Annotated in this window: 350 protein-coding genes and 1 riboswitch (2 of these 351 only partly in view); of the genes, 231 read left to right on the top strand and 119 right to left on the bottom strand. The window is 45.7% G+C overall.

The features are described 5' to 3' along the window. On the bottom strand, positions 1-1,541 hold the 5' portion of the coding sequence (locus IEY13_RS21135) for an ABC transporter ATP-binding protein (protein ID WP_188955956.1). 262 nt of this gene lie to the left of the window's left edge; 1,541 of the gene's 1,803 nt are visible here — the first part of the coding sequence; the start codon lies at positions 1,539-1,541; the stop codon falls past the left edge of the window. A gap of 53 nt (positions 1,542-1,594) precedes the next feature. Here IEY13_RS21135 and rbfA point away from each other — a divergent pair, with 53 nt between their 5' ends. The 3 genes from rbfA (at position 1,595) to IEY13_RS21120 (ending at position 3,818) form a co-directional block, all read left to right on the top strand. Continuing rightward, complete coding sequence (gene rbfA / locus IEY13_RS21130) at positions 1,595-1,993, top strand: 30S ribosome-binding factor RbfA (protein WP_188955954.1); 399 nt, start codon at positions 1,595-1,597, stop codon at positions 1,991-1,993. A 19-nt stretch (positions 1,994-2,012) separates the two neighbouring features. Further along, a complete protein-coding gene (locus tag IEY13_RS21125) occupies positions 2,013-3,230 on the top strand; it encodes an FtsX-like permease family protein (RefSeq protein WP_188955952.1) in 1,218 nt (405 codons plus the stop codon). Positions 3,231-3,431: 201 nt separating this feature from the next. After that, entirely contained in the window at positions 3,432-3,818 is a 387-nt protein-coding gene (locus IEY13_RS21120; RefSeq protein ID WP_188955950.1) for a DUF7674 family protein, read from the top strand. A gap of 134 nt (positions 3,819-3,952) precedes the next feature. Here the strand turns inward: IEY13_RS21120 and IEY13_RS21115 are convergent, their stop codons facing one another. Further along, a complete protein-coding gene (locus tag IEY13_RS21115) occupies positions 3,953-5,014 on the bottom strand; it encodes a hypothetical protein (protein WP_188955948.1) in 1,062 nt (353 codons plus the stop codon). Positions 5,015-5,189: 175 nt separating this feature from the next. Beyond that, positions 5,190-6,032 (bottom strand): transketolase, encoded by an 843-nt coding sequence (locus IEY13_RS21110; protein WP_188955946.1) that lies wholly within the window; start codon positions 6,030-6,032, stop codon positions 5,190-5,192. Positions 6,033-6,154: 122 nt separating this feature from the next. On the opposite strand from IEY13_RS21110, the gene frr reads away from it, so the two are divergent. From frr to IEY13_RS21090, 4 genes are all read left to right on the top strand, one after another. Further along, entirely contained in the window at positions 6,155-6,718 is a 564-nt protein-coding gene (gene frr / locus IEY13_RS21105; protein ID WP_188955944.1) for a ribosome recycling factor, read from the top strand. Between the two features lie 80 nt (positions 6,719-6,798). Next, entirely contained in the window at positions 6,799-7,545 is a 747-nt protein-coding gene (locus tag IEY13_RS21100; protein ID WP_188955942.1) for a PPK2 family polyphosphate kinase, read from the top strand. A gap of 39 nt (positions 7,546-7,584) precedes the next feature. Continuing rightward, positions 7,585-8,013, top strand: a complete 429-nt coding sequence (gene mscL, locus IEY13_RS21095) for a large conductance mechanosensitive channel protein MscL (protein WP_188955940.1) — start codon at positions 7,585-7,587, stop codon at positions 8,011-8,013. Between the two features lie 159 nt (positions 8,014-8,172). Next, positions 8,173-9,006, top strand: a complete 834-nt coding sequence (locus IEY13_RS21090) for a segregation and condensation protein A (protein WP_188955938.1) — start codon at positions 8,173-8,175, stop codon at positions 9,004-9,006. A 405-nt stretch (positions 9,007-9,411) separates the two neighbouring features. Here the strand turns inward: IEY13_RS21090 and dxs are convergent, their stop codons facing one another. Beyond that, positions 9,412-11,376, bottom strand: a complete 1,965-nt coding sequence (gene dxs / locus IEY13_RS21085; protein WP_188955936.1) for a 1-deoxy-D-xylulose-5-phosphate synthase — start codon at positions 11,374-11,376, stop codon at positions 9,412-9,414. 123 nt (positions 11,377-11,499) lie between these two features. Here dxs and IEY13_RS21080 point away from each other — a divergent pair, with 123 nt between their 5' ends. Genes IEY13_RS21080 through IEY13_RS21070 form a run of 3 tightly spaced genes read left to right on the top strand, consistent with a single transcriptional unit; the run spans position 11,500 to position 14,629 of the window. Continuing rightward, positions 11,500-12,558, top strand: a complete 1,059-nt coding sequence (locus IEY13_RS21080; RefSeq protein ID WP_188955934.1) for a sensor histidine kinase — start codon at positions 11,500-11,502, stop codon at positions 12,556-12,558. A gap of 27 nt (positions 12,559-12,585) precedes the next feature. Continuing rightward, positions 12,586-13,320 (top strand): LytR/AlgR family response regulator transcription factor, encoded by a 735-nt coding sequence (locus tag IEY13_RS21075; RefSeq protein ID WP_188955933.1) that lies wholly within the window; start codon positions 12,586-12,588, stop codon positions 13,318-13,320. Positions 13,321-13,342: 22 nt separating this feature from the next. Next, the gene (locus tag IEY13_RS21070; RefSeq protein WP_188955930.1) at positions 13,343-14,629 is read left to right on the top strand and encodes a M20/M25/M40 family metallo-hydrolase; all 1,287 of its coding nucleotides are present in this window, start codon (positions 13,343-13,345) and stop codon (positions 14,627-14,629) included. A 333-nt stretch (positions 14,630-14,962) separates the two neighbouring features. Here the strand turns inward: IEY13_RS21070 and IEY13_RS21065 are convergent, their stop codons facing one another. Further along, positions 14,963-15,727 carry a phosphoglycerol geranylgeranyltransferase gene (locus IEY13_RS21065; RefSeq protein WP_188955928.1) on the bottom strand — a complete coding sequence of 255 codons (765 nt, stop codon included), beginning with the start codon at positions 15,725-15,727 and terminating at the stop codon, positions 14,963-14,965. A gap of 332 nt (positions 15,728-16,059) precedes the next feature. On the opposite strand from IEY13_RS21065, the gene IEY13_RS21060 reads away from it, so the two are divergent. Beyond that, a complete protein-coding gene (locus IEY13_RS21060; protein WP_188955926.1) occupies positions 16,060-19,413 on the top strand; it encodes a vitamin B12-dependent ribonucleotide reductase in 3,354 nt (1,117 codons plus the stop codon). A gap of 97 nt (positions 19,414-19,510) precedes the next feature. Next, complete coding sequence (locus tag IEY13_RS21055; protein WP_188955924.1) at positions 19,511-19,993, top strand: YcxB family protein; 483 nt, start codon at positions 19,511-19,513, stop codon at positions 19,991-19,993. A gap of 20 nt (positions 19,994-20,013) precedes the next feature. Here IEY13_RS21055 and IEY13_RS21050 read toward each other — a convergent pair whose 3' ends face one another. Continuing rightward, positions 20,014-20,442, bottom strand: a complete 429-nt coding sequence (locus IEY13_RS21050; RefSeq protein ID WP_188955922.1) for a GNAT family N-acetyltransferase — start codon at positions 20,440-20,442, stop codon at positions 20,014-20,016. A gap of 96 nt (positions 20,443-20,538) precedes the next feature. Between IEY13_RS21050 and IEY13_RS21045 the strand changes: the two genes are divergently transcribed. The 10 genes from IEY13_RS21045 to IEY13_RS21000 all read left to right on the top strand — a co-directional run bounded on the left by IEY13_RS21045 (position 20,539) and on the right by IEY13_RS21000 (position 31,820). Next, the gene (locus IEY13_RS21045) at positions 20,539-21,765 is read left to right on the top strand and encodes a sterol desaturase family protein (protein WP_188955920.1); all 1,227 of its coding nucleotides are present in this window, start codon (positions 20,539-20,541) and stop codon (positions 21,763-21,765) included. 175 nt (positions 21,766-21,940) lie between these two features. Continuing rightward, positions 21,941-22,177 carry an acyl carrier protein gene (locus IEY13_RS21040; protein ID WP_026751146.1) on the top strand — a complete coding sequence of 79 codons (237 nt, stop codon included), beginning with the start codon at positions 21,941-21,943 and terminating at the stop codon, positions 22,175-22,177. A gap of 100 nt (positions 22,178-22,277) precedes the next feature. Further along, the gene (gene fabF / locus IEY13_RS21035; RefSeq protein ID WP_188955918.1) at positions 22,278-23,531 is read left to right on the top strand and encodes a beta-ketoacyl-ACP synthase II; all 1,254 of its coding nucleotides are present in this window, start codon (positions 22,278-22,280) and stop codon (positions 23,529-23,531) included. A 4-nt stretch (positions 23,532-23,535) separates the two neighbouring features. Continuing rightward, a complete protein-coding gene (rnc, locus tag IEY13_RS21030; RefSeq protein ID WP_188955916.1) occupies positions 23,536-24,243 on the top strand; it encodes a ribonuclease III in 708 nt (235 codons plus the stop codon). Positions 24,244-24,382: 139 nt separating this feature from the next. After that, positions 24,383-25,600, top strand: a complete 1,218-nt coding sequence (locus IEY13_RS21025; RefSeq protein ID WP_188955914.1) for an IscS subfamily cysteine desulfurase — start codon at positions 24,383-24,385, stop codon at positions 25,598-25,600. Positions 25,601-25,670: 70 nt separating this feature from the next. Continuing rightward, positions 25,671-26,021 carry a HesB/IscA family protein gene (locus IEY13_RS21020; RefSeq protein ID WP_188955912.1) on the top strand — a complete coding sequence of 117 codons (351 nt, stop codon included), beginning with the start codon at positions 25,671-25,673 and terminating at the stop codon, positions 26,019-26,021. A gap of 115 nt (positions 26,022-26,136) precedes the next feature. After that, positions 26,137-26,859 carry a gliding motility-associated ABC transporter permease subunit GldF gene (gene gldF, locus IEY13_RS21015; RefSeq protein WP_188955910.1) on the top strand — a complete coding sequence of 241 codons (723 nt, stop codon included), beginning with the start codon at positions 26,137-26,139 and terminating at the stop codon, positions 26,857-26,859. 2 nt (positions 26,860-26,861) lie between these two features. Beyond that, a complete protein-coding gene (gene gldG, locus IEY13_RS21010) occupies positions 26,862-28,631 on the top strand; it encodes a gliding motility-associated ABC transporter substrate-binding protein GldG (RefSeq protein WP_188955908.1) in 1,770 nt (589 codons plus the stop codon). A 14-nt stretch (positions 28,632-28,645) separates the two neighbouring features. Then, on the top strand, positions 28,646-31,111 hold the full coding sequence (locus IEY13_RS21005; protein ID WP_188955907.1) for a bifunctional UDP-N-acetylmuramoyl-tripeptide:D-alanyl-D-alanine ligase/alanine racemase: 2,466 nt from the start codon (positions 28,646-28,648) through the stop codon (positions 31,109-31,111). Positions 31,112-31,133: 22 nt separating this feature from the next. After that, complete coding sequence (locus tag IEY13_RS21000) at positions 31,134-31,820, top strand: lipoprotein signal peptidase (RefSeq protein WP_188955905.1); 687 nt, start codon at positions 31,134-31,136, stop codon at positions 31,818-31,820. 18 nt (positions 31,821-31,838) lie between these two features. Here IEY13_RS21000 and IEY13_RS20995 read toward each other — a convergent pair whose 3' ends face one another. The 3 genes from IEY13_RS20995 to IEY13_RS20985 form a co-directional block, all read right to left on the bottom strand. Then, on the bottom strand, positions 31,839-32,735 hold the full coding sequence (locus IEY13_RS20995; RefSeq protein ID WP_188955904.1) for a hypothetical protein: 897 nt from the start codon (positions 32,733-32,735) through the stop codon (positions 31,839-31,841). 225 nt (positions 32,736-32,960) lie between these two features. Further along, a complete protein-coding gene (gene fumC, locus IEY13_RS20990; RefSeq protein ID WP_188955902.1) occupies positions 32,961-34,358 on the bottom strand; it encodes a class II fumarate hydratase in 1,398 nt (465 codons plus the stop codon). A gap of 40 nt (positions 34,359-34,398) precedes the next feature. Beyond that, entirely contained in the window at positions 34,399-35,994 is a 1,596-nt protein-coding gene (locus IEY13_RS20985) for a hypothetical protein (protein WP_188955900.1), read from the bottom strand. Positions 35,995-36,055: 61 nt separating this feature from the next. Here IEY13_RS20985 and IEY13_RS20980 point away from each other — a divergent pair, with 61 nt between their 5' ends. After that, entirely contained in the window at positions 36,056-36,853 is a 798-nt protein-coding gene (locus IEY13_RS20980; protein ID WP_188955898.1) for a hypothetical protein, read from the top strand. Positions 36,854-37,039: 186 nt separating this feature from the next. Here the strand turns inward: IEY13_RS20980 and IEY13_RS20975 are convergent, their stop codons facing one another. The 3 genes from IEY13_RS20975 to gltX all read right to left on the bottom strand — a co-directional run bounded on the left by IEY13_RS20975 (position 37,040) and on the right by gltX (position 39,957). After that, positions 37,040-37,810, bottom strand: a complete 771-nt coding sequence (locus IEY13_RS20975; protein ID WP_188955896.1) for an enoyl-CoA hydratase/isomerase family protein — start codon at positions 37,808-37,810, stop codon at positions 37,040-37,042. Positions 37,811-37,990: 180 nt separating this feature from the next. After that, the gene (locus IEY13_RS20970; protein ID WP_188955893.1) at positions 37,991-38,347 is read right to left on the bottom strand and encodes a cupin domain-containing protein; all 357 of its coding nucleotides are present in this window, start codon (positions 38,345-38,347) and stop codon (positions 37,991-37,993) included. Between the two features lie 77 nt (positions 38,348-38,424). Beyond that, positions 38,425-39,957, bottom strand: a complete 1,533-nt coding sequence (gene gltX, locus IEY13_RS20965; RefSeq protein ID WP_188955891.1) for a glutamate--tRNA ligase — start codon at positions 39,955-39,957, stop codon at positions 38,425-38,427. A gap of 43 nt (positions 39,958-40,000) precedes the next feature. On the opposite strand from gltX, the gene IEY13_RS20960 reads away from it, so the two are divergent. The 3 genes from IEY13_RS20960 (at position 40,001) to IEY13_RS20950 (ending at position 42,553) form a co-directional block, all read left to right on the top strand. Further along, a complete protein-coding gene (locus tag IEY13_RS20960) occupies positions 40,001-40,630 on the top strand; it encodes a polysaccharide deacetylase family protein (RefSeq protein WP_188955889.1) in 630 nt (209 codons plus the stop codon). Positions 40,631-40,669: 39 nt separating this feature from the next. Further along, entirely contained in the window at positions 40,670-41,848 is a 1,179-nt protein-coding gene (dinB, locus tag IEY13_RS20955; protein WP_188955887.1) for a DNA polymerase IV, read from the top strand. Between the two features lie 69 nt (positions 41,849-41,917). Beyond that, complete coding sequence (locus IEY13_RS20950; RefSeq protein ID WP_188955884.1) at positions 41,918-42,553, top strand: peroxiredoxin; 636 nt, start codon at positions 41,918-41,920, stop codon at positions 42,551-42,553. A 508-nt stretch (positions 42,554-43,061) separates the two neighbouring features. Here the strand turns inward: IEY13_RS20950 and IEY13_RS20945 are convergent. The 8 genes from IEY13_RS20945 to rlmN form a co-directional block, all read right to left on the bottom strand. Beyond that, positions 43,062-43,787 (bottom strand): RluA family pseudouridine synthase, encoded by a 726-nt coding sequence (locus IEY13_RS20945; protein ID WP_188955882.1) that lies wholly within the window; start codon positions 43,785-43,787, stop codon positions 43,062-43,064. After that, complete coding sequence (locus tag IEY13_RS20940; RefSeq protein WP_229687944.1) at positions 43,787-45,364, bottom strand: pseudouridine synthase; 1,578 nt, start codon at positions 45,362-45,364, stop codon at positions 43,787-43,789. The genes IEY13_RS20945 and IEY13_RS20940 overlap by 1 nt, the downstream gene beginning before the upstream one ends. Before the next feature lie 152 nt (positions 45,365-45,516). Then, on the bottom strand, positions 45,517-46,173 hold the full coding sequence (locus IEY13_RS20935; RefSeq protein ID WP_188955880.1) for a hypothetical protein: 657 nt from the start codon (positions 46,171-46,173) through the stop codon (positions 45,517-45,519). Between the two features lie 79 nt (positions 46,174-46,252). After that, positions 46,253-47,695 carry a TolC family protein gene (locus tag IEY13_RS20930; RefSeq protein WP_229687943.1) on the bottom strand — a complete coding sequence of 481 codons (1,443 nt, stop codon included), beginning with the start codon at positions 47,693-47,695 and terminating at the stop codon, positions 46,253-46,255. A 19-nt stretch (positions 47,696-47,714) separates the two neighbouring features. Then, entirely contained in the window at positions 47,715-50,843 is a 3,129-nt protein-coding gene (locus IEY13_RS20925; RefSeq protein WP_188955878.1) for an efflux RND transporter permease subunit, read from the bottom strand. Between the two features lie 65 nt (positions 50,844-50,908). Next, positions 50,909-52,039 carry an efflux RND transporter periplasmic adaptor subunit gene (locus tag IEY13_RS20920; RefSeq protein ID WP_188955876.1) on the bottom strand — a complete coding sequence of 377 codons (1,131 nt, stop codon included), beginning with the start codon at positions 52,037-52,039 and terminating at the stop codon, positions 50,909-50,911. A gap of 69 nt (positions 52,040-52,108) precedes the next feature. Further along, complete coding sequence (locus IEY13_RS20915; RefSeq protein WP_188955874.1) at positions 52,109-52,495, bottom strand: hypothetical protein; 387 nt, start codon at positions 52,493-52,495, stop codon at positions 52,109-52,111. A gap of 267 nt (positions 52,496-52,762) precedes the next feature. Continuing rightward, positions 52,763-53,824: a dual-specificity RNA methyltransferase RlmN gene (gene rlmN, locus IEY13_RS20910; protein ID WP_188955872.1), complete on the bottom strand. Its 1,062-nt coding sequence runs from the start codon at positions 53,822-53,824 to the stop codon at positions 52,763-52,765. Between the two features lie 123 nt (positions 53,825-53,947). On the opposite strand from rlmN, the gene IEY13_RS20905 reads away from it, so the two are divergent. Further along, on the top strand, positions 53,948-55,144 hold the full coding sequence (locus tag IEY13_RS20905; RefSeq protein WP_188955870.1) for an acetyl-CoA C-acyltransferase: 1,197 nt from the start codon (positions 53,948-53,950) through the stop codon (positions 55,142-55,144). A gap of 2 nt (positions 55,145-55,146) precedes the next feature. On the opposite strand, the gene IEY13_RS20900 is transcribed toward IEY13_RS20905, so the two are convergent. The 3 genes from IEY13_RS20900 to IEY13_RS20890 form a co-directional block, all read right to left on the bottom strand. Further along, positions 55,147-55,650: a hypothetical protein gene (locus IEY13_RS20900; protein WP_188955868.1), complete on the bottom strand. Its 504-nt coding sequence runs from the start codon at positions 55,648-55,650 to the stop codon at positions 55,147-55,149. Positions 55,651-55,870: 220 nt separating this feature from the next. After that, positions 55,871-57,259 carry a histidine--tRNA ligase gene (hisS, locus tag IEY13_RS20895; protein ID WP_188955865.1) on the bottom strand — a complete coding sequence of 463 codons (1,389 nt, stop codon included), beginning with the start codon at positions 57,257-57,259 and terminating at the stop codon, positions 55,871-55,873. Positions 57,260-57,282: 23 nt separating this feature from the next. Then, complete coding sequence (locus tag IEY13_RS20890; RefSeq protein WP_229687942.1) at positions 57,283-57,744, bottom strand: low molecular weight protein-tyrosine-phosphatase; 462 nt, start codon at positions 57,742-57,744, stop codon at positions 57,283-57,285. A gap of 290 nt (positions 57,745-58,034) precedes the next feature. Here IEY13_RS20890 and IEY13_RS20885 point away from each other — a divergent pair, with 290 nt between their 5' ends. The 19 genes from IEY13_RS20885 to IEY13_RS20795 all read left to right on the top strand — a co-directional run bounded on the left by IEY13_RS20885 (position 58,035) and on the right by IEY13_RS20795 (position 76,544). Further along, positions 58,035-58,271 (top strand): hypothetical protein, encoded by a 237-nt coding sequence (locus IEY13_RS20885; protein ID WP_188955863.1) that lies wholly within the window; start codon positions 58,035-58,037, stop codon positions 58,269-58,271. 1 nt (position 58,272) lies between these two features. Next, positions 58,273-59,229, top strand: a complete 957-nt coding sequence (locus IEY13_RS20880; RefSeq protein WP_188955861.1) for a PstS family phosphate ABC transporter substrate-binding protein — start codon at positions 58,273-58,275, stop codon at positions 59,227-59,229. 57 nt (positions 59,230-59,286) lie between these two features. Then, entirely contained in the window at positions 59,287-61,047 is a 1,761-nt protein-coding gene (locus IEY13_RS20875; protein WP_188955859.1) for a tetratricopeptide repeat protein, read from the top strand. An 86-nt stretch (positions 61,048-61,133) separates the two neighbouring features. Continuing rightward, positions 61,134-61,541: an NADH-quinone oxidoreductase subunit A gene (locus IEY13_RS20870; protein ID WP_188955857.1), complete on the top strand. Its 408-nt coding sequence runs from the start codon at positions 61,134-61,136 to the stop codon at positions 61,539-61,541. 213 nt (positions 61,542-61,754) lie between these two features. Beyond that, positions 61,755-62,345 carry an NADH-quinone oxidoreductase subunit B gene (locus IEY13_RS20865; protein WP_188955855.1) on the top strand — a complete coding sequence of 197 codons (591 nt, stop codon included), beginning with the start codon at positions 61,755-61,757 and terminating at the stop codon, positions 62,343-62,345. Between the two features lie 83 nt (positions 62,346-62,428). Continuing rightward, positions 62,429-62,947: an NADH-quinone oxidoreductase subunit C gene (locus IEY13_RS20860; RefSeq protein ID WP_188955854.1), complete on the top strand. Its 519-nt coding sequence runs from the start codon at positions 62,429-62,431 to the stop codon at positions 62,945-62,947. 23 nt (positions 62,948-62,970) lie between these two features. Then, the gene (locus IEY13_RS20855) at positions 62,971-64,200 is read left to right on the top strand and encodes an NADH-quinone oxidoreductase subunit D (protein WP_188955852.1); all 1,230 of its coding nucleotides are present in this window, start codon (positions 62,971-62,973) and stop codon (positions 64,198-64,200) included. 108 nt (positions 64,201-64,308) lie between these two features. Continuing rightward, positions 64,309-64,809: an NADH-quinone oxidoreductase subunit NuoE family protein gene (locus IEY13_RS20850; RefSeq protein WP_188955850.1), complete on the top strand. Its 501-nt coding sequence runs from the start codon at positions 64,309-64,311 to the stop codon at positions 64,807-64,809. 155 nt (positions 64,810-64,964) lie between these two features. Continuing rightward, the gene (nuoF, locus tag IEY13_RS20845; RefSeq protein WP_188955848.1) at positions 64,965-66,317 is read left to right on the top strand and encodes an NADH-quinone oxidoreductase subunit NuoF; all 1,353 of its coding nucleotides are present in this window, start codon (positions 64,965-64,967) and stop codon (positions 66,315-66,317) included. A gap of 38 nt (positions 66,318-66,355) precedes the next feature. Next, complete coding sequence (locus IEY13_RS20840; protein WP_188955846.1) at positions 66,356-66,742, top strand: four helix bundle protein; 387 nt, start codon at positions 66,356-66,358, stop codon at positions 66,740-66,742. 60 nt (positions 66,743-66,802) lie between these two features. Further along, entirely contained in the window at positions 66,803-67,900 is a 1,098-nt protein-coding gene (locus tag IEY13_RS20835) for an NADH-quinone oxidoreductase subunit G (RefSeq protein ID WP_188955844.1), read from the top strand. 10 nt (positions 67,901-67,910) lie between these two features. After that, positions 67,911-68,960, top strand: coding sequence for an NADH-quinone oxidoreductase subunit NuoH (gene nuoH / locus IEY13_RS20830; RefSeq protein ID WP_188955842.1), 1,050 nt, complete (start codon positions 67,911-67,913; stop codon positions 68,958-68,960). A gap of 28 nt (positions 68,961-68,988) precedes the next feature. Next, the gene (nuoI, locus tag IEY13_RS20825) at positions 68,989-69,531 is read left to right on the top strand and encodes an NADH-quinone oxidoreductase subunit NuoI (protein WP_188955840.1); all 543 of its coding nucleotides are present in this window, start codon (positions 68,989-68,991) and stop codon (positions 69,529-69,531) included. Between the two features lie 9 nt (positions 69,532-69,540). Further along, entirely contained in the window at positions 69,541-70,044 is a 504-nt protein-coding gene (locus IEY13_RS20820; protein ID WP_188955838.1) for an NADH-quinone oxidoreductase subunit J family protein, read from the top strand. A 9-nt stretch (positions 70,045-70,053) separates the two neighbouring features. Beyond that, positions 70,054-70,389 carry an NADH-quinone oxidoreductase subunit NuoK gene (nuoK, locus tag IEY13_RS20815; RefSeq protein WP_188955837.1) on the top strand — a complete coding sequence of 112 codons (336 nt, stop codon included), beginning with the start codon at positions 70,054-70,056 and terminating at the stop codon, positions 70,387-70,389. Between the two features lie 3 nt (positions 70,390-70,392). After that, positions 70,393-72,318, top strand: coding sequence for an NADH-quinone oxidoreductase subunit L (nuoL, locus tag IEY13_RS20810; protein WP_188955835.1), 1,926 nt, complete (start codon positions 70,393-70,395; stop codon positions 72,316-72,318). Then, positions 72,319-73,755 (top strand): complex I subunit 4 family protein, encoded by a 1,437-nt coding sequence (locus IEY13_RS20805; protein WP_188955833.1) that lies wholly within the window; start codon positions 72,319-72,321, stop codon positions 73,753-73,755. A gap of 27 nt (positions 73,756-73,782) precedes the next feature. Continuing rightward, positions 73,783-75,174: an NADH-quinone oxidoreductase subunit N gene (locus IEY13_RS20800; protein ID WP_188955831.1), complete on the top strand. Its 1,392-nt coding sequence runs from the start codon at positions 73,783-73,785 to the stop codon at positions 75,172-75,174. Between the two features lie 101 nt (positions 75,175-75,275). Continuing rightward, positions 75,276-76,544, top strand: coding sequence for an ABC transporter permease (locus IEY13_RS20795; protein WP_188955829.1), 1,269 nt, complete (start codon positions 75,276-75,278; stop codon positions 76,542-76,544). Here the strand turns inward: IEY13_RS20795 and IEY13_RS20790 are convergent. Beyond that, positions 76,522-78,738 (bottom strand): alpha-N-acetylglucosaminidase, encoded by a 2,217-nt coding sequence (locus tag IEY13_RS20790; protein ID WP_188955827.1) that lies wholly within the window; start codon positions 78,736-78,738, stop codon positions 76,522-76,524. The two genes, IEY13_RS20795 and IEY13_RS20790, sit on opposite strands and share 23 nt — an antisense overlap. 141 nt (positions 78,739-78,879) lie before the next feature. Between IEY13_RS20790 and IEY13_RS20785 the strand changes: the two genes are divergently transcribed. Then, the gene (locus IEY13_RS20785) at positions 78,880-80,046 is read left to right on the top strand and encodes an acyltransferase family protein (protein WP_229687941.1); all 1,167 of its coding nucleotides are present in this window, start codon (positions 78,880-78,882) and stop codon (positions 80,044-80,046) included. Here the strand turns inward: IEY13_RS20785 and IEY13_RS20780 are convergent, their stop codons facing one another. Continuing rightward, positions 80,047-81,054, bottom strand: a complete 1,008-nt coding sequence (locus IEY13_RS20780) for a LacI family DNA-binding transcriptional regulator (protein ID WP_188955825.1) — start codon at positions 81,052-81,054, stop codon at positions 80,047-80,049. It abuts the gene before it with no gap. 157 nt (positions 81,055-81,211) lie between these two features. On the opposite strand from IEY13_RS20780, the gene IEY13_RS20775 reads away from it, so the two are divergent. The 7 genes from IEY13_RS20775 to IEY13_RS20745 all read left to right on the top strand — a co-directional run bounded on the left by IEY13_RS20775 (position 81,212) and on the right by IEY13_RS20745 (position 90,374). After that, positions 81,212-82,096 (top strand): inositol oxygenase family protein, encoded by an 885-nt coding sequence (locus tag IEY13_RS20775; protein ID WP_188955823.1) that lies wholly within the window; start codon positions 81,212-81,214, stop codon positions 82,094-82,096. A 67-nt stretch (positions 82,097-82,163) separates the two neighbouring features. Then, positions 82,164-85,196, top strand: a complete 3,033-nt coding sequence (locus tag IEY13_RS20770) for a SusC/RagA family TonB-linked outer membrane protein (RefSeq protein WP_188955821.1) — start codon at positions 82,164-82,166, stop codon at positions 85,194-85,196. A gap of 129 nt (positions 85,197-85,325) precedes the next feature. Continuing rightward, positions 85,326-86,849 carry a RagB/SusD family nutrient uptake outer membrane protein gene (locus tag IEY13_RS20765; RefSeq protein WP_229687940.1) on the top strand — a complete coding sequence of 508 codons (1,524 nt, stop codon included), beginning with the start codon at positions 85,326-85,328 and terminating at the stop codon, positions 86,847-86,849. Between the two features lie 445 nt (positions 86,850-87,294). Beyond that, the gene (locus IEY13_RS20760) at positions 87,295-88,158 is read left to right on the top strand and encodes a MotA/TolQ/ExbB proton channel family protein (RefSeq protein ID WP_188955818.1); all 864 of its coding nucleotides are present in this window, start codon (positions 87,295-87,297) and stop codon (positions 88,156-88,158) included. A 69-nt stretch (positions 88,159-88,227) separates the two neighbouring features. Then, positions 88,228-88,887 carry an ExbD/TolR family protein gene (locus IEY13_RS20755; protein WP_188955816.1) on the top strand — a complete coding sequence of 220 codons (660 nt, stop codon included), beginning with the start codon at positions 88,228-88,230 and terminating at the stop codon, positions 88,885-88,887. A 39-nt stretch (positions 88,888-88,926) separates the two neighbouring features. Further along, entirely contained in the window at positions 88,927-89,481 is a 555-nt protein-coding gene (locus tag IEY13_RS20750; protein ID WP_188955814.1) for an ExbD/TolR family protein, read from the top strand. A gap of 50 nt (positions 89,482-89,531) precedes the next feature. Beyond that, on the top strand, positions 89,532-90,374 hold the full coding sequence (locus IEY13_RS20745; protein WP_188955812.1) for an energy transducer TonB: 843 nt from the start codon (positions 89,532-89,534) through the stop codon (positions 90,372-90,374). An 83-nt stretch (positions 90,375-90,457) separates the two neighbouring features. Here the strand turns inward: IEY13_RS20745 and IEY13_RS20740 are convergent, their stop codons facing one another. Then, on the bottom strand, positions 90,458-91,480 hold the full coding sequence (locus IEY13_RS20740) for a hypothetical protein (protein WP_188955810.1): 1,023 nt from the start codon (positions 91,478-91,480) through the stop codon (positions 90,458-90,460). Positions 91,481-91,712: 232 nt separating this feature from the next. Between IEY13_RS20740 and IEY13_RS20735 the strand changes: the two genes are divergently transcribed. From IEY13_RS20735 to IEY13_RS20715, 5 genes are all read left to right on the top strand, one after another. Beyond that, a complete protein-coding gene (locus tag IEY13_RS20735) occupies positions 91,713-92,555 on the top strand; it encodes an energy transducer TonB (RefSeq protein WP_188955808.1) in 843 nt (280 codons plus the stop codon). Between the two features lie 134 nt (positions 92,556-92,689). Beyond that, complete coding sequence (locus IEY13_RS20730) at positions 92,690-93,559, top strand: energy transducer TonB (RefSeq protein ID WP_188955806.1); 870 nt, start codon at positions 92,690-92,692, stop codon at positions 93,557-93,559. 168 nt (positions 93,560-93,727) lie between these two features. Next, positions 93,728-95,101, top strand: a complete 1,374-nt coding sequence (mnmE, locus tag IEY13_RS20725) for a tRNA uridine-5-carboxymethylaminomethyl(34) synthesis GTPase MnmE (RefSeq protein ID WP_188955804.1) — start codon at positions 93,728-93,730, stop codon at positions 95,099-95,101. A gap of 176 nt (positions 95,102-95,277) precedes the next feature. Beyond that, positions 95,278-96,066, top strand: coding sequence for a CPBP family intramembrane glutamic endopeptidase (locus IEY13_RS20720; protein ID WP_188955802.1), 789 nt, complete (start codon positions 95,278-95,280; stop codon positions 96,064-96,066). Positions 96,067-96,085: 19 nt separating this feature from the next. Further along, positions 96,086-97,285, top strand: coding sequence for an FAD-dependent monooxygenase (locus IEY13_RS20715; protein ID WP_188955800.1), 1,200 nt, complete (start codon positions 96,086-96,088; stop codon positions 97,283-97,285). Between the two features lie 15 nt (positions 97,286-97,300). Here IEY13_RS20715 and IEY13_RS20710 read toward each other — a convergent pair whose 3' ends face one another. The 11 genes from IEY13_RS20710 to IEY13_RS20660 form a co-directional block, all read right to left on the bottom strand. Continuing rightward, positions 97,301-98,077, bottom strand: a complete 777-nt coding sequence (locus IEY13_RS20710) for a 3-keto-disaccharide hydrolase (RefSeq protein WP_188955798.1) — start codon at positions 98,075-98,077, stop codon at positions 97,301-97,303. 18 nt (positions 98,078-98,095) lie between these two features. Then, on the bottom strand, positions 98,096-98,875 hold the full coding sequence (locus IEY13_RS20705; protein ID WP_229687939.1) for a sugar phosphate isomerase/epimerase family protein: 780 nt from the start codon (positions 98,873-98,875) through the stop codon (positions 98,096-98,098). A gap of 122 nt (positions 98,876-98,997) precedes the next feature. Continuing rightward, complete coding sequence (locus IEY13_RS20700) at positions 98,998-99,882, bottom strand: hydroxypyruvate isomerase family protein (RefSeq protein ID WP_188955794.1); 885 nt, start codon at positions 99,880-99,882, stop codon at positions 98,998-99,000. A 47-nt stretch (positions 99,883-99,929) separates the two neighbouring features. Further along, positions 99,930-101,153, bottom strand: coding sequence for a nucleoside permease (locus IEY13_RS20695; protein ID WP_188955792.1), 1,224 nt, complete (start codon positions 101,151-101,153; stop codon positions 99,930-99,932). Between the two features lie 7 nt (positions 101,154-101,160). Beyond that, positions 101,161-101,607: a c-type cytochrome gene (locus IEY13_RS20690; RefSeq protein ID WP_229687938.1), complete on the bottom strand. Its 447-nt coding sequence runs from the start codon at positions 101,605-101,607 to the stop codon at positions 101,161-101,163. 18 nt (positions 101,608-101,625) lie between these two features. After that, a complete protein-coding gene (locus IEY13_RS20685; RefSeq protein WP_188955790.1) occupies positions 101,626-102,678 on the bottom strand; it encodes a sugar phosphate isomerase/epimerase family protein in 1,053 nt (350 codons plus the stop codon). Positions 102,679-102,681: 3 nt separating this feature from the next. Then, positions 102,682-103,836 carry a Gfo/Idh/MocA family protein gene (locus tag IEY13_RS20680; protein ID WP_229687937.1) on the bottom strand — a complete coding sequence of 385 codons (1,155 nt, stop codon included), beginning with the start codon at positions 103,834-103,836 and terminating at the stop codon, positions 102,682-102,684. Positions 103,837-103,847: 11 nt separating this feature from the next. Next, positions 103,848-104,420 carry a gluconate 2-dehydrogenase subunit 3 family protein gene (locus IEY13_RS20675; RefSeq protein WP_188955788.1) on the bottom strand — a complete coding sequence of 191 codons (573 nt, stop codon included), beginning with the start codon at positions 104,418-104,420 and terminating at the stop codon, positions 103,848-103,850. Between the two features lie 5 nt (positions 104,421-104,425). Further along, positions 104,426-106,105, bottom strand: a complete 1,680-nt coding sequence (locus IEY13_RS20670; RefSeq protein ID WP_188955786.1) for a GMC oxidoreductase — start codon at positions 106,103-106,105, stop codon at positions 104,426-104,428. A gap of 209 nt (positions 106,106-106,314) precedes the next feature. Continuing rightward, the gene (locus IEY13_RS20665; RefSeq protein ID WP_188955784.1) at positions 106,315-107,058 is read right to left on the bottom strand and encodes an NUDIX hydrolase; all 744 of its coding nucleotides are present in this window, start codon (positions 107,056-107,058) and stop codon (positions 106,315-106,317) included. A gap of 140 nt (positions 107,059-107,198) precedes the next feature. Next, positions 107,199-109,193, bottom strand: a complete 1,995-nt coding sequence (locus IEY13_RS20660) for a carbohydrate-binding protein (protein WP_188955782.1) — start codon at positions 109,191-109,193, stop codon at positions 107,199-107,201. Positions 109,194-109,531: 338 nt separating this feature from the next. Between IEY13_RS20660 and IEY13_RS20655 the strand changes: the two genes are divergently transcribed. After that, complete coding sequence (locus IEY13_RS20655) at positions 109,532-112,522, top strand: DUF4982 domain-containing protein (protein WP_188955780.1); 2,991 nt, start codon at positions 109,532-109,534, stop codon at positions 112,520-112,522. Positions 112,523-112,616: 94 nt separating this feature from the next. Here IEY13_RS20655 and IEY13_RS20650 read toward each other — a convergent pair whose 3' ends face one another. Next, positions 112,617-113,762 (bottom strand): PepSY-associated TM helix domain-containing protein, encoded by a 1,146-nt coding sequence (locus IEY13_RS20650; RefSeq protein ID WP_188955778.1) that lies wholly within the window; start codon positions 113,760-113,762, stop codon positions 112,617-112,619. 6 nt (positions 113,763-113,768) lie between these two features. Beyond that, entirely contained in the window at positions 113,769-116,084 is a 2,316-nt protein-coding gene (locus tag IEY13_RS20645; RefSeq protein WP_188955776.1) for a TonB-dependent receptor, read from the bottom strand. A gap of 209 nt (positions 116,085-116,293) precedes the next feature. On the opposite strand from IEY13_RS20645, the gene IEY13_RS20640 reads away from it, so the two are divergent. The 5 genes from IEY13_RS20640 to IEY13_RS20620 all read left to right on the top strand — a co-directional run bounded on the left by IEY13_RS20640 (position 116,294) and on the right by IEY13_RS20620 (position 122,031). After that, positions 116,294-117,136, top strand: coding sequence for a response regulator transcription factor (locus IEY13_RS20640; RefSeq protein ID WP_188955774.1), 843 nt, complete (start codon positions 116,294-116,296; stop codon positions 117,134-117,136). 6 nt (positions 117,137-117,142) lie between these two features. Continuing rightward, positions 117,143-120,646, top strand: a complete 3,504-nt coding sequence (locus IEY13_RS20635) for a ligand-binding sensor domain-containing protein (protein WP_188955771.1) — start codon at positions 117,143-117,145, stop codon at positions 120,644-120,646. A gap of 62 nt (positions 120,647-120,708) precedes the next feature. Beyond that, a complete protein-coding gene (locus tag IEY13_RS20630; RefSeq protein ID WP_188955769.1) occupies positions 120,709-121,152 on the top strand; it encodes a RagB/SusD family nutrient uptake outer membrane protein in 444 nt (147 codons plus the stop codon). An 84-nt stretch (positions 121,153-121,236) separates the two neighbouring features. Beyond that, positions 121,237-121,509 carry a hypothetical protein gene (locus tag IEY13_RS20625; protein WP_188955767.1) on the top strand — a complete coding sequence of 91 codons (273 nt, stop codon included), beginning with the start codon at positions 121,237-121,239 and terminating at the stop codon, positions 121,507-121,509. Between the two features lie 162 nt (positions 121,510-121,671). Beyond that, on the top strand, positions 121,672-122,031 hold the full coding sequence (locus IEY13_RS20620; RefSeq protein ID WP_188955765.1) for a helix-turn-helix domain-containing protein: 360 nt from the start codon (positions 121,672-121,674) through the stop codon (positions 122,029-122,031). Here the strand turns inward: IEY13_RS20620 and IEY13_RS20615 are convergent. The 3 genes from IEY13_RS20615 to IEY13_RS20605 form a co-directional block, all read right to left on the bottom strand. After that, entirely contained in the window at positions 122,021-124,669 is a 2,649-nt protein-coding gene (locus IEY13_RS20615) for a tetratricopeptide repeat-containing sensor histidine kinase (protein ID WP_188955763.1), read from the bottom strand. The two genes, IEY13_RS20620 and IEY13_RS20615, sit on opposite strands and share 11 nt — an antisense overlap. A gap of 106 nt (positions 124,670-124,775) precedes the next feature. Further along, entirely contained in the window at positions 124,776-129,293 is a 4,518-nt protein-coding gene (locus IEY13_RS20610) for a TonB-dependent receptor plug domain-containing protein (RefSeq protein ID WP_188955761.1), read from the bottom strand. 5 nt (positions 129,294-129,298) lie between these two features. Next, positions 129,299-131,833, bottom strand: coding sequence for a TonB-dependent receptor (locus IEY13_RS20605; protein WP_188955759.1), 2,535 nt, complete (start codon positions 131,831-131,833; stop codon positions 129,299-129,301). Between the two features lie 192 nt (positions 131,834-132,025). Here IEY13_RS20605 and IEY13_RS20600 point away from each other — a divergent pair, with 192 nt between their 5' ends. Genes IEY13_RS20600 through IEY13_RS20590 form a run of 3 tightly spaced genes read left to right on the top strand, consistent with a single transcriptional unit; the run spans position 132,026 to position 135,074 of the window. After that, positions 132,026-132,832 carry a rhamnogalacturonan acetylesterase gene (locus IEY13_RS20600; RefSeq protein ID WP_188955757.1) on the top strand — a complete coding sequence of 269 codons (807 nt, stop codon included), beginning with the start codon at positions 132,026-132,028 and terminating at the stop codon, positions 132,830-132,832. A 10-nt stretch (positions 132,833-132,842) separates the two neighbouring features. After that, positions 132,843-134,366 carry a glycoside hydrolase family 28 protein gene (locus IEY13_RS20595; protein ID WP_188955755.1) on the top strand — a complete coding sequence of 508 codons (1,524 nt, stop codon included), beginning with the start codon at positions 132,843-132,845 and terminating at the stop codon, positions 134,364-134,366. Between the two features lie 6 nt (positions 134,367-134,372). Next, the gene (locus tag IEY13_RS20590) at positions 134,373-135,074 is read left to right on the top strand and encodes an SGNH/GDSL hydrolase family protein (RefSeq protein ID WP_188955753.1); all 702 of its coding nucleotides are present in this window, start codon (positions 134,373-134,375) and stop codon (positions 135,072-135,074) included. A gap of 9 nt (positions 135,075-135,083) precedes the next feature. Here IEY13_RS20590 and IEY13_RS20585 read toward each other — a convergent pair whose 3' ends face one another. After that, on the bottom strand, positions 135,084-135,674 hold the full coding sequence (locus tag IEY13_RS20585) for an RNA polymerase sigma factor (protein ID WP_188955751.1): 591 nt from the start codon (positions 135,672-135,674) through the stop codon (positions 135,084-135,086). A gap of 172 nt (positions 135,675-135,846) precedes the next feature. Here IEY13_RS20585 and IEY13_RS20580 point away from each other — a divergent pair, with 172 nt between their 5' ends. From IEY13_RS20580 to IEY13_RS20520, 13 genes are all read left to right on the top strand, one after another. Continuing rightward, the gene (locus IEY13_RS20580; RefSeq protein ID WP_188955749.1) at positions 135,847-137,052 is read left to right on the top strand and encodes a FecR family protein; all 1,206 of its coding nucleotides are present in this window, start codon (positions 135,847-135,849) and stop codon (positions 137,050-137,052) included. Positions 137,053-137,183: 131 nt separating this feature from the next. Further along, complete coding sequence (locus IEY13_RS20575; protein ID WP_188955747.1) at positions 137,184-140,648, top strand: SusC/RagA family TonB-linked outer membrane protein; 3,465 nt, start codon at positions 137,184-137,186, stop codon at positions 140,646-140,648. Positions 140,649-140,658: 10 nt separating this feature from the next. After that, a complete protein-coding gene (locus IEY13_RS20570; RefSeq protein ID WP_188955745.1) occupies positions 140,659-142,173 on the top strand; it encodes a RagB/SusD family nutrient uptake outer membrane protein in 1,515 nt (504 codons plus the stop codon). A gap of 48 nt (positions 142,174-142,221) precedes the next feature. After that, the gene (locus IEY13_RS20565; protein ID WP_188955743.1) at positions 142,222-144,213 is read left to right on the top strand and encodes a retaining alpha-galactosidase; all 1,992 of its coding nucleotides are present in this window, start codon (positions 142,222-142,224) and stop codon (positions 144,211-144,213) included. Between the two features lie 16 nt (positions 144,214-144,229). Further along, the gene (locus IEY13_RS20560) at positions 144,230-146,647 is read left to right on the top strand and encodes a family 78 glycoside hydrolase catalytic domain (protein ID WP_188955741.1); all 2,418 of its coding nucleotides are present in this window, start codon (positions 144,230-144,232) and stop codon (positions 146,645-146,647) included. 121 nt (positions 146,648-146,768) lie between these two features. Continuing rightward, complete coding sequence (locus tag IEY13_RS20555; RefSeq protein ID WP_188955739.1) at positions 146,769-147,830, top strand: DUF6807 domain-containing protein; 1,062 nt, start codon at positions 146,769-146,771, stop codon at positions 147,828-147,830. 332 nt (positions 147,831-148,162) lie between these two features. Then, on the top strand, positions 148,163-151,258 hold the full coding sequence (locus IEY13_RS20550) for a SusC/RagA family TonB-linked outer membrane protein (RefSeq protein WP_188955737.1): 3,096 nt from the start codon (positions 148,163-148,165) through the stop codon (positions 151,256-151,258). A 36-nt stretch (positions 151,259-151,294) separates the two neighbouring features. Next, positions 151,295-152,770 carry a RagB/SusD family nutrient uptake outer membrane protein gene (locus IEY13_RS20545; RefSeq protein WP_188955735.1) on the top strand — a complete coding sequence of 492 codons (1,476 nt, stop codon included), beginning with the start codon at positions 151,295-151,297 and terminating at the stop codon, positions 152,768-152,770. A gap of 5 nt (positions 152,771-152,775) precedes the next feature. After that, positions 152,776-154,422, top strand: coding sequence for an arylsulfatase (locus tag IEY13_RS20540; protein ID WP_188955734.1), 1,647 nt, complete (start codon positions 152,776-152,778; stop codon positions 154,420-154,422). 27 nt (positions 154,423-154,449) lie between these two features. Continuing rightward, complete coding sequence (locus IEY13_RS20535) at positions 154,450-156,090, top strand: arylsulfatase (RefSeq protein ID WP_188955732.1); 1,641 nt, start codon at positions 154,450-154,452, stop codon at positions 156,088-156,090. Positions 156,091-156,106: 16 nt separating this feature from the next. Then, positions 156,107-157,291 carry a formylglycine-generating enzyme family protein gene (locus tag IEY13_RS20530; RefSeq protein ID WP_229687936.1) on the top strand — a complete coding sequence of 395 codons (1,185 nt, stop codon included), beginning with the start codon at positions 156,107-156,109 and terminating at the stop codon, positions 157,289-157,291. Positions 157,292-157,400: 109 nt separating this feature from the next. Further along, positions 157,401-158,165: an alpha/beta hydrolase gene (locus IEY13_RS20525; RefSeq protein ID WP_188955730.1), complete on the top strand. Its 765-nt coding sequence runs from the start codon at positions 157,401-157,403 to the stop codon at positions 158,163-158,165. A gap of 140 nt (positions 158,166-158,305) precedes the next feature. Beyond that, entirely contained in the window at positions 158,306-158,689 is a 384-nt protein-coding gene (locus IEY13_RS20520) for a VOC family protein (RefSeq protein WP_188955728.1), read from the top strand. Between the two features lie 69 nt (positions 158,690-158,758). On the opposite strand, the gene IEY13_RS20515 is transcribed toward IEY13_RS20520, so the two are convergent. Next, positions 158,759-159,748: a hypothetical protein gene (locus IEY13_RS20515; RefSeq protein WP_188955726.1), complete on the bottom strand. Its 990-nt coding sequence runs from the start codon at positions 159,746-159,748 to the stop codon at positions 158,759-158,761. A gap of 166 nt (positions 159,749-159,914) precedes the next feature. On the opposite strand from IEY13_RS20515, the gene IEY13_RS20510 reads away from it, so the two are divergent. The 3 genes from IEY13_RS20510 (at position 159,915) to IEY13_RS20500 (ending at position 163,437) form a co-directional block, all read left to right on the top strand. Beyond that, entirely contained in the window at positions 159,915-161,222 is a 1,308-nt protein-coding gene (locus IEY13_RS20510) for a glycosyl hydrolase (protein WP_188955724.1), read from the top strand. A 124-nt stretch (positions 161,223-161,346) separates the two neighbouring features. Then, positions 161,347-162,693, top strand: coding sequence for an O-antigen ligase family protein (locus IEY13_RS20505; RefSeq protein WP_188955722.1), 1,347 nt, complete (start codon positions 161,347-161,349; stop codon positions 162,691-162,693). A gap of 87 nt (positions 162,694-162,780) precedes the next feature. Beyond that, positions 162,781-163,437 carry a DUF1349 domain-containing protein gene (locus IEY13_RS20500; protein ID WP_188955720.1) on the top strand — a complete coding sequence of 219 codons (657 nt, stop codon included), beginning with the start codon at positions 162,781-162,783 and terminating at the stop codon, positions 163,435-163,437. Positions 163,438-163,487: 50 nt separating this feature from the next. Here the strand turns inward: IEY13_RS20500 and IEY13_RS20495 are convergent, their stop codons facing one another. After that, positions 163,488-164,312: an NmrA family NAD(P)-binding protein gene (locus tag IEY13_RS20495; RefSeq protein WP_188955718.1), complete on the bottom strand. Its 825-nt coding sequence runs from the start codon at positions 164,310-164,312 to the stop codon at positions 163,488-163,490. Between the two features lie 88 nt (positions 164,313-164,400). Next, positions 164,401-165,204: a helix-turn-helix domain-containing protein gene (locus IEY13_RS20490; RefSeq protein ID WP_188955716.1), complete on the bottom strand. Its 804-nt coding sequence runs from the start codon at positions 165,202-165,204 to the stop codon at positions 164,401-164,403. A gap of 336 nt (positions 165,205-165,540) precedes the next feature. Here IEY13_RS20490 and IEY13_RS20485 point away from each other — a divergent pair, with 336 nt between their 5' ends. Together IEY13_RS20485 and IEY13_RS20480 are read left to right on the top strand one after the other, a co-directional pair. Further along, complete coding sequence (locus tag IEY13_RS20485; RefSeq protein WP_188955714.1) at positions 165,541-166,104, top strand: Crp/Fnr family transcriptional regulator; 564 nt, start codon at positions 165,541-165,543, stop codon at positions 166,102-166,104. 66 nt (positions 166,105-166,170) lie between these two features. Further along, positions 166,171-166,497, top strand: a complete 327-nt coding sequence (locus IEY13_RS20480; protein ID WP_188955712.1) for a DMT family transporter — start codon at positions 166,171-166,173, stop codon at positions 166,495-166,497. A 10-nt stretch (positions 166,498-166,507) separates the two neighbouring features. On the opposite strand, the gene IEY13_RS20475 is transcribed toward IEY13_RS20480, so the two are convergent. After that, positions 166,508-166,897, bottom strand: a complete 390-nt coding sequence (locus tag IEY13_RS20475) for a winged helix-turn-helix transcriptional regulator (protein ID WP_188955710.1) — start codon at positions 166,895-166,897, stop codon at positions 166,508-166,510. Between the two features lie 89 nt (positions 166,898-166,986). Here IEY13_RS20475 and IEY13_RS20470 point away from each other — a divergent pair, with 89 nt between their 5' ends. The 15 genes from IEY13_RS20470 to IEY13_RS20400 all read left to right on the top strand — a co-directional run bounded on the left by IEY13_RS20470 (position 166,987) and on the right by IEY13_RS20400 (position 188,682). Further along, positions 166,987-167,727 (top strand): 3-oxoacyl-ACP reductase family protein, encoded by a 741-nt coding sequence (locus IEY13_RS20470; RefSeq protein WP_188955708.1) that lies wholly within the window; start codon positions 166,987-166,989, stop codon positions 167,725-167,727. 151 nt (positions 167,728-167,878) lie between these two features. Further along, on the top strand, positions 167,879-168,859 hold the full coding sequence (locus IEY13_RS20465) for a glycerophosphodiester phosphodiesterase family protein (protein WP_229687935.1): 981 nt from the start codon (positions 167,879-167,881) through the stop codon (positions 168,857-168,859). Between the two features lie 173 nt (positions 168,860-169,032). Further along, positions 169,033-169,602, top strand: a complete 570-nt coding sequence (locus tag IEY13_RS20460; protein WP_308421181.1) for an RNA polymerase sigma factor — start codon at positions 169,033-169,035, stop codon at positions 169,600-169,602. Between the two features lie 69 nt (positions 169,603-169,671). Then, positions 169,672-170,742, top strand: coding sequence for a FecR family protein (locus IEY13_RS20455; protein WP_188955704.1), 1,071 nt, complete (start codon positions 169,672-169,674; stop codon positions 170,740-170,742). A gap of 78 nt (positions 170,743-170,820) precedes the next feature. Beyond that, positions 170,821-174,093, top strand: a complete 3,273-nt coding sequence (locus IEY13_RS20450; RefSeq protein WP_188955702.1) for a SusC/RagA family TonB-linked outer membrane protein — start codon at positions 170,821-170,823, stop codon at positions 174,091-174,093. A gap of 24 nt (positions 174,094-174,117) precedes the next feature. Continuing rightward, the gene (locus tag IEY13_RS20445) at positions 174,118-175,890 is read left to right on the top strand and encodes a RagB/SusD family nutrient uptake outer membrane protein (protein ID WP_188955700.1); all 1,773 of its coding nucleotides are present in this window, start codon (positions 174,118-174,120) and stop codon (positions 175,888-175,890) included. 1 nt (position 175,891) lies between these two features. Continuing rightward, positions 175,892-177,193: an alkaline phosphatase family protein gene (locus IEY13_RS20440; protein ID WP_188955698.1), complete on the top strand. Its 1,302-nt coding sequence runs from the start codon at positions 175,892-175,894 to the stop codon at positions 177,191-177,193. Positions 177,194-177,427: 234 nt separating this feature from the next. Further along, complete coding sequence (locus IEY13_RS20435; RefSeq protein WP_188955695.1) at positions 177,428-178,012, top strand: RNA polymerase sigma-70 factor; 585 nt, start codon at positions 177,428-177,430, stop codon at positions 178,010-178,012. An 81-nt stretch (positions 178,013-178,093) separates the two neighbouring features. Continuing rightward, positions 178,094-179,200 (top strand): FecR family protein, encoded by a 1,107-nt coding sequence (locus tag IEY13_RS20430; RefSeq protein WP_188955693.1) that lies wholly within the window; start codon positions 178,094-178,096, stop codon positions 179,198-179,200. Positions 179,201-179,467: 267 nt separating this feature from the next. Further along, positions 179,468-182,800 (top strand): TonB-dependent receptor, encoded by a 3,333-nt coding sequence (locus IEY13_RS20425; RefSeq protein WP_188955691.1) that lies wholly within the window; start codon positions 179,468-179,470, stop codon positions 182,798-182,800. A 24-nt stretch (positions 182,801-182,824) separates the two neighbouring features. After that, positions 182,825-184,354 carry a RagB/SusD family nutrient uptake outer membrane protein gene (locus tag IEY13_RS20420; RefSeq protein ID WP_188955689.1) on the top strand — a complete coding sequence of 510 codons (1,530 nt, stop codon included), beginning with the start codon at positions 182,825-182,827 and terminating at the stop codon, positions 184,352-184,354. Positions 184,355-184,433: 79 nt separating this feature from the next. Further along, entirely contained in the window at positions 184,434-186,599 is a 2,166-nt protein-coding gene (locus IEY13_RS20415) for a glycoside hydrolase family 3 C-terminal domain-containing protein (protein ID WP_188955687.1), read from the top strand. A gap of 303 nt (positions 186,600-186,902) precedes the next feature. After that, positions 186,903-187,295, top strand: coding sequence for a Rid family hydrolase (locus IEY13_RS20410; RefSeq protein ID WP_188955685.1), 393 nt, complete (start codon positions 186,903-186,905; stop codon positions 187,293-187,295). Positions 187,296-187,364: 69 nt separating this feature from the next. Beyond that, a complete protein-coding gene (locus IEY13_RS20405) occupies positions 187,365-187,844 on the top strand; it encodes a hypothetical protein (protein ID WP_188955683.1) in 480 nt (159 codons plus the stop codon). Between the two features lie 205 nt (positions 187,845-188,049). Continuing rightward, complete coding sequence (locus tag IEY13_RS20400; RefSeq protein ID WP_188955681.1) at positions 188,050-188,682, top strand: hypothetical protein; 633 nt, start codon at positions 188,050-188,052, stop codon at positions 188,680-188,682. 144 nt (positions 188,683-188,826) lie between these two features. Here IEY13_RS20400 and IEY13_RS20395 read toward each other — a convergent pair whose 3' ends face one another. Then, positions 188,827-189,858 carry a LacI family DNA-binding transcriptional regulator gene (locus tag IEY13_RS20395; protein ID WP_188955679.1) on the bottom strand — a complete coding sequence of 344 codons (1,032 nt, stop codon included), beginning with the start codon at positions 189,856-189,858 and terminating at the stop codon, positions 188,827-188,829. Positions 189,859-190,231: 373 nt separating this feature from the next. Here IEY13_RS20395 and IEY13_RS20390 point away from each other — a divergent pair, with 373 nt between their 5' ends. The 5 genes from IEY13_RS20390 (at position 190,232) to treY (ending at position 201,520) form a co-directional block, all read left to right on the top strand. Continuing rightward, positions 190,232-193,405 carry a SusC/RagA family TonB-linked outer membrane protein gene (locus IEY13_RS20390; RefSeq protein WP_188955677.1) on the top strand — a complete coding sequence of 1,058 codons (3,174 nt, stop codon included), beginning with the start codon at positions 190,232-190,234 and terminating at the stop codon, positions 193,403-193,405. A 19-nt stretch (positions 193,406-193,424) separates the two neighbouring features. After that, complete coding sequence (locus IEY13_RS20385; protein WP_188955675.1) at positions 193,425-195,236, top strand: RagB/SusD family nutrient uptake outer membrane protein; 1,812 nt, start codon at positions 193,425-193,427, stop codon at positions 195,234-195,236. Positions 195,237-195,256: 20 nt separating this feature from the next. Then, positions 195,257-196,879 carry an endo-1,4-beta-xylanase gene (locus tag IEY13_RS20380; RefSeq protein WP_188955672.1) on the top strand — a complete coding sequence of 541 codons (1,623 nt, stop codon included), beginning with the start codon at positions 195,257-195,259 and terminating at the stop codon, positions 196,877-196,879. Positions 196,880-197,051: 172 nt separating this feature from the next. After that, positions 197,052-198,860, top strand: a complete 1,809-nt coding sequence (gene treZ / locus IEY13_RS20375; RefSeq protein WP_188955670.1) for a malto-oligosyltrehalose trehalohydrolase — start codon at positions 197,052-197,054, stop codon at positions 198,858-198,860. 2 nt (positions 198,861-198,862) lie between these two features. Then, positions 198,863-201,520, top strand: coding sequence for a malto-oligosyltrehalose synthase (treY, locus tag IEY13_RS20370; RefSeq protein ID WP_188955668.1), 2,658 nt, complete (start codon positions 198,863-198,865; stop codon positions 201,518-201,520). Here the strand turns inward: treY and IEY13_RS20365 are convergent. After that, positions 201,417-203,000, bottom strand: a complete 1,584-nt coding sequence (locus tag IEY13_RS20365; protein WP_188955666.1) for a PQQ-dependent sugar dehydrogenase — start codon at positions 202,998-203,000, stop codon at positions 201,417-201,419. The two genes, treY and IEY13_RS20365, sit on opposite strands and share 104 nt — an antisense overlap. A gap of 80 nt (positions 203,001-203,080) precedes the next feature. On the opposite strand from IEY13_RS20365, the gene IEY13_RS20360 reads away from it, so the two are divergent. Next, positions 203,081-203,533, top strand: coding sequence for a PepSY-like domain-containing protein (locus tag IEY13_RS20360; protein ID WP_188955664.1), 453 nt, complete (start codon positions 203,081-203,083; stop codon positions 203,531-203,533). An 83-nt stretch (positions 203,534-203,616) separates the two neighbouring features. Here the strand turns inward: IEY13_RS20360 and creD are convergent, their stop codons facing one another. From creD to IEY13_RS20345, 3 genes are all read right to left on the bottom strand, one after another. After that, positions 203,617-204,918, bottom strand: a complete 1,302-nt coding sequence (gene creD / locus IEY13_RS20355) for a cell envelope integrity protein CreD (RefSeq protein ID WP_188955663.1) — start codon at positions 204,916-204,918, stop codon at positions 203,617-203,619. 71 nt (positions 204,919-204,989) lie between these two features. Then, positions 204,990-205,289 (bottom strand): winged helix-turn-helix domain-containing protein, encoded by a 300-nt coding sequence (locus IEY13_RS20350; protein ID WP_188955661.1) that lies wholly within the window; start codon positions 205,287-205,289, stop codon positions 204,990-204,992. Then, positions 205,286-205,978 (bottom strand): hypothetical protein, encoded by a 693-nt coding sequence (locus IEY13_RS20345; RefSeq protein ID WP_188955659.1) that lies wholly within the window; start codon positions 205,976-205,978, stop codon positions 205,286-205,288. The genes IEY13_RS20350 and IEY13_RS20345 overlap by 4 nt, the downstream gene beginning before the upstream one ends. A 118-nt stretch (positions 205,979-206,096) precedes the next feature. On the opposite strand from IEY13_RS20345, the gene IEY13_RS20340 reads away from it, so the two are divergent. The 3 genes from IEY13_RS20340 to IEY13_RS20330 all read left to right on the top strand — a co-directional run bounded on the left by IEY13_RS20340 (position 206,097) and on the right by IEY13_RS20330 (position 209,142). Next, positions 206,097-206,483, top strand: coding sequence for a GtrA family protein (locus IEY13_RS20340; protein ID WP_229687934.1), 387 nt, complete (start codon positions 206,097-206,099; stop codon positions 206,481-206,483). A 115-nt stretch (positions 206,484-206,598) separates the two neighbouring features. Continuing rightward, positions 206,599-208,089, top strand: a complete 1,491-nt coding sequence (locus tag IEY13_RS20335) for an ArnT family glycosyltransferase (RefSeq protein ID WP_188955657.1) — start codon at positions 206,599-206,601, stop codon at positions 208,087-208,089. 12 nt (positions 208,090-208,101) lie between these two features. Next, positions 208,102-209,142, top strand: coding sequence for a LacI family DNA-binding transcriptional regulator (locus IEY13_RS20330; RefSeq protein ID WP_229687933.1), 1,041 nt, complete (start codon positions 208,102-208,104; stop codon positions 209,140-209,142). On the opposite strand, the gene IEY13_RS20325 is transcribed toward IEY13_RS20330, so the two are convergent. Continuing rightward, positions 209,139-210,431 (bottom strand): rhamnogalacturonan acetylesterase, encoded by a 1,293-nt coding sequence (locus IEY13_RS20325; protein WP_188955654.1) that lies wholly within the window; start codon positions 210,429-210,431, stop codon positions 209,139-209,141. The two genes, IEY13_RS20330 and IEY13_RS20325, sit on opposite strands and share 4 nt — an antisense overlap. Positions 210,432-210,891: 460 nt before the next feature. Continuing rightward, positions 210,892-211,923, bottom strand: coding sequence for a GntR family transcriptional regulator (locus tag IEY13_RS20320; RefSeq protein WP_188955653.1), 1,032 nt, complete (start codon positions 211,921-211,923; stop codon positions 210,892-210,894). Between the two features lie 184 nt (positions 211,924-212,107). On the opposite strand from IEY13_RS20320, the gene rhaT reads away from it, so the two are divergent. The 24 genes from rhaT (at position 212,108) to IEY13_RS20200 (ending at position 253,087) form a co-directional block, all read left to right on the top strand. Continuing rightward, positions 212,108-213,214, top strand: coding sequence for an L-rhamnose/proton symporter RhaT (rhaT, locus tag IEY13_RS20315; protein WP_188955651.1), 1,107 nt, complete (start codon positions 212,108-212,110; stop codon positions 213,212-213,214). Positions 213,215-213,269: 55 nt separating this feature from the next. Then, positions 213,270-215,393, top strand: coding sequence for a bifunctional aldolase/short-chain dehydrogenase (locus IEY13_RS20310; RefSeq protein ID WP_188955649.1), 2,124 nt, complete (start codon positions 213,270-213,272; stop codon positions 215,391-215,393). A 121-nt stretch (positions 215,394-215,514) separates the two neighbouring features. Next, positions 215,515-215,826 carry an L-rhamnose mutarotase gene (gene rhaM, locus IEY13_RS20305; protein ID WP_188955646.1) on the top strand — a complete coding sequence of 104 codons (312 nt, stop codon included), beginning with the start codon at positions 215,515-215,517 and terminating at the stop codon, positions 215,824-215,826. Positions 215,827-215,839: 13 nt separating this feature from the next. Then, positions 215,840-217,117: a sugar isomerase gene (locus IEY13_RS20300; protein ID WP_188955644.1), complete on the top strand. Its 1,278-nt coding sequence runs from the start codon at positions 215,840-215,842 to the stop codon at positions 217,115-217,117. A 78-nt stretch (positions 217,118-217,195) separates the two neighbouring features. Beyond that, positions 217,196-218,572: an FGGY-family carbohydrate kinase gene (locus IEY13_RS20295; RefSeq protein ID WP_188955642.1), complete on the top strand. Its 1,377-nt coding sequence runs from the start codon at positions 217,196-217,198 to the stop codon at positions 218,570-218,572. Further along, the gene (locus IEY13_RS20290; protein WP_188955640.1) at positions 218,569-219,321 is read left to right on the top strand and encodes a (Fe-S)-binding protein; all 753 of its coding nucleotides are present in this window, start codon (positions 218,569-218,571) and stop codon (positions 219,319-219,321) included. The genes IEY13_RS20295 and IEY13_RS20290 overlap by 4 nt, the downstream gene beginning before the upstream one ends. After that, positions 219,305-220,681 carry a lactate utilization protein B gene (locus tag IEY13_RS20285; RefSeq protein WP_188955638.1) on the top strand — a complete coding sequence of 459 codons (1,377 nt, stop codon included), beginning with the start codon at positions 219,305-219,307 and terminating at the stop codon, positions 220,679-220,681. The genes IEY13_RS20290 and IEY13_RS20285 overlap by 17 nt, the downstream gene beginning before the upstream one ends. Further along, a complete protein-coding gene (locus tag IEY13_RS20280; RefSeq protein ID WP_188955636.1) occupies positions 220,681-221,274 on the top strand; it encodes a LutC/YkgG family protein in 594 nt (197 codons plus the stop codon). Before IEY13_RS20285 ends, IEY13_RS20280 begins: the two co-directional genes overlap by 1 nt. An 11-nt stretch (positions 221,275-221,285) precedes the next feature. Beyond that, positions 221,286-222,344: a glycoside hydrolase family protein gene (locus tag IEY13_RS20275; RefSeq protein WP_188955634.1), complete on the top strand. Its 1,059-nt coding sequence runs from the start codon at positions 221,286-221,288 to the stop codon at positions 222,342-222,344. A 202-nt stretch (positions 222,345-222,546) separates the two neighbouring features. Continuing rightward, positions 222,547-225,750: a SusC/RagA family TonB-linked outer membrane protein gene (locus IEY13_RS20270; protein WP_188955632.1), complete on the top strand. Its 3,204-nt coding sequence runs from the start codon at positions 222,547-222,549 to the stop codon at positions 225,748-225,750. A 29-nt stretch (positions 225,751-225,779) separates the two neighbouring features. Then, positions 225,780-227,714, top strand: coding sequence for a RagB/SusD family nutrient uptake outer membrane protein (locus IEY13_RS20265; protein WP_188955630.1), 1,935 nt, complete (start codon positions 225,780-225,782; stop codon positions 227,712-227,714). A 147-nt stretch (positions 227,715-227,861) separates the two neighbouring features. Continuing rightward, positions 227,862-229,106 (top strand): oligogalacturonate lyase family protein, encoded by a 1,245-nt coding sequence (locus IEY13_RS20260; RefSeq protein WP_229687932.1) that lies wholly within the window; start codon positions 227,862-227,864, stop codon positions 229,104-229,106. Positions 229,107-229,117: 11 nt separating this feature from the next. Further along, positions 229,118-231,973 carry a glycoside hydrolase family 2 protein gene (locus IEY13_RS20255; RefSeq protein WP_188955628.1) on the top strand — a complete coding sequence of 952 codons (2,856 nt, stop codon included), beginning with the start codon at positions 229,118-229,120 and terminating at the stop codon, positions 231,971-231,973. A gap of 36 nt (positions 231,974-232,009) precedes the next feature. Further along, positions 232,010-232,948 (top strand): glycoside hydrolase family 43 protein, encoded by a 939-nt coding sequence (locus tag IEY13_RS20250; protein WP_188955626.1) that lies wholly within the window; start codon positions 232,010-232,012, stop codon positions 232,946-232,948. A 13-nt stretch (positions 232,949-232,961) separates the two neighbouring features. Beyond that, entirely contained in the window at positions 232,962-234,485 is a 1,524-nt protein-coding gene (locus IEY13_RS20245) for a sialate O-acetylesterase (protein WP_188955624.1), read from the top strand. Positions 234,486-234,498: 13 nt separating this feature from the next. Beyond that, a complete protein-coding gene (locus IEY13_RS20240; RefSeq protein ID WP_188955622.1) occupies positions 234,499-235,893 on the top strand; it encodes a glycoside hydrolase family 28 protein in 1,395 nt (464 codons plus the stop codon). 167 nt (positions 235,894-236,060) lie between these two features. Next, the gene (locus IEY13_RS30375) at positions 236,061-238,667 is read left to right on the top strand and encodes a rhamnogalacturonan lyase family protein (protein ID WP_188955620.1); all 2,607 of its coding nucleotides are present in this window, start codon (positions 236,061-236,063) and stop codon (positions 238,665-238,667) included. 90 nt (positions 238,668-238,757) lie between these two features. After that, positions 238,758-240,617, top strand: a complete 1,860-nt coding sequence (locus IEY13_RS20230; protein WP_188955618.1) for a rhamnogalacturonan lyase — start codon at positions 238,758-238,760, stop codon at positions 240,615-240,617. Between the two features lie 13 nt (positions 240,618-240,630). Further along, positions 240,631-241,428, top strand: a complete 798-nt coding sequence (locus tag IEY13_RS20225; RefSeq protein ID WP_188955616.1) for a rhamnogalacturonan acetylesterase — start codon at positions 240,631-240,633, stop codon at positions 241,426-241,428. Positions 241,429-241,442: 14 nt separating this feature from the next. After that, complete coding sequence (locus IEY13_RS20220; protein ID WP_188955614.1) at positions 241,443-245,039, top strand: DUF4450 domain-containing protein; 3,597 nt, start codon at positions 241,443-241,445, stop codon at positions 245,037-245,039. A 9-nt stretch (positions 245,040-245,048) separates the two neighbouring features. Beyond that, a complete protein-coding gene (locus tag IEY13_RS20215; protein WP_188955612.1) occupies positions 245,049-247,187 on the top strand; it encodes a hypothetical protein in 2,139 nt (712 codons plus the stop codon). A gap of 270 nt (positions 247,188-247,457) precedes the next feature. Continuing rightward, complete coding sequence (locus tag IEY13_RS20210; RefSeq protein ID WP_188955610.1) at positions 247,458-248,603, top strand: glycoside hydrolase family 88/105 protein; 1,146 nt, start codon at positions 247,458-247,460, stop codon at positions 248,601-248,603. Between the two features lie 13 nt (positions 248,604-248,616). Continuing rightward, positions 248,617-251,589 carry a glycoside hydrolase family 2 protein gene (locus tag IEY13_RS20205; protein WP_188955608.1) on the top strand — a complete coding sequence of 991 codons (2,973 nt, stop codon included), beginning with the start codon at positions 248,617-248,619 and terminating at the stop codon, positions 251,587-251,589. A gap of 70 nt (positions 251,590-251,659) precedes the next feature. Next, positions 251,660-253,087: an arylsulfatase gene (locus tag IEY13_RS20200; protein WP_188955606.1), complete on the top strand. Its 1,428-nt coding sequence runs from the start codon at positions 251,660-251,662 to the stop codon at positions 253,085-253,087. A gap of 86 nt (positions 253,088-253,173) precedes the next feature. On the opposite strand, the gene IEY13_RS20195 is transcribed toward IEY13_RS20200, so the two are convergent. Genes IEY13_RS20195 through IEY13_RS20185 form a run of 3 tightly spaced genes read right to left on the bottom strand, consistent with a single transcriptional unit; the run spans position 253,174 to position 255,225 of the window. Continuing rightward, the gene (locus IEY13_RS20195; protein WP_229687931.1) at positions 253,174-254,274 is read right to left on the bottom strand and encodes a bifunctional methionine sulfoxide reductase B/A protein; all 1,101 of its coding nucleotides are present in this window, start codon (positions 254,272-254,274) and stop codon (positions 253,174-253,176) included. Positions 254,275-254,328: 54 nt separating this feature from the next. Then, positions 254,329-254,610, bottom strand: a complete 282-nt coding sequence (locus IEY13_RS20190; RefSeq protein WP_188955604.1) for a hypothetical protein — start codon at positions 254,608-254,610, stop codon at positions 254,329-254,331. Positions 254,611-254,616: 6 nt separating this feature from the next. Beyond that, positions 254,617-255,225 (bottom strand): sigma-70 family RNA polymerase sigma factor, encoded by a 609-nt coding sequence (locus tag IEY13_RS20185; RefSeq protein WP_188955602.1) that lies wholly within the window; start codon positions 255,223-255,225, stop codon positions 254,617-254,619. 139 nt (positions 255,226-255,364) lie between these two features. Here IEY13_RS20185 and IEY13_RS20180 point away from each other — a divergent pair, with 139 nt between their 5' ends. Further along, the gene (locus tag IEY13_RS20180; RefSeq protein WP_188955600.1) at positions 255,365-256,114 is read left to right on the top strand and encodes a superoxide dismutase; all 750 of its coding nucleotides are present in this window, start codon (positions 255,365-255,367) and stop codon (positions 256,112-256,114) included. Here IEY13_RS20180 and IEY13_RS20175 read toward each other — a convergent pair. Beyond that, positions 256,095-256,793 carry a DUF6250 domain-containing protein gene (locus IEY13_RS20175; RefSeq protein WP_188955598.1) on the bottom strand — a complete coding sequence of 233 codons (699 nt, stop codon included), beginning with the start codon at positions 256,791-256,793 and terminating at the stop codon, positions 256,095-256,097. The genes IEY13_RS20180 and IEY13_RS20175 overlap by 20 nt on opposite strands. 71 nt (positions 256,794-256,864) lie before the next feature. Continuing rightward, a complete protein-coding gene (locus tag IEY13_RS20170; protein WP_188955596.1) occupies positions 256,865-258,568 on the bottom strand; it encodes a polysaccharide lyase family protein in 1,704 nt (567 codons plus the stop codon). Positions 258,569-258,685: 117 nt separating this feature from the next. On the opposite strand from IEY13_RS20170, the gene IEY13_RS20165 reads away from it, so the two are divergent. The 4 genes from IEY13_RS20165 (at position 258,686) to IEY13_RS20150 (ending at position 266,461) form a co-directional block, all read left to right on the top strand. Next, positions 258,686-261,130 (top strand): glycoside hydrolase family 31 protein, encoded by a 2,445-nt coding sequence (locus IEY13_RS20165; RefSeq protein WP_188955594.1) that lies wholly within the window; start codon positions 258,686-258,688, stop codon positions 261,128-261,130. Between the two features lie 224 nt (positions 261,131-261,354). Next, positions 261,355-264,465, top strand: a complete 3,111-nt coding sequence (locus IEY13_RS20160) for a SusC/RagA family TonB-linked outer membrane protein (protein WP_188955592.1) — start codon at positions 261,355-261,357, stop codon at positions 264,463-264,465. A gap of 25 nt (positions 264,466-264,490) precedes the next feature. Then, on the top strand, positions 264,491-265,990 hold the full coding sequence (locus tag IEY13_RS20155; RefSeq protein WP_188955590.1) for a hypothetical protein: 1,500 nt from the start codon (positions 264,491-264,493) through the stop codon (positions 265,988-265,990). A gap of 123 nt (positions 265,991-266,113) precedes the next feature. After that, positions 266,114-266,461 (top strand): cupin domain-containing protein, encoded by a 348-nt coding sequence (locus IEY13_RS20150; protein WP_188955588.1) that lies wholly within the window; start codon positions 266,114-266,116, stop codon positions 266,459-266,461. 98 nt (positions 266,462-266,559) lie between these two features. Here the strand turns inward: IEY13_RS20150 and IEY13_RS20145 are convergent, their stop codons facing one another. After that, on the bottom strand, positions 266,560-268,938 hold the full coding sequence (locus IEY13_RS20145; protein WP_188955586.1) for a 3-hydroxyacyl-CoA dehydrogenase/enoyl-CoA hydratase family protein: 2,379 nt from the start codon (positions 268,936-268,938) through the stop codon (positions 266,560-266,562). 445 nt (positions 268,939-269,383) lie between these two features. Here IEY13_RS20145 and IEY13_RS20140 point away from each other — a divergent pair, with 445 nt between their 5' ends. Together IEY13_RS20140 and IEY13_RS20135 are read left to right on the top strand one after the other, a co-directional pair. Further along, a complete protein-coding gene (locus IEY13_RS20140; RefSeq protein ID WP_188955584.1) occupies positions 269,384-270,109 on the top strand; it encodes a helix-turn-helix domain-containing protein in 726 nt (241 codons plus the stop codon). 67 nt (positions 270,110-270,176) lie between these two features. Beyond that, positions 270,177-270,542, top strand: a complete 366-nt coding sequence (locus IEY13_RS20135) for a VOC family protein (RefSeq protein WP_188955582.1) — start codon at positions 270,177-270,179, stop codon at positions 270,540-270,542. A gap of 151 nt (positions 270,543-270,693) precedes the next feature. Here the strand turns inward: IEY13_RS20135 and IEY13_RS20130 are convergent, their stop codons facing one another. From IEY13_RS20130 to IEY13_RS20095, 8 genes are all read right to left on the bottom strand, one after another. After that, a complete protein-coding gene (locus IEY13_RS20130; RefSeq protein WP_188955580.1) occupies positions 270,694-271,338 on the bottom strand; it encodes an outer membrane beta-barrel protein in 645 nt (214 codons plus the stop codon). A 62-nt stretch (positions 271,339-271,400) separates the two neighbouring features. Then, positions 271,401-272,036, bottom strand: a complete 636-nt coding sequence (locus IEY13_RS20125; protein ID WP_188955578.1) for an outer membrane beta-barrel protein — start codon at positions 272,034-272,036, stop codon at positions 271,401-271,403. A 233-nt stretch (positions 272,037-272,269) separates the two neighbouring features. Continuing rightward, entirely contained in the window at positions 272,270-273,154 is an 885-nt protein-coding gene (locus tag IEY13_RS20120; RefSeq protein ID WP_188955576.1) for a PorP/SprF family type IX secretion system membrane protein, read from the bottom strand. Between the two features lie 23 nt (positions 273,155-273,177). Beyond that, complete coding sequence (locus tag IEY13_RS20115; RefSeq protein WP_188955574.1) at positions 273,178-278,034, bottom strand: Ig-like domain-containing protein; 4,857 nt, start codon at positions 278,032-278,034, stop codon at positions 273,178-273,180. A 301-nt stretch (positions 278,035-278,335) separates the two neighbouring features. After that, positions 278,336-279,178, bottom strand: a complete 843-nt coding sequence (locus tag IEY13_RS20110; RefSeq protein WP_188955572.1) for an SDR family oxidoreductase — start codon at positions 279,176-279,178, stop codon at positions 278,336-278,338. 199 nt (positions 279,179-279,377) lie between these two features. Next, positions 279,378-279,929 (bottom strand): hypothetical protein, encoded by a 552-nt coding sequence (locus IEY13_RS20105; protein ID WP_188955570.1) that lies wholly within the window; start codon positions 279,927-279,929, stop codon positions 279,378-279,380. A 4-nt stretch (positions 279,930-279,933) separates the two neighbouring features. After that, entirely contained in the window at positions 279,934-280,404 is a 471-nt protein-coding gene (locus IEY13_RS20100) for an RNA polymerase sigma factor (RefSeq protein WP_188955568.1), read from the bottom strand. Positions 280,405-280,457: 53 nt separating this feature from the next. Next, entirely contained in the window at positions 280,458-280,598 is a 141-nt protein-coding gene (locus IEY13_RS20095; RefSeq protein WP_188955566.1) for a hypothetical protein, read from the bottom strand. Positions 280,599-280,761: 163 nt separating this feature from the next. Between IEY13_RS20095 and IEY13_RS20090 the strand changes: the two genes are divergently transcribed. From IEY13_RS20090 to IEY13_RS20045, 10 genes are all read left to right on the top strand, one after another. Beyond that, positions 280,762-281,280: a BON domain-containing protein gene (locus IEY13_RS20090; protein ID WP_188955564.1), complete on the top strand. Its 519-nt coding sequence runs from the start codon at positions 280,762-280,764 to the stop codon at positions 281,278-281,280. 23 nt (positions 281,281-281,303) lie between these two features. Then, positions 281,304-281,726, top strand: a complete 423-nt coding sequence (locus tag IEY13_RS20085) for an SH3 domain-containing protein (protein ID WP_188955562.1) — start codon at positions 281,304-281,306, stop codon at positions 281,724-281,726. A 298-nt stretch (positions 281,727-282,024) separates the two neighbouring features. Continuing rightward, positions 282,025-282,351, top strand: a complete 327-nt coding sequence (locus IEY13_RS20080) for a hypothetical protein (RefSeq protein ID WP_188955560.1) — start codon at positions 282,025-282,027, stop codon at positions 282,349-282,351. Then, entirely contained in the window at positions 282,348-282,689 is a 342-nt protein-coding gene (locus IEY13_RS20075) for a hypothetical protein (RefSeq protein ID WP_188955558.1), read from the top strand. The genes IEY13_RS20080 and IEY13_RS20075 overlap by 4 nt, the downstream gene beginning before the upstream one ends. Positions 282,690-282,712: 23 nt before the next feature. Continuing rightward, positions 282,713-283,618, top strand: a complete 906-nt coding sequence (locus tag IEY13_RS20070; RefSeq protein ID WP_188955556.1) for a helix-turn-helix domain-containing protein — start codon at positions 282,713-282,715, stop codon at positions 283,616-283,618. An 80-nt stretch (positions 283,619-283,698) separates the two neighbouring features. Beyond that, entirely contained in the window at positions 283,699-284,607 is a 909-nt protein-coding gene (locus IEY13_RS20065) for an oxidoreductase (RefSeq protein ID WP_188955554.1), read from the top strand. A 139-nt stretch (positions 284,608-284,746) separates the two neighbouring features. Continuing rightward, entirely contained in the window at positions 284,747-285,742 is a 996-nt protein-coding gene (locus IEY13_RS20060; RefSeq protein ID WP_188955552.1) for a phosphotransferase enzyme family protein, read from the top strand. A gap of 115 nt (positions 285,743-285,857) precedes the next feature. Beyond that, positions 285,858-286,844, top strand: coding sequence for a hypothetical protein (locus IEY13_RS20055; protein ID WP_188955550.1), 987 nt, complete (start codon positions 285,858-285,860; stop codon positions 286,842-286,844). Positions 286,845-286,949: 105 nt separating this feature from the next. After that, positions 286,950-289,109, top strand: coding sequence for a methionine--tRNA ligase (metG, locus tag IEY13_RS20050; RefSeq protein WP_188955548.1), 2,160 nt, complete (start codon positions 286,950-286,952; stop codon positions 289,107-289,109). 1,002 nt (positions 289,110-290,111) lie between these two features. Then, positions 290,112-292,364: a right-handed parallel beta-helix repeat-containing protein gene (locus tag IEY13_RS20045; RefSeq protein ID WP_188955546.1), complete on the top strand. Its 2,253-nt coding sequence runs from the start codon at positions 290,112-290,114 to the stop codon at positions 292,362-292,364. A gap of 49 nt (positions 292,365-292,413) precedes the next feature. Here the strand turns inward: IEY13_RS20045 and IEY13_RS20040 are convergent, their stop codons facing one another. The 3 genes from IEY13_RS20040 to IEY13_RS20030 all read right to left on the bottom strand — a co-directional run bounded on the left by IEY13_RS20040 (position 292,414) and on the right by IEY13_RS20030 (position 295,925). Next, positions 292,414-293,274, bottom strand: a complete 861-nt coding sequence (locus IEY13_RS20040; RefSeq protein ID WP_188955544.1) for a hypothetical protein — start codon at positions 293,272-293,274, stop codon at positions 292,414-292,416. A gap of 123 nt (positions 293,275-293,397) precedes the next feature. Next, on the bottom strand, positions 293,398-294,168 hold the full coding sequence (locus IEY13_RS20035) for a LytR/AlgR family response regulator transcription factor (RefSeq protein ID WP_188955542.1): 771 nt from the start codon (positions 294,166-294,168) through the stop codon (positions 293,398-293,400). Continuing rightward, complete coding sequence (locus tag IEY13_RS20030) at positions 294,168-295,925, bottom strand: tetratricopeptide repeat protein (protein ID WP_188955540.1); 1,758 nt, start codon at positions 295,923-295,925, stop codon at positions 294,168-294,170. Before IEY13_RS20030 ends, IEY13_RS20035 begins: the two co-directional genes overlap by 1 nt. Before the next feature lie 132 nt (positions 295,926-296,057). Here IEY13_RS20030 and IEY13_RS20025 point away from each other — a divergent pair, with 132 nt between their 5' ends. The 5 genes from IEY13_RS20025 to IEY13_RS20005 all read left to right on the top strand — a co-directional run bounded on the left by IEY13_RS20025 (position 296,058) and on the right by IEY13_RS20005 (position 301,962). Next, positions 296,058-297,089, top strand: a complete 1,032-nt coding sequence (locus IEY13_RS20025; protein ID WP_188955538.1) for a S66 peptidase family protein — start codon at positions 296,058-296,060, stop codon at positions 297,087-297,089. Between the two features lie 28 nt (positions 297,090-297,117). Continuing rightward, entirely contained in the window at positions 297,118-299,355 is a 2,238-nt protein-coding gene (locus tag IEY13_RS20020; RefSeq protein ID WP_188955536.1) for a helix-turn-helix domain-containing protein, read from the top strand. A 42-nt stretch (positions 299,356-299,397) separates the two neighbouring features. After that, positions 299,398-300,306 carry a S66 peptidase family protein gene (locus IEY13_RS20015; RefSeq protein WP_188955534.1) on the top strand — a complete coding sequence of 303 codons (909 nt, stop codon included), beginning with the start codon at positions 299,398-299,400 and terminating at the stop codon, positions 300,304-300,306. Between the two features lie 53 nt (positions 300,307-300,359). Beyond that, the gene (locus tag IEY13_RS20010) at positions 300,360-300,776 is read left to right on the top strand and encodes a hypothetical protein (RefSeq protein WP_188955532.1); all 417 of its coding nucleotides are present in this window, start codon (positions 300,360-300,362) and stop codon (positions 300,774-300,776) included. A 235-nt stretch (positions 300,777-301,011) separates the two neighbouring features. Next, positions 301,012-301,962: a hydrogen peroxide-inducible genes activator gene (locus IEY13_RS20005; protein ID WP_188955530.1), complete on the top strand. Its 951-nt coding sequence runs from the start codon at positions 301,012-301,014 to the stop codon at positions 301,960-301,962. 18 nt (positions 301,963-301,980) lie between these two features. On the opposite strand, the gene IEY13_RS20000 is transcribed toward IEY13_RS20005, so the two are convergent. After that, a complete protein-coding gene (locus IEY13_RS20000; protein WP_188955528.1) occupies positions 301,981-303,972 on the bottom strand; it encodes a KUP/HAK/KT family potassium transporter in 1,992 nt (663 codons plus the stop codon). A gap of 97 nt (positions 303,973-304,069) precedes the next feature. Between IEY13_RS20000 and IEY13_RS19995 the strand changes: the two genes are divergently transcribed. The 4 genes from IEY13_RS19995 (at position 304,070) to IEY13_RS19980 (ending at position 309,210) form a co-directional block, all read left to right on the top strand. Further along, positions 304,070-305,605, top strand: a complete 1,536-nt coding sequence (locus IEY13_RS19995; protein WP_188955526.1) for a hypothetical protein — start codon at positions 304,070-304,072, stop codon at positions 305,603-305,605. Positions 305,606-305,618: 13 nt separating this feature from the next. Then, entirely contained in the window at positions 305,619-306,590 is a 972-nt protein-coding gene (locus IEY13_RS19990) for a hypothetical protein (protein WP_188955524.1), read from the top strand. 148 nt (positions 306,591-306,738) lie between these two features. Then, complete coding sequence (locus IEY13_RS19985) at positions 306,739-307,194, top strand: protein-disulfide reductase DsbD domain-containing protein (protein ID WP_188955521.1); 456 nt, start codon at positions 306,739-306,741, stop codon at positions 307,192-307,194. Between the two features lie 27 nt (positions 307,195-307,221). Further along, positions 307,222-309,210, top strand: coding sequence for a protein-disulfide reductase DsbD family protein (locus IEY13_RS19980; protein WP_188955519.1), 1,989 nt, complete (start codon positions 307,222-307,224; stop codon positions 309,208-309,210). A gap of 37 nt (positions 309,211-309,247) precedes the next feature. On the opposite strand, the gene IEY13_RS19975 is transcribed toward IEY13_RS19980, so the two are convergent. The 3 genes from IEY13_RS19975 to IEY13_RS19965 all read right to left on the bottom strand — a co-directional run bounded on the left by IEY13_RS19975 (position 309,248) and on the right by IEY13_RS19965 (position 313,620). Next, the gene (locus IEY13_RS19975; protein ID WP_188955517.1) at positions 309,248-309,598 is read right to left on the bottom strand and encodes a hypothetical protein; all 351 of its coding nucleotides are present in this window, start codon (positions 309,596-309,598) and stop codon (positions 309,248-309,250) included. Between the two features lie 3 nt (positions 309,599-309,601). After that, entirely contained in the window at positions 309,602-312,043 is a 2,442-nt protein-coding gene (locus IEY13_RS19970; protein WP_188955515.1) for a PAS domain-containing sensor histidine kinase, read from the bottom strand. 182 nt (positions 312,044-312,225) lie between these two features. Continuing rightward, positions 312,226-313,620, bottom strand: coding sequence for a sigma-54-dependent transcriptional regulator (locus tag IEY13_RS19965; protein WP_188955513.1), 1,395 nt, complete (start codon positions 313,618-313,620; stop codon positions 312,226-312,228). Positions 313,621-313,738: 118 nt separating this feature from the next. Here IEY13_RS19965 and gatC point away from each other — a divergent pair, with 118 nt between their 5' ends. Genes gatC through IEY13_RS19950 form a run of 3 tightly spaced genes read left to right on the top strand, consistent with a single transcriptional unit; the run spans position 313,739 to position 315,367 of the window. Then, positions 313,739-314,029: an Asp-tRNA(Asn)/Glu-tRNA(Gln) amidotransferase subunit GatC gene (gatC, locus tag IEY13_RS19960; RefSeq protein WP_188955511.1), complete on the top strand. Its 291-nt coding sequence runs from the start codon at positions 313,739-313,741 to the stop codon at positions 314,027-314,029. A 27-nt stretch (positions 314,030-314,056) separates the two neighbouring features. Continuing rightward, positions 314,057-314,773, top strand: coding sequence for an ABC transporter ATP-binding protein (locus tag IEY13_RS19955; protein WP_308421175.1), 717 nt, complete (start codon positions 314,057-314,059; stop codon positions 314,771-314,773). Positions 314,774-314,800: 27 nt separating this feature from the next. After that, positions 314,801-315,367, top strand: a complete 567-nt coding sequence (locus tag IEY13_RS19950) for a cob(I)yrinic acid a,c-diamide adenosyltransferase (protein WP_188955509.1) — start codon at positions 314,801-314,803, stop codon at positions 315,365-315,367. On the opposite strand, the gene IEY13_RS19945 is transcribed toward IEY13_RS19950, so the two are convergent. After that, entirely contained in the window at positions 315,364-316,017 is a 654-nt protein-coding gene (locus IEY13_RS19945) for an ABC transporter ATP-binding protein (protein ID WP_188955507.1), read from the bottom strand. The genes IEY13_RS19950 and IEY13_RS19945 overlap by 4 nt on opposite strands. Positions 316,018-316,213: 196 nt before the next feature. Between IEY13_RS19945 and IEY13_RS19940 the strand changes: the two genes are divergently transcribed. Then, complete coding sequence (locus IEY13_RS19940) at positions 316,214-316,435, top strand: DUF2795 domain-containing protein (RefSeq protein ID WP_076374923.1); 222 nt, start codon at positions 316,214-316,216, stop codon at positions 316,433-316,435. Between the two features lie 164 nt (positions 316,436-316,599). Here IEY13_RS19940 and IEY13_RS19935 read toward each other — a convergent pair whose 3' ends face one another. The 4 genes from IEY13_RS19935 to IEY13_RS19920 form a co-directional block, all read right to left on the bottom strand. Continuing rightward, positions 316,600-316,824 carry a hypothetical protein gene (locus IEY13_RS19935; RefSeq protein WP_188955505.1) on the bottom strand — a complete coding sequence of 75 codons (225 nt, stop codon included), beginning with the start codon at positions 316,822-316,824 and terminating at the stop codon, positions 316,600-316,602. A 460-nt stretch (positions 316,825-317,284) separates the two neighbouring features. Next, complete coding sequence (locus tag IEY13_RS19930) at positions 317,285-318,544, bottom strand: homoserine dehydrogenase (RefSeq protein ID WP_188955504.1); 1,260 nt, start codon at positions 318,542-318,544, stop codon at positions 317,285-317,287. 2 nt (positions 318,545-318,546) lie between these two features. Then, on the bottom strand, positions 318,547-319,626 hold the full coding sequence (locus IEY13_RS19925) for a homoserine O-acetyltransferase family protein (RefSeq protein ID WP_188955502.1): 1,080 nt from the start codon (positions 319,624-319,626) through the stop codon (positions 318,547-318,549). 111 nt (positions 319,627-319,737) lie between these two features. Next, positions 319,738-320,925, bottom strand: coding sequence for a trans-sulfuration enzyme family protein (locus IEY13_RS19920; protein ID WP_188955500.1), 1,188 nt, complete (start codon positions 320,923-320,925; stop codon positions 319,738-319,740). A 204-nt stretch (positions 320,926-321,129) separates the two neighbouring features. Next, a riboswitch (SAM riboswitch) is annotated at positions 321,130-321,241 on the bottom strand. Between the two features lie 307 nt (positions 321,242-321,548). Here IEY13_RS19920 and IEY13_RS19915 point away from each other — a divergent pair. From IEY13_RS19915 to IEY13_RS19825, 19 genes are all read left to right on the top strand, one after another. After that, complete coding sequence (locus IEY13_RS19915; protein ID WP_188955498.1) at positions 321,549-322,268, top strand: phosphoadenylyl-sulfate reductase; 720 nt, start codon at positions 321,549-321,551, stop codon at positions 322,266-322,268. A gap of 130 nt (positions 322,269-322,398) precedes the next feature. After that, a complete protein-coding gene (cysD, locus tag IEY13_RS19910; RefSeq protein WP_188955496.1) occupies positions 322,399-323,301 on the top strand; it encodes a sulfate adenylyltransferase subunit CysD in 903 nt (300 codons plus the stop codon). Between the two features lie 27 nt (positions 323,302-323,328). Further along, the gene (locus IEY13_RS19905; protein WP_188955494.1) at positions 323,329-324,570 is read left to right on the top strand and encodes a sulfate adenylyltransferase subunit 1; all 1,242 of its coding nucleotides are present in this window, start codon (positions 323,329-323,331) and stop codon (positions 324,568-324,570) included. A gap of 13 nt (positions 324,571-324,583) precedes the next feature. Next, the gene (locus tag IEY13_RS19900; RefSeq protein WP_188955487.1) at positions 324,584-325,420 is read left to right on the top strand and encodes a serine O-acetyltransferase; all 837 of its coding nucleotides are present in this window, start codon (positions 324,584-324,586) and stop codon (positions 325,418-325,420) included. Continuing rightward, the gene (gene cysK / locus IEY13_RS19895; protein WP_188955485.1) at positions 325,417-326,328 is read left to right on the top strand and encodes a cysteine synthase A; all 912 of its coding nucleotides are present in this window, start codon (positions 325,417-325,419) and stop codon (positions 326,326-326,328) included. Before IEY13_RS19900 ends, cysK begins: the two co-directional genes overlap by 4 nt. A gap of 78 nt (positions 326,329-326,406) precedes the next feature. Next, positions 326,407-327,258, top strand: coding sequence for a uroporphyrinogen-III C-methyltransferase (gene cobA / locus IEY13_RS19890; RefSeq protein ID WP_188955483.1), 852 nt, complete (start codon positions 326,407-326,409; stop codon positions 327,256-327,258). Next, positions 327,242-328,942: a diflavin oxidoreductase gene (locus tag IEY13_RS19885; RefSeq protein ID WP_188955481.1), complete on the top strand. Its 1,701-nt coding sequence runs from the start codon at positions 327,242-327,244 to the stop codon at positions 328,940-328,942. The genes cobA and IEY13_RS19885 overlap by 17 nt, the downstream gene beginning before the upstream one ends. 27 nt (positions 328,943-328,969) lie before the next feature. Beyond that, the gene (locus tag IEY13_RS19880) at positions 328,970-330,643 is read left to right on the top strand and encodes an NADPH-dependent assimilatory sulfite reductase hemoprotein subunit (protein WP_188955479.1); all 1,674 of its coding nucleotides are present in this window, start codon (positions 328,970-328,972) and stop codon (positions 330,641-330,643) included. Further along, positions 330,643-332,157, top strand: a complete 1,515-nt coding sequence (locus tag IEY13_RS19875; RefSeq protein ID WP_188955477.1) for a TSUP family transporter — start codon at positions 330,643-330,645, stop codon at positions 332,155-332,157. The genes IEY13_RS19880 and IEY13_RS19875 overlap by 1 nt, the downstream gene beginning before the upstream one ends. A gap of 98 nt (positions 332,158-332,255) precedes the next feature. Next, on the top strand, positions 332,256-335,219 hold the full coding sequence (locus tag IEY13_RS19870) for a TonB-dependent receptor (protein WP_188955475.1): 2,964 nt from the start codon (positions 332,256-332,258) through the stop codon (positions 335,217-335,219). Positions 335,220-335,336: 117 nt separating this feature from the next. Beyond that, positions 335,337-338,006: a glycoside hydrolase family 3 N-terminal domain-containing protein gene (locus tag IEY13_RS19865; RefSeq protein ID WP_188955473.1), complete on the top strand. Its 2,670-nt coding sequence runs from the start codon at positions 335,337-335,339 to the stop codon at positions 338,004-338,006. Between the two features lie 8 nt (positions 338,007-338,014). After that, the gene (locus IEY13_RS19860; protein ID WP_188955471.1) at positions 338,015-339,457 is read left to right on the top strand and encodes an alpha-L-fucosidase; all 1,443 of its coding nucleotides are present in this window, start codon (positions 338,015-338,017) and stop codon (positions 339,455-339,457) included. 11 nt (positions 339,458-339,468) lie between these two features. Beyond that, positions 339,469-342,111 (top strand): glycoside hydrolase family 2 protein, encoded by a 2,643-nt coding sequence (locus IEY13_RS19855; RefSeq protein ID WP_229687930.1) that lies wholly within the window; start codon positions 339,469-339,471, stop codon positions 342,109-342,111. Continuing rightward, positions 342,101-344,344 carry a GH92 family glycosyl hydrolase gene (locus tag IEY13_RS19850; RefSeq protein WP_188955469.1) on the top strand — a complete coding sequence of 748 codons (2,244 nt, stop codon included), beginning with the start codon at positions 342,101-342,103 and terminating at the stop codon, positions 344,342-344,344. The genes IEY13_RS19855 and IEY13_RS19850 overlap by 11 nt, the downstream gene beginning before the upstream one ends. A gap of 26 nt (positions 344,345-344,370) precedes the next feature. Further along, entirely contained in the window at positions 344,371-346,014 is a 1,644-nt protein-coding gene (locus IEY13_RS19845; RefSeq protein WP_188955467.1) for a beta-N-acetylhexosaminidase, read from the top strand. Beyond that, entirely contained in the window at positions 346,004-346,732 is a 729-nt protein-coding gene (locus tag IEY13_RS19840) for a copper homeostasis protein CutC (RefSeq protein ID WP_188955465.1), read from the top strand. Before IEY13_RS19845 ends, IEY13_RS19840 begins: the two co-directional genes overlap by 11 nt. A gap of 64 nt (positions 346,733-346,796) precedes the next feature. Next, complete coding sequence (locus IEY13_RS19835; protein WP_188955463.1) at positions 346,797-348,215, top strand: glycoside hydrolase family 125 protein; 1,419 nt, start codon at positions 346,797-346,799, stop codon at positions 348,213-348,215. Between the two features lie 83 nt (positions 348,216-348,298). Further along, positions 348,299-348,736 carry an OsmC family protein gene (locus IEY13_RS19830; protein WP_188955461.1) on the top strand — a complete coding sequence of 146 codons (438 nt, stop codon included), beginning with the start codon at positions 348,299-348,301 and terminating at the stop codon, positions 348,734-348,736. A 45-nt stretch (positions 348,737-348,781) separates the two neighbouring features. Continuing rightward, entirely contained in the window at positions 348,782-349,951 is a 1,170-nt protein-coding gene (locus IEY13_RS19825) for a trans-sulfuration enzyme family protein (protein ID WP_188955459.1), read from the top strand. Positions 349,952-350,101: 150 nt separating this feature from the next. Here the strand turns inward: IEY13_RS19825 and IEY13_RS19820 are convergent, their stop codons facing one another. Beyond that, a complete protein-coding gene (locus IEY13_RS19820; RefSeq protein WP_188955457.1) occupies positions 350,102-350,767 on the bottom strand; it encodes a YiaD family glycine zipper/OmpA-like lipoprotein in 666 nt (221 codons plus the stop codon). A 162-nt stretch (positions 350,768-350,929) separates the two neighbouring features. On the opposite strand from IEY13_RS19820, the gene uvrA reads away from it, so the two are divergent. Continuing rightward, complete coding sequence (gene uvrA / locus IEY13_RS19815; RefSeq protein WP_188955455.1) at positions 350,930-353,800, top strand: excinuclease ABC subunit UvrA; 2,871 nt, start codon at positions 350,930-350,932, stop codon at positions 353,798-353,800. A gap of 51 nt (positions 353,801-353,851) precedes the next feature. On the opposite strand, the gene IEY13_RS19810 is transcribed toward uvrA, so the two are convergent. The 9 genes from IEY13_RS19810 to IEY13_RS19770 all read right to left on the bottom strand — a co-directional run bounded on the left by IEY13_RS19810 (position 353,852) and on the right by IEY13_RS19770 (position 363,108). Continuing rightward, positions 353,852-354,298: a GNAT family N-acetyltransferase gene (locus IEY13_RS19810; protein WP_188955453.1), complete on the bottom strand. Its 447-nt coding sequence runs from the start codon at positions 354,296-354,298 to the stop codon at positions 353,852-353,854. After that, positions 354,298-355,164, bottom strand: coding sequence for an alpha/beta hydrolase (locus tag IEY13_RS19805; RefSeq protein ID WP_188955451.1), 867 nt, complete (start codon positions 355,162-355,164; stop codon positions 354,298-354,300). The genes IEY13_RS19810 and IEY13_RS19805 overlap by 1 nt, the downstream gene beginning before the upstream one ends. A 28-nt stretch (positions 355,165-355,192) precedes the next feature. Continuing rightward, positions 355,193-356,461 (bottom strand): replication-associated recombination protein A, encoded by a 1,269-nt coding sequence (locus IEY13_RS19800; RefSeq protein ID WP_188955450.1) that lies wholly within the window; start codon positions 356,459-356,461, stop codon positions 355,193-355,195. 87 nt (positions 356,462-356,548) lie between these two features. Beyond that, positions 356,549-357,037, bottom strand: coding sequence for a hypothetical protein (locus IEY13_RS19795; RefSeq protein WP_188955448.1), 489 nt, complete (start codon positions 357,035-357,037; stop codon positions 356,549-356,551). A gap of 43 nt (positions 357,038-357,080) precedes the next feature. Continuing rightward, entirely contained in the window at positions 357,081-358,013 is a 933-nt protein-coding gene (locus IEY13_RS19790) for a transglutaminase family protein (protein WP_188955446.1), read from the bottom strand. A 12-nt stretch (positions 358,014-358,025) separates the two neighbouring features. After that, the gene (locus IEY13_RS19785) at positions 358,026-358,967 is read right to left on the bottom strand and encodes an alpha-E domain-containing protein (RefSeq protein ID WP_188955444.1); all 942 of its coding nucleotides are present in this window, start codon (positions 358,965-358,967) and stop codon (positions 358,026-358,028) included. Positions 358,968-359,009: 42 nt separating this feature from the next. Then, complete coding sequence (locus IEY13_RS19780) at positions 359,010-360,455, bottom strand: circularly permuted type 2 ATP-grasp protein (protein ID WP_188955442.1); 1,446 nt, start codon at positions 360,453-360,455, stop codon at positions 359,010-359,012. Between the two features lie 190 nt (positions 360,456-360,645). After that, the gene (aspS, locus tag IEY13_RS19775; protein ID WP_188955440.1) at positions 360,646-362,475 is read right to left on the bottom strand and encodes an aspartate--tRNA ligase; all 1,830 of its coding nucleotides are present in this window, start codon (positions 362,473-362,475) and stop codon (positions 360,646-360,648) included. A 63-nt stretch (positions 362,476-362,538) separates the two neighbouring features. Further along, the gene (locus IEY13_RS19770; RefSeq protein ID WP_188955438.1) at positions 362,539-363,108 is read right to left on the bottom strand and encodes a 5' nucleotidase, NT5C type; all 570 of its coding nucleotides are present in this window, start codon (positions 363,106-363,108) and stop codon (positions 362,539-362,541) included. An 83-nt stretch (positions 363,109-363,191) separates the two neighbouring features. Between IEY13_RS19770 and IEY13_RS19765 the strand changes: the two genes are divergently transcribed. The 4 genes from IEY13_RS19765 to IEY13_RS19750 all read left to right on the top strand — a co-directional run bounded on the left by IEY13_RS19765 (position 363,192) and on the right by IEY13_RS19750 (position 366,868). Further along, positions 363,192-363,941 carry a DeoR/GlpR family DNA-binding transcription regulator gene (locus IEY13_RS19765; protein ID WP_188955436.1) on the top strand — a complete coding sequence of 250 codons (750 nt, stop codon included), beginning with the start codon at positions 363,192-363,194 and terminating at the stop codon, positions 363,939-363,941. 30 nt (positions 363,942-363,971) lie between these two features. Beyond that, positions 363,972-365,123, top strand: a complete 1,152-nt coding sequence (locus IEY13_RS19760; RefSeq protein WP_188955434.1) for an MFS transporter — start codon at positions 363,972-363,974, stop codon at positions 365,121-365,123. Positions 365,124-365,174: 51 nt separating this feature from the next. Beyond that, positions 365,175-366,308 carry an MFS transporter gene (locus tag IEY13_RS19755; protein ID WP_229687929.1) on the top strand — a complete coding sequence of 378 codons (1,134 nt, stop codon included), beginning with the start codon at positions 365,175-365,177 and terminating at the stop codon, positions 366,306-366,308. A 110-nt stretch (positions 366,309-366,418) separates the two neighbouring features. Continuing rightward, positions 366,419-366,868, top strand: coding sequence for a hypothetical protein (locus tag IEY13_RS19750; RefSeq protein ID WP_188955430.1), 450 nt, complete (start codon positions 366,419-366,421; stop codon positions 366,866-366,868). A 30-nt stretch (positions 366,869-366,898) separates the two neighbouring features. On the opposite strand, the gene IEY13_RS19745 is transcribed toward IEY13_RS19750, so the two are convergent. From IEY13_RS19745 to guaB, 6 genes are all read right to left on the bottom strand, one after another. After that, positions 366,899-367,306 (bottom strand): hypothetical protein, encoded by a 408-nt coding sequence (locus IEY13_RS19745; RefSeq protein WP_229687928.1) that lies wholly within the window; start codon positions 367,304-367,306, stop codon positions 366,899-366,901. A gap of 29 nt (positions 367,307-367,335) precedes the next feature. Further along, on the bottom strand, positions 367,336-368,400 hold the full coding sequence (locus tag IEY13_RS19740; protein ID WP_188955428.1) for an NAD(P)/FAD-dependent oxidoreductase: 1,065 nt from the start codon (positions 368,398-368,400) through the stop codon (positions 367,336-367,338). 72 nt (positions 368,401-368,472) lie between these two features. Beyond that, positions 368,473-374,676 (bottom strand): alpha-2-macroglobulin family protein, encoded by a 6,204-nt coding sequence (locus IEY13_RS19735; RefSeq protein ID WP_188955426.1) that lies wholly within the window; start codon positions 374,674-374,676, stop codon positions 368,473-368,475. Positions 374,677-374,934: 258 nt separating this feature from the next. Beyond that, on the bottom strand, positions 374,935-375,807 hold the full coding sequence (gene sucD, locus IEY13_RS19730) for a succinate--CoA ligase subunit alpha (protein ID WP_188955424.1): 873 nt from the start codon (positions 375,805-375,807) through the stop codon (positions 374,935-374,937). 65 nt (positions 375,808-375,872) lie between these two features. After that, positions 375,873-376,670, bottom strand: a complete 798-nt coding sequence (locus IEY13_RS19725; RefSeq protein ID WP_188955422.1) for an ABC transporter ATP-binding protein — start codon at positions 376,668-376,670, stop codon at positions 375,873-375,875. A 121-nt stretch (positions 376,671-376,791) separates the two neighbouring features. Beyond that, positions 376,792-378,291, bottom strand: a complete 1,500-nt coding sequence (guaB, locus tag IEY13_RS19720; RefSeq protein WP_188955420.1) for an IMP dehydrogenase — start codon at positions 378,289-378,291, stop codon at positions 376,792-376,794. 159 nt (positions 378,292-378,450) lie between these two features. Here guaB and IEY13_RS19715 point away from each other — a divergent pair, with 159 nt between their 5' ends. Together IEY13_RS19715 and IEY13_RS19710 are read left to right on the top strand one after the other, a co-directional pair. Continuing rightward, entirely contained in the window at positions 378,451-378,999 is a 549-nt protein-coding gene (locus IEY13_RS19715; protein WP_188955418.1) for a DUF6934 family protein, read from the top strand. A gap of 9 nt (positions 379,000-379,008) precedes the next feature. Beyond that, positions 379,009-379,167 (top strand): hypothetical protein, encoded by a 159-nt coding sequence (locus IEY13_RS19710; protein ID WP_188955416.1) that lies wholly within the window; start codon positions 379,009-379,011, stop codon positions 379,165-379,167. Positions 379,168-379,264: 97 nt separating this feature from the next. Here IEY13_RS19710 and IEY13_RS19705 read toward each other — a convergent pair whose 3' ends face one another. The 3 genes from IEY13_RS19705 to IEY13_RS19695 all read right to left on the bottom strand — a co-directional run bounded on the left by IEY13_RS19705 (position 379,265) and on the right by IEY13_RS19695 (position 380,785). Beyond that, on the bottom strand, positions 379,265-379,939 hold the full coding sequence (locus tag IEY13_RS19705; RefSeq protein WP_188955414.1) for a hypothetical protein: 675 nt from the start codon (positions 379,937-379,939) through the stop codon (positions 379,265-379,267). Between the two features lie 71 nt (positions 379,940-380,010). Continuing rightward, positions 380,011-380,322 carry a hypothetical protein gene (locus IEY13_RS19700; RefSeq protein WP_188955412.1) on the bottom strand — a complete coding sequence of 104 codons (312 nt, stop codon included), beginning with the start codon at positions 380,320-380,322 and terminating at the stop codon, positions 380,011-380,013. Next, on the bottom strand, positions 380,285-380,785 hold the full coding sequence (locus tag IEY13_RS19695; RefSeq protein ID WP_188955410.1) for a hypothetical protein: 501 nt from the start codon (positions 380,783-380,785) through the stop codon (positions 380,285-380,287). Before IEY13_RS19695 ends, IEY13_RS19700 begins: the two co-directional genes overlap by 38 nt. A gap of 199 nt (positions 380,786-380,984) precedes the next feature. Between IEY13_RS19695 and IEY13_RS19690 the strand changes: the two genes are divergently transcribed. From IEY13_RS19690 to IEY13_RS19680, 3 genes are all read left to right on the top strand, one after another. After that, on the top strand, positions 380,985-381,338 hold the full coding sequence (locus IEY13_RS19690; RefSeq protein ID WP_188955408.1) for a GNAT family N-acetyltransferase: 354 nt from the start codon (positions 380,985-380,987) through the stop codon (positions 381,336-381,338). A 48-nt stretch (positions 381,339-381,386) separates the two neighbouring features. Continuing rightward, positions 381,387-382,211, top strand: coding sequence for a glycine-rich domain-containing protein (locus tag IEY13_RS19685; RefSeq protein WP_188955406.1), 825 nt, complete (start codon positions 381,387-381,389; stop codon positions 382,209-382,211). A 1,182-nt stretch (positions 382,212-383,393) separates the two neighbouring features. After that, entirely contained in the window at positions 383,394-384,179 is a 786-nt protein-coding gene (locus IEY13_RS19680) for a M90 family metallopeptidase (RefSeq protein WP_188955403.1), read from the top strand. On the opposite strand, the gene IEY13_RS19675 is transcribed toward IEY13_RS19680, so the two are convergent. The 9 genes from IEY13_RS19675 to folD all read right to left on the bottom strand — a co-directional run bounded on the left by IEY13_RS19675 (position 384,176) and on the right by folD (position 394,458). Further along, complete coding sequence (locus IEY13_RS19675; RefSeq protein WP_188955401.1) at positions 384,176-385,132, bottom strand: alpha/beta hydrolase; 957 nt, start codon at positions 385,130-385,132, stop codon at positions 384,176-384,178. The genes IEY13_RS19680 and IEY13_RS19675 overlap by 4 nt on opposite strands. Beyond that, positions 385,129-387,057, bottom strand: a complete 1,929-nt coding sequence (locus IEY13_RS19670; protein ID WP_188955400.1) for a protein kinase domain-containing protein — start codon at positions 387,055-387,057, stop codon at positions 385,129-385,131. Before IEY13_RS19670 ends, IEY13_RS19675 begins: the two co-directional genes overlap by 4 nt. Positions 387,058-387,063: 6 nt before the next feature. Next, the gene (locus IEY13_RS19665) at positions 387,064-387,834 is read right to left on the bottom strand and encodes a PP2C family serine/threonine-protein phosphatase (protein ID WP_188955398.1); all 771 of its coding nucleotides are present in this window, start codon (positions 387,832-387,834) and stop codon (positions 387,064-387,066) included. Further along, positions 387,831-388,508 (bottom strand): vWA domain-containing protein, encoded by a 678-nt coding sequence (locus tag IEY13_RS19660; protein ID WP_229687927.1) that lies wholly within the window; start codon positions 388,506-388,508, stop codon positions 387,831-387,833. Before IEY13_RS19660 ends, IEY13_RS19665 begins: the two co-directional genes overlap by 4 nt. A gap of 60 nt (positions 388,509-388,568) precedes the next feature. Further along, positions 388,569-389,735, bottom strand: a complete 1,167-nt coding sequence (gene pelA, locus IEY13_RS19655) for a pectate lyase (protein ID WP_188955396.1) — start codon at positions 389,733-389,735, stop codon at positions 388,569-388,571. Between the two features lie 76 nt (positions 389,736-389,811). Continuing rightward, entirely contained in the window at positions 389,812-390,930 is a 1,119-nt protein-coding gene (gene dprA, locus IEY13_RS19650; protein ID WP_188955394.1) for a DNA-processing protein DprA, read from the bottom strand. 21 nt (positions 390,931-390,951) lie between these two features. After that, complete coding sequence (locus tag IEY13_RS19645; protein WP_188955393.1) at positions 390,952-392,862, bottom strand: OmpA family protein; 1,911 nt, start codon at positions 392,860-392,862, stop codon at positions 390,952-390,954. A 37-nt stretch (positions 392,863-392,899) separates the two neighbouring features. Beyond that, entirely contained in the window at positions 392,900-393,553 is a 654-nt protein-coding gene (locus IEY13_RS19640; protein WP_229687926.1) for a 7-carboxy-7-deazaguanine synthase QueE, read from the bottom strand. Positions 393,554-393,579: 26 nt separating this feature from the next. Next, positions 393,580-394,458, bottom strand: coding sequence for a bifunctional methylenetetrahydrofolate dehydrogenase/methenyltetrahydrofolate cyclohydrolase FolD (gene folD, locus IEY13_RS19635; protein ID WP_188955391.1), 879 nt, complete (start codon positions 394,456-394,458; stop codon positions 393,580-393,582). Between the two features lie 451 nt (positions 394,459-394,909). On the opposite strand from folD, the gene IEY13_RS19630 reads away from it, so the two are divergent. The 11 genes from IEY13_RS19630 to IEY13_RS19580 all read left to right on the top strand — a co-directional run bounded on the left by IEY13_RS19630 (position 394,910) and on the right by IEY13_RS19580 (position 412,706). Next, positions 394,910-397,951, top strand: coding sequence for a SusC/RagA family TonB-linked outer membrane protein (locus tag IEY13_RS19630; protein ID WP_229687925.1), 3,042 nt, complete (start codon positions 394,910-394,912; stop codon positions 397,949-397,951). A 20-nt stretch (positions 397,952-397,971) separates the two neighbouring features. After that, positions 397,972-399,405, top strand: coding sequence for a RagB/SusD family nutrient uptake outer membrane protein (locus IEY13_RS19625; protein ID WP_229687924.1), 1,434 nt, complete (start codon positions 397,972-397,974; stop codon positions 399,403-399,405). 188 nt (positions 399,406-399,593) lie between these two features. After that, positions 399,594-399,920: a DUF6686 family protein gene (locus IEY13_RS19620; protein ID WP_188955387.1), complete on the top strand. Its 327-nt coding sequence runs from the start codon at positions 399,594-399,596 to the stop codon at positions 399,918-399,920. Between the two features lie 29 nt (positions 399,921-399,949). Further along, positions 399,950-400,954, top strand: coding sequence for an NAD(P)/FAD-dependent oxidoreductase (locus IEY13_RS19615; RefSeq protein WP_188955384.1), 1,005 nt, complete (start codon positions 399,950-399,952; stop codon positions 400,952-400,954). 18 nt (positions 400,955-400,972) lie between these two features. Then, a complete protein-coding gene (locus IEY13_RS19610) occupies positions 400,973-401,299 on the top strand; it encodes a 2Fe-2S iron-sulfur cluster-binding protein (protein WP_229687923.1) in 327 nt (108 codons plus the stop codon). A gap of 326 nt (positions 401,300-401,625) precedes the next feature. Next, positions 401,626-404,679: a SusC/RagA family TonB-linked outer membrane protein gene (locus IEY13_RS19605; protein WP_188955382.1), complete on the top strand. Its 3,054-nt coding sequence runs from the start codon at positions 401,626-401,628 to the stop codon at positions 404,677-404,679. A gap of 39 nt (positions 404,680-404,718) precedes the next feature. Beyond that, the gene (locus IEY13_RS19600) at positions 404,719-406,101 is read left to right on the top strand and encodes a RagB/SusD family nutrient uptake outer membrane protein (protein WP_188955380.1); all 1,383 of its coding nucleotides are present in this window, start codon (positions 404,719-404,721) and stop codon (positions 406,099-406,101) included. Between the two features lie 26 nt (positions 406,102-406,127). Further along, on the top strand, positions 406,128-406,994 hold the full coding sequence (locus IEY13_RS19595; RefSeq protein ID WP_188955378.1) for a hypothetical protein: 867 nt from the start codon (positions 406,128-406,130) through the stop codon (positions 406,992-406,994). Positions 406,995-407,527: 533 nt separating this feature from the next. Beyond that, positions 407,528-410,644 carry a SusC/RagA family TonB-linked outer membrane protein gene (locus tag IEY13_RS19590; RefSeq protein ID WP_188955376.1) on the top strand — a complete coding sequence of 1,039 codons (3,117 nt, stop codon included), beginning with the start codon at positions 407,528-407,530 and terminating at the stop codon, positions 410,642-410,644. A 17-nt stretch (positions 410,645-410,661) separates the two neighbouring features. Beyond that, positions 410,662-412,293 carry a RagB/SusD family nutrient uptake outer membrane protein gene (locus IEY13_RS19585; RefSeq protein ID WP_188955375.1) on the top strand — a complete coding sequence of 544 codons (1,632 nt, stop codon included), beginning with the start codon at positions 410,662-410,664 and terminating at the stop codon, positions 412,291-412,293. 104 nt (positions 412,294-412,397) lie between these two features. Continuing rightward, the gene (locus IEY13_RS19580; RefSeq protein WP_188955373.1) at positions 412,398-412,706 is read left to right on the top strand and encodes a DUF3467 domain-containing protein; all 309 of its coding nucleotides are present in this window, start codon (positions 412,398-412,400) and stop codon (positions 412,704-412,706) included. Positions 412,707-412,716: 10 nt separating this feature from the next. Here the strand turns inward: IEY13_RS19580 and radC are convergent, their stop codons facing one another. Then, positions 412,717-413,406 (bottom strand): RadC family protein, encoded by a 690-nt coding sequence (radC, locus tag IEY13_RS19575; RefSeq protein WP_188955371.1) that lies wholly within the window; start codon positions 413,404-413,406, stop codon positions 412,717-412,719. A 70-nt stretch (positions 413,407-413,476) separates the two neighbouring features. Here radC and IEY13_RS19570 point away from each other — a divergent pair, with 70 nt between their 5' ends. Both IEY13_RS19570 and IEY13_RS19565 read left to right on the top strand, forming a co-directional pair. Beyond that, a complete protein-coding gene (locus IEY13_RS19570; protein WP_188955369.1) occupies positions 413,477-414,424 on the top strand; it encodes a ribose-phosphate pyrophosphokinase in 948 nt (315 codons plus the stop codon). Positions 414,425-414,454: 30 nt separating this feature from the next. Continuing rightward, entirely contained in the window at positions 414,455-415,045 is a 591-nt protein-coding gene (locus tag IEY13_RS19565) for a 50S ribosomal protein L25 (protein WP_188955367.1), read from the top strand. 50 nt (positions 415,046-415,095) lie between these two features. Here IEY13_RS19565 and IEY13_RS19560 read toward each other — a convergent pair whose 3' ends face one another. After that, positions 415,096-416,328 carry a sensor histidine kinase gene (locus IEY13_RS19560; RefSeq protein ID WP_188955366.1) on the bottom strand — a complete coding sequence of 411 codons (1,233 nt, stop codon included), beginning with the start codon at positions 416,326-416,328 and terminating at the stop codon, positions 415,096-415,098. Positions 416,329-416,506: 178 nt separating this feature from the next. Here IEY13_RS19560 and pth point away from each other — a divergent pair, with 178 nt between their 5' ends. From pth to IEY13_RS19540, 4 genes are all read left to right on the top strand, one after another. Continuing rightward, positions 416,507-417,082, top strand: coding sequence for an aminoacyl-tRNA hydrolase (pth, locus tag IEY13_RS19555; protein ID WP_188955364.1), 576 nt, complete (start codon positions 416,507-416,509; stop codon positions 417,080-417,082). Between the two features lie 120 nt (positions 417,083-417,202). Continuing rightward, positions 417,203-417,814 (top strand): fumarylacetoacetate hydrolase family protein, encoded by a 612-nt coding sequence (locus IEY13_RS19550; RefSeq protein WP_188955362.1) that lies wholly within the window; start codon positions 417,203-417,205, stop codon positions 417,812-417,814. A gap of 18 nt (positions 417,815-417,832) precedes the next feature. Next, entirely contained in the window at positions 417,833-419,902 is a 2,070-nt protein-coding gene (locus IEY13_RS19545) for an alpha-ketoacid dehydrogenase subunit alpha/beta (RefSeq protein ID WP_188955360.1), read from the top strand. A 58-nt stretch (positions 419,903-419,960) separates the two neighbouring features. After that, the gene (locus tag IEY13_RS19540) at positions 419,961-420,458 is read left to right on the top strand and encodes a ferritin (RefSeq protein WP_188955358.1); all 498 of its coding nucleotides are present in this window, start codon (positions 419,961-419,963) and stop codon (positions 420,456-420,458) included. Positions 420,459-420,546: 88 nt separating this feature from the next. On the opposite strand, the gene IEY13_RS19535 is transcribed toward IEY13_RS19540, so the two are convergent. Further along, positions 420,547-422,940, bottom strand: a complete 2,394-nt coding sequence (locus IEY13_RS19535; RefSeq protein WP_188955356.1) for an alpha-ketoacid dehydrogenase subunit alpha/beta — start codon at positions 422,938-422,940, stop codon at positions 420,547-420,549. Between the two features lie 52 nt (positions 422,941-422,992). Between IEY13_RS19535 and IEY13_RS19530 the strand changes: the two genes are divergently transcribed. The 3 genes from IEY13_RS19530 to IEY13_RS19520 all read left to right on the top strand — a co-directional run bounded on the left by IEY13_RS19530 (position 422,993) and on the right by IEY13_RS19520 (position 425,199). After that, entirely contained in the window at positions 422,993-423,475 is a 483-nt protein-coding gene (locus tag IEY13_RS19530; RefSeq protein ID WP_188955355.1) for a DUF1573 domain-containing protein, read from the top strand. A gap of 6 nt (positions 423,476-423,481) precedes the next feature. After that, the gene (locus IEY13_RS19525; protein WP_188955353.1) at positions 423,482-423,865 is read left to right on the top strand and encodes a DUF1573 domain-containing protein; all 384 of its coding nucleotides are present in this window, start codon (positions 423,482-423,484) and stop codon (positions 423,863-423,865) included. A 131-nt stretch (positions 423,866-423,996) separates the two neighbouring features. Beyond that, complete coding sequence (locus IEY13_RS19520; RefSeq protein WP_188955351.1) at positions 423,997-425,199, top strand: pyridoxal phosphate-dependent aminotransferase; 1,203 nt, start codon at positions 423,997-423,999, stop codon at positions 425,197-425,199. A gap of 372 nt (positions 425,200-425,571) precedes the next feature. On the opposite strand, the gene IEY13_RS19515 is transcribed toward IEY13_RS19520, so the two are convergent. Further along, positions 425,572-428,136, bottom strand: coding sequence for a zinc-dependent metalloprotease (locus IEY13_RS19515; protein ID WP_188955348.1), 2,565 nt, complete (start codon positions 428,134-428,136; stop codon positions 425,572-425,574). A gap of 158 nt (positions 428,137-428,294) precedes the next feature. Here IEY13_RS19515 and IEY13_RS19510 point away from each other — a divergent pair, with 158 nt between their 5' ends. The 9 genes from IEY13_RS19510 to IEY13_RS19470 all read left to right on the top strand — a co-directional run bounded on the left by IEY13_RS19510 (position 428,295) and on the right by IEY13_RS19470 (position 438,473). After that, on the top strand, positions 428,295-428,891 hold the full coding sequence (locus IEY13_RS19510) for a TetR/AcrR family transcriptional regulator (RefSeq protein ID WP_188955346.1): 597 nt from the start codon (positions 428,295-428,297) through the stop codon (positions 428,889-428,891). A 491-nt stretch (positions 428,892-429,382) separates the two neighbouring features. Further along, positions 429,383-430,606, top strand: coding sequence for a serine palmitoyltransferase (gene spt, locus IEY13_RS19505; RefSeq protein WP_188955344.1), 1,224 nt, complete (start codon positions 429,383-429,385; stop codon positions 430,604-430,606). Between the two features lie 273 nt (positions 430,607-430,879). After that, entirely contained in the window at positions 430,880-432,208 is a 1,329-nt protein-coding gene (locus IEY13_RS19500; RefSeq protein ID WP_188955342.1) for an inositol-3-phosphate synthase, read from the top strand. Continuing rightward, entirely contained in the window at positions 432,208-432,666 is a 459-nt protein-coding gene (locus tag IEY13_RS19495; protein WP_188955340.1) for a phosphatidylglycerophosphatase A family protein, read from the top strand. Before IEY13_RS19500 ends, IEY13_RS19495 begins: the two co-directional genes overlap by 1 nt. A 4-nt stretch (positions 432,667-432,670) precedes the next feature. Beyond that, positions 432,671-433,036, top strand: coding sequence for a GtrA family protein (locus IEY13_RS30465; RefSeq protein WP_188955337.1), 366 nt, complete (start codon positions 432,671-432,673; stop codon positions 433,034-433,036). 10 nt (positions 433,037-433,046) lie between these two features. Then, the gene (locus IEY13_RS19485; RefSeq protein WP_188955335.1) at positions 433,047-435,590 is read left to right on the top strand and encodes a DUF5686 family protein; all 2,544 of its coding nucleotides are present in this window, start codon (positions 433,047-433,049) and stop codon (positions 435,588-435,590) included. A 21-nt stretch (positions 435,591-435,611) separates the two neighbouring features. After that, positions 435,612-436,895: a DUF4833 domain-containing protein gene (locus IEY13_RS19480; RefSeq protein WP_188955333.1), complete on the top strand. Its 1,284-nt coding sequence runs from the start codon at positions 435,612-435,614 to the stop codon at positions 436,893-436,895. A gap of 7 nt (positions 436,896-436,902) precedes the next feature. Continuing rightward, positions 436,903-437,532 (top strand): sterol desaturase family protein, encoded by a 630-nt coding sequence (locus IEY13_RS19475; protein ID WP_188955331.1) that lies wholly within the window; start codon positions 436,903-436,905, stop codon positions 437,530-437,532. A 5-nt stretch (positions 437,533-437,537) separates the two neighbouring features. Continuing rightward, positions 437,538-438,473, top strand: a complete 936-nt coding sequence (locus IEY13_RS19470; protein WP_229687920.1) for a phosphatase PAP2 family protein — start codon at positions 437,538-437,540, stop codon at positions 438,471-438,473. A 14-nt stretch (positions 438,474-438,487) separates the two neighbouring features. On the opposite strand, the gene IEY13_RS19465 is transcribed toward IEY13_RS19470, so the two are convergent. Continuing rightward, complete coding sequence (locus IEY13_RS19465; protein ID WP_188955329.1) at positions 438,488-439,123, bottom strand: TetR/AcrR family transcriptional regulator; 636 nt, start codon at positions 439,121-439,123, stop codon at positions 438,488-438,490. 568 nt (positions 439,124-439,691) lie between these two features. Between IEY13_RS19465 and IEY13_RS19460 the strand changes: the two genes are divergently transcribed. Beyond that, positions 439,692-441,206 (top strand): S41 family peptidase, encoded by a 1,515-nt coding sequence (locus IEY13_RS19460; protein WP_188955327.1) that lies wholly within the window; start codon positions 439,692-439,694, stop codon positions 441,204-441,206. Between the two features lie 156 nt (positions 441,207-441,362). After that, the gene (locus IEY13_RS19455; RefSeq protein WP_188955325.1) at positions 441,363-442,391 is read left to right on the top strand and encodes a hemin-degrading factor; all 1,029 of its coding nucleotides are present in this window, start codon (positions 441,363-441,365) and stop codon (positions 442,389-442,391) included. An 82-nt stretch (positions 442,392-442,473) separates the two neighbouring features. On the opposite strand, the gene IEY13_RS19450 is transcribed toward IEY13_RS19455, so the two are convergent. The 3 genes from IEY13_RS19450 to IEY13_RS19440 form a co-directional block, all read right to left on the bottom strand. Continuing rightward, the gene (locus IEY13_RS19450) at positions 442,474-442,641 is read right to left on the bottom strand and encodes a hypothetical protein (protein ID WP_188955323.1); all 168 of its coding nucleotides are present in this window, start codon (positions 442,639-442,641) and stop codon (positions 442,474-442,476) included. A gap of 169 nt (positions 442,642-442,810) precedes the next feature. Next, a complete protein-coding gene (locus IEY13_RS19445; RefSeq protein WP_188955321.1) occupies positions 442,811-443,452 on the bottom strand; it encodes a response regulator in 642 nt (213 codons plus the stop codon). Next, on the bottom strand, positions 443,452-445,476 hold the full coding sequence (locus IEY13_RS19440) for an ATP-binding protein (RefSeq protein WP_188955319.1): 2,025 nt from the start codon (positions 445,474-445,476) through the stop codon (positions 443,452-443,454). The genes IEY13_RS19445 and IEY13_RS19440 overlap by 1 nt, the downstream gene beginning before the upstream one ends. 417 nt (positions 445,477-445,893) lie before the next feature. Here IEY13_RS19440 and IEY13_RS19435 point away from each other — a divergent pair, with 417 nt between their 5' ends. Both IEY13_RS19435 and IEY13_RS19430 read left to right on the top strand, forming a co-directional pair. Beyond that, a complete protein-coding gene (locus IEY13_RS19435; protein WP_188955317.1) occupies positions 445,894-446,913 on the top strand; it encodes a PorP/SprF family type IX secretion system membrane protein in 1,020 nt (339 codons plus the stop codon). 99 nt (positions 446,914-447,012) lie between these two features. Next, positions 447,013-448,140: an FAD-dependent monooxygenase gene (locus tag IEY13_RS19430; RefSeq protein WP_188955315.1), complete on the top strand. Its 1,128-nt coding sequence runs from the start codon at positions 447,013-447,015 to the stop codon at positions 448,138-448,140. 3 nt (positions 448,141-448,143) lie between these two features. On the opposite strand, the gene IEY13_RS19425 is transcribed toward IEY13_RS19430, so the two are convergent. Next, positions 448,144-448,572 (bottom strand): c-type cytochrome, encoded by a 429-nt coding sequence (locus tag IEY13_RS19425; RefSeq protein ID WP_188955313.1) that lies wholly within the window; start codon positions 448,570-448,572, stop codon positions 448,144-448,146. Positions 448,573-448,766: 194 nt separating this feature from the next. On the opposite strand from IEY13_RS19425, the gene IEY13_RS19420 reads away from it, so the two are divergent. Then, a complete protein-coding gene (locus IEY13_RS19420; protein ID WP_188955311.1) occupies positions 448,767-450,731 on the top strand; it encodes an alpha-L-arabinofuranosidase family protein in 1,965 nt (654 codons plus the stop codon). Between the two features lie 54 nt (positions 450,732-450,785). On the opposite strand, the gene IEY13_RS19415 is transcribed toward IEY13_RS19420, so the two are convergent. Both IEY13_RS19415 and IEY13_RS19410 read right to left on the bottom strand, forming a co-directional pair. Further along, positions 450,786-452,789, bottom strand: a complete 2,004-nt coding sequence (locus IEY13_RS19415) for an ATP-binding protein (protein ID WP_188955309.1) — start codon at positions 452,787-452,789, stop codon at positions 450,786-450,788. Positions 452,790-453,013: 224 nt separating this feature from the next. After that, positions 453,014-454,573, bottom strand: a complete 1,560-nt coding sequence (locus IEY13_RS19410; RefSeq protein WP_188955307.1) for a hypothetical protein — start codon at positions 454,571-454,573, stop codon at positions 453,014-453,016. A gap of 399 nt (positions 454,574-454,972) precedes the next feature. Here IEY13_RS19410 and IEY13_RS19405 point away from each other — a divergent pair, with 399 nt between their 5' ends. The 4 genes from IEY13_RS19405 to IEY13_RS19390 all read left to right on the top strand — a co-directional run. After that, positions 454,973-455,533, top strand: a complete 561-nt coding sequence (locus tag IEY13_RS19405) for a helix-turn-helix domain-containing protein (protein WP_188955305.1) — start codon at positions 454,973-454,975, stop codon at positions 455,531-455,533. A gap of 84 nt (positions 455,534-455,617) precedes the next feature. Beyond that, a complete protein-coding gene (locus IEY13_RS19400) occupies positions 455,618-457,825 on the top strand; it encodes a heavy metal translocating P-type ATPase (protein ID WP_188955303.1) in 2,208 nt (735 codons plus the stop codon). Positions 457,826-457,842: 17 nt separating this feature from the next. After that, the gene (locus IEY13_RS19395) at positions 457,843-458,058 is read left to right on the top strand and encodes a heavy-metal-associated domain-containing protein (RefSeq protein ID WP_188955301.1); all 216 of its coding nucleotides are present in this window, start codon (positions 457,843-457,845) and stop codon (positions 458,056-458,058) included. Positions 458,059-458,295: 237 nt separating this feature from the next. Beyond that, positions 458,296-461,373: the 5' portion of a PKD domain-containing protein gene (locus IEY13_RS19390; protein ID WP_188955299.1), read on the top strand. The gene runs 1,368 nt beyond the window's last position; only the first 3,078 of its 4,446 coding nucleotides appear in the window; it begins with the start codon at positions 458,296-458,298; its stop codon lies off the right edge, out of view.

The raw sequence follows: 461,373 nt of genomic DNA, 5'->3' as shown, positions 1-461,373 counted from the left end.
AATACGGCTCTGGCAATGGTTACCCGCTGACGTTCGCCACCGCTGAGTTTGCTGCCCCTGTCGCCTATATTGGTATCAAAACCTTCTTCTTTACTTGCCACAAAATTAAAAGCATTAGCTACTTTGGCTGCCTGCTCAATTTCTGCACGTGGTGCTTCCGGAAGGCCCAGAGCAATGTTGTGGGCAATAGTATCGTTAAACAGAATAGGTTCCTGCGTTACAATACTGATTTGTGAACGTAACTGATGCAGCGAGTAATCGCGGATGTTTACGCCATCTACCAGTATTTCTCCTGATGTGGCATCGTGAAAACGAGGAATGAGATCGGCCAGGGTGCTTTTACCGGCACCGCTGCTGCCTACCAGCGCTACTGTTTTGCCTTTGGGGATAGATAAGTTGATATTCTTTAAAATGGTATGTTCGCCATAAGAGAAAGAAACGTTTCTGAATTCGATGCCCTGTGTAAACTCCAGCTGGCGGATGCCGCTGTCTTCCACGGTAACCGGTGCTTTCAGTAATTCTTCTACCCGGTCAATAGCCGCTGCCCCGCGCTGTACGTTAAAGAAAGCGGTAGACAGGTTTTTGGCGGGGTTAATAATTATGGCAAACAGGGCAATATACGCCATCAGGTCACCCGCAGGCAGTGTACCATATTTAATGGCCAGCATACCGCCAAAGTACAGGATAATGCTTAACACCAGTACGCCCATCAGCTCTGTAAGCGGAGAAGCCAGATCGCGGCGGGCATTCATTTTATTACGCAGGGTAAACAATTCGTGGTTTACCTGCTCAAAGCGGTTTTGCAATACTTTTTCAGCCAGGAAAGCTTTGATTACGCGGATGCCGCCCAGTGTTTCATCCATAATAGACAAGGCTGTGCCCAGCTTTTCGGATGACTCATGTGATTGGCGCTTTAACGTACGACTGATACGGCCTATTACAAAAGCAGTGGCTGGCAGCAGTACCAATAAAAACAGCGACAACATCGGGCTCAGGTAAACCATATAAGCCAGATTGGTAAGAATGGTCAGTGGATCTTTAATTAAACCTTCCAGTGTACTTACAATAGAGCCTTCAATTTCGCCTACATCATTGGTCATGCGGGAAATGATATCGCCCTTTTTCTTTTCTGTAAAATAACCCACGGGTAATACCAGTATTTTTTCGTACAGGTCGTTTCTGAAACGGGTGGTTACTGCGCTGCGTATAGGAGCGGAGATATAGTTGGAAAGGTAAATGAACAGGTTTTTAAGCAGGGTGGTAACTACAATGAATACACAGATAACAGCCAGCGCAGCAATTTTTCCGTCTTTCAGAATGAGATCGTTCAGGAAGTCAGACAGAAAGCCGCCGATGGCATTTGTTTTGATGGTTTCAGCAGAAACAGGAGAAGCGCCACCAAAAATGAGCGACATAAAGGGCGAGAGCATTGCCAGTGAGAACACGCCGAACAAAGTACCGAGTAACGTACAAATAACATAGGTAACCAGCTTGCCTTTATAGGCTCCTATGTATTTAAAGATTCTTTCAAATCGTTTCATATCTTCAATAAACGGCAAAGTAACTACTTTTACAGCCAATTAAACGTTAGATTATGGAGGAAGGCAAACGTCAGCGGCAGGTGGCCGGTGTTTTACAGGAGGAAATGAATGATATTTTCAGAAGGCTGGGTTTTAATATGATGAATGGTGGAATGGTATCCATTTCATCGGTAAAAGTGACGCCCGACCTGCTGGAAGCCCGTATTTATATCAGCTTTTTTCAGGTGAAGGATATTGAGGCGGCCATGAAGAAGATTGATGACCGCAGCTGGGAAATTAAAAAAGAATTGAGCGACCGTGTGAAGCATCAGTTACGCCGTATGCCGGTATTACACTTTTATCTGGATGATACGCTGGAGCATGTATTTAAAATGGAAGATCTGTTTCAGAAACTGAACGAGGAAGATGCACAGCGGAAAGGAGAAGCCGGTGCAAATGAGGAAAAAGCATAATTGATAAAGCAACCCGCACTTGGAACTATTATTTGCCTGGCGCTATTTCAAATCAAAAAAAAGTACCAATGCTATTAATATTATAGCATGGATTAGTGTGCTGGCCATTGCTGTAGGCACTACTGCCCTGATTGTGGTGCTGAGTGTGTTTAATGGCTTTGAAGGGCTGGTGCGAGACTTGTATACCGATTTTTATTCTGATATAAAGATAGCCCCTGCCAAAGGAAAGTTTTTTGTGCTGGACAAAGCCACGCAACAAACTATTCAGCAAACACAGGGTATTAGTCAGCTGAGCTACGTGGTGGAAGAAAAAGCCATGCTGCTCAATGGCGACTACCAAACCATTGTGAGCCTGAAAGGCGTGGATGAGAACTATGCACGTACCAACCGGTTAACCGCACATATTAAACGGGGTATTTACGATCTGGGAACTACCGACCAGCCTTTGCTGCTGGCCGGAACGGGCATTGAAAACGCAGTAGTAGCTGATCCTGAAAACAGAGGCTTGCCGCTTACCTTGTATTTGCCGGACCGCGGTGCGAAAAGCTTTTCTGCCGATGGTGGTATGCGATCGTTTAACGTAGATATCAGCGGGGCTTTTATGGTGCAGCAGGAGTTTGATAATAAGTATGCGTTTACCAATCTGCCCTTTCTGCAATACATGCTGGATCTGAAGCCGAATGAATACACTTCAATAGAGATGGCAGTAGCCAACCCGGATCAGTTGCAAAAAGTAAAGAAGAGTTTGCAGCGTGCTCTGGGAGATAAGTTTACGGTGCGTACCCGGCTGGAGCAGAATCAAAGCCTGTTTACGGTAATGCAGGTGGAGAAATGGGTGATTTATGGTATTTTATCACTGATACTGCTGGTGGCTGCTTTTAACATGATTGGTGCATTAACCATGCTGGTAATGGAAAAGCAGAAAGACATTGGATTGCTGAAAGCACTGGGCGCTAATGACAATCTGATTCAGCGCATCTTTTTATCGGAAGGCTTAGTGTTGTCTGCCATAGGCGGTGGCATAGGTATGCTGCTGGCTTATATCATCTGCTTTTTGCAGTTGCATTTTAAGCTGGTAAAGCTGGAAGGGAATACTTTTATAATAGACTATTATCCGGTGGCCATGAGTGGCTGGGATTTTTTACTGGTTACCTGCACGGTGTTGCTGGTAACAATTACCGCTTCCTGGCTACCCGCCCGTAAAGCGGCACTACAACTACAGAGCCTGAAAAGCTAACTGTTGAATAAACGGATTTCATTTTGAAAAAAGCCTCTCGTTTTGAGAGGCTTTTTTGTAGGGTTTATGAATGTGCTTTTGATGCGTTTGTTGTGAAATGCCTGTAGGGAAAGGCTTTGAGCGTATGCTGCTGTTGCTGGCGGCTGGCAGGCATACGCTTTGGCTATCAGAAGCATCAATGAATAACTTAAACCTGACACTATGAACCAGTATGAAGTACCAGCATTAATAGCCTATAAGCTACCAGAGGTAAGAGATGCCATTATTAACCGGATAACCTGGGGAAGCGCAGACAATGCTTTGTTGGTGCTGGCTGAATATACCCAGCGGATGTGTATGCTGCATGACCTGCCGGCTATACAAAAATGTATGAAGGTGGCTGATAAGATTTATACCCGCGGAAATGTTGCTGTAAAAACAGCTGTTGCCAACACTTTTGTAAAATCATTTAATGAATTCAGGGATACCTGTAATAAAGTGGAGTGGCGCTTTTTACAGGCCCGCATGCCAGTGCACTTATATTCTTTATACATACAGGAACTCGTGAACCATAAATCAACCCTAAACCTGTCCGTTGCTGATCGCTGACTTTGCATTTTGCGAATTACAGGTATGGAAGCCTGATTTTGTATCCTGTAATAAAAGGCCCCGGTTTTCCGGGGCTTTTGTATAAATGTAGCGAATACCTACAAGTGTTGAACAAAGAAAAGAATGGCTTGAATCTATTTCCGTTTTTCCTCCAGCTGCTTTATCCGTTTCTCTTGCTGTATAATATAGAGGGTAAGTTCTTCTATCTTTTTCAGTAGAAGAGCCTGATTATCTCCTATATCAGCCCCTTCTTTAGCCACAACGGCGGCAGTAGGTACATCTGGCAGATGTTTGTTTTGTTGTATATATTGTTCTACCTCGTGTAATGGTTGCAGGCGATAAGAGGAGTCGAATACATAATCTGCCCAGCCTACATTGGTAACCTTAAGTTTTTGAGCGGTAATGATACCATTTACTGCCAGTTTACTTTGCGGAGCCAAAGTGCCAATACCCACATTGCCGGCATCGTCTATTGTTAGTGAAGTTGCATTAGCGCCACCATATGTTTTTGTTATAAACCGGTATCCCACATGGTTAGGGCTCATTACAAAAGGGGTTATAAGCAGATTGTAAGTAGCAGGTTCCGGGGCGTAGGCTACTACCATATTGGTAGCACTGACGGTTCCGTTTACATCGAGCTTATAAGCCGGCGCTGCCTGTGCAATACCCACATTGCCTCCATCACGCTGTAATATGATATTGTTGCCGGCTACAGAACCATTAAAAGATTGGAGCAGGGCATAATTAAGCGAAGTGCCTGCTGTGCCTGCAATTCTCAAATTCGATGCTGCATCATTTCCAAAAGTAGCCGCATAGTTGTTGGTGTTTGTAAACACATGAAGTTTCGCAACGGGCCCGGCAGTTCCAATACCAACAAAGCCGGCAGTTCTATTAAGAATGAGATGGTTACCAAGATCATTGATATAAAGTGGCAAGCTGCCGTGTGCCTGAATCCAGCTGTAACCGACATCGTTTCCCATGCGAAGGTTAGCACCCGAGGTGGCGCCAATAACCACCGTATTGCCTGTTGGCGGCGTTGCTGCATCTACAATATGAAGTTTTCCGGCAGGAGTGTTAGTGCCTATGCCCACTGCGCCTGTAGTGGGAAAAGTATTTTGGGCAACAGCTATTCCCGTAATACCTGATGTAACTGCAGTTAAAAGACAACTGCGGAGTGTAAAGCTTTTTTTCTTCATCACAAGGGTTTAAGAATTTAGAATGCCCCAAGGTACTCAAATCCCTACTAAACATACCCGTAGTGTTGCTGCTGCAAAGCCTGCAGGCAGTAAAAAACAAGAGCCGTTGGAAGAAAAATGAAGAAGGGCGACCTGTTAAGCCGCCCTTCCTTATCACAAGTAAACTTAGTTGCAATTAATAATCGCCCAGTGTTTCTGGTAACTGTGCCAGTGCTTTGGCCAGCTGCTCGTCGTTAGGAGCAATGCCGTGCCATTCGTGGCTGCCTTCCATAAAGTCTACACCTTTACCCATAGAAGTCTTCATCAGCAAACAAACAGGTTTGCCATTTCCGGTAAGTGCTTTGGCTTCGTCCAGACCGCGTAACAGGTCGGCCATATTGTTGCCTTCCACATCCAGTACTATCCAGCCGAATGCTTCAAATTTAGCGTGCAGGTTACCCAGGCTCATTACTTTTTCAGTAGGGCCATCGATCTGCTGGCCGTTGTAGTCAACAGTAGCAATCAGATTGTCTACTCTTTTAGAACCGGCAAACATAATCGCTTCCCAGTTCTGGCCTTCGTCCAGTTCACCATCGCCATGCAGGGAATATACCAGATGAGAATCGCCGTTGATTTTTTTAGCCAGTGCCGCGCCGATGGCAACGCTCATACCCTGACCCAGAGAGCCGCTGGCTACGCGTACACCTGGCAGGTGCTCGTGCGTAGTGGGGTGACCTTGTAAACGGGAATTGAGTTTACGGAAAGTAGCCAGTTCTTTCACATCGAAATAGCCGGAACGGGCTAAAACAGAATAGAATACAGGTGAAATATGTCCGTTTGATAAAAAGAAAATATCTTCATTAGTACCATCCATGTTAAACTTAGGATCGTGCTCCATTACCTTGAAGTACAGGGCAGTTAAAAAGTCGGTACAACCCAGAGAACCGCCGGGGTGGCCGCTCTGTACAGCATGAACCATTCGTACAATATCCCTTCTAACCTGGGAAGCAATTTTTTCCAGCTCTTGAACGTTAGCCATGATAAAATCAAATTTTGACAAACCTACCTAAAAAAGCCCATTTCACCTGCACTGATCTGCGAATTTTGGGCTGCTTTTTTAGCGGGATTTATTAGCTTTGCCGCCATTAAAATGAATGATATATGTCAGAAGAACTGGATCTGATATTGGACGATGCAGAATCGACCATGCAAAAGGCAATCAATCACCTTGAAGCGGAACTATCTAAGATCAGGGCGGGTAAGGCCAGTCCAGCTATGCTTGATGGCATCACTATCGAATATTACGGATCGCCTACGCCCATCAGTCAGGTTGCTAACGTTACAGTACTGGACGCGCGTACTATCAGCATTCAGCCTTGGGAAAAGAATCAGCTGGCTCCCATTGAAAGAGCGATTATGATGGCGAACATCGGCATCACTCCACAGAATGATGGTATTCAGATAAGGCTGTTTTTGCCTCCGTTAACAGAAGAAAGAAGACGTGAACTGGTTAAAAGAGCCAGTGGTGAAGGGGAAGCTTCTAAAGTGGCTATCCGCAATATCCGCCGCGATGCCATTGAAGGGATTAAGAAATTACAGAAAGATGGTTTGAGCGAAGACACTGCCAAAGATGCAGAGAAAACCATTCAGGACCTTACTGACCGCCACATTGTGCTGGTAGATAAACATCTGGCACAGAAGGAAAAGGATATGATGGCAATATAACCGCCAACACAACAATTTATAAATATCCCGGTTATGTTTATAACCGGGATATTTATTTTTAGCCCGTTAAACCTTTGTATATGGCCCGAATTAAACTGGAAGAAATTAGCACCCGCGCACCGGAGCACCTGAAAAAAGAAATAGTAAAAGAAGAAACCGCCACCATTGTAGCCAAACTGAATGAGTTGCAAAATCTGCTGTATGCAGAGGGTAAGCATTCCATACTGGTTATTTTACAAGGTATGGATGCCAGCGGTAAGGACGGCCTTATACGCAATGTATTTGGCAAAATGAACCCGCAGGGCGTAACCGTACATTCTTTTAAAGTGCCTACGGCAGAAGAGCTGGGGCATGATTTTTTGTGGCGTGTGCACAAGCAGGCGCCGGCCAGAGGTATGATTCAGCTGTTTAACCGCTCGCACTATGAAGACATTCTGATAACAAGGGTGCACAACCTTTGCGATAAAGACACGGCAGTGAAAAGAATGCGTGCGATTAATGATTTTGAATGGCTGCTGACGGAGCATAATGATACTGTTATATTGAAGTTTTACCTGCATATATCGGAGAAAGAGCAGGCAGAGCGATTACAGGAGCGACTGGATAACCCTGCCAAGCAATGGAAATACAATGAAGGCGATTTAAAGGAAGCGAAGTTTTGGCCGGAATACCGGAAGATGTATGAAGATTGCTTTGAAGAGTGCAATAAGGTGCCCTGGACCATTGTACCGGCCGATCAGAACTGGTACAAGGAGTTTATTGTGGCCCAAAAGCTGTACGAAGTGCTTTCCGGGCTGAAGATGCGTTATCCGGGATTGAAGAAGTAGTTTTATAATCCGTATTTATAACCTAAAAAATGTAACCGTATGAGTTTTGGAAAAGAGTTTAAGCAGTTTGCCATGAAAGGCAACGTGGTTGACCTGGCAGTGGGTGTTATTATTGGTGCTGCCTTTGGTAAAATTGTGGACAGCGTGGTGAACGACCTTATTATGCCCATTGTAGCTGCTATTATTGGAAAGCCCGATTTTAGTAAGCTGTATGTGGTATTGAGAGGGGCAGTTCCTGATGGCACAAGCCTGGAAGATGCCCGTAAAATACCGGACACCTCCATATTCGCTTACGGAAACTTTTTAACAGTGCTGATTAACTTTATTCTGCTGGCCTTTATCATTTTTCTGATGGTAAAAGCAATCAACAGCCTGAAAGCAAAAGAAGAAGCCAAGCCAGCAGCGCCTCCGGCACCTACCGCTACTGAAAAACTGCTGATGGAAATAAGGGATGAACTGAAGAAATAGGAGTTATTCACAAAGTTATCCAGATGTTATCCATATGTGAGTTTCGTGTGACTTACTTGAATTGGATCAGGTTAGCTGCTCACATACATTTGCATTGATACACCTTGGTTAATTGACTGATTAACCGCTCGTTGTTAATCAAAGTAAAAGGAGGGAACAGTGCAAACAGCAGTAAATTACCAGATTAAGCTACCACAGTTTGAAGGTCCGTTTGACCTGCTGCTGTTCTTTATTGAGCGTGACGAGCTGGATATCTATAACATTCCTATTACCGGTATTATAAAGGATTTTCTGGCCTATATTCATGATCAGGAGAAATTGAACATTGAACTGAGCAGTGAGTTTATCCTGTTTGTATCTACACTGATGCGTATTAAGGCCAAGATGCTGTTACCACGTAAAGAGATAGATGCACAGGGTAATGAGATTGATCCGCGCCAGGAACTGGTGGACAAAATTCTCGAATACAAGCGCTTTAAGCAGGCAGCTGCGGAAATGGTGGAACTGGAAGCGATGCGTATGCTGATGGTGAAACGTGGCAACCTTCAGAAAGAGATAGCCTCTATAGGTGAAGAAGCTTCAGAAGGTACGGAAATACAAACCGTAACCCTGTATAAGCTTATGAAGACCTACGAGAAGGTGATGATGCGTTCGCAGGCTAAAGCTAACAAGCCGGTACACACTGTAGTAAAGTATAACTATACTATGGACAATTCCCGCTCGCACATGCTGGGCCTGGTAAAAAAAGAGAAGACCGTTAATTTTGATAAAATTTTCGAAATCTGTGAAGATAAGGTGCATGCTCTATTCCTGTTTTTATCAGTACTGGAACTGGTGCAGTTGAACTATATGCAGATTATGGTGGGTGAAGGCAAAAACAACTTTATTCTGGAATGGAACAACGAACGCCCTGAAGACCTGGGTGGTTTGTTTGCGGGCCCTTCCGGTTCTGGCCCCGTATCGGCATTGAACCACGGCCCCAGCCTGAATTAATTCCGCTTACTATCCTTACAAATACAAAAGCCCGCTTTGCACATGCTTAGCGGGCTTTTTGCGTGTATATGGCTTTATAACAAGCGGAAGGTATTTTAAAGTGATTCGAAGGCAATGGTTCAACAATGGTGTGTACACAAAAGTGAAAAGACTGTACACAGCACCAGCTGATGTGTACACACCAATGAAAAATAAGTAGACAAAAATCGCATTACGTTAACTAAAAATCGTTTGTGCAGAGCGGGTATTTGCCGGAAGGTGATTTTGTAAGGAAGATAGTTGTATTGGGATGATGTTTACATGTATAACTATAACATCAGGCCTGTCTGGAAAAAAGAGTTGCCACCTTTTAAATAAAGATGGCAACCCTTTTAACTAATGAAAACTGACTATTATTTACAGAAGTTAACCTGCAATGGTTAATTCTCCTGATTCATTTACCTGTGTAGCAGAGGGAGTAAAACCAGCGGATTTAACGGCGCTTCTTACTGCTTCTGCTATGGCCTGAGCATCGTATTCACATTCGCGGTACAGCTCTTTTAGTGTGCCATGTTCTACAATGCGGTCAGGTATGCCCAGCATGGTTACGGTGCTCTGGTAGCGGTTACGCGCCATAAACTCCAGTACCGCGCTGCCAAAGCCGCCTACGATAGTACCATCTTCTACAGTAATAACGTGCTTGTATTTGGTAAATACCTCGTGCAGCAGTTCTTCATCAATCGGCTTTACAAAACGCATATCGTAATGTGCCGGATCAATGCCTTCGGTACGCAGTTCGCGTATTGCGGTAGTAGCAAAATTGCCGGGGTGGCCAAAGCTGAGAATAGCCACATCCTTACCATCTTTCAGTTTACGTCCTTTACCTATGGTAATAGCTTCGAAAGGTGTGCGCCATTCAGGCATAACCCCTTCGCCACGTGGATAGCGGATTACTACCGGGTGGCCGGTGCTTTCCAACTGGGCGGTATACATCAGGTTACGCAGCTCCTGCTCGTTCATAGGGGCGCTGATAACCATATTAGGAATACAACGGAAATAAGCTATGTCATAAGCCCCGTGGTGGGTAGGCCCATCTTCGCCTACCAGGCCGGCACGGTCAAGACACAATACAACCGGCAGTTTTTGTATAGCAATATCATGCACTACCTGGTCGTAGGCGCGTTGCATAAAAGAGGAATAGATGTTACAGAACACGCGCATGCCCTGTGTGGCAAGGCCGGCACTTACGGTTGCAGCATGTTGCTCGCATATGCCTACATCAAAAGCACGGCTGGGCATTTTCTCCATCATAAATTTGAGAGAACTGCCACTGGGCATAGCAGGTGTTACACCCATTACCTTATCGTTCATTTCCGCCAGCTCAATCATAGTATGCCCGAATACATCCTGGTATTTGGGTGGCTGGGGAGCAGTAAATGCTTTCTTGTAAATTTCGCCGGTAACCTTATCAAATAATCCCGGTGCATGCCATTTGGTCTGGTCCTTTTCTGCCAGTGCATAGCCTTTCCCTTTTACGGTAACTATGTGCAGAATTTTTGGGCCGGGTATCTGACGCAGATCTTTCAGCGTATCTACCAGCTTGGTAATGTTATGCCCGTCAATAGGCCCGAAATAGCGCAGGTTTAACGCTTCAAACAGGTTGCTGCTGCGGTTAACCATGCCTTTTACGCCCGCTTCCAGTTTGCTGGCCATATCGCGGCTGAAGGTTTTGCCAATAGGCAGTTTACCTAAAATATTCCATACATCATCCCGGAACTTGTTGTACGTATGGGAAGTACTGATGTCTGTAAGATATTCTTTCAATGCACCCACGTTGGGGTCAATACTCATGCAGTTATCGTTCAGAATAATCAGCATGTCCGCATCGGACACACCCGCATGGTTCATGGCTTCGAAGGCCATACCGGCCGTCATAGAACCATCGCCTATTACAGCTACCGATTTACGGTCTTCGCCTTTATACTTGGCGGCAATAGCCATACCCAGTGCAGCGGAAATAGAAGTGGATGAGTGTCCCACGCCAAACGTATCGTACTCGCTCTCAGTACGTTTGGGAAAGCCGCTTAAGCCGTTGTATTTACGGTTTGTAGGGAAAGCATCCCGGCGGCCGGTTAATATTTTATGACCGTATGCCTGGTGACCCACGTCCCATACCAGTTGATCATACGGTGTATTGTATGCATAATGTAAAGCCACACTCAGTTCTACCACTCCAAGGCTGGCAGCAAAATGCCCCCCGTATACGCTTACTACGTCGATAATATACTGACGTAATTCATCGCATACCTGGTGTAACTGTTCTCTGTTAAGCTTTTTTAGGTCAGCTGGACTATCAATGTTTTGCAGCAATGGTCCGGGTGTAATATTCATGAACGCCGATTTATTTTGTAAAAGTAATGTTTTTCAGGAGGTTCTGTACCAACCGCCCTTTGTTTGGGCCTCTGGTCATATTTTAGGGATTTCCGGCCTCTGATTTTTTTAATTTTAACCCTCATGAGGAATAACATATCACCCTATTGGTTGTGTCAGGTGGCGGGATGGAGTGCTTACTGCATCGTGTACAGTTTTTTTTACTTCACTATACGGGTAAAACCCCAGCCTCTTTTTTTTGAAATGCTGCTGTGCGATGCACTTACCGGACTGGTTGTCACGCACTTAATGCGTACCCTGATTAAAGCACTGGGGTTGTTACGCCTGAATTTATCGCGCCAGATTGTGTATCTGATATTTACGGCCCTTGTTTTTGCCTTTGTATATGCTTTTGTAAGTATTACGCTGGAGGAATGGCTGCGGGCAGAGCCGGAAACGGTTAAAGGCTATACCACGGCCAATAAGGTACTGCGGGCTACGTATGGTACTTTCCTGTTTTTGCTGATATGGAACCTCATCTATTTTACGTATCATTACATAGTTAAAAACAGGACAGAGAAGCTGGACAAAATGCGGCTGGAAAGTCTGGTGAAAGAACTGCAGTTAAAAACGATTAAGGCGCATATCAATCCCCATTTTATATTCAATGCCCTGAACAGCATCCGCGCTTTGGTGGATGAAAATCCTGCCAGGGCCCGTACCGCTATTACAGAGTTGAGTAACCTGCTGCGCAGTAGTATGCAGGCAGAGAAACAAGAGACTACACCGCTGGAGCGGGAGTTGAATATTGTAAAGGATTATCTGGCGCTGGAGCATATACGTTTTGAAGACCGGCTGCGGGTGGAGTATGATATTGATGAGGATACGCTGGACCAGCCTGTGCCGCCTATGATGCTGCAGACGCTGGTAGAAAATGCCATTAAGCATGGTGTAAGCAAGCAGGTAAATGGCGGGTTGATACGGATTATTTCAGACTTCCGGGCCGACCATCATGAGCTGATTGTGCAAAATACCGGTAAGCTCAATGGCAGCGGTGGCGCAGGTAATGGTGATGGGTTTGGGCTTGCGAGTACCAACAACCGGCTGCGGTTGCTTTTTGGCTCAAAAGCCTCTTTTGAAATTAAGGATATTGACGAAAACACTGTGGAAGCCAAGATTATATTCCCGGTGCATATGTTATAAACACTGAATGTACGCAAACAATAAGGTATGTCTATTAAAGCGATTATTGTAGACGATGAACGTCTTGCACGAAATGAACTGAGAAAACTGTTACAGGAGCACGCTGCCGTAGAAATTATTGATGAAGCTTCCAATGCAGATGAAGGAATTGAGAAGATTGAAGCGCAGAACCCGGATCTTATTTTTCTGGATATACAGATGCCTGGTAAAACAGGTTTTGATATGCTGGCCGACCTGGAAAAAGCGCCCCGTGTTATTTTTACTACCGCTTACGACGAGTATGCGTTGAAAGCTTTTGAAGTGAATGCGCTGGATTACCTGCTAAAGCCGGTAGAGCCCAAGCGGCTGGCAGATGCCATTTGTAAACTGCAGGACGAACTGTATAAAGAAAAATCAGAGGAGGGCAGTATTGTAAACAGAGGCCCGCTTACCGACGAAGACCAGGTGTTTGTAAAAGATGGCGAGCGTTGCTGGTTTGTAAAACTGGGTGAGATTCGTTTATTTGAAAGTGTAGGCAACTATGCTAAGGTGTTTTTTGGCACCAACAAACCTTTAATATTAAAATCGCTTAACGCACTGGAAGAAAGGTTGGATGAGCGTACTTTTTTCCGTGCCAACCGCAAGCACATTATTAACCTGCGCTGGATTGAGCGTATTGAGCCTTATTTTAACGGCGGGCTGTTGCTGGAGCTGAAAGGAGGAGAGAAGATTGAGGTAAGCCGCAGGCAAACGGTGAAGTTTAAAGAAATGATGAGTTTATAACCACAGCAACAATATAAGAACCATGAAGCAACTGATGATTGTACTGGCATTTATTGCCGGTTCTCTGTTTTCGTTTTCGCAGAAAATTGATGCCGTTATCAACAGCCAGGAAGCACTGCGTATAGAAAATATTCTGGCTGCCGATGCCATGCAGGGACGTAAAACAGGAACGCCCGGCAATGAAAGGGCTGCACTGTTTATTGCAGACGAGTTTAAAAGAGCAGGCCTGGAGCCACTGGAGGGTACCAGCGGCTTTTTACAAAAGTTTGTACTGGTAGAAACCAAAGTAAGAAGCAGCAATATTGTACTGGGTGGCAAAAAGCTGGAAGCGGACCGTTTTATAGCTATCACGCCTAAAAGAATGTTGCAGGTAGATGAAAAAACAGGCTATACCATTGAATACATTAAGGGGGGTGAGAACTTTTTTGATAAAGCCATGGCTTACCTGCAGGCTGGTAAAAACCAGGTTGTATTTGTAGACAACAGCTTTGCTAAAATGTTCAAACGACTTAACTACTTTAAAAAGCAGTTGTTTGCTAATGCACCGGATGTATTATTTGTACTGGCTGATGAAGCACCTGCCGCTTACCTGCTGGAAGTAGTGCAGGAAATTGATGAGCAACAGGCTCAGAATGTGGTAGGAATACTGCCCGGAAAAAGTAAAAAGGATGAGTATGTAATTTTCTCTGGTCACTACGATCATTTGGGTATCGCAGACAAACCAGAAAAGGGCGATTCTATTTACAACGGCGCCAATGATGATGCTGCCGGAACTACAGCGGTAATTATGCTGGCTAAATATTTTAAGGAGTTAAAAACAAATGAGCGTACCATTGTTTTTGCAGCTTTTACGGCTGAAGAAATTGGTGGTTTTGGCTCTCAGTATTTCTCCCGTCAGTTTAATCCGGCTAAAGTAATGGCTATGTTCAATATTGAAATGATAGGAACAGAGTCTAAGTGGGGTAAAAATTCCGCTTATATTACCGGCTATGAAAAAACAGATATGGGTAAAATACTGGAGAAAAACCTGAAAGGTTCGGGCTTTACTTTCCATCCGGACCCTTATACGGATCAGCAACTGTTTTACCGTTCTGACAACGCTACACTGGCCCGTTTAGGTGTACCGGCGCATACTATCTCTACTTCTAAAATGGATTCAGAGGCGAACTATCATCAGCTAAGTGATGAGGTAAGCACACTGGACATTAAAAATATGACGGAGATTATAAAGGCAATAGCTATCAGTTCAACCAGTATTATCAAAGGAGCAGATACGCCTTCGCGTGTAAATACGGCTGAATTAAAATAGCATTACAGAAAGCTGTAACAGAAATGGGAACATAACCGTACTTTTGTAGTGAAATCCAAATATCTGCAACCAGACTACCCATACAAACATTTCAGCGATAAACGTAACAATTACGTACTGCTGATGATGGTGCTGGCCACGGATGCTGCCATTTTCTGATTATAATAACTATCCTTATTTTATTAAATAAAAAAACTGCCTGCATTGTGTAAAACACGTGCAGGCAGGTAGTATAAAATAATGCTAAACTGGTTTAGTTTTCTCATGAATATACCCGGAATTGTTTCTACTCTTCCGGTTTTTTTATGCAGAAAACAGCCTTAAACTTATATATCAGCTAACAGAGCCGGCGGTAGACAACTGGTGTACAGCATCGCTCATTTCTTTAATAAGGGAAGTATCTTTTTCAATAGCATTGCCCACCACAATTACATCTGCGCCTGCCTTACAGTTGAGATATGCTTTTTCCGGGGTTACAATACCGCCACCTATAATAAGCGGAGATTCAATGTAGCGGGATACATTTTCAATCATAGCTTCGGAGATGGGGCGTTTAGCACCACTTCCTGCATCCATATAAATCAGCTTCATGCCCAGCATTTCGCCGGCCATAGCTGTACACATGGCTATTTCACTTTTATCGGAAGGTATGGGAGTGGCATTGGAAATATAGGATACAGTGGTGGGAGCGCCGCCATCAATAACCATATAACCTGTGGACATAATTTCCAGCCCACTCTTTTTTACAAAAGGAGCGCTGATTACATGCTGGCCAATCAGCAATTCCGGATTGCGGCCTGATATTAAAGAGAGGTACAATAAGGCATCTGCATATTTGCTAACCTGCGAGGGCGAGCCTGGAAACAGGATAACGGGGATATCACAGTTTTGCTTAATCTGCTGGATGCATTCATCCAGGTTATTATTAATAACAAGACTGCCGCCAAGGAAGAAATAGTCAACACCTGCATTAACGGAAAGGTTAACCAGCTTATCCAGTTTTGGTGTATCCACTTTGTCGGGATCAATCAGCACCGTGAATGATTTCCGGCCCAGTTTTTTTCTTTCTGCGAATTGATCGTACAGCGTATGCTTCATGCCATTTGGTATAGGTGCTCCCTGCAAAAAAAGGAAAAATCTCTGAAACTCAACCAACTAATTATTTAGCAGCTGTAATACAGACAAGCCTCCTTTTCCGCACAAAAGCACTGTTTTCGTGTTTAATATACGGTAAAAACCAGCGGGGGGAATGCAAAAATAAGTCAAATGTGGTGCCGTTTTACACAATAAACGACGGGCGGGCTTATTCACATGCTGTTAATATCTGTAGCCGTGGAAAACCGGTGGAGAAAGTTAAATTCGTATTCCCCGCCCCGGACTCTGGAAAAACAGCAAACTAATCCGATTTCTAACCTTACAAAGTGGAGACTATGGCAAAACAGCAGGCGCAGAAAGGCCTTTCTTTCACCAGGCGCTTTACCCGCAACGGCGTTAGTCCGTTTGATTTATTCGATTATGATTACCGTACCAGTGTTATCCGTAACCCCAGTGGTGAAATAGTGTTTGAAATGACCAATGTGGAGGTGCCGAAGCAGTGGAGCCAGATTGCTACGGATATACTGGCGCAGAAATATTTTAGAAAGGCGGGGGTGCCGCAGCCGGATGGCACCATGGGGCGGGAAACCAGCGTAAAGCAAGTGGCACACCGTATGGCCAACTGCTGGAAGGTATGGGGCGAGCGCTATGGGTATTTTGCTACTGCTGCCGATGCACAGGTGTTTTACGACGAACTGGTATATAGTATATTAAACCAGGCCTGTGTGCCCAATAGTCCGCAGTGGTTTAACACCGGACTGCATGAAAGCTACGGTATTACCGGAAAGCCACAGGGCCATTACTATGTAGACCCTGCCGATGGCGAACTAAAAAAGTCTTCCAATGCATATGAGCGGCCTCAACCGCATGCCTGCTTTATATTATCTGTTAACGATGATCTGGTTAACGAAGGCGGTATTATGGATTTGTGGGTGCGGGAGGCGCGCATATTTAAATATGGTTCCGGGGTGGGTACCAACTACTCGGCCATTCGCGGATCGGGTGAAAAATTGAGCGGTGGTGGCACATCCTCGGGGCTGATGTCGTTTTTAAAAATAGGCGACCGGGCTGCGGGGGCTATTAAAAGTGGTGGTACTACCCGCCGGGCGGCTAAAATGGTTTGTCTGGATCTGGACCACCCCGAAATACTGGAATTTATTAACTGGAAAGTAGAGGAAGAGAAAAAAGTGGCGGCCCTGGTAGCTGCTGGTTATGATAATAGTTATGAAGGGGAGGCTTACCTTACCGTAGCCGGCCAGAATTCAAATAATTCTATCCGTATTCCCAATTCGTTTTTTCAGGTGCTGGAAGAGGATGGTGACTGGGAATTGAAAGCGCGTATGGATGGGCGGGTAATGAAAAAGGTGCCGGCCCGCGAAGTATGGAACCAGATTTCCTATGCCGCGTGGCGTTGTGCCGACCCCGGTACGCAATATGATACCACTATTAATGAATGGCACACCTGCCCGCAGGGAGGACGTATTAACGCTTCTAACCCCTGTTCGGAATATATGTTTCTGGACAATACGGCTTGTAATCTGGCATCGGCCAATCTGATTAAGTTTTTTGATACGGAGAAAAGCCTGTTTGATGTAGAGGGCTTTGAATACACCTGCCGGTTGTGGACAGTGGTATTGGAAATATCGGTACTGATGGCGCAGTTTCCTTCCAGGGAAGTGGCACAGTTATCTTACGACTACCGTACCCTGGGGTTGGGTTTTGCCAACCTGGGCACGGTGCTTATGGTAAGCGGTATACCTTACGACAGCGAAGCTGCGCGAGGTATAGCAGGTGCTGTTTCGGCTATTATGACGGGTGTAGCCTACAAAACCTCCGCTGAAATGGCGGGCATACTGGGCGCCTTTGCTAAGTATGAAGAGAATAAAACCGATATGCTGCGTGTAATGCGCAACCACCGGGCGGCTGCTTATGATGCGGTGGATGCCTATGAAGGTTTGAGTGTAAAGCCGGTGGGTATACAAGCAACGCATTGCCCTGACTACCTATTGAAAGCAGCTACCCGTGCCTGGGATGATGCCGTGCGTTTGGGAGAGCAATACGGTTACCGTAATGCGCAAACTACTGTAATAGCACCTACGGGCACTATTGGACTGGTAATGGATTGTGATACCACTGGTGTAGAGCCGGATTTTGCTCTGGTGAAGTTTAAGAAGCTATCGGGTGGCGGATACTTTAAAATTATAAATCAGTCTGTACCTGTTGCACTGAAACATTTAGGCTACAGCGACCGGGAAACGGATGCGATTGTAAAATACGCCGTTGGCGCTGCCAGCTTTGAAGGCGCGCCATTTATTAACCCGCAAACGCTGAGTGAGAAGGGGCTGATTGCAGAAGAGATAAAGAAACTGAATGAGGCTGCTAAAGCCGCGTTCGAAATAGGATTTATTTTTAACCGCTTTACATTGGGTGAAGCATGCCTGGAAAGACTGGGCTTTACTGCCAGCCAGTATAACGACTGGAATTTTGACTTGCTGGATGCGTTGGGCTTTACAGAAGAGCAGATTGATGCTGCCAATGATTATGTATGCGGTACTATGACGGTAGAAGGTGCTCCGTATCTGAAACCCGAGCATCTGGCGGTGTTTGATTGCGCCAATAAGTGTGGTAAAAAAGGAGAGCGGTATATTCATGCGCATGGCCATATACGGATGATGGCTGCCTGCCAGCCGTTTTTAAGTGGTGCTATTTCTAAAACCATTAACCTGCCCCATGAAGCATCGGTAGAAGAGATAGCCGATTGTTATATGCTAAGCTGGAAGCTGGGTTTAAAAGCCAACGCATTGTACCGTGATGGTTCTAAGCTGTCGCAACCATTAAGCAACAAGAGCGATAAAAAGAAAAAAGATGCTGTGGAAGAGACGGCGCAGGAAGCGCCACAGCCTGCCGCTGAAATAGCGCAGATTGTGGATCTGGGCAAATTAACCATAGAGGAATTACTGGAAGAAGTGCAGAAAAGAGTACAGGAATCGCCCGATACCCGCTTAAAACGCGAGTTGGCCAGTATAGTAGAGAGAAGAACGCTGCCTGTTAAACGCAGAGGCTTTACACAAAAAGCCAAAGTAGGGGGGCAGGCTATTTTTCTGCATACCGGAGAATACAATGATGGCACACTGGGGGAAATTTTTATAGACCTGGCAAAAGAAGGCTCTACGCTGCGTAGCCTGATGAACTGTTTTGCTATTGCTATTTCGGTGGGGCTACAGTATGGAGTGCCGCTGGAGGAGTTTGTAGAGAAGTTTGTGTTTACCCGTTTTGAACCATCGGGCATGGTAGACCATCCGAATATTAAAACCACTACCTCGCTGGTTGACTTTGTATTCCGTGCGCTGGCGTATGAATACCTGGGCCGTACCGATCTGGTACATGTGCTGGACAGGCCAGAGGTGATGAATATACCACATGACGATATACCGGAGGAAGCGGAGAAACCTGAACTGAGTAGCATAAGGGTGGTAGCGCCAGCTGGCTCACCCAATGTTACTCCTGCCGCCACGCCCCATAAAATGCAGAAAGCGGTAAAAGCAGGGGGGGGACTGGATGCGGTAAATGCGGCGGCAAAGAGTATGCAGAGCGATGCACCGGCATGTAATACCTGTGGGCATATTACCGTGCGCAGTGGTACTTGTTACAAGTGCCTGAATTGTGGGAATAGCATGGGATGCAGTTAAATACTAACGAATTATGCATATAACCTGTAGAGGTTGCTGTAAAAGGCAACCTCTTTTTTATAAAATAGAGTTACTTTTACGGCCTTGACCGGAGAATATGCAATTCAATTTCAGCTACGATAAAAAGAAAGTGATACAGGGGTTACGTTACCATTTTATGTCGCGTCCGGAAATACGGATTATGGTGATATTGGTAAATGTGTTTGCTATTATTGCCGCCGTGCTGTTTTACAGTAAAAAGATACGCCCGGAACCGTTTTTACTGGGCAGCTGTATCTGGCTTTTTATGATGCTTTCGTTCTGGTATATACTGCCTACCACTATTTATAAGCGCAATGCTACTTTTAAAGACCGGTTTACTATCTTTTTTCTGGAAGATAAGGTAAGACTGGAAAGTACGCAGGGGTATGTGGACTGGAACTGGCAGAACTTCTCAGGCTTTTTCGAAAGTCCACATTTCTTTCATCTGTATTTTTCTACCAAGCTGTTTTTTCTGGTTCCCAAAGACAATATGGGTACGGAGTTTACGCACGAACTGCGGGGTATGTTAAACAAGCGTATTACTGCCATGAAAAAGTAGTAATACGCCTGATAAAGTACTTACAAAGCTTTTTCCATAATAAAATGGGGGATGGTTACTTCCACAAATTCCTCCCCCGAAATATGGTAGCCCAACTTTTCATAAAAACCTGCTGCTGTTTTGCGGGCGTGCATGGAAAGTGTTTTAAACCCTCTGTCGCGCGCTATGTTCTCTGCAAATTGCATGAGTACCCTACCCAGGCCTTTGCCCTGCAGGCCTGATAATACTGCCATTTGTCTTAAGCGAACCACTTTGTTGCCACTGTCTGTAAGCATGCAGCAACCTTCCATTTTGTCATCATCGAAACAGCCGATCAGGATATCATTCTTCTCCTTTTCCAATTCTTCCGGTGAAAATTCCAGGCCAAGGGGTTTACGCAGAATCATGTAGCGCAGATTAATCATTTGCTGGTACTCTTTCGTGCCGTGATCGATTATTCTGATAGCCATAGTAATTATGCTGTTAAATTTTCAAGTTAAGCATCATTTTCGGGATTCTGCTTTATAATTTTTACTCTACATTTACGGTAGACTAAAGCAATCAATATGGGAATGAATCTTATCGGGCTTGCTGTTCCGTTTTTTCTTTTTTTTATAGGGCTGGAGTATTGGCACTGCCGCCGGACGGGTAAAAACTATTTTCAGTTTGCAGAAAGCATTGCAAATCTGAACGTAGGTATAGCAGAAAGACTGACAGATGTGTTTACTACCGGGTTATTTTTTTACCTGTTTAAATACATTCATGATCATTATGCGCTTTTTTCTATCCGGCCACACTGGTATACCTGGATTTTGCTGTTTTTACTTACCGATCTGGTTTGGTACTGGTACCACCGGCTGGCGCATGAAATAAATGTATTCTGGGCGGTGCATGTGGTACACCACCAGAGTGAGGATTTTAATTTTACGGTGGCTGCCCGTATTACCATTTTTCAGGCGGTGGTGCGCAGTTTGTTCTGGGCGGTATTGCCTTTTATAGGGTTTCCGCCGGAAATGATTACCCTGTTTTTACTTATTCATGGTCTGTATCCTTTTTTCACCCATACCCAAACCATTGGAAAGCTGGGTTGGATAGAATATATATTTGTAACCCCCTCTCACCACCGCGTACACCATTCCTCTAATGAGGAGTATCTGGATAAAAATTACGGGGATGTATTAATTATATGGGATAAACTGTTTGGCACTTTTGTAAAAGAAGGCGATGCGCCTATCAGCTACGGGCTTACCAAACCGCTGGGCCATCACAGCTTTTTATGGCAGCATTTTCATTTTATACTGGAAATAGGGTATGCTTTTATAAAGGCACGCACCTTAAAGCAACGCTGGAAAGTGATTTTTGGCAGGCCGGACGACCTGGACCCAGCCAACCGGGATAAACTGGAAAAGCTGCTGCTAACCCAATCGCCCCCCAGCCTGAAGAATAATAAAGCGCAGCGCAGGTATATTATTATACAAACCAGTGTAACCCTGGTGCTGTTATTTGCCATTTGTTTACTGGAAAAATACCTGCCTGCCTCGCAACTGGTAGTATTATCTGCCTTTATTATTATCTCCTTAATAAATACAGGTGCTATTCTGGAACAGAAAAAATGGGTGTTTTACCTGGAATATGCCCGGCTGATGATTGTACTGGCAGGCATAGGTTGCCTGGTGCCCGAAACTACCACACTATTTATATTACTGTTACTGGCTACCATACCGGCCTGTTTTTTCAGAACGATGCAGTTTCATTATCACCGGTATTTGTTTGATATTGGTGATGAGCAGTGAAAATAAGTGTACCAGTACCCTTGTTTAAAGGACTTACGGGATAAGTAGATATGGAAAAAAATGCACAGATTGCAACAGAAAGCAGGCATTTATAAACAGCAAAAACAAAAGTGGCTTAAAAGCTTGCTTATTTGTCAAAAATTATATTTTTGCGCCTGTAACAAAACTTTTCAAAATGTCAGACATTGCAACAAGAGTTAAGAAGATCATTGTTGACAAATTAGGAGTAGATGAAGCGGAAGTAACCAACGAGGCTTCTTTCACCAACGATCTGGGTGCCGATTCATTAGACACCGTAGAGCTGATTATGGAGTTCGAAAAAGAATTCAACATCTCTATCCCTGACGAGCAAGCCGAAACTATTACCACTGTTGGTCAGGCAGTGGCATATCTGGAAGAGCATGCCAAGTAACGGTACAGCCGTTCTTTGCGATATTATTTGATCCGCCTGACGGAGGCAATTTTTGCGGCCGGAGGCGGATTTATCACTTTCAAACCTGGGCATAAACCTTATGCAATTAAAAAGAGTAGTAGTAACCGGTCTTGGAGCTTTAACACCTATTGGTAATAATCTGGAAGAGTATTGGAATGGATTGATCAATGGTAAATCCGGCGCCGATTATATCAAAGCATTTGATTGCAGCAAGTTTAAAACAAGATTTGCCTGCGAACTGAAGGACTTTGAGCCTACTAGTTTCCTGGATAAGAAGGAAGCGCGCAAGATTGATCGTTTTGCGCAAACAGCCCTTGTTGTAAGTGATGAAGCAGTAAAGAACGCTGGTATTGATAAGGATACCATGAACGCTGACCGTATTGGAGTAATTTTCTCCAGCGGTATCGGTGGCCTTATTACGTTTCAAAATGAAGTGATGGACTTTGCCAAAGGAGACGGAACTCCGCGGTACAACCCTTTCTTTATTCCTAAAATGATTCTGGATATTGCAGCTGGACAGATTTCCATGAGACATGGATTCCGTGGTCCTAACTACGCTGTGGTATCTGCCTGTGCATCTTCTACCCATGCATTAATGGATGCTTTTAACCTGATTCGCTTAGGAAAAGCCGATATTATTCTGGCCGGTGGCAGTGAAAGTGTGGTGAGCGAAGCAGGGGTGGGCGGTTTTAACGCAATGAAAGCTTTAAGCGAGCGTAATGATGATCCTCAAACTGCTTCACGCCCCTTTGACAAAGACCGCGACGGTTTTGTAATGGGTGAAGGCGCTGGTATTGTGGTGCTGGAAGAACTGGAGCATGCGCTTGCCCGTGGCGCTCATATTTATTGTGAGATGGCTGGTGCAGGTGCTACTGCAGATGCGCACCATATTACGGCTCCGCATCCGGAAGGATTAGGTGCCAAAAATGTAATGCTGGCAACGCTGGATGATGCAGGCATGAAGGCTTCTGATATTGACTACATTAACGTACACGGTACATCCACCCCGCTGGGCGATCTGGCGGAGGTAAAAGCCATTCAGAGTGTATTTGGTGAGCATGCTTACAAAATGAACATCAGTTCTACCAAATCCATGACCGGACACCTGCTGGGTGCAGCCGGGGTTATTGAGGCTATTGCCTGTGTAATGAGTGTGGTACATGATATTGTTCCACCTACTATTAACCACTTCACAGACGATCCTGATCTGGATCCCAACCTGAATCTTACTTTCTGGAAAGCGCAGAAACGTACTGTTAATGCTGCTTTAAGCAACACTTTTGGATTTGGCGGGCACAATGCTTCGCTGATAGTGAAAAAATATGTAGCTTGAGTCTGTGCAATTTATTAACAGATTTTTTAGAAAGAAGGACAAGCAATCGTTCGAAGGACAGCTAACGAATGTACTGGGTGTTAAGCCGGGAAACATAGATTTATACCGTACAGCACTCAGTCACCGGTCTGTTAAAGAAGGGCCGGAAGAAAACAACGAACGGCTTGAATACCTGGGTGATGCTGTTTTAAGCACCATTATAGCAGATTATTTGTTTAAGCGTTACCCTTACCGGGGAGAAGGCTTTTTAACCGAGATGCGTAGCAAAATGGTTAACCGGCAGCAGCTGAATGATATTGCGCTGAAAATGGGGCTTAAAAAGCTTACTATTTACAACAAGTTTGATGGCTCTCTTAAATCCAGCCAGATATTTGGCAACACGCTGGAAGCAGTAGTGGGTGCTGTTTATCTGGACAAGGGATATAAACGCACGCACACATGGGTACTGCAGCGTATTGTGTTGCCGCACCTGTTTGTGGATGATCTGGAGCAGATTGATATTAACCTGAAGAACAAACTGATTGGCTGGGCCAGTAAGAACGGCAAAATACTGGAGTTTGATACCACCGATGAAAAGATGGAAAACGGCAGAAGGGTATTTACCATTGCTGCCGTGCTGGATGGCGAAGTGCTTTCTCAGGGCAAAGGCTTTAATAAAAAAGACGCCAGCCAGATAGCCGCACAGCTGGCCATTGAAAAGCTGGGTTTATAATAGCTTTCCCCTCTGTTTTCTGCCTGTTGAGCTATTTTTCTAATATGACACGTAGATTTTAACAATTCCGGGTGCTAACTTTAATACACCTGTTGCTGTATTTTTGTACATGTAAGCAGGAGATAAATTGAAGTGCGCTATGGTTAAACTACCTATTTATCTGGATAACAATGCGACCACCCCGGTGGACCCGCGTGTGTTAGAAGCGATGATGCCTTATTTCACGGAGCATTTTGGTAATGCGGCCAGTCGCCATCACCCGTTTGGATGGGAAGCGGAGGAAGGGGTAGAGTATGCCCGTACCCAGGTGGCCAAACTAATTGGCGCCGACCCCAAAGAAATTATTTTTACTTCCGGAGCTACAGAAGCAGATAACCTGGCTATTAAAGGGGTATTTGAAATGTATGCCAGCAAAGGCAACCACATTATTACCGTAAACACGGAGCATAAAGCGGTACTGGATACCTGTAAGCATATAGAAAAGCTGGGCGGCGAGGTTACTTATTTAACAGTAAACCACGAAGGCCTGATTGATTTGAGGGAGCTGGAAGCAGCTATTAAGCCTGAAACCATATTGATAGCCATCATGTACGCCAACAATGAAGTAGGCGTATTGCAACCTGTAAAAGAGATAAGTGCCATTGCCCACAGGCACGGGGTGCTGTTTTTTACAGATGCTACACAGGCGGCAGGCCGGGTACCGGTGGATGTGACGAAGGATGGAATGGATATTATGGCTTTCAGCGCCCATAAAATGTATGGCCCTAAAGGCGTAGGTGCGTTGTATGTACGCCGTAAAAATCCACGTGTAAAAATAACGGCGCAGATGGATGGCGGTGGTCATGAAAGAGGCATGCGCAGTGGTACCTTAAACGTACCCGGCATAGTAGGCATGGGGCAGGCCTGCGAAATATGCAGGTTGGATATGACAGAGGAGCTGAAACGTGTGAAGGCCCTGCGTGATAAACTGGAGAATGGTTTGCTGGAAATAGAAGAAACGTATTTTAACGGCTATAAGGAAGAGCGCCTGCCTGGCGTAAGCAATATTGCCTTCCGGTATGTAGAAGGGGATGCATTGATGATGGGTATTACCAAGTCTATTGCAGTATCTTCCGGGTCGGCCTGTACCTCTGCTTCTATAGAGCCGAGTTACGTGCTGAAGGCTTTAGGCCTGGGCGATGATCTGGCACATAGTTCGTTACGTTTTGGGGTAGGGCGTTTTACTACGGGGGAGGAGATTGATTATGCGATTGAACATATCCGGGAAACGGTAGCAAAGCTGCGGGAAGCAAGCCCGGTTTGGGAGATGTTTAAAGAGGGTGCGGAGATGAATTCCGTTGAATGGGCGCACCATTAATAATTATTATTATGACGGAGGCACAGGGTTTACATACGGTGCTAATGTCAGTTTATATAAATCAAATAGTATGACAGCAACTGAGAATGGTTTGTTTATAAGCGATAAAGCTAAAGTAAGGGTGGATAATCTGATGGCCGAAAAGGGGATTACCGATAACCCTGACTACTTTCTGCGTGTAGCAGTAGTGGGTGGCGGTTGCTCCGGGTTAAGCTATAAACTTGACTTTGATAATGTGCTGCAGCCTACTGACCAGCAGTTTATGGATAAGGGCATACGGGTTGTAACTGATTTGAAAAGCTATTTATACCTGGTAAATACCGAACTGGACTTTTCAGAAGGATTAAACGGTAAAGGCTTTTTCTTTAACAACCCCAATGCTACGCGCAGCTGCGCCTGTGGAGAAAGCTTTGCAGTATAAACTTTTAGCGTAATTATCTGAGGGGTGAGCCGGTAGGTTTCACCCCTTTTTTTCATTATAAATTTCCGGCTCCTTTCCGGTAATAACTCAACTAACCCTTAGCTTTGGAACACTTATGTGGATGATTTGCAAAAAAGAGTGGCAGCAATTTTTCAACAGCCTTACCGGCTATATTGCTATCGCCATCTTCCTGTTATTAAACGGGTTATTCCTGTTCGTTTTTCCGGATACCAGTCTGCTCGATTATGGCTACGCCTCTCTCAGCGGCTTTTTCTCTTACTGCCCCTGGATACTGTTGTTTCTGGTACCTACCATTACCATGCGTAGTATTGCGGATGAATACAAGGGCGGTACTTTTGAATTATTGAAAACCTGGCCGCTTTCTGCTTCTCAGATAGTGTGGGGTAAGTTTTTAGGTGCGGTAATTATTATGCTGGTGGCTTTACTGCCTACTGTTATATATGCCGTATCTATGCAGCAGCTGAGTGCTATAGGAGGTATTGACAAAGGCAGCACAGCCGGGAGTTACATAGGTTTGTTTTTACTGGGTGCGGTATTTTCTGCCATAGGCATTTGTACCAGCAGCTTTACCAATAATACTGTTGTAGCATTTGTTACCGGCGCGTTTCTTTGCTTTTTGCTGTATACCGGTTTTGAAGCGGTAAGCAAACTGCCGGTTTTTAAAAATGGCGCTGACTACTACATAGAAATGCTGGGTATTAACTTCCATTACAACAGCATCAGCAGAGGCGTTGTAGATACCCGGGATATTGTATACTTCGCAAGTGTTATTGTTCTGTTTCTCCTTATTACCCAAAGAAATATTATTAAGAGATAGTCATGCGCAACCTGATACGTCACAAACTGGGATGGGTGTTTATAGCGGCGGCGTTTATTGCGGTGATCAGCCTGTCTGCATGGATACATTACCGGATTGATCTTACTGCCGAAAAGCGTTTCAGCTTAAGCGGCTCTACCAAAACGCTGTTACAGCAACTGGATACACCGGTTACCGTAAAAGTATTTTTAACCGGCGACCTGCCTGCAGACTATCGTAAACTGAGCAGTGCGGTAAAAGACCTGCTGACAGAGTTTCGCGACCAGAGCGGCAACTATGTAAGGGTGAGCTTTGAACAACCAGGTGCAGATATGCCCGATACCGCCCGCTATCAGCTATATGATAGTCTGGCGCGGCTGGGTGTGGTGTTTGAAAGAAGTGAAACGGTTGCAGAAGGCGATGCAAAAGCTACCACACAGGTAATAATGCCTGCTGCGTTGGTATATTATAAAAACCGCAGACCGTATGCAATTGACTTACGCAGCAGCCGTAAGGTGTTTAAGACCTTTAATGTGGTAAATGATGTGCCGCAGGAAGATAAAGAAGCTACCCGCAACGCAGCCGAAGCGCTACTGGAATATAAGTTTGCAGATGCCATAGATAAGCTTACGCGAAAGTATATACCAACAGTAGCCTATGTAACTGGTAATGGTGAGCCGGAAAGTTATACCGTAAGCGATTTGGGCGAAAGCTTACGCAATGAATATCGCCTGGCGGTGCTGGATTTGAAGAAGATGTATCCCCGCGCAGATGAAGTGGATGCATTGGTGATTGTAAAACCTACCATTCCGTTTACAGAGGAAGACAAGCTGAAGCTGGACCAATACGTAATGCACGGCGGAAAGATTATCTGGTTTGTAGACAAGCTGTATGCTGAGATGGATAGCCTTATGCGTAACCAGGCCGGCTTTGTGGCCTATGACCGTGATCTGAAGCTGGATGATCTGTTGTTTAAATATGGGGTGCGTATTAATGATAACCTGCTACAGGATTTAAACTGCTCTAAAATACCATTGGTAATTGGTTATAACCCCGATAATAGTCCGCGTATACAGCGCCTTCCCTGGCCTTATTATCCGTTTTTATCTGCCGGAAATGATAACCCCATCTCACATAATCTGGATAGGGTATTGCCTATATTCCCCTCTGGTATAGATACGGTGCAGGCACCTGGTATACGTAAAACCATTCTGCTGGCTTCTGATACCAACAGCCGTGTACTGAGCGCTCCGGCAATGATAAGCCTGAAGAACGTGATGGAGGAAATGCAGGCAGGAATAGATCCCCGGCAGTTTTCGCGGAGCCACGTACCGGTGGCAGTACTGCTGGAAGGTAAATTCCGTTCGCTGTTTGCTAACAGGCTATTACAACATGTAAAAGACTCTGTAGAGCAGTCAGGTGGCCAGCCTTTTGCCGCTGAAAACGCAACACCTACCAAACAGATTGTAGTATCGGATGCTGATATTGTTACCAATGCGGTAAGTAATACAACAGGCCCTATGGCTATGGGTATGCTGCCGCTGGAGAACTACCGGTTTGCAAACAGAGAGTTCTTTTTGAATTGTGTGGATTATCTGGTAAGCAATAACGGCATTTTTGAAAGCCGTAATAAAGATGTTACCCTGCGCCTGCTGGATAAAACAAAGGTGGCTGAACAACGCACATTGTGGCAGGTGGTAAACATTGGCGTGCCGGTAGCGGCAGTGCTGTTGTTTGGGGGAATACTGCAGTGGCGGAGGAAAAGAAAGTATGCTGCCACCGTTCAACAATAACAGAACGAGAGGTTATGGAATACACTATTGAGCAGATTGCGGCGTTATGTGAAGGCCGGTTGGTGAAAGGAAGCACACCGGTTAGCCAGGTGCAGTATCTGGTTACTGACAGCAGACGTATTTCCTTTCCCAATACTTCGTTGTTTATTGCTTTGCGCACGCCCTTGCGGGATGCGCATGTGTATATAGAGGAAGTGTACCAGCGCGGTGTACGCCTTTTTCTGGTACAGCACCTTCCGGAGAATAATACTTATACAGATGCTGATTTTATAGTAGTACCGGATACGCTGGTTGCTTTTCAATTGCTGGCAGCCCGCCACCGGGAACAGTTTACTTATCCGGTAATTGGTATTACCGGCAGTAATGGAAAAACCATTGTAAAAGAGTGGTTGTACCAGCTACTGCAACATGATTACTCCATTGTCCGCAGCCCACGTAGCTATAACTCTCAGATAGGAGTGCCTTTAAGTATATGGCAAATGAACAGCCGTAATACACTGGGAATATTTGAAGCAGGTATATCGCAGCTTGGAGAGATGCCCGCTTTGCAGAAAATGATACGGCCTACCATAGGCCTGCTTACCAATATAGGTGAGGCGCATAGTGAAGGATTTACCAGCCTGGAAGAGAAACTACAGCAGAAATTATTATTGTTTTCCGGTGCAGACATGCTGTTTTGTAATATGGACGATGCACGCATTGAGCAGGCAGTAATGGATACCGGTGTTTCTTTATTCACTATAGGGCATGCAGCCGGTAACACTTTACAGATACTTTCCAGTATGCATGTGGCAGGTGCAACGCGTATAGCGGCGGTGTATCGTGAGGTGGAGCGAAGTATTGAAATTCCTTTTACCGATAGTGCCGCTGTGCAGAATGCCATTGCCTGCTGGGCGGTGATGCTGTATATGGGCGTAACTGATGTGGATATAGCCACGCGTATGAAAGTGTTACAGCCGGTAGATATGCGGTTGCAAATGGTGCAGGCTTTAAATGGCAGTGCGGTTATTAACGACAGTTATAGTTTTGATATTACTTCTTTTTCCATAGCTATAGAGTTTTTGCAGCAACAGCAGCAATATCATCAGAAAACGGTGATACTGTCTGACCTGCCTGCTTTTACGCCCGATGAAACATACAGTGTGGCGGCACATATACTGGCGCAGAAACAAGTGCACCGTATTATTACTATCGGCAGCAAGTGGCAGAGTTTATCGCGCCTGTTAACGGTTTTGCCGGCAAAGGTGGAGCAGTACGCAACTACCGATGCATTTCTGCAACAAACCACCGTACATCATTTCCGTAATGAAGTAATTCTATTGAAGGGCGCGCGGGTATTTGCATTTGAGCGCATTGCGGCCATGCTATCGCAACAGGTGCATCGCACGGTAATGGAAATTAACCTTTCTGCGCTGGCGCATAATCTGCGGCAATACCAGCAGCGTTTGCAACCGGGTACCCGGTTAATGGCTATGGTAAAAGCTTTCGGGTATGGAGCAGGTAGTGCTGAGGTGGCCAATGTAATGCAGTTTCATAAGGTAGATTACCTGGCGGTGGCCTATGCCGATGAAGGGGTGGATTTGAGAAAAGCAGGTATTGGGTTGCCGATACTGGTATTGAATGTAGATGAAGCGGCATTTGATGCCATTGTAGAATATAATCTGGAGCCGGAGTTGTTCTCCTTTCCCATACTACAGGCGTTTCTGCGCTTTCTGCAACACCAGGGTTTGCAACAGTATCCGGTGCATATTAAACTGGATACCGGCATGCACCGGCTGGGCTTTGAAGAGTCGGATATGCCTGCACTGGCAGCATTGCTGCAACAACAGCAGTTGCTGATGATAAAGTCAGTATTCAGTCACCTCGCTTCCAGCGAAGACCCGAACGACGATAGTTTTACGCATTTGCAGGCCCGGCGTTTTGAACGTTGCTGCGATGTGCTGAAAGATGCTTTACGGTATCCCTTTATCCGGCATTTATCTAACTCTGCTGCTATTTTCCGCCTGCCGGAGTTGCAGTACGATATGGTACGATTGGGAATAGGTTTATATGGGGTAGACAGTGCCAACGAGCACCAGTTAAGCCTGCAAACCGTAGGCACCCTTACCACTACTATTGCGCAACTGCGCCATGTAAAAGCGGGTGAAACGGTGAGCTACAACCGCCGTGGTAAAATAACCCGCGACTCGCGGATTGCCACTTTACGTATAGGTTATGCGGATGGCTACAGCCGCAAGCTGGGCTATGGCCGTGGTAAAGTATGGATAAAAGGCCAGCTGGTACCGGTAGTAGGCACGGTGTGTATGGATATGATGATGGTAGATGTAACAGACGTGCCAGACGTAACAGAGAACGACACGGTGGAAATATTTGGCCCGCACCTGCCGGTGCAGCAGGTGGCCGCCTGGAGTGAAACCATTGCCTACGAAATACTTACAGGAATAGGACAACGTATAAAACGTGTGTATTTTGAAGAGTGAACGAAACCATTATCTTTGAAAAATGAAAGGGAAACAATTAGCGCTGTTTATTATTTTGATTTTGGTTGCTGACCAGGCTCTGAAGCTTTATATTAAAACCAATTACTATATTGGAGAGGAGCATAACGTGCTTGGCGGCTGGTTCAGACTGCATTTTGTGGAGAATGAGGGCATGGCCTGGGGCTGGAAGTTTGGTGGTGGTCTGGGTAAAATCATCTTAACCCTTTTCCGTTTAGTGGCAGTAATTGTGGGTACGTTTTACCTGAGAAATATCATTCGCAAAGAGTACCACAAAGGTTTTATCATATGCGCTGGCCTGATTTACGCGGGTGCGCTGGGTAATCTGATTGACAGTATGTTCTACGGACTCATTTTTGAGAACAGCGATCCGTATGTACAAAATGTAGCTAAGATGTTTCCTGCCGGTGGTGGATATGCCAGCTTTTTACACGGTAAAGTAGTGGATATGTTGTACTTCCCTATTATCCGTAACGTAAACTACCCTACCTGGTTCCCTTTCTGGGGTGGTGAGCCGTTTGAGTTTTTCCGTCCGGTATTTAACCTGGCCGATGCGGCTATTTCTGCGGGGGTAATTGCTATCTTAATATGGCAGCAGAAGTTTTTCCCGCAGGCTAAACCTGATTCCACTAAAAAGGGCCCCGAAGAGGCCCCTGAAAATATTAAACGTTCTTCTGAGCCGGTGTTGTAAACACCGGCTTTTTTTTGCTTATTGTTCTGCTTTTACTTTAAATCTTCCACTGGTGATAGTGCTGGTTCCGTTGGCGGTGGTAAGCGCACTGCCCGAGAAAGTAGCGTCTACTACCTTTGTGGTGCTGTTGTAGTTATTAACCGTTATCTGTACTACCTGTGTAGGACTTGTATTCGGGCTGGCCTCATAGATATTGGTAAAGCCGGTTGGACTGCTGGCATCTGCTTTGGCAAAGTTAAACAGTGCAGAGGTGCTGGTGGAATACGTAGTAGCCGGAATTGCATTTGGATACGGCACCTGAATTACTATGTAAATACTGGTATCGGAATGGTTAGGAATGTAACCACGGAAACTGAAATAGTGTGTAGGTACGGTAGTAGTAGAATCATCGAAAAAGAAAGCAGAGCTGATGGTACCTGCATAACCACGGCTGGCATCGTTAAACTCCCATGCACTGTCTGAAGTGTTAGGGTTAGTAGCATTCTCGCCATCGTTTTCTGTAACACTGATTACAAAACTACATACGGTACTATCGAAGTTTACCACAAAGTCCGTTGGGATACTTAAGATAGGTGTACCAATAGCTTTCAGTTTTACGGTTTTGGTACCGATAACAGAGAAATAACCTGAGTCGGAAAAGCGGAAACCGTTCTGCTCATCAGTATAAATACGGTAGAAGCCTGGCTTGGTAACGTTTACGTTTAACAACACATAGTTGCTATCGGTTAATACCTTGGCGGTATCGTAAATACCATGAATTTCGGGAGGGAGACACATATCTGAGCTGTCTTTAATCAGCTCTCCTGTGGCAGGGGTGCCACCGCTACCGGTTTCCACACTGTACTCCTTGGAACACGATTGAATAACTACGAAAAAGGCCAGTGTAATAAGGCTTAGCAGTAATGACTTTCGCATAAGTTTATTGTATTTGCAATTTTACACATATCATTCCATTGTAAAAAGAGAGTTATTATAGCAAGAACGTTGCCTGATTATTTAAATTGTATAAAACGGTGTTGAAACGGCTGCTTTTTTAGGTGTACGAACTTCAATGCTGGCAAGGGTTTGAATGCAAAAAAGCCGCTTATATAGCGGCTTTTTTTATGTGTAGTAGTCCATTGATTTCAGTGGCTAACCCCCTTAAATATCCCCTACCATTTTGGCGGGTACCACCCACTCATCAAACTCAGCAGCGGTTAGGTAGCCCAGCTTAATGGCCATTTCTTTCAGCGTTGTACCTTCTTTGTGAGCGGTCTGCGCAATTTCAGCTGCTTTGTAGTAGCCGATTTTGGTGTTGAGTGCAGTTACCAGCATCAGACTGTTATCAACGTGCTTTTTAATGTTCTCATGCAGTGGCTCAATACCTACGGCGCATTTGTCATTAAAGCTTACACAACCTTCACCAATCAGGCGGGCGCTGTGCAGGAAGTTGGCAATCATTACCGGCTTAAATACGTTCAGTTCAAAGTGACCGTTAGCGCCGCCGATGTTAATGGTAACATCGTTACCCAGTACCTGGGCTGCAATCATGGTAAGGGCCTCACACTGGGTGGGGTTTACCTTGCCGGGCATAATAGAAGAACCGGGCTCGTTGTCCGGGATGAATATTTCGCCGATACCGGAGCGTGGGCCTGAGCTGAGCATACGGATATCGTTGGCAATCTTCATTAAGCTAACGGCAACAGTTTTTAAAGCACCGTGTGCTTCTACAATAGCATCGTGGGCAGCCAGGGCTTCAAACTTGTTTTCTGCAGTAACGAAAGGCAGGCCGGTTAATTCGGCTATTTTCCTTGCTACTACTTCGCTGTAACCTTTAGGGGTGTTAATGCCGGTACCTACGGCTGTACCACCCAGCGCCAGTTCTGTCAGGTGCTCCAGGGTGTTTTTGATGGCTTTTAAACCGTGGTTTAACTGCGATACATAACCGCTGAATTCCTGACCCAGGGTAAGTGGGGTAGCATCCATAAAGTGTGTACGGCCAATTTTAACCACCTGCATAAACTCCTTGCTTTTGGCAGCCAGGGTATCGCGCAGTTTTTCAATACCAGGTATAGTGGTTTCCAGCAGCATTTTGTAAGCAGCAATGTGCATAGCTGTAGGAAACGTATCGTTAGAAGACTGAGACTTGTTTACATCATCATTCGGGTGTAACGCTTTGTCTTTATCAGTTAAGGAGCCACCAGTCATAACATGCGCACGGTAAGCTACTACTTCGTTCACGTTCATGTTACTCTGGGTGCCGCTACCTGTTTGCCATACTACCAGCGGAAACTGATCGTCCAGTTTACCGGCCAGAATTTCGTCACAGGCTTTACCAATCAGGTCGCTCTTTTCCTGGGGTAATGCACCCAGTTCCAGGTTGGCCAGCGCGGCAGCTTTTTTCAGATAAGCAAATGCAGCGATGATTTCCTTCGGCATTTTGTTGATGTCCTGCGCTATCTTGAAGTTTTCAATGCTGCGCTGTGTTTGTGCGCCCCAATAAACATGAGCGGGAACCTTAACTTCGCCCATCGTGTCTTTTTCTATACGATAGTCCATACTGCTATTTATTTAATGCCGCAAAGGTAGGGCAATAGGGTTATTTCAGTTCAAGAATACCTACCATGTCTTTGCCGGATGAAAACAAGCCTGCGCTTTTCTGGGCATACAGTCCGATACGGTTTTTGTCCAGCGGTGCACATTCTCTTACAGCGGTGGTAACGTTCATATCGCGATTGGTATACAGTACCTTACGGGCAAGGTTACCGGTTTCGTCAATAGTAGCCATTACAAACACACTTTTGGTGAATTTAGTCAGCTGGTCGGGCTTCTTTTCCAGCGCTCTTTCTACGTTATCCTCGTCATCGTTGTAAAACAACAGCATTTTGTTTTCGTAAGGCAGGGCTTTAAAGCTGCTGTAGCTTTTGATATCTCTGGATATCTGCATTTTAGGAATGCGGCAAATAGCGTGTGTGCCATTCTTTTTAACGGAGATGTTAATGATGTCGCCATAACGGTATTCCCACCATGGTGGTGTGTTAGAGCTTACCCCGTTTACGTAGCTGTAGCTACCTGGGTGGTAAATTTCAGCAGTATATTCCAGCAGGTAATCCATACTGCCATCGGGCCTGTCTTCTACATAGGCCAGTTTGAAGTAATTGGAAAGCCCGGGGTCGAGATCCTTATCAGTGCCCTGCTTATCAGTTTTAATCAGATGCATCAGTGCTTCGGGAAAAGCATTTACGTTGCGGGTGGTTACTTTACCCGCCTTATCTATACCGGCTACAAAGTAACCGGTAATGTAACCGTTGTGTTTTTCTTTATACAAACCAAACAGCTGCAGGTTGCCGCCGTTATCGCCGGTAAGCTGGGCGGTATGTACAAACTTGTTACCCGGGTTTAAAAGCATTTCCAAAGGGGCTCCTTTGCTTTTATCGTAAATGAGCAGTTTGGTTTCGTAGGAGGGGACTTTAGCGCCGTCTTTTACCACTGCTTCGCGGGATACTTCCTGATCGTAATGTTTAATAATTACACCTACGCGGCCGTCGTTGGTGACCAGACGGTCCAGTACGGTAATGTATTTGTCGGCATAAGGCAATGTAACGGTATTGTCCCACAGGGGCGTCATATTGTAATCGTACACGCCTATGTAATAGCGTTCATTTTCTTTTTTAGAAGCAGGAGCCAGACCAAACATTAATATGTGTGAAGAATCTTTAGACAATTCATACCCTACGGAAGATTGTGAGCTTTTGTTGATAGCATCAAAGGCACCCAGCGACCGTACGCCACCAACAGGACTAAGGGTGGTAATGTCCAGCGACTGACTGTAAAATGTAGTGGTTTTGGTGCTGCCATCATACTGGTTGGTGAAAAGATATAATTTACCTTTTACACTAAGGAGGTTGTTGAAGCTGATGTTTTTATCGTCTACCTCAAAGCTTCTTACATTGCTTTCTGCCAGGTTATCGGTATAGCGGGCCAGTACGGGTGTTATTTTTCTTCTGGCACCAAAGAAAGCAGAGCCTTTGTATTCAAAGCACAGCTTAATCATATCGGTGCCTGCACCGTTAACAAAAGAGCCAAAGGATAATTCTTTTTTACTTTCCTCGCCCCAGTTAATTTTTACCTGTTGGGCAAGGGTAGGGGTAAACGCAGGCAGCAGGCCGGCCAGCGGCAAAAAGATTTTTTTCATGAAAAGTTTCGGGTTTGTGCGAAGTAACTACTTTTGCGCCACTTAAACCTTAAAAAACGACATGAATACAAAGCTGCTGCTATGCACCTTCGCGTGCGTGGTATCTCATTTTCTGGCGCATGCCCAAAGCCGCCGCACGGCAAAAGATAGTTCTACAGTTATTATTTTCAATCAATATTCTACGGCCAGTACCCGTTTGCAAAACAAACGCAGATCAAGCGAAAACAACATTATTAAAATAGCACCGCTTGGGTTTATTACCGGTACTTTTCCACTGGCGTATGAAAGAAAGCTTACAGATTTTATGGGTATTCAGATAGGTGGTGGACTTACTTATAAAAACTATGTGCGCGGATTGGTTAAGAAAGAAGGGGAATCGGAAGAGGTGCGTATGGAATACCCATGGGGGAGTGGCAGCTTTTCCGACATAGGTGGCAGCCTGTTTAATTATAATGCCCGCAAAGCAAAAATGGGTTATATGTTTACTTTTCAGCCCCGCTTTTATTATAATAGCGATGCTTTAGACGGCTATTTTATGGGACTGTCTCTGGACCATTACCGCTACAACTTTGAGTCGCAAGGTGTTGTTGCTACCAGCGGCGGCGGTTACGAACGTAAGGGTGGTATGAAGAGTGAGCATGAAAATATTACTGATTACATGGTACATCTGGGGCAGCAGATAGTGAATGAGCGGCTGACGCTGGAATACTCAACCGGTATAGGTATTCGTAAAGTAAAAGGCGTTAAATATGCTGCTGCGTATAATTACGCTGGTACTGAAATTATGGAAGGCTACGCTACTTATTCAGAGTCTATCCTGAACCTCGGTATCAGTTTTAAACTGGGTTATCATTTCTAAGCCCCCTGGAATCCTTCATAAACGGGCCTGTGCCCCAAAAGAAAGCGGCTGTACCAAAGTACAGCCGTCTTTTTTATACCAATTGTGCTGGTTGATAATATTTCTTGTATCTGCCTGGTAGCAGACGCCTGTTTCTACTGCTGCAACTTGTATTTTTTGCGCACATCGGTTTGGGGTATGCAGCAATTATTTGCCTGTAAACGCCGGCTTTCTTTTCTCCAGAAAAGCCTGCGCACCTTCTTTTTTATCTTCCGTAGCAAAGCAATCGCCAAAGCGCTGTATTTCAAAATCGTAGCCTTGCTGGTTGTGATCGAAATTGTTGATGCACTCAATTACTTTGGTAATAGCCAGTGGTGCTTTGGAATTGATGAGTTGCAGTATGCTTTTTACTTTATCCTGTAACTGCTCCTGCGGTACTACGGCATTTACCAGCCCGTACTGCATCGCTTCTTCGGCGGTAAAGGTTTCGCCGGTCATAATCAGTTGCATGGCCCTGCCTTTGCCCACGGCCTGTACCAGACGCTGGGTGCCGCCGTAGCCGGGAATAAGGCCCAGGTTTACTTCGGGCTGACCAAATTTTGCATTGTCGCTGGCTATGATGAAGTGGCAGGCCATAGCCAACTCGCACCCGCCGCCGAGGGCAAAACCGTTTACGGCTGCTACAATGGGTTTGGGGGAGTTTTCTATTTTATCAAATACCAGTTGCTGACCGCGCCTCGCCAGTTCAGTGCCTTGTGTGGCATCCAGGCTCAGGAACTCGCTGATGTCCGCCCCTGCAACAAAGGCTTTGTTACCGGCACCCGTAATAAAGGCGCTTTTGATCTCGGGGTTGGTATATACTTCTTCTACTGCAGAAGATAAGCCGTCAATCACTTCCCGGTTAAGGGCGTTGAGTTTATCGGGGCGGTTTACTGTAATGGTAAAGATGCCGTTTTCCAGATTGGTTAATACTGACATATGTTGCTGTTATCGTTTGAGTAATATGGATAATCAGAACAAATGGTGTTCCATTGTCCAGTTTTTTATACGCACACCGCAGCGGTAGTATGCTAACGCGTGTACGTATTCAAACCTACACAAAAAAGAGGGAACGCCCGCAGTAAACTGGATGGAAAAATACCAGTTGCCAGAGGGCGCTTACTGCTCTGTAAAGTTGATAGCGTTGTCTTCATTAAACACTACGTACATGCGCTTCCACGGATCATCACCCAGCATCTGCCATTTGTGGCCGGGTCCGGTAGTGTCCATAGCTATCAGAATTTCGCCAGGGCTTAGTATGAATTTTTTACCGGAGGTCATTTCAAACTCCAGTGTGCCGGCCAGGGTAACCACATATTGTGTGGTAGGGGCAGGGTGCCAGTCGTAAAAAGAATGGGGAACGGTTTCTTTAAATAGTACGGATACGGCAGAAGTCATCACGTCGTTGGTAACAAATCCTTCCTTAAAATCAGATAACCCGTCTTCACCTGTGTATAACAGATATGCTTTAATCATAGTAATGGTAAACTTAAACTTCAGCTACTAAGGTACCTTAAAACGGGCAACGCTATCCCGTTAGCGGGGCAGGCTTTTTAGGCCTGCACCAGCTGTAAGGTATGTTTTATGCGTTGTATGGTGGCTTCTTTGCCAATAATGGCGGCTATGTCAAATACGCCGGGGCCAAACTTACCGCCTACCAGCATAATACGCAGGGGCAGCATCAGATCGCCGGGTTTCAGTTGATGTGCAGCAGCCATTTCCTTGAACTCTTTTTCCAGCTCATCATGGTTCCACTGTTGCAGCAGTTCGTACTGGCGTATCAGTTCTGCAAAAAACTGTTGCTTCTGATCGTTCCACTTGGGCTTTATGGCGGCCACATCTACCGTAGCAGGTGTGCGGAAGAAGAAGTCGGCCTGTGGTATAAAGTCGCTCAGCAGGGCGCAACGGTCTTTTACCAGTTCCAGTACACGGGTAAACTGTGCTTCATCCGCAATGGTGATGCCCGCTTTTTCAAACAGTGCTTTTACTTCCGGCTGCCAGCTGGCTGCGGGTAAGCGTTTAATCCATTCCTGGTTAAACCACTTAGCCTTCTCAAAATCGAAGATGGCGCCGCTGTGGTTTACACGCGAAAGATCAAAGCGCTCAATCAGTTCCTCCATGGTAAACACTTCCTGGTCGGTACCATCGTTCCAGCCTAACAGGGCCAGTACGTTTACAAACGCCTGTGGCAGAAAGCCACGCTCGCGGAAGCCCTCGGTAAAGTCGTTGGTACGTGGGTCGGTCCAGTTCATAGCAAATATGGGGAAGCCATATTTGTTGCCGTGGCGTTTGCTCAGCTTGGCACCATCGGGACCTAATATCAGCGGCAGGTGTGCCCATTGCGGCATATTTTCCAGACCAAACAGGTATTGCCACAGCAGCACATGTACAGGGGCGCTGGACAACCATTCTTCGCCACGGAAAGCGTGCGATATTTTCATCAGATAGTCATCCACCACCACCGCCAGGTGATACGTAGGCATGCCATCTGCTTTCAGTAATACTTTATCATCTACCAGCGAGGTGTTGAAACTTACATCGCCGCGGATCATATCGTTAAACGTAACGGTTTCGCCTTCCGGCATTTTAATACGCACCACATAAGGTACGCCTTCGCCGATAAGCCTGTTTACTTCTTCTGCAGACAGCGACAGCGAGTTGCGCATTTTATCGCGCAGGCCATGGCCGTATTGCGGAGAAGGATTTTCGGCTGTTTTGTATTGCCCGCGCATTTTCTCCAACTCTTCCGGGGTATCGAAAGCATAGTAAGCCTGACCGGCAGCAATCAGCTTTTCGGCATATTCCCGGTACATGGGTTTACGCTCGCTCTGGCGGTAAGGGCCGTATGCGCCACCTTTGTGCGGACCTTCATCAGCTTCCAGTCCACACCAGCGTAAAGTTTCTGTTATATATTCCTCGGCACCGGCCACAAAGCGTGTCTGGTCGGTATCCTCAATTCTCAGTATAAATTCCCCACCTTGTTTTTTGGCAAACAGGTAGTTGAACAAAACCGTTCTAACGCCCCCCAGATGCAGACCGCCGGTTGGCGAGGGGGCAAAACGTACTCTTACTTTTTTGCTGCTCATAGGCCGCAAAGATAATATTATAGGGTTGAGTATATTTGTTATTATGTACATGATCACATCACCCTGGTGGCTACGTAAACTCTATGCCCCATCGTTAACCTGGCAAATGCCCGCCGAAACCGGCGAAAAAGTGTTGTATCTTACATTTGATGACGGGCCGCATGAAACAGCCACGCCTTTTGTGCTGGATCAGCTGAAAGCTTACGGTGCTGAGGGTACGTTTTTTTGTATTGGTAAAAACGTACAGCAATACCGGGATATTTATACGCGGATTCTGGATGAAGGCCACTCGATAGGCAACCACACGCAGAATCATATCAATGGCTGGAAGACTGCGGATAAGCCGTATATAGACAATATTAGGCAGGCGGCGCAGTATATAGACTCGCAACTGTTTCGCCCACCTTATGGCCGCATCAGCCGCTTTCAGGCCAACTTTCTGCAAAAGATTGCCAACCCCGCTTACCGCATTATTATGTGGAGCGTGCTAAGTGGTGATTTTGACGTGAAACTGGCACCGGAGAAATGCCTGGAGAACGTGGTAGTAAATGCGAAGCCGGGCAGTATTATTGTTTTTCACGATAGTACCAAAGCCTGGGACCGTATGAGTTATACGCTGCCCCGGGTACTGGAACATTTTTCTAAACAGGGATATACTTTTAAAAAGCTGTAGCACGTATTTACTATTGAGGAGTGTGATGTTGATTTGACTATGGTGCAACGATATATAGCCCATTTTGATCTGGATTCCTTTTTTGTGAGCGTAGAGGTATTGCGCGACCCCTCTCTGAAAGGAAAAGCAGTAATAGTAGGCGGCTCACCCGAGCGTGGGGTAGTAGCAGCCTGCAGTTATGCAGCACGCAAGTTTGGTGTACACAGCGCCATGCCTATGAAAAGAGCTTTGCAGTTATGTCCGCATGCTATTCTGCTGAAAGGTACGCGTGGCGAGTATAGCCGCTATTCCCGCATCGTTACTGAAATTATTGCAGCTAAAGCGCCTTTGTTTGAAAAGGCTTCTATTGATGAGTTTTACATTGATCTTACCGGAATGGATAAATACTTTAATCCCTACCAGTGGACGATTGATCTGCGGCAGGAGATTATTGATAAAACAGAACTTCCTATATCTTTTGGCCTGGCTGCTAATAAGATGGTAGCCAAGATAGCTACGGATGAAGCCAAACCCAATGGCTACCTGTACGTGCATCCCGGTATGGAGCAGGCTTTTCTGGCCCCACTGGCGGTGAACAAAATACCTGGTGTAGGCAAACAAACCTTTACCACATTACAGGCCATGAGTATTTATAAAATAGGTGATATATTAAAGTTTACACCGGAAACACTGGAGCGTAAACTGGGGAAGTATGGTAGTGAGCTGCACCAGAAAGCCCAGGGTATCCATCACGGCGTGGTTACTGCCGAACATGAAGCTAAGAGTATATCTACCGAGAATACTTTTCATGAGAATGTTTTGGATGAAGAGTACCTGCACATGCAGCTGGTGCGTATGACGGAACGTGTGGCGTATGAGCTGCGACAGGATGAGAAGATGGCTGGCTGTGTGGCAGTAAAGATCCGCTATCCTGATTTTACTACTACTTCCAAACAGATGACTATCAGTTACACATTTAGTGATGACGAGTTGCTACAGGCCGCTACCGATCTGTTTCAGAAACTATATAAAAAAGGAACACCTGTTCGTTTGCTGGGCGTACGGTTAACAGATTTTGTGAGCGATGGGGTACAAGGCAATCTGTTTGTAGATGCAGACAAGAAGGCTAACCTGTATAAAGCCATAGATGATGTAAAGAATAAGTTTGGCAAGCAGGCGTTGAACAAAGCCCGTACTGTGCCGTTGCCTAAGAAAGATGTTCCCCCGGAAGAGGAATAAAAATTTTTTCCGAATAACCTACCTGTTTTGTAGGGAATACTCTTATCTTCGGACCCTAAAATTCAAACTATGAGTTTACGTTTAGGCGATGCTGCACCCAATTTCAAAGCACAAACCACAATAGGAGAAATCGATTTTTACGAATATTTAGGCGATAGCTGGGGTATTTTATTCTCCCATCCGGCTGACTATACACCCGTGTGTACCACCGAGTTAGGTAAAACTGCGTTGTTACAGGGCGAGTTTGCCAAACGTAATGTAAAAGTGCTGGCATTGAGTGTTGATCCGCTGGATAAACACCACGGCTGGGTAAATGATATTAACGAAACACAGAACGTTTCAGTAGGTTTTCCTATTATTGCAGACGATAACAGGGAAGTAGCTACTTTATACGATATGATACACCCGAATGCATCAGCCACCGCCACCGTGCGTTCGCTGTTTGTAATAGGGCCTGATAAAAAGATAAAGTTAACACTGACTTACCCTGCCTCTACAGGCAGAAACTTCCAGGAAGTGCTGCGTGTAGTGGAATCACTGCAGTTAACCGCTGATTACAGTGTGGCAACTCCGGCCGATTGGAAGAACGGTGAAGACGTAATTGTGGTACCTGCAGTAAGCACCGAAGACGCCATAAAGAAATTCCCTAAAGGAGTGAAAGTGGTGAAGCCTTACCTGCGTTATACGCCACAGCCAAACCAATAAGGAAGATCTCTATAAGCATAATGGTTTATTTCTTTGTACTCGTTCCGGTCCCGTTGTCTAGCGGGACTTTTTTATTGCCCTTCTCTGGCGTTTGGTAGCCATATCTGCCCGCGTAGCCGGTTTTGGGTCACGACGGTCTCAGGAACTGAAAAGCCTGTTTCATACATGTCTCCTGCACTTCCTATGGAGTATCTATGCTGTTGGCATGCTCCATCTATTCAGTATCCATGCACTATCTATGTACCAGCTATAGAGGTAAGTACGGTGTGAGTTCGGCGTTCCTTCGTGGTAGGTTCGGTGGTAAAGCGTTCAAATATGGTTTGCGCCGTGAGATGGGGAGGTCGTTTGTTCGGTGTTCCTTCGGTGTTAGTTCGGTGATAAAGCGTTCAAATTTGCTTTGTTATATGAGGCGGGAGGGAAGTTTGTTCGGTACTCCTTCGGTGTGCGTTCGGTGGTAAAGCGTTCAACTGCCTGTTTCTTTTGAGAAACAGGCAGTTGTGCTGCTGTTTTATCTTTTGTGCTTCTCCAGCTGGGTAAGCGTGGCCCGGAGGTCTTTGGGCAGGGGGGCTTCCAGTTCAAAGGTTTCGCCGTTCAGTTCAAATTTCAGCAGGGAGGAGTGGAGGGCCAGTCTTCCCAGAATCGGACGTTCGGCGTCTTCTTTTTTGGAGAGGTTGTAGTTGTTTTTGAGGTCGGAAATGAATACGCCTTTGCCGTTGCCGTAGAGGGCGTCGCATACAATGGCGTGGCCCAGGTGCTGCATGTGCACGCGAATCTGGTGGGTGCGGCCGGTGTGTATACGAAAGCGCATCCAGGAATACATACGAAACTGCTGTACCACCTCATAATCGGTTAAGGAATGCTTTCCTTTGGCGTGGGTGATCATTTTAGCGTTACCGGCAGGGTGCTCCATAATAGGGGCGTCTACGCTGCCGGTTTCGGGGTATACTACGCCGTATACCAGACCGTAGTAATATTTCTCTACATCCCGGCCCTCAAAAAGGGCTGAGAGCTGTTTGTGACTTTCCTCGTTTTTGGCAAATACAATTATGCCGCTGGTGTCTTTATCCAAACGGTGTACGGTGAATATGCTGCCGTATTTAGCCAGCAGCATATCTTTTAACGATGGTTCAGACTGTTTGCGGTCAGGCACGCTTAACAGGCCCGAAGGTTTGTTGATGGCGATGAATGCATCATTTTCCAGAATGATGTTATCGGCAGTGAGAATTGACTTCATTACTTAGCGGCGTCCTTTTTTTCTTTTTTCTTCACGAAAGACTGGTTCATGTACTTGAGCAGGCGTACTTCTTTTTCTGAAAGCAGGCGCCATTTGCCACGGTCTACGTTCTTTTTGGTAAGGTTGGCAAACAGTACACGGTCCAGGTTTTTAACGTCGTAACCCAGGTGCTCAAATATGCGGCGCACAATACGGTTGCGTCCGCTATGTATTTCAATGCCTACTATAGATTTGTCTTTGCTGTCGGCATACCCTACGGTATCTGCCTGTATAAAGCCGTCTTCCAGTTCAATACCGGATACAATAGCGTCCAGGTCTTTTTTCAGTACGGGTTTATCCAGCTTTACTTCGTATATCTTTTTGATTTCGAAGGAGGGGTGGGTCAGTTTCTGCGCCAGCTCGCCATCGTTGGTAAGGAGCAATACACCGGTAGTGTTGCGGTCCAGACGGCCTACGGGGAAAATGCGTTCCTGTGTAGCACCTTTTACCAGGTCCAGCACGGTTTTACGGCCTTGCGGGTCTTTGGCGGTGGTTAGGAAATCCTTGGGCTTGTTTAACAGCACATATACCAGGTTCTTTTGCAGAAACAGCTGTTTGCCCTTAATGGTCACTTTATCTGATGCGGTTACTTTAAAACCGGGTTCCAGTATTTTACTGCCGTTTACCACTACATGCCCTTCTTTTACCAGGTCGGCCGCTTCGCGGCGTCCGCAAATACCGCTATGGGCAATGTATTTGTTCAGTGGCATAGGGGCGTTCTCGTCGTATGCAGCCTTTACGTCTGCGGCGGGCGCTGTTCTGGCGGCTGTGGCTTTACTTACAGGGCGTGGTTCTTCATCCCAGGAAGGGGCTGCCTGAAACCTTCTTTCGCGGCTGGCGGGCTTTTCGTTTCTGTCTGCGTTAGCGCCGGAAATGGGGATTCTTTTACGTTTGCTACCCTCATTGTCTGAGGAGGCTTCTTTAGGGCCGCGGCTTTCGTTGCCTGTGGAGTCGTCTCTGCGGCTGCGGGCATTGCCAGCTTTTTCGTCCTTGCGGTCGAAGTAGCTATCGGCACGCTCTTCTCTGCCTTTGTAGCCTTCTGCTTTGTCGCTTTTGCGGTCGTAGGCGTTATCTGATTTGCCTTCTCTGGCTTTGTAGCCACCAGCTTTATCATCCTTGCGTGCGTATGGTTTGTCGGCCTTGTCTGCTTTGCCTTTATAACCACCTTCGGCTTTATCACCTTTGCGATCGTAGGCACCACCTGCTTTGTCGTCTTTACGCTTGTAACCGCTGTTCTCTGCAGAACGGCTGGCGCCGCGTTTGCCGGCTTTAAAGTCATCGGCATCTGCTTTAGGCTTACGGCCGCGGCTGTCTGGTGACTGGCTTTTAGATCTGAAGGACTGATTTTCGGAATCATCGGCCGGTTTACGGCGGTTGGAAGAGGTTACCGTGCGGTATTTGTCTTCATTCTGACGGTTCATTTCCTCGCCTCTGGCTTTTAATTCAGCCTTTATTTGCCTCTTATCCTGGCGGATAGATTCTTTCTTTTTGGCTCCGGAATTCTTGTTAATGAACTTGTCAAAGGGCTTTTTACTCATGCTCTTAATGTTTAACTGTTATTACAACAGGTTGTACAAAGGTAGTAAATACCGGCGCAATGGGCGATTAAAGTGTGAAGGCTGCTTTTTAAGGTGCATAAAAAAGGCCGGCAGAACGCCGGCCCCGGAACGGAATCTTGTTGATTTGGTTATTATTTCACGTCCCTTTTTTGATGTTGGGTATGCAATTTATCAAGTTGTTCCTGTGTTAGAACACTTTTAAAATTATCTTTTTGTTTTTGCACAAGGGCGCGTACCTGCTGTTTTTTAGTGGATGGATCGAGCGATTGGTTTTCATGAATGGCCTTCATCTGTGCTTTCAGGTCGCTGCGCTGCTGTTGCAGTTTGGCAACCTGATCGTCGGTCAGATTCAGGTTCGATTTCATTTTAGCCATACGCGCTTCTCCCTGCGCCTTGCGGTGCTCCATGCGTTTGGTCTTCTGCTGTGCCAGCTGCTGCTTTTGCTCAGCGGTTAATAACTGGTCCATCTGCTGTTTGCGGCTGGCGTGCAGGGCAGACAGCTGCTTTTTATACTCGCCCAGTGTAAGGTTGTCCTGTGCTTTTAAGGCAGTGGCCTGTTTCTGGTAGTTGTCTGCAATACTGCGGGCCTGCTTACGCTGGTCTTCTGTCAGATTCAGGTGTGCCAGTGCTGCGCCGTGGTGACCTTTAAAATGATGGCGACCATGCTTTTTACCATGTTTGTGCTGCACTTTGGCAGTTGCCTCTTTGGTGGTTTCTGAAGGCGTTTGTGCGTGTACAGCGGCTACGGCTAACAGGCAGGCGGTGGCTACAATTATTAACTTTTTCATACTGTGTTCGTTTTTCTAATAGACTACGAACATTTTCGCATGTTTAATCCCTCACCCCTGGAATATTGTTAAAGCCCGGTTATTGCCAGCCGCCCCCCAGCGACCGGTACAGGTCGATAGTGTAGCTGAACTGGTTTTTACGTGCCTCGTTCAGTTCCAGCTGCGCATCCAGTACGCCTTTCTGGGCGGTGATTACTTCCAGATAAGAAGCATAACCAGCCAGGTACAGTTCGCGGGAAGAGGATACGGCCGTTTCCAGTGCGGCCACCTGTTTCTGCTTCAGATCAACCAGTTCGCGGTTATTATCCAGTTGCTCAATAGCGCTGCCCACCTCTTTAAAGCCGTTGAGGATGGTTTTGTTATAGTTGTAATACGCTTCCCGGTTCTGTGCTACAGCGGTAAGATGTGCTGCCTGTATCTGCTTCTGGTTAAACAGCGGCGCGGTAAGGCTACCCAGTGCACCCCATGCCAGTGAACCGCCGTTGAACAGCAGGGCTGTTTTAAAGGCGTTAAAACCTAAGTATGGTGTAATCTGGAACGAAGGCATAAAGGCAGCGCGCGCAGCAGCTACATCTGCTTTGGCAGCTACCAGTTGCAGTTCTGCTTCCTGCACATCGGGGCGTTGCAGTAACAGGCCGGACGGAATACCGGTAGCCAGCTGCTGCGGCAGCGATTGTTGTGCAAAAGTGGTATCGCGCTGTACCTTTTGCGGGTAGCGGCCCAGCAGGTAGTTTACCTGATACTCGGCATTAATAATTTCCTGCTTTACTTTTTTACTGAACGAGCGGGTGTTGTACAGCTGTGCTTCCATCTGCTGTACAGCCAGTTCTGTAGCGCGGCCACCTTCTTTCTGCACTTTTACTATTTCCAGTGCTGTCTCCTGCAGGCGGCTGTTGTTTTCAATAATCCTGAGCCCGTTATCCAGTGCCAGCAGGTTGTAGTAATGACTGGCTATCTGTGCTACCAGCAGGGTAGCGGCCAGCTGGCGCGATTTTTCTGTAGCGGCCAGGCGTACCAGTGCTGCTTTTTTACGGTTCTTCAGTTTGCCCCACACATCTACTTCCCAGCTGCTACGCAGGCCTACAAAGAAGTCGCCCGTAGGGTCGGGTATCCGCTGGTCTTTAGAAATGTTGGGGGAGAGGTTGGTGTCATAGTTACCTACGCCGTTAAGCGTATAATCGCCATAGTGGTCTACCCCGGCAGAAATAATAGCATTTACCGAAGGCAGGTTGGCGTTTTTAGCACCCAGTGCCACGGCCCTTGCCGCTTCAATACGCTGGATGGCAATGAGCAGATCGGGGTTGCCCACCAGTGCAGAATCAATCAACGTTTGCAGATGTACATCTGTAAAAAACTGTTTCCACCGCAGTCTGCTTATAATAGTGCTGTCGGTAGTGGTTTGCCTGGCAAAAGTGTCGGGCAGGTTTACTTTATCGGGTATACCCGTGGGTGGTGCCGTTTTGCACGACAACCAGCCCAGTGGCATACATAATAAAATGTATAAACTATATTTTAATTTCATGATTTGCTGTTATAGTGAATTAATGCGCCTTTTCTACTTCTGGTTTTGGTTTGGGGTTACGGGCAAACAACACGTACAGGCCGGGAACAATTACCAACCCGAATATGGTACCCAGTAACATACCACCCGCAGCCGCGGTACCAATAGAACGGTTACCCATGGCGCCTGCGCCGCTGGCAATACACAGTGGTATTAAACCGGCTATAAAGGCAAAGGAGGTCATGAGGATAGGACGTAACCTGGATACTGCGCCTTCCAGCGCTGCCTGTAATACAGAAATGCCTTCCTTATTTCGCTGAATAGCAAACTCCACAATCAGGATGGCGTTTTTACCCAACAGGCCAATCAGCATTACAAGTGCCACCTGTGCATAGATGTTGTTTTCCAGCCCGGCCAGTTTCAGTAACAGAAACGCTCCGAACACACCCGTAGGCAGCGAAAGAATTACTGCCAGTGGCAGCATAAAGCTTTCGTACTGGGCGGCCAGTAACAGGTATACGAATAACAGACATAACAGGAATACATAGGCTGCCTGGTTGCCAGACAGTATTTGTTCCCGCGTCATGCCCGACCATTCGTAGTCGTATCCTTTGGGCAGTTTTTCTTTGGCTACCTTTTCAATAGCTGCAATGGCATCACCACTACTAAAACCGGCAGCGGCATCACCGTTTACCAGTGCCGAGGTGTACATGTTATAGCGCGTCAGCTGCTCTGGTCCGTATACACGTTCCAGTTGTGCAAACGTGGCATACGATACCATTTCCCCTTTGTTATTCTTTACATACAGATTCAGAATGTCTTCCGGCCTTGCGCGGTAGTTGGGATAAGCCTGCACCATTACCTTATACATCTGCCCAAAGCGGATGAAGTTGGTGGCGTAATAACTACCCAGTAAGGTTTGCAGGTTTTCCATAGCGGCATCGGCAGTAACGCCTTTCTTGGCCGCCATTTCCTGATCTATATGAATCATGTACTGCGGAAAGCTGGCATCAAAGCTGGTGAAGGCATTGCTGATGGCCTTTTCCTGTTTCAGTGCAGCAATAAAATCCTGTGTGGTTTTTGCTGTTCTTTCCAGATCGCTGCTTTTGCCTTTATCCAGTACGCGCAATTCAAAACCACTGGCGTTACCAAAGCCCGGTACCGTTGGCGGCGGGAAGAATTCGATGGTAGCGTCTTTAATGTGACTGGTTTTGCGCTGTAGCTCTGCTATTACTTCTTTTACAGATTGTTCGCGGGCATCCCAACCTTTCAGGTTAATCATTGCCATACCGTAGGAGGCACCGGCTATCTCGTTTACCAGACTGTAACCAGCCAGCGTACTGATGTTTTCAGCGGCTCCTACTTTTTTTGTAGCCAGGGTAATTTCATCCAGCACCTTTTCTGTACGCGATACAGAAGCGCCAGGCGGGGTGGTTACGTTCACGTAAATCATGCCCTGATCTTCCGTAGGTATAAAGCCCGAAGGCAGAATGCTGCTGATACCCCAGGTGCCTGCCACAAAGAACAGGAGCAGCGCTACGGTTACCCATTTTTTACCGGCAATTTTAGCTACGCGTTTGCGGTAGCTGGTTTCTGTTTTATCGTACACCTTATTAAAGCCGCCAAAGAAGCGTTGTAACAGGCTTTTTTTCTGAGAAGGTGCCTGATGCTTTAACAACAGCGCGCACAGCGCGGGTGTAAGCGTTAAGGCGTTGATACCTGAGATAACAATGGCTACGGCCAGTGTTAACGAGAACTGGCGATAGAATACACCCACAGGGCCCGACAGGAAGGCTACCGGTACGAATACAGCACTCATTACCAGGGTAATGGCAATGATGGCACCTGTTATTTCCTTCATGGCGCTGATGGTGGCTTCCAGCGGCGGCAAATGCTCCTCACTCATTTTCACGTGTACGGCCTCCACTACTACAATGGCGTTATCTACCACAATACCAATGGCCAGTACCAGTGCAAATAAGGTTAAGAGGTTTATAGAGAAGCCCATGGCCTGCATAAAGGCCAGTGTACCTACCAGGGCTACGGGTACGGCCAGTGCGGGTATAAGGGTAGAACGGAAATCCTGCAGGAAGATGAACACCACCACAAACACCAGTATCAGTGCTTCTACCAGCGTACGCATTACTTCATGAATACTGGCATCGAGAAAGCGGGATACATCGTAGGCATAGTTGAAATCCATACCGGGCGGAAAGCTGGTTTCTTTCAGCTCTTTCATCTTATCCTTAATGGCCAGAATTACATCGCTGGCGTTAGAGCCTGGGCGCTGTTTAATCATAATGGAGGCAGAGGGGCCGCCATCTGTTTTAGACACCATGCCGTAGCTGAGGGTGCCAAACTCTACATCTGCAATTTCTTTCAGGCGCAGTATGGTACCGTTGCCTTCGGCGCGTATTACAATGTTTTCGTACTGGCCGGGTTCAAAAAACTTACCGGTGTATTTTAACACGTATTCCTGTGCATATACTTCTTTGCCGGAGCCTTCGCCGGTTTTACCGGGGGCAGCTTCTACGTTCTGCTTGCGGAGGGCAGCAATTACCTCTTCGGTAGATACGTTGTAAGAAAGCATACGATCGGGGCGCAGCCACACGCGCATGGAGTATTCCCGTGCGCCCATGATTTCTGCAAAACCAACGCCATCAATACGCTTCAGTTCCTGCAGTACGTTAATATCAGCAAAGTTGTAAATGAACTCTTCATCCATGCTCTGGTCATGGCTGATTACGTTAAGGTATAACAGCATACTGTTTACCTCTTTTTCGGTGGTTACACCTGCTTTAATTACTTCTTCCGGTAATTCGTCCAGTACCGTAGTTACACGGTTCTGCACGTTTACCGCGGCAAGATCGGGATCGGTACCTACCTGAAAAAACACCTGTATAAGTGTGGTGCCGTTATTGCCGGATACGGATTGCATATACGTCATACCCGGTACGCCGTTAATAGCTCTTTCCAGCGGTGTGGCCACGGCTTTGGTACATACCTCTGCGTTGGCGCCGGTGTATTTGGCGGTTACGGTTACGGAAGGGGGTACGATATCCGGAAACTGGGTTACAGGCAGTGTGAATATTGCCAGGGCTCCCAGTAAACAAATAATGAGCGAGATGACCAGTGACAGCACCGGTCGTCTGATAAATGTTTCAACCATTCTATATGGAATTATAGTGGGATGCCTTTGGGAAAGGCATCACCATGATACATGGATAATCGGTTTTATTTACGGGCAATGAGGCTATCAGAACCTGGTGTAACAGGCTGAATAACCGCTCCATCGCGTATGGTTTGAATACCTTCGAGTACAATGCTTTCGCCACTGTCGAGGCCACTCTCCACTATGTAGCAGTCTGACAAACGCATGCGGGGCACAAAGTTTTTCATGCGCACTTTGTTCTGCTTGTCTACTACGTACACGTAATTTTTATCCTGTATTTCAAACACCGCTTTGTGAGGCACCAGCAGGGCCTTGTGTACGGGGGTGGTAATTTGTATTTTACCGCTGGAGCCGTGTTTAAGCATACGGCCGGGGTTAGGGAAAGTTGCCCGGAAAGCAATGGAGCCGGTAGCCTCATCAAACTCTCCCTCTACGGTTTCAATTTTACCCGGTTGGGGGTACACGGTATTGTTGGCCAGTATCAGGTTTACACGGCTGCCTACAAATGTGCTTTTGTCTTTACTGTCCTGTATCATTTGCAGGTACTCGTTTTCAGACACGTTAAAATACGCGTGTACCTGATCCAGATCGGATACGGTGGTAAGCAGCGAACCCTGATCCAGCAGGCTTCCGGTACGCAACGGAATACGGTCTATAACACCTGTGAAGGGTGCGTATACGGCCGTGTAAGACAAACGCTGTTCTGCTTCAGACTCCGTTGCTTTAGCCTCGCTAACGCGGGCTTCTGCGGCTTTTACACGGGCTTTGGCCAGTTCCAGCTCCGACTTGCTGATGATGTTTTTATTTACCAGCAGTTGTACGCGGTTCATTTCCAGCGTGGCAGACAATGCTTCGGCCTGTGTGTTACTCAGGGCTGCTTTGGCTTTATCCAGTGCAATGGCCAGTTCACGATCGTTTAGTTTAAACAGCAGCTGACCCTGCTGCACGTGCTGTCCTTCATCTATATAAATTTTTTCCAGAAAGCCGGGCACTTTGGCGCGTATTTCTACGTTTCTTCTGGCTTCAATAGCCGTTACATAGTGGCTGTTTACGGTAGTGTCTTTCTGCACTATCTGTATTACAGGAACATTCTGTATATCCTTACTGTTATTGTCTTCTGATCCGTTGGCTTTGCAGGCACACAGGTATACACCCATTATGGCCGGCAGGCACAAAAAAGTAATCCTTTGCATCATTTACGTTTAAAGAATGAACAAACAGGCAAATTGGCAATCGTTATGTCATATGTAAATGATGCCGGCTCAGAAAGGGGTTAGCCGGAAGAGGAAGGTGTAATACGTAGGCAGGGGCGTATGGCCTATTTCCACCGCACCGGCGTGTTGAATATCTTTTACACAGAAGGCTGGTATATACAGGTATTGTTTATTGATGCGGGTATCAATAAAGGTGTTCTGTACACTCTTCTGTAAGTTAAAATAGCTGTAGTGGTAATTGAAGTTTTTGGCTGGCTGTCCGTTGTCGGCATGGGCATCATCATCAATACCTGCCAGCATATCCAGTATATGGCCTAATAAAAAGCCATCGGTAGAATAGCCGGAAAGTGCAGTTGCATCGGGCTCCAGCGACAGGTGGTCGATGCCCCAGATAGATTTATGGGTAAAGTGGTTGCCGGGCAATGCAAAGCTCATCAGCCCAAATGAAAGGGCTAACAGAAAGCATACGCATTTATGTATCAGTTTTACCGGCATACCGTTATCTATCACTTATAAAGTCATGTCAATTATTCCATAACGGCAGCAATGCAATATGGTTGTTTATGAAGCGGCGAATTGATTTCGCAACGAAGGGTAAGCAAATATATTGTATTTCCGGGCAAATAGCAAGCAGGCCGGGGTAATACCGGCCGGTGTAGTTGTAACAGCGGTGAATGGGGACGCTTGTTTACGAATTCATTATCAGTTGCTTACGGCTGCATCTGCCTTGTTGGCCAGTTGTCCGCACGCTGCATCAATATCTTTACCACGGCTTCTTCTTAACCGTGCGTTAACGCCCCGGCTTTCCAGGTGGTTCATGAATTTTTGTACGGTATCTTCATCCGGCTTAAAAAACTGGAAGGCATCAATAGGATTGTATTCTATGAGGTTTACCAGATCGGCCGGTATCTGACGGAATACGCGTACCAGTTCTTCCGCATCTTCAATACTGTCGTTAAAGTTCTGGAACAGAATATATTCCAGCGTTATTTCGCTGCCGGTTTGTTTATAAAAGTAGTTGAGTGCTTCTACCAACGCTTTAATGTTATTGCTTTCGTTGATAGGCATAATCTCGTTCCGCTTTTTATCGTTGGCGGCGTGGAGTGATAAAGCGAGTTTAAAGCGCACTTTATCATCGCCCAGCTTTTTAATCATTTTAGCCACGCCTGCGGTAGATACCGTAATACGGCGGGGGCTCATACCCAGGCCATCTTCTGCCGAAATACGTTCAATGGCTTTGAGTACGTTGGCGTAGTTGAGCAGGGGTTCGCCCATGCCCATGAATACAATATTAGAAAGCTTTTTACCAAAGCTTTGTTCGCTCTGTTGGTTAATGAGTACTACCTGGTCGTAGATTTCATCGTAGTTGAGGTTGCGTTTACGGTCCATATACCCCGTAGCGCAAAACTTACAACTCAGGCTGCAGCCTACCTGGCTGGATACACAGGCGGTTTTACGTTCATCAGTAGGGATAAGTACACCTTCTACCAGGTGACCGTCTACGGTTTTAAAGCGGCTTTTAATAGTGCCGTCGTTACTGAACTGTGTAGCATCTGTATTCAACGCAGGCAGCGTGAAGTGTTCGGCCAGTGTGGCGCGCAGTTGTTTACTGAGGTTGGTCATGTCTTCAAAGCTGTGTGCATGCTTTTGCCAGATCCATTCATAGACCTGTTTTGCCCTGAATTTTTTATCCCCCATCTCAATAAAGTACGCTTCCAGCTCTGGTAAACTCATCTGCCGGATGTTCTTTTGCTGCATAGTCATAACTGCAAAGATACACGGGAAAGCAGAAACCTGTGGCGTTTCAGTACCTTTTAACGCCCTGTTGCGGAACTAAAACTTACATTTATTAGTTTAGTGCTAAGATTCATCTATAAAACTTGCTTCATGAACGCTTGCTATGTTATTGATGCTGTGCGCACTCCTATAGGCCGTTACGGCGGGAAGTTAAGTACAGAAAGGCCGGATGATCTGCTGGCGCATGTGATAAAAGCACTGGTGCAGCGGAATAATACCATTGATATTAATACTATTGAAGATGTAATTGCCGGCGCTGCCAACCAGGCCGGGGAGGATAACCGTAATGTGGCCCGTATGGCAGCGTTGCTGGCAGGGCTGCCGGTTACGGTGGGTGGTAATACCGTAAACCGGTTGTGTGCCAGTGGTTTACAGAGTATTATGGATGCGGCGCGGGCTGTTATGTGCAGCGAAGGTTTATTATATATAGCAGGCGGGGTGGAGAGCATGACGCGTGCGCCTTTTGTAATGGCCAAAAGTGATAGTGCCTGGGGGCGTAAGCCGGAAATGTATGATACTACGCTGGGCTGGCGTTTTACCAATACGGCATTATCAGCCGCTTATCACCCCTATACCATGGGGGAAACCGCCGAGAACGTGGCAAAGCAGTGGCAGGTGAGCCGTGAGGCGCAGGACAGGTTTGCTTTACGCTCGCAGGAAAAATATGCCACTGCGCTGGCTGCGGGTAAATGGGCGGATGAAATAGTGCCGGTAGCACTGCGTGATGGTAAAGGAGGGATAAGTGTGTTTGATAAAGATGAACACCCGCGGCAGACCACGCTGGAAAAGTTGGGCAGTTTACAGCCCGCTTTTGCGAAGGATGGCAGCGTAACAGCGGGTAATTCCAGCGGGATTAATGATGGAGCGGCTGCGTTATTGCTGGCCAGTGAGGAAGCGGTAACACGTTTTGAGTTGAAACCGATGGCGCGGATAGTGAGTATGGCAGTTGCTGGGGTAGACCCGGCTGTAATGGGTATTGGGCCGGTGCCGGCTACTATAAAGGCGTTGCAGCGTGCGGGGCTTACGGTAGACGATTTATCGCTGGTTGAATTAAATGAGGCTTTTGCCTCACAAGGGATCGCCTGTATACAGGAACTGGGACTGGATGAAAGTAAAGTGAATATAAACGGCGGTGCTATAGCGCTTGGTCATCCGTTGGGCTGCAGCGGCAGCCGTATATCGGCTACCCTGCTGCACGAGTTACAACGTACCGGTGGCAGATACGGCCTGGCCACTATGTGTATTGGAGTGGGACAGGGCGCTGCCGTTATTTACGAACGTGTATAATGTTATTGGTAGTAAGTTTCGTCCAGATAATAAAAGCCGTCACTTTTTTTCCAGTACCAGAATTTGTTCTGATACTTATAATACTGGCCCTTACCTGATTTGGCTGACATAGCATCCGGTACATACAAAGCCTGCGGAAGCACGGTTTTGTGGCGGGCCAGCATATTGCTGCGTTGTGCAGGTGTTACCGGCTGGTGGTTGGGTAACGCTTTATTGGCTGCCAGCACGTAAGCGGGAACGTTTTTGCTGCTATAGGTTAACCTGCCGCCTCTGTCCAGTATTATCAATACTCTTTCATTAGTAACAGGTACTGGTGTTGCAGAGTCTGGAATACCAGGAGTAACCGGCGCATTGTTGTTGTTATTATTGTTTTTATCGCCATACACAATCTGCGCATTTACATTTTTATTGCCGGTGCTGCTGGTGGAAGGCGTGGTTTTACGGCTACAAGCTGTAATGGTAAGGGCGCTGACACAAAGGATACTGCACAAAAATCTCGTTTTCATCCGAACTGTTATTTAAAGGAAAAACAAGAGGTTCCTAATACTGTGCCAGAATAGGGAATGCTCCGGCGAAAAACATGGAAGAAGATTGTTTTTAGATGTTGTGTCAACTACAGTGTATGGGATTGAAGCTAAAGGCCAACTTATTTCAGGGCGGGGCAGATGTGTTTAATAAAGAGGCGGATACCTGTTAACAGATACCCGCCTCTTATGAATGTATATCTTACTGTATTTGCGAAGCAATATCTGCCTGCGCTACTGTGTTTTGTTCCCCGGTACTCTGGTTTTTTATTTTGCAGGTTCCATTCTGTAGTTCTTCACTTCCCAGAATAGCTACATACTGAATGCCTTTTTTCTCGGCGTATTTGAATTGTTTGTCAAACTTCGCCTGCTCGTGAAACAGTTCGGCGCTGATGCCTCTTGCGCGGAGTTCCTGTGCCAGCTGGAAGGCTTTGGCGCATTCTGCTTCGCCCAGATTAAAGAACAGTACTTTGGTGCTGGCTTCCACTTCCTGCGGAAACAGGTTTAATTCTTCCATTACATCATAAATACGATCCACCCCAAAGCTAATACCTACGCCTGGCAAATTGGGAACACCGAAGAGACCGGTAAGGTCATCGTAGCGACCGCCGCCACCAATGCTGCCCATGTTGGCGCCTTTGGCTTTTACTTCGAAGATGATGCCGGTGTAATAGTTAAGGCCACGGGCCAGGGTAAAGTCTATTACTACTTCTGCCAGTGGAGCGTCTTCAGGCTGGTAGTTTAATACGAAATTGATTTCTTCCAGGCCCTGCGCAGCGGTGGCGTTGTTGCTTGCCAGTGCGCGCAGTTGCTCTATTTTTTCGGTATTGCTGCCTGCTATTAACAGGTAGCGCTCTATAATATTGATCTGATTTTCGTCCAGGCCTCTCTGTGCCAGTTCTGCTTTTACCTTTTCCAGTCCTATCTTGTCCAGCTTATCAATAGCCACAGTAATATCTACCATTTTATCGCTGCCACCGCAGAGTTCTGCCAGTGCAGCCAGTATTTTACGGCTGTTGATGCGGATTTCTACCGGAACACCCAGTTTGGTGAAGGTAGTAGCATAAATACCGGTAAGTTCAGCTTCGTTGAGTAGTGAGCGGCTGCCTACCACGTCTGCATCGCACTGGTAAAATTCGCGGTAACGGCCGCGTTGAGGGCGGTCTGCGCGCCAAACCGGCTGAATCTGGTAGCGTTTAAAAGGAAAAGTGAGCTGCCCATGATTCATGGCTACGTAACGGGCAAAGGGAATAGTTAAATCATACCGCAGTGCACGCTCGGTAATGTCGGATATGTTTTTGCCGCTCAGTAGTTTTTCAAAGCTTTCACGTGAGCGCGCGGCTTTTTCCAATGCCTTTTCAGGCGTTGCGCCTTCTGCCAGTCCATTGTTTAATATTTTGAAAATCAGCTTATCACCTTCTTCGCCATATTTACCCATCAACGTTTCCATGTTTTCCATGGCAGGGGTTTCCAGCGGCTGAAAACCGTATACTTCAAAAACAGACCGGATGGTGTTAAATATATAGTTACGCTTTCTTACAACAGAAGCGCTAAAATCTCTGGTGCCTTGTGGCAACGTTGGTTTACTCATTATATTATTATAGTACTGGTATTCTAATTGCTTTTGTATTGCGCTATTATATTAGCGCAGGCTTTGCTTACCATATCAAATACCTCATGGTATCCCTGTTCTGTACCGTACCATGGGTCGGGAACGCCTCTGTTTTCGCCGGGGTAAAGGGCATTCAGCAGCAGATCGGTTTTCTCCGGGTTCCAGAGGGGGCCGCTGATTCTTTTTACCTCGTTGTAATTATTGGCGTCCATTACATATATACGGTCAAACAGGTTCATATCATCTTTTACAAACTGCCTGGCGCACTGGTTGCTGATGTTAATGCCATTCAACCTTGCCACTTTTTGTGAGAGCCGGTGCGGCGGCTCGCCAATATGGTATCCTCCGGTACCGGCACTATCTATATGCCAGTCCAGTTTCAACTGTTCCGCTTTATACTGTAATATTCCTTCTGCAAGGGGGCTGCGGCATATGTTGCCGAGACACACCATTAACACCTTCATAATACACTGTTAAACAAAATGCAAAGGTAGCTTTCCGCAGCACATAAGTTATACTAAACAGGGCGTTGTTACGTAAATGATTACAAAACGCACCGGGAAAGACGGAAAACTACCAGTCGTTAATTTTCTGTTAATGGGCTAAATGGTTTTATGGAAAAATGCAGACAAAGCGTCTATTATGTTAAGAAATTGCTCTGAAAAGCGGTATTAAGCAGTTTAAAATGCTGTTTAATATTGTTTAAATTGATTTTTCACTAAATTGCTCACTTCCCGGTAACCGTTATAATTGCATGGAGAACGAATTAAGACACAGGCAGGAAAAGAAAGGGTATGCTTCCATGAGGGTAGTATACGATATAACTATGTCTATATTAATATTAGGCATGGGAGCATTGATGTTGCTGGGTACTACTTTAAAAATAACGCAGATTTCATCGCTTGACCCGTTGATGCGTTACATGTTTGCCGGTATTTGCTTTTTATATGGTGGTTTCAGATTATACAGAGGTATAAGGAGGGATTACTAGTATGAAAGCAAGTAAGATTACGGCCCGGTTGTTTGCCGGGTGTACGCTGGCAGTAATGCTATTGTTACAACAGGCTTGCGGAGACAAGGCCGGTTCCACTAAAGAATCTTCCAAATATGATTCTCCCCGCCAGGGAACTATACATATAAGTGTGGATGAGAGTTTTAAACCGGTTATTGATGAACAGATAAAAGTGTATGAATCTTCGTTTCCGGATGCGCATATCATTGCGGAATACAAACCGGAGGCGGAATGTTTCCGGGATCTGCAGAAGGATAGCACCCGTATGATTATTGTAGCACGGGGACTTACCAGTCAGGAGATTGCTTACTATAAACAACAGCTGGGTTATAAGCCATTGTTTGATTTACTGGCTTTTGACGCGGTGGATGTAATTATACATCCTGATGCGAAGGATAGTGTGTTTACGCTGAAGCAACTGCACAGCATTTTAGCCGGAGAACAGCCGGATAAAATAGTAGCAGTGGACGGAAAAAATGCTACGAGTACGGTAAGATACCTGATGGATAGTGTTATGCGTGGTACGGCTTTTGGTAAGAATGTTACCGCAGCGGCAGATAGTAAAGGTGTACTGGATTATGTGGCCCAGACTAAAAATGCGATAGGATTTGTCGGCTCCAGCTGGGTGGGAAATCAGCAGGATCCTGCGCAACGGGCTTATAATAATAAAATTAAATTGGCGTTGGTTGAATGCCGGAACTGTGAAAAGGATATATTCGCAAAACCTTCACAAGCTACCGTGTCATACGACCAATACCCCCTGGTACGACCTTTGTTTTATATCCTGAAAGAAAATTCATCTGGCTTAGGAATGGGTTTCATGAATTTTATGAGTTTGGAAAGAGGTCAGTTAATATTCAGAAGATCTTTACTGGTACCCGCAAAAATGTATTTCGGGATACGTAAGGGAGACTTATCCGGAGAGAAAAGCAAATAAATCAAAACATAAAGAGCGCAATTTTACCGATTTAAACAACTGTATAAACCGAAGATCATGAAGAAGACAGTTTTAACCTTGCTGGCGATCTCTTTAACCACTGCTATGGTCATGGCGCAGTCGGTTGAAGACGGCATCAAGTTCCTGTACTATCAGAAGACAAAGAGTGCAAAGGATGCTCTGCAAAAGATTGTAAATGATAAGCCTAAAGATGCTTATGCTATTTACTGGCTGGGACAGGCATTGCTGGAAAATGAAGAGATAGCTGCTGCTAAAGCGGTATATCAGAAAGCGTTAACTGATGGTGTTAATGAACCCTGGATATGGGTAGGCATGGCCCACGTGGAAACACTGGAAGGTGCTGACATTAACACGGTAAAGCAGAAGTTTGAGCAGGCTATTACTGCCACTACTGCTACCAAGGGTAAAAATAAGGGAAATCCTGACCCGAACATTCTGGCTGCTATTGGCCGTGCCTGTGCAGATGGAAGCAGCAAACATGGTGATCCCCAGTATGGTATTGACAAGCTGAAGCAAGCTGTTGAACTGGATAAAACCGCTACAGAGCCTTATATTTCTCTGGGTATCTGTTACCTGAAATTGGGTGGCGACAGAGGTGGTGAAGCAGTAGAAGCTTTCAGAGAAGCTACTGTACGCAACCCTCAGTATGCGGCTGGTTTTTACCGCATCGGCTACATTTATCAGAGCCAGAACAATACTGAAGCTATGAACGAGTGGTTTGGTAAAGCTATTGCTGCTGACGCCACTTACGCTCCTGTTTACTTTGCTTACTTTAACTATTACAAAGACAAGGATGTAAACGCAGCAAAAGAGTTTTTGGATAAGTATGTACAATACGCTGACAAAGACTGTAAAACTGATTACTTCGTAGCTGACTACCTGTTCCGTGCCGGTAAATATCAGGAGTCTCTGGATAAAGGTAAAGCTATGGAAGCTGGTGAGTGTAAAGACTTCCCATTACTGTACGCGCTGTATGCTTACAACTACGACAGGCTGGGCGATTCAGTAACTGCAAAAGCTTCTATTGAGAAATTCCTGTCGCTGGCTACCGGTACGCAGGCTGAACCAGAGCATTATGTGCTGGCTGGTAAAATTGCCGCTAAATTCCCAGGTAGCGAAGATCAGGCGGTAACTTATATAGAGAAAGCAATTGAACTGGATACCAACAAAGCAAACAAAGTAACTTATGCTAATACAGCAGCTACTTTACTGGCAGGTGCCAAAAAGTATCAGAAGCAACTGCAGTGGAGCATTAAAGCTATTTCTTTAAAAGGTGAAGCTCCTTCTGAAAGTGAGTACTACCGTTTAAGTCAGGCTGCTTCTAACGCTATTGCTGCTGCTATTACCGATACTGTAGCCCTGGCTTCTTTGTTCCCTACTGCTGATTCTATTACCAATGCTTATATCACAGCGTATCCTGACAAACCACAGGGTTACTCTTTCCGTACGCTGATTGCTAAAAAAGCAGATTACGATTCTACCAAAGGTTTAGCTGTTGCGCCTCTTGAGCAATACAACACTTACCTGAGCAAAGATGTAACTGCTAATAAAAAGTCTATCTTCAGTAACGATTACTATCTGATGATATACTACGCACAGTATGCTAAGGATATTCCAAAGGCAGATGGTTATAAGAAGGCTATTGCTATAGCAGATCATATGATTGCTATGTTCCCTGATACCGCTTCTGAAGAATATATCTTTGCAAACGGTACCAAAAAGCAATTACAAGGTGCTTTGGATAAATTTGAAAAAGCCAGCGCTGGTGGTAAAGCCAACGGTGCCAGCAGCAAATAATACAACAGTTCTGTTGAAATAAATAAAAAACTCCGCCTGATATCAGACGGAGTTTTTTATTTTTGTTACACAAGAAATTATTCGCCATGCCATTACTGAATGTGTTACTTACTGCGGCACCCGCAGCGGCCAGTTCTGCTTCTAATTATTTTCCTATTGGTTTACAGTTGCTGTTTGCCATAGGCTTTGTGGCCACAATGATGGTGGGTACGCATTTGCTGGGCCCCAAGCGCAGAACGGGTGATAAGCTGGAAAACTTTGCCAGCGGTATTGAAAGCCATGGCGATGCCCGCCAGCCTATGGCCATCAAATACTTTCTGGTAGCCATTCTGTTTGTGTTGTTTGATGTGGAAGTAATATTCTTCTACCCTTATGCTGTTAATTTCAGAGGGCTTGGCTGGAGCGGTTTCTGGTCGGTGCTGATGTTTGTAGGCTTTTTTGCAGTGGGCTTCTTTTACATTATTAAGAAGGGCGCCCTGCAGTGGGAAGATTAACATTTACAATAGATGTAATATTGACAATACTGAAAAGAGCAGGGGAAATCCTGCTTTTTTTATGCGGGTAAGGGCTTGTTACATTTTTTTCAAAATGTTTTGAAAGTTGTTTAACGTTTTGGCTTAATTTGCCGCACGATAGTTAAATTTGCTTGCCTTTTGTGATGATGATGATTGCAAACTTGGTGATTGTTAAGTGATAAATGATAGATTATGCCCCGTCCGGTACGTTTCAATGTTCACCCCAGGGAAGCTGATATTCACAACAATATCGCTATTGCCGAAATGCCGGCCGGCCTGCAGGGTGAGGGTTATTTTGCCACCAGCCTTGAGCGCGTGGTTGGCTTAGCAAGAAAGAATTCTATCTGGCCTCTTCCTTTTGCCACCTCCTGTTGTGGTATCGAATTCATGGCTACCATGGGTTCACATTACGATTTATCCCGCTTTGGTTCTGAGAGAATGGGCTTTACGCCCCGTCAGTGTGATCTGATAATGGTGATGGGTACCATAGCCAAGAAAATGGCTCCTATTCTGAGGCAGGTATACCTGCAGATGGCCGAGCCCCGTTGGGTGCTGGCTGTTGGCGCGTGTGCTTCTTCAGGCGGTATATTCGATACTTATTCTGTTTTACAGGGCATTGACCAGGTAATACCGGTTGATGTGTATGTGCCTGGTTGTCCTCCACGCCCGGAAGCTATTTTAGATGGTGTACTGCGTATACAGGAACTGGTGCATAATGAGAGTTTACGCCGCCGGCATAGCGAGCATTATAAAGCTTTGCTGAACAGCTACGGAATAGAATAAAGTCAAAATTATAAAGTTAGAAGTCAAAAACAGAGTCACGGTATTTTGGGTTTTGAATTTTGACTTTTGAATTCAACTTGTATATGGAATTAACCAACGACTATATCAGGCAAAGGCTGGAAGAGAAATTCGGAGTGGATGTATCTGGTTTTGAACAACCCTACGGCCTGCTTACTTTTGAAACTCCTAAAGAGAACAATCTGAAGGTAATGCAGTTTCTGTTTGATGATGCTGAGCTGCGTTTTCAGTTTCTGACTGATTTAACTGCGGTGCATTATCCCGATCAACCCGGCCGCGAACTGGCGGTGGTGTATCACCTGCACAATCTGGTGGATAATGTACGTATCCGATTCAAAGTATTTACTGCTATAGAACAGCCCGATGTATTTACGGCCACCAGTTTATATGCAAGTGCTAACTGGATGGAGCGTGAAACCTACGATTTCTTTGGTGTCAACTTCGTAGGGCATCCCAACCTCAAACGTATTCTTAACGTGGATGAAATGGATTATTTCCCCATGCGTAAGGAGTTTCCGCTGGAAGATCAAACCAGGATTGACAAAGACGATGAGATGTTTGGACGTGGCGGCCATATTTTTTAATGGTGATTAGTTATAGATAGATTATGCAAGAGCATCAACATAATATCAAGCTTCCGGATGGTTCTATTGAAAGGCAGACGACTACCTTAAACCTGGGACCTACGCACCCGGCTACGCACGGGGTGTTTCAGAACATACTTGAAATGGATGGTGAAAGAATAGTATCTGCGGAATCAACCGTAGGTTACATTCACCGTGCTTTTGAGAAGCTGGCGGAAAGAAGACCTTTATACCAGATTACTCCTTTAACAGACCGGTTAAACTATTGCTCAAGCCCTATTAACAATATGGGCTGGCATATGACCTGCGAAAAGTTACTGGGTGTGCAAACGCCCAAGCGGGTAGATTACCTGCGGGTAATTATTATGGAGCTGGCGCGGGTAGCAGACCACGTTATCTGTAACTCGGTAATAGGTGTGGATACGGGTGCACTGTCTGTGTTCCTGTACGTGATGCAGTACCGCGAATTGATTTACGAAATTTATGAGGAGATCTGCGGATCGCGCCTTACTACCAATATTGGCCGTATAGGTGGTTTTGAAAGAAATTTCAACGCCACTACCTGGGAAAAGCTGGAGCGTTTCTTAAAAGAATTTCCGAAGGCGCTGAAAGAGTTTGAGAACCTGCTGATGCGTAACCGGATTTTTATGGACCGTACTATCGGCGCCGGCCCTATCAGTGCTGAGCGTGCGTTAAATTATGGCTTTACCGGTCCTAACCTGCGTGCTTCGGGTGTTGACTACGATGTACGTATACATACACCTTACAGCAGCTATCAGGATTTCAATTTCAATATTCCTGTAGGTACTACCGGTGATGTGTATGACCGCTGGCTGGTGCGTAACCAGGAAATGTGGGAATCGCTGGAGATTATTAAACAGGCTTACCAGAAAATACAGGAGTTTAAGGGTGAAGAGGCAGAGGTATACCATGCCAATGTGCCCGAATACTATCTGCCTAAGAAGGAAGATGTATATACCAAAATGGAAGCGCTGATATGGCACTTCAAAATCATTATGGGTGAAACGGCTATTCCTGCCGGTGAGGTATATCATTCTGTAGAAGGTGGTAATGGTGAGTTAGGTTTTTATATGATCAGCGATGGTGGCCGCTCGCCTTACCGTTTACACTTCAGAAGACCGTGCTTTATTTATTATCAGGCATATGCTGAACTGGTGAAGGGCGCTATGCTTGCCGATGCGGTAGCTGTAATGAGTAGCCTTAACCTGATTGCAGGTGAAATGGATGCTTAGAAAGTGAAAATTAAAAAGTAAAAAGGCAAAAATAAAACCTTGCGCTTTTGAACAGCACTGGACATCCGCTTCGATCATTTTGAATTTAGACTTTTGAATTTTGAATTTATGATAAGGTTTTCAGACGATAAGATGGCTAAAGTGCAGGAGATTATTGCACGTTATCCGGAAGGAAAGCAGAAGAGTGCGTTGTTGCCTTTGCTGCACCTGGCACAGGAAACTTTTGGCGGCTGGCTGGATGTGCCTGTGATGGATTACGTAGCAGAGTTGCTGCAAATTGATCCTATTGAGGTGTATGAAGTAGCTACGTTCTACAGCATGTACAACCTGAAGCCTGTTGGTAAGTATATGTTTGAGGTATGCCATACCGGTCCGTGTATGATAAGTGGTGCCGACAATATTGTTGCCTACATTACCGAGAAGCTGGGTATTAAGCCTGGTGAAACCACGGCAGATGGTTTGTTTACCCTGAAAACTGCGGAGTGCCTGGGCGCCTGCGGTTATGCACCTATGATGCAGCTGGGCAAACATTACCGCGAGCACCTGACGAAAGAAAAGGTGGATGCTATTATAGATGAGTGCAGGAGAAATGCAGCGGCGAATAATTAGAGCGTAAAAATTCAAAAGTAAATAGTAAAAAGCGAGCCTGATACTTTTGAATAGTTCTGGTAACCGCTACGATCATTTTTGAATTTAGACTTTTGCATTTTGATTTTTGACTTCGGACTTTTGATTTTTGAATTCAGACTTTTGACTTTGATTATATGGGCGTAAAACTATTACTCGAAAAAGCACATGTTGAAGGCATCCGCACGTACGAAGTGTATCGCCGGGAAGGTGGTTACCGTGCTGTGGAGAAGGCTTTAAAAACCATGGGTCCGGATGCTGTGGTGGAAGAGGTGAAGAAAAGCGGCTTACGTGGCCGTGGCGGCGCCGGTTTCCCTGCTGGTATGAAATGGAGCTTTATTGCCAAGCCGGAAGGTGTTCCGCGCCACCTGGTGTGTAATGCGGATGAGAGTGAGCCGGGTACGTTTAAAGACCGTTACCTGATGGAGTTTTTGCCGCACCTGCTTATTGAAGGGCTTATTGTCAGCTCCTTTGCCCTGGGCAGCAACGCTACTTACATTTATATCCGTGGCGAATATGCCTGGATACCCGATATACTGGAACAGGCCATTGCGGAAGCGAAAGCCAACGGCTGGCTGGGTAAAAACATTTTAGGAACCGGTTTTGATCTGGAGATTTATGTACAGCGTGGTGCTGGTGCTTATATCTGTGGTGAAGAAACGGCACTGATTGAAAGTCTGGAGGGCAAGCGTGGTAATCCACGTATCAAGCCTCCTTTCCCGGCTATTAAAGGTGTATGGGAACGCCCTACGGTGGTTAACAACGTAGAAACGCTGGCGGCAGTAGTACCTATTATTAACATGGGTGGAGATGAGTACGCTAAAATAGGCGTAGGTAAATCTACCGGTACCAAGCTGATCAGTGCCTGCGGTAATATTAACAAGCCGGGTGTGTATGAAATTGATATGACCATTTCGGTAGAAGAATTTATTTATTCCGATGAATACTGCGGTGGTATTGCCAATGGCAAGCGCCTGAAAGCGTGTATTCCGGGTGGCTCTTCTGTACCTATATTGCCTGCTAACCTGCTGCTGAAAACAGCGAAGGGCGAAACCCGTTACATGAACTACGAAAGCTTAAGCGATGGTGGTTTTGCTACGGGTAGTATGATGGGATCGGGTGGTTTTATTGTGCTGGACGAAGACCAGAGTGTGGTACGTAATACCTATACCCTGGCGCGCTTTTACCGCCACGAAAGCTGCGGACAGTGCAGCCCCTGCCGCGAAGGCACCGGCTGGATGGAGAAGCTGCTGAAACGTTTGCTGGAAGGCAAGGGCAAAATAACTGATATTGATCTTTTGTGGGATATACAACGTAAGATAGAAGGCAATACCATTTGCCCGCTCGGCGATGCCGCTGCGTGGCCGATTGCTGCCGCTATCCGCCATTTCCGGGATGAATTTGAATGGTATGTAACCAACCCGGAAGAAAGCCAGCGTCGTAACTACGGACTGGCGCATTATGCAGACCCACGCGAGGTGGTGGCGTAAGGTTAAACTTAAAATTCAAAAGTCAAAATTCAAAAAAGATGGAGGATGATGTTTTGAATTTTGTAGTGGAAGAGGGGAGTAAGCCTTATAATATCAGGCACCGGTGCTTTTATTTTGCGAAGAAAGTGGTGCTTTTTGTGAAGGGGTGTACGTATGAAAAGGTTTATAGTTCTTTGTTTGATCAGTTAATCAGAAGTGGTACTTCTATAGGTGCTAATGTAGTAGAAGGTAGGTCTGGTAGTTCTAAAAAAGACTGGAAGAACTTCTATACCATAGCATTGAAGTCGGCTAATGAAACGAAATACTGGTTATGTCTCATTCGTGATACTATGGATGTGCCTAAGCCGGCAATAAGCGAATTGATTACTGAAGCAGATGAACTGAGCAATATCATAGCCAGCATTATTATTCAGTCAAATGAATAATATGGTTATTAAAAAGGGCTTTTTTGAATTTTTATTTTTGACTTTTTACTTAGATAAAACATGTCAGATCAACCACAATTGTTTAAAGTAACCATAGACAACATCACTATTGAAGTGGCACCGGGAACAAGTATTCTGGAGGCTGCGCGTAAAATAGGAGGTGATGTGGCGCCGCCCGCCATGTGCTTTTACAGCAAACTGAAGGGCAGTGGTGGTAAGTGCCGTACCTGCCTGGTGGAGGTTAGCAAAGGATCGGAGAAAGATCCGCGTCCGATGCCTAAGCTGGTAGCCAGCTGCCGTACTACTGTGATGGATGGCATGGAAGTGAAAAATATTACCAGTGAGCGTGTGGTAGATGCGCGTGCGGGCGTGGTGGAGTTTCTGCTGCTGAACCATCCGCTGGATTGTCCGGTGTGTGACCAGGCAGGCGAATGTCACCTGCAGGATCTGAGCTACGACCATGGTAAAGCGGGCACCCGTTACGAGTTTCAGCGCCGTACGTTTAAAAAGCACGATCTGGGTGAATATATTCAGCTGCATATGACGCGCTGTATTCTGTGTTACCGTTGTGTGTTTACTGCGGAGCAGTTGACAGATAAACGTTCGCACGGTGTACTGGACAGAGGCGACCATGCAGAAATTGCTACTTATATAGAGAAGAGCCTGGACAACGATTTTATTGGTAACGTAATTGATGTGTGCCCGGTGGGTGCGTTGACTGATAAAACTTTCCGTTTTAAAAACCGCGTATGGTTTTTAAAGCCGGTAGATGCGCATTGCAGCTGCAGCAAGTGTAGCGGCAAGGTAACGCTGTGGTATCGTGGGGATGAAGTGTTCCGCGTAACTGCCCGTAAAGACCAGTGGGGTGAGGTGGAAGACTGGATTTGTAACGAGTGCCGTTTTGAGAAAAAGAAAACGAGCGACTGGACTATTGAAGGGCCACGTGTAATTGATCGTGCTTCTGTTATTTCTCAGGGGCATTATGTGGGTGTGCAAAAGCCGAAGGAAACATTTGAAGCAGTGCTGGATGGCCGCAAGCCGCGGTTGTTTATGGATATACATAGCGTAAGCGGTGTAAACAGACCGGATATTAATCTGAGTTTGATTGAAGGGCCTGCGCATTCAGATGATTTTGACCGTGTAACCAAAAAAGATTAACCAGATTCCGATGAATTTACTTGCTTTTGACTGGGCTTTACTGATAGAAAAACTGGTATTGATAGCCATTATCATCACCATTTCACTGGTAGTAGCCATGTATGCTACTTACGGCGAGCGTAAGGTGGCAGCCTGGATGCAGGACCGGGTAGGACCTAACAGGGCCGGTCCGTTTGGTATTCTTCAGCCGCTGGCTGATGGTATGAAGCTGTTCTTTAAAGAAGAGATCATTCCCAACAGTTCTAACAAATTCCTGTTTATACTGGGGCCTTGCCTGGCTATGCTTACGGCCATGATGACCAGCGCTATAATACCCTGGGGTAGTGAGTTGCGTATTGGCGACCGCGTTATTTCCTTACAGATTGCGGATATTAATATTGGTATTCTGTATGTGTTTGGTGTGGTGAGTATGGGCGTGTATGGTATTATGATTGGCGGCTGGGCCAGTAACAACAAGTTTTCGCTTATGGCTGCCCTGCGTGGTGCCAGCCAGGTAATCAGTTACGAGCTGGCAATGGGTATATCGTTGATTGCGCTGCTGATGCTTACCGGGTCGCTGAGTTTAAAAACCATTACCGAGCAGCAGATGGCACCGGGCCATTACTGGAATGTATTGTACCAGCCACTGGGCTTTCTTATCTTTTTTGTGTGTGCGCTGGCGGAATGTAACCGTGCGCCTTTTGACCTTTCTGAAGCGGAGAGTGAGTTGAACATGGGCTACCATCAGGAATATTCTTCTATGAAACTGGGTTTCTTCCTGTTCTCTGAATATATCAACATGTTTATCAGCAGTGTTATTATGGCTACTTTATTCTTTGGCGGATATGATATTCCGTTTATAGATGAGAGTAAGTATAACCCTAACCTGATGGCATGGCTGGGTGTAGGAGCGCTGATGGTAAAAGCCCTGATTTTCATATTTGTGTTTATGTGGATCCGCTGGACTTTACCCCGCTTCCGTTACGACCAGTTGATGAATCTGGGTTGGAAAGCACTGATTCCACTGGCATTGATTAATATGGTAATTACCGCCGTAGTGATTTTAAAGTATTTTAATTAGAGCGTATTTTTTATTGCAAACGTTTTTTATGCAAGCACTAACGCAAAAATCGAAGCCTGTATCCCGCGAGCCGATGAGCTTGATGGAGAAGATATATTTACCTGCTGTGCTGAAGGGCATGAGCATTACTTTCAGCCACATGTTTAAAAAGAAGCCTACCGTGCGTTATCCGGAAGAAACCCGGCCTTTCAGCCCGGTGTTCAGAGGCCTGCATGTGCTGAACCGTGATGAGGAAGGACGCGAAAATTGTACAGCCTGCGGGTTATGTGCAGTGGCTTGCCCGGCAGAAGCTATTACCATGGAAGCGGCGGAAAGAAAAGAAGGAGAGGAGCATTTGTACCGTGAGGAGAAGTATGCGGCCCGTTACGAGATTAACATGCTGCGTTGCATTTTCTGCGGACTGTGCGAGGAGGCCTGCCCCAAAGATGCGATTTACCTGAGTGAAACGTTTGCGCCTGCAAGCTTTGCACGGAAGGAGCTGGTTTACGCTAAAAACGATTTATTGATACCAAACCCCAAAACTGAGCCGGAAGCGTTTGCCAAGGCAAAGGGACTGAAACCAATTAAATAGTTGCATTAAATGGGTATACTTCAATTTCTGTTCTGGTTATTAAGTGCGGTTGCATTAACAGGCGCTATTATGGTGCTGGCCAGTAAAAACCCGGTACACAGCGTGTTGTGGCTGATAGTTGTGTTCTTTGCTATTTCCGGCCACTATGTGTTACTGAATGCGCAGTTTCTGGCTGTTGTAAACCTGATTGTATATGCGGGTGCCATTATGGTACTGTTCCTTTTCGTAATCATGCTGATGAACCTGAATACGGTAATTGAAACACGGAAAAACCTGTGGATGAAGGCGGCCGGTATTATTTCGGGGGGCATTCTGTTTCTGATTATGATATCGGTGGTACGTTCTTCTGCTGATATGGTAAGCCGTACCGCTCAACTGAAAGAAGGAAGCATTGGTTTAATTGAAACGCTGGGTAAGGTACTGTTTACACAGTATGTAGTGCCTTTTGAAATAAGCAGTGTATTGTTTTTAAGCGCCATGGTGGGTGCTGTAGTAATAGGTAAAAAAGATTAATTCATACATATGCCAATACAATATTATATCGCTTTGGCCTCCTGCCTGTTCTGCATTGGAATTGTAGGAGTGCTGGTTCGTCGTAATGCCATTATCATTTTCATGTGTATTGAGTTAATGCTGAATGCTGTTAACCTGTTACTGGTGGCTTTTTCGAAAATGTATCACGGCGGCGCGGCCCTTAGCAATGCAACAACTACTGCAGGTGTTGATGGGCAGCTGTTTGTATTTTTTATAATGGTGGTGGCAGCAGCGGAGGTCAGTGTGGGGCTTGCTGTTATAGTAATGATGTACCGAAACGTACATTCGGTAGATGTGAACTTTTTGAACCGGTTAAAAAATTAGAGAGTGAGCAACTTAGTATTTTTAGTACCATTATTTCCGCTGCTGGGTTTTTTAATCAACGGTCTTTTCAGAAAGTCGCTGAGTAAACCCATGATAGGTGTAATAGGATGCGGCGCATTGCTGGCGTCTTTTGTGGTATCGGCCATTTTATTCGGAAATGTAGCAGCGGCTAACCGGTTACACCCGGGGCAGCCTATACCTGCCACTGTACTGTTTGACTTTATTAATGTAAGCAGCTTTAAAATTCAGTTTGCGTTTCTGGCCGATCAGCTGTCCTGCCTGTTTCTGCTGATCATTACCGGCATTGGTTTTCTGATTCATCTGTATTCTACTTCTTATATGCATGAAGAGCCTACAGAACATTACGGAAGGTATTTTGCCTATCTGAACCTGTTCGTGTTCTCCATGTTACTGCTGGTACTGGGCGCCAACTACCTGGTAATGTTTATTGGCTGGGAAGGTGTGGGCCTTTGTTCTTACCTGCTGATTGGTTTCTGGTTTAAGAACGACAATTACAACTACGCCGCTAAAAAGGCGTTTGTGATGAACCGTATTGGCGATCTGGGTTTTCTGCTGGCTATGTTCTGGCTGCTGGCCAAACTGGGTACGGTAGATTATAACCAGGTGTTTGCCAAAACGGCTTTGTTAAGTAAAACAGATATTACCGCTATTACGCTGCTGTTTTTTGTAGGTGCGGCAGGTAAAAGTGCACAGATACCTTTGTACACCTGGTTACCAGATGCCATGGCGGGTCCAACCCCCGTATCTGCGCTGATACATGCGGCAACCATGGTTACTGCAGGTATTTATATGATTGCGCGCAGCAACGTGTTATACTCACTGGCAGAATGCACCCAGCATGTAATAGCCATTATTGGTTTGGCTACTGCACTGTTTGCTGCTACTATTGCCATTAAGCAAAACGATATTAAAAAGGTGCTGGCTTATTCTACAGTTAGTCAGCTGGGGTATATGTTCCTGGGCCTGGGCGTAGGTGCTTATACCGGTGCAGTGTTTCATGTAATGACGCACGCCTTCTTCAAAGCATTACTGTTTCTGGGGGCTGGTTCTGTTATTCACGCTATGCACCACGAGCAGGATATCCGCAACATGGGTGGCCTGAAAAAGTACCTGCCTAAAACGCATCTTACTTTTTTACTGGGTTGTCTGGCTATTGCCGGTATTCCTCCTTTCAGCGGTTTCTTTTCCAAAGATGAAATTCTGGCAGCTGCCTATGCGCACAGTCCCATTTACTGGGGTATTGGTGTAGCAACTGCAGCGCTCACTGCTTTTTATATGTTCCGTTTGTATGCCACTACTTTCCTCGGAAATTTCCGTGGCACGCACGATCAGCAACATCACCTGCACGAATCACCTGCGGCTATGACCATTCCTTTAATGGTACTGGCACTGCTTAGTGTAAGTGGTGGTTTTGCAGGTGTACCAGAAGTACTGGGCGGCGATCATCAGCTGCATGGCTGGTTATCGGGTGTTATTACTTCTGAAAAAACACATCACCTGGAGCATAGTACTGAATACCTGCTGATGGGCGTATCGGTGGCACTGGCTGTACTGGCTAGTGTATTTGCCATAAGCCGTTACAGCAAAAAGCCCGAACTGCAGGAAGCTACGGGTTTAGGCAAGGTGCTGCAGAACAAATGGTATATTGATGAGTTGTACGATGCGGTTATTGTAAAGCCATTACTGAAACTGGCCGATGTGCTGAAGAACGTGGTTGAAAAGAGTGGCATTGATGGTATTGTGAATGGGGTGGGCAAGTTTGTACATTACTCCTCACGCCAGCTGCGTTTGTTACAAAGCGGTCTGGTAGGCAGCTATATACTGGTGATAGTACTGTCTATAGTAGTGCTGTTTTTAGTGTTCTGGAACCAATCTATTATTTTACAATTTGTGCAGAAAATATTTTAGATGATACCTGTATTACTTATACTGATACCCGCCGTTACAGGTTTGCTCAGCTTTTTTATTCCGGGCGCTAAGGGTGCCAAAGTATGGGCATTAATTTCGGCTATAGCTACCCTGGTGGTGGCGCTGTACGGAGTATGTACGCATAAAGCAGCAGTGGCTGGTGTAGATGCTTCGTGGCTGCCTGCTATGGGGGCACGTTTTACCCTTAGTATGGATGGCATGGCCAGAATGCTGTGTGCGTTAACAGCTGTATCGTTTCCGCTGGTGTTTGGCGCTACTTATAAAAATGAGTACGACAAGCCGGGCAGTTATTATGCACTGATGCTGTTGTTGCAGGCCGGTTTAATGGGCGTGTTTCTGGCGTCTGACGCGTTGTTGTTTTACTTCTTCTGGGAACTGGCGCTTATACCTGCTTATTTCCTTTGCTCGCAGTGGGGAGGGGAAAAGCGTATTGCCGTAACCTTTAAGTTCTTTGTTTATACGTTTGTGGGTTCGCTGCTGATGTTGCTGGGTATTATTTACCTGCATGGCAAAACAGCCGATCAGTCTTTTGCCTTACAGGCTTTTTACAGTGTAAAACTGAGCCTGACAGAGCAGATATGGCTGTTCTGGGCCTTCTTTATAGCTTTTGCTATTAAGATGCCGGTGTTTCCTTTCCACACCTGGCAGCCGGATGCTTACGAGCAATCTCCTACCGGTGTTACTATGATACTGAGTGGTGTAATGGTTAAAATGGGTTTATACGCCGTTATCCGCTGGTTGTTACCGGTGTTTCCCGAAGCGGTGGCTAAGTTTGACCACCTGGTTATTCTGCTGTGTGTAATTGGTATTTTATATTCCTCTTTAATAGCTATCCGTCAGGATGATATCAAGCGCCTGATTGCCTATTCTTCCATCGGCCACATTGGTTTAATGGCTGCGGCCATTTTTGCCAACCAGCAGATTGGTATGCAGGGGGTAATGGTGCAGATGTTTAACCACGGTATTAACGTAATAGGTTTGTGGATAGTGGCTGATGCCATTGAGCAGCAGCTGGGTACCCGCAAATTCAGTCAGCTGGGTGGCCTGGCGCAAAAGGCTCCGGGGCTGGCGATACTGCTGGTGGTAATGGCTTTTGCCAATATTGCACTGCCTTTAACCAATGCTTTTGTGGGTGAGTTTATGATGTTTAACGGCTTATTCCGTTATAATGTGTGGATGGCGGCTGTTGCAGGTATCAGCATTATACTGGCGGCAGTATATACACTGGGCATGGTGCAGAAAGTATTTTATGGTAATACGGTAGCGGCTACCGAACATGCAACCGACAGCAGCTTTAATGTAAAGCTGGTGCTGGCTATACTGGCAGTGGGTATTATTATACTGGGTGTGTATCCCCAGCCGGTAATACAGCTGACCAATGATACCGTACAGGCGGTAATCACCAAAATTCATTAGACTTAAAAGCTTATTGCACAGAATAATATGAACGCGATTATCCTTTCGGCCATCTGGGGTGTAGTATTGATGTTCTGCAGTGTTCTTATTAAGAATAAGGGCGTTTACCGGCATATTGCTGCACTGGGGTTGCTGGTAATACTGGCAGGCAATATTCATGAAACCTATCATGGTTCGTTTTTTAATATCGATACGCATGAAATGCTTCGTTTCTCCCGTTTCGGTTTATTCTTCAATACTATTCTGCTGGCTGCTACGCTGCTGTACGTGTTGTTAAGTGGCCGTGATGTGGAAAAGGCAGGCGGTTATGTAGCGGAGTACTTTACATTAATCTTTTTTGTGCTGTGCGGTGCCAGTATCCTCACCTCATTCAATACCCTGCTGATGCTGTTTATCGGTATTGAAATTCTTTCTATTCCGTTATACATTTTAACCGGTAGCGATAAAAGAAACCTGAGAAGCAATGAGGCGGCACTGAAATACTTTCTGATGGGTGCTTTCTCCACCGGCATACTGCTGATGGGTATTGCGCTTGTGTATGGTGGTACCGGCTCTTTTATGCTGGAAGTACCCCGTAGCGCTATCATGGGTGGTTACAAAGGCGTATCGTTTCTGGAAGTAACCGGTTTACTGTTTCTGCTGGTGGCTATGAGCTTTAAAGTATCGGCGGCTCCTTTCCATTTCTGGACGCCGGATGTATATGATGGTGCGCCTTCTGTGTTTACTTCTTTTATGGCTACTATAGTAAAAGCGGCTGCTTTTGCTGCCTTTCTGAAATTGTTTGAAGCGCGTGTGGGCGACACGTCTGCTGCGGTTGACTGGAAATTATTACTCTCTATTATCATAGTATCTACCCTGCTGATTGGTAACGTTACGGCGGTGTTTCAGCAGAGTGTTAAGCGTATGCTGGCCTATTCCAGTATAGCGCAGGCGGGCTTTATGCTGTTTGCGGTATTCAGCCTTAACGATGTGGCTAAAGAAGGTTTGCTACTGTATGCTACCGCGTATAGCCTGGCTACCATTGGCGTATTTGCCGTGCTGATTAAAATGAAGGATGTTACGTTTGAAGGCTTTAACGGCCTGGCGCGTAAAAATCCGGTGCTGGCAGCTACCACTACTATTTGCCTGTTGTCGCTGGCGGGTATTCCGTTAACGGCGGGTTTCTTTGCCAAGTTTTCTATGCTGAGTGCGGTTATTAAAACCGGTACATATACCTGGCTGGTAGTAGTGGCGGTGTTATTTGCAGCGGTAAGTGCTTATTATTATTTCCGTGTAATACAAGCCATGTATTTTAAAGAGGGCGATGCGCAGACTGAGGAGGTTACCGGTGGTTTTAAAGTGCTGCTGATAGCAGTAGCTGCCCTGGTAATTCTGTTTGGTGTACAACCGCAGGCGCTGCTGAACTGGTTTTACTTTTAACCATTCAACACTTTTATCAGGCCATCCATCTGATTTTTTATCCCGGAAAGCCGGTGTGCTGTATCTTTATTACAGGAGAAAACTAATATCCTGTACAGCGTATGACGCTTTTAGATTCCTTTACACTGGCTTTCCAAACCGTTCGCAGCAACAAGCTCAGATCAGGCATTACCATAGCTATTATTGCTTTTGGTATTATGGCGCTGATAGGTATTATTACAGCTATTGATGCCATGAACGGCAGTTTGCGTAGCAGTTTCTCCACTATGGGCGCAAACGGTTTTACCATCGCTTTTAAAGAACGTATCCGTTTTGGCAATAACAACCAGAGTGTTAAGTCAAAAAAAGGCGGTCGCCGGCAAAAGAAATCCAATCTGGACAAGCCCATCAGTATGACTGATGCGGAGTTGTTTAAAGCCAATTATCATTATCCTTCCACCGTAAGTATTTCCCTCAGTGGCCGTGGCGGTAACGAAATTCATTATGGTGATAAGAAAACAAACCCGAACGTACGTATTAACGGCGGGGATGAGAATTACCTGAAAGTGAATGGGTTTGAAATAGGATCGGGACGCAATTTCAGTGCTGCTGATGTTAGTTCCGGCCAGAACATCTGTTTGCTGGGCATAGATGTGGCTAATAAATTATTCAACAACATACCGGAGCGCGCGGTAGATAAAATGGTGCGTGTGGGTAACCGGCCGTACCGGGTTATAGGGGTACTGAAAAGCAAGGGTACCAGTGCCATGATGCGTGCAGATAATATTGTAATTACTACCTACAATAACGTGCGCCATATTTCCAACAACGCTTCTTCTTATGTAATTGGTGTATTACTCAACGATATTCAACATGTAAACGGTGGGGTGAACGAGGCCATGGCCACTTTCAGGGCCATACGTAAACTGCACCCTACCGAGGATGATAATTTTGTAATTGAGAAAAGCGATAAACTGGCAGAACAGTTCATCAGCCTGCTGAGTGTAATACAGGCAGCTGCCGGTGGCATCGGGCTAATTACCCTTATAGGCGCTGCTATTGGGTTAATGAATATTATGCTGGTGGCGGTAAGTGAGCGTACCCGTGAAGTGGGGCTGATTAAAGCTATAGGCGGCAAACGCAAAAACATTCGTTTACAATTCCTTTTCGAGTCTACCATCATCAGCCTGATGGGGGCTATCTGCGGTATTATACTGGGTGTACTTATCGGCAATGTGGTAGCCCTTTTTCTGGGCACCGGCTTTGTGGTACCCTGGGGCTGGGTGGCTACCGGTATTGCCATCTGTACTGCGGTAGGCCTTTTAGCCGGTTTGTGGCCGGCTATCAAGGCATCCCGTTTAAATCCTATCAACGCGCTGCGGTACGAATAGCAGGCAGCTGTTTTCTGTACTTATTGTATAATTCTTTTACAACTTCAATAGTATTGCCCGTGGTGGTTACCGGGTAGTTTTTCTGTGTGTTTACCCATTTCCATTCCCATTGGGCAATGGTACTATCAAAACGCTTCACGTCGGTTTTGCGGTTGTGGGCCATGTCCACTTTTACAGTATCAAAAAACTGCTGCCATCTGGCTTTGTAAAAGTCGTTCAGCAAACCACTCCACTGGCGGCAGGAATATTCGTGTAAAGGACTTGCCGCATCACCCCATAAAGTAATCAGGTTACGGGCATTGCGTTCGTACAAAGCTTTCTCTGCTGCGGTGTTGCCGCATTTGCGGGCATCTGCAATCCAGGGGCCGAGCAAAAAGTCTTTACGCGTTGCCAGCAGGCGGTCTATATCTGCAATCAGGGTCAGAAAGTCCTGGCTGGTTTTGGCAAAGCCTGGCACATCCTGCTTTTCATAGGCCTCAATAAACCGCAGTTGCAGGGTACGTGCGTGGTTGGCCAGTACCTGGCGTGTAACATCCGTAATATCATACAGAAAACCTTCTTTGGTTTTGCAGGCAGGAATGGCTTTGAGAAAGTAATCCCATGCCGGCACCAGATCTGCCGGGGCATAGTTTAAAGGCGTTCTTGTCCATGTATTGGCAGAGTCGAAAGTAGGGCGGCCGGTTATAATAGACTCGGCTCCATCCCTGATGCGCTGACCGTTGTATACCGTTGCACGCAGAATGTTCCAGGCCTGTACAGCATTGGCATCCGCTACGCCATAACGGTTACGGATATAGGTAGGAAGCCAGGTAGCCAGATCAATAGGGGCATCGCGCCAGGTGTGGTGCGTCATCAACTCATACATCACCGGGTTTTGCTCAATGCCTTCCATGGTTAAACCAATGCCTTTCATTTTACCGGCGTTGGCGCTGTGCAGGGCTTCAGCCGGGCCTTGTGCTACCCCATCCATACGGCCAAACATGCTGATGTTGCCACCAAAGTTGTGCAGCATATTCCATATCCAGGGCTTGCCGTAGAAGGCTTCTGTACGTTTCCAGATGGGTTCTATTTCCGCAGCCAGGTCCAGCAGCAGCATGTGTTTATCCGGTACGGCATTCAGCAGTGCTTTAATCTGCGGGGCTTTCCAGAACTTGCGGTCGCTGTAAAACAACCAGCCCTGCATAACCCATATGGCATTGCTATCTGCATTGCGCATGCCTTCAAACACTTTGGCGCTAAGGTCTGCCAGAAAGGTGGTATCGTCAGATGGCGGTTCGTTCTCGTTAAACGTATCGGCCGAATACAGATGGTCGGTACCGAATATGCGTTCCTGCGCCAGCAGAAACTTCTTGCCTATTTCTGCAAACATGGGGTCGGCAGCATCCAGTATATAGGTATCTGCAAAGCCGTTGCCCCAGTTGGTTTGTTTCAGTTTTGCTTTGGGAAAACGTTGCTTAAAAGCAGGTGGCACATGGCCGGTAAAAGCAGGTAATACCGGCTTCATACCCAGTTCGCGCTGGCGTTTCAGAATTTTTTGCTGTAATTCTTTATGGCTTTGTATCCAGCTCATGGGCAGCGGGCCGCCCCATGCATCCAGGTTACCCATCCAAAACCAACCAAAGTAAGTGGGGCCGCAGAAAAAGGCATCCATATCGGCGTCGGTAAAGCCCATTTCCTTGTACACCTCGTACCAGGTGTATTCCTCACCGGTAATGGCCAGTGGCATATTAATACCGTGCAGCGCCATCCAGTCAATTTCTTTTTCCCAGCGTTCCCAGTCCCACCAGCTCATGCTGTAGCTAAAGGTGCAATAGTTCAGGTTGTACCGGTATTCGTACGGCGTGGTTTTGCGTATTTTGCCAGTCACCTGTGGCAGGGTGCGTGGCAGGCTCAGGTTGGTGCCGTTCCAGGTAATCTGGCAATGGCAATATTCCTGCAGATAGTGGTATAGGGCCGAGGCAATGGCTACACCATTGCCACCCCGTAATACTATTTTTTTACCACGGCTTTCTATTTCAAAAGCATTGCTGTCTGCAACAGGCAGCTGTTCAATAATAAACTGGCTGGCGTGTTGCGGCACTACGCGCTGTAATAAACCTTTGCTACTGTTAACAGCATTGGATTGTGCGTGCACAAAAGAATGGAAACACGAAAGCAGTAACAGGCAAAGCGATAATCGTTTAATAGCTAACATAAACAGGGGTTTTGTAACCAAATGATGCTTGGATAAAGCTACCGATGAAACGGGAGTGCGCGGTTGTGATAAATACATTTTTTACGAAATCGTTTTCTTTCAGTCTGAACCGGTAAATTTAAAGCTCTTAGAGAAAACTGCATGAACGAAGTTGCCATGAATACTACTGCTGCGCCTAAGCTGCCGCGCCTGCAATCGCTGGATGCATTGCGGGGCTTTGATATGTTCTGGATTATGAGTGGGGAGGGGCTGGTGCATGCATTGGCCAAAGCCAGCGGCTGGGGGCCGGCTGTGTGGATGTCGAACCAGCTGCATCATACCGACTGGAACGGTATTACTTTTTACGATATGATATTTCCGCTGTTCCTGTTTATTGCGGGGGTATCTATGCCCTACTCATTTGGCAAACAGCTGGCGGTGCATCAGGTACTGGAAGCCTGGCAACTGCCGGGTACGGTAAAATGGAAGGTGTATCGTTCTATTATACGCCGTACGTTGATACTGCTGTTGCTGGGCATGGTGGTGAATGGTCTGCTTCGTTTTGAAGGGTGGGAGCAAACCCGTTTTGCCAGTGTGCTGGGGCGTATAGGGCTGGCCTGGTGTCTGGCTGCATTTATTTATCTCAACAATGGTATTAAAGGGCAGTTGCTCTGGTTTGCCGGATTGCTGCTTGGGTACTGGGCAGTGATGATGTGGGTGCCGGTGCCAGGTTATGGTGCGGGTGTGCTGACGATGGAGGGTAGCCTGGAATCGTATATCGACCGGTTGCTGTTACCAGGAAAACTGCATGATGGGGTACATGATCCGGAAGGAATATTGTCTACCCTGCCTGCGGTATCCTCGGCGTTGCTGGGCGTATTTGCCGGGCAATTACTGCAATGGCAAAACCGTTACACTCCGGCACGCAAAGGTGTTTTACTGGTGGCGGCAGGCATAGTACTGATATTGCTGGGCAGCTGGTGGAACCTGGCTTTTCCTATTAACAAACGACTTTGGACAAGTTCCTTTGTGTTGTATGTTGGTGGATTTAGTCTGTTGTTTCTGGCCGTGTTTTATCTGACTATAGATGTGGCAGGCTACCGCAAATGGGCCACGCCGCTGGTATGGATAGGCACCAATTCTATTACCATTTATATGGCTGCAGAGGGGCTTATTAATTTTGGCCACACTTCGCGCTACCTCTTTGGGGGCGTTATACAATATGCACCTGCCAACTGGCAGCCGGTATGGTATGCAGCAGGCATTGTAGTGGTACAGCTGGCTTTTCTCTATTTCCTTTACCGCAACAAATGGTTTCTGAAAATATAGCTACACGGTACTCTGGCGTACAATTAAGGTAGAAGGTATTACCTGTGTGTCTTTACCCAGTATGCTGTGCTTTTTCTGCAGGCATTTCAGCAGCAGGTTGGCGGCTGCTTTGCCCATATCAAAGGCGGGTTGTGTAACGGTGGTAAGTGCGGGGTTGAGCAGGGGGGCTGTTTCCAGGTTAGAAAAGCTGAGCACTTTTACATCCTGTGGTATACGCAGCTGCAATTCCTGGCAAGCCAGGTATACGGGGTTGGTGAGTTTTTCCACCGAGGCTATTATACCATCGGGCCTTTGTTTGCCGGAAAGTAAAGCTTTAATCATCCGGTAATTCTCCTCTGCGTTGTTGGTACAGTTGATAACGGCAGTTTCTGCTTCAGGCATGTTTTTATCCTTTAAGGCTTGCTGATAGCCTTGTATGCGGCTGTTGCTGATAAGCAAATCGCGTGAAATGCAGAGGAAACTCAGGTTACGGCAACCTTTTTCCAGCAGATGCAGCGTAGCATTGTAGCTGCTTTCGTAGTCGTTGGTAGTAAACTTGGCGGTGCTTACATCTTCCCGTATCCTATCAAAAAACACTACGGGTATACCCCGGTCTATTACTTCCTGTATATGAGTGCTGCCGGCGGTTTCGCGCGAGACAGAAATAAGAATACCATCTACCCGGCCGTTCTGGAAGTCTTTCAGCATAGCTTCTTCTTTCAAAAAACTTTCGTGGGTAAGGTAAATCAATACGTGGTAGCCTTTTTCAGAAGCGGCCTCTTCAATGCCATTAATAGCGAGTGAGAAAAAGCTGTCTGCTATTTCGGGCAGCACAACTGCAATGGTTTTGCTTTTGCGGCCACGGAGGCTGCTGGCGTACGGGTTGGGCTTGTAATTCAGCTCCTGCGCCTTTTGTATAACCCTTTGTTTGGTTTCGGCACTTATTTCATGGCTATCGGTTAAAGCCTTGGAAATGGTAGAAACCGACAGGTTCAATTCTTGCGCCAGCCGCTTGATTGTTATAGACATAAGGGACACTTCTGTACTGCAAACTAACTGCAAATTAAGCAGTAATGCGAAAACGATTTCGTAAATAAACCCAATAGCCCTACTTTCGCAGCTGTTAAAAAAGTGTCAAATTAGTTCTGCGATTGGCTTCTTATATCATCATAAAAAAGCTTGCTATATGTCAGAATTAAGCAATAACTCTTCCGTTAATGCTCCTTTGGGTAGCCTGGACGAATGGGAAGATGACCTTTTACAACGTTATCCCGACCCTACGACCATTGCAGGTGAGAAAAAAGTAGACGAGTACCGAAATTACGAAGAGCCCACCCGCGACACGGTTCGTGAATTTTACCGCCTTAACCATCAGTTTCAATGCTATGACTTTGTACAGGAAAAAAGAAACAATTTCCTGCGCTTTGATAAAGCAAAGATGTCTATATGGGAGGCATTTGACTTTTTAAACCAGTTGGTTGACGATTCCGACCCCGACACCGATCTGGATCAGTTTCAGCACCTGTTACAAACAGCGGAGGCTATCCGTAACGATGGTCACCCCGATTGGATGGTGATGGTAGGGCTGATGCACGATATGGGTAAAGTACTGTGTTTGTTTGGCGAACCCCAGTGGGCGGTAGTGGGCGACACTTTTCCGGTAGGATGTGCTTTTTCTGATAAGATTGTGTACCCGGAGTTTTTCAGCGCCAACCCCGATTTTAACGACAGCCGGTACAACAGCAAATACGGTGTGTACACACATGGCTGCGGTTTGAGAAATGTACATATGTCGTGGGGACATGATGAGTACGTGTATCAGATGATGAAAGATCATTTACCTGAACCCGCTTTATATATGTTACGGTATCACTCCTTCTATTCTCAGCACCGCGAAGGCGCGTATGAGCATCTGATGGATGATCATGACCGTGAAATGTTTAACTGGGTAAAACTGTTTAATCCGTACGACCTGTATTCGAAAAATCCGGTAGCGCCGGACTGGAATGCTATTAAGCCTTATTACGAGGCGCTGATTAAAAAGTATTTGCCGGAATCTATAAGTTTTTAGAATTAGTTATTCTTTTATTGCTGCCTGTTTTTGACACCTTTTTAAGGTAAACCATAAATAAACTGTTATGAGATCGATTAGCCCGAGGGCATTCAGAACGAGACTGTATGTATTGTTGATGGTGTTTTTATTACCCCTTACAATGCTTGCACAAACAAAGAAAGAGCTAAAGGGGGTTGTTACAGACAGCAAGGGGCAGCCTGCTGGTTCTGTTAGTGTTAATGTAAAGGGCACCAATGCTAATGTGGTAACGGGTGCAGATGGTTCTTTTACTATTCGTGTAGCTGAAGGTGATATACTTGTTTTTAATGCTGTAAACTTTATTGCATTTGAACAAACGGTGGGCAAAGGTGCAACTATGGCTGTTACTCTGAAGGAAAAGGTGGGCGATTTGAACGATGTGGTGGTAGTAGGATATGGTAAGGCAAGTCGTAAAACGCTTACCAGTTCTATCAGCAGCGTAAAGGGTGGTGATCTTAACCGTGGCCCTATAAGTGATGTGGGACAGATGTTACAGGGTAAGGTGCCTGGTTTGAATATTAGCAAAAGCGGCGATCCCAATGCTTCTGCTGCTATTGTATTGCGTGGTGCTTCTACATTAAGAACCGGTGCACAGTCCCCGCTTTTTGTAATTGATGGCGTACCTGGTGCAGATATGTCTATCCTGGCACCTGATGACATTGAAAGTATTGATGTACTTAAAGATGCTGCCGCCGCAGCAATTTACGGTAACAGAGCTGCCAATGGCGTTATTATGGTTACTACCAAAAGGGGTAAAAAGGGCGCATTGCAGTTAAACTATAATGGATATATAGCACAGGAGAAAGTATCCAATCAGCTTAAAATGATGAACGCTGAGCAATACAAATCTTTCTTAGCTAAAAATAATCTTGTACTGGCTCCGGAGAATGACAAAGGTGGCAATACCAACTGGCAGGATGAAGTGCAGCGTTCTTCCGCTATCTCACACAACCATAACGTGTCGTTTGGCAGTGGTTCTGAAAACACTACTTACAATGCCAGTGTTAACTATTTTGACCAGCAGGGTATTTTAAAGCTCAATGGTTTAAAGCGTATGATTGCCCGTCTTTCTATTGATCAGAAAGCTATTAATGATAAACTGAAACTCGGCTTATCTGTTACTAACTCTGTAAGTCAGGCTACTTATGTACCTTATAAGGGTAACATATTGGCGCAAATGCTTACTTATCTGCCTACGGCACCGGTAAAAAATGCAGATGGCAGCTGGTATGAGAACTTCAATATGAGTTCTTATTACAATCCTGTTGCTATGATGAGCAATGCGGAGGAGGGTAGTAAGTACAGCAACCTGTTAGGAACCTTTACTGCGCAGTTGAAATTGCCCCTGGGCCTTACCTACGATGTGAATGTATCTTACCAACGTTTTCAGAATGTATATTCTGCTTACTATAATCGTTATTTTACCAATAACTACGCAAACGTATACAGCGTGCCAGACCCGCCAGCCGATCCTTCACTGGTCACTATTGGCGGTACTAATGGTAAAGCGGAGCGTAGCACAACAACTAATACCAATAAGATACTGGAAACCTATCTTACGTGGGACCGTAAGTTTGGCCTGCATTCCATTAATGCGGTAGTGGGTTATAGCTATCAGGATACGGAGAATGGAGATGGCTTTTCTGCCAGCAGTACCAATTTTCCTACTGATGCGGTAAGCTATTATAACTTAAGCCTTGGTAATCCTTATGCGGTGGGCAGCTTCAGAATTAATTTAGGGGGTGCTACCTACGAGCATGTAAAGCTTATTTCAGACTTTGCAAGGATTAACTACAGCTTTAACAATAAGTATTCCCTGCAGGGATCTATACGTCGTGATGGTTCTAACGTGTTTGGCGACAACAATAAATGGGGATATTTCCCATCTGTAGGTTTATCCTGGAGGTTAGATCAGGAGCAATTTCTGAAGAATGTAACTTTCCTGAGCGACTTAAAGCTGAGAGCGAGTTATGGTGTAGCAGGTAACTCTGCTGGTTTCAGCCCACTTACCACCAAGCTTATTTACGGTACCAGAAGTCAGTTTTATAATAATGGTGTATGGGATAACGCGCTTGGTGCCATCCAGAACGAAAACCCTGATTTGCGTTGGGAAAAAACAGCTACTACTAACATCGGTATCGATTTCGGCCTGTTAAAGGGTAGAGTAACCGGCTCTTTGGAATGGTATAATAAAAAGACTACTGACCTCATTTATACCTTTCCTGTAAGTACTTCTTTATATCCATCGGGTTCATTAACCGCTAACGTAGGTTCAATGACTAACAAGGGGTTTGAGTTTACCCTGAATGTAACGCCAGTGGTAAAACGCGATTTCAGCTGGACTTCCAGTATAAATCTGGCGCATAACCAAAACAAGCTTAACAGCCTTTCTGACTCCCGCTTCCAGGCAGATTCTATACAATTGGTGCAGCCGGATGGTGGCGGACAAACTGGTTCTAAAATTCAGATGATACTGGTTGGTCAGCCTATTGGTCAGTTCTTTGTGTACAAATACGCCGGACAAAACGCCAATGGCGTTTCTACCTTTTACAATGCAAAAGGTGAGCAGGTGTCTGATTTAAGCAAATTAAACCCGAGAAGAGACTATTACCTTGCCGGTAATGCACAACCCAAGGTTATTCTTGGCTGGAATAACACTTTCCGTTACAAGAATCTGGACCTGAATATATTTATGCGTTCTGTGTTAGGTAACAAAATTATGAACGTTACCCGTGCCGATTTATCATGGGTTACCATGGCGCAGTTCAGAAATTTGCCGGTTGCACTGGCTGATGAGTCTACTAAAGATGTGAATGCGCAGATTTATTCAGACCGGTATGTTGAAAGCGGCAGCTATGTTCGTTTGGATAACGCTACGCTGGGATACAATTTTAAAAATGTGAGCAAAGACATCAAAAACATCCGCGCCTATATTTCTGGTAATAATCTTTTCGTAATTACCGGTTACAAAGGCATTGATCCCGAAATTAATCAGGGTGGTATTGCACCCGGGGTTGATGCCAGAAACTTCTATCCAAAAACAAGAACTATTCTGGTGGGTGTGAATGTGTCGTTTTAAGCAGAGGCTTTGCCGGTTTTTAAATTATTGAAATTGAAAATATTGAATATGAAAGCTCTTTTTATTAGCGCAGTGTCAGCCGTGACATTGTTTACCGCTTCACTTTTGAGCGGTTGTCATAAACTGGATATGGAGGTGAAAACGCAACTTACAAGTGACGTATTTCCCTCTACGCCACAACATTTTGCACAGGTAGCAGGCCAGGTGTACAGTCAGTTCCGTCAGGTTTTTTCAAGAGAGTATTTCTTTCTTCAGTCAGAAAGTACTGATGAAATGATTATGCCTGCCCGCGGTGGTAACTGGTACGATGGTGGTTATCATGAGCAGCTGCACTATCATACCTGGAACAGGAATCACTCGCATAACTCCTGGGTATGGTATAACCTCAGTACAACTATCAGTCTCGCCAACCAGAGCTTATTCCTGATTAATAAGGCTCCTGAATCGGCAGCAAAAAATACAGGTCTGGCAGAGGTGCGTACTATGCGGGCTATTACTTATTATATGATGATGGATTTATGGGGTAATATTCCCCTTGTAACGCAGTTTGGCGATACTACTTCACCCGTTACCACAAAAAGGGCCGAAGTGTTCAATTTTATTGAGAATGAAGTGAAGCTGGCTTTACCGTATCTGAACAAAGCTGTGGGGCAGGAAACTTACGGCCGTCCTAATAAGTATACGGCTTTTGCATTACTGGCAAGAATGTATCTGAATGCTCAGGTTTATAATGGTACCAACCGTTATAATGATGTGGTAGCCATGTGCGACAGTATTATAACTGCTCCATCTGCGCCTTATGCACTGGAAACTGACTACCGTAAAATGTTCAATATCAACAACGGACCTGCCATAAAGGAGTTTATTTTTGCGGTTCCTTACGATAATGGTGTTACCGATGGTACCCAGTTTCATGCAAGATATACCATACCCAGGTCTATGAGGGCCAGATTCAGCCTGCCTTATGTACCCAGCGGCCCAATGAGTACCCTGCCGGAATACTATGCTTACTTTAATGATGCAAATGATGTGCGTAACGGCCAGTGGCTTACCGGACTTCAATATTATTACGATGGTCGCCCGGTTACCGTAGCTACCACTAAAAAGGGGTATGATCAAACCTACACAGGTAGCGATGGAGGAAGCGCCTATACTTACCATGTTAATATTACCCGCGATGTTATTTTAAGAGATGCCACGAGGCCTTTTGACGTAGGTAACGATGAAATTGCATGGCACATGGGATACCGGAACAATAAGTTTTACCCTGACAGCACTTCTACTACCCGTAACCAGGGTAATGATATTCCCATGTTCCGTTATGCAGATGTGCTGCTGATGAAGGCAGAAGCTATATTACGTGGCGCTAATGCTACTAATGGTCAAACTGCTTTATCCCTGGTAAATGCATTACGGGCTGTCAGAACTACATCTGCGCCATGGACAACTGTATCGTTAGAAAATATTTATGCGGAGCGCTGCCGTGAATTTGCGTGGGAATCTATACACCGTACCGATATGATCCGTTTTGGCAAGTTTGAAGGCTCCTGGGGCTTTAAAACGGATGGTGACGTCCGCAAGCGTATATTCCCTATACCTAACGATGTAATGATACTTAATACAAAGCTGGATCAGAATCCTGGCTACTTCTAGATAAAAAAACTTTGGCACAAAGGAATTGTACGGGGTGTAACTGCCTGAGGTACAATTCCTTTTTTTATTTTGCCGTTCTTTGCTATGATGGGGTAGACAAAAAGCGCATATCAGAGGTTTCACCTGGTTTCGAAATCCGAAATTATCCTGTTAAAGCGGGGATATATATATTAACATAATCCTGGCAAAAAAGAAGTGTGTTAAGCATTTAACTATTATAAATTACAGGTTAGCCCCTTAAAAAGGTGGGTTTAACCTAAAATAATTTAGCAAAGTGGCCGCAAACGGCTTGCAGCAATAATTTGCGGCGGCGGCTGAAATCTTTTAAATTAGCGTACCCGTAAATTAAATTATTGGAAATACGTGTTTTTGAAAACGATTTTTCGTTAGAATTGCGAACTCAAATTTTAAGTATTAGATTTAAAAACTAAAAATCAATTGCATCATGGCTGAAACTAAACCGACTGCAACTGCAGCAGCAACAAAGAGTGTTAGTTCTGGACAACCGAAGAAGAGTAGTAATGCCATTTCATGGATTGCACCGTTTGCTTGTATCCTGTTAGGATATTGTATCTGGCGTTTTGTTTTAGGTAACCCTGCCAACTTTACAAGAGCAGGTGAAGGCGCTTTCTGGCCTGCACACGAAGGTCCTAAAACCAACCTGGCCCGTATGTACGAAGGTGGTATCATCGTACCTATCCTGATCGGTTTCTTATTAACGGTAATCACTTTCGTAATTGAAAGATTACTGACTGTTTCCAAAGCAAAAGGCACTGGTAACATTTCTGAGTTCATCCGTAAAGTACAATTTCACTTAGCGAATAAAGATGTGGACAAGGCGCTGGCGGAGTGTGACAAACAAAAAGGTTCTGTAGGTAACGTAATGAAGGCTGGTCTTCGTAAGTACAAAGAAATGATTGGCAACGCTGAGCTGGAAACAGAGCAGAAAGTGCTGAACATTCAAAAAGAAATCGAAGAAGCAACTGCACTGGAACTGCCAATGCTGGAAAAGAACCTGGTGTTCCTGTCTACCATTGCATCAGTAGCAACCCTGTTTGGTCTGTTAGGTACCGTATTAGGTATGATCCGTTCATTTGCTGCCTTAGGTGACAGCGGTGGTGGTGAAGCTGCTCAGAAACTGTCTCAAGGTATCTCTGAGGCCCTGTATAACACCGCATTAGGTATCGGTACTTCCGCTATCGCGATCGTGTTCTACAACATGTTCACTACAAGAATTGATGCTATCACTTACGGTATTGATGAGTCTGGTTTTACCCTGACCCAAAGCTTTGCCGCCAACTACAAATAGTCTGTGTAAAAACAGGTATTTGTTTTATGGAAATGAGTGATTAGTGCATCTTAAATAAAAAATCTACTTATGGCAAGGCCTAAAATACCGAGAAAGAGTACGACGATAGACATGACCGCGATGTGTGATGTGGCTTTCCTGTTGTTGTCTTTCTTTATCCTGACAACAAAATTTAAGCCGTCTGAAGCAGTTACGGTTACTACGCCCAGCTCGGTAGCATCTAAGGTAGCACCTGAGAAAGACGTGATCCTGATTTCTATTACCAAAGACGGAAAGGCTTTCATTTCTATGGATGATGAAAGCAAAAGGGAACAGATTTTAAACACTCTGAATGTTACCAACAAAATGAACTGGAGTGATGCTGATATGCAAAGCATTGCTAAACTGGAATTTTTTGGTACCCCGCTGGCACAGTTAAAGCAACAAACTGCTATTCCTAAAGATCAGCAGAATGACAAGTCTTTGCCAGGTATTCCGGTTCTGGATACACTGAATAATCAGATGTTTGACTGGATGCGTGCCGCAGCCTCTGTTTACGCAGGAACCACCATGAACCTGTTGGTGAAAGGTGATAACGACTCGCAATTCCCCGCATTCAAAAATGTAATGACAGCGTTTAAAAAGAACGAACTGTTTAAATTTCAAATGGTTACAAATCCTGAAAGCGTACCAGAAGGTACTTCTTTATGGAATTCTAACCTGAGAGGTGGTCCGAAAACAGAAGAATAACAGTAAACAGTATTTGTAAACAATAAAATTGATTGTGCTATGGCAGAAATGGATACCTCGTCGGGCGGCGGGCACAAGAAAGGCCCTGGGGTCAAGAAAAGCAAAAAACTCTCTACGAGGGTTGACTTAACCCCGATGGTGGATTTAGGTTTTCTGTTGATCACATTCTTCATTTTTACGACTACAATGAGTTCTCCTACGGCTATGAAATTATTCATGCCAAAGGATGCTGATAATCCGGAAGATCAGAACAAGGCAAAAGAATCAGGTGCATTAACCATCATGTTAGGTAAAGACAACAACGTCTTCTACTATGAGGGTATACTGGATCCTGCTGGAGCCAACTTCAAATCTTCTAACTTCAAGGAAATCCGTGATGTAATCATCAACAAGAAGAAGACCACGAATCCTGAAGATTTTGTAGTAGTAATTAAGCCGAATGAAGAGTCTAAGTATAAGAATGTGATTGATATACTGGACGAAATGGCCATAAACGAAGTAAAGCGTTATGCAATGGTTGACATTGCAGAGAGCGAAAACCAACTGGTAAAAGTATCAGAAGGTGGCGCTCCTGCTGCTCCGGCTGCTAACTAGGTTTATGGAAATTTCAGCTTAATGAATCTTATTAAAAACATTGTGATACAATGGAAGCAAACAAAATTTTAAACGCAGACGTCCTTGACATCCTGTTTGAAGGCAGGAACAAGGATTACGGAGCCTACGATCTTCGCCGGTCGTACCGTAAGCGGCTGGTAACGGCCCTGATTGCCATGGCTATCATCTGTTTGCTCATCTTCGCAGTAACCATGCTGAAAGGCTCTGAAAAAGAGGAAGTTCAGCAGGTGATGGTGCAGGATGTGCAGCTGGAAGACGTGAAGCAGCAGGAAGAAGAGAAGAAGCCTGAGCCGCCTCCGCCGCCACCGCCACCAAAAGTGGAACCACCCAAAGTGGAAATCACCAAATTCACTCCTCCCAAAATTGTGAAGGATGAAGAGGTGAAACAAGAAGATAAAGTACAGGAAGTAGCTAAACTGGAAGATACCCAGATTGGTAAATTCAACCAGGAAGGTGTTAAAAGTCCTGATATCGTTGCTCCTCCTGTAGAAGAGCATGGTACCGGTACTGTTGCCGCACCTAAAGCTGCATCAGAAGATTACGACAAGGAATTTAAAACCGTACAGATTCAGGCTAAATTCCCAGGTGGAGATGCAGAATGGAGAAAGTATCTGGAAAGAAACCTGAACCGTGATCTGCCTGTAGAAAACGGAGCGCCTCCCGGAAACTATACTGTAGTAGTATCGTTTCTGGTGGACAAAGACGGTAGCATTTCTGAAGTAAAAGCTGAAAACAGCCCTGGCTATGGCACTGCTGAAGAAGCAGTTCGCGTAATCAGAAAGGGACCAAAATGGCAACCCGCTGTTCAGAACGGCAGAAACGTAATCTACCGTCAAAAACAAAGCATTACCTTCCAGGTTGCTGAAGAATAGAAGATAACTTCTTTCTATATCAACAATGCCTTACCGGTTTCCGGTAGGGCATTGTTGTTTTGCTATGCTTTATAACAATGGGGTTAACCAAATGTAACCATACAGATATCGCTTTGATGGCCCATCAATTCCTGCACATCTGTATAAATAGCCATGTATTCCCTCTTTTCCGGTTTATTCTCTATGCGTAATGGCGTTTTATCTATAAAAGGCGATTTGCTGCATTTTCCAACCAATGTCCATTTTCCTTTATCCTGCGGCAGGCGGCAGTAAATAGCAACTGATAATACGTGGTGTTTTTTAAAAGAAACTTCTACATGGTGGGGAAATACGGCTGTTTTAATAGCAGGCCGCATATCGTTTAAATCCAGGGTTTGGTTAGTGCAGGTAATTCCTATCCCCAAAATTCCTTCTTCTTTAAACTGCGGCGTGGCTTTAGCCATATTGATATAAGTGCGGGCCGCTGCAGTAAATTCTTTTTTAATCATTTCTTTTTCCGACACCAGGGCTGCCAGTTTCATCTTCGCGCGCTCCACTTCGTCAATAATGTCTATGGCCTTCTGTGACAGTTGCAGGTGGCTTTGCTGTTCCGCCAACTGAACGTGCGGCAGGGTGAGGGCCACGAGACGCGGAAAATCTATTTTCCACAGTTCGGTCCATGTTCTGAACTGTGTGTCTGCCTTTGGCATGAAGTCTTTGTATTTTTTCATATGTAGTACTGATTCTGTGAATAATTGTGCTGATGTATTGCGCATCACTTCTGATTTTCCGGTAAGCCTTCCTGACGCAGCCGCGAAACTTCGCCATTGGGTCAGGAAGCTTCGCGGTCCAATCAGGAAGTTTCGCGGTTCAGTCAGGAAGTTTCCTGACCCAACCCGGAAGCTTCGCGGTTTAACTGCGAACCTTCCCGCCCGCATCAGGAAACTTCCTGGCCAGACCGCGAAGCTTCGCGGATGAATCAGGAAGCTTCGCGACTGAGTCAGGAAGGTTCCTGACCGGATCAGGAAGCTTCCCGGCTGAACCGCGAAACTTCCTGACTCAGTCAGGAAGTCCCCGGAAAGCTTCGAAAGAACTATATAAATGCAGAAAAGCGCTGACAAAAGCATAAAAGGCACCACTCACTTCTGCTGTAGCGCGTATTATGAATCAAACAAGACTGTTTTACAATGCGAATTCTGCTCTGGTAGGAATATTGGGTACTACATAAGCGGAGAAAAGTGCTTTATGCGTACTTATTAAAGATAAATAGGAAGGAAATTCTGAACAATTATTTTTCAATACTGCCTGTGGACATGTGGAAAGTGAATACTTCTGAATCTTATTGGAAACCTTTTACCCATGGATACTCATTCCATTTTAACTGCCGATATGCTCGACATTTTGTTCGAGGGTAAGAATAAAGCGTATGGAGCTTATGCGCTCCGCAGATCTTACCGCAAGCGTTTGGTAATAGCTCTTATATTCATGGCTATTACTGTTATCTTAATCTCTGCTGTTTCGCTACTGGCTAATACAGGGAAAAAAGTAGCAGCACCGATGGTGGTGATGGATGTGCAGCTGGAACAGGTGCAACCACAGAAAGAGCCTGCGCCGGAACCTCCGCCACCTCCGCCTCCACAGCATGCTGCACCACCTAAAGTGGAAATGATACAGTTTACTCCTCCCCGTATTATAATAGATGAAGAAGTACAACCGGAGGAACAGATTCAGGATATCACTAAGCTGGAGGATGCCCATATTGGTACCTATAACCAGGAAGGTGTAAAAGATGCTGGTATTATTGCGCCGCCCACAGAAGAACGGGGCACCGGCGCGGTAGCTGCGCCTAAAGCGGCTGTAGAAGATTATGATGTAGAGTTTAAAGGTGTACAGATACAGGCTAAGTTTCCGGGCGGTGATGCTGCGTGGAGAAGGTATCTGGAAAGAAATCTGGAAAAAACACTACCGGTTGAAAACGGTGCGCCTTTGGGAATATATACTGTAGTGGTATCGTTTCTGGTGGATAAAGATGGTAGCATTTCTGAAGTAAAAGCCGAAAACAACCCGGGCTATGGTACTGGCGAAGAAGCTGTTCGTGTAATAAGAAAGGGACCGAAATGGCAACCCGCTATTCAGAACGGCAGAAACGTAATTTTCCGTCAAAGGCAAAGCATTAGCTTCCAGGTTGCTGAAGAACAGTAGTAGTAGATGTTTTAAAAATCACCTTACCAGAAACGGTAAGGTGATTTTATGTTATAGAATATATTATTAAATAAAATTTAGCAATCGGTATGGAAAATGAAATCGGCTGAATCTCATTAGTAAATACTGAAACTATGCAAGCCAACAACATCATGAATGCCGATATGCTTGACATTCTGTTCGAGCACAAGAACAAAGCTTATGGAGCTTATAACCTGCGCAGAACTTATGATAAACGTTTGTATGCCGCTCTGGGTGCTACTTTTGCGGTGGGGCTGTTGTTTACTATAAGTACTTTGTTTGCCGGCGAGGGGAATAAGAAAACTGTTATGGAAGTATCTGATTACGTTCTTCTGAATCCATTGGAAGAGGTTAAGAAAAAAGAACAGCCCATACCAGAAGTGGCTGCACCTGCACCACCTGCCGCAGCGCCTCAGGTTATACAGCAGATTCGTGTAACCAATGTAACGCCACCACGGATTGTGCGTGATGATCAGGTTACTGCAGACAATACAGTGCCTCCTGTTGAAGACCTGGATAAAACCATCATTGGAAATGTAACCCTTGCGGGAAGCGATGATCCAGGTAGTATAGCGCCGCCTGTAAACCCTACTGGTACCGGTGGAACTGGTGGAGGACGTATTGGTGGTGGCGGCAATGAGGTTGTAGATGGCGGTGGGTTTGTTACTGTACAGGTAGAGGCCCGTTTTCCGGGTGGAGCAGAAGCCTGGAAAAAATATCTGGAGAGAAATCTGAACCGCGATCTGCCTATTGAAAATGGGGCATCTATTGGTAGATATACAGTAATTGTATCATTTGTGGTGGACAAAGAAGGCAATTTATCTGACGTGAAAGCAGAGAATAATCCCGGTTGGGGAACTGCTGATGAAGCGGTACGTGTTATTAAGAGAGGCCCTAAATGGCAGCCAGCTATTCAGAATGGCCGTAATGTAACTTACCGCCAGCGCCAGAGTATCACTTTTGAAGTTAATAATGAAGGTTAGTAGTGGGGGCACTAGATATACAATAAAACAACCCTAAACCCATCCTGATCTTCAATCCCGCTTTTCCAGGCGGGATTTTTTATGTTGTTTATCCGGTGTTATCCTCCTGTTTGTTTATGCGGATGATTAGGGGTAAGCGTGTAATTTTGCAGCATAAACTTACAGGGCATGTTAGGAAAACTGGCAGGATGGGATGATACAATAGCAGCAATTGCCACACCGCAAGGCGTAGGCGCTATTGGTGTAATACGGATAAGTGGCGCACAGGCAATAAGCGTGGTAGATGGCATGTTCCCCTCCAAATCGCTGGAAGCCCAGGCTTCTCATACCCTGCATGTGGGGTTACTGAAAGAAGATGCGCTTGTACTGGATGAGGTAGTGGTGGCTCTGTTCAAAGCCCCCCGCTCTTTTACCGGCGAAAACGTGGTAGAAATATCCTGCCACGGTTCACACTATATCCAGAGTCAGGTAATGGAAAGCTTGTCGCGCCGGGGGGTACGTATGGCAAAACCCGGGGAGTTTACCCAGCGTGCTTTTTTAAACGGTAAAATGGATTTAACACAGGCAGAAGCCGTGGCCGATATTATAGCCAGTAATACAGAAGCCAGCAAAAAAACTGCCTTACAAAATATACGTGGCGGCTTTTCCAGCGTGCTGAAAGAGTTGCGGGAAGAGCTGATTAAGTTTTCCGCGTTGATTGAACTGGAGCTGGATTTTTCGCAGGAAGATGTGGAGTTTGCAGATCGTACTGCTTTGTTCGATTTGTTGAACAGGGTTTCTGTACAGGTATCTAAACTGCTGCAGTCGTTCCGGTTGGGCAATGTTATTAAGAACGGGGTGCAGGTGGCTATTATTGGTAAGCCCAATGCGGGCAAGTCTACCTTACTGAACGCCCTGTTAAATGAAGAACGCGCCATTGTAAGTGATATAGCCGGTACTACGCGCGATACTATTGAAGAAGTACTGAATATAAACGGTGTGCTGTTTCGCTTAATTGATACCGCAGGCATACGTGAGCATACCAGCGATATTATTGAAAGCATTGGTGTGGAACGTAGCCTGGCAAAAATGCGGGAAGCGGATGTGGTGATTTATTTATTTGATATAACTACTACCACACCGGAAGAGCTTTCTATAGAACAAGCAAAGCTGGCTGCTGCCAATATTCAGTATGTAATGGTGGGTAATAAAGCCGACCAGGTAAAGGAAAGGAACGAGAATGCTGCTGAACATGTGTTGTATATATCTGCTAAGGAGAATAGCGGGGTGGATGAGCTGAAACACCGATTGTTTAATCTTACTGTTTCTGATGAATGGAATTCAGATAATACAATCGTTACGAATGCGAGGCATATTGATGCGTTACAGAAGGTAGAGAAATCATTGTACGATATCCGGAATGGATTACAGGAAGGGTTGCCGGGCGATTTGGTGGCGATTGATATAAGAAGTTGTTTGCATTATCTTGGAGAGATTACAGGGGAAGTGTCTAATGAGGATCAGTTGGATTTTATATTTAGTAAGTTTTGCATAGGAAAATGATTAAGTATAAATAATATGTAGCCCTCCAATATGGGTAATCCAATTAGTTTTTGTGATCCGCGCCGTTTACGCTTCTTGCAGTACAACAGGTTCGTTAAATACAGTAAGTGACATATAGATAACACTTTTATTTTTAAATTGAGCACTACAGGCTAATATACTAACTTGGTTGCTACATGAAAAAAGTGTTATCTGATTATAGCGAATGGTTACGGTTAGGGGTTGCGATTGTTTTGATGCCAGTTGCTTTGATCAGCAGCGGATTTATCAATTTACCTTATGTACCCATGGGCCTGTTGCTGCTAATGCTGGTCAATTGGGGTATGTTCCGGTCTGAAAAGATGGACTTTTCTGCAGTGGGTTTTGATCTGAAACGTCGTCATATGGCGCTTATCCCCCTGGGGCTGGTTATGGGGCTGCTGGCTTACTTTTTATGCTATGGTTTGGGAGCACTTATCCGCGGTAATGAGTTGCGACTAAATCCGGATGTGAACTGGAATGAATTTTTCAAAAAATTTTGGATAGTGCTGCCCACGACAGCTGTGCAGGACTTCCTCGTAGCCGGTTATTGCTACCATAAGCTGATTCGGCTCACAAATGTGCAAATAGCGACAATAGTGGCAGGGCTTTGCTTTGTTTCGATGCATGATGTTTGGGGCGGCAACATCATCAATAACCTATTTTATGCTTCCGGGCTTTTTGCGGGCTATCTCATGTTCTCCACAGCATTGTTGCGTTCTGGCAGTATCTGGTTGGTTATTGGTTTGCACTGGGGGAACAACTTTACCAATTCCTTTGTTATTACTTTTAAACCTACGGCAACGTCCTGGTTGTACCTGCACGGGGCCATGCAAGTGTTCTCTACCTGGCAGGCAATAGGGTTGCTGCTAGCCTTTTGGCTGAACGCTGTCTGTGTTATCGTTCTTATCCGGATGATCTGGCGAAAGAGGCGTCTGAACGTTTGATCAGACTATTATTATAGGTATGAAAAAAGCAAAAAAAATATTGGTATCAGGAGGAAGCATCGCTGGATTAACCCTTGCTTATTGGTTAAACCGATACGGATTTGAAGTTACCGTAATTGAAAAAAGTGATGGCCTGAGGTTAGGCGGTCAAAACATTGACGTTAAAGGACCAGCCTGGGCCATTATTCAAAAAATGGAACTTGGGCAAGAGATAGAATCAGCCACCACTACTGAAGTGGGTATTCGCTTCGTTAACACAAAAAATGCTGTTGTAGCAGAGTTCCCAAAAGACAACGCCATCAGCATGACCCAGGAGATAGAGATTTTACGTGGAGATATGGTTAATATCCTGTATCATAAGATTAAAGATTCGATAACCGTTTATTTCGGTGATCAGATTAACAGTATTCATGAATTGGAAGATAGCGTTGAGGTTACCTATAATAAGCGGGGTAAGGAAACATTTGACCTGGTGCTGATTGCAGAGGGCATCGGCTCAACTACCAGGCAACAGGTTTTTGGCAGGGAAATAAAATTCGATTATCTGGGTTTATATAGCGCCTATTTAACCATTGAAAAAGCACCGACAGATAGCCGTTGGGCAAGATGGTGCAATGCAATAGGCGCAATTGTTTTTCTTGTTCGGCCGGACAATCATGGTACAACCCGTTTGTGCATATTTTTCCGTTCACCGGAGTTGGGTTATGAAAAATTGCCGATTGCGGAACAAAAGAAGCTTTTAATTCAAAAAATACAAGACGTTGGCTGGGAGGCTCCACGCTTTGTGAAAGAACTGGAACAAACAACCGATTTGTACTTTGAAAGAGTGAGTCAGGTTAAGGCACCGCACTGGCATAAGGGAAGGATCGCGATGGTGGGCGACGCAGCTTACTGCCCAACACCAATTACCGGTAAGGGAACAGATTTGGCAGTCACAGGCGCTTATATACTTGCTGGTGAGCTTGGACAACATAAAGATTATAATCATGCTTTCGGCGCTTACGAAAATATTATGCGCCCGTATGTGAACAAAACGCAGAAACGGCCACCGGGCGTTCCGAGGTTGGTTTATCCGGAATCCCGATTTGGGGTAGCTGTTATTAATGCCATTTTTTCATTGGCTGGAAGCAGATTTGCAAAATTCATTACAAACCTGTTTAGTAAGAAAAAGGCCCAGCCCAAAGAGGAAATTCAACTGCCGGAATATCAAGATGCATAATAGATACATGATCTTCTACAACTCTCTTACCCAGATATTCCTAAAACTAATAGGTTCACTTTTATCGCCATGCGCCTGCAGTTTTATGGGTGCTGCGCCATGTGCAGTGGTATAAGCTGGCTTACCAATATATTGCGTAGGCCCTTCCAGTATCTGATTGTTTTGCACCAGCACGCCATTGAATATAACGGTAACACGTGCGGGCGTTTGCAAGCTGCCATCCTGTTTAAATACAGGTGCAGTCCAGATTACATCATAGCTTTGCCATTCACCCGGTGGGCGGGATGGGTTGGCCAGTGGGGGATGCTGCTTGTAAATGCTGCCGGCCATGCCGTTTACATAGGTATTATTGTTATAGGAGTCCAGTATCTGTAATTCGTAACCGGGATCGCCCTTGCCCAGTGATGCAAGGAATAAGCCGCTGTTGCCACGCGCCTGGCCTTCGCCGGTTATGCCCACCGGTATCCGCCATTCTATATGCAGCTGGTAATTACTAAACAGGCGTTTGGTTTCAATATTCCCGGTTGTTTTGTTTACGGTTATCACACTGTCTTTTACCGTCCATTCCGCAGGTTTGTTTCGGTCGGCATTAGATACCCATTCTGCCAGGTTTTTACCATCAAACAGTACTATGGCATCTGAAGGGGCGGCGGTAGGCACAAGGGCACCCGTACTCACTTTTGGGGGTACGGGTTGCCATACTTCCGTATCTTCCGGCTTACTGTTTTGCTGGGCTTTGGTGCAACTAAGGCTACCTGCCAGTAAAACGCCTGCTAAAAAACATCTTTTCATAGCTATTGATTATACTGGTTAAGCCAGTAATACGTTTTTGAGATAGTGACAGCTTTCTGTAATACTTACAAACGGATCTATGGTAAAGCCTTCCTGCTCTATAATGTAATGTTTAATTCCCGCCAGTTTTGCTTCTTTAAAAATACGCTTAAAGTCAATTTTACCTTTGCCTACTTCGGTGGTTTGCTTGTCGTCTTTTTTATCCATGTCTTTTACATGCACCAATGGAAAGCGGCCGGGATGTTTTTTGAACAAAGCAACGGGGTCTTGTGCTACGCGTGCAGCCCAATAAATATCTAATTCAAAATCAACCAGCGATGCGTCGGTTTCTTTCAGCAGCACATCATAAAGTGTTACGCCTTCTACAGGTATAAATTCAAAGTCGTGATTGTGATATACCATTTTCAATCCCGCTTTTTTTATTCTTTCAGCAGCCTTATTTACTTTTTCAGCAATGGCGTGTATGTCTGCTGCTTTTTGGCGAAACTTTGCATTTACATAAGGAAGTGTAATGTATCGGTGCCCCAGCATATTGGCGGTATCTATGGCAGCATCTACCTCTTCCATAGAGCCACTGCTTAAAAGCGCATCCATGTTATAGTGGCCACTGGGTGTTTTTAAGCCATTGTCTTTTAAAATCCGGCTGAATTCATTTACACTAAAGCCAAAGAAACCTTTTGCTTTACTAAAGCCATATACCTCTACTTCGCTGTAGCCGGCTTTAGCCACTTTGGCTATAGTGCCTTTAACATCTCCCGGTAGTTGTTCGCGTAAAGTATATAGTTGTAAACCTGCCACAGCTTTTGTTTTTGCATGAGCTAATTGAGGGGCTAATATAAGCCCTGTTCCTAACAAACCCGCTTGTGATAAAAAGCTTCTTCTCGTTATCATGGTAACAATTGTTAAGTTGATAAATAGTATTATACATCGCAAATGCGTACGCACTTAGCAAGCGAATCCAGCTTGTTCTTTTCTGCCGGAATAAACTCCTGTGCTACGTATCCTTTAAATCCCGTTGCTACAATAGCTTTCATAATGGCCGGATAGTACAGTTCCTGCGATTCATCTATTTCATGGCGGCCGGGCACACCGCCGGTGTGGTAATGCGCAATATACTGGTGGTATTGGTGTATGTTGGTAATTACATCGCCTTCGTCAATCTGCATGTGATAAATGTCGTACAGCAGCTTAAAGTTTTCTGAGCCCAGTTTCTGGCACAGTTCTGCACCCCACCAGGTACGGTCGCATTGATAATCTTTATGGTTCAGCTTGCTGTTTAGTAATTCCATTACCAGTACCACTTTGTGCTTTTCGGCAAGGGGCATCAACGCCTTCAAGCCGGTTACGCAGTTTTGCCAGCCTTCCTCATCACTCAGATTACGTTTGTTGCCACTAAAACAAATAAGGTTGGTATACCCTGCTTTAGCTACCAGTGGTATCATTTCTGAGTATTGCTTTAATAAGATGGCGTGGTTTTTCTTTTCATTAAAGCCATCCACCAGGTTAATTTCAGCGCCATTGCACATGGTAGATTCCAAACCATATTTTTTAAGCATATCCCAATCCTTAGGCCCTACCAGATCAATGCCTTTGAGGCCAATATCCTTTGCTGCTTTGCAAAAGTCTTCCAGGGGTATATCGTTGTAACACCAGCGGCAGGCGGAATGATTAATATTTCCTTTTAGCGGCACGTGCGCATTTTCGTGGGGGCTATTGTTTTTGCCGAAGCTTAATAAGCCGCCCGTTGATAAAACGGCTGTACCGCCTAGCAGGTTTTTAATAGCTGTTCTCCGGTTCCATTTCATATAATAACAATTACGATAATTTAAAGATTCTGTTGCAGCTGCGGCAACTAACCGGTGTTACCAGGCCGTTGCAGAGGCGCCGTTGGCTTGTCTCTGAACAGTAACAGAAAGATAAGCAATACTACCGCAGCAATGCCTGCAGGAATTAACCAGATAGGCGTCCATAGGTGCAGATCGCCTGTTTTATAGCTATCTACAATAGGGCCCGATATAGAAAAACCAATCAGCATACCCACACCATATGTAGCCAGTGTAATAAAGCCCTGGGCGGCGCTTTTAAATTGGGGGCCGGCCAGGTTATCGGTATAAATCTGCCCGGTTACAAAAAAGAAGTCGTAACAAATGCCGTGCAGTGCAATGCCTGCAATCAGCATCCAGTAACTGGCACCCGCATCGCCGTAGGCAAAGCATACATAACGCAGCACCCAGGCCAGCATTCCTACCGCCAGCATTTTCTTTACGCCTAAACGGGTAAAGAATACGGGCATCAGTGCCATAAACAATACTTCTGATACCTGGCCAAATGCCTGTTTACCTGCTGCCCCCTGCATACCCACCTCATTTAAAAAGGGGTTGGTAAAATTATAATAGAAAGCCAGCGGTATGCAAATGGCAACAGAGGCAAGAAAGAATACCAGGTACGATTTGTTTTTCAGCAGCCTGATGGCATCCAGCCCTATTATATCGCTGAATGAAGTTTTGCTACCCTTTTTAACAGGTGGGGTTGCCGGCAGTGTAAAACTGAATGCTGCTAATACCAGCGATGCAATGGCGGCGGTTTTGAAGGTAAGGTCAAGCGTGCCTTCTTTTTCCCAACCCAGCCAGCCAATAGAAAAGCCTGCTACAATCCAGCCCAACGTGCCTAATACCCGGATGGGGGGGAACTCTTTACTGGGGTTGGTCATTTGCCGGAAAGAAATAGCGTTTACCAATGCCAGTGTAGGCATATATACAATCATATAGGCCAGCACAAAAGGGTATAGTGTACTAAAGCTGGTGGCTCCGGGCATACACCACAACAAGGCAGCACCTATCAGGTGTAATACACCCAGAATTTTTTGTGCAGAGAAAAAGCGGTCTGCTATTAAACCTACAATAAATGGGGCTGCAATAGCGCCGATAGCCTGGCTGGTGTAGGCTACGCTTACCGCTGTGGCATCGGTTTTCAGGTTGTTGAACAGGTAGGTACCCAGTGTTACAAACCATGCGCCCCAGATAAAAAACTCCAGGAACATCATGGCAGATAGTTTGGCTTTAATAGAAAATGTCATGGCAGCATTATTTAATAGAAAGTATATACTTCACCATTTCTCTGGCGTCTTCTTTCGAAATATTGGGATGCGGTGTCATGGGTACCTGGCCAAAATTGCCGGAACCACCCTCAATAATCTTTGCTGCCAGCATATCAATATCTGTCTGTTTATATTTTTTGGATATTTCTTCATACGAAGGCCCCACCAGTTTGTCTCTTACTTTGTGGCAGGTGAGGCAATCAGACTTTGCCATCAGTTCAACTGCTTTGGGAGGATTGTTGCCTGTTACGTTCTGGTTCTCTGTTCCAAGGCTGCCGGCAGTGTCCTGCGCTGCATTGGTATTGTGCGAAACAGCAGATTTGTCGGCTGCTGATGCACTGTCTGCCGATGGCTCCTGCTGCGATGATCCGCCGCAGGCTGTCATTGCAACACCGGCCGCCAGTATCCATGCTGTTATTCCTGTTATCTTCATATGCTGATATTGAATAAATTAAATGCCTAATAGTTTGCGGTGTAACGATGCATCTATATCTGCCGCAGCAAAGTTGTCGAATGGGCGATCGGTTACGTGTATAATATGATTTTGTATAAAAGCAGCACCTTCGCGGGCGCCGTCTTCCGGGTGTTTTAAGGCACATTCCCATTCTAATACCGCCCAGCCGGAAAAATTGTATTGTGCCAGTTTGCTGAATACCGATTTGAAATTTATCTGCCCATCACCCAGTGAGCGGAAGCGGCCTGCACGGTCTATCCAGTTCTGATAGCCCCCATAAACGCCCTGGCGTCCGGTGGGGTTAAACTCCGCATCTTTTACATGCATCATTTTAATTCTGCTGTGGTAAATGTCTATAAACTCCAGATAGTCCAGGCATTGTAGTACAAAATGGGAGGGGTCGTATAACAGGTTGGCGCGCGGGTGATGGTGTACTTTGTTCAGAAACATGTCAAAGCTGGTGCCATCGTGTAAATCTTCGCCTGCATGCAGTTCATAACAAAGGTCTATGCCACATTCATCATAGTAGTCTAAAATGGGCGTCCACCGTTTGCCCAGCTCTTCAAAAGCACGCTCTATTAATCCGGGGGGGCGTTGTGGCCAGGGGTATACGTAAGGCCATGCCAATGCACCACTAAAGGTAACACTGGCGCTTAAGCCCATGTTTTGCGAGGCTTTGGCAGCATAGCGTAACTGCTCAACGGCCCATTGTTGCCGGGCGGCAGGGTTACCCTGGTAAGCTGCCGGTGCAAAGGCATCAAACAAATCGTTGTAAGCAGGGTGTACGGCCACCAGCTGGCCTTGCAGGTGGGTAGATAGTTCGGTAATTTCCAAACCTGCTTCCTGTACCATGCCTTTTATTTCTTCTGCATAGGTTTTGCTTTCCGCAGCCTTTTGCAGATCTATAAAACGCAGATCGTTGGTAGGTAGCTGCAATCCTTTAAAACCCAGGCTGGCCGCCCAGGCAGCAAGGGATGGCAGGTTATTATAAGGCGCTTCATCACCTATAAACTGGGCAATAAATAACGCCGGGCCTTTAATTGTAACCATAGCTTAATGAATTATAAATGGAGTCCATTTTTGTTCGCTTTTTCCCGAAGCAATTACCTGTTCTATAAAGGCCATACCACGTATACCTTCCTCTATGCCAGGGTAATCCAATGCTTCTGCCGTTGCAGGTTGCTGTAGCAGGGTTGCCTGTACCGTAAGTGCAAAGTTGTGATACAGGTTGGCAAATGCTTCCAGATACCCTTCGGGGTGGCCGGCCGGTGTGCGGGTGTTGTGGCTGGCAAAGCTGCCGGTGTAACTGCCGCCCGTGCGCCAGGTTTCTGCCGGTTTATCTGCCCGGCGTACTATCAGCGAATTGGCATCGTTCTGTTGCCATTCTATACCGCCTTTTTCTCCGTATACACTAATCTGTATATTGTTTTCTGCACCGGTAGCTATCTGGGTAGCCACCAGCACGCCGCTGGCGCCACCGGTAAACTTCAGCAGTACTGCTCCATCATCATCCAGCTGGCGGCCAGGTACCACCGTGTGAATATCGGCACAGAGGTGCGATAATGTACAGCCCGATACATATTCTGCCAGGTTAAATGCGTGTGTGCCTATATCGCCCATAGCCCCGGCTATTCCGCTTTTGGCAGGGTTGGTACGCCAGGAGGCCTGTTTATTACCGGTGCCTTCTTCCAGGTTGCTCAGCCAGCCCTGTACATATTGCACATATACCTTACGTACGTTGCCTATAGTGCCTGCTGCTATCAGCTGGCGTGCCTGTTTTACCATCGGGTAACCGGTATAGGTATGGGTAAGGCAAAGCAGTTTGCCGCTCTGCTGCATTACCGCTTTCAGTTCCATAGCTTCCTGTAGCGAGAAGGTTGCCGGTTTATCCAGTATTACATGAAAGCCGTTTTCCAAAGCCAGTCTGGCGGGTTCAAAATGCAGATGGTTGGGTGTTACAATACTTATTACCTGCACCCGTTTATGTTCCGGTAGCTGGCTTTCGGCTGTTATTAATTCTTTGTAGCTGCCATAACTGCGTTCGGCAGTTAAGCCTAAGGAAAGGCCTGTGGCTTGCGATCTGGCAGCATCGCTGCTAAAGGCACCACACACCAGTTCATAGTCATCATCTATACGCGCAGCAATACGGTGTACAGCACCTATAAATGCACCCGGCCCGCCTCCAATCATTCCTAGTCTTAATTTCATAGTATCTTTTTTTAAACCAGTGCCCAGGCTTTATCGCCTTTTTTGTACGGATAGTCACCCACATATTTACCGGGTACCGGCAGGTAACGTAACGCCTGGGTACATCCTGTTTCTGAGGTAAAGAAACCCAGTAGCGTAAGCTGTTTTATCATGGTAAAGTAATGGTTAGGATTCTCCTTCTTCTTCTTGCTGTTGTATTCCTGCGCTTCCTTATCCAGTTGTATAAACAGGGCGGTACGCTGCTCACTGCCGGCCTGCATAAATCCTTTATTATATTTTTCCTTACAGCTTTTATCCAGTTGTATTAAGCCTTCTTTAAAGGCTTTCTGGTCTTTTTCATTATAGCAGTCTCTTACCATCACTGCCATAAAACTGCCCACATTGGCCGCTTTGGCACCGGGGGTGCTGGTTTGTGGCAATATGGTTTCTCCGGCTTCGTTCAAAAAGGCCAGGGTATCTTTCTCAAACAGGTTTTCTGTGTTAACACCACTGTTGCTTTTACAGCCCGATAAAAAGAATTCAGCGCCTATAACAGCACCGCCCATTAACAGGGCTACTCTGCTTAATGCTTCTCTTCTGTTCATAACGGTTAGAGATTAGATTTTTTAAGTTCTGATACCGCAAAATCGGCCGCCCTTGCAGTAATGGCCATATAGGTAAGGGAAGGATTCTGGCAGGCAGCGGAGGTCATAGCTGCGCCATCTGTTACAAACACATTAGGTGCATCCCATACCTGATTCCATTTGTTCAGCACAGAAGTTTTGCGGTCTTTACCCATACGGGCGGTACCCATTTCGTGAATGCTTCTGCCCAGTACTGCTTCGTTGTTATACGGATGCACGTCTTTCACACCCGCAGCGGTTAACATCTCTGCTGCGTCATTCATCATATCAATACGCATCTTCAGTTCATTCTCTTTTACCTCTGCGTCCATCACCGGAACGGGCAAGCCCCATTTATCTTTCTTATCCTTATCCAGGTAAACACGGTTTTCATGATAGGGGAGTACTTCTCCAAAGCCTCCTATTCCCATAGTCCAGCGTCCTGGTTCGGATAAGGCATCTTTAAAATCGCCACCAATACTCAGTTCAGGAATGGCACGGCTCCAGCGTTCGCGGCTGGCACTTCCCTGATAGCCAAAGCCACGCACATAGTCGCGCTTGTCACCATTCAGGTTACGGAAACGGGGTATGTAGATGCCGTTGGCCCTTCTGCCGTAAGTATATTTATCTTCATATCCTTCTACCCAGCCAGAGGCACCTGCACCCAACTGGTGATCCATCAGGTTATGCCCCAGCTCGCCACTGCTGCTGCCCAGGCCACCAGGCCATATATCTGTGGCAGAGCGCATGAGTATGGTAGCTGTATTAATAGTAGAGGCATTCAGAAATATAATTTTTGCGTAGTACTCGTAAGTTTTGTTGGTTTCAGCATCCAGTATTTCTACGCCTGTCGCTTTTTTCGTGTCTTTATCATACAAAACCCGTGTTACAATGCTCCATGGCCGCACGGTAAGGTTACCGGTTTTGGTAGCTGCAGGAAGGGTAGATGATTGCGTGCTGAAGTAGGCGCCAAACGGGCATCCCAGCCAGCATTTGTTTCTGTACTGGCAGTTAACCCGACCCTCGTGTGGTACGGTAATATTGGCCGCCCGTCCCATAATCATCTGGCGGGTTCCTTTATAATGTGCTTTAATACGGGCAGCAATATCTTTTTCTACCACATTCATTTCCATAGCAGGCATAAACTCGCCATCCGGCAATATTTCTATACCATCTCTGTTGCCGGATATGCCTGCAAATTTTTCTACGTAGCTATACCAGGGTGCCAGGTCGGCATAACGTATAGGCCAGTCTATACCAATGCCCTCCTTTGCGTTGGCTTCAAAATCTATATCGTGTAACCGGTACGATTGCCTGCCCCACATTAACGAACGCCCACCCACCTGGTAGCCTCTGAACCAATCAAAGCGCTTCGTCTCTATATAAGGGCTATCCTTGTCATTTGCCCAATAGTCCAGGTTGGTTTCATTTAAGGGGTAGTCGCGTTTCAGAACGGGATAATCTTCAATCATCTTTTGTGTACGTTCACCTCTGTGTTCAAACTCCCAGGGGGCTTTGTTGGCGTTCACATAGTCTTTAATGTGTTCAATGTTTCGCCCACGCTCTAACAGCAGTGTTTTTAGCCCTTTTTCAGTTAGTTCCTTTGCGGCCCAGCCACCAGAAATGCCGGAGCCTACAACAATTGCATCGTAGTTGTTATTAGCCATGCATTATATTTTGTAATGACAATAATCTATCAGCAGCCATTGCGGGCTGCATACATCCATTCAGGAAAACAGAGGGAAGTGACTAATGAAATCAGGCTATGGACAAGGCAATCGTAGTATGTGTCATAGGATGAGAATCAGCGTCACTGTCTCAAATTGAGACAAATCTACTGATTGGTGTTTCAAATGCAAATTTTTTATTGTTAAAATCAAAAATTTTGCTGCAAGCCATATTTCAAAGCTTCATCGTATTTGTCGATATCAAAACTATAAACGATAGGAGAGCGGCTGCTGGCATTTTCAGATTCCTGTTGTTTTATTAATATGCCGTAGCTGTGCATTTTACGCTGAAAGTTGCCGCGATGCAGTGCTTTGCCTAATATAACTTCATACACCTGTTGCAGTTGCGGCATGGTAAATTCTTTGGGCAGCAGGTTAAAGCCAATAGGGCGGTTGTTTAAATTCAGCCGTAGTGTTTCTAATGCAGTGGAATATATTTCATGATGATCCATCATTAGTTCCGGCAGTTCCTCCACATTGCACCATTCACATTGTTCTGATATTTTATCTACCCTGGGCTTAATTTCTTCATAGTTTACCAGGGCGTAAAAGCCGATGGAAATAAAGCGCTGCCTTTGCCAGAAGTGTTTGGGTAAATGACTGAAATCGTTTTCTGAGCGGCCTATGCTGCTGAATACCTTAAACTGTTCCAGAAAAATCTGCGGAGCGCCGGTACGTGCCTTTAAAATGCGGCTGGCGGCCTCATGAATATCCTCGTTCTTCTTCATATAGCCACCCGGCAAGCCCCATTTATCAAGACCTTTCATTTTCAACAGCAACACTTTAAGGGAAGATTCATGAAAGCCGAATACAACACAATCTATTGAAATATGCGGAACACAGATTTCGTAAGCCCGTTTACTGCCTTGCTCAAATAGATCTACAATGCTCATGGTACAAAATAAGTGAAAAAATAAGTCTGGCCTTATAGAAATGCATCTGGAGTAAGCGGAATGGCCATATAACTAAAAAGGGCAGGAGCGATTTTTTTCACTCCTGCCTTTTTTATTATTCAATAATATAGTACCGGCAGCTATCTCTTCAGGAATTTACTGGTAATAATTTCACTGCCATTAATTAATTTAACAAGGTAAAGGCCCGGTGAAAGCGCAGCCACATTTACGGTAGTCTGGTGGCCGGGTAGTTTACAATTCAATACCTGCCTTCCGGTGTTGTCATAGATATAAATATCTGCATTTTCCTCACGTTTCTTACTTACAGAAACATTCAATACATCGGAAGTTGGATTGGGATACACCTGAATATTGCTTCCGGCAGTGCTCTTTGCCAAAGGTTGGTTAACGGATAGTGCGGTGCTTCCTCCTGTAAATACAAAATGGTTTAAGTTAAACAGGTAGCCGGTACCGCCGGAGAATGACAGGTATAAATCGTGTACACCCGTTGCTCCGCTAACGCTGCCTGTTAGTGTTTGCCAGTTTTGCCAGCCGCCTGTATTGGTTACATTAATGGCTCCTATCTGAGGGCCGCCTGCGGCATCCAGCCTGAATTTTATGGTTCCGCCGGTGGCATTGCTGGCAGCACGTACGGAAACACCGGTAGCGCCAGTTCCAAAATCTACTCCGCTAAAACGTATCCAGTCGCCATTGTCAATAAAGGCAACGTTCAGGCCACCTTCACTACAGGTTTCCGTTTGTACGCCCGACATGGCAGTGTAATGCTCGGCTTGTACGGTGGTATAGGGATTGATGTTTCCGCTACCACTGCCGCCGCCACTACTTACCAGGCCGTTGATATAAATTTCAAGCATAGTATAACCACCAGCTCCAATGTTGTTTCTGTCGGCAGCATTATTGGGGTTTAACCCGTTGGCTGTTTCCCATGCATTGGGTATGCCATCCTGATCAGAATCGGCGGCAACAGTACCATTGGCCACGGTACCAACGTTACCGGGAATGCCGTTGTCATCTTCTGTATTGATAATCTGACCGGCAGTTCCATAAGATGTCAGCTGATTAATCAACAGATTATCAACTGCGTCTCTGGTTTTAGAGGCGCCCACATTGGCAATAATATGCGTGAGGGCAGCCTGCGCAGATAGTAAGTTGGATACACCCGGATAATTGTAGGGCGTAGACCTTACTGTTGCGGTTTTATAATTCGTAAGAAGAGTACCATCCAGCACGCCGTCCTTATCTGAATCTACCCAGTTGTCAGATGCATACACATTGAAGGAAGGGGTGGTATTGGTAATATGAGAGTTGCTGCCGCTGGAAGGGCCATAGATGAAATAATTTCCTATCAGGTTGCACTCTGAAAGGCCTTCTGTATCTCCCATAATATAACCATGCTCTGCCCAGTTGTAAAGTACAGAGTTAATGAATTCATGGGTGCCTCTGGCTTTGGGATTGCGGGTTTTGTTGTCAATGTATAAGCTCCTGATCATAGACCATTTGCCGCTTTGCAATAATCCGCCTGTGGAGTGGTTAGTATTATTAATACCCTGGCTTACAATACAATCCTGAAAAGTAAGGTTGTCTATACCTGAGCCATTCACATCCAGGGTGCCATCCCTGCCCCAGGATATGGAAACGTGGTCAAAAATAAAGTTCTGACCCGATGCAATGCTTAAGGCATCTTTTCCCGATGTTCCATTTTTCCCCATCCGGATGCGGATGTACCGGATAATATTATTACCAGCATTACAGGCTACGCCATCTCCGTAAATGGTAATACCACCACCTGGCGCAGTCTGGCCGGCAATAGTAACACCGCCGGAAACTACAATACGGGAGGCTACATTAATAACTCCACCAACATCAAATACCACCGTTCTGTTCGATTGGCTTACGGCATCGCGGAGTGAGCCTGTGCCGGCATCATTCAGGTTGGTTACATGGTAAACGGAGCCGCCCCGGCCACCAGATGCATACCGGCCGAAGCCCTCGGCCGTGGGAAATGCTAATTGCTGCGCCATGGCCAGCGATGCGTTGAAAAGAAAAATGCCGGCCATGCACAGGCGGGAAATACGGAAATGATTGTTTGTGAAATGAAGTAGAGGTTTTTTCATATGCAAGTTTTTGTTACAGAAACCTGATTAAGGCTTTAATCGTTATAGATCAAACTTACTGTATTGCCGTTGGCCGGAATGCCGTTTTTTGACCAATCTGGTTTAAAAAATGGTTCTTTTTCCAGGCATATTTTTTTCTGTTACCACCCCCACATGTTCCCGTTTGGGGCGTCTACTGATATATGTTATGGATTACCAATTGCTTGCAGATTAAATCATTGTTGAATTACCACTATAATTTTTAAACGAATCATCCTTTTTTCTATCTCAACTGTATGACTCAACTTATCATTTTTAAAGGCAAAAGAAAAAAAGGGGCATTACAGCTTCTTGTTGCCATGCTTGTACTAACATCTTTATATGCACAGGAACCTCAGCAGCGCGTTAAGTATAATTTTAATGCGGACTGGAAAGTATATACAGGTGATAGCATAGACGCTGCTGTACCTGATTATAATGATGGCGGGTGGAAGCGCGTAACGCTGCCCTATGCGTGGAATGAAGATGAAGCGTTTAAAAAAGATATAGTTAATCTGTCAACGGCTATTGTATGGTACCGCAAAAAGTTTATCCTGCCTGCTGCTGCCAAAGGGCAAAAGGTGTTTCTGGAGTTTGAAGGCATACGCCAGGGTGGTGATTTTTTTGTTAACGGAAAGCATGTAGGGTTGCACGAAAACGGCGTAATGGCCTTTGGGTTTGATGTAACAGATTATATAAAACCCGGTGATGAAAACGTAGTAGCGGCAAGAATTGACAATAACTGGGATTACCGCGAAAAAGCAACGAATCAAAAGTATCAGTGGGAAGATCGCAATTTTAATGTGAATTACGGAGGTATTACCAAAAACGTTTACCTGCACGTTGCACCTAAGTTATATCAAACGCTTCCTTTATATGCAAACCTCAATACAACGGGTGTTTATATTTATGGAAGTGATTATAATATTAAAAATAAATCTGCCACCATACATGCGGCGTCGGAGGTGAAAAATGAAACAACAACGCCACAGCATTTTACCTACGAAGTTGCGGTGCGCGATGTAAATGGAAAGTTGATAAAAAGCTTCAGCGGCGATAAAGTGTCTCTGGCGCCAGGAGAAAAAACAATAGTAAGTGCAGCAGCAGCTGTAAACAATCTGAATTTCTGGAGCTGGGGGTATGGTTACCTGTACGATGTAACTACTTTGCTGAAGGTAAATGGTAAAACGGTGGATGCTGTTACTACCAAAACGGGTTTCCGGAAAACAGCTTTTAAAGATGGTATGATTTATTTGAACGATAGGGTTATTATGGTACATGGATATGCGCAACGCACCACCAATGAATGGCCGGGTGCAGGCGCTTCGGTACCAGCCTGGATGAGTGACTACAGCAATAAGCTGATGGTGGAAAGTGGTGGTAACCTGGTGCGCTGGATGCATGTAACACCGTGGAAACAGGATATTGAGAGTTGCGACCGGGTGGGGCTTTTGCAGGCCATGCCCGCCGGTGATGCGGAAAAAGATGTGGAAGGCATTCGTTGGCAGCAGCGTAAAGCATTAATGCGCGATGCTATTATTTATAACAGAAATAACCCGAGTATTATTTTTTATGAATCGGGCAATGAATCTATCAGCGAAGCACATATGCGTGAAATGAAAGCTATACGCGATTTGTACGATGCGCATGGTGGAAGGGCTATAGGCAGCCGCGAAATGCTGGATAGCAAGGTGGCTGAATATGGTGGAGAAATGTTGTATACCAATAAAAGTGCGCATATTCCCATGTGGGCTATGGAGTATTCGCGGGATGAGGGATCGAGAAAATATTGGGATGATTTTACCCCTCCGTATCATAAAGATGGAACCGGGCCGGACAGTATATGGTCGGTAACGTTTAATAAAATGGTAAAATCACCGGATGCCAAACCGTACAACCGCAATATGGAATCGCATGCAGTAGAAAATGTAAAACGCTGGTATGAGTTCTGGCGCGAGCGTCCGGGAACGGGCAAGCGGGTAAGCAGCGGTGGGGTAAATATCATATGGTCGGAAACCAATACCCATCATCGTGGTGAGGAAAACTACCGCCGCAGTGGCGAGGTGGATGCACTGCGTATTAAAAAGCAAAACTACTATGCCCATAAGGTAATGTGGGATGGATGGGTAAATCCTAAGCAGCACAGCCTTCATATTGTAGGGCATTGGAACTATGTGCCTGATGTTAAAAAAGACATTTATGTAATAGCTACAGCAGATAAGGTGGAATTGAAAGTAAACGGTGAGTCATTGGGTTTTGGTGTGAAAAGTGATGGCTTTCTGTTTACGTTTAAAGATGTGCAGTGGCAGGCAGGAAGTATTACAGCTACCGGCTTTAACAACAATGGAAAACAGGTTTGTACAGGCACCATCACCACCGTGGGGCAGCCTGTGGCGCTTCGTTTAACACAAATACAGCGGCCGGTTCCTTTTATTGCCAATGGCCATGACATGGCACTGGTGGAAGTGGAAGTAGTAGATGCCAGCGGCAACCGTTGCCCTACGGCGTTGAACATGATACAATACACCTTAACAGGGCCGGGCGAATGGAGAGGTGGTATGGCAATGGGACCAGGCAATTATGTAATGACAGATAAGTTTCCGGTAGAAGGTGGTGTAAACCGTTTTCTGGTTCGCGCTACCACCACACCCGGTACTATAACAGTAAAAGCTACAGCGGTGGGATTACGGGATGCATCTGTTACTTTAACAACCACTGCATTTGCGGTTGAAAACGGACTTACCACGGTACTGCCGGCAGCAGGCCTTACATACCGGCTGGACAGAGGGCCTACGCCTTCCACACCTTCTTATGCAATATTGCGTACCCCGGTTGCCGTTGCCAGTGCTACAGCCGGTGCGCATGCAGACAGTGCCTTTGCCAGTTTTGATGATAATGAACTGTCTGATTGGGTAAACGATGGCAAGTTATCCACCGCATGGATTGAGTATACGCTGGAAAGAGAAGCAGTAGTAAGTGAGGTAACCTTAAAGCTGAACAACTTCCGCTCCAGAATGTATCCGCTTTCTATTACTGTTGATGGCAGGGAAGTATTTAAAGGAAATACAAAACCAACGCTGGGGTATTACACCATCCGGTGCACACCACAACGTGGCCGTAAAGTGAGAATTCAGTTAGATGGTACTGCTACCAGTACGGGTGGCAACAGCGGTGTGGAGGTAAACGGGAAAAAGCTGGATGATGGCGTAGCCCGTGATGATGCCAATGCAAAAGGAACGTTGAGTATTATTGAAGCAGAGATATACGAAAGTAGACAGGGAGAAAAGGAAACGATTGTAGTGGAAGAATAATAGATGTAGCTTATTTGCTGGTATTTGTAGTTTAGTAAGGTGGTAAGTGTTTGCCACCTTACTAAGCTTTAAAGGGCGTCATAAAAAGAGATGCTTACATGCTGGCCTGGAGTGGCTTCAGCGTTTTCTTACGCCTTCCTATCCAGATATACAAACCCGTTACCGGAAGGCCTGCGCATATAAAGCTTACTATAAACATGATAATCCTTCCCGGCATATTGGCAATGGAGCCGGCATGAATATCATAATTCATACTTCTTAATTGCTCGCCGCGCGTTTTCTGATGGAAATAGCTTGCTGACAGATTTTTGCCGCTATGCTGGTTGTAATAAAAGCTTGTCCACTTATATTGTGCATGCATCCACTGGCTATAGCCATAAATCGCAGAACTGTCATCCTGCGGAATGCTGATGTCGTATAAGTCGCCAGGTGCTTTTGCCTGCATATCTGAGAGAATGGCGTTGAATACATTAGTTTGCCTGCCTGTTGCAGGGGTTGATTGAAAGGGTTTTTCTATAGGGCTGGCTTTTCCTCCATTGGCTATCCACTGCATACCGTTGTCAAACCACGCAAAAGCCCATACCATACCGGTTAGCGCAATAATTAACGCAAATAGCAGTGCATAAAAGCCGCTGATATTATGCAGATCGTAGTTTTTCCTTTTCCATTTTGTGGTTTCCTTCCAGCGAAAAGCAAACCGTTGTTTAGCGGCAGCTTTATTCTTTGGCCACCAGAGCACCAACCCGGATATCAGCAGTACAATAAAGATGATGGTGGCATAGCCAATAATGTACTTGCCGGTTTGCTCCAGTAACAGGTTGTAATGTAACATCAGCACTATCCTGAAAAATTCCAGCTTTGTGTTTTCAATGTACTGTATCCTGCCTGTGTAAGGGTTAATATAAACCGTTTGATAGGTTTTGATGCTGTTAAAGTAGTTCCAACCGGTGGTGCCCTTATAACTGATTACTGCTGCCGTGCGGGAAGGATCGTTATAAGAGAGAAGGCTGGAAGGTGGTGCATGATGGCCAAGGGTGCCGCGGGCAATATGTATTAAGGTGTCGGCAGGCAAACGCACTGTACCTGTTTCCTTAACAAAATACCGCTGTTTATAAAACAGCGGTTGCAGTTCTTCTTCAAATGCCAGTAAGCAGCCTGTAATACCTAGTATTACTACCACCAGCCCGGAGCTAAGTCCGAGCCAGAGGTGTATTTTGCCAATAATTTTTTTAGTTTTCAAACCCAATTAAAATTTAATGGTCAGGTTTGCTACAAAATTGCGCGTAGGGTTAGGTGCACCCCAGAAGCCCCAGCTTTTTTTATCTCCGATGTTATTTAGTTTCAGGCCCAGTCTTAATTTACCCGTTTCATAAAATGCACTTGCGTTTACAATATGATAAGAGGGCAGCAGGTAGTTGTTTTCATCATCAAAATAAGCCTTTCCTACATAGTTGCCACCAGCGCCCAAACCAAAGTTTTTCAGGAAGCCTGATTTAAAATGGTAGTTGAACCAGTAGTTGGCTATATGTTGTGGTGCGTTGGATACAATATTGCCTTCCATTCCTTTAGCGTCAATAATGCGGTTATCGTTATAGCCATAACCCAGTATAGCGGTAAGACCTTCTGTGGGGGTGGCAGTAAAATCCCATTCAATGCCTTTGCTTCTCTGTTTGCCATCCTGGAAGGCAAAGAAGTTGCCATCGTAACGTACAGCGTTATCAATATCAATGTAGTAGTAGCTAAGCGTGGTGCTTATTTTTTTATGCATCAACTCAGCTTTTATGCCTCCCTCGTATTGTTTGGCATAAACAGGTTTAACCGTAAAGCGGGAGCCATCTGGTTGTGTAACCGGAGGCATGTTCTGGTAGCCATTCATATAGTTGCCAAACAGCGATACACGGTCTTTCAGTAGCTGGTACACCAGGCCCAGTTTGGGAGAGAGTGAGCTTTGGGTATATTGGGTTGCCCATATGCCGGTTGACTTATCTTCAATATACTCATATCTGAGACCAAGCATTACATAAAAACGGTCGCTAAGGTTAACTACGTCTGATACATAAGCGCCATAAGTAATGGTATTAGATAAACCCCAGTTCATGAGTTTACCGGGTGTAAGCGCACTGTCAACCAGTAAACGGTCCACCTTAGCGTTGTTGTTGCGGATGTCGAATGCTCTTATTACACCCGTACTGCCGCTGGAACCTCTGCCTTTGTATTGCGCAATATTGGCACCGGCAAGGAAGGTGTGTTTAACAGAACCTGTTTGAAAGGTGCCGTTGAAGTTTTGCTGCAGGTTGGTGTATACGTTGCTGATAGGCCCGTATTTGGAAACATCTATGGTAACACTGTCTTTTGATATCCAGATAGGGTAATCCTGATAGCTGCGTTCAACAGATTCGTTTACGTAAGATACATTGGTGCTGGAGGTCCAGGTATTGCTTAACTTATATTTTGCCTCCGCAAAAAATTTAGATGCGCTGGTTTTAGCGTCCAGATCGTTATCCAGTAAAGATTTTTTATAGTCAAGTGGTATATCTGCATAGGAGCGGATGCCCGATGCGGGTGTTAAACGCACATAACTGGGGCGGATAGAGTTTACGTTGTAAAATTCCGCATCTACCAGCAGGGTTAAGCGGTCGGTGGCTTTGTATAATAAGCTGGGCGCCAGTAACGAGCTGTTATAAAAACCGCGTTCGTTATAACTGTCCTGCTTTTGTAAGGCTGTGTTTACGCGCAGTAAAAGGCTGTTGTCTTTTTTTAAAGGCGTATTAATGTCGGCACTGATGCGGCCCAGTGAAAAGCTGCCCATAGACAGGTCAACACTGCCCTGAAAGGTTTCAAATGGCTTTTTGGTTACCAGGTTTACCACGCCGCCAAAAGAGGAAATACCTGCGCCAAACAGCGTTCCCGATGGCCCTTTAATAAATTCAATCCGCTCAATATTGGCCACATCGGCACTGGAACGTCCGGCAGTAGATTGCAGACCGTTACGTGCATTTACATCGGTTGAAAAGCCGCGCGATAATGCTGCTATACCACCACTGGGGTATAATATGGGTGTTACGCCAGGTGCATTGCTAAACGCATCAGTAAGCGTAATAGTGTTTTGCTGTTTCATCAACTCTTGCCCTACCACATTATAAGCCTGTGGGTTTTGCAGGTTGGTGATAGGCATACGCGCAATCTGCTCTGAGTTTTTACCGGTGATTTTGTTTTTGCCCGAGCTGATAACCACATCCTGTAGCTGCTGGTGGCTTTCTGCCAGCATAAAGTCTGCAACGGTGGCATTACCGGCTGTTACCGTTACATTTTTACGCTGGGTAAGCAGGCCGGTAAAGCTGGCGGTAATGGTATAAGCGCCGGGGGCTATATTATTTAACGTGTAGTTGCCGGCATAATTTACAACAGTGCCTTTGCCGGTTTCTGTAATGCGGATGTTAACAAGTTCTGCCGGTTTTCCATCGGCAGTGGTAGCTTTTCCTTTTATGCTTCCGGTTTGTGCCAGGGCAGCAAGAAAGGGAAACAAAAGGAAGGAGAGAAGGATTACTTTTCGTGTGTTCATAAATGGCTTTTTTGCGAACCGCAAAATTGAGCGGACGGAGAGGGGAGCATTTATGTAATTGGGAATAAAATATTCCCGATACGGAATTTGTGCGCATGGGCTTTCGCTTGCAATCGTTTGCGTAACCATTTGCATATTTCTCTGCTAATCAGGGTAAATTTATAGACCAACTGGTTTTATTTATATCTACGATTGTTTTATTAACGAATATGAAAATGTTTGCCGGAAATGTGTTGCCTGTTATTACCGCCCCGGTAATGTGTGATGGTTCGCCCAGCAATTTACCCCTGTTATTACTGGTAGAGGACAATGTTGATTTAAGAACTTTTATAAAAAGCCAGCTTACCGAATGGTATCGCGTAGAGGCGGCTGCGGATGGGGAAGAGGGATGGGAAAAAGCCCGGATATTATTACCCGATGTAGTGGTGAGTGATGTGGTAATGCCCCGGATGACTGGTATTGAGTTGCTGCAACATCTTAAGTCTTATATGGCCACCAGCCATATACCCGTGATACTGCTAACAGAAAAAAGTGCTGTAGAGAATCAGATTGAAGCGCTGGACTATGGGGCAGATTTTTATATTACCAAACCGTTCCGGCAGGACTATCTGGCAGCTGCTATCAGAAACCTGGTAGCCCGGCGCAGAAAGTTATTTGCAGCGCTGGTTGAAGGGGGGAAGGTGACTACCCAAACGCCGGAAGTGCAACTGATTACTTCGCAGGATGACAGATTTCTGAGAAAGATGGTAGCGGTAGTAGAAGAGAAAATGGCGGATGTGAATTTTAATGTAGATGCAGTGGCCCTGGCCATGAACATGTCGCGCACTACCTTTTACCGCAAATTTAAAAGTTTAACCAATCTGGCACCGGTGGAATTTGTACGGGATATGCGCCTGAAGCGCGCCAAAGAGTACCTGGATGCAGGTGCCGGCAATGTTGCTGAAGTGGCCTATCTGGTAGGGTTTAGCACGCCTAAATATTTTACGGCCTGCTTTAAGGCGCACTTTACTATTACCCCTACTGATTATCTGGAACAGAGAAGAGGCTTATAAATGCCTATGAAGTGTTTTGTTGCTACGTTAGTTTTACTGCTATGGTTTACCGCTATGGGCTTTTGCCAGCCCGGATGTACGGTACTGCATTATACTACCGATGATGGCCTTTCAGACAACCGCATTATGTGCATTACCAAAGATGCGGAAGGATTTATGTGGCTGGGTACCTGGGCCGGACTGAACCGGTTTGACGGACGAAGGTTTGTAAGCTACAAAACCACGCCCCATGCAAAAACAGCTTTAAAAAATAACCGGATTGACAAGATTGTGGATGATGCAAAGGGGCACCTGTGGCTGAAATCCAATGATGGTTTTATATATCTGTTTAATAAAAAAACAGAATCCTTTCTTGCGCTGGAAGACTTTTTGCCTGCTATGAAGGATGGCCGGCGGCGGGAGTTTCATCATGTAATGAACGGGCGGAATGGAGATGCCTGGCTGCTGACTAAGAACCACGGCGTTTTTCGTGTGGTGGCCAATGGAACAGGGGGAATATGCTGGCAGCAATTTTCTGCTGATGTAAACAGCAGGGGCAACATACCTTCTAATGAGATTCTTTTTTTTGAGAAAGACAGGCTAGGGCGTTACTGGCTGGGAACAGACAAAGGGCTGGTGTTGCTTATGCCACAGCAAAACGGTTTATACAGGCCGGTACCTGCACCTGCTGTACCGGTACCGGGGTTGCTTACGCATATTGCCATACGCGGCAATATGCTGTGGCTTACCAATAACCGGGGGTATCTGCTTACTTATTCCTATACCAGCCAGCGTTTAACTGCCTGTAAAGTAAATGATACCGGGTTAAAAGGTTTGTATATACAACAGCAGGAGCAAGCTGTTTATGGCATTACACCCGGTAATGTGCTGAAGAAATTTAATTGGGTAACGGGTGTTACAGCATCTTTTCAAATGCCGGGCAGTAATCAGTGGCATGCAATTTCAGGCGATAGCCGTGGCAATATCTGGATTGAGCCGGAAGATAACGGAATTATACAGTTTGATCCGGTGAAGAAAACCTTCCGTACTTTTTTGCTCAGGCCCAGTGATAAAGGCGCTGGTTTGTTCAGAGGATTTGAAACACTGGAAGATTCCAAAGGCAGGTTTTGGGCGCTTATGAAGGGGAGTGGATTGGGGTTTTACGATACGGTTGCCCGGGCCATTACTTACTTTCATAATAACCCCGCCGATGAGGCGCGTTTGTTTCCTAACAGTGTGCGGGTTGTTTTTTATGATGAAGATGGAGTAATGTGGCTGGCCACTGCCGAAGATGGGGTGTACCGGCTTATTCTTCATGAAAACGATTTTGAGCAGTACCAGCTGGAAGACTCACCGGAGAGAACGCTGAATGAGGTGAAAGGGCTTTGTGCCGACCATCTGAACCGCGTATGGGTGGCAACCCGTGCAGGTAATATATATGTGATAAAAGATGGAAAGAAGGTGGCGGTAGCGTTGCGGAATATGCCTGAAGGTGGGATGGGGCAGGTACATCGTATTTATGAAGATTGTTTGCATAATATCTGGCTGGGTACCAGAAATAATGGATTGTTTAAGGCTATGCCATTAAATATAGCCGGTGCCAGTTACCGCCTGCAGCATTTTATACCTGGTGTTGGTGATAGCGCTATCAGTTCTGCAAAGGTGTATGCTATAGTGGAAGATAAACAGCATCGTATTTGGGTGGGTACGCTGGAAAATGGTATAAACCTGATACGGGAAAATAAGGGAGGCGTTGCATTTATTCACCGGGGCAATGGGCTTACCAATTATCCACATGATGGTTTTGGAAAAGTGCGGCATATGGCACTGGATACTGCCGGACAACTGTGGATAGGAACTACGGATGGGCTGCTGGTAAGGAACGGGCAGCAGGATAGCGCTGCTTTTAACAGATATGTGGAGGTGCCGGGTGATGAAAGCAGCCTCAGCAACAACGATGTTCAGTATATATACAAAGATGACCACCATCAGATGTGGCTGGCAACATCTGGCGGAGGTATTAATAAGGCGATAAACAATAAGCAGCAAAATCGACTAACCTTTCGCAGCTACGCAATAAAGGACGGGCTGCAAACAGATTTTGTGGTTAGCTGTGTGGCAGACCATGATAATAATCTATGGCTGGGCACCCCCCATGGTCTGTCAAAATTTGATGGTATCCGATTCCGAAATTATAACTCTTACGATGGTATAACTGCCAAAAGCTTTTCGGAGGCGGCGGCCATTCGTTTAAGCAATGGAAAACTGATATTGGGTTCGGTAAACGGCTATCTGCAATTTTTGCCGCAGCGGGTTGAAGATCATAAAGTGACTGCAAGGCTGGCCTTTACCAATCTGCAGATAAACAATACAGATATTCAGGTGGGGGATAGTACGGGTATTCTGCCACAGTGTGTGAATGCTGTTAAAGAAATAAAACTTACCCATAAGGATAACATTATTACTATCGATTACAGTATACTGGATTACCGTTTTACGGATGAAGGGCTTTGGGCCTGCAGGCTCAAAGGCTTTGATGATGAATGGTACACCAATAACACCCATTCACGTACCACCTATACCAACCTGCCGCCGGGCAGATATGTGTTTGAGATAAAAAATCTGAGCCCGGAAAGATATACCAACACAGTTGTAAAGCAGCTGCAGTTTCGCATATTACCACCTCCGTGGAAAACCTGGTGGGCCTACCTGTTGTATCTGATATTGATAGCTGCTGTTATTATATTGGTAACACGCACGGCCCGAACCATGTTGCAACTGCGGCAGCGTATAGCAGTAGAGCGTGGAATTACCACCTTAAAGCAGCGTTTTTTTACCAACATATCGCACGAATTAAAAACCCCGCTCAGCTTAATACAGGGGCCTGCAGAGGCTATTGCTAAAAATGAGCACTTATCGCCGGATGGGCGTAGTCATATAGAAGTGTTGATTAAAAACTCCCGGAGAATGTATCGCTTCATTCATCAATTGATGGAGCTGGGCAGGGTAGATAACAACAAAACTACTTTATGGATAAGTGAGGTGGATACCGTACAGCTGGCTAAACAGGTGGTGGAGTATTTTGCAGATGCACTTGCCGAAAAGAAGGTGCAGGTGTTTTTTCAGGTACATACCAGTAATACACAGGCCTGGCTGGATGCGGAAAAAATGGAAACGGTACTATACAATCTTATGTCGAATGCGGTTAAGTACAGTTCCGCTGGTAGTGCCATTTCTATTTACTTCAAAGACGCTGATGCGCCATTTGACATGGCTATTGAAGTGTGTGACGAAGGGCCGGGGGTAGCGGAAAATGACCTGGAGAATATATTTCAGTTGTACTACGAAGTGCCCCGGCAGCAACAACAGTTTACAAAGGGAACCGGTATAGGGCTGTCGTTGTCAAAGGCTTTGGTAGAACTGCATCATGGCGTTGTGTATGCCAGAAATAATCATGTAAAAGGGCTTACAGTAACGCTTTTGTTAAAAAGAGATAACACGCATTTTACAGAGGATGTGGTAGTGTTATAAAATGAAAAACCAGTCTGTATAAACGGACTATTGTACAGGGTAGCCAGGATTACGGGCTGGCATTGGCCAACTCTAAAGAAGAGATGCGCGGGTTAATTATGAATGAGCGTATGGTGGAGCTGGCTTTTGAAGGTAAAAGAAATGAAGACCTCCGTAGAACAAGAAGGATGCACAAGCTTACAGGTACTATTGAGCAGATGGTGCAGTGGCAGTTTCTGGATGCACCGGCAACTAAACTCAGAGATTCGCTGGAAAAGCCGTTTGGTGTGAATACTCTGGGGCTTGCCCCCACCCTGTGTATCAGAGATACGTTGAACTGGAGCAATACTACCTCCCTTAAGAAATTCTTCCGTCTGCCACATACCTACTCGGCACCAGTGAATAACGGAAACTTTGCTTTTCCACAGAACTATTATTTTATGCCCATCAACAGCATTTTCCTCAATTCATCTCCCCTGCTGGATCAGACAGCCGGTTGGGAGGGAGGCACCTTTGATCCAATGTAGTTACCCCTGACATGCAAATCCTTATCAGCCGATGCGCTACCGTTTGCACCTTACGATATCAGCAGGTGGGCTAAAAGAGAAACTTTGTTTTCGGCGCCGGTTGCCACCAATGCTACTAATTTTTACACGGCTACCAATACCGGTTCTAAAATAGAGGATGCTGCGAAACTGCAAAACATTAATCAAAAGGCCATTGCAAAGCGCATAGAGGCAGCTAACATGATTTATTTTAAAACGCCGGAGGGTAAGTATGGCATTATATATATTGTTGGGGAACAAACGGACTCTGACGAACAGGTGTATTTGTCTATCATTATTAAAAGGCAACCCTGGCTGCGTTTAGTAAGCTGTTTTTAGTGGGAACGACCAAAAATTAGTACTATATGCACTAAAATTGAACCTGATTGCCACAGGTATCTGCTAGGTTTGGGCCGGGTTTAAAGTTGTTGAAAACTAACGAAGTGCTATATGTCTCAATCCCCCAAATGTTACTCAAAGTTTGTAGTAAACGCTGTCTGGATGTTGAAACAACAGATAGATGCCTGCCCGTTAAAAAGGAACAGAATACCTGATCTGCTAAACGAAACCTCGGTAGGAACCAATATGATCCGTGCCGCTTTCCGGGAAATAGTGGGTGTAACCATTGTGCAATACCAGATGCGCAAGCGATTAGAAAAAGCAGCAGCTTATTTAGCGGAAGGCGAACATTCGGTGCAGCAGGTGGCAGTTATTTGTGGCTACCGGAACAAACTGGCCAATTTTAGTAACGACTTCAGAAAAATTCATGGTGTGCCGCCGCGGGAATGGGTACGCAAAAATGAACCTGTAATGAGTGATGTGTACGTGCAGTTACAGCAGGAGCCGTGCCTTATGCTGTAAAACCGGGTAAAAGCGGAAAGGTGATAAGAATGAAAGTGCCTGCTACATTACTGATGGTAAAGGTTCCTTTCAGCTGCGCGGTTAACCCCTGTATCATTTCCATGCCCTGCGAATTGGCGGCGTGTATATCGAAATCAGCCGGAAGGCCTTTTCCGTTATCGCTGATAGAAAGCGCTATAGCAGTGCTGTTTTGCCGCAGAGAAACCAGAATCTTTCCCCCGTGGGCGGTAAAAGCATGTTTGATGGCATTGGTAACAGCCTCATTTAATATCAGCCCCAGAGGCACTGCCTGCTCAGAATCAACGTAAATGTCATCCACCTGCTGTATAAATTGAATTTTTTGGGTTCTGGTATCAAAAGCATCCATCAGATTGTCTAACAGATCGGTCACATACTCAGGCAGGTGAATGCTGGATAAATTATCGCCGGTATACAGTTTCTGGTGAATGAGTGATATGGATTTTATTCTGTTTTCACTAGCCAGAATAGCTTCCATAGCATCTGCACTTTTCAGGTAAAGAGATTGTGAACTCAACAAACTCATTACTATCTGAAGATTGTTTTTTACGCGATGATGCACTTCTTTCAGCAGCCACTCCTTATCGGTAAGCAGTTGTTCTTTTTGCACCAGCAGACTTTGTAGTGCCTGGTTTTGAGTATCTATCTCCTTCCGTTGAGCGTGTAGCAACGCATTGCTCTTTTTCTTGCTGCGATAGGCTTTGTATGTAAAGGAGGCTAACAGCAGCAAAGCAATGGCGCCGGAGACTACAATATTTCTGATGGTAGCTTCTCTTTGCAGCGCCGCCCGTTGTATTATTTTCTGGTTTTCTAACAGCGTGATGTCTTTTTTTCTTTGTTCGCTTTCATATTGCACATTCAGCTCGTTAATCTGCCTGGTTCTTTGAATACTGTTGATGGAATCATATATTTTTCTATGCAGGTTAAGGCTGTTAATGGCCGCAACGTAGTTGCCCAATGCTGAGTCTGATTTGAACAGCAGGTAATGGATGTCCTGTTCCAGGCCAGCATCAAGAAAACGATGACTCTGCAATGCTTTTTTCAGATACATATTGCCCTCTTTGTAGCGCCCCCTTTTTGTATAAAAACTTCCTATAGTATAGAAGGCAGCGTTAGCGGTAAGTCTGCTAACGCCAAAGTTGCGGAAGTTTTCTATTTCCTGGTGAACAAGGGGGTGCAGCCTTAGCATTTCAATATAATATTGCTCTGCCTTGTCATACTGTTTTAATGCCTCGTAAAACTGACCGAAAGTGCAGGCCAGTTGTTGCTTGTCTTTTACCAGCTCCGGCGGGTGTTTTTTAACGTATGCGGATAAATACTTTAATGCGCCGTTGGCATCTCCACTGCTCATCATGGCCCATGCAATACTTCTGGTATAGCGGAAACGTACTGATTTCCGTTCCGGAGATAAATAAGCAAGTGCCTGCTGGTAATGCTTCTCGCTGTTGGTGTAATCTTTCAATCTTTCATATATTAACCCCAGCGTTTCATGGCCCAGCGTTTTTTTTGCATCATCAATATCAGGATTGTTGAGCGCTTTGAAAGTATAGAGTAGCGCCTGGTTGTATTGTCCGGTAGCTTCGTAAAGCATACCCAGTTGAATGTAAGTGTAGGGTGATATTTTTTCCCCGATAGCTTCAAACACCTGCATCACCTGCTGGTATTGTTTTTCTGCTATATCGTAATAGCTGTACACCCTGTTAACAAAGGCAAGGTCTCTCAGGCTTAGGGCGAAGTTTTTTTTATCATTCGCTTTTGCATAGCCTTCAGTGGCCCTATAAAGTGCGTGGCGTATGTCCTGAACCGTACTGTCGTTTTCAGGCAGGTACTGGCCCAGCTGCCACCAATACCAGGCCTCTGTAGCATAGTCTGCGGCCTCATGGTATCTGGCAGTGGCTTCGCGGAAGGCGTTCTTTCCGTTGATAATGTCATTTTGGTTGAAATAATATTTCCCGAGTAAAACCGGGCATTCCTTCCACCACCGGTCAGACCTGATTTTTTCGCTGATAGCTTTTGCTTCCAGTATCAAAGGAAGTGCCTGGGGAGATGGCTTGTCGGTGATATCAAAATCATACACATAGTATTCGGCAATAGCCATTAGCAGTTTAACACGTAATTCGCCGTAGGTTGGCTGAGCGATTTTCCGGGCCAATACAATATCTTTTCTGTCCAGGCTTATCTTCAGCTTCATAAAAACGGCTTCGTTGCTGCCTTCGGGGTAGTTGCTTTTAATGCTCAGGTGATGTGCAAACTCTGCCCAACGCATGCAGCTGTCCAGTTTGTTTGCGTTGGCAAATCGTTCTGCCCAATAGACATGGCATGCTTTAATGGCCAGTTTTATGCGGTCGGTGTCGTGTATAGGCTGGGTTATTTTATGAAGCAGTTCGGATGCGTTGGTTTCTTTTTCTTTTTTTACAGCTAATTGTGCAGGAGTGTTTTGTGAATGCAGACTGTTTGTAGCCAGTAGCAGCAAGGCTAAAAGGATTGTTGGAGTATAGATAGTCATGTCTGTAGCTGCTTTTGCAGAGGCGATATAAAAGTACGCAAAATATGTTTTGGGGCTGTTGTAGTCGCTGATTCCCGGACTGTCAATTGTCAGTTTGTGAAAGTATTGGTACACAATGGAGCTGACCTGTTGCTAAAGAATGCTCATCTAACCCCCGATGCAGCCCCTTATTTCCAAAGGAAACAGGGGCTTTTAATTGCTCGGGTAAGGGCTATAGGGTTTAGGGTAGAATGGTACATCTTAATCCTTCATTCCAGTATTGAAATTCAGGTGTATAATAGAGATAAGTATTGCCGGCTCTTCCTGTATAGTTACCTGGTATCTCTGCTTTTAAATCCAGACTTATTTTCTTTGTTTCGTAATCTGCAAAACCCATCCAGTACAGCACCAGATAGTTGTCAAATATTTCATAATACGCCACCTGTTTCCGTTCTGTCAGTTCTTTTAACTGCCAGGGTTGTAGAGTAAGGCCGGCAGGTATGCCTACTTTAGCTATGGTCATAGGCTGGTAAATATCCTTTGTGTTGGTTACACTTATGTCCAGACGTACGGTTTCTCCTACACGGGCACGGCGCGATTGGAGTTGTGTTTTCATGCGTATTTCTGCCGAAGGGCTGTTAGGCGGCTGCAGAGAGAAATAGTTTACTTTAAGGTTATAAGGCAGTGCATCCTGTTCTTTACTGTATTGCACAAACAGCTGGTTGTCGCCATTCTTCACCAGCGAGTCCAGTGCAGTGTCTGGCTGAATAGTGTGGTTGTTTAGCTGAAAGGTTACTGTTGATTGCGTGGCTGATTTGTTCAATTCCATAGTATATGCCATAATGGCTTTCAGTGCCAGTACCGTTGCCTGCGTAGAGCCGTAGCCAAAGTAATTTTTACCGGCCAGTAATATTTCCATCTGTTGCGACATAGCGGTAAGGTTGGGTTGGGGAGCCCTGGCCAGTGCCAGTGCATATAAGGCAGCAGCTTCTACTCTGGAAGATGTGCCTCTGGAATACACAAAGCTGGAATGAGGCTTAACCCAGGTGTCCGGAAGCACGTTCATCAGTTTGTTATAAGTGGCAGTATCCTTCATGCTGCTTGCCGCCAGCGCCATCATGGCTGTCTGGTAGGTATCGTTACTTGCCAGTGCAGTGGCTGCGGCGGCCTGGTATTCCGGTTGTATTTCGTTGCCTATACCTGCCTGTGTAAGGGCGTATACTATGTACAGGCTGGAAACATCTTCCGGTACGGAGTGGAACTGATTGTGTTTAATGGTAAACCCGCCTTTGCGGTTTCTGCGGCCCATTAAAAAGGCTTTGGTACGGGCCAGCATTTTTTTATCTACTTCCACGTACTCCTGCATATCGGTAAATTCCATTAAGCCGTAAGCAGTTAAGGTTTCTGAAGCGGGCGTATTGCCAAACCATTCAAAGCCATTTTCACGCGTTTCGTAGCTGATGAGCTTTTCGTAGCCCTGGCGGAGATATTTTAATGCGCGGGCTTCCAGTCCGGGGCTTGCCTTGCCTGTTGCTTTCAGGTATTTTAGTATATACAGGTTGGGGTAAGTGGCAGAGGAAGTTTGTTCAAAGCAGCCATGCGGTTCTGCCAGCATAGATTCCAGCCCATCCAGCAACTGGCTTTCCAGATTCTGAAACAGAAACAGACGTGCGTGCAGTGAGCCTGGTGCAGGTGTGTTGATGCGGAATGTTTTTTGAACATTGCTTTTGCCGGAAATAACGGTGCTTACCGGATAGCCTTTTTCCAGTGCTGTAACCGGAAGTTCCAGGGTAGAGGTATCTCTGTAGTTGTTTACAGTAATATCAATACGGCTTTTGATAGCACGGGTGGCAGTAAGCGGAATTAATATCTGTGTAGAACTGTCTGGTAACAGGTATACACGTTTATCAAACCAGCCGGTTTGTAAAGCTGCCGGAAGTATTATCTGAACCGTGGCCAGAAAAGTATCTTTCCGGTTGTTTTTTATGTTCAATGGAATATAAGCAGTATCGCCCGTGCTTAGGTAAGGCGGTATTTTAGCGTCTATGCTTACCGGCGGTTTGGCTGTGTAAGTTGCTTCTGCACGCCCGGCGCGGCCGTTGCTGCCTATGCCTTCAGCTATTGCCCTGAAGGTGGTAGTGGCATCTGAGTTGTAAAAGGTAACCACAGCTTCGCCACAGCTGTCTGTTTGTACTATCGGGTTCCAGTAAATGGTTTCGCGAAAATCAGTTTTCAGTTGGGTTTGGGTAGAGCTATAGTAGGGGACGTAAAACTGACGTGTTTCGTCAAAAGATTGCTGCGGCGAAACAGAGGCTGTGGTGTAATTGTATTGTTTGCGGCTTAGCCGTATGTGATTACGGTGGTAGCCAAAACCATTTAATGTGGTAACCAGCACTACGCCGTTCATGGCTCTGTAGCCATATATTGCCGTAGCTGCCGCTTCTTTTATAACTGTTACATTGGTAATAGAAGCGATATTGAAATTTTGCAGCGGCTTTTCCAGCGGAACGCCATCTACTACCCATAATGGCTCATTATTACCTGTTACAGAAGCCATTCCGCGAATGGTAAGCTGGGGCGATGGGTTTACTGTAGTATTATTCTGAACAACTATGCCGGATACTCTCCCTGACAGCGATGTGGAGAGTGGGCTGGAAATATCAAACTCTCTTGCTGAAATGCTGGTTACGCTGCCCAATACATGCCTGTTAGTGTTAACGCCATAACCTACTACTACCACATCATGTAAAGCATTGCTGTTTGTGGGCAAAGCTTCTATCTGCGGTGGCTGTTTGTCCGATGCTATAACAGGGCGGGGGCTGGTTTTATTTTCCTGGTTATCGGCGCGCACAGGCAACTCGTTTTTAAGTCTGCTCTCCAGTAAGCGGGTGTATCCTGAACTATTGGCAAAATGCTGTTGCTCTAACATTATTTTAATGGGTTCTTTTTTATTCCTGCTTTTGGCTATCAGATACAGGTTGCTGCGGGAATAAGGTAAGCCGGTAAAAAAGAAGATACCATTGTTGCCTGTTTGCTGTTCAGTTATCTTGCTCCGGTAACTATTGTATTCCTGATTAACCAGATATACCGTGGCGGCAACCGGCCTGCCACAGGTATCGGTAATGGTGCCGCTGACTACATGCCCATACTCCGGCAACCACATAGTGCTGCCGTGCGCCATAACAGAATCAAAATAATCAAAATACCGGTAACCATGGGTGAGCATCACAAAGTCTAAAGCCGGTATGCTTTTAGGCTCATCTTTCTTAAAGTAAAAAGCAGGCTCTTCTATTTTTCCTTTTAACTCGCTGCTCATCATTAACCAGGAGATAATATGGTCTTGCTTGTCATCGGCCAGTGACCACAGTTTATCATCCACCACCGATAAAGAAAAATCAGAGGCGATGGGCGTATTGTTTTCATCCAGCGTGGTTACATACAGCGTTACTTTTTCTCTGGGACTGTATTCCTGTTTGTTGGTAGTAATATAAACGTTAAGCAGTTTGTTTGGATGCAGAAAAGCTATACGTTCTGCAAAGGGCAGGCCCTGTAAGGTGCTGATGGTAAAACGTGTAATGCCAGGCTGAAAAATACTGGCTGGTATGTTAACCCATTGTTCGCCTGGTTGCAGGTTACACGTGCGGGTAAAAACAGTTTTGTTTTTGCTGCCTGCAGAAAGCATAACCTGTTGGGGGGCAGAAGCGGTAAGCTGTATACGTACAACACTATCCTGCACGGTCAGGTGCATCATTACGCCTTCTCTGCGGGCCTGTGGTAAGGCAAAGTGCTGATGTATACCTGAAGGCTCTGTTAATTCCACATGGTATTGTTCATCTGCACCGGCAGTAAAAGAAAAAGCGCCCATACCATCGTGATAGCTTTCCAGCTGTGTGCATGTATTGCCTTTGCTGTCTTTTACCACACCTTTTACATCGGTGGGTTTTCCATACTCATTAACCGCAATAAAGGCAATGCGTGCAGGGTAGCCGCTGATGAAAGTGCCGCCTTCGGGTAGCAGCTGCAAGTCTATCTTATGCAGTGATATAGGAATGCTGCGGGAGATGGATTCTGTATAGGAATCGTATACCACTGTAATGTTTAACAATCCGTCTGTGGTATGTAAGGTGTCTGGCAGGGTAAACTGTAGTTGTGCTTTGCCCGAGGTATCTGTAACAAATTTGCCGGTGGTTATTGTGTTTCCTGTAACAGTAACGGCATACTTTGCCGGAAACTGTTTAATGGGCTGGTTATTCAGATTACGGATGGCATAGCTGCCAGTAACGGTATCTCCGGGTCCATATCCTTTTTTAGGAAAATCCAGCTTCATCAGTACCCTGGGCGAGATTACTTTTTGCAGGGTAATTTCTTTGGTAAACCAGGTATGGTCTTTCTCATTTTTCATCCACTGGGTATAGGCCCGTATCCGGTAAATGCCGCCGGGCATTTCTGATGAAAAAAAGTAAGAGCCCGCAGCGTTGCCTTTGTCTGCCTGCAAGCGCAGGGTTTTGAGTATGTTGCCAGAGGGGCTGATGATATCAGCATATACTATGTTGCTTACAACAGAGGGCAGTTGTGTGGCAGCTTCTACCAGGTAAATTTTAAAATAGAGCTCATTGCCGGGTGCATAAATAACGTGATCGGTTTGTATGTATATTTTTTCTTTATAGGCATTGTATTGCGCCAGCTGGGCATGGGCAATAACCGCATTCAGGCAGGGCAGTACCAATAACAGGAGGTAAATGATATAGGGCTTTTTCATGCAAATCAGAATTGAAAGGTGAGGTTGCAACCGTAGGTACGGTAAGCGGGAAGACTAAAAAAGTCCAGTCCGGTGGTATTGGAATGTTCAAACAGGGTTTGAGAGGGATCGCCGGTTTTATAGGGCGACCATAGTAATATGTTACGTATAAACACAGATAGTATAAACGGCGCCCTGATGCGTGTGCCGGTTTTAAATAGCTGTGGCTGAAAGGCCAGTTTAATATTATTGATGCGCAGGTAGCCGGCCGGTTGTATGTAATCAGAGGTTACCCCGCTGTGGCCGTAACGCACCCATCTGTTGTTGGCAAAGGGCATAGCCGTATTGTAAAATGCAACGCGGGTGGTGTTTTTGGTGCCGTTTTGTAAAACCCCGTCAAACAGGTAGCCGGTAGTATTGCGAAGCCGGGCGGTAGCGGCCGATCTGCCATAGTAGTCAAGTACAGCCTGTGTACCATTCCATATATCACCCCCTTTTTTCCATTCCACGTCTGTACTAAGGGTTAGCGGCTTCCAGGTTAGCAGCAGCGATGTTTTTAGTACAAAATCGGGATTCGGGTTGCCCAGTATTTTCATGGCAGGGCTGGCTACAGGAAAACCATCATTGCCTATAACAACGCGGTTGGCGGCATCCCGCTGGTAGTCGTTACCCACAATTACCCCAAATGGTTGCCCTTCTGCCAGTGCGGTATGTACATTGCTAAAACCACCCAGTGGCGAAAGGTTGTACGGTGCCTGTACGCGGGTAACTATATTGCGGTAGCTGAAAAAGCTAACGGTGCCGGAGAAGCGTACCTCTTTTTGGGTAAACGGGTTATAACTAAGCGATAGGTCAAACCCGTGTTTACGTACATCCGCTATGTTTTGCAGCTGAAAGGCACCGTTGCTGAATACGGGATACACATCGTTACGGGTGTACCTTATATAATAACCGGCTGTAAAAACCAGCTGTTTGCGGCTGAGGGTTAACCCCGTATTCCACTCTGTATTTTCAATAGCGGCTACATTATTAAAGCTGCTTATTTCCAGCACCGGCCGGTAGGCAAGTGCCTGCTGTGTGGTGTATTGCAACAGGTTATAGCCCGCTATAGACTGGTTAAGCGGCACTTCGCTGTTAAAGCGCACATAGCTTGTGTTAAGGCTTGCCTGTACAGGGCTTGCGTTAAGCGTAAGGGTGTATTGTAAAGATGGCAGCCAGTATGCGTTTTTGCTTACTGTGCCAGATGTATAGGCTCTGTTGCCTGCTACCAGCTTCATTTTTACCGCGTAGGTATTCCATTCTGTGGTAAGGTGAAACATCAGTTCGTTTGCGGGCCTTGTATTGCGGTAAAACAGGCTGTCGGGCATAAACTGAATACTGGTGCGTTCGTGTGTATACAAATGCTTTAACTGTATTTGCTGCCGCCATTTGTAAGATGAGTAGTTGATGGGTATCTGAACAAGGGTTTGGTGGGTAAAGTTCTGTGTGCTTTTGTTACGGTGTGTAAACATACCATCGGGCCATAAAACGCTGCCGGCTTTATAGGTAGCATTGTCTTGCTGGCTGGTAGTAAGTAGGGAGGGGGCCAGTTCTACCTGCCAGTTGTTAAGGAAGTACCTGGCTGTAAAACCTGCTGTTTGTTGCTGGTAGTTATAACCGTTATCATTGTCTTCCAGCAGGTACTCCGGATTGTTGGCCAGGTTGCTGTAGCTGCGTTGTCCGCTGCCCAGGCGGGTGCCCTGTGCATTACTGAACGATACGGGTGTTAACAATGCCTGCTGATAAATCTGGTTGAGAAAGCCATTCCAGTTACTGTTGGTATGGCGGCTTTTTGAATAGTGATAGTTGCCCGAGAGCGTAAAATGGCTCAGATAGCGCTGGATATTGATACTTGCAGAGGAAGTGGAAGCATTGTTGCTTTTAATAAGCGTTTGCTCCCTGCCTTGTGCCAGAGACAAGCCGAATGCCCATTTTTTGCTTTCATTCACTATTTCCCCCTTAATATTCAACTGCTGCAAAAAGCCGGAAGCTGTTCTGAGCAATGCATTGTTGTAGGCTGTTGCCGGGTGTCCGTTACCGTTACCCTTCGCTACCAGTTTTCCATTGTTATCGTAAGGGTAAGGGCTGCCGTCAAACTCCAGTGTTTGTATATCCGGCCCATAGCTGAATACTTCATTCGTTTCCGGACCCTGCCAGGCGGGTAAGCCGTTAAGCGACCGGCCCTGTACATAACCGGACTGTAATTCCGGAATACGGTTACGCAGTTTCCATTCTACCCCGGCGGAGTAGGTGCCCGAAAAGTTGAGCACGGGGCTGCTGGCATAGTTAATGGAAAGGAAGGAATCTTTTCCGGCCGTTAGAGATTTTATCTGGGAGTAATACCTGAAATAGGGCTTCAGGCGGAACACCTTGTTACGCTGGTTACTGATAGAATCCAGTGCTGTAACTGATACCGGTACTCTTTTCACCTTTTCCTCATACAGGGCCGAACGGATGGGCTTAACGTACTGCGACCGTGGTAACAGCGGCAGGCATAGCAATAGTAGAAGCAATATTTTCAAAACTCAGGCTTTGGTATGGTAGCAGGATGCGGTGCCGGAAGTAATTACATAATATTTCTAAAAAAAATATCAGGTGCGTTTCCTCTACGGAAAGCGCTGAAGTGTTTTTTAGCTGCTTATAGAGAAAACAACGATAATTCTGTTTTAATAATAATGCACCGATGTGTGCCGGTACAGAAATTTGATAGGATAATGCTTAAAAAACCAGTAAGCAATGTATTGCTGTTAACCTGTTGTTGTTTGTTGGGGTTTGTAAAACAGAAGCCCACCGTTTATCTGATAGGTGATTCTACGGTAGCCACCGGATCCGCATCCGGAAATATTCAGGGCTGGGGTGGTGTGTTATATGAATACCTGGATACGGTACAGGTAGCTGTTCAAAACAGAGCCATTGCCGGCACCAGCAGCCGTACTTATTATACACAAGGGGTGCACGATGCAAAAATGAAGGCGAATGGTATGTGGCAGGGGGTATTGGCTACGTTGCAGAAAGGTGATTATGTAATTATGCAGTTTGGGCATAACGATGAAAGCCCGGTAGTAGATTCTACCCGTTGCAGGGGGAGCATTAAGGGCATTGGAGAAGATACGGTTGAGGTGTTTAACCCGTTTTTGCACCTGCAGGAAACAGTACACTCCTTTGGCTGGTATCTGGAACAGTTTATTATAGATGCCAAACACAAAGGTGCTATCCCTATTATATGCTCCGCTATTCCTAAAAACAGATGGGTGGGCGATAAAATAAAGCGTAACAGTAACGATTACGGCAAATGGGCGGCAACGGTAGCAAAGCGCCATCAGGTGTTGTTTATTGATTTGAATGCACTGGCGGCAGATACTTATGATGCTGCCGGGAAAGCAAAAACAACGGACACCTGGTTTGTGGCAGATAATGTGCATACCACTGAGGCGGGTGCACGTAACCATGCCCGCCTGGTAGCAACAGCAATAAAGCAATGGTGCGGATGTGCGCTGTCGGAATATATTATCAACCAGTAAAAGAAACGAAATGATTGCTTCAAAAAAATGGAGTTTAAGAAAGGGTATTGTTTGTGGGGTGGCTTTTTTAGTATCCTCATGGGCAGTAGCACAGGATTATGTAATTACAGATTTTGGTGCTAAAGGCGATTCCAACACAGTAAATACCAACAGTATTCAACAGGCTATAGATAAGGCGGCCCTGAAAGGTGGAACCGTAGTAGTGCCAGCAGGTGTATTTATTACCGGCACCATCAGCCTTAAAAGTAATGTTACGCTTCAGCTGAATAAAAACGCCGTATTAAAAGGCGTTGCTAAAGCAGATGCCTATCCGGCAAAAACAATCAGTTATCCTTTTTTAAGCGTTTCGCCGCAGTGGAGTTATTCATTGGTGTATGCGGGTGATGTGGAGAATATTGCTATTAAGGGGGAAGGCACTATTGACGGAAGCGGAGGGGATACGGTATTCTACTGGCGGGAGCATATGACCAACGTAAATGTAAAACGGCCTTTTGTACTGCTGATAGTAGGCTGTAAAAACGTGAACATTGAAGGGGTTACGTTAAAGAACAGCCCTATGTGGATGCAGCGGTATATAGCCTGCGACTTTCTGCGTATTAAGGGTATTACCGTGTTTAATCATGTAAATGCCAATAACGACGGATTGGATATTGATGATTGTCATAACGTAATTGTTTCTGATTGCGTTATTGACGCGGATGATGACGCTTTGTGTTTTAAATCGGAAGGCAGAAGAGGCGTGCGTAACGCGGTGGTAACCAATTGCATCTTAAGTTCTCATGCCAGTGCTTTTAAAATGGGCACCGGTTCGGCGGGTGGTTTTCAATCGGTACAGTTTTCAAACAGCGTTATCCGCCCTTCACTGGCTACCAATATGATGCATGTGTTTAAACAGAAAGGAGGCTTAACAGGCATTGACCTGGCCAGTACAGATGGTGGGTTGCTGAAAGATGTAAATATTCAGAACATTAGCATAGACAGCCTGGAGAACCCGATTTTTATTAAGCTTGGCAATCGCCTGAGAACAAGCGCTAAGGATAATATTGGGGTAGTAGAAGGAGTACATTTCAGCCAGATTGCCATTAAAAACGCCGGCCCTATTGCCAGTGCCATTACCGGCTTTCCTGGCAATTATGTAAAAGATATTAGCTTCCGCGATATATTTATGGAGCATGCAGGTAGTGGTGCCGCTAAAGATACATCGCTTGCGGTGCCTGAAAATTCAAACGGCTACCCCGGCTGCAGAATGTTTCAGCGAAAGCTGCCGGCTACCGGCTTTTATGTACGTCATGTAAAAAACATACAGTTCAATAATATACACGTAAAGCTAACAGGTAATGATGTAAGACCGGCTATTGTGTGCGATGATGTGGAAGCGCTGGAGGTGTCCGGATTAAAATACAGTGCTGTAAGCGGGCAGGCGCCGGAGATGCTGCTGATAGCCCGCTCTAAAGATGTAGTAGTAGAATGCCGGGAAAGGGATGCCAGCCGTATAAAGCAGATAAATAACACGGATGTTACCATTAAATATTAAGCGTATATGCTGAAAAGAAACTTATACCTGATAACGGCTATGGCCTGTATGCTATGCTTCTGTTCGTGGTATATGAAGCGGCAATTTACTTTGTTTATACTGGGGGATAGTATTTCGTTACAATACGGCAGTTACCTGGAAAAACAGCTGGGTGCCGCTGTGCAGGTACAAAGAAAGGGATCGCAGGAGGCAGCCATGCGCAATCTGGATGTGCCTGCAGATGCCAATGGGGGCGATTCCAGAATGGTGCTGAGCTACCTGCGTACCCGCGAAAAGGATGAGGCGTTTAAACCGGATTTGCTGTTGCTGAATTGTGGCCTGCATGATATAAAGCGAAACCCCACTAACGGAAAAATTGCTGTGGATACCGCAGAATACCGGAGCAACCTGAATGCCATTTATGCATTGCTGGCTGGTAAAAAAATACCTGTTATATGGGTACGTACTACAGAAGTAATAGATTCTGTACATGCTGCCAAAAGCAAGGCTTTTAGCAGGTTTAGCAGAGATGTGAATGTGTACAATGCCATTGCAGATGATGTATGTGGTAAGTATCAGATTCCGGCAATTGATCTGTATAGTTTTACACTAACGCAGGGAGATGATCGTTTTGCAGATCATGTGCATTATATACCACGGGTAGTGCAGCGGCAGGCTGGCTATATTGCTGAATATTTAAAGCAATGGAGAAAGGAGCATAAAAAGTAAGGTACTTTATCAGAACTCTCTGAATAGCAGGAAAACGGTTATCAGGTCGATAGAAGCGGCTGGTAACCGTTTTTTCAATAAGGAGATACCGCGCAGTTTCTGGTTATAAACAGTGCTTACGGTAATGTTCAATTGCTCTGCCACATGTTGTGGTTTCATATCTTCCTCATACAGCATTTTTATTACTTTGGCGCACTGCTCTGGCAGGCGGTCTATTTCGCCACGTATTTCATTCAGTACTTCGGCATAAATCATTTCACGGATATGGGGCTGGTCCATCTCTTCCACAGCCACCTGTTTCATTTTCTTCGCCTTTCTGTTTTCTTTATCCAGGTAATTCATGCAGGCGTTGCGTGCGCTGATGTATATAAATGCTTTTAGCGATTTGAATTCAGTAAAGGATTCTCTTTTTTTCCACACCGTAAAAAATACATCCTGGCATATTTCTTCTGCTGCAAAATTGTTTTGTATAAGGCGGCTGGCAAAAAAGCAAAGCGGGGAGTAGAGGGTAGTGAATAATTGATTGAACGCCTGTTCGTCTCCGTTTCTAAACCTGAGTATCAGGTTTTCCGCTTCGTGTTCAAGGGGTGATATAAGCATATTGGACAAGATAATCGTTGGGTGCAAATTAATACAATTCATCAATTCACCTTCCTGTGCTGTCCGGTAAAATCGCACAGAAAAAATATTTTCAAAAAAAGAAGTTCCCTTTAGAGGAACAGGGCATTTGTTCTGTTTTAATAGTATTGCGTTTGCCTACAACTGAAAAAGCATGCCTAACGGGGACCTCGGAAAATATGAACTGATCACCGGACTGATCAGAAAGAAACTGAACAACAGCTTATTGGCAGAAGAGGAAATTCTTTTGAACCAGTGGTTAATGGAAGACCCTGATAATCAGGCTATGCTAAATCGTTTACAGGATGAACAGCAGCGGAGGGAGGATGTGGAACTGATGCGCTCTTTTGATACACAGCTTGCCCTGGAAAAGCTTACAGAGCGGTTTGGGCAGGATGATGCGCACCGGAAGAGGCGAAGCCGCTTTGCTTATATTTCTGCGGCAGCTGCGGCGGTGGTGCTGGTACTGACTGCAACCGTATTTTTTGAAACGGGAAAAAAGCAGCAACAAAAGGCGCAACCATTAGCCGTAGCGGTAAAACAGCAACCGGCGGCAGATAGTGGCCAGGTATTACTTACGCTTTCAGGCGGTGCTACCATAGATATTGAAAAGGCAGGTGCCGGGGTAGTAGGGCAGCAGCAGGGGGCACTGGTAACCAAAGCGGCAAATGGTGTGCTGCAATATGATGCAGGAAAGCAGCCAGCCACAGATGCAGCAGCTGCGGTAGCTTATAATACACTTTCGGTACCCCGAGGCAAGCGTTACCAGATAGTATTACCCGATGGTAGTAAGGTATGGCTGAATGCGCACACTACTTTACAATATCCCGTTGCCTTTAATGGAAAGGAGCGTGTGATTGAACTGAACGGGGAAGCTTATTTTGAAGTAGCCCCACGTGCAGGCCAGCCTTTTAAAGTAATAACCGGCAATCAGGTAGTTGAAGTATTAGGTACCCATTTTAACGTGGAAGCCTATGCAGGTGACAGCCGGATAGTTACTACCCTGGCTGAAGGACGTGTAAGGGTACGCAAAGGCAATGCGGTGGCTGATATGAAACCAGGACAAATGGCGGTAAATGATATTGCCACCACCGGCTTACATACGCAACAGGCAGACCTGAGTGCCATTCTGGCCTGGAAAGAAGGCATTTTTTATTTTAAAGACGAGCGCATAGAAGATATTATGAAAAAGGTGGCCAGAGCCTATAATGTAACGGTTGAATTTAAAACCAGTAACAGAGATAAGCGATTCTGGGCCACTTTCCCAATGGATAAAGGATTGGCAGGACTGCTTAAAAGCCTGGAACAAACCAACATGATTCATTTTAAGCTACAGCCGGGAAAAGTAATAGTGCTATAATTCTCAACCCATATTCATCATCCGGCTTTTCATGCTGTCTGCTACAGCATGAGCGGTATTCCCTTGCCGTGAGGGAATAACTGTCGGGGCCATCAAGCAAACAAAAGTTCAAATTTTCAAACTAACGCCTCATGGTTACAAAACGATTCACTTGTCATGGTGCTTTTTGCCGCGTGCTGGCTTTATCACTTGCCTGCTGGCTGCTGAGTGTGGCAGCTACTGCGCAAACTGTGACTATTAAAGCCAGACAGAAATCATTAAAGGAGTTTATTGTATCCCTGCACGAGAATACGGGGTACCATTTTATTTACAATTCAGATTTACTAAACGATGCACCAAAGGTAGATGTGGCTTATACCAATGCCCCGCTGGAAACGGTACTGGCAGAAAACTTCACTGCCAACGGATTTAATTATGTAGTTAACAAAGCGGATAAGACCGTAATCTTAAATAAGAAAACAGTATCTGCGGCAGCACCCGCTGCCCAGCCGGTGAAAGGCGTGGTATTGGATGATAAAGGCAACCCTGTTACCGGCGCTACGGTAATGGTAAAGGGTACCAACGTAGCCACCACCACCAATAATATAGGTGCGTTTACCATTAACGCACCGGACAATAGTAAAACCCTGGTAGTAATTTATGTGGGATATGAAACACAGGAAGTGCCGGTTACCGGTAGCAAGGTGCTGAACATTGTATTGAAAACAAACAGTACCAGCCTGGATAGTGTAATTGTGATTGGTTATGGATCGCAAAAGAAATCGAATGTTTCTTATGCTATTGCTTCTCTCAACTCTGAAGCTATAACCGACAGGGCTATAAGCCGTGTAGACCAGGCATTGGTGGGGCAGATTGCGGGGGTAAACGTAAAACAAACAACCGGTTTGCCGGGTAAAGCATTCAGCATACAGGTAAGGGGCTCAGGCTCCATCTCTGCCAATACTGAGCCTTTATATGTATTGGATGGTTTTCCGCTGGGGCAGTCTGTGCAGGATGGTACGGGTGGATTTTCCGGAGGTAATGCACTGGACAATATTAACCCCGATGATATTGAATCAATAGAAGTGTTGAAAGATGCTGCTGCGGCTGCTATCTACGGCTCCAGAGGTTCTAATGGTGTGGTACTGATTACCACTAAAAAGGGAAAGGTAGGCAAGGCCCGGATACAGGTGTCTGGCTCAGCAGGTTATAATGAGGCTAACCGGAAAGTGGATATGCTGAACGGTGAGGAATGGGCAGACCGGGCAACAGAGATGATTAATGCCGCCTATGTATCTGCTTACGGTTCGCGCGGTGCCACTGCGCAGGACGACCGGGATAAGCGTATTTCTATCATTGGTGCCAACAACATTTCTTATATACCCGATCCGCGCTGGGCGCAACCGGGGCATCCGGGGTTGCGGTATGTAGACTGGCAGGATGAAATTTTTCGTAAGGGACTGCAACAAAACTATCAGGTATCGGCAAGTGGGGGCAGCAGTAATGTGAACTACTTTTTTTCTGTAAACAATATCAGACAGGAAGGTATAGTAATAGGTACCAGCAATAATCTGTATTCGGCACGTGCCAATGTAGAAGCCAACTTTAATCAGAAACTGAAATTAGGTATCAATCTTTCACCCAGCTATTCGTTGTTAAGAGACCCGGGTGTGGAGGGTAAGGATGTAATTTTTCATCAGGCGCTGAATATGACGCCCATAGTGGAAGATTCTGCCGGGTTGTATACGAACACCTACGGCAATAACCCCTACAACTGGGCGGTACAGTTTAACAGCCCGGTGCAGAAAGCATTGAACCAGGTTGGTGAAACCAAACGTTTCAGAACAGTAGCTTCTGTATATGGTATTTACACCATTATCAAAGGGCTGAACTTTAAAACGTCTGTAAACGTAGATTTTTCAAACAGCAATTATACACGCTACGTTCCCTATACCGTTTCTAACCTGCTGAATGTGCGCAATTCGCAAACTACTGTTAATACTTCCGGTGGTTACCAGACCAACAATTATCAGGCTTTTGTAAATGAGAATACGTTGAATTATACCCGCAACCTTACTGGTGGGCATAACCTGAATGTATTGCTGGGCCAATCGTATAATAATTTCACTTCCGACAACTCTGCCATGAACTCGGTGGGTGGTTATACAAACGCTTATGTAAAAACACTGAACTATGCGGCGGGTATTCAGGGCCGTACATCTGCCAGCCAAAACATATTGTTGTCTTACTTCAGCCGGGTACAATATGCTTTCAGGAGCAAATATCTGTTTAGCGGAAGCATACGTACAGATGGTTCATCCCGTTTTGGGGAGAATACAAGGTGGGGTGTGTTTCCGGCAGCTTCTGTAGCCTGGAAAATGAGCGAAGAACCGTTTATCAGAAGCATTGACAAAATAAGCGATCTGAAGCTGCGGATAAGTTATGGTGTTACGGGTAACAATAACATTGGCGATTTCAGTGCTACTGCTACCACCGCTTCGTACGGATATGTTTTCGGCTCTACCCAGGCACCGGCTATTGGCCAGGCGCCTAACAGATTACCCAACCCTAATCTTAAATGGGAAAAATCGGCTACTACCGATATAGGTTTGGATGTTGGCTTGTTTAAGGGCCGTATTACCGCTTCGTTTGATTATTACAACAGACTTACCAGAAACATGCTGATGAATGTGGCAGTACCGGAAGTAACCGGCTTTCAGATTGCATTGGATAACGTAGGCCAGGTACGTAACAAAGGGTGGGAGATACAGTTGAGTACTAAAAATATTGTAATCAAACAGCTGCAGTGGACTACCAATGTGCAGCTGGCACACAATTCTAATAAGGTGGTGGCGTTAGGTAGCGGGCAAACGCAAATACTGGTACCATCCCTTTATACTACAGTGGCCAACACAGTATTGAAAGTGGGAGAATCTATTAACAGTATTTATGTAATTAAAAGAATAGGTACACTTACACAGGATGATATTAATGCCAAGGTGGCACGATACGGGGCGCAAACTGTAGGCGACGCCAGATATGAAGATTATGACCGGAATGGTATTATAGATGCCGGTGACCGCCAGGTGGTAGGACATCCTAACCCGGATTATACCTGGGGCGTTACCAATACGCTTAATTATAAAGGCTTTGATTTACGTGTACTGGTACAGGGGCAGGTAGGTGGTTCTATTTACTCTATACTGGGGCGCGCGGTATCTCAAACAGGTTTTGGTTACATCTACAACCAACTGGGTGATTACAGAGATCGCTGGCGCTCGCCTGAAAACCCGGGCAGTGGCGTAAGGGATAAAGCCTATTCCACTTTCGGCAGTATTGTAAATACAGACTGGCTGTATTCGTCAGACTACCTGCGCGTAAGAGCTATTACACTGGGGTACGACCTGAAAACCCTGTTGAAGAAAGCCGGTGTGGGCAGCGCACGCATGTTTGTATCGCTGGAAAACTTTTTTGGGAAAGATAAATACTACGGTGGGGCCAATCCTGAATCGGCCAATACAGACCTGAGCGGTAACGGCAACTATCCACAGTCTGGCGACTATGGTGGACTGCCGCTTGCCAAATCTTTGATTGTAGGTGTAAATCTTTCATTTTAATTGAATTGCCATGAATAAAATAATTGCTATAACAGGTTGTATGCTGGTGGTGCTTTTTTCTTCCTGCAAAAGAAGTCTGGATGTTGTTCCACCTTCCTCAGGTACCACAAAGATTTTTTACTTAAACCAGGAAGATTTTTTGCAGGGCGTAGCGGCTGTATACAATGGTCTCCGTGCTTATCCTGACCGTTTGATGAACCTTTCTGAAACGCGGTCTGATAATCTATACGCTGCTTCTGTACTGGGTACACAGCCTTATGATGCCATTAACTCATTCCGCAGAAACGCAGTAAGTAATGTGTATGTAGAAGCTGCCTGGAATGATGATTACAATGCCATTTTCCGCGCCAACTATTTTCTGGAGCAACTGGAATTAAAGGGAAATATAATATCGTCCGAAGTATTGCGTAACAGGCTGGGAGCAGAGGTGAGATTTTTACGTGCCTTTTATTACTTTGATCTGGTACGTTATTTTGGCAAGGTGCCATTGGTGGTAAAAACGGTGTTGCCTGGAGAAGCGGTAACTATTCCGCGTACACCGGTAGCAGAGGTGTATGCGCAGATTATTGAAGATCTGAAATATGCTATGGAAGTATTACCGGCTTCTTATACCGGAGCAGATGTAGGCAGGGCTACCAGATACGCGGCAGGCAGTCTGCTGGCCATGGTATACATGGCGCGTTCAGGCGCTACTTATTCTATAGAAGGCCCGGGCCTGGCATCTAATGAGTGGACGGAGGCGTTGAGGCTGATTAATGAAGTGATTAACAGTAAGGTATATACTTTTAATACCAACTATGCCAGCATTTTTTCTTATGCCAATCAAAACCCGAATGTAAATAAGGAGGCGGTGTTTGATGTAATGCATGTGTCTGGTTTGAATCCTGTACTGGGTGCCTCGTTTGTATCGCTAACTGTACCCGATTCTTACTTTACTACTGTATTGCAAAAGCCTGCACAGTTGGGTGGAGCAGGAAGACCAACCTCTTTTGATTTATACAGAACATATGACACCGCTGTGGATGTAAGGGCCAAAACTAACTTCTTACTGTACTATACTGCTTTAGGTATACCCGGTAACAGACCTTACCTGAGAAAGTATATGGATAGTACCAAAGTACCGGTGAACATAAGAGACTGGGGTATCAACTTTATGGCCATCCGTTATACCGATGTGCTGATGCTGAAAGCAGAGTGCATACTGCAGGGGGCTGCCGGTGGTACACAGGAAGAGGTAGATTCTATTGTAAACCTGGTACGCACCCGTGCTAAAATTGCCCCTGTTTCAGGAGTAACACTGGAGCAGTTGTATCAGGAGCGGAGGCGCGAGCTGGTGGGTGAGGGCAGCCGTTGGTTTGATTTACAGCGAAGCGGCACCCTTGTTACTACCATGAACAACTGGATTAAAACGGATGACGATTTAAAACAGATAGAGCCTGTGGTAAAAGAGTTTGTGTTATATCCGGTACCGCAATCGCAACTGGATGTAAGGCCGGGGCTGTACACACAAAACCAGGGTTATTAAGTTTTTCATTTTATTACAGTAATCATGTTTTACCTGATACAATCTATAATGTGTTTTCAACGCGGGTTGGTTTGCCTGTTGGCTGTGCTGGTGTGCCTGGTTGTTAATGTACATGCCCAACGGGTTAAGCAATACCAGTTAACCTCACCAGACGGCAAAACATCCGCAGTTTTTTATGTGGGCCAGTCGCTGCAATGGTCTGTAACCTTTCATGGTCAGCAGCTGATAAAACAAGGTGAAATAAGCATGCTGTTGCAAACCGGGGAGCGTTTGGGCAAACAGCCGGTGGTGGTAAGTGCCAGGGAAGAGCGCATCAATCAGCATATCCCTTCACCCTTTTATAAGAAGGCGCAGGTGGCAGATGATTGCAGGCAACTGATACTAACCCTGAAAGGCAATTATGGTATTATATGCAGGGCTTACAATGAGGGTGTTGCTTACCGGTTTTTTACAAAGCGGAAAGATTCGCTGGTGGTTATGTCTGAAACAGCCGCATTTGATTTTGCGGCCGATTTTCAAACCTATACGCCATTTGTTATATCCTCCCGCAGCAACCAGTACGAACATTCTTACGAAACGCCTTATAGCCATATTCCTTTGTCTGCCGTTTCTACTGATTCGCTGATTTACCTGCCTATGATGATTGCTTTGCGGGATGGGGCAAAAGCCGTAATTACCGAAGCCGACGTAGAAGAATATCCTGGTATGTACCTGCGTAAGCAACAAGCGGGAACTGCACTTACAACGGAGTTTCCACCTTATCCATTATCGGAAAAACAAGGCGGGTATAATATGACGCAGGCCCGCATTGTTAGCCAGGCAGATTATATTGCCCGAACAGCAGGCACACGTTCTTTTCCCTGGCGGGTAATTGTATGCAGCAGGGAGGACAAAGAATTGCTGAACAGCGATATGGTATTTAAACTGGCGGCGCCTTCCAGAATCAGTGATATATCCTGGATAAAACCTGGTAAAGTAGCCTGGGACTGGTGGAACGACTGGAATATTTCTCAGGTAAATTTTCGCGCGGGTATTAATACAGAAACTTATAAGTACTATATAGACTTTGCAGCCGCCCACCACCTGGAGTATATTATGCTGGATGAAGGATGGGCGGAGAAAGGGGATATTATGAAAATAGTACCTCAGATAAATTTGCAGGCTATTATAGATTACGGTAAGCAGAAAAATGTAGGCGTATGGCTTTGGGGTGGCATGTATCCCACCAATGCCGTGATGGATGAAGCATTTGCCAGATATGCCGGAATGGGCATAAAGGGTTTTAAAATAGATTTTATAAACCGTGATGACCAGAAGATGATGAGGTTTTATTACCGCGCTGCCCAAAAAGCGGCGCAACATCATCTGTTGCTGGATTTTCATGGCGCCTGCAAACCCACAGGTCTTATGCGTACCTATCCCAATGTGTTGAATTATGAAGGCGTATATGGTTTGGAAATGGCTAAGTTTCCTACCAAAGTAGATTTTCCTCAACATGCCGTTTCTATACCTTTTATCCGTATGGTGGCTGGTGCTATGGATTATACACCGGGGGCCATGCGTAACAGCACCCGTAAGGATTTTTATTCCTCCATATCCACACCTATGAGCCAGGGTACACGCTGCCATCAGATGGCGATGTATGTGGTATTTGAAGCGCCATTGAATATGCTGTCTGATAACCCTGCCAGCTATGAGAAAGAGCGGGATTGCACAGCGTTTATTGCTGGCGTACCTACCGTATTTGATGAAACGGTAGCAGTGGCAGGTAAAGCAGGGGCTTATGCAGCTATTGCCAGAAGAAAAGGGGATACCTGGTATGTTGGCGCACTGGGTAGTTGGGAGCCGCAGGATATGACCATCTCTCTTTCTTTTCTGCAGCCAGGTAACTACCGGGCGCGGGTGTTTAGTGATGGTGTGAACGCAGATCGTATGGCTGCGGATTATAAGAAAGAAGAAACGATGGTTACGCCCGCAACGCAGTACCAGATACATCTGGCACCTGGTGGTGGTTGGGTGGCCACATTTACCCAACAGTAATATTAAGTACTGTATTATGAAAGCAGGAATATTGGATGTGAGTAATGCCAGAGGCTTATGCAGGTTGCCATTTTTTCTGTTGGCCTGTTTTTGCAGCCTTACCATGCTGTGTGCCGGTCAGCAACCGCTGGTGCATGCTGATTTATTAAGCAAGCCCTGGGGAGCGCAGTGGATTACCTGCCCTGGGGTAGCCCAGCGTGGCTATGGGGTGTATCATTTCAGAAAAAAGATACAGCTACAGCGCAAACCGGAAAAATTTGTAATACACCTTACGGCCGATAACCGCTACCGGCTGTTTGTAAATGGTACTCCGGTATGCTTTGGTCCGGCGCAGGGCGATTTGTATAACTGGTACTTTGATAGTTTTGATATCGCTCCTTTTTTAAAGGAGGGTGAAAACGTAATAGCTGCATTGGTATGGAACATGGGGGAGTATGCCGCCGTGGCGCAGGTATCTAACCAAACAGGCTTTGTATTGCAGGGTAGTGGTGCTGCGGAGCGGCTGGTGAATACCGATACCAGCTGGCAGGTATTCGCTGACAGTGCTTACCGGCCCTGCTCGCTCAATAACGGCTCGCTGCTTAAAACCTACTTTGCATTGGGGCCGGGTGATCATTTTATAGCAGCAAACTATCCCTGGGGTTGGGAAAAGTCTTTGTTTGATGCACGGGCATGGCCGCATGCCGTAAAAGTGGGTTCCGCTGCCGTACCCGTTGGCTACGGCACGGATAATCGCTGGACGTTATTGCCGCGTACCATTCCTTTTATGGAGCAAACGTTTCAACGGCTCCATAAAACCAGGCGAACCGATGGTGTACAAGCCGATGAGCACTTTCTGAATGGTAAAGCGCCGGTACTTATTCCGGCGGGAAAAAAAGCAAGTTTATTATTGGATCAGTCTTTTAATACTATGGCTTACCCTGAACTGGTGGTAAGCAGGGGCAGAGGAGCTTCTGTTAAGATAAGCTATGCCGAAGCGCTTTTTAACAATGGACGCAAGGGAAACCGCAATGAGATAGAAGGGAAAGAACTGATAGGCAATTATGACCTGTTTGAGCCGGATGGGCAGGAGAAACGCATTTTTCGCCCGCTGGTACAGCGTGCATTCCGTTATATACAACTGGATATTGTAACCGGCCAGGAACCGCTGGTATTGGAAGATATATATGGTATGTATACGGGCTATCCTTTTCAGGAAAAAGCTTCTTTTACAAGCAGTGACACCACGTTAAAAGAAATATGGAAGGTGGGCTGGCGTACTGCCCGGCTTTGTGCAGGCGATACCTACTATGATTGCCCTTACTATGAGCAGCTGCAATATATTGGAGATACGCGTATACAGGCACTGATATCGTTGTATATGAGCGGAGATCACCGGTTGATGAAAAAGGCAATCAACGATTTTTATAATTCACGCGTACCGGAAGGGCTTACGCAGGGGCGTTACCCCAGTAACCGCCTGCAGGTAATACCTCCTTTTTCGCTGTACTGGGTATCTATGTTGTACGACTTTATGATGCACCGCAGTGATGATGTTTTTCTGAGGCAATATCTGGATGCTGCTGCGGGTGTGCTAAGCTGGTATGAAAAACATATAGATACCGGCAAAGCTATGCTGGGGCCTATGCAATGGTGGAACTTTACAGACTGGACTTCAACCTATATACCCATGGGTGTACCGCCTGGTGCAACGGATGGCAATGCTGCAGTGCTTACACTGCACTATGCTTACACACTGGCACAGGCGGCCACCTTGTTTCAACATTTTGGCAGAACGGAAGAAGCGCGCCGTTACCAGTTTATGGCAGGCAGGCTTAACAAGGGTACTTATGAACATTGTTTTGATGCACGCCGCGGTTTACTGGGTGATACGCCGGATAAAAACGCTTTCAGCCAGCATACCAATATTATGGCTGTGCTATCCGGGGCTGTTGATGCCCGGCAGCAGGTAAATGTACTAAACCGTTTACTACACGATAGTGCATTGGCGCAGGCCAGCTTTTATTACCGGTTTTATCTGGTGCAGGCATTGAAAAAAGCAGGTATGGCAGAGCGGTATTATGAGCAGTTAACGCCATGGCGGCAAATGCTGAAAGAAGGGCTGACTACTTTTGCTGAAACGCCAGACCCCAGCCGATCTGACTGCCACGCGTGGAGCGCCAGCCCTAATTATGATTTTCTGGCAACGCTTTGTGGTATTACGCCACTAACGGCAGGCTTTAAAACAGTACAGGTAAAGCCTGCCATGGGGCAATTGACTTTTGTATCAGGGAGTATGCCGTTGCCGGCAGGGAACATTCAGGTAATGATAAATAAGGAGGCGAAGAATAGCGCTGCCGCAGTAATAGCATTACCTGCTGGTTTAACTGGTGTTTTTATCTGGAAGGGTAAAACGTATCCGTTAAAGGAAGGGAAAAATGAGTATCGGTTTTAGGTGGGTGTGCAACTATTTGGTTTGCTATCGCTATCTTTCCATCCGCTGCTCCTTTTGTGGTGTTTATCATTCAAAAGAAGCAACGGTTTGTAATCATCGCTTGCTGGTAAAACCACCTCATATGAAACAGATTATCAATATCCTGCTGTATGTAAAACCGTTTTTTTGTATTGCTGCAGGTGTTTTATCCGGCTATGCCGGTTGGGCGCAAACAATGGATCGGGTACAGGTAATAAAAAACGATACTGCCCATAAAGTAGATATTCTTATCAATAACCAACTCTTTACCAGCCTCTGTTACCAGGATAGTCTGGAAAAGCCTGTTCTATATCCTGTGTATGCTGCCAATGGTACCCTGGTAACACGGGGTTATCCTCCACTTCCGGGTGAGCCGGTAGATCATCCACATCACACGGGTATCTGGTTCAATTATGAAAGTGTAAATGGACTTGACTTCTGGAATAATTCCACCGCTATACCTGAAGAGAAGAAAAGCCGTTACGGTTGGATTAAGACAGATAAGATAAAGCAGGTGCGTAGTGGTAAAGAAGGAATAGTGGATTACCATAGCAACTGGACTAATCAGGGAAATCAGGTGCTGCTGGAAGAGAATACCCGGTTGGTATTTTCCGGAAACAATCACCAGCGTATTATAGACCGGGTTACTACCCTTACAGCAAATACAGCGGTGTTTATGAAAGATGTGAAAGATGGTTTGCTGGGCATGCGGGTAACCCGTGCATTGCAGATGTATCCACATCCAAAAAGTAAAGTGGCTGCTAACGATACCGCTTTTACAGAGAATGGTAACTATCTTTCCGCAGCAGGTAAGCAGGGCGATGCTGTATGGAGCAGCCGGGCTGCATGGTGCCTCTTATACGGGAAGGTGGGGGCCGATTCTGTCAGTATTGCTATTATAGATCATTCAAAGAATATTAACTACCCCGCTTTCTGGCATGCCCGTGGTTACGGGTTGTTTGCCGTTAACCCCTTAGGCGAGGCTGTGTTCACCAATGGAAGGAGTGCGCTAAACCTCCGTTTACAAAAAGGGGAATCTCTTACTTTCCGCTATCGCATAGTAATAGCCAATGGCAATCAAACACTTTTGCCGGAGCAGATTAACCAACTGGCCGGTGCATTTGAAGCAAATGCACTGTTGCAGCAGCCTGAAGCAAAAAAGTAAATGAAGTTGCACTGGCAGAATGTATTCCGGGCCACCGGTAATTTTATTTATTTAGTCTACTAAAATTGTGGGTTTATTTATTCAAGCCCTATATTTGCACTTCAAAATGTTAATTATGGCAACCAGACTAACTGCATATCCATTCCAGTTGTTTTGCATGTCGCATTACATCTCTTCTTTTCGTTGTTGTTGCTGATGCAACATTATCAGCCATTTACTTAGCATAAAAAAGGGGAAGTATTAATACTTCCCCAGGATTATCAATAACAAAACAGGATCTCAATTGGCGTTGGCGCCTGTTTTCATTATTCATTTATAACCCCAACAAAGGTATGCAAAATCTTGCGAAAGCCTCAAGGGCAATTCATGCCCTGGCTTTTCGAAACCGTTATGTATTACGGTCTTCGGTTATTGCCACACTATTCTTTTTGCCGCAGCTTTTACAGGCACAAAGCAAACCGCTTATTAACTCAACACTCAGGGGCAGGGTAACAGATGCCCGTACCAAAGAACCGCTTGCGGGTGCTTCTATTAAAATTGAGGGTGTAACCAACCAAACGCAGACTGATGCAGAGGGCAGGTTTACGCTTATTACCGGGCAATCTTTTCCCTACAATCTCCTCATTAGCTCAATAGGTTATCAGGATGTAAAAGTAACCGCTAACGGATCGCCGCTTACGGTGGAATTAACAGAAGCAGCAAACGATTTGAATGGTGTAGTAGTGGTAGGTTACGGTACCCGCAAACGGGGCGATGTAACCGGGGCTATTGCATCCGTGTCGCAGGCTGCATTAAAGCAGCCGGTAAGCTCGCTGGATCAGGCGCTGAAAGGGGCGGCCACCGGTGTTCAGGTTACACAAACCTCCGGGCAGCCGGGCGGTGGTGTAAGCATCAGAATAAGAGGGGGCGCCTCCATCCAGGGCGGTAATGAGCCGTTGTATGTAGTAGATGGTTTTCCGTTGTACAACAGTGCTGCTTCCACAGGTGCATTAAGTGGTACGCCCACTAATCCGCTGGCCAGTATTAACCCGGCGGATATAGAATCGGTAGACATTTTAAAAGATGCTTCTGCTACAGCCATTTATGGTTCCAGAGGTGCTAATGGTGTGGTAATTATCACCACTAAAAAAGGAAAGGCAGACAGGAATAATATCAACTTTGAAACCTCATACGGAATGCAAACTGTACGTAAAAAGATTGATGTGCTGGGGGCTAAAGACTTTGCCATATTGAGAAACGAAGTGTTATACAGTACCACACCTGCTGCGGGAAAGTATCAGTATTTATCGCAGCAGCAGATAGACCAGCTGGGTGAGGGTACTAACTGGCAAAATGCTGCTTTTCGCAAAGCACCTTTGCAAAGCCATCAGCTTTCGGTAAGTGGTGGCTCTGCCAAAGTACAGTATCTGTTATCGGGTAACTATTATAAGCAGGAAGGGATTATTAAGAATACTGATTTTTCCCGCTTAAGCTTACGGGCGAATGTAGATGCGCGGCCGGGTGATCATTTAAAAACCGGCGTGAGCTTAGCTATATCTGGTTCCAAAGCCAATATTGCACCTTCAGGTATAATAGGCTCCTTGTTAATTATGCCGCCAACGGCCACTATTTATGAGCCTGATGGCAGCTATACTTTACGGAATCCTTTTGAAAACATCTTTGCCAACCCCATTGCTACGTTGAATGAAACCAGCAATAAATCGAATATAAACCGGTTACTGGGTACTGCTTATGCAGAATATACCATTGCACGCAACCTGGCTGTAAAGGTACTTGCAGGTGCAGATGTAAGCAATCAGAAAGATAAGTACTATGTACCCTCTGCTATTTATGAGGGTGCCGGGCCTAAAGGAACCGCTTCTTTGGGTTCTTCTAACTACAATTCGTGGTTAAATGAAAACACTATTACGTATAACAAAAGCTTTGGTAAGCATGCTATAGATGCGCTTGCCGGGTTTACACAACAGGAGGCTACCAATGAATCATTTATAGCAGGCGCACAGAATTTTGTTTCTGACGATCTTACGTATAACAACCTGGGCAGCGGTGCTACATTGGTAAGGCCTGCTTCGGATACCTATAGCTGGGTATTACATTCTTATCTGGGCAGGGTTAATTATAGCTATAATAACCTGTATTACCTTACCGCCAGTATCCGTCGTGATGGTTCTTCCCGTTTTGGTAAAAACAATAAATGGGGCAATTTTCCATCGCTGGCTGCTTCCTGGAAAATCAGTAATGAAGATTTTTTTAAGCCGCTGCTGAAGCATGTTACTGATTTGAAAATAAGATCCAGCTTTGGTACCACGGGCAATCTGGAAATAGGGCAGTATCAATCTTTATCAACTTTATACAGCCTCAACTATATTTTTGGCGGTTCTATACTTACAGGCTTTGCACCTAACAGGGTACCCAACGATAATCTCGGCTGGGAAACTACTTATCAGTACGATGCAGGTATTGATGTTGGGCTGTTCAGCAACCGCTTACTGGTATCGCTGGATGCGTATTATAAAAAAACAAACGACCTGTTGCTGAATGTTGAAATTCCGTGGACTACGGGTTATGCCAGCTCGCTGCAAAACTTTGGTTCTGTAGAAAACAAAGGCCTGGAGCTGGGCATTAAAACAAAAAACATTGTACGCAAAAACTTCAGCTGGGAAACCGATCTGAATATATCCTTTAACCGCAATAAGGTATTAACCATTGGTAATGGAGCTTCTTCTTATATCAGCGGTAACTATGTTATTCAGGTAGGGCAGCCGTTGGGTACTTTCTACGGAACGATTACCGATGGTATATTACAAACCGGTGAAGAAACTGCCAAAGGGAAGTTTACCGGCAGTGCTACCCCCAAACCGGGCGATCGCCTTTATAAAGATGTGAGTGGAGATGGTGCTTTTACCACTGCGGCAGACAGGGCTATAATTGGCAATGCGCAGCCTGATTTTATTTACGGTATTATCAACAACCTTTCCTGGAAAGGGTTTGATTTGTCTGTATTGCTGCAGGGTGTATACGGTAATCAGATTATCAACAGCAACCGGCAAACACTGGAAATGTTTACCGGCCAGCAGAATGCCTCCGTAACTGCGCTGGACAGATGGACAGAAACCAACCCCAGCACTACTATTCCACGGGCCAAGCTGGATCCGGCACCTATCTTTTCTGATCGTTTTGTGGAAGATGGCTCCTTTTTGCGGGTGAAAAATATCAATCTTTCTTACGCTTTACCTAAAACATTGCTTACGAAGGCTAACCTCACGGCTGTGAGTGTGTTTGTATCTGCACAAAACCTGTTAACGTTTACTAAGTATACAGGTTTTGATCCTGAAGTTACTTCGGGCAGCAACGTATCGCCGGGAACAGATTCAGGCATTTATCCCGTAGCCAAAACATTCAATGCCGGGCTGCGCGTAAGCTTCTAAAAATTGATTACAGGTAGTTTATTCAAACTGATTAGTATGAGAATTCAAACAATAGTATCGCTTGTGCTGGCGGCATTTGCAGCAGGGGCATGTTCTAAGCTGGAAGAAAAGCCGGAATCGTTTCTGGTAACAGAACAGTTTTATCAAAATCAAAACCAGGCAGAAGCTGCGGTTACAGCTAACTACAGAAAGCTGTACGAAAGCGGTCAGTCGTTATACAATAGTTTATTTCAGATAGGTGTGGAAATGGCTACGGATGATTATGAAGCTGGCCCGCGTGCCCGCAATGCGCATGTGCGGGCTATATCCGGCTTAACGCACGATGCTTCTAACGACCGTATGGAGCAGCTGTGGAAACAGAGCTATGATGGTATTAATACGGCTAATATTGCCATTGACCGTATAGCTTTAATTGATGCCGCTAAAATAGATGCCGCTGTAAGAACGCGACTGATAAATGAAGCGAAGTTTTTGCGGGCGTTGCACTACTTTAATCTGGTGCGTTGGTTTGGGCCGGTACCGTTGGTACTGCATGAAACCACTTCGTTAAGCGCAGAAAACCTGTATGTAGCAAAGGCAACGGAAGAGGCGGTGTATCAGCAAATTATTACCGATCTTACAGATGCGGAGAAGCTGCCCAAACGTGCAACGTACGCATCGGCCGATCTGGGCCGTGCCACTTCCGGTGCCGCCAAAAGCCTGCTGGCCAAAGTATATCTTACCCAAAAAGACTGGAAAAATGCAGTGCTGAAAAGCAAGGACGTAATTGATAACGAGGGGTACGCTTTGTTTGAGAATTTTGCGGATGTATTTGCGGTGGCCACCAAAAATGGGAAAGAGCATATATTTTCCGCACAGTTTAAAGGCAATTCCGGATATCAGGGTAACAGTCTGGCCAGCCGGTCTGCACCTGCGGATGTGCCGGGTATTAATGGCGATTATGCTGATGCGCTGCATGCAGCGGGCAAATTGTACGAAAGCTTTAGCGCCAGCGATACCCGCCGCACTGTTACGTTTGTAACAGAAATTGTAAGCCCTGTTGATGGCAGGTTATATAAGCTTGCGGCTCCGCAGTTTCATAAATATTACGATGAATCTGTGGTAGGCAATCAGGGGCAATCGTCTAAAAACCTGCCCATTATCCGTTATGCCGAGGTATTGCTGATTTATGCGGAAGCGCTGAATGAGGATAATAACGGCCCCACAGATGAAGCCTACCGTGCCATAGATGAAGTGCGGCAACGGGCGCATATTACTAAGTTAAAAGATATTGCTCCGGCACTGAGCCGGAATGCCTTTCGCGATTCGGTATTTCAGGAAAGAAGAAAGGAGCTGGTATTTGAATATCAGCGCTGGTTTGATCTGGCACGTCGCGGCGCAGACTATTATGTAGCTACGCTAAAGGCTGCTGGTAAAACTATGGCAGCGCCTAAGCATATTCATTTTCCTACACCCCAGCGCGAGATAAATCTGAATCTTAAATTAAAACAACATCCAGACTGGTTAAACTAATTACTATGGTGCGGTTACAAACATTCAAATATGTATTGCTGGCAGCGGCTATGGGCATAGCCCTTCCGCTGCCGGCCCAGAAAAGCCAGAAGCCTAATATTATTCTGGTATTGGTAGATGATCTGGGTTTTTCTGATATTGGCCCTTATGGTGGCCTGGATATTCAAACGCCCAACCTGGATAAGCTGGCAGGCGAAGGGCTTCGTTTAAAAGAGTTTTACAATAATTCTATCTGTGCACCCACAAGGGCATCATTACTTACCGGACAATACCAGCATAAGGCCGGCGTAGGGTATTTTAACGTAAACCTGGGCCTGCCGGCTTACCAGGGTTTTTTAAACAAAGAATCTTTAACACTGGCTGAGGTGTTGAAAACTGCGGGCTACTCCACTATACTTTCCGGTAAATGGCATGTAGGGGATGATAAAGACCAATGGCCTGCACAGCGTGGCTTTGATAAGTCGTTTGGTTTTATTGGCGGTGCCAGTAATTACTATGAAATCAATGATAGGAATAAGCCGGATGTGCAGCTGTACCGCAACAATGAACCTTTTTATCTGGAGAAAGGAAAATACCTGACAGATGAAATAACCAGCCAGGCGCTGGGTTTTCTGGATGAGCAGAACCGGGAGCAAAAACCTTTCTTCCTGTACCTGGCATTTAATGCACCACACTGGCCGTTGCAGGCTGTGCCGGAGGATATAGCAAAGTATAAAGGCAAATACAGCATAGGCTGGGATTCTCTCAGAGTGCAGCGTTATAAGAATGCGGTTGCCAAAGGCGTAATTGATAAAAGCCAGCAGATTGCTGTGCACGATAAAGACCTGCAATCCTTCGGCAAGCTTACCTGGGATGAGCAGCAATACTGGCAGCGCCGGCAGGAGGTGTATGCGGCTATGATTGACCATGTAGATCAGAGTTTGGGTAAGTTGCTTGGCAAACTGAAAGAATTAAAGAAAGATGATAATACGCTTATTGTATTTATTTCTGATAACGGGGCACAGGGTGGTAACAGCCTTCGTTTATATACATCCAGAAATACAGGACCTGTAGGCAGTGCAGGTTCTTACGAGGTGCAGAACAGTAACTGGTCGCAAACGGGTAACTCTCCACTGCGCAACTATAAGGGTACACCTTACGAGGGCGGCATCAGTGCACCGTTTATTGCCTGGTATCCCAAACAGATTAAAGCCGGCGCTATTGCCACAGGTACTGCGCATTTAATTGATCTGGCACCTACTTTTTACCAGCTGGCCGGTGCAGGTTATCCCGCTACGTTTAATGGTGTTACCACCAATAAGCTGCCTGGTAAAAGCCTGGTGCCGTTGCTAACCGGCCAAACGGATAATGTAAACCGGGCAGAACCGCTGTTCTGGGAAAGAGGTGGCAACAGGGCTGTGCGGGAAGGGAAGTGGAAGCTGGTATCCACTGCTGAAAACACAGATAAGTATGAGTTATATGATATAGAAACAGACCGGGCGGAGAATACAGACCTGGCTGCAAAATATCCTGAAGTGGTTAAGCAATTGAAAGAGAAGTATCAGAAATGGGCGCAGGAGAATGATGTGGTTGACTACAGCAGGTTAAGAACACAGCCTCAGCAGGGCAGGGGGAATGCGGCGGCACCGGCAGGAGGAGGAAGACGTCTTTAATTCATCACTTATCAAAATGATTCCGGAATGAAATACTTGTTACTGGCTGCACTGGCAGCATTATCTATAGAAGGCATGGCGCAGCAGGGGCCGAAAAATAAAAATAAACGGCCCAATATTATTCTTATTCTGGCAGATGATCTGGGTTATTCAGATCTGGGCGCTTATGGTTCTGAAATAGCCACGCCCAACTTAGATCGCCTGGCCAGCGATGGTTTGCGCCTGCAACAGTTTTATAATAACTCTATCTGCGCACCCACAAGGGCCTCTTTACTTACCGGCCAATACCAGCATAAAGCGGGGGTAGGTTATTTTTCTAACAATCTGGGGTTGCCTGCTTACCAGGGCTACATTAACCAGCAATCGCTTACCCTGGCAGAGGTGTTAAAGGCGGGTGGGTATACTACTATTACTTCGGGCAAATGGCATGTATCTGGCAAAGATGTAAGTCTGCCCTGGCAGCGGGGCTTCGATTATGTATATCCACGCGATGAGGCTTCGGCAGCATCGGGTGCGCCGGGCGAGAGAAAAGTGCTTACCGATAGCCTGGGGTATCCTTTGCCAGAATATTTTCAAACCAATGTAATTACTAAAAACGCCATTAGTTTTCTGGATGAGGCCTCAAAAAAGGATAAACCCTTCTTTCTGTATCTGGCTTATACCGCGCCGCACTGGCCGTTAATTGCCCTGCCGGAAGATATTGCTAAATACAAAGGAAAGTATGATAAGGGCTGGGATGTGTTAAGGCAGGAGCGTTTTGAAAAACAAAAACAACTGGGTATTGTCAGTGGCAACGCAGGTTTGTCTGTTAAAGATGAGGATATTTATGATTGGGCAAGACTCTCTTACGATCAGCGCCAGCTGTGGACTAAAAAAATGGAAGTGTTTGCTGCTATGGTAGACCGGTTAGATCAGGGTGTGGGTGAGATACTGGCTAAGCTGAAAGCGATTGGCGCAGATGAAAATACTTTGGTCATTTTTGTGTCGGACAATGGTGCTCCGGCTGAAGATCTGGTGCGTTGGCATCATGGCGCTTCACGTAACAGTGGCCCGGTGGGTACTACAGGTTCTAACGAATCGCAGAGCAAAAACTGGTCTTATTTATCCAATACCCCTTTTCTGGGTTTTAAAGATGATATGCATGAGGGTGGTATCAATTCTCCTTTTATTGCCTGGTTTCCGGGTAAGATAAAGGGCGGCGCTATCCGTAAGGGTACCGGGCATATTATTGATCTGGCTCCTACGTTTTATGAACTGGCAGGCACAAAATATCCGGCTACCTATAATGGCACCAGTGCATACGCTTTGCCTGGTAAAAGTTTATTGCCCGTACTATATGGGCAGGATAATGAAGTGCAACGTGCCAAACCGCTGTTCTGGGAGCGGGCAGGTAACAGGGCCGTTCGCGAAGGTAACTGGAAGCTGGTATCTGCCTGGCCCTCTTACTCGTGGGAGCTGTACAACCTGGAAAACGATCCTGGTGAAACTAAAAACGTAGCCCGCGAACATCATGATATTGTAAGCCGGCTGTCTGTACAATATTTTGCCTGGGCTAAAGAGAATGGTGTGGTAGATTTTGCTACATTAGAAGATAAAGAGCCGCAGAGTATGAAAGATTTCAGAAAAAGCAAGCAGCAGGAAAAGCAGGCGGGCGGTTTTCTTTTTTAAACAGTAAAGTGGGGAGATGGATATGTACCGGATAAAAAGGAGTTGTATTGCTTTTGTATTATTCACTGCGCCGGTTGTATTAATACTGGCCTCCCGCGGGCCGCATTATGTGCCGGGTAAAGAAGGTGACGTTGCAGATTCGCCGGTAGAAAGGCATGCAGCTGCCTGTTGTATGCCGGTGGCTTCGTCACATTTTTCCACAACTGCATTGCAGGATTGCCCGGCTGCCGGTTTGCCGGCGCGTTCTGTGGATACTGCATCTGATAATCACGCCGGTATGGTATGGATAGCCGGTGGCAGCTATAATATGGGTGGCGATAACAACCAGGCAGCAGATGATGAATATCCGAAACATAAAGTTACTGTAGGTGGCTTCTGGATGGATATAACCGAAGTAACCAACGCTCAGTTTGCGCAGTTTGTAAAAGCTACCGGCTATGTAACTACTGCTGAAAAAAAGCCGGACTGGAACGAGTTAAAGAAGCAATTGCCGGCCGGTACGCCCGAACCGGATGCTTCGGTGCTGATACCTGCCTCATTAATATTTACAGCCCCCGCAGAGGCAGTACCGCTGAACGATTACAGCCAGTGGTGGCAGTGGAAGGCTGGGGCAGACTGGCGGCACCCCCACGGCCCCGGCAGCAGTATAGCAGGAAAGGAAAACTACCCGGTGGTGCATATTTCCTGGTACGATGCACAGGCTTATTGCAAATGGGCGGGTAAGCGTTTACCTACCGAAGCGGAGTGGGAATGGGCAGCCCGGGGCAGCCTTACCAATAATATTTACCCCTGGGGTAACGAGCCGGTAGATGAGGGGCAGCCGAAAGCCAATTCGTGGCAGGGGCACTTCCCGGATAATAATACCGTAAAGGATAGTTTCTATTACGCAGCGCCTGTTCAGTCATACAAACCCAATGGTTATGGTTTGTATGATATGGCGGGCAATGTGTGGGAATGGTGTGCGGATTACTATGATAGCCGTTATTACCAAACGGTAAATAATCCAGACGGCATTAACAATCCGCAAGGGCCATCCAAAGCATACGACCCAAATGAGCCGCTGGCTTTTAAACGTGTAATAAGGGGTGGCTCTTTTCTTTGTAACGATGGATATTGTTCCGGCTACCGGGTATCGCGCCGCATGAAAACCAGCGAAGACAGCGGTATGGAACATCTGGGTTTCCGGTGTGTAAAGCAATAAACTGATAAAAGTGACATCTAATACATTGTTTTAGCAATTGACGTGGGGCAAAGCGCACGCTAGCTTTGTGTTCACATATCAAAACCGATAACAAACTAAAACAAGCTAAATGAAAACTTTTAACCGGTTAAGCAGAATAGGTGCGCTTTTGTTATTGCCTGCTTTTCTTCTCATGCAATTTGCAGGTGTTGCACAAATTAAGAATGTGGTATTGGTACACGGCTCTTATGCCGATGGTTCCGGATGGCAGGGTGTTTATAATATCCTTACTAAAAAGGGATACAATGTTACCATAGTGCAAAACCCTTTAACTTCTTTTGCAGATGATGTGGCTTCTGTAAAGCGTGTGCTGGATAAGCTGGAAGGTCCGGTAGTACTGGTAGGGCATTCCTACGGTGGTGTAATTATTACCGAAGCAGGTAACTCGCCCAAGGTGGCTTCGCTGGTGTATGTGGCTGCTTTTCAGCCCGATGCGGGAGAGAATGTGCTGGATTTGAATGGCTGGGCGCCTCCGGCTCCTGAAAATGGTATTATTCCGCCCGATTCAACCGGTTTTTCTTATTACGACAAGGCTAAGTATCACGCAGGCTTTTGTGCGGACTTATCTAAAGAGCAGGCTGCGTTTATGTATGCTTCGCAGGGGGCTATGAATGTAAGCGGTTTTGTAACCCGCGTTACTAACCCTGCCTGGAAAACCAAACCCAGCTGGGCCATTGTAGCTACAGAAGATAAAAGCATTAATCCTGAAATTGAGCGTAAAATGTATGCACGCTCTAAAGCAGCAGTAACAGAAATCAAAGGCAGCCACGTTGTATTTATTTCACAGCCCAAAGCAGTGTCTGCGGTTATTGAAGCAGCTGCCGGTGCAAAATAGCCTGCAGGGGCTGATATAACTTATTTGCAGAAAAAGGCGTTTTATGAATATTCATAAAACGCCTTTTTCTGTTTAAACAATGGTAAATAACTGGCAGCAGGTTTGCAGCACAAACAGATACCATAAAAAAGGAGGCTATCATGTTTACAAGCAGTAAGGCTTTTTGCAGTTTTTCTACCAGTAATATTACAGAGGCACGGCATTTTTATGGGCATTTACTAAAGCTGGACGTTGCTGATGGAATGGAAGGCATTATTACGCTGGAATTGTTTGGCGGTAACCGGGTAATCATATACCCTAAAGAGCATCATGTGCCTGCTACGCATACAGTATTAAATTTTCCGGTGGCTAATGTGGAACAGGCTGTGGAGGAATTAACAAAACTGGGTATTCATATGGAAATTTATAACGAGCCGGGCTTTGTTACCGATGAGAAGGGCATTTTTCATGGAGGCGGCCCTAAGATTGCCTGGTTTAAAGATCCGGCAGGCAATATCTTGTCTGTGCTGGAAGAAGAGGCGTAATATCTTCATGTACGTAACAGATAACAGCGCCTGAGCGGTATTGCCGCTTCAGGCGCTGTTTATGAATAACTACCTCATAATGCTTGCAACCTCCTGCATCAGGCGCTCAATTTTACGTGAATTGCGGAAGGAGGATATCAGTAACCCCTTTGCATTTTTATCGCCTGGTTTATGAAAGTACATTACTACATCAGTGCCTGTGTAAATGCCGTTATGCGTTTTGCGTACACTCTGAAAATTCACATAGTGCTCAAAAGGATGCTCCTGATTGTTTAGCCGGATGGGGCTTTTTCTTGCCACCATGCGGGTGCGTGTATTGAAGGAAATGGTGGTGAAGGCAGCAGCAATGAAAATAAGGCCCATGGCAATGGGAAAAATGCACACCGCCAATTTGCCAAAGGTGGTTACATTGGTAAGCCATGCAGCCGGGGTACACTCATGAATGCCCACCAGCAGCAGCGGTACACCCAGCACCAGGCCACCCACTTTACTGGTTTTGAGTGTGTATACGCCATCTGCCTCTGTAAAATAAGTATAGTCGCTTATGTACACTTCTTTCTCTGCCGGCAGTGGTGCTACCGCATCCAGAAACTGGTGAATCAGTGGAACTACTTCGTTGTTGAAGGCAACGGCATTGCGGTCTGTGTCTTTACTGTAGCCGCAGGAAATAACAGTACCTTTCCCAAATTTGTCTGTTCGGGTAAAAATGCGGTAGTTGAAGCCACCAGCTGCCTGTGTAACGGTGTTTACGCCATGAAGCTGGTTGAACGGAATGGTTTTAACCGGAATAAAGCCAAACAGCATTTTTTGCATTTTGCCCGATGTGCGGTCGAACAGAATGTAGGTAAAGCCGCCCAGGATAAACGCTACCAGAATCAGTAACAGAAACAGGGCAAACGGCGCGCTGCCAATAGGGCTTTGTTGCCCTATACCGTTGAATGCGAAAAAGATGGCAATAAAAATGGCAGCAAGAACGCCGCCTAGAATAAAGAATAGTCCAAAAGGGCGGATAACAATCCGCTGTGGCTCAATGGTCCACCGGGTTTTTGTGATTAGCATAGATACGAATTACTTTAAATATCAGATAAAGATATAGGTATTGTTTAAAAATGCCAATACCCCTGCACTGCGGCTTTTAAGCATTTCTTTATTTCCGTGCTTAAAATCAATCTTCTTTTAATAGGCATAATGCTTTGAAACGCTGTCTGGTATTGAACTTTGTAGCATGATGTCCGCCCGTTTTATTCTCTTTCTTCTTCCTGTTATCTGTATGGTATCCTGTAGCAAAGAGGCGCATCCCGAAGCGGATCGCTTACCGGAAGCTGCCGTTACCCGAATTAAAAAGGCGGCACCGCTGGTGGTGGCCGATGGATTTATATGGGGTATTAACGGCCACCCGCTTACGCAGGAGGCTTACAAAAACAACATAGAGCTACAGTTGAATCTGGTGCAGAAAATGGGGATGAGCTATTACCGGGTAGATGTACCTACCGATACCAATGGTGTGGTAATACAGCAGGCGGTAATGGACGAACTATTACATAAGTCAGCAGCCAGAAATATTTCTCTGTTACCCATGCTATACCTTACGGGATGGCAAAAGAGCAGTAACGAGGCAGACGCCTTCCGGCGTGGCCGCAAAATAGGTTTTTCTTTTGCCTCTGTTTACAGCAGTCATTTCCATTACTACGAAATGGGTAATGAGGAAGAACGAAAAATACTGAAAGGGGGGCATGGAGATAAAACTACCGATTACGATTTACAGCAGTTTAAGTTGCTGGCGGCCTTTTTTAAAGGCATGTATGAAGGCATTAAAGCGGTAGATCCTGCCGCGCAGACCATTATAGATAATTCCGGCTGGTTGCACTATGGCTATTTTCAGTTGCTGCGCGATTACAATGTGCCTTATGATATACTGGGGCTGCACTGGTATTCAGACATGGGTGATTTAGATAACGCCAAAGGCCATGGGGATATTTTATCTATCGTATCTTCTTTTCAAAAACCGGTATGGATAACCGAAATTAATCGTAGACATGGAAGCTGGAATAGCGATGGTACTTCTGCGGAGGAAGATCAGCGTGCATGGATGGATCGCTATATGCTTCAGTTACACCAGCGTAAGCAGGTAAAAGCCTTTTTTGTATACGAACTGCTGGATGAGCCCGCCTTTGCCGATAAAAGCAAACCAGCCTATAACCCCTCTGAAAGTGTTTACGGTGTAGTAAACTGGGTTAGCCGTTACACCACTTATACCTTTAAACCGTTATTTGCTGCCATGCAGTATCGTATTGAAGAAACCCAATATGGCAACGAAGACTTTCTGAGGGCCGTATACCGGAAGTTATATGCCACAGAGGCAGGTGTTCAATGGCTGCATTACTGGCTGCAGCGCCTTGCCTCTGGTGTAACTGCGGAACAGGTGGTAGCTGTCTTGTTAAAAGATGCCGGGCAATCAGCCACATTGGCAGCTGATTTACTGAGTGAAACCTTTTGGAAAGAAGCAATTATTTATGGCTTCACGCACCGGTAAGGCAGCAGCGTTGCACAGCGTTTTGTAAAAATTCTCTTAAAAGCAATCTGCGGCCTAACATTTTGTAAACAGGCGTCGTATTAAATGTGTGTGAAGTTCTGTTTACCCATTTAACATAGTTGGTATGTCTGTTTCCGTAAAAGCCTACTCCATTCCTTCGGGAAAGGACCGGATATTCTTTGTTCTTACCTCCGTTTTTCTGATAACCTTGTTTATACCCCATATACAGGCTATTAATAGCATAAGCATAGGAGCTTTGTTTGTGTATAGTTTTTTCATGAATACTTTACGTGAGAAATGGGCGTTATTAAAAGAGCGCAAGGCGGTACAGTTGATGCTGTTTTTTTTTCTGCTACATATAGTAAGCGCCTGTATTTCTACCAATATAAAAGAAGGGTGGGATCTGGTAATGTTGCGGTTGCCGCTGTTACTTTTCCCGGCCGCTTTGGGTTTGGTAATGATAGGTGAGCAAATGAAGCGCCGGCTGGTGTTGGTTTTTGCTATAGTGGTTACCCTGGCGGCGGTGGTTTGTATGTCGCTTTCTATACGGCAATACCTTATATCGCACGAGTCGTATTTTTTATACAGTAACGATTTAAGTAAATGGGTAGATAAACAGTCCACCTATATGGCTTCGCTTGTAAACGTGGCTATCTTCTGCTTTATCTATTTATTGAAAGAGGTTCGGTTTACGTTAGTAAAGCGTGTGTTGATTTTTGCAGCCATGGCAGTACTGGCTGCGTTTACGTTTCTGTTGGCCAGCAGAATGGCGTTGGTGGCTTTTGCGGTTTGTGCTTTCTTGTATCTCGGCTACGTAATTATAAAAAACAGAAGTTTTGTAATGGCGCTGGGTGTAAGTGCTGTGCTGGTAGCTGCTTTTTTTCTGCTATCCTCTTTTTTTCCAAAAACGCTGAGTCGTTTTACGGAACTGAAGCATACCAACTACGAGTTTTCACGTATAGCACCGGAAAGCAATTATAACTATGAATTTGATGAAAGCCAGTGGAATGGTGCTAACATACGCATGGCTATATGGCACTGCGGCTGGCAGCTGGCAGGCGAAAACTGGCTTACCGGTACAGGCCTGGGCGATAAAAAGGCCGATCTGGTAAAAGTGTACGAACGCAATAACTTTATTTTTGGATACACCGGCAAGCGTAACCTGCATAATACCTATCTGGATGTGCTGGTGGCTTTTGGGGTGTTTGGGTTGGCTTTGTTTCTGCTGGCTTATATAGTACTGCCTTTATGGGGCAGTATACGCAGTAAAGATCTGCTGGGCTTTTTTATTATTATAGAACTGATCTGGCAGTTACTGCCCGAATCTTATTTCGACCGTAGCGTCGGATGTATGGAGGTGGCTTTTTTAATAGCCCTTACAGAAGGCTGGCGTACTACTAAAGCACGTTCTGCTGCTATTGTGGTTCCCATCACAATAGCGGAACAGCGAGAAGCTGTTGTTTCTTTATAACAGCACAGGGAAGCAGGTTGACAGATATCTGGTTTCGGGCTTTACTGTATATTAGCGAAAAATAGCCCGAAACAAAACATCAGTATCATGAAAAAGATTCTTGTCGGAATTTTCAGCCTTCTTCTGATTCAAAAAACACAGGCCCAGAGCCTGGAAAAACTGCAATGGTTTAATGAACCCGAAAAGTGGAGTATTAAAAACAATGCGCTAAGTATGTTTGTAACTCCCCAGAGCGATTACTGGCGTATTTCACATTATGGTTTTACGGTAGATGATGCTCCGTTTTACTATGGTACTTACGGAGGTGAATTTGAAGCCAAAGTGAAAATAACCGGTGAGTATAAAGCCCGCTTTGACCAGATGGGGTTAATGATACGTATTGACCAGGAGAACTACATTAAGGCGGGTATTGAGTTTGTAGATGGGAAGTATAATCTTAGCACCGTAGTTACACATAAAACCAGCGACTGGAGTGTAATTACACTGGATAAAACGCCTGCCTTTGTATGGATTAAAGCTGTAAGAAGACTGGATGCTGTGGAAGTGTTCTATTCTTTTGATGATAAAGAGTATATCATGATGCGCAATGCACACCTGCAGGATAATACACCCGCTATGGTAGGTTTAATGGCTGCATGCCCGGATGGTAACGGCTTCAACGCTACGTTTGAACAGTTTTCTGTTAAACACCTTCCCGATCAGCGCCGTTTAGACTGGTTAAAAAAGAATGCTTCAACAAACTAATGTACAACAGTAACAGGCTGTATCAACTTGATGCAGCCTGTTTTTTATCATTATGCCGGAACTGAAAATGCCTGCTGAACAAATTCAGAAAAGTCTTTCGCTTTACGGCCCAATGCTCTTTCCACATCATGGGTAACCGAGGCGTTTCTGCCATCCATTACCTGTGTAAACAAATAGCCGAGTAACGATATATACTCCTGTGGCACTCCATACGATTCCAGTTGTGCGGTGTATGCTTCTATACTGATCTGCTGGTAATGAATAGGATTTCCGCTGGCGGCAGCAATTTCCTGTACCGCTTCTTCAAACGTAAGCAGGCGGGGGCCTGTTACTTCATATATCTGTTGGGAGTGTTTATCATCTGTAAGTGCTGCTATTGCCACGGCTGCTATATCGTCTGCATCTATAAAAGGCTCTCCTACTGCCTGTACGGGAAGGGCTACAAACCCTGCCTGCACGGGTTCCAGTAAATGGCTTTCTGTAAAGTTTTGCATAAACCAGCTGGCTCTTACAATGGTCCAGTCTGCACCGCTCTGTATCACCATTTCTTCGCAGCGTTGTGCTTCCGGTTCGCCTCTGCCCGAAAGTAGTACCAGTTTTTCAACGCCGGCGGCCACGGCTACCTGTGCAAAAGCGGCTATGGCTTCATCAGCACCTGGTACCGACAGGTCGGGTTGAAAGGTGATGTACACAGCCGGGGTATTTTGTACAACGGCAGGCCAGGTGTTTGGGTCGTTCCATTCAAACGGAATGTCTGCTTTACGTGAGCCCATGCGTACCGGGTAACCCAGTTGTTGTAATCCGGCTGCTACGCGGCTTCCTGTTTTGCCGGTACTGCCCAGTACCAGGATATCTTTTGCAGATTGTGTTTTCATACTATTCTGTTTTTATAACACAAAACTCTGCACGAAAGGCGGCGGGAAATAGAATGAAACCGACAATCTGAAAGCGGCTGTCGATTGATTAATACAGAGAAGGACAGCCGGGAAGCTGGCGGTAAAAATCCAGTGGCGTAGTGTGGGTAAACTTTTTAAACTGACGGATGAAATGCGATTGGTCGGCATAGCCGCTTTCGTAAGCAATATCTGAAAGGCGGGAGAACCGGCCGGCGCGCAATTGTTTTAAGGCTGCCTGAAACTGTGCAATGCCGCTGTACAGGCGCGGTGAAATGCCCACATGCTGCTCAAACCTTCTTTCAAAAGTGCGCTCTGTTACATTCAACTCCCGTTGCAGGTCTTTTAGCGATGCCTGGCCGTTCAGCTGCATAATACGGCTGGTTGCATAGTGCATGCCTTTGTCTGGCGGTGTATTGTTTTTTTCAATCAGCTTTTCCAGATAGTAAAACAATAGCTCTGCCTGTTGTTGCGGGGAAGTGATGTTCCAAAGCTGTTCATTTAAATGAATTCTGGGTACAGAAGGCAGCAGACTAAGGTCTATACATTCGTCTGTTAATTCTTTTGCCGGCGACCGGAATATGGAAGGCATTACGTGCGAATGGAAAAGCAAACCCAGTAAGCGGGAAGGCTGCGTGGTACTAAGGGTAAGCGGTGCTACGGTTTGCCCAAACAGAAAGGTGGGGGCCAGTTTGCGGGTATGGGTGCCTCCGGCAGTCATACCCGCATCTCCTGCTGAGTGCTGGAAAATGATACCGGTGGCTCCATCTGCAAACACAGGTATTACATGGGCCGATGCACTTTCTACATACCATACCTGTGCCACATAGGGCTTTAGCTTTTCCGGTATAGAAATGTGTGTGGGCGCTTGCATAATCTGTCAGGTCTCTGCTTAAAGTTAAAGAAAACTTTAAGCAGACAACAGCGGATAGGTGTCAGATATATGAACGGCAAAAAATGGGTTTATTGTATCCATCTGGCCTTGCAGACTGTTTAACAAAGTGTGTTGCTACAGTTTAAACACCCGGGAGCCATGGGTTTCTGTTAACAGCAACGATTTGCCGTTTGGGTGCGGGTGTATGAACTGAATGTTAACAAACAGGGCGTACTGTAAGCGTAAGCGGCAGAATACCGGCGTTTGAAATGAGTATATTTGATCATACTCCTGTGCATGCACTTATGCAGCGGGTATGCTTTTAACTGACCTTACATGCTGATAGAAGAAATTATAAACGGAATACTTCCGCTGCCACCTTTAGCCCGGCAGCGGCTGGAAGCCTGTGTAACGGAAGTGGCTTACGCCAAAGGGCATATTCTGCTGCAGGCCAATAAGGTAGAGCGGGCCATGTATTTTATTAAAAAGGGCATTGTGCGCGCTTACTCAGAATACGGGGATAACGAAATTACCTTCTGGTTTGGCAAAGAGGGCGATCCGGTGCTGAGCATGAAAAGTTATGTGGCGAAAGACAGGGGGTATGAGGATATTGAATTGCTGGAAGATTGTGCGCTGTATGAAATTCAGACCTCCCAGCTGGAGCAGCTGTTTGGTGAGGATATTCATATTGCCAACTGGGGCAGGCGGCTGGCCGAAAAGGAACTGATGAAAACGGAGGAGCGCTTTATATCCCGCCAGTGCAGAACTGCCACCGAACGATACAAAGAGTTGATACAGGAAAGTCCGCATTTGCTACAGCGCGTGCAACTGGGGCATATAGCCTCTTACCTGGGCATTACACAGGTAAGCCTGAGCAGAATACGGGCCGAAATACGATAATTTTTATCATTTGTAAAATTTTACCCCGCCTGGCTTTGCGAAATTTGCACCCTAAACAAACAGAATATGAGTTGGGTGTATTTAATTATAGCCGGTTTATTTGAAGTGGCTTTTGCCTCCTGCCTGGGCAAGGCCCAGGCTGCCACCGGCAGTGCGGTGTATATGTGGTATACAGGCTTTGTGGTGGCATTAACTGCCAGTATGCTGTTGCTGATGAAAGCCGTACAGCAGCTGCCTATAGGAACGGCGTATGCAGTGTGGACGGGCATTGGTGCCGTTGGTACGGCGTTGGTAGGTATTCTTGTGTTTAAAGAACCGGTACACTTCTGGCGTGTGTTTTTTATTATCACCCTTATCGGTTCGGTGGTAGGCTTAAAAGCAGTTTCGCATTAGTGCGAAGCTGCTACTGCACTACGCAGGCCCCCTCTGCCATTTCTTTTCCGGTATACTTCCGTTTATGCCAGGCACCCCAGCGCGAAATGCATTGCAGCATAGGCTGCAGCTCCAGTCCATCTTCTGTTAAAGAATACTCTACCCGCGGGGGAACTTCCGCATATACTTCTCTTTTTATCAGCCCATCTTTTTCCAGCTCTTTCAACTGTTGCGACAGCATACGTTCCGATACCAGCGGCATCAGCTTGCGCAGCTCGCTAAACCGTTGTTTTCCATTCAGTAATATGTGCAGTATAGTGGGCTTCCAGCGGCCTCCCAGAATAGTGAGGGCATAAGCAGTAGCACACACATCGCTTAATGTGTTTTCGTTCAAACTATTGGTAGAGGTTTCCTTTCGCATAGCTTACTTTTTTGTAAGCACCTTACAATCAGGTGCCGGTATACGGGAGCAAAGATGGTAAATTAATTTGCACGCATAAATAATAAAAGATGTCAACAGTAAACAAAAGGGTAGCCCTGGTAACAGGTGGAAGCCGCGGAATTGGAGCGGCTATAGTAAGAAGACTGGCAGCAGATGGAATGGCAGTGGCGTTTACTTATGTAAAAAGTGCAGAAAAAGCGCAGCAGCTGGTGAGTGAGCTGGAGCAGAAAGGTAGCCAGGTGCTGGCTATACAGGCCGATGTAGCCAGTGCGGCAGATATGGTGGCAGCCACAGAAAAAGCGGCCGCGCATTTTGGTACTATTCACGTACTGGTAAACAATGCGGGTGTAGCAGTATCCAAACCTTATGCCGACTATACGCAGGAAGATTATAACTACATCATGACTGTAAACGTGCAGGCTCCGTTTTTTACCACGCAGGCCGTATTGAAGCAAATGCCTGACGGAGGCCGGATTATAAATATAGGTAGCTGCCTGGCAGACAGGGTGCCAGGTGCAGGAATAACCCTATATGCCATGAGTAAATCTGCGCTTACAGCGTATACAAAGGGATTGGCGCGTGATCTGGGGCCAAGGAATATTACCGTGAATCTGGTGCAGCCCGGTTCTACAGATACAGATATGAATCCTGCTGATGGTCCGGCCGCAGATTTTCAACGGAATCAGATGGCTATTCCCCGCTATGGTAAAGGAGCGGATATTGCTTCTCTGGTGGCATGGGTAGCCAGCGAAGAATCTGGTTTTGTAAACGGTGCCGCTTTAACCATTGATGGTGGTGGTAATGCTTAATAACTGAATAAACTATCACCGAAGGATAAGAACCGGTAAGTTTTGTAACGAAGGTTGCTTAACACTTTGATAATATCATTATCTGTCTGGATTTACTCAATTTGTGCTGTCAGATCAATCAGGTCTGTACGGTAGGAATAAATCAAAACCGATGATATATACTAGCACGCAATTAGTAAAAATGTTGTTGCCTGTAACACTTGTTACTTACATTGGCAATGTGGCTATGGCAGCACCCCTTGGTGGCGACACTTTATCCAGCCGCCACAACAATAGAATTCACCTGATGAAAGAACCGGCTATTGATGTACAGGCGCATCGTGGAGGCACCGGACTGATGCCGGAGAATACGGTAGCTTCTATGTTAAACGCAGTAAAGCTGGGTGTGAAAACGCTGGAGCTGGATTGCAGTATTACGGCCGACAAAAAAGTAGTGGTTTCGCACGACCCGTATATGAGTGCCGATATTATGCTGAAACCAGATGGCTCGCCCATTAGCAAGGAAGAGGAAAAGGGGCTTGCCATTTATAAAATGCCTTACGATAGCGTACGCAGCTATCAGGCAGGTGTTAAACCGCACCCGGTTCATCAGCAGCAGGCGCATGTAAAAACGTATAAGCCTTTGCTGTCAGAACTGATAGATAGTGTGGAGGCGTACGTAAAAGCCAACCACCTGAAGCCGGTATGTTATAATATGGAAACCAAGTGTATGCCGCAGTACGACAACGTATTTCATCCGGCGCCAGACGAGTTTGTAAAGCTGGTGATGGAAGTGTTGAAGGAAAAGGGGATACAAAACAGGGTGATTATTCAGTCGTTTGATGTGCGCACGCTGCAGATTTTACATAAACACTATCCGGCTATGCAAACCTCCCTGCTGGTGTATGGGCAGGATAGTTTTGAAACCCAGATTAACAAACTGGGCTTTTACCCTACTACTTACAGCCCTTATTTTTCGCTGGTAACGCCAGAGCTGGTTAAAGCGGCACATACCAATCATGTAACCGTGTTGCCCTGGACAGTGAATAAAGAAGAAGATATGAAACAGATGGCTACCTATGGTGTAGATGGTATTATTTCCGATTACCCCGATAAGCTTATTGGGTTGTTTGGCAATTATCAGCGTCCATAAGTTTTCACTGATAATTATGTAACGGCCATCTCTGTTCCCCCTGGAGATGGCCGTTTTTATTTCCTTTACAATTTGTTAATCCTGGCAAAATAAATACCCGTTGTAGTTTTGGCCTTTGAATGATTATTTGCCATTGAATTGCTAATACGTACCCTGCTGTATCCGTAATTCAAATGCAATGCACAATGGAGATTATTGAGGCTGTTAAGAATGGTGATTCAAACGCATTTTCCATGGTCTTTGATCAGTTGCACGGAAAAGTGTTTGGCTTTTTCATGAAACGGACACAGAATAACCGCGAACTATCTAAAGAGTTATCGCAGCTTACCTATATTAAACTATGGCAATCGCGCCACACGCTTTCTCTTTCTCATTCCATAGACAAGCAGCTGTTTGTAATGGCTAAATATACCCTTATTGATTATATACGGGGTGAGGCGCGGGCGGCCAAACCGAAGGAGGCAATGCTGCAGAAAGCAGAAGCCATGGCTGAAATGAGCAGTTCTTTGTTTGAAGGAAAAGACTATGTTATGGCCAGCCTGAAACAACTGCCTCCAACACGTAAAAAAATATTACAGCTGAAAATGCTGAATGGGTACTCCAACAAAGAAATAGCCGCTCTGCTTTCTATATCGGTGAAAACTGTGGAAGACCATATTACCAAGGCTTTGAACGAACTGCGTACTACCACCACACTCTCTGTTCCCTTTCTTCTTTTTCTGGTGCTGGAACAGGCGTTATAGCGCACTATGTTAACAAATTGTTTCCAACAGGGGTAAACGTACGCAACCGGCGTACTCTTTATGTACTACATGACAAAGCAGCGGATGGACATATCGGAGGAGTTATTGGAAAGGTTTTTTAAGCGTACCTGCACAGCTGAAGAAGCCACAGCAGTATCAGATTATCTGTATGAATATCCGCACGTGCTGGATGCCTGGTTTGAACAGGAGTGGGAGGAGGCGCCGCAACCGCTTACTGCGGAAGAGTATGTAAGTATGTTACAGGGTATACGCGGCAGCACAGTAGTGCGCGCCGTACGCATGCGCTGGCTGCGCACAGCGGGCATTGCCGCGGCGGCAGCAGTACTTATGGTGGTGTGCGGTAAAGTATGGCAGCAACAGCAGGCTCAACAGCATGCAGCATTATCAGCCGCTGCTGCACAAAAGCCAAAAAAGTGGGAGTTGCGAACCAACACTTACGGCCGTGTAATGCAGTTGCGTTTGCAGGAAGATGCAGTGGCACAGTTACAGCCCGGAGCGGTAATACGTTTTCAGCGGCAGGCAGATGAGAGTGTACGTGAAGTGCACATGTGTGGTAATATACGCTACAAGGTAGCGGGCAACAGGTTGCGTGCTTTTACAGTATATGCGGGTAACGTGGCTACTACAGTGCTGGGTACTGAGTTTAATGTAAAGGAAGACAGTATGAGTATTACGGTAACGCTGTATGAAGGAAAGGTAATGGTAAAGCCGGTAACGCCAACAGGAGAGTGGCAACAACCGGTATACCTGAAGCCGGGCCAGTCGCTGGTGTTTAACAAAAGCAGCAGCATAGCAAAGCTGTTAAAAACGCCGGCAGATAAAGTAAATCACAGGCAACAACTGATGGAAGAAGATACCATTGATCTTTCGCCCGTAAACATTACCGGAAGTGGTTATAGCTTCCGCAACCAGCCTTTAAAAGATGTGTTTGCAACGCTGGAACAGTTGTATAGTGTACAGATTGATTATAAAGGAGCAGATTTGAAAAACGTGTATTTTATAGGAAGTTTTGAAAAAACAGATTCAATAGAAACGATACTGAATAATATAGTCCTTTTGAAAGAGCTGCAGATTCAACATAAGGGCAATACTTATATCATCACCGGAAAATCCCGTTAAAAGACAAGAACAGAAGTGTAAAAACGCTGTAAAAGCAGCGGGCGGACTTCTATTGCCTGAACTATATACTACATACATATGATGCACAGAAGACTACTGAAACGCCAGCTGATGCTGTGGCTGGCGGTTTTTTTATCGCTGCCGGCAATACTGTTTGCCCAGCAGAGCAGCAGCGTATCCGGCGTGGTACGCAACGAAAAGGGCGATCCTTTGCCGGGCGCTACTATTTCTTTAAAAAATACAAAAACACAATTTGTTGCCGGTGCTGTAAGCGACAGTATGGGCGTGTTTAACTTTAAAAAACTACCGGCAGGCGGGCCTTATTCCTTCAGCGTATCTGCTATTGGTTACGAGCAGCAGTCGCTGGGTGGTTATCAGTTAAAACCCGATGCTACTGTGCTGCTTACTTTAAAGCTTAACACCCAGGCCGGTAACCTTACCGATGTGGTGGTGGTGGGGTATGGTACCCAAAAGCGCGAAAACCTTACCGGTGCAGTGGCGCAGGTAAAAGGCGATGTGCTGGATAACCGTACCTTATCTAACGCCAGCCAGGGTTTGCAGGGCGTAATTCCTAACCTGAACCTGGTAATGGGTGATGGTAAGCCTATTCAGAGCCCGGTGTTTAACGTACGGGGTAACACTTCTATTGGCCAGGGTGGTAATGCGCTGGTGCTGATTGATGGGGTACAGGGCGATCCCAGTTTGTTAAACCCCAACGATATTGCTTCGGTAACCGTGCTGAAAGATGCCTCTTCTGCTGCCATCTATGGTGCAAGAGCTGCCTATGGTGTGGTGCTTATTACCACTAAAACACCCGGAAAAGATAAAGTTTCCATTACCTATTCTGCCAACTATGCCAGCAAACAGCCTACCGTAGTGCCGGATATTGTTTCAAACGGATACACGTATGCCAAATATTTCAGTGAGGCCTGGAGTGGCTGGAACGATTATTCGCAAACCGCACAAAATATCAACAAAACACAAACGTTTTCTGCCGCTTATCTGGAAGAGTATAAACGCCGCGATGCAGATCCCTCCCTGCCTAAAACAGAAATTGGTGCCAACGGCAACTATGTATACTATGGCAATACCAACTGGTTTGATCTGTTGTATAAAAAGAAACTGGGCGCGGTAGATCAGAATTTGTCTGTATCTGGCAGCAGCGGCAAAACCAGCTTTTATGTAACCGGCCGCTATTACAATCAGAATGGTTTGTTCCGTTATAACAGCGATGACTATCATATGTATAACCTCATGGCTAAAGGAACTATTCAGGTAGCTCCCTGGTTACAGATATATAATACCACACAGTTCACCAGCCGTTTTTACCACAACCCGCTGAACGTGGGTGAGGGTGGCAGCATCTGGGCTAACATGGGCGCAGAAGGGCACCCTTCTTCCATGCTGTTTAACCCCGATGGCACCCTTACTTTTTCAGCTGCTTATACGGTAGGTGATTTTGTATATGGCAAAAACGGCGTTAACCTTACCGATCAGGTAATTAAAAACACGGCTGGTTTTGTAGCCAAAGTGTTTAAGAATAACCTGCGTGTAAAAGGTGATCTTACTTTTCAGAACACCAGCGCTAACCAAACGCAGATACGTGTACCCGTGCCGTACAGCGTTACACCAGGTGTAATTGCTTATGTGGGTACCAGCTATAATGATATTACGGTTTCGAGAGATCAGACCAATTACCTGGCCACCAACATTTATGCGGAGTATGAAAACAACTTTGGCCACGATCATTATTTTAAAGCGTTGGCGGGTTATAACTACGAGCAGAGTGTTTACAATGGTTACAAAACCACCCGCAACGGTTTAATCTACAGCGGCGCTACCGATCTTAACCTGGCGTTGGGGCAAAGCTTTTCTACAGCCGGTGGGTACGAGAAGTGGGCTATACTGGGTGGTTTTTACCGCTTAAACTATGCGTTTAAAGATCGTTACCTGCTGGAGGTGAATGGCCGCTATGATGGTTCTTCCAAGTTCCCTTCCAATCAGCGCTATGGCTTTTTCCCCTCTGCTTCTGCAGGATGGCGGGTATCGAAAGAAAACTTCTGGCATGTATCGCCCCGTATAGTATCTGATGTTAAAATAAGAGGTTCTTATGGTTCGCTGGGTAACGGTAATATAGCCGCCTATGCTTATCAGGATAAATTCAGCATTGCCCAGTCGGGCCGTGTATTAAATGGAGTACTGCCACAGACTACTTCTGTGCCGGGTGTACTGCCCGATGGGCTTACCTGGGAAACAGCCACCACTGCCGATCTGGGTTTAGACCTTGTATTCCTGAGCAGCCGCCTTACGTTTACCGGTGATATTTATCAACGTAAAACCAAAGATATGTTTACCGTAGGGCAAACACTGCCGGCTGTATTTGGTGCTACCGTACCCAAGGGTAACTATGCAGATATGACCACCAAAGGCTGGGAGGTTTCTATTGCCTGGAAAGATGAGTTTACTGTTGCAGGTAAACCCTTCCATTATAACGTTGGTGCATGGGTGAGCGATTATACGGCTACGGTTGATAAGTTTAACAACGCTACCGGATCATTAAGTTCTGACTATTATTACGCGGGCCAGAAGCTGGGTGAAATATGGGGTTATGTGAATGATGGGTACTGGACCAGTAAAGATGATCTTACCAAAGCCAAAGCGTTTCAGCCGCTGTTTAAACCTTCTAACGGCGGTAACTGGCTGCCGGGCGATCTGAAGTTTAAAGATCTGGATGGCAACGGTGTAGTTAACAATGGCGACAATACGATTTACAAGCCGGGTGACAGAACCATTATAGGTAACTCCACTCCACGTTATTCCTATGGTGTTACCCTGGGTGGTGAATACAGTGGCTTTTTTGTAAATCTGTTTTTTCAGGGTGTGGGCAGGCAGGATTGGTGGCCCGGTTCAGAAGCTGCTATTTTCTGGGGCCAGTATAACAGACCTTACCAGTACCTGTTTCATTCACAGATTGATAATATCTGGTCGGAAAGTAACCCTAATGCTTACTTTCCGCGTTACAGGGGATATGTGGCGCAGAACGGTTCGGGCGAATTATGGAATGCCCAGTCTAAGTACATTCAGAATGTACGCTATCTGCGGCTGAAGAATGCACAGATTGGTTATAACCTGCCGCACAGCCTTATTTCCAAAGCGCACCTGAATGCCGCACGTATTTATGTATCTGGTGAAAATCTTTTCTCTGTATCACCGCTGTATAAACATACCAAAGCAATGGATGTGGAAGGTATTGGTAAATCAGATGCTATTCTTACCACTTCCAACAGCGGTAACGGTAATAACTATCCTATTCTGAAAAGTGTATCCATTGGTATGTCTGTTACCTTTTAATTGATTCAACAGTAAAAACAGTTTATGCGCATTACTATAAAACAGCCGGCTTTACTGGTAGCCCTTGCAGGGTTGCTGTTTACTGCCTGTACTAAAAACCTGGAGCAGACGCCTGTAAGCACTGCCGATAAAAATGCCGTGTTTGGCAGTGAGGATGGTTTAAAGTTGTATACCAATTCCTTTTACAACATGCTGCCCGATATTAATACCCCATTCCGGACAGACTGTAATTTGTCTGATTATGGTGCGGTTACCTCTGTGCCGGATTATCTGTACCCCGGCTCCTTTTCTTCCCGCCAGAGTACGGGCTGGACATGGACAGACCTGCGTAATATCAACTACTTTATTGTAAACTGTAACAACCCCGCTGTTTCGCAGGCGGTTAGAGAAAATTACATAGGACTGGCCCGTTTTTTTCGTGCCTACTTCTACTTTGAAAAAGTAAAGCGCTTTGGTAATGTACCCTGGTACAACACCCCGTTGGCCGTAAACGACAGCGCTTTGTATAAAGGCCGCGACCCGCGTACGCTTATCATGGATTCTGTAGTGGCCGATCTGGATTATGCAGCATCGCACCTTACGGTAACAGACGATCAAACCCGCAGCCTGATTACCAAATGGGTGGTGCTGGGTTATAAATCGCGCATCTGTTTGTTTGAAGGCACTTTCCGTAAGTACCAGACTAAGTGGGAACTGCAGTCTACCGCTACTAAATTTTTACAGGCAGCGGCAGATGCGGCAAAGCAGGTAATGGAAAGCGGCAGGTTCTCGCTCAATACCTCAGCCGGTAATATGAGTTACAGAAACCTGTTTATAAGCACTGCACCTGTTGCGGCAGAAATAATGCTGGCAAACGTTACCAGCACTTCACTGGCTAAATACAACGATGCTAACTGGTATTTTACCAGCGCCACTTACGGCCCGCGTTTCAGCTTTACCCGTACGTTTATTAATACTTATCTGAAACTGGATGGAACGCCGTTTACCAGCGAGGCCGGATATAAAACAAAGGTATTTGTGGATGAAGTGAAGGGCCGTGACCTGCGTTTGCAGCAAACCATCAGAACCGGCGATTACAAGCGTATTAACAGCGGTACTGCCGTTGCTGCGCCGCCAGTGTTTTCTTATACTTATACCGGCTACCAGCCTATTAAATGGTGTTTGGACGATATGTATTACGATGCGGGTGCTTTAAACATTAACTCCGTGGCGCTGATGCGTTATGCCGAAATGCTGCTGAACTATGCAGAAGCGCAGGCAGAGCTGGGGGTAATTACTGCCAGTGACTGGACGACAACCATAGGCGCGCTGCGCAGCCGGGCTGGTATTACGGGTGGTTTGAACGCGTTACCTACGGTAGTGGATACCTACCTGAAAGAGAATTATTATACGGATATTACCAACCCGGTAATTATGGAAATAAGAAGGGAGCGGGGTATTGAGCTTACGCTGGAAGGTTTTCGTTTTGCTGACCTGATACGCTGGAAGCATGGCGAACTGCTGAAGCAAACCTGGAATGGTATGTATATACCTGCCCTGGATACGCCGATGGATTTGAATGGAGATGGCAAAATGGATGTGTATTTTTACACTACTGCGCCTGCCAACCAGGATAAAACCATTACTTACATCAACGTTTCGGCCGATCCGCAACGTTTAACCAACGGCACTTCCGGTGAACTGTTGTGGTTGAATAACGGTGTGCGTGAGTGGGCTGATTATAAATATATTTATCCGATTCCGTACGCTGATCTGCAACTGAATCCGAAACTTGGACAAAACCCCGACTGGAATTAATATGAAGCATTTACTCATTGCCGCATGTACATGGTTATGTGTACCTGCGGTATTTGCCCAGCAAAAGATAAAGCATGTGGTATTAATTACCATAGATGGCTTTCGACCCGATTTTTATCTGGAGCCAGGTTGGAATACTCCCCATTTACGCGCTATGATGCAGGAGGGTACACATGCAAAAGGGGTAAACAGTGTGTTCCCTTCCATGACCTATCCTTCGCATACAGCAATTGTAACCGGTGTGCAACCTGCTACGCATGGTATTTACTATAACGATTTGTATGATGAAACCGGTAAGGGAAAAGGGAATTACTGGAAAGACTCTTCTATTCAGGTGCCTACCTTATGGAGTGTGTTGCACAACAGAGGCATGAAAGTAGCTTCTCTGTACTGGCCGGTATCTGCCGGTGCGCCGGTGGATTATAATATACCGGATATTGGTGGCAGGGGAGAGGCCGTACGGGATGCGTATACCAAACCAGCCGGTTTTATTGAAACGGTTAAGAAGGATGTGTTTAACGGAGATAAAGTAAGCGCTGGTAAAGACCAGAACACGGCACGCATTGCTGCCTGGATTATTGAGAAAGATGCACCTGCTTATATGAACATGCACCTGTTTTCGGTAGACCATGCTGAGCATGTGCAGGGCCGCAATGGCGAAATGGTAAAGGAAGCTATTGCAGATGCAGACGAAGCCGTTGCTATTGTACGGGAAGCACTGGTGAAGAAAGGTATATGGGATAGCTCTATGCTGATTGTAACCGGCGACCATGGTTTTGTAGATGTACATACCACGGTAAACCCCAATGCCTGGCTGAAACAGGCGGGGCTGCTGAACGACCGGGAACATGGCGACTGGAAAGCGCAGTTTTATTATTCCGGCGGTTCTGCCTGGCTATATCTGAAACAGCCGGGTGACCATAAAACGTTGAACGCTGTAAAAAAGATATTGGCAAACCTGCCAGATAGCAGTAAGCGTTATATAAGAATGATTGACAGAAAGCAGCTGGATAAAGCAAAAGCTAACCCTGAAGTGGTGCTGGCACTTACTGCAGAACAGAACGCTGCTTTTGGTGGTAAACCGGAAGAGGCTGCTGTTAAACCAGGTAAAGGCGGCACCCATGGTTACTTTCCTGATTTCAGAGAAATACGTACGGGCTTTCTGGTAGTAGCCCCCGGCGTAAAAGCCGGAGGTGTTATACAAGAAATGAATCTGCGTGATATTGCCCCTATTGTAGCCAGGGCGCTTCAGATTTCTTTCCCTACAGCGGAAGGGAAAGTGCCGGATGGTTTATTTGAGTAGTATAAAGAAAAACAGTTTCTTCATGGCCGCAGATTTTTCTGTGGCCATTGTTTTTTATGCAGTTACCAGTTTTAAAACCATCAGGAAACTTTTTATTAGTGTCAGTGGAACACCTGTTTAAAAACGGTTTTGCAACAATCTTTATTAGTGCATATCTGAAAAAATATTTCGCTATTCTCTTTTTCTTTTTAATTTGGTAGTGCCATTAAACGATTATTGCCATTTCTTCACGTCATGCACATGCTATCCGAAAAACTGACAAGGGCTGCCGTTAACGTAGCTGAAAACGACGATCAGTCTGCGTTTCAGGAGTTGTTCCGGCATTTCTTTCCAGGCTTACTGTCCTTTGCAGAATCTTATATGAAGAACAGAATGCTGGCAGAGGAAGTGGTGGAAGACGTGTTTGTAAAACTGTGGGAGAACCGTAAAATGTTGCCCGCCATTAAGAATCTTAATTATTATTTGTACGTGGCTGCCAAACACGGGGCAATTAATTGCCTGGAAAAGAACAGGCGTAAAGGTTTTAGTTTTTCCATTGATGACCTGGAAGAAGAAGCGCTGCATTTTAACCGTACACCGGAAGATCTGATGATTTCTGAACAGGTTTTGCGCGAAATTGAGCATATGATTAACTCCCTGCCGCCCAAATGTCGCCTTATTTTTCGCCTGGTAAAAGAAGAAGGCCTGCGTTATAAAGAGGTAGCGGAGTTACTGAATATTACAGCCAAAACAGTTGAAAATCAGATGACTATTGCGTTGCAAAAACTCGCTGTCCAGTCTGCCCACCTGCTGCCCATTACCCGTTTACGCCGCCAGTAAAAAATAATTTCAAAAAATATTCACATTCTTTTGGGGGAAGCGCTTAAAAAAACTGCCTTATGTTATAGCAGGTAGTTTTATATGACGCAAAACCATTTAGCAGCGCTTATTGCCAAAAAAAAAGCCGGAGAAATATCCCCTTCGGAACTGATAGAGCTGAATGCTTTGTTGAAGGCAGATGCTGATGCGCAGCAAACACTGGACAAGGTAGATGCTATATGGAACATACCGCTGGAAAATGCATATGTACAGGAAGAATATGTAACAGAACGTTGGAATGCATTAAGCAACCGGCTTTTTGAAACAGCGGTGCCGGAAGTGTTACCTCGCAAACGTTCTGGTATAGTACGTAAGCTGGTACTGTATACCGCTGCTGCCGCCTGTTTAACAGCAGTAGTAACAGGCAGCATATGGTTATGGAATTATTATCATTGCCCGGCTGCACCCAAGCAGAATATTGTTTCTACCAAAAACGGATCAAAGTCTAAAATAGAATTGCCTGATGGAACGCAGGTATGGCTGAATAGCGGCAGCCAGCTGATATATAACGATGCTTACGGCAAAGAACTGCGCGAGATACATTTATCAGGGGAAGCTTTTTTTGATGTAGCCAAAGATGCGGAACATCCGTTTATCATCCACGCCAACGAACTGGACATAAAAGTGCTGGGTACTGCTTTTAATGTAAGAGCTTATCCTGACGATAAACGCACAGAAGCCGCGCTGATAAGGGGGTTGATAGAAGTGTCTTTTAAAGGCAGGCCTTCTGACAGGTTGTACCTGAAGCCCAACGAAAAAATTTCTGTAATGAACGGCGAAATGCTGAAAACAGAAATACAGGAAAAGCCAGAGATTGCCGTTACACAGGCGCCGTTACGCAGCCAGGAAGAACCACTGATTTCTTTTTCTAAAGTAACCGGCCAGTCGCCTGCTGACAGTACTATACCCGAAACTGCCTGGATAAAAAACAAACTGATATTCCGGAACAAAAGCTTTGAAGAGCTGGCGAAGGATATGGAGCGTTGGTATAATGTAAGCTTTAACTGTAAAGACAGTGCTTTATTGCAAAAGCATTTTACCGGTTCTTTTTATCATGAAACAGTAAGTGAAGCGCTTGAAATATTGAAGCTATCCTATCCCTTTCATTACACTCTGGACAAGAATAAAAACACTATTGTGATTGAATAAGCTTTTCTGATACGCCATATTGATTATTCTATAAAACCACAAACGATTGCTATGAGTACCTCTACGTAGTTATAACACTATGCAAACAGAAACGGGAAATGCGTCAACATTCCCCGTTTTGAAAACAGTTTATAAAGGCCACGCTCTTTTTGGAAGGAGGGATGTGACCTCTATTGTCTAAACCGTAATCAAAACTAAATTATGAAAAAAAATGAACTGGAATGTGCTTTTTCCAGGAAAAGCATGTTGTGGAAAATAACTGTGCTTATGAAGTTGACTGTATTACTAACACTGGTTTTTTGTTTAAATGCGTCTGCTAAACTCCACTCCCAGAACACCGTAAGCCTTAAGGTAAAAAAAATGCCGCTGAATAAGGTGTTACTGGAAATAGAACAAAAAACAGATTATCGCTTTTTATTTAACAACGAATCGTTACCTGCCGATAGGGTAATTGATCTGGATATTAAAGACGAGCAGATAAGCAAAGTACTGGATAAGATACTGGCTAACACATCGCTGTCGTATAAAATTATAGACGAGCATGTAATTGTAATTATGTCTGCCGAATCCAGAAAAGATAAGGTGAAGGGCCGTATACTGGATAGCAAGGGACAACCTGTACAGGGTGTTTCTGTGGTAGAGAAGGGTACGGCAAATGGTGCTGTTACCAATGCGGAGGGCTGGGTAAGCCTGAACGTGAATGATGCAGCTACGGCGGTGCTTGAGGTGAAGGCCCTGAACTACCAGATGATAGAATATGCCTTACAGGGAAAAGCTGAATTTGCTGTAACCCTGAAAGATGCGGTAGCTGGCCTGGATGAGATTGTGGTAATTGGTTATGGTTCTCAGCGCAGAAGCAGTGTAACAGCAGCAGTATCTTCTGTAAAATCAGATGTAATTGCCACCACTTCTGCCGGCCGTATAGATCAGGCTTTGCAGGGCAGAACGCCGGGTGTGGCAGTGGTGCCTGCTTCCGGCTCACCAGGTAGTGCTATTAAAATTAATATCCGTGGCGTAGGTACCAATGGCTCCGGCGATCCGCTGTATATTATTGATGGGGTAAGGGCTGGTGGTATTGAATATCTTGACCCCTCTGAAATTGCCAGCGTAGATGTGCTGAAAGATGCCTCTGCCGCTATTTATGGTATGGATGGTGCCAATGGCGTAATTATCATTACTACCAAAACCGGTAAAAAGAATTCTTCTGAAGTTACTTATAACATGCAGTATGCCCGCCAGTCGGTAGGTAAAAGAATGGAGATGATGAATGCGAAGCAATATCAGGAGTACCTGACTGCTGCCGGTACATCAGGCGCCCCTACAGCGGCGGCGGCCGCTGCCGCAGGCGAAGGTACCCGCTGGATGGATGAAGTGTTTAAGAATGCACCGCTGATGCGACATACACTGGGTTTTAGCGGTGGTTCAGATAAAAGTACTTACCTGATTGATGGTACCTATTTTACGCAGAATGGTATTATAGGGGGCGACAAAGCACGCTTTGACCGTTACACGGTAAGGGTAAATACAGAAAACAAGGTAAAGCCCTGGCTTACCATTGGTGAACGACTTTCTTACGCCAACTTTAAAAGAAACGGTATTGCGGAAGATGATGAGTTTGGCTCTGTGTTAAGCAGTGCTATTGTGCTTGATCCGCTTACACCTGTTGTGTATCCTGGTGCTCCTAATCAGCGCGGTCTGGATGCACTGGCCGCAGGCAATACCTTGATAAAAGATCCTTCCGGCCGTTATTATGGTCTTTCTGATTATATTTTCGGTGAATACGGTAACCCTTTGGCGATGCTGCAGAATACACATAGTAGTGTTACCCAGAATAAGGTAGTGGGTAATGTTTATGTAAATATTGAGCCTGTGAAAGACCTGGTGTTTACCTCCCGCTATGGTATTGATGCCGCTTTTCAGAAGCAGCACAGCTGGACGCCTACTTTCTGGTTTTCTACCGAAAAGTTGAATACACTGGCCGGTGGTGCCGATAAGCAGGATAACTGGTTTACCTGGCAGTGGGAAAACTTTGCTACCTATACCCGTAAGTTTGGCAACCACAACGTAAGCCTGCTGGGTGGTACAAGTATGCGCAAGGTAACCTGGAATTATGTAGGCGGTTCTTACTCCGGCCTGTTCCGCGAAACAGATGGCTTTTCTTATGGTGATAATGCGCCGGATGTACAGGACAGAATCGGAAGCAGTGCTACCATTACTACCCAGGCTTCTTTTTATGGCAGGGTAAGTTATGATTACAGGGGCAGGTATCTGTTACAGGCACTGGTAAGAAGAGATGCTTCTTCTGACTTTGCAGCCGGCCATAAATGGGCCACCTTCCCGTTCTTTTCTGCGGGTTGGGTAATATCTAACGAAAGTTTTTATGGAGGTATAGCTGATGTGGTTAGTTACGCCAAGCTGCGTGCCAGCTGGGGCCGTAATGGCAGCAGTTTAAACGTAGGTCCTGGAAAATGGCAGAATTCTATTTCCACATCGCCTCCCGGCTACGCCAATGCTTTGGGTACTTATTTGATTGGTGCAGCACCTACCAACCTGCCAAACCCGGATCTTACCTGGGAAATAAGTCAGCAGGCTGACTTTGGACTGGACCTGGCTTTTCTGGACAATAAGCTGAACGTTACAGTAGATTACTATAACAAGAAAACCAAGAACCTGATTACACCTGGTGGCGGCATTACCCCGTTGTTTGCCGGTAATACGCTGAACCTGGTAAACAGTGGAGATGTGCTGAACAGAGGCTGGGAGTTTGATGTAAGCTACAAAGGCGGCCGCAACAATGGCTTCCGCTACGAAGTAGGTGGTAACCTGTCTACCATTCATAATGAAGTATTATCTATTAACCGTTTTGTAAACCAGATTAATGGTGCCGGTGTAGGTACGGGCTGGACTGCTTCTATATTTAAGCCTGGTTATCCGATATGGTTCTTTAATGGTTATAAAACAGACGGTACATTCCAGAATCAGGCACAGATTAATGATTACCTGAATAAAACCGGTATTACAGGTTATACGCCCAAACCCGGAGAGCCGATTGTGCTGGATTATAACGGCGATAAGCAGATAAGCCCTGCAGACCAGACTTATATGGGCAGCCCGCTTCCAAAATTTGTATATGGTTTTCGTGTAAACCTGGCGTATAAAGGCTTTGATGTAATTGCCTTTTTACAGGGCCAGCATGGCAATGATATTCTGATGGGCTTTAACCGTACAGACCGCCCTACTGCCAACAAGCCGGTATTTTTTTACGACAGGCGCTGGACAGGAGAGGGCAGCACCAATACCTGGTTTGCACCTAACACCAGCAGTGTATACGTGTACAACAGCGACAAAATGGTTTTCAAAGGTTCCTATGCCCGCGTGCGTCAGTTGCAGCTGGGCTATACCCTGCCAAAGTCGCTGGCAGACCGTGCTTCTATTCACAATGTGCGCATTTATGTTTCACTGGATGACTTTTTCACCTTTACCAATTATCCGGGTCTGGACCCCGAAGCAGGCAGTAATGATAACAACAGCCTGGGTATTGACAGAGGTGTATATCCTATTCCCAGAAAAGCAATGGTGGGCCTTACATTAAGCTTTTAATTGAAATTTTTTAAACAAAGAGAAATGAAAAACTTAATTATAAAGAAAGCGATGGTAGCTGCCGGATTTTCTGCGTTGGTTGCCGCAGCTGGTTGCAACAAATTTCTGGAACAGCCGGTGAACGGCATATTACCTGAAGATGAGTTTTACAAAACTGATGCAGATGCCATACAGGCCACTACCGGTGTGTATGATATGATGCAGACGGATTACAATACCGTATGGGGTAGCCTGTATATGGTAAAGCTGATGCTGAGTGATGAAAGTAATGCTGCCGGTTCGGGGCCTGGCGATCAGCCCGGCTATCAGGATCTGGATAAATTCAGGCACGACAGCCAGAATGAAAAGGTGTACTGGACCTGGCGTATGTGTTATTACACCATTTACCGGGCTAACAAAGTAATTGCCAAGGTTACACCGGATAACGACCTGCGGAAAAGGTTGATTGCGGAAGCCAAAACATTACGTGCTTATAATTATCTGGATCTGGTTTCTCTGTGGGGAGATGTGCCGCTGGTATTAACCGATATAGCACCGGCTGAGTATACCAAAGTAACCCGTTCAGCAAAAGACCTTGTGTACGCACAGATTGTAAAAGATTTACAGGAAGCAATACCCGTATTACCTGTAAAAAGCGGATATGCTGCCGGCGACCGTTTCCGTGCTTCCAAAGGCATGGCACAGGCGGTGTTGGGTAAAGCTTATCTGTACCAGAAAAAATGGACAGAAGCGGCTGCACAGTTTGAACTGGTGATAAACTCTAAGGAGTATGATCTGGCACCCTCTGTTGCCAGTGTATTTTCCAAAGCGGGCGAGTTTGGAATAGAATCTCTTTTTGAGCTATCGTACGATGGGGCACAGGCGTATGACTGGGGTAACTTTCCCTGGGGTGCCCGTCCGGAAAGTAATATTCATATTCAGCTGATGGGGCCACGTGCCGATTATTATACCAAAGCGCCCGGCGATTCCCTGCTTTCTGGCTGGGGTTTTAATCTGCCTAAGAAAAAACTATATGATGCCTATAAAGCTGCCAACGATTCTTTCAGAAGAGTAGCCAGCGTTATGTCTACCACAGAACTGAAAGCAGCGGGGGGTAACTGGACTGCGCCGGATGCGTATGATTATGAAGGCTATTTTCAGCGCAAATACGGCTCCTTTTCCAATCAGGCCAATTCTTCCGGTAGCGCTATTCCCGAATTAAATTACGGCACCAACTGGCGGCTGATCCGTTATGCCGATGTGCTGCTGATGGCGGCAGAAGCGCAATACCGCGCCGGGGCTGAAGGCACCAGCCAAACTTATCTGAATAGAGTGAGAAACCGGTCTGGCCTGGGTTCTATTACACCTTCGGGTCCGGCACTGTTCAGCGCCATCGTTACAGAACGTCAACTGGAACTGGCTTTTGAGGGCTTCCGCTTTATTGATCTGGTACGGTGGGATCTGGCCGATCAGGAACTGAAAGCGCTGGGCTTTAGAAAAGGTAAACACGAGTTGTTGCCTATTCCCGATCAGGATGTAAAAACTGCTGGTTTAAAACAGAATGATCTTTATTAATTTTATGCAGAGGTATGGTGTGTTTGTGAATGCGGAACGCCATACCTCATTTTTTTGCCATATTACTAAACACAGATCCATGTTCTACAGAACCATCCGGTTATTGCCTGCACTGGTTGCCTCGCTGGTAGTTACTGCCGCCGGTGCGCAAACCTCTGGCGAGGCTGCTATCAACGCAAAAGTTGCTAATACATTAAAGAAGCTGACCCTTGAAGAAAAGGTAGCCATGATTCACGCCAATTCAGGTTTTACTTCGCCGGGTGTATCCCGCCTGGGTATACGTGAACTGGTAATGTCTGACGGGCCACACGGCGTGCGCCGTGAGCAGGGCCGTTACTGGGGCGATGCCACTCCCTCGGCCGATTCCGGAACCTATTTGCCAGTGGGTGTTTGCCTGGCTGCTACCTGGAACCCGCAACTGGGTTATGACTTTGGTAGTGTGCTGGGCAGTGAAGCGGCTTATAGGGGTAAAGACGTTATTCTGGGCCCGGGTATTAACATCATCCGTTCACCTTTAAACGGCCGCAATTTTGAATACCAGAGCGAGGATCCTTATCTGGTATCCAGGCTTGTGGTAGGATATATAAAAGGGGTACAGGATCAGGGGGTATCTGCCTGCGTAAAACACTATGCGGCCAACAGCATAGAAACACGCAGAAACTTTGTAAATGTGCTGATGAGCGAGCGTGCGCTGCGCGAAATATACCTGCCCGGTTTTAAAGCCGCTGTTCAGGAAGGAGGCGTAAACACATTGATGGGGGCTTATAATAAATTCCGCGGCCAGTATTGCACGCATAACGATTATCTGATAAACCAGGTGCTGAAAAAAGAATGGGGTTTTAAAGGGCTGGTGATGAGCGACTGGGGTGCGGTACATAATACGGTGGAAGCATTGTATTATGGTTGTGACCTGGAAATGGGTACTGATTTAAGCATGCTGCCTAAACCGGATTATACAAAGTTCTTTTTAGGCGATACCGTAGTGGCCCTGGTAAAAAGTGGCAGGGTGGCTGAAACGGTAATTGATGAAAAAGTGCGCCGCATTTTATATGTGATGTACAAAACCAATGTAGTTGACGGACAGCGTAAAAAAGGCGCGTATAACACTAAAGCACATCAGCAGACTGCGGAAAAAATTGCAGAAGAAGGTATTGTATTATTGAAGAACGACAACAAAACATTACCACTTACCAATGCCGTAAAATCTGTAGCAGTAATTGGTTATAATGCCGACCGTAAACAAAGTATGGGCGGTGGCAGCTCGCAGGTAAGGGCATTTTATGAAATAACACCTTTACAGGGCCTGAAAAATGTGGCAGGGAACCAGCTGAATATTACTTACAGCAAAGGATACAATATATACCGTGGCGCCCAGGCAGATGCAGCCCTGATACAGGAGGCCGCAGAAGCTGCACGCAAAGCGGATGTGGCTATTGTGGTAGGTGGGTGGACCCATGGGTATGATTACAATGTGTGGGCAGATAATGCTTATGATGCGGAAGATGTAGATAAGCCCGATATGAAAATGCCTTTTGGACAGGATGAACTGATTAAGGCAGTACTGGAGGCCAACCCAAAAACCGTGGTGGTATTAATGGGTGGTGGTGCCATTGATGTATCGCAGTGGGCTGCTGGTACACCCGCTATAGTACAAGCCTGGTATCCGGGTACAGAAGGCGGCACTGCGCTGGCAAAAATTCTGTTAGGGCAGGTAAACCCTTCTGGTAAACTGCCTATGACCTTTCCTAAAAAGCTGGAAGATGGCCCTGCTGAAAAACTGGGTATGTATGCAAAGGATAGCATTAATATGTATTATACTGATGATATTTACGTAGGCTACCGCTATTTTGATACGAAGCAGGTAGAGCCACAGTTTGCCTTTGGCCATGGTTTATCTTACACCAGTTTTGCCTTTGGTAACCTTACCGTTACCAAAAGCGGTAAAGGTGCTACCGTAAGCTTCACGGTTAAAAACACCGGTAAAGTAGCCGGGGCAGAAGTTGCACAGCTTTATGTGCGCCAGGAAGTATCTGCATTACCCCGCCCGTATAAAGAGTTGAAAGGCTTTCAGAAAATAGCCTTACAGCCAGGTGAGGAAAAGAAGGTAACTATTGCATTGAAAGAAGATGCTTTCAGCTATTATGATGATAACAAAAACGCATGGGTGTTAGAACCAGGTGTGTTTGATATTATGGTTGGCAGTTCTTCCAGAACCACACAGCTGGCTGGTAAAATAAACTTGTAAAACAGGGTTTGGTTTTGTTTCGGATAGGGGTTGTATCGTAAGTATGATACAGCCCCTTTTTATTCGGATACCTTATTCTGTAAAAGTGAAACTCTTTAATCAGAATTACGAAATGTCGTATCGCGAAGCGGTTTTGTTTTTTTGTAAATTATTTATAATCAGTGTTTTAATTGCCTGGCGTTAAAGTTGATTTCTTTAATGTATGATTTTGATCGGGGAGATCACTAATCTGATTTATTAACCAGTTAAATGCGGTGGGATACCGCATTTGAAATTTGCCAAACAAAATAACATTTATTAAAAATGTCACAGCAAAACAAGAAAGGAGAAGGTTTCGGAATGCCCTGGGAGGATATTTATGGATATGCGCAAGCAATAAAGAAAGGAAATACTGTGTGGATTTCCGGTCAGCTTGGTCACAACGAAAAAGGAGAATTGCCGGAGGGAATGGATGCCCAGATGAAGCAGACTTACGCGAATATTAAAGAATTACTATCGCGATTTGGGATGACAATGGATAACGTTGTGGAAGAGGTTATTTATACAATGGATATGAGCACTGCATTTGAAGCAAGAAAAAACTTTAAAACAGAATATTATACTGACCCTAAATTGGTAGCTAGTACTATGGTAGGGGTAACCGGGCTTGCCTTACCAGGACAATTGGTGGAAATTAAAATTATTGCCACTGAATAATATAAGTGCAGTCGTTTATGCGCAATGCAGCATCGCTAATTCCTGTACTTTTATACAAATGTTTTTCTTATGTGGGAACAAATAACACAGCTGATACAACAGGTAAGTCAGCAGTCTGTGGTGGATAACCCGGCCGTACCAAACGAACACAATGAGGGCGTTATTGGCGAAGCTAAAAACGTAATTTCCCAAACCCTGGGCAACCTGGCTGCAGATGGCCGTAGCGATGAAGCGGCAGAAGTGCTGCAAACGCCCGGACACCCCGCTGCACAGCAGATGGAAAGTAATTTTGCTACGAACATTATGCAGAAGTTTGGTATTAATCCTGCCGCCGCTGGTGGGATTGCTGCTACTTTGATACCGTCTATTTTAAGCATGCTGCGTGGTCAGGCTGGCCAGGCGGGTGGCTTTAATATTCAGCAGCTGATACAGCAGCTGGGTAATGGCAATGTTGCTGCTACGCTTAGCGGCATTGGTGTTAAAATGGGTTTGGATAAAGATGGTGACGGGGATGTTGACCTGAGCGATCTTACCAGAATGTTCAGATAATATCCATAGATAAAACAAAGAGGCAGTCTCATGAATGGGGCTGTCTCTTTGTTTTTTACACCCTAAGCATTCATGAGCCTTTGCGATGCGGCAGTGCAAAAGCCGTATCATATAGCGTTCAGATAAGAATTTGTATTTTAGTGCCCTTAAATCAGAATCGGGCCTGGAGTACCTAACCCTCCATGCCGCTAACACTAACTCAGATATGAAAAGACGTAAGTTGATTTCTCCGTTAGCTCTGTTGTCAGGGCTTTTTTTCGTTGTGTTTATGGTTTCCTGTGGTAAAGAGGGCTCCGATGGGCCTGCAGGTGCAAACGGCGCTAATGGTGCCACGGGAGCAACTGGTGCCACAGGCCCCACAGGGCCAACCGGCCCAACAGGCCCCACTGGTCCCAAAGGCGATCCGGGGTCTGCGAATGTTATCTATTCCACATGGCTGGATGTGCCTTTTAAGCCCGATACCAATCATCTTGCAGGTGGTGGTATTGATACCGTGGGCTATTTTGCTGTAATTGATGCACCGAAGCTTACGCTGTCGTTGCTGAGTACCGCAGATGTAAAAGTATATTTCAACAGTAACGAGCCTGCTGATCCTGTTATTCATTCCCTGCCGTATTATGATGTTTATTCAAACGTTAATATCCGGGTATTGGCCTACGAGAAGAGTATTGAATTATATTCTAATGCGGATATGAGTTCCTATACAGCAATAAATGGCAAAAAGTATTACCAGTTTCGCTACATGATTGTGCCTGGCAGTGCTCCTGCAAGGTCGGCCTCTCCGGTAAACTGGTCTGATTATACGGAAGTAAAAGCGTATCTCGGATTAAATGACTAAAACAAAAGAGGCTGTTTCGGTGGAAGCAGCCTCTTTCTTTATCAGGTATGTTGCAAGGAAGTACCTGGTAAAATAGTATCGCAATCGGTTGAAATTGTACCTGTTTTTGCAATCGGTTGTAACTCGCAGCAACCAAAACAAGCGCTATTCTTTCCTTTTAAGTGAAGAAGCACGAACCACCAGTTCTGTCCGCAATACAATGGTGTTGGTATTGTGAATGTTGGTATGCCCCAGCAGGTGGTTGATAAGATGGGTGGCCGTGGTTTCGCCAATAGCATAGCCGGGATAGTCGATAGAAGTGAGATTGGGTTCGATAATCTGGCAAACACGATCGTTGTTAAAACCCGCTACAGCAATATCTTCCGGAATGCGTATACCTGCTTTTTTTAACTCCAGCATACAATATACCAGGCAGTTGTCGTTGGCACTGAAAATACCATCGGGTAGTTGTGGCATCTGCAGTATCTGCTGTGCGGTTTCTACACCTGCTTCCTCGCTCAGGTTACTGGTTATAACCAGGTGAGGATCGAAGGGAACGCCGTGGTCTTTCAGTGCCTGGCTATAGCCTTCCAGCCTGTCGTGGTATACATTGCGCAGGGTATTGCCAGCCAGATGCACAATTCTTTTACAACCCTGCTTAATCAGGTGGCGGGTAACATCATACCCGGCTGCAAAATTGTCTATTACCACGCCGGTAAACTGCTCGCTGTTGTATACCCGGTCAAAAAACATTACCGGGATGTTGCGGGTAGAAAAGGGCAGCAGGTGCGCAATGTTTTCGGTATTAAAAGCCAGCGAAACTATCAGTCCGTCTACCCGCCTGTTAAACATAGTATGCGCATTTTCAATTTCCTTTTTCGAGTCTTCCAACGACTGACTGATAATCAGGTTATAGCCGTTTTTATTAGCCACATGTTCCATACCTGCCAGCGCAGATGACATAAAGTAGCTGTTAAGCCGTGGTACAATTACACCAATGGTATTGGTGCGTTTGCTGCGCAGGCTGCCGGCGAAGGTGTTGGGCGTATAACCTAGTTCCTTTGCCTTTTCGGCTATCTTTTTCCTTGTGTTTTTATTAATGGTAGGGTGCCCCTTTAAACCACGGCTCACGGTAGTAGCTGATATGTTCAGCTCCCGCGCTATATCATATATCGTAATCTCTTTCGGCTGGCTCATCAGGAGTATTTCCGCTAATGTAGGATAAATGGAGATTTTTTAAAAATAATTGCAATCGGTTGCAATTTTCGGGAATTGTTCTATATTCGTTCTGTCATTAGCCAGAAGACGAACGATTGTGCAGCGATTAGCTGATTAATAAGCCATTTTAAACCGCCATATGAAGAAGTATAAACAATGCTTATTGTTTTTTTCTGCATGTAGTGAAGCTGTGTTGCTGCGTATGCACAAAACAGTACAACTGATTGTTTCCGGATTTTCCGATACAGATATATATACAGGTGGGCGTACTCCGCTAATCCCGATGCTGCTTATTCATTCATCATAATAAGGCTTGTTCTTCCAAACCAATAACGATTAAAACTGATTGTCAATGAGAATTGTAAACAACGCGCGCGTCGCAGGAATGCGAACCTTTTCCAGGTGTGTGTGGCTGGCCGCTGCAGCCATGTTGCCGCTGTTACTGCTGGGTACCGCCTTACAGGCGCAGCAGAAAAAGGTAACCGGTATGGTTACCAACGAAAAAAATGAACCGCTGGCAGGTGTGCCGGTGCAGATAAAAGGCTCAAAAACCGGCGTAAACACCAATAACGCCGGTAACTTTTCCATCAATGCACATGATACTGATATACTGGTAGTAACCTATGTGGGCTACCTCACGGCCGAAGTGCCGGTAGGCACACAATCTACTATAACCATAAAACTAACGGCAGGCGCTAATAGTCTGGACCAGGTAATAGTAGTGGGGTATGGTACCCAGCGTAAAAGAGATGTAACAGGTTCTGTAGTATCTGTAAACGAAACCGCATTGCGTGAAGTGCCGGTAGCCAACCTGCAGGGAGCCTTACAGGGCCGTGCTGCGGGGTTGGAAGTACAGCGCGTAGGCACCAAACCCGGCGCAGGTGCGGTAATACGTATACGTGGTGAGCGCTCTATACAGGGCTCTAACGATCCGCTGCTGGTACTGGATGGTATTCCGTTTGAAGGTGGAAACCTCAATGATATTAACCCGGATGATGTGGCTTCGGTAGAAATACTGAAGGATGCTTCTTCCACTGCCATCTATGGTTCCCGTGGTTCTAACGGGGTAATACTGGTATCTACCAAACGCGGTAAAACCGGTGAGGCCAGAGTTTCTTATAATGGTTACTATGGCATTACTTCAGTTAGAACAAAATACAGATTGTTTAATGCACAGGAGTATCGTGCTATGCGGGATATTTCTACTTATACGGCTGCTTATATGCCGGAAGAACTGGAGTCTATTGCCAAAGGCAGAGAAACAGACTGGCAGAAGCTGATGTATGATAATGGCCATACCACCGATCATAACCTGTCAGTATCGGGTGGCGCTAACGGTAGCACATGGTCGCTGGGTGGTGGTTATTATAAAGAAACGACTGTGTTACCCGGGCAGGATTTTAAACGCTATTCATTACGCGCCACTATTGATGCCAAGGTAGGCAGCCGTATAAAAATAGGTTTAAACACACTGAACAGCATACACATTACCAATGGCTCGCAGTTTAACGATCCTATGTTTCCCATACTATCGCTGAGCCCGCTAATGCCTGCTTACGACAGTACCGGTAAAATTATTACTTCTCCTACAGGTAATATTGATGACCGGCTTACACAATACAGCCCGCTGCTGCTGAAAACGAATAATAACAATTGGATAGACCGCGTACGCAGAATACGCACGTTTAATTCGCTATACGCAGAATATCAGATTGCTACCGGAATTAAATATCGTTTGAATGTAGGCCTGGATTACCGCCAGCAGGAGAATGCACAGTTTAAGAGTGCTGATAAATCATTCGCTCCCAGTTATTTCCGGCCAAGGCAGGGTAACACAGCCAGTGTAAACAATACGGAAGGATGGGGGTATACAGTGGAGAACGTGATAACGGTAGAAAAAACAATCGCGAAAAAGCACCGTATTAACTTTACCGGCTTATATAGTATTCAGGAAGATAAAACCCACAATACATATGTAAGTAAGGATTCTATTGATGAAGACTTTGTGCAGTTTTATAACCTGGGGCAGGCCAACGCCTCTAACAACGTAAAGCCTATTGTAAGCGGCGGTGAAACTTCTTTTGCACTGATCTCTTACATGGGGCGTTTAAACTATGCTTTTGATAACCGTTACCTGCTTACCCTTACAGGACGTATAGATGGCTCTTCCCGCCTGGCGCCCGGTCATAAATTTCATAGCTATCCCGCCGTTTCTGCCGGCTGGAATATCAGCAACGAATCTTTTATGAGGCGGTTGTCCGTGGTTAGCAATCTTAAGCTGCGTGCAGGTTATGGACAAACCTCTAACCAGTCTGTAAACCCTTATGCTTCCCTCGGTTCTATATCTCCGTATAACCTTATCGGTTCACAGGGAAGCCCCGGAAGTGCTATCAGATATAACTTTGGCCCTACTGTAGTATCTGGCTACAATGTGCTTTCTCTGCCCAACCCGCAGCTGGATTGGGAGTATACCAAAACTGCCAACATTGGTGTTGACTTTGGTGTGCTGAATAACCGCATTACGGGTACGGTGGACTGGTATACTGCCCACACATATAAAATTTTGTTTGGTCTTATATTGCCTCCTACATCTGGTGTGGTAACTTCTTTTCTTTCCAACATAGGAGAAATGCGGAATACCGGTCTGGAAATTTCCTTGTCCAGCACCAATATCGCCAGCCGTTCTGGTTTTACATGGACTACCGATGTAAACCTGTTTTACAACCGCAACAAGCTGTTGAAGCTGAGCAACGGCTTTTCTCAGGATATTGCCACCCAGCTGTTTCCGGGCCAGCCGCTGACGGCTATTTACGATTACACGAAACTGGGCGTATGGCAGATAAGCGAAGCGGCAGAAGCGGCTAAATATGGTAACCAGCCTGGCGATATAAAGCTGGCCGACATAAGTGGCCCTGGCGGTAAGCCAGATGGAAAGCTGGATGTAAATACCGACCGCAGTGTTATAGGCAGTTCGCAGGCTACCTGGCAAGGTGGTATGACCAACCGTTTTGCTTTTAAAGGTTTTGATATGTCTTTTGTATTGTATGCCCGGTTTGGTGGTATGCTGGTTAGCCAGCTGCATCAGATGTATTCTTCTTACCTCACCAACCTGAATGGTGTTAGAAGTGGTTTGAAGGTAGATTACTGGACGCCGGATAACCCTACCAATTTTTTTCCCACACCTGCCGGTTTAAACAGAACACGTACAATTAGTACGGATTGGACTACGCTGGGGTATTATGATGCCAGCTTTATTAAAGTAAGAAGCATTAACCTGGGCTACACCTTTAATTCAGCGCATCTGAAAAAAATAGGTGCCCAATCGCTACGGGTATACTTTGCTGCGCAAAACCCGTTTGTATTGTATTCGCCTTATATGCGTGCAGGTGGTGTTGATCCGGAAGCTACCGGCACCGGTTCGCAGGGGGTACAAAGCCCGGGTAACCTTAGTTCACGTGCATTAACCATTGCACCTTCCACACCACCCACCAAAACTTTTCTGGCAGGTATTAATCTGACTTTTTAATTACTAAAGCAGCGCTGATATGAAACTGATATATAAAATACAGGCTTCACTAATGGTAGCAGGCGTTTTACTGGCAGGCGGCTGCCAGAAGAAGCTGGAAGAAAAGCCTCATACTGTTTTTACTATCGAATATTTAAGATCGCCCGGCGGCTTTCAGTCGGCAGTATATGCCTTATACTCTGGTATGCGTTTCGACTACGGACCTATAGGGGCGGTACTGATTGCTAACAGTGGTACGGATGAATGGACGTATGGCGATCAGGTTACCGGTGGTTCGGAGCTGGAGCTGGGTACTTACCCGCTTACTTCGCCCAACGGACATATTCTTACGCCATGGAACCGCAACTTTTCTAACATCAACCTGGCTAATGCTATTCTGAAACTGGCACCAGAAATAGCGCTGGACGACGCTACCAAAACAAAACTGCTGGCCGAAACCCGTTATTTAAGAGGGCTGTATTATTTTCTGCTGGTGCAGCAGTTTGGGGCTATACCTTTAGATCTGGGAAGCGGGGAACTACAGTTTAATCAAAGCCCTTATCAGGGTTTTAACCGCCTGCCACAGGCAGAGTTGTTTGTAAAGAACTATAAAGCCATTATAGAGGATTTTACTTTTGCTACAGAAAACTTACCAGACAAAAGACCAAACAATGCTTTCTATTTGTCTAAGGCGGCAGCTTTTCACATGCTGGCCAAAGCCTATCTTTTCCGTGCGTATTCTACAGCTAAGCAAACAGACGACTTTAAAAATGCATGGAATACAGCAAAGAAGCTACTGGACAACCAGGGGCAATATGGTGTAAGCCTGTTGGCAGACTATGCAGATGTACATAAAGAAGGAAATGACTACAATGCAGAAATTTTATACTCTGTAGAGAGATTGCCCGGCTCTCCCATTGACAATGAAGTAGCCAGCCCTGGTACCGATTTTGCCAACAAGGCCAATATTTCCAACAATCTTTTTAACTGTAATTATCAGAACAACGTAGCCATTCCGGCCGGTTCGGGAAAGTATCCGGTTGACAGGGTAATACAATACGGTCGTCCGTTAAGGCAGCTTTGCCCTAACCCTTATGTGTACAACGTAGCATTTGCCGATAAGATTAATGATAGCCGTTACGATAATACATTCCGTACCGTATGGCTGGCTACCAATACCAATGTAACCGGCATTGCCGTGGGCGATACGGCTTATGTGCTGGCACCTACAGATGCCTGGGCCGATTCGGTAAATGCACTGGGCACTAAAAAATACCGCACCATTGCACCGCGCGAATTTTATCTGCCTTCCCGCCCGGCTATTCAGATGTTCCCGAACCTGAAGAAGTATGATGATAACAAGCGTGGTACTGCCAATGATGTTTCTGGAAGACCTTTTGTGGTAAGCAAATTATCGGAAGTGTATCTGCTGGCAGCAGAAGCGGCTATTGGTGACGGTCGGCCGGCCGATGCCTTGCCGCTGATATTAACCTTGCGCAAAAGAGCAGCTTATCGTACTAACATTTCTGCACCGGTACTGGCTGCACGTGAAAACCTGATGACGAAAAGGAATGCGGGTACTGTAGCCAGCCCTGTATGGGTTGATTTGACTGATACGGATATGACGCTGGAGTTTATACTGGATGAGAGAACCCGTGAGTTGTGTGGCGAAAGCGTGCGCTGGGCAGATCTGGCCTGCCGGAATAAACTTTATGATCGTGTACGCACTTATAATGCTGCGGCAGCTGCCAAAGTACGTGTGCTGGATGTGTTGAGGCCTATTCCGCAAACCACACTGGATGCTATGAACGACCCCGAAAAAGCGAAATATCAGAATCCGGGTTACAACTAATCACCACAAAATGAGCTGCAATGAAATATAATACAATTAAAAATACAATAGCAGGAGTTGCCTTGCTGATGGTTTCAGCCTCCTGCACCAAAATGAAAGATGCTGGCATTTTGAATACCGGCAACTATTCAGACAGCAGCGCTGCGCTGAAAGAGGCTACAGATATTACCATGGGAGCTGCCATTGATTATACCCCTATGACTACTGATGCTAAATATGCAGCAGTGGTAAAGCGCGATTATGATGGCGTAACCTTTGGATACCATATGAAGCATGGAGCTGTTGTGCAGGCAAACGGCACTTTGGACTTTACCCGTCCGGATGCTTTGCTGGCTGCTTGTTCGGGCCTTGCAGTGTTTGGTCATACGCTGGGCTGGCACAGTAATCAGAATGCTGATTATCTGAAATCCTATTCCGGCTTACAGAAGCCTGCGGTGGCTGAGTTGCTGGGCGCCCCCGGTTTTGAATCGGGTTTAACAGGATGGAGCGTATTTAATACCGGCAACCCTTCCGGTACCGCCACTGTAACCGCTACTACAGTAGCCAATGAAGTGCATGGTGGTACCGGCGCTATGAAGGTGGTAAACCCAACCGCTTATACCGGTAACCAATGGCGTGTGCAGGTATCCAGTGCTTCTTTTGCTACTGTATCCGGCAAAGACTATGTAATTACCTACTGGGTAAAAGCAGCCAATGCAGGTGGCTCTATCCGCTTATCGCTGGGTACTGCCCCCGCTACAGGCAGTTCTCAATACCAGGGCGATCAAACGATTGGCACTTCCTGGCAGCAGATTTCTTTTAGTTTCCGGGCTAACTCATCCACCAACACTTTCCTGTTTGATATGGGGCAGGTGGCCAATACGTATTATATAGATGATGCCAGTGTAAAAGAAGTTGTACCTACTACTAACCTTACACAGGTAGCGCTTAAACTGGATACCGCACTGAATAAGTTTATTACCGGAATGGTAACGCATTACAAAGGCACGGTAAAAGCATGGGATGTGGTGAACGAAGTGTTAAGCCCTTCAGGCGCCTACCGTAATGCGGTTAACAGTACAGATGCCGACCCCAATGCAAAAGACCTTTTTATATGGGAAGAATATATGGGACGCGATTTTGTGCTGAAAGCGTTTAACTACGCAAAAGCTGCAGACCCTTCTGCTTTATTGTTTATTAACGAATACGGCATAGAATCCAGTACACCAAAACTGGACTCCTTAATTGCGCTGGTTACTGAAATGAAAGGCAAAGGCGCTAAGATTGACGGCATTGGCACGCAGCTACACATTGCCTGGAATACCTCCTATGCAGGTATTGATGCCATGATGCAGAAGCTGGCGGCTACCGGATTGCTGATACGCATTTCTGAACTGGATGTAAAAATAAACCCATCTGCCAAGCCCGGTTTTATCCTTACCCCTACAGAAGCCAGCTATCAGGCGGCCATGTACAAATACGTAATAGATTCTTATAAAAAATACATTCCCAAAGCGCAGCAGCATGGCATTACCATCTGGGGCGTTACGGACAATACCAGCTGGTTGTATAACAACGGACGCGATTATCCATTGCTGTACAATGCAGATTACTCTAAAAAGCCAGCTTATGGGGCGGTGCTGCAAGGCCTGCGTACCCAATAGCTTTCCCCTTTTTACTGAATAATCATTAGAGAAGGACGGAGTTTTCCGTCCTTCTTGTTTTCTGGGGTGAATCTTCCTCACCGTTCCGTTCGTCTCTACAGCCTGCCCATGCCATTACATCATAAATAACGTTGCATGTTCTTTGTACGCATAATGCCTATTCGTACCATATATGGAGCATTATACTATTTATCACCCCCGGCCGGGTGTTTTTTTACGTAACGATGGTTTGGCCGATATTACGGTATGGGCGCCTGAGGCAGCAGCAGTGGCATTGGTAACAGCGGGCGAACAGCCACTGACTATACCATTGGAGAAAGGGGAGTGGGGCTACTGGCGGGCTACTACCCACCAACTGGCTGCGGGCGACCGTTACCGTTTTCTGCTCAATAATAAAGAAGCCTTTCCCGATCCGGCTTCTGTTGCGCAACCGGAGGGCGTTCATGGCCCTTCTGAGGTGGCAGACCGGCAGTTTGCCTGGACAGATGATAACTGGAAAGGATTACCCCTGGAAGACTTGATTATTTACGAACTGCATACCGGTGCTTTCTCTGCAGCGCACACTTTTGAGGGTATTATTGAGCAACTGCCTTATTTACAGCAGCTGGGTATTACCGCCATTGAACTGATGCCGGTAAACCAGTTTCCGGGTAACCGTAACTGGGGGTATGATGGCGTATATGTATATGCCGTACACGGCTTTTACGGTGGCCTGGCAGGCTTAAAGCGACTGGTAAATGCAGCACATGCCGCAGGTATTGCGGTAATATTAGATGTGGTGTACAACCACCTGGGCCCCGATGGTAATTATCTGGAGCAATATGGCCCCTACTTTACTGGTAAGTATAAAACACCCTGGGGCAAGGCGCTGAACTTTGATGACGCCTGGTGTGATGGGGTACGTAATTACTTTTTACAGAATGTATTGTTCTGGCTGGATGAGTGCCGGATAGACGGGCTGCGTTTGGATGCGGTACACGCCATCTGGGATTTCGGCGCCCACCATATTATACAGCAGATAAGTGAGGCCGTTAAGGAACTGGAAGAAGCTACCGGCAGAACCAAAATACTGATAGCAGAAATAGATCTCAACAATCCCCGTTATATACAAGACATTGCAGAGGGGGGCTACGGATTGCAGGGGCAGTGGAGCGATGAGTTTCATCATGCCTTACACAGTGTATTAACCGGTGAAGTAAATGGGTATTATGAGGATTTTGGCAGGCTGCAGCATTTGGAGAAGGCTTTCCGCGATACATACGTATATGATGGCAATTACTCCCCGCACCGCAAAAGAACCTTCGGTTTGCCGGTAACAGGGCTTCCGTATTCAAAATTTGTAGTGTTTTCTCAAAACCACGATCAGATTGGAAACCGGTTGCTGGGCGACCGGCTTTCTGCATCTCTTTCAGAGCAACAACTGAAACTGGCAGCTGCCGCTGTGTTGTTATCGCCACACTTACCATTATTGTTTATGGGCGAGGAATACGGTGAAAAAAATCCTTTCCTCTTTTTTGTACATCATGAAAATGATGATCTGATTGAGGTAGTGCGCAGGAGCAGGCGGGAGGAGTTTGCCTACTTTCAATTTGAAGGCGACTTTCCCGATCCGCAATCGGAGACGGTGTTTGAATCCTGCATACTTACCCATTCCTGTGGAAGAGATGAGGCGGCAGCTGATATGTTCCGCTGGTACCAGCAGCTGATTCAGCTGCGTAAAACACGGCCCGCCATGCGTTGCTTTGAAAGAGATAGTGTACAGGTATGGCCCGTGAACGAAGAAGAAAAGCTGTTACTGGTTGAGCGTACCGGAAACGGAGATGCACTGGTAATAGTATTTAATTTCAGTAACGAAATACGGCCTTTGCCGGATATATGCCATAGCCTGGATTATGTTGTTACTACTTCTGTCAAAGAAGATTACAGCACCCATCATATTTCACCATTTGCAGTATCAGTGTTTGAAAAGAAAAATAGCTAACTATGTTTTATCCCATATCTACCTACCGGTTACAACTCAACAGCAGCTTTACGTTTGCTGATGTAAAAGCGTTGATACCTTATCTGCATCAGGCAGGCATAACCACTATTTATGCATCGCCTATTACCGCTGCGGTGGCAGGCAGCACGCATGGGTATGATGTTACTGATCCGCACCGGATTAACCCGGAGATTGGTACGCAGGAAGATCTGCGTGAAATAGCTGCCCTGTTGAAAGCGTATGGTATGAGCTGGTTGCAGGATATTGTACCCAACCACATGGCTTTTAGTGCAGACAATTTACGGTTAACTGATGTGCTGGAAAGGGGCGAGTACTCGCCTTTCTACCGCTATTTTGATATCAACTGGCAACACCATACCACCCAGTTGCGTGGTAAAGTATTGGTGCCGGTGCTGGGTGCCACAGTTGAGGAGTGTGTGCAGCGCAAAGAGCTGAAGCTGGGCTGGACAAAGCAGGGGCCTGTGTTGCATTACTTTGATAGTACGTATCCATTGTCGATGGATTCGCTGGAGCTTTTGCTGGGTGATGCAGCTGGTAAAGGTCTGCCCGGCGCTATTTACCGAACCGGTACCCTGGCGCAGTGGCAGGAGGCTAAGCGGGCCTGGATACAAGCAGTGGATACAGATGCACAGCAATTGCAACTGGTTAATAGCCAGCTGGAAGCAGCTAACAATGATGAGGGATTGCTAACGGAAATTATTAATAAACAATGGTATACCCCTTCCTGCTGGCAACAGGCAGATACAGGTATGAACTATCGCCGCTTTTTTGCGGTGAATGCGCTCATCAGCCTGCGCATGGAAGATCAGGAAGTGTTTGATGATTATCACCAACTGATAGCAGATTTATATAAGGAAGGTCTGATACAGGGGGTGCGTATTGACCATATAGATGGTTTGTTTGATCCGCTGGAATATGTAACCCGCCTGCGCGCACTGCTTGGACCGGATTGTTACATTATAGTAGAAAAGATTCTGGAGTATAACGAGCAACTGCCGGAGGATTGGCCCATACAGGGCAGCAGCGGGTATGAGTTTCTGGCTTTTACCAACCAGGTGCTTACCAACCGGGAAGGCGCTGAAAAAATACATCAGTTCTATACATCTTTTACGGGAACAGATCAGCCTTACCGGCAGTTGGTATACCGTAACAAATATTCCTTTCTGGAAAAGTACCTGCATGGTGAATGGGATACGCTGGCGCATGAGCTGATAGAGTGGCAATTGCTGCCGCCTTCCTTTAATACCGAAAAGTTGCGCAGGGCGCTGGGGGTATGGATGGCGGCTTTTCCGGTGTACCGTATTTATCCGCAAAGCTTTCCTTTACGGGAAGATGAGTTGGAAAGGATACAGCAATCGCTGGAGTTTGCGGTGCAGCAAGACCCTGCCTGCTGGGAGGAACTGGCAGAAATACGCACCCTGTTTGCACCCGGAGCCAGTGAGGAGCAGAATGAGCGACGCATGCATTTTATACGACGTCTGATGCAGTTTACCGGCCCGCTGGCAGCCAAAGGTGTGGAAGACACTACGTTTTACGTATACAACCCACTTATTTCCCATAACGAAGTTGGCGATTCGCCTGAGCAGCTGGGTATTACCATAGATACGTTTCATGAAAAAATGCAGCAACGGAGAAAGTTCAGCAACTACTCCTTAAACGCCACCTCTACACACGATACCAAGCGGGGCGAAGATGCGCGGCTGAGGATTAATGTATTAAGCGAACTGCCGGATGAATGGATACAGAAAGTGCAGGAGTGGGAGGAAGTAAATAAGCCACTGCTTACTGTAGCAGATGACAGGAAGATGCCTTCTGCCAACGATAGGTATTTTATCTATCAGTCGCTCATAGGCAGCTATCCTTCTGATGGGCTGGCAGGAGAGGAGTTTAGACAACGCTCGGAACAGTTTATAATAAAAGCACTGCGTGAAGCAAAAACTTACACCACTTATACGGAACCTGATGAGGAGTATGAGAAAGCCTGCGTACGGTTTATGCTGGGGCTTCTGACGCATGAACCCTTTTTGAGAACCTTTGTGCCTTTTGCGCAAAAAGTAGCAGGCGTAGCTGCTTTGTATTCGCTGGTGCAGGTAATTATAAAAGCTACGGCACCGGGTATACCGGATATTTATCAGGGCTGTGAGTTGTGGGATACCAGTTATGTTGATCCCGATAACCGCCGTGCTATCAACTACGAATGGAGAAACAATCTGTTGCAGCAGATAAACCATCGTATTGCCAATGACCGGGGAACTATTTTTCAATGGCTGGCAGAGCACCGGTATACAGGTATGGAAAAGTTGTTTGTAACCACACAGATATTGCACTTTCGCCGGCAGCATGCAACCTTGTTTAACGAGGGTGATTACTACCCGCTGGCAGTAGCCGGTAGTAATAGTACTGCCATTGCTTATGTCCGCCATTACAAAACGGAGTGGGCGGTAGTAGTGCTGCCGGTAGCTATTGCCAACGGAACACCTGCCGGTATACAGGTACAGCTAACCGATGAGGCTCCGGTGGAATGGCAGGATATTTTTACGGGACTTCGTTATAGGAATAATAACGGTGTGCTGGAATTAACGGGCTGGCAGAGCCGCTTACCGGTACTGGTGCTGGCACCGGTGGTGCAGCAGGTTTAGATTTGCCAATATAGGTAAACTCCAGAATTACACCGCGGTTTTCGTATTCAATGCCTTTATCGCCCGAAGGGCCGGAAGAGCGGGTAGCACTGTCGGTGGCCAGGTATATTTTCCAGCCATCGGCAGATACGGCCACATCGCGGTAGCGCACCTGATCTCTGAAATACATAACAGTATCGCTGATAATACTATCGCCCGTATTGTTCAGCTGTAACCTTACCAGGCGCCCACCTTTCAGGGTGGCTATTAAAAGGCTGTTGTGCCAGCCGGGTATGGCGTTGGAAGTATATAAAGTCATGCCCGCAGGTGCTTCTGAAAGCCACTCTTTGTTTTCGTTGTTGCCCGTAATAATCTTAGGCAGCAGAGCAGATAACATGCGGCCGGCGGCCGGATATAACGAGTTCATTGGGTTGCGGTAGTCCGGGCCTATAGCCCTGGCGTTTTCCTGCTCGCTATGTATAAACGGATAGCTGGTGTGCCACTTGCCAGGCAGTGTGCTGTCTGCCGTAGCGCCTGCTGCCAGCTGATTGTAGTTGCCATCGTTATAGCCTATTACCAGCGGGTGGCCGTAGTTCTTGCCGCGTTCAATCATATTAATTTCATCGTCTGAAAAGGGGCCGTGTTCTACTTCATATAATTTGCCTGTTGCCGGGTGATGTACCAGCCCCTGCGGATTGCGGTGGCCCACGCTCCATACAGCATTACGATGCTGCTGGCTGGGATTGAAAGGATTGTCTGCCGGTATCCAGGCATTTGGCCCGGCAGCACTGCTGTCTGGCAAAGTGTGAAAACGGAGAATTTTACCTTCGTAACTCATTTCATCCTGTGCATGGTTTTCACGGCCTGCATTGTCGTACTGGCCTGCTCCCATATCTCCCACACTGTAAAACAGAAAGTATTGCTGATTAACAGGAGCGATGATGAGTCTGCCGCCATTGTGGTCGTTACTGCCCGGTATGCTTTCGCATATGGTTACAGGGTTGGTAAGGGTATGTGCAATAGAATCGTACTGGTACCGTTCAATGCGGGTACGGAAAATACAGCCCTTTCTACCCGGCAGGCACCCGGTGCCGGATTGGTCTGCACCTTCAAAATAATACAGGTAGGCTACATATACATAGGGCATTCCTTTTTGTAACAAGGGGTGTACAGCCATGCCCATTAAACCGCTCTGTGGCCAGGGTTTACCACCATCCAGTGAGTCGGCAATAACATCATAACGCTGAAAGTTTTTGCGGTTGGAAAGATTTAACAATATCTGTTTTTCGCCGGTGCGTGGATGAATACGGCTTACCCGGTAGCCCCGTGCTTCAGTAATCCACAGGTGTTTATCGGGGCCATAAGTTATTTCCCACGGATCGCTCAGGTTGCGGGCAACGGTTTTTACCGCAAATTTTTCGCCCAGCGGCCCGGTTACCGTATCTGTCTGGGCGTTTGTAAACAAGGGTAAACAAAGCCATACCAGCCATTTCAGTTTCATACCTTCCGGCGAGCAATAAACCTGCCATATTGGAGTTGCATGATGTTTGCTTTATTGCAGATATCTAAAATGTAATGACTATGAAAAAATGGATAGGTTTTGTGCTGGCTGTGTTGCTGACAGGTGTGGCAATGACTACACAGGCTCAGATAAGAAAAATGCCATCGGCGGTAACCAATGGTTTTAAAGAGAAGTTTCCGGAAGCCACTGATGTTTCCTGGAAAGACAAACTCAGCAGCTGGCAGGCCAGTTTTACACTGAAAGGCATAGAAACCGAAGCCTGGTTTACCAGCAAAGGCGAATGGAAAGAAACCAATCAGCCACTGGAGTTCAGCAATTTGCCGGAAGATGTAAAAACGGGTTTAAGCAAAAGCAGGTACAGTGAGTGGACGCCAGGTGAAGTAACCGTTATCTGGAAAAAAGACAAGCCACTGGAGTACCGTATTTACGTAGAGAAGAGCTCGCTGGTACAGAAAAAATATCTGCACTTTAATGAGAAAGGCGTGTTGCAGAAGGAGATACAGTCTATTTAACGGTACTGACAGAAACGAATGAATATCAAAAAGGGCACCTCCCCCCGGAGTGCCCTTTTGTCATTCTGCACGGGTGCTTGCTATTATATGGTGGGTTCAGGGTGTGCAGAAGAATGGTCTTTTGCAGGCGCATCCAGTTTGTACCAGTTAATACGCTGGCTTAAGAACATAATAACCGCCAGTATCATAAATAGCCCTATACTTCCTACCAGCAAGGCGGTATCTTCCAGCCGTATAATGCAGAACAGGTAGCTGTATAACACGGCCAGCGTAGCGGTAAATATGCCCGCTGTTTTCCAGGTTTTAAAATGGCCCTTTACATACAGGGTTATCAACAGAATGGTAGCAACGGCCGATAATACATACGCCAGATCAAAATCGATAAACTCACTGGCGGATAATAACAGGGTATAAAAAACAATCAATGCTAACCCCACCAGCACATATTGAATGGGGTGTACCGGTTTCTTTTGCAGCAGTTCCAGTATAAAAAATAAAGCGAAAGTGAGGCTGATTACCAGCAGCGAATACTTAATGGTACGCATGGTTTTGGCGTACTGATCTGCGGGTTTTACAATGCTTACCCCAAACAGAATATGCTTCAGCTCAGGTGTTTCGTGTACAATGCTGGCAGTGAAAGGCAGGTTGGCCTGGTTAAATTTCCAGGTGGCAGAGAAGCCTTTGTCTGTTACGCTACGGCTTACCGGTAAGGTATTGCCATCAAAGGAAGGGCTGGGCCAGGCAGAAGCCATGGTAAAACTGCTGTTGGCGCTTAAGGGGGCAAAATGCAGCTGGCCGCTGCCTTTAAAATGTGCCGTCATGTTAAAAGGAAAAGCTGAATCAAAACTGGCAGTTGTTAACGGAAAAGCTACAGAAAGGCCGGGCAGTTGCAGCTTATTGTCGGGCAGGCCAGGCTGAAAATCGTAGTTTTTGCCGTTTACCGTAATGGCCATTTTTTCTTCAATGCCTTTACGGTCGCTCAGACCTATACAAAGGCTGGCTTTGGAAAGGTCCAGCAGCTCCAGTGGAATTTGTGTGGGTTTTTGCAACAGAAAGTTACCGTTTACCGTAAGCTGTGTGCGGTAAAACATGATTTTATAAATAGAACGGCTGCGTTCTTCCGTCTGTAGCTCGCTATGTACATTCAGTTGCTGTGGCAGCAGCAGTACGTGTCCGGTGTGCTGGTCTTTGCCGGTGTAGGGCACGCTGATGTAGGGGCCGGCAAATACCTGCGGAGTGGCCCATTTCTGCCCGGCTTCCTGGGTGGCCTGCTGCTGAATGTTTTCTCTTTCCTTTACCAGATTGGTGAGCAGGCAGGATGGAACCATTAGAGCCGCTATTAACAGGGTGGTGATGAGTGCTTTTTGTAAGATTTTAGAGGACATGACTGTTATATTTATGTTGATTTGTGTGTATTGAAAGGGCTTTGTTTTGCAAAGTATTGGAGCAAAAAAAATTACTCGATAGACCTGATCATTTTTTCAAGCGCATCCAGATGCAGCTTGAAAGCCTTTTCTCCTACTTTGGTAGCGGAGTAGGTGGTATTGGTTTTACGGCCCACAAAGCTTTTCTGAACCTTCAGGCAATTGTTTTCTTCCAGGTTTTTTAAATGACTGGCCAGGTTACCATCCGTAATGTGCAGCAACTCCTTTAGTTCATTAAAACTTACCTCATCGTTCACCATCAGGGCACTCATGATGCCTAAACGGATGCGACTGTCAAAAATTTTATTCAGATTTTCAATCGGATTCTTCATGCCTCACTTGTTTTGGTATTCCTGTCGTACTTATACCACATTATGCCGCCGTATAAAATATGCAATATGCCAAATCCCGCCGCCCAAAAATACAAACCGTAACCGGTAAACTGCAAATTGATAATGCCCAGTGCCAGTTGACCGTAACCCAGATACTTAATTTCACTGAGAGTAAACTTGCTGCCGTTAAGTAACGCCAGACCGTAAAAAATAAGACAGCCGGGAGCTACCAACCCAAAAGTGCCAAAGTGCAGCAGTTTTAAAATGTACAATCCACCTGCAATCAACGGCACACTTACGTGAATCATGAGGCGCTGAGCGGTTTTGCCCCAGATAGGCACCCCTTCGCGGCGGCTTTTAATCCATGTAAATACAAAGGCGCTGATGAACGCGGCAATAAAAGTAGCCGCCGCAATCCAGAAAAGTGTAGTATTCAACAGCAGTTGAATGCTGAAATCCATACCGGCATCATATGCCAGCGAGCTGTTTCCTCCTCTTTCATAGGAGTAGGAACCCATCATATAATCTTTATAGCCATACACATAGTCATACGAAACCCATGCGCCAATCAGCGCACAAACGCCGGCAGCAATGCCGCTAAGCCCGCTAAGGCTGATGAAGCGGCTGCTTTTTTCCATCATACTACGAATGTCCTGTAAGGCCGAAAGATGCTGGTGGGGATTGTTCATAAAAGCACTTTGTTTGTCAAAGGAACAGAAAAAATCAATTACAAGGCATTTTACGCATGGAAAAATTTTGATTTTTGTTTCTGTTACCTTTGTTGCCTGACCAAAAAAAGCTAAATACATGATACCGAGTATGCTGTTGCGATTGATAAAATTTGGACTTGTTGGCGCAACCGGCGTTTGTATCGACTTTGGAATAACATGGCTGTTGAAGGAAAAACTACGGATTAATAAGTTTGTTGCTAACACATGTGGCTTTACTGTAGCGGTGGGTAATGGATATGTTCTGAACAGGTACTGGACGTTTCAAAAACACAATGACGCCACTTTTCAGGCCGATCTGGTGCGTTTTCTGTGTTTTTCGCTGGTAGGGCTTATTCTGAATAATCTGTTGGTGTGGTATTTTAACGAAAAGGTGCAGTTTAAGTTTTATATTTCGAAAGGATTAGCGGTAGTTTGCGTGTTTTTCTGGAATTTTTTCAGCAATTTCTTTTTCAATTTTAAATAAAAGCTACCCGGGTATTCCGTACCCCTACAGGTAGGGGATGATTGATCGCATGTATAAAAAACAACTATTCTATCTTGTTTTGATTGCTTCCATAGTCAGGCTCATTGCTGCCGCAATGCTTGAACTGGGAAATGATGAGGTATATTATTACACCTATGCCCTGCATTTACAATCTAATTACTTCGATCATCCTCCGGGCGTAGCCTGGCTAATCCGCTTTTTCAGCCTCAACCTTACGTTTACCCACGAAGCGTTTATTCGCTTGGGTTCGGTAGTGTTTGCGGCCATAGGCACTTTACTCAGTTTTCATATTGGCAGTTTTGTACGTAATGCGCGTACCGGCTGGTATGCTGCCCTGCTTTACAATACCAGCATATACAGCTGTGTAATAGCCGGCACTTTTATATTGCCGGATAGTCCGCAGGTGGTATGCTGGCTGGCTGGTTTGTATTATTCCGTTATTCTGGTGCAGCGTACGGCTGAAGGCAAAAGTATATCGCCCTGGACTTGGGTAATGATAGGCGTATTGAACGGGCTTTGCATTATGTGTAAGGTGCATGGTGTGTTTTTATGGGGCGGCCTGGGTTTATATATATTATTGTACCAGCGTAAACTGCTGTCTTCTCCCTGGCTGTATGTATCTGCGCTCATTACCGCTGCTATCATCAGCCCCATCCTTATCTGGAATATTCAAAACCAGTTTGTTACCTGGAATTATCACAGCAACCGGGTAGAGGTAAACACTTTTTCGCTGGATACCGACAGCTTTCTGCAAACCATTTTCGGACAGTTATTTTATAATAACCCACTGAATGTAATAGCCATAACCATTGCGGTAATTTATGCCGGGCGGCGTGTGCTGGTGCAAAAGGCCACCCAACGGATATTGCTGCTGTGCGGGCTGCCGATTATTATTATGACCACTGGTGTATCGCTATTCCGCAGTGTGTTGCCGCACTGGAGTGGTCCGGGCTTTTTAAGCCTGCATTTTCTGGCCGCTGCTTATTTTGATTATACAGCTGCAGGCAGTAGTAAAAGGGCTGGTAAAACCCACTGGCTGCTTAAAACGGCAACGGTGCTGATTACAGTAGTAATGGTGGGCGGCATTGGATTAATACGCCTGTATCCCGGTACTATAGGCAGCAAAGACAAGGAAAGCTACGGGGAAACAGATTTTACCCTGGACCTGTACGGCTGGCGGCAGTTTGGAGCCGTGTATGCCAACTGGTACCGGCAACGTGAGCAGGAAGGGGTATTGCAGGCAGGTACTAAAATTGTTTGCAATAAATGGTTTCCCGCTGCCCATGAAGAATATTATCTTGCAAGAAAAACCAACAGCCCCGTAATAGGGCTGGGTGATATAAACGATTTGCACCATTATGCCTGGCTTAACCGGTTGAGACCATCGTTACAGAAAGGAGAAAACGCATTGTGTATTGTGCCCAGTAACTATCCGGATAACCCGGCAACCACTTATGGAAAATGGTTTGCATCGGCAGAGTTATTACAAACCTTTGCACAAACCAGAGGAGGAAAACCCTGCCGTTATTTTAAAGTATATCTGCTGAAAGGATATAAAGAGGCGGTTGCTTCTCCTGTACACTAAATATTGGATGCCTTGAAACGTAAAATTTCCATCAAAGAGCTGGCCCGTATAACGGGTACCTCTGCTACTACCGTATCTTTTGTAATGAACGGTAAGGCAGAAGAAATGCGTATCAGCAAGTCGGTGGCCGACAAAATTCTTAAAGCCAGCAAACAGCATGGATACTCTCCCAACCCGCTGGCTGTAAGTTTAAGAACAGGTCATTCCAATATTATTATGGTACTGGTGGAAAGCGTAAGTGGTAACTTTTTTGCCACCCTGGCCAAAGTGGTAGAGGCAGAGGCTGAGCAGTACGGCTATAAAGTAATGTATGGCAGCACCGATAACAACCTGCCTAAAACCCGGGATATGATGAAGCTGCTGCGCCAGATGAACATTGAAGGGTATATAGTTACACCGGTAGCAGGTATGCAGGAAGATATTCAGTTACTACAGGCACAGGGCAAGAGTGTGGTAATGGTAGACAGCTATCTGGATAAGGTAGAGGCACCTCATGTGCTGGTAGATAATTTTGAGGGCGTTGTAAAGGGAATGGCACACCTGGCCGAAGCAGGCTATAGTAATATAGGTTTTGTAACCTCCGATCTGGCACTGGTGCAAATGGCCGAACGGGAAAAAGCATACAAAAAAGGCTTACAAAGCCATAAACTGCCTTTTGATAAAAAAAACGTACTGAAAATACCTTATGGTATCAGCAGAGAAGAACTGGTGCATACCATTGCCAGTTATCTGGAAACACATAAAGGGCTGGATGCACTTTTCTTTGCTACCAACTATCTGGGCATTGCGGGGCTGGAAGCCATAGGTAAGCAGAAGATAAAAGTGCCGAAAGAGGTGGCTATGATTTGTTTTGATGATCATGAAGCTTTTCATACCTACCCCGGAGGTATTACGGTAATCGAGCAGCCTATTGAAGAAATTGCCAGAACATCCGTAGAATTATTGATGCAGCAGCTGGGTAAAAAATCAGCTGCTGCATCGGGTAATACCGGTAATCAGAAATTACCGCCCAGGTTAATTGTGCGTGGCTCTACTAAAAAGCCCGTCCGTTAATTACCGTCTGGCTTAATGGCGTTACTTCTGGGGCTGGCTGGTAAATACCAGGTATCTGCACTGTCCGGTTTGGCTGGGTTAAATGCCGGGGTATCGTTTAACAGGTATTTGCTGATGCCCAGTTTGTTTTGCTTTATCCCTTCTACAATACACTTTGCTAATTCATATGCGCCATAGGCATTAAAGTGCGTGTTATCTTCCAGCACTTTATCCTGGCCGGGCCAGGTATTGGCAGGGTAGTGTACAAAGGCTTTTTTAGAAGGCTCCACACCCAATGCATCATACAATGCGGTAGTCATAACATTCAGATCAATCAGCGCAACCTTTTCTTCCATCGCCACTCTGCGTGCAGCTTCCGGAAAATCTCCCAGGGTGTTGATAGTTTTGCGGGTACTGCTATCAAACCTGCGGCGGCTGGTAGAAGTAACCACCACCGGAATACCTCCCTTTGCTTTGGTTTCGCGGATAAACAGTTTTAACCTTTCTGTATAGGATTTAAAAGCGCCATCGTTAACACCTTTATCTTTCTGATCGTTATGGCCAAATTCAATAAACAGGTAATCGCCCTTCTTCATTACACTTAATACTTTCTCCAGGCGTTTGCTGCCCAGGAAGCTACCCAGCGTAAGGCCAGACTCAGCATGGTTGGCAATGGCTACGCCGGGTTTAAAAAAGCGCGGAATCATTTGTCCCCACGATGCCCATGGCTCTTCATCCTGATCTACCACGGTAGAGTTGCCTGCCAGAAACACAGTTACGGCCGTTGGGTTAGGGGTAATGGTAATGGCACGTACGGCTGGTGCAGGGCCGTTAAACTCAAAAGTAAGTTTGCGGTCCCAGTCCAGCTTGGTAAGCTCGCGTGTTTTTAAACTTACGCGTGTGCCTCCGGCAATTTCCGGGCGCCTTACATTCAGCGTAAAGCTTTTGGCGGTAAAACCATTGGGGCGGGTAACTACGTTCTCCAGCAGCAGGCGTCTGCTTTCTGCTTTTACAGTGGTAAAAGCGCTGTCGGTAGTGCTGCCCAGTGTAAGGGTTACATTATAATTGCCCTCAGGCACGGTTACCGAAAAATAGAATGGCTTGCGCGGTGCCGGAGTGGTACCCAGGTCATAGCCATACCCCTTTTCTTCAGAATAGATATCGGTGTCTGCTACCTTCCGGTAACCCGCAGCAGGTTTGCCGGGGCCAAAGCTGAACCGGTAGTTGTTTTCTGTTTGTTGCTGTGCGTATAGCGACAGGCCTATGAGCCATACGGCTGAGGTTAAGGACAATCGTTTCAGTTGTGTCATAAATAAGGTTGATTGAGCCAAAGGTAATGTGAGGCAGTAAAGTTAACCGGCACAACAGCATGTTCGTCCTGCACTGTCCTGTAACTGAGTGGTTTAAATATGCTTTTGTGGCTGGTAGCTGATAACCTGCCTGTGGGTACCGGAAACCTTTGTTGTAGGTGCAGGCTACTTTCTCTAAAGAATAACCCGGATATAAACCAGAGATAAGGCAGACATAACCCAGTTACTTATTAGACTGGGTTATCACTGGGTCATTACTGGGTTATCACTGGGTTATCCTCCTTTTTGCATACAGGTTGTAAGCTATAAAGCCACAGTTTGCCATAAGGCATAAAGCAGGAAGCTACGGAGGATATAAGGGCAACCAAAGAGAATGCGCAGCCGGAACAGGCCGCATTATTGGGCTGAAACCGGAGACGATTAAAGCAGGCTTACCGGCACACAAAGGCGACCGGTAACATTAAAGGGAAGCTCTTCTTTTCAGGTAAAAAGGTAATGCCAGGTGTTGGGATGATTGTTCCAGTATCAGCTGGGCAGCTTTTTCGCCCATCAGCTGAAAATCGGTGGAAATAGTGGTAATACCGTTCAGGATGATCTTTTTGAGCGGGGTTTCGTTGTAGGAAATTACACCAACGTGTTTTCCTACTTTCAGTTTGGCAGCGAGTATCTTTTCAATCAGTATTACCAAATCGTTTTCCATCAGGTTAATATATACCTCGCCTTCACGGATGGGCTCTTTGCTGATGTCGTGTACTACTTTATAGTTAAAGGCGTACTGGTGGCAGAACCGGAAAAAGCCTTCCAGTATCTCGTGCGGGAAATAGGTGTATTCCGGGAAAATGATCTTGAGGGTATGGTACTTGCCCAGCAGGTCGTTGGCCTGTTCCAGGGCATGGTAAATATCCTCCTCAAAGTCTTCATACACGGCACCGTAGTTGCCCTCCACACCTGATACCAGCTTATCCATCAGAATCAGCTTGTCGCAGGGAATGGTATTGATAATTTCGTGCGCATTTTCGCCCCCTTCCAGAAAGTGGGGAATGATTACATAGTGTGTATAGTCGTTTTTGCTGTTGGTGAGAAACTTCTTAAACAGCGAAAAATCGTTATTATATATATAGAAGTCAATAGCAGCCAGTTCGCCCAGGCTGGCTACAAAAGCATCGTACACAATCTTCTTGTGCGCACTTAACTTATTGAATAACAGGAATATTTTGAGATTCTGGTTTAGTTCTGTACTTTTTACAAAGTATCCCTTGCCGGGAACAGAACCCAGTATGCCTATCTTTTTAAGGTGCTTGTATCCCTTTTCTGCAGTATCGCGGGATATTTCAAATTCAAAGCTCAGTTCGTTAATAGACGGTAATATATCACTGCTTTGTAAAACCCCTTCGCTAATGGCCTTAATAATACAGTTTGCCAGCTGCAGATACTTGGGAGTGGCAGAATAATAATCTATGTACAGATGTTGAAATATAGCAGGTTTCTTCATGGGGGATGCAAGCTACCTTGTTAAAAACTTGATGGCCAAACTTACAGTAAAATCTTAAGTAAGAAAAGCCAAAAATGCGAAGTGGTAAAATGTAGCGAAAGCATGACAGTGCATGACAGCAATCCTATTCCTTGCTTCTATCTTTAGCCCTCTGATTTTTGCCATAGAAAAATAAAGAATCAACATGAATGTTATTTTAGGTGTTATTTTTCACTTTATAGGTGGTTTTGCCTCCGGAAGTTTTTACATACCCTTTAAAAAAGTTAAACAGTGGTCGTGGGAAAGTTACTGGATTGTAGGTGGACTTTTTTCATGGCTGATTGTGCCACCGATTGCTGCTTATTTAACCATACCTGGTTTTGCTGAAATTATTAAACAAACCAGTGCTTCTACCCTGGGTTGGACTTATCTGATGGGTGTTTTATGGGGCATTGGCGGTTTAACCTATGGCCTGGGTGTACGTTACCTGGGGGTATCGCTGGGTAGCTGTATTATCTTAGGGTTATGTTCTGTATTTGGCTCCCTTATTCCCTCTGTTTATTACGATTTATTTCCCACTACCGGTAAGGATACAATTTCCCTCATGTTTTCTGAAAGCTGGGGCCGTACCGTACTGCTGGGTATTTTAGTATGTACCATAGGCATCATCATCTGCGGTAAAGCAGGTATGCTGAAAGATAAAGACCTGGCTGGCGGTGACGCAGGGGCTGGTAATAAAGAATTTGATATTAAGAAGGGCCTGGTGGTAGCCATTGTTTCCGGTGTATTGAGCGCGTGTTTCAACTTTGGTATTGAAGCGGGTAAGCCTATGGCGGAAAAAGCGGTGGAACTGGGTAACAACCCGCTGTTTCAGAACAACGTTATTTATGTAGTGCTGTTATGGGGTGGTTTAACTACCAATTTTATCTGGTGTATGATACTGAACGCCCGTAACAAAACGTTTGGTGATTATACCGATAAGAAGGCGCCGCTGGCATCTAACTATATTTTCTCTGCTATGGCAGGTATTACCTGGTTTCTGCAGTTCTTCTTCTACGGAATGGCAGAAAGCAAACTGGGTAACGGTGCCAGCTCCTGGATATTACACATGGCGTTTATTATTCTGATTGCCAACGTGTGGGGCCTGATATTAAAAGAGTGGAAAGGAGTAAGCCGCAAAACCTACGCAACTGTTATTGCCGGTATCCTGGTGATTATGCTGTCGATACTGCTGGTAGGCCGTGGTAATGCCATTAAAAAAGACGCAGAAGAAAAGAAAGCAGGTGTGGAGCAGGTTGCTTTACCCGAATAGTAGTAACCCTTATTAAATCATAAACAAGATTCATTCAAACAATAATAATATAGATATGTCAACAGCTGCATCAACTCAATACAAGCATGTGAGTTATCTGTGGGACGAAAAAAAAGCCGCTGAACTGGCCGGCGACGAAGTTGCCCTTTTAGTGTATCGTTCTAACCTGTTAGGTGCTGATTTGCGTTTAACCAACTACGGTGGTGGTAACACTTCCTGCAAGGCGATAGCAAAAGATCCTTTAACCGGTAAGGAAACAGAAGTAATGTGGGTAAAGGGTTCTGGTGGCGACCTGGCTTCTATGAAGCGCAATGGTTTGGCTGCTTTGTATGTTGACCGTTTACGCAGTCTGACAAATGTGTACAGAGGCATTGAGTTTGAAGATGAAATGGTAGAACTGTTTAACCATTGCATTTTTGATCTGGCTTCCAAAGCACCTTCTATTGATACGCCTTTACATGGTTTTTTGCCTTTCAAACATATTGATCACCTGCACCCTGATGCAGCTATTGCTATTGCGGCAGCAAAAGACGGTAAGAAAATTACCCAGGAGCTGTTCAACGGTACTATCGGCTGGGTAGAATGGCAACGTCCTGGTTTTGACCTGGGCCTGAAACTGAAGCAGTGCCTGGATGAGAATCCTGGTATCCGCGGCATTATGCTGGGCTCACACGGTTTATTTACCTGGGGTGACACCGCTTATGAGAGCTATGTGAACACGCTGGAAGTAATTGAGCGTTGTGCACAATACATACAAGACAACATACACAAGCAACCAGCAGTTTTTGGCGGGGCGAGGTTACAGTCCTTGTCTAAGGACGCCCGCATGCAACAAGCGGCGAACCTTGCTCCCATACTGCGCGGTTTTTGTTCAAGCTATACCAAAATGATCGGTCATTTTACCGATGACGATCGTGTATTGGAGTTTATCAACTCTAACGACCTGGACAGACTGGCTCCTATGGGTACCAGCTGCCCCGACCACTTCCTGCGTACTAAAATCAGCCCGCTGGTGTTAAACCTGAAAGCTGACCAGGACCTGAGCGATGTAAAAGCAATTAAAGAACAACTGGCTCCTGCTTTTGAAGCATACAGAGCTATGTACACAGAGTACTACAACAGCTGCAAGCATCCGAATAGCCCTGCTATCCGCGATACCAATCCGGTTGTTATTCTGTACCCGGGTGTAGGTATGTTCACTTTCTCTAAAGACAAGCAAACGGCACGTGTAGCGGCTGAATTTTATATCAACGCTATTAACGTAATGAAAGGCGCAGAAGCTATTTCTGAGTACACTTCATTACCACGCCAGGAAGCTTTCAATATTGAATACTGGTTACTGGAAGAAGCCAAACTGCAGCGTATGCCTAAGCCTAAAGCTTTAAGCGGCCGTATTGCACTGGTTACCGGTAGCGCTGGTGGTATTGGTAAGGCTATTGCCAAAAGATTTGCCAACGAAGGTGCTGTTGTGGTAGTAAACGATAACGACGCATCCCGCCTGGAATCTGCTAAAGATGAGTTTCAGAAAGAATACGGTAAGGATGTATTTGCTACCGCTATCCTGGACGTAACAAAGGCAGATGATATCAACGGTGCGTTGAAGGTAGCGGCACTGGCATTTGGTGGTGTGGATATCATCGTTAACTGCGCTGGTTTATCTATCTCCAAGCCATTGGAAGAGCATACTGAAAAAGACTGGGATCTGTTATATGATGTATTAGTGAAAGGTCAGTTTCTGGTTACCCAGGCTGGTGTGGAAGTAATGCGCAAGCAGGATATTGGTGGTGATGTACTGAACATTGTAAGTAAGAACGCTTTAATGAGCGGACCTAACAATGCAGGTTACGGTAGCGCCAAAGCTGCACAATTACACCTGAGCCGCCTGAATGCTGCTGAACTGGGTAAAGACCATATTCGTGTGAACGTGGTTAACCCTGACGCGGTAATCAGCGACAGCAAAATATGGGCAGGTGCATGGGCAGAAGGCCGTGCTAAAGCTTATGGTGTAACCGTAGCAGAATTACCAGCTTACTACGCAAAACGTACGTTACTGAACGAGATTATTTTACCTGGCGATATTGCTGATGCATGTTTCGCTTTTGTAGGCGGCCTGCTGAACAAATCAACCGGTAACGTACTGAACGTTGACGGCGGTGTAGCTACAGCATTTGTAAGATAAAAAATCAGAAGTCAAAATTTAAAAGTAAAAAATAAGAACTCAAAGGCACAACGCTTTACTTAAGTGAGCGGCCGTTCTTTTTGAATTTTTACTTTTGAGTTTTGACTTTTTACTTTCGTATATGAAGATTGCATTTACCATGAAACTGTTTCCCGGAAAGGAAGCGGAGTACAAAAAGCGGCACGACGAAATCTGGCCTGAGTTGGCTACCTTGCTAACAGAAACAGGTATCAGCGATTACTCCATTTTTCTGGATGAAAAAACGCTGACTTTGTTTGGGGTATATGAAGTGGCGGATGCAGAAGCATTACAGAATTTACCCGACCAACCCATTATGCGGAAATGGTGGCATTACATGGGCGATATTATGGAAACCAATCCTGATGAATCGCCGGTAAGCATACCGTTAAAGCAAGTATTCTATTTACCTTAAAAATGATTGCGTTATGCAACTGGAAAAGTATAAAATAGACGAGTTTAATAACAGTGTAGAGAGTGCCCACAAACGCAAGTTTGACTATGTAGCGGCTGATGTGAACAAACTGGATGATGTACTGAATAAGCTGGCTGCTTTTCAGGTAGCTATTCCCAGCTGGGCTTTAGGTACAGGCGGCACCCGTTTTGGACGTTTCCCCAGCCGTGGTGGTGAACCACGCAACCTGGAAGAAAAAATTGAAGACGTAGGTCTGCTGCACGCGTTAAACCGCTCCAGTGGTTCTATTTCTCTGCATATTCCCTGGGATATTCCCTCCAATGCCAAAGCTATTAAAGCACTGGCTGCACAGCACGGGCTGAAGTTTGATGCCATGAACAGCAACACCTTCCAGGACCAGGCTGATCAGAAACTGAGTTACAAGTTCGGTTCTATGCAGCACGTGGATAAGGCGGTGCGCAAGCAGGCGGTAGATCATAACATTGAAGTAATTAAATACGGTGCGGAGCTGGGTTCTGAATCGCTGACTGTTTGGTTGGCGGATGGTTCCTGCTTTCCCGGCCAGCTGAATTTCAGGCAAGCCTTCCAGAATACCCTGGAAAGCCTGCAGGAAGTATATGCGGCTTTACCGGATAGCTGGAAACTGTTTGTGGAGTACAAAGCGTTTGAACCTAATTTCTACTCTACAACAGTAGGCGATTGGGGCCAATCTTACCTGTATGCCAGCAAACTGGGTCCTAAAGCCTATACGCTGGTAGATCTGGGACACCATTTACCTAACGCCAACATTGAGCAGATTGTATCGCTGTTGCTGATGGAAGGTAAACTGGCCGGTTTCCATTTCAACGATTCTAAATATGGTGATGATGACCTGACCGTAGGCAGCATTAACCCATACCAGCTGTTCCTGATTTTTAAAGAACTGGTAGAAGGTATGGATGCCCGTGGTATGAACCACGCATCTGACCTGGGCTGGATGATTGATGCTTCTCACAACGTAAAAGATCCGCTGGAAGACCTGCTGCAATCTGTTGAAGCTATTATGGTAGCTTATGCACAGGCTTTACTGGTAGATGAAAAAGCGCTGAAAGAAGCACAGGCTACCAACGATGTGGTACGTGCACAGGAAATTCTGCAGCAGGCTTACCGTACAGATGTACGTCCGTTGGTGGCAGAAGCCCGTTTACGTGCGGGTGGTGTACTGGATCCTGTTGCGTTCTACCGCCAGCAGGATGTAAGAGGCAACCTGATTAAAGAAAGAGGTGCTAAAACCGTAGCAACCGGATTATAAAATTTCGCGGACAGACGACAGATGGCAGCTGACAGGTTTTGTTACACATCTGTCGCTGTCAGCTGTCAACTGTTCCATATGAGCGTTCCTGTAGTAGCCATTTTTGATATTGGTAAAACCAATAAAAAGCTCTTCCTGTTTGATGAGCATTACCACATCGTATACGAGAAATCTGCCCGGTTTGAAGAAACTACAGATGAAGATGGGGATGCCTGTGAAAATGTAACCGCACTTACCGCCTGGGTAAGAAGTCTGCTGGACGAGGTATTTACCCAAACACAATTTGCTGTAAAAGCGCTCAACTTTACTACTTACGGTGCCAGTTTTGTGCACATAGATGATAAAGGAGAAGTGATTGCGCCTTTATATAATTATCTGAAGCCTTATCCACCTGCTTTAAGCAAGGCGTTTTATGAGCAGTATGGTGGTGAACTGGCCGTTTCTAACGCTACAGCCTCGCCTGTGCTGGGTAACCTTAACTCCGGCATGCAACTGTACCGTTTAAAAAAGGACAAGCCGGAGTTGTATAACCAGATTGCCTGGTCGTTACACCTGCCGCAGTATATCAGTTACCTGATAACAGGGCGTTTATTCTCCGATATTACCAGCATAGGCTGCCATACACAGTTATGGGATTTTCAGAAGAATACCTACCACCAGTGGGTTACTGCTGAGGGAATTGATAAGAAACTGGCGCCGCTGCTGCCTTCGGATAATGCGGTACCGGTAACTATTAAAGAGCATGCCGTAGTGGCAGGTGGGGGATTGCACGACAGTTCTTCGGCCTTAATCCCTTACCTCATCTGTTTCAACGAGCCATTTGTATTAATCTCTACCGGTACCTGGTGTATCAGTCTTAATCCGTTTAACAGCAATCCGCTGACAAGGGAAGAGCTGGAGCAGGACTGTTTGTGTTATATGGAGTTTCATGGCAGACCGGTAAAAGCTTCCCGTTTGTTTGCAGGTAATGAGCATGAGCAGCAGACCAAACTGCTGGCGGCACACTTTCATACAGCAGCTGACTACTTTAAAAAAGTAGAATACAACCCGGATATTATTGCCGCACTTCCTGCGGCACCGGAAGCAGCTGGGAAAGAGGGGTTACAACAATCGGTGTTTGGACTGCGAAATCTGGCGGACTTTACCACTTACGAAGAGGCTTATCATTGCCTGATAGCGGATATTATGCAGCAGCAGAAAATATCCACTCAACTGGTTATTCAGGATACTGGTGTGAAACGTATTTTTGTTGACGGCGGGTTCAGTAAAAATCCCATTTACATGAATCTGCTGGCAGCGGCATTTCCGGGAATGGAGGTTTTTGCCGCCTCGGTTGCACAGGCTACCTCGGTAGGGGCAGCACTGGCCATCCATAAACACTGGAACCATAAGCCGTTGCCTGGAGACTTGATTGAGATGAAGTATTATACGGTAACACAGAATATGGAAATATGAAAGTAGGGTTGTTTATACCTTGTTATGTAGATCAGTTTTACCCGCAGGTAGCTATTGCCAGCCTGCAGTTGCTGGAAAAGCTGGGCTGTGAGGTGGAGTTTCCTATGAAGCAAACCTGCTGCGGCCAGCCGATGGCCAACTCAGGCTATGAGCATCTTACAGCAGGATGTAATGATAACTTTGTGGACAATTTCGCCGGTTTTGACTATATCGTATGTCCTTCCGGTAGCTGTACCCTGCATGTAAAAGATCATTTGCACTCTCATAAGAACGAACAGGCGGCGGTAACCATCCGCAAGCGGATATACGAACTTTCGGAGTTTCTGACTGATGTTTTGCAGGTAAAAGGGCTACAGGCACGTTTTCCGCATAAAGTAGGCTTTCACCAGAGTTGCCACGGGCAGCGCGGTTTGCATATGTCGCAGATGAGCGAGCTGGTGGCCGAACCTTTTTCCAAACCCGAGCAACTGCTGAACCAGGTAGAAGGAATTGAACTGGTGGCGCTTACGCGTAAAGATGAATGTTGCGGATTTGGCGGTACTTTTTGCGTGGCAGAAGAGGCGGTGAGCGCTAAAATGGGAAAAGACCGGGTGGCCGACCATCTGAAGCAGGAAGTAGAATACATTGCGGGTGCTGATATGAGCTGCCTGATGCATATGGAAGGGATATTACGCAGACAGAAAAGTCCGGTGAAAGTGATTCATATTGCTGAAATATTAAACAGTACGTTGCATGAACCAACCGCATAAAGAACACGCTGAGCTGGCTGAGAAGTTTAATGCGGACGAGGATCGCGTAAACTGGCATGATGAAACATTGTGGTGGATACGCCAGAAGCGGGATAAAATAGTATGGCAGCTTCCTGAATGGGAGCAACTGCGCGAAACCGCTTCGCAGATCAAGCACAATGTACTTTCTCATTTATCAGAATATTTACTGGAGTTTGAAGCCAATGCGCAAAAGAATGGTGTTACTGTACACTGGGCTGCCAATGGCGAAGAACACAATAAGATAGTATACAAGCTGCTGAAAGAACAGGGCGTTACACAAATGGTAAAAAGTAAGTCGATGCTTACGGAAGAATGCCATTTGAACGAGTTTCTGGAAAAGCAGGGTATTGAAGTGGTGGATACAGACCTGGGCGAGCGTATTGTACAGCTGGCTAAGGAACCGCCCAGCCATATAGTACTGCCCTGTATACACTGGAAAAAAGAAGAGATAGGTGAACTGTTTCATAAATTTCTGGGTACACCGGAAGGCAATGCCGATCCACAGTTTTTAACACATGCGGCCAGACTGGCCCTGCGCCAGGATTTTCTTACCCGTAAAGTAGCCCTTACCGGGGTAAACTTTGCGGTAGCAGAAACGGGTGAGTTTGTGGTATGTACCAATGAGGGCAATGCCGATATGGGCGCGCATTTATCTAATGTGCATATTGCCAGTATGGGCATTGAAAAGCTGATACCCAAGCGCAAACACCTGGGTGTGTTTCTGCGCCTGCTTACCCGCAGTGCTACAGGGCAGCCGATTACTACTTACAGCAGCCATTTTTCCAAACCACGCCCCGGCCAGCAGATGCATATTATTCTGGTAGATAACGGCCGTAGCGTGCACCTGGGCAAAGAGGAGTTTCGCAATTCATTAAAGTGTATCCGTTGCGGTGCCTGTATGAATACCTGCCCCGTATACCGGCGCAGTGGCGGGCATAGCTATCACAATGCAGTAGCGGGGCCTATCGGGTCTATACTGGCTCCTAATTTTGATATGCGTAAAAATGCTGATCTGCCTTTTGCTTCTACCTTATGCGGATCATGCTCCAACGTATGTCCGGTAAAAATTGATATACACGATCAGTTATACAAATGGCGTCAGGTGCTGGCTAAAGAAGGGCATACCCCCAAAGCCAAAACCGCAGCTATGAAGGTGATGGCCGTTACCCTGTCTAAGCCGGGTATATTTACCGTTGCCGGTAAAATGGGGCGTATAGTAATGCGTAATGTTCCGGGGCTGGTAAACAATAAACTGAACCCATGGTTTAAACAGCGGGAAATGCCGGAAGCACCCAAAGAATCATTCAGAGAGTGGTATCAGAAAAACAGGAAGAAATAATGAGTTCACGGGAAGATATATTAAAAACACTGCGGCAGAACCAGCCGCCTGCGGTAGCACTGCCCGATACGCAGCCTTTTGCAGGTATGAAGCCGGTAAATGCCGATCAGTTTATACAAACTTTCAAAACCATTGGCGGTGCTTTGTATGAAGCAAGGGATTATGCCCATGTGGAAGAAATACTACGTGCAGATTTTGCCGCCTTTCCACTAAAGCGTACTACGCTGCCACAATTATCGGGCATTGCAGATACCAGTTGGTTTACGGTAGACCCGCATACACTGCACGATACAGAAGTAATGATAGCCGAAGCATTGTTTGGTGTATGCGAAAACGGCGCAGTGTGGATTACCGAGCAGCAGATGGTGCAGCGGGCAGCTATGTTTATTCCCGAGCATCTGGTAATGCTGGTAAGTAAAGCAAGCCTGGTAGCTACCATGCATGATGCCTATGTACGCATTGCTGAATTGCATAACGGGCCTTATGGCTTTGGTGCTTTTATTGCCGGCCCCTCTAAAACTGCCGATATTGAACAATCGCTGGTACTGGGTGCCCACGGCCCCCGCACTATGACGATGATGCTGTTACCTTAAAACGCTGGTATATGAACCGGAAAGATTTTCTCCAATATAGTTCACTGTTAGCAGCGGGGCTGTTGTTGGGAGAAAGTGTAACCGGTGCCGGCAGAGAAAAGGCAACTGCCTTTAGCAAACGCCTGCAGCCGGTGGGCCGCAGGCTGGAACTGGAAGGATATTATGTATGGTGCAACAGTCCCTTCTACGGCCCCGATGGCAAGGTGCATGTATTCTTTTCGCGCTGGAAAGCAGAAAAGAAGATGGGAGGCTGGATTAAAGGCTCTGAAATTGCACATGCAGTAGCTGAACATCCCGAAGCGCCTTTTACTGTGTTGGGTACCATACTGGAGCCGCGTGGTGAAGGATACTGGGATGCTACTACCTGCCACAATCCTTTTATTACACAGTTTAACAATAGGTACTACCTGTATTTTATGGGCAACAGCAATGGTAAAACCAATACCAAACGTATAGGTGTAGCCGTTGCTGATTCTTTATACGGCCCATGGAAGCGACCAGATGCTCCCTTATTGCTACCTGGAGAAACCGGTGCGTGGGATGACCATTGCACCACCAACCCCGCCGTTATTGCGCGGGAGGGTAAATACTGGCTCTACTATAAATCGTGGAATACCCACGACTATGAAACAGCAGCAGGGCCTGTAAGAGGTAACCGTAAATACGGGCTGGCTTTTGCAAATAACCCGGAAGGGCCGTTTACTAAATATGAACACAACCCTGTAATAGACTTTAGCCATATGCCTGGCAATGCACAACTGGAAGATGCTTTTGTATGGCAGCAACAGCAGAAGTTGCATATGTTATGCAGGGATATGGGTATTTATGATCATGAATACGGCTTGTTGATGGATAGCCGTGATGGTTTACACTGGAATAAACCTGGTATTGCTTACTACAACGCAGATAAATACATTCAGCAACCACCTGCACCTTCGCATCTTAAAAAATATGGCCGTTTTGAACGCCCGCAGCTGTTGCTGAAAGAGGGTAAGCCTGCTTATTTATTCACCGCGTCTCAGGGAGGTCAATACATGACTTCCTCTTCCTTTCTTTTTAAAGTAGTGTAATTAGTATGTACACAATGTTATTATGTACCCCTGTTTTATAGGGTGCGTGAGTGTTAGTTCACCACAGTATTGTTGTTTTTACACTTAAACTGATGTTTTTGATCTTTCAGCAGGATGGGGCAGGATACCTGTTGGGGATATGTTAAATACTTTCGCCGCCATGTACCAGAAGTACATATACCTAATATAACTATAAGCCTATATGAAAGTAAAACTACTTGTCATGCAGGGAGTGCTATGCTTAACCCTAATGCTATGCCCCCGATTTAACGAAAAGCTGTTTGCCCAGAGCGATTCGGCCAGTGTAAAGAAAACTGTTTCAGGAAAAATTACCGATGCAGATGGTAAGCCTGTTAGCGGCGCTACCGTGCAGGTGAAAGGCACTACCAATATGGTGGCTGCAAGCGCTACAGGTGAATTTTCTTTAAAAAGTGTATCAGCTGATGCGGTATTAATTGTATCGGTTGTAGGCTTTGAAACACAGGAAGTTTCTGTTGGCGGACAATCTACCATTACCATTGCTTTAAAAACGAAGCCCAACGCCCTGGAAGATGTTGTGGTAGTAGGTTATGGTACCCGCAAGAAAAGCGATGTTACCGGTGCCGTAACACAAGTAAAGGCTGAGCAGATTGCAGCAGTACCTTCACAAAACCTTGCACAGGCTTTACAGGGCCGTGCAGCCGGTGTGGATATTGCAGCTGGCAACTTCAGACCAGGTGAGGCACCAGCCATTAAAATCAGAGGTAACCGCTCTCTGCTGGCAACCAATGATCCGTTGTATGTGATTGATGGTATACCCAGTAATGCGAATATTGCAGATTTCAGCCCTTTAGACATTGAATCTGTAGATGTATTGAAAGATGCTTCTGCTACTGCTATTTATGGTTCCAGAGCTGCCAACGGTGTAATTCTGATTACCACCAAGCGTGGTAAGGCAGGACGTTTTTCTGTAAACTACGATACGTATGTAAGCATTGACAATATCCAACGCAAGCTGGACCTGATGGATGGTGGTGAGTTTGCGGAGTTGAGAAGAGAGGCTTACCGTACTACAGGAACTTATCGCCGCACCAACAGTGATCCTACCTTATGGTATGCTGATCCGCGCGCGGATCAGGCTTTGTTTAACGGAGACAATAACATGTGGCGCTCTGTTGCGCAAGGCTACGAGTGGGTTGATTTTGCCAACCTTGTTCCTAAAATGCGTGCCACCACTGCTGCTGAACAGGCGGCATGGGGTGTAGCAGAAGTTCCGGTATACGATGCTTCTAAGGTAAGAACCTTCGATTGGCAGGATGCTGCTCTGCGTACCGGAATCTCCCAAAGTCATCAGATTCGTGTAGCTGGTGGTACTGAAAAACTGCGTGGATCTTTTTCCGGTAACTACCTGGATCAGGAAGGTATTCAGAAAGGGCAGGATTTCAAACGCTACAGTGCTGCTGCTACTTTAGACTTCAAACCCAATTCTGTAATAAGCTTTGGTGCTTCTATGAACATCAGCCAGTCTATTCAGAATTACGGACCTAATATTTACGGCCGTGCTATTGGTGGTTTACCCATTGCGCAGCCTTATGATACTGCCGGTAACTTTGTTTTCATGCCGGGCAATGATGTAAATATTCTGAACCCGCTGCGCGATGACAATCTGGTATTTGATGAGCGCCGCAGCTTCCGTTTCTTCGGTAGTTTTTATGGCGAAATTCAGTTTATGAAAGGACTGAAGTACCGGATGAATTTTGGACCAGACTTCAGACAATTCCGTCGTGGAAGGTTCCAGGCAAGTGCTTCTACCGAAAGACAGAACGGAACCAACATTGCTTATAACGATCAGGAAACAAGGCTGTCTTATACATTGGAAAACCTCGTGTTTTTTGATAAAAAACTGGGCTCCAATCACGATCTCGGTGTAACCTTATTGCAGAGTGTGCAGAATTTCAGAAATGAAGGGATGTCTATCTCTGCATCAAATCTGCCTTACGATCAGCAAAAGTGGTATGCGCTCAGCTCCACCTATAATGGAACACCTGATGGTTATGGCTCCAGCTATTCCGCTAATAAGCTGGTATCGTACATGGCGCGTATTAACTACACGTTCATGAGCAAATACCTGTTAACCTTATCAGGTCGTTATGACGGTGCAACTGTACTGGCTCCTGGCAACAAAGGAGATTTCTTCCCTTCTTTTGCATTAGCCTGGAAGGCGAATGAAGAAGAGTTTTTAAACAAGGTTACCTGGCTGAATGAACTGAAATTCAGAGTGGGATATGGTACTGTAGGTAACTCTGCTATAGGCCCTTATCAGACTGGTGGTACACTTGACAGAACTATTTATTTATGGGATAATACCCCTGCGTATGGTTATGCGCCCAGCTTAACTACTGGTATTCCTTCACCCAATCTTTCCTGGGAGAAGAGCAGTACTGTTAACGTAGGTATCGATTTCGGTATTTTCAAACGTAGAATTACCGGTACCGTAGAATTCTATAATACCAGTACAAAAGACCTGCTGATGAGACGTAGCTTGCCTGGTGCAACAGGTTATACCAGCACCTTGCAGAATATAGGTCAGACACGTAACCGTGGTGTGGAAGTATCAATTTCAAGCACCAATATAGATAACCGTAGCAATGGCTTCAGATGGACTACGGATGTAACCTTTATGAAAAACAGTGAGAAGCTGGTGAGCCTTATTAATGGTAAAACAGATGATATAGGTAACAACTGGTTTATCAATAGACCACAATCTGTTTTTTATGATTTTGTATACGAAGGCATATGGCAGAACAATGAAAAGGATAACGCATTAATGGCAAGATACAATGCTAAAGGTGCATCGTTTAAGCCAGGAGATATCCGCATTGCTGATTTGAATGGTGATAGCTTATTTGATGGAAGCAATGACCGCAGAGTAATTGGTTCTCCCAGTGTGCCTAAGTGGAGTGGAAGTGTAACCAATACCTTCTCTTACAAAAACTTTGACCTGAGCATTTATGTATACGGCAGAGTGGGTACCACTGCTGCATATGGCTCTCCGTTGCTGGAAGGACGTTATCAGGAAGGCAAGAAGTTCAACTATTGGACTCCTACTAACCCTTCTAACGAAGCTCCACGTCCGAACAGAGGAGCTGCGCAGCCGTTATATGCTTCTTCTATGCAATACCAAAGCGGCACTTTTTTCCGTGTAAGAAGCATTTCGCTGAACTACAACTTTAAAAAAGAGCTGATTTCAAAAATTAAGGCAAACAACCTGAGTGCTTATGTAAATCTGGTAAACCCATTCCTGTTTACAAAGTATGATGGCTTAGATCCTGAAGTTACCCAGCAGGGCGCTACTTCCGGTGAGCGCAGCCAGGCATGGGGCGCCAGCACCAAAAGTGTAGTAGTAGGTATAAGAGTTGGGTTTTAGTGATTGTTTGATCTGAAAAAATGAAAAAAATGAAAAAAGCATTTCTCATATTAGCAGCCGCCAGTCTGCTCGGCTCTTGTAAAAAGAGTTACCTGGATGAAGAACTGGTAGCAACCTTAACCAATGATTATTATAAAACCGCACAGGGTGTAGATGATCTGGTAAAAGCTTCTTACGAAAGAGTACGGTTTAAGTTTGAATACGAATGGGCTTACGCATTGTTTCAGGTAGGTACCGATGAGTTTACAGAGGGTGATGTAACTGACTTTAACTATTATAATCGTTATGCCAGTGGCATTTCTCCTGTACCTCCTGTAAGTGGCGATGCCTTTCTGACTACCTTATGGTCTGATAATTACACAGGTATTAACCGTTGTAATGCGGCTATAGAAAACCTGGGTGTGGTACCTTACGGAGCCAGCATTACCAACGAAACGGTGAAAACCCAACGCAGGGCGGAAGTAAGATTTTTACGCGCATATTATTATTTTATGCTGGTGCAGCAGTTTGGGGCGGTGCCGTTGTTAACAACTCCAACGGTAGGCGTTCAACTGGAGTTTCCACGTACGGCTGTGCCACAGGTGTACAATCAGATCATATCAGATCTTCGTTTTGCTTCTGATAGCTTACCTGCTACTCAGGGAAATCAGGGTAGGGCTACCCGTGCAGCTGCCGATCACTTTCTGGCCAAGGTATACCTGACCAGAGGTAGTGCAAAAGTGCAGGAGCGTGGACAGAAAGCAACTGATATAGACAGTGCTGCTTTTTATGCAGAAAGAGCAATTAACAACGCAGGTGGCTTTGTACTGGCTTCTAACTATAAAGATTTATGGGATGGAGTGTATACTCCAGCAATAGCTACAAGCTTGCCTATTGCCGGCGACCTTAGCAGAAGTGAAGCTGCGCAACGCAATAAAGAAATTTTATTTGCAGCTCAGTTTAACTCCAGCCTTTTATACTCAGGAAGATTTGGTAACCAGACGCACCTGTATTTTGCTATGCGTTATGATAATGAAGTAGGAACACCGCGTGATTTATTCAGTGGCAGACCTTTCAGAAGAGCGCAACCTACCGACTATACGCTGAGTTTGTTTGACAGGAAAAATGATAGCCGTTTTTATAAGAGCTTTACTATGCATTATCTGCGTACAGGCTCTTCCAGTATTCCTAAGTGGACAGCTGATAATGCTCCTTCTCCGGCTTTGGTAGGACAGGACAAATTTGCCTTAGGCGACACTGCGGTATTAGTGGTGGTAAATGATGAAAATACAACCATTACCCGTCAGGACGTAGAAAAATCACGCTATGCTTTTTATCCCCGTTTTTACAAAGACGGTACTAATACGGTAAGAGGGTTTAAAGCTGGTGTATGGCCTACCCTGGTGAAACATCTGGATCCGTTCCGTACAGGTATTGCTACTCAACAGGGAACTAAAGACGGTATTGTAGCCCGCCTGGGAGAAACTTATCTGATTGCAGCAGAAGCTTATGGCAGATTGGGGCAATATTCCAAAGCGTTGGAATTTATTAATAGGCTAAGAGAGCGTGCTGCGTATAAGTCAGGTGAGGAAAAACCACAGGCGTTCTGGCAGTTTGAAGGTGGTACAAAAGGAGATGTGGCAGCTACTTACGGTAATCTGATTGTTACTGAAGCAAAATTTGAAACCAACGATCCTGTAGAAATGTATCCTGCTTCTGCTTCTACTAAAGCTGAACGCTTTATTCATTTTATTCTGAATGAGAGAAGCCGTGAATTAGCAGGCGAGTTGTACAGATGGGAAGATCTGGCCCGTACAGAAACCCTGATAGAAAGAGTGCAGCAGTTTAATACACTGGCTAAACCTAACATTCAGGCAAAACATTTGTTACGTCCTATTCCTCAGATTCAGATAGACCTTACGTATAAAGATGGTCGTCCTATGACCGGGGATGAGAAGAAAGCGTATCAGAATACGGGTTATTAGTCTTAAATACCGAAATATTCATAGTAAGCCCCGTTTTCTGACCGGAAACGGGGCTTTTTTCAGGACGGGACGGGATAGTTGTTGAAAGGGGGAACTTACCTTTAAATCCGCTTGCAGCATGTATAACCAATTACACATCTCCGCCATATGATGAAGAAATTTATTATTCCCATTATTGTATTTTTTGGTGTGCAGTTGCCCGGAATTTTACAGGCACAGTTGCGCAAACCCATCCCGGACAAACCGGTGGTACCGGAACTGGTAACAGGCAGTGTAACACCTATGCCGCTGGAATGGATAGATAAAGACACCCGTCATAAAGTAATCAGACTTACCCGCAATGAGGGGCAGAATGCCAGCTTCTATTTCCACAACAATCCGTTTGTGGGTGATGATATGATATATTACAGTACGGGTACAGATGGAAGGCAGTTGTGGAAGGTGAATCTGAAATCGCTGAAAACAGAACAACTGACCAGCCATGCCGGTATACTGAAAGGGGAGATAGTGGGTGTTAAACGGAAGGAAGTTTTTTATCAGGTAAAGGATAGTGTGTTTGCTGTAAATACAGCTACTAAAAAGGAACGACTGGTGTTTGTGTTTCCGGATGATTTTAAAGGAGACATTACTACCCTGAATGCAGATGAAACGCTGCTTGGGGGCGCATATAGCTCTCCCAAAGAAAAAGATATATTCAAGGCCAACCCGGAGAAATCCAGTTATTTCAATCTCATTTACGAAGCAAAACTGCCGCGTACGCTGTTTACCATAAATATTGCTACAGGAGAGTTGAAGAAGATTTTTACAGACAGTGCCTGGCTGAACCACGTACAGTTTTCACCAACCGATCCATCTTTACTGCTGTTTTGCCATGAAGGCCCCTGGCATAAGGTAGACCGTATCTGGACCATTAATGTGCATACAGGTAAAGATATACGGCTGATGCATAAGCGTAGCATGGATATGGAAATTGCAGGGCATGAATGGTTTGGTGCTGATGGGCGTACCATATGGTTTGATCTGCAACAGCCACGGGGTGCTACCTTTTTTGTGGCAGGGGCAGATATAGCTACCGGAAAAGAGAAGAAGTATCAGTTCGACCGTAATGAATGGTCGGTACATTATACCAGTAACCAGGATGAGACGTTGTTTGCAGGCGACGGTGGCGATCCCGGTGCGGTGGCCAAAGCACCTGACGGAAAGTGGATATATTTGTTTCGCCCGCAGGAAGCCAGGTTTGTACCGGAGCGATTGGTAAATATGAAACAGCATCACTATAAGCTGGAGCCTAACGTACATTTTTCACCGGATAATAAGTGGATTATATTCCGGGCCAATTTTGAAGGGCAGGAGCAGGTGTATGCCGTATCAGTCAATAAACAGGATTTATAAATATATAGTGTATGAAATTTTCCCGGCTTGTATTACCGGTTATGCTGCTGTTTGCTTCACAGGCAATAGCGCAGCAGACTACCGTTAAAGAGTTTCAGTATTTATCAGGTAAGGGTAGTGATAACACCGTTGCCTGGGATTTTTATTGTACCGGCGGCCGCAACAGCGGTTACTGGACAAAAATTCAGGTTCCTTCCTGCTGGGAGCAGCAGGGCTTTGGTAGTTATAACTACGGAAGAGACTATAAAACAAACGGTAAAAATGCCCGCTTTCATGATGAAAAGGGCATGTACAAACACAGCTTTACCGTACCTGCTTCCTGGAAGAATAAGGACGTGTTTATTGTGTTTGAAGGTTCTATGACGGATACAGAAGTAAAGATTAACGGTAAACAGGCCGGAGATACCCACCAGGGTTCTTTCTATCGTTTTAAATACAATATTACAGACAAGATTAAGTTTGGCGCTGCTAACCAGCTGGAAGCTACCGTAAGTAAAATGTCGGCGGATATGTCTGTAAACAACGCAGAGCGCCTGGCAGATTACTGGGTGTTTGGTGGTATTTACCGTCCGGTATATCTGGAAGCAGTACCTAAAGCGCATATTGATTACACGGCCATTGATGCCAAAGCAGATGGTAGTTTTGCCATGCAGGTGTTTGTAAAGGGGCTGCAACAGAACGCTATGGTATCAGCTGATATTATAGACAGTAAAGGTAAAAAAGTAGCTTCTGTAGGTAGCTCTGTAAAAAAAGGCGATTCATTGGTGGAACTGTCTGCCAAAATAGCCAACGTGCTGCAGTGGACCAGCGAAACACCTAACCTGTATAAAGTAAATGTAACCCTGTCTGGTACCGGTAAAGACGCTTACCGTGTTACAGAAAAATTTGGTTTCCGCACTATTGAAATAAGAAGAGGCATGGGCGTATACCTGAATGGTGTACAGATTAAAATGAAAGGAACCAACAGGCATTGCTTCTGGCCCGAAACAGCGCGTACGTTGAACGATAGCATTCAGATGATGGATGCAAAGCTGCTGAAGGAAATGAACATGAACGCAGTACGTTGCTCACATTACCCTCCCGATAAGCGTTTTCTGGAACTTTGCGATTCTATGGGTTTATATGTACTGGATGAGCTGGCCGGCTGGCAGAAATGGTACAGTACCAAAGCTGGTAAGCCACTGGTAAAGGAAATGGTGATAAGGGATCTGAACCACCCTTCCATTATCTTCTGGGATAACGGTAACGAAGGTGGTACCAATAAAGAACTGGATCAGGAATTTACCCGCTGGGATTTCTCCAAACGTCCGGTAATTCACCCGCACCACAGACCAGGTAATGAGTTTAACGGTATTGACTGTAACCACTACGAAGACTATTACAGCACTAAAAAGATACTGAACGACAGCCTTATTTACATGCCTACCGAATTTTTGCATGCGCAGGATGATGGTGGTGCAGGGGCTGCTATGAACGATTTCTGGGAACTGCATTGGCATGCACAACGTTCTGCCGGTGGCTTTATATGGGCTATGGTGGATGAAGGTATAGTAAGAACAGATTTTAATAATGTTATTGATGCCAACGGCTTAAACGCCAATGATGGTATTATGGGGCCACATCGTGAAAAAGAAGGTAGCTTCTATGCGCTGCGTGAGATATTCTCACCGGTAAAAATTTCTCTGAAGGAACTGCCTGCTTCTTTTAACGGTGGTATTGAAGTAGAAAACCGTTTTCACTTTACCAATATTAATCAGTGCAGCTTCCAGTGGGCTTTGGTAAATTATTACAAACCACAGGACGATTTTACCGGTTACCATATTCTGCAGAAAGGCAATGCTGCTGCACCATCCATTGCGCCGGGTGCTACCGGCAACCTGCAATTAACGCTGCCGGCAGACTACCGCAAGTATGATGCACTGGTACTGGTGGCGCTGGACCCCTTTGGTAAAGAAGTGTATAAGTGGACCTGGAAAGTAAAATCCAATGCCGATCTGTTAGAGGGTATACTGGTTACTAATAACAACAGCGCTTCTGTATCTGAAACAGATAGTACTTATATACTTACCGGTGGAGAAATATCAGTAATTCTGAATAAGAAAACCGGTTTGTTACAGGGTACAAAAAATGTAACCAATGATAACCTGTCTTTTGCAAAAGGCCCTGTATTGGTGCAGGGTACCGCTGCGGTAACTGGCGTTAAACAATACAAGGAAGCGGATGGTGAGGTAGTAGAGTTTACTTACAGTGGTGATATGAAAACTGCCCGTTGGAAAATGGCTGGCAGTGGCTGGGTAAGTCTGGAATATGAATATGCCTTAAACGGCAGCTATCCTTTTGCAGGCGTAACTTTCAGCTATCCTGAAAACTTTATATTAAGTGCTAAGTGGCTGGGCAAAGGTCCATACCGTGTTTGGAAAAACCGTTTACAGGGTACACCGGTAAACGTGTGGGCTAATCTGTATAACAATACACATACCGGCTATTCGCCTTTAGTTTACCCTGAGTTTAAAGGTTACTATGGCGATATTACCTGGATGGAGTTCAGCACCGTAGAAGGTAAGTTTTATGTAGCCAGTAAAGATACCGGCCTGTATGTGCGCCTGTTTGATTTTTATGCGCTGAGCGGCGCCAACCCGCATCCGGCATTACCGGCAGGTGATATCTCTTTCCTGGATTGTATTCCGCCTATTGGTACCAAACTGGCTTTGAATATCAGTGCCAACACAAAACAGCTGGGGCCACAGAGCGAGTTAACACCTGTTAACGGACCTGTAAAACGTACGCTGTATTTTTACTTTGGGCTTCCTAAAACGTCTGACAGTAAAGAGCAGTACAGCCGTCCTGCTGTTGATAATGTGTTTTAACATAGCAGTGTGCTGAACAATTAAACAACCACGCGAATGAAAAAATGGATTGCGTTTATGATATTACTGGCCTGCCTGTGTAACCACGGGCAGGCACAAACAGATACCGGAAAGGTGTATCTGTTTTGTTATTTTAAGGGTAGCAGTGCCGATGGTTTGCATATGGCCTATAGTAAAGATGCACTGGAGTGGAAGGCGTTAAACAACGACAGTTCTTTACTGCGCCCCGAAGTTGGCGTAGATAAACTGATGCGCGACCCCTGTATACTGAAAGGGCCGGACGGTAAGTTTCATATGGTGTGGACGGTAAGCTGGAAAGAAAAAGGAATAGGCTATGCCAGCTCTGATGATCTGGTACACTGGAGTAAGCAGCAGTATATTCCGGTAATGGAGCATGAAGCCGGAGCACAGAATGCATGGGCGCCTGAACTGGCCTATGATGCGAAGAAAAAACAATACATTATTTTCTGGGCTACTACTATTCCGGGGCGTTTTCCCGCTACAGACAGCATGGGAGATCATAACCACCGCATGTATTATGTAACTACCAAAGACTTTATAACCTATTCAAAAGCTGCTGTGCTGTACGATAAGGGCTTTAATGTAATAGATGCCACTATTATGCCCTATGGCAAAAAATATGTGATGTTTTTAAAGGATGAAACAAAGAATCCGCCACAGAAAAACCTGCGTGTAGCTACCAGTAAAAAGCTAACCAGTGGCTGGAGTGCGCCTTCTGCACCCATTACGGGTAAATATTGGGCAGAAGGACCTACTGCTTTATGGGTAAATAACAGCTGGATTGTGTATTTTGATAAATACCGGGATCATAAATATGGTGCTGTAACATCAACCGATCTGCAAAACTGGACGGATATCTCTGATAAAGTGGTATTTCCGAAAGGGATTCGCCATGGTACTGCCTTCGCGGTAACCCAGGCAGAATTTGATCGCCTGGTGAGTTTATTGAAGTAAAAGAAAAGCAGAAATGAAAAGAATTCTACTGATTGCATTGCTGATAACTACTGCCTTTGGTGCAGAGGCCAATGTAAAGCTGCCCGCTATTATCAGCAACAACATGGTGTTGCAGCAGCAGACAAAAGCCGCCTTATGGGGCTGGGCAGCGCCGGGTGAAAAAATTAGTATTGTTACCAGCTGGAATGGCCGCACCACGCGGGTAACCGCAGGTACAGATGGTAAGTGGCTTACGTATGTGAAAACCGGAAAAGCCGGTGGCCCCTATACCATTCGTTTTAAAGGAAATGATGAGCTGCGTGTAGAAAACGTAATGCTGGGTGAGGTGTGGATAGCAGCCGGCCAGTCGAACATGGAGTTCTTTATGACCAAAACAAAGAATGCATCCTATACCGGCGTATTGAATTATGAAGCGGAAATAAAAGCCGCTGACTACTTTGGTATACGTATGATTGATGTAGCCAACAAAGTGGCAGATGCACCACAAAGTGATTTTAAAGGCGACTGGAAAGTATGTACGCCCGCTACTGCAGATACTTTTTCTGCTGTAGCTTATTACTTTGCCAAAGAGGTGCATACGCAAACAGGGTTGCCCATAGGTATTATCAATGCCACCTGGGGTGGTACGCCTGCCGAATCCTGGACGCGTAAAGACATACTGGAAAAGGATAAAGACTTTAAAGTAATACTGGACAGATACGAGCAGCAATGCAGGGAGTATCCGGAAGCCGGCAAAGCTTATAAAGAGGAACTGGCGAAATGGAAAAGTGACAGTTCTAAAAGCAAGGGCGCTGCACCAAGGGAGCCTATGAGCCCCAACAGCAGTAAATCGCCTTATAAGTTGTACAACGGCATGGTGGCGCCACTGGTGCCTTACACTTTAAAAGGGGTTATCTGGTACCAGGGGGAGAATAATGCAGATCGTGCGTATCAGTATCGTCGTCTGTTTCCGGCTATGATACAGAACTGGCGTGATGATTTCCGTAATGGTTCCCTGCCTTTTTATTTTGTACAGATATCTCCGCACCGCAGCCAGAACCCGGAGATACGCGAAGCACAGTTACTAACATTACGTCATGTATCGCATACAGGCATGGCAGTTACCACAGATAATGGAGATTCACTGGATATTCACCCACGTAACAAAAAGCTGGTGGGTGAGCGTTTGAGCCTGTGGGCGCTGCATCACAATTATGGCAAACAGGTGGCTTATTCCGGCCCGCTGTACAAATCTATGAAAGTGGCCGGCAACAAAATAAGAATACAGTTTGACCATGTAGAAGGTGGCCTGGTAGCCAAAGGCAATGCTGCATTACAGGAGTTTACCATAGCAGGCAGTGATGAGCAATTTGTACCTGCCAAAGCCGTAATAGAAGGTAATGAAGTAGTAGTATGGAGTGAGGCTGTTGATAAGCCTGTAGCAGTACGTTTTGCCTGGAGAAACATACCAGCACCTAATTTGTATAATAAAGCTTTATTACCAGCTTCCCCTTTCAGAACAGACCATTGGAAGGGTGCAACAGAAGGTAAAAACTAACGCATCTGCCAATATGAAAAGAATAATAGTATTAGCTATAGCTGTTTGCAGTGTATGCTGCAACAGCTATGCCCAGCAACAATTAAGCTGGGCAGCTAAAACCGGTGCCCGTAAATTCCCAGGCGGTAAAAAGGTATTTTCAGTAAACGACTATGGCGCAAAGGGAGATGGTGAAAGCCTGAATACCAAAGCCATACAGGCCGCTATTGATGCCTGTGCTGCCAAAGGCGGTGGCATTGTTACCCTGGCGCCTGGCAGTTATGTTACCGGTGCTGTTTTTCTGAAATCAAATGTGCAGTTGCGCATAGAGAAAGGCGTAACGCTGCTGGGTAGCCAGCGGTTTGAAGATTATCCGGAAATAGCTACGCGCATTGCAGGCATAGAAACTACCTGGCCTGCTGCCTTGCTGAATGTGATTGGCCAGAAAAACGCCGCCATTACAGGGGAAGGTACTATAAACGCCAGAGGCAAATTCTGCTGGGATATGTATTGGGCCATGCGCAAAGAATATGAGAAAAAAGGGCTGCGCTGGGCGGTGGATTATGATGCTAAAAGAGTACGTACCCTGCTGGTGCAGGAATCTTCTGATGTAACGCTCAAAGGCCTTACTATTAAAAATGCGGGCTTCTGGACGGTGCAGCTGTTGTATTCAGATCATGTTACTGCAGATGGTCTGGTAATCAGGAATAACGAAGATGGCCATGGCCCCAGTACGGATGGTATTGATATAGATTCTTCTACCTGGGTATTAATAGAACATTGTGATATTGATTGTAACGATGATGATTTTTGCTTAAAGGCGGGCCGCGACTGGGATGGGCTGCGGGTTAACCGGCCTACGGAGTATGTGGTAATCAGAAACTGTCTGGCGCGCAAGGGGGCTGGTCTGGTAACGCTGGGCAGCGAAACTTCTGGCGGTATCAGGCATGTACTGGCTACCGATATGGTGGCAAAGGGTACCAAAAACGGCTTTCTCATTAAATCGGCCCTTACGCGTGGCGGAACCATCAGTGATATTTATATTCAGAATATTGTGATGGACAGTGTAACCAACGCCTTCAACTTTGTTACCAACTGGAACCCCGCTTACAGTTATTCAACACTGCCGGAGGGCTACCATTACGATTCTATACCGGCTGTATGGAAAACCTTATTGCAAAAAGTAGAACCTGAAAGGGGAATGCCGCATTTTCAGAATGTATATGTAAAAAATGTCGTAGCAACCAATGTAAAACAGGTTATGCTGGCCGCAGGTTTGAAAGAAGCACCGCTGAAGAACTTTCAGTTTGAGAAAGTGCATATAGAGGCGGAGGCTGCCGGTAGTATTAAGCTTACCCAGGGCTGGCAGGTAAAAGATTTTTCTGTAAAAACGAAAGACGGCACTGCCGTAAATATACCATGGGAATAGGCTATGCCTGTTCCCCATGTTCCCTTCAGTACAGAGCAGGATAGCTATTCTGCTGCTTACCTTTATTTTTAAAGAGGTTTAAAAACGATTGCCTGAACTGAAAAGTGGAGTCTCTTACCTAATGGACTGTACAAATGACAAGCTTTTGTCACTAAAACACAAGCCATATGAAAGTAAACATTTACTTCAACAACACGGGTAACTCCCTGAGAAGTGGATTATTCACCACTGCTATTTTTGTATTAACACTACTGAGCCTGCATTCTGCTTACGCTCAGAAACAAATGGAAAAACTGGGGCGTGGCGTAGTAGCTATGCGTACCGGCACCGGAACGGTATATGTAGGCTGGCGATTGTTAGGTACCGATCCTTCCGGTATTGCCTTTAACGTGTACCGTGGCTCTGCCAAAATCAACAACACACCCATTACCGCTTCTACCAATGTAATTGACAATGTTACCACCAACAGCACTTACACGGTGCGTCCGGTAATCAACGGCGTAGAGCAGGCTGCTTCCACTGCGGCTTCTGTAAATGCGGGTACCTTTATAAGTATACCCTTACAGATACCTGCAGGTGGCACTACGCCCGATGGTGTGGCTTATACTTACAATGCCAACGATGCCAGTGTGGCCGACCTGGATGGCGATGGGGAATATGAAATTGTATTAAAGTGGGATCCCTCCAACGCCAAAGACAATTCACAATCCGGCTATACCGGTAATGTATATCTGGATGCCTATAAACTGAATGGTACGCGTTTATGGCGTATTAATCTGGGCAGAAACATACGTGCAGGTGCACACTATACACAGTTTATGGTGTACGATCTGGATGGAGATGGTAAAGCAGAAGTATCCTGCAAAACCGCTGATGCTACTGTTGACGGTGTAGGTACGGTAATTGGCAGTGCCAGTGCCGACTACCGTAATTCCGGCGGTTATATACTAACCGGTCCGGAATACCTGACTATTTTCAACGGCCTTACCGGTGCAGCTATGGCTACCACCAATTACCTGCCTGCCAGAGGTACAGTATCTTCCTGGGGAGATAATTACGGCAACCGGGTAGATCGTTTTGTAGATTGTATTGCATATCTGGATGGGCAGCGGCCCAGCCTGGTAACCGGCAGGGGGTATTATACCCGGCTGGTGCGTGTAGCGTGGGACTGGCGAAACGGACAATTAACACAACGCTGGATATTTGACAGTAACGCTTCTGGCAACGGTGCTTACGCCGGGCAGGGTAACCACCAGCTTACGGTAGGTGATGTAGATGGCGATGGTAAAGATGAAGTGGTAAACGGCTCCAGTGCTATTAATGATAATGGTGCAGGAAAGTACGCCAATGGTCTTGGCCATGGTGATGCGTTGCATATGACAGATATGGACCCCGACAGGCCCGGCCAGGAAGTATGGCAGTGCCATGAAAGCCCATCTGCCTATGGTAACTATGGGCTGGAGTTCAGAGATGCCAATACGGGTATCCCTATATGGGGTGTACCTGCTACCGGTGATGTTGGCCGTGCGTTGGCAGCAGATATTGACCCGCGTTACAAAGGCTACGAATGCTGGGGTTCAGCAGGTAATCTTTACGATTGCAAGGGCAATCAGATAGGTACTACCCGGCCATCTATGAACCATGTTGTATGGTGGGATGCTGATTTGCAGCGTGAATTGCTGGATGGTAACAAACTGGATAAGTGGAATTATACTACCGGCTCATTAAACCGTATACTTACGCTGTACAATGCTGATAACGGTGAGGCTGCTTCCAATAACAGTACCAAGGCTAACCCCGCTGTAACTGCGGATATACTGGGCGACTGGCGCGAAGAGATTATCATGCGTAAATCTGATAACAGTCAGCTGAATATTTATACTACCACCATACCAGCCACTAACAGAATTTATACGTTAATGCACGATCCGCAATATCGTGTAGCCGTGGCGTGGCAGAACACCGCTTACAACCAGCCGCCACACCCTGGCTTTTATCTGGGCGAAGGAATGGCTGCTCCGCCCACGCCCAATATTTATACGCCGGGCGCTAACAATACAGAATTGGTGTCTGGTGCGGTATATAACATTACTGCCAGGCACAGTGGGCTTAAACTGGATGTATTATCTGCCTCTACTGCCAACAATGCAGCAGTAATACAGGCTACTCCGGCTTCCACCGCTGCCAGTCAGCAATGGGTGGTAGCCGCTACCAGCGGTGGCTATTATACATTGAAAGCTGTACACAGTAATAAAAACGTAGATATTACCGGTGCTTCTACCGCAAACGGTATTGGTGTTATTCAATACAATCCCTCTACTGCCAACAATCAGCAGTTTGCTATTGTGCCTGTAGGTGGTGGGTATTATCAGTTACGCCCCAGACACAGTGGTAAGTGTATTGAAATACCGGGTGCATCTACAGCTTCAGGAACCGCTGCGCAGCAGAACGATTGTAGCGGAGCTACCCACCAGCAGTTTGTATTTACACCTGTAAGCAGCAGCAGCCTTGCAATTGCGGCACTTTCTGTAAAGCCGTCGGCAGCATCAGATGCTGTGGCCATTGCAGTTACACCTAATCCGTCGCACGCTGCCTTTCTTATCCGTTGCAAAGGCGCATTTACCTATCATATTTATGATATGGCCGGAAAAGCACATGAGCGGGGCAGTGGTACCGATGAGGTTCAGGCGGGTGGAAAGTTGCGTGCAGGTTCTTATGTAATTAAAGTAACAGGTACTAAAAATAAACAGTCAATAAAAGTTGTTAAGCTATAAACGAAAGCAATAAAATAGCGTCAAAGAAGTCAATGGGTTTGCAGTGCTGTTACTGCATAGCCCATTGACTTTATTTTTTATTATATATCTATGCAACAGACCCGGAAAAAGACAATTGTATTTACAGCAGCCTTGCTGGCTTTTACACTGGCAGGGGCGCAACGGCAAATAGAATACCTGAGCAGAGGCCTGCATGCTACCAGTACCGGCAAGCAGGTGCTGGTGAGCTGGCGTTTACTGGCAACAGATGATGCGCATACCACTTTTCGGTTGTACCGCACCGGAAAAGATGGTAAGCAACAGTTGCTTACAGCAAAGCCGCCGGAGAGTAGTACCTGCTATGTAGACACTACCGCAGACCTTTCGGTGTTGAATAGTTATACGGTAAAAGCATTGCTGAATGGAAAGGAGCAGCCTGGCGGAGCTACTTATCAGCTGGCGGCAAATGCACTGCCTTACCAATCCCTGCCTTTGCGCGTAATTCCGGGTTATGCACCTAATGATGTGTCAGTGGGCGATCTGGATGGAGATGGGGAATATGATATAGTAGTACACCAGACAGGAAGTGCAAGAGATAACTCACAGGCGGGTATTACTGATCCTCCTATATTTCAGGCTTATAAAATGGACGGTACTTTTTTGTGGCAGATTAACCTGGGTAAGAACATACGGGAAGGGGCACACTATACACAGTTTATGGTGTACGATTTAGATGGTGATGGTAAAGCTGAGGTTGCTATGAAAACCGCAGATGGTACCGTGGATGCCCTGGGAAGAATAATAGGTGATGCTTCTAAAGACTACCGGAACAAAGACGGGCGTGTACTGGACGGGCCGGAATATTTTACCATATTCAACGGACTTACCGGCGCTGCCATGGCTACCACAGATTATATACCCGAACGGGGAGACATAGGTGCCTGGGGCGGCCGTGGTGGTAACGGAAAAAATGATAAGAACGGCAACCGGGTAGACAGGTTTGTAGCCTGCATAGCTTATCTGGATGGTGTGCGGCCAAGTGTGGTGATGTGCCGTGGATATTACGGCAGAACCGTGCTGGCAGCCTGGGACTGGCGGGATGGTAAGCTAACCAGCCGCTGGGTATTTGATACCAAAGATGGCAGTAACCCATACTCAGGCATGGGCAACCATAACCTGTTTGTAGCAGATGTAGATAAGGATGGTAAAGATGAAATTATATATGGCTCTATGTGTGTGGATGATAATGGCAAAGGATTGTATACCACCGGCCTGCGCCACGGAGATGCAGTGCATGTAAGCGATCTGGACCCTTCACGCCCCGGGCAGGAAGTATATGGCATTCATGAAATTGAAGAGGGAACCACAGGGCCGGGTACAGCTGTGTTTGATGCAGCTACCGGCAAAATACTCTGGACGGGCGACAAAGACAATGATGTGGGCAGGGGCATGGCTGCTGACATAGATCCACGTTATCCCGGTTGTGAATGCTGGGGTGGAGGAGAAGGTTTGAAAACCTGCAAAGGAGAGCCTGTTGGAAAGGCCCCACGCTCTGTAAACTTCCGCATCTGGTGGGATGGCGATTTACTGGCTGAATTGCTGGATGGTACCCGTATTGAGAAATGGATATACGACAGTGCGCAAACCCGCAGCCTGCTGGATGCACGACAGTACGGTTGTGTATCTAACAACGGTACCAAAGCAAACCCCGCCCTGAGTGCAGATTTGTTTGGCGACTGGCGCGAAGAGGTGATATACAGTACGGCTGATAATAAAGAACTGCGTATCTTTTCCACGCCTTATACCACAACGCACCGGTTGGTAACATTGATGCAGGATGCACAATACCGGTTAAGCGTGGCCTGGCAGAATGTAGGCTATAATCAGCCACCTTATACCAGCTATTTTCTGGGTGAAGGCATGCCGCAGCCACCTAAGGAAAAGATAGCAATTGTTAAACAGAATCCATAACATATACAACAACATGAATACAAAAGCTTTTAAAACCCTGCTTTCTGCGGTGCTGATAGTGCTGTTATCTTCTTTTACAGTACTGCTGCTGGAAGATACAAGACCCACTGTATATATTATAGGCGACTCTACCGTTAAAAATGGTGATGGTAAAGGCAAGGGGCAACTCTGGGGCTGGGGCAGTATATTCAGTAATTTCTTTGATACATCCCGCATACGTGTGCGTAACCATGCTATTGGTGGCCGCAGCAGCCGAACCTTTTTAACAGAAGGCCGCTGGGAAGCAATACTGAAAGAATTAAAACCCGGCGATTATGTGCTGATGCAGTTTGGCCATAACGATGGTGGCGCGCTGGATGATACTGCCCGTGCACGTGGTACTATTAAAGGCACCGGTGAAGAAACAAAAGATATTTACAATCCTATCCGCAAAGTGCAGGAAACCGTACATACCTATGGCTGGTATATGCGTAAGTATGCTAATGAAGCCAAAGAAAAAGGGGCTACAGCTATTATCTGCTCTCCGGTACCCCGCAATATATTTAAAGATGGTAAGGTAGAACGCGCAGACGAAAACTACGGTAAGTGGGCCGCGGAAACAGCCACTGCTACCGGCGCTTATTTTCTGCCGCTGAATACGTTGGTGGCAGACGAATATGAAGCTCTGGGGCCGGATAAAGTAAAAGCCTTCTTTCCCGGCGATCATACGCATACCAATGAAGCGGGTGCTGCACTGAATGCGCGTGCTGTGGTAAAAGGGTTACAACAATTACAGGGCTGTGCTTTAACAGGCTATCTGGCTGCGCAGTAAAACCGGATGTGAGAATGAAAAGGATGCTTGCTATAATAAGAAATGCGGGAATACTGCTGTTGCTGGGCCTGCCTTATGCCCACGCACAAAAGGCGCCCGTAAGCGACTGGCATTACCGGCCGCAGGGTAGTGATTTTGTAAAAGTAAACGGCAAGCAGCGCTTTAACCGTGCGCTGTATGGCGGTAATACTGCCTTTAGGGTAGAAGCGGGCGACCTGCCTGAATTTGCTTTGTATTTACCCGGTGTTGGCGGCTGTTTGCGGCTGGGCCTGATACAGGGCAACCAAAGCAAATGGCTGATAGAGGCGCAGCAGATAAAAACCATTTACCGGCCGGGCAGCATGCTGTATGAGATAAGCGATAACCTGCTGGGTAAAGGAGTGCTGTGTATGGCTGTAATACCTGTAGCAGATAAAGAAGGTATGCTGTTGCAGATTAAAGCAGAACAAGTGCCTGCCGGTGTTACCCTTTGCTGGGCCTGGGGCGGTGCTACCGGTAAAAAGCTTTCACGCGATGGCGATATAGGGGCTGACCCTGAATCTTCGTTCTATCTACAGCCGGATTACTGTAAAGGTAATCAGGTAAAGGTTGCCGGTAACAAAGGTGTTATACGCTTTGGTAAAGAGCAAACGCTGGAGGCGCTGTTTCCGCAGCGTTCGGTATTGTCGGTAGCGGATGCTACACAGCAGCATACTCCTGCTAGTTTTGTACAATCTGAAGGTGCCGCTACACCCGCATTGGCAGGAAAGATTCCACTAACAAATACCACAGATTATTTTTTAATAGGCAAGCCCGAAGCGGCTGTGAATGATGATGCCGCATTACCGGCAGCTTTTACCAGAGCAGAGGCAGCACGGAAGCTACTGGCAGATCGCATACAGGTAAGCACACCGGATAAATATATTAATACACTGGGCGGTGCTTTAGGCATGGCAGCAGATGGTATATGGGACTCGCCCACGTACATGCACGGCGCTGTAGCCTGGCGTATGCGGTTAAATGCCTGGCGCGGGCCTTATGTGGCTGATCCGCTGGGCTGGCACGACAGGGCCAGAACGCATTTCAGCAGCTATGCCTTATCGCAGTTAACAGAGCCACAGGCAGGGCCTGTGGTAGCAGATACCGCACTGCATTTAGCACGCCAGCTGGAAATGCTGGGTACTTCTATGTTCAGCAGTGGTTATATCTGCCGCAACCCCAATGGCGATTTCAGGCCGCACCATTATGATATGAATCTGGTATACATAGATCAGTTGCTGCGGCATTTCAGCTGGACGGGTGATACAACGTATGTAAGGCAGATGTGGCCCACACTGCAAAGGCATCTGGCCTGGGAAAAGCGGAACTACGATAGGGATAATGATGGTTTGTATGATGCCTATTGCTGTATATGGGCCAGCGATGCGCTCCAGTACAGCGGCGGTGCTGTAACACATTCCACTGCGTATAACTACTTTGCCAACAGGCAGGCAGCTTTTCTGGCTGCCCTGATAGGCAAAGATGCCGCACCTTATCAGCAGGAAGCCGATAAAATTCATCAGGCTATCCAATCAAAACTATGGATGCGTGATAAGGGATCGTATGCGGAATATAAAGATGCCTTAGGCAATCAGTTGCTGCATCCGGCAGCTGGCCTGTGGACTATTTATCATGCCATCGACTCCCGCGTACCTGATGCTTTTCAGGCTTACCAGAGCCTGCGTTATATTGATACACAGATACCGCATATACCGGTGAATGTACAAGGCAAAACATCTCCTGATTTTTACCTGCTTTCTACTACCAACTGGCAGCCTTACAGCTGGTCGCTGAACAATGTGGCGCTGGCAGAGAACCTGCATACAGCATTGGCCTACTGGCAGGGCAACCGGCCGCAGGCAGCTTTTGAACTCTGGAAAAGTGCGCTGATAGAATCGATGTATATGAGCGCCAGCCCCGGTGGTTTTTCGCAGCTATCGCGCTATGATGCTGCCAGAGGAGAGTTGTATCGTGATTTTGCTGACCCTATAGGTATGGCTGCACGCTCACTGGTAGAAGGGCTGTTTGGAATAGTGCCGGATGCATTGCGGGATACCTTAACTATACATCCGGGCTTACCTGCTGAATGGAAACAGGCAGCGTTAACGGTACCTGATATAAAATTCAGTTTTAAAAGAACAGGTGCGGTGGATGATTATGCCATCAGTTCTTTCTTCCGCAAGGCATTGCATTTGAAAATGGCAGTAAACGCACCTGCCACACAAATAGCAGCAATAACAGTAAATGGCAAACCCATACAGTGGAAACAGATAACACAGGTAGGCAAACCAGCTATTGAATTGGCTGCACCTGCCTCCCGTAGCTGGCATGTGGTAATACGCTGGAAGGGAGCTGCTCCTGAAATTCCGCAATACGATACTATAGCGGTACCGGGGCAAACATGGACCTGTAATACCCGCAATGCCCGGATACTACAGGTATTTGATCCGCAGCAGGTATTGGGTACACAGCAGCTGCAACCACATCGTTTAACAGCACCATTGAATGCTTCGCAGGGCGCACGTACCTTTTTCATGCTGTTACAACAGGGCGGTGTACAATGGTGGCAGCCGGTAAATATCCGGTTACAAAACGCCGTGAATATGATTGCTGCCAAAGCACAGCCGGAAAATGCGTTGTCATTCTCTTTAAACCATGTAGCTGCTGCGCCATTACAGGGTACATTGGGGGTAAATACAGGTGGTACTGCTTATACCCGGCAACTGACTATTCCGGCAGGTAATAATGGTATAACCGTTGAGGTGCCTGCTGCGTACGTTGTTACCGGAACCAACCGCATACAATGGAAAGGTAGTGATGGCAGCGTACTGGATACAACGTTGATTAACTGGAATGTAAAAGCCGGTAAACAAAGCAATGCAGTAAAGCTGGAGCATTTGTTTAACGATAAGCTTACACATATTTTCACCAACAGCTATCTGTCGCCCCGGCCACAGTCACCCACGTTGCAGTTACCCATACAAGGCATAGGCGACTGGTGTTATCCACTTACACAAGCGGATATTGATGATAGCGGTTTAAGAAAAGCAGCAGCGGGTAGTAATACCTTTACCCTGCCGCAGGGTATTGTATTTGCAACGCCGGCAGATAGCACATTGCCTAACATTCTGTATACCTCCCGTTGGGATAACTATCCGCATTCCGCAACAGTGCCGCTTACAGGCAAAGCTGCACATGCCTACCTGTTGATGGCAGGTTCTACCAATGCCATGCAAAGCCAGCTGGTGAATGGTGTGGTAACTGTTTTTTATAAAGATGGTACCCATGAAGTGTTACCACTGAAGAACCCCGATACCTGGTGCCCTATAGAGCAGGATTACCAGGATGACGAAGCGGCTTTTAACCTGAGCCTGCCACGCCCGCCGCGTGTGTATCTGAAAACAGGAACGGTAGGTACAACGCTTCCAAAGTATGCAGGTATAAAGGGCTACAGTAACCGCGCTATTGAAGGTGGTGCTGCTACGGTGCTGGATATGCCACTGGATAACAGAAAAGAACTGGACCATTTACAGCTGGAAACTATTGCAAATGATGTGGTGATTGGCCTGATGGCCGTATCGCTGATGCCATAAACGAATAATATGAAATACAGTAAAATACTGGCAGGTTGTATGCTGTTGCTTACACAGGCCACCGCTCAGAAGATTGACAGAAAAGCGCTGGTGCAGCGGCACAATGTACACAACACCGCATTTGACTCGCTGGGCTCGTTAACAGTAGGAAACGGGGAGTTTGCTTTTACGGTAGATGCTACCGGCCTGCAATCCTTTCCTGCCCTATACGCCAACGGGGTTTGTTTGGGTACACAATCGGAGTGGGGCTGGCACAGCTTTCCCAATACTAATAATTACAACATTACAGAAGCATTGAAAACCTATACCCTTAACGGCCGGGAGGTTACCTATGCGGTACAGGGCTCAAAGGAAGGCCGTGCTAAGGAAGCGGTAGAATACTTTCGCCAGAATGTACATCGCCTGCAATTAGGTAATCTGGGGCTGGTGATATTGCTGGCTAACGGTCAGCCTGCGCAGCCAAAGGATATAAAAAATATTGACCAGACACTGGATATGTGGACAGGTGAAATACGTTCTGCCTTTACCGTGGAAGGTGTGGCGGTAAAAGTGTTTACCGTGGTACATCCTGAAAAAGATGAAGTAGCGGTACGTATAGAATCGCCACTGTTGAAGCAGGGCAGAATAAAAGCTTCTTTACGTTTCTCTTTTCCTACCGCTGCTTTTCTGGACGGTGGTACTTTTTATAAAGAGGAGGGACATACTTCCGAAATCAGTTCACAGGCTGATAATTCAGCTGTTATCAGGCATCAGCTGGATACTACTTCTTATCATGCAGCCTTCAGCTGGAGCAATGGACCGGCAAAGCTAAGCAAAAGCGGTGCATATTACTTTGAGTTAACACCGGGCAAAGCAGCAACTACGTTTTCATTCACCTGCACCTTTGCACCTGCTTACCGTAAAACAGAATTGTCTAAAGGATATGCAGATGCACAAAAGAAAAGCGCCGCCAGCTGGGCCAGCTACTGGAACAAAGGCGCTGCGGTAGACTTCTCTGGCAGTGCCGATAAAAGAGCGGCTGAACTGGAACGCAGGGTAGTGTTATCACAATACCTGCTGCGTGCGCAGGAGGCTGGCAATGAACCTCCGCAGGAAACCGGTCTTACCTTCAACAGCTGGTATGGCAAGCCACACCTGGAAATGCCGTGGTGGCATGCTGCCCAGTACGGATTGTGGAACAGAACAGCGCTGCTGGAGAAAATGATGAACTGGTACAGCAAACCTGCGGTACTGGCCAATGCAAAAGCGCTGGCACAGCGTCAGGGCTATGAAGGCATCCGCTGGCAGAAAATGACTGACCCCGATGGTAATGAAAGCCCTTCTTCTGTAGGTGCCTTCCTCATCTGGCAGCAACCCCATTACATTTATTTTGCCGAGTTAATTTACCGCGATAAGCCGGGCAAAGCAGCGCTGGATAAATACCGCGATCTGGTATTGCAGACGGCAGATTTTATGGTGTCTTTTGCCCGGTATGATTCCGCTACCCATCGTTATGTATTGGGCAAGGGCATTATTCCGGCACAGGAGACCTTTAAAGCGGAGGAAACCTATAACCCCTCTTTTGAATTAACCTACTGGTACTGGGCGCTAAACGTAGCGCAGCAATGGCGCACGCGCAGCGGCATGCAGCCGGATGCCAGATATGATGCAGTGCTGAAGCAGTTATCGGCACTACCGCAGCAGGATGGTATTTATTATCCTACTGAAAGCGCTAAAGATTCTTATACCAACCCCAAATACAGAACAGACCACCCGATTGTACTGGGTAATATGGGCATGCTGGCACCGGTGAAGGATATAGACACTGCTGTTATGCGCCGCACGTTTGACTGGGTATGGAACAACTGGAACTGGCCGGAAACCTGGGGCTGGGATTTTCCGCTCACGGCTATGTCAGCCGTTCGCCTGGGTTTACCAGAAAAAGCAGTAGAAGCACTGCTGATGCCTATTACTACCAATACCTATTTATCTAACGGACACAACTATCAGGATGGTCGTTTGCGTATTTATATGCCGGGCAACGGTGGTTTGCTGGCAGCGGTGGCTATGATGTGTGCGGGATACGATGGTAGCACCGTAAAAGAACCAGGTATTCCTAAAAACGGGCAGTGGAAAGTACGATGGGAAGGATTGCAGAAAATGCCATAACCGCCTGTGCATCAGGATGCCACAGGATACCGGTTAGGAATATATGTTATAAACTGCCGCCTTAATTAGCAAAAGGCGGCAACTAAAATGCTTGCTGGTAGTAAAAATACCCGCCTTTACCGGGGAATACCCGCTGTTAAGGGGAAAGAATGTAAGTTTTATTACAGCAACTTTGACGCGCAGGCCGAAAATATATTGACAAGGCGGGTGGTTTTACAGAATGCGTCAAACAACAAAACCCGGGCCCGCCATCAATAAATAAAGGAAAGTATGAAAAAGCAAAGAAATGTATTGTTTGCCGTAGCGCTATCCCTTGCTGCTGCTACGGGTAGTGTGAGTTGTGTGGCCCAGCGTGTGCCTGCAAAAAAAGACGTGTTACAGGTAATGGAACTTACCAACGGCTATTTTATGAAAAAATGGCCGGATGTAGGACAGGTAATTGTAACCAATGCCACCCGCCCCAGTAATATCTGGACCCGTGCTGTATACTACGAAGGTTTAATGGCCCTGTACGCACTGGATAAGAAGAAAGAGTTTTACGATTACGCTTATAACTGGGGGGCTTTTCATAAATGGGGTTTGCGTGGTGGTATTCCTACCCGTAATGCCGATAACCAGGCTTGCGGTCAAACTTATATCGACCTGTACCTGATGGATAAAAAGCCGGAGCAGATACATGATATCAAAGCATCTATCGACAGCATGATGGCTACCAAAAAGGTGGACGACTGGCATTGGATTGATGCCATTCAGATGGCGATGCCTGTGTTTGCACGTCTGGCTACTATTTATAAAGATACCAGTTACTATAGCCGTATGATGGAGATGTACCACTTCTCTAAATACAGGCATGGTGGCAATGGCCTGTATAACACTGCTGATTCTTTATGGTGGAGAGATAAAGATTTTGTACCTCCTTATAAAGAGCCGAACGGAGAAGATTGTTACTGGAGCCGTGGTAATGGCTGGGTAGTAGCGGCGCAGGTAAGAACCATGGAGTGGTTGCCGAAAGACAGCCCGCATTACACAGAGCTGCTGAACGATTTTAAAGCCATGTGTAAAGCATTGCTGCCTATACAGCGTGCAGATGGTTACTGGAATGTGAGCCTGCACGACCCGAATAACTTTGGTGGTAAAGAGTTAAGTGGTACTGCGCTGTTTGTATATGGCATGGCGTGGGGCATTAACAACGGCTACCTGGATAAGAAAACTTATCAGCCTGTATTACTGAAAGCATGGAATGCAATGGTGAAGGAGTGTGTGCATGAGAATGGTTTTCTGGGTTATGTACAAGGCACCGGTAAAGAGCCGAAGGATGGCCAGCCGGTAAGCTACACCAATGTACCTGATTTTGAAGATTATGGCCTGGGCTGTTTTCTGCTGGCAGGTAGCGAGGTGTATAAACTGAAAAAATAAAGACGCAGGTCTGATGCAAATACGATTGATCTTTTCTGTGCTTTGCTTTGCCGTATTACAGGCAACAGCAGGCGACATTAAACTGCCCGAAACAGTACGGGCGAAGTACAACTTCAACCCCGGCTGGGTAATGCAGACCGGAGACCCGGCCAATGCCTTTGAAGCAGGTTTTAACGATAAAGGCTGGAAAGCAGTTACGCTGCCGCATGCTTTTAACGAAGACGATGCTTTCAGAAAACCGATAGAACAGCTTACTACCGGTGTGGTTTGGTACCGCAAACACTTTGTAATACCCGCCGCCCGCAAGGGGCAGAAGGTGTTTCTGGAGTTTGAAGGCATTCGCCAGGCAGGTGAGTTTTACCTGAACGGGCAGTGGATTGGTCGTCATGAAAATGGCATTACTGCGTTTGGCTTTGATATTACAGACAGTGTAAAATACGGCCAGGAGAATGTGCTGGCCGTACGGATAGACAACTCCTGGGATTACAGGGAGAAGGCTACCAACAGCACTTTCCAGTGGAGTGATAAAAACTTCTATGCCAACTACGGTGGCATTAATAAAAACGTATTCCTGCATTTTGCACCGCGGGTATACCAGACGCTGCCATTGTATTCCAATCTTAAAACAAAAGGCGTGTACATATACGCCAGCGATATAGATGTAAAAGGCCGTTCCGCTACTATCAACGTACAATCAGAGATCAGAAATGAATCGGATAAGCCGGTGAACGTTACCTATATTGTTACCATTACTGATAAAGATGGTGGTATTGTGCGCACATTTAAAAGTGCGGATAATGCATTATCACCCGGTGATACCCGTGTAGCCAGTGCTTCCGGTAAAGCAGGTAGCCTGCATTTCTGGAGCAGGGGTTATGGTTATCTGTACAACGTGTACACCGTGGTTATGATTAACGGCAAAACCGTTGACATAGTAAAAACAGTAACGGGCTTCCGCAAAACGGCTTTCAGAAACGGCGTACTGCAACTGAACGACCGCCCTATACAAATTAAAGGGTATGCTCAACGCTCTACCAATGAGTGGCCTGCGGCAGGTTCTGCCGTACCCGCGTGGATGAGCGATTTCAGCAACGGGCTGATGGTAGAAAGCGGTGCCAACCTGGTACGCTGGATGCACGTTACCCCCTGGAAGCAGGATATTGAAAGCTGCGACCGTGTAGGCCTGATGCAGGCTATGCCAGCCGGTGATTCTGAAAAAGATGTGGACGGCCGTCGTTGGGAGCAGCGAATGGAGGTAATGCGCGATGCTATTATTTACAACCGCAATAATCCCAGTATTGTATTCTACGAATGTGGTAACAAAGGCATCAGCGAAGCACACATGGTGCAGATGAAGCAGATACGCGATGAGTATGACGCACATGGCGGCAGAGCCATTGGTAGCCGTGAAATGCTGAGTAAGAACAGTGCAGCTGAGTATGGCGGCGAAATGCTGTACATTAACAAAAGCGGTGGCAAACCGTTATGGTCTATGGAGTATTCGCGTGATGAAGGTTTGCGTAAATACTGGGATGAATACTCACCACCCTTTCATAAAGAAGGAGACGGTCCTTTGTATAAAGGACAGCCTGCTAAGGAGTACAACCACAACCAGGATGCACATGCTATTGAAGATGTGGTACGCTGGTACGATTACTGGAAAGAAAGACCCGGCACCGGCAACCGTGTAAACGGTGGTGGTGTAAACATCATCTTCTCCGAATCTAACACCCACTACCGTGGTGCAGAAAACTACCGCAGAAGTGGTGAAGTAGACGCTATGCGTATACCTAAAGATGGTTTTTATGCACACCAGGCCATGTGGGATGGCTGGGTGGATGACCTGAAGCCACACCTGCATATTCTGGGCCACTGGAACTATAGCGATACGGTTACTAAAGACATGTATGTAGTGTCTAATGCTGACAGGGTAGAGCTGTTTGTAAACGGCCGTTCTTACGGCTATGGCAAACAAACCAACCGTTTCCTGTACACCTTTAAGCGGGTGAAGTGGGAGGCAGGCGCTGTTAAAGCAGTAGGTTATACCAACGGCCGCAAGTCGTGCGAAGAAGAACATGAAACTGCCGGTGCCCCCGCAGCTATAAAATTGACGCCTTACCATGCCCCCAAAGGCTGGCTGGCCAATGGTGCCGATATGGCTATGGTACAGGTAGAGGTGGTAGATGAAAAAGGCAACCGTTGCCCCACTGCATTAAATACCATTCACTTTACACTGGAAGGCCCGGCCGAATGGCGCGGTGGCATAGCACAGGGAGAAGATAACTATGTGCTGAAACAGGATTTGCCCGTAGAGTGTGGTGTAAACCGCGTACTGCTGCGTTCTGCTGTAAATGCCGGTACTGTTACAGTAAAAGCTACCTCCGGCAATTTGCAGGCAGGGGAGTTGCAGTTAACCACACTGCCTTTTGAAGTAAAAGAGGGGCTGGCTTTACAAATGCCTGCTGACGGTTTAACCGGGCAACTGAAGTATGACGGCACACCTGATGAGGACGCGTATACCGCAAACAGATTTCCGTTGAAGATTGCGCGTGGCTATGCCAGTTCTAACCAGGATAGTGTGGCTTACAGCTTTGATGATGATGAAACTACTGACTGGTACAGCAATCCCGGCCCGGATACATCCTGGGTAGCTTACGAAACAGAATACTTCAGCACCTTCAACGCGGTTACTTTAAAGCTGAATAACTTCCGCACCCGATCGTACCCCATTAGAATTCTGGTGGATAAGAAAGAGGTGTTTATAGGTAATACCCCCAGAGGTTTGGGATATGTAACATTGGAGTTTGCACCTGCACGGGGTAAGATGGTGAAGATTCAGTTGTTATCTGCCGCTGATGTAAAAGGCGACAGCAGTACTGAAATGAATGGCAAACAACTGGGCGATGGTATTGAGCGCAGAGACGATAAAGCACGCTTAAGCATTATAGAAGCAGAATTATACGGCCCTCTGAACCAGGAGCCATAAAGCTTTTCAAAAGTATTATGGCCGGGTGGGAGAGAGTATTTAAATTAGTCCTCTGAACTGGTATAGTATTATGAAGCGTAAATTATTGAGTGGCCTGCTGCTGGGTGTGTTAATTGCCGGCCAGCTGCAGGCACAAAAGAAGAGCGGGGATAAACCCAATATCATTTTTATTCTGGCCGACGATCTGGGCTATGGTGATGTAGGTTGCTATGGCCAGCAAAAGATTCAGACACCGCATATTGATGCTCTTGCCAAAGGGGGCATGCAGTTTACCGATGTATATGCAGGCACTTCTGTTTGTGCGCCATCACGCGCCAGCCTGCTAACTGGTATGCATACAGGCCATACACCTGTACGCGGTAATAAGGGTATGAAGCCGGAAGGCCAGTTTCCGCTACCCGATTCATCCATAACCATTGCTGCGGTTTTACAAAAGTGTGGTTACCAAACCGGCACCTTTGGTAAATGGGGCCTCGGCTTTCCCGGCTCTACCGGCGAACCCACACAAAAAGGTGTAGAAACCTTTTACGGATATAACTGTCAAACCCTGGCACACAACTATTATCCCGATCATTTATGGAGTAACACTACCCGTGTAGAGTTACCCGGCAACCGTACGTCAGACTCTGTGTATTCGGGCGATCTGATTCATCAACATGCTTTACAGTTTCTGGCTACACAAACCAGGGAGAAACCTTTCTTCCTGTTCCTGCCTTATACCTTACCGCATGCTGCACTCTATGGCCCGCACGATAGCATTTATCAATATTACGTAAAGCAATTTGGCGAGCCTGATGCAAAGCCTTCAGGCAAAACCCAGCACGATGACTACCGTTTTGAGCCACAACCGCACGCAGCTTTTGCCGCCATGGTAACCCGCCTGGATGCTTATGTAGGTGATATTGTGGCGCAGGTGAAAAAGCAGGGATTGGAAAAGAACACGCTGATTATATTTACCAGTGATAATGGCCCGCATAAAGAAGGTGGTGCCGATCCGGTATTCTTCAACAGCAGTGGACCCTTCAAAGGCATTAAGAGAGATTTATACGAAGGCGGTATACGTGAGCCGTTTATAGCCAGCTGGCCGGGTGTAATAAAAGCCGGTTCACGCAATGCTACACCCGCTGCTTTCTGGGATATGTTCCCCACGTTTACAGAACTGGCAGGCGCACCCACAGGTAACAGAACAGATGGCGTTTCTATAGTGCCTTTGTTTAAAGGAAAGTCTTTACCGGCACCACATGAATACTTCTATTGGGAGTTTCATGAGTCTGGCGGCAGACAAGCCGTACGTTATGGTAAATGGAAAGGTGTAAAGCTGAACGTAAATGCCAATGATGATGCACCGATAGAGTTATACGATCTGGAAAAGGATAAAGCCGAAACACAGAACATAGCTGCGGCACATCCGGATATAGTAGCTAAAATAAAAGCGTTTATACAACAGTCGCATGTGCCGGATGCCAACTGGCCTTTACTGGCTTCTGAGAAAAAGTAGCAGGCGATTTATAAAAAGATGGCCGGCTCCAAAAGGATGCCGGCCATTGCTATTGGGGGTATTCATCTATCCGTTGGTCCGTGCTATTAATGTGTCTTCTTCAACCTGTTTTTAAACAGCTTTTCAAACTTCTCCACTTTAGGGCGTACCACCATGCGGCAGTAACCTTGCTCAGGATTCTGCTGGTAGTAATTCTGGTGGTAATCTTCTGCCTTGTAAAACTTGTCAAAGGCAGTTACCTCTGTAACTACAGGCGAATCCCATATATGCTCCTTATTCAGAGCGGCGATAATTTCTTTTGCCTTTTGCTCCTGTTCCGCATTGCGGTAGTAAATAACAGAACGGTATTGTGTACCCACATCTGCACCCTGCCTGTTTAAAGTGGTGGGGTCGTGTACGGTAAAGAATACTTTCAGAATCTCGTCCAGAGAAGTCTTGCTTTTATCGTACGTCAACTGCACTACTTCTGCATGCCCGGTAGTACCGGTACAAACCGCCTTGTAAGTAGGATTAGGTACTTCGCCGCCAGCGTAGCCGGATTCTACTTTAATAATACCATCCAGTTGCTCATACACCGCTTCTACACACCAGAAACAACCACCACCCAGGGTAACTGTGTCAATATTGTTGGCAGGTGCTGCTGTAGCCGCGGGTGTTTCCTCACCTGCTTTTACAAACTCCAGCGATACAGAGTTTACGCAATAACGCTGACCGGTTTCTGTTGGGCCATCATCAAAGATGTGACCGAGGTGACCACCACATTTACCGCAAAGTATTTCAGTGCGGCGCATGCCGTGTGTGTTGTCTTCGTGCTGGGTAATTTTACCACCGGCTATCTCTCTGTCAAAGCTGGGCCAGCCGCAGTGAGAATCAAATTTCATATCATCTGTAAACAGTTCGTTACCGCAGGCGGCGCATTTATAAACACCTTTTTCCTTGTTCATCAGCAGTTTGCCGGTAAACGGTCTTTCTGTTCCTTTCTGGCGCAGAATATAATATTGTTCCGGCGTCAGTTGTTCTTTCCATTCCTGCTCAGTCTTGTTAATCATGGTGTTATTATCTGTTTTCATATTATTCGTTCGTTGTTTTGAATGGGCGGCAGATTGACTGCACCCTGTTATTGCCTGTGCTGCCAGCAGTACTACTGCCAGCGTTCTTAAGTACCATCTTGTGTGTCGTTGTATCATCGGAGTAGGTTTTATTTCCTTAACACCTATATAGACGCAACTGTATATAAAACCTTACAAATGCTTCGCTATTTCTTCCTGCATACGGGCCTGCGTTTCAGGGGCCAGGGTAAAGGGGGCGGGGTGATCGTGCATTTTTTCGTGGCAGGATTGTCCCATTTTCTGTAACCGGCGCGACTGCTTTACAAAACGGCGGCAGATGCCACAGATGAACAGATGAAAAAACAGCTTTGTTTTTTCGCGGGAAGTAAGCTTGCCTTCTTCCTTTTTTACCGCGAGAAAAGTGGCATCCTCGCAGCTGTGTATCATCCTGTGCAGAAACGATAGTAAGCGCATGTGTTATCAGCTTGATTGTAAAAACCAGTTCTTTTCCAGGCAATTACGCATCAGCAGCTTTGCGCGGTGAATAATAACCCAGTAGTTAGACGTGGAAATGTTAAATTCCTTACAAATTGTATCTGCCTCCTCATTATCCAGAAAGCGGGCCGTGAAAACCGGTACCAGCTTTTTAGGCATTTTCTGAATGCAGTACTGTAAAACAGCATAAAATTCATTCCGGTTCAGCGCTTCATCGGCGCTTCCATGCCATTCCTGCGGCAGGGTTTCCGGCAACCAGTGGCCGTTACCGGTATCAAAAAACGCTTCGGAAAAACCATGCTGCGTATCATCTATATATTCCGTAACATGCTTCAGCACATCCTTTTTGCGGTAATAATCAACAATTTTGTTTTTGAGTATGGCGGCCAGCCAGGTTTTAACCGAGCTGTTCTGCTTAAAAGTATCTCTGGCTTTAATGGCGGAGATAAATGTCTCCTGTACCAGGTCTTCCGCTGTTTCCTTATTGCCTACCTTTAACAGCGCTATCGAAAACAGATAGTCGCCATACAGGTTTACCCATTGTGCGGGGTCGGAAGACGAGGTGCTCATATGCGGGTAACGGTCTTCAGGCACTGGTTTTGCTTTTTCTGATGTGAATAATCCAAAAATAGAGAAAAAAAGACCGTCTTACCGAAGATGGGGCCAGGAATGGCTAATTTTGAATAGGTTAGATGTAAGAATGCTTTTAATAACAAACCAATAGGCAAACTTTATGGAAAGAAATACTACCAATCGGAGGGAGTTTTTGAAGCAGGCTGGAATGGCCGGTGTGGCAACAGGTTTATCTTTTACCGTTCTTTCTTCTTTTGGCAAAGGCTATGCGCCTCTGGCAGATAACATAACTTATAAGCAGCAACCGCTGCCGTACGATTACAAGGCGCTGGAGCCTATTATAGATGCTACCACTATGGAGTTGCATTATTCCAAACACGGTGCCGCCTATGCCAAAGCACTGGGGGAGGCTGTACAGGCAGAAGGGGTGAACACCGCCAGTACCTCACTGGAAAGCCTGCTGGGCAATATTTCCAAATACTCCACCAAAATGCGTAACAACGCCGGTGGCCAGTTTAACCATGAAATGTTCTGGAAAAGCATGGTAGCTCCCACCTCTGCAGGTACCAAACCTTCCGGTAAACTGCTGGCAGCAATTCAGAAAGACTTTAACTCGCTCGAAGCTTTTACCGCTCAGTTTACTGATGCCGGAAAAAACCGCTTTGGCAGTGGCTGGGCCTGGCTGGTTGTAACCAAAGACCACAAACTGGTTGTTGGCAGCACCCCTAACCAGGACAACCCGCTGATGGATGTAAGCGATTTAAAAGGTACGCCACTGTTAGGGCTGGACGTATGGGAACACGCTTACTACCTGAAATACCAGAACCGCAGACCCGACTATATTAACGCCTGGTGGAATGTGGTAAACTGGAGCGTGGTAGAAGAAAGGTTTAAGGCAGCGCATAAATAACCACATTGTCTATAGCCTGCCGCGACTTTGTGGAGCGCAGGCCAAAATAGCCGGTACGCAAAGGATTTGGATCGGTGTAGAAAAAATAACGTTCTCCATCGATCCAGAAGCCGGTTGTTCCGTTTTCCACCACTGTTTTTACATGATAGGTTTTATTGGCCTGTAGCAGGTGCATGGCATCTGTAAACTCCTGTAAAAGGGTACGTTCTCCTGTACCGGGATACTTTCTGAACCGGGTGGTTTTATTGGTATTACCACCCATACCCACATAATACAGCTGTAAAGAATCATAGCTTTCCAGCACACCATTACGCGTAAACAGGTTGGCATTGTGCGGATCGCTGGCTGCCCAGAACTGGTTAAGATCAGACACCCTGTCATTTACACCACTATCCATTAACACCGTACGATCATATTCAATAGCATAGTTGCCGGTTAAAGGCACATTCAGCCATACGGTTACACCGCCTTTGGTATCCAGTATCAGCCTGCCTTTTTCAATATATACAGAGGAACGCGGCTGGGGTGCTATTTCTGCAATCCATTTGGTACTGTCCAGCGTGGCGGCCTCAAAATCATCGTGCCATACAATGGTGCGTTTGGTGCTGGTATCCTGCGCATTCAGTATATAACCGCAAGTGCATATCAATATCAGAAGAAGGCTAAGCTGTTTCATCATTATTCAACTGTTTTATGGTGTTCCAGGATAACATACTTATCACAAGCTTCAGGCCGGATGCGCTTCTGCCTTTACTCTGCTTCCAGTTTAATAGCATCATACATAATACCGCCACCGTTTTTAACATCCGGCAATTGTAGTGTGATGGTGTTATTGCCGGATGTAAGCAATTTGCTATCAAAAGGTATTTCCAGCAGCTGATAATACCCCCCTGCTACGGCACTGCGGTAAACGCTGGCATCATTGCCGGGTTTATAAGTGCTTACCTGCCGGCCGTTTACCAGTACGCGTAAAGTGGAATTTTTAGCGGCACCTGCAATGGCAATGGTAAGGGTTGCACCTTTCTTATAGTTACGGGTAAGGGGGAAGTGTATATTCCAGTTGCCGGGTTTGGTTTGTGCGTAATACCAGTCTGCTACCTGGTTTTTACCAATGGTAAAATCAAGTGTGTCCGGCACCAGATTAAACAGTCCGTATTCACGGCTATGATTACTCAGGTTAAAGCCGCTTGTAGTTCTGTCTGCAATGCCCAGCTGCCATAGCGTTGCGCCATGTTTTACCGGTTGCCATAACAGGCTGCCTGTGCTGGTAGTGGTATGGGCTTCTACGGCAATGCCTGCTTTGGTAAACTGCTCCGTTTGGTTACAGCCGTAAGCATATAGGGTATACTGCCCGGCGCGTACATGCGGCAGGCTAAAATTGCCCTGCTTATCTGTTTTGCTGTAATAGATATAGCCGCTGGTTTGTGCCTGCCAATCGTACCCGGGTGCAGCCAATATTATATTTGCCCCGGCGGCAGGCTGGCCCTGTAATAACAGTGTGCCGTTAACCGTTCCGCGTTGCAGTGGATAGTCGGGGTGTTGCATCCATATATAAGGCCATTGCGCTATTTCCTGCGTGGCCTGTTGTTTGGCATTCGTCCATAGGGCATCAGTACTGCTGCCTTCATTGGTATATAACAGAAAGGGGCCATCTACCTTGCGCCAGTCGCCGGTTATTACATCATCGCTTTTACGCTTATCACTTAAAAAGTGGCCGCAGTTAAACATACATATCAGGTAAGGCGTAGCGTGTACATTCTGGTATTGTTTGGTGGGGCCACCGTTCAGGTATTCATGGCTGGCTTGTATTACAAACAGGCCCAGGCCAGACTGTGTACCTGCCATGCCGTGCACGTGCCGGTCTGCTATATAATCTGCATAATTGTACTTGGTATATACCGTGCCGTCCGCCAGCCGGTAAGTCCAGTCCTGTATTTTACTACTATCTGTAAGCGATGCCATAGGCGGCATAGGGCCTTGTATGCTGTCGCGCACCAGATGGTAGTTGAACAGGCTTTCATTGGCACCGATGCCCCAGCGGGTTTGCCCATATATGCCTGCGGAGTCACCCGCTTTATGGCTTTGTACCAGGTAGCAGTAAATGCCGGAAACATTGGGGCGTATTATGTAATGCAGACTGTAGTGGAAATGGTTGCTGGCTGCATGGTCAAAAGCAATCTCTATCAGGCTGTCTGTTTTTCGTAACAGGCTGTACGTACAGGGGCTCATAGAAAAGCCTGGCCCCAGCAGGTAGCCACGCCCTTTTTTGCCTAACAGACTGGTGCCTTTATGATTTACAATAGCAGTAAGGTCTGCCGTAGTGGTATTAAAACTAAAGGCAGCCAACTGGTTCTGCAAGGTTACAGTATTGCCATTGGTGGCAACCGTTAACTGGGCATTTCCTGTTGCTCCATAAAAAAGCAGGGAGGCGATGAGTGCAAGCTTTGGTAACATAGTCTATCAAATATCAATAGAATTTACAGAAAACCATCCTGTAGCTACAGGATGGTGGTTCGTGCCTGTTTTACTACATTGTGTTTCATTATTTGCTTGTAAAAAAAGAACGATTGCATGTACAGGAATCTGATAGCAACGATTGCGTTACTTCTCTTCTCAGTTATTACCCACGCGCAGCAGGCCGGCAATTATAAAGGCGGTTATACCCGGCAGAGCAATACCCTTACTTTTCCTGCAAGCGGTGGAACCCTTCGTCTGGAACTGTGTACACCCGGCATGTTTCGCATACGATACAGCTTTACAGGCGCTTTTGAAGCCAATGAGCCTTATATGGTTACCCGTTACCTATGGCAACCGGTAAGTGCTACGGTAACTGAAAAACAAGACCGCTTTGTAATTGCTACCGGCCAGCTACAGGTACTGGTGTGGAAAGCAGGTATGAAAGTGAATGTGCTTTCTAAAGAAGGAAAGGTATTGTTGAATGAGCAGGAGCAAACCGCAGGCGCCTTTAAGCAGGACGATACGGTGGGTTGTGTAAAACAGCTACAGGCCGATGAACATGTGTTTGGCTTTGGCGAGCGTATGGATTTTCTCGATAGACGCAGCAAGCATATTAAGCTGAATGTAGGCCGCGGCAAAGGGCTACCTCATGCCGTAGGCGCTTATAATATTCTGGAAGCCAACTACTCACCTGTGCCTTTTTTCATCAGCACCAAAGGCTATGGCTTGTTCCTGCACAACGCTTTCCCCTCTGAGTGGGATATGGGGGCAGCCAACATAGGGCAGTACAGTTTTAAGGCAGAGGGAGGTGAGCTGGATTACTACTTCATCTACGGCCCCAGCTTCGGCAGCATCCTAAACGGATATACCTCCCTTACCGGTAAAGCGCCACTGTTACCGCGGTTTGCTTTTGGCCTGCATGTGGGTACGTATTCCGGCGGCACCTGGGGGCACGAAGCGCTTACCAGCGATGCCTATGTAATTGCACTGGCAAAAAAGCTGCGCGATATGGGCATTCCGGTAGATCTGCTGTGGCTGGATAGTACCTGGCGCATCTTTGGTGAAGTAGGTGGCAAGGGCGCTACCTCTTTTGAATGGCGCGAAACGTTTAAAGATCCTAAAGGCATGTTTGATAGCCTGTACGCCATGCATTATAATATGGTAGGCTTACACCTGCGCCCGCGTTTTGATAATGGTAAACAGCTGAAACTGCTGGATACCGCACAGCAATTAAAATATACCTATCCGGAAGAAGGATATGCAGGAGAATTCGTAAACTTCTTTGATACCAGTGCGGTAGACTGGTGGTGGAAACATGGCGTGAAACGCGTAGCTGATATGGGCGCTATGTTCCTGAAAACAGATGAAGGCAGCGCGTTTGGCGGACTGGCCAATGAGAGTGAAAAAACAGGCCCTACAGGTAAAAATATTCCTGCCCTGCACAATGTGTTTCCACTGGTATATGCCAAAGGTGCGTTTGAAAAGTTTCAGACACACAACGGCATAAGAGGGCTGAACCAGACCCGCGAAGGCTTTGCCGGTATACAGCGCTTTCCTTTCATCTTCGCAGGCGACTGGCCAGGCGAGTGGCAATACTTTGCCCCTGTTATAAAAGCAGGTTTGAATATCGGTTTGTCCGGCGTAGGCCAGTGGTCGCACTGCATGGGTGGCTTTGAGCACCCCGCCGATCCCGAGTTGTATATCCGCTGGTGCCAGTTCGGTTTCTTCAGCCCTATAGCACTGGTGTTTGGTATGGACCATCCCGGGTATAAAGAGCCGTGGAACTACGGCCCGGATGCTTTACGCAACTTTCGTAAATACGATTCATTACGGTACAGTCTGTTACCTTATATCTACAGCAGTGCCTGGCAGAACCACCAGACAGGCATGCCTTTAATGCGTGCGTTGGTGTTGCAATATCAGAACGATGAAAATGTATACGAAATAGGAGATGAGTACATGTTTGGCGATAACCTGCTGGTATGCCCGGTAACTACCAAAGGCGCACAAACACGTAGTATTTACTTACCGGAAGGTGAGTGGTTTAACTACTGGACAGGCAAACAGCATAGCGGTAAGCAATACGTACATGTGGTAACACCACTGGATAGTATGCCCATATTTGTAAAAGCCGGAGCCATTATTCCTTCTCAGCCGGCAATGCTGTACTGCGATGAAAAGCAGGTGCAGGAGATTACCTGGGATATTTACCCGGGCGCCAACGGCAGTTATACTTTATATGAGGATGATGGTAAAAGTCTGCAATATCTGAAAGGCCGGTATGCTGCTACCCATATCAGTACCACCTGGCAGAATAAAAAGGTAACAATACAGATACCCAGGGCGGTGGGTGGCTATCAGCCGCAGGAACATGGCTATTTGCTGAAGTTGCATGTAGCAGCCAGGCCTGAGTCTGTGGCAGGAAACGGAGCGCTGTTACAGGAGGCAGACAGCAAGGCTTTTACCCGGGAAGGGTGGTATTACGATGCCGGTGAAAAGGTATTGTATATAAAACCAAAAGGAACTAACAGGACGGATATGGTTGTTGCGGTATTATAAAAACACACCGGAAAGAATGTAAAAGACGCCTCACGGCGTCTTTTTTTTGGCTAAAAGAGGACGTATTTGATTTGTTTTCATGTGTAAAAAAAGTTCTGTTTTGATTTTACAAGTGTTTCTTTTCGTGTTTGTTGTCTACTAAATCGAATTATTTGTTAAATAATTGCTTGGAATGGGCATTTTTTAATTATATATTTAATTTCTGTAACTAAAACTAAATGCACATGAGACGACTTCTAACGCTGTTAGTGGTACTAGGCATGTCTTGCCTGTCCGTATCAGCACAAACCCTCCTTAAAGGCAAAGTATTGGCAAAAGATGGTAAGCCTATTCCTTCTGCCTCCGTTTTAATCAAAGGAACTTCCAGAGGGGTTGCAACAGCTTCAGATGGTACTTTCACTGTAAACATTCCACAGGGAAAAAAAGAAATTGTAGTAAGTGCTATCGGGTATGAACCAACAGATGTGAAACTGGATGGTACAACCGACATTACGGTAGTACTGGCTGTTTCTGAAGTTACTTTAAGCGAGATTGTGGTGTCTGGTGTGGCAGCAGCCACCTCCCGCAAGCAGCTGACTGTATCGGTTACCAAAATAGGCGAAGACAGGCTGAGTGCTACGCCAGCTTTATCTATGTCTTCTGCACTATCCGGCAAAGTGGCCGGTGTACGCAGCAGTTCCGGCTCAGGCGCGCCGGGCGGCTCAACCGATATCCTGTTGCGTGCCGATAATAACCTGAACCTGGTGGGGTCTGGTCCGTTGATTCTGCTGGATGGGGTTATTCTGAACGGTAATATCAGCGATATTAACGTAGATGATGTAGAATCTATGGAAGTGGTAAAAGGTGCGGCAGCCTCTTCTTTGTACGGCTCACGTGCAGGTAATGGCGTTATTTCTATTATCACAAAAAAGGGTAGCAAGCTGGCTGCCAATACCACTAAAGTTACCATTCGTAATGAAGTGGGGTTTCAGAGCATTGCTAAAAAGCTGGAACTGGCAACGCATCACCCCTATAAGCTGGCAACCGATTGGCAGCAATATCAGGGGCAGTATACCAAATATGCAGGAGTTACTTATCCCAATGGTTACATAGGTGCTGGTTACAATCCCGGCATTGCTGGTAACAGAGCTATTGATGATGATCATTTTCTGGATAATCCATTTGGTGTTACGCGTAATCAGCAGGATGAGTTTTTTAAAACCGGGGTTAACTATACCAACTTCGTAGGGGTATCATCCCGGTCTGGTAAAACCAGTATCTATACCTCTTTCGAAAACAACTCACAGGAAGGTATTATCCAGTTTACGCAAGGATATAAAAGACAGAACTACCGTTTTAATCTGGAGCATGAAATAGCACCATGGTTAAAACTTACCACCTCTAACCTGTATATTAATACTACCTATAAATACCCGGGTAACGGAGCAGGTACTTTTTTCAATATTGTACTGGCTGAGCCCGATGCAGATTTAAAAGCCCTGAACCCGGATGGACAACCCTATTACCTGCGCATTAATCAGTTTAATGGCGAAACCACCAACCCTTTATACAATCTTTCCAAACAGCAAAGAGATGATAAAACCAGAAGGTGGATTGGTAGCTATGGTGCCAATGCAAAGTTTACTTCCTGGGCTAACCTGGATGTGCTTCAGACGCTGGAAATTGAAAACTATCGTTATACCAGCTATTATCCAAAAGATTACTGGACGCCTACAGGTGGTACTGCTGCAACTAACGGCATGTCTTACACCAACGGTAGTATGGAAAAGTTTTCCAGCGAAACCAAAACAGCCAATACACAGGTAACCTTAAACCTGGCTGAGAAGTTTGGTGACCTGAGTGTAAGAGGTCGTTTGTCTTATTTATATGAGAACAGATATTATGAAGACTACAGAACCTCAGCTTCGCGCTTCGTGTATAAAGATGTACCTCGTTTTTACAACTTCAGCAGCATTACTTCCTCTGACTCTAAAATAGAAGAAGAGAAAGCGCAGAACTACTTTGTTGCGTTAGGGCTGGGTTGGAAAGAAAAAATTCTGTTTGATGGTATGTATCGTTATGATGGTTCCTCCCTGTTTGGCCCTGATGCAAGATGGAATTCTTACTATCGTTTGTCCGGTGCTTACCGTATTTCGCAGGATGTCAGAATTCCGGGTATTGATGAACTGAAAGTACGTGCCGCTTATGGTACTGCCGGCATACGTCCGCAGTTTGGATGGATTTATGAACGTTATACCTTCAGTGGTTTGGGCCAGGCAGAAGCTGAATGGAAAAGCAACCCATTACTGAAGCCGTCTAAAACCGCAGAAACAGAAGTAGGCTTAAATGTAGACTTCTTAAGAAAATTCAGCTTTGAGGCGGTTTATGCCCGCTCAACCACTTCCGATCAGTTTATTCAGCAAAAGCGGCCTCCGTTTGTAAACCAGGGTTTTAAAGGACAGTATGTAAATGGCGGTACAGTTAAATCCAATACATTGGAACTGAGCCTGGGAGCCAGATGGATTACCCAGAAAGACTTCTCCTGGAACTCTAACGTAGTATTCTCCAGAATCAGACAAAGAATAACAGACCTGCCGGTTCCTCCCTACCTGTTTGGTAGTACAGATGGTGGTGGCAACCAGATGTTTTATGTGCGTTCTAACGAGCAATATGGTGCTATGTATGGGTATGATTGGGTAAGAACCCTGGATCAGATGGCAAAGCAATTGCCTTCCGGCAAAGCTATTGGCGATTATGTGGTTAACTCTGATGGGTATGTAATTGAAAAAGGTACAGAAGGTACTGCCAATGAAAAAGCAGTGGTGCTGAAAGATGAGCAGGGCAATAACTGGTATGGAAAAATAGGCGACGGTAATGCGAAGTTTAATCTGGGTATTGCCAATACGCTTACTTACAAAGGAATCAGCCTGTATTTTCTGTTTGATGTAAAGAATGGGGGGGATATTTATAACGCCAAGGGGCAATGGATTACCCGTGACTACCGTAACAAAATTATGGATATGTCTGGTGTACCCGACGGACAGAAAAAGACATACGATTACTATATTAACTTCTATAACACCAACATCATTAACAAATACTGGGTAGAGAAAGGCAGCTACGTTAAACTGCGCGAGCTGGCTATTGGGTATAGCTTCTCCAGAAACCTGCTGGATAAGGCTTTCAAAGGTGTGGTAAAAGGCGTTTCTGCCAAAGTGATTGGCCGTAACCTGTGGACGATTACTGACTATACGGGGTACGATCCTGAAGTGGGTAGTTTGCGCGAGCCCTATGACGGTACTTATAAGTACCCCAACTTCAGAAACATTGCCTTCTCTCTTGCATTTGATTTTTAGTATTTGTTCATTCAAAATTGTAGTTATGAAATTTAAAATAGCGGGTCTTTTCCTTATAGCATCATCCTTATCAGTGTTGCAAAGCTGTAAAAAGGATCTGGATGTGGTTAATAAAAACGAACCTGATTTTCAGCAGGTATATGCCAGTGGTGATGATCTGGAAAGTCTTACTTCCAACTTATATAATACCATTTATGATGGTACACATATGGCAGGAGGCGTTGCGCCTATGCTGGCTACTGCTGCCGATAACGTTTCCTGTTCATGGGGTAACTATGCCATGCGCGACATGTCGTGGGAGCCGCGTAACAATGCATGGGTTAATACCGCAGCGTATTCTTATAACACACAAACGTACGATTACTTCAATAAAATGTATGCAGCTATTAACACCGCTTCTAACGTGTTAAAGGCTATTGAGGGCGGAACTAATATTGGGGCTGCAGGTGCCGGTAATGCCAGAGCAAGGGCCTTTAGTAAGTTTATTCAGGGTGTGGCATATGGTAACCTGGCATTTGTGTTTGATAAAGCTTTTCTGGTAGATGAAAAAATAGATATACCAGATGCCACCGTAGCAGATGCCATTCCGTACGGGCAAATTGCAGCTGCGGCCGTAGCGTATCTGGATACAGCTATTGCCATAGCCACTGCTAATTCATTTTCTGTTCCGCTGAGCTGGCTGGGAGCGGAGGCTGACTTTTCCAGTGCTGATTTTGTAAAACTTTGTAATACACATGCAGCCCGTATTTTATCGTATACCCCAAGAAACAAAACAGAACTGGCAGCCGTAAACTGGGCAAAAGTAAAAGCTTATGCAGATGCCGGTATATCCAGTGATTTTAATGTGGTAATGGACAACTATGCCAAATGGTATGATGAGGCGGGTGATTATCTTACGTATCAGGGCTGGGGTGTTACAGATATGTATGTGGTGCATATGATGGACCCTGTAACACAGCCGGCGCATTGGGATGATAATGCCAGCTTCCCGTATCCACCGGTATCCACCAATCCTGCTGATAAGAGATTGTTGTCCGATTTTGAATATGTGTCTTCTAACTGGTTTCAGGTGGCCCGTGGTTACTATCATTTCAGCAGTTATCGTAGCAAGCGCTATGATGCGTTATATGTAAATGCAGATGCCGCCAAAGGTGAAGTGATGAAGGCGGAAAATGATATGCTGCGTGCGGAAGCCAGAGTGTATACCAATGATCTTGCCGGAGCGGCTGCTATCATCAATACCAGTACGCGTAAAACCAGGGGACAAATGGCAGATGTTGCTGCCGACCTGAATGCGCTTGTACAGGCTATTCATCATGAAAGGCATGTGGAATTGTATGTTACCGGTTTTGGTATACAGTTTTTTGAAATGCGCAAGCTGAATCTGTTACAGAAGGGTACCCCACTGCACCTGCCTTTACCTGCTCAAACGCTGGAAACTTTTGGCGAGGTGGCTCCTTATTATACTTTTGGAACAGTAGCCAAAGCAGATGGCATAAACGTGTCTAACGCAGGCTGGAGATAATTAACCAGTGTTTAAATCTATATTGCATCGGGGCCATATCCGTTAGGGTATGGCCTTTTGTTTTCTGCGCGGGTTTGTTGTTACCTTTGGCGTAGTTTGGCAATACAGGTAAACCTATAATATATGCAACAGAATACCACAAAAGCTTTTATAGAAGATGCTTCATTGGATTGGCAGGATATGGGCGGTGGCGTAAAAAGAAAAATCATGTGTTATGATAACCGCGTAATGCTGGTGAAGGTGCAGTTTGAAACAGGTGCCGTGGGTGCACTACACTCCCATTTTCACACTCAGATTTCACAGGTGGATAGTGGTGTATTTGAAGTGGAGATTGCCGGGGAGAAGAAAGTGCTGAAGGCGGGCGATGCTTTTTATGTAACGCCGGATGCGGTGCATGGGGTGGTATGCCTGGAAGCGGGCATGCTGGTAGACGTTTTCAGTCCTATGCGGGAAGATTTTATAAATCAGTAGTAGTGTGATCAATGAATATTGCATAAAAGGAGGAAGCCGTTACACTGTAACGGCTTCCTTTGTTTTCTCATGTGTATCTATAACAAGTAACTAACGCACTAATTTCTGATAGGTCTTCCGGTTTTCAGTACGGCCTGAATACGCTCCAGGGTTTTCCGTTCGCCGGATAAACTTAAAAACGCTTCCCTTTCCAGGTCAAGCAGATATTGTTCACTTACCAGGCTTTGTTCGCTCAGGTCGCCGCCACACATCACATAAGCCAGTTTGCGGGCTACCAGTGCATCGTGGTCGGTTGCGTAATTGCCACGCCACATACCGTTAATGCCTGCATAAAGTGCACCCAGGGCTGAACGGCCCAGTACCTTTACATCAGTTCTTTGTATCGGGGTTTGATAACCACTATCATACAGCTCTATAACGCTGCGTTTAGCCTCGGCAATTCTTCTTGCCTGGTTCATTACTATTTCATCATGGCCTTTGCGTAAAATACCCATATCCATGCCTTCATGGGCGGAAGTCGCCACTTTGGCGGTAGCAATCGAAAGGAATCTATTCTTGAGCGTGATGGTTTCAGGCTCATCTTCATGCATCTCGTCAGCAGCCCGCAGGGTAAACTCTTTGGTTCCACCACCACCGGGAATTAAACCTACACCTAATTCAACTAAACCGATGTAGCATTCGGCAGATGCACAAATTTTGTCGGCATGCAGGTTCATCTCGCAACCACCTCCTAAAGTAAGGCCATGCGGTGCCACCACCACCGGAACAGAAGAGTAGCGTACCCGCATCATGGTATTCTGAAACTGGCGTATGGCCATATCCAACTCGTCAAACTCCTGCTCCACAGCAAACATGAAAATCATACCCACGTTGGCACCCGCACTAAAGTTGGGGCCGTCGTTGGCAATCACCAGTCCCTTAAACTTTTCTTCGGCAATGCCTATGCCTTTGTTCACCGCTTCCAGCACCTCACCGCCAATGGTATTCATTTTTGTGTTCCATTGCAGGGCTGCTACACCGTCACCAATATCATACAGAGCCGCATTGCTGTTTTTCCAAACGGTTTTCTCTTTATAGTTAGAGAGAATGATAAAGGATTCGCCACCCGGTAATGCTTTATAAGCTTTGGTGGCAATGTCGTAGTACAGGCGTTTGCTGCCTTCTACTTTGTAAAAGGTTTGTGCACCCGCTGCCTGCATGTCTTTTACCCAGGGCGCTACCTGGTAGCCTGCTGCTTCCATTTTAGTAATGGTATCGGCCACGCCCAGTACATCCCAGCTTTCAAACGCGCCTATTTCCCAGCCAAAGCCGGCAATCATGGCATCGTCTAAACGGTACAGTTCATCACTGATTTCAGGAATGCGGTGGGAGATGTAAGAGAACAGGGCATAATGGAAATGACGCAGAAACTCTGCCGCCTTATCCTGCCCGGAGGTTAATATTTTTAAACGTTGCTTCAGGCTTTCTACCGGTTTGGCCGTTTCAACTGAAGCAAACTTAGGTTTGGTGCGGGCTTCGTATTCCAGTGTTTTCAGGTTCAGCACCAGAATCTCTTTTTCGCCGCCGGAACCTTTGGTCTTTTTAAAAAAGCCTTGTCCGGTTTTATCGCCCAGCCATTTATTTTCTACCAGCTTATCCAGCCAGGAAGGAATAGCAAATACCGCTTTAGCCTCATCGTCAGGGCAGTTGGCGGCAACGCCTTTGGCCACATTTACCAGCGTATCAATACCTACCACATCGGCGGTACGGAAGGTGGCAGATTTGGGGCGGCCTATCAACGGTCCTGTCAGCGCATCCACCTCATCAATAGTAAGCCCCAGCTTTTCCATGCTGTTAAAAATGCTCATGATGCCAAACACACCTATACGGTTGGCAATAAAAGCAGGGGTGTCCTTGGCCAGTACGGTGGTTTTACCAAGAAACAGATCGCCATAGTGCATCAGAAAATCCACTATTGCTGAATCGGTGTCTTTGGTAGGGATAATTTCCAGTAAACGCAGGTAACGTGGCGGGTTAAAAAAGTGTGTGCCGCAGAAATGTTTTTTAAAATCCTCACTACGCCCTTCGCTCAGCATATGAATAGGAATACCTGATGTATTGGAGGTGATAAGCGTACCTGGTTTGCGGAACTGCTCCACACGTTCGTACAGCGAGCGTTTGATGTCCAGGCGTTCTACCACCACTTCAATTACCCAGTCGTATTTGCTGATCTCTTTCAGGTTGTCGTCGAAGTTACCGGTAGTGATATTCTTTATCACATTTTTAGAGTACACCGGTGAGGGGCTGCTTTTAATAGCGGCCTGTAAGGCATCGTTGACAATTTTGTTTCTTTCCGCAGGCTTAGTGCTTTCCGTTGCTTCTTTAGGCACAATGTCCAGCAGAAGCACCTGCACGCCTGTTCCGGCAAAGTGACAAGCAATTCTCGAACCCATAACGCCACTTCCTAATACTGCTACTTTTTTAATCGTACGTTTCATGGTCTTGCGTTTAGAAAATTCCCGGCTAAATAATAGTTAGCTATGCAACTAATTGCTATCGAAGATAAAAAGTATTTCTGAACGCGGGGCCAGTTATATGCTGATTTTTTTGGGAGAGTTGTGTAGGGCTGGTATACTTCATTTATTATTTTACTTTGATCTGATAACCATAGGGTTGTCTGATAAGAAATAGCTGTTTTTTTCGAATGTGATCTGTTTGCATCGGGGAGGCTGCTGTTGTGCCTGTAGGCTGAGGGCGTCCGATAGGCACAACAACCAGAGGTTTTTCTATATCAGTTTCATATACCAGTGTAAACGGCAAAGCCAGGTGTTGCAAACAGTGCATAGCTTTGAAGGTGTGTTATGAATTATTTAACTGTAGTGAACCTTGACTGCATGATAGACGCGCTGTGTTATTTAGCCATTAACGGGTAAATTTGTGAAGATGTACACCGAACACCAGCCGCATATAGCCCTGCGCAATTACATAGATGCTTACTGGACGGTAACCACCGGCAGGCTGGTACAACCTGCGGTTAGCCGCATTTTGCCGGATGGTGCGGTGGATCTTATCTGTAATCTGGGAGATACCGTTTTTTCCGGGCAGCAGGTAGAGAGGTTGTGGCCTGAGCAGGTGTACCTGGTGGGTACCATGACTACTTATACGGACAGCTGTGTGCCTGCATATTCACGCCTGGTGGGTATACGTTTCAGGCCGGGTGCTTTTGCTGCCTTTTATAGTATGTCTTTAAGCGGCACCGCAGATGAATGTATATTGTTTGAACGTGAGCTGCTAAATCTGAAACTGGCGGAACAGGGGTTTACAGAGCGTTTGGATCAGTATTTTCTTCGCCGCCTTTCCAAACAGTCGCTTTTACTACAAGAGATAATTGGTAGTATAATTCAGCACAAAGGAAATATGCGGGTAGGGCAGCTGGCGCAGGAGCATTATCTCACCCCGCGTAGGCTGGAGCGGCATTTTAAAGAGCAGGTAGGGGTAAGCGCCAAAGCTTTTTCTGGTATTGTACGTTTCCGTGCAGCCTGGCATAAGATGCGGTTAACACAGCATGTTGACATGGCTATGCTGGCAGAAGAATGTGGTTATTATGATCAGTCGCATTTTTCTAACGAGATTAAACGTTATACCGGCCTGCCACCTGGTGCACGGTAATTTTGTCGCTTTTTTCCAAAACAACAGGGGCTGAGGACTTGTAATTTTGCTAACTAAATAAATAATTATGCTGGGATTAAGAACTGTTATTTACTACGTACCGGATATGGAAAAGGCAAAAGCCTGGTATAACGCGGTGTTTAATGCAACCCCCTACTTTGATGAACCTTTTTACGCTGGTTATAATATTGGTGGATATGAACTGGGCCTGCAACCCGAACAAGGTGGCAGCGCTGTTAAAAGTGAAAACGTGCTTACCTACTGGGGCGTGGAAGATATAGAAGCTGAGTTTGCCCGTATTATAGCACTGGGCGCTACTGTTCATGAGGCGCCAACGAATGTTGGGGGAGATATAGTAGTAGCAACTGTTAAAGATTTATGGGGTAATATTATTGGTTTGATATATAACCCTACATTTGGAAAGGAGGCTTAAATGGCCTTTTTTTTAAACCCTGAACAGATGGATTGATTATTGTGCCACTGCTCTTTTTTGAACTTCTTTTAGGTTGTTGGCAGATAGGATAATAAAAGGCCGGAGTGTTGTTAATTACCCAAACTCCGGCCTTTTTAAGAATCTAAATAGCTTACCTGCCAAACACAAACCGTGCACCAATACTTACCGAACCTACCTGGGCAATACTACTTAAATTGCTGCCTATGCCAAATTCTTTCGTTTTGGTAACAATGGGGGTTGCTGTTGATTGGGTTGTTGTTCTTGATTGGCTATAATCTGCAAAGAAGAGATTGTTTAATAAAATCTCCAGTTGAAACTTTTTGCTTACGTCGTATGCAAAGCCGGGAGAGATTCCCAGGGTAATATCAAGCTCTTTTACATCATACAGGTTGGTGAGTTCACGGGTGCCTTTGGTATAATTCCCATTAAGTGCTTCCTGGGCAAAGAAATAAAATCCTTTTCCCATAGGCTTGTATTGACGGAGATATACACCCAGGCCATATGTGTTGAGATCATAGTTCAGGCCGGTGTTTTCGGTTTTAGAATGACCATAGTTGAGGTTAATACCCCACATGCTATTTTCGGCATAAGCAAAGCCGATGCTGGGTGAAATAAGAAAACTATTCTGCTTCACCTCCGGATCGGTACCGTATTGGTTGGACGTGTTGTTGATATTAATAAGACCGCCAACATAAGCTGAACCTTTGCTGATTTGGGCGGAAACTGAAATTGCTGTACAGGCAGCTATAGCTGAAAGGAGTAATATTTTTTTCATGACTTTTTGGTTAGTTATTCTGAGAAATAACATCAGTAACAATGTGTAATAATTTCATAGGGCTATCTGCCAAATGCAAAGCGGGCTCCTATGTTTATGGCGTTTACCTGTGAGAGGTTGCTTAAGCTGCTGCCGGCGCTCAGGTTACTGGCTTCCCGTATTACTCCGCCAGATTGTTCTACTTTATTATGGCCATAGTTTGCATATAAAAGGCCGTTGAGCAAAAGCTCTAATTGAAATTTTTTACTGATATCATAGGCAAAGCCTGGAGATAAGGAAAGGCCGGTGTTGTAGGTATTGTCTTTACTTGAGTTGGCTGAGTTGCTTTTCCCATTGTTGTAGTAAAAAACCAGAGATTCCTGAGCAAACAGATAACATCCTTTTCCCAATGGCTGATACTGTCTTAGAAAAGCTCCAATGCCATAGCTGTTTGAACTGTATTTGTCGTTGCCTGTTTTTGAAGTACTGTTTCCATAAGAAAGCAGCAATCCCCATACCCGGTTTTCTTTGTAAGCGAAACCCATTGAAGGGCTCAGGTTAAATAGAGTTAGTGTGGTTTTGTCGCCGTTGTCTGGCCTGGTAGTGGACATTCTGAAGCCTGCATTGCCACCCAGATACGACGATCCTTTACTGATTTGTGCCGATGCGGCGAGTGCAGTACACAATGCTACTGCTGATAAGAGTAGAGTTTTTTTCATAACTTTTTTGGTTAATGATTCGGGTGCTAAAATATATGCATTTGAATAGGAACGGTAGCCGGTAATCCAGTTTAACAATAAGTTGTATCGTATGCAAAAAGGTGTTAATTGTTGGTTTTGCTGTCACGAAATTGGTTTTCCATATTTACTGTAGAAATTGTATAGCCGTTTGTCCTAAAAAGAAAGAGCCGTATCATAAGATACAGCTCCTTTTATGGGCCGGGGGAAGGGAACTATTTTTTTCCGGAAAAGGATACACCCAGTCCTATTTCATATTGGTTACCCTGGCCTTGTCTGGTATTGGATACATAAGTAAAGTTGGCTTCACCTATATTATGCAACATCAGTCCTACCGTGCTGCTGATGCTGCCGGAATGCTGCCATATGGCGCTTACATGCACCAGCTCGCTATACACAGCCTGAGCACCGGCGCCAAATATCCAGCTCTCCTCGCTGAAGAAGCGCGCAGAAAGCAGGGGTTTGATTGCTATCTTTTCGCCGGTGGTAAGGGTGTAACTGGTCATCAGGTTCAGGGTTTCCAGATTGGTTGCTTTTTCGTTTTCCTTATTGTTCAGCCATTTGCGCAGGTTAAAAGCAGCTGCGCTGAATGAAAAGCCGTTGTTCTGGTAAACAGCGCCAAAGTCTCCGTCCATCTGCCAGCCTTTGTCGTTAAAGGCTTTGGCAGAAGGGTCGTATAAACCGCCGGAAGTAATAACAGCATTATCCAGCTGCTGGCGATAGCCCGTTAATGAAAAACCCAGTTTCAGCTGATGTTTGTTTTCTCCCAGCTTTATTTTGTAAGCATAGCTGAGTTTGGCCAACGTGCGTTTTAGTACACCGCTTTTGTCAGACGCAAACTGAATACCCGCGCCGGAATGCGCGGCAAAAGGCAGGTCCGCTGTAAACTGCGTTAAAGTAGGTGCGCCTTCAAAACCAATCCAGCTGTGGTTTACCAGTCCGTAAAAGAAAGCGTTTTCCCGGCTGCCCGCATAGGCAGGGTTTGCCAGATAGTTATTCCGGTAAAAGCGGGCAACCGGTACGTTGGATGCCTGCTGTGCCGCTACGGGCACCCATTGGGTGCCGCAGAGGAACAGTAAAAATGTAATATACTTTTTCATAACTGATTGCTATGTGTTTTCTGTTAACGTACAATGGTAACAGAACCTTTTTTAATGATTTTGCCTTGTGAGCTGAATACGAAGAAATAGGTGTCAGCAGTAAGCAGGTTTTGCCCTGAGGTGCCGCCCCATTTGTTATCGTAGTTACGTTTTTCAAATACCAGCTTACCGGAACGGTCGTAAATGCGTAACTCGTTATCAGCATAGGATGACACGTTTTCAATGCTGAACATATCGTTGATTCCATCGCCGTCAGGAGTAATAATAATCCGCCCGGAGAATTGCTGAACAGGCACTACCGCTATAGTAATGGTATCTGAAGCATTACAGCCGGCTACACTGCTTACGCGAACGGTATACAGTGTGGTTTCCTGTGGATTAACCGTAACACTGGCTGAGGCCGGGAAGTTAACTGTGGCGGCAGGTGTCCAGCTTACAGTGCCAATACTTTCGCTACTGGTAACAGTCAATTGTGTGGTGCTGCCTTTGGTAATGCTGCTGCCTGCGCTGCTGCTGATGTTAATAACCGGTATAGGGTTAACTGCTACTGTATATATCTGAGAAACTGCTTTGCAGCCATTGGTGCCGGTTACCTGCAGCTGATAATCGCCTGCGCTAGTAATCTGCAAAACAGTAGCAGTGGCGCCTGTTATTGCGGTGTTGTTTTTAAACCATTGGGTGCCGGAGGTGGCAGCAGCGGTTAATGATACGGTATCGCCCGCGCAGATACTGAGTGCGCCGCCTGCTGTTACATTGGTTTCAGGCGCTGCCAGTAAAGCAATTGCTGCCGGTGCAGATACAGCTGTGCAGCCGTTGGCGTTGGTATGCTTTACGCTGTAATTGCCCGCTGTGCGTGCTGTAAATTGTGTGCCGGTACCAGTGGTAATGGCGGCACCGTTCAACAGCCACTGGTTGCCCGTTGTGGCGGAAGAAGTGAGTACAACACTATCGCCGGAACAAAACGCGGTATTGCCCTTTGCAGCAATTACAGGTGTGGCCGGTAAAGCATTCACTATAATACGTGCAGCGGTGGTATTACTACAGAATTCATTTGCGGTAGTATAGCTGATGCTGGCAGTGCCTGCTTTTACACCTGTTACCACACCGGTTGCATTAATTACAGCAATGCTGCTGTCGCTGCTTATCCAGCTGCCGTTGCCTGCTGCGTTGGCAAGCTGTGTGGTGGCGTTTACGCACAAAGTGGTGTTACCGGTAATAGGCATAACGGCGGGCATATCGCCAATGGTAACCGTGGTGCTTACCGGCGATGTGCAATAATTGTTGCGGGTGGTATAGGTAACTATTGCCGTACCCTTTTTCACACCTTCTATTACGCCTGTAGTATCATTAATGATAGCTATGGCTTTATCGCTGATGCTCCATATGCCCCCTTTAGTGGCATTGAGTAACTGTGCAGTACTGCCTGCGCACAATCTGGTGGTACCTGTAATGCTGCTGTTGGCAGGAAGTGCCCGGAAGGTGATTTCTAAAGCATCAGACTTTGAGGTGCAGCCATATTGGCTGGTAGTTTGAGTGGAATAGTAGCCTCCGTTTTTAACAACATACGTGTTTTGGGTAGCACCTGTAATAGCTGTTCCGTTCAGTAACCACTGGTTAACGGCAGCGGAAGATTGCAGTATTATGCTGTCGCCCGCCCTACATAGTACACCGGAGTCTCTGGCAGCAATAACCGGTGCATCCGGTAAAGCCATTACGGTTACATTTTTGATGGCGGTATTATAACAGTAGCCGTCGTTTATTTCATAACGTACGGTGGTGGTACCTGCCTGCCAGCCCCATATTCTGCCACTGTCGCTAAAGTTTACAATATTGGTATTGCCTGAGAACCAGTTGCCTCCTGCAGTTGCGTTATACAGGCGTCCGGCGCTGCGTAAACATATCATAGTATCTCCGGTAACAGGCTGTACCTCTGGTAATGCCCTTACGGTAACACTTGTGCTGGCGGTAGCGCTGCAATAGCCATTGCTGATAGTGTAACTCATAGTAGTAACACCCGGCTTAATGCTGGTGATAATGCCCTCTGAGTCAATCGTTGCCACGCTGGTATTGCTGCTGTACCAGGTGCCACCTATAGGGCGGCCGTTAATTTTTCTCAGCATACCCATACAAACAACTGTGTCGCCGGTAATGGGGCGTACAGCAGGTACAGCATTAACGGTAATACTTACTGTGGTTGATCTGGCTTTGCAACCATTAGTATTGGTGGCCTCTACGGAATAGGTGCCACCAGAGCGGGTGATATAGCTGGCTGCGTTAGCACCAGCTATGGGCTGGCCATAGTTCAGCCACTGATAGCTGCTGGCGGCAGAAGCCGTAAGTCTGGTGCTATCGCCTGAGCAGAAAGTAGCCTTACTTACCGATGTAATTACCGGCGTGTCGGCAAACGGATAAATAATTACTTCTTTGTATGCATAGTTTACGCAGTTGGAATTGGCTATTCTGGCACGTACGGTTACCTTGCCCGGGTTCATGGCCTGCAGTAAGCCTGCATTGCTTATATAGGCCAGCCTGCTGCTATCAACCGACCAGGTTATGGTGGCCGTTGTGCTATACAGTTGAAGATTGGTACCCGGACAAACCGCGTTGTTGCCCGTAACAGGTGCAATATCTGGTGTAGTGCTTACAAAAATTGATTTGGTAGCTGTGCTGGTACAGCTGCCGTTGGTAGTTACATAGGAAAGTGTTGCGGTACCTGCCGAAACGGCTGTTACTACTCCCAATGAATCTACGGTAAATACAGCAGAATTGCTGCTGCTCCATCTGCCGCCTGGTATAGAGTCGGTATAAGTACTCCGTGTACCGGTACACAACCGGTTGCTACCCGCAATAGGGGCAATCGCAGGTGTGGTAGCTATGGAAATAGTTTTAGACGAAGTATCAGCACAGGTGCCGTTATTGTAAATATGTCTGATGGTGGTGCTGCCTGCTTTAAGGGCAGTAATAACACCGGTAACACTGTCTATAGATGCTGACGTGGCATTGCTGGTAAACCAGCGGCCTCCGGTCATAGCGTCTTTTAACGTAGTAGTATTACCTGTGCACAACGTAGCTGCACCGGTAAGCGTGCCTAATACAGGAACGGCTTTTACGGTAATAGTGGTAACTATAATTGTCTGACAGGTTTTGTTGGCATAAGTATAAACGAAGGAACAGGTGCCTGGCTTTTTCGCCAGATAATAGCCGTTATCCTGTAATGTTGCTATGGAACTGTCTGATACAGTAAGTTTGGTATATCCGGTTCCTTTAACTGCCGACCACAGGGTAGTGCCTGTGCATAGGGTGGCGTTTGTGGGAACGCCGGATATCTGTCCTGGTTTTTCCAACACTTCAATATCATGCGGACTGCGTGCTACACAAGCTTTTCCGGGCACATCATAGTTGTAGGTAATCTGTACTATGCCGGGTTTGTTCTTTGCTCTTACCTGCGCAGGTACGCCGGTCAGGTTTACGGTAGCAAGCGTGGTGTCGCTGCTGAGCCAGTAACCGCTTGGGTTGCTGGTGGTGTTTATGGTAACCAGGCCGCCCGTACAGGTATAGCCCGACCAGGAGAAGGATTCGAATTTAATAGCGTAGTCTTTAATTTTAATGTCAAAAAAGCTGGTATCACTACAGCCTGTATTGCTGAGTGTGTAGTATACCTGAGCCAACCCCTGGTTGCCGCCATACACGCTACCTTGTGTGGGGTTTACAGATGCTCTGCCGCCTTTGGAAATGGAGCCCCATATGCCACCGGGGTTTACGCTCCTGAACTGCGAAGTGCTGCCTGAACAGATGGCGGTATCGCCTGTAATAGCACCGGTAGGTGTAAAGTTATTTACACGCAGGGTAATTTTAGCAGTAGTTGTACAGCCGCTGCCATAGCTGTAAGAGATGGTGCTGGTGCCCGGTGCCAGTGCAGATACCAGGCCGCTGTTGCTGATGGTGGCAACGGTAGTATTGCTGCTGGCCCATGTACCACCTGTGGTAGTATTCGCTAACTGAGAAGTAGTGCCCACGCAAAGTGTGCTGTCGCCCGTAGTGGCAGTAAACACAGGAGGTGTACCTACGGTAATAGATTTGCTGGGGGTAATATTACAGGTACCGTTGGTAACGGTATACCGGATAGTGGCGGTACCTGGTGCAATACCTTTTAACAGGCCATTCGCGTCTACAATGGCAATGGATGAGTCGGATGTATTCCATTTGCCACCGGATACTGTATTGCCAAGTTGAATCGTATTACCGGTACAAACCCCGTCAGGGCCCAGAATAGCGCTCGGGTCGGGGTAGGCCAGTACAGTAAAGGGAATTGTAGTACTGCTGGCACAGGTACCATTGCTGTAAGTGTAAGAGATGATGGATACGCCGGGTTTCAATGCCATAGCATCACCGCCCTTAGCATCAATAGTAGCAATGCTGGTGTTGCTGCTGGCCCATACTCCGCCGGCAGGGCTGCAGGTTAAGCGTGCCATGCTGTATTCGCACAGGGTTCTTCTGCCCGCAATGGTATCTAACACAGGTGAAGCAAGTGCAGTCAGGTGAATGGTAATTTCATCCGTACTTGTGCCATCGCTCAGCTTTACCGTAAAGGTATCTGTGCCTGCGTAGTTGCCATTGGGATGCAGGGTAAGGCCTTTGGGGGTAATAAGGCCTCCGTTACTGGTGGTAGAAAAGGGAAAGCCACTTAACGTGCCATGAGACGGAGCAGTTTTAACCGTCCACGTAAGTGTTTGTCCGCTATTGGCATCACTGCCCTTTAAAAATTTGGAAACATCTAACTGACCTATACTGCTGCAATAGGTGGTATAGACTGAGTCCGGAACAAAAACCGGTGCCTGTGCACGGGTAATCACGTGCAGGCACACGAGTGCGCATAGCAAGATAAGGCGCTTGCATCGCCTGAAATGTCTGATCATAATCTGTCTTGCGGAATTACGGGTTGTTTGATAATGAAACGCGCCGAGGGGAAAAGCGCATGGACTACTTAATAGGTTGCGTTTTTTTGTTAATCTGGTTAAGGTTTAGGTTTAACGCCGCGAAAATATATATAATGAGGGATATATATGTAAAACCTGTAAGCTGATAACATAAAAAAAAGAGGATACCTGTCAGTGGTATCCTCCTTTTAAGGGGGGCGTTTCTTAACGCCTTTTTGCATACAGGTATTGCTGCCTGCTGCGCTTACTTATCAAATGCGGTAGCCGTAGCCAGTTCTTTCATTACAGCCAGATCTTTTTGTACAGATTGTATCTTAACATCGGCCATATTATAAGCATCCTGACCCAGGAATAAATGAACCGGTGGGTTTTGCATATTAGCGGTAGCTATCATTACAGCCGCTGCTTTTTCAGGATCACCCTCCTGGTTGTTGTTGATATTGTGCTGGTGCGCATGTTGTACTTCTCTTACATTATCGTAGCCTGCTATTTCTTTTGCTGCCACGGCTATAGAACCGGCATCCAGAAAATTGGTGCGGAAATAACCGGGTGATACTACCGTGGTATCAATACCAAAAGGCTTTAATTCAGTAGCCAGCGATTCGGTAAAACCGTGTACCGCAAACTTGGCGGCGCAGTAAATGCTAAAGCCGGGGAAGGCGCCTGTAAAGCCACCAATGGAGGCAATATTTAACACGTGGCCCGAACGTTGGTCACGCATATAAGGTAATGCTGCCCGGATAACGTTGAGTGAGCCGAATACATTTACATCAAAGTTTTTGCGCGCTTCTGCATCGGAAGTTTCTTCCAGCGAGCCGATGATGCCGTAACCGGCATTGTTTACAATTACATCTACCCCGCCAAAGTGTGCAACGGCAGCATCGATGGCTGCTTTAACGCTTGCTTCATCGGTCAGGTTCATGCTTAACGGCAGAAATTGTTCTGTTTTAATGCTTACTGCTTTTTCCAGGTCGGCAATGCTTCTGGAGGTGGCGGCTACTTTGTAGCCTTCACTCAGTAATCTTTTTACCAGTACAGCTCCTAAACCTTTAGAGGCGCCTGTTACTAACCATATTTGCTTGTTCATAGCTTTTGTTTTTGTTTGATAACACAAAGCTAGTGCGGCGTGAAGCCCTGTTTGTAGCAGCATTCAAACCGATACTTGCAAAATTCAAACATGGGCTTGCAAAAGCGTGTCTGGTACCTCAAAGGGGCAGAGTGTGTTGCCGGGATGGTGCTCTTCTGTCAAAATGGTTACTGCCCCAGGGCGCTGGATAGCCTGTTAGTTATGCTGCATGCCGGAAATCGTTGATTACCGATTGTATGGCTTTTATTCTGTTGGCCCATAAAAGCGCCAGTAATAGAATCTGTACAACGGCAACCGCTACTGCGCCTGCCAGCAACCATAGTTTTGCCTGGGTAAGGGTGATAACGGAAGTAAAGAACAGTAATATGCATACAAAGGCAGCTATACGGCACGTTACAGCGGTAACGGCCCAGTTACGCAGGCTGTGTGCATGTTGCTGTAGTGTAACCGTTACATTCCCCGCAGTTAGTTTTTTACGGGTCAGCAGGTAACCCCACAGGTTGTGCAGCAGTACCAATACCACACCTGCTACCAGCAGCAGGTTGGCATATAGCGGTTTACGGTTACCATCAAAAAAATCGTAGTACACCACCAGAAAAGCGCTGAATCCTGCCAGTTCTATCAGTAGCTGTTTACGCATGCGTTTCAGTACAGGGTGTTTGCCTTCCTGTAGCATGTTGTGTAATGCTTCCGTTGATTGCTGGCTGGTGGCTGCCCCCTGCCATGCGGCTTTTAGTTGTTGTTCATTCATAATATTATTGTTTTAAAAGTTGTTGTAAACGGCTTTTGGCGCGGTTCAGCTTTACCCCTACGTTGCTGTGAGTAATGCCCAGTATGTCCGCTATTTCCTGGTAGCTGAGGTTTTCCAGGTATAGGGCAATAATAGCTTTGTCGGCATCTGGCAGTTTGGTAAGCGCCTGCCACAGCTGTTGCTGTTGTTCATCCCGTGGTGTATTATCAGCCTGCTGCTCAGGCAGGGCCTCCATATATATAACCGGAATGGCCTTTTTGCGATAACCTGCCAGTGCGGTACTTAAGGCTACACGGTACAGCCAGGTGCTGAATTGCGCCCTGCCGCCAAAGCCCGGTGCCGATTTCCAGAGCTGAAATACAATCTCCTGAAACAGATCTTCCCTGTCTTCCCGGCTGTTGCGGTAAAGCCGGCATATTTTGTGAATAATGCCCTGGTGCTCATTTACCAGTTGTAAAAACTGCGACTGTTCCATAGCCAATGTTTAAAACCTGCTTTATATGTTTAGTTGCTATGGCGGGTAAAAACTTACAGCGGGTTATAAAAATTATGGTGCTTATACACGCCGACGGTAAAATGCAGAAAGCCTTTGGTGGTGCTGTCTGGTGTTTGCGCGGTGCACAGCTGTGTGCAAAACAACAGGGTTGCTATCATCAGGTTGGTTCTCATAAAAGGCAATTATGCCCCAAGTTAACTGAATTAAAGAGGAGTTTTGTTTTTGAGGCACAGAACTTGTTATAACAGTTCCGCTAATATGAATAAACAAGTAGCCTATGCACACTTTACATATTAACACCATTTATTTTATTCACCACTATATCTATTTACCACTATGAAAAGAAACAGAGTGGCGGCTTTCCTCATGTTTGCCGCAATGTCTTATGTTATTGCCTGTAAAGGAAAATCAGATACTGATATTCAGGCAGCTGTAGCAGAAAAAGTAAATGCCATACCAGGTGTAATGTCTGAAACCAAAGATGGTGTGGTGACATTATCTGGCACGGTAACGGCCGACTCCCTGAAAACCCAGGCAGAAGAGCTGACCAAAAGTACAGATGGTGTGAAAGGTGTAACCAATACCATTGTAGTGGCTGCTCCTCCCATTGTAACACCTGCGCCGCCAGCCCCCACGCTGGACACTACACGTGTAACCGTTTCAACAGACGATCAGTTGAAAGTGGGCGTGAATACCGTAATTAAAGACTATCCGGGTGTAAGCGCCACGGTAAAAGACGGTGTGGTTACTGTTAAAGGCGAAACCACTGCTTCTAAATGGAAGCTGCTGAAGCAGTCGCTGGATGCGTTGACTCCCAAACAGGTAGATGCATCGGGGCTTACCGTTAAACAATAACAGATATACTAAAACGTATAACCATGGCGTTACAGGAGAAATACAAAGAACTGATTGATGCTGCCCAAAAAGGTGGTGTTGCCCAGCTTCAGGTAAGTGAGCAGGACGGGGTATTGCATATTGCCGGCGAAGCCCCCACAGGTGCCGTAAAAGACCAGTTGTGGGATATATACGGGAAAATTGACCCCAATTTTCTCAAAGGCGATGTGGTAATGAATGTAACCGTGGCTACAGCGGTAGAAGGAGCTAAGCTGGAAGTGGTTACAGACTCTTCCAACCTCAACATCCGCAAAGGGCCGGGTACTGACCAACCCATTGTGGGCAAGGCGGGGCACGCAGACTTCGTTACCCTGATCAGCAAAACCAACGATCAGTGGTGGTTAATCAGAAACAAAGAAGGTTTGGAAGGGTATGCCTACGCGCAATATCTGAAACCGGTAGAATAAATTGTATTTGTCAGAGAGGGAAATAAGGGCTGCCATTCAGGTATGCCCTTATTTGTTTCAGGGAAGATGAGTTTTTATATCTTGCAATATCTGAAACGATCTTATGAGCTCCCTATACCAGTATCAAACTTCTATACACTTTATCAGTAATCTGGATTTTGATTATATCGAAACATATGTCTTCCAGCGAAGTCAGCCAGATAAATCCACTGGCACACAGTATCTGGTGAATGAGCAAGGTGCTTTTCAACACACCAGTCAGAAGCTGGTTAATAACTTTTTTCAATAATAAATAGCTATGAAGGGTTTCAGGATCGTGTTCAATAGTGAAGAAATTAGTGCCGCTGCCCACGACGGACATACCGTGATCAGTGTAAATGGCAGTAATGATGGTTGTCTCCTGTATACCGGAGGCTATGACCACACCGATCATAAGTGGCGTGTATGGAGCAACCGGAAAATGACCAGTGTTGATAAGCTGGAGGTTACTGTTGCAGAAATAGAAGAATGCGCTGCGCCTGTAGAGGAGAGGCTGGATTATACAGTTTCACGACGTTTTCCCGATGCTAAACTGGATAGGTTCCGGAGATTGGAGGAAGAACTAAAAAACAAAGGGTTGATATGAAAGGACTACAACTGAAGATAAATGATGTGCTGTTAACCGGTGCTATTGAAAAAGGAAGCACCAGTGTGTTGCTTACCTGCCGGGATGGAGTGTGGCAGGTGAGTTTTGCCAGCCTGAACGAAACCGCTATGGTTAGTTATATCTGGCATTTTTCTGATTTGAAGGAGGGGGACAAATTATCTGTTGCCTATATAGATGTAGAAGAGGATACGGCGTTAAGTCCTGCTGAAATACGCGACCATGAAAGCCAGGAAATGATGGATCAGCTAAGCCTGAAAACTTATTATCAGCTAAAAGAGGAGCTGATACGGGAAGGTTTACTGCCCAAAGCGTACTGATTTGATTTTTGTACCTTTGTTACATGGCAAACGTAATGGAGTTGCAATCATTTTACAAGGCGGTGAACCAGGAAATGGGCACCGCGCAAAATGAAGTGGGGCATTTCAATATCTTTCATGTGGAAGATTTGCTGAGCGCTGACCACCGGCCAACCTCCTACAGCCGCCGTAGTTTCTTTAAGATTAGTCTGGTAACAGGGCATAGCAAAATTCATTATGCCGACCGTATTATAGAAGCACAGGATAACGTGCTGGTGTTTACCAATCCCATGCTACCTTATCACTGGGAGCGCATCAGTGACAAACAGACCGGATATGTATGTGTGTTTACAGAAGCTTTTTTCAGCCGCTTTGGTCACCTGAAAGAGCTGCCCGTGTTTCAGTCGCCGGATATGGCAGTGGTACCGCTGGGGGCTGATGCGTTTGCGCAGTTTGATGCGCTTTTTGCAAAAATGTATCAGGAAATACAGGGTACGTATGCTTATAAGTACGATCTGCTACGCAACCTGCTGATGACGGTTATTCACGAAGCGCAAAAAATGCAGCCAGCGGTAAGTAGCCCGTCCACAGGTTCCAATGCATCTGAGCGTATCGCATCGTTGTTTGCAGAATTGCTGGAGCGCCAGTTTCCTATCGAAATGCTGAATCAGATAATCGGCCTGCATACCCCCGCCGATTTTGCTGCACAGCTGAATGTGCATGTGAACCACCTGAACAAAGCGCTGAAAGAGATTACCGGACATACTACTTCACAACTGATTAATAGCAGGATATTACAGGAAGCCAGAATATTACTGAAAAGTACTACCTGGACTATCAATGAAATTGCCTGGAGCCTTGGGTTTAAAGAGCCTAATCATTTTTCTACTTTCTTTAAAAGTCAGGCCGGTGTTACGGCCAAACAATTCCGCCAGTCTGCCGCTGATTGATTTTTGTAGTTTTTGCTTTTAAATCTGTATCTGTGCCGCAGTTGTGCAGCTGAACTTTGTTCCTGTTAAATGAATCGTTTATGTGGACAAAAGAGCAGATACCTGCGCAGGCAGGTAAAATAATAGTGGTAACTGGTGCTAATACTGGAATTGGTTTTGAAACAGCATTGGCTTTGTATGAAGCTGGCGCGCATGTGATACTGGCCTGCAGAAGTCTGGATAACGCAGAGCAAGCCGTAGCGCGCATACAAACGCATAAAGGCAGAGGTACATTGGAAACGGGTGTGCTGGATTTGAGCAGCCTGGCTTCTGTGGAAGCCTTCGCCAATACCATACGGCAAAAACATCAGCAGTTGCATGTGGTAATTAATAATGCCGGGGTGATGATTCCACCCGCATCCAAAACGGTGGATGGTTTTGAACTGCAGTTTGGTGTAAACTTTATAGGACACTTTGCCCTGATTGGCCGTTTGTATCCGTTGCTGAATGCAACGCCTGGTGCGCGGGTGGTATCAGTGAGCAGTCTGGCTTATCTGCGGGGCAAAATTGATTTTGAAAACCTGCGTTCTGAAAACTCCTACGACCCTATGCGTGAATATTGCCAGAGCAAACTGGCGAACATCATTTTTGCGGTGGAGTTACAACGTAGGGTCAATGCCACTAATGGCCACCTGCTGGTCATTGCGGCACAGCCCGGCGCCAACAAAACCGATCTTGCCAGGTATATGGACGAAGCTGCCTATGCCGCAGCACTGGAACGTTTTGGAACCCTGATGGACCCGTGGCAGGGCGCATTGCCTTCTTTATATGCTGCTGTGGCCGACCGTGCTATCGGCGGCGCTTTGTACGGACCTGATCAGGATGAGGGTGTCAGAGGCTATCCTGCACAGGGGGTGATTACTGCCAATGCGCTGAATGAGGCGTTGGCGCTGAAACTCTGGAGCCTGGCAGAGGAGGCTACTGGTGTTAGCTTTCCTGTAAGGGATTAAATAAAATATTCTTTATCTCATAGCGGGAAATTGCAGTAATTCAGATATTGACAGTATCTTGGCCCACTTGCTTCTGATATCAAAGTGAGTACATCGCCGGTTTCAGAAATTAGCCTCTACGCACTGGTAAAATCAATATATGAAATCCTTCTTTCCCGCTACTTATTCTACGCTTAGCACGGATGCGCTGGCGCGTTTGCTGACCGAAAAATACGGACTTACCGGAGTGCAATGTCAGCTGTTGATGCGCGGAGTAGGCGATACCTATTCCGTAACCTGCGATCAGGCGCGTTATATTTTGCGTGCGTATCGGCCCTCTCACAGAAGTTTGCCTCAGGTACAGGAGGAGGTGGATTTGCTGCTCGCGCTGCATCAGGCAGGTGTGTCAGTATCTTATCCGTTGAAAGACACCACGGGTGAAGCCGTTCAGTTACTGAACGCCATAGAAGGTGAGCGATGTGCCGTATTGTTTACTTACGCACCGGGGCAATCCGCTATTAAACTGAGTGAGAGTCAGCTACGGGTATTCGGCCGGGAGATGGCCCGTTTTCACAATGTATCGGCTACGTTGGCTCCGAAAGGCGCACGGTGGAATTTTGACCTGAACACTTTGCTCTTCCACCCGCTGGAAACCCTGAAAGCTGGTTTGGCAGAAGATACTGAAAATTACAGATGGCTGGCGGATACGGCAGAGCGCATCCGCCAGCGGCTGGCACAAACAGATACTACAGCTTTTTCGAAAGGCTATTGTCACTTCGACTTCTTACCCAAGAACTTTCATTTCGATGGGGATACGGTTACCTTCTTCGATTTTGATTTCATGGGCCACGGCTGGCTGGTGATTGATATTATGACTTTCTGGCAACACCTGGCTGTTGACGTATATGCCGGCAGAGCAACACAGCAGGAAATGGATGATGCGTATCGTGTTTTTCTGGAAGGGTATCGTGAATACCGGGAGATAAGCGAGGAGGAGTTGGCTGTGGTACCTTATCTGGCACCGGGGTTCTGGTTATTTTATATGAGCTTTCACACCACGCACGATCAGTTTTATGTGTATACAACGGCTGCCTACCGGAAGGTATATATAGGGGTGGTGAAGCATTTGGTGAAGACGTATTGGGGGGTGATTTAAGCTGTTGTGATGTTTTAATATGTTTATCTTAGCCGGTCAAACCCTGATTACTTTGGGGTCTTCAGATCATTGAATGGCTATAAAGTAATCAATAAAACAATCATAATTCAATAGTATGATGAAGACTGTTTTCTTCTCACTGGCAGCTATGGCGGCCACTCTTTCCGCTATTTCACAAAATGTAGCACTTCAGACATCAGTTGTTCAGCAAGGTGGTTTCAGGGTTTCGGGCCCTGCCAGAATTGAAAATTCTGATGCCACACATGCTGATCTGGATATTACCAATACCAACGGTAGTGCGGCCTGGGAAAGCCGCTTAACATTAACCGGATATCAGGGCAGGTATCTCCGTTTCTTTTATAGAGAAAACGATGGCGTAAGCGGCATTTTTGAATCGGTAAATGGTACGTTTTTGAGGCATAAGGCAGCAGGTAATGTAACTATACTGAATGAGAGTGTAGGGAATGTAGGAATAGGTACTACCGACCCCATATCGAAGCTGCACATTAACGGAAGAACAACCTCGCAGGGGTTGCTTAGTTTTTACTCGCCATCAGGAGATGGGGCTGGTAGTACAGGTATTGTGGCTAACCCTAACGGTTGGACCAGGATTGATCCTAACGGCGGCCGGTTTCTTATGACGGTTACCCGTGCTGATGTGAATGCTAAGCGAAATATTCTGGATATTGAGCCAATGGATACCTGGCAGCATTTAATGGAATTACATGCAGATGGAAGCGGCTTTTTTTTGGGTGATATAGGAATCGGTACCAGTATGCCCAAAAGCAAGCTGTCTGTTAATGGAGTCGTTACTGCAAAGGGAATAAAAGTAACCCAGTCAGACTGGCCGGATTATGTGTTTGATTCTGTGTATAAACTCCCATCTTTGCAGCAGGTGGAAGCGCATATCAGGAAAGAAAAGCGTTTGCCCGATGTGCCATCTGCGAAAACAATAGAAAAGGAGGGGGTTAATGTAGGTGAAAATCAGGCACTTCTTCTGAAGAAAATTGAAGAACTCACGCTGTACATTATTGAACAGAACAAAAAAATTGAGTTGCAGAATGAGCGTATCAGAAAGCTGGAGCAGCGGCAGGAACCTTAAATGTCTGAGGGGTGGTTGCTGTAGTTTTGCTTCTATTCCCAAACCAGCAAATTTCCGCCTCAGCCCTACAATTACGTACCTTTGCCGTCCGAAGAATAGTTTACGATGAATCAACCAAAGAGATATTTAATTACGGCGGCTTTACCTTACGCAAACGGGTTAAAACATATCGGACACCTGGCGGGCGCTTATTTGCCTGCTGACATATATGTGCGCTACCTGCGCGCGCAGCAAAGAGATGTGGTTTTTGTATGCGGCAGCGACGAACACGGAACTGCCATTCCTATACAGGCCATGAAGGAGGGAACTACCGCCCAGGCCATTATTGATAAATATCACCCCATTATTCAGCAGAATTTTGCCGATCTGGGTATCAGCTTTGATATTTATCACCGAACCAGTGCCCCCATTCACCACGAAACAGCACGGGAGTTTTTTGATGTGCTGAACAAAAATGGTGACCTGGAAACCAGGGAAACAGAACAGTATTACGACGAGCAGGCTCAGACTTTTCTGGCCGATCGTTACATAAAAGGCACCTGCCCTAATTGCGGCAATCCCGGCGCTTACGGCGATCAGTGTGAAAAATGCGGTACCTCCTTAAGTCCCGATGAACTGATTAACCCCGTAAGTACCCTTAGTGGTAATGCGCCGGTTAAAAAGGCCACCACCCATTGGTATTTGCCCCTGAACCGCCACGAAGAATTTCTGCGCGGGTGGATTTTGAAAGAGCATGGTGAAGACTGGCGCCCCAGCGTGGTGGGCCAGTGTAAAAGCTGGATTGATGGCGGTTTGCAGCCCCGCGCTGTTACCCGCGATCTGGACTGGGGTATTAAAGTGCCTGTGGAAGGTGCTGATGGAAAAGTATTATACGTATGGTTTGATGCCCCTATCGGCTACATCAGTGCCACTAAACAGTGGGCGCTGGACAACGGCAAAAACTGGGAGCCTTACTGGAACGATGAAGAAACCAAACTAGTGCACTTTATTGGTAAAGACAATATTGTGTTCCATTGTATCATATTCCCGGCCATGCTGAAGCTGCACGGCAATATTCTGCCGGAGAATGTACCGGCCAATGAATTCCTGAATCTGGAAGGTGACAAAATGAGCACCAGCCGTGGATGGAGCATTGAAATGGAAGATTATATTAACGACTGGATTAAACCGGAAAACGGCGGTGGTGCTATGGCCGATGCCCTGCGTTATTACCTTACCAGTATTGCGCCTGAAAGCAAAGACAGTGATTTTACCTGGAAGGGTTTTCAGCAGGCTTATACCAGCGAACTGGTTAGTGTATTTGCCAACTTTGTAAACCGTGCCTTTGTGCTGATGCACAAGCTGTGTGGCGGCAAGGTACCTGTGTTTCATAACGACCTGATAGATGATCAGGATAAGCAGCTGATTGAAGAAATTAAAGCTACCAAAGAGAAGATTGAAACAGCTATTGAGCAATACCGTTTCCGCGAAGCCCAGTTTGAAGTAATTGATCTGGCCCGCAAAGCAAACAAATACATGCAGGATAAAGAGCCGTGGATTCTGGCTAAATCACTGGCAGAGAAACCTGAATTGCAAAAGCAGATTGATAACTGCCTGCATCTGTGTCTGCAACTGACAGCCAACCTGGCCATTTTCGCCAATCCGTTCCTGCCCTTTACCGTGCAGAAAATGCTGCATATGATGAAGGTGGTAGATAAGATGCTGAGCTGGGATAATGCAGGCAGCCTGAAATTGTTAAGTGTTGGTTATACGCTGCGCGCCCCGGAACTGCTGTTCAGAAAAATTGAGGACAGTGAAATTGCTGCCCAGATAGAGAAGCTGCATGCGCGTTTGGCTAAAGCCCAGGCTGCACTGGCTGCTACGTCAGGTGGTGCTGCACCCGCTGCCGCTCCGGCTGAAAAAGCAGACAAATCTGCCAAACCGGAAGCTGCTGCCAAAGCAGAAATTCAGTACGACGACTTTGCCAAACTGGATCTGCGCACCGGAACCATCCTGAGCGCGGAGAAGGTAGAAAAGGCCGACAAGCTGTTGAAGCTGCAGGTTGATCTGGGTACAGAAACCCGCACCATTGTATCCGGCATTGCTATGCACTACCAGCCCGATCAGATAGTGGGCAAGCAGGTAGTAGTAGTAACCAACCTGGCTTCCCGCAAAATGCGCGGTATTGAAAGTCAGGGTATGATACTGATGGCGGAAGATGCATCCGGCAAACTGCACTTTGTAAATCCTGAGGAGAAGATTAACCCCGGAGCCGGAGTTAGCTAATCTGAAGAAAGGGTAACATGCAAGAGGCGGATACATCTGCCTTCGAAATAAATGGAAACGGGTAGCTGTTTTACTCAGGTAAAATGGTTGCCCGTTTTCTTTTTTTGAGCGCATTTTGCGTCATTTTGTCTGGTTTTTACCTCTGGTTTTCTATCGGTGTTCCTTCGGTGTAGGTTGCTCTCAGGTTCGCTTCCCCTTCGCTCAGCAAAATAGGGGGTGTTGTGTCAAAATGTCTTTACAGGTTGTGTTCAGTTTTGCCGTTTGTAGCCAGTTTTTTTGCCATTTATTAAAGGCCGGTTGCGTGAGATGAAACCTTGCTACCAGGCTTTTTATCTCCTTCCTGTATTTTATTCGAAACGAATCTGATGGATATTGCCTGTTGGGTAGTTTCATAAATAGTGTTTCGGAAATTGCCGCTGATGTAATGGCATTCCGGGCTCATGAAGTTATCTGGAAGGCGGGAAAAATGGGCTGGAAAGCTTGTGTTTTATACCTTAAAAAGCCTTATAAATAAATTCTTAAAATCGTTATTAATAAGAAATTTTAATATCAGAAAACTTGCTTTTTATGTATCTTTATACAGCAACAACCGGTAACCAAACCAGACGCTGAAAGCACGGTTGAGAGAGGCGTCCTCAGTCGGGTTTTGTTTGGAAACAGGGAGTTGCAAGAGGTAAGAAAACCATTTTCGAACCAAAAAACTGAAGGAAAATGGTCCGCTGCGGCGGGCTTTTTTTGTGTCCGCCGGTCAGTAAAAAGAGATGACCCAAACGGCACACAGTTCTTTGACATACTGGAAAGCTCAGGGATAATACAACGGCCTGAGCAAGGGGACATATACCCGCGTTCAGGCCGTTTGTTTTTTATCGGTTTCTGCTATGGCAGGAATCTTTGACGCTAAAAAAAGGAACAGCAACGTGGTAACGATTGCATAGATATATTTTTATGTTTAGTCGTTTTACGGAAAGCCGTGGAATATTTTGGGTGGCTAAATAACCTATTATGAAACGATTGCTCATTCTGTGCTGCCTGCTCGGCAGCACCTTTGCCTATGCGCAAACCACACTTTACGTGGCCCCCGGCGGGTCAGCCTCCAATGCAGGAACTTCCATCAGCGCACCAACCACCCTGGCCAATGCCATAGCTACTGTGGCCGCGGGCGGTACTATTTACATGCGCGGGGGAACCTACAGCTTTTCAGCTACACTGGTAATTGCAGCCACCAATAACGGTACTGCAGGTGCCAATAAAAAAATTACCGCCTATAATGGCGAAATACCGGTGCTGGACTTTTCGGCACAGGCCGTGGCCGATGCCAACCGGGGCTTTGTACTGGATGGCGATTACTGGCATATAACCGGCATAACGGTTACCGGTGCGGGCGACAATGGTATGTTGCTGGCCGGTAATAACAACACGATTGAAAAGTGTATTTTCAGTAAAAACCACGACACAGGTTTACAGCTGAGCCGCTACGTTACCTCTAATACCACGCTCAGCAGCTGGCCCTCCAACAACCTGATTCTGAACTGCGAGGCGTTTGATAATCAGGACCCGGACAATGAAGATGCCGATGGTTTTGCTGCCAAGCTTACCTGCGGCCCTGGTAATATTTTCCGGGGCTGTATTTCGCACCACAATATTGATGACGGATGGGATTTCTACGCCAAATCAGACACCGGCCCTATTGGGGTAGTTACGCTGGAAGGCTGTGTTGCTTACAGTAACGGCCAGTTAAGCAACGGCTCTACCTCTGGTAACGGAGATAAAAACGGTTTTAAGCTGGGTGGATCGGGTATTGCAGTCAATCATATTGTACGCCGTTGTATAGCTTTTAATAACGGAAAGCATGGTTTTACGGATAATGATAACCCTGGTAACATGGAAGTATCTAACAACACCAGTTACAACAACGCAGAATCGAATTTCAATTTCAGAACCGGCAGTACGGCTACGTTCCGTAACAACCTTTCTTTCAACGCCGGCTCCAGCGATAAAAGCAATGGTACAGAGGTAGGCAGCAGCAATGTATGGTGGAAGAACAATGTGAGCACTAACTCCGGATCGCTGGTAGTTAACAGTGCAGATTTTATATCACTCAGTGTAAGTGTTGCTAAAAATGCAGATGGCAGTCCCAATACAGGCAACTTTCTCTCGCTGGCTACAGGCAGCGATCTGATTAATGCAGGGGTTACCGCAACAGGTATTACCTATAGCGGCAGCGCGCCGGATATTGGTGCCAAAGAAAGTGGCGGTGGTACTACCACGCCCGATTCGTACACGCTTACTACGGCGGCGGCACCGGCAGCAGGTGGCTCTGTAACCCGCAACCCTAATGCCAGTACCTATACCTCTGGTACATCGGTTACCTTAACGGCTGTGCCAGCTTCCGGTTATACTTTCAGCGGATGGAGTGGCAGCGCCAGTGGTTCCAATACTTCTGTTAGTGTAACCATTACAGCCAACACCTCCGTAACGGCCAACTTTACCGCTACTTCAACAGGTGGGGGCAATACACTGCGTATTGACGATGCAGCTTCTTCCGTATCGGGTTATTGCGGTGCAGATGGCAGCCGTCAGAATACCTATACCGGAGCAGATGGTGGCTACTACATCAATCTCAGCAACTCGGCTAATAAGGGAGTAAACTATTATATCAGCGTACCGGCCGCAGGTACTTACAGCTTCAAATGGCGTTATGCGCATGGTACCAATAACGGCGGTACTACTGCACGGCTATTGGTAAACGGGGTTACAGCAGTGTCTTCTATCAGTTTTCCGGTAACAGGTGCATGGACAACATGGACTACTACGGGTACGGTTACCGCAACGCTGAATGCGGGTGTAAACATTGTGCGTATAGAAACCATAGCTTCTGCAGAGTTTGCGAATATTGACTGGATGGAGGTAACGGGTAATAGTCCCTCCGCTGCTTCATGCAGTGCTTCGGCAGGCTCACTGTCATCTATCAGTGCTAAAGTAGCAGATGCAAACAACGGTGCAGTTGCTGCCGGGGTGTTTCCTAACCCGGCCAAAGATTTTGCTACCGTAGGTTTTACTACCCGTAAGGCAGATAAGGTGGCTATTCGCCTGTATGGCGTTAACGGGCAGCTGGTGCAATTGCTTACGCACAAAGCTTTTCCCGCAGGATATAACCAATACCGTTTTAACAGTGGCAGACTTACCGCTGGTATGTACTATGTAACTGTTGAAGGGGGAGGGGTGCAGTTATCGCTTCCGGTTATGAAGCAATAAGCAGAAATAATGCCCCCTGAAATGTAACAGGGGGCATTATACCAGCGTATTATAGCTCCATAATACGCATATTGCTGATGTACACGTTGGCTTTATGCTCCAGATCTTCGGTACTGATGAAGAAGTATTTGGCGGTGGTACGCTCAAACATATCTGAATCCAGCATTTTACAGCGGTTGAAGTACATACGCATATGCTCGTTTTCTACCACAATAGAAATGTGCATTACCGCGTTGCCAAAGTTCTTCATCGGAAACTCCAGCCGGTTGTTGGTGCGGGTTTCGTTGCTGGTATTGCTGATGTGGTTGTAGTCGTATTCCAGCTTGCTGTAAGCGCTGGTAGTGCTGCTTACGCCGTATATATAATTGTTGGCGTTGTTGTCGCTGTTAAAGCCAAAGGTAATGCTGTTCAGATCGTCTGCTTCTTCGCTGCGGGTAAGCAGGTCAAACTCCATGGTAAACTTTTTAGGCATGGGTAGCAATGTATCCAGCCGGTAGGTGGAGTTGGACGACATTTTCAGCCATTTGCCGGGCACATCGGGTATAACGGCTACAGAGCCGGTGCTGTGTGTTTTCCAGTAACCGGGCATGCGGCCTACGCTTTCATTGGCCAGATCATCTGCGTAATACAACCGGGTGCCGGCTGCAAAAGTAGATACCTCCTCTTCATAGGGCAGCTTGCCATCCAGCTTTTTACCGCCGCCGGTGTTGCCGGTACTGCTGTCGTTGGCAGTGCCACTCTGCTTCTTTTTGCCGTTCATAATATCATCGGCTTTGGCGTTGGCTTTGTCTTCCAGTTTTTGCTGCAGCTTCTTAAAAAACTGGCCGTGGGCAGGTGCCAGGGAAAGGCTGCAGGCAATAACAACAGCTGTAAAAAAAGCGTTTCTGGTAGTGGTATGTATTGGTTTCATGGACTCAGATTGACTGGTGAATAAGGTATGCTCAGCCAAAATTAATCCACTAAAAAGGGGATTTGAGTGTATACCACCCTCCTTTGAGAATACGCGGGAAACGGTTGAGAATCTGCCGCTGCTTTATGATAATTTGGAAAGGTATTCCATTACGCTGTTCTTGCGGTTTTGCGATACCGGTACGGTGATATTGTTTTTCAGCACCAGCTGACTGGTTTTTTTACGGTAAGAGGTAATGTGCTGGAGGTTTACCAGGTGCGACTGATGTACGCGCATAAAGCCCTGTGTGTCCAGCCGTTTTTCAAAGGTTTTGAGTGGTTGCGATACCAGCAGTTCTTTCCCGTTCTCAAAATAAAAGCGGGTGTAGTTGTTGTCAGATTCTGCCTGCAGTATCTCTTTCAGTTTTACAATGTGTATATCTTCCAGGGTGCTGAGTACTATCTTTTTTCCGTGATCGGTTTGCTGACTGGTGTTGTAAAAAAAGGTTTCCAGCCGCGTGCGGTATTCCTCTTCATCCATGGTTTCCAGTACTTTGGTTACCGCAGCAATCAGTTCATCCGGAGCATAAGGTTTCAGCAAAAAATCCAGTGCACTGAAACGGAAAGCCTGCACCGCATAATCGGCAAAGGCGGTAATGAATACTACTTTAAACCGGGTATGCCCCTGCTGGTACAAACTGCTGAGCAACTCAAACGAGTTGCCATCGGGCAGGTTTACATCCAGTATCATTACAGGGGGCTGGTGTTCCAGCCAGGTAGTGTGTGCTTCTTCCAGATTGCCGCAGGGATACAGGGTGAGGGCAGGAAAATGCTGTTGCAATATATCCTGCATCATGTCCCTTGCAGCGGCATCATCTTCCAGTATCAGGCAGGAGGTGGTATTTTCCGGCTTCATTATTCAGGTGCTGTAATAGTAAGAGGAATGAACAAATGTACTGCCGTGCCGGGATAATCCGCATCTGTGGTAGCGTTTTCTATTTTCAGCTGAATAGCCTGTTTGTTGGCTTTGTTAAACTCCGCTATGCGCTGGTTTACAATACTGCGGCCCATAGAGCGGTGCAGGGTGTTGGCGGTGTTACCGGCTGCGGCATGTATGCCTTTGCCATTATCGGTAATAACTACCTGCAAATGCTGGCCGGTGGTAGTAAATGTAAGTGTAACATGCCCCTGTGCTTTGTTTTTAACGCCATGTATAACGGCGTTTTCTACAAAGGGTTGCAGCAGCATTACCGGCAGGTGAATATCAGCGGTGGGTAATTCCGGTGCGGTATTTATTGTAAAAGACAGCGATGGATTGCCCGACTGTTGCAGGGTAAGATAATGTTCCAGCATTTCTATCTCTTCTTCCAGTGAGGTGGTTTCTACATCGGAATGTTCCAGTATCAGCCGTATCAGGCGGCTGAAGCTGTTGAGATAAGTCATGGAACTTTTAGCATCGTTGCGGTAAATGTACTGCTGTATATGGTGCAGGGCATTGAATATAAAATGCGGGTTCAGCTGCACCTGTAACAGCTGGCGGCGTGTTTTAGATTGTTCCAGCTGCTGCCGCACTTTCATGTTTTTAAAACGCAGGTACAGAATGCCTGCCAGCAGCGCCAGTACTATCAGGCTGCCTGTAAGCCATTGTTGCAGCTGCCGTTTGCGTGTTTTGTTTTCTGCTTCCAGCCGCGCAATGCGTTGCTGTTTATCGGCCGTTTCGTATTTGGCGGCTATCTCTGCCACACGCTGGTCGTACTGCTTTTGCGCAATGGTATCTTTTACGGCATCGTATTGTTTAAAGTATGCAATGGCCTGCTGATAGTTGCCTGCCGATGTGTTGCCATTACTCAGGTTAAGCAGCAATTGCTTTTTCTCTGCCAGGGTAGCCAGTGGCAAGGCCTGCTGGTACCATTGTAAGCCTTCCTGTACTTTGCCGGATTGCACCAGCGCATAGCCCAGGTTGTTACAGGTAATTACAGATAGGGGCTTGTGCAGCGAATCGCGCAGGTGCAGGCTTTGCCGGGCGCTGCTGATAGCGGCGGGCCAGTTATTGGTTTTGATATAGTAATTGCTGAGGTTGGTATACAACACCGCACTTACCAGTGGTGCCTGTAGTTTGGCAGCCAGTTGCAACGCCTGCTGATGGGTGGCCAGGGTGTGGGTATTATCGCCCGTTTCCATGTACACGCCCGCCAGGTTAGCCAGCGCCTTCAGCCGGTCGCGGTCTTCTGTTTGCAATAACGCCAATGACTTTTGTAAATACACCTCTGCCTGTGCAAAGTTGCGCAGGCGCGAATACACCACGCCTATACCAATATAGGCGTCTGCTGTGGTTTTAGGGGTAATGCCGGGGCGCGCATATTGCAGGCTGGTAAGGTAGCTGTTAAGCGCTTCATCCCACTTTTCGCGCAGCAGGTTTACCTTACCCAGTTCCAGCCAGGCTTTTTGCAGGGCGGCAGTATCCCGGCTATGCAATGCATTTTGTGCCAGCTGGTGAAACAATACTGCCGCGGAATCGGTTTTGCCACTCAGCAACAGGCTATCGGCTTTGCTGAATAAAGGTGCTGTGGAAGGTGCCGGTAATACGGTTTGTGCCTGGAGTAAGCCTGTATACAAACCTGCAAACAGCAGAAGCAGGCGCGGCCACGAAACAGGATAAAGCAACTGACGCAAGGGTACTGGTTTTTAGAGGTGATGTTTTGCCAAAAGTATTCATAACCCAACTAATGCCAGACTAAATTTATGTAACACAGGCAATGCAAGCCGGAAACAGATATGTTGGATTAATAAGTAACTTGGTAGCAGATGAACAGGAAATCATTTTTACAGCAGGCAGGCACCTTGTTAGCTGGTGTTACCCTGCCCGGTTTGTTACAGGCGCAGACTACTTCCGGTGCAGCCAACAGGCTGATGATACCGCCTTATCTGAAACCGGGCGATACCATTGGTATTACCAGCCCGGCAGGCTATATAGCCGTAAAAGATATACAGAGCGCTGTGCAACAGATAACCGCCTGGGGCTTTAAAGTGGAAGTGGGTAAAACCATTGGCATGCGTAATGGCAGCCTGGGAGGTTCTGATGCGGACAGGCTGGCCGATTTTCAGCAGATGCTGGATAACAGGCACGTTAAAGCCATACTCTGCGCCCGTGGCGGTTACGGCATTGTACGCATTATTGACCAGCTGAACTTTTCCCGTTTACGCACCCACCCTAAGTGGATTATCGGTTTTAGTGATATTACTGTTTTGCACTGCCACATCAACCGCAACCACCAGGTAGCTACGCTGCATTCTAAAATGTGCAACAGCTTTCCGGACGACTGGAGTAAGGCTGATCCTATGCAGATGCAAACCATTCTTTCCATACAGCAGGCGTTAAAGGGAGAGAAGATGAGTTACACCGCCATTCCCAACCCCAACAATCGTCCCGGTAAAGTGGTGGGTAGCCTGGTGGGGGGTAACCTGCGTACCATTGAAAACCTGGCCGATACAAAGTCTGACCTATACGTAGCCGGTAAGATATTGTTTGTGGAAGACGTGCATGAAAAACTGTACAATATTGACCGGATGTTCTGGAGCCTGAAACGCACCGGCAAACTAAAGCTGCTGAAGGGGCTGATAGTAGGCGGGTTTAGTGTACAGGCAGAAACGGACCCGCAGGATGAGTTTCCGGAAGATGTATATATGATTGTAAATGAAAAGGTGAAAAACTACCGCTATCCGGTTTGTTTTGATTTTCCCGTAGGGCACCAGCGCAACAACTTTGCACTGAAATGTGGTGTGCGGCACCGGTTAGCGGTGGATGCGTATTCGGCTACTTTGGAAGAGGTAAGGTAGATAACAGGGTAGCGGTTACCTTTGCACCATGTCTACAAGTGGGGAGGTTAATATTCTTTTTGAACAGGCGTATTCATTTGTTAATTACAGCAACCGGCACGTTTTCCTGACCGGAAAGGCAGGTACAGGTAAAACCACCTTTCTGCGCCATGTGCGGGAGCATACCAGTAAAAAAATGGCTATTGTAGCGCCTACAGGTGTAGCGGCAATTAACGCCGGTGGTGTTACCATGCACTCCTTTTTTCATTTGCCGCTGGGTATTTATGTGCCATCGGCGCAGGGCGGTTTCAGTTCCGGCAGTGCGTTGGTTACTACCCCGCATACCCTGTTTAAAAACATCCGCTTTAACCGGGAGAAGATTAAACTGATTAATCAGCTGGAGTTGCTGGTGATTGATGAAGTGAGTATGATGCGGGCAGATATGCTGGATGCCATAGATACCATTCTGCGCCGTTTCCGCAACAACCCACGCCCGTTTGGCGGCTTGCAGGTGCTGTATATAGGCGACCTGTTTCAGCTGCCACCCGTAGCAGGCAGGGAAGAGTGGGAGGTGCTGAGAGCACACTACCGCAGCCCCTTCTTTTTTGATGCGCATGTAATACGCGAGGTATGCCCGGTGTATATTGAACTGGAGAAAGTATACCGCCAGCGCGATGCCACCTTTGTAAACCTGCTCAACAACATCCGTAACAACCGCTGTACCCAGGCCGATTTTGACCTGTTGCAGCAATACTATAAACCTGCTTTTACCCCTTCTGCTGAGGATAACTACATTATGCTTACCACGCATAATTTTAAAGCAGAGGCCGTAAACCAGGAAGCCTTGCAGCGGCTGCCCGGTGAGGCACGTACGTTTGATGCTGAAATTACCGGAGAGTTTTCAGAGAAGTCGTATCCCGTAGAAAAGACCCTGCAACTGAAAGAAGGCGCGCAGATTATGTTTATTAAAAACGATAAGGGCGAAGCCCGGCGTTTTTACAATGGTAAAATAGGCGTGGTAAAACGGATAGATCATAACGGGGTATACATTCAGTTTCCCGGCGATCCCGAAGAGTTTTTACTGGAAACCGAAAAGTGGAAGAACATACGCTACAACTACAGCGATCTGGAAGATAGTGTGAAGGAAGAGGAACTGGGTAGCTTTTCGCAATACCCCATTCGTCTGGCATGGGCCGTTACCATACATAAAAGTCAGGGCCTTACGTTTGATAAGGCGGTGATTGATGCCGGTGCTTCCTTTGCGCCGGGGCAGGTGTATGTGGCGCTGAGCCGCCTTACCTCGCTGGAAGGGCTGGTGTTGCACTCGGTAATACAATCGCACCATATGGTGAGTGATGACAGGGTGTTGCCGTTTATTGAACAGAGCCAGGCTGGTGTAAACCTCGCTTCCCTGTTACAGCAGTCCAATGCCGATTTTGTAATGCAGTCGCTGGTGCAGTGTTTTGAGTGGGAGAAGCTGATGACTGCCTGGCAGGATTTATACGACAGCTTTGCCAGCCGACAGATGACGGGCAAACCGGAAGAGGTATTGTTTGTGCAGACACAGGTAAAGAAGCTGGCCCTGCAACAGGAAACCGCCCGTAAATTCTGCCGCCAGTTACAGCAACTGCTGGCCACCGGTAAAAATGATGGCTATGCACAGTTACACGCCAGAGCACAATCTGCCGCTGAATACTTTACCAAACTGTTTACGGAGGAGATTGTGAGTCCGTTAATGCAGCGGGTAAAGGAAGTAGCGGTAAAAACCAAACAAAAGAAATACACGGATGATCTGCAGGGGTTGCTGCTGATGGCCATGCGTAAGAAGGAAACCATACAGCGTGCCGTGCAGATTACCGAAGGGTTGGTGCAGAACATATCTACCGAAAAGCTGCTGGATATAGTAAAAGCCCCGTCTGCCATACAGGCCAGCATTCGCAAAGCAGGTACCACGGAAGGTGCTGCTACCGATAAAAAAGCCAGCCGCCTGGTAACACTGGAAATGTTTAACGATGGCCGCACTGCTGATGAAATAGCCGCTATGCGGGAGATAACCGTTAGCACGGTAGAAGCGCATTTGCTGGAAAGTATACGCATGAAGGAGATACATGCTTCTGACCTGGTTGCGCCGGAAAAGATTGCTGTAATAGAAGCCGCGCTGGACGAGTTACAGGTGATTTATTCCGGCCCGGTAAAAGAAAAGCTGGGCGATGATTATTCCTACACGGAAATACGTGCGGTGATATATCAGCGCCAGGCCAGTGCGCCCAAAGCAGAATCCGAATAATGCCAATGCCTTTTAATAATTTTACGCTTTAATACGTTTAGCATGGCTGTTACACCGCCTTATCTGAAGAAAGGAGATACGATTGGATTGGTTTGCCCCGCCGGTTATATGGCACCCGAAAAGTTTAAGCAATGCATTACGGTGCTGGAAAGCTGGGGCTACCAGGTAAGGGTAGGCAATACCCCCGGTAATCAGTTTCATTATTTTGCCGGTACCGACGAAGAGCGCCTGACCGATTTTCAGCACATGCTGGACGATGACAGTGTTAAAGCCATCCTCTGCGGCAGGGGTGGTTACGGCGTTAGTCGTATCATTGACCGTATTGACTGGAAGTACTTTAAAAAGCATCCCAAGTGGATTATTGGCTATAGCGATATTACCTTACTGCACACCCACCTGCAAACAAAACTGAAAACAGTATCTCTGCATTCACCTATGGCCGGTGCCTTTAACGATGCGCCTGCAGATGACCGGTATCTGTTATCGTTACAGCATGCCCTGGGCGGTGCCAAACTAAAATACGAATGTAATGCCCACCCCCTCAACCGCACCGGTAAAGCAGAAGGCCAGCTGGTAGGTGGTAATCTGTCGCTACTAGTACATTCCATCGGCTCCGCCTCAGAATTTACTTCCAAAGGCCGCATCCTGTTTATTGAAGACGTAGGCGAATACATTTACAATGCAGATCGCATGCTGATGCAGCTGAAAAGAGCCGGCAAGCTGGATAATCTGGCCGGTTTAGTGGTAGGTAGCTTTAGTGATATGAAGGATACGGTGATACCCTTTGGACAGGATATATATGATGTGATATGGGATAAAGTGCAGGAGTATGATTATCCGGTTTGTTTTGGTTTTCCGGTGGGGCATACGGCAGAGAATTATGCGTTGCAGCATGGTGCGCAGCATATGTTGTCGGTGAAAAAGGAGGTGGTGAAGTTGAAGATGATATAGAAGCAGTATATTGTTGTTACGTTTCCTTAATTGCATTCCCTAAACTCTGGTTCATGAAATGGATATTTACAAGTGCAGTATTGCTGATATTATGTAGCTTAACTGTTTCTTTTACAGATAAAGAAGCTGTTTGCCATAAATACAGGAATGGAAAGTATCTTATGCGATTCAGGCTGGATAATAGTAAAGAGATAGCTTTTATCTGCACAAGAAACGGAAACTGGCAAACGGAAGAAAACAGAGACACGCACGCCCGGTCAACATTAAAAATCAAATGGGTAAGAGAATGTACTTACGAGATAAGGTTTGTAAGTACTACTCAGAAAGTAAGTGCTGAAGATCTGGCGTTGCGAAAGAAAGCATTGCATACGGTACAGATAACAGGAGGAACTGACCGCTATTACCTGTATACGCACACGAGTAGCTTACACAAAAATTCCAGATCAGATACCGCGTGGATAATAAAATAAAGAAAGGGGCGCAAGCCCCTTTCCCGTTCCCATAAAGGGCTTCTCTCATGTGCACCCGTCCGTTTCACGGCCCTTAATTCCTATAGCTGTTAACAAGTTTGCTCTTCTCTCTGATACAGTAATCTGCTGTTGCGCTGCCTGCGGTCTGTTGTTTCCCTGGAACCGCAATGCAAAGATGATACTTAGCCTTGTATCAGTCAAATTGATTAATTTTATCCTTCAATAGAAGATATCTATGACCTTTACGCAACTGGAGTACATTGTAGCCGTGGATATGTATCGTCATTTTGCTGAAGCTGCCCAGCATTGTTTTGTAACCCAACCCACGCTGAGTATGCAGATTCATAAACTGGAAGAGGAGTTGGGGGTAAAGCTTTTTGACCGCAGTAAACAGCCTGTACTGCCTACAGAAGCGGGCGTGGAAATTATAGAACAGGCGCGCCGCATATTAAGCGAGCGGAATGCGCTTACGGAAATGATTGATTCGCGTAAAGGCATTGTAAACGGAGAGCTGAAAGTGGGTATTATACCTACGTTGGCGCCGTATCTGTTACCGCTGTTTATCACGGCCTTTACCAAAAAATATCCGCAGGTGCGCCTGGTGGTAAACGAACTTACTACCAGTAATATCATTACTAAGCTGCGGGAAGGGAAGATTGATTGCGGTATACTGGTAACGCCGTTGCAGGAACAGGGTATTAAAGAGGATGTGTTGTTTTACGAGGAACTGATGGCCTATGTATCTAAAAACAACGAAGCTTATAAAAAGAACTATGTTTTAGCCAAAGATATAGACCCGGATAAGCTGTGGTTGCTGGAAGAAGGGCATTGCTTCCGCTCGCAGATTGTAAACCTGTGCGAGCTGCGCCGCTCTGGCAAAACGGCGCATTTTGAATATGAGGCGGGCAGCCTGGAAACCCTGCGCCGTATGGTAGACCTGAACGATGGTATTACCATTTTACCGGAACTGGCCAGTCTGGATTTTAGCGGCCAGCAAATGAAAGCCATCCGGCATTTTAAACACCCGGCACCGGTAAGGGAGGTGAGTATTGTAACCCACCGCGATTTTGTAAAACGTAAGCTGGTAGAGGTATTGAAGCATACCATTCTGCAGAGTATTCCCGATAAACTGCGCAAGAATAAAAAACAACAGGTGGTACCTGTTGTGGACCACCTGAGTGTATAAAGTTGATTATGTAAGTTATCAGAAGCCGGTATCTGTTTGCTCGTTGAATATCCGTTGCAGCGGAATAGACCGGGTAGGGGATACAATCAACGGAAACTTCTCTACGGTTACAAAGCTGGGGTCGAGGCCAAAACCACGCTCTTCGGAAAGGCTGATTTCTTTCAGCCAGAAGTGCAGTTTCATAATCACCTTTTCTATAAAAGGCAGTTCGTTATCGCTGGACAGGAATTTCTCCATTACAATAAACTGGAAGTCGCCCACTACATTGTTGCGCTCCAGACTTTCGTAGCGGCTGGTAATGTTTACCTCTTTGTTGGTAACCAGGTCTTCCACCACTTTACGCAGCATCAGGTTTATCTTCTGCTCTACCCGGAAGCCCAGACGGAATTCGATGCGGATAATGTCGTTAGGAATAATATGGTCTACCACGTACTCGCAGGTATACGGATCGTCCAGTACATCTACGTGTACAAACCAGTAAATATCGGCGCGCTTAGGCTTTTTGTTGAGTATGGAGTAAATGATTTTGTGCTCAATTTCGTTGGGGTTATTGGCACTGGTCATATACACCAGGTGGGTGGCATATTTGGTTATGCTTTTATCGTTACTCAGTTCCTGAATCATGGGCAGGTAATGCTCCAGCCGCACAAATTCCACATACCGGTTTTTAATTTTACGGCTGCGGTACCAGATATACATCACAGCAAACAGGGCGCCGCCAATAATAAGGGTTACGAAGCCACCGTGCGGGAACTTTTCCAGGTTGGCAATGAGGAAAGATATTTCAATGGTAAAGTATACAATCAGGTACAGGTATATAAATACCGAGGATACCCTGTGCCCTACCATATAGTTGGCAAAAAGCAACGAGGTACTGATCATACACAGGGTAATGGCCAGGCCGTAAGCGGCTTCCATATTGGAAGATTTCTGGAAAAAGAATACTACACCGGTACAGCCGATAAACAGCAGGGTGTTGATGCCGGGGATGAATACCTGCCCTTTTTCTTCTGTAGGGTAGTTCACCTTCATTTTAGGCCACAGGTTTAAACGCATGGCTTCTGAAATAAGGGTGAAGGAGCCGGATATCAGTGCCTGGCTGGCAATTACTGCCGCGGCAGTGGCTATTAAAATGCCCGGTATTTTAAACCAGTAGGGCATAATGGCGTAGAAAGGGTTATTGATCTGTGCGGCTACTGTTTCATTTACCAGCGTATTGTCGTAGTGTGTTAACAACCACGCACCCTGCCCCAGGTAGTTAAGGATAAGGCAGGATTTAACAAATATCCAGGTAACGCGGATGTTGCCGCGGCCGCAATGCCCCAGATCGGAATACAGTGCTTCGGCTCCGGTAGTACACAGGAAAACCGCACCCAGCAGCCAGAAGCCTTTGGGGTATTTGGTAAGTAGTTCTATAGCGTAATGCGGACTGAAAGCTTTAAGGATAGAGATATCATCTGACAGGTGGGAGATACCCAGTACGGCCATCATGGTAAACCAGATGAACATGATAGGCCCGAACATTTTACCTATGGCCAGCGTACCAAACTGCTGCATGAAGAAGAAAACCGTAAAAATGCCTACCACAATGTATACAATGGTTTGCTGTTCAATACCCTTAAAGTTGCTGATGGTGCGCAAACCTTCTATGGCAGAGGTTACGGTAATAGGCGGGGTAATAATTCCATCGGCGAGGAGAGAGGCGCCCCCTATCATGGCGGGTATTACAAACCACTTTTTCTGCCGGCGTACCAGGGCGTAAAGGCTGAAAATGCCGCCTTCGCCGTTGTTGTCGGCCTTCAGGGTAAGAATTACATATTTAACGGTGGTTTGCAGGGTAAGCGTCCAGATAATACAGGATAGCCCTCCCAGTATCAGCTCTTCGTTAATAACGCGGCCATTGATAATGGCGTTGAGCACGTACAGCGGGGACGTTCCAATATCGCCGTAAATAATTCCAAGTGCTATAACTAGTCCTGCTAAAGAAACCTTGTTTAACTGCTTGCCCACGAAATGTACAATTGAGAATCTGGTAAATAATTAACAAATGTATAATGAAATTTCTTGTTCTGCTAAGCATTACATTTGTTAACAGTAAAATTAGGCTATGAAAGGATTGTTTGCTCTGTTATTATGGGTGGCAGGAACGATAGGGGCGGGTGCGCAGCGTATTTATTATTCGGAGCCGGATAAGGATGATGTGCGCAATCTGAATTTTGAGGTAATAGGCAAAATGAATGGTCATTTTCTGGTGTACAAAGGCGTAAGGGATAACCATTCTATTACCGTGTACGACAACAATATGAAGATAAAGGAGAAGATCGTGCTGGATTTTATACCCAACCGTGCTTTGAACGTCGATTTCCTCAGCTACAAGGATTACTCTTATCTGTTTTACCAGTACCAGAAGAAAAATATTGTGTTTTGCATGGCGGCGAAGCTGAATGCAGACGGAAAGCTGGTGGGCGAGCCGGTGGTGCTGGATACTACCGACATTAACTACAGCAGCAGCAAAAAGCTGTACACCGTACTTAACAGTGAGGATAAACAGAAGATAGGCGTACTGAAAATAAATTCTAAGAACGAGCGTTCGCATATGGTAACGCTGAGTTTGTTTAATGCCGATCTGGCCCGTTTGGTGAAGAGTGTGGTGGCTATTTCTATGGACGAAAAGCACGCTTTTCTGAACGAGTTTGTATTGGATAATGAAGGTGATCTTGCGTTTCTGAAACCTGCCGGAAGTTCACAAAATGATAATATTACCCGGTTGGATCTGGTGGTGAAAAAGGCGCTTACAGATTCTGTAGCCGTGTACAATGTGGACCTGATGAACCTGTTTATGGATGATATACGGTTAAAAGTGGATAACCAGAACAAACACTATCTGGTAACCTCTTTTTTCAGTAAAAGTAAACGTGGAAATATTGATGGCTTGTTCTGTAGTATGTGGGATAAAACTACCGGTACAGTGGTGGCCAACAACAATACCATTTTTAGTGAAGAACTGCGGGCAGATGCCAAAGGAGATGGCAGCCAGAAGACAGCGTTTAACGACTATTTTCTGCAGAACATTGTAATGCGTAAAGATGGTGGGTTTGTAATTGCCTCAGAATCAGTGTATACTTCTTCCCGTTCCGGTGCCAGCAACCGCTGGGATTATATGAACGGGTTTGGTTCGCCGTATTATATGTCACCCTACAACAACTACTATTATTATAGCAGCCCCTTTAATAATTACTACTACCCGTGGGGGCGTTATGGTGGCTTTGGCGGTTTTCAGGTAACCCGGTATTTTGCCGATAACGTAGCTGTTTTATCGTTCGATTCTTCGGCTACCATGGAGTGGTCTAACGTACTCCGGAAATCGCAATACGATGATAATACCGATAACTACCTGGGATATGGTACCATGAATTCAGGCGGTGAAATCCATTTTATTTTCAACCAGCTTGAAAAAAGAAACTTACTTTTAAGTGACCAGAGCATAACCGCCGATGGTCAGTTACATAGAAGCCCAACCTTTAAGAACCTCGATAAGGGATACAATTTTATGCCCCGGTTCGCCAAACAGGTAAGTAGCTGGGAGATGATTGTGCCTTGCGAGTACAGAAATTATATTTGTTTCGCAAAAGTGGAATTTTAACCCAAAAAACTAAGTGGTATCGCTATTCCGTGAAAATTCATCCGGCAGTATATTCTGGTTGCTCCTGCTAAGTCTGGGGCTGCATGCCTGTTTTATAGTACAGGCACCGGAAGTAGTGGCCGCACACGGAACGGGGGCTTTGGGGGGACTGTTCTTTTTAGCTCCGCCACTGCCGGGGTTTATACTGGTAGTTATTTATCATACCCTGGTAGTATTACAAGCGTTACGGTTAAACCATATAGCCTCAGAGTTGAGGCTGTTTTCCAAAGTATCTTACACCGTGGCCATGGCTTATCTGCTGCTGACCGCGCTTTTTGAGCCCTGGGCGCATATAACACCTGCTTTGTTATGTAACAGCCTTATTATATGGCTGTTTGGCAAAATGGTGCGTTTACAGGTAGCCGCTTTACCCCGGCAGGTAATTTTTAACATAGGCTTTATTGCCGGCCTGCTGGTAATGTTATACCACCCCTCGGTTACGTTGGTGCCGCTGTGTTTAATTGCCATAGCCATACTGCGCACCTTTCGCCTGAACGAATGGTTTATAGTGCTGCTGGGGGTGTTTACGCCGTTTTACCTGCTGGTAAGTCTGCTGTTTCTGGGTGGTAACCTGGGCGATATATGGCTGTACATTCCTGAATGGGGTGTTAATTTTATACCCCCTGCACATACCCCCATATTTATAGGAACTGCCGTTGTTTTGTGCCTGCTGATACTATCCGGTATTTTCCTCTGGCGTACCAATGCTACCCGCAGCCTTATACAGGTACGCAAAGCATGGACGGTGCTGCTATTGACGCTGGTATTGCTTATTCCGGTAATGTTTGTGTGTAAAGATGCCGGTTTTGAAGCCGGTATTATGGCTATGGTACCTGCTTCGGTATTTGTGGCCGGGGTGTTTATTTACCCCTGCAGGGGCTGGTTGCCGGCCCTTGTTTTCTGGCTGCTGGCGGGCCTTTCCGTTTATAATAATTGGCCGCAATAGAAAACGATTATAACTTTACCCCTCTTATGCAAACTGCACCCTGGCTACTGCATTGGTGTTTTTGCTTTTAAGCATACATTAACACATGGTAACCAGTACTAAAATGGGTTTTAATAGTCTTTATATCAGAACGAAAAACGAGTACAAAATGAAAAAAACTATTGCTTTATTCTCTCTGTTCCTGGCGCTGGCTTTTGGAGTAAAAGCTCAGGTAGAAGATCCGGTTAAATGGACTTTCAGTGCAAAAAAGAAATCTGCCAACACGTACGAAGTGGTAATCAGCGCTGTTTTTGCCAAACCATGGCACGTGTATTCTCAAACAACTCCGGATGGCGGTCCTATCCCTACCAAAATCTCTTTTAAAAAGAACCCACTGGTAACCGTTGACGGTAAAGTGAAAGAAGTAGGTAGCATGAAAACCAGCCACGACGAAAACTTTGGCGTAGACGTAAAATACTACAGCGAGAAAGTTGATTTTGTACAGGTGGTAAAAGTGAAGGGTAATGTTAAAACCAACATCACCGGCGAAGTAGAATACATGACCTGTGATGATACACGGTGTCTGCCTCCTACCAGCAAGGCGTTTAACATCAAGTTACAATAATCATACTTTCAGCCCTCAATTAGATTAATGAAGAAATTTTTTGCGGCTGTTTTAATACTGGCAGCCGGCATAATACAAACGGTTGCTGCACAGGACACCAAACCTGTGCAGTTTGCTTTTACCGCAGCACGAACCAACGACAGTATTGTTACATTAACGGTAAAAGCAATTATGGGTAAAGGCGTTAAGCTTTTAACCACCAAAGCACAAAACGCAGATGACGCATATGTATCTGTGCTCAACTTCGATACTACCAAAACCAAAGGCTATGCAGTAGCAGCAGCCGGTGTAAAGGAGATTGGTAAGTTGCAAACAGAGAAGGATGCAAGCCTGGAAGCTGAGCTACGTTATTATACAGACAGCGTAACTTTTGAGTTTCCCTTTTTAGTAACTGCTACAGATACGGCAGTGCTGAAAGGTGACTTTACAGGTTTGATTAAAGAAGGTGAGCAGTTAAACAGTACCGATAACGGTGGGTTCTCTAAAACAGTAAAACCATCTGCAGCTTCTGCCAACGGAGCAACTGCTGCGGAAGGCGATACCAAAGCGGCTGAAAACGGATTAATGAAAACCTTCCTGCTCAGTTTGCTGGCTGGTTTGGCAGCGGTGTTAACACCCTGCGTATTCCCGCTGTTGCCTGTAACGGTAAGTTTCTTCCTGAAGAAGAGTGAAAGTAAAGGTGGTGGTATGCGTACGGCGCTTACCTATTCTTTGTCTATTATTCTTATTTATACCATTCCTACGCTGATACTGACCATTCTGTTTGGCCAGGATATACTGTATAAAATATCTACCAGTGTACCGGCCAACCTGTTGTTCTTTTCCATTTTTATGCTGTTTGCTATGTCTTTCTTTGGGGCATTTGAGCTTACGCTGCCCAGCAGCTGGGCTACCAAAGCAGATGAAAAAGCAGGTAAGGGTGGTTTAATGGGCACCTTTTTTATGGCGGTAACGCTGGTAATTGTATCCTTCTCCTGTACAGGCCCGTTTGTGGGTTCTTTGCTGGCGCAAACCAGTAAAGAAGGTATTGGCCTGGGGCCTATACTGGGTATGCTGGGCTTTAGTTCTGGTTTGGCTTTACCATTTACCCTGTTTGCCATGTTCCCTTCCTTGCTGAAATCGCTGCCTAAAAGTGGTGGCTGGTTAAACAGTGTGAAGATTGTATTCGGCTTTGTGGAGCTGGCGCTGGGGCTGAAGTTTTTATCGAACGTAGACCTGATATACGGCTGGCATTTGTTAGACAGGGAAATTTTCCTGGCTATCTGGATTGTGGTAGCTATTTTACTGGGTATGTATCTGCTGGGTAAACTTACCTTCTCGCACGATAGCCCTATGAAGTATGTAAGCATTCCGCGCCTGTTACTGGCTATCAGTTCCTTTACATTCGCCGTGTACCTGATACCGGGTATGTGGGGGGCGCCGTTGAAGGCTATGGGTGGTTTGCTGCCTCCGCCAACAACGCAGGACTTTAACCTGAACGAGCTACAGTATAAAATTGGCGCAGCCGGTAGCGGCCCCGCTGTTAATACTAACAGCGCCGCACAACCGCCTAAGAAACTGGTGGATGAGCTGCACGTTCCGTTTGGCCTGGTTGCCTACTTTGATCTGGAAGAAGGAATGGCTGCTGCCAAAGCGCTGAACAAGCCGGTGATGCTGGACTTTACAGGCCACTCCTGTGCCAACTGCCGCGCTATGGAGCAAAGCGTATGGAGCAACCCGGATGTGCTGAAGATTATGAAGGAAGACTTTGTATTAATCAGCCTGTATGTAGACCATAGAAAGGAACTGCCGGAAGAAGAGCAATACAAAAACAAAGACGGTAAGTTGATCGACGATGTGGGTGACAGAAACCTGGATTACGAGATTACCAAGTTCGGTTTTAATGCACAACCTTTATACATGTTTCTCGATCTGAAGGGCGAGCCTTTAAGTAATGAGAGATACGGTTATCAGGGTACTGCCCAGGACTTTATCAACCACCTGGAAAAGATGAAAGCTGAATTTAAGAAGAGATAAAAAAAGAAAGTCCCTGCCAGAAGCGGGGACTTTTCTTTTATAACTGTAAGTCGTTCTTTAGTTGCGTAACGGCGTCGCGGATAATTACCGCTGCCCGTTCTACCATAGCCGGAATTTCCTCTGTGTTTACCTTTAGCCGTGCACTTTTGTTAATCAGTATTAACAGCGCGGTGGCTTCGCGCACGTTCATGGTGGCCAGGGTTGTTTTAAGTGTATGCGAGGTTTCCTGTACCAGATCAATATTGCCGGCCTCACTGGCGGTTTCCAACGTGGCTATACCCTGCGAGGCACCGGTAATAAACGCCTGACACAGCTTTTCCAGCAGGGCTGTATTGCCTTTGGTTACCTGGTTCATATAAGACAGGTCGTATAATTTTTCGCTATCCATCAGCTATTCGTTACTGCCGCCCTGTTGCCTGTTACCAAGAACTTTTTCTATAATGTTATACAAATCCTGCTCTTTAAAAGGTTTGGGTATAAAGGCATTCATGCCAGCGGCTAAATACCGGGCTTCTTCGCCTTTTAAAGTACTGGCAGTAAGGGCTATGATTGGAATGTTTTTCTTGTGTGGGTGGGGTAGACTGCGTATTTCGGTAGTGGCTTCCAGACCGCCTTTTATGGGCATCTGTATATCCATCAGTATTACGTCAAAATCTTCCAGTTGCAACAGGTCTAAAGCTTCCTGACCGTTCGATACGGTTTTAGATTCAAAGCCGAGGTATTGCAACACGCTTCGCGCCAATAACTGGTTTATTTCGTTATCCTCTGCTAACAGCACCTTTACATTTCCTAACCTGTTAATCACGCTATTAAAGTTTACATCGTTTTGAATGGTTTCAGGGTCGGAGAATTTATGATACACTATATTGAAATGGAAGGTACTGCCTTTTTTCGGACGGCTTTCTACCCAGATAGTGCCATTTTGCAAACTTATTAACTTTTTGGTAAGCGCAAGGCCCAGTCCCGCACCGGCGTATTGTTTTTTATGGTGATCGTGCGCCTGCATAAACGGCTGGAATATCTGAATCAGCTTGTCTTCATCTATACCAATGCCAGAGTCTTTGATGGAAAAGTGCAGCGTAACATCCAGCGGAGATTCCTTTTCAATCTGTACGCTAACGGTAATGCCGCCTTCGTGCGTGAATTTTACGGCATTGCCAATCAGGTTTTCCAATGCCTGCGCCAGTCGTTTGGCATCGCCAATTACCTCAAAATCAGGCGGAAGCCGGTTGTCGAATACAAAGCGGAGGTTTTTCCGGTCTGTTTCTTCCCGGAAAGAGGCCATGGCGTTGTAAATAGCCACTGCCACATCAAAACCGGCATGTTCCAGTACAATATCTCCGGCGCTGGCTTTTTCCAGATCCAGAATATCAGACAGCACATCCAGCACGTGTACAGAGCTGTTGAATATTTTATCCAGGGCAGATTGTTGCCGCACGGCAGGTACATTGTTAATCAGTTCTGTGGCCATTTCTTTAATACGCAGCATAGGTTCGCGTATTTCGTGGCTCATATTGGTGAGGAACTTTTCCTTTACTTTGGCAGTTTCCTCCACCACCTTTTTGGCTTCTTTTACCTGCCGCTCTGCCTGAATACGGTCGGTTACATCCTGCGCAAAAGAGATAATGTAGGGCGGTAACTCGCCTTTGGGGTGTACTATTTTATAGTTCTGAAACAGCAGGTAAATGCGTCTGCCGGAATGGGTATTGAAACGGAACAGCCCTTTTGCCCGCCCGCCGGTACGGATGGTAGGCAGGTAGGTATCTGTAAGCAGATGGTGATCCTGCTCCGGCAGAAAGTTTTTCAGGTTTTTGCCAATGAACTTGCTTTCGGGCATTTCCATTACCGCGCACAGGGCCGGGTTGGCTTTTTCAATATTGCCCTGCAGGTCGTGCATGCAAATGAGTTCCTGGCTATAGTTGAAGAGGTCTTTGTATTTTCTTTCGTTGTACAGGGCCTGCTCTTTGATGTTTTCCTGTTCGGTAACATCCATGGAGTAGCCGATGACCATTTCCAGCTCACCCTGCTGGTTGTAAGCGGGGTTAAGTGTGCGGTGTACGCTCACTTCCTCTTTGTGGCGGTTAATCAGTTTTTCCAGGTAGGCCTGCGATTTACCGGTGGTAGCCACCTGCCGCAGGTGCTGCCTTCTGTTTTCGGCAATAGCCATATCCTTACCCCGGAACACGCAGTAGTCTGCATCGGTTTTGCCTATAATCCACCGGCGAAGCGCCGCATCTTTAACAGCGGCGGGATTTACAAACTGATAGCGGTGGTCGGGTGAGAACACTGCTATTTCAGTAGGTATGGAGTTAAGTATATTTTCGTAAAAGTCGCGTTGCTCATTCAGCTTTTTGCGGGCCTGTATGCGTTCTGTTTCGTCAGAATACGTCCATAAATGCCCGAAGAACTCATTGCGGAAATACAGCGGGCGGTGCCCACGTGAAAGAATGCGCCCATCGCGCAAATGCATTTCATCGTTGTCTGCCGGTTTGCGGGTATCGTAGAGTTCTGTAATCCGCAGGGTCAGGTTCATCATATCCATCAGGTCATTACTCACATCGCCCAGCAGGTCTACTGTATTGTAGCCTACCAGCTCCTGCGGCGTTTTAGACAGGTTGAACAGGTTACAGAACTGCTGATTGGTAATGATGATATTGCGCAGTGCATCGGTAACCAGTGTGGCATGCGGCATACTGGAGATAAGCATGTTCAGCCATTCGTAAGTATGGCTATCTACATTTACCTGGCCTGTGGTGTAATACCCGGGCTCGTGCGTGCCTTTGCCGTTGCCGGCGGGCGTACCGGAGGAACGGGAAGTTGTACGGCTGGGCATAAAAGAAACCGGATTGCCTTCCTCGGCGCAGTTTAGGCCTGTGGTAACTGGTTTTAGATGGAAATTACTGGATAGGAGGATTCTGAGTTGCTGATGTAAATTAATGTTCATGTGCTGACAGGGGGATAGGGGACAAATTCCTTGTCAAGATACCGGTTTTTGTTGATACAGCGGAATGATTCTCAGGCTATTTTGCTGGGATGCTTATATAGTATGAGTTCGCCGTTGTTGATCATGCGGTAAATGGTGGATTTGCCAATATCCAGTATCTGCGCCACCTTCATTACATCGTAGTCGTTGTTATCCAGGCATTGCTGAATAATACGGCAGGTGTGCTGCTTCAGGCTTAGCGACACGCCCAGCGGGTTTGCTTCTTCCACCCGTGCCGGCGGCTGCATTTCTGCCAGGTGCTCGGGTAGTATTTCGTCGGTATTGCTAAGTACGCAAGCCAGTTCTACCAGCGATTTCAGTTGACGTATGTTGCCCGGAAAGGGGTGCAGCAGTAATTGCTTTTTAGCCTCTACAGACAATTGTTTTTCAGTAAGGTTGTTTTCGTGGCAGAAGGCGTCTGTAAAATGTTTGGCTATAAGCAATATATCATTACCACGTTCCCGCAGTGGTGGTAACAGAATAGGCAGGCCCAGCAGGCGATAGTACAGGTCTTCCCTGAAGGTGCCTTTTTTAACCTCTGCTAACAGGTTTTTGTGGGTGGCTACCAGTATGCGTACGTCTATTTTTATAATCTCGTTGCTGCCAATGCGGGTAAGTTCTTTTTCCTGAAGCACACGCAGCAGTTTGGCCTGCAGATTAATATCCAGTTCGCCTATTTCATCCAGAAACAGGGTGCCTTTGTGGGCTTCTTCAAACTTGCCTATGCGGCGGCCGAGGGCGCCGGTAAACGATCCTTTTTCGTGACCGAATAATTCAGATTCTATCAGGTCGCGCGGTATGGCGGCCAGGTTTACGGCCACAAACGGTTTGTTTTTACGGGGCGAGTTAAAGTGGATGGATTTGGCAGCCACTTCCTTACCCGTACCTGTTTCGCCGGTAATGCTTACGGTAATATTGGTGTTGCTGGCTTTTTCCAGCAGTTCAAATACTTTTTTAATGGCAGGACTGGTGCCTATCATGGTTTTAAACCGGAAATCGTACTTGCGGGCTATTTCGGTTTTCAGCGATTCCAGTTCGCGCCTGCGGGCAATATCCTGCCGCAGCCGTTGGGTAGAGAGGCTTAAACGTTTTTCAGTTTCTTCGTTTTTTACAATATAGTCAGACGCGCCTTTCTGCAACAGGTCTATCGCTACCTGTATATCGTCCTGGCCGGATATGATAATGACATGCGTTTCCGGACTGATTTCCTTGATCTGCAATAGCAGGCGGTCGCCGGTGGTGTCCGGTAACGAGTAATCAAGCGTAATCAGGTCGGGTTTATCTTTATGCAAGCCTGTTAACAGATCAGCTGCTGAACTGAATCTCTTTACCAGGAAGTCGGGGTTCAAAGACAGAAAATGTTCTACCATGGAACCATAAAACAGATCATCCTCTACTACAAAAATGCTACAGGTGCTCGTTTTCATATCCAGGTTTTGCGTGAACTAAATAGTAAATATCGTTTTTTCTGTGGTAAATCGTACTGTTTTTGCCGTTGTTCCATTTTTCGCCAAAAGAAACCCGGTTTCAGTTATTTTTGTTTGTATGGAAATAACTGATAAAGCATTTGACCAGCTGGCTCACCTTTCCCGTTTGCAGTTTACGGATACTGAAAAAGAAGAGATTAAGGGCGATCTGCAACGTATGATTGCCTTTGTGGAAAAGCTGGAAGAAGTGGATACCACAGGTGTTACGCCGCTGCTGCACATGAGCAGTGCTTCTAACGTATGGCGGGAAGATGCGGTAAAAGGCTCTGTTACCCGTGAGGATGCTTTACTGAATGCTGCTGATGCTGACGGCCAGTTTTTTAAAGTGCCGAAGGTGATTAAAAAATAGAATTCTAACACTCAACCAACCGCGACCATGTCTACCTCTATCATACACCTGGAACAGATTGTAAAAAACTATTACATGGGCTCGCAGGCCATTCCTGTATTAAAGGGCATTTCGCTCGACATACACAAGAACGAGTATGTGGCGCTGATGGGCCCTTCAGGCAGTGGTAAAAGTACCCTGATGAACATTCTGGGTTGCCTGGATACGCCTACCGGCGGGCAGTATGTACTGAATGGTAAGGACGTGAGTAAAATGCCGGATGATGAGCTGGCAGAAGTGCGTAACAAAGAAATAGGCTTCGTGTTTCAGCAGTTTAACTTGCTGCCCAGGCTTACTGCGGCGGAGAACGTGGCGCTGCCATTGATCTATGCCGGGGTTAATAAAAAAGACCGGCTGGAAAGGGCTATGGAAGCCCTGAAGAAGGTGGGTTTGGCCACCCGCAGTCACCATAAATCCAACGAGCTGAGTGGTGGACAAATTCAACGGGTAGCTATTGCCCGTGCGCTGGTAAACAACCCTTCGCTGCTGCTGGCAGATGAGCCTACCGGTAACCTGGATTCTAAAACATCTGTGGAAGTAATGGAGATATTTGGCCAGATACAGGAAGCAGGTAACACCGTGGTACTGGTTACGCACGAAGAAGATATTGCCGCCCACGCCAAAAGGGTAGTGCGCCTGCGCGATGGCCTGATTGAAACCGATAAGCTGAACGAAAAGCAGGTGATAGAAACACTGAGCCACTAGGGGGTGTGGTATTATAACGATTGAATTATGGCATTTAAGATATATACAAAAACAGGAGATCAGGGCAAGACCTCTCTGATTGGTGGAACCAAAGTGCCTAAAAGCCATATCCGTATTGACAGCTATGGAACGGTGGATGAACTGAACTCTTACATAGGGTTGATAAGCGATTACCTTACCGATGATGCCACCCGTAAGCTGCTGAAGGAAATTCAGGACCGCCTTTTTACCGTAGGCGCTTCGCTGGCCTGCGACCCTGAAAAAGAACCCCGTATGCGCATGCCTGATTTAAAAGAGGCAGATGTAGAACTGCTGGAGCAGCAGATTGATGCTATGAACGAGGTACTGCCTGCGATGAAACACTTTATACTGCCCGGCGGACATGTAGCCGTTTCCACAGCTCATATAGCGCGTTGCGTATGCCGCAGGGCAGAGCGCATTTGTGTGGACATGCAGGAGCAGGAGCAATACATTGAGCCGCTGGTGATAAAATACCTGAACCGGCTGAGCGATTATTTATTTGTACTGGCCAGGTATATAGGGCACCTGCAACAGGTGCCGGAAATTCCGTGGGTGCCACGTACCCAGGGTTAGGCGCTGATAAGGCCATCTTTCATATGCAACACACGGTCGCTCATACCTGCCAGTTCCTCATTGTGGGTTACAATTAAAAAAGTCTGGTTAAACTCGCTGCGCAGCCTTACAAACAGCTGATGCAGTTCTTTGGCGTTGGTACTATCCAGGTTGCCGGTAGGCTCATCAGCAAACACTATGGATGGTTTATTAATCAGCGCGCGTGCCACAGCCACCCGTTGCTGTTCGCCACCGCTCAGCGCCTGGGGTTTATTATCCAGCCGGTCGCCCAGGCCCAGTGTTTTCAGCAGCCCAATGGCTTCCTGTTCCACTTCCTTTTTTTTGCGGCCTGCAATCCAGCCGGGAATACATACATTTTCCAGCGTAGTAAACTCTGGCAGCAGGTGGTGAAACTGAAATACAAAGCCCATGTTGCGGTTGCGGTAGGCTGCCAGTTTTTTGCTGTTGTAGAGATGAATGGGTTCGTTATTCAGGTAAATTTCGCCGCCATCGGCCGTATCTAAAGTGCCCAGAATATGTAAAAGCGTGCTTTTTCCGGCACCGGACGAGCCTATAATAGATACTATTTCGCCTTTCTCAACGGAAATATCCACGCCTTTCAGCACTTCCAACTGATTGTATCTTTTCTTTATATTAGTTGCTTTTAACATATTGCCATTCAGACCATTTAGGCAGCCTTGCCACAAACTTACCCGATTTTTAATTATTTATTTACACGTATATATAAAGGCATTTTTGGTAATTTCAATGTAACAATTACTTTTGCGCAAATTTTTAGGTGTAATCCGTCCGGTACGGTCTACCCTTAGACAAACAATATTCCCAGATAAAACTAAAAGTTTTGCTATGTTCTGGACATTAGAATTAGCCAGTTATTTGGAAGATGCGCCCTGGCCAGCCACAAAAGACGAGTTGATTGATTACGCTATTCGTTCTGGTGCCCCTATTGAAGTGGTAGAGAACTTACAGGAGCTGGAAGACGAGGGTGAAGTGTATGAGAGCATTGAAGATATATGGCCTGATTACCCTAGTCAGGAAGACTTCATGTTTAACGAGGACGAATACTAGGTTTTTTGCAAGTGTATACTGTATTGAGCAGCCGCCCGTAAAAGGGGGGCTGTTTTTGTTAGCAATAGAAGCCCATCTCAGGGGTGCCGGGTTAATGCAAATCCGGAGGGCTGCTGTGTTGTTCCGGAGAGCTATGATACAGATAGTGAGCTTCTGCGTACCATTTACCAGCTTTTCCATCCAGTACAGAAGTTTTCCATCCTGTGCACCAACCTTCCTATTCCGTACGCTAACTTTCCCATCCCGTACACAAGCTTTCCTATTCCGTGCACAAGCTTTTCCATCCCGTGCGCCAGCTTATTCATCAGCCCCGCTGACTTGCCGCTGCCGGCAATGTGTTTATCCATACCAACCAACAACAGGGCGGCGCGGAGCGTGAGTTGTTTCATTTGCTCCTTAAGCTTCCGGCTGTTTTCTGCAAGCTTTATATTCCCATCCTAAAGCTTATTGATGTCATGGCCCAGCTTTAGCGTGTAAATCAGAAGCTCTGCGAGGGGATTTGTCAACTCTGGGGCGGCATTTGTCAACCTTCTGGCGTGATTCCCCTGCTCTTTGGTGTAAAGAAGAAGCTTGTAAAAGTGCTCCGCCAACACTGACACGGGATAAAGAAGTTCTCTGGCGGGAAAAAACAACTGATTGACGGCGTGTGGCAACTGCCGGATGAGATGAAGAAGTTGTTGGAGCATTTTTAGAAGTTGGGCGATGGCATGGCCGAGCTTCTAAATTGTATGCGAAAGTGGCATTTTTCGGAAACAGGGGAGGTTGGGCAGGTGCAGCACCCTACAAAAAGAAGCTGTTTCCTATTACTGAAACAGCTTCTTTTGAGGTATAAGAAAGTTTTTGATGGGGTTAATTACCAATACCTGCCAGTTCCAGGCTTCTCTTCTTAATATTACGCAGCTCAATGCTTTCGATAACCGGGTCAGGAGTCAGTATCAGGGAAATGCCGGGTGCCTTCCACCATTTGTTGGCTACCAGCTTTTCAAAATGGATAACACCTACCAGGTAGTTTCTTTCCTGACCGCCATGCCACTCTTCAATCCATTCAAAGTCATCCTTGTTGATGTCCTGAATTTTATCGAAGCTAACATACGCGCGAACGTAAAAGTCGTTGGTAAGTTCGCCGGGAGTATGGTAGTATTTCTTTTTGTACTCGTATTTGTAATCGTAACGGAGGGCAGAAATATCACTTAATACAGCGGATGCGGTAGGGAAGCTACCGGCACCTTTGCCGTAAAAGAATTGTTTATCTGCAAAGCCGCTTTCAATAACCACACCATTGTACTCATTCTTCACGAATGATAACTGGTCATCATGCTTTACAAACTGAGGCAATACGTAAGCAGCCACTTTGCCGTTGCTCAGCTTTTGTGCCTGGCCTACCAGTTTAATATCGTAGTTCTTTTCTCTGGCAACACCTGCATCGCTTAACTGAATGTTCTGGATACCGGTAAACAGAATATCATTGGGATGCGCTACAATGCCATAAGCGTGGCAGAGGAGAATAGACCATTTGTTAACAGAGTCGTAGCCTTCTACGTCCAGCTTGGGGTTGCTTTCTGCAAAGCCCAGTTGCTGTGCCTGTAACAGCGCTTCTGAAAACTCTTTTTTGTCCTCAAACATTCTGGTGAGGATGAAGTTGGTAGAGCCGTTAATGATGGCTTTAATGCCATGTAACAGGTCGTTATCGTAATACTCTTCCAGGTTACGGATTACGGGTATAGAAGCACAGGCTGCAGACTCGCACAGAAAAGGTAAGCCGGTTTGTTTCTGGTATTCCAGTATTTCAGCCAGGTGTTCTGCAATCATTTTTTTGCTGGCGCTTACTACCGCCTTGCCTTGCTGAAATGCTGTGGATACAATGTCAAATGCAGCATCTGCATCGTCAATTACTTCCACAATAACGTTGATGTCTTTATCGAATAAAAGATCGTTTTTGTCAGCCGTAAACAGCTCCGCAGGAGCGTTTCTTTTTTTGTCCGGATTTTTAATGCAGACCTTTTTAATAGTTGCTTTCAGGGAGGGGGTTTGTTGTAATACTTTGTATAAGCCTTCGCCTACTACGCCAAAACCAAATAGTCCAATTGTTAATTGTTTGTGTGCTTCCATTACTACTGATTTATTAAAACCTGTTGTGTTGATAGTTGTTTATGTTGGGATGAAATGTCCAGAAAACCGGTGAGCAGTTTAATAATAGTATCATACTCCAGTAAAAAGCCGTCGTGCCCGTAGAAAGAATCAATTACAGACAATTGCGCGCCGGGTATATGTTGCGCAATAAACGCCTGCTCTGACGGAGGAAACAGCAAATCGGAACTGATGCCTATTACCAGCGTGCGTGCCGTAATGCTTTGCAACGCTTTTTGCGCGCTCTGGCGGCCGCGGCCTACGTTATGCGTATCCATGGCTTTGCTCAGAAAGTAATAACTGAAAGCGTTAAAACGGCGCGCCAGTTTTTCACCCTGATACTGCTGGTAGGTTTCTGCCCTTGCTACCTGTTCATCAACCGGAAGATGAGCCGTTTCAGGCGTATAACCTGCCTGTGATTGCTGATAGGTATCGTAGTGGCGGTAAGACAGTAAGGCCACAGAGCGGGCTACTTTCATGCCCTCTATACCTGCCGTAGCATGCTGCTGTTTCCAGGTAGGATCTGCCTCTATACACTGGCGCTGCGAAGTGTTGAAGGCAATGCCCCAGGAAGAGTGAAAAGCATTTGTGGCAATAGGTACAATATTTTCGAACAAAGCAGGATCTTCAATAGCCCATTCCAGCAGCTGCTGCCCACCCATAGAACCGCCAATGCCCAGGTATACTTTTTCAATGCCCAGGTGCTGCTGCAACAGCTGATAGCTGCGCACCATATCTCTGGTAGTAAACATAGGAAACTGATGGTAATACGGTTCTCCCGTTTGCGGATTGGTGCTGAGCGGCGAAATGCTGCCGTAACAGCTGGATGGCATGTTTACACAAACAATGAAGTATTGCTCAGGGTTCAGAAACGCATTGGGCCCAACAATGCCGGGCCACCATTCAGCAGGATTGCTGTTGGCGGTAAGGGCATGAAATACCCATATAACGTTATCCCGGGCGCTGTTGAGGTGCCCCCAGGTGGTATATGCTAAATGAAATCCCTGTACTACTTTGCCTGATTCTAAGGTGAAGTCTTCTTTGTACGAAAAAACTAAGCTCAATTTGGTTTATTTTTTAATTCCTGTACTTGCCTGTTATGGTTCCCCGTGGCAGAAGAGCCGGCTACTGATTGCGCGCATAGCAGCTGCTCTTCTGTTAAAGGGATGATTATGTTATACCACCAGCTCCTTTTGTTTTACAGGTTGTGTGGTTTTGTTATTCAGTTTTGTCAGTGCCTGATCCAGATCGTTGATCAGGTCTTCTACTTCTTCCAGCCCTACTGATAAACGAATGAGGCTGTCGGCAACGCCGGCTGCTCTGCGCTTTTCAGCAGGAATAGATTTATGCGTCATATTGGCCGGATGGCAGAGCAGGCTTTTAACACCGCCCAGGCTTTCGGCCAATTTAAATAGTTGTGTTGCTGTTACCAGTGCCACAGCTGCATCTTCCGTATTCTGTTTCAGTGTAAAGGAAACAACGCCACCAAAAGCCTTAGACTGTTTTTTAGCAATCTCATGATTGGGGTGGGAAGGCAGGCCGGGATAGAATACTTTATCTACCTGCGGATGCTGCTCCAGATAACGGGCCACTTCCAGTGCATTGGCACTGTGCTGGCGCACACGCAGGTGTAAGGTTTCAATGCCTCTGATGACTAACCAGCTATCGAATGGAGCCAGAATAGCGCCGCTCGCATTCTGGATGAATTTAATTTTATCGCCCAGCTCTTTTTCGCGGGTAACTACTACACCGGCAATCAGATCGCTGTGGCCGCCGAGGTATTTGGTGGCTGAGTGTACTACAATATCAGCTCCCAGCGTAAGAGGTTGCTGTAAAGCGGGTGAAGCAAAAGTGTTATCCACGCAAAGCCAGCACCCGCTGGCCTTAGCAACAGCTGCAATGGCTGCTATATCAGATATTTTTAAGGTAGGATTGGTAGGCGTTTCCAGCCAGATCAATTTGGTTTGCGGCGTAATTGCTTCAAACACATTCTCTACGTTGGTGGTATCTACATACCGTACAGAGATGCCAAATTTTTCATAAATGTGGGTGAACAGGCGAAAGGCGCCACCGTAAATATCATCTACGGCCAGTATTTCATCACCGGCTTTCAGCAGCTTGATTACTGCATCAATAGCGGCGAGGCCACTGCCAAAGGCAATACCTGTTTCTCCCTGTTCCAGTGTAGCTACTAATTGTTCCAGCGACGCACGTGTGGGATTGTTGGAACGGGCATAGTCGTAGCCTTTGTTAACGCCCGGCGCCTCCTGTACAAACGTAGAAGTCTGATAAATAGGTACAGAAATGGAACCTGTTTGCGGATCTACCGGAATGCTGTGAATCAGTTGTGTTGCGTTACTCATTTTGTTTAGACATTTTGCCTGTTGCAATGGTTGCGACAGACGGTTATTAATTGATTAGACAGGCTTTAACAGCACTCAGCAGGAAAGAAAGGTAGATAAGTCGCTACAGAAGCGTTACAGGCAGGCAACAAAAAAGCCCATCCTGTAGTCAGATGGGCTTGAATATGATTGTGCATTGCTGCTATGGTATCAAACTTTAAATCTGACTTATCTCTCACGTTTGGGTAAACGTGATGGAATTGGCACCTTTCACACGTACCGTGTGTGGTTGCCAAGGCTTCATCGGGCCATATCCCTCTGCCTTTCTTGATAAGTGATGTTGAAAGAACTGGTGCAAAGATAAAGGCGCGGACAATTACGCTGCAAATTTTTTTTCTACGGGTTTGGCAATACATTGATAAACTATCATTTGTAAGTTGATATGGAAAAAATAAATCTACTAAAGCAGTGGGGAATTGGGTAAACGTTCTATATTTGTCTACCGTATTTATAGGTTGTTATACAAAAAAAGGCTTCATTGATGGTAAGTATCCGCACATACATGTTCTGTTGTTGCTGCTGTTGCAAGTTCTGATACAGCGCCGTTGCCTGCATTTCAATACTAAACTATCAATGAATTTATTATGCAAACGAGTACTACAGATTCCACACTGGAATTACTACAAAAGGCTACCAACACTACCGATATCATAGCAGCACTTCGCAATATCAGCGAAGCCTTTCCAGGTGGAGTTATTTTTTCCACCAGTTTTAGCTGGGAAGACCAGGCTATTTCACATCTTATTTTTTCTGAGCAATTACCTATCGACGTTTTTACGCTGGATACAGGCAGAATGTTTACGGAAACCTATTCTACCTGGAGCAGCACGTTAGCACGTTATAAACAACCCATTACTGCTTACTATCCCGATGCACATTTGTTGCAGGAGTTTGTTGCAGAAAATGGTCCCAATAGTTTTTATGAATCTGTAGACAACCGCAAGCGATGTTGTTTTATACGCAAGGTAGAGCCCCTGCAACGCGCCTTAAAAGGCAAGCAGGTATGGCTTACCGGTATACGCGCAGCACATTCTCCCAACCGTACAGATATGGAACAGATTGAGTGGGACGGGAGCAATAGCATCGCCAAATACCATCCGCTCTTAAATTGGTCAACTGAAGAGTTGCAGGAGTTTATACGCAGGCATAATATCCCTTACAATCCTTTACACGATCGTGGGTTTATCAGTATCGGTTGCGCCCCCTGTACACGAGCGGTAAAACCGGGTGAAGATTTCAGAGCGGGTCGCTGGTGGTGGGAAGATGCGGATAAAAAAGAATGCGGGTTGCATGTTCATAAATAGAGGGCCGTTGACAGACAGAAAGTGGCAACTGGTATACAGAATAAGCGCAACGGAAGATGTGGTTTGGTGGTTGAGGGTGGTTGGGTTAATGTTATCGATTGAAAGATTTGCATACAATTAAATAAGTGGCATGTACGAATTAGATTATTTAGATCAGCTGGAGTCTGAGGCTATTCATATATTTCGTGAGGTAGCCGGACAGTTTGAGCGCCCTGCGCTGCTGTTCAGTGGTGGTAAAGATTCTATTACACTGGTTCACCTTGCATTGAAGGCTTTTCGTCCTGGTAAGTTTCCTTTTCCTTTGGTTCATATAGATACCGGTCACAACTTTCCGGAAGCACTGGAATATCGCGACAGGCTGGCGGCACAGATAGATGAAAAACTGATTGTGCGGAACGTGGGCGATACCATTAAAGCAAAAGGCTTAACAGAACCGAAAGGTAAGTTTGCCAGCAGAAACGCCTTACAAACATTTACCCTGCTGGATACCATTGAAGAGTTTGAATTTGATGCCTGTATAGGTGGTGCCCGCCGGGATGAAGAAAAGGCACGTGCCAAAGAGCGTATTTTCTCGGTGCGTGATGAGTTTGGTCAGTGGGACCCTAAGCGCCAGCGCCCTGAATTATGGAATACCTATAACGGCCGTATCAGCAAAGGGGAGAATGTACGTGTATTCCCTATCAGCAACTGGACGGAGCTGGATATCTGGAATTATATCCGTCGCGAGAAGATTGAATTGCCTTCTATCTATTTCGCTCATGAGCGGGAAGTATTAGAGCATGAAGGTCAACTGGTGGCGATTTCTGATTTTATTACGCTGGAGCCCGGCGATTCTGTAGTAACCAAAACAGTGCGTTACAGAACCGTGGGTGACATGACCTGTACGGCAGCGGTGGAGTCAGATGCTTCTGACATTGATGGTATCATCAAAGAGATCATTGCCACCAAAACCAGTGAACGCGGCGAAACACGTATCGACGATCGTGTGTCGGAAGCGGCAATGGAAGACAGAAAGAAGAATGGATATTTTTAACTAGTAATCAGCTTCAACATAAACAATATGGATATTCTACGTTTTATAACAGCCGGTAGTGTTGATGATGGCAAAAGCACGTTGATTGGTCGCCTGCTGTACGACAGCAAAAGCATCATGATTGATCAGCTGGAAGCAATAGAAAAACAAACCAAAAATAAAGAAGAAGGCGAAATTGATCTGGCACTGCTTACCGATGGCTTACGGGCAGAAAGGGAGCAGGGCATTACCATTGATGTTGCCTATAAATATTTTGCTACGCCTAAGCGCAAGTTTATTATAGCAGATGCGCCGGGGCATATACAGTATACCCGTAACATGGTAACCGGTGCCTCTAATGCAAACCTGATTATTATTCTGGTGGATGCGCGGGGTGGTGTGGTAGAGCAAACCAGAAGGCATTCCATTATTGCTTCTTTACTGGGCTTGCGCCATGTGGTAGTGGCTGTAAACAAAATGGATCTGGTAAACAATTCGCAGGATGTGTTCAATAACATTGTGATTGATTACGCCAATCTGGCTAAATCACTGGGCCTGGAAGATGTAACCTATATTCCTATCAGTGCATTAAAAGGGCATAACATAGTAGATAAATCAGACGAGATTGGCTGGTATGAAGGCCCGTCTTTACTGGAAGTATTAGAAAACGTACAGGTGCAACAGGATATTGATCTGGAGCATGCACGCTTTCCGGTGCAATATGTAATCCGCCCTCAAACAGAAGACTTACATGATTACCGCGGTTATGCCGGTAAACTGGTAAGCGGTATTTATAAAAAAGGGGATGCTGTAACTGTTTTACCATCGGGTATTACCAGCACTATCAGTGCTATTGAAACCGGCGGTAAGCAGGTGGAAGAGGCTTTTGCGCCGCAAAGCATTGTACTGCATCTGGCAGATGATATTGACATTAGCCGGGGTGATGTAATCGTAAAAAGCACCGATCTGCCACAGGTAGAGCAGGAGCTCGAAGTGCTTTTGTGTTGGATGGATAGTAAGCCTTTAACAGCTGGTAAAAAATATCTGCTTCAGTTGAATACTACGGTAGTAAAAAGCGTGGTAAAGGAAATTGAATACAAGATAGACGTTAATACGCTGGAGCAACTGGCTGCACCTGAGCAGGCTGCGTTGAATGATATTGTAAAAGTGGTTATCAAAACCGCAAAGCCGCTGGTGTTTGATCAATATAAAAAACTGAGAGGAAACGGTGGAGCTATATTAATTGACGAAACGAGTCATGTTACCGTAGGGGCCTGCATGATTCAGTAAAAGACTGGACTGTATGAATAATTATCAACAACTGATTAACGAACTGGTTACAAGAAACCAGGGCAACTTTGCGGGTTTTCCCAGCAAACAGCTGGCTGCTGAATTTGCTGACAGACTATTTCAGTTTTTATTCGGGTATTCCAAAAAGCGGTTGAATAGCCATCAGGAAGTTGAAAATGAATACCGCTTACTAAAAAGCCATCTGCAAACCTTATTGCAGGAGGTGATACATGAAGCTGATGTAATTGAGAAAGCTACTGATGACTTTTTCGAAGCCATTCCGGGTATTTATCATACACTACTGGATGATGCCAATGCCATTCTACGTACCGATCCGGCAGCAAAATCAATAGAAGAAGTGCTGATGGCTTATCCCGGATTCTATGCTACTTCCATTTATCGGGTAGCGCATCAGTTACTTTTATCTGAAGTACCTGTTATTCCACGTTTGTTAACAGAACATGCACATAGCCAAACGGGTATTGACATTCACCCCGGAGCAACCATTGGTAAGGCATTTGCCATAGACCATGGTACAGGGCTGGTAATAGGGGAAACTACTGTTATAGGTGATAATGTAAAAATATATCAGGGTGTTACACTGGGGGCTTTAAGCGTGGATAAGGCGAGAGCCAACAAGAAAAGACACCCTACAGTAGAAGATAATGTAATTATTTACTCCGGCTCCACTATTCTTGGAGGTGAAACGGTAATTGGGCGCGACAGCATTATTGGTGGAAACGTATTTCTTACTTACAGTATTCCATCTTCATCGGTGGTTTACCATAAGAGTGAGATAAAAGTAAAAGACAACAACCCGTTTCCTGAACCATTAAATTTTGTTATATGAAAGCAGGTAATATTTTAGAAACAATAGGCAATACGCCGCATGTGCGCATTAACCGTTTGTTTGGTAATGATATAAATGTTTGGATTAAGCTGGAAAGAGCGAATCCTGGTAATAGCATTAAAGATCGTATTGCGCTGGCAATGATTGAAGATGCAGAAAAGCGTGGTTTACTTAGTAAAGACAGTGTGATTATTGAGCCTACATCCGGCAACACGGGTATTGGCCTGGCGCTGGTAGCTGCTGTTAAAGGTTATCGCCTGATATTGGTAATGCCGGAGTCAATGAGTGTGGAGCGCAGAAAATTAATGGCTTCTTACGGTGCTGAGTTTGTATTAACTCCCCGTGAAAAAGGCATGCGCGGTGCTATTGAACGCGCGAATGAGCTGAAAGATATTACCCCGGGTTCCTGGGTTCCCCAGCAATTTGATAATCCTGCCAATACGGCTATACATCGTAATACTACTGCTCAGGAAATTCTGAATGATTTTCCGGAGGGTATTGATTATCTGATTACAGGTGTGGGTACAGGCGGACATATTACTGGTGTAGCTGAAGTGGTAAAAGAGAAGTTTCCCGGTTTGAAAGTATTTGCTGTTGAACCGGAATTATCGCCTGTATTGAGTGGTGGTACTCCGGCTCCGCATCCGTTGCAGGGCATTGGTGCAGGCTTTGTGCCATCTATCCTGAACACGAATATTCTTACCGGCGCAATCAAAGTATCTAAAGAAGACTCTTTTTACTACGCACAACGCCTGGCAAAAGAAGAAGGCATTTTTGCAGGTATTTCAACAGGAGCGTCTCTTGCAGCAGTAGCGCAGAAAATTGCTGAAATTCCTAAGGGGGCTACGGTGCTTACGTTTAATTATGATACCGGCGAGCGGTATTTGTCAATAGAAGGGTTGTATTAAACTGAACCGGTAAACGGCTACGGGAATGTAATTCCCGCAAAACTAATTGCTTATTTATTCTACTAAAAAAGTGGAGTTATGTTAACAGGTGTTCAATATGGGAAAGTGATATTGGCGGCAGCAGGGCCTGGTGATCCGGAATTGATTACTGCAAAAGCCATCCGCTATCTGCAACAGGCAGATGTGGTATTGACTGACCGGCTGGTGAGCGATGACATTATCCGGTTTTATGTAAATGCATCGGCTGAGCTGGTGTATGTAGGAAAACAATGCCGCAGAGGTGCTTCCACACCTCAGGAGGCCATTAATGATCTGCTGGTTAAGTATGCGCGTCAGGGAAAACTGGTTGTGCGGTTGAAGGGGGGAGATGTATCTATCTTTTCCAATATACTGGATGAGTTACAGGTACTGAAGGAGCATGGCATTGCGTACGAAATTGTGCCGGGTGTTACCGCAGCCTTAGGGGCCGCGGCTTATTCCGGTATTCCGCTTACTGCGCGTGGATATTCCACCGCTGTGCGTTTTCTTACAAGCTACAAGTCAGATATTGTATCTGATGCTTACTGGAAAGATCTGGCAGGTACCCATGATACGCTGGTGTTTTATATGTCAGCCGAAACCATAGAAGGTGTGGTGGATAATCTGCTTAAATATGGCGTTGCATCCGATGTGCATCTGGCTGTAGTAGAGCAGGGAACTACCTCGCAGCAAAATGTATACACCTGCAATATTCACGATTTCCATTCCATCTTAAGGGGGCAAACCTTTGTTTCTCCTTCACTGGTTATTATAGGTAAAGTAGTGGCTTTGCACGAGCAGTTTGCCTGGATTGCCAACAGCAACAGTAAAGAGTATTATTTCAAGCCTGTTGCGCCCATACATCATTCTAATAACGCCTTTAATTCAACTGCCCATGTTAGCAGAGCCTAATTTGAAAATGTTCCGGGATCTGGTAAGCAACGCATCCCGTGATGAACTGATATGGATGAACGGTTTTCTGGCAGGCCTTATGCAAAGTGCTGCTCCGGCAAAAGAAGAACCGGCCGCTGCACCTGCCGTTCAGGTAAAGAAAATTACCATTACCTATGGTACTGAAACCGGCAATGCAAAAAAAGTGGCTACACAATTTGCTACCGTTGCCAAGAAAAAAGGAATTACGGTTAAGCTCGTTGGTCTGGATCAATATAAACTGACTGATTTGCCTAAAGAGGAATATCTTTTTACGGTAATCAGCACACAGGGCGATGGCGAACCACCTGCCAATGCTAAAAAATTCTACGAACATATTTACCAGCAAACCCCAAAGCTGAGTAACCTGAAATACGGTATACTGGGCCTGGGTGACACCTCATATCCTATGTTTTGTAAAACAGCAGAAGATGTGGATGGCCAGCTGGAAAAGCTGGGTGGCAAAAGAGTGCTGACTTTACAAAAGTGTGATACGGATTATGAGCAGGAAGCACAAGCCTGGTTTGAAAAAGTGCTTGAGGCTTTAGCCAATGCAGGAGGAAGTGTTGCTGCACAACCCAATGCGCCTGCTAAAAAGTCAAGCCATAAAAAGATTTACGCAGGTACTATTGCTACCAATATTAATCTGAACGATACCGGCTCCAGTAAGGAAACCTATCACGTGGAAATTACTTCCGAAGAAGAAGTAGATTACCTGCCTGGTGATTCTATTGGCATTGTACCTCATAATAAAAAGCAGGGAGTAGAAGCCATTCTTACGCTAACAGGTTTATCTCCCGATCATGAAGTAACATATAAGGATATAACCACAACAGCCGAAGAGCTGTTATGGAAAAAGCTGAACATTGTTCATTTACCTGAAAGGGTAGTGGCTAAATATGCCTCCATTGTAAATCAGGATATTCCCGCTACCCGTATTGATCTGGTCGATCTGTTGAAGATTTACCCTGTAAAGGATGCCGCACAGTTTGAAGAAGTGCTGGGTATAATGGAGTCGATAGTACCAAGGTTGTATTCTATATCTTCTTCGCCTGCTGCACACAGCGGTGAAGTTCACATTACCGTATCCAGAAACTGTTTCCCGGTAAATGATGAAAAGAAATACGGCTTGTGTTCTGATTTTCTTTCTCAGTTAGCGCCAGGCAATACACTGGATTTTTACATCCATCGTAACAATCAGTTCCGTTTGCCGGCAGAAGAGAAAGATGTGATCATGATAGGCCCCGGAACAGGTATTGCACCTTTCCGTTCTTTTATAGCTGAGCGCGATGCTGCCGGCGCAAGCGGGCGTAACTGGCTGTTTTTTGGCGAGCAGCATTTTGTGAGCGACTTTCTTTACCAGACCGAAATACAGAACTATGTACAAACCGGTGTGCTGCAAAAAGTAAGTCTGGCGTTTTCCCGCGATCAGAAAGAAAAGATATATGTGCAGCACCGCATTCAGCAACAGGCGGCAGACTTATGGCAGTGGCTGGAAAGCGGTGCCTACCTGTATGTGTGTGGCGCAAAAGCGCCCATGAGTACCGATGTAGAGCAGGCTATTTTAGAGGTAATCATTTCACAGGGAAATAAAACCGCCGAAGAAGCTGCTGTATACCTGGAGCAATTACAGGAAGATGGCCGGTATTTAAAGGATGTGTATTAGTAGTGTTTATTCTATCAACCACAAAGTATGAAAGAGCAACAACAGAATTTGTCACCCATAGAAAAAATTAAGCAGGCCAGTGATGGCCTGAGAGGTACTTTAAAAGAAAGTTTGCAGGAGCAGCTTACCGGTGCTTTATATGAGGATGATCAGGCGCTGGTTAAGTTTCACGGAATGTACCAGCAGGACGATCGTGACAGAAGAGAAGAGCGCAGTGCCAAAAAGCTGGAATGGCTATATTCTTACATGATCCGCTTACGTCTGCCTGGTGGTTTTATTACACCGGAACAATGGGAGGCGCTTCATTATATTGCCGGTGAACATGCTACCGGTATTATTAAAGTAACCACACGGCAGACGATACAGCTGCATGGTATTTTAAAATCGCATGTAAAACCTACTATACAGGACTTTAATACGGCTGGCCTGGATTCTATTTCGGCTTGTGGTGATGTAAACCGGAATGTGATCTGTGCGGCTCACCCTAAGCAATCGCCCATTCACGAGCAGATATTTGCGTATGCAGATAAACTGAGTCAGCTGGGTTTGCCTAAAACAAGAGCTTACTATGAAATATGGCTGGATGAACAGCCGCTGACCGATAAAACAAAGGAAGATGACGACCTGTATCAGGACAGATACCTGCCCCGTAAGTTCAAAATGGCAATAGCTATTCCGCCTAACAACGATGTAGACGTATTTGCCAACGATTTAGGCCTGATAGCAGTTATCGAAAATAATGAACTGAAAGGCTTCAATATTGCAGCCGGTGGCGGATTAGGTGCTACACATGGCAATCCTAATACTTATCCCAGACTGGCAACCGTACTCGGCTTTGTGGATACGGAAGAAAAGGTATTGAAGGCAGCATACGAAATCATTACCATTCAGCGTGATTTTGGTAACAGAAGTGATCGTAAGCTGTCCAGGTTAAAATATACCATTGACAAAATGGGGGTAGAGGCTTTTAAGGCAGAACTGGAAAAGCGCTGTGGTTTTGCATTAGAGCCTGCTAAAGAGATTGTGTTTACGGAGCGTGTGGATTATTTTGGCTGGCAGCAAAACCATGAAGGCAAATGGTATTACACCGTGTTTGCTGAGAATGGCCGTGTAATGGATACAGATGCATTGCCTTTAAAAACGGCACTACTGGAAGTAGCCAAAACACGCAAGGCTAACTTCAGGTTTACTGCGAATCAGAAACTGATTTTGTCGGATATTTCCGATGCGGATAAGCAGGCTGTGCATGACATCCTGGATAAGTATGGTATTATTCAACATACCGAAAGTGCCGGGAGCATGCGTAAAAATGCGGTGGCTTGTGTGGCGTTCAATACGTGCCCGTTAGCGTTGGCTGAGGCACAGCGGTATCTGCCCACCCTGATCGGCAAAATTGAGCCATTGCTGGAAAAGCATAAACTGGGGGATGATGCTATCAGCGTGAGAATGACCGGATGCCCCAATGGCTGTGGCAGACCGTATGTTGCAGAGATTGGTTTTATAGGTACTGCCTACGGACGCTACAATATGCATATCGGTGGCGATAGGGAAGGCGCACGTTTAAATACAAAGTATAAGGATAATATCGACGAAGCAGCTATTTTGCAGGAATTAGATCTTCTACTGGGTAAGTATAGTAAAAAGCGCAAAAAGGGCGAAACCTTCGGCGACTTCGTAATCAGAGAAAAAATTGTTAGTTAATGGAACAAGATGTAATAACAGGCATTAAGGCGGATAACAAAACCGCCTCTCATCAGAATCATTTGTTCCCGGTTTTTTTAAAACTGGAGCAAATGCGTGTTTTACTGGTGGGGGCTGGAAATGTAGGGCTTGAAAAGCTTACTGCACTAACAGCGAATGCGCCGGCTGCTGCTATTACAGTTGTTGCCAAAAGGGTAAGCGAAGAAGTGCATCAGCTGGCTGCCCGTTTTGAGTCTGTTACTATACTGGAACGCGCCTTTGAGCCATCCGATCTGGATGATAAGGATATTGTGCTCGTGGCCATTAACGAAAAAGAGAATAGTTCTTATATACGTGTGCTGGCAAACGAAAGAAAGCTACTGGTAAATGTGGCCGATACGCCAGATCAATGCGATTTCTATCTGGGCTCAGTAGTGCAGAAGGGCGACTTGAAAATCGCTATTTCTACCAATGGCAAATCTCCAACTGCTGCCAAGCGTTTACGTGAGGTGTTTCAGGAGGCCATTCCTACCAGTATTGAGGAGATGATTCAGAATCTGCATCAGATCCGCAACCAGTTAAATGGCGATTTTGCCAGTAAGGTAAATAAGCTGAATGCGATAACACGTCCTCTGGTGGAAACCAGTGCTATTGGCCGGGAAAGACGGTGGCGTAAGATTGCTACTTACTCGGTAGCTGCGTTTGGTTTTATGCTGGTTGGGCATTTTATACTTTCTTACCTGCCTTTGCAGCAAATGGCTACCGATGCAGTTAAGTGGTATGGTACATTGGATAAAAACTTTCATTGGATATTGCTGGCGGGTTTTCTTGCGCAGATTGTAGATGGTGCATTAGGTATGGGGTATGGGGTTACCAGTGCAACCATATTACTTTCGGCAGGAATAAACCTTTCTGCCATTAGTAGTAGTATTCATACTGCTGAAATGTTTGCCAGCGGTGCTTCGGGATATAGCCATTACAAGTTTGGCAACGTAAACAAAAAGTTATTTAAAGTATTGGTGATACCGGGTGTTATTGGCGCGGTAGCCGGGGCCTGGTTGCTGAGTAAATATGGTGATAGCTATGCGGATTATCTGAAACCTATAATGGCATGTTATACCTTGTTTCTGGGCCTGCGTATTTTATTCAATGCTTTTAAAAAGCAATTGCGGAAAAAGAAATTCAAAAATTATAAATTATTGGCTGTTATAGGTGGATTTCTGGATTCATTTGGCGGTGGCGGTTGGGGACCTATTGTAACCAGTACTCTTATTGCCCGTGGCAGGAATCCTAAATACGTGATAGGCTCTATCAGCTTAACGGAGTTTTTTGTTACACTGGCAAGTGCGCTTACCTTTTTCTCTTTAATTGGCATTAGTCACTGGCAAGCCATTGTGGCGCTGATTCTGGGAGGGATTATTGCGGCACCTATCGCAGCACGCATAGCCGGAAAATTGCCCAGAAAAGCTTCTTTTATTTTACTGGGGGCGCTGGTTATTATCTGGAGCCTTCGTATACTTGTAAAAGTATTTTAAGCTATTAACAATAGCCCGGTGCATTCCGGGTTTTTTTACAAACACTAAGTCTACTATATTTGTGGACTACGTATAGACAAACAGAACCAACAAACGTTATGAGATTGACGCCTACTTTAAAAACAGTTGTAGCTGCTTTAGCATTGCTAACGCTACTTCAGATTGCGCCCCCTAAAACCTTAAATGCCCAGGGTAATGCATTAATAGAAATTTCCGGCAAGGTTACCAATGAACAAAAACAACCCTTGTCTGATGTAAGTGTACATATAAAAGGAACTGTTGCCGGAACGGTAAGCACTGGTACAGGAGATTTTAAAATAAGAACCCGGCTGAAACTACCATTGGTACTGGTGTTTTCATCTGTTGGGTTTAAGCCACAGGAGTTTACTGTAAATGAACTGGGTTCTTCACTTCAGGTGGCTTTGGTTACACAAACTTATATAGGTAACGATGTAGTAGTAACCGCTTCCAGAGTACCGGAGAGTATTTTAAAGTCGCCGGTAGCTATTGAAAAACTGGATATACGGGCTATCAGAGAAAGTCCGGCACCCAGCTTTTACGATGCTTTGGAAACGGTAAAGGGCGTACAGATGACAACCTCCAGTCTTACCTTCAAAGTGCCTAACACACGCGGTTTTAATATTCCCAACAACTTCCGTTTTATGCAGCTGGTGGATGGTGTTGATATGCAGGCAGCTACCCTGGGTGTGCCGTTGGGAAATGCCATTGGCCCCACCGAGCTGGATATAGAAAGCGTGGAAATTACGCCGGGTGCTGCTTCTGCTTTATATGGCATGAACGCTATTAATGGTATGGCCAACCTGCTTACCAAAAGCCCCTTTACCAGTCAGGGTTTAAGTGTGTATCAAAAAACAGGCATCAACCATGTGGGAGGAACCGGAAGAGATCTGAGTAACCTGACAGAAACCGCTTTTCGTTTTGCGAGAGCCTTTAATAACAAGGTTGCTTTTAAAGCAAATTTCAGCTACCTGCGTGGTACTGATTGGTTGTCTGACACACGTAAAGATCAGAATCCTAACAATCTGAAAACCGCCAACCCGGCTTATCCGGAACTGAACGGAGCCAATAACGCAGTTTTTGATGGATGGAATAAATATGGTGATGATGCGCTTGCCGGTAGTAATACGGTATCCATTACGGGGCTGAATATTAACGGACAGGCCAACCAAACCTTAACAGTTGCCCGTACTGGCTACTGGGAAAAAGATTTGGTAAGCCCCACAGTAGATAACCTGAAAGTGGATGGTGCTGTACATTATAGACCTACAGACCATGTAGAACTTTCTTATGCATATCGTTTCGGTAAAATGGATGGGGTGTTTCAACGGGGTAACAAAATACAGCTGGACAATGTAAGAGTGCAGAACCACAAATTTGAAATTAAGGGTGATGACTTTTTAATCAGAAGTTATTTGTCGCTGGAAAACACAGGAGATTCTTACAACGTAAAGCCACTGGCTGATAATATGGATTTATTCAGTGGAGGAAGTGGCACCAACTGGGCCGCGAAGTATAAGACTGCGTTAAATGCATACGCAGCTGCAAATGGAGGCAACCTCAACTCTTCCAACCTCGCGGCGGCTACGCAATATGCCCGTGCACAGGCAGATGCAGGTCGTGCAGAGCCCGGCACTGTCCGTTTTGATTCTATAAAAAATGCAATCAGACGCATTAATAACTGGGACATTAAATCAGGTACTATTCCCGATGCTCCGGTAACAGGTGGTGCAGCGCTTATTCAAAAGAGCCGTATGTTTCATATAGAAGGCCAATGGAATTTAAGCAAATACACCAAAGTGGTTGACCTGTTGGTGGGAGGTGATGCGCGTGTGTATACCGTTATTCCGGATGGGAATAACTTCGTAGATTTTTCACGTTCTATTGATGACCGTAATAAGCCGTTGGCTAATGGTAGCTATGGTAGCAATGTACACTATAAAAAATATGGCGGGTTTGCCCAGGTTACCAAAACACTGCTGGAAGAAAAGCTGAAACTGTTTGGTTCACTGCGGTATGATTACAATCCGGAGTTTAAAGCAAAATTCACACCAAGGGTAGCGGCGGTATATACGCTGGCTAAAAGCCATAATTTCCGGGTAACCTATCAGCAAGGGTATCGCTTCCCGGCTTTATTTGAAGCGTTGTCTTACGTTAACAATGGTCGTGTTAAGCGGGTAGGTAGTCTTTCCTATATTAATAATGGACTGGGTTACCTGGATAACAGCTATACACAGTCATCTGTTGTAAACTTTAATGCTGCGGTAAAGGCGGCTGGTAATACAGATGCGGCTGCCCTGGCTAACAGAAATCTGCTGGTGGTGGCTAACCTGCCAGAGGCACGTCCGGAAAGAATTAAATCTTTAGAGTTTGGTTATAAAAGTGTGCTGCTGGGTAACAAGCTGATTGTTGATATTGATGCGTATACCAATAAATACGATGGCTTCTTAGGTCAGGTTCAGGTGTTTGTACCTAAGGGCGAAATGGTGGGTTCTGACGCAGCGGTGATTGCTATGGTAGATAGAAACCGTGATCAGACTACTGCTTCAGGTGGTAATGCTGCCAGCAAAGGGCAGGAAAGGTACCGTGTATATACCAACGCTAAAAACACTTATACCAACTATGGTTTTGCGGTGGGTGTAACCTATAATTTTTACAAGAAGTTTGTGTTAGGCGGTAATACCAGCTACAATAAAATAAAGTCAGGCTCTGCGGATGATATTTTCGTAACCGGTTTTAATACCCCTGAATGGTCTGCCAATATCAGTTTTGGTAACCGGGAGATTGTAAAAAACTTCGGATTTAATGTGGTGTATAAATGGCAGAAGTCGTTTTTGTGGGAGAGTCCATTGGTAACCGGCACCATTCCGGCTATCAATACTTTTGATGCGCAGGTTACTTATCGTGTGCCGGAATCTAAAACCACTATTAAGGCCGGTGGTTCTAACATATTCAATTCCAATTACATCCAATATGCGGGTGGTCCTACTTTGGGAGGTTTATATTATGTGGCTATTACGGTTGATGGCCTGTTAGGCAGGTAATATAATTTTCTCATTCTTTGTTTGTGTTGATAGCAAGGTGGCGCTTTTCCAGGCGCTGCCTTTTTTATTTCTGGTGCTGCCGGTTTGTTTTTGACCGGATATGCTTTATTTAGAGGGATGAACCGCAAAACACTACTGCTTTCTCTCCTGGTTCCCTTCTGTTCAGTTGCCTGGCCACAGGCACCTTTACCGCTGTATAAAGATGCAAAGCAACCTGTGGAATTGCGCGTTCGTGATTTGCTGCAACGGATGACGCCGGATGAAAAGTTCTGGCAATTATTTATGATTCCCGGCGGTTTGCAAGAAGGGATGGATCAATTTAAGAACGGCATTTTCGGATTACAGGTGAATACGACTTCTCTTCAGGGAGGAGCTGCCGTGCAGCTGATGAGTTATGGACAGCAGGGAGATGCTGTTCAGATAGCGCATGAAATAAATGAACTACAGCGCTTTTTTACTACTCAAACCCGTTTAGGAATTCCCATTATACCATTTGATGAGGCGTTGCATGGTTTGGTGAGAGCGCAGGCCACTGTTTTTCCGCAGGCAATAGGTTTGGCTGCTACCTGGGATACTGCTTTGGTGGGCAGGGTAGCAAAAACCATTGCATGGGAAACAAAGAGCCGGGGTATAAGACAGGTGCTTACTCCGGTAGTAAATATTGCATCAGATGTGCGGTGGGGGCGTACGGAAGAAACCTATGGGGAAGATCCTTATCTGGTATCTGAAATGGGGGTGGCGTTTGTAAATGCTTTTGAACAGCTGGGCATTGTAACTACCCCAAAGCATTTTATTGCCAATGTGGGCGATGGTGGAAGAGATAGTTATCCTATTCATTATAATGAGCGGCTGATGCGGGAGATATACCTGCCACCTTTTCTGGCATGTATACAAAGAGGCAAAAGCCGTTCGGTTATGACGGCGTATAATTCCGTAGATGGCAGCCCGGCAACGGCACATCACTACTTGCTGAATGAAATATTGAAACGGGAGTGGAATTTTCCGGGGTTTGTTATTTCCGATGCAGCAGCTGTGGGGGGCGCCAATGTATTACATTTTACTGCCGGTGGCTATGGCGCGTCTACTGCTATGGCGCTGAATAATGGGCTGGATGTGATCTTTCAAACAGATTACAAACATTATCCACTTTTTAAAGATGCTTTTGATAAAGGATGGATTCGCAGTACTGCTATTGACAGTGCTGTTGCCAGGGTATTACGTGTAAAGTTTGAGTTGGGATTGTTTGAGAATCCGTTTGTGAAGGAAGAGGAAGCGGCATTGTATGTAAATAAGCCGGAACACCGGAGGCTTGCCAGGCAGGCGGCGCGTGAATCTATAGTATTATTGAAGAATGACAATGGTGTATTGCCTTTCAATAAGCATATACGTTCACTTGCTGTAATAGGAGAGGATGCTGCTGTTGCGCGCTTAGGTGGTTATAGTGGTGCGGGTACTCATTCTGTTTCTATACTGGAAGGGTTGCGCAAAAAATTACCTGATACAAAAATACACTATGCTCCCGGTCCGGGGCGAAACTGGACAGATTATGCTGTGGTGCCCGCTACAGCGCTTAGTCATAGCAAAGAAGGTGAAAGAGAAAAGGGGCTTCATGCCAGCTATTATAACAACATCACAGCAACCGGAACGCCACAGCTGAAGCGAACAGATGAAGCTGTTGATTTCCGGTGGACGTTATTTGCGCCTGATACTTCGCTTTACTATGATTTCTTTTCAGCCGAATGGAATGGGTTTATTGAATCGCCTGTATCGGGAAATATTTTGCTGGGCATAGAGGGTAACGATGGCTATAAATTGTATGTGGATGAAAAACTGTTAATTGATACATGGGATAAAGCATCTTATGATACATTGATGAAGCCTGTGGCCATGCTTAAAGGGCGGGCTTATAAAATAAAGCTGATATATCACGAGTCATCGGGCAGTGCGCGTGTAAAGCTTATCTGGGATGTGGGGGTGAAGCACAATGCAGAAGCGCTTATACAGGATGCTGTAAAAATAGCTCAGGCGGCCGATGCCATAGTAGTAGCTGTTGGTATTGAAGAAGGCGAATTCAGAGATAGGGGGAAACTGGCTTTGCCGGGCCGGCAGGAAGCGCTGGTACAGGCACTGTCTGCAACAAAAAAACCATTGGCGGTAATTATTACAGGCGGTAGTGCTGTCACCATGAGTAGCTGGATACATCAGGTGCCAGCCATTCTGGATATATGGTATGCCGGTGAGGAAGGTGGAAATGCTGTGGCAGATGTACTGGTGGGTGACTACAACCCCGCAGGCAGGCTGCCATTTACTTTTCCGGTTAGTGAAGGGCAACTGCCGTTGGTGTATAACCACAAGCCTGCCGGCAGGGGCGATGATTATGATAACCTTACCGGTAAGCCGCTTTTCCCATTTGGGTATGGCTTAAGTTATACCCGTTTTCAGTATAATAATCTTCATTTTACAAGGCAAGCCCTACAGATGGGTGATTCTACGGAAGCTGTTTTTACCATTAAGAATATTGGCGAAAGGGCGGGCGATGAGGTAGTGCAATTGTATATTCATGATGAGGTGGCTTCTGTAGCCAGGCCGGTAAAAGAGTTAAAGGGCTTTCAACGGATTCATCTTAAGCCGGGCGAAGAAAAAGAACTGCGCTTTTGGATTACGCCTGCCATGCTTAGCATGTATAATGCGGATATGAAGCTGGTGGTAGAGCCGGGGGCTTTCCGTATTATGATAGGAAGTTCTTCTCAGGCTGTTCAATTACGACAATTAATTCAGGTAAAATAAATTCACCTATGAATAAAAGGATATTATTGTTTTGGGTGGCATGTGCGGCTGTATGCAGTGGTGCGGTTGCACAGCAGCACTTGCCCAATGGAAAATACCAATGGCCTAAAGATAGTTTGGTAGTGAAAAAGCTACAGCAATGGCAACAGGTAAAGTTTGGACTATTGATGCATTGGGGCCCTTATAGCGAATGGGGCGTAGTAGAAAGCTGGAGTATTTGCCCGGAAGATGAAAGCTGGTGTGAAAGAAAGGGACCATACGCTGAAAATTATAATCAGTACCTGGATGCTTATGAAAAATTACAGACCACTTTTAATCCGGTATTGTTTAATCCTGCCAAATGGGCTACTGCTGCCAAAGATGCGGGTATGAAATATATGGTGTTTACCACCAAACATCACGATGGTTTTTGCATGTTTGATACCGACCAAACAGATTATAAGGTTACAGATGCCAAAACGCCTTTCTCCAATAGCCCTAAAAGAAATATCACCAAAGAAGTTTTCAAAGCTTTCCGTACGGATAGCTTTATGATAGGCGCTTATTTTTCAAAGCCCGATTGGCATAGCAATGATTACTGGTGGAAGCGCTTTCCACCCCAATCGCGTAATACTTCCTACAACCCTGCAAAGCATCCGGAAAAGTGGAATGCTTTTAAAAAATATACCTATCGGCAGCTGGAAGAGTTGACTACTGATTACGGAAAAATTGATATTCTGTGGTTAGATGGTGGCTGGGTGCGCCCTAAAGCTACTATTGATACCTCGGTGGATTGGCAGCGGTCTATTCCTTATGAACAGGATATTGACATGGCCAATATTGCAAGCATGAGCCGGGCTAACCAACCGGGCGTATTGATTGTAGATAGAACTGTATCAGGTGAGTTTGAAAACTATGTTACACCCGAACAGGCCATACCATCCGGCTATCTGCCTTATCCCTGGGAAAGTTGCATTACGCTGGGTAACTCATGGTCATATATTCCTGACGAACAGTTTAAGTCAGCCAACAAAGTCATTCGTATGCTTACCGATGTGGTCTCAAGGAATGGCAATCTGTTGCTGAACGTAGCGCCCGGCCCTGATGGAGACTGGCATGCTGCTGCTTATGACCGGTTAAAAGAAATTGGGGCATGGATAAAAGTAAACGGGGAAGCCATATATGGTAGCAAAGGTGATAGCATTATAGGGCAGCAGGGCAATTTTATTTTTACGCATAAGGCCAATACGGTGTATGCCATATACCGGGGTGATGAAAAAAAGGCGGTGCTTCCTGCTTCTGTAACTATAATGCATGTACCAGCTGCACAGGTTAAAAATGTTTCTATGCTGGGGGCTAAGCAGAAAGTGAAATGGACGCAGGAAAGGGATAAGCTTGTTGTTGCTGTTCCGGATAAACTGCTGAATAAGCTGCCTTGTAAAGAGGCATGGGTATTTAAAATCAGTTATTAAAACCTGGTGTTATGATGCGTAAAACAGGGTTGTTATGGGTGTTGTTGCTTGTGAGCTTATACGGGGCCAATGCTCAGCATTTGCGGGAATTGGCAGATGAGTGGAAGTGTGCCCCGGCGCGGGAGGTGAAAGAGGAAGGCACTGTTCTGTCAGTAAGCAGCTATAATATCAGTAACTGGCTAACAGCGGTGGTGCCGGGTACCGTACTTACTACCCAACTATTACATGGGCAGATACCTGATCCTTTTTACGGGATGAATAATCTGCGTATCCCGGATATATATGCCACTGGCCGGGAGTATTATACTTATTGGTTTGCCAGAAATATAGAACAGGAATATCCTGTAGATGGGCAACAGGTTTGGTTGCAGTTCAGGGGGGTAAACTATGGATGTGATGTGTATTTCAACGGCAGTAAATTGAATAAGGAAACCCATAAGGGAATGTTTCTGCGGCAGGAATATAACATTACATCGCTCATGCGTAAAGACGGGCATAACAGACTGGCTGTAATTGTATACCCGCCAGATGAACCGGGTAATGCCAATGGCGGGCAGGGCGGTGATGGTACCATCGCCAAAAACGTAACACATCAGTATGTGGCGGGGTGGGATTGGATACAGCCTGTACGTGATCGTAATACGGGTATATGGGATAAGGTGTTTATTAAAACAACCGGTGCGGCGCAGATTCGTAATCCGCATGTTGTTACCCGTGTGCCGGGTGTGCGTTTGCCCGAGGGGACGCAGGCACCGGCAAAGGTGCAGGTGTCAGCAGAAGTATATAATCCTACAGAAAAGGTGTTGGATGGTACGCTGCAATACGAATTGAATAGTCGTAAGGTTTCGGCCAGAGTTTCACTTGCGCCGGGAGAAACAAAGCTGGTGCAGCTACCGGATTATACTATGGAGCAGCCCAGGTTATGGTGGCCCAATACCTATGGTTCACAACCACTTTATACAATGCCATTGCAGTTTGTTGTTGCGGGTAAGGGTGTGTCGGATATGGATACCATTACATTTGGTGTGCGTGAGATACAGCATGCGTGGAATACTACTACGCAAAGCATGGAGATACGTGTAAACGGGCAAAAGATATTTATCAAAGGGGGTAACTGGATAGTGTCTGATGCTATGCTCCGGTTTTCCCGTAAACGGTATGATGCAGAGGTGCGGTATCATCGGGATATGAATCTGAACCTCATCCGTATCTGGGGAGGCGCTTTAACCGAGCGGCCTGAGTTTTATGAAGCATGCGACCGCTATGGTATGCTGGTGATGCAGGATTTCTGGGGCTCGGGAGATTGTAATGGCCGCTGGGTGGATCCGCTGAAAAAAGAAGATCAATGGGCGCGCAGAAAGTATCCGGATAATCATTCGTTGTTTATTCAGTCGGCAGCAGATCAGATAAGGATGCTCCGCAACTATACTTCTCTTGCTATCTGGTGCGGAGGAAATGAAATTACCTTGCCGGAAGATATTCATCAGGCACTGAAAGATTCGCTGATGCCGTTACTGGATGGTACACGGTGGTTTGTGGATTACTCTAACTCCGATAGTATGTCGTACAACCACATTGGTGGTAATGGTGACGGGCCTTATGGCATACAGGATATTACTACTTTCTGGCGCGACCAAACCTGGCCTTTTAACTCTGAGGTAGGTTCTGTTGGTGTGGGAGATTATGCTTCTCTTCAACGTTTTTTACCGGAGGCCAATCTGGTGGCACCTCAATACAAAGGCAAAAGAGCATCGGTGGTGGATAGCGTGTGGGATTATCATAAGTATATCAGCTATGAAGGTGCTATTGATGTTTATGGCAAACCGGCAAACGTGGCTGATTTTGCACGCAAAGCACAGCTGGTCAATTACAATCAGTACCGGGGATTAATAGAGGGTTTTACGGCGCATGAATGGGAATGGTATTCAGGCGTAATTATCTGGAAAACGCAAAACCCATGGACGGCCATGCGCGGGCAGATGTATGATTATTATCTCGATCCCAATGCCTGCCTGTTTGGTTTGCGCAGTGCGGGCGAGCCACTACATATCATGATGAATCCGGTGGACAGCATGGTAATGGTAACCAACAACACCTTTACTGCCAGGCGCGATCTGATGCTGGTGGCGAAATTGTTTGATAAAAACGGGAAGGAAACCTTTGTAACCCAGGTGTTTTCTGAAGCACCGGCTCATCGTTCCAAACCTTATTTCAGTTTGTCGGAAGCATTGAAGAAAGCAGCGTATACAGAAGGGGTATTTGTGAGCCTTCAACTGCTGGATGTGAATAAGCAGCTGATTAGCGATAACTTGTACTGGCTGCCCGGCATTGACGGCCAGTATACAGCGTTGCAGCAGATGCCGGCGGCTAAGCCTGAGATTATATGCCAGGAAACGGAAAAAGGAAAAGTGCGTATAGTGATACGTAACCCTTCGGGTGGCCCTGTAGCCTTTTTCAACCGCCTGTCGCTGGTAAATGCAAAGACTAAAAAGCGCATTTTACCGGCTTTTTACAGCGATAATTATGTGTCGGTACTGCCGGGCGCCGAAAAAAAGATTACTATTGATTATCATCCGGAGGGGGAAGAGATTGCATTGCTTGCAGAAGGATGGAATTATACCGAAACTTATCACACTATTACACATGAAAAATAAACCCCGGCGCCGCTTGTTGTTTACGGCAACAGCTGTGGTAAGTCTACTTACCAGTTATTCACAGGTAAAGGTTGCTAAAGTCAGCAGCTATGTAAACCCGTTTATTGGCACAGCTGCCCATGGTCATACCTATCCCGGCGTTACAGTGCCATTTGGTATGGTGCAGTTGAGCCCGGATAATGGTACAGAGGGCTGGGATTGGTGCAGCGGTTATCATTACAGTGATAGCGTTATTGCCGGTTTTAGTCATACCCACTTAAGCGGCACGGGTATTGGCGATCTGGCTGATATTTCTGTGTTGCCCATTGTAAATAAACCTGCGGGTTTTGATAAAATCACCAGCCGTTTTTCTCATGACCGGGAAAAGGCAGGTGCAGGCTACTACAGCGTAGTGCTGGATGATTTTAACATCAAGGCGGAACTCACCGCTTCGGAAAGAACCGGTTACCATCGTTATACCTTTCCCCGGGCTGAAAATGCCATGATCCGTTTTAACCTGGGTTTTGCTATTAACTGGGATAAGCCGGTGGAAACCCATTTTAAGCAGATTGATTCTTTTACGTTTGTGGGTTACCGCTATTCCACTGGCTGGGCAAAAGATCAGCGTGTATTTTTTGCTGTCCGCGTAAGTAAGCCTGTAAAGCAGGTACGCCTGTTTACCAATGGCCGCGCTATTGCTGCCAGCGAAGCTAAAAGTGCTGCCACTGTTGCCTGCCTGCTGTTTAATACAACGGAGAATGAGCAGGTTCAGATGCAGGTATCTTTAAGCTATGCCAATGAAGAAGGAGCACTGGCTACGCTGGCAGCAGAGAAGGGGCATACTTTTGATAAGGTAAAAGAACAGGCGGTAGCCGCCTGGGAAAGTACATTGAGCAAAGTATCTGTAACTACCTCCGACAACAAGTTAAAGGAAGTGTTTTATACAGCATTGTATCACTCCTTTGAAGCACCTGTATTGTTTAATGATATTAACGGCAATTACAAAAATGCCAAAGGCAATCTGGCGCATGCAGATTATCCGGTATACTCCGTAAGTTCTTTATGGGATGTGTTCCGTGCCGAAAGTCCGTTGTTTACCCTGCTTCAGCCGGAAAGAGTGCCGCATATTATCCGCTCTTACATGGATTTTTATAAGCAATACGGGCTACTACCTGTATGGGATTTGCATTTTAATGAAACCAATTGTATGACGGGGTACCACTGTATTCCCATTGTTGCAGATGCCGTACTCAAAGGCATTGCTGGCATAGATGCAAAGCAGGCTCTGGAAGCCATGAAAAAAAGTGCTATGCAGGATATACGCGGCACCAACTGGTACCGCCAGTATGGTTATCTGCCACAGGATAAAATGGGCAGCAGTGTAACCATTACGCTGGAGTATGCTTTTGATGATTGGTGTATTGCACAGGTAGCTAAAAAAGCAGGCAATCCGGATGATTATGCCATGTTTATGAAAAGGTCTGCCTCCTGGAAAAATCTTTTCGATAGTACCATCGGCTTTGCGCGTGCTAAAAAAGCAGATGGCAGCTGGGTAACCCCTTTCGATCCGTATTATTCTGAGCATGATGCGGATAAAGCTATGTTTACAGAAGGCAACAGCTGGCAGCACAGCTGGTTTGTGCCGCAGGATGTAAGCGGACTTATTCAGGCCTATGGCGGCATAACGCCTTTTGTAACCAAACTGGATTCTCTGTTTACTATTAGCTCTGAAATAAAAGGGCAGAACACTTCTCCTGATATCAGCGGCTTAATAGGGCAGTATGCGCATGGCAACGAGCCCAGTCATCATATTGCCTATCTCTATAACTATGCAGGTATGCCTGCCAAAACGGCTGACCGTGTAAGGTATATTACCCGGAACCTGTATACGAACCAGCCAGACGGACTTTGCGGTAATGAAGATTGCGGACAAATGAGCGCGTGGTTTATCTGGAGTGCTATCGGTTTTTATCCGGTAAATGCGGCCAGTGGTGAATATGTAATAGGTGCGCCGCTCTTTGATAAGGTGAGCATACAACTGCCACAGCAAAAGCGGTTTACCGTAATAGCTAAAGGAGTAAGCGATAAAAACAGATATATTCAAAAAGCAACTTTAAACGGAAAGCCTTACACCGCCTCTTTTATCAGGCATGCAGATATTGTAAAGGGTGGAGAGCTGGTGTTTGTAATGGGTAGTACGCCTTCTGCCACATGGGGTGTTTTGCCAAAAGATATACCGGGCGGGGCGAATTAATATTTTTAACCTGATCAGTTTGCACTATGAATCATCTATATAAAGTTTTGGTTTTTTCTCTGTTTACAATACAGGTATCGTTTGCGCAGCCGTCTATTATTCCCCGGCCGGTGCAGGTAAATATGCCTGTCTCTGGCGGTAGCCTTGAAATAACTGCCGGTGCTACTGTTGTTTTTACAAACGACAGTCTGCAGCAAAGTGCCGCTTATCTGCAGGAATATCTGAAAGAGGTTTTACAGGTAAACATAGTAGTTGAAAAAGGAGCGGGAGAAGGTCGCGTATTGCTATCTATTGAGCCTGAGAAGGGGGCGCCAGCGGGTGCCTACACACTACACGTGGATGGCAAGGGAGTCAGCATCACAGGCAGAGATAAAGAAGGTGTATTTTATGGCATACAAACTTTAATTCAACTGCTTCCTGTTCAGCAAAGTACTGTCCTGCGGGTGCCATTTACCGATATTTATGATTACCCGCGTTTTCAATACCGGGGCATGCACCTCGATGTTACCCGGCATTTTTTTCCGGTAGCTTTTGTTAAGAAGTACATTGATAACCTGGCAAGGCATAAGATGAACTATTTCCACTGGCATCTTACTGATGATCAGGGGTGGAGAATAGAAATTAAAAAGTATCCCCTTCTTACAACTGTAGGCGGGTATAGAAATGGAACCATCATTGGGCATTTTCCCGGTACAGCCAATACCAATACTTATTACGGGGGATATTATACGCAAGAGGAGATTAAAGAGGTAGTTGCTTATGCAGCTAGTCGCTATATAACTATCATTCCTGAAATAGAAATGCCGGGGCATGCTTCTGCCGCTATTGCCGCTTATCCGCAGCTGAGTTGTTTTCCCGATTCCGCAACTTATATGCGGCCACCGGTTTCTACATTAAACAAAGCATTGCCTGTAAAAAAGGTACAGGAAACCTGGGGTGTTTTCTCTGATGTGTTTTGTCCACGGGAATACACTTTTCAATTTCTACAGGATGTGTTAGATGAGGTGATGGCTTTATTTCCTGCCCGCTATATTCATATTGGTGGAGATGAATGCCCTAAAGATGCCTGGAAGCAATCGGCATTCTCCCAGCAGTTGATACAGGAAAAGGGATTAAAAGATGAGCACGGCCTGCAAAGCTATTTTGTGCAGCGTATTGAAAAATATGTAAACAGTAAAGGACGCAGTATTATTGGGTGGGATGAAATACTGGAAGGTGGACTTGCACCTAATGCAGTTGTTATGAGCTGGCGCGGTGAAGAAGGGGGTATAGAAGCTGCAAAGCAGAATCATGATGTAATTATGACCCCTGCGGGGTTCGCATACTTCGATTATTCGCAGGCCTTATCTAAAGAAAAGGAAGATTCGGTAACTATTGGTTGCTGCCTTCCGTTGCAAAAGGTATACAGTTATGAGCCGGTACCCACTGCTTTGCAGCATACACAGCAGGAGCAATTTGTGCTGGGGGCGCAGGCGAATATGTGGTCGGAGTATCTGCATTATCCTTCTTCTGTTATGTATCAGGCATTGCCACGCCTGGCTGCTTTATGTGAGGTTTTGTGGAGTAAAAAGGAGTTGCGCGACTGGGATGATTTTTCCAGCCGTTTACAATACCAGCAAAAACGCTACGAGCTTTGGAAACTGAATTACAATAAAGGTTATGCCCAATAGTATTATTGAAATAGCGGTTACTGATTTTATTACTGCGCAAAGCGCGGTAAAAGGTGGTGCAGACAGAATTGAATTATGTGCAGGCCTCTCTGAAGGGGGCATTACGCCCTCCTTCGGGCTTATAAAAAAATGCCGGGAGCAATTATCTACTACACTTTTTCCTATCATCCGGGCACGTGGCGGAGATTTTTTGTATACAGAGGAGGAGTTTGAGCTGATGCTGGAAGATATAGCTGTTTGCCGTCAGCTGGGATGTGATGGGGTGGTTGTGGGCTTTTTGCAGGCAGATGGGCAGGTAGATGCCCGCCGAACGGAACTGGCTGTACAGGCAGCCGGGCCTATGCAGGTTACTTTTCATCGGGCTTTCGACAGATGCAGAGATGCACTGGAAGGCCTGGAGGTGATTATAGAGGCAGGTTGCTCGCGTATCCTCACCTCGGGTCAGCAGCCCAAAGCTACGGACGCGCTGGATGTGATCAGAAAGCTGGTGGCTGCAGCAGGTAACCGCATTATTATCATGCCGGGCAGCGGGGTTTTGCCTGTGAATGTGGATATTATACGGGAAAAAACAAAAGCGCGCGAGTTTCACGCCTCTCTCCGTACCACGGTAAAAAGCCACATGCAGTTTGTAAATCCTGCTTTTGTGGCGGAGCGGGACTATCTTAACCCCGCCGTACACGAGGAAGCGGTGCGCAGTTTAAAGCAGGCGCTTAAATAATAACCCCAATTGTTATTGCCATAAGTGGTTAATTGGGTAAGTTGCTGCCTCACTACTATCGTATATGAACAGAAGCGAGTTTTTAAAAACAACGGGGTTGCTGGGGGCTGGGCTTGCACTCGGAAGGTTTTCTTTTGCCGGTACCACAGACGCTTATCCCGTGGTAAGAACCGCACCTTCCTCACGACGTTTTCACAGTAAAAACATAGAAGCCGCTATTGCTGAGTTCAAAAGTAAGGTGGCCGACAAAGAAACCCGCTGGTTATTTGAAAACTGCTTTCCCAATACCCTGGACACTACAGTACATTATGAAAACCGGCGTGGCAAGCCGGATACGTATGTTATTACCGGCGATATAGATGCCATGTGGCTGCGGGATAGCACGGCACAGGTATGGCCTTACCTGCAGTTTGTAAAAGGCGATAAGCCATTGCAACTGATGATTGCAGGAGTAATAGCACGCCAGGTAAAATGTATTCTGAAAGATCCCTATGCCAATGCTTTTTATAAAGATGAGAATCAGATAAGTGAGTGGAAAGATGATATGACCACGATGCTGCCTGGTGTACACGAGCGCAAGTGGGAGATAGATTCCCTGTGTTATCCTATACGGCTGGCTTATCATTACTGGAAAAAAACGGGTGATGACAGCATTTTTACCACAGATTGGGTGCAGAGTATCCGCGTAACATTTGAAACCTTCAGAGAGCAGCAACGGAAGTTTTTTGATGGTCCTTATACGTTTCAGCGCAAAACAGAAAAATCAACAGATACCATGCCGTCGGGAGGCTACGGTTATCCGGTTAAACCCGTGGGGCTTATCTGTTCCGCTTTCCGCCCCAGCGATGATGCTACGGTGTTTTCTTTTCTGATACCCTCCAACTTTTTTGCGGTAGAGAGCCTGAAACAGGCTGCTATTATCATGAGAACCTTTTTCAGAGATGTGGTGCTTTCTGCACAGCTGGATGTACTGGCCAATGAAGTGCTGGCCGCATTAAAAAAGCATGCTGTTGTACAGCACCCGCAGTATGGAAAAGTATATGCTTATGAAGTAAACGGTTTTGGCAGTTATAATCTGATGGATGATGCCAATGTGCCCAGCCTGCTTTCTTTGCCTTATCTGGGCGCTGTTAGTATGGCTGATCCGGTATACATCAATACCCGTAAAATGCTGCTTTCAGAGAATAATCCCTATTTCTTTAAAGGTATTGCAGGAGAGGGCATAGGCGGCCCGCACGTTGGTGTTAATATGATATGGCCGCTGGGGATTACTATGCGTGGCTTAACCAGTACCAGCGATAGCGAAATTAAAAAGTGCCTGGATATGCTTCGCGCCAGCCATGCCGGCACAGGTTTTATGCACGAATCTTTTCATAAAGATGATGCTTATAACTACACCCGCTCCTGGTTTGCCTGGGCCAATACACTCTACGGCGAGTTTTTATGGAAGACGTATAAGGAAAAGCCAGCCCTGCTAACATAATCTTAACAACCACTACAAGGGGCAATAGCAGCACTAGCCTGGCATTGGCTGTTGCCTTATCTTTGCATTTCAAATTTTCGGTTATGCCAACTATGCAAGTAACCCGTACAGATGGGGATTATGGATTTACCGCAACGGATGCTAACAATCATACGCTGCGTATGGATATTCCGGTTGATAAAGGTGGCTCAGGCAATGGATTCAGACCTATGCAGGTTTTACTGGCAGGGCTGGGTGGTTGCAGTGCTGTTGATGTGGTGTCTATTCTGAAAAAGCAACGTCAGGATTTACAGAATCTGTCTATCAGTATTGATGGAGAACGTGAAGCTGGTAAAGAGCCTTCTCTGTGGCAGCATGCAGTACTGGTGTTTGAGTTAACCGGCGCTGTTGACGAGGTTAAGGCTTACCGCGCGGTAGAACTGTCTATTGATAAATACTGTTCCGTGGCAGAAACGCTGCGTTTGGCCGGAGCTAAACTGGAGTGGAAAGTGGTGGTAAACGGTAACACTGTAACCGTATAACGCTTTCTGTACAATCAACATTTCACAACACTTTTATACTATAAGATGTCTTATCATTTCAATACTAAAGCCATCCGTATTCAAACGCCTACTACGGATGAGATGGAACATAGCACGCCTTTGTTTTTAACCAGCAGTTTCCGTTTTGACAATGCGGAAGATATGAGCGGTGCATTTAACGAAACAAACGATCATAATATTTACACGCGCTTCAGTAACCCTACTGTGCAGGAGTTTACCGATAAAATGGTGGCGCTGGAAGGTGCTGAAGCTGGTTTTAGCTGTGCCAGTGGTATGGCCGCTATTTTTGGTACTATGATGACCTTTTTACAAAGTGGTGATCATATTCTCAGCTGTGCTTCAGTATTTGGTTCTACCCATACACTGTTAACCAAATACTTTCCTAAATGGGGTATTGAATATAGCTATGGCAATGTAGGAGAGGAGGACAAATGGGAAGAGCTGATTAAGCCCAATACCAAAATGATTTATCTGGAAACACCTACCAATCCCGGACTGGATATAGTAGACATGGAAAAGGTAAATAAACTGGCTAAAAAGCATAACATACTTTTTGTGGTAGACAACTGCTTTGCTACACCAGCACTGCAACGCCCTATTGAATTTGGTGCTGATCTGGTTATTCACTCTGCTACCAAGTGGATTGACGGGCAGGGCCGTGTACTGGGTGGTGTTGTAGTGGGTAAAAAGGAAATGATCCGCGAAATTTACTTGTTCTGTCGCAACACAGGCCCTTCTATGAGTCCGTTCAACGCCTGGGTACTTACCAAGAGCCTGGAAACACTGGATGTGCGTATGCAGCGCCATTGCGATAATGCCGAAGCGCTGGCAAAACGCCTGGAAGGGCATCCTAAGCTGAGCATGGTAAAGTATCCTATGTTACCCAGCCATCCTTCTTACGAAATAGCTAAAAAGCAAATGAGCCGCGGCGGTGGATTGTTCACTTTTGAAATTAAAGGTGGGCTTGAAAGCGGTGTTAAGTTTATGAACTCGCTGAAGCTGCTTACGCTGACTTCTAACCTGGGCGATAGCCGTACCATTGCTTCTCACCCCGCTTCTACCACACACTCTAAATTGAGTGCGGCAGATCAGCTGGCGGTAGGTATTACACCCGGCTTAATCAGAATGTCAGTAGGCCTGGAATATGTAGATGATCTGGCAAACGATATTCTGCAGGCGCTGGAGCAGTGTTAAATACTGCAATTTCTGCTACCGGTAGCAATTGTTATGGAGAGCAGATTAGGTTATAAATTGTAAAATATTCCCAATAAAAAAGGTGTGCCGGTAAACGGTACACCTTTTTGTTCTCATAGAATGACGGACTTTGTCGGATAAAATGCTTTATTACTGGCCTTTCTGGGCGTCAGACTTCATTTTTTCATTCGCAGTGATCAGAAACTCTACACGGCGGTTTTGTGCACGACCGTCTTCTGTATCATTGGAATACTTAGGGGCTGTTAAACCAAAACCTCTGGTATTTACTCTTGAAGAAGCAATGCCGTTGGCTTTAATATAACTGGCTACTGATTCTGCGCGCTGGTTACTCAGCTTTTCGTTGTACTCAGCAGTACCCTTGTTATCAGTATGTCCCTGTACCTCAACGTTGGTGTCGGGGTATTTGTTTAACACAGTTACCAGCTGGCTTAAAGAAGCGCGGGATGCGTCGGTTAAGCTGTAGCTGTCAAAGCCAAACAATATCTTGCTGCTAAACTCTACAGTAATACCTTCTTCAACACGTTCTACTTTTGCAGTAGGCACTTCGTTTTTAATTTCAGCGGCCTGCTTGTCCATTTTGCGGCCAATGATAGCACCGGCAGTACCACCTACAGCAGCACCAATAATGGTACCCAGGGCAGTGTTACCAGATACTTTACCAATTACTGCACCAGCGGCAGCGCCACCACCCGTACCTATAGCTGCACCCTTTTGGGTATTATTCCAGGTTTTGCAGGACGATACTAACAACGAAACTCCAATCATTGCGGTTAACGATAATTTCAGGGCTTTCATATATTCTTCATTTAAGATTAGAAAACTGTCTGGCCAATTTCTATGCCATACTTGTTTGCAATACTCGTAAGATATTGATTACTAACCATAAAAACCTTTCAATGGTAATAAACAAATTTCTAACACACTTTGTTCTACCTTCGGAAACCTGAAGAATGTGATATGGCAGCTACAAAAAAGGCATTACCTGTTAAAGAGGCAGAAAAGGAAGAATTTATAGAGGTGTTTGGGGCCCGGGAGCATAACCTGAAGAACATAGATATTCATATTCCCAAGAATAAAATGGTGGTTTTTACCGGCGTAAGCGGCAGCGGAAAATCATCTCTGGCATTTGATACTATTTACAATGAAGGTCAGCGCCGTTACATGGAAAGTTTCAGCGCCTATGCCCGCCAGTTTATGGGCGATATGGAGCGGCCCGATGTGGACAAGATTCTGGGCCTGAGCCCGGTTATTTCCATTGAGCAAAAAACAACCAACAAAAACCCACGCTCTACCGTGGGTACCATTACCGAGTTATACGATTTTTTACGCTTGTTATACGCGCGTATAGGCGAGGCCTATAGCTATAATACGGGTAAGAAAATGACCAAGTTTAGCGAGGAAGAGATTGTTGATAACATATACAAAAAATTCAAAAGTAAGAAGATAACCCTGCTGGCACCCTTGATACGGGGGCGTAAAGGGCATTACCGCGAACTGTTTGAAGATATACGTAAAAAAGGCTTTCTGAAAGTACGGGTAGATGGGGAAGTACTGGATATAACCCCACGTATGCAATTAGATCGTTATAAGATCCACGATATTGAAGTGGTAATTGACCGGTTGCAGGTAACAGATGATATGAAGGTGCGCCTGAGCCAGAGCGTTCAGCAAACGCTGAAAACCGGTAAGGAACTGATGTTTCTGCTGGTAAGCGGCGGTACCAAAGAAGATATACTGGTGCAGTATTCCAAACAATTGATGTGTGAGGATACCGGTATCAGCTACGAAGAACCTTCGCCCAATGCCTTTTCTTTTAACTCACCCTACGGTGCCTGCCCCACCTGTAAAGGGCTGGGTAATGTGTATTCCATCAGCATGGATGCCATTATTCCTGATAACACACAAAACATACGCGATGGAGGTATTGCACCGCTGGGCGAGGAGCGTGAAGCTTCTATGTTCCGGATGGTGGCGCAGATTGCCAAACGCAATAAAATAAGTCTGGATAAGCCCATTAAAGATTTACCCGAAAAGGGCCTGAACATTATTCTGTATGGGAATGAAGCGGGCGATGCGGGTGATCTGATGGCGTATGATGAAGCTACGGGTGAACCTTACGATGGCGAGTTTGAAGGCATTATTCCTATGATTAAACGCTGGTTTGCCGGCAGCAGCGAAGCTACCCGCGAATGGGCGGAGAAGTTTATGGAACTGCAAACCTGCCCTACCTGTAACGGTACACGCCTGAAAAAAGAAAGCCTCTGGTTTAAGGTAGATAAAAAGAACATCTCAGAGTTGAGCGATCTGAACCTGGATAAACTGATGGTTTGGTTTGCAGATGTGGAAAAGCGTTTGTCTGACAAACAGAATACGATCTCTAAAGATATCCTGAAAGAAATACGCGAGCGTTTACAGTTTCTGCTGGATGTGGGGTTAACGTATCTTACCCTTAACCGATCCTCCCGCACACTCAGCGGGGGCGAATCGCAACGGATACGATTGGCCACACAGATAGGCTCGCAGCTACAGGGCATTACTTATATATTGGATGAGCCTTCCATAGGCCTGCACCAACGCGATAACCACCGCCTTATTGAGGCGCTGCGTAACCTGCGCAATATAGGTAACAGCGTACTGGTGGTGGAGCATGATAAGGATATTATGATGGCGGCTGACCACCTGGTTGATATTGGTCCACGTGCCGGAAAATATGGCGGACAGGTAGTATCTGCCGGTACGCCGGAGGAGGTGTTGCAATCTGCTTCTGATACCGCTATGTACCTGAATGGTAAAAAGGGCATTGAAGTACCTAAAGAGCGCCGCGCCGGTAATGGCAAAAGCCTGGAACTGAAAGGCGCTACCGGTAATAACCTCAAGAATGTTTCTGTATCTATACCGCTGGGTAAACTGGTATTGATAACCGGGGTGAGTGGCAGCGGCAAAAGCACGTTGATTAACGAAACGCTGTATCCTATTTTATCCCGCCATTGTTATAACAGCCGCATTACGCCTATGCCCTATAAAAGCATAAAGGGGCTGGAGCATATTGATAAAGTAATTGAAATAGATCAGTCGCCCATTGGCCGTACACCGCGCAGTAACCCGGCTACCTACTGTGGCTTTTTTACAGAAATAAGAACGTTGTTTTCCGCAGTGCCGGAGGCAAAAATCCGCGGGTACAATGCCGGTCGTTTTTCCTTCAATGTAAAAGGTGGCCGTTGTGATGTTTGTGAAGGCGGCGGCATGCGGGTAATTGAAATGAACTTTTTGCCCGATGTATATGTGCATTGCGAAAAATGTAATGGTAAACGTTACAACCGCGAAACGCTGGAGATACGGTACAAAGGCAAATCTATCAGCGATGTGCTGGATATGACGGTGGATGAGGCTTGCGAGTTTTTCCAATCAGTACCTTATCTCTACCGCAAAATAAAAGTATTATCCGATGTGGGACTGGGCTATATTACCCTGGGCCAGAGCGCGGTAACCTTAAGCGGTGGTGAAGCACAGCGTGTAAAGCTGGCTACAGAGCTGGCTAAAAAAGATACAGGCAAAACCTTTTATATACTGGACGAGCCAACCACTGGTTTGCATTTTCAGGATATACAGCATTTGCTGGATGTGTTGAATAAACTGGTTGAAAGAGGTAACTCTGTACTGGTAATTGAACACAACCTGGACGTGATAAAAGTGGCCGATCATGTTATTGATCTGGGGCCGGAAGGTGGTGATGGTGGAGGGCGTATTTTATTTGAAGGCACCCCGGAAGAAATGATTAAGAACAAAGAAAGTCATACTGCTAAATTCCTGAAAATGGAGTTGAAGTAGCAGGTGCCAGTAGCAATAAAAAAGCTCCCTCTGCAGGGAGCTTTTTTATTGCTATGAATATTGTTTCAGCATTTTAATGTGGTCAATACCATCTTCATCGTATACCTCACCCTGCCGCTCAAACCCAAAAGAGCCGTAGAACTTTTCCAGGTATAACTGCGCGCCTATTTTAATAGGGCCGGTACCAAAAAGCCGGTAGCATTCTTCTATAGCAGCTGCCATTAACAGGCGCCCTGCGCCGCTGCCGCGGTAAGCGGGGTTGCTCACTACTCTGCCGATAGACATTTCATGGTAGGTCACCCCCGGAGGCACCAGTCTGGCTGCAGCCACCAGGTTATCGTTATCCCATACCAGTAAATGGTGGCAGGGCTGGTCTTTATTATCCATATCCAGAAAAACACAGTTTTGCTCTACCACAAACACCTCACTACGCAGGCGAAGCAAAGCATACAGCTTTTCTACAGTCAATTCATTAAAATGGCTGCATTCAATATTCATTATTGTACGTTTTTAACAACAAAGGCAATGGCCCTGGTATAAGTATCTGATAGGTCGGTTCCCAACCATCCATGTCCAAGTCCGTTGTATTCAACATAGCTGTTGGTTACACCTTTTGCTTTTAACGCTGTTTCAAGCGCCCTGCTATGGCTAACGGGTACCACATCATCGGCTGTGCCATGGAATATAATGGTAGGCGGTGCCTGAGCAGTAATATGTTGTATGGGGCTGGCGGCGGTGTAAGCTGCTGTTGCTGTAGTGGGCGTGCCACCCAGCCAGGTACGTAACAGAAAGGGGTAGTTTTCGTTAACAGGATTGTTGTACAAATCTGCAATATCCGTTGGGCCAAACAAATCTACTACCGCTTTAATATTACCATTCGCGTTAAAACGGTAGGCCTGTAAAAGCGACAAATGTGCGCCGGCACTGGCGCCCAGCATAATTATCTTACTGGTATTTACACGGTATTCGTTCTTTTTGCTAATGATGAAATTAACGGCTTTGTTTACATCGTCTATCTGTGCGGGCCACAGGTTGGTGCCGGTAATACTTGCCAGGCGATAGTTAATATTAAAAAGTGCATAGGAGGGCAGTTGTTGCCTCAGTGCCTGTACGGCAGATTCGAAGTCGCTTTTGTCGCCCTCCATCCAGGCGCCACCATGTACCAGTATAATTACTTTGGTGGTATCGCTGCTGCGACTGGCTGGCAGGTACACGTCCATTTTTTGCAAAGCGTCAGCATCATAGGCAACGTCTTTATTCACCACTTCCGTATTGGCCTGCGGAGCGGCATCGTCTTTTTTACAGGAAACTGCCAGTACCATTACGGTGGCTAAGGTGGCCAGGTAAACCCGGTAATTTTTCATTCAGATGTTGGTTTAAGTGATGGATGTTTCAATAGTTATACTTGTCTTTCCACATGCTTTTTAAATAGCGGCGGAGTTCTTCTTCCCGTGGGTTTTTGCCGGGGTCGTAAAAGGCGGTGCCGCTCAGCTTATCAGGTAAATACTCCTGTTCGGCAAAGTTACCTTCAAAAGAATGCGCATATTTATAGCCCTTACCATAATCCATATTCTTCATCAGTTTGGTGGGTGCGTTTCGTATATGTAGTGGCACCGGTAAATCGCCAAACTGCTGCACGGCCGAAAGGGCGGCACCAATAGCGGCATAGGATGCATTGCTCTTAGGAGAGGATGCCAGATAAGTAGCACATTGCGAAAGAATGATCCGTGATTCGGGGTAACCGATTTTGGTAACGGCATCAAAGGTAGCATTAGCCAGTAACAGGGCGTTGGCGTTGGCATTGCCAATATCCTCGCTGGCAAATATCAGCATACGCCGGGCAATAAACTTTACATCTTCACCGCCTTCAATCATCCGCGCCAGCCAGTATACGGCACCGTTGGGGTCGCTGCCACGCATGCTTTTAATAAAGGCGGAAATGATATCGTAATGCTGCTCGCCTTTTTTATCATATAAAGCCACCCGCCGCTGCGCTATTTCCATTACCAGGGCATCGGTAATTTCCAGTTTCTTATCGTTAACAGAGGCCTGTACCACCAGTTCAAACAGGTTCAATAGCTTACGGGCATCCCCGCCTGATATGTTCATCAGGGCGCTGGTTTCCTTCAGTTCTATATCGAATTGTTGTAAATAGTCATCTTTCTCTTTAGCCTGGTGCAGCAGCTTTACCATCGCCTCTTCTGATAAGGCTTTTAATACATATACCTGGCAACGGCTTAACAGCGCCGCATTTACTTCAAAAGAGGGGTTTTCGGTAGTGGCGCCAATTAAGGTAATAGTGCCTTTTTCTACGGCCCCTAGCAGGGCGTCCTGCTGGCCTTTATTAAAACGATGTATTTCATCAATAAACAGGATAGCGCGGGATTGGGCTTTGGCCTGTTCAATTACCTCCCGCACATCTTTAACACCGCTGCTGATAGCACTGAGTTGATAAAATGGAACCTGTAGCGTATGCGCTACAATGTTGGCAATAGTAGTTTTACCTACACCGGGAGGGCCCCACAATAACATAGAAGGTATAACGCCTTTATCAATGGCATTACGCAGAATACTGCCTTTACCTGTAAGATGTTCCTGCCCCACAAGATCGTCCAGCCGCTCCGGACGCATCCGCTCTGCCAGTGGTATTGCATAATTCATAGGAGCAAAATACTTAAATCTTTAGCAAAGGGGCGAAAAAAAAGTACTGCCGGCGTAAATGGAAATGTTAAATATGGGAAAGAAGGCTTACCCGGGTTCTTCTTCAGAATCCTTAATCTGGCCTTTGTGCCTGCGTAGCAGCCGTATGGTCCAGATTACATGAATACCCAGCACCAGGCCTATCACCAAAGTGGGTATCAGTAACATTAACAGGCTTTTGGTAGGAATGTCCTGCTCTGCTTTCTGGGCAAGAACCTGTTTCACCAGATCAAAGAAGATAAGACAAACGCCCGCACAGATAACCGCAACAATAGAAAGTATGGCTACCACAATGGCATTTACCTGTAACAGGTCTTTTTTTCTTCTGGTAAACGGCCCTTTCAATACAATTACCCGTACAAAAAACTGGTTAGCGTACCAGGCGTATAAAATAGTGCTGATAGATATAAAGGCCTGCAGCATTCCTGTAGCTGAAGAAAACAGGCTGAAAAAGCTCATTACCAGGCCCACGGCCAGTAATAAGGCATAAGAATTAACCAGAGAAGAAATTAGCCTGTATAAACCCTGTCGCTTCATGCATCTGTATTTAGGCGTTGCAAGATGCATTAATTTTTCCATACTATTGTTGAGCGGAAAAACTGTCTGCCATTTCATTATCCGTCTGCTGCTGATAGGTATCTACATTGTTAAGGTCTTCAAACACATGCCCGTCTTCATAACCTACTGATACAAAAACCGACAATTTCTGCTTGGCCGGGCCTTTAAAAGTGCCTTTTACCGGCGTACAGTCGTTAAAATGGCGGCCTACAGACAGTTTAACGTGGTTATTGGTTACCCATACGTTGTTGGTAGGGTCAATACCGGCCCAGCCATACTGGGGTATCCAGGCTTCTATCCAGGCGTGGGTGGCACCTTCGCCACGCATACCATTTTTATTGGGGCATATATAACCGCTTACATAACGGCTGGGTACGCCCAGTGTGCGCAGTATTTTCAGTAACAGGTGGGCAAAATCCTGACAAACGCCAGCCTGATGCTCCAGCACCTCGTCCACCGTAGTTTCTATAGTGGTAATGCCTTTAATGTATTTAAAGTGCTTGAATATATACTCCGAGGCGGCTTCTACCGTGGCAGCCACGCTATGTGCTTTTTCCTGTACAGAGCGGGCTATTTCGTTTATTCTTTCCTGGGCGGCAATAGGCTCAGAAGAAGCCAGTTCTAACAGCAGCAACTGAGTGTTGGTTTCATCCTGTAACTGCTGCCAGCTGCCGTGAAAGTTAATGCGCAGCTGCGAGGGCGCAGTAGTGCGTACTATCAGCTTGCTTTCAATTACCAGCTGCTGGTGCACGGGCAGTACGTTAAAGCTGCCGTAGCGGTTACCCCAGTAATCCTGAAATACCTGTACTTCGGGATGGCCGGTAATAAGCAACTCGTGTTGCAGTGTTTCCTGATCGGGACACTGAAAGGGATAAATCTTTATTTCGTTGGTGCTTTCTTTAACAGGTCGGTCGTATTCATATCGGGTAATGTGATGTATATTGAATATCGGCATAAAACTATTGCGTTAGGCATAAGAAAAAAAGCATTGTCCCAGTCTGGCGCTAAACTCCAGCAATTCGCTTCTTACCGTGGCAAAAAACGTTTTCAGTGTTGCTTCGTCCAGCGAATCTAGTTCAATATACTTTACGTGACTGTAAAGCCTGCCAAAACTACGGGCCAGCGCCTTGTTTTCGGCCGAAGGGTTTTCCTGCACCACATCGCACAAATGTTTGTCCAGCCGGCTCAGCGAATACAGAATAGAGCGTGGAAAGTCCTGATTAATAACCGCCTGGTGCAATACGTTCTGGTTATAATTGGCTGTGCGGTACCGTTTCAGGTGCAATTCGTACCCGCCCAGCGATAAAAGCAGGTAGCGCCACTGCATAATATCCCGGTTGTGTTTTAACCGGTAATCCATCATCTGGTACTGATTTTCGGTAATTTCTATCGTTTGCAAACAACGTTCAATGTATTTGCCCAGGTTCATAAAATGCCAGCCCATGCCGCGGGCCATAGTATTGTCAACCACACCCGTATATAAAAGGCTGTACCGCATCAGGTTGTCAATCACCTCCAGCGTGCCATAGCTCTGTAAACGCTGGGGCAGGGCGGCGTGGTTTACCATATGGTACATCTGGTTTACCTGCTCCCACATTTCTTTGGTAATATGGTCCTGAATACCCCGGGCGTTTTCGCGCGCTTTAATTAAAATTGATTTGAGGGAGTTGGCGTTCCTCATGTCTACAATCAGTTGTTGCAGTACAGCATCTGTATCATTGGCCAGCAGTTGCATCTGCTGCTGATCGGCAGCTGTAAATATTTCCAGTACCGGCAACCAGTTTTGCAGGTCGTCGGTATTTTTGTCTAACGATAATATATAACAGGCTTTTATAGAACGGAGCATTCCATCAGCACGTTCCATATAGCGGTTCATCCAGAACAGAGAATCGGCAATTCTACTTAGCATAGCGTTGTATGGGGTAGTTGTGTGTGGTTCTAAATAAAGTAATTAGTCAATAATCCAGGTGTCTTTACTGCCGCCACCCTGGGAGGAGTTTACCACCAGCGAACCTTCGCGCAGGGCCACCCGGGTTAAGCCACCTGGCACAATCTGTACTCCATTAGGGCCGCAAAGCGCATAAGGGCGTAAGTCAACATGCCTGGGTTGAAATTTGCCATCTATAAAACACGGAACCGTAGATAGTTTAATAATAGGTTGCGCTATAAAACTTCTGGGGTCGGCTTCTATAGTAGCTTTCGCTTTCAGCCATTCTTCCTCACTTACTTTATTGCCCATTACCATACCATAACCGCCTGATTGGTTGGTACGTTTTATTACCATGTTCTGAATATTCTCAAACACATGCTGCCGTGCATCTGCGTTGCTCAATTCATAAGTGGGCACATTGGGCAGTATAGGTTCTTCGTTCAGGTAATATTTAATCATATCCGGTACGTAGGCATATACCGCTTTGTCATCTGCCACCCCGTTGCCTACGGCATTCACCAGTGCCACGTTTCCTTTGCGATAAGCACTCATTAAGCCTGGCACGCCCAGTACACTGTCTGGCTTAAACACCAGCGGATCTAAAAACTCATCATCTATACGGCGGTAAATTACATGCACCTGTTCCAGGCCATTGGTGGTTTTCATGTACACTTTATGATTGTCCACCACCAGGTCGCGGCCTTCTACCAGGGCAATACCCATCTGGCGGGCCAGAAAAGCATGCTCGTAATAAGCAGAGTTAAAAATGCCTGGTGTTAATAATACCACCGTAGGAGCAGATATCTGCGTAGGCGCCAGCGATAACAGTATCTGGTGCAGCATCAGCGGATAGTTGTGTACCAGCCGTACTTTATTAGCCGCCAGCATATCCGGAAAAATGCGTTTGGTTACCTCCCGGTTTTCCAGCATGTACGATACGCCGGAGGGGGTGCGCAGGTTGTCTTCCAGTATATAAAACCGGCCGTCATCGCCCCGTATCAGATCAATGCCCGATATGTGTACATAAATGTCGTACGGTACTTTTATACCAAACACCTCACGCGTATAGTGCGGGCAGGAAGCAATTAAAGAGGCAGGTATTACCTTATCTTTTAAAATCAGCTGCTCTGAATAAATATCTTTCAGAAATAAATTCAGTGCTTTCAGGCGTTGCTTAATGCCCGCCTCAATATGCGCCCACTCCACACCGGTTATAATGCGGGGAATAATATCAAAAGGGAAAATGCGTTCAATGCCTGCATTATCGCTGTACACCGTAAAGGTGATGCCCTGGTTCATAAATAGTTCACTGGCCAGCAAATCCTTTTGCTGCAGCGTACCTACATCCAGCTTCTGCAGCGCATTAAATACTTTATTGTAATGATCCCGGATATTGCCGGTATCGCACATTTCATCCCATATGCCATTTGTACAGCGGTATTCTTGTAGCAAAGCAGATAAACTCATAAGCAAATCGATGGATTTTAGAGTGCTCATGACAAAAAATCGAAGACGAGTACAATATAAGGAAAATTAGCAGCAATGCAACAAAGGCTTAAAAAGAAGAAGCCCATAGCAAACCTCTTTTTAAAAATACCTGTATGCTTTTTACACAGGATAAAAGGTTCGGCTATGGGCCTTGTATAAAAAGCTGCTACTAGCTTTGCAGGTTCAGCTTTATCTGTAATTCAGTAAACTGTTTTTCGTCAATCTGCGAAGGCGCATCCAGCATCACATCGCGGCCGCTGTTGTTTTTAGGGAAGGCGATAAAGTCACGGATGCTTTCACTACCACCCAGTATAGCACACAAACGATCGAACCCAAAAGCCAGACCACCATGCGGCGGTGCACCATATTCAAAAGCGCCTAATAAAAAGCCGAATTTATGGTTGGCTTCTTCGGTTGACATACCCAGTGCTGCAAACATTTTCTCCTGCAACTCGCGCTGGAATATACGAATGCTACCACCACCTATTTCATTGCCGTTTAACACCAGATCGTACGCGTTGGCTTTGATGTTGGAATAAGGATGCTCCAGATATTTTTCTGCATTGGCAATAACAGGATCGTTATTGATCATGGTGGAAATATCGGAAGGCTTGGGCGAAGTAAACGGATGGTGACGGGCTACCCAGCGGTTTTCCTCTTCTGCATATTCAAACAGCGGAAAGTCTATTACCCACAGTAACTTAAACTCATCTTCTTTACGAAAGCCCAGGCGTTTGCCCATTTCCAGGCGCAGTTCGCTGGTGGCTTTACGGGTTCTTTCTTCACGGCCTGCCAGTATCAGTACTAAATCGCCGGCTTTTGCACCAGCTGCTTCAGCAATGGCTTTCAGTTTGTCTTCGCTGTAAAACTTGTCTACGCTGCTTTTGTAGGTGCCATCGGCATTGCATTTAATAAATACCAGCCCCTGCATACCTATCTGCGGGCGCTTAACCCACTCCGTCAGCTCATCTGTTTGCTTGCGGGTGTATTCGCTGCAACCCGGTACGGCTATAGCCAGTACGGTTTCTGCATTGTCAAACACGCCAAAGCCAGCGCCGTTAATCAGTTCCCCGGTTGCTTCAATGTTACCGTTGCGGTTAAAGGCCGATTTCAGGTTTAAAATCTGCATACCAAAACGGATGTCCGGCTTGTCGTTACCATAATGCCACATCGCATCTTCCCAGGTAAGGCGGCTGATTACATCGGTATAGTCGATATCTTTTACATCTTTAAATATGCGTTTCACCAACCCTTCAAACATGCCAATGATGTCTTCCTGGTCAACAAAACTCATTTCACAGTCAATCTGCGTAAACTCCGGCTGGCGGTCTGCACGCAAATCCTCATCACGAAAACATTTTACAATCTGATAGTAACGATCGTAGCCGCTAACCATTAATAATTGTTTAAATGTTTGCGGGCTTTGGGGCAGTGCATAAAACTGTCCGGGGTTCATGCGGCTGGGTACCACAAAGTCGCGCGCACCTTCGGGGGTAGACTTAATCAGGAAAGGCGTTTCAATATCCATAAACCCGTTCTCGTGCAGATAGTTTCTGGCAGAGCGGTTTACGGCATAACGCAGTTCCAGGTTTTTCTTTACCGCATTGCGGCGTAAATCCAGGTAGCGGTATTTCATGCGCAGGTCTTCGCCACCATCTGTTTCATCGGTAATGGTGAAGGGAGGCACTGCAGATTTATTCAGTATCACAAAACTCTGTACGGTTAATTCAATATCGCCGGTTGGAATATTAGGGTTTTTATTGGTACGCTCGGTAACGGTGCCGGTTACCTGTATTACATATTCACGACCCAGCGGATTTTCATCCAGCAGGTGGTTCAGTTCTTCTCCAAACAGCAATTGTGTAATACCATAACGGTCGCGCAGATCAATAAAAGTAATAGCGCCGAATTTTCTAACGGTTTGTACCCAACCTGCCAGGGTTACCTGGTTGTTGACGTTTTGGATTCTGAGTTCACCGCAGTTGTGTGAGCGATACATATAATCTATTTATTAAAATCAGTAAGGGCAGCAAAGATAGCTGAATTGGCTTACCACAGCCTTTTAAAGTGCTGTTCCGCTGGCTATTTTTGCGTTAAGTGGGTTGGTAGCGCCGGGTAATAATATATCTGCTACCTCCTTCCAGTTGTTAACGCGGGTATATTTTTCTATCAGCGCATTATGGGGCGAGGTAAACATCAGTTTTTCGCCATCAAAATAATCCAGGTTTTTCAGGTGGTCATCAATCATATAATCGCCGCTTACCAGTGCCTTGCTGCCGGTAAAAGCAATCTGGCGCCAGGTTAAAAATGGAAAATGCTCTTCCAGCCACTCATATTTTTCTATCAGCGATTGCGGAAACTCCATAGCCGCCGATACAATGAATACTTCATGATGCTCGTTCAGGGCTTTTACCACCACCTGTGTATCGGCAATCAGCGGGGCGGTTCTGAAAAAGCCGGGTGTATATAATAATTGTCTTATCAGCTGGGGCTGGCTGCAACATTCTTCCAGGTGCTTGCCATGCATAGCCTCTGCGGTGATGGTTTCGCCGGTAGCCTGATAATAATTATCTACCAGATGCGGAATAATATCTGCCATTACTTCGTCCATGTCAATGATAATTCTTGCCATATATTGCTATTTTAGTGCAATTTAATGCCATAAGTTGCAATGTTTGCTAATAAAGATGTTATTTTGTAGTAAAATGTTGCAAGATGTTGAAAGAAGAGCGGCTGGATTTTATACTCCGGAAGCTAAAGACAGATCAGAAAGTAACGCTGGGCGAGCTGAGTGCCATGTTGCAGGTATCGGAATATACTGTGCGCAGGGATATTGAATTACTGGCCGAAAATAACCTGCTTACCAAGGTACGGGGTGGGGCAGTACCGCATTCTCCCAATATGCATCCGTTTACCGATCGGGTGCATGTGCTGGAAGATGATAAAAAGAAAATAGCGCGTAAGGCTTTGCAATTATTGCAACCCGGCCAAACGGTGCTGATGAGCGGCGGTACCACTACCTATACACTGGCCCGTATGCTGCCGCAGGATATGCCACTTACCGTGGTTACCAATAACGTACCCCTGGCAACTATTTTGTGCGAGCATCCTTTGGTGGAAGTGTTGCTGGCAGGTGGCAGAATTGATAAACATGCGCAAATGACTACGGGAGCAGATGCCGCCCGTATGTTTCAGCAGGTGCATGTGGATATCTGTTTTACCGGCATATGCAGCCTGCACCACGAAATTGGAGTAAGCACGCATAATTACGACGATCTGGAAGCAGGGCGCGCCATGTTACAGGCCGCCAGTAAAGTGGTAGCCGTTACCACACTGGATAAAATAGGTACGGCAGAGTTATATAAGATGTGTGATATTTCTGTGGTGGACTGTATTATTACAGAAGCCGACAACACGCACCAACAATTTCAACCTTATACCGCGCTGGGTATTCAGATACTCTAGTATACAGCACAGGTGTTTAATTATTATAGCATGAACTTTTCTTTAGCGGTAGCAGGGCATAGAACGCACCGGATAGCAGTAGGTATTTTCTTTTTCATCGCAGGCCTGGTTTTTTCCAGCTGGACCTGCCGCATTCCCGATATTAAAACCCAGCTGCAACTGAGCGATGCAGCACTGGGCAGTGTGTTGTTTGCACTGCCGGTAGGCTTAATGTGCAGTTTGCCCATATCGGGCGTGCTGGTATCTAAATACGGCAGCCGCATGGTGTTAATACTGGCGGCGGTAATGTATCCTATAACCCTGGTGTTTATAGGGCTGGCAGGGCAGGTATGGCAGCTGGTTACCGTGCTTATGTTCTTTGGTTTATGGAGTAACATGCTTAATATATCGGTAAACACACAGGCGGTAAGTGTTGAATCGTATTATGGCCGCTCTATTATGGCCTCTTTTCACGGTTTGTGGAGCCTGGCCGGGTTGTGTGGTGGTTTTATTGGTTTTTGGGTAAGCCCCGCAGGTGTGCCTCCGTTTACGCATTACCTGATTATCTGCGGTACCTGTTTACTGATGGTGTTAATCACCCATAAAAACCTGGTAGTAAAAGATCTTAACACCGGAAGTACGCAGCCCCTTTTTGCCAAACCCGACAAAATAATCCTGAAACTGGGCATTATTGCCTTCAGCGGCATGGTGTGCGAAGGCACTATGTTCGACTGGAGCGGGGTGTATTTCCAAAAAGTGGTAATGACCTCCAAACAGTTTGTGGTACTGGGTTTTGTGGTGTTTATGAGTACTATGGCAGGCGGACGTTTTGCGGCTGACTGGGCCGTTACCCGCCTGGGGGTAACCCGCGTAATACAAATAAGCGGAATATGTATTGCCAGCGGCTTAATGCTGGCGGTGGCACTGCCGCATATTATACCGGCTGCCATCGGCTTTTTATTGGTGGGCGTGGGTGTTTCTTCTATCGTACCTTTGATATACGGACTGGCGGGTAAATCAAAAACCATGTCACCAGGGTTGGCCCTGGCGGCGGTATCTACCATCGGGTTTATTGGTTTTCTCATCGGGCCGCCACTGATAGGTTTTATAGCGGAATTATCCAGTTTAAGATGGTCGTTTACCGTTGTAGCTTTATTCGGAATTACTACTACATTGCTTGCCTCACAAACGAAGAATAAATAAAAATAACAGAGGCAGATGATGCTAACATACATAACGGGGAAAAATATGGCAATGGCAAGGCGTATGCGCATAGCCGTGGCGATATTCTTTTTTATATCGGGTTTTACTTTTACCAGCTGGGCATCGCGTATTCCCACACTACAGGAAAAGCTGCATTTAAACGATGCGCAACTGGGTACCGTATTATTTGCCCTGCCCATGGGGCTTTTGCTTACCCTGCCTTTTACGGGTATGTTACTGGGCCGTGTAAGCAGCCGGTATGTAATGCTGGCCGGTGCTTTATTATATGCGGTGCTGTTGCCGGCATTGGGGTTGGTAAACTCTGTATGGCAGCTGGCCATATTGCTGTTTTTCTTTGGCAGCTCCCGTAACTTTCTCAACATTGCCATTAACGCGCAGTCGGTAGGGGTACAGGCTATGTACGACCGTTCTATTATTACTACTTTTCACGGGGTATGGAGCGTGGCTGGTTTTGCCGGTGCAGGCCTGGGTTCTCTGATGATTTCCTGGAAAATATCTCCCTTTATACATTTTACCATAGTAGGTGTATTAGCGCTTATTATGACCATGATGGCCTATGGGGATGCGGTGCAGGAAGATAATACGGCCAGTGCCAAAAAGAAACTGCTGGCGTTACCGGATAAACCACTGCTAAAGCTGGGGCTGATTGCGTTTGGCAGCATGGTATGCGAGGGGACTATGTACGACTGGAGTGGCATCTATTTTCAAAAAGAAATTCATGTATCGGGCAAATACATAGGGCTGGGTTTTGCCGCCTATATGTGTACCATGGCTGTTGGCCGGTTTGTGGGCGACCGCCTGGTAAATAAGTATGGTGTAAAACAAATGTTACGTATATGCGGAGTTTTAATTGCTATAGGCCTGCTGCTGTCTGTGGCCATGCCGCATGTGGTAGTTGGGGTGTCAGGTTTTATGATTACCGGTTTGGGCGTATCCTGCGTGGTGCCGCTGGTGTTTAGTGTTACTACCAAAAACACCAAAATGGCTGCCGGTCCGGCTATTGCTGCCGTATCAGTAGTGGGGTATCTGGGCTTTTTGCTGGGTCCTCCGGTTATTGGTTATATATCCGAGGCGGTAAACCTGCGGCTGGCTTTTGTGCTGGTGGCTATATTAGGTTTTAGTATTACCTTGCTGGCCGGTAAAATCGCCGATAATAAAGGTTGATTGGCCCGTTCCGTAGTTAAATAAATTTAAAATCGTACCCATATCTCAACCCTGCGTTATACACTGGATGCAAACTTGCATTACTGCGTGTATACCTTAAAACAACAGTTATGAAATCAATTCTACGCGCTACTTTACTCATTGCCGCCCTTTATATTTTTGCCGGTTGCCGTAAAACCAACGATCTGGGGCCGCAGATAACCGGCTCCTGGGTAATGACAGAAGCTCAACAATATACTCCCTACGGCTGGCGGTTTGTGCAGACACCTGTAGATGGTGGCCGCTTTGATTTTTCCAGCAACGGCAATGTAAGCTACTCCGATTTTTATGGAGATATGTATGGCTCCTGGTCAATAGCCACTGTGCGGGATGGCTATTATGATGAGTTTGGTAATTATTATACCGATTTGCATGATGTAATGCGTATTGATATGCGCGACCCCAGCACTGCCCAGACAATTAACCTGTACTTTAACGATCTGGATTACCAGGGCTCTGTTTTTTATGGCACTTATTATAACGGTAGTTACATTGTACGATACCGTTTTGAAAGATATTAATCATCTATAGTAAATGCAAAGATGCCGTGGTTACATAGTTTCCACGGCATCTTTGTTTCTGGGCTTCCAGTATACATAATAGTATGCTAATATCAATATGCCCAGGCAAAAGGGAACCATAGCAAGATGCTTATAGGTAATGGTGCCCACTACTATCTTATCATCAAAGTGTAAAAACTCACTTATCATCCAGTAGCTGTTGGCTGCAATCCATATGGTAATAGCCAGGTTATGGCACAGTTCAGATACAAATTGCCGGGTGCGCCAGGCTATTACAATGGAAATAATCAGCGTAGGAAAAATCATAATTATCCCCAGTGGTTTCCATATCATACACCAGCTAACATCTTTAAAAAGCCAGAATACAATATGCAGGTTTTCCATGCGGCGATACGCAATAGGAATACGGTATTCCGTTTCAGTAGTTTCGGTTGCCATGTTTTAAGTAGTAGTAATTGTAAAAAGTTTTATAAAGATAAGGTGGCTGAAAACCTGCGCACATCACCTGCCGGTGTAATGGGCTGTCCGTTAACCAGGTGCTGCGCCAGCTGATGCGCAAAATACGGTGCCAGCGAACAGCCTTTGGTACCCATACCGTTTAAAATGCCCGCAGCGGGTTGCGTAGGGTGAAGGCCTGCAAAGGGGCGGCGCTCTACCGTAGCCGGGCGTATAGAAGCAATATGATCTACCACCGTAAACTTGCCTTTCAGCAGCATACCCAGCTCAGCAGTTTTGCGTTGGCGAAAAAGATCGGTAGGTAATGCATCGGTATAACGGTTGTCATACGTACTACCTGCCCACCACAGGCCATCGTACCAGGGTACCAGGGTGGTAATGCCGAATTTGTAAATATGGTTTTGCGGAAGATCGGGTATGTCTACAATCAGCGCCTCGCCTTTGTTAAAGCTGTAAGGCAGCTTTTCCCATAAAGGATGTTGAAATGTGTTTACGCCATTGCAAAAGAACACTTTCTCTGCCTGTATGTTTTTATAGGTAATACCTGTGGCATGTATCTGCAGTTGTGTGGCATCAAAGCTTTCTTCCAATAAGGCGCTGGTTTCTTCCAGTTTTTGCCGCCAGCCTTTTAACAGGGCATGTAAATCAACCAGCCACGCGGGGCTGATGGCTACGGCGCCGTGGTTAAAATAGAAATAGGTATGGTAATCTATAATATCGTTAGCCGCTATGGGCTGTATAAAGGAAGGCTGATTGTTCATTTTCTGCTCATACGCCTCCAGCATTTGTTCTGAAGGAGGGAAGGCCTGTATAGGGCAGTTTTGAATTACCTGTTGCTGAATCTCCAGCCCAATGCTGGTATACGCATTCCAGGTAAAAGGCATCAGCTCCTCTGCCATCCAGGTGGTAACTACCTGGCGGCCGGTAACGGGGTTAATAACACCGCTGGCTACTTTGGTGGAGGAAAAGGGTTGTGCTTCATCTATCACCAGTACTTTTTTGCCTGCTTTCTGCAACTCGTAGCTGAGAAAAGTACCGCAAATGCCCTGGCCTATAATAAGATAATCTACTTGCATGCCGCAAAGATAAAAAGCCGGGCGATTTATTATCGCCCGGCTTTTGGAAGGTTCTTTTTATTGTGTAACCTGTTATTTTACTGTCAGCTTCCATCCTTCGCTGTGGCTGGTAAATTCCGGAGCGTACATGCATTGTGCAGTAGCTATGCCCGCGTTGAATGTGCCGGTATTGGTAATAAATACAGGGTAGCTGAGTATATAAGTGCCTTTACGCAGATTGTCGATAAAGAAGTTGGTGCTGGCATCTTTGGTAGCTTCATAATAACCCAGTGCATCCTGCCATTTGTAACCGCTTAATACGTTTACAGGCTCCATGGTGGCGGCACGCATGTCTTTTACATGCACATATTCCATGTCACGATCGCTGGATACAATCAGCTGCACTACCAGTTTATCACCCACTTTAACTTCACTGTTGCCGGTAAGGGCCACCAGCTCTTTGTTAGTGCCGGTTGTTTTTTCAATAAACCACTTTTTAGTTACTGCCAGCGGGTTGCCGGTAGCAGCCGTTATTTTGTCTGTGTTTTCAAAATACTGCCAGTAAACAGCGCCGTAGCTTACAGCTGTTTTATTGGTGGCGTCAATAACAGAACGGGTGGTTACCGTAACATTACCCATATCAGGGGTAACGGAGGCGCCATCTATTCTTTGTTTAAAGTAACCGCTGCCTGCCTGTTTAACATTGTCGGCAGATGAAATCTGCTTATTGCCCAGTTGTATGGTTACCTGGCGGTTGCTTTGTAACTGATCTGCTTTCAGCAGCAGTGCATAACAGGCATCGGCTGTGGCAACAGTAGTACCCCAATGGTTGGTTTGTTTGTTCAGCAATAACCAGGTGCGCATGTTATCGTACGCATCGGTTAACGACTTATTGGAGAAGTTGTTGCTTAACTCAGCAGTCGCCAACATCATGGTAGCCTGATGCTCAATAGGAGCGGTGTACCAGAAACAGGTAACACGGTCTTTCCAGTACATGCCTTTGGTGCTGTCTTCCACGGCATTTTCCAGTATAGAAGGCAGAATGCTGTTTACGGCAAATTGTTTTTGACCGTTACGTGCCAGCGATACTGCCAGCAGTGCTTTGTTGTAGTTGTTCTGCTTGTTCCAGTATTTACGCGCTTCGGCCCATAACAGCTCAGTTGCTTTACCCGATTTTATTCTGGTGCCTGTAAAATAGCTGCGTGCATACAGATACTGAATAAGATGGTTGGCTAAAAACACTTTGTTTTTACTGTTGATTCTGGTAAAGCTTTTATAGTCTTCTTCTACCTTTTCATCCATCCAGGTAATAGCATTGGCAGCTACTGCCAGTAAACGGGTTTTGTAAGCGGCAGGTATGGCGTTTGCTTTCAGCAGTTTGCCAATACCGGTAACTACGTAAGTAGTAATATACCTGTCGGCATTGCCACCTTTAAACCAGCTAAAGCTTCCTTCTGGCAGTTGTTGCTGCTCCAGCTTTTGCAGGGCGCTTTCTGCGCTGTTGCTCATTTTTACCACATCAAACAGCAGTGCTATGTTTTTACGCTGTTGCGCTTCGCTTTCGGCCTGTAATACCCATGGGGTTTCTTCCAGTAGTATTTGTTTCAGGCTTTCGTTTTGCGCCAGTTTGCCGGTGGTAAAGCTGCTATCGTTTTTCCACAGCTCAAAAGCGGCTTTAATCTGCGGATGTTTGTTTACTATCTGTGCCGCCAGTGCATTGGCATAAAAGCGGTTAAAGGTTTGTTCTGCACACTCATGCGGATACTCAGCCAGGTAAGGTAAGGCCTGTACTGCCTGCCATATAGGGTTGCTGGTATACTCTACTGTTACAGATTCGGTACTCAGCGTAGTACTGGTATTATTTACCAGTTTATCCAGTTTGTACTGTTTGGTGGTATTACCTTTTAACAGCAGTGGCAATGTTTCGGTAACCAGCATGCGGTTAGATAATACAGGCAGCGTGTTTTCTTCTCCATCGCTGTATTGATTAGCGCGGGCGGTAATACGCCAGGTCAACGGATGGTTGAAGTTGGCCGGAACAATAACCGGGAAGCTGATAGCTGTGTTTACGCGTGGCTTTACGGTAAATGACTGTGTAGCATTTTTGTTGCCCAGCTGATCGTTAACCGGTTGCAGGGTAACGGCATCTATCAGTTCCAATTGAATGTTGCCATCAAGCGCTACAGAATCCAGATTGCTGATGGTAGCGGTGAGGGTAGCCTCATCGCCCTGGCACAGAAAGCGTGGAGCGTTTAACTGCGCCATCATGGTTTTCTGCGATACTATGGTTTGCGATTGCGTACCAAACGAAAGGTCTTTGGTATGCGCCAGACTTAACCAACGCCATTGTGTTAACGACTCTGGCATTTCAAAGCTGAAAGTGTAGGTGCCGGAAGTATCTGCATACAGCTGGGGGAAGAAGAACGCTGTTTCGTTAAAATTCTTCCTGGTTTGTACAGGCTGCTCGTTGCCTTTTTTAGTGGTGATAATTACAACACCGTTTGCGGCTCTTGAGCCGTACAGGGCGGTAGCAGATTCATCTTTTAATATATCTAAGTAGCCGATAGCGTTTGCTGATACATCTGACATGCTACCGGGTTGGCCATCTATCATAACCAGCGGTGCGCTGGCCTTTTTGGCTGCTGCCATGCCACGAATTGCAATCTTCTCTTCAGCGGCTGCAGCTGCAGATACGGGGGCTGCCATTCTTTCATATAACTGACGGGGGCGACCTGAAGAAGTCCAGTTGTTTTCTGTCTGTGAAACCAGTCCTAAGCTATTGGCATCTGCCAGTTGATCGTATATTTTACTGAAGTACTCCTGATCATTTTCATAATAACCGCGCGCAGGTATGTGTGAAGTACTGGTTGAAAATCCTTGCCCATGGCTCCAGTAATAAGGGTTATAATAAGAAGGCCATATAGCAGGAGAAAACCAGTTGTGCGGGTTAAACTGATCTAAAGAGGCATCGTACATAGCAGTAAGTAATTCTGCAGCGGCTTTGGTGCCGTTGCTTCCACTAACCTGTACGCTCCAGGTTTCTTTACTGCCGGGCTCGGTTTTATTACGGAAAGTTTTGTAGCTCACCTTTAACAGCTTGTTATCGTAAGGCACCGTAATATCATCACGCATTTCATACACACGGTTGTGTATTACAAAAGCTCTGGATACACTAATGCCACCACGGTCAGCTTCTGTAACAGGTATGCTGGTGGTTTTTACTCCGTTTTGTAACTGATAATAAGAAAAGGTTCCCACCTTACTATCACCACGCAATATGTTTTCTATTACGTACACATTGCTGGCCGAGCTTCCGGTTTTCAGTTCCAGGGTGTTGCCTGGGGTAACGGATGTTTTATCGTTATAATGCCACAGGTAAGCGGTAACAGGCAGGTTTTTATTGTTTTCAAATACCTGCACATAACCAATATCTTTTAAAGTATCTCCATGCTCTACCACGCTGGCTTCTACCACATACCATCCGGCCTGCAGGGTAGAAGGCAGTGCAAAACCTTTGTCTTCTGCGTCAGTTGACGAGGTATTGTAAGTAGTATTGATGATAGCTGCCTTTTTATTCCAGTTCAGGTGATTGGTTTCTTCTCCATACTCATCGTGTGGAAACAGGGAAATGTATTCCTCCTTAGTCATTACAAACTGGTCCGGAGCGTTCCAGTATCTTTCGCGTATCAGGCGGGAAGGTGCTTCCAGGGGCGACAGGGTAATCTGCACACGTGAGCTTACTTCTTTACCAGCCAGGTTTTGTACCTGAACGGGTATATGGGTAAAGGCTTTGCTTTCAGTAACAGAAGGCAGTTGTATTTTAACTACCAGCGATTGGTAACCTACCGACAGTTGCGTGTTGCCCTGCCGGGTTTCGCCACTGATATCGGTAACAGATACGTCAACATTGAAATTAAACTGCGGTTTGTTGCCTGCCTGTACAGATGAATCGGGCTGGGCTGCAAACTTTATTACAAAACTGCCATCATCTTTAGTGGTAACGGTGCCGCTGGCTACTACCTGCGGATTGCTGTAAGGCATTCGGGTAGTTTTAAACAGCCAGGGGTAAGGGAAGTAGGTATTACGCGTAATGGTGTAAGTGGCTTTACCACCGCTTACAGTAGCACCGGTGTAGTTAGTGGCACGGCCGGTAACGGTAACAGAATCGTTTAACCGGTAGCTGCCAGATAAGGTATCGAACGCCAGGTAAAACTTAGGCCTTTTATATTCCTCTACCATTACATCAGTACTGCCGTAGGTATTGATGCCCTTGTTGTTGTTATTGGCAACCTGAATATTATACCGGCCGGTAAGTAACCCCTGCGGAAAAGTAAACTGGCCTTTGAAAGAGCCGTATTCGTTGGTAGAAACCCATAAGGAATCTGTAAGCGAACCATTGGGGTTATACAGAAATATATGCAGACTGTCTTTAGAAGTATAGAGTTCCGGCTTGCGATTTTGTTGGCTGCTTTGGTAAGCTATGCCTTTAAAGTAAGCCGTTTGGCCGGGGCGGTAAATACTACGATCTGTAAAGAAGCTTATTTGCACCGATTTGAAATCGTGATTGGTAGGATTGCTGTAATAAATATTGTCCTGTGTTAACAGCGTATCGTTGCTGGTATACAGTGCCAGTTGATAATCCGACGATGCGAAAGTAAAGTGTCCGTTTTTATCGGTTGTTACAATAACAGGTTTAGATTTTATATACTTCCTCAGCCGGCTGTTCCATTCGTTTTTGGTAAAGCTGGCTTTGGCATTGCTGATAGGCTGCCCTGTTTCGCGGTTCAGTACAAAATAGTCAGCGCCATATTGCAGGTAGCTGATAGCCGATACCGTGAATATCTGTATGCCTACGGTGCCATTGTCTTTGGTAAACTGGCTGTTCCCCGAAGTAACTAAAAGATATCTGCCGGCAGGAAGCCCGTCTATTTTAATTTCCGTGCTATGCTGCTGATAATCGTTGGTTACCGGTAATGGCTGGCTGAACTGACGGAAAGGTGTTTGCTTAGCTATAAACTGATACAGGGTGGTATCGTATGAAATGGTACCGGGTATGCTATCGTTTAACGCACCAAAGCGGAATATTTTACCATATAACATGGGCGTGTTCCGGTAGCGGATATAAGCGCGGAAAGGTTGCGCCGGCAGGTTAATGCGTTCCACCTGGTTGGTGAGTGCGGGTGTTTGTATAGACTTTAGCAATTGCTGCATATTACTGCTGCCTTCGCTGGGGGCTTTTTGATGAGAAAGCGCCTTGTCTATAATGCTTTTAGCGGTAATGTAATCGTAACGGTACTGTGTATCAGACAAAGGCTGATAGGTAGCTGCTCTGGCTGCATAAAAAGAGGCATGCAGGTAAATGGCCTGTGCAGCTACGGGATTGTCTTCGTACTTGTTAATTAACTGCTTTAAAGTTTGCAGGTACAGGCTGTCTTTTTTAGGATGCCTGCAATTGGCGTAAGCCCAGCTGATGCGGTTAATATCTGCATCAATAAAAGCATCGGGCTTTGCATCCTGCTTATGAAATTGCAGCAGTTTCTGATAACCCTGTATCAGTTGCTGCGTAGCATAAGACTCGCTGATGGTAAAACGGTATTGTAAAAAAGCCTCAGCCGGGGCCAGCAGAGCGGTCGCCTGTTCGTTGCTTATTTGTGAGTTGTTGGGCTGCGTGTTAAAATGAGCGGCGTAATATTCTATAGCATCATTTGCCAGTAAATCGTACAACGTAGGGCGTAAATACCGGGCGTTGCCTTTTACTATAATAGCCTCAAAGCCCGATAAGGAGGTCTGTTGCAGGGTAGCAGCAGGGGCCAGGGCTGCTTGGTATATACTATCAATAGTGGTAAGAAAGTCTCTGTTGGTCCAGGTTTCTACATCGCCGGGTTTTACTGAAGTGTTGGTGCGGTTTCTTATCTGCCAGCTGTTATTATCCAGTATGTTGTTATAGTTTTTAGCCAGCAGTACGCGCAAAATGCTTTTCTGCGGTACGCTAAAGGCTTTGTCTATTTCTCTTTCAATGTTTTTAAGCTGTGCGCTGTCGCTTACATCCTGTATCTGCCGGGTAATGTACAGGCGGTATAACAGGGTTTTAATGGCCTGGGGCTCGTTCTTCTGTGTACTTGCTTTCTGATAAAGTTTGTTTACCTGATCAAGTGCCGATTTGGGTAGACTGCTTTTCCACAGCAGGCTATCAATCAGTTTCCATTGGGTGGGAAAGCTATCCGGCACACTCTGCGCAAGCAGGCCGGAGGTACAGAGCAGCAGTGCTGCCAGTAAGGCAAGGCTGTTGTTTTTCATCTGAATCATTTTTTGCGTAAGGGCAATGTACATAAAAAGAATGCCAACACATCTGCCAGTTCCGCGTTTTTAGTGTTAATTTAAACGTAAGTGTCTATAATACAGCAGGCTTAGGTGCATAAACCGCGGCCGGGTACGTGCACGCCAGTACGTTTATTTTATGGCTTTTGTTAGTAGGATGATGCAGGTAAATGAATTGCATAAAAAAGCTCCGGTAAATACCGGAGCCTTACAAGAATATACTCAACTAACTGAATGTTATTTTTTCAGTGCTGCAGCCATTGTTTTACCAATGTCAGCAGGGCTGGCTACTACGTGAATACCGCACTCAGCCATAATTTTCATTTTAGCTTCAGCTGTATCGTCAGCACCACCAATGATAGCACCAGCGTGGCCCATACGACGGCCGGGAGGCGCTGTTTGACCAGCAATGAAACCAACAACAGGCTTGCGCAGGTTGTCTTTGATCCATTTAGCTGCGTCAGCTTCCATGCTACCACCAATTTCACCAATCATGATGATGCCGTCAGTTTCAGGATCGTCCATTAACAGTTTAACTGCTTCTACTGTAGGCGTACCAATAATCGGGTCACCACCAATACCGATAGCAGTGCTGATACCTAAGCCTGCTTTTACAGTCTGGTCAGCTGCTTCGTAAGTTAAAGTACCTGATTTGGAAACGATACCGATACGACCTGGTTTGAAAATAAAGCCTGGCATAATGCCTACTTTAGCTTCGCCGGCTGTAATAACACCCGGACAGTTGGGGCCGATAAGGCGGGTAGTTGTACCCTGTAAATAGTTCTTTACTTTCACCATGTCCTGGGTAGGAATGCCTTCTGTAATACACACTACCAGTTCCACACCTGCATCGCTGGCTTCCATAATAGCGTCTGCTGCAAATGCAGGAGGCACGAATATGATACTAACATCTGCGCCGGTTTCTTTAACTGCATCGGCTACAGTGTTAAATACGGGTTTGTCTAAATGCGTAGAACCACCTTTGCCCGGAGTTACGCCACCAACTACGTTAGTGCCGTATTCTATCATCTGTGAAGCGTGGAATGTACCTTCTGTTCCGGTAAAGCCCTGTACTATGATCTTTGATCTTTTGTTAACCAAAACTGCCATGGCAAATCTTAGATTTTACGTTTAAGGATGGCGCAAAAATAGGTCAAACCGTATACAAACGGTTGCTATTTTTTAATTTCTTCTTTGGGAACGTCGCCATTTTCCTGCATCATGCGCATCTGTTTAGCATCCTGAAGGAATTCAGAGGCGAAAATGAAGTTATTGAGCAGTTCGTTTTTGCTGAAAATAATGTCCTGGTTAGAACCTTCCCACTGTTTCTTACCCTCGTGCATATACATAATATGATCGCCTATTTCCATTACGCTGTTCATATCGTGGGTAACTACAATAGTAGTGATATCGTATTCTGCGGTGATTTCCTTAATCAGCTTATCTATCAACATAGATGTTTGTGGGTCTAGGCCCGAGTTAGGCTCATCACAAAACAGATATTTGGGGTTCAGCACAATGGCGCGTGCAATACCCACCCTTTTTTTCATACCACCGCTTATTTCAGCAGGATATTTATGGTGTGCCTCTTTCAGGTTTACCCGGTCCAGTACTTCGCTGGCGCGTTTTTTCCTTTCTTTATAGCTGAGGTTGGAGAACATATTGAGCGGAAACATTACGTTTTGCTCCACCGTCATAGAATCGAACAAAGCCGAACCCTGGAACAACATGCCTATCTGCTGACGTAACTGCTTGCGCTCGTCATCTGTCATCTGCAGCATGTTGGCGTTATTATAGAGTATCTCGCCCTGGTCTGGCTTAAACAGCCCTACCATACATTTGGTTAATACCGTTTTACCGCTACCGCTGGCGCCGATGATAAGATTGCATTTACCCGCCTCCATTACCGCACTTATATCGTGCAATATGGTTTTATCTCCAAAGCTCTTCTTAATATTCTTTAGCTCAATCATAGATAGGTTGTTGGTTTAGGCAAGTTGCGGCCTGCCAGTGGTATTACTGTTTCAATTCTTATGCCGATACGAATATCGGCATAAGAATACCCACTTCTGTATTTTTTAGCGTAACTAACGGCTATCTTCTGCTGTAGTTGGGCGACTCTTTGGTAATTTCCACATCGTGTGCATGGCTTTCGCGCATACCCGCGTTGGTAATTTTTACAAAAGTGGCTGTTTGCAGTGCCTTAATATCTTTAGAACCGGTGTAACCCATACCAGCGCGTAAACCACCTACGTACTGGGTAACCACTTCGTTCAGGTTGCCTTTGTAAGCAATACGACCTTCAATACCTTCCGGTACCAGTTTTTTAATACCATCTTCCACATCCTGGAAGTAACGGTCGCTGCTGCCTTGCTGCATAGCACCCAGGCTGCCCATACCGCGGTATTCTTTAAACTTACGGCCTTCATATATAATAGTCTCACCGGGGCTTTCTTCCGTACCGGCAAACACACTACCCATCATTACAATGTTGGCACCGGCCGAAAGGGCTTTTACCATATCACCTGTGTAACGGATACCACCATCAGCAATTACAGGAATGCCTTTGGCTTTCAGTGCGTTAGATGCTTCAATAATAGCAGTCAGCTGCGGCACGCCTGCACCGGCTACTATACGGGTGGTACAGATACTACCAGGGCCAATACCCACTTTAACTGCATCGGCACCGGCATTTGCCAGGGCTAAAGCGCCTTCGGCAGTAGCAATGTTACCGGCAATTACCTGTAAACCTTTGAAGTTCTTTTTCAGCAGTTTCAGCGAGTCAATAACACCTTTGCTGTGGCCATGGGCACTGTCCAGGCTCACAATATCCACACCTACCTGCTGTAAAGCGGCTGCTCTGTCCAGCAAATCGCGGGTAATACCCAGTGCTGCCCCTACCAGTAAACGGCCAAAACTATCTTTAACCGCATTGGGGTTATTAATCAGCTGAATAATATCGCGGTAGGTAACCAGGCCAATCAGCTTGCCTTGTTTGTTAACAACAGGCAGTTTTTCAATTTTATATTGACGGAGAATTTTTTCAGCCTTCTTCATATCCGTGCCTTCCGGCGCGGTAATCAGGTTTTCCTTAGTCATTACTTCGGAAACTTTTTTGCGTTTGTCGGTTTCAAAACGCAGATCGCGGTTGGTAACAATACCCACCAGTTTGTGGTTGGCATCTATAACAGGTATACCGCCTATTTTATTTTCGCGCATCAGTTGCAGGGCATCGCCAATAGTAGCGTCCTGTAACAGGGTAACAGGATCCAGAATAAGACCGCTTTCACTGCGTTTTACCTTTCTAACCTGCTCGGCCTGCTTTTCAATACTCATGTTTTTGTGCAGAATACCCAGGCCACCTTCACGTGCCAGGGCAATAGCCAGGTTGGCTTCTGTAACAGTGTCCATAGCTGCCGACAGCATAGGAACGTTGAGCGTTATGGATTTTGTTAACTGAGAGCGGATATCGACTTCGCGGGGCAAAACCTGACTGTAAGCAGGCATTAACAATACATCGTCATACGTGAGGCCTTCGCCAAAGAATCTTGATTGTCCGGAACTTTTGCTTGAGGGAGTAATTCTTGTTGCCATGTGCAAAGGTAAAAGAAAATTTCTTTTTGCAAAATCAGGCGGGGAAGTGGCAATTTTTTAACAATCCGGGTTTGTTTTAGTTTGTTGGTAATTAAAATATAGGTAAAGCCGGAAGAGTTTTTGTTATATAAGTGCTGCTTGGTGCTTCTTGAACGGCAAATGAATAATCCAGCAAGTGGCTACGAATGTCAGGAACGAAAATCTTACAATGGTCTTGAGTTTTTCTTTATTAGCAAGGGAGAAAGGGATGTTATCAAAGCGGTGGAATTTTCTTTCGTACAAAAGCTGGATGGCAGGGATATTTATAATCTTGGATTTGGAGATTATGATTTAGAAAGTGATACTGTTACAGATAGTGTATATACCAATAATGGGGATGCTTATAAGGTGTTTAATACGGTGTTGAACTGTATTCCGATCTTTTTCGAAAGCTATAAATCGGCAATGTTAATGGTACAAGGAAGTGATGGGGGGGCGGATTTTATTGAGCAATGCAGGCTTGTGTGTGTAAAAAGGTGCGGCAGCAGATGTAAAAATTATAATAGACGAATAAGTGTTTATCAGGGATATGTGAATAAAAATTTCGAATTGTTATCTACTGATTACCAGTTTTTCGGTGGTTTTAGAACTGGTAAGCAAGCTACAATGGAGCCTTACGTACCATTTCGGAAATATGATGTGGTGCTTCTGTTATCGAAAAAAGCATAATTTTACAGTATGAAAGCTAAAGAAACAAAAACTGATGGTTTGGTAAAGGTGTCTGAAGTTGGCCTTTTGTCTTTAGTAGCATTAAAGCTAAAGGATAGGGTGCTGTTTCCTGAGAAAGTTGAACGCGCCCGGGAATACCTTAAAAAGGTGAAAATTGTAAATTCGTAATATTTCCAATATTTTAATCTTATTAAAGGAGCTATATTAAAATGGCTCCTTTTTTTATTTCGGTACTATTATTACCGATAGTAGCTTTTACAATATCTCAATCCGCCGCAATCTTTTCTTTCAACGTCAGTATTTGCTTTAAATGTTCCACATCATTTGCATACGCACTGGTATCGGCAGGTGTTAATACAGGTGTAACGTTTTTAAGTGTAAAATCGAAGCCATCCAGTTTTCTGGTAAAGGTGGTTCTTATATAGCGGGTTACGCTATCTCCGTTAAACCAGTGTACGGTTTCTTCAATACGCCATTTGGTATCAGTTTGTGCTGTAGGGTATTCCTCTACATTCACATTAAAGCGGCGGGTGAAGTACAGGGAATCATTCTTTAGCAGAAACTGGTCGTTACCAAAGCCGTATTCATAACAGTTAGTTTTTGCCATATACAGCGTGGTGTTCTCATTGCTGTTTTCAATCGTGAGATAAGAGGTGCAGGCATCTCCCAGGCAAAGGTCGCGTTCGCTGGTAGTATCTGTACCGGTTGCATATGCCTGGTAAACGCTGTCGATAAAATCATTGCCTACGGCAATATCAAAGCGATTAATATCCTTGAATGGATCTTCTAAAAAAGCAACCCGCTCAGGTTGAGCATAAGTGTCTGGTTGTTTTGCTATACTATCGGGTGCTGCTGTGGCAGTGTTTGCAGGTTTGCTGTTGCAGGCTGCCAGGCAGCAGACCATAACGCTGAGCATAACTAACAGTTCTTTTGTAAACATGCGTATCAATTAATAGTAGAAAGCAATGCAACAGCTTGCTTGCTTGGCAAACAAGTCTGTTGCCTGTTAAGCTATGGTGCAGTAATCTTACCCTGAGCCGTAGTGGTACCGGAGAAGCTGCCATTACTACCCGATAAGGAAAGACTGCAAAAGGCAACCTGTAGTTTGCCATTCACGTGCTTTACATATAATTTACCGGAACCGGCGCTGTAGTTAATACCCTCAAACAAAGAGGAAACAGCCGCGGTGTAAACATCGCTACCGCTATAAGTAACCTGCTCCATACTGTATTCACCATCTTCAGGTTCCTGGCCGTTCCAGAAATAGTGGAAATAAATAGTGATGTCAGGATAGCCCCGGCCGCCATAACCACGCAGCTCCATACGGTTCCAGACAGCATCGTACCCCCAAGGTGGCGGAAGTAAAACTGATGTTGGGGAGAGCAGAAAAACTGACTGCATTGTTGGCAGGGGAACAGGGGGCTTCTGTAAGCTTATTGGCTACTGCGACGTATACACTATCTCTGCGTGTGGTGCAGTCCGGATTGCTGGCTATCATATAATACCAGCCCTGATCTGTTTTGTCGCACGGGTGAATAACTAACGAAGAGGCATAAGACATGGTATTGCCACCATCCATACGGCCCCACATATAGTAAACGCCGGGTATATTGGCTACAGACAGTGCAATAGAATCACCCTTGTAATACTGGGTTCTGGCACCTTTAATGCGCAGGGCTTGTACAGATTCGCAGTTTACCAAATCGTCATTTGCGGTTTTGATACAGCTGGAAAGAACGGCTGCTATACACAAAAGTGCAACAGCAGGCTTTAATAATACTCGCATGGGTTAGGTGTTGGGTTGTTTATTGCAAAGGAACAATATTTAGTTTACTGGCATCTTTTTCGGTAACAATTATTTAAACTATTACATGTGAAATTTCACTAGCTTTAGCTCAGTAAAATAAACAGAACCACTGCACAACATTACTGCTCAATACAACTGCACAGGTATTCAATGGGAAGAAATAACCCTCCTGTTTCAAATGGTAGGATGGCCTTACAGAGAGCCTGAGAAAATAAAGGCCGCCTTCGAAAAAAGCTCACACGTTATTTTTCTGAAACAATTCAACAACATTGTAGCCCTCGGCCGCACGGTGGATGATGATAATTATTACGGATTAATAGTAGACGTGGCAGTACATCCTAACCAACAAGGCAAAGGCCTGGGCACACAGGTGGTGGAGTATTTAAAAGATAAGATGGTGGGGTATAGTTTTATTACCCTTACCGCCGCACCTGGTAAAGATGCTTTTTACGAAAAGCTGGGATGGAAAAGGCAGAAGAGCGCCTTTCTATGGCCCCGCGATGAAAAGCAAACGGAGCAGCATTGTTTTTAGCAGGCATAGCAAACACACACATGCTGATAGTCACCAAACCTTTAATATATGACTGAAGCCGGATTACAATTATGGAATCGCTTACAGGCTTTTCAGCTGGACGACCCTAACGCTGCTTTTACCTTCTCTCACCGGTTGGCAGCAGAAAACGGATGGAACCGTACCTACACCCTGCGTGTAATGGAAGAGTACAAACGCTTTCTTTTTCTGTGCTGCATCAGCGCCACACCCGTTACCCCTTCCGATGCCGTAGACCAGGCATGGCACCTGCACCTGGTGTACACCCGATCGTACTGGGATGATTTATGCAAAAACGTGCTGCAGCGCGAGTTGCACCATGGCCCCACCAGAGGCGAAGCAGAAGCGGAAAAGTTTGATGGCATGTACACACTGCTGAAAGACATTTACTACGACACTTTCAGCGAGCAGCCACCCGCCGACATTTGGGTGACTAATGAAGAACGCTTTCAGAAAAACCGCTTTCAGCGCATTAACCGAAAGGACTACTGGCTGATTAAAAAGGCCAGACTGAGCAAGGAAACCTTCCTGGTAATGTTAGTGGGCCTGATTATTATCGGGATATTTGTGAAAGCGGATGATTCATCCGCTTTTTTTGTGGGAATAGGCCTGGTGTTTCTGGTCATAGTATTGCTGCGAACCCTGAATAAACAGGATGGTAGCAACGGCAGCAGTGGTGGCAGTGGTTGCGGAGGCGGTTGTGTGGGTATTTCTGCAGATGGGTGCGGTTCTTCACATGGCCATGATGGCTGCGGCGGACATGGAGATGGTTGCAGCAGCGGCGGAGATGGCTGTAGTAGTGGTTGCAGCGGTGGAGGCTGCAGTGGATGTGGTGGTGGTTGCGGAGGAGACTAAGGGCTGCACGCATCAACCGGTTATTCTATTCTGGGAAGTAATGGAGCGTTCCGTACAGATGCTTACCTTCCTCCGGCTACTATTTTGCTCCCACGGCGGTATGCAAAACTTTCGCAAAGCAACTTTGCAACGCCCGGAGCATCGTTTGTAATGCTCCTACCTTCTGCTTTATTCTCCTATTGTTATTATGAATGTATCTGAATAGCTTCCCGGTTTACGGCGATAGCTGCATTGGCCCTCACTGCTCTTTTTGTTGTGATTGATGCTGAAATATTGGAACTGACTGCTTTTATACCGGGAGGGAACTTTGGAATGTTTGGCTGGCCATTCCTAATCATTGTACAGCACTTTTGAAATCTCCGAAAGACTTCCTGACTCAGTCCGGCACTTTCCTGATCGAATCCGGAAGCTTCCTGACAGAACCGCGAAACTTCCGGATTCGATCGCGAACCTTCGAGGTACAACCGCGAATATTCCTGATTGGGTCAGGAACCTTCCTGACTAAACCGCGAAACTTCCTGACGGAACCGCGAAACTTCCCGACTCAACCGCGAAGCTTCCTGATTGAACCGCGAAACTTCCCGACGCAACCGGGAAGTTTCCTGACTGAGTCGCGAAACTTCCTGACTAAGTCAGGAAGTGCATGGAAAGATTCAGAAGTGCTTCCCGAAATCCCGGAATCATTTGTAAAGAGCTGATTTGCAGTGTAAAGTATGAAAAGAGGCTTTTTGCCGGGTATTGAGCGTGTTATTGCATTATTTTGTTCATCTATTGGTCTTCCCACGCAGGAATTTCTGTTCATCGTATAAGCCAGCAGGCCTCTATAAGGTGGTGTAGCTCTTCCGGATATTATTTCAGGCAATCAGAAATGAACAGTTTTTAGAGTCAGGCCTGGGTACGCGCCAGATTGTTACTCCCGCCTGTCCCACATCATCCAGTTTGAAATAACTTTTATTTGTTGCCATTGAAACAATCTTTGTTCCTATCCTTCATCAGGTGACGAAGATATCTAAAACGATAAAATGCTGCCGGTTCATTTTATTCAGTGTTGAATAACGAAGATGAGATGTGAACAGATAGAACGTTGGCCGGCGCCATACTATTCCGCAGCTGCTATTGATGATACATAAATGTTCTACATTAGTACTATTGTAGGCGTTTTAAAAGATTTTGAATAGCAATATGTCCACAGAATTATTGATGTTACTGGCCATTGCAGCCGTTATATTATTCATTGTATTTCGTTTTAAAAAGCAGAAGGCGGTAGAAGCCGCCGCTCCCTTGCCGGATGGTTATCTGAATTTGCTGGAGCAGCATGTTACTTATTACCGCGAACTGCCTGCTGATAAAAAGCCGGTGTTTGCAGATAAAGTGCGGTACTTCCTGAATCATGTTCGTGTTGATGGGGTAGGGGTAATGGTGGATGATGTGGACAGGGTGCTGGTGGCCAGCAGTGCGGTAATTCCGATATTCGGTTTTCCTGACTGGCATTATCACAACCTTACAGATGTGTTACTGTATAAAGATTTGTTTAATGAGCAGTTTGAAACAGAAGGACAAGACCGGCCGGTAATGGGTATGGTGGGCAATGGTGCTATGCAGAATGTGATGATATTGTCACGCCCGGCTTTGTATGAAGGCTTTGAAGTGGAAACCAGTAAAAACCAAACCGGTATTCACGAGTTTGTGCATTTGCTGGATAAAGCTGATGGTGCTACCGATGGCCTGCCGGAATATTTGATTGGTAAACAGTATGCGCTGCCCTGGCTGCAACTGATGCACCGTACCATTGAGGAGATGAAAAAAGGAAAGTCGGACATTGATATTTACGGCGCTACCAATGAAGCAGAATTTTTAGCAGTTACCTCGGAATACTTTTTTAAACGGCCCGATCTGTTACAGAAAAAGCATCCGGAGTTATTTGAATTGCTTACTAAAATATTTCATCAGAACCCGTTAATCGCTTAATGGCGAATCTGCGCCAGATAATCTTTCATAGCGGTTGTCCACTCCGCCTTATACTTAATCAGATAATTATCATGCCCTGCTTCTGGAAAAGTTTTCAGTTGTTTCGGGCCCTTAAAAGCCGCAAATATGGCTTCGTTTTCAAGACGTTTTACACGGTCATCTTTCTCGCCCCATACCAATAATACCGGTGTAGTAATGTGTGCTGCATACTCAACCGGGTTGTGGCTAAACGCATTAAAGCCGTTTTGCGCGCCACCCCAGAATACCAGCAGCCAGGCCATGGGAACCGGGGGAATGTGCTGGTTTTCAAACCGGTTTTTTACGGTTTGCAGCATGGTGCTGAAGGGGCATTCCAGTATAGCGGCTTTAACGGGTAGGTTGGGATAATCCTGTAAGGCTTTCATGGTGGCAGCAGCACCCATAGAGGTGCCGAATACAAATATGTTTTTTTCGCCCTGCTGCGAAAGCCAGGTTACACAGGTATGTACTTCTTCTGCTTCTTTATAACCAATAGTAGTTTGATTGCCTTCTGAGCCGCCGCTGCCCATAAAATCAACCAGCATGGTGTTGTAGCCCAGCTGTAAAAACACATAGGCCTTATCCAGCATTTTTGATTTATCGCCACCGTAGCCGTGGCATAACAGTATGGTGCCTTTGGCGGCAGGCACCTTCATTAACCAGCATTCAATTTGTTTATTGCTTTGCAGGCGTATGGTTTGGTAAGGCTGGTTGGGTTTGGTTTTGTTTACCGGGCGGGGATTGTTAATGCCGGTAAGCAGCATGTTTATTTTCTGTGATAAGGTGTAGTGTGCGGCAGAGTTGCTGCGTACGGTTAAGCCAGGTGTGTACCAGGTAAACTTGCGGGCATGGAAAAAGGCAATTACGTTAACCAGTACAAACAGAAGTAGCAGGCTCCAGAGTAGTACTTTTTTAAACCGGGATGTTTTTTTCATATCAGTTCTTTAAAGGCGGTATAGTTAACATCGGCCTGCATTACCTGAAGCACCAGTTTGTTGTATTGGGCTTCCAGTGCTTGCTGCCGGGCTATCACGTTCAACTTAGCGGCCTGTAATGCCTGATAGTGTTTTTTGATGTCGGTTTCCAGCTGCACTTTTTCTTTCTGTATGGCATCGGCTGCTTTGGCAGTTTCTTTTCCTATCAGATCGTAATTGGGCCTGTACGTAAAGTTAACGGACATTTGCCTTTGCCAATCGAACAACAGCTGCAGATTTTTAGGACCAATTCCTGCTATTTTTATACTGTATAGCTGCGAAATATCTGCGGCATTGCGTACGCCATTATTGTACAGCAGTTGCTTTTTGGCGGTGCCAATGCCGGGTATGGTATGGCTATTGATATCAAAGGCGCACAGAAAAAACAGTAGCTGCTTGTTATATAACTGCTCTTCCAGTTCTTTTTTGCGCTCCTGAAATTGCAGAGGCAGTTGTTTAAAAGTTTCGATAGCGCCTTCCAGCTGCGTTGCTGTTTTTTGATACTGTTTTAATTCCGCGGGTTCGTTATGGCTTTTAACCAGGCCGCTTAACCGTACCGTTTCTGTGCGGAAATCAGCATTGCGTTTTTCCAGTTCTGCTTTTAATCTGCGCCGCCAGGGCGATACATAATACAGCAGCGCCAGCGTGGCTGCCCATATAAGTGCAGTAATATTGATAGTGTAAAACAGCGCCAGTAACGGGGTGGTAAACAGGGCTGCCAGTAAGCTGTACAGATGCCATTTGCGATAGCTGTGCCACTGCTTTTCAATAAGCGGATGAATATGCTGCGGAATGGTATAGCTGGTACTCAGCTGATTCAGTACCAGCTTTTCAGGTTTAAACCCGTTTACAAACTGCTGTATATCGGCCATCAGCGGTACTGATACCTGAGTGGTGCCATCCAGAAAAAACAAAATGCCTTGCTGTTCTTTAAAATAGCACCAGGGGCATTGTGGTGCGGTGGCAGGGTAGGTGTGCAGTTTAGATTTTGGGCAGCTAACCATGTCTTTACCCATGGCATCCAGCTGCTGTACCCATTCTGCCGGTAGCGGCCTGTTGGCATTCTGCTCAAAGGCCTGGTGAAATAGCTGAATTACGAAGGTGCTAAGGTTGGTAATGTCAAAGCTGTTTAAAGCAGGTTGCAGCTTTTTATGCGTGTTGCGCAGCGAATAAGCAAACTGATGCTGGCGGATGGCTTTTTCTTCATCCAGATCTTCCTTTGACAGGTTAACGCCTGCAAACGGATGCCTGCCCAGAAACAGCAGCTGAAACAATAGAATGGCCAGTGAAAAGGTATCGGTATTGGGCGTGCGTATTACGTTTTCAAAGGTTTGCTGTTGCAACAGTTCAGGCGCGGTGTAGCGCGGTACACCTACTTCGCAGTAATAATACTGATTGCCGTTTTGTATCTGAAACGAATCACAATCAATAAACGCTACCATGCCCTGGGCATTTACCAGCACATTGCCTTCATTTACATCTCCAATAACAATACCTTCCTGGTGCAGTTTATAAAAAGCGGTGGCGAGGTTACGGGCCACATGCACCAGAAAATTATAGCCTTTATCGGGAAACAGTTTTTTGCGGTCCATAGGGCTGAACAGCATGTGCAAAGGCACATAGCCGGTCAGTTTTTTCATTACAAACCCGGCAACCTGGTTGTTTTGCAGCAGTACATCTGTTGGCCAGGCCGCAAACTGGTGTATGGCTGGTTTTTGAACAGAAGCCATGTACAGCAGCTTGTTTACCCGCTGGCTATCGGGTGCTTCGTTATACAGTTTGGCCAGCAGGGCAGGGTTTTCATTTACATCAAACACCTGCCCTTCGCCACCCTTACCCATCAGGCGGCCTGTGGTATACGTTATATTTTGAAGCCCGCGATACATGGTGTACTACTGGGGTTGTTGCAGCCGTGTAGCCAGGAAAAGGGTTTTATCGTCGTCGGTAAGTTTATTAATAAGCGCGCCGCCCAGGTATTCTTCCAGCTTGCCGTTTAAAATGGCTACTTCTTCGGGTTGACTGGCAAAGCGCAGCCACTTAAACATGTCTTTAAAAAACGGATGATGGGCGGTTTCTGTTTCGTAATTCAGCGCCAGCATTTGCAGGCCATCGGTAAACAGTGCCAGCTCGGTAATGGCTTCTTCTGTTACCAATACTTTTAAATACCGGAAACTGTTGTCGTTTATAAACGCGGTGGTGTTCATGTATTCACCGTTATGCGGCCACCACACAGGGGTATAAAAATCGTTGTCGTTGTATTTAACTATAGCGCCATCGCCCACCTGTATAAAACAGGCATAGCTGTTAAATACCACGCAGCCCAGCAGGGTGCAGGAAAATTCTTCCAGCGGAAGCTGCCGTATATAAGCCTGTTGTTGCAGGGCATCGTACACCTGATCGGCCAGCTGGTACAGGTGTTTCTCGGCCAGTACGCCCTGCTGCTGTAACTGCTCCTGCACAAAACCAAGTGCAGTGGTTACTGCCAACTGCGAGGCCATAGCAGCCTGTTTGGCACTGCCGGCACCATCGCTTACAAATGCAATAAGTATTTCTTCTTCTTCGGGTGAGGTGTATACTGTGTATTGCAGTGCATCTTCACAGGCGGTATTACCCTGCAGGTGCGATACGCCTACCACGCTTTTGCCAATTGCTTTCCACATCATAGTTCGCTCCATCCGGATGGTGAAGGTAATGTGTTACTGGCTCCGGGGCTTTTGCTGCTGACCATTTTCATGGAAGAAGACAGCCACAGGAAAAACTCGCGGAACATAAGGCCCTTTAATTTTAAAGGAGTGCGTACTGAAATCTGGCTCAATACATCCAGATTAGCGCCTTCCACGCCAATGGCAAAAAAAGCAAAAGCGTTGTTGGCTTCGCCCTCTTTTACCAAACGGGCAGCCTGCTGCCAGTTATCGGTAGGGGCGCCATCGGTAATCAATATTATCCAGGGTTTGTAATAACCCACCCCATGTTGTTTATAAGTCTGTTTTCTTTTGGTAATAAGATCAATGCCCATGGTAATGGTAGCACCCATGGGGGTATCGCCGTTGGCACTGAGGTGTGGGGGCTGAAACTGATCAACCGTTGCAAAATCGCTTTGCAGGTGCAGAGGGCCAAAGCTGAGCATGGCTACTTCTACCCGTTTTACTGCCAGCGGGTCTTCGGTAAGTTCATCTTTAAAAGTGCGTATGCCTTCGTTCAGCTGTAAAATGGGCATGCCCGACATAGATGCCGATGTATCCAGCAGCAGCAGGCAGGGGCAGCGCGATTCAGGGTTATTGGCAAAATCATCTGAGCCAAAGGGAATTTGTTCAAAGGGAATATATTCGTCCATCATATTAGTTATACCGGTATTGCATGTGCAAATATGAAGGTAAAATATATTCCCTTTGTGGCGCTATATCTTCTGTTTTTTAAGCCAGTTGTCGTATTTATCCAGCACTTTTTGCGGTTCGTTGCTGTACCAGGCGTAGCCTACACGCCTTTCGTGTTCTACTTCTGCAAGGGAGTATACCACCTTGCTGTCGCGGTTGCAAAACATAGGGCGGTGGGTTTTTAGCTCGTAATAACGGGTCCATACAGGAGCGGCCTGCGCGTCGGCCACCACTACTTTATCCGTATAGGCTTTGCCGGTGCTGCTGCTATCGGCGCTTACTTTTACGGTTTTTATGGTAATGCCGGTTATTTTACTCTGGTTAAACCAGGTGGCTGCACTTTGTACGGCGGCAATGATTTCTTTGGAGGGGTTGGGCAGGCTCATCAGAAACAACACCAGTTTAGCGCTTTCGGCGCTACAGATACATGGCGGTTCAAAAGCGCGGGCCCAGGCGGGTGCCAGGGTAACTTCATCGTGCTGCTGACACCAGGCGGTGGGCGAACCGGCATCGTTAATCTGGGTTTTTACAATACAGTCCAACCCTTTGTCAAAAGCTTTTTGCAGGCGTTTGCGGTAGTTGTCATCTATATAGGTGTAGTCTGGTTTGTTTTCCAATACGTTTTTCAGCAGTATCATTATACCTGCAAATACATCATCGTTATAGGTAATATGGCGGCTGTATTTTTTTTCCAGCGGATAATACTGCGGCCAGCCACCGTTATCGTACTGAGCTTCCAGTATATAGTCAAAACCTTTCAGTGCTGCCTGTTTGTATTTATCATCATGTGTAAGCGTATACACCTGCGATAAATAAGCTACATGCGAATAAGTGGTACGGTTATCAAAAGTGGTATGCGTTTCAGCTTTGGCGGCCAGCAGCGCTTCTTTTTGCTGTGGCGTTAATATGGCCTGCATATCGTAGTTTTTGGGCCAGCCACCATTGTTTTTCTGATACAGTAAAATGTTGTCTGCTATAGCTGCATACTCGTCTGCCTTGTAACGCGGCTGATCAGGCGCGGGCTGAATAATGTTTTTATTGTCTGCAATATGATACCAGTGGTTACTGGCATCGCTGAACAAATCAGTTTTAGGTGCCGCTGGTTGCTGGCATATGGCGGCGAGGGGTAGTAAACATAAAGTGTACAGGGCCACAAGAGGGCGTACAAACCTGGGGCAATTGGCAAGCATGCTGTTTTTTATTTAAAACTAGCGATTTGTTTGGGCGCAATCGTTTGCAGGTAAACGGGTGGAAAATATTTAACAGCTATACGGTGAGCTGGTAGTTTTTTCCGGCCTGTGCTATCAAAATGCCCTGTAATTCCAGCTGTAGCAGGGCAGTGGCAACGGCTCCGCTGCTAAGGCCGCTCTGGCCGTATAGTTCTTCAATATGCGTAAGTTCTTTATTACGGCAAATGTTGAGAATGGTTTGTTCTTCTGTGGTAAGGCTACTCAGGTCTACCGCTGGTGTTGGTGTGGCAGCGGCTGCGGTAGTGTTTTCCCAGCCCAGGGTATCTAACAGTTGCTGCGCATCGGTTAGTAATATGGCTTTGTTGGTTTTGATAAGGTGGTTACAGCCTGCGCTTTTGGCATCGGTGGCTTTGCCGGGAAAAGCCAGCACCTCGCGGTTGTAGCTGTACGCCAGGTTGGCGGTGATCATGCTGCCGCCTTTTACGCCGGTTTCTATTACCACCGTAGCATCGGCCATGCCCGCCACTATGCGGTTGCGTTTGGGAAAATTGTGTTTATCGGGCTGCACACCCTGGCTAAACTCGGTAAGCAGCCCGCCCTGTTCTGTCATTTCCTTTGCCAGTGTTTTGTGCTGATAAGGGTATATGGTATCTAACCCGTGGGCCAGCACGCCAATGGTACTCAGGCGGTTGGTAATGGCGGCTTTGTGTGCTACTGCATCTATACCCAGCGCCAGGCCGCTTACTACCAATATATTACTGCCTGCCATATCGGCCATCAGTTTTTCGGTAACCTGCCTGCCGTAATGGGTGCAGCCGCGTGTACCTATTACGCTGATTACTTTGGCGGTATTTAAATCGGCATTGCCCCGGTAATACAGCATGGTAGGCGCATCGTTACAATGCAACAGCCGCTGCGGGTAGGCGGGGCTGGTTAAAAACAGGGGTTGTATTTTATACTTTTCCAGAAAGGGAATCTGCTGTTCTGCCGCGGCAAAATTGCCGAAAGCGGTAATGCTTCCGGCACGTACAGTACCAATGTTTTCAACATTGCTCAGCTCATCAAAGCTGGCTTTGAAAATGGCTTCGGCACTGTTAAAATGTTCTACCAGTATTTTAGCCTGTACGGGGCCAATGTTAGGCACCGTAGATAGGGCAATCTGGTAAACAAGGTCTTCCTGTTTATAGGCTAGCATGGTGTGTGGCTGTAATTATAATTATAATTCGGTAATAGTAAATTCTGTTCTTCTGTTAAGTGCTTTACCTGCTTCTGTATTGTTATCGCCAATGGGTTTGGTAGCGCCATACCCTTTTGAGGTGAGGCGTTTGGTATCAATGCCTTTGCTTATCAGATACTCTACAACCGCTTTGGCACGACTGGCAGATAAGGCAAGGTTTTGAGCCGCTGCGCCGGTGTTATCGGTATGGCCGCTTATCTGCACATGCAGGCTGGCATTATCGTTCAGTAATTGTACCAGCTTATCCAGCTCAATACGGCTAACCGGTTCCAGATTGGCGGAGTTGCTGCTGAACTGTATGTTTTTTAAAGCCACGGTGGCATTGAGTTGTACCGGTTGTAACGGAATATCTTTCTGGTAAGTGGTATCGGCAGGTTTACCACTGAGGGTATATAAATCGCTGTAAAACAGATAGCCTTTGCGGTTTACGGTAAAGGTGTAATCCTTGCCTATGGGCAGGGTTACAAAGTAATGGCCGGTTTCATCTGTTTGTATTTTGGTAACGGCTTTCTGCTGCTTGTTATCTATCAGTTCAACCGTGCTGGGCAGGCCTTTGCCGGTAGCAGCATCTGATACAGTACCTTTTACATACAGGGTTTTAACGGGGCGCACTTCGGGGCGCATATCAAATTTGTACAGGTCAAGCCCGCCACGGGTGTTGCCACGGTCGCTGGCATAATAGGCGGTAATACCGTTGGAGGATACATATAAGGTACCCTCATTTTCAATGGTATTAATAGGGTAGCCCAGGTTTTCGGGTTTGGCCCATTTGCCATCTGTTTTTCTAACCAGATAAATATCGGTGCCACCGTAGCCGGGGTGGCCATCGGAGGTAAAATATAAACTCATATTATCGGCATGTATAAACGGTGCCTGCTCGTCACCTGCGGTATTAATATCCGGGCCCATGTTAATAGCAGGCGTCCATTTACCGTTGGGCTGGCGAAAACATACATACAAATCTTTTTTGCCGTAGCCACCGGGGCGGTTGCTGCTGAAATAAATGGCGTTGCGGTCGGGGCTTATGCTGGGGGCGCTTTCCCAGAAGTCGGTATTAAAGTTAGGCCCCAGGTTAACCGGTTCGCTCCAGCCATCGGGAGTGTTGTAAGAGATGTACAAATCAAAATTGCCGTAACCACCTTTGCTGAAGTTGCCTGCAAACACCAGCCATTCGCCATCCTGCGAAATGTTGATGGCGCCTTTAGAAGGCTCTTCGTTAATAGATCCGTTGATAACCTGCGATTTGCTGTAGCCACCCTGCGGTTTCAACAGCGTGCTTTCCATAAAATATTCCCGTATGCCACCGGAGTGTCGGGTGTATACAAATACGCTGTCATCAATGGTAAAGGAGGGGTAGTATTCTGATTGGGGGGAGTTAATGCTATCGCCCAGGTTTTCCGGTGCAAACACATAGCTGGTATCGGGATGCGTGGCTGCATAGTCCACCGCAAACTTATAGGTGCTGTAACGGTAACGGCCCAGCGCCAGGCTGCGTTCGTTTAAACCGGGGGCGGAAAGGTAGGTCTCTGCTGCACGCAGGGCATCGCTAAAACGGCCTGCACTGGCCAGTGTAATAGAGTAGGGTAGGTGGAATATTTTACAGTAGTTACTGTCTATACTCACTGCTTTCTGAAAAAGGGGAATGCTTTTTTCGGGTTGTTTCAACTCGCTATATACGCCGGAGAGAGATAAATAAGCATCTACAAAGTTGGGATCGTATTCAATAGCCTTGCTCAGTAAAGGCACGGCATCGGGTATTAATCCATCCCGCAGTTGCAGCATGGCTTTTTCGTAAGCCTGGGCAGCCTTTTTGTTTACTTTGTCAGCATTGTACTGTGCGTTAGCGGCAAGCGAACACAACATAACACCCAGCAGCATCAACTTTTTCATAAACGAAAGTTCGGGAAAAAGTTGATAACTAGCTGTTTTAAGGCACGTTAATATACTTGTGTACCTGTGCGCTCAGCTGCCAGCGCGGGTGCGCCTTAATGTAGTCGATAATAAGGGGTAAAACGGTATCGGATTTATCCCATTCCGGCTGCAGATACAGCCTGCATTGGGGGGATACTTTGGCGGCCCATTCTTCGGCCCATTCAAAATCGTGTTTATTATAAATAACCACTTTCAGTTCGTTGGCGGCGGGCAGTATTTCCGGCACCGGCGCTTTGAACTTTTTGGGGGAGAAGCAGATCCAGTCCCAATGGCCACTCAGCGGGCTGGAACCAGAGGTTTCTATATTGGTTTGAAAGCCGGCCTGTTTCAGGGCCAGTGTTAAGGCATCCAGTTGATGCATCAGCGGCTCGCCGCCGGTAACCACGGCTATTACGTTCTGCGCCTGCCCGTAGGTGCAGTTTACTTCTGCCAGGGCAGTGTTTACAATATGCTCAATAGTTTGCTGCGGATGTACCGATGCATCCCAGCTTTCTTTTACATCGCACCAGAAACAACCCACATCACAGCCGCCCAGCCGTATAAAATACGCAGCTTTGCCCTGATGAAAGCCTTCGCCCTGCAGGGTGTAAAAGGCTTCCATCACAGGTAAGGTAACGGCTGTTGCTGCTGTTTCCACTAATTCGTTCATGAGGCAAAGTTATGGTATGTGAAACTTTACTTCAGCGTTCTTTTGTAAGCTACCAGCGTATTCTTCATTAAACCGGCAATAGTCATTAAACCTACACCACCCGGTACAGGGGTGATATAAGATGCTTTTTCAGCTACCTGATCAAACGATACATCGCCTTTAATACGGAAGCCTTTTTTAGCAGTAGCATCTTCCACACGGGTAATACCCACGTCAATTACAATAGCACCGTCTTTTACCATATCGGCGGTAACAAACTCGGGCTTGCCCAGTGCTGCTACTATAATATCGCCCTGGCGGCAAACCGCTGCCAGATCGGGCGTATGGGAGTGACAAATGGTTACGGTACAGTTGCCATAAGGATGGTTACTGCTGAGCAGAATGCTCATGGGGCGGCCTACTATATTACTGCGGCCTATTACTACGGCATGTTTGCCTTTGGTAGGAATTTTATAATGCTCCAGCATTAACATAATGCCATAAGGAGTTGCCGGAATAAAGGTTTCCAGGCCCTGAACCAGGCGACCTACGCTTACGGGATGAAAGCCATCCACATCTTTTTCGGCAGAAATGGTTTCAATTACTTTGGGCTCGCTGATGTGTTTGGGCAGAGGTAGCTGCACCAGAATACCATCAATATTATTATCAGCATTTAAACCGCGGATGGTGTTCAGCAGTTCTTCTTCGCTTACGGCAGCATCTAAACGTATAAGAGTAGATTGAAAACCTATTTCAGCACAGTTTTTTACTTTGCTGGCCACATACGTTTCGCTGGCTCCGTTGTTACCTACTAAAACCGCTGCGAGATGGGGTGCCCTGTGTCCTGCTGCCACCAGTTGCTGCACCTCTTGTGTTAATTGCTCTTTTACAGATAGAGAAGCAATTTTTCCGTCAAGTATTTGCATTGCGCAAAAGTAATACAATCAAAAATTCCGGCTTACAGGTTTTTTTAAGTGTGCTTTTGAAGTTTTTTTTTAACAAAAACAAAGCACTCCCTAACACTTTGTAAAAAGCGCGCGTAATAGTTACTGCTGTTGGGTTTGAAGAAATTTAACACTACTCTGTAGTTGTTGGGAAATTGTTATTTAGGATGGCTTTGTGATGGTGAATATTAAAAAAATATTAAGGTTTTTTGGTTTTTATCAAATGCATGACGTTAATTTTGCCTCTCCAGAATTTTCCGCGCTTACGAGAGTATCCATTGCTGAACAGATGCAATACACCACTGAAAAATAATTTGCCTTTGCTGTTTTAAAAACCAACCTGCCCCCTTAAAAGGCGCAATTATTTTTTAACATATATACACACATGAGAAAACTAACAAGCATGCTTGTTGTGTTAATGCTATTTCATTGTATGGCATTAGCGCAAGGGCGTCTCGTTACCGGAAAGGTGCGTGACAAGAACGGAAGTCCTATTGAAGGTGCGTCAATTTCTGTAAAAGGATCGCGTACAGCTACTGCTGCAAACCCCCAGGGTACATTCAGTATTAACGTAACACCAGGCGTGGTGCTGGAAATTTCTGCGCTGAACTTTGAAACACTGGAAGTGAAAGTGCAAAACCAGACTACGCTGGACATTACCCTTGTTCCCAAAGAAAGTTTAATGGATGAGGTGGTAGTAGTGGCTTATGGCGCTGCTAAAAAAAGCTCAGTATCGGGCTCACTTACAACGGTAACTACCAAACAACTGGCCGGCGCTACTACAGAATCTATTGACAAGGCGTTGGTAGGTAAAGTAGCCGGTGTGCGTGTATCTTCAGCTACCGGCGACCCGGGTTCATCCGGGCAAATCAACATTCGTGGTGTAGGTTCTATCAGTGCTTCTACATCGCCTTTGTATGTAATTGACGGGGTGCCTATGAAAACAGGCGAAGACATGGCTTACTACGGTAAAAGTTCTAACATCCTCAGCTCAATGAACCCGGATGACATTCAGAGTGTAACTATTCTGAAAGATGCGGCAGCGGCTTCATTGTACGGTTCAAGGGCTGCCAATGGCGTGGTGGTAATTACTACCAAAAAAGGTGCTTCGGGCAAAACCAAAATCAACTACAAGGGCGAATATGGCTGGAGCAAAATGGCTGTAAACGCTTTTCAGATGATGAGTGGCCCGGAGTTGGTGAAGTACGAGCAAGCTGCACTGGAGGGGTATTACCTGCAGGATGAGAAGGCTTTACTGCCTACAGAGGCTAACTATGGCAATGCTGCTATTCTGGCAGATGCCAAACAGTTTGCACTGGACAACGCAGGCTCATGGGTGGATGATGCCAGTGTAAATACCAACTGGCGCGATTATGTTTACCGCCACGGCACTTCGCAGGACCATCAGGTATCGATGAGTGGCGGTAACGAAAAAACTACTTTTTACATGGGCATTGGTATGAATAAGACTGATGGTATTGTAAGAGGAAGTGGTTTTGACCGTTACAGCGGCCGCCTGAATATTGACCACAAAGCCAATAAATGGCTTACCGTGGGTTTAAAGGAAATGTTCTCTTACACTTCTCAGAACGGTTTCAGAGATCAGAAAGATCAGGAGCAGGGTATTGGTACTACCAGCCCGCTGGGTATTCTGTTTGCGCTGAACCCAACTTCTAAAGTATATAACGATGATGGCTCGCTGAACCTGAATGCTGGCTGGGGTAAGGTTTCTAACCCTATTGCCATGTTAAATGGTTCAAGTGCTGCACGTGAAACCATCAATTCCAAAACATATCGCAACCTTACCAATGGCGAAATTGGTATTAAAATTCTGCCGGAGTTGAATTTCCGTTCTGTATTGGGGGCTGATATCATTAATGTGCAAAACTTTGAGTTCTGGAGCCCCACCAGTGTAAATGGTGAAACTACCAAAGGCTTAGGCTCGCGCTATAATTTTACCAGCACTACGCTTACTTCTTCTAACACACTGCGTTACGCCAAAACCTTTGGTAGCCATAACCTGGATGTGTTAGGCGGTTTTGAAGCGCAGAAAGAGCGCCTGACCAATCTGATTGCCACAGCACAAGGTTACTCAACTGATAAGCTGCCTGAACTGGCAAATGGCCAGCCCAACCAGGCTTCCAGCTCTACCTCTGGTGCTACACTGGAATCATTTCTGGGTAGTGTAAACTATAACTACAACAACAAATATTTCTTAACCAGCAGCATCCGCCGCGATGGTAGCTCCCGCCTGGGCGCTAACAACCGCTGGGGTAACTTCTGGTCGGTAGGTGGACAGTGGAAACTGGGTGCGGAAGATTTTATCAGAAACATCAGCTGGATAAACGACCTGCGTGTTAGGGCTTCTTACGGTACCAGCGGTACATTGCCTCCTGATTATTATGCGCAACTGGGCCTATACGCTTTTTCGGGTGGATATGGCAGTAACAGTGCTATTAACCTTAGCCAGGCCAATAACCCTAACCTGAGCTGGGAAAAATCGCGCAACATGAACGTGGGTGTAGATATCGCGTTTTTGAAAAGAGTGCGTTTTACTGCGGAGTATTATAAAAAAATTACTACCGACCTGCTATTTCAGGTGCCGGTTTCTTACCTCTCCGGTTTCTCCAGCTCCTGGCAAAACCTGGGTAAAATTCAAAACTCCGGTTTTGAGTTTGAAGTGCATACCGATAACATCATTGCAAAAAAAGCAAATGGTTTTAACTGGTCAACAGACTTTAACTTAACTACCCAGAAAGCTATTGTAAAAGAACTGCCTAACGGCGATGATATTTCTTATGGCGATGGTAATATGTATCTGCATCGCCAGGGCCTTTCTATGTATTCTTTTTATTTACCTGAGTGGGCTGGTGTAGACCCCGAAAGTGGTAACGCTCAGTTTTTGGTAAGCCCGGGAAAAAGTGATGATAAAACCTTTGTGTACGGCGAAGCCGGCAGGGCAGTGGTAGGTAAAGCCATACCTGATGTAACGGGTGGTATTACCAACACCTTCTCTTACAAAGGCGTTGATGTGTCTTTCCTGGTAACTTATCAGTTTGGTGGCAGCCTGTTTGATTATCCGGGCTACTTCTCTCACCACTACGGTGTAAGAATGGGTTCTTTTAACCTGGATAAAGACATTGAAGGGAACTACTGGACCAAACCAGGAGATGTGGCCAAATATCCAAGACCTGTGTATGCCAATGCCAACAGGCCCGACAGATGGTCTTCTAACCTGATTAAGAGTACCGACAATATCCGTTTGCGCGAGGTGAGTGTAGGTTATAACCTGCCTAAGGGTGTTGCTAAAAGAGTGTTTGCCGAAAACATTCGTGTATATGCACGCTCTATTAACACGGCTATGATATGGGCTAAAACCAAAAACATAGATCCGGATGTGCCTTTGAATGGTTACAGACAGGTGGATACACCTCCTGCCCGATTAATATTCGTAGGGGTGAACCTTGATTTTTAATGCGAAAAACAAACGCGAACATGAAACAGATTACCAAGGGTTTATTATATATGGGCGTTGCTGCGTGTATGCTGTTTACAGTATCTTCCTGCAGTAAGTCTTTCCTGGATGAAAAGCCTTCTACGGCCGTTCCTTCAGATGAAGCAATTACCAGCGTAGGCGATTTAAAAAGCGCGGTAAATGGTGTGTACAGCCAGCTGATTGATTTTAGCTATTATGGCGGCAACTTTACCTTGTATGCCGACCTGAAAGGCAGTGATTTCAGAAGCATGGGTAGTTACAACCAGATTTCTCCGCTGGGTAAATATCAGCATGATAAATACGCTAATTTCCCCAACGACTTTTACAGCATTATGTATGTAACGCTGGCGAGGGTGAATGATATTCTGGATGCTGCTGCTTTGCTGAACGTGGCTAATGCTGATACAGCTACTGTGAAGGACCTGAAGGGACAGCTGTATGCTGTAAGAGGACTGGTGCATTTTGATCTGGCGCGTTTATTTGCCCAGCTGCCTACCGTGGCTGCCAGCATGAGTGCTGCCAACTCGGGCGTTGTACTGGCTGATAAAAAGTTTCCTGTTGATTATAAGGGAACCCGCGCTACATTGCAACAGACGTACGATTTAATTATCAGCGATTTTACCACCAGCCTGCCTTTACTGGCCAGAGCTAAAAACAACGGTTATATTAACTACTGGGCGGCACTGGCTTTGCGTGCTAAAGTATACCTGTACCTGAATAAGAATAACGAGGCGCTGGCAGATGCGGCGGCTGTTGTTTCCGGTTCGCCGTATGCACTGTTTACTACTGCCAACCTTACTACGGTATGGAACAGGGAAGGGGCAGATGAAACCATGTTTGAGGCGCTTACCACCACGCAGTACAATGCACAGCGTAATTCAATTGGTTATTATACGCACGCTGTTGGTTATGCAGAGTGTGCAGCTACCGATGCGTTTTACAACTTTATGGCTGCAGATGCCAACGATGTACGTGCTAAATTACTGGTGCATGAAGATGATGGTGGCGACTATGGTGCTATGTACCCTCAAAAGTACCCGGGCCGCGATGGTAACCTGTTTTTGAACAACCCACGTATTATGAGGCTGGCTGAAGCATACCTGATTGCTGCCGAAGCACAGGTAAAAGGTGGTACTGCCTCCGGCGCACTTACTGCGGCGGCATATATCAACACTTTGCGTAAAAACCGGATTACCGGCTATACGGATGTGGCTTCTGTAACGCTGGACGACATTTTGAATGAGAGAAGGAAAGAGCTGTTTACAGAAGGCAACATGGTATGGGATGCCTGGAGAAACGGTAAAGAGGTAACAAACCCCACCAAAGGGGTAGTGAAGGGCGATAATCCCCTGGCTATTCTGCCTATTCCTGACCGGGAAATGCAGATTTCGGGTAAATATGGCCTTACACAGAATCCGGGATACGACCAATAGCAATATCGTACACATGAGAGAACAGGGCTGCCCTTTGGGCGGCTCTGTTTTTTTATGCCCGTTTAGAGCGGGTTTTCCCAATTGCGTAAACAGTTTTTCCTTAAATGGCTAATATAAAAGGTGCGGGAACAGGAGTTTTGCCACTGAATTTTTACCAGAATCGGTTTTTGCACTAAAACGCTACGTGTATGTGTAATTTTAAACAGTGGAGCCATAATAAGCATGGCTATATTATTCAATGTGACGATTGCAAGAGTTTTCAGCTGTGTTTTGGTACCACCATGTTAACCCTGCGGGAAGAAGAGTACGTTCAGTTTTCAGAATGGGTGGTGTACAAAAGGGAATCTCTCGTACCTTTGCACGACAAAAATTTAAAAAGCATTTCTTTGCCCACTGTTTGTCCTCAGGTTCAGGTAATTGTTACCGAAAAAGAGTTGAATAACCTGTATGAACTGGTTCAGGAAGCGGATAATGAAATGAAAGTGAATCAGTTATTAAGCCTTTTTCACGGGTGATTTCAACCAAGCATGTTTTAATTAGCAATATGATCCAGACTGATATTTGTATTATAGGAGCGGGCCCTGTGGGCTTGTTTTCTGTATTTGAAGCGGGACTGCTGAAAATGCGGTGCCATTTGATGGATGCACTGCCACAGGTAGGCGGTCAGCTTTCTGAAATTTATCCTCAGAAACCCATTTATGATATTCCCGGTTATCCTGAAGTAAAAGCACAGGAACTGGTGGACAATCTGATGAAGCAGATTGCTCCTTTTTCTCCCACCTTTACCTTGGGGGAGCGTGTAGAAGGAATTGAAAGACAAGAAGATAAGTCTTTCTTTGTTACTACCAACGAAGGTACCAAAGTGCATTGTAAAGCCATTGTAATTGCTGGTGGGCTGGGCTGTTTTGAGCCTCGCAAACCTGCAATTGAGCGCCTGGAAGATTTTGAAGGCAAGGGCGTTGCTTATATGGTAAAAGACCCTGAGCATTTCCGTGATAAGCAGGTGGTACTGGCCGGTGGCGGTGATTCTGCACTGGACTGGGCTATTTACCTGGCAGATATTGCCAAATCGCTTACGCTGGTACACAGAGGCGATACTTTCCGTGGTGCGCCTGACTCCGCTGAAAAAGTGGTGCACATGGCTCAACAGGGAAGAATTAACCTGATTCTGAAATCGAACATCGTTAAAATTGACGGTAACGGTCACCTGAAAGAAGTGCACATTGCTGGTGCCGATAACGAAATCAGCACACTGGAAGCCGATCACCTGATTCCATTGTTTGGCCTGAGCCCTAAATTAGGACCTATTGCCAACTGGGGACTGAATATTGAAAAAAGCGCTATTTCTGTAAATACCACCGATTATTCCACCAACGTGGAAGGTATTTATGCTATTGGCGATATTAATACTTACCCAGGCAAACTGAAGCTGATTCTTTGTGGTTTTCACGAAGCGGCTTTAATGTCTCAGAGTGCGTTTAAATATGTATTCCCCGATCAGCGTTTGAGCTTTAAATACACCACTGTTAATGGTATTCATTCGTTTTAATTACCTTGCGGCGTAATTATGATGATTAATATTACAGTGGAAAACGGGGAAGGCGTAAGGCAAAACCTGGAAATTCCGGACGATATGAACCTGAGCCTGATGGAGGCTCTGAAAGCGTACGAGTACAAAATTCTGGCAACCTGTGGTGGTATGGCGCTTTGTGCAACCTGTCATGTGCAGGTGTTACAGGGCCTGGCGGGTTTACCTCCACAAAATGATGCAGAAATGGATATGCTGGATACATTGCCTGATGCGGGTGCCAACAGCCGTTTGGCCTGCCAGCTACGGGTAGATGAAAGCATGGAAGGGGCCATATTTAAGGTTATGGCTGAGGAAGAGGAATAGTGTAACGTATATATAATTTAAAAGGCCCGGGCGTCAGTCCGGGCCTTTTTTTATGCTTAATGCATTGAATTTGACGTTAATTGACCGAAAAAGAAAGAAATATCTTGCAGATGCAACTTTTTTTAACAATGTTTTGTCATAATTTAGGTCTCTAATTTTTATTAAACGCCAACCAAGACATGAGAAGAAAAAAGTTGCTTGATAATTATTCTTAGCTACCTGGACATCTGCATTAAAAACTAACCAGAGATCCATTCCTAAATTTTTAATGGCCTATTAGCCGAAGGGATACTTATGCCCTTTTAAAAACAAAAATCTATTTCTACATGAGGAAATTATTCTTTCTTATTTGGGTGTTCCTGTGTGCAATACAGGTACAGGCCCAGGACAGGGAAATAACAGGTAAGGTTACTGACGATAAAGGAATCGCTTTGCCTGGCGTAACTGTTTCCATCAAGGGCGGGCAAAGTACTATTACCAGGGCTGATGGCACTTACACCCTTAAAGCAAAGGCTGTTGCCAGAGAAATAGTGTTCAGTTATGTAGGATTCGAAAACAAAACTGTAGCTATTTCCGGAAATACAATTGATGCCTCTTTAGTGCCGGGCGCAAGTTTGAGTGAAGACGTAATTGTTACCGGTTTTTACAGTGTAAAAAGAGAGAAATATGCGGGTGCCAATACCGTGGTAACCAGCGAAAAAATTAATAACGTACCTGTAGCTTCTTTTGACCAGATTTTACAGGGGCGCGCTCCTGGTCTTTTGGCAACCGTAGGTTCCGGACAGCCAGGCTCTGCGGCAAGAGTGCAGATTCGTGGTAACAGTTCTATCAGTGGTGGTACCGCTCCTTTGTACATTATAGATGGTGTGCCTGTGGAAGAAGGTGTATTCCAATCAATAAACCCCAATGATTTTGAAGATGTGCAGGTGTTACGTGATGCGGTAGCTACCGCATTATATGGTAACCGTGGTGGTTCTGGTGTAATAAGTGTTACCACTAAAAGAGGTAAACTGGGTAAACCTACACTGGGTTACAATTTTCAGTTAGGTAGAACAGAAGCGGGTACGCAGCGGTTTGAAATGATGAATACGCCTGAATTACTTGCTTTTCAGGAAAGAATAGCACCTATTATTAACCCTAACAGCACTTTACCAGGCTGGAGATATTCCCGTTTAAACCCGCTTTATGTAAATGGTACCGATGCGCAAAAAGCAGCTACCGACAGAATCAGAGATAGTTTACTGGGTATTAATACCGATTGGCGTGATGTGTTTTTACGTAATGGTACTTTCCAGAGCCATGACCTGAACTTATCTGGTGGTGGTGGCAGTACAAGATATTATGTAGCCGGTGGCTATTATTCAGAGGATGGCATTGGCATGCGTTCTGATTTGAAAAGATATACTTTAAGAGCAAACCTGGATATTAAAACAGAGAAGTTAACTATATCCTTAAATAACTCTATAGGTTATACACACCGCAATTTTATTGAATCAGAAGGTTCTATTACTTTGGCAAACCCCTTTGCTGCTGCTTACCTGGGGCTGCCTTATCAAAAGTTGTTTAACGCCAACGGTACAGTTTCTGTAGGTTCAGGAAGAGTAGGACCTAATGCTTACGACCGTATTGCGAATACATCTATTAATAATGATCAGTTTAAAGCAAACCTGGGTTATAATTTAAATTATGACATTACTAAGAATGTGTATGTAGGAGGTTTTGCAAGTGTGGACTATCGCCAGACTGTGAACGAAAGAGCTATTACGCCCGGGTCTTTTGCTGCCAATACAAGTACATTTCCTGTGGGACCTGATGTTGGACAAACGGAAGGACGTGGTTCTTATAACACAGGCTTCAGCAATTATTTTGAATATATTACCAGAGCATTTGCCGGCTTTAAGAAGCATATAGACAAACACGATTTTGATGTTAGAGTAGTGTCTGAATATATGAGAAGAAAAACAAAATCTTTCAACTATACTGGTTACGGAATTGAGCCTAAGTTACTGGAGACTCCTGCTGGTATAACCCAGGGTTCTGTTGATAACAAACTGATACCAGCTGTAGGTGGAGCAAAATCCGGCAGATCTATGTATGCAGCCATTGCTATTGGTTCTTACACGTATGATAACAAATACACCTTCAACGGATCTTTCAGAAGAGACGCTTCTACGCAGTTGGTGAAAGAAAGAAGATGGCAGAACTTCTTTGCATTAGGCGGTAGCTGGAACGTGCTTGGAGAAGATTTTACCAAAACCTGGAAAGGAGTAGATAATCTGCGTGTACGCCTGTCTTATGGTACCAGCGCCAACGCGGATGGCTTTACTTTTGGCAACTTTGGAAACAGACCTTCCTATGGCGCAGGAAGCTACGCAGGTGTTAACCCTTCTTTATTTCCCAGTGTGGCCGGAAACGTTGACGTAGTATGGGAAGTTATTAAATCAACCAACCTGGGTATTGACTTTGGTGTGCTTAAAAACAGAATCAGTGGTTCATTAGATATTTATCATAAGAAAACTGACGGCAATATTATTGACCAGCAGATATCTGCAACAGGTGGTTTTGGTGAAGGAGCTTCCATTCCTGTAAACGCAGGAACGCTGGTGAACAAAGGGGTGGAACTGGCATTAAACGGAGACATCATTAATAATCGGGATCTTATATGGTCTGTAGGTGGTAACCTTGCTTACAACCACAACGAGGTTACATCTTTAGGACAGGTAAATGAATTTGAGCAGGGTACCGAACTGGTAAAAGTAGGTAAGCCTTTAGGTACACACTATATTGTTAAATGGGCTGGTGTTGACGCGGCTACAGGTCGTCCGCTTTACTACACTAAAGATGGTAAAGTAACTACCACTTACAGTGCTGATTATTCAGTGTCAGATTTTGGCACGTACAATGCCCCATGGATTGGTGGCTTTAACACTTCTGTGAGATACAAAGGTTTTTCACTTTCTGCTTTCTTTACTTTCCAGTCTGGTTTCCAGCGGTTTAACAACCAGGATTATTTTCAGTTGAACCACTCCTTTATGGTGCAGGGCTTTAACCTGAGAAAAGAAATGGAAACTATCTGGACTAAACCAGGGGATGTTACCAATATACAGAGTGCTACTACACAACGCGAATTTGTATCTAAGGATATTCAGGATGCATCTTACCTGCGTTTCAGAAACCTGATTGTATCGTATGATTTCAATTCTTCTGTATTACAGAAGCTGAAGGTGATCAATTCTTTGCGTATATATGCCCAGGGCCAGAACTTATATACCTGGACAAAATGGACAGGATTTGATCCTGAAGATGATAACAACCTGGCTTCTTATGAATACCCTGTTCCCCGTATTTATACGCTTGGCTTGCAGGTTTCATTTAAATAGAGAAGGGATAAGTGAATTGATCAAATAAAAAGTAAAGTAATGCTTAGAAAATATATATCATTTTTTCTTATAACAGCGGCTGTTGCAGGAACTGTATCCTGTACCAAGCAGATGGATGATGTTAAGCAGACGGATGTAATTGATGCAGACAAGGCTTATCAATCGGTTAGTGATCTGCTGAAAGGTACGTATGGCGTATATGCCACGCTGAGCAATAATACCCGCATGTATTATGGAAGTGTGCTGGCAGATGAAGTAAAACTGTCTGATGAGAACCGTGGCCAGGGACAGGGCGAATATAAATGGCAGTTTACGGCCACCGGTGTTAGTTTTGGGTTTGGACAGTATTTTCAAACAATTGACAGATTACACAGAGTGCTGGAAGTAGCTGACAATATACCGGCAGCCAATGCCACAGAAGAAAATACCAAAAAGAGAATTAAGGCGGAGTTACTGGCCATTCGTGGTGTAGCTTACCTTGAACTGCTTACGGTATTTATGCCGCAGGGTTATCAGCCAGATAGCCTTGGCGTACCGCTGGTGTTATCATCTGCTTTGTTGGGTAAGCCAGCACGTAGTAAAGTAAGTGAGGTAATGACGCGTATTGAAGCTGATCTGGCATCAGGCAGAGCAGAAGCGCTTATTCCATCGGCCCCTACAGATCCGTTGCGTTTAAGCCAGGGCGCTATTGCTGCTTACCAGGCTAGAGCTGCTTTGTTAAAGCGTGACTGGGCTAAAGCAGCTGCGTATGCAGATGAAGCGATTGCGCTGTCTGGAAAATCGCTTTCCCGTGCTACTTATACAGCTTATTTTTCAGATGCGAATGAGTCTGAAACTATTTTTAAGTACCGGAATGGTGCTGCTCCGCAGCTGAACTGGAGAGATGCCAACGGTGATGTGTTTTTTGAGCCGGCAGATAAGGTGAAAAACCTTTTTGACAGAACGAATGATATCCGGTTTTCTACATTTTTCGGGGCAGATGGTGGTGATACTTCTATTATTATCAAATATCCGGGTTCAGAAAGAGGTCCACAGACTAACGACCTGAAGTTAATTCGTTTGGCAGAAATGTATCTGATTAAAGCAGAAGCTTCCGCCGAAGGGGAGAATCTTACTGCCGCTGCTGATGCTATTAATGCGCTGCGTGCAGCCCGTATTACCGGCTATACCAATGTTACCTTTGCCGATAAAGCAACAGCTATTAATCAAATTCTTGTGGAAAGAGCCAAAGAGTTGTGTTTTGAAGGATTTAGATTCTTTGATCTGAAAAGAAGAGGGTTGGCGGTAAACAGGAATCCATCTGACTCAAGAAACACTAACTGGCAGGATTTACCGGCAAATAGTTTCCGCTTTGCATTGCCTATTCCGCAATCGGAAATATTCGCCAATCCAAATGTTCGTCAGAACGCCGGATACAATTAATGTTTGTTATTTAAAAAAGAATGAAAATGAGAAGACTCATAAATATATTGCCCGTATGTGCTATTGCGGTGCTTTTACTGGCAGGAGCCAGCAGTTGCAAAAAGGATGATAAAGTGTATACACCGCCTGAGCAGGCTAACTTTATCAATAATACATCAGGTACTTACTTTGTTACAGGGCCAACTATTGATTATGTGATTCCTGTTGCGGTAACTACCGTTGCAGATCATGAGCGTACCATTACTATAGCAGTATCTTCTCCTACGGGGGCTGTAGAAGGGACACAGTACACTCTAACGAAAAAAAGCATAAAAATACCTGCGGGAAAAGTATTTGACAGCAGTATGGTATTGCAGGGCAAGTTTGATGTGTATAAGGATGATGCACGGAGAGATACGCTGATTTTTACCATTACAGGTGAGGGTGTTCCTGCTTCTTCTTATAACAATCAGTTTGTATTGTTAATGCGTGGCCCGTGCCAGGACTATGAAGTAGAAGATCTGAACATTATGTCTGGTGATTATGCCAGGACTTATGAAGACGGTGGTTCTTATGGACCTTATTCATCCTCAATAACAAACGTACAAACGCTGACAGCTACAACCGGTACCGCTAAAATAAACAAGCTGTACGAGTCGTACTCCGGGGTAACGATTAATTTTGATTGGTCGAATCCGGATGATGTTAAGGTGACTATTCCTTACCAGCAAACAGATAAATTGTATGCTGCAGGACAGCCTATATGGGTAAGAAGTACTCCGGGATCAACCAATACATTCTCTGTATGTACACAAACATTAACGCTTCATATTGATATTATTGTACGTATAGCTGCTACTGGAGCCGTGCTTGGTGCTTTAGCGCAGGACTACGATATTACAATGGCGAGATAGTTAAAGAAATACCTGATTTTTATAAAGGGGCCGTAAGGCCCCTTTTTGTATTTATACAATAGTTGTAATGGAGTTTTTGGAAAATAGTTTTTTTGTTTAAAACAATTACTTCTGTTAACTTAGGTTTATCACTGGTGTTTGCTTTTGTTCTGAAATGCAGCATATCAGTGGGTTTTGCTGACTAGGTAAGTTAATAGCTTACCGGATTTTATTTTTGAATTAAACACTAAAGTACATGAGAGCAAATTATCTGTTTATGATAACCCAGGCGGTAACCTGAGGTGTTTTTTACCGGCAGGGTATTTCTCTTCTCCCCCCAAGGCTTGCTTAATACCTTTTAAAATAACCTGCTGGTTACAGCTGTAAGCTCTATACCCTGTGCATATTGAAGGACAATGTGATGTGTTCCTGTGTTTCCATGCCATAACTCTTGCTGGTGGTAGTGGAAGAGGGGTGCCATTGATATGCTGTTAACTGCTACATCCGATTATGCTATAGATCAAAACTATTTACTTATTAAACCTTCACACAAAATGAGAAAACTATCAGGCCTGCTTATCGCACTTGCGCTGTCATGTATGATGGCGTGGGGGCAACAACGAACCATTACCGGTAAGGTTACCGATGATAATGGCAACGCTGTTCCTTACGCATCCATTAAAGTAAAAGGAGCCAAAACAGGCGTTTCGGCCGATGCTAACGGTGCTTTTACCATTCAGGCAGCTACCGGGGCTGTACTTGAAATTACAGGGGTGGGATTTACCAATGCGGTTGTTACCGTAGCGGAAAGTAATGTACTTTCTATATCATTAAAAACCGATGCCAATTCTTTGGGTGAAGTGGTGGTTACTGGTTTAGGCCGTGCCACAGAAAAGAAAAAAGTACCTATTGATGTAGCGTCTGTAACTTCTAAAGATTTTGCAAAAAGCGCCAATACTTCTGCGGCGCAGGCACTGCAGGGGCAGATTGCGGGGGCGCAGATACAACAGAACAGCGGCCAGCCCGGTGCTTCGTTTAATATTATTTTACGTGGTATAAACACGTTTCAGAACAGTAACCCCATGATTATGGTAGATGGGGTGGAAACAAGAAGGGATGATGCGGTATTGACAAGCCTTGACCCTTCCAGTATAGAACGGATTGAGGTGGTAAAAGGTGCCGCAGGTGGTATGTTGTATGGAGCCCAGGGGGCTAATGGTGTAATTCAGATTTTTACCAAAAAAGGCGCACGTAATGCTAAAATGGCTATTAACCTTAGCTCTAAGGTGAGTATTGACAATGTTCTGCGCGGTAAAAAGAGCCGCCCGCTGCTGGCCGATAAGCACCACTTTGTTACCGACAACCAGGGGCGTATTTTAGATAATAACGGCGATGTACTGGCCCCGGATGCTACCGGCTATTGGCCCGACCCACAGGAAGATTTAACTGTGGATTCCAAAAACGATAAAAACTATTCGGGATTGCCTTTGTATGATCACCTGGATCAGGCTTTTCGCAAGGCAATTACTTATACGCATTCATTAACCATGTCTGGTGGCTCTGCTAACAGCGACTATTCTTTTAATGTGGCGCGTCTTGATCAGCAGGATGTATTCAGTAATAACTTCAGAAGAACCAACCTTGGTGTAAATCTGGGATTTGAGCCATTTAAAGGTTTTACAGTAAGAAATATTACACAGGTTATTTATACTACAGAAGATTTGTTATCCGGTAACCGCTTTGCAGTGGTGAACGCCTGGAAATGGATAGATTTTGAAAGAAAGGATTCGTTAGGCCGTCATATTCTCCAGCCCAAAAATGAAAATCAGATTAACTCTCTTTCTGAAAGAGACTGGCATGTAAGAAACGATAAAACTGTTCGCCTGGTGCAGAACTTAAACGTGAACTACCGGTTTCCACGCTTTGTAGAGTTAGATTATAAATATGGCATTGACTATAAAACCATTGAAGGACTGGACTATTATAAAAACCAAACCGGAGACGACCAGAGTGCTTTGTTCTGGGGTAATATAAGAGGAGGTAGCAAAAGTGGCTCGGTAGAAAAAAGCTCAAACAGAAACTCCATTCAGAATTCTATTGCCAGCCTTTTTTTGAGAACAGATTTTCAGAATGATTTTCATTTGAATATTCCTATTAAAACTGTTACGCAGGTTGCTTACGATTACAGAAGGGAAGATGATAAAGAATTATTTGCTTTTGGCACCGGATTGCCAACTTATCCTCCTTACAATGTGAACGTATCTACCACAAAAACCAGTGGTGATAGGTCAACAGCGTTTGTAACTTATGGCTGGTTACTTAACCAGAGCATTGAATTTGGCAACCTGGCTGGTGTATCAGCGGGTTTCAGATCTGACTACTCTTCTGAATTTGGAGGAGCATCCAAAGCTTTTAATTTTCCACGTGGTACGGTATTCTTCCGTCCGTCGGAGTTAATGACCAATAAGAATATTTTACAGGAATGGAAACTCAGGGCTGCCTGGGCCAAAGCAGGTATACAGCCAAACAGGTACGACAGACAGGTTACTTTTGATGTAACTCCATTGGGTAGCGGCACGGGGCTATCTATTCCAACAAGAGGCAGAAATGCTAATCTCCGTGTGCAGATTTCGCAGGAACTGGAAATTGGTACAGATGTAGTGTTACAACCTTTCAAAGGCGACTGGTTTAGCCGGCTTAGTCTGAACGGAACTTACTGGACCAGAAAATCGAAAGATGTTATACAGAATGCAGATGTGGCACCTTCTACGGGTTATGCTAGTTTAACAGATAACCTGAGTACGCTGGAATCGCATGGGGTTGATTTGTCTTTAGATGCCACGATGTATAGTGCTAAAAATGTTGTATGGAATCTCGGTGCCCGTTTTGGATTTACCAGAACCAAAGTAGTAAGCATTGCCAACAATCAGGACGTAATCAGTGGTCAGTTTGCTATTAAAGAAGGAGAAAATCTGGGTATTTTTTATGGTGTTTCACCCTTGCATAGCATAGATCAACTGATGGCCGATGGCAAAACCAGATATATAGATCCATCACAGGCTGTTAACTACACCATTACCAATGGAATGGTAGTAGATAAAAGAACTAATACGGTGTTTATGACTTCTGCTGATGACCAGTCAGCAGCTGGTAGCGCCTATCCTAATTTTACTGCATCTTTAATTAACAATTTCACCCTGTTTAAGAACTGGAATGTTTCATTTCAGTTTGACTGGACGCATGGTAACAAAATTTACAACATGACCAGACAATGGTTGTACAGAGACAGATTGTCGAAAGATTTTGATGAGGCGGTTACTATTGGCGAAAAAAGTGGCGCGTTTGTACAATACTACAACAGTCTTTATAATAACGTACAACCCAGTTCGTGGTTTGTAGAAGACGGTTCGTTTGTGCGGTTGCGAAACCTTTCCATTACGTATGATTTAACAAGTGCGTTAAATGTTTCCTGGTTTAAAACGCTGGCTATCACCGTTGCAGGAAGAAACCTGCTTACTTTCACTAAATACAAGGGCCTTGATCCGGAAAACACCACGGCAGTAGATTCGCAGGGAAATTCAACCGTAGGCGTAGGGGCTTTTAAAGGTGTTGATTACTTTGGTATACCCAACCTGAGATCATGGCAGCTGGGCGTTAACGTTGGCTTTTAAACTTACAAATCAATTTTATGAAACGTTTTATTTTATATAGTATCGCGTGTTGCGGCTTGGTTTTGTTTGCATGTAAAAAAACATCACTTAATCAGATTAACCCGAATGATCCAACGCCAGAATCGTTAACAACTGAGGATGGCGTGCAGGCTTTTGCATTAGGCATTTTTCAAAAATGGATAGCAGATGTGCCCAGTGCAGGAGAGTCTAATATTATGGTAATGGTACAAACAAACCATAGTATTCTTGGTGATGAAATTTTCAGCCCTTATGGTAACTGGGGTTGGAGGTATGTGGGGCAGGTTGATCAGATTACGCTTCCCAATGGCACAGCAGTACGCAATCCGCTTGGAAAAACGCTGAAAGAGCAGCTGCAGAGCACTAACAGCCGCCAGGCAGGAGAAATAAACTCCTTTATGTACGAGTGGAATGTATGTTATTTTATGAATGTGCAGGCTAATCTGCTGTTGAGTGCGTTAGAGAATAGCGCTTTGCAGTTTACCGGTGATGCAGCCACTAAAAGAAATACTTTAAAGGCATGGGCATATTGGTGGAAAGGCTTTGCTTATTCCAGAATAGGTTCTATGTATTTGGCAGGTGTTATTAATAATGATGCCAATAGCACTACCAACGGTAATTTTGTTGATCGTAATGCCATTATTGCTGAGGCTGATAAAAACTTCGAGTCTTGTTTAACGCTTCTGAACGGGCTTACGGTAAATGAGACTTACAATGCCATGATGACGGCTATTGTACCCAGCTTTAACCGTAACGATCAGATTGTGACGCCGCAGATGTGGGCCCGTCAGATATACAGTTATAAAGCACGGAACATACTGGTAAATAAAAAAGTGGCTGCTATGACGGCGGCAGATTGGACGGCGGTTCAAACTAATGCTAATAAAGGTTTACTGAAAACAGATTATACGTTCCGGTTTGGTATGGATCCTAACTCCACCAACGACCTTACTGCTGCATTCTTTCATCCCTATACATTAGTAGGCGAAGCACAGGCATTTACTTTTGTTTCTGAGAGGCTGGTGCAGGACTACAAACCCACTGACGCGCGTTTGGCCAAAGGGTTTGAAGTTATGGCTACCGGCAACTGGCAGGTTAACCCAAGAGGCAGGGGGCTTCAGTTTGGAACCCGCTGGGCAGTGGTGCCTATTGAGGCGGGAGGGCTTTATGCTACCAACGACAACCAGGGAACTGTGCCTATTGGTTGCAGTTGGGAAGAAAATGCTTTAATGCTGGCGGAATATGGTATACGAAACGGAAATATTGAGGCAGGGCTGGGGTTGATTGATGAAGTGAGAGATTTTCAGGCTTCCGGTCTTGCACATGTTCAGGGAACAGGCCTGGCGCTGACAGCAGCACTGGAAGAGCTGAGACTTGAAAGACGTGGTGGTTTGTTTTTACGGGGTGTTGCTTTTTATGATGCCCGCCGCTGGGGGGTAACTGCTCCTGTATCGGCAGGTGGTGGCAGAAAAGGAGGTATTGTATTGGTGCCTGGCTCTTACACCAATACTACCAATCCGCAACCACTTCCGTGTACACTTGATTACAATTATCTGGACTATTGGGATGTGCCACAGAATGAATTAGATTTTAATGGGGCACTTACCGGGTCTGCTCCTATAAAAAATTAGCTGTAAACCGGAATACAATGATAAAATCCCCTGGTGCAAAACGCCAGGGGATTTTTATTTCACTTTTTAGTTTATCGCTACATTTGCCAAAACAGATATTCATCATGTCCGATCAGCAACAGAATCAGCTCAATATTGAAATAAGTGAAGAAATTGCAGAAGGCACTTATGCCAACCTTGCTATTATTACGCACAGCCATGCAGAATTTGTTATGGACTTTGTAAGTGTAATGCCTGGTACGCCTAAAAGCCGGGTGAAGTCGCGTATTATTTTCACGCCTATGCATGCAAAGAAATTTATGCGTGCTTTACAGGAGAACGTAGAAAGATACGAAGCTGCCAATGGTGACATTAAAGATCTGGATCAGTTTGACATTCCTATGAATTTTGGCGGTCCTACAGCTCAGGCTTAAATACATTCCTTTACAGCAGATCGTTATCTGCAAAGCTATAATAGCCCTCCTCACTTACAATGATATGGTCAACCACCTGTATGTCTAAAGTGAGGGCGGCTGTTTTTATTTTTTGGGTGAGTGCAATATCGGCCTTGCTGGGTGTAAGGCAACCGCTGGGGTGGTTATGGCAAAGAATCATTTGTACAGCATCATGGGCCAGTGCTATTTTTAAAATAATACGCGGGTCTGCCACCGTACTGGTAATGCCACCCTCACTTACAATTTGAAAGTGCGTTACCCGGTTGCCCTGGTTTAGAAAAAGAACTGCAAACTGTTCCTGCTTTTTAAATTGAAGTAACGGACGCACATAATCGGCAGCATTCCGGCTGCTGCTTACAGCTTTTCTTTTCGAATAACTGGCATCACGGCGAAGCCCCAGTTCAATAGCTGCACTAATAGAAACTGCTTTGGCAGGGCCGATGCCTTTTATATTTAAATTCAATATATCTTTTACAGAAAGCCGGCTTAGCTTATTTAAGTCGTTATTAAGTGCAGAAAGTAGTTCCTGAGCAAGCATAACAGCACTTTTTTGCCGGGTACCGTTATTAATAAGTACTGCTATCAATTCTGAATTGCTAAGATGGCTGGTGCCTTTGTACAGCAATTTTTCTCTGGGGCGGTCATCTACAGCCCAGTGTTTGATAGCGGTGCTTGTCATAGACAAATTTATTTATACCCAAGATACAATATCCCTCTGAATTTTTATCTTCGCCGCTCATTGTTTAGTTATGAATCCATCGGTCAAGATCTTTTCAGGCACAGGATCGCAGCACCTTGCGGAGAAAATAGCCAAAAAGTTTGGCGCTCCTTTAGGCAAAATCAATATTCAGAAGTTTAGCGACGGCGAGTTTCAGCCGGTTTTCCTTGAAAGCATCAGGGGAGATTATGTGTTTTTAATTCAAAGCACATTTGCACCTACTGATAATCTGATGGAGCTGCTGCTTATGATAGATGCGGCTAAAAGAGCCAGCGCCTATAAAATTGTAGCGGTATTACCTTACTACGGTTTTTCGCGGCAGGACCGGAAAGACAAACCCCGGGTAGCCATCGGGTCTAAACTGGTAGCCACTTTACTGGAGGCGGCAGGTGCAGACAGGGTGATTACCATGGACTTACATGCCCCTCAGATTCAGGCTTTCTTCGAAATTCCGGTAGATCATCTGGACAGCTCTGCCATTTTTATCCCTTACATTGAGCAGTTAAAGCTGGAAAACCTTACCTTTGCGGCCCCTGACGTGGGTAGTACCAACAGGGTGCGTGAAATAGCCAGCTATTTTAATGCAGAAATGGTAATATGCGATAAGCACCGTAAAAGGGCGAATGAGATTGCCAGCATGGTGGTAATAGGAGAGGTGAAAGACAGGGATATTGTTCTGGTAGATGATATCTGCGATACAGGTGGTACCCTTGCAAAAGCAGCAGGATTGCTGAAAGAAAAGGGAGCCAGAAGTGTTCGCGCTTTGTGTACCCATCCTATTTTAAGTGGTAAAGCATACGAGAACATCGAAAACAGTGTGCTGGAAGAACTGATTGTTTGCGATACCATACCATTGAAACAGGAAAGCAGCCGGATCAGATCATTAAGTGTGGCTGATTTGTTTGCAATAGCTATCAGAAACGCATACGAAAACAAGAGCATAACCAGCCTCTTTATTCATTCGCAGCGGAAGAAATAGCACAACGTAGTGTATTAAAAACCATAATAAATGAAAACGATTACAATCGAAGGACAACTGAGGACCGAATTTGGCAAAAAAGCCACCCGCCAACTGCGCTCTCAGGAATTAGTGCCAGGTGTAATTTACGGGGGTGCCAAAGAGGTAAACTTTACTGCCTCTGCCAAGGCTTTCAAGCCTCTGGTGTATACCGGTGAATTTCAACTGGCTGAAGTGAAACTGGATGGCAAAACTTATCAGTGTATTCTGAAAGACCTGCAGTTTGACAAAGTTAACGACAGCCTGATCCACGTAGATTTACTGGAGCTGGTAGGTGACAAGCCTGTTGTTGCTACACTGCCACTGAAGTTTGTAGGAACTTCTGTAGGTGTTAAAGCTGGTGGTAAACTGGTTACCAAAGTAAAGGCTGTTAAAGTAAAAGTTTTACCTAAGTTCCTGAGAGAAAATATCGAAGTAGATATTACCACTCTGGACCTGAACGGTAACATTCGCGTTGAAGACGTGAAAGCTGAGAACATGGAAATCATGAACTCACCACGTATTCCGGTTGCATCTGTAGTGATGACCCGTCAGCTGAAGCAGGAAGAAGCAGCAGCAGCGAAAGATGACAAGAAAAAGTAATTTTTCTGACATTCAGAATAGAGAGCCCCGTTTACAAAAGCGGGGCTTTTTTATGCACTTACTGTATCGGCAGGAAGTGCAATAGTAAATACACTGCCTGTTGGATAGTTGGGCTTTATAATTAACCTGCCATGATTTTTTTCAACAAACTCTTTGCAAAGCAGTAATCCCATGCCGGTGCCCTTTTCGTTTTGCGTGCCGCGGGTTGACACATTTATTCTGCCTGCTGTTAGTAATTGCAGTTGTTCTGACGCTATTCCCGCTCCCTCATCGGCAATAGAGATTAATACAAAGCCATTTTCTTTGCTGCTATAAATATGAATGCCGGTACCCGGTGTACTGAACTTAATAGCATTGGTAAGCAGGTTACGGAAGATGATTTTGAAATGATCTGTATCGGCCCGGCAGGATACATGGTGTTGTATGTTATTCACTACCCGTAGGTCCTTTTTAGTAATGACAGGACTGAAAAGATTGATTTGCTCGGTTATAAGCGGCATTACTGCAAACACACTGGATTGCACTGAAATGCCGTTTAACTGCGACCGGCTCCAGTGCAACAGATTAGAGAGACTGCCTTCCAGGCTTTCTACCTGCTGAATAAGCAATGAGGATATATCTGTAAACTCTTCCGCACTCATCATGTTATACTGCACCAGATTAAGCGAACCCCGAAGGTTACCCAATGGCGATGTCATATCATGTGCAATAATGGAGAAGAGTTTTTCTTTGGATTGATTCAGTATTTCCAGCGATCTGTTGTTTTTTTCCAGTACATCTTTCTGATCCATCAGCTGTAGCTGTTGTACGTATAGTTCGCGGTGTTTTTCTTCAATCTGTTGCTGATAGTTTATATGTTCTTTTCTAAAGTAGTTGAGTGATACAATAAATAAAATAAGCATCATGCCTATGTTCATACATGCACGCCAGCCGGTAATTATTTCAATTTCTATATGCCTGCTTATGGTAAAGTACACCAATAGATACAGCCCTGCATTTACGGCACTGAAAGCATATATAAACCATTTGTTATTGAAAAGAATTAACGCCAGTACAATGTTTAGCAGAAGATAATGCTCGGCACCGTTACGGTAAAGCATGGCAGAAGACGTGAACAGAATGGTACTGCCTGAAATAAGAATGAGCCTGGCCAGGTAAAACTTTCTCTTGTAATTAATGTAAAGGATAGAAACACCGCCCACAAATACGATAAAACAGATAAGGGCCAGTGTGTATTTGTGCTGAAGAAAGTTGACCAGCGAAAAGCTGCTGCAGATAGGCATGCAACTAAGGATACATAGGTTGATCAGCCGTGTTCGCTTTACCTCATCAAAGGGCATATCTTCACTGATACCACTGTTTGTTATTCTTTTAAACAGGGATACAGCAGCAGACACGGGGGGAACATTGATCATAAAAACGACAGTAAATGTACTAATTTTGCGAGGATTTAACTGAAACATGAGCAAATACCTTATTGTAGGGTTGGGAAATATTGGGGCTGAATACGCCCATACAAGACATAATATTGGCTTTGATGTGGTGGATGCGTTTGTGCAGAAACACGGCGGCAATTTTAAAGTTGACCGCCTGGCAGAGATTGCAGAAGTGCGGTGGAAAGGCAGAATTTTTGTTTGTATAAAGCCCACCACTTATATGAACCTTAGCGGGAAAGCATTTAAGTACTGGATGGATAAAGAAAAGCTTACGCCCGAAAATACTTTAACTATTGTGGATGACCTGGCGTTGCCAATAAGTAAGTTAAGGGTAAGGCCAAGTGGCAGCGATGCGGGACATAACGGATTGAAAGATATACAGTTGGTGCTGGGCACGGATAAATATCCTAAGCTGCGGTTTGGGATAGGAAACGATTACCCAAAGGGTATGCAGGCCGATTTTGTACTGGGAAAATGGCTTTCTGCTGAATTGCCTGTTATACAAAAGAAAATAGAGGCTTGTGTTACTATTATTGAGCAGATAGCTACTATAGGATTGGAAAAAACAATGAACCAGGCGAATAATTTAATGTTTGAATAGAAAGATAACTGATTAACAGTAAATTAGCGTAAATATAATGCAGGTAACCGGCGGAGTGCCTGATGCAGTACCACATAAGGCACGTTTGAGGCTGTGTTACCGTAGACTAAAATTTTATCTATGAAAATCTTTTGCGTTGGCAGAAATTATGTTGAGCATGCCCGGGAATTGAAAAATGACATTCCAGAGGACCCCGTTATTTTTCTAAAGCCTAAAAGTGCATTGCTGCAACCACACACTCCTTTTTATTACCCGGAGTTTTCTAACGAATTGCATTACGAAGCTGAACTGGTATTAAGAATTTCCAAGAATGGAAAGTATATACAGGAACGCTACGCCCACCGTTATTATGACGCTATTACTGTTGGTATTGATTTTACAGCCAGAGACTTACAGAACGAACTGAAGCGGAAAGGACTGCCCTGGGAAAAAGCCAAGGCCTGGGATAACTCTGCTGTAGTTGGTAAATGGATTCCGGCGGTACCCGAAATTTTTAAAGGTGCTATTAACTTTTCTTTGTTGCTGAATGGCGAATTGGCACAACAGGGAAGAAGTTCTGATATGATTTTTTCGTTTGATACCATCATTTCGCATATATCGCAGTACTTTTCGCTGAATATTGGCGACATTGTATTCACAGGCACACCGGCAGGTGTAGGTGAGTGCGTGGTGGGGGATGTACTGGAAGGATATTTTGAGAAAGAAAGATTATTTGAATTGGAGGTTAAATAAATTGAGATATAGTAAAACATGCTTGCAGTTAACGAAATAGCCAGGGCGTACGAAATTATGACTACAGCCCGGGCCATGGGCGATTTGTATGAGAACAATCGTGCTACGTGCAAGTATGTTCATTCCACATCCAGAGGTCATGAAGCTATCCAGATAGCTACAGGGTTGCAATTGCTACCCTGTGACTTTGTTAGTCCATACTACCGGGACGACAGTATGCTGCTTACCATGGGGTTTACACCTTACGAGTTGATGCTGCAGCTGATGGCAAAGGCAGATGATCCGTTTTCCGGTGGCCGGTCTTACTACTGCCATCCGAATAATAAGCGGGGTAACGGCAGGCCGGCAATCATTCATCAGAGCAGTGCTACCGGTATGCAGGCTATTCCTACCACAGGCGTTGCACAGGGTATGCGCTTTCTGGAAGAAACGCATGCATTGTATTTACAGAAAGGGCCGGGAGGAGAGCAGCCTATTGTGGTGTGCTCTCTGGGAGATAACAGTGTTACTGAAGGGGAAGTAAGTGAAGCCCTGCAATTTGCTGCCTTGAAACAGTTGCCAATTTTGTATCTGGTTCAGGATAATCAATGGGGCATAAGCGTTACCGCGGCAGAAGCCAGAGCCATGAATGCGTATGAATACGCAGATGGTTTTAAGGGCCTGCATAAAATGCAGGTAGATGGCAGTGATTTTATTGGTTGTTATATAGCTATGCAACAAGCGGTTTCGTTTGTAAGGCATAAGCGAAAGCCATTGCTGGTGCATGCTACCGTGCCACTGCTGGGACATCATACCAGCGGGGTTAGAAAAGAAACCTACCGCTCTAAAGAAAATCTGGGGCAGCATACAAAACAAGATCCCTATCCTCCGCTACATCAGCTGATGCTGATGCATGGTTACAGCAATGAGGGGATTGCACAGATTAATCAGGATATTAACGACACCGTAAATGACTCTTTTGCACGGGCAGTTGCGGCAGCGGACCCCGCACCCGAAACTGTTACGGAGTTTGTTTTTGCCCCAACGCCGGTTACGGAAGAGAAAGGAGTAAGAGCGCCCGAAGGGAAAGAACGGGTGATGATGGTGGATGCCGCTCTGCATGCGATTGAAGAGATAATGGCCGCGCATCCGGAAAGTTTGTTATACGGACAGGATGTAGGCAAAAGACTGGGAGGGGTATTCAGAGAGGCGGCTACATTGGGTGATAAGTTTGGTGAGAAGCGTGTGTTTAATACAGCTATACAGGAAGCGTATATTATTGGTTCTACCATAGGCATGGCTGCCCTGGGGTTAAAGCCGATTGTGGAAGTGCAGTTTGCCGACTACATTTACCCGGGGCTGAACCAACTGGTAACAGAGGTATCTAAATCGTCCTACCTGTCTGCCGGCAAATTCCCCATACCTATGGTATTGCGGGTTCCTACAGGTGCTTATGGCGGAGGTGGGCCTTACCATAGCGGAAGCATTGAAACCACGCTGTTATCTATTAAAGGTATTAAGGTGGTATACCCTTCCAACGCGGCTGATATGAAGGGGTTGATGAAAGCTGCTTTTTACGATCCTAACCCGGTAGTGATACTGGAGCACAAAGGTTTGTACTGGAGCAAAGTGCCCGGAACAGATGGTGCAAAAACCATAGAACCGGATAAAGATTATATTCTACCCTTAGGCAAAGCGGCTGTTACCCAAAAAGCCAGTTCTAAAAGAATAGCAGCCGGGGAATCTTTATGTGTAATTACCTGGGGCATGGGGGTGTATAAAGCAAAAGCCGCATCTGCCGATTTTGCCTGCCAGGTAGAAATTGTAGACTTACGTAGTTTATTTCCACTGGATGAAGCACTGGTATTTGAGACGGTTAAAAAACACGGCCGCTGCCTGGTGCTTACAGAGGAGCCTCAGAATAATTCTTTTGCCGAAGCGCTTGCGTATAGAATAAGTAAAGCTTGTTTTACCAGCCTGGACGTGCCGGTAGAGGTGCAAGGGGCGTTAAATTTACCTGCGGTACCTATTAATACTGCTCTTGAGGCGGCTATGATACCCGGAACGGATGCCGTGAAAGAAAGATTGCAGTTTCTATTAAACGCCTGATAATAAGGTGACTAAAAAACTGTAATTTCAGCTACATATTTACCCAAATTAGAATATTATGCTATCTAAAACCGTACAGGAAGCACTGAATGACCAGGTGTTTATGGAAGCACAGTCTTCACAAGCATACCTTGCCATGGCAAGCTGGGCCGAAATTCAACCAGGCTTAAAAGGGGTTACCCAATTCTTTTTCAGACACAGTGAAGAAGAAAGACAGCACATGCTTAAGCTGATCCATTATATTAACGAGCGTGGCGGTTTTGCAGTAGTACCTGCACTGGCGCAGCCCGTACTTACTTTTGTTTCGTTGAAGAAGGCTTTTGAGCAGCTGATGGAACATGAATTAAAAGTGAGCAGCAGCATTAACGACCTGGTAGATCTTTGTTTGAAAGAAAAAGATTACGCTACTCATAACTTTTTACAGTGGTACGTAAACGAGCAGATTGAAGAAGAAAGACTGGCCAGAGAGTGTAATGACAAACTGGAAATGATTGGTGATGACAAAAGTGGTTTATACCTGTTTGACAGAGATATTATGACCATGGATGCTCAGTAACGCTATCTAAGCTATACAACAAAAATAAAGCCCCCGATAAGTACATGCTTATCGGGGGCTTTATTTTATATAATATTCTGAAGCATGATTATTCGCTCATCATTTCCTGTATTACCTCAATTACATCTTCTGTATTGGGCTTGCTGAAATAATCGCCATCGCTGCCGTAGGCAGGACGATGAGCCTGACCGGTAATGGTGCGTGGCGCCACATCCAGCCATTTATATCCTCCCTGTTCTTCCATTACTTTATTAAACATATATGCAGCTGCGCCACCTGGTACATCTTCATCTACAAAAAGAATGCGGTTGGTTTTTTTCAGCGATGCAAAAATACTGTGGTTAATATCGAAAGGAAGTAAGGTTTGTACGTCGATAATTTCAATGTCTATACCTAATGCAGCCAGTCTTACACCAGCTTCCTGCACAATTCTTAATGTGGCGCCGTAGGAAACTACCGTAATATCTGTACCTTCTCTTACTACCTCAGGAATACCCAGTGGCACTGTAAAGTCCAGCAGGTTTTCCGGCATGCGCTCTTTTAAACGATATCCGTTCAGGCACTCGATCATAATAGCCGGATCATTGCTTTGCAATAAGGTATTGTACATACCTATTGCCTGAACCATGTTACGGGGCACACATACATACATGCCACGGAGGGAGTTAATGATCATGCCCATGGGCGAGCCACTGTGCCAGATGCCCTCTAAGCGATGGCCGCGCGTGCGTACAATCAAAGGGCAGCTTTGCTGACCACCTGTACGGTAATGTAAAGAAGCTACATCATCACTCAAAGGCTCCAGACCATACAACAGATAATCCAGATATTGTATTTCAGCTATCGGACGCAGGCCACGTAAAGCCAGGCCAATGCCCTGCCCCATAATGGTAAGTTCGCGGATGCCGGTATCGAATATGCGCTCAACGCCATGCTTTTCCTGTAAGCCGGCAAAGCCCTGGTTAACATCGCCAATATTGCCTACATCTTCACCAAATGCAACCACTTTAGGGTTGGCGCTGAATAACTGGTCAAAATACTTATTCAGTATTTCGTAGCCATTTACCGAAGGGCTGTTATTGCCATAAGTAGCTGCGTTGCCTGCAACGTGTAAAGCACTTTTAGGACCTTCGTTATAGAGCAATGTATTATAAAGCTGTTTGTTCAGCTTTTTCAGTTCACTGCGGTATGCTTTTAAATCGCCTGCAGAAGGAGAGGCACCTGCTATTTCCACTGCCTGAGACAGGGTGCGCATAATGTCTCTCCGCAGTGGCTCACGATTGGTTTCCAGATCCTTTGCCAGTTGCTGAAGGCGGCCGTGTGCTTCTATATCGTTAACTACGGTATTCTTAATTAGGCCGGTTACTTCATTTACCTGCTCTTTAATGGGAACCAGGTATTTTTCCCAGGCTCTGTTTTTGCAGTCACGTACATACTTTTTAGCATTCTCTTCAATAACGGTCAGCTCTTCCTCGTCACCAAGCCCGTTTTCAATAATGAACTCGCGCATTTGTTTGATACAATCCCATTCTTTTTCCCATTCCAGACGCTCGGTAGATTTATAACGCTCGTGGCTGCCGGAAGTAGAATGGCCCTGGGGCTGTGTGATTTCTTCTACATGGAAAACTGCAGGAGTGTGTGTATCGCGTATTTTCTGCAGGCCTGATTCAAAAACCTCGCACATGCCGGCATAATCCCAGCCTTTTACGCGGTAAATGTCGATGCCATTGGTATCTTCTTTCTTCTCAAAACCTTTCAGGGCAGCGGAAATGGAGCCCTTGGTGGTTTGATATTCGCGGGGTACAGAAATGCCGTAGCCATCATCCCAGATAAAAATAGCCAGCGGAACCTGAAGCACACCGGCGGCATTTACCGTTTCCCAGAAATGTCCTTCGCTGGTAGAAGCATCGCCTATAGTACAAAAGCAAACTTCATTTCCGTTGGTAGAAAGGTTATCAAACTGCTGTAATACAGGTGAATTTCTGAATAGGGTAGAGGCAAAAGCTAAGCCCAGTGCACGTGGCATCTGAGCAGCGGTAGGGGATATATCGGACGATATATTGCGTTGATTGGCAAGATCTACCCATTCGCCTGAAGCATCTACGTTAGGAGTGGCAAAGTGCCCGTTCATCTGGCGGCCCATGCTGAATGGTTCTCTTTCCAGATCGGGATCGGCATACAACTGGGCAAAAAACTGCTCCACAGTAGCCAGTCCTGTTGCAAACATAAAAGTCTGGTCACGGTAGTAACCAGCCCTGTAGTCACCAGGTTGGAAAAACTTGCCCATTGCTACCTGTGCCAGTTCCTTCCCATCACCAAAAATGCCAAACTTAGCTTTACCGGTAAGTACTTCACGGCGACCCAGTAAACTGGCCTCGCGACTTTCCAGTGCAACCTTATAATCGTTCAGCACCTCTGCTCTGAATCCTTCATACGAGAGCATGTAATTGCTCATTTCGATGTTTGCAGACGTATTGTTCATGCAGCAAAAATAAATTAACAATCAACTAAATTGTAACATCTTGTGCAAATGAATGAAGTTTATCTCTAACTTTATCTTTGTAAAAAATAAAATTTGCTCATATATGAGAAGATTTGTCTTTTGTGTGGCAGCTTTTTTGGCTTTTAGCAGCGTAAAAGCACAGAACCCATCTGCATCTACTCAGGCTCCTGATATAACCCGGGTGCTCAATTTTAAGGAAACAGATCACGATCTGGGCAAAATTCCTTATGGAAAACCCGTTGAGTTTGATGTTGTTATGACTAATATCAGCAAAGACTCTGTTAAAATAGAGAATGTACAAACGCAATGTGGCTGTACTACTCCAAAATGGCAGGCCGGGCCTTATGCTGCCGGGCAGAGCTTTAAAATTACATTAGGCTTTAATGGTTATACCGACGGTCATTTTGAAAAATATGTTACCGTGTTTTTCTCCGGCGGCCTAAGCCAGCAGCTTAAGTTTCATGGTGATACATTTAAAGAAACAGTACAAAATACCCCAAATAAAACCAAATAGAGATTTATGAAAAAGTTGTTATTCCTGGCGAGTTTCCTGATTGGTATCAATGTTTTTGCGCAAGCTCCTGAAACTCCGGTTAAATTTGAGGCTACCAAACATTCTTTTGGTCAGGTTCCTCAAAGCATTCCTGTTACCACTACTTTTAGCTTTACTAACACCAGCGATAAACCGGTAATTATTGAAACTGCAACTGCAGAGTGCGGCTGCACCACTCCGGAATATCCTAAAACTCCTATCTTAAAAGGACAAACCGGTGCTATTAAAGTTACCTATAACGCTGCCAGCCCTGGTAAGTTTACCAAGAATGTACACGTTAAAGTAGCAAGTGTTCAACAGCCTTTCCTGTTAACTATTGACGGTGAAGTGGTTCCTAAGAAAAGTAAATAAGACTTAAGAGTTATATATAATTAAGTAAAGCGGGAAACAGGCAGCTGTTTCCCGCTTTTTTTGTGACTGGTTTGGCTAAAATGATCTATACAAACGTTTGATAAATTAGGCGATTCGCGTAGGTTTGCGCCATGGCACACTTAAGTATTAGCAAACGAGGACAGGAAATGCCTGCGTCTCCTATTAGAAAACTGGTACCTTTTGCAGACGCTGCAAAGAAAAGAGGGGTAAAAGTTTTTCATCTTAATATCGGGCAACCGGATATTGAAACACCAAAAACGGTACTGGATGCGGTGCGGCATTCAGATTTTAAAATACTGGAATACAGCCATAGCGCCGGTAACGAAAGCTATCGCAAAAAACTGGTTCAATATTACAGCCAGGTAGGTGTGAATGTAAATCACAACCAGATTATAGTAACCACCGGAGGGTCGGAGGCTATTTTATTTGCTTTTATGGCCTGCCTTGACGCGGGTGACGAGGTAATTATTCCCGAGCCGTTTTATGCCAACTACAATGGTTTTGCTGTAGAAGCCGGTGTTAAAGTGGTGCCTATTACTGCATCTATTGAAGATGGTTTTGCCCTGCCTCCGATAGCTGAATTTGAAAAAGCTATTACGCCACGCACCAAAGCTATTATTATCTGTAACCCCAATAATCCAACCGGGTATTTATATAGCAGGGAAGAAATGGAGGTACTGAAAGAGATTATTCTCCGTCATAATCTGTATTTATTTTCTGATGAAGCCTACCGCGAGTTTTGTTACACTGGTACCCACTTCAGTGCCATGCAGCTGGAAGGAGTAGACGATAATATTGTTCTGGTAGATACTATTAGTAAGCGCTATAGCGCTTGTGGAGGCCGGATTGGCGCTTTTGTTACGAGGAACAATGAGCTGATACAGGCTGCAATGAAATTTGCACAAGCCAGATTAAGCCCTCCCAGCTTTGCGCAGATTGCAGGTGAGGCAGCAGTAGATTTGCCTGCTGACTATTTTGATGCTACAAAAGCATTGTATCAGTCGCGTCGCGATTTGCTGGTGAAAAGATTAAACGCCATGCCAGGTGTATTCTGTCCTAACCCGGGCGGAGCGTTTTATGCGATGGCCAAACTGCCTATTGATGATGCAGATAAGTTTTGTCAATGGCTGCTGGAAGAATTTAACTATAATAATCGAACAGTGATGCTGGCACCTGCTACCGGTTTTTATGGAACAGCGGGTTTGGGAAAGCAGGAAGTACGATTAGCATATGTATTAAATGAAAATGATATAAGTTCTGCTATGGACTGCCTTGAAAAAGCTCTGGAGGCCTATGTAGCTTTAATTGCTTAAAAATCAATTCGTTTTATAGTGGCTCAGTATTTTAAGAGGCTAATTTTGATGTATTAAATTAAAAAATATATCATTGTTTATATCTCTAAAAGCGTTTATTTTGTGTCATAGAGCGAGTGATTTGATATTTGTAGTCTCAAAATACGAACGGGTACCTTTCCTCAGCTTAAATTATTATTTACTTAACGTAGTGCGGAGCAGTAGGAGTTGTGTAGTTTATACATTTGCACCCTGTAAGTAACAGAAATAAGATATTTCAAGAATTTTCATATGGCAAGCAATCGAAGACGCCCTTTTGTTTCTACAGAGGGGCTTTTTCTTTTATAGGCAAAAAAAGAGGGTTTCTGTATCAGAAACCCTCTTTTAATTTTACTACTTAATTGTAAGCGCATTGTCTATAAGAAAAACGAGGTTGTTTCGATGAGCCTTGGTTTCTTCATTAGAAGATACTGCTGAGCCCAGTTTGGTTTTTATTTTCTTCAGCGTGAATCTCGCAGCTGCTTTAGATACATCATCCACAGGAGAATTGTCCGAAGATATTTGCACCAACCCTTTTACAAATGCATTCTGCAGGTACTGTCTGTAAACATTTACGTTGGTTTGCATATCCGCGTCAAAAATGCCTTTAGTAAGGTCAGTCATTACATCAGCCAGGCTATACTGGTTGCCATACAACCGGCTGTTGGTAATACGCTGCATAGTTGGTGTACTTAGTATGTGGGCTAAGGCTCCATTTACCTGAATATTTAAAAATACACTGGTTATTTTAAAGTCTTCACCGGCGTTGGGCTGGTTAAAGCCTCTTCTCTGATACTGCAGATAGGGAAACACCTGCGCGTCTGCACTAAAAGCATCAGGCGCAAACACGTATTTGTTTAAAACGGCAATAGCACGTTTTTGAGTAGCAACCGGCGTAGGGGTGAAAGGCTTGCTGGCCGATTTCTGGTCGGGGAAACTTCTGTCAACATATACACCGCCAATATATCTGCTTACAGCGGCAATCATGTTGGCACGTTGCGCATTCAGGGTGTTATATCTTGCTCTCAGTTCAGCATAAGACTGGTCTGGTTTGCTGTACTTGGCTACAATTTTTCCCATCAGGTTATTTACCAGCTGAAAACGTTCCTCCGCATAGCCAATAGCATCGCTGCTGAGATCGTTGATGTTTACGCGTGGGTCCATTGCTTTACCGGGCGCACGCATATCATCCCCATCGTTACCAAACGTTAATTTAGGATCTGTGCTGCGGGATAAAATGGTGTGCAGGCCTCTTTTTTCTTCGCTTTCGCTGTTGAACGGCGTGTAACCATATTCAATAGCCCATAAATCGTAAGGGCCGGCTTTGGTAGTATAGTAGTCGCCCTGCTTGCTTCTGTCCAGCGCAATGTTAATAGCGGGATAGTCCATCACCGAGCCGATAAGGCCGATGCGTCGTGTAATACTGGTATCATTCAATTCTGCCGGACTGAGCATCTGGCTGGCCTTCATGTTATGGTTAAGTCCCAGGGTATGCCCCATTTCGTGCATAATTAAATAAGTAAGGAACTGCCTGTGCATCTCTTTTATTTCTTCTGCACCTGCACCCGCTGCTTCCAGCGTAGTAAGGCCGGTAGTGAACTGGTTTTTTAGTTCCTGCGCCAGCTGGCAGGTAAAGTGTGAATGAGGAGTCGTTTCAGGGCTTGCTACCGGAAACGCTGGCGCTGGCGCTGCGCTAACCAGTTCATCAAAAATAGGAGTTGCGCTGCCGGAATACCATTCTACGGTAATATCTGCTCCCAGTATCTGACCTGTTTTAGGATTAACAAAGCTGGGCCCGATAGCACCATAGTTAGGTTGGGCAGAAGATACCCAACGTATTACATTATAATGTATGTCTGAAGGGTCCCAGGTGGCTGTGTCGGGCATAATCTTCATCTGAATAGCATTTTTGAAACCTGCTTTTTCAAAAGCTTCGTTCCATTTCAAACCTGCTTCTACAATTGCCTGACGATATTCCACCGGCGTTGTGTTTTCTACCCAGTAGGTAATGGGTTCTACCGGCTCACTTAATGCAGCACCGGGATTTTTCTTTTGCAGGTTCCAGCGGTGGATGGCATCTTTATAAGGTACGGGGCTGATGCTGGTTAAATCTGTAACCTCTTCCATAAAATAGCCCACCCTGGGGTCATCCCTGCGGGGAAGGAACTGATTCTCTGGCATGGCAATAAGGCTGTGCTGCATTCTTACCCGTACATATCTTCCATCGGTAATGTCTGCACCACTGGGAGCCATATTGTTGGGGTTATCATAAGCCAGGTCTACCACCACATCTGTATTATCGGGGAAAGACCTGATTTGTTGGTATTTACTTTTTTGCCCGTTAAGCATGCCCAGGTTAAAAACATACATGGTGCTGGGGCCGGGTGGAAAAACGGGTTTAATACCATCCAGTTTGTCGCTCAGAAAAAGCGCGTCTGCATTAATAAGATATCCCACAGAATCTTCACCTGATATCTTCTCGGCAATTACCACTGCTTCAGGCTTGTCTACATTAGCCGTTTTGCTGACTGCATTGTTTTTATTGTAGTAAAAACTGGTGTTTACCTCAGATATTTCCAGTTTATCAAACGCTTTTTCAATTTTAAACACACTGGTTGTCCGGTGCATGCCCTGGTTTAAAAACAGGGAAGTGGGGCCATTAACAGAAAAGCTTTGATAAATAAACTCTTTACCCAGCTGATCGCGACGCACGTAAAGCTGCACACTTCCGGTGGCAGTATCCTGGTAAAGTGTGAAGAGCCCTGTTTTTTTTTGGCTGCTTTTCACTTTTTCACTGATAGAGGGCTTTTTTGCCTGTTTGGTAGAATCTGCTTTAGGCTCACCCGGTTTTGTGGGAGAGCTGGTTTGGGCCATGGCCATAGTGCCGGATAATCCGCAAACCAGTAGAAAATATTTCATGAGCAATTGTTTGTCTGAATTTATTCCATTTACACGTTTGTAAAAGGGCTTTTACATGAACGGCAAGTGTTAAAAAAAAGTTTAGATGAGAAAAAAGCTGGGTGTAGAGTGAAAACTTCTTACTTTTGGACCACAAAACCTTTTTGGTCTAAAAATTTATGCTTCTCTCCAAAGATGAAATAATAAAAGCAGAAGTGCTGCAGGAAGCAGGAAAGCTTTTCCGTCATTTTGGTCTGAATAAGACCACCATGGAGGACATTGCGCGTGCAGTAGGCAAGGGAAAAAGTACCCTCTATTATTATTATAAAAGCAAGGAAGAGATTTTTGATGCGGTAATGAAGCATGAAAAGGATGCCATTTTTAAACGTATTCAGGATGCGGTTGCCTTGCAACCCACTGCTACCGCTAAAATGGAAGCCTATGTTCGTGTGAAGTTTAACGAGATTTCCAAAATAAGCGTTCTTTATCAGGCGGTTGTGCGTGAAGTGCAGAACTGTAACGAAATTGAACGCAATATCAGAAAGGGATTTGACAGCGTAGAAACGGATATTGTAAAAAGCATTCTGCAGTATGGGTTGGTTACCGGAGAGTTTTCCCGTTTAAAGCAAAGTGAGCTTGATCTGCTGGCTTTTACATTGGTAAGCAGCCAGCGCGGGGTAGAAATTGCAGCTATACTGGGTAACAGGTTAGGAGAGTTAGAGGCGCAGATTGATTGGTATATGGAAGTGCTCTTTAACGGGATTAAAAATTTGTAGATATGTTTTTAGACCCGGATACGTTTGGGTTCTAAGATTTGGAGATATAAGGTTGGGTTATAAGATCGAAAGAAGGGATGTAAGGTATTAAGGATGAGTATTGGTATTGATTTAAGTTGTCCGGTGCATCTTAGCTGAGTGCAACAACGTTAGCAAGGAATGTAAGAGGAAGATGTACCGGATAATCAATACAAAAATTAAACAAGATGTGAGTCAGGGAGGCGGAAGCCTGCCCAAACTATAAACTTCTACAGTTGGATTTGGTTATAATTTCACGGCGGTTGTTTCTACAGCCGCCTCTTTTTTAAACACAATAGCTTAATTAATATATAACATTCGCAATATGTTGAGAACGGGCGTTTTTTAAATTTTTTTGAACAAATAGCCATTTTGTTCTAAATATCCTGTTATTTTTGTTTTTCGTTCTCCGACCAAACTGAAATAAATTCGTTCCCTGTAAACGTTTTACAACATATTGAAATACAGGCTAAATGCAGAAAAATCTAAAAGAAAAGATTGCGTTGTTTAAAGACGCCGCAATGATTAAAGAAAAAGGCTTGTATCCTTATTTCCGCCCGATTGAATCAGCGCAGGATACAGAGGTAATGATTGAAGGGAAAAGGGTACTGATGTTCGGTTCCAATTCTTATTTAGGTCTTACTAATCACCCTGCTATTAAAGAAGCCAGCCAGAAAGCGATAGAAAAATATGGCTCTGGTTGTGCCGGTTCCAGGTTTTTAAACGGAACTCTTGATCTTCATGTAACCCTCGAAAAAAGATTAGCCCGTTTTGTAGGAAAAGATGATGCGGCAGTGTTCAGTACGGGTTTCCAGGTAAATCTGGGTGTTTTAAGCTGTGTAACCGGTCGTAACGACTATATTATATTGGATGAGTATGACCATGCTTCTATCATTGACGGTTGCAGGTTGTCTTTTTCTAAAGTAATTAAATACCGCCACAATGATATGGCTGATCTGGAGCATAAACTTGCCCAGCTGCCTGAGAATGTGGTGAAAATGATTGCAGTTGACGGTGTCTTCAGCATGGAAGGGGATATTGTAAAGCTTCCTGAAATTGTTCGTCTGGCTACCAAATACGGTTGTAACATCATGGTAGATGATGCACACGGTTTGGGTGTTATTGGCGAAAAAGGTGCAGGTACTGCTTCTCATTTCGGATTAAACGAGCATGTGGACCTGATTATGGGAACCTTCAGTAAGTCACTGGCTTCATTGGGTGGTTTCATTGCCGGAGATTACGATACTATTGATTATATCAGACACAGAGCACGTTCACTGGTATTCAGTGCCAGTATTACCCCTGCTTCTGCTGCAAGTGTTATTGCTGCGCTGGATTTAATTGAAAGCGAGCCACATCACATTGATAATCTGTGGAAAAACACAGATTACGCTAAAAAAATGCTGCAGGAAGCTGGTTTTGATCTGGGAAGAACAGAAAGCCCGATTCTGCCAATATATATCCGTGATAATGATAAAACTTTCATGATCACCAAGTTATTACAGGAAGATGGTGTGTTTGTGAACCCGATTGTATCTCCTGCCGTTCCACCGGAAGATACGCTGATTCGTTTCTCGCTGATGGCTACCCATACCTTCAGCCAGATTGAAGAAGCGGTGGAAAAGCTGGTTAAAGCAGCTAAAATGGTAGGGCTGGAGTTGACTTCAGATACTAAACATGCGAATACTGCTAACTAATAGTTAGTTATAATACCAGTCGTATTGCAGATGAATACAGGCACTGCAATACGACTTTCTTTAAGAACTACTGTGTTCATTTTTTTTGTAAGGCAGCCGGCATACCTCTCTTATGCGGCTTTTGTTTTAACGCTGTTACAGCGATGGTCTGCCAGGGCCGGTTCCGGATTGTATTAGTGGTTACAAGTTATTCTTATACGTTACGTATATCTTTGCCTCGCTTGCAAAGATTTTGGGTCTATATATTAGTTATTCTATAAATCAAACAACAATATGAAAGAGCAAATTCAGAAAGCCGAAGGGAAACTAGGCATTTTGACGCCAGGCATGGGTGCAGTAGCTACCACGTTTATGGCAGGGGTGATTGCTGTGAACAAGGGTTTAGCTAAGCCTATTGGCGCTTTAACTCAAATGGGTAACATTCGTTTGGGTAAAAGAACCGAGAGCCGCTACCCGCTGATTAAGGACTTTGTGCCTTTGGCTAATCTGCAGGACATTGTTTTCGGTGGCTGGGACCTGTATGAAGACAATGTGTACCAGGCTGCTGTTCATGCAAAAGTGCTGGAATCTTCTTTACTGGAAGCCATTAAGCCCGAGCTGGAGGCTATTAAGCCTATGAAAGCTGTGTTCGACAGAACTTTTGTAAAAAATCTGGATGGTACTTATATTAAAACCGGCGCTACCAAATGGGATTTGGCGAAGCAGGTGATGGACGATATTGAAAATTTTAAAGAGGCGAACGATGTAAACCGCGTAGTAGTGGTTTGGTGTGGCTCTACTGAAATATTCTTTGAAGCCTCTGAAGTACATAATTCTGTGGCAGCTTTTGAGCAGGGATTGAAGGACAACGATCCTAATATTTCTCCCAGCATGATTTATGCTTACGCAGCTATCAAATTGGGTGTACCATTTGCAAACGGTGCTCCTAACCTTACGGTAGATATTCCTGCTCTGGTGGAACTGGCCAAAGAAACCAATACGCCTATTGCCGGTAAAGACTTTAAAACAGGTCAGACTTTAATGAAAACAATCCTGGCTCCTGGCTTACAGGCAAGAGCGCTGGGTGTACACGGATGGTTTTCTACCAACATCCTGGGTAACAGAGATGGTCTGGTATTAGATGATCCGGACAACTTTAAAACAAAAGAAGTTTCCAAGCTGGGTGTTCTGGAAGATATTTTCAAGCCGGAAACCAATCCAGATTTGTACGGTGAGATTTATCACAAGGTGCGTATCAACTATTATCCGCCACATGGCGATAACAAAGAAAGCTGGGATAACATCGATATTTTCGGCTGGTTAGGTTATCCTATGCAGATTAAGGTAAACTTCCTTTGCCGCGATTCTATTCTGGCAGCACCTATTGTACTTGATCTGGCATTGTTTATCGATCTGGCTAAAAGAGCTAATATGTCGGGTATTCAGGAGTGGTTGTCTTTCTACCTGAAATCGCCGCAAACAGCTCCCGAACTGCGTCCGGAACATGACATCTTTAAGCAATTAATTAAATTACAGAATACCTTACGTCACATGATGGGTGAAGATTTAATCACGCATCTGGGACTGGATTACTACCAGGAACTGGTAGATGCATTGCATTAATGATGTTGATATCTAAAATTATAACTACCTGTCTGGGAATAGGTTACATTCGAAAGGGTGGTGGAACATATGCTTCTATAGCTACTTTATTAGTTTGGTACGCTGCCCAGGCAGGTGGCAATTATAGCCCTAATGGACAATTAGTGGCTATAATTGTATTATTGGTACTGGGAATTTTTTGTGGTGATGTGGTAGAAAAGGAATGGGGAAAAGATAGTTACAGAGTTGTAATAGATGAAGCAGCGGGTATGTGTATTACACTACTCTATATTCCGTTAAAATGGGAGTATATGCTTACAGGTTTGGTGCTGTTTCGTTTTTTTGATATAGTAAAGCCCTTGTATATACGAAGGCTGGAGAAACTGCCCGGCGGACTGGGCGTTATGATGGATGATGTTGCCGCCGGTATATATGCTTATCTGATATTGAGGCTGATCATCGCAATGCACTTATTCTAGCAGCATGTTTATAAAAGCTCAGTTGGCTTCTCTCTCTGCTTCCATTATTGACTATTCAACTTTTTTGTTGCTGAATAAGTTGTTTCATGTGCCAGGACAATTTGCTACTGCAGCAGGTGTAACGGCAGGAGGTATTTTCAATTTTACTATAAACCGGCGATGGGTTTTTGCCGGCACTGAAAAAAGCAGGTGGAACCAGATACTAAGATATATACTGGTTTGGTGCGGCAATTTTTGCCTGAATGTGGGGGGATACAAGGTTTTATCCCATGCAGTGAATTGGGATCCAGCCTTTATTAAGGTATTAGTATCGGTTATCGTAGGTATATCCTATAATTATATTCTTCAGAAAAGGTTTGTGTTTAAATAGACATGTAAAAATGGAGCGGAAAAGTAAAATTGGATTGGTGGTTTGGCTGCTATTGATGATGGGCGTTCAGTGGGCTACAGGGCAAACTATCACGGTAAGCGGAACTGTAAAAGATGCAGTTACGCATTTACCATTACAGAATGTGAGCGTATTTTTTACCGGTGCACAAGGTGTTATTACAGACAGCGCCGGACGATATACACTGCAATCAGATGATCAGGTGAGTTTTCTGGAATTTACCATTCTGGGATACCAGTCTGCAAAGCGCAAGCTGGGAAGTGGTACCAGTCTGGTAATTAATGTGGAGTTAACCCCTTCTCCTAAAAATCTGAATAATGTTACGGTTACTACCAACAAACGGGCTAAATACAGAAACAAAAATAACCCTGCGGTAGAACTGATAAGGCAGGTAATTGCGCATAAGGATGACAACAGAATGCAGGCTTATGAAACTGCAGCCTATGAGAAATATGAAAAAATTCAGCTGTCGCTGAGTAAAATCTCAAAAAAACTAACAGACAGCAAGCTGCTAAAGCGCTACAACTTCGTTTTCGACAATCCCGATACCACACAAATGGAAGGAATGACGGTTACGCCCGTTTATCTGGAAGAAACTTTGTCTGACTTCTACTATAGAAAAAAGCCACAACAGGAAAAAACTATTGTAAAAGGGAAGAAAAAAGTTGATTTTGGAGAGTTTGTGGATATGGTAGGGGTGAGCAGTTACCTGAATCGCCTGTACGAGGATATTAATATATACGATAACAATATTTCTGTACTTACCAACCAGTTTTTAAGCCCAATAGCCGATCTGGCGCCTACCTTTTACATGTTCTACATCAGAGACACGGTAGAAATGAATGGTGAGAAACTGGTGAAAATGTATTTTACCCCGCGTAACCCCGATGATTTGCTGTTCAGAGGTACTATGTTTATTACATTGGATGGCAACTATGGTATTCAGCAGATTAACATGTTTGTAAGCTCCCGTGTAAACCTGAATTTTGTGCGTCAGCTGAAAATCGGGCAGGAGTTTGAGAAATCCAAACAGGGCAGATATGCACTTACCAAAAGCGATATGGTAGTGGATTTCGGGCTTTCTAAAAACGGTGGTGGTATATTAGGAGAACGTACAGTATCCTATAAAGACTTTAAGACAAACATTGCCTTAAACGACAGCGTTTTTCATGGCCCCGCAATAGTGCTGCAGGAGAAAGCAGAAGAGCGTGTAGATTCTTTTTGGGTACAGAACAGGCATGATTCACTTACGCAGGCAGAAGCGAAGGTGTATGCTAATATTGATAGTCTGAAAAACATGAAGTCTTTCAGACGATTAATGGACTGGGCAACTTTTGCATTGGCTGGTTACAAACAAGCTGGTCCTTTTGAAGTGGGGCCTGCCAATACATTTTACAGCTTTAACCCGGTAGAAGGTTTCCGGTTGCGCTTAGGTGGCCGTACCACTCCTAAATTAAGCAAGCGCTATTATTTTGAAACATATGGCGCCTATGGCTTCAAAGATGAAAAATGGAAGTATTTCCTTAGTGCTTCTTATTCCATCAACAATAAGTCTATTTACTCTTATCCGTTGCATTATGTACGCGCCAGCTTTCAACGGGATACCAAAATACCCGGACAGGAACTGCAGTTTGTTCAGGAAGACAACTTTCTGCTGTCTTTCAAACGTGGTAATAACGATAAGTGGCTGTACAACGACATCTTCAATTTTACCTATGTAAGGGAGTTTGGCGATCACCTGCGTTACACGCTGGGGTACAAATACTGGAAGCAAACTCCGGCAGGAAGCATTATTTATACCAAGCCGGTGGCAGGAACGGATATGAATGTGCCCGATATTACTACTTCGGAGCTGTCAGCTGAATTCCGCTGGGCGCCTCACGAGCAGTTTTATCAGGGGAAACTGTATCGTATTCCTATCATTAACAAGTATCCTATTTTCACGTTACGTTACATTGCGGGTATAAAGGGCCTTACTGGCGGCGAGTATACCTACCATAATATTAATCTGCGGGTAGAAAAGCGTTTCTATTTATCTCAGTTTGGCTTTACAGATATAACAGCAGAAGGTGGCTATCTTTTTGGGAAAGTACCTTTTCCGCTAATGACTATTCACCGGGCCAACCAAACCTTCTCTTACCAGCTTACCTCCTTTAACCTGATGAATTTTATGGAGTTTGTGAGCGATCATTACGCATCGGTTACCCTGGATCATTACTTTAATGGATTCATTTTCAATAAAGTACCGTTGTTAAAGCGGTTGAAGCTGCGCGAGGTAATTGCAGGAAAAATACTGTATGGTGCTACACGGGATGAAAACAACCCCGACAAAAATCCAGACCAGATAAAATTTCCTACAACAAACGGTGTAGTATCTACCTTTGTGTTCGATAAACAGCCTTATTTTGAGGCCAGTGTAGGTATTGCGAATATTTTTAAATTGGTGCGGGTAGATTTTGTGAAACGTTTTACGTACCTGCAGCATCCTGATATACCAACCTGGGGCATAAGAACAAGGGTTAAATTCGATTTTTAAGTAATTATCTAATAAAGAAATATGTCATCTGTCCGTACAGATCTGCAACAAGGGATTTATAAAGTCATAAATCCATTTGTTCGATTTTTAATTAAACTGGGTCTAACGCCTAACGCTGTAACCACCATCGGCCTGATTTTGAATATTTGCGTGGCTGTTATTTTTATTAAAGGTGCTGAAGTGGGGCATAGAGGAGATTTGTCTTATGTAGGCTGGGCTGGTGCGCTGATATTATTTGCCGGCTTATTTGATATGCTGGATGGCCAGGTGGCCCGTTTGGGAAACATGAGTTCACGTTTTGGCGCTTTGTACGATTCTGTACTTGACCGTTACAGTGAGATGGTATTGTTTTTAGGTATTTGCTATTATCTGGTTGGGCATCACTATTTTCTAAGTTCTCTGTTTGCTTTTATTGCTTTAATAGGAAGTATGATGGTAAGCTACACCCGTGCCAGAGCAGAAGGGTTAGGTATTGAATGTAAAGATGGTTTAATGCAAAGGCCTGAGCGGGTTATTACTATAGCACTCTCTGCTATGGCTTGCGGTATTACCTCTCATTATATTGGAGGTGATTACAAGTTGTTTATTCCGGGTATTAAGTATCATGTATTCGAAACCATGTCCATATTTACACTGCCTTTAACCTTTATGGCTGTGTTAACCAATATTACTGCAGTTGGCAGGTTAAGAGGTGCTAAAAAAACAATGGAGCTGATGGAGAAGCAAAAGCAGGAGGAAGCACAACAGTTGGTAATTAAGCGCCCTGCTGTTGTAAAAACTTTACTGCTGGCGTTAGCGGTTTCTTCTTTTACCGTAACATTTGCCCGCACCGAGCCGCAGGATACATTTCCTGTGCCTCCAAGAGAGTTTGGACATTTGTTTTACCTGCAGCGTACACCAAATGCCAATACCATCATGTACGATCTGAATGTTAAAGATGGCGCATTGGTAAAAGATGATCCTGTACATGCCTACTGGATTCGTTATACGGAGAAAAAACAAAAGGAAGAACTATCTTTTATACAGCGTAAGTTTGCGTACGGGATAAAATCGAAAGATTTAGGCAACAATAAATATGAACTGCATTTTGTTTCCTATAAAAAAATGCCCATTTACCTGGAGTATGCGCCTGCGGAAAAAACGTATCATGCGTTTGCTACAGTTAACAACAGATATATGCGTTTAAGCCGCATATTCATTATGATTAACGGGGGCAGCTTCTGGTCGCCCAATATTGAATTTGTAGAAATCAGAGGTTTTGATTCTGCAACCGGAAAAGAAGTAGTTGAAAGATTAAAAATATAAGAGGTTCATGGCTAAGAATTACGTATCTAACTCAACCGAGTCTACAAGGATGTTTAAAAGTGGTTTGCTGGAGGCACTTTCTAAAGTGCACTTTACTGTTCCGCTGTTTATATTCATTCCCATAATAGGTGTATTCATTTATCTGTCTTTTAATGAAGGGATAGCGATATTATCTTTTCTGGGTTATCTGGCCTTAGGCTTGCTGGTTTGGACTATAACAGAATATATTCTTCACCGCTATATATTTCATTATGTGCCTAAAGCCAAATGGGCTTTACGGTTACATTTTATTTTCCATGGCGTGCATCATGATTATCCGCGCGACCGGATGAGGCTGGTAATGCCGCCTTCTGCAAGTTTACCACTTGCTACACTTTTTTACTTTCTGTTCTCATTGTGTTTTAGTGTAAAGGCTCATTTTTACGCCTTTTTTCCGGGATTCTTAATCGGCTATCTTATTTATGATATGCTGCATTATGCCATGCACCACTATAACTTTAAAAGTGGGCTTATGAAAAAAGTAAAGCAACATCATATGTTGCATCATTATCAGGACCAAACCAAGGGTTTTGGTGTAAGTTCGGAACTTTGGGATAAGATTTTTCATTCAGGTTTCCCTAATCAAACTAAAATATAAGCGGTTTGTCTTCTACGTCGGTGGCTGAAAAAGCAAATGCACAATTACTCAGAAATCTGATTATCACTACATCTGTTTCGGTTGGCTATCTGTTGTTGTCCTATGTTTTAATAGGGTATAAGACAGAACAGCTGATGTTGGTACTGTTATTTAATATTCTGTATTATTTGTCGAAAGGCACCCGCAGGTTCATTATCGGCTTTTCTATCTTCATTATCTTCTGGATTCTGTTTGATTATATGAAAGCCTTCCCCAATTACCGGTACAATACTGTACACATAAAGGGGATTTATGATCTGGAAAAAATGCTTTTTGGAATTGGTGAAGGGGCTTCAAGGGTAACACCTAACGAGTTCTGGCTGAGCAGGCAATCGACTTTTCTGGATATATTCAGTGGCTTGGCTTATTTATGCTGGATGCCGGTGCCTCTGTTTTTTGCAGGCTATCTTTTTTATACCAACCGCCGACAGTTCTACTACTTTTCACTTACATTTCTTACTGTAAACCTGGTAGGCTTTGTGGGTTATTATGGCTGTCCTGCCGCGCCACCATGGTATGTGCAGTTACATGGTTTCGAATTTGATCCGCATACACCCGGAAATACGGCAGGGTTGGGAAGGTTCGATGCCTATTTTAATGTGTCCATTTTTAAAGGGCTGTACGCTAAAAGTTCTAATGTGTTTGCGGCTATGCCTTCTTTGCACGCAGCTTACCCCTCTATTGTATTATACTACGGTATTAAAAACAGGATGAAGTATGCCAGTATGTTTTTTGCGCTGGTAACCTTTGGTATCTGGTTTGCGGCCGTATATTCCACTCACCACTACGTGCTGGATGTATTAGCGGGCATTCTTTGCACCGTTATAGGTATTACCCTGTTTCACTATCTGAAAAAAGCAGCGTGGTTTGAGCGGATGATCAGCCGTTTAATTGCTATTTAACGGCTGATATACAATTAAGCTGACGGCAGATTTTTTCTGGGTCTGCCTATTCCTTCCACCATCATTTCTACAATAAACGAGATGCGGCTATCCAGGTCTGGTTCCTGAGTATTGGTTACCAATGGACTTTCTATGCCGCGGAATGAACTTACTATTATGTAAGCAAAAGCATCTATTTCGCTGGCAGTCATTTCTTTAAACTCCTGTTTCTCTATTCCTTCCTGTAAAATTTTCCTCACCAGCTCTAATTGAGCAGTATCAAACTTATTCTTTATAGGGGTGATTACACAGGGAATATCCTGATTCTCATCTTTTAATGCACCGTTTAAGTTGCAGAGCGATGCCAGATGCTGAAACTGTGCTTTGCAAAACAGCACCAGTTTTTGCTTGGACGACTTTGAATGCTCCAGTGACCGCTGAATCAGCCGGAAAAAGCGTTGCATTTCTTCATACACCACCGCCTCAAAAATATCTTCCTTGCTCTTATAGTAATAGTACAGCGAACTTTTGCGCCGGCCTATTTCCCGGGCAATATCCTCCACTGTGGTTTTTTTAAAGCCAAACTTCCTGAAAAGATTTCCCGAAACGGTAATGATATCCCTGTTTAAATCCTCTTTTTGTAGCCATTCAGTCATGAGAGATCTGCCCATATCCGTTGGTATAGAACTTTTTATAAGATAAGAAAGCGCAAAATATAAATAAAAGCCAAGACATTGCAAATCCCACACAGTAATGTAGGTAAATTAATTAAACTGTAACAGTTTCCGGAAGTCAGGTGTAGGTTTTACGAATTTCGTAATTCAATTTTCCTAAATAGTAAAGCGCTATTCGTCTGAATAATCTAATCTTGTAATACCATTTACTCCGCAAACCGTGCTCAATAACCGGGCAAGGTATTTTTTTCAGCCACAACAGGCGTATAGCTATTGACGCTTACATAGCTCCAATAGGCATAGCACTATCGCTATGCTTGTAAGTGCTGTGTATAAACCGGGCTAAAACGACTTATACTAACAACTTATAGCAAATAATTATAAAAAAGTTGCTGAAACAAAGCGAGTAAATGGTTTCAGTAAATCCGAGCCCCGTTTCCACGGGGCTTTTCACTGAAATAAATGGACAACAAAGATGCAAACTTAAGTGCGAAGGCACCCTAAAGTAATTGTCAGCTTTTTGTAATAAATAAATCGTTGTAAATTGAGTAACACAAATCTGATAATGAAAAAGCACGCTATTCTTTATACCTTGTCAATATCGCTTTGCTTGTTTTCCTGCAAAGACAAAAATACAGACAGCCCTGCTCCGGCATCTGGCAGCCGCTCTCAGCTTAGCATGGATTCGCTTTTTCTGTTTGCTAGCCAGACTTATTTGTGGTACGATGCACTGCCTTCTTACGAGCAATTTAATCCCAGGCAATATGCTGGCACTGGCGATGATCTCGGTGCTCTGAAGACGGAATTATTTGCTTTGGTACAGTATAAAATTAACCCTGCAACCGGTAAGCCTTACGAGTATGCCGTTGGCACTAACCAGGGTAAGTATTCATTTGCCGAGGCGGGAAATGTTATTACGGGGCAGCAGGCAACCGTAACCCTGGAAGGTCAGGGAAACGATCTTGGGCTGGAATTGTCTGTTGTAAATAATCAGGAAGTATTTATACGCTATGTTAATACGGCTTCTCCTGCCTGGCAGGCTGGCCTAACCAGAGGATGCAGAATTATCACTATGAATGGCTCACCGGTTTCTGTAAATCCTACGGTGTTAAATAGCGCACTTGCACAATCTTCTTTAAGCTTGACGGTACAAAAAACAGATGGCTCAACCGCTTCCGTAAAACTGGATAAAGCAACTTATTCCAGTAGTCCGGTATTAAAAACAGCGGTAATAAATAAAGGCAGCAAGGCCATCGGGTATGTTGCTTTTGCCAGATTCAGCAAATTGTCTGGTGCTCAAAGCGATCTGGATGTGGCTTTTGCCACTTTTGCAGCTGCCGGTATTGAAGATATTGTAATTGATCTGCGGTATAACGGCGGAGGTTATGTTGAAACAGCCTCTTATTTCGCCAATCTCATTGTATCGTCTAAGGTAAACGGACAGGTAATGTATGCAGAAGCTTTTAATACGCTCATGCAAAATAGAAAGGCAGAGGTGTTAAAAGGCATACCATATCTTGATTCGGACCGTAAGCCCGTGCAGATAAATGGCCGGCCGGCTACTTATTTCGATGTAGACTATTCTCTGGCAGGCAATACAAAAACATACACAAAAAAAGGTAGCCTGCAAACGGTAAAAAATGTGGCATTTATAGTTTCCGGTAATACAGCCTCTGCCAGTGAATTGCTTATTAACAGTCTTAAACCTTATCTGAATGTAAAACTGGTGGGCTCTAAAACCTATGGCAAGCCTGTTGGATTTTTTGGTATAGGTATAGACAAGTATACTGTTTATATGACGCAGTTTAAAAGTACAAATGCTAAAGGGGAGGGAGATTACTTTGACGGGTTTACCCCCGACATGCCTGCTGCTGATGACGTAACACACGATTTTGGAGATGTGAATGAATTGGCACTGTCCAGAGCAATTACCTGGATTGCCGGTGGAGCCCTTGCAGGTGGACGCATTATGATAAATGGCAGGGAAATACCGGAACCGGCACTTTCCGTACAGCATAGCCGGATAAATGAATTTAATGGCATGATTCAGCCGGGAGCAGATATGCGTTTGCGGCAGTAGCAACACAATTTCCTTATTGGGTATTATTTTTTCTCTTTTCGATAACGGGCAACGGGCAATTGTATTTATGTTTGTGCTCCATTCACTCGCGCCTGCACACAAGTGCTGTTTCAGTATACATATTAATTGTAATTGATTTAATGTATATATCGTAGTATGCAAACAGCAGCAATGTCTTTAAAAGATAAATGGGTTTCTTTCCGTAAAGAAAATCCCCGTATCCGCATCAGAGATGCGGCTAAGCAATTAGAAACCACAGAAGCTGAAATTATCGCCTCTTTTGCCGGGGCAGAAGTAATAAGGCTGGTAAACGATTTTCCCGGTTTAATGAAGCGTTTGCCTGAGTTGGGGTATGTTATGATGCTTACCCGTAACGAAAGTTGCGTACACGAGCGTAAAGGGCTGGTGGAAGAAGTGAGTGTAAACAATCCCCATGTAGGCCTGATACTGGGTAAAGATATTGATCTGCGCATGTTCTTCCGTGTATGGGCCTTTGGTTTTGCCGTGCAGGAAAGTGAAGAAGCAGGCTTTAAACAATCTATTCAGGTATTCGATTATCAGGGCAATGCAGTCATCAAAATATATCCGCAACAGCCGGAAAATGCTGCTGCTTTTGATAAGCTGGTACAGGACTTTACAGCACCTGAGCAGTTTCCCATATTAGCCTTGCAGCCTGCACCTGCTCCACATCAATACAGTGATGATACTGTTGATGCTGTTGCATTACGTGAAGACTGGAGTAACCTGAAGGATACGCATGATTTCTTTCCTATGCTGAAGAAGTTTAACGTATCACGTGTACATGCACTGAAGCTGGCTGGCGATTTTGCCAAACAGGTAAGTAACGATGTGGTAAAAACATTGCTGCAGAGCGCTTCTGAAAAGCATTGGGAAATAATGGTTTTTGTGGGTAACCATGGAAACATACAAATACATACCGGCCCGGTTGAAAAGATACTGGAAATTCCGAACTGGATAAACGTTATGGACCCCTCCTTTAATCTGCATCTGAAACTGGATGATATTGCCAGCACCTGGGCAGTTAAAAAGCCAGGCACAGATGGCGTTATACATTCTCTGGAATTATACGATGCAGCAGGCGAGCTGATTGTGCAGTTTTTTGGCAAGCGCAAGCCGGGCGTTCCTGAACTTACGGAGTGGACGGAGTTTATCAGCGGACTATAATTAAGGATTTATGCATCGAAAGATGTTCTCTTCAAATATGTGGAAAAATGGTGCGGCCTTAATCTTAGGGCTGCACTAAAAACTATTCTTCTTCTTCGCTGTCAGCAGTTAAAAACAGCGGTATCATAATCCATGCTATCCCTAATACTATCAGCCAGAATTGTCTGAAATAAAAATAAGATGCACCAAGGAGTACCCCAAATGCAATCATAGCAACACCAGTCCTATCCGGATATCTGTTCAGTTTCATAGTAAATACCTGTTGTACCAATCAAAATAATCGGAATCTCAAACGGCTATTGGATTTATACAACATGCTAAACAACAAACAGATAGCATACTTTAAAAGTAAGCTATCTGTTTAAGATATCAGGGAGTAAACCTGGAAAATCTGGAGGAACAGATGCGGATGGTTCCGGTTATTCGGTTAATCCTAACTGTAAAGCGCGCTTTACCAGGCCCGCAGTATTTTTTACATCCAGTTTTTGCATAATACTAATGCGGTGGTTTTCTACCGTATGCGGGCTGATAAATAGCATGGAAGCTATTTCCTGGCTGGTATGTTCATCAATAATCAGCTGAAGCACTTCTTTTTCACGGCTGGTAAGCATGGCCTGCTTTTTCTCGCTTTGCCTGCTTTTGAACATGTCTTCTACAATACGCTGCTGTAATACGGGCGACAGAAACTGGCCACCGTTGTATACGGTTTCTATAGCGGTTACAATGGTGGTGTCTTCAGAATCTTTCAATAAATATCCCATACACCCCAGCTGCAGCATCTTTTTTACCTGAATCATTATATCGGTGCTGCTGAGTACCAGAATACGTACACCGGGGTACTTTTTGGTAATGTTTCTGGCTATTTCAGTGCCTTCCATATCTGGCAAATGCATATCCAACAGCAGCACATCGGGCTGTTTGCTTTTAATATCCTGCAAAAGGGCAGCGCCCGTATTGTATACTGCAGTCACCTCAATATGCGGAAAATCTGCCAGCACTCTTTTAAGGCCGTTTACTACTATAGGATGATCGTCTGTAATAGCTACCTGTATCTTTTTCATCAGTCCGTTACGTTTTGGCGGGTAGTAATAATGTTCAGTTCAATGTATACACTGGTTCCTTTGCCCGGGCTGCTGGCAATATCTATCTGCCCGTTTAACGATTTTACCCGCTCTTCAATCGTTTTCAGCCCCATGCCATCCAGCTGCTGCCAGCTTTCGCCCGGTATACCGGTTCCGTTATCTTCCACCGTAATACACAGCAACGAATCATGAAACACTATCTGCACCAGGGCCTGTGTGGCACGGGCGTGCTTGAGTGTATTATGAATCAGTTCCTGTATAATACGATAAGCTGTTAATTCAAAATCTTTAGGCAGCCGCCTCACCTCACCCCATATTTCCGTATTAATTTCCAGCATATGCCCCTTGCGCACCCGTTCGCAAAAGAGAAGAGATGCTTTGGCCAGTCCTTCCCGTAACAAAATTTCAGGCATCAGGTTATGTGCGGTCTTGCGCAGTTCCACAGAAGCTTCCTCCAGTAACTGCAATGTTTCTGCAAAATCGCTACAGGCTTCGCCACGGGTGTCCAGTTTCCGGAATACATAACTTAAGCGGGTTCTTATGGCCGCCAGTGTACCGCCCAATCCATCGTGCAGTTCACGTGCAATACGGCTGCGTTCCTTTTCCTCACCGGCAATCATAGCCTGTAAACTGGAAATCTGCAGCTCCTGATGCAGATTTCTTATTTTCTCTGCCTGCAGCTTTTGCTTGTGTTTGTTGTTGCGGTACAGCAGCAAACTCAGCAATATTATCAGCAGGGTGCCCGATAATATGCCGCCTATTAAATAACGTTGCGCTTTCAGCCGGCTTTCATTGCGGGCTATCCACAATTCTTTCTGAGCCAGCTCGCGTTCTTTATCAGCAATGCGGTAACGCATTTCCACGTTATATACCAACTCCATTTTTTTATCCTTGTTCAGGCTGTCTCTTATATCAGAGTACAGGCGCCAGTGTAAAGCTGCTTTATCCGTTTTATGCGCTGCATCAAATGTTTTGGCCAGTATTTTATGGGCGTAGTCGCTGTAAGCAAACATGTGTATCTCATCAGCCATTTTCAACGCAGGTTCCAGTATCCGTATGGCCTGGTCGTAGTCTTTCAGCTGATACCATACTTCACCCAATGCAAAACGTGAAAAAACAAAATAACGGTTAGATGCCTTATTAGGTTCCGGCATTTCTTTTACTGCCTGTTCTATAATAGGCAATGCAGCACGGGGATTATTTTCCTGCAGATAGCTGATGCTCATGTTTAACAGAGAGGCAACTATATAAGAAGGAGTAACTTTTACTCTTTTGCCCAGTTCAACTACCCTACGGCAATAGTAACGGGATGAATCTCTTTTCTGTATGTTCTCATAATACGCTTCTTTTTGAAAATATACACTTACCAGCATCACGCTGTCTTTAGCAACAAGGGCTTTTTGTTCAATGGTGTTAATGTGCTGCATCAACTGCTGAATAAAGCGATCGTTCTGAATATCTTCATGTGCATTCATCCAGAACTGAAGAATGCTGCCATACGCCCGCATCTGCAGTTGCAGACTTATATTGGGGGTACTTTCTACAATGTTCAGTGCTTTGTACCGGTACCAGGCGCAGGAGTCGTACTTCCCGAGGTAATAAAAAGATTGCGCCATGGCATGATAGATATTCACTTCCCGCTCACGCCATTTTTTATCGTCTCTCCCGTAAAGTAAAGCGCTGTGTGCAGCTGCTATAGATGCCTCGTATTTATTTAAAATGCTTAGTATACGGCTTTGGCCCAGATAAGCCTCACTAATGCCTGTGCCATAGGCTGCCTGCCGCGACAAGGTAAGGGCCTGCGTATACATTTGTAATGCACTGTCAGGGGCAGCCTCGCGGAAGGGAAATGCAGATTCCAGTAGTTTATTAATAGCAGCAGTATCGGCGGTTGAAGTAATGCTGTTGCCTGCTCCTGCATTGTGTTGGGCAGGTGCGTGTAAGCACATCAGTAAGCAATAAAACAGCGGCAGCCATAACAACCCGCAGACTCTTTTCTTCATAGCCAATTATTTCAGTTTATGGCAGCAAGCGTATTCGCGTGTTAGTTCATTCAATTCTTTTAACAGAGGTGCAATATCCACAGGGTAGGAGAAATGTGTAATTGACAGGTAAACTATGGTTATTGCTCTAAAATTACATTAAATCACGCCAATTTGAAAATTGGCTGGCGGTTTTCCACTGGTTTTCGGTCAGTCGTTCCATATTTAATGATAGATACAGTATGTTTAAAGTTGTTGTACCATAACGGTTGTTAGTAATGCCTGGTGGTTTTCCACTGTTTTTTAATACGGCTGTTTATTATAGCAACCCCGTATCTGTGTTAAGGTAACTTTATCTTTCAAACCAATTTTTGACTGCTGTGCAATTCTTCCTGTTGTGCCCTTTCAATAGTGGGTTACAGACTAAAACTGAGGTGTATGAGAAAAAAGTGGCTTCTACCATCCGTGTTTATGCTAGGTGTTTCCGGCGTGCTGGCACAGCAAAAGCCCCATTACACACAATATGTATTAAATCAGTATATCCTTAATCCTGCTTTAACAGGCATTGAAAACTATACAGATATTAAGATCAGCCATCGCCGGCAATGGGCCGGTTTAAAAGATGCGCCTGTTACTACTTATTTCACTGTTCACGGCGCATTAAACAAGAAAGATTATCGTACTACAGCTACTTCATTTCAGGTAGATGGTACCAACCCAAGGGGTACAGATTACTGGCAGGACTATTCTGCTGCGGAGCCGCATCACGGTATAGGTATGCAGGTGGTGAACGATCAAACCGGTCCGCTTAAAAACTTTTCTGCCTACGCAACTTATGCATATCATATAGGCATCGGCGCCCGCACCAGTTTATCTGCGGGCTTTGGTGCAGGCTTATCTAACGTTAGCCTGGATGCCAACAAACTCAACTTTGGTAATACACAGGTAGACCCGGCAGTGTACAACAGCGGCTCTGTAAACAATATGAAGCCTGATATCATGGCAGGTTTGTATTTATATGGTGCAGACTTTTTTGTAGGCGTTTCTATGCAGCAACTGATGGGGCAAAGCATTTACTTTTCCGGCAACAGAATAGGGCAGGGGAGCAAGTTAGCGCCGCACCTGTTTGTTACGGCAGGGTATAGAATGCTGCTGGGAGAAGACTGGAATCTGATTCCATCGGTATTACTAAAATCGGTAAGCCCGCTGCCGGTGCAGTTTGATATAAACACCAAACTACAGTATCACGATTTTGTATGGTTTGGCGCAGGCTACCGCAAAAGCGATGGCTGGAATGCTATGGCGGGTGTTAACATCAGCCATACGGTAAACCTCAGCTATTCTTACGACTATACTACTTCTGCATTAAATACAGTAAGTAACGGCACACACGAAGTTGTGCTGGGCTTTTTGTTAGGGAATAAATATGGCGACTGGTGTCCGAGAAATGTGTGGTAAAATGAAAATTTTTCAATTCAATAATATTTTTTTTTCTCATGTGTATGACCGGGATATCTCTATATCCGGGTGTTTTTATGCTCATCCTTTTAATACGCTATGCCCTTAATTCACCATGTACATATTGCCGGCGCAGGTATTGCCGGCTTAACTATGGCTTTATGCCTGCAACAGCAGGGCATACCCTATACGCTGCACGAGCAGGATGCTAAGATCTCTTATAACGATGTAGGTATTGGCCTAAGCAATAACATATTCCCTATTCTTGAAAAACTGGAACTACTGCCGGCTATCCGTTTAATGGGATGTGAAATTGCACAATTTCGTTTTGCAGATAAAAAACTGGAAACCTTAAAAGAGTTTCAACTGGCAAAGCCTGCTTTAAGTGTAAACAGAAAACAACTGCACGAGCTGCTGTTCAGCCGTATTGATAAAAACAGATTACAACTCAGCTCCCGTTTTCCGGCTGCTTATGCAGTGGAGGAGCGTGAAGTAGTTGTGGCTGCCGATGGCATTCATTCTGCTATCAGAGGAGCCCTGTTTCATGATATTCCTATCCGCAACAGCGGGCAGGTATTATGGCGTGGCATTGCGTGTATGCCTTTACCGGAAGATTTTAAGAATACCTATCACGATATTATCGGAAGCAATCTGCGCTTTGCTATTATACACAACCGGGGCAACTATTACAGCTGGTATGCCATTACACAGGGCGATGCGGGTAAGGTAATAATACCCTCGGCAGCAGCAAGGCAAATGCTGATGAAGCAGTTTGCTGCTTACCATCCGGTGGTAAATATGATTATTCACGCTACTGACAATATTTACTGTAATTACCTGCAGGATATTAAACCGGCAGACAGGCGCATTCCCTGGTTTAAAAATAACACGGTACTGGTGGGCGATGCTATTCACCCTACCACGCCTAACCTGGCTAACGGGGCCTGCCTGGCTATAGAAGATGTATATGTACTGAGCAGCCTGTTAGGCCGGCACCAGCATGGCAGTATAGATGAGGTTTTCAGGCAATACCAGCGGCTGCGGGAAGCCAAAGTAAACAAGATTGTACAGCAAAGCTGGCGCTTAGGCAAACTAATGCATCAACCCAACAAAGTGCTGGATAAAGCAATGCTTCTGGGGGCCAGAATAACGCCTGCTTTTGTATTCAAAAGGGTGTACAATCCTGTATTGGAAAAGGTTCCCATGCTGGCAGAAAACGTCGGTTAGCGCTTAATGTGCAGCTACCGTTTTCCGTGCTGCTTTTACTTCTGCAACTGTCACCGCGGTGGCTTTATTACCAAAACTGTTGCGTATATAAGTAAGCACATCTGCCAGCTCCTGATCTTTCAGAAATGCCTGGGCAGGCATGGTATTAGAATAGTAGTTGCCATCAATTTCCACTTCTTCATTCATGCCCTTTAATAAAATACTAACCAGCTTTTTCTTGTCTCCCAATACAAAACTGGTTTTGGCAAGTGGCGGGTTCAGGTTGGGTACACCGCCGCCATTGGCCTGGTGGCAGGCAAGGCAATAGGTGGTATATACTGTTTTACCGCGTGCAACGGAGCTTTGTAAGGTGGCATTGCTGGCGGAGGCTGTGGTTTGTGCCTGCGCCTTTATGGCAAAAGCACCTAATACTATCACTATCAATTTTTTCATAAAAACGTGCGAGGTTTCAAACCTACTCCAAAAAAATGGAATAGTAAAACCCCAAAATGCCTTACTTTAGTTGCAATAAATGTCAAATTGATAATTATCCGATTGCAGCACCGCAGGCCATATATTGCCATAGCAGGCAGCTTCGTGTAATCATCTTATTTTCAACCAGTAAAATCCGCTGAACTCAGTAGTGTATGCAAAAGAAGAAGATCATTGGTTTATCGCTGGCAACAAGCTTGTGTATGGGGCTGGCCGTGGCGCAGAAAACATTTACCGTAAAAGTAAATGAGCCTGTTGCGCCTATACAATCCACTATGTGGGGGGTATTTTTTGAAGACATTAATTTTGGTGCCGATGGAGGCATTTATGCAGAACTGGTAAAGAACCGTTCGTTTGAGTTTTTTAAGCCACTGATGGGCTGGTCGGTAAAGCGCAAACAGGAGGGAGATATACTGGTACTCTCGCGTAAAGAAGCTACCAACAACCCGCGCTTTTTACGTTTAACTGCCCGCAATGCCGTTAAGGGCGATCTGGAACTTACCAACGAAGGTTTCAGAGGCATGGGTATTAAAAAAGACCTGCGTTACGATTTTTCTTTCCTCTACCGCCAGGCTGCTCCCGGTATTACTATGCACCTGAGCCTTATTAACAGCAAAGGTGAATCGCTGGGCCAAACCGTAATTAAGCCGGCAGAAAGTGGTGCTGCCTGGCACAAACAATCCGTAAGTTTTCAGTCTGTTGCGGCAGATCCCAAAGCTAAATTGTATATCTGGCTGGAAGGTACCGGTGTAATAGATGTAGATATGATTTCGTTGTTTCCCGGAGATACGTGGAAAAACAGATCCGGCGGAATGCGGGGCGATATGGTACAAATGCTGGCCGATATGAAGCCTGGCTTTATCCGTTTTCCCGGCGGTTGTATTGTGGAAGGGGTAGACCTGGCCAACAGATACCAGTGGAAAAAAACAATAGGGCCGGTTGAAGAAAGGCAACTGATTATGAACCGCTGGAATATTGAATTTCCACACAAAGCAGCACCTGATTACTTTCAAACATTTGGCCTCGGCTTCTTTGAATATTTTCAGCTGGCAGAAGATATTGGTGCAGAACCCCTGCCTATATTAAACTGCGGTATGGCCTGCCAGTTCAATACTTCTGAACTGGTACCGCTGGAAGACTTAGATCCTTATGTACAGGATGCATTGGATTTAATTGAGTTTGCCAATGGCGATGTTACCACGCAATGGGGCAAAGTGCGTGCATCCATGGGCCATCCACAACCTTTTCATTTAAAAATGCTGGGTGTGGGTAACGAAAACTGGGGTCCCCAGTACATTGAGCGTGTTAAAGTGTTTACCAAAGCGCTGAAAGCAAAGTATCCGGATATTAAGCTGGTAAACAGTTCGGGAACAGATCCTGATAATGAGCGTTTTAATTACCTGAACGGTGAGCTGCGCAGTATGAATGCAGACATTATTGATGAACATTACTATCGCTCACCCGATTGGTTTTTATCTAATGCCAGCCGTTACGATAGTTATGATAGAAAAGGCAGCAAGATATTTGCCGGCGAGTATGCAGCCCATGCCAAAATTACCGGTGGTACTAATAACGTAAACAGCTGGAGAACAGCGTTGGCCGAAGCTGCGTTTATGACCGGACTGGAGCGTAATGCTGCAGTGGTAAACATGGCTTCTTATGCGCCGCTGTTTGCTAATACCGATGCCTGGCAGTGGTCGCCCGATTTAATATGGGTAAACAACCTGCAGGTATATGGCACACCCGATTACCATGTACAAAAGCTGTATTCATTAAACAAGGGTACACAGGTGGTGCCACTTACGTGGGAAGGCAAAGCACTTGCGGGGCAGGATAGCTTGTATGCAACGGCTGCTGTAGACGAAAAAACAAAAGAGCTGATTATTAAAATAGCCAACGTTTCTGCTAAAGCACAAAACAATGTGTTGGCGCTGGAAGGGGTTAAAAAAACAGCAACAGTAGCAGATTGTATTGTGCTGAAGGGCGATCTGGAAAGCGTAAACAGCTTTGAGAAGCCGGATAATATTGCACCACAACAATCAACCGTAGCTGTAAAGAACAAAAAGGTAGCACTTACACTGGCGCCTTATTCCTTTACAGTACTAAAAGTAAAATTGTAGTAAACTGATGGAACGAAGCCGTAAAAGCAGCCCGCTGCTTTTACGGCTTTTTGTTTATACACCGGTATCATCCAACGGCAATTCTATGTAAATACTGGTGCCTTTACCTGCGGTAGCCGATATATCCATTACGCCATGTAGCGAGGTTACTCTTTCCCGTATGTTCTTTAAGCCGGTACCCTCATTTTGCCCGGTATTGTTTTCATGAATGCCCGTGCCGTTATCTTCCACTGTAACAGACATTACGGATGTGTGGTATACTATCTGCACCAATGCCTGGGTGGCGCGTGCATGTTTCTGAATATTGTGTATCAGTTCCTGTATAATACGGTAAGCTATCAGCTCCAGATCGTCCGGTAGTCTCCGTTGCTCACCCCATATTTCTGTGGTAATTTCCAGCATATACCCTTTGCGTATACGCTCGCAAAAAAGGAGGGTAGCGTTGGTTAGCCCTTCACGTAATAATATCTCCGGCATCAGGTTGTGTGCGGTTTTCCTTAACTCGGCCGATGCCTCTTCCAGTAACAGCAGAATGTCTGTCATATCCGTTTGCGCCTGCACGTTGTCTGTTTCCACTTTTCTGAACACGTTGCTCAAACGTGTGCGTATTACAGCCAGTGTGCCTCCCATGCCATCGTGCAGGTCGCGGGCAATACGACTGCGTTCTTTTTCCTCGCCTGCAATCATTGCCTGCAGGTTACCGATGGCCAGTTCCTGATGCAGGTTTCTTATTTTCTCCGATTGTAGTTTCTGCTTGTTTTTGTTATTGCGGAAGAACAGCAAACCCAATACTATTATCAGCGTGGTAAAAGTGAGAATAATGCCTATCCAGATATTCCTGATTTTGATCTTGTTTTCATTAATGGCTATCGACAGCTCTTTCTGTGCCAGCTCTCTTTCCTTATCTGCCAGCCGGTATTTCATTTCCACGTTATACACCAGTTCCATTTTCTTCTCCCGCGTCATGCTATCGCGCATGCCTGAGTATACGCTCCAGTGCCAGGCCGATTTTGCATAATTACCCGTAGCGTTATAGGCCAGGGCCAGTGTGTGGTTGGGGAAATCGGTTGCCAGTAAATGCCCCAGCTGCTGCGCCTGCTGCAATGCACGCTCCAGGGTTTCTATAGCCAGGGTGTATTTCTTTTGCTGAAAATAGGCATCCCCTATGTCAAAAAGCGCATACAGATAAAAGCGGTTCTGTTCTTTGTTCTTTTCCGGTACTTCTGCAATGGCTCTGCGAAAAAATGCCAGTGCCTCTTCGGGCCGGTTTTCGTCCAGGTAACTTTCACCGCTATTCAGCAGGCTGGCTATGGTTACAGAAGGGGTAGATTTCAGACGTTGGGCCATGTCTATAGTAAGATTGCTGTAATAGCGCAGAGAATCACCTTGTCCACAGCTACCGTAATAGCTGGCTTTTCTGAAATATACTTCTGCTAAGCTGGCACTGTCGCCTGTGGCAATGGCAGTTTTTTCAATATCATTAATGTGCCGCATAATGTTCTGGATATAAGCATCATTGCGTATATCGCTATGTACCGTAATCCAGAACTGCAGTACGCTGGAGTAGGCAGTAAGTTGTACCTGCAGGTTTTTAATACTACCGGTTTCTACCAGGTTTAATGCCTTATACCGGTACCAGGCGCAGGAGTCGTAACGGCCTTCGTAGTAGTATACAAATGCCAGCGACAGGTAGGCATTGGCTTCCTGCTCATATTTCTTCTGTGGGTGGGTACAATAACGCAGTGCGTTGCGGGTGTCTGCAATAGACAGCTCGTTCTGGTTAAGAATAGCATGGGTGCGGCTCAGGCCCAGCCAGGCGTCACAAATGCCTGCATCGTAGTGCAGCTGCCGGGCACTGGCAAGCGCCAGATTGTTTAAATACAAAGCGCTGTCTGTATTACGTTCCCGTAATAAATAAGCCCGTTCCAGCATACGGTTTATTGTAGCGGTGTCTTCCACCAGCATACCACTGCCTGTGTGCTGAAAGTCCTTTGCAGTAAGGCCCCCCGGCAACAGACAAAGCAATACCAGCCAAAAGAGAAAATTCTTTTTTGTCATAAATACTGTTTTGGTCTATAGCAGCAATGTTGAAATTCTGTTGGATGTACAGAACAGGCAGCCACATATGCGGAAGGGGCTATGTTCAGGCTGACGGTGTAAAATAAAAAAAACTGGCTAAGCGGTAAAACCCGGAAAAGGTTTTACCCAAAAACATGGGCTGCTGTTAAGTAACAGCAGCCCATGAAATATAATGCGGTAGGTGGGGGAAAGGCGGTAGAAAGCTAAGCTTTGCCCTTATGGCGGCTTAACAGGTATTTGTTGTAAATCACTTCGCCCATGGTTTTCTTCTGCACCTTGCTTTCTATCCACGAAATAATATCCAGGTAGGCAAAAGAACGGGTGGCAAACATGCTTTTCTCAAACTTCTTAATCTTTTCCAGCAGGCTTTCCAGCTCAGGCTGTAACGCCCGTGGTGAGATGTTGAAGGAGCGGCGTAAAAAGCGGAACATCTCCTCTTCTACTACAGTTACATTCTCCATTTTGGCCATGTAACGGTATACCGATTTAATCAGCGATTCCATAATCTCAAAATTACCCAGCTCGTAATGCGCCATCATATGCAGCAGGCGTGCGTAACACTGCAGGTCAATACGCAGGTCGGCATTACCATTCATAATCTTCTGCAGGTAGTCAATGGCAGTATTGTAGTCGCCACTGCCAAAATACATGGTAGCTATTTTGTAATTGAACACCAGCATACGGTGGTTGTCAATATACAGGGCATACTCATTCATCTTTACTTCCATATCCGGAATCATGCCCAGGCCTTCTTTAAAAGTACCCGTCATCAGGTGCCAGTTTACCTTAGCACCATGTATGTATATAAAAGTGTGAATGCGGAAGTTGTCGTGTGTATTGGCTTCATGTGTTTCTGCAAAATGCTCAAACTGCTTCAGCGTATGCTGAAACTCTTTAAAGTTACGCAAGTCAAAATGGGCATTCAGCAGGTTGTGCATGCCTTTTACATAGTGCCCTGTTTCCACGCCAATCATTTCAGGCTGGTCGTTAAACAGGTCAATCCACTTTTTACTGTACCGGTAGTACATTAAAAAGTCCTGCCGTATAAACGCGTACCAGTTATGGCTCTGGTACAAATATAACTTCACATAAAAGTCAGAATAGGTGGTAATATCTGCCGGCAGGTTTTCTTTAAAAAAGGCTTTAATAGCCAGTTCATCCTGCTCGTTACGGGCGTGCCCGTTTTTAATATACCAGCGGTACAGCAGCAGGGCCAGGTTGCTCAGCTTTACTACACGGTCAATATGGCCGCTTATTTCCAGCGCTTCCTGGGTTAATACTTCGGTTCTCTCCTGCGAGCTGCGGGTAATATGCAGGGTTTCAATTTTCTTCTCCAGCGATATTACCTGGGCCAGAAAATTGTATTTATGATTGGCTTTGGCCATTTCCTTGGCCTTTTCCAGAATTTTTAAGCCCTGTAGTTTCAGGCCTTTATTATATAATACACGGGCATAATCCAGCTGCTCGCTCAATTGTAAATCAATATTATCGGTAGTTTTCAGCAGCCGTAAACTTGCCAGCAGCTGCTTATACAGGTGGGTTTTTAAGTTGGCCAGCTGGGGTTTTTGAATGGAAGGCAGTTTTTTCAGTAACAGCTTCTCATCGTATTCGGGTAATTTATCCAGAACATCAAACAACTGTACAATCTTCAGATCCTCTTTAGCCGAGCTTCTCTTAATATATAGCTTAAAATGCCTTTTTTCAGACTTTTCCAGGGACATCACCAGTTGAAAAAGTGCATCTGTAAACCGGTTGGGCGTCATAATTATTTTCTCCTGTAACGCAGCGCCAGACTGCGTTTTGTGTTTTTTTTCACGTTTTTGACATGGTTAAATGACTCATAAGTTGTGTTTTTTGGTGCTGTAATGCAGTATACCTTTACATTATCAAAATAAAACATACAGCAAGCAATCGTCAAAGAAGCAATCGAAGAGGCCAAAAGCAGCAAACATTGCTACTCACGATACAAAAATATTTTTGAAGATTTTTCATATGGCAAGCAATCGTTAGAGGCCGTCTGTTTCTACAGAATGGCCTTCATTTTTTGGTGAAGGCGAAGATAATGTATAAACGTGAAAACCTTGTTAACAAAATTCTGCCCGCTGCCATTGCATACTCCAATCCGCTTCTCTGCTAATTTTACACTTCACAAGCAGTAAGTTATGAAGCTTTTTGTAAAAAACATGGTTTGCGACCGGTGCATTATGGTAGTAAAAGACCAGTTGCAGAAAAACAATCTTACACCTGTTCAGGTAACACTGGGCGAGATTGAATTACCACAGGCACCAGCACCGCAACAGCTTCAGCAACTGGAAACTGATTTAAAGGCTTTGGGCTTTGAAATTATGGATGACCGGAAAAGCCGGATGATGGAGAAAATCAAAAACATCATTATAGGGCTGGTACATCGTTCTGATGAAAAGCCATCTGCCAACCTTTCCACTATTATAGCTGCCGAACTGCATTACGATTACAATTACCTCAGCGCCCTTTTTTCAGAAGTGGAGGGTATTACTATTGAAAAATACTTCATCCGCCAGAAAATAGAACGCGTAAAAGAACTGCTGGTGTACGATGAATATACCCTTTCTGAAATTGCCGGCCAGCTGGGCTACAGCAGCGTGGCACATTTAAGCAGTCAGTTTAAACAGGTAACCGGTCTTACACCTTCTCATTATAAAAGCGTTGGCAACAACAAGCGTAATCCGCTGGATAAAGTATAGGAAAATTATGTAACGGATACCGTGGAATCTGTAACAACGGCGCGGGGCAGTTGTGTCAACTTTGTGTTGTAAACAACAACGCAAATGTCAATCACCCAACAAACATGGCCGGTACTGGATATGAGCTGTGCATCCTGCGCAGTAAGTGTAGAAAGTATGCTCAGGGCCCAGCCGGGTGTATCAGCCGCTGCCGTTAATTATGCGGCTGCCACCGTGCAGATAACTTACGATACGGCTATTACCAACGGCCTGCAACTGAAACAGGTTATACAAGGCATCGGATACGATGTGCTTGTGCCTGAGCAGGCGCAACAAACACCACCGGAAGTATTACATCTTATTAAATACAGGCAATTACAACGCAAAACCATTTTATCGGTAGTGCTGGCGGTACCGCTTATAGTAATAGGGATGTTTTTTATGAACATGCCTTATGGCGGTTATATTACGTGGGCACTGGCTACGCCGGTAATAATAATGGGCGGCGGGCAGTTTTTTAAAAATGCCCTTAATCAGGCCAGGCACTGGCGGGCCAATATGGATACGCTGGTGGCAGTAAGTACAGGCGTGGCCTATGTGTTCAGTGTGTTTAACACGTTGTTTCCGGCGTTCTGGCATAGCAGAGGCCAGCATGCCCATACTTATTTTGAGGCAGCAGGTGTTATCATAGCCTTTATTCTGCTGGGTAAGCTGCTGGAAGAAAAAGCCAAAGGAAATGCCACAGCCGCTATACGCAAACTGATGAGCCTGCAGCCTAAACAGGTAACGCTGGTTATGCCCGATGGGGCACACCGGCAGGTACCCATAGAAAGCCTGCAGCCCGGACAGCAGATACTGGTAAAGCCGGGTGAAAAAATAGCTATTGATGGTAAGGTGTTTTCAGGCGGCTCTTATGTAGATGAAAGTATGCTTACAGGCGAGCCGGCAGCGGTGGCCAAAAAAGAAGGTGACAGTGTTTTTGCAGGTACACTTAACCAGAAAGGCAGTTTACAGGTAACTACAGAACAGGCAGGCGCCGGTACTGTGCTTGCACACATTATAGCGTTGGTACAACACGCGCAGGGCAGCAAGGCGCCGGTGCAAAAACTGGTAGATAAAATAGCAGGCGTATTTGTGCCTGTGGTTATGGGGCTGGCAGTGCTGAGTGGCATGGTGTGGGTGCTTTCTGGTGTTGACAATGCAGTTACACAGGGCTTGCTGGCTACGGTAACCGTGCTGATAATTGCCTGCCCCTGTGCGTTGGGGCTGGCTACGCCTACCGCTATTATTGCAGGCGTAGGCAGGGCAGCGCAGGCAGGTATTTTAATAAAAGATGCAGAAAGCCTGCAACTGGCTGCCGGTATAAATGCCGTGGTGCTGGACAAAACAGGTACGCTTACACAGGGCAGGCCGGTGGTAACCAACAGCTGGTGGGCCAGTGAAAAAGATAAAGAATGGTTACCGGTGTTGTATGCGCTGGAGCAACAATCTGAGCATCCGCTGGCAGAAGCAGTAGCCACCTGGGCTGCGCAACCGGCTCCCCTGCCTGTGCAACAGTTTCAAAGTTTTCCCGGCAGGGGAGTGTGTGCCATTGTTGCAGGCAAACAATGGTATGCGGGCAATACAGAATTGTTACAGCAATACCATATAGCAGTGCCCGAAGCCATAGCCACCAAAGCAACCGAATGGCAGGCACTTGCACAAACAGTTATCTATTTTGCCGGCGCTACCCATGCCCTGGCAGTAATAGCCATTGCCGATGAGGTTAAACCCGGCTCTGCAAAAGCAGTAGCACAGTTACAGCAGCAGGGCATAGAAGTATATATGCTCACCGGCGATAATGCGGCTACCGCGCAAGCAGTGGCAAACCAAACGGGCATTACCCACTACAAGGCAGGCGTAATGCCGGGCGAAAAAGCAGCTTTTGTGCAGCAACTGAAGCAGCAGGGCAGGGTAGTGGCTATGGCGGGGGATGGTATTAACGATAGTGCTGCACTGGCTGCTGCCCATGTAAGCATTGCCATGGGCAAGGGAAGCGATATTTCCATGGAAGTTGCCGGTATCACTATCGTGTCATCCGATCTTACCCGTATACCTATGGCCATCCGTTTATCTGCCCGTACCAGCCGCACCATCCGGCAAAATCTTCTCTGGGCCTTTATATATAATGTAATAGGTATTCCTGTAGCGGCCGGGGTGTTATATCCTGTCAACGGCTTTCTGCTCAATCCCATGATAGCGGGCGCAGCCATGGCGCTAAGCTCGGTAAGTGTGGTATTAAACAGCTTGCGTAATACCCGCACTGGTTTCTAAACTTAAAAAGTAAACATATGAAAGCGTTATTATTCAGCAGCAATGTTAAATGTGGTGGTTGTATAGAAAAAGTGACTCCTTACTTAAATGCAGTAGCGGGAGAGGGTAACTGGAAAGTAGAAACCGGTACACCCGACAAACGGATTACGGTACTGGGAGAGGAGATAAGCAGTGCCGCTGTAGTAGAAGCAATACAAAAAGCGGGCTTCGTGGCATCGCTTTTGCCGGTATAATAATAATCGTATACACCGTATAAAAAGGGCATTCCGCACATGGAATGCCTTTTTTTGTAGTACCAGTACTACAAAAAAAGTTCCCTTCCCTCTACATCGTTTCCCGTGCTATTCTACAACGCTTCGTTTTGCGTCCGTATACTTTTGTATGCTGGGTAATTTAACAAATAGTTCAGAATTATCCGGGTCCGGCAACGGTTAACCTCTTAATTAAAACAAACCAGACAGGAAGTAAATATGAGAACACATCTACGTATCATCATCTTATGTTTGTTAACAGCTGCATACAGTGCTGCCTTTGCGCAAAACTGTACTATTAACGCAGGTGTACCTACAAGATTGTGTCCTTTCGACGAATTTATTTTAAAAGGTACTTCCAGCGGCCTTATTAAAAAAACAGGCGTATGGAAGCAGGTAAGCGGTCCCGCTGTTACCATTGTAAACCCCAACAGCCTTACCACAAAAGTTACCGGCTACGCCCCCGGCAATACCTATAAGTTCCGGTTAACAGCTACCTGTACAGATGGTGCTGTTATTTATGATGAGGTAACGTACGAAACACTGGTGGCCAGTACGGCCAATGCAGGCGTAGATATTAATGCCTGCCCCGGTACCATACAGCTGAATGCTAACAGCCCCGGTGCCAACGAAACCGGTGTATGGTCTATTGTTGGTTTATCCAGAGATTCTATTTACGATTTTAATGCTCCTGCCACGCAGGTAAAAATAAGAGATACCCCTGCTGCGGTATCTACCTATCGTTGGACTATTACCAACACCAACGGTTGTTTAAGCAGAGATGAGTTGGTGGTGCGCAACTCTGGTGGCCGGGCAGTAAATGCAGGTCCGGATATTGTTTTGAATAACTGTTATTCCGTTTCTCACTCCGTAACCATGCACGATGCCAGTTATGGTGGAGATATTACCGGTAACCCGGTAAATGGCCAGTTTGGTACATGGACCCTGGTAAGCGGCCCCACCGTTCCTACCTTCGAAAATATCCATAACAACACCTGTTTTATTTCCGACTTGTATACAGGCACCTATGTTTTCCGTTGGACGGTAGTAGGCCCTTGCTTCAGTGGGTCTGATGAGGTAACCGTAACCGTGCCTCCGCCAACACAATCAGTAACTGCCTCTTATAATATTAAAGACATTTTTTGTGATAGCCGCAACACCACTATCGTACAGGCACCTCAACCCAAATATGTAAATGAGGTATTTACCTGGACAAAAAACTGGGGTGATGGTAATATCACCGATATTCATTCCCCTACTGCTACCGTAACAGGCCTGGTAGGTAATTCGGTTTCTTTTAACTATGAAATAAGGAATACCGTTACCAACTGTGCTACACTGGGGCAGTACGAAATTAATTTTGTGGATCCTGCTAAAATATCCACGCCTCCTGTAATTACAGCTATCTGTGGCGCTACTTCTACTATCGTACCTATTACAGCAGATGGTGGTGGCAGTGCTGCCAGAACCAGATGGGCGCTTATTGGCGCTCCGGCAGGTTCGTTTATACTCAACGGCGGTATTGGTAACTTCTGGGATGTAGGTAATTTAAACATGCTGGTAGAAGGTATGGATGTAACCGGCGATTACCGGTTACGTTATAAGCGTACTACCGAGTCAGGCACCGGCGGTTGTATTGATGCTTATGCTGATGTACTTATCCGCGCATCTAAAGCACCTACTGCATCTAACGCAGGTACCAGACAAATTCTGGCCTGTAACGTAACCGAAACCAACCTGGCAGGTAACGTGCCTTCGGTAGGTACAGGTTCCTGGTCGCAGATCAGCGGACCCAATACCGCTACTATGGCCGATAAAACAGATCCTACTACGCTGATTTCAGGTTTAATCAGTGGCGAATATAAATTCAGATGGATTATAACGGGTAACGTAGGCTGTACCGATCAGCAGTCTGATGTATCCGTGTTTGTGTCTCTGGCAACACCTACTGTTGCTTATGCAGGCGTAGACGAAACAATTTGTAGCAACACACCCTATACTTTAAAAGGAAACAGTCCCGTTTTAAATGAATCCGGTACCTGGACAGTAGTTACCCCTTCCGCAGGAGGGGTAACTTTCTCCGATGTTAACGATCCTCAGGCCACTATTTCAGGCATGAGCCCTAATACTACTTATACATTTAAGTGGACTATTACCAACCCCTGTAGCTTTACAGAAGATGAAGTGTCTATCACTACTTCTGCCGCTGTTGGTCCTAAACAGGCCCAGGCGGGTAACGATGTGTGTCTGGCAGGCAGCAGCACTTCTTTCGTGCTCAGCGGTAACGAACCTACGGGTATTGAAACCGGCGCATGGACGGTAGAATCCGGCCCATCGGGTATCTCTTTTACCGATGCCACGCAATATAATACTACGGTTACCAATGTAACCGATGGTACCTATACACTGGTTTGGACGCTTTCAACCCCTAACGGTTGTGCACCCAGCATAGATAAAGTAACCTTTACTGTTTCAGATCCGGCCACTACCGCCGTTGCAGGTACAGAAATAACTGTGTGTGCTGCAGGTGGTGTAGGTACTGCTACTATGGCTGCCAACGCTGCTATCATCGGCACCGGTAAATGGAGTCAGCTTGATGGACCGGGTGGTGTAGTTATAACTGATCCTTCCAATCCTGTTACTACCATTACCAATATGGGTGAAGGCCGTTATACTTTCCGTTGGACTATTTCTAACGGCGTATGTGCCGAAAACTACAGCGATGTTAAAGTGAATGTATACAGCAAGCCTACCGATGCTAACTCAGGCGGTAATATGGAAATATGTGATGCGGCAACAGCTACTTTACATGCCACTCCTGTTACAACCGGTACCGGCTTATGGTCGCAGATTACAGGCCCAGGTAATATTACCTTCTCCAGTTTCTCCGATCCCAACGCCAGCTTATCTGGCCTTATATATGGTGATTATGTAATCAGATGGACGACTACCAATTCAGGTAACTGTACCAGCACTTCTGATATGACATTGAAAGTTACCGGTAAAGCGGTGGCTGTTACTAAAGATGTAAAGCTTTGTAATTTATCTACAGCCAACCTGATAGGTAACGAACGTAGTACCGGTAAATGGACGCTGACTTCAGGCACGGGTGTTACCGTAACAGATAATACCTCTAACACCGCCATTGCTACCGGCATGGTGGCAGGTAACACGTATCAGTTTACTTATACCATTCCTGCTACTGCCAATTGCCCGCAAACTACTGATGTGGCTACCGTAGCGGTAAGTGAACTGCCTTCTACGGCTGATGCAGGTGCAGACCAAACCAATTGTATT

Source organism: Filimonas zeae (assembly GCF_014641615.1).
Lineage (GTDB): Bacteria > Bacteroidota > Bacteroidia > Chitinophagales > Chitinophagaceae > Filimonas > Filimonas zeae.
This window is presented reverse-complemented; position numbering and strand designations above follow the sequence as displayed.

Bases quoted from the DNA above. Each gene is read 5' to 3' on its own strand.
- fabF (WP_188955918.1), top strand. From the start codon at position 22,278: ATGCAATTAAAAAGAGTAGTAGTAACCGGTCTTGGAGCTTTAACACCT.
- IEY13_RS19545 (WP_188955360.1), top strand. From the start codon at position 417,833: ATGCTTGCAGTTAACGAAATAGCCAGGGCGTACGAAATTATGACTACA.
- IEY13_RS21110 (WP_188955946.1), bottom strand. From the start codon at position 6,032: ATGGCTAACGTTCAAGAGCTGGAAAAAATTGCTTCCCAGGTTAGAAGG.
- IEY13_RS19610 (WP_229687923.1), top strand. From the start codon at position 400,973: ATGATGATTAATATTACAGTGGAAAACGGGGAAGGCGTAAGGCAAAAC.
- IEY13_RS20755 (WP_188955816.1), top strand. From the start codon at position 88,228: ATGGCAAGGCCTAAAATACCGAGAAAGAGTACGACGATAGACATGACC.
- IEY13_RS19920 (WP_188955500.1), bottom strand. From the start codon at position 320,925: ATGAGTAACGCAACACAACTGATTCACAGCATTCCGGTAGATCCGCAA.
- IEY13_RS19550 (WP_188955362.1), top strand. From the start codon at position 417,203: ATGAAAATCTTTTGCGTTGGCAGAAATTATGTTGAGCATGCCCGGGAA.
- IEY13_RS20415 (WP_188955687.1), top strand. From the start codon at position 184,434: ATGTTCTACAGAACCATCCGGTTATTGCCTGCACTGGTTGCCTCGCTG.
- treY (WP_188955668.1), top strand. From the start codon at position 198,863: ATGTTTTATCCCATATCTACCTACCGGTTACAACTCAACAGCAGCTTT.
- IEY13_RS19480 (WP_188955333.1), top strand. From the start codon at position 435,612: ATGTCATCTGTCCGTACAGATCTGCAACAAGGGATTTATAAAGTCATA.
- IEY13_RS20380 (WP_188955672.1), top strand. From the start codon at position 195,257: ATGAAATATAATACAATTAAAAATACAATAGCAGGAGTTGCCTTGCTG.
- IEY13_RS20065 (WP_188955554.1), top strand. From the start codon at position 283,699: ATGTGGACAAAAGAGCAGATACCTGCGCAGGCAGGTAAAATAATAGTG.
- IEY13_RS19715 (WP_188955418.1), top strand. From the start codon at position 378,451: ATGAATAATCCAGCAAGTGGCTACGAATGTCAGGAACGAAAATCTTAC.
- IEY13_RS20670 (WP_188955786.1), bottom strand. From the start codon at position 106,105: ATGGCTAATAACAACTACGATGCAATTGTTGTAGGCTCCGGCATTTCT.
- IEY13_RS20915 (WP_188955874.1), bottom strand. From the start codon at position 52,495: ATGAGCTTTGCATTGCCCGGCAACCACTTTACCCATAAATCTATCTGG.
- IEY13_RS19755 (WP_229687929.1), top strand. From the start codon at position 365,175: ATGGCAAGGCGTATGCGCATAGCCGTGGCGATATTCTTTTTTATATCG.
- IEY13_RS20410 (WP_188955685.1), top strand. From the start codon at position 186,903: ATGTCACAGCAAAACAAGAAAGGAGAAGGTTTCGGAATGCCCTGGGAG.
- IEY13_RS20085 (WP_188955562.1), top strand. From the start codon at position 281,304: ATGGCGTTACAGGAGAAATACAAAGAACTGATTGATGCTGCCCAAAAA.
- IEY13_RS21060 (WP_188955926.1), top strand. From the start codon at position 16,060: ATGGCAAAACAGCAGGCGCAGAAAGGCCTTTCTTTCACCAGGCGCTTT.
- IEY13_RS20520 (WP_188955728.1), top strand. From the start codon at position 158,306: ATGTTTACAAGCAGTAAGGCTTTTTGCAGTTTTTCTACCAGTAATATT.
- IEY13_RS19570 (WP_188955369.1), top strand. From the start codon at position 413,477: ATGAATCCATCGGTCAAGATCTTTTCAGGCACAGGATCGCAGCACCTT.
- IEY13_RS20255 (WP_188955628.1), top strand. From the start codon at position 229,118: ATGAAATTTTCCCGGCTTGTATTACCGGTTATGCTGCTGTTTGCTTCA.
- IEY13_RS19660 (WP_229687927.1), bottom strand. From the start codon at position 388,508: ATGATGGACGAATATATTCCCTTTGAACAAATTCCCTTTGGCTCAGAT.
- IEY13_RS19905 (WP_188955494.1), top strand. From the start codon at position 323,329: ATGGATATTCTACGTTTTATAACAGCCGGTAGTGTTGATGATGGCAAA.
- spt (WP_188955344.1), top strand. From the start codon at position 429,383: ATGCAGAAAAATCTAAAAGAAAAGATTGCGTTGTTTAAAGACGCCGCA.
- IEY13_RS20250 (WP_188955626.1), top strand. From the start codon at position 232,010: ATGAAAAAATGGATTGCGTTTATGATATTACTGGCCTGCCTGTGTAAC.
- IEY13_RS19395 (WP_188955301.1), top strand. From the start codon at position 457,843: ATGAAAGCGTTATTATTCAGCAGCAATGTTAAATGTGGTGGTTGTATA.
- IEY13_RS20680 (WP_229687937.1), bottom strand. From the start codon at position 103,836: ATGAAATTAAGACTAGGAATGATTGGAGGCGGGCCGGGTGCATTTATA.
- IEY13_RS20645 (WP_188955776.1), bottom strand. From the start codon at position 116,084: ATGAACACACGAAAAGTAATCCTTCTCTCCTTCCTTTTGTTTCCCTTT.
- mscL (WP_188955940.1), top strand. From the start codon at position 7,585: ATGAGTTTTGGAAAAGAGTTTAAGCAGTTTGCCATGAAAGGCAACGTG.
- IEY13_RS20260 (WP_229687932.1), top strand. From the start codon at position 227,862: ATGATGAAGAAATTTATTATTCCCATTATTGTATTTTTTGGTGTGCAG.
- aspS (WP_188955440.1), bottom strand. From the start codon at position 362,475: ATGTATCGCTCACACAACTGCGGTGAACTCAGAATCCAAAACGTCAAC.
- IEY13_RS19530 (WP_188955355.1), top strand. From the start codon at position 422,993: ATGAAGTTTATCTCTAACTTTATCTTTGTAAAAAATAAAATTTGCTCA.
- IEY13_RS19420 (WP_188955311.1), top strand. From the start codon at position 448,767: ATGCAAAAGAAGAAGATCATTGGTTTATCGCTGGCAACAAGCTTGTGT.
- IEY13_RS20365 (WP_188955666.1), bottom strand. From the start codon at position 203,000: ATGAAACTGAAATGGCTGGTATGGCTTTGTTTACCCTTGTTTACAAAC.
- IEY13_RS19485 (WP_188955335.1), top strand. From the start codon at position 433,047: ATGGAGCGGAAAAGTAAAATTGGATTGGTGGTTTGGCTGCTATTGATG.
- IEY13_RS19445 (WP_188955321.1), bottom strand. From the start codon at position 443,452: ATGAAAAAGATACAGGTAGCTATTACAGACGATCATCCTATAGTAGTA.
- cobA (WP_188955483.1), top strand. From the start codon at position 326,407: ATGTTAACAGGTGTTCAATATGGGAAAGTGATATTGGCGGCAGCAGGG.
- IEY13_RS19770 (WP_188955438.1), bottom strand. From the start codon at position 363,108: ATGGCAAGAATTATCATTGACATGGACGAAGTAATGGCAGATATTATT.
- IEY13_RS20635 (WP_188955771.1), top strand. From the start codon at position 117,143: ATGAAGTGTTTTGTTGCTACGTTAGTTTTACTGCTATGGTTTACCGCT.
- IEY13_RS19980 (WP_188955519.1), top strand. From the start codon at position 307,222: ATGAAGAAATTTTTTGCGGCTGTTTTAATACTGGCAGCCGGCATAATA.
- IEY13_RS19900 (WP_188955487.1), top strand. From the start codon at position 324,584: ATGAATAATTATCAACAACTGATTAACGAACTGGTTACAAGAAACCAG.
- IEY13_RS19915 (WP_188955498.1), top strand. From the start codon at position 321,549: ATGCAAACGAGTACTACAGATTCCACACTGGAATTACTACAAAAGGCT.
- IEY13_RS19640 (WP_229687926.1), bottom strand. From the start codon at position 393,553: ATGAACGAATTAGTGGAAACAGCAGCAACAGCCGTTACCTTACCTGTG.
- IEY13_RS19540 (WP_188955358.1), top strand. From the start codon at position 419,961: ATGCTATCTAAAACCGTACAGGAAGCACTGAATGACCAGGTGTTTATG.
- IEY13_RS20100 (WP_188955568.1), bottom strand. From the start codon at position 280,404: ATGGAACAGTCGCAGTTTTTACAACTGGTAAATGAGCACCAGGGCATT.
- IEY13_RS19740 (WP_188955428.1), bottom strand. From the start codon at position 368,400: ATGCAAGTAGATTATCTTATTATAGGCCAGGGCATTTGCGGTACTTTT.
- IEY13_RS19495 (WP_188955340.1), top strand. From the start codon at position 432,208: ATGATGTTGATATCTAAAATTATAACTACCTGTCTGGGAATAGGTTAC.
- IEY13_RS20770 (WP_188955821.1), top strand. From the start codon at position 82,164: ATGAGATCGATTAGCCCGAGGGCATTCAGAACGAGACTGTATGTATTG.
- IEY13_RS21075 (WP_188955933.1), top strand. From the start codon at position 12,586: ATGTCTATTAAAGCGATTATTGTAGACGATGAACGTCTTGCACGAAAT.
- IEY13_RS20995 (WP_188955904.1), bottom strand. From the start codon at position 32,735: ATGCGAAAGTCATTACTGCTAAGCCTTATTACACTGGCCTTTTTCGTA.
- IEY13_RS20610 (WP_188955761.1), bottom strand. From the start codon at position 129,293: ATGAAAAAGCCCTATATCATTTACCTCCTGTTATTGGTACTGCCCTGC.
- IEY13_RS19685 (WP_188955406.1), top strand. From the start codon at position 381,387: ATGACTGAAGCCGGATTACAATTATGGAATCGCTTACAGGCTTTTCAG.
- IEY13_RS30375 (WP_188955620.1), top strand. From the start codon at position 236,061: ATGAAAGTAAACATTTACTTCAACAACACGGGTAACTCCCTGAGAAGT.
- IEY13_RS20385 (WP_188955675.1), top strand. From the start codon at position 193,425: ATGAAACTGATATATAAAATACAGGCTTCACTAATGGTAGCAGGCGTT.
- gltX (WP_188955891.1), bottom strand. From the start codon at position 39,957: ATGAGCAGCAAAAAAGTAAGAGTACGTTTTGCCCCCTCGCCAACCGGC.
- IEY13_RS20540 (WP_188955734.1), top strand. From the start codon at position 152,776: ATGGTGCGGTTACAAACATTCAAATATGTATTGCTGGCAGCGGCTATG.
- IEY13_RS19930 (WP_188955504.1), bottom strand. From the start codon at position 318,544: ATGGAAGCACACAAACAATTAACAATTGGACTATTTGGTTTTGGCGTA.
- dxs (WP_188955936.1), bottom strand. From the start codon at position 11,376: ATGAATATTACACCCGGACCATTGCTGCAAAACATTGATAGTCCAGCT.
- frr (WP_188955944.1), top strand. From the start codon at position 6,155: ATGTCAGAAGAACTGGATCTGATATTGGACGATGCAGAATCGACCATG.
- IEY13_RS20350 (WP_188955661.1), bottom strand. From the start codon at position 205,289: ATGAAGAATCCGATTGAAAATCTGAATAAAATTTTTGACAGTCGCATC.
- IEY13_RS20295 (WP_188955642.1), top strand. From the start codon at position 217,196: ATGAGCGTTCCTGTAGTAGCCATTTTTGATATTGGTAAAACCAATAAA.
- IEY13_RS20590 (WP_188955753.1), top strand. From the start codon at position 134,373: ATGCTGAAAAGAAACTTATACCTGATAACGGCTATGGCCTGTATGCTA.
- IEY13_RS20765 (WP_229687940.1), top strand. From the start codon at position 85,326: ATGGAGGTGAAAACGCAACTTACAAGTGACGTATTTCCCTCTACGCCA.
- IEY13_RS20785 (WP_229687941.1), top strand. From the start codon at position 78,880: ATGAACGAAGTTGCCATGAATACTACTGCTGCGCCTAAGCTGCCGCGC.
- IEY13_RS20460 (WP_308421181.1), top strand. From the start codon at position 169,033: ATGCAATGCACAATGGAGATTATTGAGGCTGTTAAGAATGGTGATTCA.
- IEY13_RS20060 (WP_188955552.1), top strand. From the start codon at position 284,747: ATGAAATCCTTCTTTCCCGCTACTTATTCTACGCTTAGCACGGATGCG.
- IEY13_RS20775 (WP_188955823.1), top strand. From the start codon at position 81,212: ATGTCAGAATTAAGCAATAACTCTTCCGTTAATGCTCCTTTGGGTAGC.
- IEY13_RS20930 (WP_229687943.1), bottom strand. From the start codon at position 47,695: ATGAAATTAAAATATAGTTTATACATTTTATTATGTATGCCACTGGGC.
- IEY13_RS20820 (WP_188955838.1), top strand. From the start codon at position 69,541: ATGGGTATACTTCAATTTCTGTTCTGGTTATTAAGTGCGGTTGCATTA.
- IEY13_RS20505 (WP_188955722.1), top strand. From the start codon at position 161,347: ATGTCTGTTTCCGTAAAAGCCTACTCCATTCCTTCGGGAAAGGACCGG.
- IEY13_RS19440 (WP_188955319.1), bottom strand. From the start codon at position 445,476: ATGAAGAAAAGAGTCTGCGGGTTGTTATGGCTGCCGCTGTTTTATTGC.
- IEY13_RS19450 (WP_188955323.1), bottom strand. From the start codon at position 442,641: ATGAAACTGAACAGATATCCGGATAGGACTGGTGTTGCTATGATTGCA.
- IEY13_RS20530 (WP_229687936.1), top strand. From the start codon at position 156,107: ATGGATATGTACCGGATAAAAAGGAGTTGTATTGCTTTTGTATTATTC.
- IEY13_RS20980 (WP_188955898.1), top strand. From the start codon at position 36,056: ATGAATACAAAGCTGCTGCTATGCACCTTCGCGTGCGTGGTATCTCAT.
- IEY13_RS19885 (WP_188955481.1), top strand. From the start codon at position 327,242: ATGTTAGCAGAGCCTAATTTGAAAATGTTCCGGGATCTGGTAAGCAAC.
- IEY13_RS21040 (WP_026751146.1), top strand. From the start codon at position 21,941: ATGTCAGACATTGCAACAAGAGTTAAGAAGATCATTGTTGACAAATTA.
- IEY13_RS20145 (WP_188955586.1), bottom strand. From the start codon at position 268,938: ATGAAACGTACGATTAAAAAAGTAGCAGTATTAGGAAGTGGCGTTATG.
- IEY13_RS20015 (WP_188955534.1), top strand. From the start codon at position 299,398: ATGGCTGTTACACCGCCTTATCTGAAGAAAGGAGATACGATTGGATTG.
- IEY13_RS20035 (WP_188955542.1), bottom strand. From the start codon at position 294,168: ATGAAGCCGGAAAATACCACCTCCTGCCTGATACTGGAAGATGATGCC.
- IEY13_RS19805 (WP_188955451.1), bottom strand. From the start codon at position 355,164: ATGAAAAATTACCGGGTTTACCTGGCCACCTTAGCCACCGTAATGGTA.
- IEY13_RS20455 (WP_188955704.1), top strand. From the start codon at position 169,672: ATGACAAAGCAGCGGATGGACATATCGGAGGAGTTATTGGAAAGGTTT.
- IEY13_RS20025 (WP_188955538.1), top strand. From the start codon at position 296,058: ATGAACAGGAAATCATTTTTACAGCAGGCAGGCACCTTGTTAGCTGGT.
- IEY13_RS19560 (WP_188955366.1), bottom strand. From the start codon at position 416,328: ATGCCTATCTGCAGCAGCTTTTCGCTGGTCAACTTTCTTCAGCACAAA.
- IEY13_RS20665 (WP_188955784.1), bottom strand. From the start codon at position 107,058: ATGAGCATTGTAGATCTATTTGAGCAAGGCAGTAAACGGGCTTACGAA.
- IEY13_RS20245 (WP_188955624.1), top strand. From the start codon at position 232,962: ATGAAAAGAATTCTACTGATTGCATTGCTGATAACTACTGCCTTTGGT.
- IEY13_RS19875 (WP_188955477.1), top strand. From the start codon at position 330,643: ATGGAACAAGATGTAATAACAGGCATTAAGGCGGATAACAAAACCGCC.
- gatC (WP_188955511.1), top strand. From the start codon at position 313,739: ATGGAAATAACTGATAAAGCATTTGACCAGCTGGCTCACCTTTCCCGT.
- IEY13_RS20435 (WP_188955695.1), top strand. From the start codon at position 177,428: ATGCACATGCTATCCGAAAAACTGACAAGGGCTGCCGTTAACGTAGCT.
- IEY13_RS20485 (WP_188955714.1), top strand. From the start codon at position 165,541: ATGCTGATAGAAGAAATTATAAACGGAATACTTCCGCTGCCACCTTTA.
- gldF (WP_188955910.1), top strand. From the start codon at position 26,137: ATGTGGATGATTTGCAAAAAAGAGTGGCAGCAATTTTTCAACAGCCTT.
- IEY13_RS20290 (WP_188955640.1), top strand. From the start codon at position 218,569: ATGAAAGTAGGGTTGTTTATACCTTGTTATGTAGATCAGTTTTACCCG.
- IEY13_RS20675 (WP_188955788.1), bottom strand. From the start codon at position 104,420: ATGAACAGAAGAGAAGCATTAAGCAGAGTAGCCCTGTTAATGGGCGGT.
- IEY13_RS20420 (WP_188955689.1), top strand. From the start codon at position 182,825: ATGAAAAACTTAATTATAAAGAAAGCGATGGTAGCTGCCGGATTTTCT.
- IEY13_RS20360 (WP_188955664.1), top strand. From the start codon at position 203,081: ATGAAAAAATGGATAGGTTTTGTGCTGGCTGTGTTGCTGACAGGTGTG.
- IEY13_RS20125 (WP_188955578.1), bottom strand. From the start codon at position 272,036: ATGAAAAAAACTCTACTCTTATCAGCAGTAGCATTGTGTACTGCACTC.
- IEY13_RS20010 (WP_188955532.1), top strand. From the start codon at position 300,360: ATGAAATGGATATTTACAAGTGCAGTATTGCTGATATTATGTAGCTTA.
- IEY13_RS20905 (WP_188955870.1), top strand. From the start codon at position 53,948: ATGAACGCTTGCTATGTTATTGATGCTGTGCGCACTCCTATAGGCCGT.
- IEY13_RS20335 (WP_188955657.1), top strand. From the start codon at position 206,599: ATGCTTGAACTGGGAAATGATGAGGTATATTATTACACCTATGCCCTG.
- IEY13_RS20180 (WP_188955600.1), top strand. From the start codon at position 255,365: ATGGAAAGAAATACTACCAATCGGAGGGAGTTTTTGAAGCAGGCTGGA.
- IEY13_RS20480 (WP_188955712.1), top strand. From the start codon at position 166,171: ATGAGTTGGGTGTATTTAATTATAGCCGGTTTATTTGAAGTGGCTTTT.
- IEY13_RS19735 (WP_188955426.1), bottom strand. From the start codon at position 374,676: ATGAAAAACAACAGCCTTGCCTTACTGGCAGCACTGCTGCTCTGTACC.
- IEY13_RS19700 (WP_188955412.1), bottom strand. From the start codon at position 380,322: ATGGAGCTGCGTGGTTATGGCGGCCGGGGCTATCCTGACATCACTATT.
- IEY13_RS20390 (WP_188955677.1), top strand. From the start codon at position 190,232: ATGAGAATTGTAAACAACGCGCGCGTCGCAGGAATGCGAACCTTTTCC.
- IEY13_RS21050 (WP_188955922.1), bottom strand. From the start codon at position 20,442: ATGGCTATCAGAATAATCGATCACGGCACGAAAGAGTACCAGCAAATG.
- IEY13_RS20840 (WP_188955846.1), top strand. From the start codon at position 66,356: ATGGAGGATGATGTTTTGAATTTTGTAGTGGAAGAGGGGAGTAAGCCT.
- IEY13_RS20685 (WP_188955790.1), bottom strand. From the start codon at position 102,678: ATGGTTACAATTAAAGGCCCGGCGTTATTTATTGCCCAGTTTATAGGT.
- IEY13_RS19520 (WP_188955351.1), top strand. From the start codon at position 423,997: ATGGCACACTTAAGTATTAGCAAACGAGGACAGGAAATGCCTGCGTCT.
- IEY13_RS19835 (WP_188955463.1), top strand. From the start codon at position 346,797: ATGAACAGAAGCGAGTTTTTAAAAACAACGGGGTTGCTGGGGGCTGGG.
- IEY13_RS20935 (WP_188955880.1), bottom strand. From the start codon at position 46,173: ATGAAAAAGTTAATAATTGTAGCCACCGCCTGCCTGTTAGCCGTAGCC.
- IEY13_RS20870 (WP_188955857.1), top strand. From the start codon at position 61,134: ATGCCATTACTGAATGTGTTACTTACTGCGGCACCCGCAGCGGCCAGT.
- IEY13_RS20720 (WP_188955802.1), top strand. From the start codon at position 95,278: ATGAAAAAAGTGTTATCTGATTATAGCGAATGGTTACGGTTAGGGGTT.
- IEY13_RS20275 (WP_188955634.1), top strand. From the start codon at position 221,286: ATGAACCGGAAAGATTTTCTCCAATATAGTTCACTGTTAGCAGCGGGG.
- IEY13_RS20005 (WP_188955530.1), top strand. From the start codon at position 301,012: ATGACCTTTACGCAACTGGAGTACATTGTAGCCGTGGATATGTATCGT.
- IEY13_RS20920 (WP_188955876.1), bottom strand. From the start codon at position 52,039: ATGCAAAGGATTACTTTTTTGTGCCTGCCGGCCATAATGGGTGTATAC.
- IEY13_RS19935 (WP_188955505.1), bottom strand. From the start codon at position 316,824: ATGAAACAACTCACGCTCCGCGCCGCCCTGTTGTTGGTTGGTATGGAT.
- IEY13_RS19765 (WP_188955436.1), top strand. From the start codon at position 363,192: ATGTTGAAAGAAGAGCGGCTGGATTTTATACTCCGGAAGCTAAAGACA.
- IEY13_RS20135 (WP_188955582.1), top strand. From the start codon at position 270,177: ATGCTGGGATTAAGAACTGTTATTTACTACGTACCGGATATGGAAAAG.
- IEY13_RS20985 (WP_188955900.1), bottom strand. From the start codon at position 35,994: ATGAAAAAAATCTTTTTGCCGCTGGCCGGCCTGCTGCCTGCGTTTACC.
- IEY13_RS20210 (WP_188955610.1), top strand. From the start codon at position 247,458: ATGAAAAAGCAAAGAAATGTATTGTTTGCCGTAGCGCTATCCCTTGCT.
- IEY13_RS19430 (WP_188955315.1), top strand. From the start codon at position 447,013: ATGCCCTTAATTCACCATGTACATATTGCCGGCGCAGGTATTGCCGGC.
- IEY13_RS20310 (WP_188955649.1), top strand. From the start codon at position 213,270: ATGTCAACAGCTGCATCAACTCAATACAAGCATGTGAGTTATCTGTGG.
- IEY13_RS19625 (WP_229687924.1), top strand. From the start codon at position 397,972: ATGAAACAGATTACCAAGGGTTTATTATATATGGGCGTTGCTGCGTGT.
- IEY13_RS19790 (WP_188955446.1), bottom strand. From the start codon at position 358,013: ATGCCGATATTCAATATACATCACATTACCCGATATGAATACGACCGA.
- IEY13_RS21045 (WP_188955920.1), top strand. From the start codon at position 20,539: ATGGGAATGAATCTTATCGGGCTTGCTGTTCCGTTTTTTCTTTTTTTT.
- IEY13_RS20945 (WP_188955882.1), bottom strand. From the start codon at position 43,787: ATGAAGTCAATTCTCACTGCCGATAACATCATTCTGGAAAATGATGCA.
- IEY13_RS20280 (WP_188955636.1), top strand. From the start codon at position 220,681: ATGAGTTCACGGGAAGATATATTAAAAACACTGCGGCAGAACCAGCCG.
- IEY13_RS19690 (WP_188955408.1), top strand. From the start codon at position 380,985: ATGGTAGGATGGCCTTACAGAGAGCCTGAGAAAATAAAGGCCGCCTTC.
- IEY13_RS20325 (WP_188955654.1), bottom strand. From the start codon at position 210,431: ATGACACAACTGAAACGATTGTCCTTAACCTCAGCCGTATGGCTCATA.
- IEY13_RS19820 (WP_188955457.1), bottom strand. From the start codon at position 350,767: ATGAAAGCCCTGAAATTATCGTTAACCGCAATGATTGGAGTTTCGTTG.
- IEY13_RS20745 (WP_188955812.1), top strand. From the start codon at position 89,532: ATGGAAGCAAACAAAATTTTAAACGCAGACGTCCTTGACATCCTGTTT.
- creD (WP_188955663.1), bottom strand. From the start codon at position 204,918: ATGTCCTCTAAAATCTTACAAAAAGCACTCATCACCACCCTGTTAATA.
- IEY13_RS21115 (WP_188955948.1), bottom strand. From the start codon at position 5,014: ATGAAGAAAAAAAGCTTTACACTCCGCAGTTGTCTTTTAACTGCAGTT.
- IEY13_RS19675 (WP_188955401.1), bottom strand. From the start codon at position 385,132: ATGAAAAAAACATCCCGGTTTAAAAAAGTACTACTCTGGAGCCTGCTA.
- IEY13_RS19780 (WP_188955442.1), bottom strand. From the start codon at position 360,455: ATGAGTTTATCTGCTTTGCTACAAGAATACCGCTGTACAAATGGCATA.
- IEY13_RS20200 (WP_188955606.1), top strand. From the start codon at position 251,660: ATGAAGCGTAAATTATTGAGTGGCCTGCTGCTGGGTGTGTTAATTGCC.
- IEY13_RS19845 (WP_188955467.1), top strand. From the start codon at position 344,371: ATGAATCATCTATATAAAGTTTTGGTTTTTTCTCTGTTTACAATACAG.
- IEY13_RS20170 (WP_188955596.1), bottom strand. From the start codon at position 258,568: ATGTTACCAAAGCTTGCACTCATCGCCTCCCTGCTTTTTTATGGAGCA.
- IEY13_RS20440 (WP_188955698.1), top strand. From the start codon at position 175,892: ATGAAGCATTTACTCATTGCCGCATGTACATGGTTATGTGTACCTGCG.
- IEY13_RS21070 (WP_188955930.1), top strand. From the start codon at position 13,343: ATGAAGCAACTGATGATTGTACTGGCATTTATTGCCGGTTCTCTGTTT.
- IEY13_RS20405 (WP_188955683.1), top strand. From the start codon at position 187,365: ATGTGGGAACAAATAACACAGCTGATACAACAGGTAAGTCAGCAGTCT.
- radC (WP_188955371.1), bottom strand. From the start codon at position 413,406: ATGACAAGCACCGCTATCAAACACTGGGCTGTAGATGACCGCCCCAGA.
- nuoK (WP_188955837.1), top strand. From the start codon at position 70,054: ATGCCAATACAATATTATATCGCTTTGGCCTCCTGCCTGTTCTGCATT.
- IEY13_RS19455 (WP_188955325.1), top strand. From the start codon at position 441,363: ATGCAAACAGCAGCAATGTCTTTAAAAGATAAATGGGTTTCTTTCCGT.
- IEY13_RS20750 (WP_188955814.1), top strand. From the start codon at position 88,927: ATGGCAGAAATGGATACCTCGTCGGGCGGCGGGCACAAGAAAGGCCCT.
- IEY13_RS20885 (WP_188955863.1), top strand. From the start codon at position 58,035: ATGGAGAACGAATTAAGACACAGGCAGGAAAAGAAAGGGTATGCTTCC.
- IEY13_RS19605 (WP_188955382.1), top strand. From the start codon at position 401,626: ATGAGGAAATTATTCTTTCTTATTTGGGTGTTCCTGTGTGCAATACAG.
- IEY13_RS20640 (WP_188955774.1), top strand. From the start codon at position 116,294: ATGAAAATGTTTGCCGGAAATGTGTTGCCTGTTATTACCGCCCCGGTA.
- IEY13_RS20345 (WP_188955659.1), bottom strand. From the start codon at position 205,978: ATGAACAATCCCCACCAGCATCTTTCGGCCTTACAGGACATTCGTAGT.
- IEY13_RS20020 (WP_188955536.1), top strand. From the start codon at position 297,118: ATGTCTACAAGTGGGGAGGTTAATATTCTTTTTGAACAGGCGTATTCA.
- IEY13_RS19955 (WP_308421175.1), top strand. From the start codon at position 314,057: ATGTCTACCTCTATCATACACCTGGAACAGATTGTAAAAAACTATTAC.
- guaB (WP_188955420.1), bottom strand. From the start codon at position 378,291: ATGGCAACAAGAATTACTCCCTCAAGCAAAAGTTCCGGACAATCAAGA.
- IEY13_RS19745 (WP_229687928.1), bottom strand. From the start codon at position 367,306: ATGGCAACCGAAACTACTGAAACGGAATACCGTATTCCTATTGCGTAT.
- IEY13_RS20800 (WP_188955831.1), top strand. From the start codon at position 73,783: ATGAACGCGATTATCCTTTCGGCCATCTGGGGTGTAGTATTGATGTTC.
- IEY13_RS19810 (WP_188955453.1), bottom strand. From the start codon at position 354,298: ATGAATATTGAATGCAGCCATTTTAATGAATTGACTGTAGAAAAGCTG.
- IEY13_RS20655 (WP_188955780.1), top strand. From the start codon at position 109,532: ATGCTTGTACTAACATCTTTATATGCACAGGAACCTCAGCAGCGCGTT.
- IEY13_RS20395 (WP_188955679.1), bottom strand. From the start codon at position 189,858: ATGAGCCAGCCGAAAGAGATTACGATATATGATATAGCGCGGGAGCTG.
- IEY13_RS20865 (WP_188955855.1), top strand. From the start codon at position 61,755: ATGCCCCGTCCGGTACGTTTCAATGTTCACCCCAGGGAAGCTGATATT.
- IEY13_RS19580 (WP_188955373.1), top strand. From the start codon at position 412,398: ATGTCCGATCAGCAACAGAATCAGCTCAATATTGAAATAAGTGAAGAA.
- IEY13_RS20880 (WP_188955861.1), top strand. From the start codon at position 58,273: ATGAAAGCAAGTAAGATTACGGCCCGGTTGTTTGCCGGGTGTACGCTG.
- IEY13_RS20225 (WP_188955616.1), top strand. From the start codon at position 240,631: ATGAATACAAAAGCTTTTAAAACCCTGCTTTCTGCGGTGCTGATAGTG.
- IEY13_RS20560 (WP_188955741.1), top strand. From the start codon at position 144,230: ATGAAAGCAGGAATATTGGATGTGAGTAATGCCAGAGGCTTATGCAGG.
- IEY13_RS20045 (WP_188955546.1), top strand. From the start codon at position 290,112: ATGAAACGATTGCTCATTCTGTGCTGCCTGCTCGGCAGCACCTTTGCC.
- IEY13_RS20695 (WP_188955792.1), bottom strand. From the start codon at position 101,153: ATGACATTTTCTATTAAAGCCAAACTATCTGCCATGATGTTCCTGGAG.
- IEY13_RS21000 (WP_188955905.1), top strand. From the start codon at position 31,134: ATGAAAGGGAAACAATTAGCGCTGTTTATTATTTTGATTTTGGTTGCT.
- pth (WP_188955364.1), top strand. From the start codon at position 416,507: ATGAGCAAATACCTTATTGTAGGGTTGGGAAATATTGGGGCTGAATAC.
- IEY13_RS20080 (WP_188955560.1), top strand. From the start codon at position 282,025: ATGAAGGGTTTCAGGATCGTGTTCAATAGTGAAGAAATTAGTGCCGCT.
- IEY13_RS20265 (WP_188955630.1), top strand. From the start codon at position 225,780: ATGAAAAAAGCATTTCTCATATTAGCAGCCGCCAGTCTGCTCGGCTCT.
- metG (WP_188955548.1), top strand. From the start codon at position 286,950: ATGAATCAACCAAAGAGATATTTAATTACGGCGGCTTTACCTTACGCA.
- IEY13_RS19785 (WP_188955444.1), bottom strand. From the start codon at position 358,967: ATGCTAAGTAGAATTGCCGATTCTCTGTTCTGGATGAACCGCTATATG.
- nuoF (WP_188955848.1), top strand. From the start codon at position 64,965: ATGGGCGTAAAACTATTACTCGAAAAAGCACATGTTGAAGGCATCCGC.
- IEY13_RS19995 (WP_188955526.1), top strand. From the start codon at position 304,070: ATGAAAGGATTGTTTGCTCTGTTATTATGGGTGGCAGGAACGATAGGG.
- IEY13_RS20550 (WP_188955737.1), top strand. From the start codon at position 148,163: ATGCAAAATCTTGCGAAAGCCTCAAGGGCAATTCATGCCCTGGCTTTT.
- IEY13_RS19670 (WP_188955400.1), bottom strand. From the start codon at position 387,057: ATGTATCGCGGGCTTCAAAATATAACGTATACCACAGGCCGCCTGATG.
- IEY13_RS20900 (WP_188955868.1), bottom strand. From the start codon at position 55,650: ATGAAAACGAGATTTTTGTGCAGTATCCTTTGTGTCAGCGCCCTTACC.
- IEY13_RS19860 (WP_188955471.1), top strand. From the start codon at position 338,015: ATGAATAAAAGGATATTATTGTTTTGGGTGGCATGTGCGGCTGTATGC.
- IEY13_RS20760 (WP_188955818.1), top strand. From the start codon at position 87,295: ATGGCTGAAACTAAACCGACTGCAACTGCAGCAGCAACAAAGAGTGTT.
- IEY13_RS20780 (WP_188955825.1), bottom strand. From the start codon at position 81,054: ATGTCTATAACAATCAAGCGGCTGGCGCAAGAATTGAACCTGTCGGTT.
- IEY13_RS20095 (WP_188955566.1), bottom strand. From the start codon at position 280,598: ATGAGAACCAACCTGATGATAGCAACCCTGTTGTTTTGCACACAGCTG.
- IEY13_RS20715 (WP_188955800.1), top strand. From the start codon at position 96,086: ATGAAAAAAGCAAAAAAAATATTGGTATCAGGAGGAAGCATCGCTGGA.
- IEY13_RS19630 (WP_229687925.1), top strand. From the start codon at position 394,910: ATGGCATTAGCGCAAGGGCGTCTCGTTACCGGAAAGGTGCGTGACAAG.
- IEY13_RS20490 (WP_188955716.1), bottom strand. From the start codon at position 165,204: ATGCAAGCGCCCACACACATTTCTATACCGGAAAAGCTAAAGCCCTAT.
- IEY13_RS19840 (WP_188955465.1), top strand. From the start codon at position 346,004: ATGCCCAATAGTATTATTGAAATAGCGGTTACTGATTTTATTACTGCG.
- IEY13_RS20140 (WP_188955584.1), top strand. From the start codon at position 269,384: ATGTACACCGAACACCAGCCGCATATAGCCCTGCGCAATTACATAGAT.
- IEY13_RS20430 (WP_188955693.1), top strand. From the start codon at position 178,094: ATGACGCAAAACCATTTAGCAGCGCTTATTGCCAAAAAAAAAGCCGGA.
- IEY13_RS20075 (WP_188955558.1), top strand. From the start codon at position 282,348: ATGAAAGGACTACAACTGAAGATAAATGATGTGCTGTTAACCGGTGCT.
- IEY13_RS20340 (WP_229687934.1), top strand. From the start codon at position 206,097: ATGATACCGAGTATGCTGTTGCGATTGATAAAATTTGGACTTGTTGGC.
- sucD (WP_188955424.1), bottom strand. From the start codon at position 375,807: ATGGCAGTTTTGGTTAACAAAAGATCAAAGATCATAGTACAGGGCTTT.
- IEY13_RS19510 (WP_188955346.1), top strand. From the start codon at position 428,295: ATGCTTCTCTCCAAAGATGAAATAATAAAAGCAGAAGTGCTGCAGGAA.
- IEY13_RS20195 (WP_229687931.1), bottom strand. From the start codon at position 254,274: ATGATACAACGACACACAAGATGGTACTTAAGAACGCTGGCAGTAGTA.
- IEY13_RS20150 (WP_188955588.1), top strand. From the start codon at position 266,114: ATGCAACAGAATACCACAAAAGCTTTTATAGAAGATGCTTCATTGGAT.
- gldG (WP_188955908.1), top strand. From the start codon at position 26,862: ATGCGCAACCTGATACGTCACAAACTGGGATGGGTGTTTATAGCGGCG.
- IEY13_RS19665 (WP_188955398.1), bottom strand. From the start codon at position 387,834: ATGATGTGGAAAGCAATTGGCAAAAGCGTGGTAGGCGTATCGCACCTG.
- rhaM (WP_188955646.1), top strand. From the start codon at position 215,515: ATGAAGATTGCATTTACCATGAAACTGTTTCCCGGAAAGGAAGCGGAG.
- IEY13_RS21065 (WP_188955928.1), bottom strand. From the start codon at position 15,727: ATGAAGCATACGCTGTACGATCAATTCGCAGAAAGAAAAAAACTGGGC.
- cysK (WP_188955485.1), top strand. From the start codon at position 325,417: ATGAAAGCAGGTAATATTTTAGAAACAATAGGCAATACGCCGCATGTG.
- cysD (WP_188955496.1), top strand. From the start codon at position 322,399: ATGTACGAATTAGATTATTTAGATCAGCTGGAGTCTGAGGCTATTCAT.
- IEY13_RS19500 (WP_188955342.1), top strand. From the start codon at position 430,880: ATGAAAGAGCAAATTCAGAAAGCCGAAGGGAAACTAGGCATTTTGACG.
- IEY13_RS21005 (WP_188955907.1), top strand. From the start codon at position 28,646: ATGGAATACACTATTGAGCAGATTGCGGCGTTATGTGAAGGCCGGTTG.
- IEY13_RS20495 (WP_188955718.1), bottom strand. From the start codon at position 164,312: ATGAAAACACAATCTGCAAAAGATATCCTGGTACTGGGCAGTACCGGC.
- IEY13_RS19525 (WP_188955353.1), top strand. From the start codon at position 423,482: ATGAAAAAGTTGTTATTCCTGGCGAGTTTCCTGATTGGTATCAATGTT.
- uvrA (WP_188955455.1), top strand. From the start codon at position 350,930: ATGGCAGCTACAAAAAAGGCATTACCTGTTAAAGAGGCAGAAAAGGAA.
- IEY13_RS19405 (WP_188955305.1), top strand. From the start codon at position 454,973: ATGAAGCTTTTTGTAAAAAACATGGTTTGCGACCGGTGCATTATGGTA.
- IEY13_RS20400 (WP_188955681.1), top strand. From the start codon at position 188,050: ATGAAAAGACGTAAGTTGATTTCTCCGTTAGCTCTGTTGTCAGGGCTT.
- IEY13_RS19965 (WP_188955513.1), bottom strand. From the start codon at position 313,620: ATGAAAACGAGCACCTGTAGCATTTTTGTAGTAGAGGATGATCTGTTT.
- IEY13_RS20070 (WP_188955556.1), top strand. From the start codon at position 282,713: ATGGCAAACGTAATGGAGTTGCAATCATTTTACAAGGCGGTGAACCAG.
- IEY13_RS19800 (WP_188955450.1), bottom strand. From the start codon at position 356,461: ATGAATTATGCAATACCACTGGCAGAGCGGATGCGTCCGGAGCGGCTG.
- IEY13_RS20120 (WP_188955576.1), bottom strand. From the start codon at position 273,154: ATGAAAAAGTATATTACATTTTTACTGTTCCTCTGCGGCACCCAATGG.
- IEY13_RS19565 (WP_188955367.1), top strand. From the start codon at position 414,455: ATGAAAACGATTACAATCGAAGGACAACTGAGGACCGAATTTGGCAAA.
- IEY13_RS19795 (WP_188955448.1), bottom strand. From the start codon at position 357,037: ATGAAGCGACAGGGTTTATACAGGCTAATTTCTTCTCTGGTTAATTCT.
- IEY13_RS20850 (WP_188955850.1), top strand. From the start codon at position 64,309: ATGATAAGGTTTTCAGACGATAAGATGGCTAAAGTGCAGGAGATTATT.
- fumC (WP_188955902.1), bottom strand. From the start codon at position 34,358: ATGGACTATCGTATAGAAAAAGACACGATGGGCGAAGTTAAGGTTCCC.
- IEY13_RS20475 (WP_188955710.1), bottom strand. From the start codon at position 166,897: ATGCGAAAGGAAACCTCTACCAATAGTTTGAACGAAAACACATTAAGC.
- IEY13_RS20155 (WP_188955590.1), top strand. From the start codon at position 264,491: ATGAAATTTAAAATAGCGGGTCTTTTCCTTATAGCATCATCCTTATCA.
- IEY13_RS19850 (WP_188955469.1), top strand. From the start codon at position 342,101: ATGAAAAATAAACCCCGGCGCCGCTTGTTGTTTACGGCAACAGCTGTG.
- IEY13_RS20090 (WP_188955564.1), top strand. From the start codon at position 280,762: ATGAAAAGAAACAGAGTGGCGGCTTTCCTCATGTTTGCCGCAATGTCT.
- dprA (WP_188955394.1), bottom strand. From the start codon at position 390,930: ATGCTAGCCTATAAACAGGAAGACCTTGTTTACCAGATTGCCCTATCT.
- IEY13_RS20890 (WP_229687942.1), bottom strand. From the start codon at position 57,744: ATGAAGGTGTTAATGGTGTGTCTCGGCAACATATGCCGCAGCCCCCTT.
- IEY13_RS20575 (WP_188955747.1), top strand. From the start codon at position 137,184: ATGGTTACAAAACGATTCACTTGTCATGGTGCTTTTTGCCGCGTGCTG.
- IEY13_RS20600 (WP_188955757.1), top strand. From the start codon at position 132,026: ATGCTTAAAAAACCAGTAAGCAATGTATTGCTGTTAACCTGTTGTTGT.
- IEY13_RS20585 (WP_188955751.1), bottom strand. From the start codon at position 135,674: ATGCTTATATCACCCCTTGAACACGAAGCGGAAAACCTGATACTCAGG.
- rbfA (WP_188955954.1), top strand. From the start codon at position 1,595: ATGGAGGAAGGCAAACGTCAGCGGCAGGTGGCCGGTGTTTTACAGGAG.
- IEY13_RS20450 (WP_188955702.1), top strand. From the start codon at position 170,821: ATGATGCACAGAAGACTACTGAAACGCCAGCTGATGCTGTGGCTGGCG.
- IEY13_RS20500 (WP_188955720.1), top strand. From the start codon at position 162,781: ATGAAAAAGATTCTTGTCGGAATTTTCAGCCTTCTTCTGATTCAAAAA.
- IEY13_RS19600 (WP_188955380.1), top strand. From the start codon at position 404,719: ATGCTTAGAAAATATATATCATTTTTTCTTATAACAGCGGCTGTTGCA.
- IEY13_RS20515 (WP_188955726.1), bottom strand. From the start codon at position 159,748: ATGCTAATCACAAAAACCCGGTGGACCATTGAGCCACAGCGGATTGTT.
- IEY13_RS20960 (WP_188955889.1), top strand. From the start codon at position 40,001: ATGTACATGATCACATCACCCTGGTGGCTACGTAAACTCTATGCCCCA.
- IEY13_RS19975 (WP_188955517.1), bottom strand. From the start codon at position 309,598: ATGGATAGCGAAAAATTATACGACCTGTCTTATATGAACCAGGTAACC.
- IEY13_RS19825 (WP_188955459.1), top strand. From the start codon at position 348,782: ATGTCTTATCATTTCAATACTAAAGCCATCCGTATTCAAACGCCTACT.
- IEY13_RS20950 (WP_188955884.1), top strand. From the start codon at position 41,918: ATGAGTTTACGTTTAGGCGATGCTGCACCCAATTTCAAAGCACAAACC.
- IEY13_RS19620 (WP_188955387.1), top strand. From the start codon at position 399,594: ATGTGTAATTTTAAACAGTGGAGCCATAATAAGCATGGCTATATTATT.
- IEY13_RS19590 (WP_188955376.1), top strand. From the start codon at position 407,528: ATGAGAAAACTATCAGGCCTGCTTATCGCACTTGCGCTGTCATGTATG.
- nuoH (WP_188955842.1), top strand. From the start codon at position 67,911: ATGAATTTACTTGCTTTTGACTGGGCTTTACTGATAGAAAAACTGGTA.
- IEY13_RS19515 (WP_188955348.1), bottom strand. From the start codon at position 428,136: ATGAAATATTTTCTACTGGTTTGCGGATTATCCGGCACTATGGCCATG.
- IEY13_RS19945 (WP_188955507.1), bottom strand. From the start codon at position 316,017: ATGTTAAAAGCAACTAATATAAAGAAAAGATACAATCAGTTGGAAGTG.
- IEY13_RS20860 (WP_188955854.1), top strand. From the start codon at position 62,429: ATGGAATTAACCAACGACTATATCAGGCAAAGGCTGGAAGAGAAATTC.
- IEY13_RS20445 (WP_188955700.1), top strand. From the start codon at position 174,118: ATGCGCATTACTATAAAACAGCCGGCTTTACTGGTAGCCCTTGCAGGG.
- IEY13_RS19760 (WP_188955434.1), top strand. From the start codon at position 363,972: ATGAACTTTTCTTTAGCGGTAGCAGGGCATAGAACGCACCGGATAGCA.
- IEY13_RS21055 (WP_188955924.1), top strand. From the start codon at position 19,511: ATGCAATTCAATTTCAGCTACGATAAAAAGAAAGTGATACAGGGGTTA.
- IEY13_RS19695 (WP_188955410.1), bottom strand. From the start codon at position 380,785: ATGCGAGTATTATTAAAGCCTGCTGTTGCACTTTTGTGTATAGCAGCC.
- IEY13_RS19725 (WP_188955422.1), bottom strand. From the start codon at position 376,670: ATGATTGAGCTAAAGAATATTAAGAAGAGCTTTGGAGATAAAACCATA.
- IEY13_RS19475 (WP_188955331.1), top strand. From the start codon at position 436,903: ATGGCTAAGAATTACGTATCTAACTCAACCGAGTCTACAAGGATGTTT.
- IEY13_RS19970 (WP_188955515.1), bottom strand. From the start codon at position 312,043: ATGCCCAGCCGTACAACTTCCCGTTCCTCCGGTACGCCCGCCGGCAAC.
- IEY13_RS19585 (WP_188955375.1), top strand. From the start codon at position 410,662: ATGAAACGTTTTATTTTATATAGTATCGCGTGTTGCGGCTTGGTTTTG.
- IEY13_RS20875 (WP_188955859.1), top strand. From the start codon at position 59,287: ATGAAGAAGACAGTTTTAACCTTGCTGGCGATCTCTTTAACCACTGCT.
- IEY13_RS21020 (WP_188955912.1), top strand. From the start codon at position 25,671: ATGACAGCAACTGAGAATGGTTTGTTTATAAGCGATAAAGCTAAAGTA.
- IEY13_RS20855 (WP_188955852.1), top strand. From the start codon at position 62,971: ATGCAAGAGCATCAACATAATATCAAGCTTCCGGATGGTTCTATTGAA.
- IEY13_RS20535 (WP_188955732.1), top strand. From the start codon at position 154,450: ATGAAATACTTGTTACTGGCTGCACTGGCAGCATTATCTATAGAAGGC.
- IEY13_RS20690 (WP_229687938.1), bottom strand. From the start codon at position 101,607: ATGAAGATAACAGGAATAACAGCATGGATACTGGCGGCCGGTGTTGCA.
- IEY13_RS20510 (WP_188955724.1), top strand. From the start codon at position 159,915: ATGATGTCCGCCCGTTTTATTCTCTTTCTTCTTCCTGTTATCTGTATG.
- IEY13_RS19535 (WP_188955356.1), bottom strand. From the start codon at position 422,940: ATGAACAATACGTCTGCAAACATCGAAATGAGCAATTACATGCTCTCG.
- IEY13_RS20735 (WP_188955808.1), top strand. From the start codon at position 91,713: ATGGATACTCATTCCATTTTAACTGCCGATATGCTCGACATTTTGTTC.
- IEY13_RS20160 (WP_188955592.1), top strand. From the start codon at position 261,355: ATGAGACGACTTCTAACGCTGTTAGTGGTACTAGGCATGTCTTGCCTG.
- IEY13_RS19940 (WP_076374923.1), top strand. From the start codon at position 316,214: ATGTTCTGGACATTAGAATTAGCCAGTTATTTGGAAGATGCGCCCTGG.
- IEY13_RS21100 (WP_188955942.1), top strand. From the start codon at position 6,799: ATGGCCCGAATTAAACTGGAAGAAATTAGCACCCGCGCACCGGAGCAC.
- IEY13_RS20425 (WP_188955691.1), top strand. From the start codon at position 179,468: ATGAAGTTGACTGTATTACTAACACTGGTTTTTTGTTTAAATGCGTCT.
- IEY13_RS20130 (WP_188955580.1), bottom strand. From the start codon at position 271,338: ATGAAAAAAATATTACTCCTTTCAGCTATAGCTGCCTGTACAGCAATT.
- IEY13_RS19870 (WP_188955475.1), top strand. From the start codon at position 332,256: ATGAGATTGACGCCTACTTTAAAAACAGTTGTAGCTGCTTTAGCATTG.
- IEY13_RS20205 (WP_188955608.1), top strand. From the start codon at position 248,617: ATGCAAATACGATTGATCTTTTCTGTGCTTTGCTTTGCCGTATTACAG.
- IEY13_RS20975 (WP_188955896.1), bottom strand. From the start codon at position 37,810: ATGTCAGTATTAACCAATCTGGAAAACGGCATCTTTACCATTACAGTA.
- nuoI (WP_188955840.1), top strand. From the start codon at position 68,989: ATGCAAGCACTAACGCAAAAATCGAAGCCTGTATCCCGCGAGCCGATG.
- IEY13_RS20470 (WP_188955708.1), top strand. From the start codon at position 166,987: ATGTCAACAGTAAACAAAAGGGTAGCCCTGGTAACAGGTGGAAGCCGC.
- IEY13_RS19410 (WP_188955307.1), bottom strand. From the start codon at position 454,573: ATGACGCCCAACCGGTTTACAGATGCACTTTTTCAACTGGTGATGTCC.
- IEY13_RS20240 (WP_188955622.1), top strand. From the start codon at position 234,499: ATGAAAAGAATAATAGTATTAGCTATAGCTGTTTGCAGTGTATGCTGC.
- IEY13_RS19830 (WP_188955461.1), top strand. From the start codon at position 348,299: ATGCCAACTATGCAAGTAACCCGTACAGATGGGGATTATGGATTTACC.
- IEY13_RS20835 (WP_188955844.1), top strand. From the start codon at position 66,803: ATGTCAGATCAACCACAATTGTTTAAAGTAACCATAGACAACATCACT.
- dinB (WP_188955887.1), top strand. From the start codon at position 40,670: ATGGTGCAACGATATATAGCCCATTTTGATCTGGATTCCTTTTTTGTG.
- IEY13_RS20055 (WP_188955550.1), top strand. From the start codon at position 285,858: ATGATGAAGACTGTTTTCTTCTCACTGGCAGCTATGGCGGCCACTCTT.
- folD (WP_188955391.1), bottom strand. From the start codon at position 394,458: ATGCAAATACTTGACGGAAAAATTGCTTCTCTATCTGTAAAAGAGCAA.
- IEY13_RS20285 (WP_188955638.1), top strand. From the start codon at position 219,305: ATGAACCAACCGCATAAAGAACACGCTGAGCTGGCTGAGAAGTTTAAT.
- IEY13_RS20660 (WP_188955782.1), bottom strand. From the start codon at position 109,193: ATGAAAAAACCTCTACTTCATTTCACAAACAATCATTTCCGTATTTCC.
- IEY13_RS19680 (WP_188955403.1), top strand. From the start codon at position 383,394: ATGTCCACAGAATTATTGATGTTACTGGCCATTGCAGCCGTTATATTA.
- IEY13_RS20730 (WP_188955806.1), top strand. From the start codon at position 92,690: ATGCAAGCCAACAACATCATGAATGCCGATATGCTTGACATTCTGTTC.
- IEY13_RS21080 (WP_188955934.1), top strand. From the start codon at position 11,500: ATGAGGAATAACATATCACCCTATTGGTTGTGTCAGGTGGCGGGATGG.
- IEY13_RS20545 (WP_188955735.1), top strand. From the start codon at position 151,295: ATGAGAATTCAAACAATAGTATCGCTTGTGCTGGCGGCATTTGCAGCA.
- IEY13_RS20555 (WP_188955739.1), top strand. From the start codon at position 146,769: ATGAAACAGATTATCAATATCCTGCTGTATGTAAAACCGTTTTTTTGT.
- IEY13_RS19705 (WP_188955414.1), bottom strand. From the start codon at position 379,939: ATGTTTACAAAAGAACTGTTAGTTATGCTCAGCGTTATGGTCTGCTGC.
- IEY13_RS19710 (WP_188955416.1), top strand. From the start codon at position 379,009: ATGAAAGCTAAAGAAACAAAAACTGATGGTTTGGTAAAGGTGTCTGAA.
- IEY13_RS19645 (WP_188955393.1), bottom strand. From the start codon at position 392,862: ATGAAAAAGTTGATGCTGCTGGGTGTTATGTTGTGTTCGCTTGCCGCT.
- IEY13_RS20040 (WP_188955544.1), bottom strand. From the start codon at position 293,274: ATGAAACCAATACATACCACTACCAGAAACGCTTTTTTTACAGCTGTT.
- IEY13_RS20805 (WP_188955833.1), top strand. From the start codon at position 72,319: ATGATACCTGTATTACTTATACTGATACCCGCCGTTACAGGTTTGCTC.
- IEY13_RS19950 (WP_188955509.1), top strand. From the start codon at position 314,801: ATGGCATTTAAGATATATACAAAAACAGGAGATCAGGGCAAGACCTCT.
- IEY13_RS20320 (WP_188955653.1), bottom strand. From the start codon at position 211,923: ATGAAGAAACCTGCTATATTTCAACATCTGTACATAGATTATTATTCT.
- IEY13_RS19880 (WP_188955479.1), top strand. From the start codon at position 328,970: ATGAAAGAGCAACAACAGAATTTGTCACCCATAGAAAAAATTAAGCAG.
- IEY13_RS19465 (WP_188955329.1), bottom strand. From the start codon at position 439,123: ATGGGCAGATCTCTCATGACTGAATGGCTACAAAAAGAGGATTTAAAC.
- IEY13_RS20620 (WP_188955765.1), top strand. From the start codon at position 121,672: ATGTTGAAACAACAGATAGATGCCTGCCCGTTAAAAAGGAACAGAATA.
- IEY13_RS20970 (WP_188955893.1), bottom strand. From the start codon at position 38,347: ATGATTAAAGCATATCTGTTATACACAGGTGAAGACGGGTTATCTGAT.
- IEY13_RS19615 (WP_188955384.1), top strand. From the start codon at position 399,950: ATGATCCAGACTGATATTTGTATTATAGGAGCGGGCCCTGTGGGCTTG.
- IEY13_RS20215 (WP_188955612.1), top strand. From the start codon at position 245,049: ATGAAATACAGTAAAATACTGGCAGGTTGTATGCTGTTGCTTACACAG.
- IEY13_RS20220 (WP_188955614.1), top strand. From the start codon at position 241,443: ATGAAAAGGATGCTTGCTATAATAAGAAATGCGGGAATACTGCTGTTG.
- IEY13_RS19865 (WP_188955473.1), top strand. From the start codon at position 335,337: ATGAACCGCAAAACACTACTGCTTTCTCTCCTGGTTCCCTTCTGTTCA.
- IEY13_RS20570 (WP_188955745.1), top strand. From the start codon at position 140,659: ATGAATAAAATAATTGCTATAACAGGTTGTATGCTGGTGGTGCTTTTT.
- IEY13_RS20110 (WP_188955572.1), bottom strand. From the start codon at position 279,178: ATGAACAAGCAAATATGGTTAGTAACAGGCGCCTCTAAAGGTTTAGGA.
- pelA (WP_188955396.1), bottom strand. From the start codon at position 389,735: ATGCTTGCCAATTGCCCCAGGTTTGTACGCCCTCTTGTGGCCCTGTAC.
- IEY13_RS20565 (WP_188955743.1), top strand. From the start codon at position 142,222: ATGTGTTTTCAACGCGGGTTGGTTTGCCTGTTGGCTGTGCTGGTGTGC.
- IEY13_RS30465 (WP_188955337.1), top strand. From the start codon at position 432,671: ATGTTTATAAAAGCTCAGTTGGCTTCTCTCTCTGCTTCCATTATTGAC.
- IEY13_RS19435 (WP_188955317.1), top strand. From the start codon at position 445,894: ATGAGAAAAAAGTGGCTTCTACCATCCGTGTTTATGCTAGGTGTTTCC.
- IEY13_RS21120 (WP_188955950.1), top strand. From the start codon at position 3,432: ATGAACCAGTATGAAGTACCAGCATTAATAGCCTATAAGCTACCAGAG.
- IEY13_RS20925 (WP_188955878.1), bottom strand. From the start codon at position 50,843: ATGGTTGAAACATTTATCAGACGACCGGTGCTGTCACTGGTCATCTCG.
- IEY13_RS20525 (WP_188955730.1), top strand. From the start codon at position 157,401: ATGAAAACTTTTAACCGGTTAAGCAGAATAGGTGCGCTTTTGTTATTG.
- IEY13_RS20940 (WP_229687944.1), bottom strand. From the start codon at position 45,364: ATGAGTAAAAAGCCCTTTGACAAGTTCATTAACAAGAATTCCGGAGCC.
- IEY13_RS19400 (WP_188955303.1), top strand. From the start codon at position 455,618: ATGTCAATCACCCAACAAACATGGCCGGTACTGGATATGAGCTGTGCA.
- IEY13_RS20105 (WP_188955570.1), bottom strand. From the start codon at position 279,929: ATGAATGAACAACAACTAAAAGCCGCATGGCAGGGGGCAGCCACCAGC.
- IEY13_RS20595 (WP_188955755.1), top strand. From the start codon at position 132,843: ATGATTGCTTCAAAAAAATGGAGTTTAAGAAAGGGTATTGTTTGTGGG.
- IEY13_RS19460 (WP_188955327.1), top strand. From the start codon at position 439,692: ATGAAAAAGCACGCTATTCTTTATACCTTGTCAATATCGCTTTGCTTG.
- IEY13_RS20580 (WP_188955749.1), top strand. From the start codon at position 135,847: ATGCCTAACGGGGACCTCGGAAAATATGAACTGATCACCGGACTGATC.
- IEY13_RS20700 (WP_188955794.1), bottom strand. From the start codon at position 99,882: ATGAAATGGAACCGGAGAACAGCTATTAAAAACCTGCTAGGCGGTACA.
- rhaT (WP_188955651.1), top strand. From the start codon at position 212,108: ATGAATGTTATTTTAGGTGTTATTTTTCACTTTATAGGTGGTTTTGCC.
- IEY13_RS19425 (WP_188955313.1), bottom strand. From the start codon at position 448,572: ATGAAAAAATTGATAGTGATAGTATTAGGTGCTTTTGCCATAAAGGCG.
- IEY13_RS20790 (WP_188955827.1), bottom strand. From the start codon at position 78,738: ATGTTAGCTATTAAACGATTATCGCTTTGCCTGTTACTGCTTTCGTGT.
- IEY13_RS20165 (WP_188955594.1), top strand. From the start codon at position 258,686: ATGTACAGGAATCTGATAGCAACGATTGCGTTACTTCTCTTCTCAGTT.
- treZ (WP_188955670.1), top strand. From the start codon at position 197,052: ATGGAGCATTATACTATTTATCACCCCCGGCCGGGTGTTTTTTTACGT.
- IEY13_RS20230 (WP_188955618.1), top strand. From the start codon at position 238,758: ATGCAACAGACCCGGAAAAAGACAATTGTATTTACAGCAGCCTTGCTG.
- mnmE (WP_188955804.1), top strand. From the start codon at position 93,728: ATGTTAGGAAAACTGGCAGGATGGGATGATACAATAGCAGCAATTGCC.
- IEY13_RS19855 (WP_229687930.1), top strand. From the start codon at position 339,469: ATGATGCGTAAAACAGGGTTGTTATGGGTGTTGTTGCTTGTGAGCTTA.
- rlmN (WP_188955872.1), bottom strand. From the start codon at position 53,824: ATGACTATGCAGCAAAAGAACATCCGGCAGATGAGTTTACCAGAGCTG.
- IEY13_RS20710 (WP_188955798.1), bottom strand. From the start codon at position 98,077: ATGAAAAGATGTTTTTTAGCAGGCGTTTTACTGGCAGGTAGCCTTAGT.
- IEY13_RS21025 (WP_188955914.1), top strand. From the start codon at position 24,383: ATGGTTAAACTACCTATTTATCTGGATAACAATGCGACCACCCCGGTG.
- IEY13_RS20740 (WP_188955810.1), bottom strand. From the start codon at position 91,480: ATGCTTTTGTCAGCGCTTTTCTGCATTTATATAGTTCTTTCGAAGCTT.
- IEY13_RS20175 (WP_188955598.1), bottom strand. From the start codon at position 256,793: ATGATGAAACAGCTTAGCCTTCTTCTGATATTGATATGCACTTGCGGT.
- IEY13_RS20190 (WP_188955604.1), bottom strand. From the start codon at position 254,610: ATGCGCTTACTATCGTTTCTGCACAGGATGATACACAGCTGCGAGGAT.
- IEY13_RS19750 (WP_188955430.1), top strand. From the start codon at position 366,419: ATGAAATCAATTCTACGCGCTACTTTACTCATTGCCGCCCTTTATATT.
- IEY13_RS20465 (WP_229687935.1), top strand. From the start codon at position 167,879: ATGATATATACTAGCACGCAATTAGTAAAAATGTTGTTGCCTGTAACA.
- IEY13_RS20300 (WP_188955644.1), top strand. From the start codon at position 215,840: ATGCAACTGGAAAAGTATAAAATAGACGAGTTTAATAACAGTGTAGAG.
- IEY13_RS20795 (WP_188955829.1), top strand. From the start codon at position 75,276: ATGACGCTTTTAGATTCCTTTACACTGGCTTTCCAAACCGTTCGCAGC.
- IEY13_RS19415 (WP_188955309.1), bottom strand. From the start codon at position 452,789: ATGACAAAAAAGAATTTTCTCTTTTGGCTGGTATTGCTTTGTCTGTTG.
- IEY13_RS20270 (WP_188955632.1), top strand. From the start codon at position 222,547: ATGAAAGTAAAACTACTTGTCATGCAGGGAGTGCTATGCTTAACCCTA.
- IEY13_RS19595 (WP_188955378.1), top strand. From the start codon at position 406,128: ATGAGAAGACTCATAAATATATTGCCCGTATGTGCTATTGCGGTGCTT.
- IEY13_RS19985 (WP_188955521.1), top strand. From the start codon at position 306,739: ATGAAAAAAACTATTGCTTTATTCTCTCTGTTCCTGGCGCTGGCTTTT.
- hisS (WP_188955865.1), bottom strand. From the start codon at position 57,259: ATGAGTAAACCAACGTTGCCACAAGGCACCAGAGATTTTAGCGCTTCT.